The following is a 327,764-nucleotide window of genomic DNA, read 5'->3' on the forward strand; positions in this document are numbered from 1 at the left end:
CGGGGTTATGGGGTCAATCCGTCGCCTGATCGGATGAGGAAGGGGACGCGGCCTCGCTCTGCGGCTGGCTGGTGCTGCCATGGGTCTCGCCACTGCCCGAAACCTGCCCGCTCGCGTCGATCGAGGCGGCGCTGCCGACGGCATTGGTCGCGTTGCCCGCGACATTGCCCGCCGCCGATCGTGCGCCGCTGGCCGTCGAACCGGCCCGATCGCGGGCAGAGGAAGCCGTGCTGCCTGCCCGGTCACGGGCCGATGCCACGGTGCTGCTCGCCCGATCACGCGCCGTCGCGACGCCGCTTTCCGCCCGATCCCGTGCGGCGCCGACCGTGTCGCTCGCCCGGCTGCGCGCCGTATCGGCCGCGCCGGTCACATCGCTGGTGCCCAGCGTATCGACCGCCAGATTGCCGCTGGCCGATCCCGATCCGCTGGCCGAGCGGCTCTTGCCATGACGGGTTGCCGATCCTTCGGCGCGACCATTGCCGTTGCCGCTGGCGCCGACCCGGCCGTTGTCGAGGTCGATGCTGCGATCCAGGCTGCCCGATCCGCCGAACGAACCGCCCAGCGCGCCGCCCAGGCCGCCGGTCATGCCGCCCAGTCCGCCGCCACCCAAGGCGCCGCCACCGCCCAGCAACTGGGCCGATGCGGGGGCCGTGGTGAGCGCCGCGAGGCAGGCGGTTGCGATGATAATCTGCGTCTTCATGGACCGTCTCCTTGGTCATCTTGATCCGATGACAGGACAACGGCGGGGCGTTTCGCTTTAATCCCGAACGTCTAAATTTTCTCGCAAGACATGGAAATTCAATCCATATTTCTGCAGGTGTCGCACAATATGCCGGCGCCATAGCCCTTGCCGCGGGCGGGTTTCGCCTCCCGCCGCAATGCCTCGACCGATCCGCCAGCCATCAGCCGCCCGGCCACGAGCGGCGCCGCAAAGGATGTGCCGCGCACCTTGTCCCGGCCGCCCGCCATGTCGGCGGCCATCATGTCCGCACCGGGCGCGGCGAAATCGACATGGGCCGCACGCCCGGCCTCGGGCAGCAACCGGTCCCGCCCGTCCACGCCGGTCACCGCAATCACCTGCGGGTAGGATGCGGGGTAGGCGGGCGGGGCGGCCGGGCCGTCATTGCCGACTGCCGCGATCAGCATCACCCCCTTGTCGCGCACCAGCCGGATCGCCCCGGCCAGCAAGGGATTGTCCGGCCCGACCAGGCTGATCGTCACCACCTTCGCGCCGCGCGCCGCCATCCAGCCCAGCGCGCGGACGATGGCAAAGCTGCTGCCGCCGGCCGGATCGTCGCCATAGACATCGGCGACCAGCAGCGGCGTGCCCGGCGCGGCGCCCTTCACGCTGCCATATCCGCCGATCAAGGATGCGACCGCCGTGCCATGGGCGCTGGCCCTTGGCGCGCCGGCGACGAAGCCGCGCTGCTCGATCGGGCCGGCCAGCGCCGGATGCGCGGCCACGCCGCCATCGATCAGCCCGGCTGCGCCGCGCCCGACCGACCCATGGCTTGCCAGCGCAGCCGATCGTCCCTCCGCAGCCGCGCCGCTCGGGAAATAGAGATTGTCGGCGCTGGCCTGCGCCTGCGGGGCGATCTTGCGCACGCTGCGCAGCGCCCGCGCCAGGCTCTGGCCGTCCGGCACGGTCAGGCGGGTGATCGCCATGTCGATCCCCTCCGCCTCGATCCGTTCCACGCCATAGCCGGCCGCCCGCAGTTTCTCGATCGCGGTCGCGTCCGCCCCGGTCAGCAGGATGATGCCGCGCCGCGCCGGCTCTCGCCGGTCGTCCAGTTCGACCGCGTCGCCATGCTGGCGCAGCAGCGCGTCGATCCGCGCCGCGCGCGCCGCTGCCAGCCGATCGGTCAGACGTGCCGGCGAGAGCTTGTCCAGTCCGCTCTGGTCAACGATGCCGCCCAGCCGGTCGAGCGTATCGGGCAAAACCTGGCCGACCCCGCCCAGCGCACCGCCCCCCAACGCACTGGCGGCTGGCGCCGGTAGCAATTGCGCCTGCGCACCCGGCGCTGCGAGCCACAATCCCGCGATCAGCAACGGGCGCGTCCATCTCATCTCTGTCTCTTCCCGCCGGTCATCGCCGGCCTTTTCAGCGTCAAAATCGTCCATCGTCAAAAAAAATCCGGTTGCTGGACTTTCTGAAGGATGAAACGGCCGGGCAGGGACGTTTCATCCCTGAAAGCAATTTGGAGAAACCATGTCGTTCGAGCGCGACCTGCTGGCGATCCTGCCCCGGCTGCGGCGTTTTGCCGCCAGCCTGTCGCATGATCGCGCCGATGGCGACGATCTGTGCCAGGCGGCACTGGAAAAGGGGCTGCGCGCCCGCGACCAGTGGCAACCGGGCACGCGGCTCGACAGCTGGATGTATCGGATCATGCGCAATCTTTGGATCGATGAGGGCCGCGCGCGCCAGCGGGCCGCCAGAACCTTCGCGCCGGAAGAGGCGGGGGCCGATGTCGGCTATGCCGGCGACAAGGCGGTGGAACAGGCCATGACCCTGTCCGACGTCGATCGGGCGATGCAGGCATTGCCGCCCGAACAGCGCGAGGCGATCGCGCTCGTGCTGGTGGAAGGGCTGTCCTACAAGGAGGCGGCTGCGATATTGAACATACCGATGGGCACGCTGACCTCGCGACTGGTGCGCGGTCGCGGCGCGCTCATCGAACTATTGGGGGAAGCGGCATGACCGACATTGACGAAGCCATGCTGATCGCCTGGGTGGATGGTGAACTGGACGAGGTGACGCGGCGGCGCGTCGACCGCGCCGTGGCGGACGATCCCGCGCTGGCCGCCCGCCTGGAGCAGCATCGGCGGCTGCGCGCACGGCTGGCCGGCCATTTCGCGCCGATCGCGCAGGAGGATGTGCCCGCGTCGATGCAGGCCATGCTGGCGCCGCCGACGGTGGTGCCGATCGCGCGACCCTCGCGGCGCTGGAGTTGGGCGATGGCCGGCGCGATCGCTGCCAGCCTGCTGCTGGGCCTTGGCATCGGCCATATGTCGGGCGGGCCGGCAGGGCCGATTGCGGTAAAGGACGGCGCGATGCTGGCACAGGGATCGCTCGCGACCGCGCTCGACAGCCAACTGGCCTCGGCCGGGGAGGATGGCCCGGTCCGTATCGGCCTTAGTTTCCGGCGCAAGGGCGGCGGCTGGTGCCGCAGCTTCGACGGCGCGGCCATGGCCGGCGTCGCCTGCCGCACCGATGCCGGCTGGCAATTGCTGCAGGCGGTGCCCGGCAAGGGCGAGGCGAGCGAATATCGCCAGGCCGCCTCGGCCGATCCGCGCCTCCTTTCCACCATAGACGGCCTGATCGACGGCGCTCCTGCCGATGCGCAGGGCGAGCGGGCGGCGCAGGCGGCCGGCTGGCGCTAACTGCCGCTTCGCTGTCGCCTGACTGTCGCTTCAGTGTCGCTTCACCGTCGCGTCACTGTCGCTTCGGTGGCGCGTCTGGGACGCGTGGCAGGCGCGCCAGGCCGCAAAAACGGCTGATTTCACGTCGCACGACACTGTGAACTTTCAACTGTCGCGTCAGAATTCCAGGTTCAGCCGGCCATAATAGAAGCCGCCGCTGATCCCATAGGGGGCATAGGCATTATAGAGGCTCCCGGCCGTCCGGTTTACGGGCTTCAATTTGTTGGGATAGGTGTTGAGCAGATTATTGGCGCCGACCGACAGCTTGACGCCCTTCGCCAGCCGGTAGCCGAGTTCGAGGTCGAGGATCGTCTTGGGGCTCAGCTTCTCGTCGACATAGCCCAGGGTGCAGCCGGCACTGCCAGCGGTGCAGGCGGCAAAATCCTCGGTATGATAGACGGCGGCGCTCGCCCGCTGATAGATTTTGCCATAGCGGGTGGCACGCAGGTTCAGGTTGAAATCGCCCTTTTCCCACAGGATGTTGCCGATCAGCTTGTCGCGCGGCGTGCCTTCGGAAAGGTCGCCCTGCTTGGCCCGGCCGATCAGCACCAGCCCGGATGCGGCGATCTCGTCGGGGACCGGGTCGATATGGGTGAAGATGGTCTTGTTGAAATTGGCCGACAGGCTGATCGTCGCGGTGCCAAGGTCGCCCAGCCCCGCCCGATAGGTGCTGACGATGTCGAGGCCGCGGGTGCGCGTGTCGGCCGCGTTGGAGAAGATGAGGCCACCGGCAATGCCCTGGATGCCGGCTGCCGCCAGCGCGTTCATGACCACCGGGCCGCTCAACGTTTCGGACAGCAGGATGCGGTCCCTGACCTTGATCTGATAGGCGTCGACCGTGACGTTGAAATTGGGGGCCGGGGTCAGGACGATGCCGGCGGAGAAGTTGGTCGACTTTTCCGGCTTCAGCGGCTGCGCCCCCAGCGCCCGCGCGGCAACCCCGTCAACCGGCAGCGCCTGTACCGGCAGCAACTGGTTCACGCCGTTGACGGTGACGTTGATCGTGGAGGAGGAGGCATAATGTTGCTGCTGCAGCGTCGGCGCGCGAAAGCCGGTGCTGGCGGTGCCGCGAATGGCAAAGCCGCGAAACGGCTCGATGCGCAGCGACGCCTTGCCGGTATCGGTGGTACCGAAGTCGGAATAATCCTCGTGCCGTCCGGCAAGGCCGAACTCCAGCCCTTCGGCGATCTGGCCTTCCAGATTGATATAGGCGCTCCAGTTGTCGCGGCTCCAGCTACCCGATCCTTCCGGCAGGAAGCCGGTGACGCCCTGCGACCCGACCCCGGTCCGCGTCGCCCCCGCGAGCCAGCTGCCGGCCGGCGAAACATAGCCGCCATCGATATAGGATTCCGGGTCGCCCGGACCGATCAGGAACTTGTTCTTCTTATATTCGGCGCCAACCGCGACCGACAGCGGCCCGGCGAGGCCGATGTCGAGCTCCTTGCTGAAGTCGAGATTGCTGGTCCATTCGTCGAAGCGGATCTTGCCGAGATAGAAATGGGTCGGGCTGGCCGGCCCCATGGAGGGGTTGAGCGAGGTGGTCTGTGCATATTTGACCTCGTCCTGCCCATAGCTGGTCGACAGGTCGACATGGATGCCGCCGCCAATCTCGCCGCGCAGGCCGCCGGCGACCTGAAAATCCTCGTCATAGACGTGGATGCGCGGGATATAGCCCTCGGGGTAGATTCCCAGGATATTGTTGAGCGCCGCCGGATTGCGATAGGTCAGCCAGCCGGCGGCATGCCGCTTGGAATAGGTGCCGAAGCTGTACAGCTCCATGTCGCCGCCAACCGGCATCATCGCGTCATAGCTGGCATTGCCGCCGATCACCTGCGGCTGGCCATATCTGGCGCGGATGCGGGCCGGATCGGCATTGCGCGCGTCGCCGGTGGGGTAGAAGGGATTGCTGGTGATTGGGCTGCTGTTGACCACCGTATTATCCTGCAGCACGCCTTCGCCCGACAGGTGGATATAGCCGCCGTCCGGCCCGATGGCGAAGCCCTTGTCGATCTGCCAGCGGCCCTGCCAGCCGCCATTGTCCGCGGTGTTGCCCATGGTCAGCGCCGCGCCGCCCTGGGTGTCGTTCTTCAGGATGATGTTGACGACACCGGCGATCGCGTCCGACCCATATTGGGCCGATGCGCCGTCGCGCAGCACCTCGATCCGCTGGATCGCATTGCCGGGGATCAGGTCCAGGTCCGGCGGCGACTGGCCATTCTGGACCGATCCGTTGATGAACAGGGTCGCGGTATTGTGCCGCCGCTTGCCGTTGACCAGCACCAGCAACTGGTCGCCGCCCAGGCCGCGCAGCGACAAAGTGCGCACCGCCCAGCTGGCGCCCGCGCCATTGTTCGACACATTGATCGACGGGACCAGCGTACCCAGCAGATCGCGCACCGATTGCTTGCCGCTCGCTTCCAGATCCTTTTCGCCCAGTACGTCGATCGGCGCCAGGCTTTCGGCGACGGTGCGGGTCGTCTGGCGGGTGCCGGTGACGATGATGGGCGCGGATTCCACTGCCGGCTCCGGCGCAGGCGCCATGGCAAGGCCATCCAGCGTCGCCGTGCCGCTGGCCTGCGCGAACTGGATCGCCAGCGGGCGGCGGCGCACCGCGCTGCGGTTGGGCGGGGTGATAAGGGCGATGACGCCGGCGCCGGCCGGTGATCGGCGCAATTCGGTGCCGGCCAGCAACTGGCTGAGCGCATCGTCGGTGCTCAGCCATCCCTCGACCCTCCGGCTGCGGATATTGGCGACTTCGTCATAGGGGAACAGGATGCGAATGCCGGCCTGCGCCGACAGCGCCCGCAGCGCGCCGCTCAGGGGCTGCGACGGGATGGAGAATTTGTGCCGCTGCGACAGGCTGGTGTCCGGCGCAGGGGCGGCAAGCAGTTGGGTCGGCGCAACAAGGCATGTGGCGAGCGAAAGCCTCGCCAGAACATGGCGTTTCTGCATGATATGTCCCCTGCTGATCGGCATTTTTGCCGTTGGTCATGGGAACGAAACATGGCGAGCGATCCGCCATGGACCGGCAACAAAAGCGCCAGGCCATGGCAGTTGCTCAGGAAGGGCTCAGGTCTCGCCGGTTTGAAGGAACCAGCGGTCCGCGCCTTCCAGGCCGATGGCGGTCAGCCGGCCGGAATAATAGGCCCCGGTATCGATGCCGATGCGATTGGCCAGATTTTCGACCTCGGGCGTGATGCTGTGGCCATGGACCACCATCTTGTCATGCCGCCCGCCATGGTTGAGGAAATCGCCGCGTATCCAGCGCAGATCGGACGGTCGCTGCTCGGCGATCGGCACCCTGGGGCGGATGCCGGCATGGACGAACAGATAGTCGCCGACCGTCAGATGATCGACGAAGCTGTCGAGGAAATCGACATCCGCGCGCGGAATATAGTTCATCATCCAGTGGGCGATCGCCCCATCATCCATGTCGGCGCTCAGCGAAAGCGGCAGGCCGTAGCTGGCAAGCGTTTCCATGCCGCCGATGCGCCGGAAGAAGCCGACCGCGCCCTGATCGCCGCGCGCAGCCATGACAAAAATCTCTTCATGATTGCCCTTGAGCAGCCGGATGTCGCTGCCCGATCCATGCAGCGCCCGGACCCGCTCGATCACCTGCGCCGAATGCGGCCCACGATCGATCAGGTCGCCGAGCAGGATGAGGCCCCGGCGCTTTCCAGGCCGCAGCGCATCGTCGGCGACCAGCATGCCGAGCAACTGGTCGAGCAGGTCGAGCCGACCATGAATGTCGCCGATCGCATAGACGCGCCAGTCATCCCCAACGCTGGGAGGCCGCCCGTCCTGGTCATCGGATCGGCGCAGGAATTTCAGCATCGGGAGGGCCATGTGCGCTTCATGGCCCGCGATGCTGCCACAGCGTCACAGCCGCGGCAATGTCACGCCCTGCTGTCCCATATATTTTCCGGCCCGGTCGGCATAGCTGACCTCGCAAGGCTCGTTGCCCTGCAGGAACAGGAACTGGCAGGCGCCTTCATTGGCGTAGATCTTGGCGGGCAGCGGCGTGGTATTGGAAAATTCCAGCGTCACATGGCCTTCCCAGCCCGGTTCCAGCGGCGTGACGTTCACGATGATGCCGCAGCGGGCATAGGTGGATTTGCCAAGGCAGATCACCAGCACGTCGCGCGGCACGCGGAAATATTCGACCGTGCGGGCAAGGGCGAAGCTGTTGGGCGGGATGATGCAGACGTCGGTCTTGCGGTCGACGAAGCTGTTGGCGGCGAAATCCTTGGGATCGACCACGGCGCTGTCGACATTGGTAAAGATCTTGAACTCGTCGGCGACGCGCGCGTCATAGCCATAGGAGGACAGGCCATAGCTGATGCAGCCGTCGCGGCGCTGATTCTCGACGAACGGCTCGATCATGCGGTTCGACTGGGCCTGCTTGCGGATCCAGCGGTCGGAAAGGATGGACATGGGTCTGTCAGCTCTTCTGTGCAGGGGTGATGCCAAGGTCGGCCGGGCCGAAGGCGTGGGGCAGCAGGTCGGCAACGCGATGTTCGACCAGGCCTTCGCCTTCGGGCGCGACGCAATAGATGGCCAGGGTGCGGCCGGCCATCTGTTCGGCTTCGTTGATGACCTGGCGGCATCGGCCACAGGGACTGACGATCGCCACGCCGCCGACGCTGCCGTCCGCCGCCATGCCGCCGCCGACGACCGCGATCTCGGTGACATCGGCCAGCCGGCCCTGCGCGTTGACGGTCGCCAGCGCAACGGTTTCGGCGCACAGCGACAGGCCGTAGCTCGCATTTTCGAAATTGCTGCCGGTGACGATGCTGCCATCGGTCAGGCGCACGGCGGCGCCCACGGCAAAGCGGCTGTAGGGCGCATGGGCATGGGCCAGCGCGCCGCGGGCTGCCGCGACCAGCGCGGCGATATTCTTGTCTTCTGCACTCATGGTGCCACCACATCCCATCTGATCGGTCCGTCGACGCCGTCGATATGCCGCATGTCGCTGGCTGTCCACATCACCCAGGGCCGTTTGGCATAATCGGGCGCGAAGAAATTGCCGTCGACCCACAAGGTCCGGTTGATGCCGCTGGCAATGTCATATTGGGCATCGAAATCGGCGCTGATGTTGAGCAGGGCGGGCTTGCCGGCATGGCTTTCGACCAGATTGACCAGCGTGTTGAGTTCCGACAATACCTGATCGCGGCCCGGCCGCGTGGCGCAGGACGGATCGAACCCCAGCCGGATGACCGGGGGCAGGGCGGCATTGTCGCGCGGCACGGTGGTCATGAACTGGGTCGCCTGATCGACGGCCTTGGCACACAGGCTATAGTCCAGCGCCGCGCCATAGCGCATGCCCGCGCCGCGTGCGCCGCGCCAGTTGGCGGCGAACAGCGGGTCGCGCAGGCTGGCGCCCCTGGCCGCGCGAATATAGGCGAAGTCCGCCCCCTGCGCCGCCAGCGTGCCCCATTCGACCAGGCCGGTGTCGGATGTCACCGATACGCCCTGGGTCGGATATTCGTCACGGTTCGGAGCCCATCCGCGTGCATAGATCCACAGTGCCGAACCCAGCACGATGATGATTGCCAGAACCGCCCCCAAGCGGACCAGCAAGCCCCCCAAAGTCAAACGCCCGATGATATTACCCCTTGATGTGCAGGACGCAGATAAGTGTGAACAGGCGGCGCGCGGTGTCGAAGTCGACCGCGATCTTCCCCTCCAGCCGCTCCTTCAGCATGTCCGCTGCGTCGTTGTGAATGCCCCGCCGGGCCATGTCGACGGTTTCGATCTGCGCTGGCGAGGCATTGCTGATCGCCTGATAATAGCTATCGCAGATCGCGAAATATTCGCGGATCGGCCGGCGGAAACGGCCCAGGCCCAAGATGATCGCCTCCAGCGAGCTGTCGTCCGCGCGATTGATCTCGATGACCAGGCGCCCTTCCTCGACCCGCAGCACCACCTTGTAGGGGCCGGCATAGCCGTCGGCATGGACGCGCTCCGGCGCGAAATGATTATCCTCCAGCAGGTCGAAAATGGCGATGCGCCGTTCCTGCTCGACATCCGCGTTGCGCCACAAGATGGTGCGCTCGTCGAGCTTGATGTCTATGATGCGCGGATCGGCCATGGCGGGTCTGCTGTCAGTGCGGCGGTGGGCCACGAAAAGCAAGCGGGACTTGTGGCGGGGGAGATGCGGTTGTTTCAACCTTCGCCCTTGCGCGACCCGCGTCGTGGCGCGATGAGGGCCCATGGTCGAACTCGTGAAACTCAATGCCGCTCCCGAAGAGGGCGGGCTGGAACTGCCGCGCAACGTCGAAGCGGAGGCTGCGCTGCTCGGCGCGCTGATGATTGACAACCGCATCGCGGAGGATGTGCAGCTCAAGCTGAAGCCCGAACATTTCTTCGAGCCACTGCATGGCCGTATCTATGAGGCGGTGATGCGCCTGATCGAGCGCGACATGATCGCCAATCCGGTGACGCTCAAGCCGATGCTGGAACAGGATCCGGCGCTCAAGGAGCTGGGCGGCGCGGCCTATCTGGCGCAGCTCACCGGCAGCGGTGCCGCGCTGCTGGGTGCGCGCGACTTCGCGACCCAGATCTATGACCTTGCCCTACTTCGTCAACTTGTGAACGTTGGTCGAGAACTGGTTGATAATGCTCTGGATACCAGCGAGGATGTCAATCCGCGCGAGCAGATCGAGCTGGCCGAAGTTGCGCTTTACAAAGTGTCGGAAGGCGAGGGCGAGAGCGGGTCGGTCAAGAGCTTCCTCTCCGCCTCCACCATGGCGGTACAGGTGGCTGAACGTGCGCTCAACAGCGGCGGCCATGTGTCGGGTATCACCACCGGCATCAACAGCCTCAACGAGAAGATCGGCGGTCTGCACAATTCCGACTTGATGATCCTGGCCGGTCGTCCGGGCATGGGCAAGACGTCGCTGGCGACCAATATCGCCTATAATGCGGCGTCGCGCTGGCTGCGTGACCATAATGACGGCATTCCGCCGGAAAAGAATATGGGTGCCAAGACCGCCTTCTTCAGCCTCGAAATGTCCGCCGACCAGCTCGCGACCCGCGTTCTTGCCGAACAGTCGGGGATCAGCGGCGAAGCGCTGCGTATGGGCAAGATCAGCCGGGCGGACTTCCAGAACCTGTCGCGCGCCGCGCGCGACCTGCAGGAACTGCCGCTGTTCATCGACGATACGCCGGGCCTGACGATCGCGGCGCTTCGGACCCGCGCTCGTCGTCTCAAGCGCCGTCATGATGTCGGCTTCATCGTCGTCGACTATCTCCAGCTGCTGCAGGGCAGCGGCAAGGCGGGCGATAGTCGCGTCAACGAAATTTCGGAAATTTCTCGTGGTTTGAAGACGTTGGCGAAGGAACTTCATGTGCCGGTGCTGGCGCTGTCGCAGCTCAGTCGTGCGGTGGAACAGCGCGAGGACAAGCGTCCGCAACTGTCCGACCTTCGCGAATCGGGCTCGATCGAGCAGGACGCGGACATGGTCTGGTTCGTGTTCCGCGAGGATTATTATGTCGCCGCCAAGGAGCCGGGCAACAAGGAAGGCCCCGAGCATCAGGAATGGGTGCAGGAGATGGAGCGCATCTACGGCCTGGCCGAAGTGATCGTCGCCAAGCAGCGTCACGGTTCGACCGGCCGTATCCGCATGAAGTTCGACGCGAAGATCACCCGCTTTTCGGATCTGGCCGAGGGCAGCTCCTACCTCGAAGACCTCGAATAAGAAGGCATGGCGGCGGATATATCCGCCGCCACCCGGTTCAGCCGGCGACGAACGCCTTGAACACGATGCACAGCCCGATCATGCTGGCGAGATAGGCGAGCGAGCGGACCACCGGCACGCCCAGGCCATAGAGCGGCAGGTAGAGCGCGCGCGACACCAGCCACAGCCAGCCACCGATCGCCGTCCATTCGCTGGTGCGGTCGGCCACCACCACGCCGAACAGGACGATGATCGCGATCGGGAAGGTTTCCAGGAAATTGGCCTGGGCGCGAACCAGTCGGCCACCTACCGGATCGAGCGGGGGCAGGTTTTCGTCCCGCGCCCCGGTATTCCATTTCAGGCCATATTGCTTCGTCTTGAGATGCGCCGCCGCGAAGATGTGGACCAGCAGCAGGACGCAGGCCCAGGCCAGGATCTTCAGTTCAACCGCCATCATGCCCTCCCTTGATCGCGGCGGCGCCATGCCATCCGCTTATTTGACGATAGGCAACCATATCGCGCTGGCGCCCGCCGCGCCATATTGGACGCTTTGGGTCGCTGGCTTGTAGTCGCCCGGCTTGGCGTCGAAGATCGAGGGCACATAGGTCTGCGGGTTGCGGTCATAGACCGGGAACAGGCTGGACTGGATCTGCACCATGATGCGGTGGCCCGGCTTGAACACATGGTTCACGTTCGGAAGGCCGAATTTGTAATTTTCCGCCTTGCCCGGCGTCAGCGCCTGCGGCTTGTCGAAGCCATGGGCGTAGCGGCCCCGGAAAATGTCGATGCCGATCGGCAGCTCGTAGCCGGCCATCACCGGATTGGCGGTGTTCTCTTCCGGATAGACGTCGATCAGCTTCACCACCCAGTCGCTGTCGGTGCCACTGGTGGCGGCGAACAGGTCGACCATCGGCTGGCCGGCGATATGGACGTCCTTGTCCAGCACCGGCGTTACATAGGTCAGCACATCGGGGCGGCCATCGACGAAACGCTGGTCCTTCACCAGCCAGGTGCGCCAGGCTTCATTCTGGTCCTGATGGATCGGGCGGGGCAGATAGGGCACCGGCTTGGCCGGATCGGAGACATAGGAGTCGCTGCCCACGGCTGCCGGCTTGGCCCAGGACAGGCTGTAGCTGGCGCCGAGATACAGCGGGGTTGGCGTGCCGCCCGGCCATTTGGCGCGAGTTTCCCATTTGTCGATGCCGGTCGCATAGGTGAGCGAGCCGGGCATGGTGTAGCCGGCGGGCGGATTGTCCTTGAGATAATGGTCGAGGAAGGGCTTCATCGTGCCGACGCGGAACTGGCGGCCGGTATCGCCCTCGAACTGCAGATCGCCGAGGCTCCGGCCCTCATAATTGACGCCGCTATGGCGCCATGGGCCGATCACCAGGCTGACCATGTCATTCTTCTTGTCCTGCGGTTCCAGCGCCTTGTAGACCGCTGGGGCGCCATAGCTGTCCTCCTGGTCCCACTGGCCCACGACCAGCATGGTCGGCACGGTCAGCGTGCGCTTGGCCAGCAGCTTGTCGACCGCCTGTTCCTGCCAATAGGCATCATAGGCCGGATGTTCGAGCAGCTTGCGCACCGAGGGAAATGCGTCGAGGCCATAGGCGCGAGCGAAGTCGCCGGCCGATCCGGCGTTCAGCATCGTCGTATATTCGTCGCCATTGCCCATCGGGATCGCGCCGCCGCCCTTCTTGGCGGTCTGCGACAGGCTGTAGCCGAAGCCGAAATTGCGGAAGGCGCCATTGTGGAACCAGTCGTCGCCCATCCAGCCATCGACCATCGGGCTCTGCGGTACGGCGGCCTTCAGCGCAGGGTGTGGATCGATCAGCGCCATCAGCGAGGTGAAGCCGGGATAGGAGGAGCCGGTGATCGCGACCTTGCCGTTGGTTTCCGGCACATTCTTCACCAGCCAGTCGATCGTGTCATAGGCGTCGGTGCTGTTGTCGACATCGGTCTTGTTGAGGGGGCCGCGCAGCGGCCGGGTCATGACATAGTCGCCCTCCGACCCGTGCAGGCCGCGCACGTCCTGATAGACGCGGATATAGCCGTCATTGACGAAATCTGCGTCCATGACCGGCAGGATCTCCTCGATCCTCTGGCTGCGGTTGCGGCTGGTCGCCTTGCCCGCATCATAGGGGGTGCGGGTCAGCAGGATGGGCCCGCGGCTCGTACCCTTGCGCATGACGATGACGGTGAACAGCTTCACCCCGTCGCGCATCGGGATCATCACTTCCTTGCGCACATAGTCCGCCTGTGGCCGGGCCGGATCATAGACATCGACCTTGTCCGGGGTCATCGGATCGGTCTGGGCGGCGATCGGCGCGGCGAGCGCGGCGATCATCAGGGCGGCAGCGGAAATCTGTGCGGCACGAAGCATGGCGATACCCCTTTGTTCTTTTGTAATCATGCAACGGGTCCGGCCTTGAGGAAAGGCCGGACCCGCTTGTCCTTTGTCAGGCCTGCGCGAGGCCGCGGGCGCGATCCTCGATCCGCTTTTCCAGGATCGACAGCGGCATCGCGCCTTCCTCAAGAACGGCGTGGAACTGCTTGATATCGAACTTGTCGCCCAGCAGCGCCTGCGCCTTTTCGCGGGCCTTGGTCCAGCTGCCATGGCCAACCTTGTAGCTGGTCGCCTGGCCCGGCTGGGTGCAGTAGCGCTCGACCTCGCGCTGGCAGCGGGGGCGGGCGAATCCGGTCTTCTCGACCATGTAATCGGTCGCCTGCTTGACGCTCCACTGCTTGGAATGGATGCCGGTGTCGACCACCAGGCGGGCGGCGCGGAACAGGAAGGACTGGAGGTAACCGGCGCGGTCGATCGGCGTCGCATAGCCGCCCAGTTCGTCGGCCAGTTGCTCGGCATAGAGCGCCCAGCCTTCGCTATAGGCGCTCATGAAGGCGACCTTGCGCAGCATTGGCACATCGCCAGCGGTCTGCGCGGTCGAGATCTGGAGGTGATGGCCGGGCACGCCTTCATGATAGGTGAGGGCGGGCAGGCCATATTTCGGCCAGTCGCCGACATCCTTCAGGTTGATGAAGTAGATGGCCGGGCGCGAACCGTCGAGCGCGGCGCGGTTATAATAGCCGTTGGAGGCGCCATCCTGGATCTCGACCGGCACCGCGCGGATTTCGAGCGGAGTGTTGGGGATGGTCGTGAACGCCTGGGGCAGCTTCGCCTTCATGGCGTCGAGGTCGCGGTTGAGCTGGGCGAGCAGGGCGGCGCGGCCGTCCGGGCTGTCGGCATAGAGCTGGGCCGGGTCGACATTGAGCGCGGCGAGCTTTTCTCCGACGCTGCCCTTGGTAAAGCCGGCGCCGTTCAGGATCACGTCCAGCTTGGCGCTGATGTCGGCGACCTGCTCCAGCCCCATGGCGTGGATCTGATCGGCGCTAAGGTCGGTGGTGGTCGCCTGCTTGAGCGCCGCTGCGTAGATTTCATCGCCGCGCGGGGTGCGCCATACGCCGTCACCGGCGGCGGTCTTGGGCTTCAACGCTTCGATCGCGGCGATCTGTTCGTCGAGCGCGGGATAGATCGACTTTTCGACGATCGCGGCGGCCTGCGCCTGCCAGTCGCCGGTCACGCCCTTGGCCGCGGCGCGCTTCACCAGCGACTGGACCAGGCTGCTGGTCGCGGCGGGCTGGCCGCGCAGCTTCTTCATCTGGCCAAGCGTCAGGTCGAGCGACCAGCCGGGGGCGAGATAGCCGCGGGCGGCCTCGTCCCGCTGCAGCGCGGTGTCGGTGCGCAGGTTGCGGGCGAAGGCATCGAGCCGGGCGACATAGGCCTCGCAATCACCGGCCGTGTTGATGGTGTGCGCGGTGTTGAGGAAATCGGGCGTCTGGAAATAGCTGCCGCCCTGCTGGAAGATGCGATAGGGGCGCTGGACGCTGTTGAGGCCGAATTTCGCCGGGGCGGCCGTCTGCTGGTCGAGCGAATAGAGGATGACCTCCAGGTTCAGGCGCTGCGCATCCGACAGGGCGGCGCCCTCATATCCCTTGAATTCCTTGATCGCCGCCTGGGTCGCGGCCAGCTTCTTCATCGTGCCGGACTTGCTGTTGTCGTCGAGCTGGCTCTTGGCGGCGGAGCGGGCGCCCTTGTCGAGGCCGAGGCTGGTGACCATGGCCGGCGACAGATCAAGCTGGCGCTCGAAGGCGGTGGCGAAGGCGGCCGACAGGCGGGCATCATCGGCGCCGGCCGCCTGGGCCAGGGCGCGTGGCGCGGCGGTGGCGAGCGCGACCGCGCCCGAGGAAAGCAGGAATTGACGACGATCCATGGGGCGACTCCCTTAAGTCCCGTTGGAAAGGGGGGAGTGTATTGCGCTGCTGACACGACAGGTCCAGCGCGCGCCCGCGCTTGTTACGCAATGTTACAATAAGATAGGGGACGGGCGCCCCGCAGGGCGCCCGGTGCAATCAGAAGGCGGGCAGGTTTGCCGGGTCTTCCGGATCGATGACGGGGATCGGCGTCACCGGCGAATGGATGCCGCATTCCACCTTGTCCCAGCCGCGCCAGCGACCGGCGCGCGGGTCTTCACCCGGCAGAACCTTGGACGTGCAGGGTTCGCAGCCGATCGACAGATAGCCCTGCGCCTCCAGCGGGTGACGCGGCAGTTGTTCGGCCTCGAAATAGGCTTCCAGATCGGTCTTGGTCCAGTCGCCCAGCGGATTGATCTTCAGCCGGCCATCCTCGACCTCGAAACGGGGCAGGTTCTGGCGCGTCACCGACTGGAATGCCTTGCGGCCCGAAATCCAGGCGTCCAGGCTCGCCTTGGCGCGCTTCATCGGCTCGACCTTGCGGATTTCGCAGCAGCCGTCGGGGTCATAGGACCAGCGCAGGCCGGTTTCGTCCTTCTTGGCCAGCACGGCAGCGTCGGGCGCGACCACGCTGCTGTTGGTGAAGCCCAGCCGCGCGATGAGTGTGTCGCGATAGTTGAGCGTTTCGGCGAACATCTTCTGCGTGTCGACGAAGATCACCGGGATGGCCTTGTCGGCCTTGGCCACCAGATCGAGCAGCACCGCGCTTTCCGTGCCGAAGGAGGAGACGACGCCGACATTGCCGGCGAGGCCTTCCGCGAACACGGTCTTGAGCATGGTCAGCGTATCGACGCCCTCGAAGCGCGCGTTGAGCGCATCGGCATCCCCCTGGGTAAAGACGGGGCGGGCATCGATCACATCGATCTGGCGGGCAGGTTCAGCCATCAATTTTCTCCGGATGCCGTTTCGCCCAGACGGGCTGACGGCCATCGATCGTCTTCTGATAGACGTCGGCATAGCGGGTGAGCGCGCGCTCCACGGCGGCGTCATCCAGGGCTTTGGCGGGGTGGAAACTGTCGAAGCCGCAGCGGCGCATGGCGTTGATCTGGTCGACCAGCACGTCGCCCACCGCGCGCAATTCGCCCTGATAGCCCGATTCCCGCAGGATGCGCGCGGCCGAATAGCCGCGCCCGTCGCCATAGGCCGGGAAGTTCACCTCAACCAGCGAGAGGCGATCGAGATGCGGCAGCAGTTCGCGCGCATCCTCGCCCGGCTCGATGCGGACGGCGGTGGCGTTGGACTGGCCGGTGAAGGATTCGACCGTGACAGCCGGCTCCTGCGCGGCTTCACCGTCGCGGAAGGAGAGGAACTCAACCATAGATCGCCTCCTTGAAGGGCTTCATGCCGATACGGCGATAGGTGTCGAGGAAGCGCTCCCCGTCGGTGCGTTCGGCGAGGTAGATGTCGGTGACCTTCTCGATCGCGTCGACCACGCCATCCTCGGAGAAACCGGGGCCGGTGATCTGGCCGAGCGAGGCGTCCTCCGCGCCCGAACCGCCGAGCAGCAGCTGGAAATTCTCCACGCCCTTCCGGTCGACGCCCAAAATGCCGATATGGCCGGCATGATGGTGGCCGCAGGCATTGATGCAGCCCGAAATCTTGAGCTTCAGCTCGCCCAGTTCCGCCTGACGCGCATTGTCGGCGAAGCGCTGCGCGATCTTCTGCGCCAGCGGGATCGAACGGGCATTGGCCAGCGCGCAATAGTCGAGGCCAGGGCAGGCGATGATATCGGTGATGAGGTCGAGATTGGCCTCGGCCAGTCCCGCTTCGTCCAGCTTTTGCCAGATGGCGTAGAGATCCGCCTTCTTCACATGCGGCAGGACCAGGTTCTGCGCATGGGTGACGCGCAGTTCGTCGAGGCTATACTGCTCGGCCAGCGACGCGACCAATTCGATCTGCTCGGCCGAAGCATCGCCGGGAATGCCGGTGAGCGGCTTCAGGCTGATATTGACGATCGCATAGCCGGGCTGCTTGTGGGCCGCGACCTGACGGTCGACCCACAGGGCGAAGGCCGGATCGGCACGGTCGATCTCTTCGCTCAGGCCCGTTTCATAGGCCGGGTTGGCGAAGAAGGCGCGGATGCGGTCCAGTTCCTCGGTCGGCGGGTTGAGGCCCAGTTCGCGCATATGGGCGAACTCTTCCTCGACCTGGCGCTTATATTCCTCGACGCCGATCTCATGGACCAGGATCTTGATCCGGGCCTTGTACTTGTTGTCGCGGCGACCGTAGCGATTATAGACGCGCAGGCAGGCCTCCAGATAGGAGACGATCTCCTCTTCGGCCACGAAATCGCGAATCTGCGGCGCGACCATCGGGGTGCGGCCCATGCCGCCACCGGCATAGACTTCGGCGCCGATGATGCCATCCTTCGACACCAGCTTCAGGCCGATATCGTGCAGGCGCATCGCCGCGCGATCGTCGTCGCTGGCAATCACGCAAATCTTGAACTTGCGCGGCAGGTAAGTGAATTCCGGGTGGAAGCTCGACCATTGGCGCAGCAGCTCGGCCCAGGGGCGGGGGTCCGCCACCTCGTCGGCGCTAACGCCGGCATATTGGTCGGAACTGATGTTGCGGATGCAGTTGCCGCTCGTCTGGATGGCGTGCATCTCCACCGTCGCCAGTTCGGCGAGGATGTCGGGCGCATCGGCCAGCTTGATCCAGTTATATTGCAGGTTCTGGCGCGTGGTGAAGTGGCCATAGCCCTTGTCGTACTTCGCCGCGATCTCGCCCAGCTTGCGCATCTGCTTGCCGCTGAGCGTGCCATAGGGGATGGCGACGCGCAGCATATAGGCGTGAAGCTGAAGATAGAGGCCGTTCATCAGCCGCAGCGGCTTGAACTGATCCTCGGTCAGCGCGCCGGTCAGGCGGCGCTGCACCTGGTCGCGAAATTCATCGACGCGGGCGTCGACGATGGACTGGTCGTAGCTGTCGTAGCGATACATGTCAGATCACCCAGTTGCCGGCGTCGGCGTCATTCGGTTTCAGGTTCAGGTCCGGACGGACCGTGGGGCCAAGCGCGCGAATGCGGTCCTTGATATGGGCCGGGCGCACGCCCTCGTCGGTGACGGTCGCGTCGATCACATAGGCGCCGACCACGCGCAGCGCCGCTTCCTCGGTGCGGGCGAGGTCGTCGCCCTGTTCGCTGACATCGGCGCTGTCGCCGACCTGGCGCGACCAGCCATCGCCGGCCCACCAGATGACATCACCGGTCACCAGATCATTGCCCGTCAGGATCTTCACGAACGCATCTCCGAAATACTCTCCCCTTTTGCCGCCCAGTCCGCCAGCACATCGCGTGCCAGGGCATGGGCTGCCACGTCGCCGACCACGATCAGGGCCGGGCTTTTGACTTCTTCACGCGCCACCATGTCGCCCAGATCGGCAAGCAGGGTGCGCAGGCTGCGCATATCGGCGCGCGTGCCATTTTCCAGCACCGCGACCGGGATCGCCGGTGACACGCCGTCGGCTATCAGCTTGTCGGCGATGTCGGCGGCAGTCGCGACGCCCATATAGATGACGAGCGTGCGGCCTTTTCCCGCAAGGCCCGACCAGTCCTGATCGGTAAGCCCCTTGCACTGGCCGGCAACGAAACTGACCGCGCTCGACGCCTCGCGATGGGTCAGTGGCAGTTGCGCCTGGGCGGCGGCGCCGATTGCGGCGCTGATCCCCGGCACAACCTCTACCGGGACGCCGGCGGCGCGGCAGGCATCCACTTCCTCGCCACCGCGGCCGAAGATGAAGGGATCGCCGCCCTTCAGGCGGACGACCGGCTCACCGGCGAGGGCGAAGCGGACCAGCAGGGCGTTGATCGCCTCCTGCGGCATGGAATGGCGGCTGCGCTGCTTGGCGACCGAGACCAGTTCGGTCTGCGGGCCGGCCAGCGCCAATATGTCGTCGGACACCAGCCCGTCATGCACGATCAGGCGCGCGTCGCGGATCAGGCGCACGGCCTTGATGGTCAGCAGTTCCGGGTCGCCCGGTCCCGCGCCCACCAGGTGGACGGTAGCAGGTGCAATGTCAGCCATGCTCGCCACATGGCGAAAGGGCAGCGGAGTTTCAATTCAGAATGGATATGGAGGGGCTTAGGAAAAGTTTTGTCCAGTAGCCGGGTTGTCAATCGCCCATGGCGCTGACGTCGATGTCCTTGAGGCCGATGCCGATGGTGGCGCGGGGCTGTTCGATCTCGGCGGATGCGACCGGATAGGCGCAATAATCGGCGGCATAATAGGCGCTGGGGCGGTGGTTGCCGGACACGCCGACGCCGCCGAACGGGGCGGTGCCGGATGCGCCATTGGTGGGCCGGTTCCAGTTGATCACGCCGGCGCGGACATTGCCCCAGAATTGCGCATATTGTTCGGGACTGCCGCCGACGAGCGAGGCGGACAGACCGTAGCGGCTGCTATTGGCTTCGGCGATGGCGGTTTCGAAATCGGGCACGCGCACGATCTGGAGCAGCGGGCCGAACAGTTCGACATCGGGCCGCTCCTGCATCGCGGTCACGTCGATGATCGCGGGCGTCAGGAAGGGCAGGCCCTTTTGCGGCCGGACCATATGCTTGATCGGCCGGCCGCCATGGCTCATCAGATAGAGGAAGCTTTCGGTTAGGCCATCGGCGGTCGGATTGTCGATAACCGGCCCCATATAGGGCTGCGGATCGGCATGGGGGTGATCGACGATCAGCCGGTCGGCAAGCTTCTTGACCTCCGCGATCAGGGCGTCGGCCATCGCGTCGCGCACGATCAGCCGGCTGGCGGCGGTGCAGCGCTGGCCGCTCGACAGGAAGGCGGACTGGATGACCAGCGCGGCGGCGGCGCCGATTTCCGGCGTGTCCCAGACGACCAGCGGATTGTTGCCACCCATTTCGAGCGCGAGGATCTTGCCCGGCTGGGTCGCGAACTGGCGGTTGATGGCGATGCCGGTCTGGGCCGATCCGGTGAACAATATGCCCGCGACATCGGCATGGGCGGCGAGTGCCTTGCCTTCCTCCGCGCCGCCGAGCAGCAACTGGACGGCATCGGTCGGGACGCCTGCCTCATGATAGAAGCGCACCAGCATCTCGCCGACCGCCGGGGTCTTTTCCGACGGTTTGAAGATGACGGCATTGCCCGCCAGCAGCGCGGGGATGATGTGGCCATTGGGCAGGTGGGCCGGAAAATTATAGGGGCCAAGCACCGCCATCACGCCATGGGGCTTGTGCCGCACCGACTGGCGGGCGCCCAGATTGGCCTCCAGCCGGCGCTGGCCGGTGCGTTCGGAATAGGCGGCGACCGATGTGTCGATCTTGGCCATGACCGCCGTCACCTCGGTCCGGGCGTCCCATAGCGGCTTTCCGGTTTCGCGGGCGATCAGGTCGGCCAGTTCCTCCTCATGGGCGCGCACGACATTGACGAAGCGGCGCAGCGTTTCGATGCGGAAGGCGACCGGCTGTGCGGCCCAACGCGGCCAGCCGGAGCGGGCGCGGGCGACGATATCGTCCACGTCGCCGCTTTCGCCCTGCCATAGCAGGGCGCCGGTCGCGGGTTCATGGGACGTCAGCGCGGCGGACATGGTGCAGGATATGACCGAAAATGGTTAACGAAGGAAGAGCGGGGCATGGAGGGCGCTCTTCTACGTTCGGCCAATAGGAAATGTTCCGCTTAACTTCCCATATTTCCCGCATATTTGGACATTTAAGAACCGAAGTTGGAAATTTTATGATGCTGGGCCGATCCGGCCGGGCTGGGCGCCCGTGCCGGATCGATCCTGTACCATCCTGCCCTCGAATAGGACAGCGCGGCCGCCCGGCAGCAGCGATCAGAAGCCGTAGCGGATCGACATTTCGGCGCTGCGCCGGGCTTCTTCGTTGCGGACCGCGGCAAGATCGGCCGGCGCCGTCCGATCGGTCAGGCGGTGGAGCAGGAACTGGCCGAAATTCCATTCGCCCAGATCCGACGCGGCGTTGATATGGCCGCTTTCGCCCGCGTCGGCGAACTGGCTGCCCCAGAATTGGGCCAGCCGCCGGGCGCTGGCAAAGTCGATATAGGGATCGTTGCGGCTGGCGACGACGATCGAGGGGAAGGGGAGTAGCCCCTTGGGCGTGGGGCCGAAGCCGACGAGGCGGCGGTCGACCGCGCCGCTGTCCACTTCCGGCGGCGCCACCAGCAGGGCGCCGGCCACCTTGTCCCGCAACTGTCCGGTTTCGAACGCTGCCCACCAGGCGACCGCATGGCAGCCAAGGCTGTGCGCGGCCAGGATCACCGGTCCGTCAACCTGGGCGATAGCATGGCCCAGATTGGTGATCCAGGCATTGCGATGGGGCGCGTCCCAGCTACCCAGTTCGACCCGATGGCAGTCGGGAAGCGCCTTTTCCCAAAGGCTTTGCCAATGGCCCGGACCGCTGTTCATCAGGCCGGGGACGGTCAGGATGGTGGGGGTCTGGTCGTCCGACAGGGTGTGAATCGTCATCTGCACCTCCAAATCTATGGGGCGATTTTATCACTACTGATTTGATTGATAATAAAGCTTTGCTGATGCGTGGCGAAGTTGGGATGGATTGTGTTGCGCGAAAAATACCAAATATAAAAATATGTTGCCGACTATTGGCGTAATTTTCGTGCAGAAAATGTGATTTGCGCGAACTGGAGCCCGATTTTCCGGGCTTTCGGCAAATTGGCACGGCCCCTGCAATGCTCCTGGCACGACCCGATCGGGGTCGCGGAACGAGATTTCAGGGAAGGAATTTGCTCATGAAGACCATCACCATCATCGCCGCTGCCGCCGCCATGACCGTTGCTGCCGCGCCGGCCTTCGCCCAGCCGGAAGGCAAGTTTGGCAACGCCAAGGTCAGCTATGAAGAAAAGACCGACCGCTACTGCTTCCGCGAAACGCGCGCCAATTCGCGCATCCCGCTGGTCGATTGCCGCAGCAAGCAGGACTGGGCCGACGCGGGCCTGACCATCAGCCGCAAGCCGGCCGTCCAGTTGGCCCAGCGCTGAGCGCCGGCACCACCGATCCATCAAAATCAGGGAAGGAATTTGCTCATGAAGACCATCGCCATCATCGCCGCCGCTGCTGCCATGACCGTTGCCGCCACGCCAGCCTTCGCCCAGCCCGTAGGCAAGTTTGGCAACGCCAAGGTCAGCTATGAAGAGAAAACCGACCGCTACTGCTTCCGCGAAGTGCAGCCGAGCACGCTGGTGCCGCGCGTCGATTGCCGCAGCAGGCAGGATTGGGCCGACGCTGGCCTGACCATCAGCCGCAAGTCGGCCGTCCAGCTTGCCCGGCGCTGAGGCGCAGTGCCTCCCGGCGAGAGGAAGCCGGGAGGCTGCCCGGATGGGGCGGATTTTGCGGCAGGTCGCGCCAGGCCCGCGATCAACGCCGGAACGGCCTCGCTGCGATGTCGTTGGTTCGACGGACGCGGCCCGCGCATGGTTATCACGGGGCGGCCTGCGACCGATGGAGCGTCCCGTCCCGCCTTCCGGGGCAAAGGCGGGACGCTTTTTCCGTGTTACGCTGCTGCGATCAGCGGTAATCGGCCGGACGGATCCGGCTTCTTTCTGAAAATTGCTGGCGGGTCTCGACCGTAAATCGACGCGACAGTCGAAGTTCACAGTGTCGTGAGGCTGATTCCGGCGAAATGCGCCGGTGATGCTCCTGCGACGCGCCGACGGCGCGCCTGTGAAGCGACACGCGCATCGAAATCGGAGCATCACCACGCCTCGGTGACGCGACAGTGGTGCGACAGTGAAGCGACGCCCATGCGCCAGCAGGCGGTTGCGGAGCGACCGCGAGATGGCGTGAAGATCGTGTGATTGATCCATTTCCAAGGGTAGATCAGAGAAAGGCGGAATAGGACAGGGTGGGAATGGCCATTTTCAGCCAATCCGATGCGGGATGTGCTTTCCGCAAAGTTGCCGTAAGCGGCTCCATTGCCCTGCAAGTATCGACCGGCCTGAGCGGTGGACTGCTCTCCTCTTGCTCATGTCTACCGCGCCTGACACGATGACTGCATGAGGATATGCTGCCTGCCGCTGATCGTGATTGCATTGGAAGCCTGCACACCGGCCGTAAGTGAATCGGCAGGACCATGCACAGAGAACTTCTGCCTCCCCGATGGGGCTAAGATCACCCGCACCCAAGAAGGGCCAGATTTTAACGTCCATGATGTCTCATGGATGGGCCAGAGGTTCGGCATCTATGAGGGCAATCATCCCCAAAAGGGGGATCAGGGCAGCCGCGCAGCCGTCAAGCTCCGCATTGACTCCAGGGCCCGCATTGGCGTCGCGGAGGGGCGTGGCAGCATCATCGTCGCCACCGGGAAAGGCTGGCCCGCCTTTTTGGACGTAATGGGGCCATGCAGGTCGGATAGGGACTGCACGCTCGTGAAGTTTGCCGAGGGACTGAGGGGACGGTGAAGTCTGAATGGGCCAGAAAGACTGGACGGTCGCGCATCGACCAGTTTTCGACGTTCGCATGGTTCCCCACTGATCTCAATTGCAGACGTTCTGGCAAAGCTGCAAACAGGCTCGATGGAACAGCCCATTCATGAGCCTAGATGCAACACATGCGGTCGCATTCTTGGCATAGATGCCGATCCCCTTTCCACGAACTGTGGCGGTGATTGTTGGGGATGCGTTGGCGAACTAGAGGCGGATGGATGGCCAGCGTCTGCGGAAAAGGTATCTGCTGAGGTAGCTTCTGGGCTTCGCGACCCTGATGGCTCAGTGAAGCCCTCGCAACGATAGGCCAAGATCGACCAGAAGCGGGCGTTTCCTACTCCCCTCCCTTCCAGGGAGGGGCCGGGGGTGGGTGCGCCGCGTAGCGGCGGTCTACGGTCGACAGGGCAGAAGCTCGCTACGCTCGCAACCCACCCCAACCCCTCCCTGGAAGGGAGGGGCTATGTCTTGCTCCCACCCATTTTCGTCATTCCCGCGAAGGCTGGGATCACTCTTTTCTTCAAGGGGAACATAGAAGAAGTGGGATGCCAGCCTTCGCTGGCATGACGGGTTTGAAGCACAGTCGCTGATCCACCAAATTCGACCACTCGATCAGGGGCGGGCAGCACTCGCTTGGTCGGGCTTTGGCCTTTCTCAGGGCAATGCCGGCGCACTCCCGTGCGCTTCGCCCATGCGGCGGATGGCGGTGACCTTGGCGTGGAGCGGGGACCAGTCGTCGGACTGGTCGATCGCGCTCCAGATCGCTTCCACCTCGTCGATATGCATGGAGCAGGGGGTCTCGTCCGACCAATAGGCGTGGTCGCGGGCGCCAGGGATGGGCGGGTGGTCGGCCAGCGTGTCGCGCAGTTCGGCCCAGATGGGTTCGCTGTAACGCGCCGGATTGCGGGGCGTGCCGCCGCGCCAGTCGTGGAAGAAGATATCGATCGGCGTCGCCGTGGTCATCATCGCGCGCACGGCGGTTTCGGTCATGGCGGCGGTATTCGCGCCTGGCCGGACGCCGAGGCGCCAGCAGAAACGGCGCTGCATCGCCTGCGCATAGAGGGCGGGGAAGCGTTCGAGCTGTTCGATCAGCGGCGGGGCTTCGGTAAGCGGGCGCAGCGAAACGGCGAACTGGGCGACGTCCCAGTGGATCGCCTCGGCCTGGCGGGCAAAGGCGTAGAGGCCGGCATGGTCGAAATAGGCGGCGGTGAAATTAGCGTCCCAGAGCGGCGTGAAGCGCCAAGGGCCATAGTCGAAGCTTTCGCCGGTGACATTGATATTGTCGCTGTTGAGCACGCCATGGACGAAGCCGGCAACCATGTAGCTGGCGGCCAGGTCGGCGGTGCGATCGACCACGCGGCCGAGCAACTGGGCGGGCGGATTGTCGCCGGGCTGTTCCCCATAGAGGTGGGTGAGGGCATAGTCGGTCAGCCGTTCGAGCAACCTATTATCCTCGATATAGGCGGCGCGCTGGAAGCTGCCGATGCGGATGTGCGAATGGCTGAGCCGGACCATCGCCGCGCCGCGCGTGGGGGATGGCTCGTCATTGCGCTCCAGCGCCTCGCCGGTCTCGATGATCGAGAAGGTCTTCGACGTGTTGACGCCCAGCGCCTCCAGCATCTCGGTCGCCAAAATCTCGCGCACGCCGCCCTTGAGCGTCAGGCGCCCGTCGCCAAAGCGGCTATAGGGGGTCTGGCCCGTTCCCTTGGTGCCAAGGTCGAGCAGGCGGCCGTCCGCGTCGCGCATCTGGGCGAAGAGGAAGCCGCGGCCGTCGCCGATATCGGGATTATAATGGCGGAACTGATGGCCATGGTAACGCAGGGCGAGCGGCTGGGGGAGGTTGTCGGGCAGGGGCGCGAAGCGGCCGAAATGGGCTATCCATTCGGCGTCGCTCAGATGATCAAGGCCGACCGATGCGGCGGCGCGGTCATTGCGGAACCGCAACAGGGTCTGCGGAAAGTCCGCAGCATGCACCGGATCGGCGATGTCGGGCATCAGCGCGGTGATTTCCGTGGCGGGGCTGTAATTGGCGGCTTGCGGCTTGTTGTCCATGCGGCGATATGGGGGAGCATGGGCGGAAGGATCAAGCTTGACCGGCTATAGTGACGCATATTGGTGGTCCCCGGATGGACTGCGGCTGCATTATCGCGACTATGCGGGCGGCGAGGACGGGCGGCCGCCCGTGCTGTGCCTGTCAGGGCTGACCCGTAATGCGCGCGATTTCGAGCCGCTGGCACAGCGGCTGGCGGGCGAGTGGCGGGTGATCTGCCCGGATATGCGGGGGCGCGCCGAAAGCGCCTATGCCAAGGATCCGATGAGCTATGTGCCGCTGACCTATTTGCAGGATATCGGCCGGTTGCTGGCGGACCTGGCAATCACCCGCTTCGTCGCGGTCGGCACGTCGCTGGGCGGGATCATCACCATGCTGATCGCCGCGACCCATCGCGAATGGCTGGCGGGCGCGGTGCTGAACGATGTCGGCCCGACGCTGGACGAGGCGGGGCTGGACCGGATTCGCGGCTATGTGGGTGTGGGTCAGTCGCACCCGAGCTGGGTCCATGCGGCCCGCGCGCTGGAGGAAGCGAACGGCGATGTCTATCCGGCCTATGGGCTGGAGCAGTGGCTGGCGATGGCCAAGCGCCTCTATCGGCTGAACAGCGGCGGGCGGATCGTGCTCGACTATGACATGCGCATCGCCGAACCGCTGCGCGCGCCGGGCGGCGAGGCGGGCGTCGACATGTGGCCGGTGATGACGGCGTTTCAGGGCATTCCGACCCTGTTGCTGCGTGGCGCCCGATCGGACCTGTTGAGCGCGTCGACGGCGGAGCGGATGGCGCGCGAGGTGGGGGCAAGCGCGGAACTGGTGACGGTGCCCGATGTCGGCCATGCGCCGGCACTGGACGAGCCGGAGGCGGCGGCCGGGATCGACCGTTTGCTGGAACGCGTGCTGCGTGGTTGATGGCGGCGGCGTGAGGCGGGGCGACCCGCCGCGCATCCTGCATATCCATGGCAGCTTCACCCTGGGCGGCAAGGAAGCCCGCGCGATCCGGCTGATGAACATCTGGGGCGACAAGGCGCGGCACAGCATCGTCAGCGCCGCGCCCGAGGCGCTTGCCGCCCGCAGCGCGATCGAGCCGCAGGTGCCGGTCGATTTTCCCCAAGCGCCGCCCTTTGCCGGGCGGCCGGGGCTGGCCCGGTTCCGCGCGATTGCGCAGTTCCTGTCCGGCTATGACCTGGTGCTGGGCTATAATTGGGGCGCGATGGACGGGGTGATGGCGCACCGGCTGTTCGCCCGGTCGATGCGCCTGCCGCCGCTGATCCATCATGAGGATGGCTTCAACGCCGATGAGGCGGCCGGGCTTAAACCGCAGCGCAATCTCTATCGGCGCATGGCGCTGGGGCGGGCGCAGGCGCTGGTCGTGCCCTCGGCCCGGCTGGAGCGGATCGCGCATCAGGCGTGGAAGCAGCCGGCCGGCAAGGTGCATCTGATCCGCAACGGCATCGATGTGGCGCGCTATGCGCAGGCGCCGGCACCGGATGCAATACCGGGGCTGGTGCGCACGCCGGGCAAGCTGCTGGTCGGTACGCTGGCGGGGCTGCGCGCGGTCAAGAATATCCCCCGGCTGGTGCGGGCGGTGGCGGTCCATCGCGAACGGCTGCAACTGGTGGTGGTGGGCGAGGGGCCGGAGCGCGATGCGATCCTGGCCGAGGCGGCGGCGCACGGGCTGGACGATATCAGCCTGGCCGGGTTCATGACCGACCCCTGGCGCTTCGTCGGCCTGTTCGACATTTTTGCCCTGTCGTCGGACAGCGAACAGTTCCCGATCTCGCTGGTGGAGGCGATGGCGGCCGGACTGCCGGTGGCGTCTACCGATGTCGGCGACGTCGCCAATATGGTGGCGCCGGCCAACCGGCCCTTTGTTGTGGCGGACGAACAGGGGCTGGCCGACGCGCTGGGGACGCTGGCCGCCGACCCGGAATTGCGCGCCGCATTGGGGGCGGCAAACCGGGCGCGGGCGCAGCGCGATTATGACGAAAAGACCATGGTCGACGCCTATGCCGCATTATATGGCGAGGCTCTGGCCAGCCCCCACATTTTGCGCTAGGGCGCCCTACAGTTCGTCATCCCTGACAAAAACTGTTATAGGACGACATTTCAACCGGTCTGGGGAGGCCGGTTCATTTCGCGGGAGAAGTCGTTGTTCAAGGGTTTGAAACCCATCGTCTATGGTGGCCGTGAAGTCTGGCCGCTGGTCGAAGGTGGCAAGGGTGTTGCTGTTTCCAACCATGCCAGTTCGGGCGCCTGGGCGGCTGCCGGGGGCATCGGCACGGTATCGGCGGTCAATGCCGACAGCTATGACTCCATGGGCAATATCATCCCGCAAATCTATCATGGCCGCACCCGCCGCGACCGCCATGAGGAACTGATCGCCTATGCCATCGACGGTGCCGTCGAGCAGGTGAAGCGCGCCTATGAGATTGCCGGCGGCAAGGGCGCGATCAACATCAACGTGCTGTGGGAAATGGGCGGTGCGCAGCGCGTGCTGCACGGCGTGCTGGAAAAGACCAAGGGCATGGTCGCCGGCGTCACCTGTGGCGCGGGCATGCCCTACAAGCTCAGCGAAATCGCTGCCTCCTACAATGTCAGCTATCTGCCGATCGTGTCGTCGGGCCGTGCCTTCCGCGCATTGTGGAAGCGCGCTTATTCCAAGGCATCGGAATGGCTGGGCGCGGTGGTCTATGAAGATCCCTGGCTGGCCGGTGGCCACAACGGCCTGTCCAACGCGGAAGATCCGCGCGCGCCGCAGGACCCCTATCCGCGCGTTCGCGACCTGCGCGCCACGATGCGCGAAGGCGGCATTTCCGACGATGTGCCGATCGTCATGGCCGGCGGCGTCTGGGCGCTCAAGGACTGGAACGACTGGATCGACAATCCCGAGCTGGGCGCGATCATGTTCCAGTTCGGCACCCGTCCGCTGCTGACCCAGGAAAGCCCGATCCCGCAGGATTGGAAGGACCGGCTGATGCAGTTGGAACCGGGCGACGTGCTGCTGCACAAATTCTCGCCCACCGGCTTCTACAGCTCGGCGATCCGCAATCCTTTCCTGCGTTCGCTCGAAGCGCGGTCGGACCGCCAGATCCCGTTCAGCACCGAACAGGCGGGCGATCACACCCATCAGCTCGACGCGGGCGTGAAGGGCAAGAATTTCTGGGTGACGGTCGGCGACCTGCTGCGCGCGCGCGAATGGGTAGGCCAGGGCTTCACCTCCGCGCTCAAGACGCCGGACAACACGCTCGTCTTCGTGACCGAGGAAGAGAAGGCGGAAATCCGCAAGGACCAGACCGACTGCATGGGCTGCCTGTCGCAGTGCAGCTTCTCCAGCTGGATGGACAGCGAAACCAACTCCACCGGTCGCCTGGCTGATCCGCGCAGCTTCTGCATCCAGAAGTCGCTGCAGGAATCGGTCCATGGCGGCGACCTGGACAAGAATCTGCTGTTCGCCGGCCATGCCGCCTATCGCTTCAAGCAGGACCCCTTCTATTCGAACGGGTTCGTGCCGACCGTGAAGCAGCTGGTCGACCGCATCCTGACCGGCGACTGATGGCGGCGGATATTCAGGGGCTGGCGGTGCTGCATTATGACACGCCGCATTTCGACGTGGTACGGCCGGGGCAGTTCGTGCTCTGCGCCGTATCGGGCGCGCGAATCGACCTCGACGATCTCAAATATTGGAGCGCCGAGTTTCAGGAAGCCTATCGCGGGCCGGAGGAGGCGACGGCTTCCTCCCTGCGCCACCGCGGTGCAGCATTTCGCTGAACCGCGGTAAGTGCCTGCTACCATTCGGCTTTTTGGCATCGTTCGATTAGTTGAATGATTGCTGTGCGCTGCAGCGAAAATTTCAAGATGTTGCGATTTCCATTCATCGCCCTGGCGGCACGTCTTGTCGTGAGATTGCTGTTCCCACGTCCATTTATCTGATGTATTCTTCCTCAACAGGCGGCGCAGATCGTCTTTTGGGTGAAGGATGTGTCAGATGTCTCGAATTGATGTCTTCGGCGATCGTATCTGTCTGGTGAGCAGCCTGCTGATCCTGGGCTGGTTCATTTACAACGTGTCCTTCTAAACAGGACGCGACCGGGAAAGGCAGGGCGATCCATTTGGCGATGCAAGTCGCTGGATGCGCTTTGTTTTTTTCGGATCCTGCTGGATTTTCCTCTCCTTTTGACAGCGGTATCGGCTGGCAATTGCTGCCGGAACCGATATGAACGCCGGGAATGCTTTTAACAGGGCGTCCTCGGGGCGTCCGTTCACGCCAGTCATGGGAGTTGCCCGCCGTGAAAACCCGCGCCGCCGTCGCTTTCGAAGCGAAGAAACCCCTCGAAATCGTCGAGGTCGATCTGGAAGGCCCCAAGGCGGGCGAAGTCCTGGTCGAGATCATGGCGACCGGCATCTGTCATACCGATGCCTATACGCTGGACGGGTTCGACAGCGAGGGCATCTTCCCCTCGATCCTGGGCCATGAGGGCGCGGGCATCGTCCGAGAAGTGGGTGCTGGCGTCACCAGTCTGGTGCCGGGCGCCCATGTCATCCCGCTCTACACCCCCGAATGCCGCCAGTGTAAGTCGTGCCTGAGCGGCAAGACGAACCTCTGCACCGCGATCCGCGCGACCCAGGGCAAGGGGCTGATGCCTGACGGCACGACCCGCTTTTCCTACAAGGGCCAGCCGATCTTTCATTATATGGGTTGTTCGACCTTCTCCAACTTCACCGTCCTGCCCGAGATCGCGCTGGCCAAGATCCGCGAGGACGCGCCGTTCCAGAGCAGCTGCTATATCGGCTGCGGCGTCACCACGGGCGTGGGCGCGGTGATCAACACCGCCAAGGTGCAGGTCGGCGACAATGTCGTGATCTTCGGCCTGGGCGGCATCGGTCTCAACGTCATCCAGGGCGCGCGCCTGGCCGGCGCGAACAAGATCATCGGCGTCGACATCAATCCCGATCGCGAGGAATGGGGCCGCAGGTTCGGCATGACCGAGTTCCTCAACTCCAAGGGGATGAGCCGCGAGGATGTGGTCGCCGCGATCGTCGCGATGACCGATGGCGGCGCGGACTACACGTTCGACGCCACCGGCAATACCGAAGTGATGCGCGTGGCGCTGGAAGCCTGTCATCGCGGCTGGGGCACCAGCATCATCATCGGCGTGGCCGAGGCCGGCAAGGAAATCAGCACCCGTCCGTTCCAGCTGGTCACGGGTCGCAACTGGCGTGGCACGGCCTTTGGCGGCGCCAAGGGCCGCACCGACGTGCCCAAGATCGTCGACATGTACATGACCGGAAAGATCGAGATCGACCCGATGATCACCCATGTCATGGGGCTGGAGGACATCAACAAGGGGTTCGACCTGATGCATGCGGGCGAGAGCATCCGCAGCGTCGTCGTCTTCTGAACCGATAACCCAACAGGAGAGTGACCATGTTCAGCCATGTGATGGTGGGATCGAATGATCTCGACGTTTCCCGCGCCTTTTATGATGCGCTGTTCGGTGTGGTCGGCGGCAAGCCGGCGATGCAGGACGACAAGGGACGGCTGATCTACATGCATGACGGCGCGCTGTTCATGGTCACAAAACCGATCGACGGGGAACCGGCCTGCCACGCCAATGGCGGCACGATCGGTTTCCGCATGACATCGACCGAGCAGGCCGATGCCTGGCATGCGGCCGGGGTCGCGGCGGGCGGCACGGCGTGCGAAGATCCGCCGGGCGTGCGCGAGGGCGGATTCGGCAAGCTCTATCTCGCCTATCTGCGCGATCCCGCCGGCAACAAGCTGTGCGGCCTGCATCGGATCGGCTGAGGAAGGAAGAGCCAAGTGGAGACGGTTTCGACTAACAGGGCCTTTGGCGGCATCCAGGGCGTCTATCGCCATGCTTCGCGCGAGACGGGGACGGAGATGACCTTCTCCGTCTTCGTGCCGCCGCATGCGCCGGGCGCGAAGCTGCCGGTGGTCTGGTATCTGTCCGGCCTTACCTGCACCCATGCCAATGTGACGGAAAAGGGCGAGTTTCGCCGGGCCTGCGCGGAACTGGGGCTGATCTTCGTCGCGCCCGATACCTCGCCGCGGGGCGAGGGCGTGGCCGACGATCCGGACGGCGCCTGGGACTTTGGCCTGGGCGCGGGCTTCTATGTCGATGCGACGCAGGCGCCCTATGCGGCCCATTATCGCATGTGGTCCTATGTGACGCAGGAATTGCCGGCGTTGATCGCGGACCAGTTTCCCGCCGACATGGATCGCCAGTCGATCATGGGACACAGCATGGGCGGCCATGGCGCGCTGACCGTCGGGCTGACCTATCCCGAGCGCTATCGTGCGGTCTCCGCCTTCGCGCCGATCGTGGCGCCGGGGCAGGTGCCCTGGGGCGAGAAGGCGCTGGGCGGCTATCTGGGCGAGGACCGCGCGGCGTGGCGCAAGCATGACGCTGTCGCGCTGATCGAGGATGGTGCGCGGATCGATGCGCTGCTGGTCGATCAGGGCGCGGGCGACAGCTTCCTGGAGGGGCAGTTACGCCCCGAATTGCTGCGCACGGCCTGCGACGCGGCGGGCATCGACCTGACGCTCCATCTGCGCGACGGCTATGACCATAGCTATTATTTCATCTCCAGCTTCATGGACGATCATCTGCGCTGGCACGCCGCGCGGCTGGGTTGATCGTGGGCCGTCTGGGCAAAGCCCGAATGGTCGCGGCACAAGATAAGCTATTTTGCCTTTCTCTATTTGATAGGTAGATAGGGTGCCGAGCGTTTCGCTCCGCGGCTTTTGAAGGATGTCAGCTTGCTCCGCGTCACCAACGGCTAAAGCGCACGGTACCCAAGCGACAACGCCCGGTTTCGTGTTCCTCCCGCACAAGGAGAAGACGATGACCCATAAGCAAGCCCGTGTCCGCCAGCAGCGACAGGACCAGACCCCGCAAATCCATATTCCCCATAGCAGCTGGTCGCGCGTCGAGCGCAACCGCAGCGCTGAGGCTGTGCTGGCGCCGGGCGATTTCTGGGCGCGGCTGGGGCTTTAACGGCCGTTGGCTTCGCGCTTGTCGAGAAGGCGCGTAATAGGGTTCTCGACAGGCTCGAACCGAACGGATGTTGGGCCGCTCGGCCTTTCTAGCGGAACACCACCGTCTTGCCGCCATTGCGCAGCACGCGCCGGTCGGCGAGCCAGCCAACGGCGCGGGCGAGAACCTGGGCCTCGATATCGCGGCCGATGCGGATCATGTCGTCGGCGGTGGCGCGATGGTCGACGCGCTCGACCGCCTGTTCGATGATCGGACCTTCGTCGAGGTCGGCGGTGACGAAATGGGCGGTCGCGCCGATCAGCTTGACGCCGCGCTCATGGGCGCGGTGATAGGGGCGGGCGCCCTTGAAGCCGGGCAGGAAGCTGTGATGGATGTTGACGCAGCGGCCTGCGAGCCGATCGACCAGATCTTCCGACAGCACCTGCATATAGCGGGCGAGGATCAGATATTCCGACCGGCTGCGGTCGAACAGGTCGAGCAGGGCGCTTTCCTGCGCGGCCTTGTCGCCATTGGGCGGCAACTCATGATAGGGGATGCCGTGCCATTCGGTGATGCGGCGCATGTCGGGATGGTTGGACACCACGCCCATGATGTCGACCGCCAGCGTGCCGGTCTGCCAGCGATGCAGCAGGTCGGCGAGGCAGTGCGACCCCTTCGACACGGCGATCAGCATGCGCGGGCGTTCGGCCGCTTCGGTGAGGCGCCAGTCCATGGCGAAGCGGGTGCCGATATCGGCAAATTCGTCGCGCAGGCCGGCGGTGTCGAAGCGCATGCCGGTGTCGGTCGCCTCGAACGCGACGCGCATGAAGAAGAGGCCGGCCTCGCGATCGGCATATTGCTGGCTGTCGGTGATGAAGCCGCCCCGTTCGGCGAGGAACTGGCTGACCGCCGCGACGATGCCGACACGATCGGCGCAGACCAGGGTCAGTATCCAGGACGGGATGGTCTTGTCGTTCACTCTGCGGCTCCCAGCAATTCTGCCGAGGCGTTGCCCCAAGCTGGGGCTGCGATCAAGCCTTGGCGCTGGTCATGGCGAAGATGCCGGTGGCGTTGCCGGTGTCGAAGGCGAGGTCCAGCCGGCCGGTATCCGGGTCGATATCGCGGCTGATGAATTCGTAGAAGGAGCCGGGCACGCTGCGCAGATCGCGGTCGGCGAAGAGGCGCTCGACGCTGTCGGCGCGGAAAGCGGTCTGGCGCACGCGGCCGGTGGCGGAGTTTTCAAGCTTGGGCTTCATCGGCCGGTCTTCCGCCTTGAGGCGATCGGCCAGCGCCGCGACATCGGGCACGCGATCGGTCGCATGGTTGAAGGCATTGCCCTCGGTCGCGATCCAGGCGGCTTCGTTGGAGCGGGAGAGGAGCAGCTCATAATCGGCAAAGGCCGGCGGTTCATGCTGGCGGTCGAAGGCCGAGACGATGACGGGCAGGGCGGTGGCGGCGTCATCGAAGCCGACCGGTTCGCCGGCGGCATAGCGGTCGAGCAGGGCGATGGTCGGGGCATCGAGCGGATCGCGCGAGGTGCCGAAGATGCGGGTCGCCGCTTCGCCAAATTCTGGATCGAACCGGTCGACATGCAGTTCGGACAGGAAGAATTGCGGGATCGCCTCGGGCGCGTCGACATGGACATAGGCGCGGCCGGTCATCCTGAGGCGATCGAGCGGATAGAGGGCGGCCATGCGATAGCCCAAGGGCAGGAAGATGCGGGTGAAGGCATCCTCGCCAGCGGGCAGGGCGCCGGTCGGCCCATCGGCAAAACGGATGGTGCGCAGCGCGCCATGGTCGAACATCACCCGGCCGCCGCGCGCCAGCGTGTCGGCGACATAGGCCGCGCCACTCGGCACCCGTTCGAGCAGGTCGTGGAACAAGATGACGTTCATCGCCATGGCAAAGGCGGCGCGGCTGACGGTCGGGCCGCTTTGCGCCAGCAGCGCGGGATCGATCGCCAATGCGTCCAGTGCGGCCTTGCCGGCGTCTTCGCCCAGCACCGACTGAACCAGGGCGACGATGCTTCCTTCATTCTGCGACGACATAAGAACGCTCCACGATGACAGCGCCCTTATCGCAGGATAGGGTGGGTCGCGCAAATAGGGAGCTGTCATCACTTGATGCGGAACGGGAATGGATAGGGCGCGCAAATGGCTGCCGCCGATGAGCGCGCTCAACAGTTTCGACGCGGCCGCGACCCATGGCAGCTTCTCGCGCGCCGGGGTGGAGGTGGGGCTGACCCAGAGCGCAGTCAGTCGCCAGATCGCGCTGCTGGAGGATTGGTTGCAGACGCCTCTGTTCGACCGGGTCGGGCGGCGGGTGCAACTGAACGAGGCGGGGCAGGCCTATGCCGAGGAGATCCGCCCGGCGCTCGATCGGATCCGGCGGGCGACCCGGCGGGTGGCGGCGCGGCGGGCGCAGGGGGCGCTGCGGATCGCGACCCTGCCCAGTTTCGGCATGCGCTGGCTGGCGCCGCGCCTGCCGGGCCTCAGCGCGCTGCATCCCGATCTGGTGGTGGATTTCGCATCGCGATCCGACCCGTTCGATTTCGCGCAGGAGGAGTTCGACGCGGCGATCCATTATGGCCTGCCGGAAGAATGGCCCGGCGTGGCGCAGGATTATCTGTTTCGCGAACAGATGGTGCCGGTCTGCGCGCCGGACTGGCTGGCGGCCAATGGGCTGCGGTCGCCGGCCGATCTGCTGGGCAAGCCGCTGCTGAGCCAGAGTTCGCGGCGCGACGCCTGGGCGCGCTGGTTCGTGGCAGCGGGCGTCGAGGCGGGGCCGTTGCCGCCGGGGCCGGCGTTCGAGCATTTCCTGATGCTGGCGCAGGCGGTGGTGGCGGGGGCGGGCGTGGCGCTGATCCCCAGCTTCCTGATCCAACCGGAGCTGGAGGCGGGCAGCCTGGTCATTCCGTTCGACCGACCGCTGTCCAGCGAGCAGGCCTATTATCTGGTCTATCCCACGGGGCTTGGCGGCCATCCGGGACTGGCACGGTTTCGCGCCTGGATGCTGACGAGCGCGGGCGCGGATTAGGCGCCCGCGCGGGCTTAGTTCTTCTTCGGCATGCAGTCCGCGCCGGCGGCCTTGATGCTGCTGCACAGGCGCGAGGCGTCGGCGCTGCTGGCGATCGGTCCGGCCTGAAGGCGGGTGATGCTGCCGGCCTTGACTAGATAGGGCTGATAGCCGGAGAGGCCGCTGACCTTGCGGGTCAACTGGCTCCACAACGCACGGGCGCGGCCTTCGTCGCCGAACGCGCCAAGCTGGACGCGCCAGTCGCCGCCGGCAGCCGGTGCCGGCATCCTAGACGGCGCGGGCTTGGGTGGCGCGGGCTTGGAGGGGGCTGGTTTGGCTGCCTCCGGTGCCGGCTTGGGCGCTGTCGGCTGCGGCTTGGCGACCGCGACCTGGGTCACGGGTGCGGGAACTGGCTTTGCTGGTGCCGGGGCGGGAGACGCCGGGCGGGGCTGGCTCGCTGTCGCCGGCAGGGTCAGGCTGGCGCTGGCCAGGCTCTTTTCCTGCGCCTCCATCGACGAGGCCAGGGCAAGGCCCTGCTTGCGCTGGTCGGCGGGGATATATTTGTCCATCTGCTGCAGGCTGGTGGTTGCCTGTGGCAGCCCGGAGGCGGAGGCGCGCGTCATCATCGCATAGGCGCGGACCCAGTCCTTGCCGACCATGTCGCCGTTGAACAGGGCGGTGCCGACAATATATTGCGCGCGGGTTTCGCCGCGGGCTGCGGCATGCTGGAGATAGGGCATGGCCCCGGCGCGATCGCCCTGCTGGAACATCAGCAGGCCCAGATTATCTTCGGCGCGGGCATGGCCCTGCGCCGTCGCCTTGCGATACCAGTCGACCGCACTGCTGAGATCGGCCGGAACGCCGCGGCCGAGCTTGTAGGCCTGACCCAGATTGAACTGCGCATCGGGATCGCCGGCATTGGCGAGCGGGCGCCATTCGGTGATCGCCTTGGCATAATCGCCCTGCTGCCAGGCATCGACGCCGGCCTTCACATCGGCAAGCGCCGGCAAGGCGGCCGTCAATAGCGTGCCGAACGCAACGGCTCCCCAGATAGGCTTCATATCCATGCTCCAGACCGGAAATATCGTCCGGCACTATCGTCAAACAAGGTTAACGTCTTCTTAGCATTGCCGGATCCATGATGTGAAATCGGGGATAGGTGATCCTCAACAAGGTTGCCAGACCAGTTAACCGAATTTTAGGCGGCGCCATGCCAAATCGTTTCGGAACTGGATTTACCTGGGGGAAGGCGCGTGCGCATATTGGCATTGGCATCGCAAAAAGGCGGATCGGGCAAGACGACCCTGTCCGGTCATCTGGCCGTACAGGCCCAGTTGGCCGGGGCCGGTCCGGTCGTCCTGATCGACATCGATCCCCAGGGTTCGCTGGCTGACTGGTGGAACGAGCGCGAGGCCGAGTATCCCGCCTTTGCCCAGACCACGGTTGCGCGGCTGGCCGCCGACCTCGAAATCCTGCGCCAGCAGGGGTTCAAGCTGGCCGTGATCGATACGCCGCCGGCGATCACCATGGCGATCCAGAGCGTGATTTCGGTCGCCGAACTGATCGTCGTGCCGACCCGCCCGAGCCCGCATGACCTGCGCGCCGTCGGTGCCACGGTCGACCTGTGCGAGCGCGCCGGCAAGCCGCTGATCTTCGTCGTCAATGCCGCGACGCCCAAGGCGCGCATCACCTCCGAAGCCGCTGTCGCTTTGTCGCAGCATGGCACGGTGGCGCCGGTGACGCTGCACCATCGCACCGATTTCGCCGCCTCGATGATCGACGGGCGCACGGTGATGGAGGTCGATCCCAAGGGCAAGTCGGCCGCCGAAGTAACGGGCCTGTGGAGCTATATCTCCGATCGCCTGGAAAAGAATTTCCGCCGCACGGTCTTTTCCGTGCCCCAGAACAGCGTCGGCACCGCCGCCGCTTCGCGTCCCGCCGGTGGTGGCTTCGGCCGCCGCGTCGTGCAGTAAGAAAAGGGGGCTATCATGGCTGAAGCCAAACCGATCGCTTCCCTGACGTCCGGCCTGCTGGCGCGCAAGGGTGCCGCCACGCCGGCGATGCGCCGCCCGATGCTGGGCTTTGGCCGTCCGAGCAATGGCGGCATGGTGTCCGACGATCTGGGCTGGAACGACATGGGTTTCGACGTGCCGATGCACGATGACGAGCCTGCCGCGCCGACCGCGCCCGTTGCCACCGGCCTGACGCCGATGACCACGGTGCTTGCGCCGGTTCCGGTGCCGGCGGTCGTGACCGAACGCGAGGAACTGGCCGAGCGCGTGGCGCAGGTCGTTCTGCCGGAGACGGTGGAAGCCGAGCCGGAACCGGCCGAGCTGGTGATGGCTGCCAAGCCGATGCGGGCAAAGCCGGCGCCGGTGCGCGCCGTGCCTCCCAAGGCGATGGCGGTCGACAACGCACGCAAGGCAGCCTTCACGCTGCGGCTGGATGCGGGCCGTCATCTCAAGCTGCGCCTGGCGGCGGCCGTGACCGGCCGGTCGGCGCAACAGGTTGTTACCGAAGCACTGGATGCTTTCCTCGAAGGGCTGCCCGAGATTGATCGGCTTGCCCAGCAATTGCCGCACTGACGCGGCGATCTTTGATTATAGGTGGGTAAGGTCATGAAACGAACGGCATTTGGCAAGGCGGCCGTTTCCTCCTTGATGGTGGCGACGACGATGGTCGGCTGCACCGGCGCGGCATTCCATCCGCGATCGGCGGCGGTCAAGCACGCCAATCCCGGCAAGCCGGCCGAGGCGGCGGAAAAGGCGCTGGCCGATCGCGACGGCGCAAAGGCCGTGCAGGCAGCGGAAGCGGCCGTGCAGGCGGCGCCCGACAATGCGCAATATCGCCAGTTGCTGGGCCGTGCCTATGTGCTGGATGGCCGCTTCGTTTCGGCCGAGACGGCGTTCACCGACGCGATGACGCTGGGTAACCGCGATTCGCGCACCATCGTCAGCCTGGCGCTGGTCGAGGTGGCACTGGGCAAGAATTATGCTGCGCGTGATCTGCTGGCGGCCAATACCGACAATGTGCCGGCGGGCGATTATGGCCTGGCGCTGGCGATGGCCGGTGATCCGACCGAAGGCGTCCGCATCCTGTCCGCCGCGATCCAGGATCCGTCGGCCAATGCGCGCACCCGCCAGAACCTGGCCTATGCTTATGCGCTGGCCGGTCGCTGGAAGGATGCGCGGCTGGTCGCCGGGCTGGATCTGGCGCCGCTTGCCGCCAATCAGCGTATCGCCCAATGGGCCGGCATGGCCGACCCGGCACTGGCGCCGCAGCGCGTCGCCGCGCTGATGGGCGTTACCGTCAACGGCGCCGATCAGGGCCAGCCGGCGGTGCTGGCGCTGGCGCCCGCTGCGCCGGATGCCGCACCGGTGGCGTTGGCCGCCGCGTCGACCGAGCCGGCACCGGTGCTGGACCTGCCGAGCGGTTCGCCGATCGAGATGGCGGCGGCCGAGCCGGCGCCTGCCGCGCCCGCGCTCAACACCCGGATCATCGAAACCGCCGTGCCGGCGTCCACGCCCGCACCCGCGGTCAAGGCTGCGCCCAAGCCGGCGCCGGTGCGCGTCGCCGCCAAGCGTGACTTCGTCGTCGAAGGCCCGGCGGCCAAGGCCAAGCCGGCCAAGGCTGCCCCGCTCGCCAGCCCGGCAGCGCGGATGCAGCGGGTCGCCTATATCAAGCCGGTGACGACGGGGGCGAGTGCCTGGGTCGTTCAGCTTGGCGCCTTCAATTCGCCGGCCGTCGCCAAGGAAAAATGGACCAGCATGGCGCGCGTCAATGGGCGCATCGCTGCCTTCCCGGTGCTGACCAGCCAGGCGACCGTCAATGGTCGGACCTTCCACCGGATCGCGATCAGCGGCTTTGGCAGCCGTGCGGATGCGCAGACTTTGTGCCAGTCGATCAAGGCACAGCGCGGCCAGTGCTTCGTGCGGGAAGGCGCACCGAACGCGACGCCGCAGCGCTGGGCTGTGGCATCGACGCGCGGTCGCCAATTCGCATCGCGCTGATCGCACGGCGCCTTCAGGCGTGACCATGACTTCATGCGGGCCGGGCCGAGAGGTTCCGGCCCGCAATGCATTTGTGCGCTGTGCGTGCCGCAATCGTGCGATGCGCTGAGTGTCGGATTGTCTGGAGCCAGCCCGGCCTTGCCAAGGGCTGAAATAGTGGCTCCCCGAGTAGGATTCGAACCTACGGCCATTCGATTAACAGTCGAATGCTCTACCGCTGAGCTATCGGGGAGCAGCCCCGCTTGCGCCGGGCAGGCCGCGCATATGCAGCGGCTTGTCTTAAATGGCAAGCGCTGCTTTTGCCATTCCTGAAAAAAATCTGTGCATATGCATGCGCTTGCTGAACGGGCGCATTTTCGTCCTTTCCCGCCGATTTTTCAGGCTTCGCCGATGTGGATGGCAAGCCAGATGGTCGGTGCGTCCGTATGGGTGACGCGGTGCGGGATGCCCGCGCGAATCAGCCGATGATCCCCCGGTTCCAGGCGATAGGTGCCGATCCCTTCCAGCAGCAGTTCGGCGGTCCCGGCTAGCACCAGCACCCATTCATCCCAATGCTGGACATAGGGGCGCTCCGGCGGTGTGCTGTGACCGTGGGATATGATCCGTTCGATCCGCACGCCCGGCATCGACACTATATCCTCGAACAGTTCCTCAGCCTCATGTCCGGACGGGATATCGAGCAGGTTGGTCGGCGCATCGACCGGCAATGCAGGAGGTGGGCATGTCATCGGCGCATGATGCCGATTGGCGGAAAATTGAGAATGGGGGTTTTTACCGGGGCGGCAGCCTGTGGGACGGGCGTGCGATCTCCGTTGTCGCCGCGCTTGTTGCTTGAAATCCTGCGCCTATCGTGCTGACCATGCGGCCTGGCCGTTCGGCCCAATGTCAGAACAGGGGTTTGATACCGTGACAATGATATCCCGTTTGCTGCTGTCGGCGGCAATGGTGGCGGGCGCGTGCGCCGCGCCGGCAATCGCGCAGCCCAAGCAGGTGCTGACCCACGAAACGCTGTGGATGATGAAGCGCGTCGGCGCGCCGGTGGCGAGCCCGGACGGCAAATGGGTGGTCTATGCGCTCAGCGAACCTTCCTATGAGAAGGATGGTGCGATCAGCGACCTGTGGATCGTGCCGGCCGACGGATCGGCCGCGCCGCGCCGCCTGACCGCGACCAAGGCGGGCGAGGGCGATCCGGCCTGGGCCCCCGACAGCCGCCGCATCGCCTTTTCCGCCAAGCGCGAGGGCGACGATGTCGCGCAAATCTATGTGCTGGACCTGGCCGGTGGTGAAGCTCGCCGCGTGACCAGCATCCCGACCGGTGCGGGCAAGCCGATCTGGCGGCCCGATGGCCAGGCGATCCTGTTCGAAAGCGCGGTCTATCCCGGCGCGATGGACGCCGCCGCCAACAAGAAGGCGGCCGAGGAACGCAAGGCGCGCAAATATAATATGCGCGTCTATGAGCATTTCCCGATCCGCTACTGGAACGACTGGCTGGATGACAAGCGACCGAGCCTGTGGGTCCAGCCGCTGGCCGAGGGCGCGCCGGCGCGCGACATATTGTCCGCCACCAAGCTGGCGCAGGCCGATGGCTTTGGCGGCAATGCCCAGAGCGACGGCGGCATGACGCTGGCGCCGGTCTGGAGCCCGGACGGCAAGGAAATCATCTTCACTGCCACTACCGAACGCTGGAATGCGGCCCATGCCCGCGTCAATTTCGGCCTCTATCGCATGCCGGCCGACGGCGGCGAGCCGGTGCTGGTGACGCCGACGCCGGGCGAATATGGCGATATGAAGTTCACGCCGGACGGCAAGAGCCTGATCTTCCAGTTCAACACGCAGGGGCAGGAGGTCTATGATCTGGCCAAGCTGCACCGGGTCGCCTGGCCGGCGGGCGGAGCCGCGACGCTGCTGACCGGCGGCTTCGATCGCGCGGTGGACAGCTATGCCGTGATGCCTGACAGCCGCAGCCTCTATCTGACCGTGCCGGACGCGGGGATGGAAAATCTCTATCGTGTGCCCGTGAGCGGCGGCACGCCCGAACTGGTGATCGCGCCCAAGGTTGGCGGCTATGCCGGGATCGACATTCCGTCGGATGCCAAGTCGACGCAGATCATCGCCAGCTATGGCAGTTCGGTGAACCCGGCGGAAATCGTGCGGATCGACCCGGCGGCCAAGCGGCACAAGAATCTGACCAACGTCAACACCGCGCTCGCCGCGACGATCGACTGGGCCAGCCCGGAACATTTCTGGTTCACCACCGACAAGGGCCGGCGCATCCACAACATGATCGTCACGCCCCCGGCATTCGACCCGGCGAAGAAATACCCGCTGATGGTGCTGATGCATGGCGGCCCGGCATCGTCCAACATGGACCAGATCGGCCTGCGCTGGAATTATCACCTGCTGGCCAGCGCCGGCTATGTCGTGCTGATGACCGACTATACCGGCTCGACCGGCTATGGTGAGGCCTTCTCGCGCGCGATCAAGCTCGATCCGCTGCGTGGCCCGGCGAACGAGATCAACCAGGCGGTGGATGAGGCCGGCAAGCGCTATGCCTTTATCGACACGGCCAATGCCTGCATCGGCGGCGCCAGCTATGGCGGCCATCTCGCCAACTGGATGGAGGCGACCACCACCCGCTACAAGTGCATCGTCAGCCATGCCGGTGAAGTCGACCTGTTGACCCAGTGGGGCACCAGCGACTTCAACTATGGCCGCGAAGTGGCGAGCGGCGGTCCGCCCTGGGGCGACAGCCCGGTGTGGCGTGACCAGAGCCCGATCACCTATGGCAAGGACTGGAAGACGCCGATGCTGCTGACCGCGGGTGAGCGCGATTTCCGCGTGCCGCTGGCGAACACGCTGGAAACCTGGTCGACCTTGCAGCGGATGCAGGTGCCCAGCCGCCTGCTGATCTTCCCCGATGCCTGGCACTGGATCACCAAGCCGGAGGATAGCCGCCAGTTCTACCGCGAGGTGCAGGGCTGGCTGGCCCATTATCTGAAGGGGGCGCCGGAAGTGAAGGGCGGCCCGATCGCCGCCCCCGAAGCGGCAAAGACGCAATAAGCAAAAAAAGGCCCGGTCGATGAACGACCGGGCCTTTTTCGATCAGTCCTTTTCGACCTGGCTGACGTCGCGCACCGCGCCGCGCGCGGCGTTGGTGGTCAGCGCCGCATAGGCGCGCAGCGCCGGCGAGACATTGCGCTTGCGGCCGAACGGCTTCCACGCCTTCTTGCCGCGGGCGACCATCTCCTCATGGCGCTTGGCCAGTTCGGCATCGTCGACCAGCAGCTGGATGCCGCGATTGGGAATGTCGATCAGGATCGGGTCGCCGGTCGCCACCAGCGCGATCAGGCCACCCTCGGCCGCCTCGGGTGAGACATGGCCGATCGACAGGCCAGACGTGCCGCCCGAAAAGCGCCCGTCGGTGATCAAGGCGCAGGCCTTGCCCAGCCCCTTCGACTTCAGATAGCTGGTCGGATAGAGCATTTCCTGCATGCCGGGGCCACCCTTGGGCCCTTCATAGCGGATGACGACCACGTCGTTCGCCTTGACTTCATTGCCCAGGATGCCGGCGACCGCCGCGTCCTGGCTTTCATAGACGCGCGCGGTGCCATGGAAGGTCAGGATGCTGTCGTCGACGCCGGCAGTCTTCACGATGCAGCCTTCGGGCGCCAGATTGCCGAACAGCACGGCCAGGCCGCCATCCTTTGAGAAGGGGTGTTCGGCGCTGCGGATCACGCCGGTCTGGCGATCCATGTCCAGTTCCTTCCAGCGGTTGTTCTGGCTGAAGGCCTGGGTGGTGCGCACGCCGCCCGGCGCGGCCTTGAAGAACTCCTGCACCGCCTCGCTGTTGGTGCGGCTGATGTCCCAGCGGTTGATCGCCTCGCCCATGGTGGTGGCGTGGACGGTCGGCAGGCTGGTGTCGAGCAGGCCGGCGCGTTCGAGCTGGCCCAGGATCGCCATGATGCCGCCGGCGCGGTGGACGTCCTCCATATGCACGTCCTGCTTGGCCGGGGCGACCTTGCACAGGCACGGCACGCGGCGCGACAGCCGGTCGATATCGGCCATCGAGAAATCGACGCCGCCCTCATGCGCGGCGGCGAGCAGATGCAGCACCGTGTTGGTCGATCCGCCCATCGCGATGTCGAGGCTCATCGCATTTTCGAACGCCGCATGGCAGGCGATGTTGCGGGGCAGGGCGGATGCGTCGTCCTGCTCATACCAGCGGCGGGCGAGGTCGACGATGGTATGGCCGGCCTCGCGGAACAGCTTCTCGCGATCGGCATGGGTGGCGAGGATCGAGCCATTGCCCGGCAGCGACAGGCCCAGCGCTTCGGTCAGGCAGTTCATCGAATTGGCGGTGAACATGCCCGAGCAGCTGCCACAGGTGGGGCAGGCGGCCTTCTCGATCGCGGCGACTTCCTCGTCGGTGTAATTTTCATCGGCGGCGACGACCATCGCATCGACCAGGTCGAGCGCCACGGTCTTGCCGCGAATGTCGGCCTTGCCGGCCTCCATCGGTCCACCGGAGACGAAGATCACCGGGATGTTGAGGCGCATCGCGGCCATCAGCATGCCCGGCGTGATCTTGTCGCAGTTGGAAATGCACAGCAGTGCGTCGGCGCAATGGGCATTGACCATATATTCGACGCTGTCGGCGATCAGATCGCGGCTGGGCAGCGAATAGAGCATGCCGTCATGGCCCATGGCGATGCCGTCATCGACCGCGATGGTGTTGAATTCCTTGGCGACGCCGCCGGCCGCCTCGATCTCGCGCGCGACCAGCTGGCCCAGATCCTTCAAATGGACATGGCCGGGCACGAACTGGGTGAATGAATTGGCAATGGCGATGATCGGCTTGCCGAAATCCTCGTCCTTCATGCCGGTGGCGCGCCAGAGGCCGCGCGCGCCCGCCATGTTACGGCCGTGGGTGCTGGTGCGTGAACGATAATGAGGCATTTTGCGCCGTTCCTGTAATCTTGTTTCCCTGCAATGGCTGCCCCCTACGCCTTTGCGCAAAGGTTGTGAAATATATTATTGAAGCGATATAAGGTCGCAAGGAGACTTTATTGCCATGGACCTTCGCCCGCTGCGTCATTTTCTGGCTGTTGCCGATACACTGCATTTCGGCCAGGCGGCGCAGCGCCTGGGCATGACCCAGCCGCCGCTCAGCCAGTCGATCTTGGCGCTGGAGCGGGAGCTGGGCGCGCCGCTCTTCACCCGGTCGAAGCGCAATGTCGCGCTGACCGCTTTTGGCCGGCAATGGCTGGAGCATGTCCGTCCGGCGGTGGAGGCGGTGAGCGCGCTGCCGGACATCGCCCGCCGCCTGCGCGACGGCAGCGCGGGCCAGATCGGCCTCAGCTTCGTGAGCACCGCCGACTATAGCCTGTTGCCGGCGCTCGTGCGCGATTATGCCGCCCGTTTCCCGGAGGTGGAGATCGCACTGACCGAGGCGACCAGCGACGTGCAGATTGCCGACCTGATCGACGGGGTGAATGATGCCGGCATATTGATCGCGCCCGATGGCGCGCTACCCGACGCGCTCGCCTATATGCCCTTGCTGCGCGAGCCGCTGGTGGTGGCGGTGCCCGACGGCTGGGTGGCGGACGATCAGGCGCAGGGCGATCCCTGGCTCGACCGGCCGCTGATCCTGTTTCCGCGCCGGGTGGCGCCGGCCTTCCACGATCTGGTGAGCGGCTATCTGGCCGGACGGGGGCAGCCGCTGCTGATCCGGCAGGAGGCGATCCAGATGCAGACGATCATCAGCCTGGTGTCGGCGGGCATGGGCATCGCGTTGGTGCCGGCGTCGCTGCGCAACCTCGCGCGGACCGGCGTGCGCTATCTCGACCTGCAGGATGCGCCGATCCTGGAAACCGGCCTTGCCTGGCGGCGGGACGATGACGGCGCAACGCTGGCGGGGCTGCTGGGCGTCGCCCGCGCCATGGCCTGAACAGAAAGAGACCCCGTCGCACAAGGGATGCGACGGGGCCGAGGTTCAGGGAGGTGTCACTCCAAGGGGGGAAAGAAGTGACAGCCACATCTTTAGGTCCGGTCCATGAACCTTATGTGAAGCAAGCAGAATTTTTCTGGGGGGGCGCTTTAGTGCTGAAATTCGCCACGCCGGGCTACCAGCGTTCGCCCTGGGTCGAGGCGACGACGGGGCGCTGGTAGGAGGCGTCTTCCCTGCTCCAGTGGGGCTTGAGGAAGCCCTTGACATTGGCGGAATAGACCCAGCTCGCATCGGTGTCGGCGGTCATCTCGATCGTGCAGCGACGGGTGAGCAGCCGCCATTCGCCGCCGCGCCGCTCCAACTGGTCGATATAGCGGCCAAAGGCGATCGTCGTGGTCTTGCCATCCTGCCAGAACAGGCCGCCGACCGTGTAGCTTTCGCAATAGGCGGTGTCGCCGTCGATCTCGCACAGATGGTTGGTGATATTATGGCTGGTCGACAGGAAGAATTTGCCATGGCCCATATTGGCCCGCGCTGCATAGTCGGGCGCGCGGGTGATGATGGGGCCATGTTCGTCCACGCCATCCTCCCACCAGCAACTGTTGATGATGTCGACATCCTGCCGGTCGCGTCCGCGGCATTCGCGCAGGATGCAATCGCGGATCGCCTGCCGGTCCTGCAGGTCGCGCACGGTGGCGCGCAGCGCGGCGACTTCCTGTTCGAGGTCCATCTACAGCTTTTCCCTTTCAGTCCTGCGGCACCAGTTGCACCTGCATCATCTCGCCATTCGGCCCCATCGGGCTGTCATGTTCCTCGACCAGGCAGACGGGGTTGCTGTTGCTGGCGAAGAGTTGCAGTTCGTCGGCCTTGCGGATGTCGAGCATCGCAGGGTCTGACAGGCCCTTCATCGCCGCCTGATAATCGGCCAGGCTGTTCCACCAGATTTCCATGATGCAGTCATAGCCGGGATCAATGACCTCACCGGTCAGCGGGTTGGGCTGAGGCGTGACATAGCGGCGGACATAGCGCTGGGCATTGGGCAGGGCGGGCTTGGCGCCCATCTTCTGCGACAGGCGCGAATGCTGGTTCTCATAATAGTCCATGAACTGGTCCATGGAGAGATCGTCACGCTTCCTGAGGAAGACGATCTGCTTGATCATGGCTCTCCTCCCGCGCTCAATATTGCCGTTCGCCGGTAGCGTCCGACGCCTTGAAGCCGTCGATCGGCTCGATCGCCTTCATCATCACCAGCGGGATCAGGCGGTCGGTCGACTGCTGATAGCCGGGATAGGCCGGGAAGACCTGACACATGAAGGCCCAGACCCGGTCGCGTTCCTCGCCCTCCGGCTCGCGCCAGGTTGCGCGGAAGGCCTGGGTCGCGACCTGGAAGTCGACCGTCTCGCTGTCGCGGATGTTGAGATACCAGGCGGGATGATGGTCGGCGCCGCCCTTGGACGCGACGATCACCACTTCGCCGCCGATATCGCCATAGATGAGGGTGGTGATGAAGGTCTTGCCGCTCTTGCGGCCGGTATAGCGGATCATGCAGTGGGTGGTGAAGCCATGGCCGCCGACGGCGGTGATGTCCATGATATGGCCCTGCGCCCCGCCCGATCGCAGATACATGTCGCGATGCTCGCTGATCCAGTCCTTGCGCGTGTCGCGGATGGCGGCGGAACTGTCGTCGCTCATGACGGCCTCCTCTCTGTCAACTTCAGTGTAAACCAGCCGGGCGCCCGAAGGACCTGAAAAGGGCGTCGCCATGGCGATGCTTGGCCGATCGGGTCAGCGGATAATCCGGTCATATTGCGGCAGCGGCGCGACGCCATAGCTTTGCCGATAGGAGGGGGGCTGGCGATCGCCCACGTCGCGCAGCCCATAATGTTCGGCGAGTTCCGCGCCGATCAGCGTCTGGCCGGCATGGTCCGCCAATGCCGGATCCTGCGACAGCGCCCAGATGACATGGCCGGTGAACTCGGGCGTTTCGACCATCTTTTCCAGATAGGCATATTTGGCCGGGTCCGACGCGATCAAGTGCAGCAGGCGTCCGGTGCGCAGCGCGCCCATCCAGATCGACAGGGCGGTGACGCCGGTATCGCGCAGGTCGACGGCCATGTCGGCCGCCATCTTGTCCTGGCTGACCTTGTGCGCGCCATAGCCGGGGCCATAGACATAATGGGAGGCGCCCGACCCCGATGTGAAGACGATCAGCCCCTGGCCGCGATCGACCATCATCGGTGCGGCATGATAGCTGGCGACATAGGAACTGCGGATGCCGACTGTGATGATGTCGGCCAGCTTCAGCGGCTTTTCCCAGAAGCGGCCCGGCAAAGTGAGTTCGTCATGGATGGCGGCGACATTATTGACCAATATGTCGATATGCCCCTGTTCGGCGCGCACCCGGTCGAACAGCGCGCGGGTCTGGTCGTCATCGCCATGGTCGACGCGCACGGCGATGCCCTGTCCGCCGGCGGCCGTCACGGCGGCGGCGGTTTCGTAGATGGTGCCGGGCAGCGGTGCGTCGCCGGCCTTTTCCGACCGGCCGGTGACATAGACGATGCAGCCATGCTGGCCGAGTGCGGTCGCTATGCCCTGGCCCGCGCCGCGACTGGCGCCGGTGACGACCGCGACCTTGGGTGTCTGGCTCATCCATTCTCTCCTTGGGGCGCTGGGCTAACCCAAGCAGTCTGTGTCTGGCCATGCAGATGTGGGAGATATCGCTTCGGCGTTAGGCTGGGCTGGGCGGATTGCCGACCAGCTCCAGTTCATGGCCGTCGGGGTCGTGGATCATCAATATGGCCGGCCCCTTGCCCGATGCGCGGATCGCACCGACCGGATAGCCCGCCGCCTGCATGCGCGATGCGACACCCGACAGGTCGGGCACGCGCAGCACGATCTTGGCGATGCCGCTGTCGGCCGGCGGCACCTTCTGCGCCTTGTCGTGCAGCAGGATCAGGGTCAGCCGGCCGGCCTTGCCATCGGCGCAGAGCATGACTTCGGTCACGGGCCCATGTTGCAGTGTGGTCGCGGGGACGAGGCCGAGCGCGACCTGATAGAAACGCAGCGCCTTGTCGAGATCGGCCACGGGCAGGCCGGGCGCCATCAGGGTCGCGCCGACCGGCGGCGGCGTCTGGGCATGAAGCGGGGCCGCGCCAACGGGCAGCAGCGCGAGCAGAAGGGCGATGTCGCGCATGGATCAGGCACTTTCGCTGGCGGTGGTGGCCGGGGCGTCGGTCGTCTTCCGGCGCTGCTTGATCTTGTCGAAATCCGCCTCGAACTTCGGGCGCATGGTCCCGCACAGCCGGTCCCAGATGGTCGTGTAGCCACCGAAATTACCGGTGAAATAGCGATGATGCTGATCGTGGAAGGTAGCGGAGATGAACCATTTGGTCGCCCAGCTACGGTTCCACCAGCGCGGCAGCATCTCATAGCCGGAATGGACATAGAGGCCCATGATGATGTTGGTCGGCACGATCAGCGCGACGGTCGCGTCATGGACGGTGAAGACGGTCAGGAACAGCGGCACGAAGCCGCCATTGATCAGCGATTCCAACGGGCTGACCGACAGGGTGGTGAGCAGGTTGGGGGATGTCGACTTGTGATGCAGCTTGTGGACCCAGCTATAGACCGGTTCCTTGTGCATCCAGCGGTGCAGCCAGTAGAAATAGGTGTCGAACAGGAAGAAGTAGAGCGCATATTCGAGCGCGATCATCCACCAGGCGGCGGGCGCCGGGTTGAAGCTGATCGCGCCTACTTCGACCAGCTTGGTCTTGATCGTGCCGAGCAGCAGGCCGGTGATGGCGAGGTTGATGACGGCAAAGCCGGCCTCGTTCCTGAAAATCTTCCACTTGAAGCCGCGCGGCTGGATCTTGCGCGCCTTGAAATAGCCGCTGATGATGCCGGCGCCGATCCCGGTCGCGACAAACAGGCCAAGCCATAGCGAGAGAAGATGCTCGCCCTTTCCCAGATATTCCAGCACGCCGGTCCTTCCCGTAGCAGACAGAAGGGCCTGCTATCACGGGATGGGCTGGGGAATTTGTCGGCGTTGACACATAGGCTGGAAATGCGGGCGGGTGCTCAGCCGCGATTGGCGTTGATCCCGTCCAGCACGAAATCGGCGATCGCAGCGTCGATGCTGGCATCGTCCGCCAGGCCCGCCGGATAGAGCCAGTCGCGAAACAGCCGATTGGCGAGCACCGCGGCAAAGGCGGCGCGGACCATCAGGCGTGGATCGACGCGCGGCGTACCCTCGATCCGGGCCGACTGGACGGCGGCGCCCTGCTCGAAATAGGCGGCCAGGCTCTCGATCGGATTGCCGCTGTCCCCCGCCGGGCCTCCGGCCAGCATCATCGCCCGCAGCAGCGCTTCGTGCTCGGTGACGAAGCGTTGCAGTTCGGCGATGTAGAGGCGCGCGGTGTCAGCCCGGCTGGCATCGTCCTGCGGCACCGGATGATCCGCATTGAAGCGTTCGAGATGCTGGCTGAGCGGGCGGAACACCGCTTCCTGGAACAGGGCGGCCTTGGACGCGAAGCTGCGAAACAGTTGCGCCTCGGTCGTGTCGGCAGCGCGGGCAATGGCGGCGGTGGTCGCGCCGGCATAGCCATGGCGGCGAAATTCCTCCTGTGCCGCCTGGATCAGCCGGCTGGCGACCTCCGCCGAGGATCGGCGCGGCCGCCGGGCCAGCTTGCTGATGGCCTGGTCTGGGCCGCCGTCGTTCATGTGCGCAGGCGCGCTTCGGACAGGTCAAGCTCACGGGTGAGCTTGCGCCCGACCTCGCTGCCGATCTTGCGGCTGCGCAGCAGGGTGAGGAGAGCGGCGCGTTCCGCCGCGACGCCGACCATGCGGAAATCGCGGAACAGGGCGCCCTGCGCGCGCAGGCTGTCGGCTTCGGCTGCGCCCAGGGCCTCTATCCGCTCGCGATACAGATCCATCACGCGGGCGCCAGCCTCGGCATAGCGTTCGGCATGGCCATGGGTTTCGGCCAGTTCATGCTGATGCCGCTCGATCGCCTGGATCGCTGCCTCGGCGGTGACGATGCGGGCGGCGTCCTCTTCCGCGGCCTTGCTGGCTTCGGCCGGCATGTCGAGATTTTTGAGCAGCAGCGGCAGTGCGACACTGGCCAGGATCAGCGACAGGATGATCACCCCGGCGGCGAGGAAGATGGCAAGGTCGCGCGCCGGAAAGGGCGTGCCGTCGTTGAGCGCAAGCGGCAGGGTGAGCACACCGGCAAGGGTGATGGCACCACGCACACCGGCGAACGATGTCGCCGCCACCAGCCGCCAGTTGGGCCGGCGCGGACCATCGACGCCGCGATACTGGTTGCGCAGGATGGTGAAGCGCAGCGACAGCCACACCCACAGGAAGCGCAGCGCAGCAAGGCCGACGACGATCGCGACCGTGTAGAGCGCCAGCCAGCCGGGTTCGCTATGGCCGGTCAGCGCCACCGTGCGCTTCGCTTCGGCGAGGATGCCGGGCAATTGTTCGCCCAGCAGCACGAAGATGATGCCGTTGAGCGTGAACTGGATCGTGTCCCACACCGAATTGCGGCGCATCCGGGTTTCGGCCATCGCCTCGCGCGAGATTTCGGCGAAGGTCATCGTGACGCCGGCGGCGACGGCGGCGAGAATGCCGGAGGCATGGACATGTTCGGCCAGGATATAGGAGCCGAAGGGGATCAGCAGGCTGACCAGGATCTGCGACCCGGTTTCCTCGCCCCAGCGGCGCGTGACCCAGGCCTTGGCGCGCGACACGACGAGCGTGACGCCGACGCCGATCGCGATGCCGGCAAAGGCCAGCCAGAGGAAATTGAGCGCGGCATCGCCGGCGGAGAAGCTGCCGGTCAGCGCTGCGGCAATGGCAAAGCGCAGGCAGACCAGGCCGGATGCGTCGTTGAGCAGCGATTCCCCTTCTAGGATGTGCATCATGCGCTTGGGAATGGGCACGCGCGCGGCGATGGCGGACACGGCGATCGGATCGGTCGGCGAGACCACGGCGGCGAGGGCGAAGGCGACGGCGAGCGGCATCGCCGGGATCATCCAGTTGATGAAGAAGCCCATGCCGATGACGGTGGTCAGCACCAGCCCCAGCGCCAGTTCGACCACGGTCGAGGCGTCCTTGAGCAGTTCATCCTTGGGAATGCGCCAGCCGTCGAGGAACAGCAGAGGCGGCAGGAACAAGAGAAGGAATATTTCGGGATCGAGCGCGACCCTGTGCGATGTCGACAGGCCGATGATCGCGCCAAGGGCGATCTGGACCAGAGGTGTCGGGATGGAAATCGGCATCATGCGCGACAAGGCGCCACTGACGACGACAGCCAGCAACAGGAATAATACGACCGAAATGACGTCCAAATCTTCGCTCCAACTTATATGTGGGGCGACCCTAGGCGGACGGATTGCCGATGGGCAAGCGCCAGGCGCGAATTTTCCTTCGATTTCAGCACCGCAACGCGGCTGTCATGCAGCGGACCTAGAGGGTTAACATTATTTGCCGTTCGGGGACGATTCGATGAATGCAAGCGTGGCAATTGGCGGGGCACGCCGGCCCGAGATGGACAAGGGGCTGGGCATGGCCGGCTCGATCGGCTTTGGCGCTGCCATCATCGCCGCGCTGATCTATGTCGTCTATAGCGTCTATAGCGATGCGACGGCGGTGGGCGTGGCACCGACCGCCTATCTGCCCTTCCTGCTGCTGTTCCTGGCGCTGCTGATCGCGCTCGGCTTCGAATTCGTGAACGGCTTCCATGACACCGCCAATGCGGTCGCGACGGTGATCTACACCAATGCGATGCCGGCCAATATCGCGGTGGTCTGGTCCGGTTTCTTCAATTTCCTTGGCGTGCTGCTATCGACCGGCGCAGTTGCGTTCGGCATCGTGTCCCTGCTGCCGGTCGAACTGATCCTGCAGGTCGGGTCCAGCGCGGGTTTCGCCATGGTGTTCGCGTTGCTGATCGCGGCGATCATGTGGAACCTCGCCACCTGGTGGCTGGGCATCCCGTCGTCCAGTTCGCATACGCTGATCGGATCGATCATCGGCGTTGGCGTTGCCAATGCGCTGTTGCACGGCAAGAGCGGCACGTCGGGCGTCGACTGGAGCAAGGCGACCGAGATCGGCCAGGCGCTGCTCTTTTCGCCGCTGATCGGCTTTGGCCTGGCGGCGCTGCTGTTCGTGGCGATGAAAGTCCTTGTCCGCAACAAGGCGCTCTATCGCGAGCCGCAAAATGGCATGCCGCCGCCATTGTGGATCCGTGCGTTGCTGATCTTCACCTGCACCGGCGTCAGCTTCGCCCATGGTTCCAATGACGGACAGAAGGGCATGGGCCTCATCATGCTGATCCTGATCGGCACGGTGCCGACCGCCTATGCGCTCAACCGCGCGGTGCCGGCGCGCTACACCACCGAATTCCACGCTAATTCGATTGCCGCCACGGCGGCGCTAGGCCAGCGCGCGCCCGCCATGATGCAGCCGGCCGAGGCGCGGGCGCAGGTCACGCGCTATATCGCCGACAAGCGCTTTGCCGACACGACCATGCCGGCGCTGTCGGTGCTGATCGCCGATGTCGATCGGCAGGTGATGAATTATGGATCGCTGGCGCAGGTGCCGGCCGCTGCCGTGTCCAACATCCGCAACGACATGTATCTGGCCTCCGAAGCGATCAAGCGGCTGGGCAAGGAGAAGGCGGCGGGGCTTTCCGAAGCGAAGATGACGGCGCTGACGACCTACAAGGGTTCGCTTGATGCGGGCACCCGCTTCATCCCGACCTGGGTGAAGATCGCCGTCGCCTTTGCGCTGGGGCTGGGCACTATGGTCGGCTGGCGGCGGATCGTGGTCACGGTGGGTGAGAAGATCGGCAAGACGCACCTCACCTATGCACAGGGGGCATCGGCCGAACTGGTGGCGATGGCGACGATCTTCGGCGCGGACCATATGGGCCTGCCGGTTTCGACCACCCATGTCCTGTCGTCGGGCGTGGCCGGCACGATGGCGGCCAATGGATCGGGTCTGCAGATGGCGACGGTACGCAACCTGCTGATGGCCTGGGTGCTGACATTGCCCTGTTCGATCCTGCTCGCAGGGCTGCTATATATGGTCTTCGCGCAGATCTTCTGATCGACAGGAGCGGCATATCGGCGACCGGAACGCCCCGCTGATCCCCATCATATTACCGGTTCCGGGCATGGGGCCGGGGCTGATCTGGGGGCTGGACTTCGCGCCTGACGCGATCAGGCCGGTCGATCATTGCGATGGCGGGACGACGGGCGGTTTTCGCTGGCTGCACCTGAACCTGGCCGACCATGGCACGCGGCAATGGATCGAGGGGGCGGCGATGCTGCCCGAGGCGGTGCGCGAACTGATCCTGTCGCCCGATACGCATCAGCGGGCGCTGGTCGATGGCGACACGGTCGGCTGCGTCCTGCATGATTTCGAGCGGGATTTCGATGTGGCCGATACTGCGCGGGTTGGGGCACTGCGCATGGCGTTGACGCCGACATTGATGCTGACCACCCGGCTGCATCCGCTGCGCTGCGCCGACATCGCGCGCCATCGGCTGGAGCGGACGAAGGGTGTGATCGGCGGGGCGCAGGCGCTGGACCTGCTGGTCGGCGCCATTGCCGAAAATATTGCCGATATCAGCCGCAGCCTGTCGGCGGACATCCAGCGCGCCGAGGATGCCTTTCTGGAGGGGCATCATCCGCCCCAGCCGCGCGACCTGGTCGGTATTCGCCGCCGGCTCGCACAACTGCATCGCCTGCTTGCCGGCGCGCGGGGCGTGTTCCAGCGGCTGGAACGGGACGAGGAACTGCCGGACGCTCTGCTGCCCACGGTCGAGAAACTGACCCAGCGGTTGCAGGCGCTGGACGCCGACATATTGGAAGGGCAGGCGCAATTGCGGTTGCTGCGCGATGAACTGGATATCCAGGCGGCGCAACGGACCAACCAGAATCTCTATATCCTGTCGATCATCACTGCGTTGATGCTGCCGGCGACGCTGGTCACGGGGCTGTTCGGCATGAACACCGGGGGCATGCCCTTTGCTAATGCGGCCCATGGCACATTGACCGCGACATTGGTGGCGGCCGGGGCGGCTGGTGTGAGCTATTGCCTGCTGCGCTGGATGGGGTTCATGCGGCGCTGAACCGCGATCCATCGCGCCGGCGATCTCGGGCCGGGGCCTCTCCTAAAATCAAATGATAGTGAATACTATCTATATGCTGCCCGCCAGTGGCAGAGGAGAGGCATGCCATCATGATCATCGAACCCGACATCCTGGCCTATCTGACTGATCTGGAGAGTGCGGTCGCCAATCTTGGCGACACCTGGCGCCCCGACGATCCGGCCTATCGCGCCGACGTCTATCGCCAGACGATGACCAGCCTGTCCTATGCCTATTTCGCCTATTTCCATGCCACGCCGGAGCATCCCGATTGGGCCCCCTTGTGGAACCCGGTCTATACGCTCCAGCCCAATCCGGACGATATCTACCTCCAGTCGCCGATCCGCGGGGATCTGACCTACCGCATCGCCGGCAATCGGGGCAGTTGCAAGATATTGAGCTTCACCACCCAAAGGGCCTTGTCCGGGACGGTCGATGAAATGCCCCGACCCAATGGCCATCATGAGGTGGACGACAGCGATCTGGGGCTGGAGCCGGGGGAGCATTTCGAACTGATCCTGAGCGCCCAGCGCCCAGCAGGCTATGCTGGCAAATGGGCGCCGATCGATCCCCAGGCGGGCGGGCTGATGGTGCGCTATCGCAGCTATGACTGGCTGAACGAGGTCGATCCGCAACTGACGATCGAATGTCTGGATCCGGTGCCGCCCAAGCCGCGCCTTTCGCCGGAGGAGATTGTCGCGCGCATCCGGGAAATGGCAAAATTCCCTGGTCGCAAGACGCGGCTTTATTATCCGATGCAGAATGGCGTGAAGGAGCGGGTTGGTTTCAACCGGTTCGAGCCGGTGCGGATGCCCGGCGCGCTTGCCAAGCAGGTCTATTGGCCGGCCTGCTTCCAGTTCGACGCCGATGAGGCGCTGATCATCGAGACCGATATTCCCGCCCGTGCGCCCTACTGGAATATCCAGCTTAACGACCCCTATTTCAACGCGCTGGAATATGTCTATCGCCTGTCCAGCAGCAACGGCCATTATGCGAAGCTGAGCCGTGACGGCAAATATCGGGCCGTCATCGCGCTGGAAGACCCCGGCGTGCCCAACTGGCTCGATCCTGCCGGCTATCGCGAAGGTGGCATCTATGGCCGCTGGTATGATTGCGACAGCGCGCCGGTGCCGACCATCACGCGGGTGAAGCTGAACGCGTTGCGCACCCATTTGCCCGCCGACACGCCGATCGTTACGCCGCAGCAGCGCGCCGAGGAGTTGCGGCTGCGGGTGCGGGCCTGCCAGCGTCGGCGGCGCTGGTGAAAGGGAGGGGATTGCCAATGATATCGAACGGTTATGAACCGCCGCTACGCTTCGCCGCCGCGCTCGATCAGCTGCACGATCTGGTGATGGCCGAAACCAGCCATGATGATTTTGGCCCTGACGATTATCTGCCGGGGCTTCGCGTGCTGCTCCGGTCGATGGATTATGATCCGCGCTTTACCGCGGCGGGGCGGCGCACCGCCTGGGGCCATGTGGTGGGTGTTCTGCGCGGCCGGGCAAGTGCGATCGCGGCGATGAAGGCGCATCCGGGCTTCGATGCCCGGCCGATCCTGAGCCCTGTCGTCATCACCGGCGTGCCACGCACCGGGACCACGGCGCTGCATCGGTTGATGGCGGTCGATCCGCGCTTCCAGGGGTTGCAAAGCTGGCTGCTCGATACGCCGCGTCCGCGTCCACCGGTCGAAAGCTGGCAGGACGATGCCGATTTCTGCCGTTCGGTCGCCTTGCTGGAGCGGCGCTATGTCGATGCACCAGCCAAGCGGGCCGCGCATCATGTCGCGGCCGAGGAAGTGCATGAATGCTGCATGCTGCTGCGCCAGTCCTTTGTCTCCAACCTGTGGAGCTGCGGCTGGTCGGCGGCGAGCTATGATGCCTGGTGGTGCGCGCAGAGCGAGGCGGCGGGCTATGACCATTATCGCCGCTGTGTGCAGTTGATCGGTGCCAACGACCCGGACAAGCGCTGGCTGCTCAAAAATCCCGGCCATATCGAAAATCTTGACCTGCTCTTTGCCGTCTTTCCCGATGCAAAGGTGATCCAGACCCATCGCGATCCGGCCAAGGCCTTGCCTTCGCTCGTGTCGCTGCTGATGGCGGGGCATGGGGCGATGGAGGAAGGGCGGGCGGCCGAGCGCGGCGCGCTGATGCTGGCACGCGAAACGGCCAAATGGTCCCATGCCGTGCGCAAGGCGGAAAAGGTGGCGGAACGCCATCCGGGCCAATTGCTCGATATCGTCCATGGCGATTTCCATGCGCAGCCCATGGCCGTGCTGGAGCGAATCTATGCCTTTATCGGCATGGAGATGCCCGATGCGACGCGCATGGCCATGGCACAGCGGATCGCGGACAAGCCCGAGATGCAGCATGGCGTTCATCGCTATTCGATCGCTGACTATGGCATGAGTGCGCAAGAGGTGCGGTCGGCGTTCGGCGATTATGTGGCGCGCTTCGACCTGGCGGAGGCAGGGCGATGAAGGCGGCCATCTATCCGGGCGATGGCCAGCCGATCGTCATCGCCCACCTGCCCGATCCGCGACCGGCCATGAGGGAATTGCTGATCCGCGTCCACCGCTGCGGCATCTGTGGCACCGACCTGTCGATGACCAGGGGCGGCATATGGGATTATGGCCGCGGCGTGCAGATCGGCCATGAATATGCCGGCGAAGTGGTGGACGTCGGCGCGGGTGTCGATCGCTTTCGGGCTGGCGACCGGGTCGCGGTCATGCCCTCGATCGGCTGCGGCCAGTGCAGTCCCTGCCAGGAACATGGCAATCCGGTATTGTGCGGCGCAAAGCCGGGCGGCGCGATGCGGGGCTTTGCCGAATTTGCGGTGGTGCCGGCCGATGCGGCGGTGCGCCTGCCCGAAACCCTGTCCCTGGCCGATGGCGCGCTGATCGAGCCGCTGGCCGTCAGCCTGTATGGCGCGCGCTTTGCCGATATCCGCCCCAGCGACCCGGTGCTGGTGCTTGGCGGCGGCACGGTTGCGCTCTATGCCATCTACTGGGCGCGGCGATTGGGGGCGGGGCGGATCGTGGTCCTGTCGCGATCCGCCCGGCGGCGCGATCTGGCGATCGCCATGGGTGCCGATGCCTTCTTTTCTTTCGGCGACGAGGAAAAGGGGCAGGTGATCGAAGCGCTGGGCGGCGCGCCCCGGATCGTGTTCGAGGCTGTCGGGGTGGACGGGATGCTGGGGCGGGCGGTGAACCATGTCGCGCCATTCGGGCGGATCGTGTCGCTGGGCTTCTGCACGGCGCCGGATGCGGTCATTCCGGCGCTGGCATCCTATAAATGCGCCAACCTGCAATTTGCCGTCGGCTACCGCATGGCGGAATTCCTGCACATCGCCGACCAGATGGACAAGGGGCATGTCGACCCCAAGGCGATCATCAGCAACGCGATCGCGCTGGATCAGCTGCCGGCAATGATGGCGACGCTGCGCGGGACCAATGAAGAGACCAAGGTGCATGTCCGTTGTGGCTAGACCTGGACGGCGACTGCCTTTCGCCCGTCGCCGCCGAAGACGCGCAGATAGCGATCGATCTCGGTCGGATCACCGGTCGCCTTGGCGGGATTGTCCGACAGCTTGACCGCCGGGCGGCCATTGGCGTCCACCACCTTGCACACCAGTGAGATCGGGTCGAGCCCGTCGGTTTCGAACGGGGCGCAGCCGCGAAAATCATTGGTGAGATTGGTGCCCCAGCCAAAGCTCATCCGCACGCGGCCATGGAAATGGCGATAGGTCGCCTCGATACTGTCGACGTCCATGCCATCGGAAAAGATCAGCAGCTTGCTGCGCGGATCGCGCCCCTTTTCCTGCCACCAGCGGATGATCTGCTCACCCGCCTCGATCGGTGGCGCGCTGTCGGGGCGGAAACCGGTCCAGTCGGCCACCCAGTCCGGCGCGTCCTTCAGGAAGGCGGCGGTGCCGAACGCGTCGGGCAGGGCGATGCGCAGATTGCCGCCATAATGGGCCTGCCATTGTTCCAGAACCGCATAGGGCGCGCGGGCCAGTGCTGCATCGTCCGGCGCCAGTGCCGCCAGCACCATAGGCAGTTCATGCGCATTGGTGCCGATCGCCTCCAGGTCGGCATCCATCGCCAGCAGCACGTTGGATGAGCCAATGAAGCGGTCGCCGAGCCCTTCCTTGAGGGCCTCGACGCACCAGCGCTGCCACAGGAAGCCGTGGCGACGGCGCGTGCCGAAGTCGGAGATGACGAGATCGGGCAGCGCGCTCAGGCGCTCGACCTTCTCCCACAATTTCGCCTTGGCACGGGCGTAAAGCACGTCGAGCGCGAAGCGGCCACGCCCCTTCATCGCCGCGCGCGATCGCAATTCGTTGATGATGGCGAGCGCCGGAATCTCCCACATCATCGTCTCGATCCAGAGCCCGTGGAAGCGCAGCTCATATTGGCCATCGACCTGGCGCAGCTCATATTCCGGCAGTCGGAAGTCGGCGAGCCAGGCGATGAAATCCGGGCTGAACATCTGGGTCCGGCCATAGAAGCTGTTGCCCGCCAGCCAGATCAGTTCCTTCTTGCCGAACCGTAGGGAGCGGGCGTGGTCGAGCTGGGCGCGCAGTTCGCCTTCATCGATGATGTCGGCCAGGCGTACCCGATCGGTGCGGTTGATCAGCTTGAAGGTGGTCTGGACGTCGGGATGCTGCTGCCGGATCATCTGCAGCATCAGCAGCTTGTAGAAATCGGTGTCGAGCAGGCTGCGGACGATCGGGTCAAGCCGCCAATTATGGTTGTAGGTGCGGGTGGCGATATCGGTGAAGACCATGAAGAACCTGATGGACAGCAAAATTGACAGGGGCGTGCTGCACCGTTCCCCATGGAGATCATGATGGCAAGGCTGATGAAGGGATTATCGGCCGATGAAGTTCGGGGCGCGCTTGTCTCGCGTTGCGGCCAGTCCCTCGCGATGATCGGCGGTAGTGGCGAGCAAGGGCTGGACCATGAACTCGCGGTCGAGGAACTGGTCGAAGGATAGCGTGGTCGCCTCGAACAATTGTTTGCTCATCGCCTGTGCGACTGGCGGTCCCTTCGCAAGGCGGGTGGCCAGGTCGATCGCCGCGTCTCGAACCGGTCGTTCCGCCTCGATCGAGAGGATGAAGCCGAGGTGCAAGGCTTCATCGGCGGTCAGCGTCCGGCCGCTATAGACGATTTCCTTCGCGCGCATCGGGCCGACCAGCCGGGTCAATTGCCAGATGGCGCCGGCGTCGGGCGCATAGCCGATCCGGCCGAACAACTGTGCGAAGCTGGCGTTCGGGCTGGCGAGGATCAGATCGCAGGCGAGTGCTAGGCTCCAGCCGGCGCCGACGCAGACGCCGTCGACCGCTGCGATGACCGGCTTGGGCATGGCCATGATGGCGCGGATCATGCGGTGGAGCGCGCGCATCCGTTTGAGGAAAGCGGCACTGTCGGCGGCGCCCATTTCGCCGGTATCGGCGCCCGAGCAGAAATGACGCCCTGCGCCGGTCAGGACGACCGCCCGAACCCCGTCATCCTGCGCCAGATTGTCGAACAGCGTGGCGATCTCGCCGCGCATCGCCATGGTGAAGGCATTGCGCCGGTCGGGGCGATCGAGCGTCACGATCGCCACTGCGCCGTCATGCTCCAGCCGCAGGCTCATGGCGCTGGCTTCCAGCCGAAGGACTGGCTGCTTTCCCGCTGCCATTTGTCGAACCAGGGGGCGAGCTGGCGGGCGCGGAAGTCCGGGGCGGCGGCGATATGCTGGCCGATGACCAGCGGGTTGGTGCGACCGTCCTGGGTGGCGGGCCATGGCGGCAGGCCGGGGCCGTCGGGATCGCCGCTCCGCACATAGTTGAGCATCCAGCCCGACATGGTCCTGGCGAGCGCCCGGCTTTCCGTATCGGCCGAGGGAGACTGGCCGAGCCAGAACAGACGGTCGGCGCAATGGTCCGCGCCGGGCTTCGAACTGGGCTGGTCGGGCGGCACGAAATCGAACTGATAGGCGCGTGTCGGCAGGCCGGCGCGGGCCGCCAACTGGGTCATGCCGAGCGCCGCCGAGGTGAACAGGAAGTCGGTCTGCACCTGGCGCAGCAATTCCGCCTCGTCGGACAGGCCATAGCTGGCGGATACGGCCGACAGATCGATGCCGAAGCGGCGTGCCATCTCCGCCCGGCCAAAGCCCATCAGGCCAAAGACGCTGGCTTCGTTGCTGGTCGATCCGCTGATCAGCGGGACATGCGCGATCTGGCCCTTTGCGAACAGGGTGGAAAGGGGAGCGGGTAGCCAGCTGCCATCGACGGTTGCGCCAAAGTCCGGCGCGCCGCTGTCACCGGCCAGCACCTGCGCGACACTGAGCCTGCGCAGGGCAGCGAGCGATGGCGCGCCATCGCCGGTCACGCCGGTGCGCTGGGCAAAGGCCAGTCCCTGTTCCTGCGCCTGGGGCAGAGGGCGGTTGGCGTTGAACAGGCCGCCGGCCGAATGGGCGCTGGCGCGCGCGAACAGGCCCCTGGCCATCGGCGTCGCCATCAGCGCATTGATGCTGGAGCCGCCCGCCGAACAGCCGATGATGGTCACATTGTCGGGATCGCCGCCGAAGCGGGCGATGTTCTGCCTGACCCAGCGCAGCGCCGCGACCTGATCCATCAGCCAGAAATTGGCGGTCGCCTTGGGCGCTTCGGCGGTCAGGGCGGGATGGGCGAAGAAGCCGAGCCGCCCGATGCGGTAATTGGGGGCGACAAGGACGACACCCTGCTTGACCAGCGGCGGCATACCGTTGCGGAACGGCTCCCGACCCGAGCCGACGAAATAGGCGCCGCCATGGACGACGAACAGCACCGGCAATTTGCGGGCGCCAAGGTCAGGGGAGGCGACGTTGAGGGTCAGGCAATTTTCATCCTGGGGGAAGGCTGCGTCATCTTTGCGCTGTGGCTGGGGGCAATCAGCCGCAAAGCCCGTGGCGTCACGCTCGGTCTTCCAGGCGCGGACCGGTTGCGGTGCGCGCCAGCGATTGGCGCCGACCGGGGGCGCGGCATAGGGGATGCCGCCAAAGAAGCGGACATCGTCGCGCACCACGCCGCGGATCGGACCGGACGCGGTGGACAATCGGGGCGGTGCCGAAGAAGGGGCGGCATTTCCAAGGCTTGCCCATAAAGCGACGGCCGTAGCCGCGCAGGCGACAGGACGCTGCACCATCTCCATCATCCCCTCATCAATTTTGCTCTATGGTGCATAATAATGTTGGAGAGGATTATCGCTGTCAAGCGCGCAGGCGCGTTGACAGGGTCATGAATCTGCACCAAGGTGCAATATAAAGAGGCGCGAACAGGGGCGCACGGAGAAGGATGAGAACATGAAGGGAAGAGTGTCGACGGCCGTGGCGATCCTGGCCCTGGCAAGCGGGCTGGTCGCCTGCGGCGCGGACAGCGCAGCGCCGGGCGGTCCGACCGCCAACTGGTCCAGCTTTGGCGGCGACGACAAGGAGCAGCATTATAGCGCGCTCGACCAGATCAGCGCCGACAATGTCGGCAAGCTCGGCCTCGCCTGGTCCTACGACATCGATACCTATGACAGCTATACCCAGCCGCTGGCGATAGATGGCGTCCTCTATTTTGCGGTCGGCCTGTCGGTCGTCCATGCGCTCGACGCAAAGACCGGCAAGCTGTTGTGGCAATATGATCCCGACGTCGCGAGCCAGCCGGAGGCGAAATGGCGGATGCGCGCCGGCTGGGGCACGCGCGGCATCGCCTACAAGGACGGGCTGATCTATACCGCCACGCGCGAAGGCCGGCTGATCGCGGTCGACGCCAAGACCGGCAAGCCGCGCTGGTCGGTCCAGACGCTCGACGAGGCGGAAAACGGCTATATCACCGGCCCGCCATGGGTGGCCGGCGACAAGATCGTGGTCGGCTTTGGCGGCGCGGATTACAGCCCGACCCGCGGCTATGTGACCGCCTATGATGCCAAGACCGGCAAGAAGGCGTGGCGCTGGTTCGTGGTGCCGGGCGATCCGGCCAAGGGCTTCGAGAACAAGGCGATGGAGGCGGCGGCCAAGACCTGGACCGGCGAATGGTGGAAGTTCGGCGGGGGCGGCACGGTGTGGCACGCCATGGCCTATGACGCCAAATATGACCGCATCTACCTTGGTACCGGCAATGGCTGGCCGTGGAACCAGAAGATCCGTTCGCCCGGCGGCGGCGACAATCTTTATCTCGCCTCGATCGTGGCGATCGACGTGAAGACCGGCGAATATGCCTGGCACTATCAGGTGAACCCGGAAAACAGCCACGATTTCAACGATGCGATGGATATCGAGCTGGCCGATATCGAGATTGGCGGCAAGATGAGGTCGGTGCTGATGCATGCGCCCAAGAACGGCTTCTTCTATGCGCTGGACCGCGAGACCGGGAAGTTCATTTCGGCCGGCGAGTTCGCCAAGCAGAATTGGGCCAAGCGGATCGATCTGGTCACCGGCCGGCCCGAGATCAATCCCGAGGCGCAATATCCGAACGGCAAGCCGTTCATGATGTATCCCTTCCCCAATGGCGCGCATGGCGTCCAGGCGATGGCGTTCAGTCCCAAGACGAACCTTAGCTATATTCCGGTGATGGAGGGCGGCCGCGTGTTCGTCGATCCGGCCAATGTGAAGGACTGGACCTACAAGCCGGGGATGATGGTCAATACCGGGCTGGGCGCGCCGCCCGCCAATCTGGTGCCGCCCGCTGCGGTGAGCAAGCTGGTCGCCTTCGACGTCGCCAACAACAAGGTCGCCTGGTCGGTGCCGCAGCCCGGCGTGTTCAACGGTGGCATCATGGCGACCGGTGGCGGCCTGCTGTTCCAGGGCACCAATGACGGCAATTTCAACGCCTATTCCGCGACCGACGGGCGCAAGCTCTGGTCCTTCCCGGCGCAGAACGGCATATTGTCCGCGCCGATCAGCTACACGGTCGGCGGCAAGCAATATGTGTCGGTGATCACCGGGTTCCGCAGCAGCTTCCCCAACGTGCCCAACTGGGATTATCGCCAGCAGCAGCGTCGGGTGCTGACCTTTGCGATCGGCGGCACCAAGGCGCTGCCCAAGTTCGAGCCGGTGGACGAGCCGATCCAGGATGATCCGGCCTTCACCGTCGACGCTGCCAAGGCCAAGGTCGGCGGCGGCATCTACAATAGCAGCTGCGTCATCTGTCATGGCGCGGGCATGATGGCGGGCGGCGCCGCGCCGGACCTGCGCAAGTCGGCGGTGCCGCTGGACGCGGAGACGTTCAAGTCGGTGGTGCATGACGGGGCGCTGATGGCGCGCGGCATGGGCGCCTTCGAGCAGTTGAGCGACGCCGATCTGGAAGGGCTGCGCCACTATATCCGCCAGCGCGCGCGGGAAACCGCGCCCAAGGCAAACTGACCTCCCATGGCATCCGTCCCCTTGTGGCGGATGCTGCTTCGCCCCGCTTCCTTTCATCGGGAGGCGGGGCTCCTTGTCTGCGCCGAGCGGGGGCTTGCACAAAGTCCAACCGTGCGGCATCAAATTTGCACGTTCATGCAATTGCGTTATGATCGTCGGTTACGTGCCCCCGCCGGGCGCGCCTCGGGGAGGATGAGCGAATTTGACGACGGACAAGGACATGGCTGACCTCAAGGAAAATGGCGATCGGCCGCAGACCTATTCCAGTCCGGCGATCATCGAACGCCGTCGCCGGATATTGGAGGAAACGCGCAAGGTGATCGCCGAACAGGGGATCGCGGCGCTGAGCATGAACGAGATCGGCCAGCGCGCGGGTGTCGCCAAGCGGACGCTCTACAACGCCTTCCAGACCCGCGAGCGCATGATCGCCACCGCGATCCAGGAATATTTCGACGAATATGTCAGCCGCATCGTCTATTCGAGCCCGCCCGGCACGATGCAGCATAATCTGGAGCGGATGATCTCGGTCGTCCAGCGCAACCGGAAGATCCGCAACTATATCAAGGCGATCATGGCGCTCTATTTCAGTTCGGATGTCGACCGCGACATCTGGACCGCGATGCACTCGCCGGCCATCCATCATAACAAGCAGTGGATCGAGGCGCTCGACGCCACGAAGCAGCTGCAGCCCTGGGTGCAGGTCGACAAGTTGGTCGATGATCTGGTGCGCTTCGAATATGCGACCATCAACGATTGGGCGCAGGGTCGCATACCCGATGACGAGGTGATCGTCCGGCTGGTCAGCAGCTATCTGTCCTGCCTGCTCGGCTCGCTGAAGGGCGCGGCGCGCAAGGAAGTCGAAGCGCTGATCAAGGACATTGCCGAGCGCGGCATGGACGCGCTGCCGATGTCGCCCAAGACCAAGACGAAAGTGGCTTGAATCTGCACCATGATGCAAATTTTCTTGCATCATGGTGCGCGCCTCGTCTAGGCATGCCCCAGGCCCGACATGGGCATCAGCATGGGAGAGTGAGATGAGCGCGCCGAGCGAAGACCCCGAACTGTTGTTCGAGCTGCGCGCGGATGGCGTGGCCGTCATCACCCTCAACCGGCCGCGCGCGAAGAACACCGTCTCCTTCACCATGTGGGAGCAGTTTTCCGCTGCACTCGACCGGCTGGAAAATGCGACGCCGGCGCGGATGCTGCTGCTGTGCGGCGCGGAAGGCTATTTCAGCAATGGCGGCGACGTGAAGCTGCCGCCGGCGCGGGGCGAGGGTGCGCTGCGGCTAGCAGCGCGGCTGGAGATGGGGCAGCGGATCATCCGCCGGCTGCGCGCGCTGCCGATCCCGACCGTAGCGGCGGTGGAGGGCGGCGCCTATGGCGTGTCCTGGAGCCTGGCGATGGCCTGCGACATGATTTTCGCTGCTGACAATGCGCGGTTCGGTGCGCCATTCCTGGATTTCGGGCTGGTACCCGATGGCGGCGCGGCCTGGTTCCTGACCCGGCAACTGGGGCGGGCACGCGCGGCCGAGATCATCTTTTCGGGGCGGACATTGGAGGCGGCCGAGGCATTGAGCCTGGGGTTGGTCAGCCGGCTGGTCCCGCCGGGCGAGGCGGTCGCGCAGGCGCTGGCGCTGGGCGCGACGATTGGCGGCGGCAACGCCCATGCGGTCGAACTGACCAAGCGGCTGCTGGATCAGGCGGAAAGCGGCGACCTGTCGGCCAATCATGCGCTGGAACTGGTCTATTGCCATACCTGCCAGGCGGGGGAGGAGGTGCCCCGCGCCCGCGAGGCGTTCAAGGCACGCGCAGCGGCGAAGGCTGCCGCGAAGGGCGCAACTGGGGCGAAGGAATAAGTCATGCAGTTCGACATGCGCAGCCTGCCGATGGCGACCCGCTACAAGATCGTCAATTCGACCATCACCCCGCGTCCGATCGCGTGGATCACCACCCGGTCCGAAGCGGGCGTGGTCAATGCCGCGCCCTACAGCTTCTTCAACTGCGTCGGCACCGAGCCGCCGCTGGTGGCGCTCGGCCTGCTCAAGGAGCCGGTATCGCGCGGCCTGAAGAACACGGCGACCAATATCATCGCCACCGGCGAGTTCGTCGTGAACCTGGTGTGCGAGGATGATGCCGAGAAGATGAACCATTGCAGCGTCGATGCGCCGGCCGATGTCAGCGAGATCGACTATGCCGGGATCGAGACCGCGCCGTCGGTGCTGGTGGCACCGCCGCTGATTGCCAGTAGCCCGGTCAGCTTCGAATGCCGCAAGGTCGCGGCGATGGACATCGGCACGATGCAGACGGTGATCATCGGCGAGATATTGATGGCGCATATCCGCGACGAGTTCATCACCGATCGCGAGCGGGTCTATTTCGACACGCCGGCGATGAAATTGATCGGCCGCACCCATGGCAGCGGCTGGTATGTGCGCAACGGCGACAGTTTTCAGATGGACCGGCCACGCTATGATCCGGCACGGCTGACGAGCAAGGAATGAATTTGAACCTATAGTGCAATATTACTTGCGCTGCCGGGAAAAAGCGTGTCTGTTTCAAGGGAAAGGTCGGAGGCGCGATTCCGCGCACTACCGCCCAGATCCGAACAAGAGGCGGCGCAGACCGCCAAACAGGAGTGCGTGATGCCCGGCCCTCTGGACCATCTTGTCGTTATCGAGCTGTCGACCGAAATGCCGGTCGCGATTGCGGGCATGCTGCTAGCCGACCATGGCGCCGACGTGCTGAAGGTCGAGCCCAGGGGCGGCGCCTATTTCGCCCATGAACTGACCCGCAAGAGCTGGGACCGCTCCAAGCGCAGCGTCGAATTGGACGTGGCTGATGCGGACGACCGGGCGGCGCTGCGCGGGCTGCTGAGCGGTGCGGACATCTTCATTCATGCGCTGGAGGAAGGGGAGGCGAAGGCGCTTGGCCTGGACGGCGAGAGCCTGGCGCGCGATTATCCGGAGCTGATCGTGTCGGCGCTGACCGCCTATGGCGCGGACACACCCTTTGCCGACCGGCCGCGCGGCGAGGGGCTGGCGGCGGCGCTGCTGGGCACGATGATCGACAAGTCCAGCCCGTTCCGCGAAGGGCCTGTCTATCTGGGGCATCCCGCGCTTCATTATGGTCAGGCGTTTCTGGGCGTGATCGGTGCATTGACGGCGATCCGGGCGCGGCGAACGAGTGGCAAGGGGCAGAGGGTGGAATCCTCGCTGCTCGACGCGATGCTGGCCCAGTCGCCGATGAACAACTGGTGGCAGGAAGAGGGGATTTCCTACATCAAGGCGGGGGATTCCGGCGCGGTCGACCGGTTTGGCCGGACCCGGCTGGTGACCGGCATGTTCGAATGCGGGGACGGCCTGTTCCTGCAGATCCATACCGGCGGCCAGGGCGGCTTCAAGGCGGCGATGGACCAGCTGGGCTTTGGCGACCGGGTGTCGGTGGTCAAGGGCGCGGCGGAAATGTCGGTGCCATTGAGCGATGATGAATATCATATCGCCCGCGTCGAGATTTTCGATGCGTTCAAGGCGCGCCCGCGCGCCGAATGGATCGCGCTGTTCCAGGCGGCCGATGTGGCGGCGCTGCCGGTGCTGGAACCGGCCGAAGTACTGCTGGACGAGCAGGTGGAATTTGTCGGCCAGCGGATTGCGCTGCCGGACGCGGAATTCGGCACCATCTATCAGGCCGCACCCGCCGTGCGGTTCGATCGCACGCCCTGCGCCGCGCCGCGCCCAGCGCCTGCGATCGGCGCCGACAATGATGCACTGACCGATCTGATCGCGCGCAAGCGGGGCGAACTGGCGGCGGCGGGCAAGCCGATCGACCGGCCGCTTGAAGGCATCAAGGTGGTGGACTTCTCGTCCTTCTTCGCGGTCGGCTTTGGCGGGCGGCTGCTGTCGGACCTGGGCGCCGACGTCATCAAGGTCGAGACGCCCGATGGCGACCAGATGCGGCCGCTGCCCGACTGTTTCGACGCGGCGCAGCGCGGCAAGCGCGATATCGTGCTGAACCTGAAGCAGCCCGAGGCGCTGGAGGCGGCGCTGAAGCTGGTGGCTGAGGCCGATGTCGTCACCCATAATCTGCGCCCCGGCAAGGCCGACAAGCTGGGCATCGGCTATGAGGCGCTGTCGAAGATCAATCCGCGCCTGCTCTATGTCTATCTGCCCGGCTATGGCTCCAGGGGCCCCAAGTCGCTGCTGAAAAGCTTTGCGCCGTTGGTGTCGGGCTGGACCGGCCTGCTCTACGAAGGCGGCGGCGCGGGCAATCCGCCGACCCGGTCGGTATTCGGCAATGAGGATTATAATAACGGCTTCCTGGGTGCGGCGGGCATATTGATGGGGCTGGAGCGGCGCGCGATCAGCGGCGTCGGTGACTATATGGAGATACCCCAGCTCCATTCGAGCCTGTGGACCACGTCCGAGCATTTCCTGGATGCCGACAAGCAGGTCGTCTATGGCTTCCGTCTCGACAAGGATCAGGCGGGCTATAATGCGCTCGACCGGCTCTATCGCACCAGCGACGGCTGGCTCTGCATTGCCTGCCGGCAGGACGATCGCTTCGCGGCGCTGGCGCGGGCGGTGGGGCAGGCTGGGCTGATCGACGATCCGCGCTTTGCCTCGCCAAAGGAACGGTCGCTGCATGACGCGGCGCTGCTCGCGGCGCTGGCGCCCTGGTTTGCCGACAAGACAAGCGCGGAGGCCTTCGCCCTGCTCGATGCGGCGGGTGTACCGTGCGAGATACCGGCGGCCAAGAGCTGGGTGCGCGAGGCGCTGTGGCAGGACTGGGCGGTGACCAGCAACCGGGTGATCGAGAATTTCGATTCCATGTATGGCCATGTCCGCCAGTTCGGCAGCTTCATCCATCTGAGCGACACGCCGGGCCATGCGCGCAAGTCCGCGCCGCGACTGGGCGAGCATACGCGGCAGATATTGGCCGAGATCGGCTATGCGCCGGACGCGATCGACGCGCTGATCAACAGCGGCAAGGCGATGCAGGCGGCGGACGTGACCGGCCGCATCCAGTCGCGCGTCTCGGCCGCCTGAACCAACAGCCAATAATCGGGAAGAGGAACCCAAAGGGTGCAGTTGAACCTTCGTTACGACATGAACCGGCCGGATTTCGGCGCGCCGCATCCCGTGCTTTACCGCACTGCGATCGAGCAGGCGCAATGGGCCGACAAGCTGGGATTCACGCAGGTGTTCCTGGCCGAGCATCATGGCGCGGAGGGCGGCTATTGCCCGTCCTCCATGGTGCAGGCGGCGTCGATTCTGGGCGCGACGGACACTATCGTCGCGCATCTGTCGGCACTGGTCGTCACCATGCACGATCCGCTGCGGCTGGCCGAGGATCTGGCGGTGCTGGACAATATCGCGCCCGGCCGGGTGTGGCTGACCGCCGGCATGGGCTATCGCCCGCATGAGTTCGAGATGTTCGGCAAGGACATCAGCAAGCGGCTGGCGATCATGAACGAGGCGATGGCCACGCTGAAGCAGGCCTGGACCGGCGAGCCGTTCGAGTTTCGCGAGCGCACCGTGCGGGTGACGCCGGCCCCGGCAACGCCGGGCGGGCCGAAAATCTACATGGGCGGGTCGACCGACAAGTCGGCGATCCGCGCAGCCAAGGGCGGCTATCAATATTTCCCCGGCCATCCCGACCTGTTCACCCTCTACAAGGAAGAGCGGGAAAAGGCCGGCTTCCCGCCGCCCGAGGAACTGCGCAAGCCGGCGGCGAGCTTCCTCTATGTCTCCGACGATCCGGACCGCGACTGGCCGCTGGTGGCGCCGCATGTCGCCTATGCGACCAACGCCTATGCCGAATGGGCCAAGGAGCGCGGCACCGGCCAGACCCGCTACCAGCCCGCCGAGACGATCGAGGGGCTGAAGGCGATGCCGAACATCAAGGTGCTGACGCCCGACGCATGTTTCGAATATCTCAAAGGCCTGGGCCGGGGCACCGCCGTCACCTTCCACGCGCTACTGGGCGGGCTAGACCCCGAAGTGTCGTGGCGCAGCCTGCGCCTGTTCGAGACGGACGTGCTGCCGCGCCTGCGCGCCGAGCCGGGCCTGCTGGAAAATCCGGGAGAATGAGCATGGAAGAACGCAATCGTCGCGGCACGCTGGCCGCCATGCTGGCGCTGCCGATCGGCATGGCCGCCGCCGCCGAAGCATCGGCCGCCGCGCCCAGGGGAAAGGGGAGCGGCATGGACATGGCCCAGCGGCTGGACATCATCGAGTCCAAGCAGGCGATCACCGAACTCCTCTATGCCTATGCGCGGGCCAATGACCGGGCGGACGAGGCGCTGCTGCGATCGCTGTTCTGGCCGGAATCGACGCACAAGCATGGCAAGTTCGAGGGCAAGTCGTCCGATTTCGTCGGCTTCGCGTTCAAGATCGTGTCGACGCTGAAATATGCCTGCCACCACATCACCAATGTCTCGGTCGAGGTGAAGGGGGACAAGGCATTTTCCGAATGCTATTATTTCGCGCAGCATCGGCGAGACCGCAAGGACGGCGGGGGCGAGGAGGATGTCTTCTTCCAGGGTCGCTATCTCGACGATCTGGAGCGGCGGAACGGAGTGTGGAAGATCATCCGTCGCCGGGGCCTGTCCGACTATACCTCGCCGCCCGAACCGGCGCAGACGCCCTATGCCGACTGGCCGGCGGGACAGCATAGCGAGAAATATCCGAGCGACGATTATTACAAGATGCGCCAGCAGTTTCTGGGTAGCTGATCCGTGCGGGCGCTGATGTGCGAGGCGCATGGCGCGCCCGAGCAACTGGCGTTCCGCGATGTGCCCGTGCCCCAGCCCGGGCCGGGCGAGATCAGGCTGGCGGTGCGGGCGGCGAGCGTCAATTTCCCCGACGCGCTGATGATCCAGAATCTCTACCAGACCAAGCCGCCCTTGCCCTTCATCCCCGGCGGCGAAGCGGCTGGGGTGGTGGAAGCGATCGGCGAGGGCGTCAGCGGTTTTCGGGTCGGCGACCGGGTGGCGGCGATCCCGTTCCAGGGCGCCTTTGCCGAGCAGGCGGTGGCGCCGGCTTTCCGCACCAGCATCATTCCCGATGCGATGGGCTTCGACGTCGCGGCCGGTTTCACCATGGTCTATGCGACGGCGCTGCACGGGCTGCGCCAACGCGGGCGGTTGCAGGCCGGCGAGACGCTGCTGGTGCTGGGCGCCGCGGGCGGCGTCGGGCTGGCGGCGGTGGAGATCGGCAAGCGCATGGGTGCGCGGGTGATCGCGGCGGCGTCCAGCGCGGAGAAGCTGGATCTGGCGCGGGCGCATGGCGCCGACGAGACGGTGAATTATGCTGAGGTCGACATCAAGCAGGCGGTGAAGGCGCTGGCCGGAGAGCGCGGCATTGATGTGATCTTCGACCCGGTCGGTGGCGATCTGGCCGAGCCGGCCTTTCGCACCATGGGCTGGGACGGGCGCTATCTGGTGGTCGGCTTTGCCGCCGGGACCATTCCCGCGATCCCATTGAACCTGCCGCTGGTGAAGACGGCGTCGATCGTCGGCGTGACATGGGGGATGCACAGCCGGCGCGAGCCGGACATCCATGCGGCCAATATGGCGCAGCTTTATGATTGGTATGAACAGGGCGGGCTGCGGCCGGCGATCGGCGCGCGCTTCGGCTTTGACGAGAGCCGGGAAGCGATCCGCTGGATCATGGATCGCAAGGCGCAGGGCAAGGTGGTGATCGAGATGGCCTGATCGCGAGAGCGGAAGGACATGAGATCACCCCATGCCGTCATTGCGAGCGCAGCGAAGCAATCCACCGGCGCGAGATGGATTGCTTCGCTGCGCTCGCAATGACGAATCTCTTTTATCCCGTCGGCCAGTTGGCGAGCGGGGCGCCGGCGATGGCGGTGCGGGCCTGGACGATCATGCCCTTGCCGCGCGAGACAACATAGAGGGTGCGGCGGTCCGGCCCGCCCCAGCAGAGATTGGTCGGCATCGCGATCTTTTCGCCGGCGGGATCGTGGAGAATGTCGACTTGGCGGCCCTGCGGCGTCAGCGCGACCAGCCGGTTGGAAAAGGGCAGGGTGATCCAGAGATTGTCGGCCATGTCGAAGGCGATGCCGTCGCAATAGCCCAGCGCCGCTTTTTCCTGCGGCGGCAGTGCCAGGATCGCCTTGACCGTCTGGTCGGGGACGACGGTGCCGAGTTGCGGGCCGAAATCCTGCGGGTCGGCAAGGGTGCCGTCGGCGTTGCGGCGCCAGCGGCGGATGCGCCCTTCGGCGGTCAGCGAGGCATAGAGATGGCGTTCGTCCCGGTCGAGGCAGAGGCCGTTGACCCCGCGCAGGTCGCGCGCAACGATCGCGGCGCTGCCGTTCGGCCGGATCATGTAGATGAAGCCGGCCGGCGTGGTAGTGCCGATATTGGCGACCGGCCCCCAACTGCTGTGGGTGCAATAGATACTGCCATCGCGCGCGGTGGCGGGGCCGTTGGAGGCGACGAGTTGGCGTCCCTCCAGTTCCGAGACAAGCGTTTCGACCGTGCCGGTTTCGAGGGTGATGCGCTGGAGCGGGCCGGGCTGCTGCTTGAGCAGGCCCATATTCGCGACGATCACGCGGCCCTGCGTATCGACGGCGACGCCATTGGCAGCGAGCGGGGCGCCGACCTGCCGCAGCGGCTGGCCCGGCGCCAGAATACCGATCGCGCCGCCGCTGTTGGACAGGAACAGGCGGCCGTCGGGGGCGCTGGCGACGCCCTCGGCATGGTCGAGGCCGTCGATGACCAGGCTGAAATTCGCCGGGGTCAGGGGTGCCGGGACCGTGGAGGCACGCGGCGTGCTGGCGCGGGTGCAGCCGGCGAGCGCGAGTGCCGCGCCGCCGAACAGGGCCGTGCGCCGGTTGACCTCCATCTCAGCGCACCGGCGCGAAGCCGGCGATGCGGTGATCGCCCGCTTCGACCGGGCGGAAGCGCAGGCGCATGTCGCAGGCCGGTTCCACGCCTTCATCATCGACCAATATGCCCGCGATCCGCACGCCCGGCGCATCGTCGGGCTCGAACAGGATGACGGTGTAGGGGACTTCAGCCTTGTGGTCGCCGGGCAGCAGGCTGCGGATCACGGTGGTGAAGCTATAGGCCTTGCCCTCGGCCGAGACCGGGCGCCATTCCAGCACGGAATCGGGCTTTCCGGGGATGACTTCTGGTGGATACCAGACCCATTCGCCAGTTTCGGCGTCGGCGGTGATGCGCAGTTCGCCGGCATCGAGGCCGTCATAGAAGCCCTGGAACAGCGGGTCTTCCAGATGGACGGGATAGATGGGAACGCCCATGGTCAGTTCCTCGCAAGGATGGTGGTGGAATGATTATTGCCGCCCAGGCCCGCGACCGCGCAGAGGCGGGCATCGGGCACCTGGCGGTCGCCCTCCTGCCCGCGCAGCTGGCGCACGGCTTCGATCAGCAGGTTGATGCCGGGGACATAGCCACCCGACATATGTCCGCCGCTGGTATTGACCGGCATCCGGCCACCCGGTTTCGCATGGCCGGCGGCGTAGAAGCGTGCGCCCTCGCCGCGATCGCACAGGCCCAGCATCTCGGTCTGGACGATCGCCGAGATGGAGAAGCCGTCATAGACCTGGGCTAGGTCCAGATCCTTGGGGTCAACGCCGGCCATGGCATAGGCCTGCGCGGCCGAGTCCCAGCCGGGATAATCGAAGGTGCAGGGCTTCTGCGTGAACAGCACGCCATGGGGGTAATTATTGTAGCCGATGCCGACGCCCTGCACCGCTATCACCGGATGGGGCAGGTCGCGGGCAGCCTCCACCGCGCTCACCACATAGGCGCCGCCGCCATCGGTGGTGAGGCAGCAGTCGGCGACCCGCAGCGGGGTCGAGATCATCGGCGTCTGGCGATAGGCGTCGAGGTCCATCGGATCGCGCTTCTGCGCGCTGGAGGTCAGCGCCGCCCAGGCACGGTAGGTCATCGATACCGAGGCCAGTTCCTCCTCGCTCATGCTGAATTCATGGGCATAGCGATTGGCCATGGTCGCGAAATAGGTGGGCTGGCCGAAGAAGCCGGCGGGCATTTCCAGCCCGGCCTTCTGCGGCTCGCGCGCGTGGAAGCCATAGACGCCGCCCGGCTTGGTCGAGCGAATGGCATAGGGGACGAGGACATGGCGGGCGAGCCCGGCCTCGATCGCCAGCTGCGCCAGCCGCAGCGCGTCACCGGTGGTGGCGGTGCCGCCCGCCGTGTCGGCAACGGCAGTGAAGCGCCGGGTGGCGGCGCCGATCGCATGGGCGACCTCCTCCGACGGGTGGCCGACATATTTGTTGCTGACATGGCCGTCGATATCGGCGGGGGTAAGGCCCGCATCGGCGATCGCGGCCAGGCTGGCGCGGGTCATCATCTGCATCACCGTTTCCTCGCCCTTGCGCAGGAACGCGGTTTCGCCAATGCCGGTGATGGCGATTTTATTGCCCTTCATCATGCGTCCTTGAACCCCTTGCCCTGTGCCACAAGTCGCTCGATCAGCGGCGACGGGGTGAAGGCGGCGCCATGCGCGGCCTCCAGCGCCTTCAATCGGTCGAGGACGGTGGGAAGCCCCTGGAGATCGGCCCAGAACATCGGGCCGCCGCGATATTTGGGCCAGCCATAGCCGGTGATCCAGACGATATCGACGTCGGACGCGCGCGAGGCGATGCCTTCGTCTAGGATGCGGGCGCCTTCATTCACCATGGCGAAGAGGATGCGGTCCTGGATTTCCGCGTCGCTGACATCGCGGCGGACGATGCCCTGCTTCGCGGCGAAATCCTCGATCACCTGCATCGCGACCGGCGAGGGGGTCTGTTTGCGGTTCTCGTCATAATCGTAGAAGCCGCCCTTCGTCTTCTGCCCATGGCGGCCCATTTCGTTGAGGATTTCGCGGACATTGGCGGAGCTGGTCGTCTTGGGGTTCCAGCCGACATCGAGCCCGACCAGGTCGCGCATCTGGAAATGGCCCATGGCAAAGCCGAAGTCATAGAGCACCTTGTCGACCGCCCAGGGCGTGGCCCCTTCAAGGATAAGCTGGTCCGCTTGCGTATTGCGGGCGGCGAGGATGCGGTTGCCGACGAAACCATAGCCATTGCCGACCAGCACGCCGATCTTGCCGATCGTCTTGGCGAGCTTCATGGCGGTGGCGATGATTTCCGGCTTCGTGTCTTTGGTGCGGACCACCTCCAGCAGCTTCATGACATTGGCGGGCGAGAAGAAATGGAGGCCGACGACGCTGTCGGGCCGGCTGGTGGCGGCGGCGATGTCGTCAATGTCGAGATAGGAGGTGTTGGTGGCGAGGATGGCGCCCGGTTTGGCGATCTTGTCCAGTTTGCCGAAAACCTCGCGCTTGACGTCGATCTGCTCGAACACCGCTTCGATGATGAGGTCACAATCGGCCAGATCCTCCATCGCGATCGATCCGGTGAGCAGGCCCATGCGGGTGTCGACATCCTCGGGCTTCATCTTGCCCTTCTTGGCCGTCGTCTCATAATTGCCGCGGATGATGCGCAGGCCGCGGAACAGCGCGTCCTCATTGGTTTCGACCAGGGTGACGGGGATGCCGGCATTGGCGAAGTTCATCGCGATGCCGCCGCCCATGGTGCCGGCGCCGATGACGCCGACCTTGGCGATCGGCAGGATGACGGTGTCGGCGGGCAGGCTGTCGACCTTGGCGGCCTGACGCTCGGCGAAGAAGACATGGCGCTGGGCGGCGGACTGGCTGTCGGCCTGCAGTTCGTTGAACAATTGGCGCTCGAAGATCATGCCCTCGTCAAAGGGCAGGTCCAGGGAGGCCTCGACGCAGCGGATGATCGCTTCGGGAGCGTTGAAGCCGCGGAATTTGCGGGCATTGGCCTTGCGGAAATCGGCGAAGATTTCGGGCTTGCCGCGCGCTTCGTCCAGCTTCTCGGTGCGGTCGCGGACCTTGAGCAGCGGGCGGCCTTCATCGAGCATGCGCTGGGCAAGGGCGATGGCGTCGGCGCGCAACTGGCCTTCGGCGGCGAGTTCGTCGATCAGGCCCATCTCTTTGGCCGCCTTAGCCGAGACCGGGCTGCCGGCGGTCATGAGGTCCAGCGCCTTTTCGACGCCGACGATGCGGGGCAGGCGCTGGGTGCCGCCGGCGCCGGGCAGCAGGCCCAGATTGACTTCAGGCAGGCCGCATTTGGCCGAGGGGACGGCGATGCGATAATGGGCGACGAGCGCGAGTTCGAGGCCCCCGCCCAGCGCCGTGCCATGGATGGCGGCGATCACCGGCTTGGTGGCATTCTCCACCACCAGTTGCAGGTTGCGCAGCGTGGGTTCGACCGGCGGCTTGCCAAATTCGGTGATGTCTGCGCCGGCAAAGAAGGTGCGGCCTTCGCAGATCAGCACCATGGCGCCGACCGCCGGATCGCCGATGGCGGTTTCGACCGCGCTGGCGACGCCCTGGCGCACGGCGTTGGAGAGGGCGTTCACCGGCGGCGAGTTGACCATGATGACCGCGATGGAGCCTTCCACCGCATAGGTGACGACGTCATTGACCTTCATTCAAGCCTCTGTGCGTTTGGGCGCCCGGCTGGCCGGCGGATTGCGCGGCCAGCACCTGACGGGCGCGTTGGCGGAAATAATGCTGGAGCCCGGCGATCTCGTCGTCGGTCAGTTCCTGGAAGCGCGGCATGCCCCGTTCGCGCAGGATGCCGTTGTGCAGCACATCCTTCATGCTGGCGGTGTCGAGCGGGACGCCCGACTGGAGCAGGTCCGGCGCAGCGCCGCCCGACACGGCGTTGGCGCCATGGCAAATGGAGCAGCGCTGGCCAAAGACGGTGGCGCCGATAGCGGCCCTGGCCGGATCGACGGCGAAGGCGGGATCATCGATCACCGGCATGTCGACGGGATCGACTTTCGGCAGCGCCGCCTTGCCATCGAGGGCGAAGGTCAGGACGCGCCATTGCTGGGTGCGGTAATTCCATTCGCGCGGCAGGCCGATCGCGCTGGGGAAGCGGGAGCCGGCGATGACCGTCACATATTGCCGGCCGCGGGCGCGATAGCTGATCGGCTGGGCCATCACCGCGGTCTGGGCATCGAACGACCAGAGCGGCTTGCCGCTGGTGGCAGCATAGGCGACGAACTTGCCGCTGGCATTGCCCTGGAACAGCAGGTTGCCGGCCGTGGTCGCGGTGCCGCCGCCGCCGCGCAGGCCGGGCATGGGAATGCGCCAGGCCTCGCTCTGCGTCACCGGGTTCCAGGCGAGCAGGAAGCTGGTGGCGGGGCGATCGGGCGTGACGCCGGGCGGCGGCGCGCCGGTGCCGACGCTGATGCGCTGGCCATCGAGATGCTTCCAGCCCGCGAGCGGCTCGGCCGGGTCGATATAGACCCGGCCCTGATCCATCGTCGGGATATAGACGAGGCCGCTGCCCGGATTGAAGGACATCGCCTCGATATTATGGGCGCCGAAGGGCGAGGGATAGACGATCGCCGCCTTGCCGCCGGGATAGCGGGCAGCGGGGTTCTCGATCGGCCGGCCGCTCTTAACGTCGATGCCGCTGGCCCAGTTGACCGGGACGATGTTGCGGGCGGAGATCAGCTTTCCGGTGGCGCGGTCGATGACGTAGAAGAAGCCGTTCTTGGGCGCGTGCATGAGCACGTCGCGTTCCTGTCCGTCGATCTTCAGCTGGGCGAGTTCCATGTCCATCGCCGAGTTGAAGTCCCAGGTCTCGCCCGGATTGGTCTGATAGTGCCAGACATATTCGCCGGTGTCGGCATCGAGCGCAACGATCGAGCAGAGGAAGAGATTGTCGCCGCCGCCCGGACTGCGGATCTTCTGGTTCCAGGGCGAGCCATTGCCGACGCCGATATAGATGCGGTTATATTTTGGGTCATAGGCCATGGCGTTCCAGGCGGTGCCGCCGCCGCCATATTTCCACCATTCGCCGGTCCAGGTCTTGGCGGCCATCGCCATCGCTTTGTTCTCGAAGCCGAGCTTCGGGTCACCGGGCACGGTATGGAAGCGCCAGAGCTGCTTGCCGGTCTTCTGGTCATAGGCGGTGACATAGCCGCGGATCGGGGCGAAATCGGCGCCGCCATGGCCGATCAAGACCTTGCCGTTGAACACCCAGGGCGCGCCGCTGATATAGCGTTCGTCATCCTTGCCGATGGTCTGGGTCGACCAGAGCCTGTGGCCGGTGCGGGCATTGATGGCGATCAGCCGGCCGTCGATCGTGCCGACATAGACGGCGCCATTGTCATAGGCGATGCCGCGACTGCCCCAGGCGCCGCGCATCTTCTGGTCGGCGACCTTCCAGCTTTGCGGATCATAGGTCCAGAGTTCATGGCCGGTGGCAGCGTCGACCGCGTGGACGACGCTGTAGCCCGAGGCATAGTATAGGATGCCGTCGACCGCGATCGGCGCGGTCAGGCTGGAGCCGCCGCCGTCGATATCCTGATACCAGGCGAGGCCGAGCTGGCCGACATTATGGTCGTTGATGTCCTTCAGCGGGCTATAATGATTTTCATCGATGCCGCCATAGCCGGGCCAGTCGGTGCCATCGCGCCGGGCCTGGCCCGAGGGCGCGCAGGCGGCGAGCAAGGCCAGAAACGGCAGAGTGAGGGACGCAAGACGCATGAAGATCAGCCCCCGATCGTCCGGTCGGACGGCCAGAAACGCTGGCGCAGCGCCTTCTTGTTGACCTTGCCCATGATGGTGCGGCCGATGTCATCGACCATCTCGTAGCCGCGCGGGCATTTATAGCCGGCAAGGCTGGCGCGGCAGAAGGCGTTGAGCTCGTCGGCGCTCGGCGGATCGGCCGGATCGCGCGGGATCACCAGCGCGCGGGCTTCCTCGCCCATTTCCGCATTGGGGGCGGCGACCACGGCGATGTCGGCCACCTTGGGATGGCGCAGCAGCACATGTTCGGATTCCGCCGGATAGATGTTGACCCCGCCCGACACGATCATGTCGGACACGCGATCGGTGATGAAGAGATAGCCCGCATCATCAACATAGCCCATTTCGCCCAGGGTGAAGATGCCGGGCGCGATATGGGCGGCGGCGGTCTTTTCCGGGTCGCCGCGATAGACGATGCCATGGCCGCTGGTGTCGCGGAAATAGACCTGGCCAACTTCGTTGGCGCCCAGCACCGCGCCGTCGTCGCCATAGATGACGGTTTCGAACGGGGCCAAGGCGCGGCCGACCGATCCGGGGCGTTCCAGCCATTCGGGCGAAGTGATGAAGGTGGTGGAGCCGGCCTCGGTGCCGCCATAAGCCTCCACCAGCACCGGGCCGAACCAGTCGATCATCGCCTGCTTGACGGCGCGCGGGCAGGCCGCGCCGGTATGGGCGAGGCGCTGGATGCTGGAAATGTCGTATTTCGCGCGTATCTCTTCCGGCAGGGCGAGCATGCGCTGGAAATGGGTGGGGACCATGACCGATCCGGCGACCCGATATTTCTCGATCAGCGCCAGCGCCCTTTCCGCGTCGAAATGCTCGACCGTGATGAGGCTCATGCCGCCGAACACGTTGCGCGCCATGCCGAGCGGGCCGGTATGGTAGAGCGGGCCGACGGCGATGCCGGGCGAGGGGGTGATGCGGGCGCGCACCGTTTCCGCCAGTGCCTGCACCGTGGCGACGCGCGGGAAATATTGCGGCGGGGTCTCGGTCGCCTTGGGCCGGCCGGTGGTGCCGGATGTATAATGGAGATGGGGCAGCGGCGCGACATCGGGATCAGGCTCGGCGGTCGAGGCGGCGGCGAGCCACGCTTCCCAATGGATCATGCCCTCACGATCGGGGCAGCGCCAGCCGATGACGGTGGCGACGCCCGCCTCGGCCGCGGCGGCGAGGCCGGCCTCCATCGTTTCCGGACCGACCAGCAGCGCGACGGCGCCGCTGTCCTTCAAGATATAGGCGGCCTCCGACGGGGTGAGATGGAAGCTGACCGGGACGCTGGAAATGCCGGCCTCCAGACAGGCGACATAGGCGATCACGGTTTCGGCGCTGTTGGGCGCGAAGACGGCGACCCGGCGTTCGTGCAGGTCGAGGCCGTTCAAGGCGTTGGCAGCGCGGTTCAGCAGGTCATCCAGTTGCAGCCAGTCGAGCGAGACGCGCTCGTCGGTCAGCGCCATGTCGGTGCGACGGTCGGGCGCGACAGCCTGGAGGGTGAGAGACATGCAGCGTCCTTTCAGGCGGCCGGCGCGTGGACGGCACGCGCGGCGATGGTGGGGGCGAGATAGCGCAGGGCCATGCGGAAGGAGAGGAGGGCGACGACCGAGCAGACGGTGACGACCACCGCCAGCGACTGGCCCAGCGCGGCTTCCGACCGGAAGACATATTGAGTGAGCGCGGCGACGATCGCCGGGCCGGCGCCCAGGCCCAATATGGTGAAGACGAACAGGAAGAAGGCCAGCATCCGCGCGCGGATCGTCGCCGGCGCGATCAGCCCCATGATCGAGGAGACATAGACCATGAAGGGCACGGTGATGAACTGCGCCACGCAGTAGCAGACCAGGAAGACATAGACGTTGGTGGCGAAGAACATATAGGCGATCACCGGCAGGAAGCCGAGGATCAGCCAGCTGTAGAAACGCAGATGGGCGTCCTTCATGCCGCGCGTGAAGAGCCGGTCGACGATCCAGCCGTTGATCACCAGCGACACGGCCGACACGATGTTCATCAGGCTCAACGCCACGCCATATTGCACCGGCTTCCAGCCGAAATGCCGTTCGATATAGGCGGGCACCCAGTTGGTCATCGAATAGCCGCACATGGCAAGGCAGGATGTGCCGACCAGCATCAGCGCCAGCAGCCGCCAGTTCTGGCGCACGAATCCGGCGATCGCGCCCTTTTCCGCGACCGGGCGCGCGGCCCTGGTCGCGCCGCGGCGGCCCGGTTCGGGGAAGGTGAAGACCAGCAGGGCGATGAGCAGGCCGGGCACGCCGACCATCATCATCACCAGCTGCCAGGGCTGGGCCGGGCCATGGAAGGGAATATGGATGCCGCTATGCGCGGCGGCGAAGGCGATGGCGACGCCGCCCAGGGCAAATGCTGTTGCTGAGCCGACCTTGCCCGCCATCTGGAAGGTGGAGGTGGCGCGGGTCAGCAGGCGCGGCGGGAAGGCGTCGGCGATCAGCGAATAGGCGGCGGGCAGCAGCGCCGCCTCCCCCACGCCGACGAAGATGCGGCCGACCAGCAGCGCCTCATAGCTTTGCGCGAAGCCGCAGGCGGTGGTGGCGACGGCCCAGAGCGCGACGCCGCCGAAGATGATCCAGCGGCGCGAATAACGGTCCGCCGCCCAACCGAGCGGCAGGCCGAAAATGGCATAGAAGATGGCGAAGGAGGTCGAGGTGATCATGCTGACCTGGACATCGCTGAGCAGCAGATGCGCCTTGATCGGCGTGACCAGCATCGACACGATCAGCCGGTCGACCCAGGACAGGACATAGAGGCCGAACAGCACCGCCACCATCCACCAGGCGGTGCCCAGTTGCTGGGTATCGCCGCCGTCCGGGGCTTTCTCCTGGCTGGTCATTAGCATGATCCTTCCCTCCGCCCTCTTTTGTGGCTCAGCGTTGCGGCAATGCGTTGAGTTCGGCGATCTTGAGCTTGCCGAGCTGGGCCATGTGGACTTCGTCCGGCCCGTCGGCGAGGCGCAGGTAGCGCGCGTTCATGAAGGCGGCGGCAGGCGGGAAGTCGCTGGCCATGCCGATGCCGCCGAACACCTGCATCGCCCGGTCGGCGACCGTCTGGGTCATGCGCGGGGCGACGATCTTGATCGCGGCGATCAGATCCTTGGCGACCTTGTTGCCATGACGGTCCATCGCGTCGGCGGCCTTGAGCGTCAGTAGCCGGGCCTGCTCGATTTCGCAGAAGGACAAAGCGATATCCTGGCGGATGCTGCCCTGGTCGGCGAGCTTGCGGCCGAAGGCGACCCGGCTGTCGACGCGGCGGGCCATATATTCGAGCGCGCGCTGGGCCTGGCCGATGAGGCGCATGCAATGGTGGATGCGGCCCGGCCCCAGGCGGCCCTGCGCGATTTCGAACCCGCGTCCTTCGCCCAGGATCAGATTTTCCCTGGGCACGCGCACATCCTTGAAGACCATTTCGGCATGGCCGCCGGGCGAATGGACGGCGTTCATCACGTCGAGCGGGCGGACGATCTCTATCCCCGGCGTGTCGGCCGGGATCAGGATCTGCGAATGCTGCTGGTGGCGCGGCCGGTCCGCATTGGGGGTGCGACCGAGCAGGATATAGACTTTGGTCAGCGGATCGAGCGCGCCCGAAATCCACCATTTGCGGCCGTTGATGACATAATCGTCGCCATCGGCGACGATCGTCGTTTCGACATTGGTGGCGTCGGACGAGGCAACGCCCGGCTCGGTCATGACATAGCAGGAGCGGATATCGCCGGCGAGCAGGGGCTTGAGCCACTTCTCCTGCTGCTCGGGCGTGCCGTAGCGGGCGAGCACTTCCATATTGCCGGTGTCGGGCGCGGAGCAGTTATAATATTCGGACGATCCGATCACCCGGCCCATCAGTTCGGCCAGCGGCGCATATTCGAGGTTGGTGAGGCCGGGGCTCCATGCCCCATATTCATGCGGCAGGAACAGGTTCCACAGGCCCGCTTCCTTCGCCTTGGCCTTGATCGTCTCGGTGCCCGGCCAGCGCTGCCACAGATGGGCGGGATCATGGTGGAAATGATCCCGTTCCTTCTCGATCGGATAGACATGGGCGTCCATGAAATCGGTGAGCTGCGCCCGCAGCGCCTGCACCTTGTCGGAATATTCGAAATCCATGCGATCGGTCCTTTTGGGAAATGGGGCGAAGGCGGGCAGGGGATCAGGTCAGCGTCAGGCCGCCGTCCACGATCAGCGTCTGCCCGCAGATGTAAGTGGAGAGGGGGGAGGCGAGGAACAGGGCGACGCCGGCCATTTCCTCCACCGAGCCGAAGCGGCCGAGCGGGATGCGCGACAGCGCGCGGTCGCGCCGTTCGTCATTGTCCATCGTCACCTTGGTCATCTTGGTATCGACCAGGCTGGGGGCGATGCCGTTGACGCGGATGCCCTCGCCCGCCCAGGCGATGGCGAGCGCCCGGACCAGATTGACCGCGCCGGCCTTGGACGCGGCATAGGCGGGGTTGCCGAAGGTCGCCTTGAACCCGCCGATCGAGCTGACGACGATGACGGCGCCCTTCGTGGCGGCCAGCGCATCCTTGAAGCGGTTGGAGATGTGGAGGATGGAGTCGAGATTGACCGCCATCACCTTGTTCCAGCCGTCGACCTCGAACTCCTGGCGGCGATAGAGGACGGCGCCCTGCGAATGGATGAGGACGTCCAGCGCATCGAACGGCGCGGGCGCGGCGGCGATCGCGGCGGGATCGCTGACATCGACCTGGGTATAGCCGATGCCGTCGAGGTTCGAGCCTTCCTCGCCGGCATAGTCGACGGCGCTGGCGCGCGTGCCCCAGACATGGACGCGGGCGCCGCGCTTCAGGAAGGCCTGGGCCATGCCATTGCCGATGCCGCTCGATCCGCCGACCACCAGCACCGTCTTTGCGGTGAAGTCCAGTTCATTGCCCAAGGGGGAACATCCTTCCTGCATGTCAGCGGATCAGCGCCTGGGCGCGGTCGAAAAGGTGGATGGCGCGGCTGTGCAGCCGATCGCCGGTGTCGCGTGGGGCCTTGCCGGCGCAGGCGCGGGCATGGGTGCCTTCCAGCAAGATGCCGAGCTTGTAGCAGGCGAGGACATGATACCAGTCGACCGCCGACAGATCGCGCGCGGAGCCGGCGCCATAGCGCGCGACCAGCTCGGCGGCCGTCGGGAAACCCTCCCACGGCGTGATCGACACGGTGCTGGCGCCGCTGCCGTCGGGCCAGGTGGCGAGCACCCAGCCCAGGTCCAGCAGCGGATCGCCGATCGTCGCCAGTTCCCAGTCGATGATCGCGGCAAGATCGCCGCTGTCGGGGCGGTACATGACATTGGCGAGATGATAGTCGCCATGCATGATGCCGGGCGTGAAATCGGCCGGGCGGTGCCGTTCCAGCCAGGCGGCGATGGCGTCGACCGAGGGCAGCGCCTGCGGCCCGGTCCAGTCGGAAAATTCGCCATAGCCGGCAAGCTGGCTGCGCCAGCGATCGACCTGGCGGCCGAGGAAATTGTCGGGCCGGCCGAAATCGGCGAGGCCGAGCGCCTGATGATCGAGCGCGCCCAATGCGGCGATGCCGTCGACCAGGGCCAGGCCCATGGCGTGGCGCATCGTGGGCGAACCGGCATGGGGCATGGGCAGCTTGCCGACCGGATTGAAGCCATCGACCGGCTCCATCAGGTAGAAGGCGACGCCCAGCACGCTTTCGTCGCCGCAATCGGCGATCAGCGCGGGATGGGGGACATTGGTGCCGGCGATGGCGCGCAGCAGTCGCGCCTCGCGCCGCATGGTTTCATTGCTGTTGGGGCGGGGGTGTGCCGGCGGGCGACGGAAGATATAATCGCGGCCGTCGCGGGTCAGGCGCAGCAGGATATTCTGCGTCCCCCCGGCAAGCGGCGTCACGTTGTCGATCGGACCGGAGCCAAGCCCCTGATCCGTCATCCACGCCGCCAGCGACTCGATGTCGACCGCTGATTCCACTTAGGCATCCCTCGCTTTTTTCGACTGTTAGCCGTCGATTAGGTCAATTGGATAATGCACTTGACGAACCATCATTGCAATGAGAAATTGCACTCATGGTCAGACTTCAACTCGCCAAGGCCGAAGATGCCACCCGCGGATCCGCTGCCGAGCAGATCAAGCAGGTGGCGTTGCGCCTGTTCGCCGAAAAGGGCGTCGATGGCGTGACCGTGCGCGAGATTGCGGCGGCGGCGGGGCAGAAGAATCACGGTGCCGTCAGTTACTATTTCGGGTCGAAGGAGGCGCTGGTCCGGGCGCTGGTGATGGATGGGGCGATGGCGCTGGAGCGGGAGCGCAATGCGGCGCTCGACGGGCTGGAGGCGCAGGGCGGGCCGCGCACGATCCGCGAAGTGGTGGAGATATTGGTGCGGCCGGTGCTGGCGCTGCCCGATAGCCATTATGTCCAGTTCATCGTCATCTTTGCCATGACCCATCGCGACATGATGCTGGATGCGATCGATCCGGCCTGGAACAATGCCTATGGCCGGTGCCTCGATCATCTGCGGGGCATGATGGCGGATTTGCCGGTGGCGCTGCAGAACCAGCGCTTCGTGTTCATGGGGGCGTATCTGAGCGCCGTGCTGTCGGCCCGGCAGCGCGCGCTGGCCGACGAGAGCCGGGCGCATCCGATGTGGGGCAGCGAGGCGAGCGTCGAGCATTTCCTGCAGACGCTGGTGGCGTTGCTGGAAGCGCCAGCGGACCTGCCGGCGGCGATGCTCAGGCAATTGGGACAACGCGGCGGCGCTATTCCGGATCGACCCGGCCCTGTCGGTTGAACCGGGGCGCAATCACAATCAGAACATAGAAGACGAAACAAGCGGAGCGGGATGATGGCAGTTACGGAAAGGATCGGCGAAGCAGAGCACGCGCGCACGGCAGAGCTGCTGGCGATGCCGCTGGCCGAACTGATGGCGCAGGCGGCGGCGCTGCGCGACGAAGGCCATGGCCGGGTGCAGAGCTGGTCGCGCAAGATCTTCATCCCGCTGACCCAGCTATGCCGCAATCTCTGTCATTATTGCACCTTCTCCCAGCCGCCCCGGCCGGGCGAGAATGCCTATATGACGCGCGAGGAAGTGCTGGCGGTGGCACGCGCCGGCAAGGCGGCGGGCTGCACCGAAGCGCTGTTCACGTTGGGCGACAAGCCGGAATTGCGCTTCGCCGCCGCGCGCGAGGAACTCGCGCGGCGGGGCCATGACAGCACCCTGTCCTATCTGGCGGAAATGGCGGCGCTGGTGCGCGACGAGACCGGGCTGCTGCCGCACATCAATGCCGGGGTCATGACCCGCGAGGAAATGGCCGGTCTGCGCCGGGTGTCGGTGTCACAGGGGCTGATGCTGGAGTCGGTGTCCGACCGGCTGTGCCGCAAGGGCGGCGCCCATTATCGATCGCCCGACAAGGAACCGGCGGCGCGGCTGGAGACGATCCGGCTGGCGGGGGAACTCGCCATCCCCTTCACCACCGGCATCCTGATCGGCATCGGCGAGACGCGCGAGGAACGGATTGAGGCACTGGAAGCGATCCGCGACCTGCAGGATGGCTATGGCCATATCCAGGAAGTGATCGTCCAGAATTTCCGGGCCAAGGAACGCACGGTGATGGCCAATGCGCCCGAGCCGGACATGGATGATCTGCTGTGGACGATCGCGGTGGCGCGGCTGATCCTGGGGCCGGAGATGAATATCCAGGCGCCGCCCAACCTGTCGGCGGCGGACTTCTCCCGTCTGATGGCGGCGGGGATCAATGACTGGGGCGGGGTGTCGCCGGTGACGCCCGACCATGTGAACCCGGAAGCGCCTTGGCCGGCGGTCGAACGGCTGCGCGCGGCGACGGAAGGCGAGGGACGGATGCTGGTGGCGCGGCTGCCCGTCTATCCCGCCTATGCGCAGGATAATGACCGCTGGCAGGACCAGGCGATGGTTCGCCATGTGCTGGCCCATGCCGATGCGATGGGCTTTGCGCGCGAGGATGACTGGTCGCCGGGCATCGCGCTGGAGCCGCGGGTGACGCGCCCGTCGGCGCTGCCGGTCGATCCCGCGATCGGGGCGATCGTCGACCGGGCGATGGCCGGCGCTCTGCTGGCAGAAGCCGAGATCGAGACGCTGTTCACCGCGCGCGAGAGCGACCTGGAGCATGTCTGCGCCAGTGCGGACGCGCTGCGGATGCAGGAGATGGGCGACACAATCAGCTATGTCGTCAACCGCAACATCAACTATACCAATATCTGCGCCTATAAGTGCAGCTTCTGCGCCTTTTCCAAGGGCGACAAGGCGGAGGCGCTGCGCGGCAAGCCCTATGATCTGGATCTGGAGGAAGTGGTCCGCCGCACCCGCGAGGCGTGGGAGCGGGGCGGCACCGAAGTCTGCCTGCAGGGTGGCATCCACCCCCATTATACCGGCGACACCTATCTGAACCTGGCCCGCGCGGTGAAGGCGGCGGTGCCCGAGATGCACATCCACGCCTTTTCCCCGCTGGAAGTGTGGCAGGGGGCGGCGACGCTGGGCCTGCCGGTCGAGGATTTCCTGCGCCGGCTGAAGGCGGTGGGCCTCGACACGCTGCCCGGCACGGCGGCCGAGATACTGGATGACGAGGTGCGGGCGATCATCTGCCCGGACAAGCTGGACACGGCGCAATGGCTGGAGGTGATCGAGACCGCGCATCGCGTCGGCTTCACCACCACCGCGACGATCATGTTCGGCCATGTCGATACGCCGCGCCACTGGGCAAGGCACCTGATCCGCATCCGTGACCTGCAGCGGCGGACCGGCGGCTTCACCGAATTCGTGCCCTTGCCCTTCGTCCATATGGAGGCGCCGATGGGCGTGCGCGGCCAGTCGCGCCATGGCCCGACCTTCCGCGAGGTACGGCTGATGCATGCGGTCGTGCGGCTGGCGCTGCACCCGCACATCCGGTCGATCCAGACCAGCTGGGTCAAGCTGGGGCCGGAAGGGGTGAAGGCCTGCCTGGAGGGCGGCGCCAATGACCTGGGCGGCACGCTGATGAACGAGAGCATCTCGCGCGCGGCCGGCACCCAGCATGGCCAGGAAATGCCGCCCGCCGCGATGGAGGCGCTGATCCGGTCGATCGACCGCACCCCCCGGCAGCGCAGCACCGCCTATGGCGGCGTGAGCGAAGACATACATGCACGCGGAATGACCGCGGCGGAACTGACACCCATGGTCCTGACGCCCCCGCGCAAGCGGCGGCGCGAGGCCGATACGAACCAGGAGAGGTTTGAATATGCAGAATGACGCTTTGGCGACGGTCGCCGTGCTTGGCGGGACCGGCAAGGAAGGTGGCGGCCTGGCGCTGCGCTGGGCGCACAAGGGGCACAAGGTCATCATCGGCAGCCGCACCGCCGAGCGGGCGCAGGAAGCGGCCGATGCGATGAACGCGACGCTGGGCGGCGGTTCGGTCGTCGGCGTCGCCAATCCCGATGCAGCGGCGCAGGCCGACATCATCGTGCTGGCAGTGCCCTATGCCGCGCAGCAATCGACGGTGAAGGATGTCGCCGATGCGCTGGCGGGCAAGATATTGATCGACGTGACCGTGCCGCTGGTGCCGCCCAAGGTCAGCCGGGTGCAGTTGCCCGACGGCGGATCGGCGGTCGAAGCGGTGCAGAAGATGCTGGGCGAGGGCGTTCGCGTCGTGTCCGCCTTCCAGAATATCAGCGCGCATCACCTGACCAAGCTGGACGAGGAGATTGAGTGCGACGTGCTGGTCTGCGCCGACGACAGCGAGGCGGCGGACCAGGTGGTCGCACTGGCGCAGGAAATCGGCCTGCGCGCCTGGAATGCCGGGCCGCTGTGCAATTCGGTTGTTGCAGAAGGACTTACGTCGGTCTTGATTGCGCTCAATCGGCGGTACAAGGTACCCGGATCGGGTATTCGCATCACCGGAGTGTAAGCTGCATCCATGATAGTCGCACCGGTCGCCGTCACATTATCGGCCCTGAACGGGGTTCCCATGGTTGCGCCGGGCGACGATCTGTCGGCCATGCTGCTGTCGGCCTGTCATGCCAATGGTCTGTCGCTGCAGGATGGCGACATCGTCGTGCTGGCGCAGAAGATCATATCCAAGGCGGAGGGACGCGCGGTGCCGCTGGCCGGTGTATCGCCCTCGGCCGAGGCGATCGATCTGGCAGCGCAATGCCACAAGGATCCCCGGCTGGTCGAACTGATCCTGTCGGAGAGCGCGAAATTGATGCGGGTCCGGCCGGGCGTGCTGATCGTGCGCCATCGGCTGGGTCTGGTGCTGGCCAATGCCGGGATCGACCAGTCCAATATCGCGCAGGATGGGGATGGCGTCGCGCTGCTGCTGCCGCTCGATCCCGATGGCAGCGCTGCGGCGCTGCGGCGAGCGGTGCATGATGCGCTGGGCATCGATATCGCAGTGGTCATCATCGACAGTCTGGGCCGGGCCTGGCGGAAGGGCACCTGTGGCGTGGCGATCGGCGTCGCGGGCATGAGCGGCCTGCTCGACCTGCGCGGCGAGCCGGACCTGCATGGCCGGCCGTTGCAGACCAGCGAACTGGGCCTGGCCGACGAGGTGGCGGCCGCCGCCTCGCTGATCATGGGGCAGGCCGGCGAAGGCCGGCCGATCGTCGTGGCGCGGGGCATTGCGCGAGGCCGCAATGAGGGCAGCGCGGCCGAACTGATCCGCGAACCGGCAATGGACCTGTTCCCATGAGCGTGCTGGCCCTGGCCGGGGGCGTTGGCGGCGCCAAGCTGGCCAATGGCCTGGCCGGCGTCGTGCCGCCCGGCGCACTGACCATTGCCGTCAACACCGGCGACGATTTCGTCCATATGGGGCTGCATATCTCGCCCGACATCGACAGCGTCACCTATGCGCTCGCCGGCATGAACGATAGTGTGCGTGGCTGGGGCGTGGCCGATGAAAGCTGGGCCTTCATGGACGCGACAAGGCGGCTGGGCGGCGAAAGCTGGTTCAACCTGGGCGATCGGGATCTGGCGACCCATGTGCTGCGTACCGCCTTGCTGCGCGAGGGCACGCTGTCTTCGGTCACGGCCGACATCGCCGCGCGACTGGGCATCGGGCCGGCGATCGTGCCGATGAGCGACGATCCGGTCCGGTCGATGATCGACACCGACCAGGGCGAAATGGCCTTCCAGGATTATTTCGTGCGCCATCAATGCGGGCCGCGCTTCAAATCGATCCGGTTCGACGGGGCGGCGGCCGCGCGGCCGAGCGCCGGTCTGGTGGCGGCGCTGGATGATCCCGCGCTGGAGGCGATCATCCTCTGCCCGTCCAACCCGATACTGTCGATCGACCCGATTTTGGCGGTGCCGGGTGTGCGGGACAGATTGATGGCGCGGCGCGTGCCGTGCGTCGCGCTCTCGCCCTTCATCGCGGGGCAGGCGGTCAAGGGGCCGGCGGCCAAGATCATGACCGAACTGGGCCTGCCGACGACGCCGGCGACGATCGCCCGCCATTATGACGGGCTGATCGACGGGCTGATGGTGGACGGTGCCGATGCACAGGGCTGGTCCGACGATGGGCTGGCGGTGCGCAGTACCGACATATTGATGCGCAATGTCGATCAGCAGGGGGCATTGGCCGCTCAGATGATCGATTTTGCGGCGACGTTGCGGCGCGCGGCGCCATGACCCTGTCCATCCTGATCCCGGCCAAGAGCTTCGCGCAGGGCAAGAGCCGGCTGGCGGAGGTTCTGGGGCCACGGGATCGGGCGGCGCTGTGCCGGCAATTATTGGGGCATGTGCTGGCAGTGGCGCGCGATGCTGGGCTGGATGCAACCACCTATGTCGTCAGCGCCTGCCCGGAGGTGCGCGGTTTCGCGACCGAGCGGGGCGCGAGGGTTCTGGCCGAGCGGGAGCCGGGGCATGTGCCGGCGCTGATGGTGGCGATGCAGGCGTTGCCGGTCGATCGCCCGGTGCTGATCCTGAGCGCGGACCTGCCGATGCTGGCGGCCGCGGACCTGCGCGCGATGGTGCAGGAACCCGCCGATGTGGTGATCGCTACCGACCGAGAGGGGCAGGGAACGAATGCGCTGTTGCTGAAGCGGCCTGGCCTCATCCCGCTGCGCTTCGGGCCGGGCAGTTGTGCCGCCCATGTCGGGGAGGCGGGACGAGCCGGACATCGCGTATCGATCCTCCGGCGGCCCGGTCTCGCCGACGATGTCGACCTGCCCGAGCACCTCCAAATATTTTCCGTTGGTGCATAATTGCCTTGGTCCTGCCGAACGGGCGGGGTAAGGCAATAAAATTGCATCTAGGTATATAATTGGAGGAGTCGGATGGCGGAGGCATATATTGCGGCCGTGGCGCGCAGCGCCGGTGGCAAGCGGGGCGGCAGGCTGGCGGGGGTGCATCCTGCGGATCTGGCCGGGCGCGTGCTGGCGGGACTGGTGGGCCGCAGCGAGATCGATCCGGCCGCGATCGAGGATGTCATCATGGGCTGCGCCTGTCCCGGCGGCGAGCAGGGCGCGAACATCGCCCGTAACGCCGTGCTGGCCAGCGGCCTGCCCGAATCCGTGCCCGGCACCCATGTCGACCGCCAGTGCGGATCGTCGCAACAAGCGCTGCATTTCGCCGCCGCGACGGTGATGGCCGGGGTGCAGGACGTGGTGATCGCCGCCGGTGTCGAGAGCATGACGCGCGTGCCGATGGGCCTGCCCTGGACGCTGGCGGCCAAACATGGCTTTGGCACCTATCGCAGTCCGGGGATCGAGACGCGCTATCCCGACACGCCGTTCAGCCAGTTTGGCGGGGCCGAGATGATGGCCCGCAAATATGGTTTCGATCGTGCCGCGCTCGACGCCTATGCGCTGGAGAGCCATCATCGCGCGGCGGCGGCGACGCAGGCCGGCAAGTTCGACGCGGAGATCGTGCCGCTGGAGGTCGAGACCGCCGAGGGTGAAAAGCTGGTCCACAAGGTGGATGAGGGCATTCGCTTCGACGCCAGCCTGGAGAAGATTGCCAGCGTCAAGCTGTTGACCGAGGGCGGGGTGATATCCGCCGCCAATGCCAGCCAGATCTGCGATGGCGCCGCGGCGCTGCTGATCGTCAATGAGCGGGGCCTCAAGACCCATGGCCTGACGCCGCTGGCGCGGGTGCATGAGATGACCGTGCTTGGGCATGATCCGGTCATCATGCTGGAGGCGCCGATCCCGGCGACCGAGCGGGCGCTGGCACGGGCGGGCATGACGCTGGGCGAGATCGATCTCTATGAAGTGAATGAGGCGTTCGCGCCGGTGCCGCTGGCCTGGGCCAAGGCGCTGGGCGCCGATCCGGCGCGGCTCAATGTGCATGGCGGGGCGATTTCGCTGGGCCATCCGCTGGGCGGATCGGGCGCCAAGCTGATGGCGACGCTGGTCAGTGCGCTGCATGATCGTGGCGCGCGCTATGGCCTCCAGACCATGTGCGAGGCCGGCGGCATGGCCAATGTGACGATCGTGGAACGGCTCTGAGGGGAATGGATCGGCCCTTCCCCGGTGGCGGGGAAGGGCCGATCCCTCAATTGGCTTCGTCGAGCAGGCGGCGGGCGATGACCTGGGCCTGGATTTCGCCGGCGCCCTCGAAAATGTTGAGGATGCGCGCGTCGGCCAGCAGGCGGCTGACCTGATATTCGGTGGCGAAGCCGTTGCCGCCATGGATCTGCAGCGCATTGTCGGCGGCCGCCCAGGCGACCCGCGCGCCGATCAGCTTGGCCATGCCGGCTTCCAGATCGCACCGCTTGTCTTCATCCTTGCGCCGGGCGGCGAAATAGGTGAGCTGGCGCGCGCCCATGATCTCCGCCGCCATCATCGCCAGCTTGTTGGCGACGCGCGGGAAGTCGAAGATCGGCCGGCCGAACTGCTTGCGGTCAAGTGCGTAGGAAAGGCCGATGTCGAGCGCCGCCTGAGCGACACCGATGGCGCGGGCGGCGGTCTGGATACGGGCGCTTTCGAAGGTCGCCATCAACTGCTTGAAGCCCTGGCCCTCGATCCCGCCGAGCAGATTGGCGGCAGGTACACGGAAATCGTCGAAGCCGATCTCATATTCCTTCATGCCGCGATAGCCGATCACCTCGATCTCGCCGCCGCTCATGCCGGGCGTGGGGAAGGGGGCGTCGACGGTGCCGCGCTGCTTGGGCGCGATCAGCATCGACAGGCCGCTATAGTTGCGGGTGTCGGGATCGGTGCGGACCAGCAGGGTCATCACGTCGGCGCGGGCCGCATGGGTGATCCAGGTCTTGTTCCCGCTAACTCGATATTCGCCATCGGCAAGCGTCGCGCGGGTGCGCAGTGCGCCAAGGTCGGACCCGGTATCAGGCTCGGTGAAGACGGCGGTCGGCAGGATCGCGGCATTGGCGATCTGCGGCAGCCAATGGGCCTTCTGCTCGGCGGTGCCGCCGGTCAGGATCAGTTCGGCGGCAATTTCCGACCGGGTGGCGAGGCTGCCGACGCCGATCCAGCCGCGCGACAATTCTTCCGACACGACGCACATCGCGGTCTTGCCCATGCCAAGGCCGCCAAATTCCTCCGGAATGGTCATGCCGAACACGCCCATCTCGCCCAGTTCCTGGACCAGCGGCAGCGGGATCAGCTCGTCCTTGAGATGCCATTCATGGGCGAAGGGCGCGACCTTCTCGTTCGACAAAGCGAAAAACTGATCGCGCACCATGTCGAACATCTCGTCGAGGCCGCAATTTTCCAGGGTCGCCCGGCCGCGTGCATCGACCAGATGGCCGGCAATGGCGCTCTTCACCGCCTGGCCACCGCCGCTGCGGATGAGGGTGCGCAGGGCCGGTGCGTCGAGCGCGGAAAGATCGTCGGTCAGGTCGGTAGGGCGGATTACCTCGCCCTGGTTCATCGGGATGCCGCCCAGCATCTGCGCGCCATATTCGGCGAAGAGCAACTGGGCGAGCAGTGCCTCGATCTCGCCGAAGCTGCCCTGGGCGTCGAGACTGGCGGCCCAGCTGGCGACTTCGCGCAGCATTTCGGCATAGGCGGCGAACCAGCCAAAGCCGTGGACGACATGCTGCTCGACATCGGCGAGGACGCGATCGACCTTGCCGTCCGCGTTACTGATCCGCGCCTTCACATGCGGACGGGCCGCCGCGACGAAGGCGTGGGCGGCATCGGCCGCACCCGATAGCAGTGCCGGCAGATCGGGCAGGACCAGGATATTCTTGTCCATCTCCATGGTCGCGCTCATCCTTCCCCCGCCTGCTTCTTGTTGGCCGATGCCATTGCCTTGGCATCCAGTCCGCCGACCAGATTGCCGGTCATCAGCTGATTATGGGCATGGGCGAGATGGTGCATGTGGAACACGCTATCCATCACCTGCCGCTTGCCGCGCGCATCCTCGACGAAGTTGAACGCCTGCTTGGTCAGCGCCAGACCGAACCGTTCATGCTGGGCGATCTCGGCGGCGATCTTGGCCACTTCCTCGCGCAGCGTTTCGCGCGGGAAAATCTCGTTCACCATGCCGAAATTATAGGCGCGCTGGGCCGGCATGCGGCGGCCGAGCAGCAGCAGTTCGCGTGCGACGCGGGTCGGCAGTTCGAAGGCATGGGCGAAATATTCGACCCCCGGCTGGGCCATGCGCTGCACCGGATCCTGGAAGAAGGCGTCTTCCGACGCGATGATGAGGTCGCAGACCCAGGCCAGCATCAGCCCGCCGGCGATGCAGGCGCCCTGCACCATGGCGATCATCGGCTTGGGGATGTCGGCCCAGCGCCGGCACAGGCCCAGATAGCCGTCCTGTTCCAGCACATATTGGCGCTCTGCGCCGCCCTTGTTCAGATGGTCCCACCACATGCTGGTGCGCGTGCGCGGCATGTGGCTGTCCTTGTCCGGGGTGCCGATGTCATGGCCGGCGGAGAAATGCTTGCCCTCACCACCGAGCACGATCACCTTGACCTTGTCATCCTCGACCGCGCGCTTGAAGGCATCGTCGAGCTGGCCGAGCAGCCGGTAATTCTGGGCATTGCCATATTGGGGGCGGTTCAGCATCACCCAGGCGACGCCGTCCACCACATTGTAGGTCACGAATTCGGGCTGCGCTTCTTCGGACATCGTCCTTCTCCCTCAGCGCGGCGGCATGCGCAGGCCACCGTCGAGCCGCACATATTCGCCGTTCCAATAGTCATTCTCGATCATCGCCAGCGCCATCGCGGCAAACTCCTCGGGCTTGCCGAAACGCTTGGGGAAGGGAACGGTGGCCGACAGCGCATCGCGCACCTTGTCGCTGGCCCGCGCCATCAGCGGCGTGTCGAAAATGCCGGGCAGGATCGCGTTGACGCGGATGCCTTCGCCCATCAGGTCGCGCGCCATCGGCAGGGTCAGGCTGACGATGCCGCCCTTCGACGCCGAATAGGCCGCCTGGCCGATCTGGCCGTCGACCGCTGCCGCGCTGGAGGTGTTGATGATGACGCCGCGTGCCTTGTCCTCCAGTGGATCGAGGCTCAGCATGCCGGCGGCCGACTTGGCGCAGCAGCGGAAGGTGCCGATCAGGTTGATCTGGATGATCCGTTCGAACTGGTCGGTCGGGAAGGCCTTGATCTCGCCGGTCTCGCGGTCGCGGCTGGCGGTCTTGATGACATTGCCGGTGCCAGCGCAATTGACCAGGATACGCTCCTGGCCATGCGCGGCGCGTGCCTTGGCAAAGCCGGCATCGACCGAGGCCTCGTCGGTGACATCGACCTTGCAGAAGGTGCCACCGATGTCCGCTGCGACCTTTGTCCCGGTTTCCTCGTTGAAGTCGAACAGCGCCACCTTGGCGCCCTGCGCCGCGATGGCGCGGGCCGTCGCCTCGCCCAGACCCGATGCCCCGCCGGTGACGATGGCGGCTACCCCCTGGTCGATCTTCATGCCTGTGTCCTCTCCTTCACGGGGCGTTGGGCGATCGCGCCGTCGCTCGTCAGCGCGTCGAGCGCGCCGTCGTCGAGGCCGAGCCATTCCCCCAATATTTCGCGGCTATGTTCGCCCACGCGCGGCGGGCAGTGACGATAATCGGCCGGCGTCGCCGACAGTTTGCCGGGATAGGCGACGGTCGGTATCTCGACCCCATCCTCTTCCCGGCGATAGCGATGGACGGTCTGGCGGGCGTCGATGAAGGAATCCTCGAACACATCCTGGATGCTGTTGACCGGGCCGGCGGGGACGCCGGCGGCGACGAAGCGCGCCATCAGGTCGTCGCGGGCGAAGGGGCGGACGATCTCCTGCACCTTCGCCTCGATCGCGTCGCGGTTGATGAGGCGCTGGGCGCTGGTAGCGTAGAGCGGATCGGTGCCCAGTTCCGCATGGCCCATTTCCGTGCAGAAGGCGCGGAACTGGCGATCATTGCCGATCGCGATGATCATCATGCCGTCGGCGACCTCGAATGTCTTGTAGGGGACGACGGTGGGATGGCGATTGCCCAGGCGTCCGGGCACGATGCCGCCGACCAGCCAGTTCATCCCCTGATTGGCGAGCATCGCGATCTGGGTATCGAGCAGCGACACGTCGATCTGCTGCCCTTCGCCCGTGCGTTCGGCATGGCGCAGGGCGGCGAGGATCGAGACGGTCGCGAACATGCCGGTCGACAGGTCAGCCATGGCGACGCCGGCGCGCAGCGGGCCGCCATCCTCTTCGCCGGTGATGCTCATGAAGCCGCCCATGCCCTGGGCAACGAAATCATAGCCGCCCCGGTCGGCATAGGGGCCGGTCTGGCCGAAGCCGGTGATCGAGCAATAGACGAGGCGCGGGTTGATCGCTTTCAGGCTGGCATAGTCGAGGCTGTATTTACGCAGGCCCCCGACCTTGAAATTCTCGACCAATATGTCGGCTTCCGCCGCCAGCCGGCGGATCAGATCGGCGCCCTGCGGCGTCGCCAGATTGATCGCGGCGGAGCGCTTGTTGCGATTGCAGGAGAGATAATAGGCGCTGGTGCCGATTTCCGGCTGGCCATCGGCGCCGGTCAGGAAGGGCGGGCCCCAGGCGCGGGTATCGTCGCCATGGCCGGGCAGTTCGATCTTGATGACGTCGGCACCGAAGTCGGCGAGTATCTGGGTCGACCATGGCCCCGCGAGCACGCGCGACAGGTCGAGAACCTTGATCCCTTCAAGGGCGCGGCCGCTCATCGGCTGCCCGCCTTGTCCGTCATGACCGCTGTCATCGCCATCCGCTCCTGTCCCTGTCTATCTGCTGCATCGGTTGATGATTCTGATAGCGGGTGCAGGAATGGAGGGCAAGAATTATTGCACTATGGGATACTTTTGGTGCTATTTCTTGGTGGCGCCGGCGAGATAGGCGAGCAGGTTGGCGCGATCGGCCGGGTTGGGCAGGCCGGCAAAGACCATGCGGCTGCCGGGGACGGCGGCGCTGGGCTTGGCAAGGAAGCCGTCCAGCGACTTGGCATCCCACCGGATCTTGGCCTTCTGCATCGCCGGAGAATAAGTGAAGCCGGGGACGGTACCCGACGTGCGCCCGAACACGCCCGAGAGTGAAGGGCCGAGCTTCTTCACGCCCGGATCGACCGAATGGCAGACGGCACAGCGGGCGAAGACCGCTTTGCCCTTGGTCGCGTCTCCCGCCTGGGCCAGCGCCGGGCCGGTGGCTGCGACCGCCATAGCGAACATCATCACGCGCGAAACATGCTTCATCGACATCCTGATTCCTCTTCCCTTCTTCTCTGGCTAAAATCTATACCAGTGTGCATAAATAAACCAATAGCCGTCTGAGTCTGAACGGCGGTTGAAGCGGGAAGGATGCGGAAATGGCCGATGGCGGACCCATGGCGAACCATCGGTTCGGGTCGGGCGGCATGGCGCTGGCGTTGCTGGTGAACATCATGTTCGCACTCAACGTGATCGCGATGAAGGTGGTGGTGGACGCGACCGCGCCGCTATTGTCGGTGGCGCTGCGGATGGGAACGGTCTTCCTGATCTGTGCGCCGGCGCTGCGTCCGCTGCCGGGGCGGACGGGCTGGCTGATGCTCTACGGCTTCCTCAATGGCGGGCTGTTCCTGCTGCTGCTGAACCTGGCTTTGTTCATGGCGACCAATGTCGGGGCGCTGGCGATCGCCGGGCAATTGAGCGTGCCCTTCTCGCTGCTGCTGGGCGCGCTGCTGCTGGGCGAGCGGCTCAACCGGCGCAAGATCGTCGGCGTGCTGCTGGCCTTTGCCGGGGTCGTGGCGCTGGTGTTCGATCCGCATATCTTGGCGGAGGTGCCTGCGGTGCTGGTGATGGCCAGCGCGGCGATGGTGTGGGGCGGCGCGACCTTGGTGCAGCGCAAGCTGACCGGGGTGAGCGTGATGAACGGCCAGGCGTGGAACGGCCTGATGGGCGCGGCGGTGCTGGCACCCTTTGCCCTGATTTTCGAGCGGCCGGCGATCGCGGGGCTGGCCGATGTCGGCTGGGTGCCGACCGGCTGGTTCGCCTTTTCCTGTCTGGGCGCGACGGTGCTGGGGCAGGGGACGCTCGCCTGGCTGCTGCAGCGCTATCCGATCTCGACCATCATGCCGTTGATGCTGGCGTCGCCGGTGATGTCGACGGTCTTCGCCTCGCTCTATTTCGGTACGCCGATCACCGTCGGCATGATTGCGGGTGGGAGCGTGGCGCTGCTGGGCGTGACGATCATCGCCTTCTCTCCCGATCGCCGGCCGGTCGACTGACCAACAAAAAAATGGGCCGGCGTCGCATGCCTCGACGCCGGCCCAGGGGGCTTCCGAAAGGCGGTGGTCAGACCGCCCGTTCGAAGATGGCGGCCAGGCCCTGACCGCCGCCAATGCACATGGTTTCCAGGCCATAGCGGCCGTCGCGCCGCTGCAGTTCGCGCAGCAGATTGGCGAGGATGCGTCCGCCGGTCGCGCCGATCGGATGGCCGAGCGAAATGCCCGATCCATTGACGTTGAGCTTGTCGCGATCGTCCCAGTTCCAGCCCTTGAGGCAGGCCAGCACCTGCGGCGCAAAGGCTTCGTTGAGTTCCACCAGATCGATGTCGTTCCAGCCAAGGCCATTGCGGGCGAACAACTTTTCGACCGCCGGCACCGGACCGATGCCCATGCGCGAGGGATCGCAGCCTGCCGCCGCCCAGCTGTGCAGCCAGGCCATAGGTTCAAGGCCCAGTTCATCGAGCTTGTCCTCCGCGACCACCAGGCAGGCGGCGGCGGCATCATTCTGCTGACTGGCATTGCCGGCGGTGACCACGCCGTCCTTCTCGATCGGCTTCAACAGGGCGAGCGATTCCGGCGTGGCGTCGGCTCGAATGCCCTCATCCATGGCGAAGATCAGCGGATCGCCCTTGCGCTGCGGCACGGCGACCGGGACCAGTTCGTCGTCGAACTTGCCGGCGGCCCAGGCCGCGGCGGCGCGCTGATGGCTCATCGCGGCATATTCGTCGCAGGCTTCGCGGCTGATGTCATAATCCTTGGCGAGATTGTTCGCCGTTTCGATCATGCCGCTGATGATGCCATAGCGGGCGATCGGCTGCGACATGACGCGGCCGCGGGTCAGGCGGTCATGGAACTGGGTCGATCCGGAACGGGCACCCCAGCGATGGTCCATCGAATAATATTCGACATTGGACATGCTCTCGACCCCGCCGGCGACGACGATGTCGGCGGCGCCGGTCTGGATCCGCATGGCCGCGTCGATCACCGCCTGAAGCCCCGAACCGCAGCGCCGGTCGAGCTGCACGCCGGGGATGCTCTCGGGCAGGCCGGCGGCCAGCGCCGACCAGCGACCGATGCAGGGCGCCTCACCATTGCCATAGCCCTGGGAGAAGACGACATCGTCGATCCGTTCGGGATCGATCCTGGTCCGCTCCATCAAGGCCTTGATGATGACCGCGCCCAGATCGCCGGCGCTGAAGGATTTCAGAGAACCGCCATATTTGCCGACGGCGGTACGGATCGGGGCGACGATGGCGGCTCTGCGCATGCGATGTCCTTTGCGGGAATAAGAAGGGATCAGGCGGCCGCTTCGGCCTGGCGGATCATCTGCTTGGCGATGATGGTCTGCTGAATCTGGCTGGTGCCCTCATAGATGCGCAGCAGCCGGACATCGCGATAGAAGCGCTCGACCTTATATTCGGCCATATAGCCGGCACCGCCATAGATCTGGACGGCGCGGTCGGCGATGCGGCCGACGGCTTCGGAGGCGTAATATTTGAGCGCGGCGCATTCCAGACTGACCGGCTCGCCGGCGTCGAACTTGGCGGCGACCGACTGCATCAGTGCCTCAGTGGTCAGCATGTCGACCTTCATGTCGGCAAGCATTGCCTGGACCAGCTGGAAATCGGCGATGCGCTGGCCGAACTGCTTGCGTTCCATCGCATATTGCAGGGCCATGTCGATCAGCCGCTGGCACATGCCGAGCGCGACGGCGGCGATATGGATGCGGCCGCGATCCAGCACCTTCATCGCGGTCTTGAAGCCGCGACCGGGTACGCCGCCGATGATGTTGGCGGCCGGCACGACGACATCGTCCAGAATGACATCGGTGGTGATAGACCCCTTCTGCCCCATTTTCTTGTCCGGCTTGCCGAAGCTGATGCCGGGGGTGCCGGCGGGCAGGATGAAGGCGGAGATGCCGGCCGCGCCCTTCACGTCCGGTTCGGTCCGGGCCATCAGGGTGAAGACGCTGGCGCGGGGCGCGTTGGTGATGAAGCGCTTGGTGCCGGTGATGCGATAAGTGTCGCCGTCGCGGATGGCGACGGTGCGCAGCGAACCGGCGTCGGACCCGGCCTCCGGCTCGGTCAGGCCGAAACTGGCGATCGCCTCACCGGTGGCGAATTTGGGTAGCCATTCGCGTTTCTGTTCTTCGGTCCCGTCCATGACGATGCCCTGGCTGCCGATGCCGACGGTGGTGCCGATGACCGAGCGGAAGACGACCGACGCGCGGGTGATCTCGCGGATGATCGCCGCTTCCTCCGCCATGGTGCAGCCGATGCCGCCAAACTCCTCCGGCACCGACAGGCCGAACAGGCCCATGTCGCGCATCTGCTGGATGATGCTCTCGGGAACCGCATCCGCTTCCTCGACGGCGTCCTCGGCCGGGATCAGCTTTTCGCTGACGAAGCGACGGACGGTGGTGCGGAACAGGTCGAACGTCTCGGCGTCCATGAAAAATCTCCTCTCAATATCCGATGTCGGCGACCATCGCGTCGCTGCCGTCGCAGCGGATCGCGCGGCAGCGGCCGGCTTCATCCTCGCGCAGCAATACGGGCTGGCCGGCGAAGACCGGCGCGACCGCGCGGAAGGTGAAGCGGGTCGGGCTGCGGCCACCGCGCCGGGCATGGCCGAACAATCTGGCGGCGGTGAAGGGGCCGTGGATCACCAGGCCTGGATAGCCCTCCTCGCCGGTCGCATAGGGCAGGTCATAATGGATGCGATGGCTGTTGAAGGTGACGGCCGAGAAGCGGAACAGGTCGACGCTTTTCGGCGCCCAGTTCACATCATCGGGGACGTCGTCAAAGGCGGCGGGGACGATCGCGGGCGTCGGTGTCCCGGTGTCGCGATAGACGATGGTCTGCACCTCGCTCACCCGTTCGCGATCGGCCTGGACGATGCTGTGGCCGACCTTCACGAGGACAAGCTCGCCACTGCGGCCACTCTTGTGGGCGATGTCCAGCACGGTCGAGGTGCGGGTCGCTTCCCAGTCGAGCATCAGGGGCGCATGGAACTGCATCTCGGCGGCCGCGAACATACGGCGCGGCAGGCTGATGGGCGGCAGGAAGCCGCCGCGTTTGGGATGGCCGTCCGGGCCGATCTGGTCGGCGGCGGCCACCGGCAGGAAAAAGGCCCAATGGGCCAGCGAGGGCTGAACCGCCTCGACATCGAGGGGTTCGCCGATGGCGGCGGCGAAGCGGCGCAGCGCTTCCCGGTCGAGCATTTCGGTCCGGCTCTCTGTCCTGCCGACCCATGTCTGCCAATGGGCGATATCGGATGGGGAAAGGGTCATGCGACCAGTCCTTCGTCATGGAGGCGGCCGATCGCGCCGCTGTCGAGTCCCAGCAGCTCGCTCAATATCTGGTCGCTATGTTCGCCAAGGCGTGGGGCCGTACCGACGGCACCGCGCGCCTCGCCGGCCAGCGTGCCCGCCGGGCCGGATGTGGGGTAGGTGAGGCCGCTGGGATGGGCGATCGTCTCGAACAGGGGATTGGCGGTGAACAGCCGTTCGTCCTGTGTCACCGCCTGATGCAGCGACTGATATTCGCCCCAGGTGACGCCGCCCGCGTCGAAGGCGGGCTTTAGCGTGTCGCTGCTGCGCGCGGCGAAGGCGGCTTCGAACAGCGGGAAAAGCCGGGCGCGGTGGGTGAAGCGGGCGCCTTCATCCCTGGCGAAGTTGGCACCCGTTTCGCCCTCGATCGCGGCGATCGCTTCGCCAAGGTCCAGCGTCTTGAGAAGGCCGGTCCATTGGCGCGGGGTGATGGCGACGACGATCAGCCGCTTGCCGTCGGCGGTCAGGAAATCCCGGCCGAAGGCGCCGAACAGGTCATTGCCCATGCGCGGCCGGTCGCCGGCCGACAGCACTTCGGCCACGGAGCCGAGATGCGACAGGGTGGAGGCGGCGAGGTCCGACAGGGGCACGCGGATTTCCGCGCCCTGGCCGGTCGCGCGCCGGCGCAACAGGGCGGACGTCATGGCGAAGGCGGCATAGGCGCCGCCGAGCAGATCCCAGGCCGGCAGGACATGGTTGACCGGGCGGTCATCGTCGGCCGGGCCGGTCATCATCGGCACGCCGGCGGCGGCGTTGATCGTGTAATCGACCGCCGGCGATCCATCGGCCCAGCCCATGACGCGGACGCTGATGATGTCGGCGCGGCGCGCGGCCAGCGCCTCATGGCTGAGGAAGCCCTTGACCGGATAATTGGTGAGGAACAGGCCGGCATTGTCGCCCGGTGCGGTGGCGATGGCGACCGCCAGTTCGCGCCCTTCGGGCCGGCCAAGGTCGATCGCGATCGATTTCTTGCCCTTGTTGAGGCCCTCCCAATAGAGGCTGGCGCCGGACGGTGCGACCGGCCAGCGGCGATAGTCCGGGCCGCCGCCGATGGCGTCGAAGCGGATCACCTCCGCCCCCATCTGCGCCAGGTGCAGGCCGCAGGACGGGCCGGCGATGAAGGCGGCACCTTCGACCACGCGCAGGCCCTTGAGCATGTCGTACATGGAATTCCCCTAGCCCAGCCTGACCATGGTGCGGCCGATATTGGCGCCCGAGAACAAGCCCCAGAAGGCGTCGAGCGCCTTGTCGATGCCGTCATAGACGGTTTCGGCGGAGGCCATCTGACCGGCCTGGTTCCAGGCGGTCATGCGCTCCAGCATCTCCGCCTCCAGATCCATATGGTCGAGCGCGATATAGCCCTGCATGCGGATGCGCTTGGTCATCAGCATGGTGAGGTTGCGCGGCACGGTCGGTGCGTCGGTGACATTATATTGCGAGATCATGCCGCAGATGGCGAAGCGCGCGAAATCATTGGCGAGCGACAGGGCGGCCTGCAGATGATCGCCGCCGACATTGTCGAAATAGACGTCGATGCCGCTGGCGCCGATCGCCTTGACTTCGCGGGCGAGGGCCTTGGTCAGGTTCGGCTCCGCCTTGTAGTCGATCGCGGCGTCGACCTTGAGCACATCGCGCAGGAAGGCGGTCTTGTCCGGGCCGCCGGCCGATCCGATCACCTTGCACCCCATGTTGCGGGCGATCTGGCAGGCGATCGACCCGACCGCGCCGGACGCGGCCGACACGAACACGGTATCGCCCGGCTGCAACTCCGCAATGCGGATGAGGCCGGCATAGGCGGTGAGGCCGGTCATGCCGGCGAAGCAGAGATAGGCCTGGGGCGGCAGTGCCTGGCGATCGCGATGCTGGAGCGCGGCGCCGGGTGCGTTGAACGCCTCGCGCCAGCCAAGCCGGGAAAAGACCAGGTCGCCGGGCGCGAAGGCCGGATCGTTGGAGGCGATCACTTCGCCGATCGCCGGTCCCTCCATCGCCGCATCGAGGGCGAAGGGCGGGACATAGCTTTTGGCGTCGCTCATCCGTCCGCGCATCGCCGGGTCGACCGCCATCCAGAGATTGCGGACCTGAACCTCGCCGGGGCCGGGTGGCGGCAGAGCCTGTTCGACGGTGGCGAAATCCTCCGCCACGGGGGCGCCGACCGGGCGGCGCTTCAACTGTATTTCGCGCGATCGCATGGTCATCGGCCCCTCAATAGCCATTGAGCCGCGCCCAGCGCTCGCGGTGCCAGGCGGTGCTGCCATGGCATTGCTCGGCGACGCGGGCGCGCTTGAGATAAAGGCCGGCATCATGTTCATGGGTCATGCCGATGCCGCCATGCAGCTGGACCATCTGCGAGGAGATGCGGTGCAGCGTCTCGCCGGCGGTCGCCTTGGCAAGCGAGGCGAGGGCGGGGAGCGCCGGATCATCGGCATCGATCGCCGCCAGCGCGGTTTCGACCGCCGATCGCGTCAGTTGCAGTTCGCCGAACAGTTCGGCCGCGCGATGCTGCAGCGCCTGGAAGGAGCCGATGATCGCGCCGAACTGGACGCGGGTCTTGAGATAATCGAGCGTGATGTCGAACGCTTGGGTCGCGCTACCCAGCATTTCGGCGGCGATGCCGATCGCGGCCCGGTCGCGGATCGCGTCGATCAGGTCGGCGGCCTTGCCGACTTCGCCGAGCACATCGTTGTCGGCGACATTGACAGCCTCAAGCCGATAGAAGGCCGGGCGACGGGCGTCGACCTGATCGAGCGCCTGCCGCTCCAGCCCGGCGCTGTCGGTCGGTACCAGGAACAGGGTCAGGCCATCGCGATCGCCCGGCGCGCCGCTGGTGCGCGCGGCGACGATGGCGAGGTCGGCGATCATGCCGTCCTGCACCGGGCGCTTGGTGCCTGACAGCTTCCAGCCATCGCCTGAGGCTGTGGCCGCCAACGCGGTGTGATCGGGTGCATGATGCGGCCCTTCGTCGAGCGCCAGCGTGCCGATCAGCGATCCGTCGGCGATGCCAGGTAGCCAGCGTGCCTGCTGATTCTGCGTTCCCGCGAGGCGCAGCGCGGATGCAGCGACCAGCGCGGAGCTGATGAGCGGTGAGGCGGCCAGCGTGCGGCCCAGTTCCTCGATCACCAGGCCAAGGCTCAGATAACCGAAATCGGCGCCGCCATGGGCTTCCGGCACGATAATGCCGCACCAGCCCATCTGCGCCATTTCGGCCCAGGCGTCGGCATCATAGCCGTCCGATCCGCTGCGGCCGCCGCCGCCATGATCGTACAGGCCGCGCAGCGCGGTCACGGGCAGGCGGTCGCGCACCCATTCCGACGCCATGTCCTTCAGCATCGTCTGTTCTTCGTTCAGCACCGCCACGGCGCGTCCTCCCGCATCCTGTCTTTTCTCTCGTCCTCGCCCATGCTCAGCCCGGCAGGCCCAGCGTGCGCTTGGCGGTGATATTGTTCTGCACCTCGTAGCTGCCGCCGTAGATGGAGAAGGCCTTGCTGTGCAGCCAGGCGCGCGTCGCCTCCTTCTCGGCTGCGCTATAGGGATCGCCGGCCCAGCCTAGGCCATCGGCGCCCATGATCTCGACCAGCAGCTCGGCCCGTTCCTGGATGATGCCGGACCACAAATTCTTGAGCGCGGACACGCCATGGCTGGGGCCGCCATTCTTGGCTTCGGCTGCGAGCCGGCGGACCGTCGCCATATAGGCTTCGTGCCGCATCGCATTGCGCACCAGCCGGGCGCGCAGGTCCGGGCTGTCGATCCGCCCAAGCGCGTCCGTGCCCAGATAGTCATGGGCCAGCGGGGCGAGGGGCGTGATGTCGGCCTTCACCTCCGACAGGCTGTTGCGTTCGAACTGCAGCAGCCGCTTGGCGATGGTCCAGCCTTGGTTGACCTCGCCCACCAGATTGCCCTTGGGCACCTTCACATCGTTGAAGAAGACCTCGCAGAAATGGGTCGATCCGCTGATGAGGACGATCGGCCGGGCCTCGATCCCTTCGGATTGCATGTCGACCAGCAGGAAGCTGATGCCGCCCTGTTTGCGCTCCGTGTCGGTGCGGACGAGGACGAAGCACCAGTCGGCCTGGTCGGCGCCCGATGTCCAGATCTTCTGCCCGCTGACCAGCCAGTGGTCGCCCAAGTCGATGCATTTGGTCTGGAGCGCGGCCAGGTCCGATCCCGCGCCGGGTTCGGAAAAGCCCTGGCACCAGCGCCGTTCATGGCTGGCGATGAAGGGCAGATGCTCCAGCTTCTGCGCTTCGTCGCCATATTCCAGCAGCGTGGGGCCAAGCATCATCGTGCCATAGCTGCGGATCGGGTTGAAACCGCCGATCGCGGCCAGTTCCTCGCCGATGATCTTGCCATGGGCTTCGGTGAGGCCGGCGCCGCCATAGCGCGGCGCCCATGTGGGCACGCCCCATCCCTTGTCGGTCATGCGCTGGCGCCAGAGCTGATAATCGTCATTGGCCGCGGCGGCATGGGCGTCGCCCTGGAAGAGCAGGCCGGGCACATTGGTCAGCGAGGGCGGAAAATTCGCCTTCAGCCAGGCGCGTGCCTCCTGCCGGAATTCTTCTCTATCGATGGGCTCCATTTCCGCCATCCACTCACATCCCTGTTCTGCTCGAAAGGCGAACGCGCCGTCCGGGTGTCACCCGTCGGGCTGCTCGCGGCTTTCGGATGGCCGCTTGCGATCCATGTCCGATTCCTTAGGTCAATATTGCACAGGTGGCTAGTTATATTTTGCACTCAAGGATAATTTTCATCCGCAACGGAAATCGCGAATTTTGCGTAATGTGGCGGAAAAGCGTGGAAATGCGGTGGGGCCCGTGCGCCGCGCGCGGGAAAATATCGTAACGACGATTGCCCGATTGACAGCCGGTTGCCTGTTCATAAACTATACCATAATGCAAAATTGATAAGGCCGGTCCGTCTTGGCGCGAGAACTGGCTACCGCTGCAGGAGAGCGTAGTATGGAAACCATGGCCGCCCGTCCGATCCCGGCGCATGTGCCGCCCGACATGATCGGCAATTTCAGCCTGTTCAACTCGCCGGGGCTGGAGCCGACCCCCAATGGCGATCCGCAGGCGGCGAGCGCGGTGGTGCATGATGGCCCGCGTATCTTCTATTCGCCGGTCAATACCCGCGACGGCAAGGGCACATGGGTCATCACGCGCGCGCAGGACCAGCGACGGGTGTTGCAGGATCCCGAAACCTTCTCCAGCCACCGCAGCATCTTTGCCTCGGCACTGGGCGAAAGCTGGCCGATGATCCCGCTGGAGCTGGACCCGCCAGACCATGGCAAGTTCCGCTCGCTGCTCAACCCGCTGCTGTCGCCCAAGCGGGTGATGGCGCTGGAAACGGCGGTGCGCGAAAGGGCGAGCGTGCTGATCGACCGGATCGCGTCGTCGGGCACCAGTTGCGACGTGATGACCGATTTCGCCTTCCCCTTCGCGGTCAATATCTTCCTGCGCTTCCTGGGTCTGTCGGACGATCGGCTGGACGAATTTGTCGGCTGGGCCAATGACCTGTTGCATGGCGACAATGTGAAGCGGCCGGCGGCGGCGCGCACCATCGTCGCCTTCATCGACGAACTTTCGGCCGATCGGCGTCGGCAGCCGGTCGATGATTTCTTGTCCTTCCTGGTGCAGTCGCGGATCGACGACCGGCCGCTGACCGACATGGAGATCAGGGGCACGGGCGTGCTGCTGTTCATCGCCGGGCTGGACACGGTGGCGGCCGCGATCGGCTTTGACCTCAATTATCTGGCGCGGCATCAGGCGGACCAGCAATGGCTGCGCGACGATCCCAAGCGGATCGTGCTGGCGGCGGAGGAATTGCTGCGCGCCTATCCGACGGTGCAGATGATCCGGGTCGCGACGAAGGACGTGGATTTCGAGGGCGCGCCGATCCGCAAGGGCGATTATGTGTCCTGCGCGACGATGATCGCCAATCGCGATCCGCTGGAATTTGCCGATCCCGCGCGCATCGACCTGGCGCGCGAGGATAATCGCCACACCGCCTTTGCCTATGGGCCGCATCGTTGCCTGGGGTCGCATCTGGCGCGGCGCGAGATCGTCGTGGGGCTGGAGGAATGGCTGAAGCGCATCCCGACCTTCCGCATCAAATCCGGCACCGCGCCGGTCACCTATGGCGGCCATGTGTTCGGGATCGAAAATCTCATCCTCGACTGGTCGCAGGAGGATGCGGCATGAAGATCATCGTGCATCGCGAGAAATGCCAGGGCCATGCCCGCTGCTGGGCGATGGCGCCCGACATCTTCGAACTGGATGACGAGGGCTATATCATGCCCGGCGACATCGATGTGCCGGAAGAGCAGGAAAGGCTGGCCTGGATGGGCGCCAAATCCTGCCCCGAACGCGCGCTCGACATCCAGAAATGAGAGGCTCCCTGCTGGCCCTTGGCGGCCTTGTCGCGCTGGCATCCGGCCCGGCGATGGCGGCGGAGTTGCGCCCCGACCAGATCGCCTTTCGCGATATCTATCGCGAACTGGTGGAGACCGATACCAGCGCCCCGACCGGCAGTTGCACCGTCGCGGCAGGCCGGATGCTCGATCGGCTGCGCAAGGCCGGGTTCGGGCCGGATCGCGCCGAGGTCTTCGTGCCGGAGGGGCATGAGAAGGATGGCGGCCTGATCGCCCGGATCGAGGGGAGTGATCCGCGCGCGGCGCCGATGCTGCTGGTCGATCATATCGATGTGGTCGCCGCCCGGCGCGAGGATTGGCCGCGCGATCCGTTCCGCCTGACCGAGGAGAAGGGCTATTTCATCGGGCGCGGGGTGATCGACGACAAGGCGCTGTCGGCGATCTGGATCGACAGCCTGATCCGGATGCAGGCGGCGGGCTTTCGTCCCCGGCGCACGATCAAGGTGGCGCTGACCTGTGGCGAGGAAAGCAGCGATGCGGTGAACGGCGTCGACTGGCTGCTGCGCAACCGACGCGATGCGGTGCAGGCGGGCTTTGCCCTGAACGAGGGCGGCTATGGCATCAGTGACAAGGATGGCCGGCCGATCGCCCTCTATCTGGCGGTGGGCGAGAAATATGCGCAGAGCTTCACGATCGAGGCGCGCAACAGCGGTGGCCATAGCAGCCGGCCGCGTCCCGACAATGCGATCTATGAGCTGGCCGATGCGCTGGCGGCGGTGCGGCGGCTGTCATTCCCGATCCAGCTCAACCCGACCAATCGCGGCTATTTCACCCGCATGGGGCCGATCGTCGGCGGCGCGATGGGGCAGGCGATGGAGCGGCTGGGGCAGGGGCAGGACGACGCCGCAACGGTCGCGACGGTGACGGGCGACGTCACCTATAATGCGATGCTGCGCACCACCTGCGTCGCGACGCAGGTGGAGGCGGGCCATGCCGAAAACGCGCTGCCGCAGCGGGCACAGGCGACGATCCAGTGCCGTCTGTTTCCGGGCGACAGGGTGGAGGATGTCGAGGCGCGGCTGCGCGCGGCGCTGCCGTCCGGCATTGCCCTGACGCGCAAGGGCGACAAGGGGGCGCCGGCCGTGCCGCCGCCGCTCGATCCCCGGATCATGGGACCGGCCGAAAAACTGGCGCAGCGGCATTTCCCCTGCATTCCGGTGGTGCCCAACCTGCTGACCGCCGGCACCGATGGCCGCTATCTGAGTGCGGCGGGCATCCCGACCTATGGCGTGCCGGGCATCTTCCTCGATCCCGACGGCAATGGCGCGCATGGGGTGGACGAACGCATCCGGGTGAAGAGCGTCTATGATGGGCGCGACTATCTCTATGCGCTGATCCGCGCCTATGCCGAGGGGCGCTGACAAGCCCCTCGGTTGGCACCGCTCAGGTGCGGATCCACACGCCCTTGGTCTGAAGATAGGCGTCGATATGTTCGGCGCCGCCCTCCCGGCCGTAGCCGCTCATCTTGTAGCCGCCGAACGGGACCGAAGGGTCCATGGCGAAATAATGGTTCACCCAGATGGAGCCGGCGCGGATGCGCTTCACTGCCGTCATGGCCTTGCCGATGTCGCGGGTCCACACCCCGCCGGCGAGGCCGAAGCGGGTAGCGTTGGCGCGGCCGATCACCTCGTCCAGGCTGTCGAAGGGCAGGATGCAGGAGACAGGCCCGAAAATTTCCTCGCGGGCGATCCGCATGTCATCCTTCACATCGGCGAAGATGGTCGGCGCGACCCAATGGCCCTTGTCGAGCGCGCCGCCGGTGACGCGATGGCCGCCGGTGACGAGCCGGGCTCCCTCCTGCAGGCCAAGATCGAGATAGGAGGAGACGCGGGCGAACTGCTTGGCCGACACCAGCGGGCCGATCACGGTTTCGGGATCGAGGCTGGGACCGATCTTGAGATTGGCGGCGAAGGCAGCGATGCGCTGCACCATTTCCTCATAGACTGGCCGTTCGACGAACAGGCGGGTGCCGGCGGCGCAGACCTGACCCGAATTGTTGAACACGCCCATGGCCGCGGCCGGGGTGGCGGCGTCGAGATCGGCATCGGCAAAGATGATGTTGGGCGACTTGCCGCCCAGTTCCATCGTCACCTTCTTCACCGATCCGGCCGAAGCGGCGATGATCCGCTGGCCGGTCTCGCACGAGCCGGTGAAGGCGATCTTGTCGACGTCGGGATGGGCGGAGAGGGCCGCGCCGGTCTCGCCCGCGCCGGTGACGACATTGACGACGCCGGGGGGCACGCCGGCCTCCAGGCAGAGTTCGGCAAAGCGCAGCGGGCTGAGCGAGGCATCCTCCGCGGGCTTCAGCACGATGGTGCAGCCGGTGGCGAGCACCGGGCCGATCTTCCAGGCGGCGCTGAACAGCGGGCCGTTCCAGGGAATGATCGCGCCGACGACGCCGACCGGCTCCTTCAATGTGTAGGAGAGAAGGTCGACCGGGAAGCTGTTGGACAGGGTCTCGCCATGGATGGCGGTGGCGGCGCCGGCGAAATGGCGCAACGATCGCTGCAACATGCCGCGCAGCCCCATGGCGGCGGTGATCGGCCGGCCCATCTCGATCACGTCGAGCAGGGCGAGATCCTGGAACTCGGCATCGACCAGATCGGCGAGACGCAGCAGCACCGCCTGGCGCTCGGCCGGCTTGAAGCGGCTCCATGGCCCTTCGAAGGCGGCGCGCGCGGCGCGCACGGCGCGGTCGACATCCTCGGCGCCGGCCAGCGCCAGATCGGCGACCAGTTCCCCGGTGGATGCGCTGAAGCTCTGGAATGTCTTGCCCGACAGCGCGTCGACATGCTGGCCGTCGATCAGCAACTGCTTGGGCTTGCCGTCGATGAAGGCGGGGCGGCGGGTTTCGATCATCTTTATGTCCTTTCGGAAACAGCCGGTCAGACCGGATCGCCTTCATGGGCGCAGCGCATCGAGGCGCGGCCGAGGGCGAAGAGAAGGGCGGCGGGCAGCAGCACGCAGAAGACGCTGGTGATGAGCGAGAGGCCCACCTTCATCTCGTCGCCCCACAGCTTGTCGGTGACCAGACCGATGAAGGCCGGGCCGCCGGCCATGGCGATGAGGCCGGATGCCAGCACATAGAGCGCCGAGACGCGGCCGCGCAGATAGGCCGGGGTGACGACCTGGATGGTGGCCGGCCCCATGCTGGCGGTGGAGAGGATCAGCGCCATGAAGCACCAGTAGCAGGCGACCGTGACCCAGGGGCTGGCGACCAGGAAGGCGGCGATGCCGAAGGGAGCGGCGGCCAGCACGGTCATCAGGCACCAGAAGAGATGCGCGTCCTTGCGCCCCCGGCGATAGAGGCGATCGACGGTCCAGCCATGGAGCGGGATCAGCGCCGCGGCGGCGATCTGGGCGATGCCGATCACCGGGCCGATCTGCGCCGGCTGCCAGCCATGGACGCGAGCGAGATAGACTGGCGTCCAGAGCTGGAAGCCGATGGTGGCGGCATAGGCGAGGCCGAAGCCGACGAAGGCGGCGGTGTAGAGCGGCTTGTGCCGGCGGATATAGGCCCATGCCTCGCCATAGCCCGCGCCCGCGCTCACGGCCTTGCGGCGGGGCGGTTCGCGGAACAGGAAGACGAGGAAGGCGAGCAGGATGCCGGGCGCGCCGGTCATGATGAACACCTGCTGCCAGGGCTGGAGCGTGCCGAAGAGTGGCCATGTGGCGGGGCCGGCTTTCATCGCCGCGCCGACGATCGGGCCGCCCAGCAGGAAGACGATGCCCGCGCCCATGACGCCGCCCATGATGAAGACCGACATGGCGAGCGAGACGCGGTGCGGGGGGAAGCTGTCGCCGACGACCGAATAGCTGCCGGTGCCAAAGCCCGACTCGCCCGCGCCCACCCCGGCGCGCGCCATGGCAAGGCCGATGAAGCTGCCGGCAAGGCCGCAGGAGGCGGCGGCGATGCTCCAGACCGTGACCGACAGATAGAGGACGATGCGGCGGCTGAAGCGGTCGAGCGCCATGCCGAGCGGAATGGCGCACAGGCAGAAGAGGACGGCGAAGGCCGGCCCCTGGAGCAGGCTGATCTGGAGGTCGGAGAGACCCAGATCCTGTTTGATCGGGCCGACCATCAGCGCCATGATGTTCCGGTCGGTCAGCGACAGGATATAGAGCAGGAACAGGATCGCGACCGTCAGCCAGCCCATGAAGGGGCTGGGATAGTCGGCGGTGGCCGGGGCAGGGGGCGGCGGCGCGAGGCTGTCGATCGGCGCTGAGGGTGACGGCGAAGCTGACAGGGACAAGGCAGGTTCGCTCATCGACGGAACGCCTTGATTATCTCCGATTCTCTGTTGCGCAGGCTCGACACCGACCTTCTCCATCCTGATCGCCGTGCCTGGTCCGCGGAGCGGCACGATCTGTTGCCGGCATAACGCACATTTTTGCACCGTAGGTCAATATATGATGCGCCGCTTTTCGCGGCTTTATCCCCTGTCCCTAATAAGAAGGCCGGATTTCCGTTGCGGCAAGGGGGCAAATTCTTTTCGATCAAACATTTACCACTGGTGCAAAATTAGTTGACATCCACCGCTGGAGCGATAGAAATAAAAATGCACACCGGGATAATAATGACAGGTGTGGGCCAACGAGCCGACACATTGCGTCCAGGGAGAGGAAAGACCAATGTCCAAGCACAAGATTTTTGCGTCGTCGCTGGCGATCGGCGCCAGCATCGTCGCGATGGCGGGCAGCGCGCTGGCACAGGATGCCGCGGCGCCCGCACCGGCACCGGAGCAAGCTGCCGAGCAGGGCAGTACCGCACCGGTCAGCACATCCGACATCGTCGTTACCGGGTCGCGCATCGTGCGCGACGGCTATACCGCGCCGACGCCGGTGACGGTCGCGACGACCGAGGAATTGTCGCGCACGACACCGTCGAGCATTCCGGATGCGCTCAACAAGCTGCCGCAATTCTCCAATTCGCTCAGCCCTTCCAAGTCGGCGTCGAACTTCTCGAATGCGCCAATCCACGGCAATGTGCTCAACCTGCGCGGCCTGGGTACGCCCAGCGCCAATCCCAAGGGACCGCTGCGCACGCTGATCCTGTTCGACGGCATGCGTGTGTCGCCGACCGAATATATCGGCACGATCGACACCAATGTGCTGCCGCAGCTGCTGATGCAGCGGGTCGACGTGGTGACCGGCGGCGCCTCGGCCCAATGGGGGTCTGACGCGGTCGCGGGTGTCGTCAACTTCGTGCTCGACAAGAAATTCACCGGCATCAAGGGCGTCGCCCAGGCGGGCATTTCCGACGAGGGCGACAATGCCAATCAGCGCCTCGGCCTGGCGGTAGGCCAGGATTTTGCCGGCGGACGCGGCCATATCCTGCTGAGCGGCGAATATTCCAACAATGAAGGCATGCTGCGCAGCGATCGCGACTATGCGACCAAGGGCTATAGCTATGTCGGCAGCGTCGTGGGCTGCACCAAGCTGGCGAGCGAGCCGGCGTCGGTCTGTGCGCCGGGCGGCGCGCGCAACCCCTATACGATCGGGTCGAACATCCTGATTTCGGCGCTAGCCCCCAATGGCCGCATCACCGCCTCCAGCGTGGCGGGCAACCCCTATGTCGGGCAGGTCATCAACAATGACGGCACGACGCGCCCGTTCAACACCGGCACGGCGGTCGGCACGACCGGCTTCCAGTCGGGGGGCGACGGTTACCAGATCCCGACCACCGGCGCGGCGGTCATCCCGCTGACCACCTATCAGGCCTTCGGGCGGCTGAGCTATGATCTGACCGACGATATCAACGCCTTCGTCCAGGGTAGCTGGTCACGCTCGGACCTGGAATATTCGACCCAGGTGAATGCGCTGGTTCCCGCGTCGCAGGGCGTCACCATCTACAAGGGCAATCCCTATCTGTCGTCCGCGCTGAATTCGGCGCTGACGTCCGCGACGGACAGCTACACGGTCGGCCAATATGATGCCGGCCAGCCGACAGCCATCGCCAAGGAACGCACCGACTACTGGATGGTCAATGCGGGCTTCACTGGCAAGCTGGGCGGGCTCGACTGGAGCGCCACCTACTCGCATGGCGACTCCAAGCACATCCTGGCCAATTCCGGCCTCTATGACAGCAAGAAGCTCTATGCGGCGGCCGATGCGGTGGTCGATCCGAGCACCGGCCAGATCACCTGCCACGTGCTGCTCGATCCGACCTATGCCAGCCAATATGCGGGCTGCAAGCCGATCGACGTGCTGCATGGCGATCCGTCCAAGTCGACGCCCGAAGGCTATGCCTATGCCACCGGCACATCGCGCTACCGCGCGAGCATCCGGCAGGACAGCTTTGCGGTGAACCTGAGTGGCAGCCTGTTCGACCTGCCGGCCGGGCCGGTCGACTTCGCGGTCGGCGCGGAATATCGCAAGCAGACGCTGAACCTCACCAGCAATGCCGATCCCTCGCTGCTCGACACGGCGGCCGAGCGCAGCGCCTATTTCGCCGGCCTGCGCGGGGTGCCGGCCACCACCAACTTCTACTGGCTGACCAATGTCGGCACGGCGCATGGCAGCCTGAACGTCAAGGAAGCCTATGCCGAACTGGCGGTGCCGATCCTGAAGGACAAGCCCTTCTTCCGGGAACTGAGCATCAACGGCGCGGGCCGCATCACCGACTATTCGACGTCGGGTACGGTCGAAACCTGGAAGGTCGGCGCAACTTGGAAGCCGGTCGACGACCTGCTGCTGCGTGCCACCCTGTCGCGCGACATCCGTGCGCCCAACCTGTTCGAACTCTATTCAGGGGCGCAGAGCGGCATCGGCATCGTCAACGATCTGCAGACGGCCGATGGCAGCTATGGCAGCGGCCTCAACCAGAATGTGAACACGGTCACCAGCGGCAACGCCAATCTGAAGCCGGAAAAGGCCAAGACGCTGACGATCGGCGGCGTGCTGACGCCGTCCTTCTTCCCCGGCTTCTCGCTGTCGGTCGACTATTACAAGATCAAGGTCACGGGCCTGATCGACACGCTCTCGTCACAGCAGATCATCACCAACTGCTATAATGCGGGCGGGTCGGGCGTGGCCGAATGCGGCCTGATCGATCGGGCGACGCCGACCAGCCTGCCCTCGCTGGTGCATATCGTGCCGGCCAACATCGCCTTCCTGAAGACCGCCGGCATCGATTTCGACGCCAGCTATCGCACGGCTGTGGGCGACGGGGCGCTCAGCCTGCGCCTCTACATGAACTATCTCGACAAGTTCGATGCCCAGCAATATGCGGGCGCGCCGATCGCCCATTATGCGGGCGTCAGCGTGGTCGGCAGCAACCCGGCCGGCTTCCCGCGCTGGCGCGGCAATTTCTCGATCGACTACAGCAACGGGCCGTTCGGCATCACCCTGTCCGAACAATATATTCACAAGATGCGGCTGGATATTCCCGGCGGGCCGGTGCCGATCCAGTTCGTCGACGATAAGGTGAAGGCGGTCTGGTATACCGACCTGGCCATGCGCTTCACCGTACCCCAGGGGAATGGCAATTTCGAGCTGTTCGCCAACGTCAACAACCTGTTCGACAAGCAGCCGCCGATCATTCCGGGCACCGTGCCGGGCGTGAACCTGCCCACCAATATCGCGGTCTACGACTTTATCGGCCGGGCCTTCACGGCGGGCGTCCGCTTCAAATTCTGATAAAAGCCGAAGAGCCATTCGGGGCAAGCCGCTGGAGGCCGGATCATCCGGTTTTCAGCGGCTTTTTTCGTATCGATGGGGTGAGCTAGCCGGCCTGGAGATACTGGCGCCAAATAGCCGCAAAAAGCGCCCGATGGCGGATTTCCGGTCGTCCCCTTTCACTGTCCTGTTCGGTGCCTTTGATGCTTGGGTTGAGCGGGACATGCTGCCTAGTATTGAGGGCGGGACGCTGGACCGGGGGGATATGGTGGCGGTCGTCACTGCCCTGCATCGCTGGGAAGCGGACGGCACATGGGGGCAGGCACATGCTCGCTGACGGTCGCTGTCAGTAGCAGCATAGGGTTGCACGGGACTTACGCCGTCTTAGCCTGCGCCGAGGGTCAGCGGACGGTCCCTCGATAATCGAACATCTGCAGCAGCGGGGGATGGACACTCCTTTTCGTCCTGACGCTGCTATGAGCTACATTTCGTTACGCCAGAGCGCTCGTGCGATAAAGAAGGTTTGAAGGACAGCGACCACGCCGAAGCCCCCAAAGAATATCAGTGTTGGCGCTGTATGAGTAAAAATCGTTCCCATAAAAATGGTCGCAGCGAAGGCGATCCAACACGGAATGCCAATAAACATTGTGAGCCGCTTCACCCAGCGCGGCTGCACCTTCCACTGAAAGCTATACCAACCCATGTCGCCAATATGCACGGACACCTGCGCCGCGCAATGCTTTCCCGCACTCTTACAATGCCCTTACACAATGCTTACGAGCGGCGTATAAGAACTAACCTTGCAGGGCGTAAGCTGCTGTGTTTGCTAGGAAGGGGGTGGTGGACGCACTTGGGCTCGAACCAAGGACCCGCTGATTAAGAGTCAGCTGCTCTACCAACTGAGCTATGCGTCCACACTGGCCTATAAGCGATCCGCTGGGGGATCGAACCTGCATCAGGCCGATGCAGGATTTGGTGGACGCACTTGGGCTCGAACCAAGGACCCGCTGATTAAGAGTCAGCTGCTCTACCAACTGAGCTATGCGTCCATTCCGTTGCCGGTCAGTCTTGGTGGCTGATCGCTTCGGTGTGGGCGGGCTGTTAGCAGGCACATTTGATTCTGCAAACAGTAAATTGCGTTATCGCACAATTTTTTCTCGATCGACCGCTCAGGCCCAGTTGCCGATGCGCGTGGTGCGCTTGGTCGAGCGGTCGATCGACATGATGATGCCCACGCACAGCATGACGGTCAGCATCGACGAACCGCCATAGGACATGAAGGGCAGGGGGATGCCGACCACGGGCGCAAGGCCCATGACCATCATCAGGTTGATCGCCATGTAGAAGAAGATGGTGGTGGTGAGGCCTGCCGCGACTAGGCGCGCGAACTTGTCGGGCGTGCGCAGCGACACGCGGATGCCCCAGCGGAACAGCAGCATGAAGGCGCCGATCAGGAACACGCCACCGGCCATGCCCCATTCCTCCGCCATGGTGGCGAAGACGAAGTCGGTATGGCCTTCGGGCAGATATTGGAGATGGCTCTGCGTGCCCTGCAGGAAGCCCTTGCCCCAGATGCCGCCCGATCCGATCGCGATCTTCGACTGGCTGATATGGTAGCCTGCGCCCAGCGGATCGCTTTCCGGGTCCATGAAGATCAGGACGCGCTTTTTCTGATAGTCATGCAGGAAGCTGAAGGCGATCGGGATGATCGCGGCGACGGTGAGGCCGGAACCGATGAACAGGCGCAGCGGCAGGCCGGCGAGGAACATGACGGTGATACCGCCGGCCAGGATCATCGTGGCAGTGCCCAAATCCGGCTGTACCAGCACCAGTGCCCAGGGAACGCCGATCAGCACCAGAGCGGGCCAGATGGCGTTCCAGCGGCGGATTTCCCCCACTGGCAGCATCGCATAGAAGCGGGCGACCGCGAGCACGATGATCGGCTTCATGAATTCCGACGGTTGCAGCTGCATGAAGCCCAGGTTGATCCAGCGCTGGCTGCCGCCGGCGACGCCGCCGATCAGTTCCACCAGCACCAGCGACACCAGCACCGCGCCATAGGCGGGGAAGGCAAAGCGGGCGAACAGCTCCAGCGGGATGCGGCTGAGCACCAGCGCCATGACGGCGAAGATGACGAAGCGCACCCCCTGATTGATGGCCCAGGGGGTGATGCTGCCGCCCGCGGCGCTGTAGAGCACGAGCGTCCCGAACAGGGCGATGGCGGCAAGCAGGCCCAGCACGCGCCAGGGAAATTCGGTGACGGACTGGGGTATGATGCTCATTACGGGTTTCCAGGGCCGGGGGGCGCGGGCAGGTCGTCGCCATCATCGGGCTCAGCCGATGACGGGGCCGGTGATGGCGGGCTGGCGGCGGGCGTGCTGGCGGTCGGCGCGGTCGCATTTGCCGCCTCGCTGCCATTGGCGGAGGCGCCCGGTGGCGGCGCCTGTCCCTTCTCGATCGCCTTGGCCAGGCGGAAGGCGGCCATCTGCCGGGCCTGGCGTTCGGCCGGGGTGCCGCCCCAGCCCTTTTCCAGCGTGACCAGCTTCTCCATCGCCTTCTGCGGATCGAACAGATAGGACATGGTATCGCTGGCGATCATCGGCGCATCTTCGTTGCGGATGGTGTGGCCGCCATGTTCGATGATGCAGGCGATGGCGTAACGGGGATTGTCGAACGGTGCGAAGCCCTGGAACAGGGCGTGGTCGCGCAGCTTGAAGGGCAGGCCGGCATTGCCGCGCACGCCGCCAGCGCGCTCCGCCATGGTGATGCGACGCACCTGCGCGGTGCCGGTCTTGCCGGCGATCAGCACATTGGGAATGCTCATCCGCGCCGCGCCGCCGGTGCCGCCGCCATTGACCACCGCGCTCATCGCGTCGCGGATCGTCACCAGATGCTCCTCGGGCACGCCGACCAGTGCCGGCTCGGGCCGGGCCGCGCCATGCAGGAAATTGGGCATCAATTGCCGTCCGGTCGCCAGCCGCGCCGCCATCACCGCCATCTGCAGCGGGTTGATGAGCATATAGCCCTGGCCGATGGTCGCGTTGACGGTGTCGTACACCTGCCATTTCTGGTTATATTTCTTGAGCTTCCACGCCGGGTCTGGGACCGTGCCATAGCTTTGGCTGGGGAAGGGCAGGTCGAAACGCTGGCCCATGCCGACGCGCCGGGCCATGCTGGCGATCCGGTCCATGCCGATCCGCTGGGCCATCTGGTAGAAATAGATGTCGCAGCTCTGGGCGATCGCGCCGCGCATGTTGAGCGGGCCATGGCCGCGCTTCTTGTGGCAGTGGAACAATGTGTTGCCGACGCGGATCGCGCCGCCGCAACTGACCGTCTCGGCCGGCGATACGCCCGCCTCCAGCAATGCCAGTGCCACCATCGGCTTGACCGTCGATCCGGGCGGGTAGAGGCCCTGCAGCACCTTGTTGCGCAGCGGGACATGGTCGTCCTTCGACAGCATTTCCCATTCCAGATGGCTGATGCCGTCGGAAAAGCTGTTGGGGTCGAAGCTGGGCATCGACGCGCAGGCGAGCACGTCGCCATTGTGGCAGTCGATCACCACCACCGCGCCGCTCTGGGTGGCGAGGCGCCGGCCGGCATATTCCTGCAGGCCAGCGTCGATCGTCAGCTTGATCGGATTGCCGGGCGTGTCCGGGCGGGTGGTGAGTTCGCGCACGATCTTGCCGCGCGCGGTGACTTCCACCCGCTTGGCGCCGGGCTTGCCGGTCAGATGCTCGTCATAGGCGCGCTCCAGCCCGTCCTTGCCGACCTTGAAGCCCGGCGTGATGAGCAGCGGATCCTTGCGCTTCTTATAGTCTTCCGCGGTCGCCGCGCCGACATAGCCGAGCAGATGGCCGACCGTGGCGCCGGCCGGATAATGGCGCGAAAAGCCCTGGCTCGGCGCGACGCCGGGCAGGTCGGTCAGGCGGACGGAGACGGCAGCGAACTGGTCATAGGTCAGCTTGTCGGCGACCTGGACCGGGCGGAAGCCGGCCGACTTGTCCAGTTCCTCCTTGATCCGCTCGACATCGTCGGGCTGGAGCGAGAGGAGTTGCGCCAGATGGCCCACCGTCGCTTCGGCATCGACGATCCGCTGCGGGATCAGGTCGACGCGGAAATCGGTGCGGTTATTGGCCAGCGGCCGACCGTTGCGATCGACGATCCAGCCGCGCCGGGGCGGGATCAGCGTCAGGTTGACGCGATTGCTTTCCGACAGGAGCTGATATTTCTCGTTCTCGGCAATGCTGATCCAGCCCATGCGGCCGACCAGCAGCGCGCCGATTGCGCCCTGCAGCCCGCCGACCACCATGGCCCGGCGGCTGAAGGTGAAACTCTGGGTGGCTTCGGTGACGATCTTGCGCTTGGGCGTCGGGAATTTCATGCCATCACGCGCCAGCGGTCGATCCGGGCGCATTGCCGGACGACGAAGGGAAAGAGCAATATCGTCCAGAGCATTTGGGGCGCGACCAGCAACAGTTTCACAGGACCTCCGCCGGTAATTCGCGCAAAGAAGACGCCGCCGGCCAGGCAGAAGATAATCGCCATGGTCGCGATTAACCAGTCCTGACGATAGCTGCGCCAGACGAGCCGATGCTCGATCGCGTCGATGCCGATCAGCATCACGGTCCACAGGAACATGGCCGAGCCGATCGGCTGGCCGCTCATCATGTCGTCGAACAGGCCGAGCGGCAGGCCGACCCAGGCGCGCCACAATTCCGGGCGCAGCAGCCGCCAGGCCAGCAGGACCAGCAGGCCGAAGGGCGGCATCGCCGGCGACTGGGCAATGACGGGCAGGATCGTCAGCATCGACCCCAGCATCACGGTCACCACCGGCGTTCCCGCCAGGCGCCAGCGCGACGGATGGCGGCCCAGGCGGGGAACCGGCGGCAGATTGCGATCGATCATGGCGTCGCGGCGTTCCCGGCGGCCAGGCCATTGGGGTCGCTGGTCGCGGCCACGCCCGGATCGGGGCGAGTCACGATCTGCTCGAAGGCGCGCTCCACCACCACGGCATCGACCTTGGTCGGGTTGGCGAGCGGCACGCCATAGGCGATCTCGCCCTGGACGCGGACGACCACGGCGACCGGGATATTGGGCTGGAAGATGCCGCCAATGCCCGACGTCACCAGCAGGTCACCCGGCTTGAACGGATTGCGACCGGCCGCCAGTGCGCGGATCTCCAGCGATCCGTCGCCGCCGCCGGTGGAAATGGCGGGGACATTGTCGTTGGCGCGGCGCACCGGCACGATATTGCTCGTGTCGGTCAGCAGCAGCACTTCGGCGGTGTTGGGCGTGGTGGTATGGACGCGGCCGATCAGCCCCTCGGCCGCGCGCACCGGCATGCCCGGACGCACACCCTGCCAGCTGCCGGCATTGAGCCGGGCGAAGCGACGCGCGCTGCTGGCGGACGAACTGATGAGGCGCGCCGACAGCAGCGCGCTGCTGTCGACATCGACCAGCTTCAACAGCTTCTTGAGCCGCGCATTTTCCTGCGCGATGCCCTTCGCCTCGATGATCCGGTTGCGATCGGCCTCGACCTGACGGCGCAGGCCGACATTCTGGGAACCGGCGCGCCAATAGGCGGCCAGAACCTCGTCGATCGAGCTGACGCCGCTCACCGTCCGCTTCATGCCGGTGGACAGGGGGCGGGTGATTTCCGCCGTCCCTGTCCGGATCGCGGCAAAGCCGGTCGGATCGAAGATGGCGACAACGATCAGCAGCAGCGCGATCGCTGCCCCGGCCATTGCCACCACATAGCTGGCGAAGAGGCTATATTGCGCCTTCCGGTTATGACCGGGGCGTCGGCTGGGTGGCCGCGCCATCGTCTATGTCCCCCGGATCAGGCAGTCTGCAACACGCCCCGGAAGATCGGATCCTCCATCGCGCGGCCGGTGCCGATCGCGACGCAGGTCAGCGGATCTTCCGCGATGGTGACCGGCAGGCCGGTCTCGTCGCGCAGTTCATCGTCCAGCCCCTTGAGCAGCGCGCCGCCGCCGGTCAGGACGATGCCCTGATCGACAATGTCGGCCGCCAGTTCGGGCGCGGTGTTTTCCAGGGCGATGCGCACGCCTTCGACGATCGTGCTGATCGGCTCGGCCAGTGCGTCGGCGATCTGGCCCTGGTTGATGCTGATTTCCTTGGGCACGCCGTTGACGAGGTCGCGACCCTTGATGTGGATCGTCTCGCCGACGCCGTCTTCGGGCGGCTGGGCGACGCCGAACTGCTTCTTGATGCGTTCGGCAGTGGCTTCGCCGATCAGCAGATTATGGTGGCGACGCACGAAGCTGACGATCGCTTCGTCCATCTTGTCGCCGCCGACGCGGACCGAGGTGGTGTAGGCCAGGCCGCGCAGCGACAGCACCGCGACTTCGGTGGTGCCGCCGCCAATGTCGACAACCATCGAGCCGATCGGTTCGGTCACCGGCATGTCGGCGCCGATCGCGGCGGCCATCGGTTCCTCGATCAGGAACACCTGGCTGGCGCCGGCATTGCTGGCGGCGTCGCGGATGGCGCGGCGCTCGACGCTGGTCGAACCCGACGGCACGCAGATCACGATCTCGGGCGCGCGCCAGGGGCTGTGCTTGCCGCCATGCACCTTGTTGATGAAATGCTTGATCATCTGCTCGGCCACGTCGATGTCGGCGATGACGCCGTCGCGCAGCGGGCGGATCGCCTCGATCGAATCCGGGGTCTTGCCCATCATCAGCTTGGCATCGTCGCCGACCGCCTTGACGCGCTTGACGCCGTTCAGCGTCTCGACCGCGACCACGGAAGGTTCATTGAGGACGATGCCGCGGCCACGGACATAGACCACGGTGTTGGCGGTACCCAGGTCGATGGCCATGTCCTGGGAGGAAAATTTGAAGAGGCGCGAGAAGATCGACATGCTTCATCCTGTTTCGCCCGGTTGCGCCGGGACGGCAGTGTTCGTGTCCGCGCTCCGTCCCGCCCAAATCTATGCTGGAATATTTTTGGGGTCGCGGCTCGCGGAAAGCGCTCGCTTGGGCTAGTCACTAATCAATGTCAATACGCCGTCTGCCCGAACATCTGGTCAATCGCATTGCCGCAGGCGAAGTGGTCGAAAGACCCGCCAGCGCGCTCAAGGAAATCGTCGAAAACGCGCTGGATGCCGGCGCGACGCGCATCGCCGTGCGCCTGTCGAGCGGTGGGCTCGACCGGATCGAGGTCAGCGATGACGGCTGTGGCATGGATTCGCAGGACATGGCCCTGGCGCTGGAGCGCCATGCCACCTCCAAGATGCCCGACGATGCGATCGAGAATGTCGCGACGCTGGGGTTCCGGGGCGAGGCGCTGCCCTCGATCGCCTCGGTCGCGCGCCTGTCGATCGACAGCCGGCCGCGTGGCGCCGACGGCTGGAACCGCACCGTCGACAATGGCGTGCTGGTGGCCGAAGGGCCGGCCGCGCTGCCGCCGGGCACCCGCGTCACCGTCGACCAGCTCTTTGCCAGGGTGCCCGCGCGGCGCAAATTCCTGCGCTCGGCCAAGTCGGAATATGCTGCCTGCCTCGACGTCATGCGTCGCCTCGCCATGGCCCATCCGTCGGTCGCCTTCTCGGTCGAGCATGATGGCCGCCGGGTGCTGGGCGTGCAGGCGGGCGAGGCGCGCGAGGAGCGGGTCGCCGCGCTCACCGACCGGCAGCTGGCCGACAATCATGTGATCGTCAGCCTGGAGCGGGACGGGGTGCAGCTTTCCGGCGTCGCCTCGCTGCCGACCTACAATCGGGGCGTGGGCGATCATCAATATCTGTTCGTCAATGGCCGCCCGGTCCGCGACCGGCTGCTGATCGGCGCGCTGCGCGGCGCCTATGCCGACATGCTGGCGCGCGATCGCCATCCGGTCGTCGCCCTGTTCCTCGACGTCCCGCCGCTGGAGGTGGACGTCAATGTCCACCCCGCCAAGACCGAGGTGCGTTTCCGCGACCCGGCGCTGATTCGCGGCATGATCGTCTCGGGCCTGCGCCGTGCCCTTGACGCAGAGGGTTTCCGCGCCGTCCAGCATGCCGATCCGGCCGCGCTCAACGCCTGGAGGCCCGAACCGCTGTCGCCCACACCGATCGGCGCCATGCCGATCTTCGAGGCGGCGGCCACGCCCTATGCGCCGCCCAGCTACAGCCAGTTCGCGCCATCCTCGCCCGCCGGCTATCAGGGGGTAGGGGATCGACGGCCGAATTTCCTGACCCCGCCGCCCCAGGCGCGGGCCGAACCCGCCGCCGCGCCCGCCCCCGAAGGGCACAGCTTCCCGCTGGGCGTCGCCCGCGGTCAGGTCGCGCGCACCTATATCGTCGCCGAGGCCGAGGATGGGCTGGTCATCGTCGACCAACATGCCGCGCATGAGCGGCTGACCCTGGAACGGATGCGCCGGGCGATGGAGGGGCAGGGCGTGGCGTCGCAGGCGCTGCTGCTGCCCGAGGTGGTCGAACTGGACGAGCCGGCCTGCGACCGGCTGGAGGCGCGGGTCGCCGAACTCAAGGAATTCGGCCTGGAACTGGAGCGCTTCGGTCCCTCGGCCATGCTGGTGCGCGCCACCCCGGCGATGCTGGGGCAGGGCGATGTGCAGGGGCTGGTCTCCGACCTGGCCGACGATCTTGCCGCCTATGACAGCGCCTTGTCGCTCAAGGAACGGCTCGATCTGGTCGCCGCGACCATGGCCTGCCACGGCTCGGTCCGCGCCGGTCGTATCCTGAGCGTCGCGGAAATGAACGCCCTGCTGCGCGAAATGGAGGTGACCCCGCGATCTGGCCAATGCAACCATGGCCGGCCCACCTGGGTGAAGCTCGGCCATGGCGATATCGAGAAATTGTTCGGGCGGAAGTGACGGCCTGGCGTCAGTGCCAGGCTGTCCCCAGTAATGCCAGCCATCCGCGCGCATCCGCCTGGTTTGCGGGCCTGGGCGCGCCATAGCCGCGGCATTCCAGGCAGTCGGCGCGCACGCCCGCGCCGCTCACCAGCCCGCGCACATCGGCGACGGCCTGCAGCGCCCAGCGCTGTTGCAGCTTTGCTTCGCGGCCGATCAGGTCGCGCGGGGCGCCGGCATCATCCTTCTCGCGGTCGGCGATCGACTGGATGAACTCGGCGAACTTGTCCGGCTGCTTCTCGATCCAGTAGGGCTTGGCCTTGGCCGGATCGATCTTGGCGCGGCGGGCCGCCTCGGCGATCGCGTCGTTGAGGTCGCCGAACCGGTCAATGAGGCCGATCTGGCGGGCGGTGCCGCCATCCCAGACGCGGCCCTGGGCGATGGTGTCGATCTGCGCCGGCGTCTTGTGCCGGGCCTGCGCAACCAGGCCGACGAAGCGACGATAGATATCCTCGACCCCCATCTGCATGATCTGGTCGAATTGCGGCGTGGTGCCGCCGGCAATGTCGGGCTGGCCCGACAAGGGCGTGGTGCGCACGCCGTCGGTGGTGATGCCCATCTTGGCCAGCGTGCCCTCGAAGCTCGGGATGATGCCGAACACGCCGATCGATCCGGTGATGGTGTCGGGTTCGGCAAAGACGATGTCGGCCGGGGTCGAGACCCAATAGCCGCCGCTCGCCGCGACATTGCCCATCGACACGACGATCGGCAGGCCGCCGGACTTGGCCTCCATGATGGCGCGGCGGATCTTCTCCGACGCCTGCACCGATCCGCCCGGCGAATCGACGCGCACGACCAAGGCCTTCAAGTCCTTCTCGTCCAGGGCCTTCAACAGCAGGTCGGAAATCGTGTCGCCCGCCGCAGTGCCGGGGCCGGCCTCGCCATCGACAATATCGCCGGCCACGGTCAGCACGCCGATCTGCCCGTCATTGGCGGGCTTCCTGGCCTTTACATAGGCGGCATAGTCGATCGCGGCATAATCGGTCTCGTCCTTGTCGGACGGATCGCCGGCAACCTTGGCGACGCGCTCTTCAAAGGCTTCCTGATCGCCCAGATGATCGACCAGCCCGGCGGTCAGCGCAGCCTTGGCCATGTCACCGCCGGCGGCGCTGGCGGCGGCGGCGGGATCGGCGGCATAGGCCGCGACCTTGGCCTTCGGGCGCGCCTTGGTCACGTCATCCTGCCAGTTCTGCCACAGCGCGCCAGCCAGTTCCTGATTGGCCTGCTTGGCCGCGGGCGACTGGTCGGCGCGGATATAGGGTTCGACGAAGCTCTTGTAGGTGCCGACGCGATAGACATGGGTGTTGACGCCCAGTTTGTCGATCAGCCCCTTGTAATAGAGGCCGGAGCCGCCGCGCCCGGCGATGGCGACGCCACCCATCGGATCGACCCAGGCTTCGCTGGCATGGGCCGCGAGCTGATAGCTGTCGTCGCTATAGAGGGTGGCAAAGGCGAAGACCGGCTTCTTGGCGGCGCGCACCGCGTCCAGCGCCTTGCCGACGCGGGCGATCGCGACCTGGCCGCCGCCGGTGAAATCGTCGAGGTCGAGCACAACCGCCTTCACCTTGTCGTCGGTGCGGGCGGCGTCGAGCGCGGTCAATATGTCGGACAGGCGATATTCCTTCGCCTGGTCGCCCGAGCCCGACAGGATGGCGGTGGCGCTGACCTCGGCCGGCTGTTCGACGATGCTGCCGTCAAGGTCGAGCAGCAGCGCGCCGCTGCCGATCGGCTTGGCCGGCTTGGGCGAGAAGGACAGGGCGGCATAGAGCAGCCCGAAGAAGAGCAGGAGGAACAGGAGCACCAGTCCGTCCTTGATCGCGACCAGGATGCGCCACGCGCCCTTCACAAATGCCAAATCGCCGTTCCTTTTCCGTTGGTCGTCCCGAGCTATCGCATCGCCGGTTTGACTGCAATGTGGGCTTGTCCTGACCCGCGACAAGCTTGCGCCCATAATTTTGCCCGCTATGGCAGGCGCATCTTTCGCCCCTATCGTGCAGGAGACACGCCCGATGCCCACGCTCGTCCTCATCCGCCATGGTCAGTCGACCTGGAACCTGGAAAACCGCTTCACCGGCTGGTGGGATGTGGACGTGACCGAAAAGGGCGTGGAAGAGGCACGCGCCGCCGGTCGCCTGCTCAAGGAAAAGGGGCTGGATTTCGACCAATGCTATACCTCGGTCCAGAGCCGCGCGATCAAGACGTTGAACCTGGTGCTGGAGGAAATGGGGCGGCTGTGGCTGCCGGTCGAGAAGGACTGGCGCCTGAATGAACGCCATTATGGCGGCCTGACCGGCCTCAACAAGGCCGAGACCGCGGCCAAGCATGGCGATGCGCAGGTGAAGATTTGGCGCCGCAGCTTCGACGTTCCGCCGCCGGTACTGGAAGCCGGCAGCGAGTTCGACCTGTCGAAGGACCGCCGCTATGACGGCATCGCCATCCCGTCGACCGAAAGCCTGAAGGACACGATCGCCCGCGTGCTGCCCTATTGGGAATCGGTCATCGCGCCCGACCTGAAGGCTGGCAAGCGCGTCGTCATCTCCGCCCATGGCAATTCGCTGCGCGCGCTGGTCAAGCATCTGTCGAACATCCCCGACGACGAGATCACCGAACTGGAAATCCCGACCGGCCAGCCGATCGTCTATGAACTGGCCGACGATCTGACCGCGACCGATCGCTATTATCTGTCGGAACGCTGATCCTCCCCGGCACGGGGAGGGGGACCGCGCCGCGAAGCGGCGTGGTGGAGGGGCACGCGCCCTCTTGCGCTTCTCTTCTTCCCCTGTGTCAGGCGGCACCTGCCCCTCCGTCAGGCCTTTGGCCTGCCACCTCCCCTGAAGGGGAGGAATAGCATTGCCCCTTGGCGGCCCGGCCGCTAAGGGGCTTTGCTTTCCGGGCAGGCCGGTGGGCCGCTCCATCAGGGGAAGCGATTTATGAGCGGGGCAGTGGAAGTCGGCATCATCATGGGCTCGCGCTCCGACTGGGAGACGATGCGTCATGCCGCCGAGACGCTGGAAGCGCTGGGCGTCGCCCATGAGTGCAAGGTCGTGTCCGCCCATCGCACCCCGCAGCGCCTCTATGATTATGCCACCAGCGCCGCTGGCCGCGGCCTCAAGGTCATCATCGCCGGTGCCGGTGGTGCCGCCCATCTGCCCGGCATGGCCGCATCGATGACCCGCCTACCGGTGCTGGGCGTGCCGGTGGAGTCCAAGGCATTGAAGGGCATGGATTCGCTGCTCTCCATCGTCCAGATGCCCGGTGGCATCCCGGTCGGCACGCTGGCCATCGGCAAGCCCGGCGCGATCAATGCCGGCCTGCTTGCCGCGTCGATCCTGGCGACGCATGACGATGCACTGGCCGAGCGGCTGGATGCCTGGCGCGCGCGCCAGACCGACGCCGTCGCCGAAACCGTCGAGGACTGATCCCGATCATGACGACCATTGCCCCCGGCGCCACCATCGGCATCCTTGGCGGCGGCCAGCTTGGCCGGATGATCGCCATGGCCGCGGCCCAGCTTGGCTATCGCACCCATATCTACGCGCCCGAGGAAAGCGGCCCCGCCGCCGATGTCTCGCCGAGCTGGACCCAGGGCGCCTATGAGGATGCCGCCGCGCTCGCCGCCTTTGCCGAGGGCGTCGATGTCGTCACCTATGAGTTCGAGAATATCGATCCGTCGGCGGTCGAGGTGCTGGCGAGCCATGGGCTGGTCCGTCCCGGCGCCGGTGCGCTGCGCGTCGCGCAGGATCGTCTGGCCGAAAAGCGCTTCGTCGCCGATCTGGGCGGCCTGACCGCGCCGTTCGCGCCGGTCGACAGCCTGGACGATCTGGAAACCGCGATCGAGACGATCGGCAGTCGCGCGATCCTCAAGACCAACCGCATGGGCTATGACGGCAAGGGCCAGGCCCGGATCAACGAGCCGGGCGACGCGGTCGGCGCCTGGAACGCGATCGGTCGCCAGCCCGCGATCCTCGAAGGCTTCGTGACCTTCGATCGGGAATATTCGGTGATCCTGGTGCGCGGCGCCGATGGCGCGGTGCGCTTCTGGGATTCGGCCGCCAACGTCCATGTCGACGGCATCCTCGCCACTTCGACCGTGCCGGCCGGATCGCTGATCGAGGGGCAGTTGCCCGCCGCCCGCGCGCTCGCCAAGCAGGTTGCCGATGCGCTCGACTATGTCGGCGTGCTGACGCTGGAATTCTTCGCCAGCGCCGACGGCCCGGTGTTCAACGAAATGGCGCCGCGCGTCCATAATAGCGGCCACTGGACGACTGAGGGCGCGCTCACCAGTCAGTTCGAAAACCATGTCCGCGCGATCTGTGGCCTGCCGCTCGGCGACACGGGGCTGGCCGCCCGGCAGGTCGAGATGCGCAACCTGATCGGCGACGATGCGACGGAATGGCTGGCGATCCTGTCCGACCCGGAAAATCACCTTCACCTCTATGGCAAGCATGAGGCGCGTCCGGGCCGCAAGATGGGGCATGTGACGCGGTTGTCGCTTTAATCTATTCACGTCGTCATCCCCGCGAAGGCGGGGATCCATCTCACGCGTTCGCCCCATCGGCTTGGTTCGGTGATGGATTCCCGCCTGCGCGGGAATGACGAAATTTTTTGGCGGAGGAAGCGCGATCATGAGCGAGCAGCCGGACATCGTCCTGATCCTGGCCCGCGCCGACAATGGTGTGATCGGCCGGGATGGCGACCTACCCTGGCGGCTGCCGGCCGACCTCAAGCATTTCAAGGCGCTGACCGCCGGCCATCCGATGCTGATGGGGCGCAAGACGTTCGACAGCCTGCCCGGCCTGCTGCCCGGCCGTCGCCATATCGTGCTGACCCGCGATCCGGAATGGACGGGCGAGGGGGCGGAGGTCGCCCATGATGTCGACGCGGCGATCGCGCTGGCCGCTGCGCCGGTGCTGATGGTGATCGGCGGCGCGGAAATCTATCGGCTGTTCCTCGATCGGGCCGACCGGATCGAACTGACCGAGGTGCATGTTGACGCCGAAGGCGAGACCCATATCGCCTATCCCGATCCGGCGGACTGGCGCGAAACGGCGCGTGCGGATCATCCCGCGCTGGACGGGCGGCCGGCCTACAGCTTCGTGACCTTCGCACGGGTCTGAAAGCGGGGCGTGATCCATTGCCACGCCCTGTGTGTCACCCTATAGCCCCGGCCATGGAGCGGCTTACCAGCAATGCCCCGATCCCTGCGCATCTGCGCGGCGGCGTCATGGCGCTTGGCAATTTCGACGGCTTTCATGCCGGCCATCAGGCGGTGGTCGGCCGCGCGATCGCGCGTGCGCGGGCGGAGGGGCGGCCGGCGATCGTCGCCACCTTCGATCCGCATCCCATGCGCCTGTTCCAGCCCGATACGCCGCCCTTTCGCCTGACCACGCTGGACCAGCGCCAGGCGCTGTTCGCGGCTGCCGGCGCCGACGCGATGCTGGTGTTCGACTTCACCCGTGAACTCGCCGCGCTCGACCCGGCCGGCTATGTCCGGTTGCTGGTGGAGCAACTGGGCGTCGCCGCCGTCGTCACGGGCGAGGATTTCACCTTCGGCAAGGGCCGCAGCGGCACGATCGCCAGCTTCGCCGAACTGGGTCTGCCGGCCGAAGCGGTCGCACCGGTCATGGACGCGGAGGGAGTTATCAGCTCCAGCCGCATCCGCGCCGCATTGCAGGCCGGCGATTGCGCCACCGCCACCCGCCTGTTGACGCGCCCCTTCACGATCCAGGGCATGGTCCAGCATGGCGACAAGCTCGGCCGCACCATCGGCTTCCCGACCGCCAATATCGACCTTGGCCCTTATCTGCGCCCGGCCTTCGGCATCTATGCCGTGCGCGGGCTGCTGGCCGATGGCCGGGTGCTGGATGGCGCCGCCAATCTCGGCATCCGCCCGACCTTCGATCCGCCCAAGCTGCTGCTGGAGCCGCATTTCTTCGATTTCGCCGAAAGCCTCTACGACCAGAGCATCGAGGTGCAGTTGATCCACTATCTTCGGCCGGAGGCGAAATATGACGGCCTCGACCCGCTGATCGCGCAGATCGCACGCGACTGCGACGACGCACGGCAAATCCTTGCGGGAACGCCTTACCTCGCGTAGGGCGACGCTTCCACTTTTCCCGTTCGTGTCGAGCGAAGTCGAGACACGCGGCCGAGCGGAGCCGAGGCCCGGTTAGAGCCCTCGCTTCCCTCGGGCCGGCCCTTCGACTTCGCTCAGGGCGAACGGATTCATAAACTTGCACGGACATTCGATGACCGACCAGCCCGATTACAAATCCACCGTCTTCCTTCCCGTCACCGACTTCCCGATGAAGGCCGGCCTCGCGCAGAAGGAACCGGCGATTGCCGCGCGCTGGGCGGCGATGGACCTTTACGGCAAGCTGCGCGAGAAGCGCGCCGGCCGCGAGCGCTTCATCCTGCATGATGGCCCGCCCTACGCCAATGGCGACATCCATATGGGCCATGCGATGAACAAGGTGCTCAAGGACATCATCGTCCGCAGCCAATCGCTGCTGGGCAAGGATGCGCCCTATGTGCCCGGCTGGGACTGTCACGGCCTTCCGATCGAATGGAAGATCGAGGAGGAATATCGCAAGAAGAAGATGAACAAGGACGAGGTGCCCGCGTCCGAGTTCCGCGCCCAGTGCCGCGCCTATGCCGACAAATGGGTGGATGTGCAGAAGGAGCAGTTCAAGCGCCTGGGCGTGATGGGCGACTGGGCCGATCCCTATCTGACCATGAAGTTCGACGCCGAGGCGACGATCGTCGGTGAACTGCTGAAATTCGCGGAAAGCGGCCAGCTTTATCGCGGCGCCAAGCCCGTCATGTGGTCCCCGGTCGAAAAGACCGCGCTGGCCGAGGCGGAAGTGGAATATGAGGACATCACGTCCACCCAGATCGACGTGGCGTTCGAGATCGTGGAAGCGCCGAACGCGCCGGAACTGGTCGGCGCGCATGCGGTGATCTGGACGACGACGCCCTGGACGATCCCGGTCAACCAGGCTTTGGCCTATGGGCCTGAGATTAAATATCTCGGGGTTAAACTAAGCCACGAGGATCAGCGCATTTTCTTGGTCGCTGAAAATTTGGTTTCGGATTTCAAGAAACGACTGAATCCCGTCGACTTCGCAGAAACCGGCGGGACTGCAGGAATTTTTTGGGAAGGCACTGGCAAAGACCTCGCTGGCGCCGTCGCGCGTCACCCGATGCACGCGCTTGGCGGCTTTTTCGCTAAGCCTCGCCCGTTGCTCTCGGGCGATTTCGTCACGACCGACGCGGGTACCGGCCTCGTCCATATGGCGCCCGATCATGGCGAGGACGACTTCGCCCTGTGCAAGGCGAACGGCCTGAACCCCGTCTTCGCGGTCGAGGGGGACGGGAAGTATCGCGCCGACTGGCTGTGGCTGGGCGGGCAAGGGTCGGTCATCAACCCCAAATTCGTCGGCAAGGATGGCCCGATCTGCACCGATCTGCGCGAAGCGGGCGCGCTGCTCGCCGCGTCGGACGATTTCAAGCACAGCTATCCGCATAGCTGGCGCTCCAAGGCGAAGATCATCTTCCGCTGCACCCCGCAATGGTTCATCCCGATGGACAAGCCGCAGGAAGGCGTGGTGGCCGATGTCGATGGCGGCGTGATGCCGACGCCGATCGTCACCGGCAACGGCCCGACCCTGCGCGAGATCGCGCTCGACGCGATCGAGCATACGCGCTGGGTGCCCGAGCGTTCGACCAACCGCATCCGTTCGATGGTGGAAGGTCGCCCCGACTGGGTGATCAGCCGCCAGCGCGCCTGGGGTGTGCCGATCGCGCTCTATGTTCATCGCAAGACTGGCGACTATCTTGTTGATCCGGCAGTCAATGCCCGCATCATTGAGGCGTTCAAAGGCGCCGGTGCGGATGCCTGGTTCGGCGCCGATCATCAGGCGCTGCTCGGCCCCGATTATGACCTTAACGACTATGAAGTCGTGAACGACATTCTCGACGTCTGGTTCGATAGCGGCTCGACCCACAGTTTCGTGGTCGAGGGCCGCTATGGCGAGGGCACCCGCGCTGACCTCTATATCGAAGGGTCGGACCAGCATCGTGGCTGGTTCCAGTCGTCGCTGCTGGAAAGCTGCGGCACCCGTGGCCAGGCCCCCTACAAGGCGGTGCTGACCCATGGCTTCGCGCTCGACGGATCGGGCAAGAAGATGTCCAAAAGCCTTGGCAATGTCGTCGATCCGCTCAAGATCATGGCCGAAAGCGGCGCCGATATCCTGCGCGTCTGGGTCGCAAGCACCGACTATTTCGATGACGTCCGCATCGGCAAGGAAGTGCTGGCCGGTTCGTCCGACGCCTATCGCAAGCTGCGCAACACCTTCCGCTACATGCTCGGCGCCCTGTCCGACTATGATGAGAGCGAGGCGGTGTCCTATGCCGAGATGCCGGAGCTGGAGCGCTATATGCTCCATCGCCTGGCACAGCTCGACGCGGAACTGCGCGCGGTGGTCGACAAGGCGGCGAAGAGCGAGAATTGGCTGGAATTCAGCCGCTACACCCGCGCGATCTTCGATTTCGCGAACAGTGACCTCAGCGCCTTCTTCTTCGATATCCGCAAGGACTGCCTCTATTGCGATGCGAAGTCGGACCCCAAGCGTCGCGCCTATCGCACCTTGCTGGATACGTTGTTCCACGCGCTGGTCCGCTATGTCGCGCCGATCATCCCCTTCACCGCTGAGGAAGTATGGCAGAGCCGCTTCCCAAGTGACGAGGATAGCGTCCATTTCCTGGAATGGCCGGAGGTCGACCATCGCTGGATCAACCAGCATCTGAACGACAAGTGGGCGGAGCTGCGCGACCAGCGCGAGCAGGTCAACGAGGCGATCGAACCCTTCCGCCGCGAGAAGGTGATCCGCTCCAGCCTGGAGGCCGATGTCACCATGGGCGAATTGCTGCCCAGCGACGGTGTGAACTTCGCCGAAATCGCCATCGTCGCCCGGATCGAGATGGGCGTGGGCGACGGCATCATCGTCAAGCCCAGCGAGTGGCACAAATGCGGCCGTTGCTGGCGCCTGCTGCCCGAGGTCGAGGAAGATGGCACGCTGTGCAACCGCTGTGACGAGGTATTGAAGGCATGAGTGCCATCAATCACCGCCCGCTGGGGCTGACGGTCGCGATCGTCACCCTCGCGCTCGACCAACTGGTCAAATATACCGTCACCTATCCGCTCGCGCTGAAGAGCCGGGCGGATGCGGGGATCGAGATATTGCCCTTCTTCCGCCTGCGCTGGCTGGAAAATCCCGGCGTCTCGATGGGTTTCTTCCATGCCGACAATAACACGACGCGCTGGATGCTGGTCGGCATGACCATGTTGATCGCCGGCTTCGTGGGCGTGTGGATGTGGCGCGAAAAGGCGCGGTCGGACGTCGCGGCGCTCGGCCTGGTGCTGGGCGGCGCAATCGGCAATATCGTTGACCGGATGCGGCTGGGCTATGTCGTCGACTATGCCGACCTGCATTTCGGCGAATGGCGCCCCTTCCTGATTTTCAACCTGGCCGACGCGGCCATCACGTTCGGCGTGCTGATCCTGCTTGCGCGGGCGCTGCTGCTGCGCGAGAAGGGCGCAAAGACGGAGACCCTGAAGTAATGCGTAAACTGATCCTCGCCGCCGGCCTTGTTGCAACCCTGTCGGCGTGCGGCGGCGGCGGTAACGGCCTGCTCAATCGTGGCCGTCCCGACGAGTTCGCTGTGACGCGCCAGGCGCCGCTGGTCGTGCCGCCCGATTTCGCGCTGGTCCCGCCCGCGCCGGGCACTCCGGCCGCTGCCACGGTCGATTCGAGCCGCGCCGCACAGGAAGCGCTGTTCGGCGGTCCGGCCCCGCGCAGCGCATCGGAAAGCGCGGCGCTGAACTCGGCCGGTCGTGGCACCGCCGCCGCTGGCATCCGCTCGCAGGCGGGTGATCCGGGCACCGAAGTGGTCGACAAGGGCGCCACCACCCGCGACATCATCGCTGCGCCGGAAGGCGACGGCCAGGACGCCCGCGCCGCCACCGGCACGCAGACGACCCCGCCGCAGCAATAATCTAGGAGGAAGGGGGCGCCTGATCGTCCCCTTCCGCAAAGGCCTTGAGCCGGGCGAGCGTGCCATCCCATTGCGCGCCGACCCGGCCGAGCCAGTCCTGCGCCGCCGCAACCGCCTCCCGGCGCAGCGCGAAATGCACTTCCCGCCCTTGCTTGCGTCTGCGCACCAGTCCGGCGCCGTGCAGCACATCCAGATGCTTGGCCACCGCCTGACGGCTGATCGGCAGGCCTTCGCCCAGTTGCACAATCGAGCGCCCATTGCCGTCGCCCAACCGCGCGATGAGCCCCAGGCGCGTGGTATCGCCCAGTGCGGCGAAAATCTCAGCCGGTGACATGGTCGCGGATATTCTTCACCTGTTCCGCCCAGCCGCCGTCATTGTCGCGCATGACATTGGTCCGGCGCGGTTCGGGCACCGCATCGAACCCGCTTTCGGTGACGGTCAGGCGGGTGCCGCCGTTGATCGGCTCCAGCACGAACTCCACCAGCGTCCATTCAGGCACCGGCACGCCGCTCTCCATCAGCGCCTTGTCGCCGCCGGTCGCGGGCCACTCATAGGCAAAACGGGTCATCGGCTCGATCGCCACGACCCGCGCCTGCCAGCGATACGCCTCATAGCCCGGATAGGTCATGTGTCCGGTCGAGGGCTGGCCGATGGCGAAGGGCTGGTCGAGCGCGACGCGGAACCAGGTGCCGAATTGCGCATGGTCGGTCAGGGCGTCCCATACCCGCTCCACTGGTGCGGCGATGTCGATCGTCTTGATGATGCTGTCGGTCATGATAGGCAACCTCCTGATTGCCTATATGCGCCTCAAGACGGGGATATGCAACTATATGGTTGCTCTATGGCGGTCCGCCAGCGTAGCGGATCGAGGCTCGTCCGGTCGCCCGCACGGGCAGATACAGGCCCTGGCCATGGGCGCTGATCTGGCCGATTTCCGTGCTGTCCAAATTGGTGCGGATACGGAAATGCGGCGTTTTGCGTTCGCCGATGGCCCGCCGGATCTTGCCCTTCAACTCCTCCAGATCATGGGTGAAATTCTGGCTGAGCGCGCCAGCGATGGCGGCGGAAAAGGCGGGGCTTCCCGCCAGCGCGATCAGGATGTCGCCGCCAATCCCGTCGCTGGTGCCGGTCACCTGCAGATCCTCGAAATGGACCAGTGCCGAATTGGGCTGGTTGACCGGGCGGGCGGTCAGCCAGACGGTGCCATGGGTGTCTCCTACCTTGCCGCTTGCCGGACGCGCCGCGAGCGTGACGCCTACCGCAATGCAGTTGCCCGTTGTGCCATAGGCGGTCAGCTTGTCGAAGCGCGCGATGATAGGGCCTAGCTTTGGCAAATCGAACGGGCGCGCGGCGCGCTTGTGCAGGGCGCGCAGGATGACCGGCTCCAGCTGCGCATAATCGGCCCGCACCGGCAGGAAGAAATGCAGCGCGTCATTGATCGGCGCACGCGCGGGCGGTGGCAGTCCGGTTGGCTGCGGATCGACCGGCCGGTCGCCGACCACGGTTTCGGTCAGCGCCTCTATTCCCAGTCGGAAGCGCAGTTGCGCGCCGCTGTTGCCATAGCCGTCGAACAGGAAGCGTTGCGGCGTGATGCGCATCCACACCGGCGGATCATGGTCGTTGAGCGAAAGGCTGGTGAAGGCCGCGCGCCATAGGCGCTCGATCTTGCTGCGCAGGTCGAGCTTGGCCAGTTCGCGCGGCAATTGTCGTTCGAGGTCGCGCAGGACCGGCGCGATCTTGCGGTCGACCTTGTCGGCGAAGGTGATGCGCTGGCCGAGGAAATCGATGCCGGGCGTCTGCGTCCAGTCATAGCTGAGCTTCAGCGTGCCGTGAGGGCGCCACTGGTCATCGATGCCGAGCTGAAGCCGGGCATGGGCCATGGCGTCGCCGGTGGCGGTCTCGCCCTTCAGCAATCCGGCAATGTCACGCGCGCTGAACTGCGCATGGATCGGGATGTCGGCGATCAGGTCGCGCCCATTGCCGCGCAGGCGGATTGCGCCGCGCGTAACTTCACCGATGATATGGCAGTCGATCGGCGGCGTCACCCTGATCTGCTTGCCGAGCAATTTGACCCGCTTGGGCTGGACGCAGCGCGTGCCTGGCCGGTCGATGCGCCAGAGTTGGCGCGGCATGGCCCGCTCGATCGCCTGGGCAATCAGGGCGCGGTCGATTTCCACCGGGACACTGATGATCGAAGATGCGCTGGTCGCCGGCACCGGATCATTGGCGCGCGGCGGCGGCTCCACCGCCTGTTTCTGCGAACAGGCGGCGAGCAGCGGCAGGAGCAGCAGCCAGCGATGATGTCGACCCGGCAATGCTCTGCCCAACCGCCTTCTCCCGGACATGGTCCAGCGGAAGGCAGGCTAGGGCAGTTGGGTGAGGAGGTCCAGCGCGGACCTTCAGGCCCGCGCTTCCTCCACGCCGGCGCTGTTGTGGCGCAGCGCCGTCAGCACCGTGTCGACGATCGCATCGGCATCCAGCCGCGCGTCGGCATATTGCTGTTCGGGCTTGTCCTGATCCTGGAAGATGTCGGGCAGGCGCATGGTGCGGATCTTGAGGCCGTTGTCGGTCAGGCCAAGGTCGCTCGCCAGGGTGAGGACATGGGCGCCCAGACCGCCGATCGATCCTTCCTCGATCGTCACCGCCACCTCATGGGTGGTCAGCATCCGGCGGATCAGCGCCTCGTCCAGCGGCTTGGCGAAGCGGAGATCGACGACGGATGCCGACAGGCCCTTGGCCTCCAGCGTGTCGGCGGCCTTCATCGCTTCTTCTAGTCGGGTGCCGAGCGACAGGATCGCGACCTGGCGCCCTTCGCGCACGACGCGGCCCTTGCCGATCTCAAGCGCTTCGGGAACTTTCGGCATGGCGACGCCGGTGCCGTTGCCGCGCGGGTAGCGCACGGCGATCGGCCCACTGTCATGCACGGCGCAGGTATGGACCATGTGCGTCAGTTCCGCCTCGTCGGCCGCGGCCATCACGACGAAATTGGGCAGGCTGGCGAGATAGGTGACGTCGAAGCTGCCGGCATGGGTGGAGCCGTCGGCACCGACCAGACCGGCGCGGTCGATGGCGAAGCGCACGGGCAGGTTCTGGATGGCGACATCATGCACCACCTGGTCATAGGCGCGCTGCAGGAAGGTGGAGTAAATGGCGCAGAAGGGGCGCATGCCCTCTGCCGCGAGGCCGGCGGCGAAGGTGACGGCATGCTGTTCGGCGATGCCGACGTCGAAGATGCGGTCGGGGAAGGCCAGTTCGAACTTGTCGAGCCCCGTGCCCGACGGCATGGCGGCGGTGATCGCGCAGACGCGCGGATCGCGCTGCGCTTCGGCGATCAGCGCCTGGGCGAAGACATTGGTGTAGCTGGGCGGACCCGGAGGCGCCTTGGCCTGGGTGCCGGTGATGACGTCGAACTTCTGCACGCCATGATATTTGTCGGCGGCCGCTTCGGCCGGGCCATAGCCCTTGCCCTTCTGGGTCACGACATGGATCAGGCACGGCCCTTCGGCCGCATCGCGGACATTTTCCAGCACCGGGATCAGATGTTCGAGATTATGGCCGTCGATCGGGCCGACATAATAGAAGCCCAGTTCCTCGAACAGGGTGCCGCCAGTCGCCATGCCGCGCGCGAACTCGTCAGTCTTCTTGGCCGCCTTGTGCAGCGGGCGGGGCAGCTTGCGCGCCAGCTTCTTGGCCATGTCGCGCAGGCCCAGAAACTCGCGGCTCGACACCAGCCGGGCGAGATAGGCGGACAGGCCACCGACCGGGGGCGCGATCGACATGTCATTGTCGTTGAGGATGACGACCAGCCGGTTGCCCGCCTCGCGCGCGTTGTTCATCGCCTCATAGGCCATGCCGGCCGACATGGCGCCGTCGCCGATCACGGCGATGCCCTTGCCCGGCTTGTCCTGCATCTTGTTGGCGACGGCAAAGCCGAGCGCCGCGCTGATCGAGGTCGAGCTGTGCGCCGCGCCGAACGGGTCATATTCGGATTCGGCGCGCTTGGTGAAACCGCTGAGGCCGCCGCCCTGCCGCAGGGTGCGGATGCGATCGCGCCGGCCGGTCAGTATCTTGTGCGGATAGCATTGATGGCCCACGTCCCAGACCAGCTTGTCGTTGGGCGTGTCGAACACATAATGGATGGCGGTGGTCAGTTCCACGACACCCAGGCCCGACCCCAGATGGCCGCCGGTCACGCCGACGGCGGCGATGGTTTCGGCGCGCAGTTCATCGGCCAGCTGGCGGAGCTGGTCGGGCTGCAGCTTGCGCAGGTCGGCGGGGATCTTGACGGTGTCGAGCAACGGCGTGAACGGATTGGACATGGGGAACTGCCTACTCGCTTTCCTGCGCCAAGTCGAACCCTGACGTCATGCAGGGGGGCGCCAAATCTTCAATCAGGGAAACGGCGCGGGTGAAACGACTGTCCCAATCCCCGCCGACCGAAGCCCAGGTAACGCCGCTGTCGATCAGCACGTTCCGGCTGATATCGGCAAATCGCGCCCGCACCGGATCGTCGCCATAGAGGCGCGTGCCATCGTCGATCCAGGCGACATCGGGTTCCAGCAGCAGATAGAGGTCGGCCTTCGGGTAAGCGAGCAGCGCGTCGGGCACATAGCCGATCATCATCTCGGCCCAGGCCGCCGTCATCAGCGCGTCGGTGTCAGCGAACAGGCGACGGTTCGCCAGTCGCTGGCCGGCGGTGATCGTCGCGGACTGGGCGGCGCCGATCAGCAGCAGGTCAGCCTCGTCCATATCGACACTGTGAACTTCGGCCTGGGCGCGGCCATATTCGGGCACCCAGATCGTGTCGAAATGCCGGGCGAGCCGTTCGGCCAGTATCGACTTGCCGGTGCTTTCGACGCCATGCAGTACGATCGTCCGGGTGAAATGCGCGCGGATCGGCGGCGCGATCCAGCGCCAATGGCTCCAGGGATCGGCACGCACGGCGCTGGCGGACAGGCCACCCAGTCCGTTCTGGTCCGCACCCAATATGCGGGCACCTAGCGGCACGAAGCGGCCGCCGACTTCCTGCGCCAGCCGCAGCCCATAGGCTTCGCCCGCGAATAGCAGGTCGATCGGCTCGGGATGGGCCTGGGCCACGATGGCCCGCCAGATCGGCCAGAAGTCGGCGGAGTCTTCAGGCGCCTGCGGCACGACCGCATCATGGCCGATGACCCGGCATCCCGGCGCCAGTTCGCGCATCCATTGCAGCCGCAGCGGTCCTGGGATCGGATCGTCCGGCAGCCAGCAGACCAGGATGGTGAGTTCGTCCACCATCGCCCGCGCACTGTCGATCAGCATCTGGTGCCCGGCATGGGGCGGCATGAACTTGCCGAGCAGGAAGCCGCGGGTCATGCCGGCGCCCGGTCCATCGTGCGGCGCCAGGCGATTAGGCCCCATAGCGCGATGAAGAAGAAGATGGCGTAGAGGATCGACGTCGCGATCAGGCCGCGGCTCCAGAACAGGCCGGTGGCAAGGGCATCGACCGCCACCCACAGCACCCAGCTTTCCACCTTGCGCTGCGACTGCAATATCTGCGCGGCGACGCTCATGCCGGCGATCATGGCGTCGGCGAAGGGCGCGGCGGCATCGGTGAAGCGGGCCATGCCCATGCCCCAGGCCAGGCTGGCGAGCGCCGTGCCCGCGATCCAGGCGAGGCGGGCCGGAACGCTAAGGCGCGCCACCGCTATGCCGCCGTCGGCCACCTTCTCGCTATGCACCCAGTTCCACCAGCCATAGGCGTTGATCACCAGGAAGAAGATTTGCAGCAGTGCGTCGCTGTAGAGCTTCGCCTCGAAGAAGACGAAGAAATAGAGCGCGACCATGGCAATGCCGAACGGATAGTTCCACAGCGAACGGCGCGCCACCAGCACGACATTGATCAGGCCGAGCGCCGCTGCGACCCATTCGATGATGGTCATGAACCGCCCGTCAGTGGCAGGCGCTGCAGGTGCCGCGCACTTCGATCACCGGACGCACCGGCGCAAAGCCGGCCTTTTCCGCCACCGACCGCAGCGATCCGGTGATGGGATCATTGTCGATATGCGTCACCTGGCCGCAACTGTCGCAGACCAGGAAGATGCAGTCATGATGGCAACCGGGATGCGCGTTGGCGATATAGGCGTTCGCGCTTTCCACCCGCATCGCGATATTGTTCGCCACGAACAGGTCGAGGATGCGGTAGACGCTGTTGGGCGCGACCCGCTTGCCGCGCGCCTTGGACACAGTGTCGGCGATATCATAGGCCGATGCCGGCTTTTCTTCGGCCGCCAGTGCGTCGAAGATGGCGGCGCGCATCGGCGTCCACTGCTCATCCTTCGCCTCCAGCGTAGCCTGCGCCGCGTCGGCCAGCTTCTTGCCGGTGGGTTCCTGATGATGATGGTGCGAATGATCTGCCATGGCGATTATCTAGGCGTGTCCAACTGCGGCGGCAAGTGGCTGGCTCAGCCGCGCTGCCAATAGGCAAGGGCCGCCCAGAGCCAGCCGCCGATCATCATCGCGCCGCCGATCGGTGTCACCGCGCCCAGCCAGCGCGGGCAGCCCAGCGCCATGGCATAGAGGCTGACGGCAAAGATCGCCGCGCCGATCAGCAGCAACAGGGCGCCGCCGCGCGTAATGCCCATGATCGTCAGGACGGCGACGGCATGGATCAGCTGATAGAGGCCGCCGGTGCGCAGCCACTCCGCTGCCTGCGGGCTGGCGGCGCCATGGGCACCAAAGGCACCGGCAGCAATGGCAAGCGCTGCCGACAGGGCGGCCAGAATGGCGATCATGCTTCTTCTCCATCTCCGCGCGCGCGCAGGCGCATGCCCCGGCCGGGGCGGTACATCAGATCCTTGGCCGCCAGCAGATTGCCATGCTCGATCTGCAGGGCGAGGCGCTGGCCGTCATTCTCGCGATATTGACGCTCGACTTCCTCGACCTCTTCCGGCGGCACGCCCAGCGTCTGCATCGCCTGCACGCCCATGCAGATGGCCGATTCGAACACTTCCCGCACCACGCCGGCCAGTTCGATATCCTGCATCGCCAGGATCTGGCGACGATCGAACACGCGCGCCATCAGCGCGGCCTGGGGGAAGGCCTCGGCAATGGGCTGCAAGACGCGCCCGTCCAGCGAGGGATCGTCAATGCAGAAGGCGATCAGCCGGGCTTCGTCGGCACCGGCGCGGCGGAGCAGGTCGATCCGCGTGCCGTCGCCATAATAGACCTTCATGTCGAAGCGGCTCGACACCTCGATCTGGGCAGGCTTCTTGTCGATCAGCACCACGCCGAAGCCATGGCCCATCAGCATCTGGGCCACGGTCTGGCCGAACCGGCCATAGCCCACGATGATGGCGCTGCCGCGCGGCGCATCCTCCGGCCCCGGCAGGTCGTCGCGATCCTTGGGCTGGGCGAATTCGAAGCGGCGGGCAAACAGCATCAGGAAGGGCGTGGTCGCCATCGAGAAGGTGACGATCGCGCTGAACAGGCTCGCCGCCTGCGGTGCGATCAGATAGGCATTCTGCGCCTGGGCGAAGAGGACGAAGCCGAATTCACCGCCTTGGGAGAGCAGCATGCCGGCGCTCAGCGCCTGTTGCCAGGCCATGCCGAACAGCCGGGCGAGCAGGGCTATGATCGCGGTCTTGGCGGCCACCAGCATCGCCGCCATGCCGATGACGAACAGGGGATTGGCGGCGACGGCGCGCAGGTCCAGCACCATGCCGACGGCCAGGAAGAAGAGGCCGAGCAGGATCGAGCGGAACGGCTCCACGTCGGATTCGATCTCATGGCGATAGGGGGAGTCGGCCAGCATCACGCCGGCGACGAAGGCGCCAAGCGCGGTCGAGAGGTGCAGGCTGTGCATCACCGATGCGGCGGCCAGCACGGTGAACAGGCCGACTGCAACGAACAGTTCGCGCTCGCCCTGCCGGCCGACCAGGTTGAGCAACGGCCGCAGGATGAAGCGGCCGGCCAGCACCAGCCCGGCGATCGCGGCGACAGTATAGCCGGCCAACACCCATCCGGGCGGGCCGCCGGCATCGGCCGGATTGCGGGAGAGGGCGGCGACGATGGTGATCAGCGGAACGATCGAGAGATCCTGGAACAGCAGGATCGAGAAGACCTTCTCGCCAAAGGGCGAATTGATGCGGCCGCTGCTCTTGAGGCTGGGCAGCACCTGTGCGGTCGAGGAGAGGGCGAGCGGCAGGCCAAGCGCGATCGCCGCCCCCCAGGTGAAGCCGGTCGAGTAGAAGATGATGGCGATGAGGGCGAGGCCGCACAGCACGACCTGCGCCAGGCCAAGCGCGAAGATGTCGCGCTTCAGTCGCCACAGGCGCGCGGGATGAAGTTCGAGGCCGACGAGGAACAGCAGCAGAACGATGCCGATTTCGGCAATCGCCAGCTTCGATTCTGCGCCGCCGACGAGACCCAGCCCTTGCGGGCCGACGAGCGCGCCGGCGACCAGATATCCCAGCACCGCACCCAGGCCGAAGCGGCGGAACAGCAGGACGAAGGCCACGGCGACGCCGAGCAGGATCACGCCCTCGGACAGGAGGACGTCGGTGGCCGACATGGCGGTTTCGGCGACCGGCATCAGGCGTCCGCCATCCGCGCGGCTTCGGCAATCGCTTCGAAACCAAGCCGGATCGAGGGGTGGCGCGCGGGATAGCCGCGGGCCGGCGCCAGCACTGCAAGGCCGGGCCAGAAATCCAGATCCTCGCTCTCGCCCGCCAGATAGGCAGCCAGCTTGTCGCGCGCCTCTGCCAGTTCGTCAGCAGTGAGGCCGATCGCCTGGGCCGCCATCAGCGCGGCGGAGGCCTGGCCCAGCGCGCAGGCCTTCACGTCCAGGCCCATTTCGGCGAGCCTGCCGTCGGCCATGCGGACATCGGCGGTGATGCGCGAGCCGCAGGTCGGCGATCGCTTTTCCACGCTGGCCTGCGGATCGGCCAGCCGCTGGTGGTGCGGGATGCTCGCGGCGAGGCGAAGAATGTCGTTATTGTAGAGGGATGCGCTCATTATCCCTCCATGTAGGACAGTTATCGCCGCGGGAGAAGGCGGCAAAATGGCCTAGGGACCGCGATAGCGCAGCGCGTCCACCAATATGCTGAACGCAGCGGCGGGCTGGCGGCGACTGGGATAATAGAGATGATAGCCGGCAAAGGGCGGGCACCAGTCCTCCAGCACTGGGATCAGCCGGCCTTCATCGATATCCGCGCGCACCTGGTCCTCCATCACGAAGGCAAGGCCGAAGCCGGCGAGGGCGGCGCGGCGGATCATCTCGATGCTGTTGAAGGCCAGTTGCCCCTCCACCCGCACCCGGATTTCATGGCCGTCCTTTTCCAGTTCCCAGGCATAAAGGCCGCCGGCGCTGCGCAGGCGCAGATTGATGCAGTCATGAGCGGCCAGATCCTGCGGCGTGCGCGGCACCGGGCGGCTGGCGAAATAGGCGGGCGCGCCGACCACGATCATGCGCAGGTCCGGGCCGATGCGCACGGCGACCATATCCTTGGCGATCGCCTCGCCCAGCCGCACGCCAGCATCGAAGCGTTCCTTGACGATGTCGACGAAACCGGAATCGATGCTCAATTCGACATGGATGTCGGGATAGCGCGGCAGCAGCCGTTGCAATGCTGGCCAGACGACCGTGTTGCTGGCATGTTCGGCGGCGGTGATGCGGATGGTGCCGGCCGGTCGTTCGCGCAGGTCACCGAGCGAAGCCAGTTCGGTCGCGATGCTGTCGAGTGCCGGGCGTAGCGTGGCGGACAGGCGATCGCCGGCCTCGGTCAGGGAGACGCTGCGGGTGGTGCGGGTGAGCAGGCGGACGCCCAGGCGCGTTTCCAGCCGCCTGATGGTATGGCTGAGCGCGGACTGCGACGTGCCGAGCAGCGCGGCCGCTCGGGTGAAATTGCCGGTGTCGGCGACCATCAGGAAGGCGTTGAGGTCGACCAGCTCTTCGCGCCGCATTCATGAACTCCGGATATAAAGTCTTGCCGCTTTTATGATCTAATCCGCCGCTTGGCGACAGCCTATCTTCCGTTCGGACATCAAATCGGAGTGACCGCTATGGAAAAGCGACTTTTGGGCAAGAGCGGGCTGGAGGTTTCGGCCATTGGCCTGGGCTGCATGGGCCTCAACTTCGGCTATGGCACCGCCGTCAGCCAGGATGAAGGGATCAGATTGATCCGTGCGGCTGTCGACTTCGGTGTCACCTTCTTCGACACGGCGGAGGTCTATGGTCCCTATACCAATGAAGAAATGGTCGGCGCCGCGCTGGCGCCGGTGCGCGACCAGGTGGTGATCGCCACCAAGTTCGGCTTCGACATCGGCGCAGGCCTTGGCGCGCTCAATAGCCGGCCGGACAATATCCGTGCGGTGGCGGACGCCTCGCTCAAGCGGCTGGGCGTCGAGGTGATCGATCTTTTCTACCAGCATCGCGTCGATCCGGCCGTGCCGATCGAGGATGTCGCCGGCACGGTCAGGGATCTGATCGCCGAGGGCAAGGTCAGGCATTTCGGCCTGTCCGAGCCGTCGGCTGCGACGGTCCGCCGCGCCCATGCGGTGCAGCCGGTCGCCGCGCTCCAGAATGAATATTCGCTCTGGACCCGTGGCCCGGAAACCAACGGCATCCTTGAAACTTGCGAGGAACTGGGCATCGGCTTCGTGCCCTACAGCCCGCTCGGCAAGGGCTTCCTGACCGGCGCGATCGGCAAGGATACGGCGCTGGCCGAGGGCGATTTCCGCAACAGCCTGCCGCGCTTTGCCGCTGAGGCGCGGGCGAAGAATCTGGCGCTGGTCGATCTGCTCAAGGGCATCGCGGCCGAGAAGGATGCGACCCCGGCACAGATCGCGATCGCCTGGCTGCTGGCGCAAAAGCCCTGGATCGTGCCCATCCCCGGCACCACCAAGCTCCATCGGCTGGAGGAGAATCTGGGCGCGGCCAAGGTCGAACTGAGTGATGCCGACCTGACCCGGATCCGCGCGGCGGCCGACGCCATCCCGGTCGAGGGCGAGCGCTACCCGCCGCATCTGCTCGAAATCGTCGGGCGCTAACTACGGATGGGCTGGGGTGTTTCCCCGGCCCATTGCACGTTTGTCCCTGTCCGCCTATCGCCGCCGCGAACGGCCGGAACGAAAGGACAGCGCGGCGATGCACATTTTGGTCGATGCCGACGCCTGCCCGGTGAAGGAGGAAATCTACAAGGTCGCCTTCCGCCATGGTGTGCCGGTCACCATCGTCAGCAACAGCCCGATCCGCATTCCGGCGCATGAACTGATCGACCGTGTGGTGGTGGGCGACGGGTTCGACGCCGCCGACGACTGGATCGCCGAACGCGCTGGTGCCGATACGCTCTGCATCACCGCCGATATCCTGCTCGCCGACCGTTGCCTCAAGGCCGGGGCGGGGGTGATCGCGCCCAATGGCAAGCCCTTCACCAGCGCTTCGATCGGCAGCGCGATCGCGGTGCGGGCGATCATGGCGGACCTGCGCGCCGGCGCCGTGGGCGATCCAGTCGGCGGCCCGCCGCCTTTCTCCAAGACGGATCGATCCCGCTTCCTGTCCGCGCTGGACGAGGCGATCGTGCGGATGAAGCGAGGGCGGTGATGGGCGATTATGACGCGATAATCCTGGGCGCCGGCGCCGCGGGTATGATGTGCGCGGCGACCGCCGGCCAGCGTGGACGCCGGGTGCTGCTGGCCGACCATGCCGATGCACCGGGCAAGAAGATCCTGATCTCCGGCGGCGGACGCTGCAATTTCACCAATATCCATACCGCTGCCGATCGCTATTTGTCGGCCAATCCCCATTTCGCCAAATCGGCACTGGGCCGCTATACGCCGCAGGATTTCCTTACCCTGATCGGCCGTTATGGCATCGCCTGGCATGAGAAGACGCTAGGCCAGCTCTTCTGCGACGGATCGGCGAAACAGATTGTCGCCATGTTGGAAGAGGAATGCACGGCTGGCGGCGTGACCATGGCGTTGGGCCAGCCGGTGACGGATATCACCCATGGCGATGGCCTGTTCCGCATCAAACTGGGGGATCGCATCGTGTCTGCGCCGTCGCTGGTACTGGCGACTGGCGGCCCCTCCATCCCGAAATTGGGCGCTACCGGCTTCGCCTATGAGATCGCGCGCCAGTTCGATCTCAAGGTGGTGCAGCCCCGGCCGGCGCTGGTGCCCTTCACCCTGGGGCCGGACGACGCGCTGTTCCAGTCGCTCTCCGGCGTCTCTGCCGAGGTGGAGGTGCGCTGGAACAAGACCCGGTTCCGCGAGGCGGCGCTCTTCACCCATCGGGGCCTCTCCGGCCCGGCGATGCTGCAGATTTCCTCCTATTGGGAACATCGCACGCCGATCCACGTCAATTTCCTGCCCGATCTCGGCGTGGACTGGTTGCTGGCCGAGAAGCGCAACCGTCCGCGCACCGGCTTGCGGCGTGTGCTGGTCGAGCGCTTCCCCGAGCGCATGGCCGATGCCCTGCTCGAACGGATCGGCACGCAGGGTGACCTTGGCAATCTGCCCGACAAGACCCTGCGCCAGATTGGCGAGCGGCTGGCGGGCTGGTCCTTCATACCGTCCGGCACCGAAGGCTATGCCAAGGCGGAGGTCACGGTCGGCGGCATCGCCACCGCCGGCCTGTCGTCGCGGACGATGGAAGCCGCCAAGGTGCCGGGGCTCTACGCCATTGGCGAGGCGGTCGACGTTGCCGGCTGGCTTGGCGGCTATAATTTCCAATGGGCCTGGGCCAGCGGCTGGGCGGCCGGGCAGGCGCTCTAGGCACGCCCCACGGTCTGCGCCTGCGCGACCGCAATGCTGGCCTGAAGATGCTGGCGGCGGAAGGGCTTGGAAAGGCGCGGAATATCCGGGGCGATCAGGTCTACGCCTTCATAGCCCGATATGATGAGCAGCGCGATCTCGGGATGGTCGACGCGCAACCGCAGCGCCAGTTCGGCGCCGGTCATGCCGGGCATGATATGGTCGGTGACGACGATGTCGGGCCGGAAATCGGCGGCGATCATGCTGAGTCCCAGTTCGGCATTGTCGATGTCGACCACGTCATAGCCTAGGTCGGTCAGCATTTCCCGCGTGCCATGGCGGACCAGGGCATTGTCGTCGATCAGCAGCACCTTGCCTTGCGTCGCTGCGATCTCGCCGCCATCGCCATCCGCCACGACGGCCACCGGCTTCTGCTTCTCGATCGGCAGCCAGAGCTGGACTTCCGTGCCCTGGCCCACCTCACTGACGATTTCCAGCGCGCCGCCCAACTGGCCGGCCAGGCCATGCGCCATCGACAGGCCAAGGCCGGTGCCATGACCGACCGGCTTGGTCGTGAAGAAGGGCTCGGTCGCGGACGCCTTGACCGCCGGGGTCATGCCGATGCCGGTGTCGGTGATGCGCAGGCAGACAAATTGGCCGGGGATCAGTGGCACGGGGAGGCGGCTCTTGCACCGTTCGGCGGAAATGATGACCTGGCCGCCGTTCGGCATGGCGTCGCGCGCGTTGACCACCAGGTTGAGGATGGCCAGTTCCAGCTGATGTCGATCGGCGCGCACCGGCGGCACATCCGGCGCGGCATCGACATGGAGAATGATCTGCGGGCCGACCGTGCTGACCAGCAAGGTCTGCATATTCTCCAGCGTCTCGGAAAGATTGACCGATGTCGGTTGCAACGGTTGGCGACGGCCGAAGGCCAGCAGCCGCTTGACCAGCGTCTGCGCGGTTTCCGCCGCCTGCATCGCGATATTGGCGGTACGGGCGACCGCTTCGGGGGATCGACCGCCGGCGATGATCTGGTCCAGCCCGCCGATGATCGGCGTCAGCAGATTGTTGAAGTCGTGCGCGACATGCCCGGTCAACTGGCCCAGCACGTCCATCTTCTGGATTTGCCGCAGCTTGTCCTGCGCGCTTTCCAGTTCGCTCGTGCGTTCGCGCACGCGCTGGTCCAGATGATCGTTCAGGGATTCGAGTGCGCTGAAGAGCCGGCCATTTTCGAGTGCGGTGGATGCGGCCCGTGCCAGCGCTTCGAGCAGCGAAATCTCATTGTCGGTCGGCATCGCCGGCTCGGACCAATAGGCGCCCACGGCGGCGATCGGGTCGACCCGGCCGATCGGCACCATGATCATGCTGCGGACGAAGGTCTGGCTATAGGCATCGACCGGCACCCGGACATCGTCGAATATGTCGGCGATGACCGCGGTTTCCTGGTTCAGCATCGCCCAGCCGGACACACAGGTTTCCGCCGGAAATCGTTGCCCGGCCCATAAAGGCGCCTTGGCGTCCTCGGCGATATAATGGCATTTATCGCCGTCGCGCAGCACGACCGCGATCCCGTCTGCGCCCACTGCGCGGCGGGCGAAGGCGCGCAGGACGGCGACCACCGCATCCAGGGACCGCGCGCCGGCCAGGGCTTCCATGGCCTCGGCAGCTATGGTCCAGCGGGCCGCGAGCGCCTTCTGCGTCGAATGGTCTTCCCGGCCATATGCTCCATTCATCGTGTGACCTCTGAAGTGGAAGGGAATCGCACTATATCATCGATCAGACGGGCAGGGGAAATGGAGATTTGTCAGTAGGTTAAGACTAGGTATGATTACATAATATACGCAATTTTACGGCCTGTTCGTGCGGGCGCGAAGCCATGAAATGCGGGGTATCGAAATCGCCGTCATGGCTGCGGCGGTTCATTTTCCTGGGGCTGGGTCGGCGCGATCCGCGGTGGGGGCACGCCCTGCGGCGGCAGCGGCAAAGGCTGGTCGGACGGAATGCGAAGCTGGTTGCCATCGATCGTGACGGTCATTCCGCCCTGATCCATGCCGACGCCGACATTGCCGATGCCGGTTTCGACGCTGACATTGGCGATGGCGTTGACCAGGTCGGGATCCTGCTCTTCCTCGGGTACCTTCTCGACCGGCTCGTTGATGGCGCCGGCCATGAAATTGCGCCAAATACGTGCTGGCACACCGCCGCCGGCCGCGCCGCCGGGCAGCGGGGCATTGTCGTCATTGCCGATCCACACCGCCGTCACCAGGCCGCCGGCATAGCCGACGAAAATCGCGTCGCGACTATCCTGGGTCGTGCCGGTCTTGCCGAAGGTGCTGGTGCGCAGCGCCGCGGCGCTGCCGGTGCCGCGATTGGCGGCGGACGACAGGAGGTCGCGGATCATTTCGAGCTGATCGTCGCTGAAATGACGCTGGCGCTTCATCAGTCGGTCGAACCAGCCCTGTTCCTCGGGCGGCAGGCCATGGGCGAGCACCGGATAGGCGCCGGCCGCCACCGACGCATAGGCCTCGGCCAGCTCCACCAGCGGGATTTCCGACGTTCCGAGCGCGAGGCTGAGATCCTCGGTCAGCGGCGCGGTAACGCCCAGATCGCGGGCAACCTTGATGACATTGTCGACGCCGACCTTCTGGGTCAGGCGCACCGCTGCCACATTGCTCGAAGCGGCAAAAGCCTGGCGCAACGTGATGCGGCCGCGATATTTGCCGCCATGATTGGCCGGGCGATAGGTGCCGGTGGTGATCGGCGTATCCTCGATCATGTCATCGGGCGTCATGCCGGCGCGGAACGCGGCGAGATAGACGAACAGCTTGAAGGTGGAGCCGGGCTGGCGCTTCGCCTGCACGGCCCGGTTGAAGCTGCTCTTCTCGTAATTCTTGCCGCCGATCATGGCGACGACGCTGCCGTCCGGCTTCATCGCCACCAGCGCCACCTGTGCCCCGCCCAGCGGCGCGCGCCGGATCGCGGCTTCGGCGAGGCGCTGGATGCGCCAGTCGAGCGTCGTCTTCACCTCCTGCGCGCCATAGACGGCACCGGCCCGGTCGCGCGCTTCGGGCAGCACCCAGTCGGCAAAATAGGTGCCGCTGGTGGCATCCGGGGATTCGCGCACATCCAGGCGAGCCGGGGCGAGCTGATCGCGCTGGGCCTTGCTGATATAGCCGGCCTCGACCATCGCCTGCGTCACCAGCGCGGCGCGGGCGCGCGCGCCCTTCAGATTGCTGGTCGGCGCGAGACGCGATGGCGCCTTCAGCAGGCCGGCCAGCATCGCGGCCTGGGATATGGTCAGCCGTTCGGGCTGGCGATCGAAATAATGCAGCGAGGCGGCGCGCAGGCCATAGACATTGTCGCCGAAATAGACGTTCGAGAGATAGCGTTCGAGGATCTGGTCCTTGGTCAGCCAGGCCTCCAGCCAGAAGGCGATCAGCGCTTCGCGCGCCTTGCGGCCCATGGTCCGGTCGCTCGACAGGAATACGCCCTTGGCCAGCTGCTGGGTGATGGTGCTGCCGCCCTGTGACGATCCGTCGGACCAGATATTGTGCCACATGGCGCGGGCGATGCCGCGCGGATCGACGCCCCAATGGTCATAGAAGCGGCGATCCTCGATCGCCATGAAGGCCTGGGGCACATGGGCGGGCAGCTTGGCCACCTCCACCGGCTTGTCGATGATGGCGCCGCGCCGCGCAACCAGATGCCCGTCGGCCGACATCAGGCTGATGCTGGGCGGGGCAATGGGCTGCAGCGAGCGCGACATCGGCGCCGTTACCGCCAGCCAGGCGATGATCAGCATCAACAGGGCCAGCCCTGCCGCCACGATCCAGCCGAAAATCTGCAGCCGCCGCTTCCACGGGGTGGGCGGGGCAAAGGCGCTAGGCGGCCCGGCGCCGAACGGGCGCGCTTCGTCAGCGGCCGGGGCAGGCGTGCCGGTAGGGGTGGGGTTGGGCAATTCGGTCATCGGCACGGCCATGCTGTATTATGTTGTTGATACGGTCAAGTCTGTCCCGCGACGGGACATCCCGGATTTTACGAAATTTGCCATGGAACTAATGGTAAATATCGCGTTAACCAATCCTTATGAGAAACCGAGTCCTCGTCCTCACCAACGAAGCCGCCCGGCACCCCTTTCGGCAGCGGCTGCCCCGTCACATCTTCCAGCTGACGGACGATGCGTCGTCGCAGGCGCGTCGCCGCCGCGATGTGGCCGTCTCCGACGATAATGACTGGAAGCTGTTCGTGCTGAGCTTCTCGGCCTTCTTCACGGCTTTCTACAGCTTCATCTTCTAAAGCTCGCTGCTGCAGGCCGGGCCGTCACAGGCCTTGTGCAGCCGCCAGGCCAGCCAGGCGCAGGGCAGGCACATCGCCGCCACCAGCAGCAGCTGATAGACCACCTCCAGGCCGGCCAGGGTCAGGCCGATCGCGATCAGTGATCCGACCACCATGGCGCCGGAATTGACGATATTGTTGGCCGCAACGGTGCGCGCCGCTTCGCACTTCTCGACCGTGGTCGTGAGGAAGGCGTAGAGCGGCACCACGAACATGCCGCCAAAGGTCGCCACGCCGAGCAGGCAGAGAGACAGCGGGATCGCCATGGGATGGGCGAGGAAGCCGGCGAGCGGCAGCATCTGGCCGCCGGGCGCGGGCGTCCACAGGTCACACACCACATGGAAGGCGATGATGCAGCAGCCCATGCCGATCACCGACGCAGGCGCATATTTGGCCGAGACATGGCCGGCGAGTAGCCGGTTGATCGCGATCGATCCGATCGCGATGCCAATCGAGAAGATGGCCAGGAACAGGCTGGCGACCGATTTGTCGGCGGTCAGGACATTCTTCACCAGCGGCGGGAACTGGATGAACAGCACCGACCCCACGGCCCAGAAGAAGCTGATCGACATGATCGCAAGATAGAGGCGCGGAATGTGCATCGTGCCGCGCACCAGCGCGACCGAGGATCGGATGACATGGAAGTCGATCGGCTGCTTGGCGAGCAGTGACGGGGCGGGCGGCACGGCCCGGCTGGCAAAATAGCCGATGAAGGCGGTCACCACCACGCCGATGGCCGCAGCCTCGATCGGGATGATGCCGGCCAGGATGGTGCCGGCCAGGATCGCGATATAGGTGCCGGCCTCCACCAGTCCGGTGCCGCCCAGAACCTCGTCATCATGCAGATGCTGGGGCAGGATCGCATATTTGATCGGGCCGAAGAAGGTGGAGTGGATGCCCATCGCGAACAGCGCGGCGAGCAGCAGTGGGATCGCCAGGATATGGACGGCGATGCCGCTCCAGATCAGCGCCAGGCCGGTCGCGCCGACCGTCATGATGACGATTTCGGCTGCCTTCACCCAGCGGATGATGACGGCCTTGTCGCGCTGATCGGCCAATTGGCCCGACAGGGCGGACAGCAGGAAGAAGGGGATGATGAAGATGCCGGTGGCCAGCGCACTGAACCAGGTTTCGGACCGCTCGTCATTATAGACCTGATACACCACGAACAGCACCATGGCGTTCTTGAACAGGTTATCGTTGAAGGCGCCGAGAAGCTGGGTGATGAAAAGCGGCAGAAAACGGCGCTTTTTGAGGAGCCTGAGTGAGGCTTGCATGAGTGCGTTTGGCTTTTCGCTGTGGACGACCGGGGGGCGGTCTAGCCGCTGCAGGCGGGCCTGTCCAATTTCCTGTTCACTTCTTGCTGCCTTCGCTTGTGCCCGATGCGGGACTGTGGCAGGTCGCCCTGATGCTGACGCTGCCCAATTTGCTGACGCTTTCGCGCATCATCACCGTGCCCTTGCTGGTGGCCCTGTTGTGGCCCGGCGAGATGGGCGCGCGCTGGACCACGGGCTATGGCCTTGCCTTCGGTCTCTACTGCCTGATGGGCATCACCGACTATTTCGACGGCTACCTCGCCCGTGCGCAGGGCGCGGTGTCGAAGCTCGGCGTGTTCCTTGATCCGATCGCGGACAAGATCATGGTCGGCGCGGTCATCCTGATGCTCGCCGCAACGCGCGACATCGCCGGCATCCATATCGCGGCCGCGATGATCATCCTGCTGCGCGAGATCGCCGTGTCGGGGCTGCGGGAATTTCTGGCCGGCCTTCAGGTGTCGGTCCCGGTATCGCGCCTGGCCAAGTGGAAAACCACGTTCCAGTTGATTGCGCTGGGCGCCCTGATCCTGGCCGGCGCCGTGCCGCAATTTCCCTTCGTGCAGAGCGTCGGCATCCTGACGCTGTGGGCCGCCGCGATCCTGACGCTGATTACCGGCTGGGATTATCTGCGCGTCGGCATCAAGCATATGGACTGACCGGCATGGCCGCTGTGACCCTCGTCTATTTTGCCTGGGTGCGCGAAGCCATTGGCCGCGATGAGGAGCGGGTCGAACTGGCTTCGCCGGATGAGACCATAGCGGAACTGGTGATGCGATTGGCGGCACAGGGCGGTGGCTATGCCGAGGCGCTGGCCAATCCCGATCGGTTGCGCGCGGCGCTGGACCAGCAATTTGTCGGTTTCGATCAGGCAATCGGCACGGCGCGGGAACTGGCGCTGTTCCCGCCGGTCACGGGTGGATGAAACGGGTCGCCATCCAGGCGGATGATTTCGATATTTCGGCCGAGCTTGCCGCGCTCGAAGCGCTGGGCGGCGGCGGGGTGGCCAGTTTCACCGGTATCGTCCGCGGCGAAGAGGGGCTGGTGGCGCTGGAACTGGAACATTATCCGGCGATGACGCAGCGCCAGGCCGAACGGATCGCGGATGAGGCGATGGCGCGCTGGCCGCTGCTGGGGCTGTCGATCATCCATCGCCATGGTCGGTTGCTGCCGGGCGAGCGGATCGTGTTCGTCGGCACGGCATCACGGCATCGCGCGGCGGCGCTGGAAAGCTGCGCCTTCCTGATCGACTGGCTGAAATCGTGCGCGCCCTTCTGGAAGAAGGCGCATTATGCCGATGGCGCAGGTGCCTGGGTCGCGCCCCGCGCCGAGGATGAGGCCAAGGCGCAGGGCTGGGATCGCTGATCGATCAGGCGGCGTTGGCGCGGATCGCGGGATGGTCCGCCGCGTCGCGCAATATCTCGGCGAGCAGATGGAATTCCTTTTCGCGCGGACTGTTCTTGCGCCAGACCAGGGCAATGTCGCGCCAGGCATGATCGGATTGCAGCGGGCGCGCGGTGATATTGGTATGTTCCAATATGCCGCCGGCCAGCGCCATTTCCGGCAGCATGGTGACGCCCAGGCCATTGTCGACCATCTGGATCAGCGTGTGGAGCGAGGTGCCCATCATCGTCGCGCTGGCGCGCAGGTCGGGGCGATTGCAGGCGGCGAGCGCATGGTCCTTCAGGCAATGCCCGTCCTCCAGCAGCAGCAGCTTGTTCTCGTCGATCATGTCCGGCTTGATCCAGTCCGGCGGATTGGTCGGATCGTCGCGCGGGAAGGCGACATAGAGCGGATCCTGGAACAATATCTCGCTGTCCAGTTCGCCGGTCGGATAGGGCAGCGCCATCAGCACGCAGTCGACATTGCCATGGCGCAGCGAATCGATCGCCGCCTGGGTCGTTTCCTCGCGCAGATAGAGTTTCAGTTCCGGCCGGTCGGCGCGCAGGCGGGGAAGCAGACGGGGTAGCAGGAAGGGCGCGATCGTCGGGATGACGCTCATCCGCAATTCGCCGGTCAGCGGCTTGCCTGACGCCTCGGCGATCGCGGCAAGCTCCTCCGCCTCGCGCAGGACGCGGTGCGCCTTTTCGACGATGCGATCGCCCAGCGCCGTGAAGCGCACGACGCGGCGCGTTCGCTCGACCAGCGTGACGCCGATCAGGGATTCCAGTTCGCGGATGCCGGCCGACAGGGTGGACTGGGTCACATAGCAGCTGTCGGCCGCCTTGCCGAAATGGCCATGTTCCTTCAGCGCAACCAGATATTGCAGCTGTTTGAGCGTGGGCATGTAGTTCGACATTTATCGGATTCCTGAATTAGAAATCCGAATATAAGCGAATTATCCGATATAACCAAGATATTTGGCGATGCCGAAGGCGGAGGTCAGGGTCAGGATGATGCCGACGGCCACGAACAGCAGCTTGGGGGCGACATGGCGGGCCAGCATGGCGCCGAAGGGGGCTGCCACCACGCCGCCGATCAACAGGCCGATCGTGTAGGTGGTGAAGCTTTCCCAGCCCAGATGGAACAGGAAGGTCAGGCTGATCGACAGGGTCAGGATGAATTCGACGCTGTTGACCGTGCCGATGGTGTGGCGCGGGCTCGATCCCTGGATCAGCAGGTTGGAGGTCACGACCGGACCCCAGCCGCCGCCGCCCGACGCATCCATGAATCCGCCGACCAGGCCCAGCGGCGCGACCCATTTCGGGCTCTTGCTGTGCGGGGGGAAATGGAAGCCGCGCCAGATCAGGTAGATGCCGATCGCAGCCAGGTAGAATTGGACGAAGGGCTTGATGATCGCGCCGTCGATATTGGAGAGCAGGTAGGCGCCGGCGACGCCGCCGATCACGCCGGGAATGACGAGCCGGGCGAACAGGCCCCAGTCGACATTGCGGTGCAGGATATGGCTGATCGCGGACACGCCGGTGGTGAAGGTTTCGGCGGCATGGACGCTGGCGGACGCGCGGCTGGGTGGCACGCCCATGGCCAGCAGCAGGGTGCTGGAAATCACGCCATAGGCCATGCCAAGGGCGCCATCGATAATCTGCGCGCCGAAGCCGATCAGGATGAAGGGCAGTATTTCGCCAAAATGGGCGATAAATGTGTCGATCATCCAAACACCTTCGTTCTAATTGTCTACCTCAATGATTGGTATATCTTGAGGCGCCAAGCAAGTTTCTGTTTTGGGCCGGGAAGGCGAATTAGGGCGCGCTCTGGAAAAATTGCCGCTTAATCTCTATGTTGCTGGCAACAGGGTAAAAGGGGCGCGCCAGCAGGGCGGGTCCGTTCAGGGACGTTTCGATGCTGCGTAATCTCATCGCCTATCTGGATTCGGTCAAGTCGCGCGACCCTGCACCGCGATCGCGGGCGGAAATCCTGCTCTATCCCGGTATCTGGTCGCTGGCCTTCCATCGCGTGGCGCATCGTCTCTATCGGGCGCGGCTCTATTTCCTGGCGCGGGCGGTCAATCATCTGTCGCGTTTCCTGACCGGCAATGACATTCATCCGGGCGCGAAGATCGGCAAGCGCTTCTTCATCGACCATGGCTTCACCGTGATCGGCGAGACGGCGGAGATTGGCGATGACGTCACCCTTTATCAGAATGTGACGCTGGGCGGGACCGATCCCGCCAACGGGATCGCCGGCAAGCGCCATCCGACGCTGGAAAATGGCGTGATTGTGGGATCGGGCGCGCAGGTTCTGGGGCCGGTCCGTGTCGGCGCCCGTGCCCGTGTCGGCGCCAATGCGGTGGTGACCAAGGATGTGGCGGAGGCCGCGACCATGGTCGGCATCCCCGCGCGCGCGATGCTGGTCGATGTCACCGCCTATCAGCGCGACTTCCTGCCCTATGGCACGCCCTGCTCCGATTGCTTTGATCCGGAAAAGCAGAAGCTGGAATTGCTGCAGTGCGAAGTGGAGCAGTTGCAGAAGCGGCTGGCCGAGTTGCTGGCGCAGAAGCAGGCGCCTGAACTGCCTGCCGATGACGTCGCCCTGTTCAAGGAGCGTGGCCGGGCCTGATGTCCAATGTGACGCCGTTCCCAGCACCCAACGGCCAGCAACAGGGGCAGGTCGGGTTCGATCGCCTGGAGTTGCAGCGGATCATGGATCTCTATGGCCGCATGGTCGCCGCCGGACACTGGCGCGACTATGCCATGGACCTGGGGCGCGAGGCGGCAATTTTCTCCGCTTTCCGGCGTTCTGCCGAGCGTCCTGAATATCGGATCGAGAAGCGGCCGGCGTTGCGCAACCGCCAGGGCATGTGGGCGCTGGTGGGTGAAGCGGGTCATGTGCTCAAGCGCGGGCAGGAGTTGCAGGGGATATTGGCGCCTGTCGAACGCAAATTGATGCGGATCGTCGAGGACTGATCCGCCGATCCGGTTAATTGCGCCAGCGCGCTGCGGCAGTTCGGCGCATTTTCCATTCGCCCCACGTCCACATGTGCCCGCCTAGCGCCAAGTCGCGTTGCAACAGCGTCATGACCCGACTTATGCTGCATCGCGTCAACAGGTGGCTGGTTCCACTGACGCGGCAACTGTCCGAACAGGCCGGGGGCTTCGATCTTTGTCAGGGCGAGAGGTGCGCGCATCCGGATTTTCCGGAGCGCTCTGTCGCGTCCTGTCCGGGTCGGGGCGATCGGTTGCGGGCATATTGTCGATTAGCTTGCACATTGGACAAGGAGAATTGTCATGCGGATCGTGATGACCGGATCTGGTTATGTTGGTCTGGTATCGGGCGCCTGCCTCGCGGATTTCGGCCACGAAATCATCTGCGTCGACAAGGATGAGCGCAAGATCGCCAAGTTGCGCGAAGGCGGCGTGCCGATCTATGAGCCGGGCCTGGCCGATCTCATCGCGCGCAACGTCAAAGCGGGCCGGTTGAGCTTCACGACCGATCTGGCAACGTCCGTGGCAGACGCCGATGTCGTCTTCATTGCGGTCGGTACGCCGGCGCGTCGGGGCGATGGCCATGCCGACCTCAGCTATGTCTATGATGCCGCGCGCGAGATCGCCGGGGCGCTCAAGGGCTTTACCGTTGTGGTTACCAAGTCGACCGTGCCGGTCGGCACCGGCGACGAGGTCGAACGGATCATCCGCGAAACCAATCCTGACGCCCAGTTTGCGGTCGCCTCCAATCCCGAATTTCTGCGCGAGGGCGCCGCGATCGAGGATTTCAAGCGCCCGGATCGCATCGTCGTTGGCATCGAGGACGAGCGCGCACGCCCGGTGATGGAAGAGGTCTATCGCCCGCTCTACCTCAACCAGGCGCCGCTGCTGTTCACCGGTCGCCGTACCAGCGAACTGATCAAATATGCCGCCAACGCCTTCCTGGCGATGAAGATCACCTATATCAACGAGATGGCCGAACTGTGCGAGCGGGTCGGCGCGGATGTGCAGCAGGTGGCGCGCGGCATTGGGCTTGATAACCGGATCGGTTCGAAATTCCTGCATGCCGGCCCCGGCTATGGTGGCTCCTGCTTCCCCAAGGACACGCTGGCGCTGGTCAAGACGGCGGAAGATTCCGGCGCGCCCATTCGCCTGATCGAAACCACGGTCGCGATCAACGAAAGCCGCAAGCGCGCCATGGCGCGCAAGGTGATCGGCGTGTGCAACGGATCGGTGCGGGGCAAGACGATCGCGGTGCTGGGCCTGACCTTCAAGCCCAATACCGACGATATGCGTGATGCGCCGTCGCTGTCGATCATCCAGGCACTGCAGGACGGTGGCGCGCAGATCCGCGCCTTCGACCCCGAAGGGATCGAGGCTGCCCAGCCGCTGCTGCAGAATGTCGATTTCTTCCACGATCCCTATGCCGCGGCCCAGGGAGCCTCGGCCGTCGTGCTGGTCACCGAATGGGATGCGCTGCGCGCGCTCGACCTGTCGCGCCTGCGCGGCGTGATGGCCGGCAATGGCCTGGTCGACTTGCGCAACATCTATCGGCCCGAAGTCGCTGAAGCGGCTGGATTTATCTATGACAGCGTTGGCCGTGGCATGGCGCCGGAGCCTGAAATGCTGGTTGAAGCTGCCGAGTAAAAGTTCCTCGCCTCGTCGCAAAAATGGCTGATTTGCGACGAGGCGAGCTTGTCTGGAAGCAATTGTTAACCCTCGTGGCGGACCCTTTAGGGACACCAAAACGGGGGTTGCATTATGCGCAGCAAATCGGCCGGCTCCATGATCGGAGCCGGAGCAATCATTACGTCTGTCTTCGCGGCAGGCGCCGCCACGATCCTGTCGGGCGGAACAAGTACGACCAGCAGCTCATCGACCAGCACGGCCGATAGCGGCACGGTCACCATCTCCAGCAGCAGTGCGAGCAGTGCGACGACCAGCACGGCGACGACCAGCAGCACCAGCAACAGCTTTGCCGACTTCGACTTCGCCAATGGCACGGTATTGCCGGGCAAGGCAACGCTCTGGATCGGCAACGCCACCTACAAGCCGGGCAGCAGCACCGCCTATGTCCCGGTCTATCTCGATCGGGCGACGCCCAACACGGTGATCGCGCGGATCACCACGGTGAACGGCACCGGCACGCTGAAGGCCACGTCCGGCACCAACTACAAGACGGTCGATACCGTCGTCATCTTCCGGCCGGGCGATCCGCTGGAACAGACGGTGGAAGTGCCGGTCATCAGCGCGACCGAAGGCCAGCAGTTCAGCGTGAAGCTGCGAGAGGCGCCCTGGGGCGCATTGCAGGGGCAGTCGACCGCAACCGTCACGGCCAAGGCCTATGTCGCGGCCACCGAGAAGGCGACCGGCACCTTCCGCGAAGCGCGGACCTTCGCGGCCTCGGGCACGCTGCAGTTCGAACTGCTCAAGGACACGCACAAGCGGTCTGTCGATGGCGGCTGGGACCGTTGGGCCACGACCCTGTCGCATGGCCGGGCGCAGACCGGCAATGGCGAGACTGGCCTCTATGTCGACACCACCACCTATCCGGGGATCGAAGGGCCGGTCTACTGGAGCAACAAGGGCCTGGTGCTGCACAGCCAGGTGCTCAAGACGCCGATCAGCTATCAGGGCGTGACCTATAATTATGGCGCGTCGATCCTGGATGGCCGCAATTTCCTCGCCTCCCAGATCGGCTATGGCCAATATGAGTGGGAAGCGAAGATGCCCAACCGGCGTGGTTCCTGGCCCGCTTTCTGGCTGATCTCGACCAGTGGCTGGCCGCCGGAAATCGATGTCTATGAAGGCTTTGGCTATCAGAGCTATTGGGATTTCGATCGCCATGTCGGCCAGACGATCCATGTCGGTGCCAACAGCACCCGCTATGACCAGCGCGGCATCGTCATCCAGACCGAACAAGCCTATGGCCTGTCGGGCTATTCGCAGGACTTCCACAAGTTCGCGGTCGATATCCAGCGTGACTACATCACCTGGTTCGTCGACGGCAAGGAAACCTACCAGTCGGTCAATCCGTTCAAGGGCTTCCGCTTCTATCCGCTGATGAATGTCGCGGTGAAGACGACGGGCGCCTATGACGATGGCAGTGGCGACATGACCATCCGCAGCTTCAAGGTCTATTCGGCGCCATAATAGGCCCGGCTGCCACGGCCCGTCAGGGCATAGAGGCGGCCCCAGCATTTGATCCACTGCCCGGCGATGTCGACCCGTCGCGCGCCGGGCAGCAACAGGGCGAGGAGGCCGGCGGTGCGCATCGCGAACACCGCCAGCGTCCGACCGAACAGGGTGAGGGTGCCGACGATGCCGGGTCGATGCTTCCGGCGGGTCAGCGTCTCGGTAAAGCCGATCCGCCACATGCGGGACAGTATCCAGCCGAGCCGGACCCGTTCGGGCGGCACCCATTCGCTGACGCGCGCATCTGCGGCCCAGCCGAAACCGATGCCGGCATCGCGCAGGCGCGTCAGATAATCCAGATCCTCGCCGCCGCTGCGGTTGAAACGCGGATCGAACCAGGGGGCGGGCAGCCGCTCCAGCGCCGCGCGGCTGAGCAGCAGATTGTTGCTAGCCCATAGCATATCGGTGGCGCCCGAAGGCCGATTCTCGGCCCGGAAAACCAGCGCTTCGCGGGCCCAGTGCGGCGGGGGGCGCAGGAAATGGGCGTCGACCGGACCACCGATCACATCGGCGCCGCACATCTCTCGAACTGCGAGGAGTGCGTCGAGCCAACCGGGCTGCGGCCATTCATCATCATCGATCATCGCCAGATACTGCATAGCCGAAGCCGCGAGCGCGGTGGCGACGATCGCGTTGCGGACCGAGCAGAGGCCAGGCTCGGGCACATGCAGGATGCGGATGGGCAGCGGATAATCGGGGTCATCCTGCATCTCGTGCGCGACCAGCGCGCCTTCCTGCCCGACGGGGTCGTTGTCGGCGACCAGCAACTGGACATCGTCATGCGGCACGACGGCGGCCAGGCTTTCGAGCAGGTGGCGCAACTGCCCCGGCCGGCGAAAGGTCGGGATCGCGATCCAGATGGTCGGGGCGGGGGGCATCAGGCGGCAACCTTGACCGGGGCCGGGCGGGCGCGTCCGCCGCGCTGCAGCCATTTGATGATCTTGTGGCCCGGCAGCTCGATCAGGCGATAGCTGGCCCAGCAGAGCAGCCAGGTAGCGACCAGCATGGCGGCGATGAAGATCCAGTCATGGCCGATAAAGCCATGGCGATGGGCGATGCCCATGACGCGGGCCATGATGTCGCGCACCAACGGATGCCACAGATAGATGGAATAACTGATCAGGCCCAGATGATAGCTGACCGGGTTGGCCATCACCGCGCGGGCGGCGGCGCCATCATAATAGCAGGTGAGGACCAGCGCCGGCATCAGGCACACGACCAGCACGTCGGCGGCTCGGGGCAGCATCAAGGCGACAGCGATGATGACACATATGGCGGCAAATCGGCCGGGGCCGGCAAGCAGGCTGCGGGTCAGCGCCATGTCGCGGATGCGATAGGTCAGGACGCCCAGAGCAAAGCCGGCAAGGCAGCGCAGCAGCGTCAGCACCGTGTCATAATCGTTGACATCCAGGGGGCCGCTGGCGCCCCGGCCGGAACTGGCGACCAGCACCAAAATGCCGACGCACAGCGCCAGCTGCGCCCAGGCCCAGCGGGAAAAGGCCATGATCGCGATCAGCGGGTAAAGGAGATAGGCAGCGACCTCCGTGCTGACCGACCAGCTGTTGCCGGCGATCGGCTGGGTGCCCCATCCCCAGCTCTGGATCATCAGCAGGTTGGTGAGGATATTGGGCAGGTCGAGCGGGATAGCCTGCGTTCCCGATACATTGACCAGGATGCGGGCCATGAACACCAGGGTGACGATCAGGTGCAACGGCCAGACGCGGGCGGTGCGGTTGATCAGGAAGTCCATGTAACTGGACCGTCCCAGATTGTGCATCAGCCGGTCATAATAGCCGTAGGAAATGACGAAGCCGCTGAGAATGAAGAAAAGATCGACCGCCAGATAGGCGCGCGAGAAAAGCGGGATCGCGAAGGCCTGAAAGGCCGGCGCATGGGGAATATGATAGAGCAGGACCGAAACGGCGGCGATGCCGCGCAGGCCCGTGAGCGAGGAAATTCTCATGCGGCATGTCTCCCGGCCGGCGGCGCGTCGTCGAAGGCGGCGGCGATGGCGTCCCACAGCGGCTTGCGGCGCAGGGAACCGTCCAGCGGCAATCCGCGCGACAGTTGGCCGTCGGGCCATTTATAATCCTTGTAGTTGGACAACCAGGAATAGCGGTCCGACAGGCCCCAGCAGAGCACCGCCTGCATCGCCGGATTGTCCAGCGCGACATCGATGAAGGCGCGGCCGACACTGGCAACTTCGCTGTCACGTTTGGCGGGGTTGGGCGGGCCGCCAATGTCGGCAATGTCGAACTCGGTAATCTCCAGCTTCAGTCCATAGCCGCGCAACTGGTCGAGGAAATCGGCGAAGCGGCGCTCGTTGAACCCCTCCTTATAGGGTTTGAGATGACCCTGGATGCCGATCGCGTCGATCGGGACATCGCGCGCCTTCAGCCGGTCGAGCAGCTTCAGCATCGCGGTCCGGCGGCGCTCGCAGCGGGGCGAGTCATGTTCGATGCCATAATCGGTCAGGAACAGGGTCGCCCTGGGATCGGTCTCGCGCGCGGTGTGAAAGGCGATGTCGATATAATGTTCGCCCAGCGCCTGCATCCACATGCTGTCGGCGCGCATCCCGTCGGCGCGGCCGTCATTGGGCTCCAGCGCCTCGTTCACCACATCCCATTCCTGGATGCGGCCGGCATAGCGGGGCATGGCGGTGGTGATATAGCTGGTCATCAGCTTCTGGCGGCCGCGATCGCTGGCGGCCTGCAGTGCGGGCTCCAGCCATTTGGGCTGGGCGGCATACCAGACCAAGGCATGACCGCGCGCGCGCATGTCATGCTTCTGGGCGAAATCGATGATCTGGTCGGCACCGCTGAAATCATATTGGCCCGGCTTGGGCTCGGTCGTGCCGCGCTTCAGCTCATATTCCTGCACCAGGATATTGCATTCCTGCGCCACCGCCTGGGTGAAGCCGGCATCCTCGCGCAACTGGCGCGACTTGACCGCTGCGCCGAAATAGCGGCCCTTGGCGCGGGCATGAGTGGCGAGGCCGGGCGGCATGGCGGCTGCCGCCACGCCAGCGGGCAGCGTTGCCGCCAGCGCCATGCCGCCGGCCAGAAATTCGCGACGCTTCACAGGCGCGGCCTCCCGCCCACCATTTGGGCCATGTCGATCCATCGGTCGGAAATTCGGCGATAGACCGGGTCGGGCAGGATGATCTGCATCAGCACGGTCGCGGCCAGCCGCGGGCCGAAGGCGCCGCGCAGCACGGCGCCGACATAATAGCGCATCGCCTGAAACCGGCTGGTCGGCCAGATGCTCTTGGCCGCATGCCAGCCCATATAGGCGGAAAAGGCACGGGCCGAGATATGCGGGCGCAGGTCGCGCAGCCAGATCAGGCTGCCGACGCTGCCGCGCACCGCCGACAGTCGATGTTCGGCATCGCGGTCGGCCCAGATCGTGCCGGGCCGCGCGGTCATCTGGAACTGGCCGCCGGCCAGCGCAAGGCGAACGGCAAAGTCGGTATCGTCCCCGAACTTCACATCCTCGCGATAGCGGACCTTGTTGGCGAGGCCGCGACTGAGCGCCAGGCTGCTGGTCTGGATGAAACCCCGATCGCACATGAGATAGCGGTCGATCGTCTCGCCGGTCGCGATTGCGCGCGGGGGCTTCAGGAAATTGCGGCCCTGGCCCCGATCGACCAGCACCTGGCCATAGGCGACCACATTTTCGTCCTGTTGCAGCAGGGGCAGCAGGTCGGCCAGATGATGGGGCAGGAAACGGTCGTCGCAGTCGAGGAAGGCGATGTAGCGTCCGCGGGCCTGCGCGATCCCGGTGTTGCGTGCCGCCGATGCGCCGCGATTGGGCTGGACGATGACGCGCAGGCGCGGGTCTGCGATCCCGGCCAGCACCTGTTCGGTGTCGTCGGTCGATCCGTCGATCACCACGATCACCTCGATCAGCGCGATCGTCTGGTCGAGCGCGGACAGCACCGCGTCGACCACCTTGTCGCGGCGCTGGTAGGTCGGGATGACCACGGAAAAGAGCGGCGAGGCCGCCTGTTCCTGCAGCGCGGACGGAGGTTGCCAGGCCGCCATCACGAACGGGCGCCGCTACTGAGGGCATCGGCCTTGCCGAAACGCAGGACGAAGCCGTTGACGAGCGAGCGATAGAGCGACTTGGGCATGTAGGAACGCAGCAGCTGGCGCGCGATCACCCGTGGCGGCACGCCGCCCGCGGTCAGGCCGATGGCGAGGTCGCGGATCGCCGCGACCGGGCGGATCGGCGCCATATGATAGGCGAGCACGGTGGCGCGATAGCCACGCCGCGCCCGATTGGTCAGCATATGGCCGCAGCGATCGAGCCAGTCGAGCGAGGTTTCATAGCCGCGCACATAGGAGGTGCGGCCGACCTCTGTGGCGTCCAGCCAGATGGTGAGCGGACGGTCGATCATGCGGAAGCGCGCGCCGGCGCCCTGAAGCCGGACGCAGAAGTCGAGATCCTGCCCCTTCTTGAGGGCGGGGTCGAATAGCACCTGCTGGGCCATCCGGGTCGGTACGACCATCGTTGAGGTCTGCATGAACTGGTTGGCGCAGAAGAGATATTCGCCGACATCCTCATCTTCCCGAATGCCGCGGTCTGGGCGGATCCAGTAACGGTCGACGCCTCGATCGACCTTCATGCGAGAATAGAGCACGGCATGGCCGTCGTCGCCCGCCAGCGCTTCCGCCATGGTCGACAGCTTGCCGGGCAGGAACAGGTCGTCGGAATCGAGTAAGGCGATGTAGCGCCCCTCGGCGGCGAGGATGCCCCGATTGCGCGCCGCGCCACCGCCGGCATTGTCCTGCCGGATGTAACGCAGGCGCGGGTCGCCGATCGCCTCGATCACCGGGCCGGGATTGTCGTGCGATCCATCATCGACGACGACGATCTCGAAATCGGTCCAGTCCTGCGCCAGTACCGACCGGATCGTGTCGGTGACCACGTCGGCGCGGTTGTAGAGCGGGATGACGACGGAGAAGAAGGGGATGTTGGTCATGCGCCATGGACCTTTCGATATTCTTCATAATGGATGCCGGTTAGGCCGGCGATCTTGCCCGCGGCGCGATAGAGCTTGCCGAGGCGCTCCACCCGCTTGCCGCGGTCCAATGTGGTGAGGGGGCCGACCGCGCCGACCAGGAAACCGACCGCGATACGGGGGCTTTCGCTGAGCGCTGCACGAAGGGCGCCGCCATGGGTGCGGGCGACGATCATGTCGGTCATGCCGACGCGATAGCCGCGCATCAGCAGCCATTTGGCGGTGACGCGGCTGGCCGGGATGAGTTCGGTGACCAGCGCTTCCTCCGACCAGGCGAAGCGGAAACCGGCGCGCTGCATACGGGTGAAGAGCTGCTTGTCCGACCCGCCGGTGAGCGCCATGCGCTCGTCGAATGGGCGGGCGCCGATGCGGCGCAATGCGTTGGCGGACATCAGCACATTGGCGGTGCTGTCGACCAGCGATACCGGGCCGGACTTGTCGCGCCGCTTGGGCTGGAGCAGCGGATGGCGCGAGGCCCAGGCGGGCAGCGGGCTGTCCATCTCGCGCAGCACCGCGCCGCCGACGACATCGGCGTCCCAGCGATCGGCCGCCGTCACCAGCGCGTCGATCCAGCCGGGGCAGGCCGCCTCGTCATCGTCCATCATCGCCACATGGGTGACGCCGGGCCGGGCGAGAGCTGCCTCGACCAGCGCATTGCGGACCAGGGGGATGCCGCGTTCGCGCACCAGCAGTGCCTCGATCGGCCAGCGATAGCCCGATGTCGCCAGCGCCTCCACCACGGCCAGCCCCTGCTGCTCCCTGGCATCATTGTCGGCGACCAGCACATCGATCCGGTGGCGGGTTTCGAGCGTGGTGAGCGAGGCAAGCGTGCGCCGCAGCCCCTGGGGGCGATTGCAGGTCGCGATGCAGATGACGACATTAGCCATGGGAAGCCTCCGGGCGGGCGAGAAAGCGGCGGCGCCACTGCGGAAGCGGGCGCGCCTTGTAGGTGGCGTGGGCGGCGGCGATGGCCGCCAGGAAGATCACCCAGACCTGCCGATCCTTGTCGAAGAACGAGGTTTCCAGCAGATTCTGGTAAAGGACGAAGACCCAGATCGCGAAGCAGGGCACCATGATCGGCCGGTTCTGCGGCGTCGCCCCGGTCAGGAACCAGATGGCAGGCAGCGCCAGGAAGGTGAGCAGCAGCATGATGAGGCCCAGCGGTCCGGTCGTCACCAGGATTTCCAGATAGCCATTGTGCGAATGGGCGGTCAGCGTCTGAAACGCCTGGTTGAGATAATCGAGCGAGGGGCTGCGATCGCCGACCTGCCAGAAGCCGCCGAAACCCGCACCCAGGAAAGGGTGATCCTTGAGATAGGCGAGGTCGACTTCCCAGATGGACACGCGGCCAGTGAAGGAGGTGGGGTCGGCGAAGATCCGCTCCACCACGGGCTGGAAAGCGACATAGAGCCACAGCACCCCGACCATGCCGAGCGCGACCATGATCAGCAGCACTGCCCGTTTCTGGGTGGAATCGCTCAGTGCCCGATAGACGGCGCAGACGCCCAGGATGGCGAAGGACAAGGCGAGCGAGGTCTTGCTCTTGGTCCCGATCACGAAGACGAAGGCCATCACCGAGAAGAGGGCATAATACCATTTCTTGGTATCGACCCAGGCATTGGCCGCGACCATGAAGGTGAGCGCCATGACCGCGCCGGCAATATTCTTGTGGAAGAAGAAGCCGCGCCAGGCGCCGATCAGTGCCTTGTCGCTCTCGGTCGGCGGATGGACCGCCGCCGAGGTCAAGGGCAGCGAGACCCAGCAGATGATGAGGGACAGGATGAGCGCGTAGCGCAGCGCCTGGAGCAGCCTTTCGGGGCCGATCAGGCTGAGCGCGCTGAAAGTGATGTAGATCACGATCAGCTGCTGCATCGCCCGCTTGAACGATACGAACGGATCGACGCCCCAGCTGCAGGTGATGAAGAACCAGGCGAGCATGATGGCCAGCGGCCAGAGCGTGAAGCGATAGCGTGGCGGATAGCGGCGGATCAGCTGCACACCTGTCAGTAGCATCGCAAAGCCGATGAACAGCGCCTGCTTGAACAGGTCCGACCCGTTATTTTCCTGCGCCATGGCGACCAGTTCATCCTGGGTGCGCGAGGCGAAGGGCTGCTGGCCGATGAAGACCAGCATCAGGAAGGTGAAATAGAAGATTTGGGCGACAAGGATTAGCCGGGCGCTTTCGGTCTTCTTGATGGCGGCGACGCCCGGCCGGGCCAGGACCGGCGCGGGAATGTCACGATGCCAGGGGGTGCTTGCCATCGCTCAACCCTCCGCCTGGTCGCGGCGCCAGCTGCGGTCGAGCTGCCAGATGCCGAGCATCATGACGAGCTGCGACAGCACGACGCCGGCGATCGAGAAGACGGGCGCGACCAGCAGGGTCAGCAGGGTGACGGCGGCAATGCCGACGCCGCAGCTGCGCAGGCTCTGGGCGGCGAGCGGACGGAACGCCTTGCGTGCCTGGGTCATGACGCTCATCGGCGTCTGCACGCACTGGACCAGCGAGAGCAGGGCGCAGAGCGCCACGGCAGTGATCACCAGCTGATGGTCGAGCGTGGGCTTCAAGATCAGGCTGGGGAAGAAATAGAGCGCGCCGGCCGCGACGACGCAGGTGCCGAGCCACAGGATGACAAGGGCGCCCATGAAGATGCGTTCCGACTGGATCGCCGCCTGATGATCGCCGCGTGCCACGGCTCGGGTCATGCGCGGGCGTTCCAGCTGAGTGAGGGCGGTGATGCAGACATTGACCGGGCGGAAGAACAGCATGCCGACGGCGATCGGCGCGAAGGCGGTCGGCCCCGCCAGCAGGGTCACGGCATAGCTATGGGCGTTCGATGTCGCCTCGGTCGACAGCACGCCGACCAGCGTCCAGGCCGACTGTTCCTTCCACACCGGGCGATAGGCGCGCAGGGCGGCCAGCGGCGACATGGCAACATGGCGACGCAGATAGGGACTGCCGAAGGGCAGCAGGCCGGCGAGGCTGGCGGCGACGAGCATGGTGCCGATGCCGGTCAGGTCCGCGCCGGTGCGCATCGCGACCAGCAGGCCAATCAGGATGGTCGCGGCATAGGCGATGTCGGACCGGGCGGCCTGCATCGGCGCATGATGGGCATAGGCGTTGGAACGGCCGAACCAGCGGATCAGCGACAATGTGCCGGCCAGACCGAAGACCAGCGCGGCCTGTGGCGAGGCGGTGGTCCAGGCGATGGCGGCGCAGATTATCCCCTGGCTGAGTGACAGCAGCAGGTTGACCGGGAAGAAGAAGCCATGCGCCGCGCGATCGACATCCTCGCCCTGATTGACGGCGATCGTATAGGGCGTCGACACCAGCGCGTTGGACAGGCTGTAGCCGAACTGGATGATGACCAGCAGGAAGGCGAGCACGCCGATTCCGGTGGTGGCGAGATGGTGGATCGAGAAGAGCTGGACCAGCAGATGGCTGACCGAGACGATCGCCGAGGAGAAGCTGGCGAGGCCGAAGCGGCCGAAGATGGTGCCCAGGCGCTGGGTACGGCCGGAAGCCGCCTGCACCTCAGCCATGGCGGTGCTTCCAGATCAGCCACAGGGCATGGGGATTGGTGGTGATATAGCGCCAGGCCAGTTCCTTGGGCCGGGTGCCCATGCGGTGCAGCCATTCCAGGCCATTGCGCTGCATCCACATCGGCGCGCGCGGATAGTCGCCGGTGATATAGTTGAACAGGCCGCCGCAGGTGACGATCCAGCCGGCCTTGATCCGGTCGCGATTGCGTACGCAAAAGGCCTGCTCGCGCGGCTTGCCGGTGCCGACCCAGAGGACGTCGGGCGCGGCCGCGTTGATCGCGTCGATCACCGCATCTTCTTCCTCCGGCTTCCAGAAGCCGTTGCGGCGCCCCGCGACGGTGAGGCCTGGCGCCATCTCCACGATCCGATCGGCGCAGGCGGCGTTCACCTTCTCCTCGCCGCCGAGCAGATAGTAGCTGACACCGGCCTTGGCTGCGGGCACGAGGCTGTCGATGAACATGTCGGTGGTGCTCGACCGATCGGCGATCGGCGGCTGGCCGACCCAGCGCGAGGCGGCGACGACGATCTGGCCATCGGCATGGATCAGGTCCGCCTGCGCCAGATTGTCGCGAAAGCCCTTGTCGGTGGCGTTCATCGACAGGCCCTGACCATTGCAGTCGAAGATCAGCAGCGGGCGCTGGTCGAGCGCACGGCGCAGCGGCGCCTCGCCCAGCATCCGGTCGATCAGCGCGTCGAGCGACAGGGTAGACACCGGAATGCCGCCGACCAGGGCGACCTCCTCCGGCGTCGACACAGGCTGTTGCAGCGGCTGACGGGGAATGGCCTGCTCCAGGCTCATGCGATCACGCTCCCTGCGATGCTGATATTATGACGGTCGAGATCGTCGATCACGCGGCGCATGTCGGCGATCGCGGTCTCGCCGCGCCGAGCGACGATGGTGACGGCATCGAAGCCCGCCAGAATGGAGCCGAACGGCGTCTGCTCGCCGCGCCGCTGGGCGAGGTAGAAGAGCATCGACGTGTCGTGCAGGCCCCAGCCGGCGGCGGTGTCCGCCAGCGGCCCCTTGGTCACCAGGCTGGATGCGCTGCCCGATGCCCGGCCGGCGGTCATCAGCCACAGGCCATCGACCGCCGTGCGCGCGGCGGGTAGCAGCGCGGCACTGCCCAGCAATTGTTCGGCCAGGCCCGCCTTGTTGGCGACGCGGAACAGCCGATCGAGCGAGGGGCGGTCGATATCGACATCGACCAGCATCGTCTGCCCGTCCATCTGCGCCATCACGACGGCGAGATTGGCGGCAAGGATCGCGGCCTCGTCGCCCGCGTCGATCGACAGGATGGCAAGGCGCAGGGCTGCGCCGTCGCTGTCCTTTGCTGCCGCGCGCATCTTGGCGCGGATGGTGCGGACCTTGGCGGCATAGGCATCCGCCGGGTCGAAGGCGCTGACCACCAGCGGATCGACCCGCTGGTCGCCGGCCGCCAGCAGCGGGAAGCCGCCCTGCATGGCGAGGATGATGCCCGCCGTCTCGGGATCGAGCAGGCCAAGGTCGATCGCCGCCTGCTGGAAGGGCTGGCCGGCGGCATGGCCATGGGCTTCGATCCGGCCGATGTCGGTTTCGGCGAGGAAGCCATGTTCGACCGCAAGTTGCGCGAAATCCTTGGTATCGCGGGCGCGGGGCTTGAGGCCGGTCGTGGCGCCGGCGGTCAGATGGGGATGGGCACTAGCCGTGGAACGCAGTCTCATGCGGCCTCCTGTCGCTTGGGGAGCCAGCCGCCCCGTGCGGGGGCAGGCAGCAATTCGGTGATGACTTCGACCTCGGTCGCGCGGGCCACGCCGGCGGCGGAGCGGACGCGGGGCTGAGCGATTTCGATCAGGACGACCGCCGCAATGCCGCCGACCAGGCCAAGGGCGATGCCACCCACCAGCCAGAGCAGCAGGTTGGGCTTGGCGGGCAGCAGCGGCACGGCGGCCTCGTCGAGCAGGCTGGCATTGGGTTGCGAGATCTGGCTCTTGAGTGCCGCTTCGTTGAAGCGCTGGCGCACCGTGTCATAGGTCTGGCGGGCAGCATCGACGTCGCGTTGCATGACCATCAACTGGTCCTGCACGTCGGACATGCGGATCATGCGGTCTTCCTGCGACGCCATGTTCGACTTGAGGTCGCCCTCACGGCGGCTGGCGGCGACGCTGTTGGCGCTGACCGCACCGGCCTGGCTGGCGCGGGCGGCGCCCAGCTTGGTCTGGAGTTCGGACAATTGCGCCGAAGCGGCCGCCATGGTCGGATGGTTCGGACCAAGCGTCTTGCCCAGTTCCTGCACCTTGGCCGACTGGGCAGCAACCTGTTCCTGCAAATTCTGGACGATCAGCGACCCTTCGATGTCGGACACCGAACCGGCGCCGGCCTTGCCGCGCGCGGCGGCGGCTTCGGCCTGGGCTTGGGTCAGCTGATAGGACATGTTCTTCAGCTTTTCGGCCTCAAGATCCATGCGGTTGATGCCGATGATGTCATGGGCACGCTGGAAGTCGGACAGGCGCTTCTGCGCATCCTCATAGCGGCGGCGCACGTCGGCGGTCTGTTCGTTGAACCATTTGGCCGAGGTGCGCGCCGGCGAGGCGCGCAGTTCCACCTGCTCGCGCATGTAGATCTGCGCGGCGAGGTTGGCGACGCGGGCGGCGACCTGCGGATCGGGATCGAGATACTGGATCTGCAGCACATTGCTCTGGCGGCCGGTGGTGACCAGCAGCCCGGCGCGCACGCGTGCGGCGGCCTGTTGCAGGCGGGCATCGGCCGGCATATCCGCAGGCAGCGCGTCGATGAAGCCCGCTTCCTTGGCGACCGCGTTGATCACCTTGGCGCTGCGGATGATGTCGGTCTGGGTGCCCAGGATCGAGTCCACCTCGACCCGGGCCTGATTTTGGGTCGTGTCGGTCGGATCGGTCTGCGACAGGTCCAGCATCAGCGAGGTCGTCGCCATATATTGGCGCGACTGCATGAAGGCCGCGACGGCGATCAGCAGGAACAGGGCGCCGCCGATCATCGCGGCGACCCGCCAGCGCGCCTTGACGGCGGCGGCAAGGTCCAGGGGGTTCATCGTCATAGTCCGTCCACTCCTCGGAGCATGGCGCGCATTTCCTCGGCCGGCGTCGGCGCGACGGTGCGCGGCGCGGGCTGCTTGGCCATCAGCAGCAGAAATTGCGGCGCCAGCGTATCTTCAAACATCCACAATTCGCCGCCCGGCGTGGGCGTAAGGGCAGGCTCCAACCGAGCCAGCGCATCGCTGGCATCGGCTTCCATGCCCGGATATTCGCCCAATATGTCGCTGCCGACGCGCAGCAGCCGCTCCAGCGAAATCGCCGACATCTGCGACGCGACGATGCCGGCCAGCGCGATCATCCGGCGCCCGGATGCGCTGTCGCGCAGGGCGCGGGTGAACAGGCCATGGCTGGCGCTGCTCATTTCCGCCCAGTCGTCCAGCGCGCTGGCTAGCCCCTGTTCGACATCGCTCGCAGTCACCTGCTCGCGGCCGCCGGCCTCGGTAACAAGCGCCGCCTGCATGCCGAACAGCCGGGCATGATAGGGCGACCCCATTGCCGCGCCGGCCAGCGCCTCCACGGCTTCGGGCGTGATCGACAGCCCGGCCTTCTCGCCGCAGCTTGCCAGCAGCAGTTCCAGTTCGGGGCGGGCGATCGGGCTGACCCGCTGGGGCGCGATATGACGGCGCAGCGAGGGATGGGCGGCGATCAGGCCATCGACATCCCCGGCTATGCCGACCAGCACGACCTGCACCGGCGAATGGATATCCGTCAGCAGCTTGAGCAGCGTCGCCACATCCTGCTTGGCGGTGTCGGAGCGGACCCGGTCATATTCGTCGAGGATCAGGATGGAGCGCTGGCGCACCTCCTCGACCAGCAGGGTCGCAAGGCCATTCACGTCCAGCGGACCGGTGGCGAGCTTGCGGGCCCGTTCCTGACCCGCGCCGCTCATCGGCAGTTCGGTCAGGAAGGGGCGGAACAGAGAGTCGAAATCGGCCTCGCCGCTTGCGGACCCGTAAAGGGCGACGCAGCCCGCCTCGTCCGCCAGATCGCCGAAGACCCGCGCAAGCGAGGTCTTGCCCGATCCGCGCGTGCCGAAGATGATCGCATGCTTGCGCTGGACCACGATCGCCTCGACCAGCTTTTCCAGCTCATTGTTGCGGCCGGCCAGGCCATGGCGGTCGGTCACCGGCATGGCGGTGTTGAAGGCGCTGTAGATCGAATCCCGGCGCAGGCTGATGGGCTTGAGCGGCGTTGCCATCGCGCCCATCGCCAGCGGTCGCGGGGTGTCGTCGGGCGCCGGTTCGGGCTCGGCCGTCCGGTGGAAGCTCGGTGCGACCGGTTCCTCCAGCAGCAACGGAGCCTGATCGGGGATGACGCGGGCGGAGGGGCTGGACCCGCCGGCCAGTCGGCGCGGTAGGGACCAGAGCCAGTCGAGCGTGCCCGCCGAGCGGGCGCCGAAATCATGTTCCATCGCGGTCAAAACAGCTTCTCCCGGATGATGAGGACGTCTTCGGGCTTGACCGGATCATCCAGCTTGGCCTGGACCTCTTGGCCGCCGCGCTTTACCTTGATGCTGCGGGTCGAACCGGCGAGGGTCGGACCACCGGCCAGGGCAAGCGCCTGGCGGAAGGTCTGGCCTGCGACATAGGAGAAGGCGCCGGGCTGCTGGACCTGGCCATAGACATAGACCTTCTCGGCCGGCGGCACGAACAGGATGTCGCCGGCCTGGAGCGGTCGGCCGGCGCCGGCGCTCATGTCGGTGAGCGAGATGCGCACGGCGCCGCTGCCATCGGCCGGGGTCAGGATGACGGCATTGGCGCCGGCCGTGGTCGCGCCGCCGGCCTTGGCCAGCATCGACGCCACGGTATAGTTGCGGTCGAGCGGATAATTGCCGGCCTGGGGCACATTGCCCAGCACGGTGACCGAGCGGCTGACATAGTCGCTCACCTCGACGCTGACCGAGGGTTTGGTCAGATAGCCGCCACCGGCATAGCTGGCGGCGATGTCGGACGCGAGCTGGGACGTGGTCTTGCCCTTCGCGTCCACGGGACCAACCAGCGCGAGCAGCACCGTGCCGTCAGCCTTGATCCGGGTTTCGGTCGACAGGTCGGGCTGGCCGAAGATCGAGATCTTCAGCTGATCGTCCGGGCCGAGCAGGTAGCCGGCTGGCGCGGGCGTCGCCGGCCGCGCTGGCGTGGCGGCAACCGCTGCCGCTGCCGCGGCACCGGCAGGCGCCTGTGCTGTCTGGGTTTGGGCCGACAATGCGGTCGGCCCTGCCAGCAGGGGGAGGGCGGCAAGGATATGGAAGCGTGTCGCTATTCTCATGGGTCAGGCTCCCTTCGGGTCAAAAGCGCAGCAGGGCTGAGAGCGTCACCTGCGTGCCGCTATAGTTGGAAACATCGGTGTCGGTCCGACGGCGGTAATGCTGGGCGTCGAGGCTGAGATCGAAGCGATCGGTCAGCTTGCGCTTGAGCGTCGCGCCGAACTGGCGATTGCGGTCCGCCTCGATCGAGAAGGGGCGCAGCGCCGCATCCTGCCGGAACTTGCGCCTCTGCCAGTCGGCATAAAGGCCGGCCGAGGTCAGTTCGCTGATCGCGAACTCCCCTTCGATCCGATAGCTGGACCGGATCGCGAAGCCGCTGGCGATCAGGCTGTCATTCATGATGTCGCGGGCGGTGGAGGCGGTCAGCTTGACGCGCGGGATGATGCTGGTCGACAGCCGCACATCCCAGCCCATGCCATTATAATTGCCGACCGCAGCGGAATCGCTGCTGACATCCAGCCATTGCAGGTCGGCGTCGATCTGGGTGATCGGCGTGACCGAGCGCTGGAAGCGCAAGCCATAGGCGTTGATGCGGTTCTTGATGCCCAGCGTGCGCCGGTCGCTGACCTTGCGCTCATAATAAGTGGTGAGCGTGCCGAAGCTGGGCTTGTTATAGCCAAGGCCAACCTTGAAGCTGTCGCTGTCCTGGTCGGCATAGTCGAAATCATCGGCGTTGCGCGTTGTGTCGTGCTGGTAGCCGGCGACCGGGAAGAAGCCTGGCCGCTCGCACGACAGGTCGGCCCCCAGCGTGGAGAAGCGCTGGAGATTTTCGGTCGCGGCGTTGATGTCGCCATAATCGGCCCGCTGCTGGCGATAGCTGGCGCGCGGCGTGATGCCGCAGGTGGCTCCGAATCGAATCGTCGCGCGGGCTTCTGCATCGAGTCGCAGCTTGCTGCGCTGGGTCTCCGACACGAACTGGTCATAGCCAGCCTTAGCCCGGATCTGGATGTCGTGCCGCCCGATCGGATGGGCATAGGTCGCCTCGATCGAGGGCGTGACGATCAGATCGCCGGTGGGGTCTTCGACCCGGTCGTCGACGCGATAGACATTGTCGTCATAGAGAAGATCGAGCCCGGCCGTCAGGTGCAGACCGAGCGTATCTATGCGCTTGTCATCATCCTGGGCCTGCGCCGTGGAGGGCAGGCCGGCGAACAGCATTGCGCCGCCAAGAGCGGCCATGGCGGCCGCATGCGGCCATGCAAAATCATTTGCTGCGGGCGCACAGGGGCGCGCCCGCAAACACGGGTTATGGGCATTATCCAAACGCATGAATCCTTATTGCATTGCAGCAACAAGGGGCATGCTAATCGTATTTTTACGTAATGCACACGGGTCCGGACGCGACTTGTCGCGCCAAAACAACGGCTCGTTTCATCGACGAAAGGAGCCGTTAACAGCCGATCCCGGCTGTTAATCTGAGGGCAAGGAAACTGGCCCCGATCAGAAGATCAGATAAGCGATCGCGCCGATTGCCGCGCAGAAGGCAAGGATGCCTGCCCAGCGCGAAACAAACTGAATCGGACCTTCCGCGCGGTCGGCGATCGACAGCGCATGGCCGTTTTCGGGGAGATCGCGGACGGCGATGCCCGCATCGGAAAAGGAGGTTTTCGTTGCGGCAACTGCCGCCAATTCATCAGCCACGACCGTCATCCTGGGAACTTTATGAACGGTCGTTAATATAGGATTTTAGGGTTCACAAATAGTTTACATCGGCATGAAAGCCGGCTCAGCTCATCGCAAAAGCCGGCTTCTGATGCGGAAAATCCTCAATCCTGGTCAAAGCCCCTGTAAACATTGGGGCTTCGCCAGCAGGTGGGATCAATAGGCGTTGCGGTGAACCAGCACGCGGGCCGTGCCGACCAGGATGCCGATGTCGCGCATCAGGCTCCAGCCATGCAGATATTCCAGATCCGCCTCGACCCGGTTCAGAATGTCGCGCCGGGTTTCGGTCGCGCCGCGGAAGCCGCGGATCTGGGCCAGGCCGGTGATGCCGGGCTTGAGCGCATGGCGATGCCAATATTGGCGGTCGACCTGCCAGAACAGCTGGTCCTCGGCGGTCGAACCCAGCGCATGGGGGCGCGGGCCAACCAGGCTCATCTCGCCGAGCAGTACGTTGAGCAGCTGGGGCAACTCGTCAATGCTGGTGCTGCGGATGAAGCGGCCGACGCGGGTGATGCGGTTATCGTCGCGCTGGGTCGAGGTGGCGCCGGCCGTGTCGCACTGTTCCACCCGCATGCTGCGGAACTTGAGGATATGGAACAAGCGGTTGCCGCGGCCGATCCGTTCCTGGCGGAAGAAGACCGGGCCCGGCGAGTCCAGCCGGATGGCGACGGCAACGGCGATCATCAGCGGCGCCAGCGCGATCAGCACCGGCACGGTCAGGATGATGTCGAGCAGCCGCTTCTTGGCGCGGTTGGCAAGGTTGAGCGGACCGCGGGCGACCACCAGCGTCGACACGCCGCGATGGCTCTGCACCGCGAGCGGCGCCATCGGGTCGAGTTCCGGCACGATGATCTCGCCCAGGATATTGCCGCCCTTGAGCATCTGCGCCCAGTCGGCCTTGCGCTCCAGCGGGCAGGAAATGACCACGCGATCGAAATCGCGCAGCAGCATGCCAAGGCGATGCAGCATATAGGGATCGTCCAGATCGGCGCGCAGGCCGAGCGTCGGTGCGTCCACAATCGTCATGCCGTTGACATCGTCGGGGATCAGGCCGTCGTCGATGATCAGCAACTGGGCGAACAGCCCTTCGGCGAAATGGCGACGAACGGCGCGGACGACCAGCACCCGCTGCATCACGATCAGCGCGCCGCTGAAGAACAGGCCGGTGCTGATCCCCAGGCGCGAGAAATTGTCGGTAACCTTCAGCGAGAAGACGACCAGCAGGAAAATCAACAGGGTTCCGGCGAAGGCCATTACTGCACTGCGGCATGAAGCCGTCATGCTGGTCAGGCAACGTGGGTTATAGGCCTGGTTGTGAAAGGCGATGGTACCATAGACCAATATCCCGCCGGCGAGCGGCTGCCAGACCTCCATCGACAGGATCGGAATACCCGCCACGCGCAGGCCGATGACGAACCCTGCGGCCAGGGCCATCATGTCTGCAAGCAGCAGAACCAGGCTCAGCCACAGGCGCGCGTTCCGCTGGAAAGCGGCGGTGGCGGGCTGGCGACTGGGGGTTCCTGCAATCGCCAGATCTATTTTGGACATCGGCAACCCTTTAAATGCGTCGTGACGTCATGGTCCGCCCGCCCGTCGTCAGACGGTGGCGATCTTTCCCCAGGACATCCGCTGCCTTTGATTTATGTTGCGTAGCAGCAGGACATAGTTGCTCGGTTGTTACAATTGGGGGAGGGATATTCGGACGCACATTTCCGACGATCCGTTGAGCGCGCAATTTTCATCCTGCCGCCCCTTCGTTCTGTCGCAGGGAAAATCAATCAGGCGCGGTGAGAGGCCTTGCCGGCCTGATGGAAACGACGTCGAATCAAATCGCTCAGCTAAACAGCCACCAGCCGATCAGAAGCAGCGCGCCGACGAGGGCCACGGGGCCGGCCCAGCGTGACAGGAACTGCACGCCGGCTTCGGCCAGATGATGGGGGAAAGGCCAGATTTTGGGGCCATCCGCATCCTCGCCATGCTGCGGGACGGGATCATGCCGTGGCGCCGACCGGGCGCTGTCGTGTCCGGCATTGCGATCCTGTGGTGGCGGAAACAGATCGACCATCATCATTCCCGATGCGATGCGAGAATAGCGACCGCGGATCACGATAACCTGCGGCCGGGCAAAGATAAACCATTATCCCTGCCCGGCCGCGTTCGCTTCAATAGCGGAAACGGGCCGACGCATAGACGGTGCGTCCGGGTTCGGGAAAACCATCCGTCAGCGTGTAATAGTCATCGAACAGATTACGCCCGCCAATGCTGAGGTCGATCTGGTCGGTCAGCGCCAGATCGACGCGCAGGCTGGCATTCACATAGGCACCGGTGCGGTAATAGCGGGCGGGCTGTGAAGCCGGGGTTGCGGTGAACAGGGTCCAGCGGTTCGACGCCAGGTCGACGCTCGGGACGATGTGCAACCGTTCGACCGGTGCCCAGTCGAGATAGGCAAAGCCCTTGTGCGTGGGAACGCCGGTGGGGCGGAAGCGCGCGTTGGACGGATCGGTCAGATCGCGCTTGATGCCGGTATAGTTGATGCCCGCGTCCAGCCCCGGCAGCAGCGTCGCCGACGCCGACAGTTCGATGCCATAATATTCGCCCTTGCCGACATTGCGGCTCTGGCTGAGGTTGGTGAGAGCGCAGCCCGTGGTCGGCACTGCGGGCGGCGTGGTCGACGCGGTGCAGGGATAGGCCGGCGTCGGCACGCTGAAGATCGCGTCCCGCACCCAGCTGTAGAAGAGCGCGCCTTCCAGCCGGATCGATCCCTGGCTCCAGTTTCCGCCGATCTCCGCATTGGTCGCCCGTTCCGCCTTCAGGTCGGGGTTGGGGATGGCGGTGTTGAAGCGCTGGCTGAACCGTTCAAAGATGGTCGGGAAGCGGGCACGCGATGACAGGCTTGCGTGGAGCGACAGCGCATCGCTCGCCTGCCAGTCGAACCGGCCTTGCGCATTCCAGGTGTCGGCGTCCCTGCGCGGGTAATTGTAGATGACCGATGGCGTGCCCGACGTGCCGAGCGGGGCGCCATATTCCTCGGCCCGTTCCAGGTTGCGCCAGTCATAGCTGCCACCCAGGGTGAAACGGAGCGTGGGGCTCAGCGCCAGCTCATTTTCCAGCGCGACGGAATAGGTGGCCTCGCTCTGGGTCTGTTTCGGCTCCGTGGTGGCGACGCCGGCCGTCGAAAAGCTGGTCTGGAACTCGACATGCTCATCATGGCGATAATGGAAGGCGAGGCGCAGCGTGTCCGCATCGGTCGCGGTGAAATCCAGTTGGGCCGATCCGCCCCAGGCCTTGTCCTCATAGGGGCTGTCAAAGGCGTAGGGGCGGCTCTGCGTGGTCTGCGTCCGGTCGTTGAAGGAGCGGAGCATCGAATCGAACTGGTTATAATAGGCGCGGGTCTTGAGCGTCGCGCGGTCGCCCAGCGCCGTGGTCGACAGGAAATAGACGCTGGTGATGTCCCAGGACGGCCAGTCCCAGAAACGGGCCGTGGTGACCGTGTCGCTGATATGCAGCGGCGCGCTCTTCGATCCTTCCTGATGGGTATAGCTCAGCGCATATTCGTCGGTGGCGTTGGGGGTGAAGCCGAGCTTGGCATTGACCCGCCAGTCCTCCGCCCGTGAAAAGTCGCGCGCGCCGCCATCTTCGAGCGTGGACACGCGCGGCGTGAAGCCATTGGGCAGATCCCAATGATCGGTAAAGCTGCGGGCATAGCTGGCCTGCGCATACCAGAGATCGTGCCGGGTGCCGACCTTGGCCGACGTGGTATAGCCGGCATAGTCCATGTCATTGTCGAAGTTGACCTGTCCGCGAAGATCGATGTCGAGCGCCTTGGTCGGCTTGCTGGTCACCAGATTGATGGCGCCGCCCATGGCGCCGGGTCCGTCCAGCACGGAGGCATAGCCCTTGGCCACCTGGACCTCGGCAATGTCGGTGGTAAGGAAACGGCCATAATCGAGCCGGTTGTCGGCGGGCAGATAGACACGGATGCCATCGATCGAGAGCGGCACCTGGAACCGGTCGAAGCCACGCACGAAGACCAATCGCTCGTTGCGGGTGCCGCCGCTGTTGCCGGCGGACACGCCGGGCATGAGGTTGACGGCATCGTCGAGCGAGGTGCGGTTGAAACTGTAGATGGCATCGGAGGACAGGGTGCTGCCGTCAATCTCGATCCCGCTGGTGCGCGGGGCGGTGACGATGATCTGGCCGAGCGAGAAGCGATCGCTGTCGCCGGTCGCGTCGGGCGCACCCTGCGCCTGTGCCGTCGCGGTCCAGCAGCAGGCGCTGGCCAGCAAAATGCGCATCATGGTCTGTCGCATGAAAATCCCCCTATTCTTGGTCGTTCGACTCGCTATATCCCGCCGTATATAGTTTTGCCTTCGGGAGGGAAGCCCGTGCGTCAGCCATTGTTCCTGCTGTTTCCGGCCCTGTGCGCGGCTGTGGTGCCGGCATCGGCCTTCGCGCAAATGTCGGGCACGCCGGCCTGCGCTGCCCCGGCCGATCCGCCGGCGGAGATGGCATCGTGGCGTGCGCCGCAGCCGATGAAGGCGGCGGCGGATGCCAAGGGAGCCGGCAAGGTCAAGCTAAAAGCCGGGCAGGCCGCGGCGCTGACCCTGCTGCCGACGCCCAGGATCAGCTATCCGCTTCGCCCGGCCAAGCCGGGCGGCAGTGTCAGCTTCGGTGGCATCGTCCATTTCACCGTCGATCAGCCCGGCACCTGGCGAGTGGCGCTGAGCAGTGGCGCCTGGGTCGATGTGGTGAAGGACGGCACCGCAGCGACCTCGACCGCGCATGGCCATGGCCCTGATTGCACCGGCATCCGCAAGATGATCGATTACAGCCTGGAACCAGGCGACTATATCCTGCAACTCGCGGCCAATGGCGATCCGCAGATGACGGTGCTGGTGACCCGCCTGCCGTGAAGCCGGCGCGCTGGTTGCTATTGCTCGCGACGCTGCTGCTGATCGGTGCGGGGCGGCCGTGGTATTGGGACTTGCCCCTGGGCGAAGCACCGCCCCCGGTCCCGGTCGGCAACGCAATGAGCACGGCGAAGGTCGAGCTTGGCCGCCGCCTTTTCTATGACGCCGACCTGTCGGCCAATGGCACGTTGAGCTGTGCCGGATGCCATGAGCAGCATCGCGGCTTTGCCGACGGCAATCGCACGCGGCCCGGCGTCCATGGCGATCCGGGGCTGCGCAATGTGCCGGGCCTGGCCAATGTCGCCTGGTTGCCGCGCCTCACCATGGCCGATCCGGCAATCACCAGCCTGGAGGCGCAGGTCGCCGTGCCGCTGCTGGGCGAGCATCCCGTCGAAATGGGGATGAGGGGGCTGGAGGCGGAACTCCCGCGTCGGCTGGGCGCCGATGCCTGCTATCGCCGGATGTTCGCGCGCGCTTTCCCGGACCGTCGCGGCCGGATCGACATCGTGACGGTGTCGGCGGCGCTTGCAGCGTTCGAACGCACGCTGATTTCGCGCGACAGCCCTTATGATCGCGATCGACGGGGGCAGGCCGATGCCCTGTCGATGCCGGCCCGGCAGGGCGCACATCTGTTCGCGGACAAGGGCTGCGCGTCATGCCATGCGGGGCAGGATTTCAGCGACGGCGCCTATCATCGGCTGGAACCGGCGACGGCCGCCGATCCGGGGCTGGCGGAAAAGACGGGGCTGACCAGTGATGCCGGGCGTTTTCGCACGCCCCCGCTCCGCAATGTCGCGGTGACCGGCCCCTGGTGGCATGATGGGTCCGCGCAAACGCTGGATGCGGCGATCCTGCGCCATGGCCGGAAATTGACCGACGCCGAACGGATAGCCATCAGGGCTTTTCTCGACAGCCTGACCGATCCGACTTTCCTCGCCGATCCACGCTTCGCCATGCCGGACGAAGCCTGCGGCAAGAAATTATGAAAGAGGGGCGGGCAGGGGGATCGGCCGCAGCAGGGCGTCAAGCTTGCCCTGCGCTTGCCCTCCGGTCGCGGTGAGCGCGGCCTGTTCCAGCGCGCGATAGGCGGCCAGCACGGCCTGCCCTGCCTCCGTCACCCGCGCGCCACGATCACGGCCGCCGCCAGCGACCGTCTCGACCAGCCGGCCGTTCCAGCAGCGGTTCATCGTGTCGACCAGCAGCCAGCTGCGCCGATAGCTCATGCCCAGCGCCCGCCCGGCCGCCGATATCGAGCCGTGCAGCGCGATCGCATCGAGCAGATCGGCCTTGCCCGGTCCCATGGCGATCTCATCCCCGCAAAGGATCTGGATCTTGAGCTTGAGCGTTCCGGTCTGCATGGCCCTGCCTGATTGCGTGCGATTTGTTCCTCTTAGCCCGTTGTCGCAGGTTCAGCGAGGGGGTGGCATGGCCCGCATTTGCTGCCGCCTTGGAATTGCCGAATTCCTGTGGGACAGCCGCAATGGTCGCCGAAAAACATAGATAGCCGGATAGAGAGACATGCCCCAGCCTTCCGCCCCGATCCAGATCGCGTGCCTGCGCCAGCCGATCGGCCTGTTGATCGGGACGGCATTGGGGGCGGCATTGCTGACGCCGGGCCTTGCGGTCGAGCCTGCGCCGTTCGAGCTGACCGGGCCGGACCTCAAGGTCAGCGTGACCCGCGGCACGGCCAGCTTGCCGATCAGCCAGGTGCCGAGCCTGCGGGCGGGCGACAAGCTGCTGATCGAGCCGAACCTGCCCAAGGAACAGGGCGCCAATTTCGTGCTGATGTCGGCCTTCCTGCGGGGCGCGACCAACCCGCCGCCCAAGGACTGGATCGACAGCGCGGAGACATGGAAAAAGAAGGACAAGGATCGCCGCCTCACGCTGACCGTGCCGGACGGCGCACGACAGATGGTGCTGTTCCTGGTGCCCGAGACCGGCGGTGGCGAGGGTACGGTCAGTGACGCGGTGCGCGGCAAGCCGGGTGAGTTCGTCCGGGCAACGCAGGAACTCAATCAGGCGTCGCTTGATCGCTCGCGGCTGGATGCCTTCATGACGGCGATCCGGACACAGGAAAACAGCCATCCCGAATTCCTGCGCAGCGTCGCCCCGGCGCTGGCCCGCAGCCTGTCGATGAAGCTCAACGAGGATTGCCTGTCCAAGGTGATCGAGCTTCAGGCGGCCTGCCTGCTGGAGAATAAGGACCAGCTGGTCCTTGCCGATGTTCACAGCAGTTCGATTGCCGAGACGCTGAGTGGCACGCCGACCGACCTTGCCCTGCAACTCGCCTCCACGCGTGAGGCGGGCTATGGCTATTACAGCCCCTATATCGGCGTAGTGCGCGATCTGGCCCGGATGTTCGGGGCCTTCAGCAGCCCCAGCTTCGAATATCTGCCGACCGTCAGCCTGCGCCGCGACGACAATATCGGGCTGATGCTGAACAAGGCGCCGTCCTTCGCCAAGCCCAAGTCGGTGATGGTGGTCGGCATGCCCTCGATCGAGGCGGACAGCCCGCCGCGCCTACGCAGCGGGGCACAGGCGCCGATCTGCGCGGCATTGCCCGGCACGGTGCTGCCGGTCGAGGGAGCGCCGCTCATCTATTCGACCAGCTATGCGCGCGGCATGACGGTGCAGTTGAAGGCGGCGTCGGGCCAGACGATCGAATATCCGCTGGAAGCGCGGGCCGACCGCGGCGGCTATGTGATCCGCGCCGATGGTCCCTGGTCGGCTGACTTCAGGGGATCGATCGAGGCTCATGTCTATGGTCAATGGGGGTTCGACCGGTTCGAAGGCCCCGATTACATCCTGCAGCGGCCCGATGATGCGGCCTGGCAGGTGAAGGGGGAGGCGCCGACGCTGGTCGTGGGCCGCGACAACGGCCTGACGCTGACGGGCGGCGCACCTTCTTGCGTCGAAAGTGTCACCCTGCGCCAGGGCAATGCAGCGCCCCAGGCGATCGGCTGGAAGGTGCAGGGCCGCGGTGCGCTGGACCTGACCCTGCCGCTTGCCGATCGGCGCGCCGGACCTGTCACCGTCGATGTCAAATATCAGGGCGTCGCCAAGCCTTTCTCCGTGGCGCTGCGCGCCTACGCTCAGGCGAGCAAGCTGGACGGCCTGACCGTGCATCAGGGTGACAATTGGGGAGAAATGACGGGGCAACGCCTCGATCAGGTGGCGAGCGTCGACCTGGGCGGGCGTAGCTGGAAACCCGATGGCCTGACGCGCGACGGTTCGGTCGATCGGCTGCGTCTGACGGCCGCGGGCGATGGGACTGTGCCGGCCGAAGGCGCCAGCGCCCGCGTGCAACTGGAGGATGGGCGGACCGTATCCGTTCCGGTCACGATTGCCCCCGCGCGTCCCCGTGTGACCCTGCTCAACAAGAGCGTCACGCCGGCCGCGGCAACGGGTCTGCCGGTGACGCTGGGCGGATCGGATGTGCTGCCCAATAACGGCCGCCTGGTCTTTTCCGTGCAGGCGCAGGACGGCACCAAATTGGCCATGGCCGATGCGATCGAGGTAGCGACGCAGGATGGCGGCGCCAGCGTCCGGCTGACGGCCGGTTCCGGCCTGCAACTGCAAAGTCCGCAGGTGATGGTGGCGACCCTGGATCCCGCGGCGCTCGGCCCCGCCTTTGGTCCGCTGCAATTCCGCATCGTGCGGGGCCGCGAACAGGGGGATTGGCAGCCGCTGATGCCGCTCGCCCGCCTGCCGCGGATCGAGGCGGTGGATTGCGCGGGCAAGGAGAAGGATCAGGGCTGCACCATCAAGGGACGCGACCTGTTCCTGGTCGATGCCGTCGCCGGCGATCCCGCCTTCGATCAGCCGGCGCCGGTGGCGCAGGGCTTCACTGGATCGACCCTGACGGTCCCGGCGCCGACGGATGGCAAGCTTTATGTCCGCCTGCGCGACGCGCAGGGTGCGATGCTGGTGGTGCAGGCGCCATCACCCGCCGCCTGATCGCCTTCCCGATCAAGGCTGGCCGCGCTAGGCTGGCCGAATAGAATGATTTCGAGGCCCGAATGACCGTCATTGCCGCCTATCTCTATCGCAACGGCCAGCGCGTGCGCGAAGTGTCGATCACCGAACGGATCGACTGCGCCGAAGACAAGTCGGAGTTCGTCTGGATCGGCGTTGCCAGCCCGACCGCCGAGGAGATGCGGACGCTGCAGCAAAATTACAATCTCCATCCGCTGGCGGTGGAGGACGCGATCAAGGCGGATCAACTGCCCAAGGTCGACATTTATGGCGAGCAACTGTTCGTGGTGGCGCGGACTGCCCATGTCGAGGAGCGGGCGATCGCCTATGGCGAGACGGCCATCTTCGTCGGCCACAGCCATATCATCAGTGTCCGCCACGGTTCGGCACGCGGGCATATCGAGCTGCGCCATGCGCTGGAGGCGGTGCCGGATCGGCTGGCCCATGGCGTCGATTATGTGCTGCACGCCATCCTCGACTTCATTGTCGATGGCTATCTGCCGATCGTCGAGGGGATCGAGGAGGAAGTGCTGACGATGGAGCAGCATACGGTCGACAATTTCCTCGGCCGTGACGAGATCACCCGTATCTTCAACCTGCGGCGCCAGTTGATCCGTTTCCAGCGCATATTGGGGCCGATGCAGGAGGTCGCGACCAAGTTCGTCAAGATCGACCTGCCCTGCATCGATCCGGAAACCCGGCCCTATTTCAGCGATGTGCGCGACCATGTGCGGCGGGTACAGACGATGGTCGACGATCTGCGCGAGGTGCTGAATTCCGTCTTCGAGTTCAGCAATCTGCTGGAGCAGCAGCGCACCGGCACGATCACCCGTCAGCTTGCCGCCTGGGCCGCGATCCTGGCGGTGCCGACTGCAATCGCCGGCATTTACGGCATGAATTTCGAGCATATGCCGGAGCTCAAGACCCGCTACGGCTATTTCGTCGTGCTGGCCGTGATCCTGCTGATCTGTTCGATCCTCTATCGGCGTTTCCGCAAGCTCAACTGGCTCTGAGCGCATCGCCCCGCCGAAATGGGGCGGCGGTCGCTTGACCTATTCGGACAGGCGGTGCCAGCCTGTCCGAATGGGAGGTCCGGCGATGGATAAGCAGCGCGACGCGTTCGAGGCGATCAATGCGCATATGCTGCGGTTCCTGCCGGAACTGGTGGCGGAACTGGGCGGCGATGCGCCGGACAGCAGCGATGCGTCGCCCAGCTATCGCCAGACCATAGCGCTGATCGAGGAGGCTGCGCATCGGCTCGCCTGCCCGGATTTCGGCATGCGCCTTGCCCTGCGGCAGCGCGGCGTCGACCTGTTCGGGCCGCTCGGCGACGCGATGCGCAACGCGCCGACCTTTGGCGCGGCGATCGATTATGTGTGCAGCCATAATTATGCGCACAGCCTGGCGGCGTCGGTCTGGCTCCGCCGCTTTCCCTCAGTCCGCCATGTTTTCGTCGGGCATGACATATTGCTCGACGGCGTGCCCAACCGGGCGCAGGCGATGGAGCATATTCTGCTGGTCGGCCATCTTTTCGCGATGGAACTGACCGGTGGGCGGGCACGGGCGCGGCGGGTGCATTTCCGCCACCAGCCGATCTCGCCGGCGCGCATCTATCGACGCTATTTCGGATGCCCGGTGCATTTCGGCCAGAATGAGGACGGGATCAGCTTTTCCGAGCGCGACATGGCAAGCCCGGTGATCGACCGGGACGCCACGGTCTTTGCCGCCGTCACCGCCTATATCGAACGGGAATTTCCCCATCGCCATCCGCCGCTGCATGCGCAGGTGCGCGGCATCGTCATGCAATGGCTGTGGACCGCCCATTGCTCGAATGACCGGGTCGCGGCCGAACTGGGGCTGCACCCACGCACGCTGCATCGGCGTCTGGCGACGGAGGGCACGAGCTTCCAGAAGATCAAGGATGAGGTGCGGCGCGACATATTGCGCTACTATCTGGAGCAGACCGATATCGACTTCGCCCATGTGTCGGAGAAGCTGGGTTTTTCCGAACAGTCAGTGATGACGCGCAGTTGCAACCACTGGTTCGGCGCGTCGCCGACGCGGTTGCGGGCGCGGTTGCACGCGCCCGCCTGACCCTTCAGCCCGCAATCGAGGTGCGGTGCATCATTCGCCCGGAATCGCGGGCATAGGGCACCACCCGGTGCAGCGCGCCGGTGTTGCTCCAGATCACGAAGTCGCCCGCCTGCCACTGATGCTGATAGACGAAATCGGGCTGGGTCGCCCATTCGTTGAGCCGAGCGATATAGGCGCGGCCATAGGCCAGCTCCATGCCGACGATCCGGTCGGCGGTCGACCCAACGATCAGGCTCTTGCGGCCATTCTTGTGGGTCTGGACCAGCGGTCGTTCCTTCTCGACGCCGATCGCCAGCTTGCCCTTTTCCGCCTCGGGAATGGCGTCGGCGATCGAGCGCAGACTGGCGGCGACACTATGGATGATGCGCAGATCCTCGATCTCGGCACGCTGCGCTTCGGGCATCTGCTCATAGGCGGCGAAGGTGTTGGCGAATTCTGTCTGGCCGCCCTTGGGCGCCAGGCGCCGGGCCGACAGCAGCGTCGCGAGCGGCGGCGGCATTTCCATCGGCATGCCGTCCATGTGCCAGAAGAAGGTGCCCAGCACATATTCCGGCGCGCGGTTGATCTTGCGATCGAGCGTCACCTGATAGACGTCCTCATCCTTGTTGGTCGTCGCCTCGCTGGTGAGGTTGAGCCGCCCGCCGAGCAGGTCGGTGAAGGCCAGTTGTTCCTCATTGGTGAAATGGACCTGCGGCATGACCAGCACGGTCCGCTCCTCCAGCATGTCGCGGCACTGGGCGACCACCTCGGGATCGAACAGGGCCTCCCGATCAGCTTCGACCAGCGCGCCGATCAGCGGCTTGACCGGGCGGAAGGTGACGCGGCTCTTGTGAATGACGTTCATGATCCTGCTCCTTCGATCTCAACCCTGTTCGGCGGCCATGCCGGAAAAACCGATGCAATAGCCGCCATCGACCGGCAGCAAGGTGCCGGTGATGTAGGACGCCTCGTCACTGGCGAGGAATAGCGCGGCATTGGCGATTTCGCTGGCCAGACCCCACCGATCCATCGGGATGCCGGGCACGCGGAAGATGCCGGGCGGCGGTTCGGGATGATCCTTGGCCATCGGCACCAGCCCGGTCCAGATCGATCCGGGCAGTACGGCGTTCACGCGGATATTGTGCGCGGCATAATCGAGCGCAGCGCATTTGGTCATCTGGCTGACCCCGCCCTTGGCGGCGGCATAGATGCCATGCCCCTTCCATCCGACCATGCCGGTGGCCGATCCGATATTGACGATCACGCCGCCGCCGCTTTCCAGCATGGCGATCACGCCATATTTCATGCCCAGGAACACGCCCTTCAGATTGACGGCATGGACCCGGTCCCAATTGTCGCTGCTCTGTTCGTGCAACGGCATGATGCCGCCGCCGAACCCGGCATTGTTGACGAGGATGTCGACGCGGCCAAAGGCGTCGCAGGCGGTGGCGATCATCGCCTGCACATCCGCTTCCTCGGCCACGTCGACATGCAGGCCGATCGCGCCACTGCCGATGGCGGCGGCGACGTCATCCTGCGCGCCGCTGATGTCGGCGCACAGAACCAGCGCGCCTTCCTGCGCGAAGCGTTCGGCCATCGCCTTGCCCATGCCCGATCCCGCGCCGGTAATGACCGCGCTCTTGCCCGCCAGCCTCATGGCATCGGCTCCGTGTCGATGGTCGGCTGGATCAGGATGCGGCTGACATTGGCTCGGCGCGGGAGGCTGACGGCCAGCAATATGCCCGCGACGATATCGTCCGGCGCCATCGCCCCGTCCTTGTGGGTGTGCTGCTGGATCATGTCGCGCCATTGCGGGTCGGAAATGGAGCTGGCGATCTCGGTCGCGGTGGCGCCCGGTTCGATGATCGACACGCGGATGCCGGCCTGGCCACCTTCCTGCCGCAGGCTTTCGGTAAAGCCGGTGAGGCCGAACTTGCTCGTCGAATAGGCGGCGAAGCGCCAGCCCGAGCGGCGCCCGGCGGTCGAGGAGATATTGACGATGTCGCCGCTCCCCTGAGCTTTCATCACAGGGAAGGCGGCGCGGCAGGCATGGATGGTGCCCATCAGGTTGATGTCGATCACGCGTTGCCACTGGGCGCTGGTCAGGCTTTCGATCCCGCCCGCTTCGTTGACGCCGGCAGAGTTGACGAGGATGTCGAGCCGGCCGAACCGCGCCACCGTGTCGGCGACGGCGGCCGCTGCATCCGCCTCGACCGAGACGTCGCCGGGCAGGGCGAGCGCGGTGCCGCCTGCCGCTTCGATCCGGGCGACCAGCGCATCGAGCCGATCGCGGCGCCGTCCGTTGACAGCGATGTTGACACCCTCAAGCGCCAGCGCGAGCGCTGCCGCCTCGCCAATGCCGGAGGATGCGCCGGTGATCAGCGCGACCTTGTTTTCCAGTGCTGCCATGACCTCTCCTTGCCCCGCTGGCCTGTGCTGGACCGCGATGCTGAACAGTTCATTAGCAGGGGTGGATGGGGTGGTGCGATGGCAGGATCGGTAATAGCGCCGGGGCGATCATTTGGCTTCGAGCTGGTCCAGCATCGCTTCGATCATCGTCAAGGCCTGGTCATGGCCCTCGGTCAGGCCAAGCGCGGTCTCGCTGACCAGCATGCGGGCAAGCGAGGCGGCGATCATCACCAGGCCGCCGGCCTGATCCGCCTGATCGGCCGATAGCAATGCTGCAACTGCCTCTGCCTGATGCGCGCGGAACGCCTGGGCGGCGGTGACGATCTCCGCCCGCACCGCCTCGCGATGATGGGCGATGGCGCTGAGTTCTGCGGCGAGGGCGGCGGTCGAGGGATCGCGCATCATCTCCCACATGGCGCGCAGCGGGGTGGGCGCGGCGAGCGCCTCGGCGAAGCGGGCCATGCGGCGCTCGTTGATCCGCTGCACCACGGCGCGGAGCAGATCGTCCATGGTGCGGAAATAATAATAGAGAAGCTGGGTCTTCAGGCCCGCCTGCTGCGCCACCTGCCGCGCGGAAATGCCATGTTCGCCGACCTCTGTCAGGATCGCTTCGGCCGCGTCGATGAAGCGGGCGCGGTTCTGCGATCCTTCGGCGCCTAGTCTGCGAGCGGTAGCCATATCGTCCTTTCCGTCCTTCTCCGTTTCCGCTTCTGGGGAATTTTGCGGGGCGCGGCAATGGCCGGGCGCCTGTCCATTTTGGTCAAGTCGCTGCGCCGGGGCGTCGTTAGCCTTGGCGTCAAACAAGGCATTTGCGGAGAGACGATCCATGACCAGCCCGACGCTCGATTGTTCGGATATCGACAATTATCTGGGCAAGCCGATCCAGCCCGCGCGGATGGTCGAGCCGATCAACAATGGCGATATCCGCCGCTGGGTGCAGGCGATGCATTATCCCAACCGGCTCCATTATGATGCGGGTTATGCCGCGCAGAGCCGCTGGGGCGGCATGGTCGCGCCGCAGAGCTTTGCCGTGACGATGGACTGCGCCCATGGCTCCGCGCCGTCCTGTATCGGCCGGGTGCCCAATTCGCACATGCTGTTCGGCGGCGACGAATGGTGGTTCTACGGGCCGCGCATGGTGGCGGGCGACCGCATCCTCAATGAACGCATCCCGTTCGACTATACGGTCAAGGATACCAAGTTCGCTGGCCCGACCTGTTTCCAGCGGGGCGACAATTTCTATTATAACCAGCAGGGCGACCTGATCGCCAAGCAGCGCTCCACCTCGATCCGCTACAGCCAGGAAGCGGGCAAGGATAATGTTCCCACCGAAGGCTTTGACGATCCGGTCTGGACCGATGAGCAACTGGAGGAACTGGAAGCGCGCAAGATGCAGTGGATCCAGATGCTGCACGACCTTGGTCATGACCGGCGCTGGTGGGATGATGCGACGGTCGGCGCGGCGCTGCCCGAGCGGGTGGTTGGCCCGCATTCGATCGTCTCCTTCGCCACCGAATGGCGGTCCTACATCTTCACCCAATGGGGCGGCACCCACCGGCGCACCGACCTCGACATGGAGGCGCTGGGCTTCGTCAAGGAAATGGCGGGCCATGAGAATGACCCGGTAATGGAGGCGATCAATCCCGAATTCACCGACGGCGCCTATGTCGGCCCGTCGCGCGGCCATCTCTTCCCGCGCTGGGCCCGCTTCATTGGCATGCCGCGCGGCTATGGCTATGGCGCATCGATGGGGGCGTGGATCACCGATTATTTCGCGGGTTGGGCGGGCGAATGGGGGATGATCCGCCATTCGGCCTGCAATTATCGCAGCCCGGCGCTGACCGGTGACATCACCATCACCACCGGCACCATCCTCGACAAGTTCGTGGACGAGGACGGTCGGCACATGGTGCAGGTCGATTGCCGCATGGCCAACCAGGCCGGCGCCGTGCTGGCCACGGCCAAGGCGGAGATCGAACTGCCCAAACGGCCGGCCTGATCCGTCTGGTCAAGCGCGCCGCGCTGTGGGATAGCGCGGCGATGGATTTAGACGATCAGTTTCGCCATTATTTCGGCACCGACGACCTTGCCAGCCTGACGCCTGCGGGCATGGCGGCGGGGATCGAGCGGATGCAGGTCGCCTTCGGGCTGGAGACCGACCGCCCCCGGCGCTTCGCCCTGTGGACGTTGCTCTACATGCTGGGCGCGGCGCCTGATCTGGATGTCGCCTTCGAGGATGAAGCCGATCGCAATGCCGCGCGCGACGTGATGGACATGCTGGACGAATAGGCCGCAGGGGCGATGGAAAAAGGCATAACCCGCGCCGGCAGGAAGGAACGCGCGTCGGCGCGGGGCGCGATATTGGCCGCGACCGAGAGGCTGATGGTCGAGGAGGGCTATGCCGCTGTCACGACCCGGCGCGTGGCCAAGATCGTCGGCGTGACGCCGGCGCTCGTCCATTATCATTTTGCGACGACCGACGACCTGCTGCTGGAACTGTTCCGCAGCCTGTCGGCCCGGTTCAAGGAAGAATTGGCCAGCCGGCTGGATACGCCCGATCCGCTGCGCGCGCTGTGGCAGCTCAATTCCGATCCGGATGGCAGCGCGATCGTGCTGGAGTTCATGGCGCTGTCCAACCATCGCAAGGCGATCCGGCAGGAAATCGCCGCCTTTGTCGAGGAATTGCGCGATATCCAGACGCGGGCGATCGGCGCGGCCGATGGCGCGGGGCTGTCGCCTGTGGGGCTTTCCGTGCTGGCGGCGGGCATGGCCCGGTCGATCGTGATGGAGCAGAGCCTGGGCGTGACGCTGGGCCATGACGAGGCGCTGGCCATGGTGGAGGCGTTGATGCGCCACGCCACCGGCAAGGATGCCGATGAACGAGGCGCCTGACAGGTTAGCCGGCGCGACTATGCGCGCCGGGCAAGTCCTTATTTCTTCACCGGGATCTTGTTGAGATCGGCTTGCACCTTGGCCAGCGCGGCGTCGGTCAGCGTGTCGGCGGCATATTGCTGCACGCCCTTCAGCGTCATCGATCGCGCCATGTCGATCTGCGGATTGGCGGTGAAGCCCGGCAGATTCTTGTCGAGGACGGCCTTGGTCGCAGGATTGTCGAGCAATGTGCCGATGTCGGTGGTCTCGACGCTATAGGCCGGGGCGGGCGCGGCGGCAGGGGCCTGCGCCATGGCGACGTGCGGCGCGACGGCAGTGAGCAACAGGCTGGCGGCGATCAGGACAGTTTTCATCGGCATCCTCTCAAGGCAACAGGTCTTGTCCCGAAGCCCGGCGGCCGTGAGACGGTCTGTATCATAAGCGGGGCCGATCAGGCAGGGAACCGGGGCGCGATCCAACCGCCCCGGCGATGTTTGGCTCAGTAGCTGCCGCCAATCCAGCTGCGCACGACCGCGCCCTGGGCATTCAATTGCAGCAGGTCGGCGCGCAGGCCCGGCGCGATGCGGCCGGTTTCGGCGGCAAGGCCTAGGAAGGTGGCCGGGGCCGCCGATGCCATGGCGATGGCGCGCTCGATCGGGACGTCCAGCATGGCGACGCTGTTGTGGACGGCGGCGATCATGTCGAGATTGGAGCCGGCCAACGTGCCGGCATCATCGGTGCAGGCGCCGTTGCGGACCAGGATATGGCGGCCCTGAAGCATGAACTCATCCGCATCCGACCCGACCGAAGGCATGGCGTCGGTGACGAGCATCAGCGTGCCTTCCGGCTTGCAGCGCAGCGCGATCTTGAGCGCGGTGGCGCTGACATGATGGCCATCGACGATGATGCCGCAGGTCACGCTGTCCTGTTCCAGCGCGGCGCCGACGATGCCGGGCTTGCGCGATCCCAGCGGCGACATGGCATTGTAGAGATGGGTGACGCCGGACAGGCCGGCTTCGACCGCACCGATCATGTCCTCATAGCCGCCATTGCTGTGTCCCGCCGCGACGATCACGCCGCACTCCACCAGCTGGCGCACCATGTCGGGTGACGTCCGCTCGGGCGCCAGCGTGACCAGGGTGCGGCCGCGTTTGAGCGAAGACAGCACTTCCAGCCCCTCGGCATCGAGCGGGCGGATCTTGTCGCCGTCATGAATGCCCTTGCGCTCGATATTGAGATAAGGCCCTTCGATATGGATGCCGAGCACGCCCGGCACGCCGGCCTCGATCGCGGCGTCGACGGCGGCGACCGCCTGGCGGATGACAGCCAGATCATCGCTGATCAGGGTCGGCAGGAAGCCGGTGGTGCCGAAACGACGATGGGCGGCGCCGATCGCGGCGATGCCTTCGACCGTCGGGGCATCATTGAACAGCACGCCGCCGCCGCCATTGACTTGGGTATCGATGAAGCCAGGCACCAGCCGGTCGCCGCCCAGGTCGCGTCGCGCGACATCGGCCGGGATATCGGCGTCGGGCAGGATCGCGGCAATGCGATCGCCCTCGATCAGCAGCGCCTTGCCGGCATGGAAGTGGCCGTCGATCAGGATCGACCCGTTGACCAGAGCGTGACGCATCAGAGGGTCTCCGTCACCTTGGCAAGGTGCGGGGGCTGGTCCGGGTTGAAGCCGCGCCGGACCGACAGCGCATTGACCGCGCGGTAGAAGGCCTGGACCTGCAGCATCGGCTCGATCGTGGGATGGGCGGCGGGCACCGGCAGGTGGATGGCGCCATCCACCGGCTCGCCGGCGATCAGCACCTGGCCGCCGCGTGCGACGACCTCGCGTACCAGTTCATCGACGCTCTCGGCTGTCTCGTCCGCCTGGCGGAAGACCAGCAGCGGGAAATCGGGGCCGACCAGCGCCATCGGGCCATGCTTGACCTCGGCCGCGCTGAACGCTTCGGCGTGGAGACCACTGGTTTCCTTGAATTTGAGCGCAGCTTCCTGCGCGATGCCGAAGCCGATGCCGCGTCCGATGACGTAGAGGCCGCGCGCGGTGGCGAGTTGTTCGACCAGTGGTGTCCAGTCGCAGGCCCAGGCCTGGGCGAGCAGGGCAGGGCCGGCGTCCAGCGCTGCCAGCAATTCCGCATCCTCGCTCCAATGGGCGGCAAGGTTCAGCAGGCTGGCGATCGAGGCGATATAGGATTTGGTGGCGGCGACGCTGCGTTCCGGGCCGGCGTGGAGCGGCAGCAGCGTATCGACCTGGCCGGCAAGCGGTGAGTCGGCGACATTGACCATCGCGACGGTCCTGGCGCCCGCGCTTTTGGCGGCATCGACCGTGGCCAGGATGTCGGGGCTCTTGCCCGACTGCGAGATGGCGATGGCCAGCATGTCGGCGAGCGCCGGGGCCGTGCCATAGACCGAGGCGATCGAGGGTGCGGCCGAGGTGGTCAGCAGGCCCAGGCGGGTTTCGAACAGATATTTGGCGAAGGTCGCCGCATGATCGGAACTGCCGCGGGCGCAGGTGACGATGCCGCGCGGCGGATTTGCGCGCAGGCTGGCGGCCAGCGCCTTGACCGTTTCGGCGTTGGCGGCGAGCTGGCGGGCAATGACGGCGCCGGCTTCTGCAGCCTCGGCGAACATCAGGGTATCTTGCGGATTGAGCATCGTGTCAGGCATCTTTTCGGTCAGGCGCGCATGTCAAGTTCGGCAACAAAGTCATAGGCATCGCCCCTGTACCAGCTTTGCGTCGCTTCGATGACGCGGCCATCGTCCAGGAAACCGCGCCGTTCGATATAGAGGCCGGGCGCCCCGGCCTCGATCCCCAGCAGCTTGGCCTGTTCGGCGTTGAACAGGACGGCGCGCAGGCGCTGGAGGGCGCGGACCGGCCGGTTGCCGGCGGCTTCCAGGGCGGCATAGAGCGAGGCGCCGACGACATCGACACCATCGAGGCCGAAGCCGGGAATGGTCGAATATTCGAGCGCCATCGCGACATCGTCGGCATAGCGAATGCGGTTGAAACGGTAGACGGCCGCGCCGGGGCTGAGGCCCAGCGTCAGCGCGTCGTCGGGCGTGACGGCGCCGATGCTGCGGCCCAGCCACTCGCTGCGCACCGTGCGGCCGCGTGCCGCCATATCCTCGGAAAAGGAGGAGAGCTTGGCGAACTGCTTCTCGACCCGGTTGGCGACGAAGGTGCCGGCGCCCTGCTTGCGCACCAGCAGTCCTTCCTCGACCAGGGAATCCAGCGCCTTGCGCAGGGTGATGCGGGACACCGAGAGTTCCGATGCCAGGTCGCGTTCGGGCGGCAGCGCCTCATTGGGTTTCAGTCGCTGGGTGCGCAGCGCTTCGCGCAGCGCGTCTTCGAGCCGGCGATAGAGCGGGCCACCGCCCAGCGCGTCGAGCGGTCCAATCTGTTCGGCAAGCAGCGGCATCTCGTCTCCACCAGCATCTGTGTTGTCTACACACTAAGACCAATTAAATACCATATGCCAGTGAAAAATTTCAAAGGCCGTCACAATTTTGAAAATATCCCTCTTGACGGCGGTATGACTTCGGCGGATGGTCTGCTTATTGGTATGCAGTTGGTCCGCCCAATTGGTGCCATGCATCAAATATAAATAAGGGGTGAGATATGGGGATTCGGACTTTTCTGGTCGGTACCGCCAGCGCCATTGCGCTGTTTTCGGGTGCCGCGCATGCGCAGGGAAGCGACGCTTCCGCGCCGGACGCCGATGCAAATGCCAGCGATATCGTCGTCACCGGCTATCGTGCCTCGCTCGCCAAGGCGATCGACGTCAAGCGTAACGCCGACGCGATCGTCGACAGCATTTCCGCCGAAGATGTCGGCAAATTCCCCAATACCAATGTCGCTGAAGCGCTGACGCTGGTGCCCGGCGTCACCGTCGACCGCCAGTTTGGCCAGGGCGAAAAAGTGTCGATCCTGGGCACCGATCCGGCGCTCAACCGCACCCTGCTGGACGGCCAGACCGTGGCGTCGGCCGACTGGTTCATCCTCGACTCGCCCGGCCGCACCTTCAACTATGCGCTGCTCGCACCGCAACTGGTCGGCCGGGTCGACGTTTACAAGTCGCCCGAACCGCGCATCGACGAAGGTTCGATCGGCGGCACGGTCAATGTCGTGACCCGCAAGCCGCTGGAGCTGAAGCCCTTCACCATGGCGGGCCAGCTTGGCTATCTCTACAATGATCGCTCGAAGAAGGGCGATATCCAGGGGTCGGCGCTGGTAAGCTGGCATAATGAGGAAGGCACGTTCGGCATCCTCGCCTCGTTCCAGCGCGCCAAGGACCGGCTGCGCCGCGACGGCGTCGAAACCTATGGCACGATGAAGGCCGACCAGTGGGCCGGCGGCAATGCCGACAATCCGGTGGACTCGCGCGACAATGGCTGCGTCGGCGAATGCGCCACCACGCTGAGCAACAATCTCGACGCGATCAGCCCCAACGCCTTTGGCACATCCTATTTCGAACAGGGGCGCGAGCGCCTGACCTATTCGGCCACCGCCCAGTGGAAGCCGGTCGACGAGCTGACCCTGGAAGCGAGCTGGCTCAAGATCGACGCCACCTACAACAACCTCAACCAGTCCATGTATGCCTTCCAGGGCAATACCTGGAACAGCCTGGGCGCGCTGACCGGGATCGAGGTCAATAACGGCATCGTGACCAGCGCGAGCTTCAAGAATGCGCTGTCGGTGCTGGACGTCCAGTATCGCGAGGCGGAGATGAAGTCCGACACCTATCGCGGCAAGGCGAGTTGGGACGGCGGCACCTGGGATCTGACGGTCGAAGGCGGCCTGTCGGACGCGGACGGCGGCACCAAGCGCCAGGTCTTCCTCGAATTCCTGAACTGGGCGGATTACACGGTGAACATTGGCGGCGCCCCCAAGTCGCCCGGCTCGCTGAGCTATGCCACCGACGTTCAGGGCAACCCCAATGCCTTCGTGACCGATCCGGGCTGGAGCGGCAACACTGTCACCAAGCCGACCAGCGACAAGGAGCGTTACGGCCAGGCTGACCTTGGCTTCGATTTCGACGGTGCTTTGAAGCGCATCCAGATCGGCTATAAATATCGCCATCACGAGACCGGCCAGCAATATGCGGGCATCGCGCTCAATGGCCTGGGCGTCGCCGCGGCGCAGTTCGATCCCAAGACGGTCGCGGGCAATTATCTGCGCGGCTTCAGCGGCGTGAACGATCAGATGACCGACCGCTTCATCATCAGCGGCCCGTCGATGGTCGACTATCTGGAAGGCCAGACGCTGCCGACGCCGTCGATCTTCGCGGCGGCCGAATTTACCGCCGGCAACTGGAACATCCAGGAAGATATCAACGCGGTCTATGCTCAGGCCAATTTCGACACCGGCACGCTGCGCGGCAATTTCGGCGTGCGCTATGTGAATACCAAGACCGACAGTGCCGGCTATGTCTGCAACGCTGGCGCGCCCTGCAACAGCGCAGCCGACTGGACCTGGCAGACGACCAAGCGCAGCTATGACAACTGGCTGCCCAGCGCAAATATCGCCTGGACCGCGCAGCAGGATCTGATCCTGCGCTTCTCCGCCGCCAAGGTGATGTCGCGTCCCAACTATGCCGACATGACCAATTATTTCTGGCTGTCGGACACGGTGCTGACCGGCGGTGGCGGCAACCCGAACCTGAAACCCTATACGTCGGGCAATCTCAACGCCTCGGTCGAATGGTATTTCAAGCAGGGCTCGATCCTGTCGGCGGAAGTCTTCTACAAGGATATCAGCAACTATATCCTGCAGAAGACGGCACCCGAGAGCTATTTCAACCAGTCGCAGGGCCGGGTGACGACCTATCAGATCAGCCGTCCCTACAATGCCGGTTCGGCCGAGGTGAAGGGTTTTGCCGTCGCCTATCAGCAGAACCTGCCCTATGGCTTTGGCATATTGGCTAACTACACCTATTCCGACGGTTCGGGTGAAGGCGGCCAGGCGCTGCCCTATAATTCCAAGCATCAGGCCAGCGTCAGCCCCTTCTTCGAAAGCGGTCCGGTCGCGCTGCGCGCCACCTACACCTGGCGGTCGAAATATTTCACCGGCATCGACCGCGGCGACAATATGTTCGTGCGGGACTCCGACAATCTGGACGTGTCGGCGACCTATAATGTCACGCCGCAGATCGGCATCACCCTGTCGGGCATGAACCTGACTGACGCGGAATATTATGCCTATGCCAACACCACGGCGCTGCCGCGCGGCGTCTATCGCTCGGGCCGCAAGTTCCTGGCGACGGTGAACTTCAACTATTGATTGCCTCGCCTGTCAGAAGGCGCATGACTTGAAGACGGCGGGACGGAACGCAACAGCGTCCGCCCGCCGCACGTCCCTTGTCGCGTCCGCGCGGCGCGGCAGGGGCACGCTATTTTCGGGAGCCTGTTTCGTGATCCGTGCCCGCCGCCTGACGCTGCTTGCGTCGCTGATGCTGTCCGGCATCGCCACCGCCCCGGCCATGGCCGAACTGCCCCGCCTGCTGCCGGTGCCGGCGCAGATGCGCGAGGGGCAGGGCGCTTTTCTTATCAGTTCGACCACGCCGATCCGGGTGCCTGTCGGCGATGCCGCTGCCCATAACGGGGCCGAGCGGTTCGCCGATTTGGTCGCCCGCAGCCGGGGCTTTCGTCCCCGGATCGAGACGGGGGGTGATAGCGGCAATGCGATAGTGTTCCGCCGCGCCAAGACCGGCGTAGCGGAATCCTACACCCTCGACGTGACCGGCAAGGGCGTCACGATCGCCGCTGGCGACGAAGCCGGCCTGCTCTATGGCGCGGTGACGCTGTGGCAGGCGATGACGCAGGATCAGGCTGCTGGCCCGGTATCGGTCGCGGCGATGCAGATTGCCGACGCGCCGCGCTTCCAGTGGCGCGGGCTGATGCTCGACAGCGCCCGCCATTTCCAGTCGCCCGCCTATGTTCGCCAGTTGATCGACTGGATGGCGGTCAACAAGCTCAATCGGCTGCATTGGCATCTGGTCGATGATCAGGGCTGGCGCATCGAGATCCCCAAATATCCGCGGCTGACCGAGGTTTCCGCCTGGCGCGTGCCCGCCGGTGCCCCTGGCGCGCCGCCGCTGCCCAAGGTCGGCGGCTTCTACACCCAGGCCGAAATCCGCGAGATCGTCGCCTATGCCGCCGCGCGCGGGGTCATGATCGTGCCGGAGATCGAGATGCCGGGCCATGCGCTGGCGGCGATCCGCGCCTATCCCAAGCTCGGCATGGGCGTGCCGATCCCGCCGGGTACGGAGTCCGACTGGGGCGTCTTCCCCTGGCTATATAATGCCGATGACGCGACCTTTGGCTTTCTGGAGGACGTGCTGACCGATGTGATGGCGCTGTTCCCGTCGCCCTATATCCATATCGGCGGCGACGAAGCGGTGAAGGACCAGTGGAAATCCTCGCCCGCGATGCAGGCGAAGATGAAGGCGCTGGGCATCAGCAGCGAGGATGCGATGCAGGGCTGGTTCATGCACCGCATCGACGATTTCCTGACCAAACATGGCCGCAAGCCGATCGGCTGGGACGAGATATTGGAAGGCGGCGCCTCGCCCCATGCCACCATCACCTCCTGGCGCGGGATCGAGGGCGCGGTGACCGCCGCCAAGTCGGGCCATGACGCGATATTGAGCCCGGCGCCGATCCTCTATTTCGATAATCGCCAGGGCTTTGGGCCGCTGGAGCCGCCGGGGCGTGGCCATCTGTCGGACCTTCACAGCGTCTATGACTTCAATCCGGAGCCCGAGGGGCTGAGCGCTGCCGAGCAGCAGCATATTTTGGGGCTGCAGGGCAATCTCTTCACCGAGCATGTCCGCACCGAGAAACGCGCCCAGTGGCAGCAATTCCCGCGCGGTAGCGCCGTGGCCGAAATCGGATGGTCGCCGGTCGCGAGCCATGATTTTGCCAGCTTCATGGACCGGCTGGTGCCGCAGATGGCACGCATGGGGACGCTGGGCCTCAAGCCCGCGATCAGCGCGCTGACGGTGACGGCAAAGGCCGACTATGCGCCGGGTGACAAGAACACGCGGGTGACGCTGGAAAGCCAGTCGGGCTTCCCGATCCATTATACGCTGGACGGCAGCGTGGTGACGCCGCGCGCACCGGTTTACAAGGACGGTCTCAGCCTGCCGGTCGGCACCCGGCTGCGCGCCGGCACCGCCTGGCGCGGCGGGATGATGCCGGGGGCGATCGACATCGGCCTCGACGCGTCCTTCCTGCGCCGCCGCACCGATGAGCAACTGGCAAGCTGCGCCAACAAGGTGGTGCTCTCGCTGGAGGATGATGCCCCGGCGCAGGGCGAGCGGGCGCATTTCCTGACCGATATCCTTGAGCCCTGCTGGCTCTATGCCGACGCCCCGGTCGGCGGCGCGACCAGGATCGCGATCGATGTCGGCCAGCTGCCGTTCAATTTCCAGATCGGCAAGGATCGCGACGCCATCCATTTCCGCGCCCCGGCGACCCCGGCCGGCGAAGTGGAGGTTCGGGCCGGCGGTTGCGAGGGCGAGCGCATCGCCGTGCTGCCGCTGGCACCGGCCGTCGGCAATCCGGAAGTCACCCGGCTGGTCGCGCCGATCGCGCCGCGCAGCGGCAAGGAAACATTGTGCATCACCTATACGGCGAAGGATGTTGAGCCCCTATGGGCGATCAAGCAGGTGGAACTGATCCCATGAGCGGGATGATGGCCAGCGTGACGTTGCGCGCGCCCCTGACGGGCTGGCTGGCGCCGATCGAAAGCGTGCCCGATCCGGTCTTTGCCGAGCGGATGATGGGTGAGGGCTTTGCCATCGACCCGATCGAAGGCGAAGTCCGCGCGCCGGCCGACGCGACCGTGCTGACGGTGGCGCCAACCGGCCATTCGGTTTCGCTGCGCCTCGCCAATGGCGCGGAGCTGCTGATCCATGTCGGTCTGGAGACGGTAGCGCTGGGCGGAAGGGGCTTCACGCCCCAAGTGAAGCCGGGCGATGCCGTCGCGGCCGGCGACCTGCTGATCGGCTTCGATCTCGATGCGGTAGCCGAGGGAGCCAAGGCGCTGATCACGCCGGTGGTGCTGGCCGGCGAGGGCTACGCCCTGTCGCTGGAGCCGCTCGACCGGCTGGTTGGCTGGAATGATGGCGTCGCGCGGATCACGGCGCTGGCGCCGGTGGCGGATAAGGGGGACAGCGAAGGCGACAGCCATGAGCGCGCGGTGCGGGTCGATGCGCCCCATGGCATCCATGCCCGCCCGGCCGCTCGGATCGCGGCGCTGCTGCGCACCTTCGTCGCGCCGGTGGCGATCCTGCGGGACGGCAAGAGCGTCAATGCGCGCAGCACCGTCGCACTGCTTGGCCTGGGCGTGCGCTGCGGCGATGAGATCATCGTCCGGGGCGAGGGCAGCGATGCCCGCTCAGCGGTCGAGGCGCTGGTGGCGCTGATCGAGGCCGGGCTGGGCGAGGAGGCGAAGGCCGATCATTCCGTGCCGGCACCGGTCGTACCGCAGCATGGGCCGGTAACAGCCGCACCGGGCTTGGCGATCGGGCAGGTGGTGCAGCTGCGCGTCGCCGATGTCGATGTGCCGCGCGACGGACAGGGCGGGGCGGCCGAACATGCCGCGCTCGCCCGCGCGATGGCGGCGGTCGATGCCGAATTGTCGGCGGGCCACGGCTTGGCGGCCGAGATCGCGGCGGCGCATCGCGCGCTGCTCGCCGACCCGGAACTGGCCGAGGCGGCCGGGCACCAGATCGATGCCGGGCGCAGCGCAGCCTTTGCCTGGCGCCACGCGACCGCCCAGGCGGCCGAGGCGATCCGTGCGACCGGCGATCCGCTGCTGATGGAACGTGTCGCCGACCTGATCGATATCGAGCGACAACTGATCGCCGCCCTGCTCGGCACTGACGCGAGCGCGGTGCCGACGCTGCCCCCTCAAAGCATATTGATCGCCGAGGATCTGCTCCCCTCGCAGTTTCTGGCGCTCGATAGGGACCGTCTGGCCGGAATCTGCACGGCGGCCGGCGGTCCCACTTCCCATGTCGCGATCCTCGCCGCGTCGGCCGGCATCCCGATGCTGGTCGCTGCCGGGCGGGATGTGCTGGGCATTGTCGACGGACGTACGGTCATCCTGGACGCGGACGGCGCACGGATCGATGCCGATCCGGGCGTGAACACATTATCGGAGGTCAGCGAACGGATCGCCGCCGCGCGCGAGCAGCGCAGCCGCGACCGGGCGCAGGCCCATGCCGATTGCCGCATGGCCGACGGCACCCGGATCGAGATTTTCGCCAATCTGGGATCGCAGGCCGATGCCGCCGCCGCCGTGGCGGCCGGGGCAGAGGGCTGCGGCCTGCTGCGCACCGAATTCCTGTTCCTGGAGCGGGAGGAGGCGCCGGACGAGGCCGAACAAAGGGAAATCTATTCCGGTATCGCAACGACATTGGGCGATAGGCCGCTGATCGTGCGCACGCTCGACATTGGCGGCGACAAGCCGGTGCCCTATCTGCCGATGGCGGCCGAGGAAAATCCGGCGCTGGGCCTGCGCGGGGTGCGCTTGAGCCTCGCCCGGCCGGACCTGATGCAGGTGCAGTTGCGCGCGATCCTGCGTGCCGTGCCGGCGGACCAGTGCCGCATCATGCTGCCGATGATCGCCGACCTGTCCGACTATCGGGCGGTCAGGGCGATGCTGAACGCGGAGAAAGCGGCGCTGGGCATCGATGCACCGGTGCCGCTCGGCGTGATGATAGAGACGCCGGCGGCGGCGATGCTGGCCGACATGCTGGCGGCCGAGGCCGATTTCCTGTCGGTCGGCACCAATGACCTGACCCAATATACGCTGGCCGTCGATCGCGGCAATGCGGCGGTGTCGCACCGGATCGATGCGCTGCATCCCGCGGTGCTGCGCCTGATCCGCGAAGTCGGGCGCGGGGCGCAGCGCCATGGCCGCTGGGCCGGCGTCTGTGGCGGCCTTGCCTCCGACCCGCTGGCCGCGCCGATCCTGATCGGCCTTGGCATCACTGAATTGTCGGCCACCCCGGCCGTCATCGCCCGGTTGAAGGCAGTGGTGCGCACGCTCGACATGGGCCGCTGCATCGACCTGGCAGAGCGCGCCTGCGCCGCCGAAAGCGCCGCCGTCGTGCGTGAAATGGCCCAAGGAGTCCTGGCATGAGCTTCCGTCCCGCCACCCTGCTGGCCCGGCTGCAACCGCTTGGCCGGGCGCTGATGCTGCCGATCGCGGTGCTGCCGATCGCCGCGCTGCTGCTGCGCCTTGGCCAGCCCGACATGCTCGCCATTCCCTTCATCGCGGCGGCGGGCGACGCGATCTTTTCCAATCTTGGCCTGCTCTTCGCCGCCGGTGTCGCCGTGGGCCTGGCCCGCGAAAATCATGGCGCGGCGAGCCTCGCCGGGGTGATCGCCTATCTGGTGACGACCGAGGGGGCAAAGGTGCTGCTCGTCCTGCCGCCCGACGTGGCGGAGGCGGCACAGGCTGCCTGGCGCGCCAAGGAAATCGCCAAGGTCTCCGTGCCGGCCGGTATCCTGTCGGGCATCGTCGCGGGCCTGCTCTACAACCGCTTTTCCGACATCAAGCTGCCCGATTATCTGGCCTTCTTCGCGGGACGGCGCTTCGTGCCGATCGTCGCGGGGCTGGCCGGCCTGTTCGGCGCATTGATGTTCGGCGTCGGCTTCCCCTGGATCGAGGCAGGGATCGATCGCCTCAGCCAATGGGTGGTGGCGGCCGGGCCGCTCGGCCTGTTCGTCTATGGCCTGCTCAACCGGCTGCTGCTGATTACCGGGCTGCACCATATCATCAACAATGTCGCCTGGTTCCTGCTCGGCGACTTCCATGGCGCGACCGGCGATATCAAGCGCTTCTTCGCGGGCGATCCGACCGCTGGCGGCTTCATGTCAGGCTTCTTCCCGGTGATGATGTTCGGCCTGCCGGCCGCCTGCCTTGCCATGTATCGCACCGCCTTGCCCGATCGGCGCAAGCGGGTGGGCGGCCTGCTGCTCAGCCTGGCGCTCACTTCCTTCCTTACCGGCGTGACTGAGCCGATCGAGTTCAGCTTCATCTTCCTGGCGCCGATCCTCTATGTCGTCCATGCGGTGCTGACCGGCCTGTCGATGGTGGTCATGGACGCGCTGGGCGTGAAGCTGGGCTTCGGCTTTTCCGCTGGCCTGTTCGACTATCTGATGAATTATGGTCTGGCGACCAAGCCGCTGATGCTGATCCCGGTCGGGCTTGTCTATTTCGCTGTCTATTATGCCACCTTCAGCTGGTGCATCCGCCGCTTCAACCTGAAGACGCCGGGGCGCGAGGATGAACCCGCCGCTGCGGCCGGGGACGTGCCGAGCATGGCCGGTGCGCGTGGGCCGGCGATGGTCGCGGCGCTGGGTGGCAAGGCCAATGTTCGATCGGTCGATGCCTGCACCACCCGGCTGCGGCTGGTGCTGGGCGACAGCGCGACCGTTGACGAGGCGCGGCTGCGGGCGTTGGGCGCGCGGGGCATCGTCCGCCTGCGCGATGGCGGCTTCCAGGTGGTGCTGGGGCCGATAGCCGATCAGGTCGCGGCGGAGATCCGTAGCGCGCTGGCCGGGCATGATCCGGCGCCAATCGCTGGCACGTCCGATCTGGTCGCGCTGCTCAAGCGCGCCGGTGTCCGCGCCGTCGAGCCGCGCGGCATGCGTTTGCTGGTGCGCGTCGATCGCCTCGCTGCCGTGGATGCGGCCGCGTTGCAGGGCGCCGGGGTCAAGGCCTGGGTGCTGCCGGCATCGGCCGATGGCTGGCTGCACCTGATCCTGGGCGACCAGGCGGAGCCGCTGGCGGATGCGTTGCGGGCCGCCTAGCCGAGTGCGATTCGGCGCGTGATGCCGATCGCGTCGAGGAAGCGCTCGTCATGGCTGACGACCAGCAGGGCGCCGTCATAGCCGCGCAGTCCCGCTTCCACAGCCTCGATCGCTTCGAGGTCGAGATGGTTGGTCGGCTCGTCGAGGATCAGCAGCGGCGGCGGCGCGCTGCCCAGCACGCAGGCCAGGCCCGCGCGCAGCATTTGGCCGCCGCTGAGGCTATCGACCCGTTGCAGCGCGGCGTCGCCGCGAAAGCGGAAATGGGCGAGCAGGGCGCGACGGCCATTCTCGTCCAGTTCCGGGTGCAGCCGGGCGAGATTGTCCGCGATCGACAGCGCGGGATCGAGCAGGGCGGCGGTCTGGTCCAGCACGGCGTGGCGCACTGGCCGGTCGATCCGCCCGGCGAGCGGCGGCAATGTGCCGGCCATGGTCGCAAGCAGGCTGGTCTTGCCCGATCCATTGGGGCCGGTGATGGCGATCCGTTCCGGCCCTTCGACCAGCAGGTCGACATGCGCCAGCAAGGGCATGGCGGGATCATGGCCGACGCTGACATCGGTGAGGCGCAGGACGATCCGATCCGGCGCAAGGCCGGTCGAGGGCAGGGTGATGCGGATAGGCTCCAATATCTCGACCCGGCTGCGTGCGGCCTGCGCCTGATCCTCCGCCTCGGCGCGCAGCCGCTCCGCAACATGGCGACCGGCAGCGGAGGACACCTCCGCCTGGTTCTTGCGCGCGCCGATCAGGATGCGGGGCATGTCGCCTCGGGCGCCCTTGCGGGCACCGGCGGCGTCGCGGCGCTGCTGGCGCTCGGTCGCGACCTGGGCCTTGCGCGCGGCCTGCTTCACCTGTCGTTCCGCGATGTCGAGATCATGGGCGGCGGCGGTGAGTTCGATCGCCTTGCGCTCGCGATAATGGGACCAGTTGCCGCCATAGCGCTGCGCGCCGAGGCCGGTAAGTTCGACGATCGCGTCGACCCGCTCCAGCAGCTCGCGATCATGGCTGACGAGGATCAGGCCGGCGCGCCAGCCATCGACCAGCTCGGCGACGGCCGCGCGCCCGGCCCGGTCAAGATTGTTGGTCGGTTCGTCCAGCAGCAGGAAGTCGGGTGCGTCGAGGATCGCGCCGGCAAGCGCGGCGCGGGTGCGCTGGCCGCCCGACAGGGTGCAGAGCCGGGTATCCGGCCCGGCATCGAGCCCGACCCGCTCCAGCGCGGCGTCGATCCGGCTTTCGAGCGTCCAGTCGGCATCGGCCAGCTGTTCGGCGGATGCGTCGCCGCTTTCGGCCAGGCGCAGCAGGGCGATGGCATCGGCCACGCCCCACAGATCGGCGATCCGTTCATCCGCGCCGAACTGCACGGCCTGGCGCAGGCGGGCCAGCCGGCCCTGCACGGTGATGCTGCCGCTGCTGGGGGTAAGATCGCCGGCGATCAGGCGCAACAGGGTCGTCTTGCCGACGCCGTTGCGGCCGACAAGGGCGGTGCGCTCGCTCTGGAAACGAAGGTCTAGACCGGAAAGGACGGACTGGCCGTCAGGCGTGGTCCAGCCGAGATTGGAACAGGATATGGCGGGCATGAGCATGAATTTCCCTGGCAGCGTTGCGGATCGGCATTGCGGTCAGGTTGAAATCCACGGCACGGTCTCTTTTCTTGTGAATTGAGACATCAATCTAGCTGCGATCGCCGCCCTGTTCAAGCGCCGCGCGGCATGGGACAAACATCGGCATCGCGATAAACGGCGAAAAACCGCGCTTTTCTGCGGCTTGGCGGGATGTTCCCGCTCGTCGGTGCGCATGCTGTCGCCGGCCATGGACTTGTGCCGTCGGGCGCTGCTCCGCCATGGCAGGGCGGAACAAAGATTTCCTCGGAGGGGAACCATGAGCATAGCCGTCTTCGACTGTTCGGACATCGACCAATATCTCGGCAAGCCGATGCAGCCTGCGCGGATGCGCGAGCCGATCCACAATAATGACATTCGCCGCTGGGCGCAGGCGATGCATTATCCCAACCTGCTCCATTATGATGCCGATTATGCCGCCGAGGGGCGCTGGGGGCGGTTGGTCGCGCCGCAGAGCTTTGCCGTGACGATGGATGACGGCCATGGCGCCGGGCCGGCCTGCGTCGGCGCTATCCCCAATTCGCATCTGCTGTTCGGCGGCGACGAATGGTGGTTCTATGGCCCGCGTATCCAGGGCGGCGACCTGGTCCATAATGAGCGCATCCCGTTCGACTATACGGTCAAGGATACCAAGTTCGCCGGGCCGACCTGTTTCCAGCGTGGCGACAATAATTATTACAATCAGAATGGCGAGCTGATCGCCAAGCAGCGCTCCACCTCGATCCGCTATCTGGCCGAGGCGGGGCGCGAGAAGACGACCGATGTGGTCGAGGGCACCGAAGATCCGGTGTGGAGCGACGAGGAACTGGCGCAGATCCAGGATCGCAAGTTCGACTGGGTGCAGATGCTGCACGAACTGGGCCATGGTAAGCGCTATTGGGACGATATCCAGATCGGCGCCGCGCTGCCCGAGCGCGTCATCGGCCCGCACAGCATTGCCAGCTTCACCACCGAATGGCGCGCCTATCTGTTCACCATCTGGGGCGGCACGCACCGGCGCACCGACCTCGACATGGAGGCGCTGGGATTCGTCAAGGAAATGGCGGGGCATGAAAATGACCCGGTGATGGAGCGGATCAATCCGGAACTGACCGACGGCGCCTATTTCGGGCCGTCGCGCGGCCATCTCTTCCCGCGCTGGGCCCGCTTCATCGGCATGCCGCGGGCCTATGGCTATGGCGCGTCGATGGGCGCCTGGATCGTCGACTATCTGGCGGGCTGGGCCGGCGAATGGGGCATGGTGACCCATTCGGTCGCTTCCTATCGCGGGCCGGCCTTCACCGGCGACATCACGATCATGACCGGCACGGTGGTCGACAAGTTCGTCGACGATGACGGTCGCGACGTGGTGCAGATCGACTGCCGCATGGTCAATCAACTGGGCACGACCCTGGCGACCGCCAAGGCGGAAGTTGCATTGCCGCGCAAATAAGTGCGGCAATGGCCGCGGCGCGTTTTTGCGGCTCGCGGTGCCAAGATGTTGAAGCAAAAAGGGGATTTTCCTGCGTGCGACGAACGGTGCGTCGCACGCAGCGCCCGCAATGCCGCAACTTCTTCGAATTTCTAAAGATTTTGTTAACCATTTTACTCTAGGTTTTCCTTGGATATCAGGGAGAACAGGGCCATGCGCTCCGACGCAGAAAGCCTTCTGGCCCGGCTGGGGCGCCGGGATTTTCGCTATCGCGAGTTCGCGGACAGTTTCGCGGACATGGAATTATGGCCGATCTTCGAGGCCCTGCTGACCGACCCGCGCGTGGTCGGACGCCCCCTGTCCAAACTGGAAGCGCGCGAGGCGGAAGCCGTGCTGGCGGTCCGCCGCGCCGAGCCGGAGCAACATGCGCCCGCACCCCGCGCCAATGTGACCAGCATGTTCGACGCCTATCAGGACGCGCCGCCATCCGCTGCGCCGCGCGGCAATCTGCGCGATTTCCTGGGCCATCTGTCGAACGATCCCGACAAGCGAGAATATTGATGCCGCTGATCCTCTGTCATTCGCCCAAGGGCGGCGTCGGCACCAGCTTCATCGCGGCGCAACTGGCGATCCATCTGGCGCAGCGCGGGCATGATGTCAGCGCGCTCGACTTCACCTATCAGGATTCTCTCAAGCTTTATTTCGGCCTGACCCCGGCCCAGGGCCTGCCGGAACTGAACGACGGCAGCGCGGACCAAATCGCGGTGTCGGGCGTCGCGCTCTTTTCCGCTTATGGCCTGCGCCGTGACGCGACCTTCCAGGATCTGCTGGGCAAGCCGGATCATTCGCCGTTCGCCGGCAAGAAGATCTTCATTGCCGATGTGGCGGCGGGTGACCGCGAGACCAAGGACATGTTGCTGCCGCATGCCGCCCTGCATGTCTGCCCCCTGCATCCGCGTCCCGGATCGCTCGCAGCCCTGCCCAAGGTCGAGCCGGGCACGGCGACGATCGATCTCGCCAAGACCGGGTTCGTGCTCAACCATCTGGACGACACCCATCGCCTGTCGCGCCACACCCATATCTTCCTGCGCGAACTGTTCGGCAGCAAGCTGCTTGGTACGATCCGCCGCGACGAGGCGGTGAACGAGGCAAGCGCGATGTTCGAGCCGCTGGCCCGCTTCGCGCCGGCCAGCGTGGCGCTCAACGATCTGCGCAGGCTGGTGACGACCGTGGAACAGGCGGCTGGCCTGGTTGAGGCAGTCGAGGAGGCGGCTTCGTGAAGGCCCGGCAGGCGATCCTGAGCAACGGACTGCTGGTGCTGGCCGGGCTGTTCGCCCTGCTGGCGATCACCGTGCCGCTCGATCTGGAAGCGCAGTGGATCTTTGCCGGCATCACCATCGTGGGCGCGACCATATTGGGCCGGTTGCGCAGCCGTCGTGCCCTGCTGGTGCTGGCGATCCTGTCGATGATCGTATCGACCCGCTACATGTTCTGGCGCACCACCGAGACGCTCGAATTCGGCACATTGGCAGAATTTCTGCTGGGGTCGGGCCTGTATCTGGCGGAAGTCTATGCCTGGCTGATCCTGGTGCTGGGCTTCCTGCAGACCGGCTGGCCGCTCGACCGTGAAGTGGTCGAGATCGAGGGCGAACCCGATCAATGGCCCAGCGTCGACGTCTATGTCCCGACCTATAATGAAAGCCTGGAGATCGTCCGCAACACCGTGTTCGCGGCGATGGACATGGACTATCCGGCCGATCGCTTCCGCGTCTTCATCCTGGATGACGGGCGCCGGCCGGAATTTCAGGCGTTTGCGCGCCAGGCCGGCTGCGGTTATCTGACCCGCGGCGACAATCTTCATGCCAAGGCCGGCAACCTCAATGCCGCGATGAAGAAGACCAATGGCGAACTGATCGCCATCTTCGACTGTGACCATGTGCCGACCCGCGCCTTCCTGCAGATGACCGTCGGCTGGTTCCAGCAGGATCCCAAGCTGGCGCTGATGCAGACGCCGCACCATTTCTATTCGCCCGATCCCGCCCAGCGCAATCTGGGCACGGTGCGCGACCTGCCGGGCGAGGGCGACCTGTTCTACGGTGCCGTCCAGTCCGGCAACGATCTTTGGAACGCGACCTTCTTCTGCGGTTCCTGCGCCGTCATCCGCCGTGATGCGTTGGCCCAGACCAACGGCTTTGCCGGTGAGACGGTGACCGAGGACGCGCATACCGCGTTGAAATTGCAGCGCATGGGCTGGAATACCGCCTATATCGGCGCGCGCCTGTCCGCCGGTCTCGCGACCGAGCGGCTGGTGCTGCATATCGGCCAGCGCATCCGCTGGGCGCGCGGCATGACCCAGATCCTGCGGATCGACAATCCGCTGTTCGGGCGCGGCCTCAATTGGCAGCAGCGGCTTTGCTACCTGAATGCGATGCTGCATTTCCAGTTTCCGCTGCCGCGCATCGTCTTCCTGACCAGCCCGCTTGCCTATCTGATCTTTGGCCAGAACATCATCCATGCCTCGGCCTCGCTGATCTTCGCCTATGCGCTGCCGCATCTGGTCTGCTCGATGACCTCGTCGGCCAATACGCAGGGCGGGGATCGCCGACCGTTCTGGGGCGAAATCTACGAGACGATCCTGGCCTTCCACCTCGCGCGCCCGACGGTCATGACCTTCTTCCAGCCGCGCAAGGGCAAGTTCAACGTGACGGACAAGGGCAGCCTGCTAGACCGGACCTATTTCGACCTGTCGACGGTGCGCCCGCACCTGATCTGCATCGGCCTCATCATCTTCGGCATCGGGCTGGCGATCGTGAAGCGGGTCTTCTTCCCGCATCTGTTCAACATCCAGACCGATACGCTGGTGCTGAACGTCGTCTGGGCCGTGTTCAGCCTGATCATCCTGATCGCCGCCGTTTCGGTCGCGCGCGAGACGCGGCAGGCGCGCGAATATATCCGCATCGTCACCGAATTGCCGGTCACCCTCTACATGGCCGATGGCTATGTGATCGACGCGACGACGATCGACATTTCGATGGGAGGCGCGGCGATCGCCGTGCCGCCCGACTTCCCGCTACGCGACCGGCGTGTTGCCTATATGTCGCTGCCGATGGGGGACGAGAAGCTGACGATCCCGGTCGAAATGGTCCGGTTCGATCGGGGCGAGGTCAATCTGCGCTTCCAGGAACTGGACATGATCTCTTCGCGTCACCTGGTCCGCGCGGTGATGGGCCGTGCCGATGCCTGGCAGCCCGCTGCCCCCCGCAAGCCGGTTTCGGCCCTGCACTCTCTCTGGGATATCATCGTGGTCGACTATATGACCCTCAAGCGCCTGTTCCGCCTCAACCGCACGGAGCGCCGCAAGCAGAAGAAGGCCGTTCGCCTGGCCGCCGCGGCGAAAGCCGCCAAGCAGGCTGCGACCGCATTGCTGGGCTTGGCCGCGATCGGGACGCTGGTGATGGCAGGCAGCGGTCACGCCTTCGCGCAGGCGACACAGGCACCTGCCGCGACGCTGGCACCCGCCACCGCGGCGGGCGTGCAGAAGCAGCGGCTCAGCTTCCGCGACCTGCAGGTCAAGATGCCGATCCGCCTGGCCGGCACGCGCGGCGAAATCGGCATTCCCTTCGGCATGCGCCGCAACGAGGTGGTGACCGACAGCAGCCTGACGCTGAACTTCGCCTGGTCGCCGGCCATGCTCGGCGATCTCAGCCAGCTGGTCGTGTTGCTGAACGGCGAGGTGGTCCGCACCATTCGCCTGACCCCGGCGGAATCCGGTGGTCAGAACATCACCATTCCGGTCAATCCGGCGCTGTTCCTGCCCGGCGACAACCAGCTCAACCTGCGCCTGGTCGGCCATTACGCCCGCGATTGCGAGGATCCGTTCCACAGTTCGCTCTGGGCGAATATCAGCAATGTCCGGTCCTGGTTCGACCTCAGCGTCCAGACGCTGCCGATGGCGCCGGATCTGGGCCGTCTGCCCGGTCCCTTCTTCGACCGGCACGACAATCTGCCGTTGCGCCTGCCCTTCGTTTTCGCCGGCACGCCGCGCGCGGGCGAGCTGGAGGCGGCCGCCAGCCTGGCCTCCTGGCTGGGTGCGCAAGCCAGCTATCGCGGCTTTTCGTTCAAGCCGGTCTACAACCAGATCCCGACCGGAAACGCGATCCTGTTCGCGACGCCGGACCGGCCGATCGCCGGCCTGAACCTGTCGATCACCGGGCCGAGCGCCACGGTCATCCGCAATCCGCGCGACACGTTCGGCGAATTGCTGGTGGTGATGGGCCGCAACGCCAGCGAGTTGAAGCTGGCCGCTGCGGCGATCGCCAGCGGTCGCGGCGTGCTGAGCGGCGCGCGGATGAATTTCGATGGGGTTCGCATCCCGACCTATGCGCGCTATGCCGCGCCGCGCTGGCTGCGCACCGACCGCCCGGTCCAGCTGGGCGAGATCATGGATGCCAATGCGCTGCAGGGCATGGGCCTGCCGCCTGGCCCGTTGTCGGCGCGCTTCCGGGTCGCGCCCGATCTCTTCTTCTGGCCGCGCCAGGGCGGTCGCCTGGACCTGCGCTATCGCTATCCGGCGGCCAAATGGCTCGATCGTCGTGCCTCGCGCCTCGATGTCTCGATCAACAACCAGTATCTGCGCACGCTGCCGCTCGCAGGGGCTGGCTGGTGGGACAGCCTGTTCGGGGCGCAGGGCGCATCGTCCAACGATTCCAGCGCCTCGATCGTGCTGCCGCGCTACAATCTGTTCGGCCAGAACGAGCTGATCTTCGACTATAATCTGATCATTGCCGACAAAAAGAAGTGCGAAGGGACGCTGCCCGAGAATGTCCGGGTCAGCGTGCGTCCGAGCAGCAGCATCGACCTCAGCCGCGCCTATCACGCGCTGCACATGCCCGATCTCGCCACCTTTGCCGGCGCCGGCTATCCCTTCACCATTCGTCCCGACCTGTCGGAAACCACGGTGCTCATGGGCGGCCAGCCTTCGGCCGGCGCGGTCGAGGCCTTCCTGGTGCTGATGGGCCGCATGGGCGATTCCACCGGCGCGCCAGTGACGGGGGTCGTCGTCGCCAACGCGGTCGATGGCGAGCGGCTGCAGGGCAGGGACATCATCGTCATTGGTGGCAGCAGCGTCGCGGGTTCCGACCAACTCTTCGCCGGCGCGCCGGTCCGCTATGAAAATGGCCGGTTGCAGGTGACGGAGATGAGCCCGATTCAGCGCATCTTCGCCTTCTTCTCGCCGTTCGATCGATCGGGGGATGGCGAAGCGGACGCGTTCGTCACCTCGTCCAGCGGCTTTGCCGGCATTGTCGGCTTCGAATCCCCGTTCGAGGGTGGTCGCAGCGTCGTGGCCCTGCTGGCGGACGATCCGCGCGCATTGCCCGATCTGGTCGGCGGCATGGCCGATGCCAAGATCAACGCCCAGATCCAGGGCGACCTGGCCGTTACCAGCGGCGACGGGATGAGCAGCTTTGCCGTCGGGCCTGGCTATTGGGTCGGTTACCTGCCCTTCTGGATGAAGGCCGCCTTCTGGCTGAGCCAGCGTCCTTTGCTGATGGCCGCCTGTGGCCTGCTCGCGGCGCTCATCCTTGCCGGGCCGCTCTATCTCTACCTCAGCCGGCAGCAGCGCCGCCGCCTGAGCAAGGAGGACGAGGCATGAGCCGCACCCTCCGTCTGCGTATCACCTGCGCCGCCGTGGCGCTGGCCTGCATGGCGCCGATGCCCACGCTGGCCGATGTGCCGGGCGTCGCGCCGCTGATCCAGCAGGGCCGCTATTGGCAGTCCAAGGGGCGACAGGATCTGGCAAACCAGGCCTATCGCCGGGCGCTGGCGCTCGATCCCAATAATGCCGAAGCGCGCAAGGGACTGGCCGGCCCGCCGCCCAAGGCACAGCCGGCACCGAAACCCACGCCCGCGCCCGCGCCGGCACGGCGCGCCGAAACGACGCCACGCCCGACGCCCACGCCGGCTGCGGCCCCCTCGGCGGCAAATCGGACGCAGGCAGCGCGCCCGAGCGGCAATGCGGGCGGTGGCGCGTCGCGCGCGAGCGGTTTCAAGGCGCTTGACGCCAATGATCTGGATGGCGCCGAGCGCGCATTCGAGCGCGCCGTGGCGGCCAATCGCAATGATGCCGACGCGCTGGGCGGCCTTGGCCTGGTGCGCCTGCGCCAGGGGCGCTTTGGCGAAGCGCGTGACCTGCTCGACCAGGCGTCGCAGCGAGGTTCGGCCGGGCAATGGGCGCAGGCGCTCGCTTCTGCGCGCTTCTTTGGCGGGCTGGCCGATGCGCGCGCGGCGTTGGCGCAGGGCCGGCTTGGCGACGCGCAGGCCGATGCCGAGGCGCTGGTCCGTTCCGGCTATCCGCAGCGCGGCCCGGCGCTCGAATTGCTGGCCGATATCTATGAGCGGCAGGGGCGCTATGCCGATGCGGCAGATCTCTACCGGCAGGCAAATGAAGGGGCCAAGCAGTCCGATGGTCGGCTGGCGAGCCGGGCGGCGCGCGATCGCGCCCGTGCCGCGGCCGCGCGCGGCGATGATGTCACCGCCGAACAGGAATTTCATTCCGGCCTGTTGCTGGACCAGCAGGATCCGTGGATCCGTTATGAGTTTGCCCGTTATCTGATCCAGCGCCAGCGCCTGCCCGAGGCGGAATCGTTGATCAACTCGCTGGGATCGTCGAGCGACCCGGACTGGCTCTATGCGGCGGCGCTGCTCAACGCTGATCGCGGCCGGGCGTCGGCCGCCGATACGCTGATGGCGCGGATTCCCGAAATGCAGCGCACGGAACAGATGCGCAATTTCGCCGTCGGCCTGAAGGTGGACGGTGCGATCGAGCGGGCCAAGGCGATGGCCGCGCAGGGGCGGCAGGCCGATGCGCTGATGGAGCTGCGCCAACTGGCCGCGACCCCCGGCATCGACCCGACCAAGCAGGCTGCGGTGGCCGATGCGATGTTCGAACTGGGTGACCGGGAAGGGGCGGCGCAACTGGCGCAGCAGGCGCTGACTGCCGGCACCATCACCGACCCGGCCGGCTATGAACCGATCGTGCGCGTGCTGGCCAAGACCGGGCGCGATGCCTTTGCCACCAGCGCCGTGCAGCGCGCCGCGCAACTGGCGGGCAATACGCCCGACGGCCAGCGTGTCGTCGCGCGGATGAACGGCATCATGGCGGCGTCGCAGGCCGATCGGCTGCGGCTCGCAGGCCAGAACGCCCAGGCCTTCGACCTGCTGCAGGGCGCGTGGAACGCTGCGCCGGGCAATCAGGAAGTGCTGGCCGCGCTGGCACGGCTTTATCAGTCGGGTGGTATGCCGGCCCAGGCAGCCCAGACCTACCAACTGGTCCTGGCCCAGTCGCCCAATGACAAGGGCGCGCTGATGGGCCTGATCGAGACGGCGGGGGCAGCGGGCGACAAGGATCTGGCACGCGCCACGATCGAGCGCGCCTTGCAGCAATCGCCCAATGATTATCAGATCTACATGGCGGCGGCGCGGATGGAGCAGGCGCGGGGCGACGAGGGCGCCGCGCTGCGCTATCTGAAGCGTGCGAAGGAAGTCTATGCCGCGCAGAGCGGCGCAGGCAATGTCACCGCCAGCAACCCCTTTGCCGCGACGATGCAGGGCAACAACCCGTTCCGCAACCAGTCGGCTGCGGCCGCTCCGGCGGCGGTCAATCCGTTCGCACTGGGATCGGGCGCGCGGCTGGCCGGACAGGCGCCGTCACCAGCAGGCATGGCATTCGCGCCGATGCCGCAGGCTGGCGAAGCCGGCGGCTTCCCACCCGCTGTCGTGGCCCAGTCTGCGCCGATGCCGGGCGGCTATCCGGCGGTTGGCGTGCCGGCGTCTGCGCCGGGCGGATCGATGATGACAAGCGGCGATCCGGTGATGGACCGCATTCAGACCGAGATCCGCACCCTGACCCGCGATAGCGGCCCGCGCGCCGAACTGCGCACCGGCTATCGCGAGCGATCGGGTGAAGCGGGGCTGAGCGAACTCAAGGAACTGACCGGATCGGCCGAAGTCTCCACCAGCCTTGGCAACGGCCGGATCAAGGCCAGGGCGGAAGCCGTGGTGCTGGATGCCGGTCGTCCCAGCCGGTCGGGGCTTGCCCGCTTCGGACGCAATGCGACGCCCGAAGCGCAGGGGATCGTCGATCAGGAAGAGTCCGCGCTGGTGGATGCCGATACCCAGCATGCGTCCGGCGTGGCGCTGTCGGCTGCTTATGAGACGCCGCTGCTGAAGCTGGAGGCTGGCGTCACGCCGCTCGGTTTCGAGGATAGCGACGTGACCTGGCATGCTGCGATCAGCCCGCGCTTCTCGCCCTATGCGACGGCCCGCGCCTGGTTTGAGCGCAAGCCAGTGACCGACAGCGTCCTGTCCTATGCTGGCACACGCGATCCCGTGACCGGGGCGATGTGGGGCCAGGTGATGCGGACCGGTGGTGGCGCGTCCTTCTCTTATGATCAGGATGGGGCGGGGGTCTATGGCGACCTGTCCTATTATAAATATGCTGGGCATGACGTCCGCAAGAACCATGGCTTCCAGGCCAATGTCGGTGGCTATCTGCCCTTCTATCGCGGCGATCGCTCGTCCATCACCGGCGGCGTCAACGTGAACTATCAGGATTTCGACAATAATCAGAACTACTTCACCTATGGCTTCGGCGGCTATTTCAGCCCGCAGAGCTTCTTTAGCATCAGCCTGCCGGTGCGTTATGCCTATGCGTCGGACCTGTTGGAGGTGAAGGCCGGCGTGGCGCCTGGCTATCAGAGCTACAGCCAGGATCAGGTCAACGTCTATCCGACCGATCCGGCGGCACAGGCGGTGCTGGATGGCCTCAAAGCCCAGAACAGCGATGTGCGCTCTTATTATGACAGCCTGAGCAAGACCGGCTTTGCCCTTTCGGCGGACGGCTCGATCTATTATCGTGTCAGCCCCAGCACGCGGGTCGGCGGTGAGATGAGCATCAACACCTTCGGCAGCTATGACGAGTTCAAGTCGCTGATTGGGATCAAACAGTCTCTGGGAGGCAATTGATGATCCGGGAAGCCGTGGAATATCAGCCCGCCGAAACCGATCAGTGGACGATGGACGGGCTGTCGCTGCTGACCGCGATGATTGGCAGCGAGGTGTTCGGCACCGCGACCCGTGGCCAGGCCGACGCCTTTTTTGGCGCAGTCGGTCGGCGCATCGCATCGCTGCTTCAGGTCGCCGACATTTCGGACGGGGATGCGCTGATGGCGCGGATCAACCGGCTGTGGCGGACGTTGGGCTGGGGTGAGGCGCAATTGCGGATGACGGACGATGCAATCATGATCCAGCATGTCGGTTTGCCCGAAACGCTCCAGGGCGATGTCGATGGCCGCTGGGCGGACATGGCGCCGCCGCTGCTGCGTGGCGCCTATGACGCCTGGTTTCGGGCGCTGGGCGGCGGCGCGGACCTGCATACATCCGTGCTGCAATGGCGCGACGGCATCATGGAAATACGCCATGGGCGTTGACCGGCGTGCGTTGCTGGTGGGGATGGGACTGGTTTTCACGGCAGCCTGCGCCAAGGCGCGTCAGCCGCGGGGCAGCAGCGTGACCAATGGCGACTGGGCCCGGTTCAAGGCCGCCTTTCTCGATCCGTCGGGCCGCATCGTCGACAATGGCAATGGCGGTGTCAGCCATAGCGAGGGGCAGGGCTATGGCCTGGGCCTGGCATTGTGGAACGATGACCGCGAAGCGTTCGACGCTATCCTGCGCTGGACCGATAGCAATCTGGTCCGGCCCGACATGGCGCTTTACGCCTGGCGTTATGATCCCCGGCAGCCCAATCCGGTGGCCGACACCAATAATGCGACCGATGGCGACCTGTTCATCGCCTGGGCGCTGGCCGAAGCCGCGAAAAGCTGGGGCGAGGGGCGTTATGCCAGCCGTTCGGCCGAGATCCGCGCTGCCATCCGCCAGCATCTGGTGCTGGAACGCCATGGGCGCAAATTGCTGCTGCCCGGCCTGCAGGGCTTCGTTACGCCGGAGGCGGTGACGCTCAATCCTTCCTATTTCGTCTGGCCCGCGCTCGACGCCTTCCGTCGCCTGGATGGCGAGGCCGCCTGGGGGCGGATCATCAGCGACAGCGAGGCGCTGATGGCGGCGGCGCAATTCGGTCCGCTCAAGTTGCCGACCGATTGGGTGGATGTGATGGGGCATGACATGGTCGTGCCGGCCGTGGGCAAGCCCGCCCGTTTCGGCTTCGACGCGATCCGCGTGCCGCTTTACGCCCAGGCCGGGCGTCGGGCTGCGCTGCTGAAGCCGATCCGGGACTATTGGCAGGGCTATGTGACCCGGCAACAGCCGATCCCGGCCTGGGTCGATGTCCAGTCCGGGGAGGTCGCCCCCTATGCGCTGTCGGCGGGTGGCATGGCGATTGCCGGCAAGATCATGGGCCTGCCGCAACCGGCAGGCCTGTCGACCGACTATTATGCGGCCTCGCTGCAGATGCTGGCCGGCAAGCTCGCCTGATCCGGGCTGAGCCGGCGGCTCAGCCCAATATCCCCGGCAGATCCAGCCCCTTTTCACGGGCACAGTCGCGCGCGATTTCGTACCCCGCATCGGCATGGCGCATCACGCCGGTTGCCGGGTCGTTCCACAGCACCCGTTCCAGCCGCGCGGCCGCTTCCGCTGTGCCATCGGCGACGATCACCATGCCGCTATGCTGGCTATAGCCCATGCCGACGCCGCCGCCATGATGCAGCGACACCCAGGTCGCACCCGATGCGGTGTTGAGCAGTGCATTGAGCAGCGGCCAGTCGCTGACCGCTTCCGATCCATCCATCATCGCTTCGGTCTCGCGATTGGGGGAGGCGACAGAGCCGCTGTCGAGATGGTCGCGGCCGATGACGACGGGGGCCTTCAGTTCGCCCTTCGCCACCATCTCGTTGAAGGCGAGGCCGAGGCGATGGCGATCGCCCAGGCCAACCCAGCAGATGCGCGCGGGCAAGCCCTGGAAGTGGATCTTCTCCCGCGCCATGTCGAGCCAGTTGTGGAGATGGGCGTTGTCGGGCAGCAGTTCCTTCACCTTGGCGTCGGTCTTGTAGATATCCTCCGGATCGCCGGACAGCGCCGCCCAGCGGAACGGGCCGATCCCTCGACAGAAGAGCGGGCGGATATAGGCGGGGACGAAGCCGGGGAAGTCGAAGGCATTGTCCACGCCCTCGTCCTTCGCCATCTGACGGATATTATTGCCATAATCGGTCGTGGGTACGCCCGCCGCCTGGAAATCCAGCATGGCGCGGACATGGACGGCCATGCTGGCCTTGGCCGCCTTGGCCACCGCTTCGGGCTCGCGCTCGCGCCGCTCGAACCACTCGGCAACACTCCAGCCGACGGGCAGATAGCCATTGACCGGGTCATGGGCGCTGGTCTGGTCGGTCAGCAGGTCGGGGCGAATGCCGCGAGCGAACATTTCCGGCAGGATCTCGGCCGCGTTGCCGAGCAGGCCGACCGAGACGGGTTTCTTCTCGGCACAGCTTTTCTCGATGATCGCCATGGCTTCCTCGATCGTCGCGGCCGCGACATCCAGATAGCCGGTGCGCAGGCGCATCTCGATGCGGCTCGGCTGGCATTCGATCGCCAGGCAGGAGGCGCCGGCCATGACGGCGGCGAGCGGCTGGGCGCCGCCCATGCCGCCGAGGCCCGCTGTCAGCAGCCATTTGCCGCTGAGGCTGCCGCCATGATGCTGGCGCCCCATCTCGACGAACGTCTCATAGGTGCCCTGCACGATGCCCTGGGTGCCGATATAGATCCAGGACCCGGCAGTCATCTGGCCGTACATGGCCAGGCCCCGCTTATCGAGTTCGTTGAAATGCTCCCAATTGGCCCAGTGCGGTACCAGATTGGAGTTGGCGATCAGTACGCGCGGCGCATCGCGATGGGTGCGGAACACGCCGACTGGCTTGCCCGACTGGACCAGCAAGGTCTGGTCGTCCTCCAACCGCTTCAGTGTCTCGACGATCCGGTCATAGCTTTCCCAGTCGCGCGCGGCGCGGCCGATGCCGCCATAGACGACCAGTTCCTCGGGCCGCTCCGCGACGTCGGGATGGAGATTGTTCATCAGCATGCGCAGCGGCGCTTCGGTCAGCCAGCTCTTGGCGCTGAGATCGGTGCCGGTGGCGGGCTTGATGATGCGGCTATTGTCGATGCGGGTCATGAACGTTCAGCCTTCCTGGCGGGTGAAGGCGAGGCAGGCCTTCAAGATGGCGGTGAGGGTGGCGGTCAGCGGCGCGGCATGGGCCGGGTCGAGCGGCGGCGGCCAACTGGCTTCGGTGCGCTCGGCCGGTTCTTGGAGATAGCCGCGCATGGCCAGCTCCATCTGGATCGCATGGACGCCCTGTTCGGGCCGGCCATAATGGCGCGTGGTCCAGCCACCACGGAAACGACCGTCGACGATATGGCTCATGCCGCTTGCCGCGCAGAGCCGGGCGACCTCGGCGGTCAGCTCTGGCGAACAGGTCGTTCCGAAATTGGTGCCGATGTTGAACTGCGGCAATGCGCCGTCGAACAGGCGCGGCACGATGCTGCGGATCGAATGGGCGTCATAGACGACGACCCGGTCATGCCGGGCGCGCAGCCGGTCGATCTCCGCCTGCAGCGCAGCATGATAGGGCGTGAACCAGTTGGCCCGCCGTCGGTCGATCTCAGCCGCATCGGGGACGGCGCCGGCATAGAGCGGCGCGCCATCGAAATCGGTGGTCGGGCAGAGTTCGGTCGTCGCCTGTCCCGGATAGAGCGAGGCGCCCGAAGGATCGCGATTGACGTCGATCACGCTGCGCGAAATGGCGGTGCGGATCGTCGTCGCGCCCAGATCGCAAGCGAAGGCGTAAAGCTGGTCCACCCACCAGTCGGCATCCGCGCGCGCGATCCAGGGCGAGCGGAACGCGTTGCCGACATCGGCGAGATCGGTGCCGGTGTGGGGAAAGGCGACGATCAACGCCGCCTCGCCCCGCCGGATGTCGAGCCAGTCGTTCATCCCAGCACCGGCAGGGCGTGACCAGCCGCCGCCGCCAGCGCGCCCGATCGGACGATGCGGTTGGCCGCCTCCATATCGGGATGGAAATGGCGGTCGTCGGTCAGGTGCGGCACCTGATCCCGGACGCAGGCACGCGTCGCTTCCAGTGCCGTGCTGGAAGTGAGCGGGGCGTGAAAGTCCATGCCCTGCACCGCCGCCAGCAATTCGATGCCGATCACCGCGGTCGCATTTTCCGCCATGTCGAGCAGGCGGCGCGCGCCATGGGCGGCCATGGAGACATGATCCTCCTGATTGGCGCTGGTCGGGATCGAATCCACGCTGGCGGGATAGGCGCGCTGCTTGTTCTCCGAGACCAAAGCGGCCGCCGTCACCTGCGGGATCATGAAGCCCGAATTGAGGCCGGGTTTCGGCGTCAGGAAGGCAGGCAGGCCGCTCAGAGCCGGATCGACCAGCATGGCGATGCGCCGCTCGGCGATCGATCCGATCTCGCAGATGGCGAGCGCGATCATGTCGGCGGCAAAGGCGACCGGCTCGGCATGGAAATTGCCGCCTGACAGCGCCTCATCGCTTTCCGGGAAGATCAGCGGATTGTCCGACACGCCATTGGCCTCGATGCCGAGCGTCGTCGCTGCCTGGCGCAGCAGGTCGAGCGCGGCGCCCATCACCTGCGGCTGGCAGCGCAGGCAATAGGGATCCTGCACGCGTTCATCGCCCTTCAGATGGCTCGCGCGGATGGCGCTGCCTGCCATCAGGCCGCGCAGCGCATCGGCGGTCTCGATCTGCCCGGCATGGCGGCGCAGCGCGTGGATGCGTGGATCGAAGGGGGTGTCGGAGCCCTTGGCCGCTTCGGTCGAGAGCGCGCCGGTGACGAGCGCGGACTGGAACAGCGTTTCCGCCTCGAACAGGCCAGCAAGCGCATTGGCGGTCGAGAATTGGGTGCCGTTGAGCAGCGCCAGCCCTTCCTTGGGGCCAAGTTCCAGCGGGGCGAGGCCGGCACGGGCCAGTGCTTCGGCGGCGGGCAGGCGCTCGCCGTCCAGCATGATGTCGCCGACACCAATCATCGCGGCGGCCATGTGCGACAAGGGCGCCAGATCGCCGCTGGCGCCGACGGACCCCTGGGCCGGCACCACCGGGGTCAGCCCCTGGACCAGCATCGCCTCCAGCAGGGCGACCGTCTGCGGCTGAACGCCCGACGCGCCCTGGCCCAGGCTGGCGAGCTTTAGTGCCATCATCAGGCGGATGACCGGCACGGGGGAGGGGGCGCCGGTGCCGGCGGCATGGCTCAGCACGATATTGCGCTGGAGCGTGGCGAGGTCTTCGCCACCGATCCGCACGCTCGCCAGCTTGCCGAAGCCGGTGTTGATGCCATAGACCGGCTCCCCCTTCGCCAGGATGCGCGCCACCGCTGCTGCGCTTTGCGCGATGCGCGGGGCCGACGCGCCATCAAGCCGGGCCGTCGCGCCGCGATAGATGGCGCGCCAGTCGGCCAGCGAAGCTTCGCCGGGGACGAGGATGATAGCGTTCATTGACCACTCCAGATGCGGGCATGGAGCGGGTTATACCCCATGCGATAAACCAGTTCGGCGGGGCGCTCTACGTCCCAGATGGCAAGGTCGCAGCTTTTGCCGACCTCCAGCGTGCCGATGTCGGCGGCAAGGCCGAGCGCGCGGGCCGCGTTGCGGGTCACGCCCGCCAGGCATTCGTCGATGGTCAGGCGAAACAGGGTCGCGCCCATGTTCATCACCAGCAGCAGCGAGGTGAGCGGCGAGGTGCCGGGGTTGCAGTCGGTCGCCAGCGCGATCGGCACGCCGGCACGGCGCAGCCCGTCGATCGGCGGCAGCTTCGTCTCGCGCACGAAATAATAAGCGCCGGGCAGCAAGGTCGCGACCGTGCCGGCACGGGCCATGGCGGCGATGCCGTCTTCGTCCAGATATTCCAGATGATCGGCCGACAGAGCGCCATGGCTGGCGGCGAGCGCGGCGCCATGCAGGTTGGAAAGCTGTTCGGCATGAAGCTTGACCGGCAGACCGAGCGCGCGCGCGGCGGTGAACAGCCGGTCGGTCTGCGCCGGCGAAAAGCCGATCCCCTCGCAAAAGGCGTCGACCGCATCGGCCAGCCCTTCGGCCGCGACCGCGGGCAGCAATTCGTCGCACAGCATCGCGATATAGGCATCGGCATCGCCGGCATATTCGGGCGGCAGGGCGTGGGCGCCCAAGAAGGTGGTGACAATCCGTACCGGCCGTTCGCGGCCAAGCTGGCGCGCGGCGCGCAGCATCCGCAGCTCGGAGGCGGGATCAAGGCCATAGCCGGACTTCACCTCGACCGTGGAGGCGCCTTCCGCGATCAGCGCGTCGAGCCGGGGCAGGGCGCTGGCGACCAGTTCCGCCTCGCTCGCTGCGCGGGTGGCGCGCATGGTCGAGACGATGCCGCCACCGGCACGCGCAATCTCTTCATAAGAGGCGCCGGCCAGGCGCAGCTCGAACTCGGCGGCGCGATCGCCGCCATGGACCAGATGGGTGTGGCAGTCGATCAGGCCCGGCGTGATCCAGCGGCCGGCGCAGTCGATCGTTTCGGTGGGGGCGAAGACAGGGGCATCGGCACGCGGACCGGCATAGATGATGCGGCCATCGCGCGCGGCGATCACGCCGTCCTCGATCGCGCCAATCCCACCGCCCGCCATCGTCGCCAGCCGGGCATTGGTCCATAGCCGATCGCATATCATCGTCATCGCCAGCCTCCCTTCACGGCCTCCCGCCCAGATTGCATGATTCGATATTTAATGTATAGACATTATATCGGTCCGGGAGATTTGCAGTCCATGACGTCCCTGTTTTTCGACCATGTGTTGCTGCCGGAGGGGTGGGCGCGGGAGGTCCGGATGCTGCTGCATGACGGCACGATCGCGTCGATCGAGCAAGGCACCGCCCCGCAGGCCGAGGATATCCGTCACCCTGTCGCGCTGCCGGGCCTGCCCAATCTGCACAGCCATGCCTTCCAGCGGGCGATGGCGGGGTTGACCGAGGTGCGCGGCCCGGCGGGCGACAGTTTCTGGACCTGGCGCGACCTCATGTACCGCTTCGTCGACCGTATGGACCCGGATGATATCGCGGCGATCGCTTCCCAGGTCTATGTCGAGATGCTGGAAAGCGGCTTCACCCGCGTCGGCGAATTTCACTATCTGCATCACGCCGCGGACGGCGCGCCCTATGCCAACCCGGCCGAAACCAGCCTGGCGATCATGGCGGCGGCGGCGGAAAGCGGCATCGGTCTGACGCTGTTACCGGTCTTCTACGCCTGGTCGGGTTTCGGCGCGCAGGCGCCGAGCGCGGGCCAGCGGCGTTTCATCCATGATCTGGACGGCTTCGCCCGATTGCGCGAGGCGGCAATCACGGGAGCACGAAACCTGCCCGATGCCGTGGTCGGCGTCGCACCGCACAGCCTGCGCGCGGTCGCGCCCGACGAACTGGCGCTGCTCGCCCGGATCGCGGGCCATAATCCGGTTCATATCCATATCGCCGAGCAACAGAAGGAAGTGGCCGACTGCATCGCCTGGAGCGGCCAGCGGCCGGTCGAGTGGCTGCTAGATCATGCGCCGGTGAGCAACCGCTGGTGCCTGGTCCATGCGACCCATATGAATGAGGATGAGGCGCGGGCAATGGCGGCCAGCGGCGCGGTAGCCGGCCTCTGTCCGATCACGGAAGCCAATCTGGGCGACGGCCTCTTCCCGGCCGAACCCTTCCTGGATGCCGGCGGCGTCTATGGCGTCGGCAGCGATTCCAATGTCCGCATCGATGCGACCGAGGAATTGCGACTTTTGGAATATGGCCAGCGCCTGGGCCTGCAGCAGCGCAATGTGCTGGCGCGCGAAGCGGGTATGTCGACCGGCGATCGCCTTTATCGTGCGGCAGTGGCCGGCGGCGCGCAGGCGCTGGGCGCCGCGGCCGGATTGCGGGTCGGCGCATCGGCCGATTTCGTCACGCTGGACCTTGATCATTCCTCACTGTCCCATCGCCCGGTCGAGCGTGTGCTGGATGGGTTGATCTTCGGCGCCGGGCGCGAGGCGATCGATACGGTCTGGCGCCGGGGCGTGCAGATGGTAAGCGGCGGGCGGCATCGCGCCCGCGAGACCATCGCCACCCGCTATCGCCGGACGCTGGAGAAACTGACCGCGTGAAACAGCCGCTGCACGAGAAGATCCGCGCCGATTTCGAGGCCCGCATCCTGGCCGGCACGCTGTCGCCGGGCGACCGGCTGCCGACCGAGCAGGAACTGATGCAGGCGCATGGCTGTTCGCGCATGACCGTGAACAAGGCGCTGTCGGCGCTGCAATCGGCTGGCCTGGTCGAGCGGCGCAAGAAGGCGGGCAGCTTCGTCGCCCGGCCGCGCGTCCATTCGATGGTGCTGGATATCCCGGACCTTGCCGTCCAGATCGGCGAACGCGGCCAGCGGCACAGTTATCGCCTGACCCGGCGGCAGGTGCGCGGCCCGATTGCCGGGCGCGACGAGGAAGCGGCGCTGGCCAATGGCGCGCAACTGCTGGAACTGGATGGCATTCATTGCGCCGATGATCGGCCGCTGGCGGCGGAGCATCGCCTGATCGCGACCCGCGCCGTGCCCGCGATCGTCGATGGCGATTTCGACAGCATTTCGCCGGGCACCTGGCTGCTGCAGCATGTGCCCTGGACCGAGGCGGAAAACCGGATTTCGGCCGTGGGGGCGACGCGGGAGGAGGCCGCCCAGCTTGGCATCGCGCCCGGTGCGCCCTGCCTGTGCGTCGAGCGCCATACCTGGCGCGGCGGCGATCCGATCACCTATGTCCGCCAGGTCTTCCTGGCTGACGCCTATGACATGGTGGCCCGCTTCGGCCCGGCGGGCGGTTGACGGGGTAAAGGTAAATCGGCGCTCTTCCCCGCTGCCGACAAGGGCTGTCGGCAACAGGAAAGAGCGCCCGTCGACAGGCTCCGGTCAGGCCTCAAAGGCCGCCTTCTGCCTGTCGTGCGAAGACCTCATGGTAGCGTAGAGGCCTCCGCATTCTCGATCGTCATGATGCCCGGTGGCATGCCGCGCTCGGCCTTCTGCCGGGCGACCATGGCGCGGACTTCAGCGCGCAACGCCTTTGCATCATAGATGATGCCGTCCTTGATCGTGTAATCGACGCCGCCGACCCGATCGACCTTGCCGGTCGCATCATCGAGCCTGATCGATCCGGTGCCGAACAACAGCTTCATGTTGGCCAGCGGGTTGCCCTTGATGACCACGAGGTCCGCCTTGCGGCCGACGCGGATGGTGCCGATCTGGTCCTCATGGCCGAGCAGCCGGGCCCCTTCCTGCGTCGCGGCGTGGATCACCTCCAGCGGGCTGAACCCCGCCTCGCGCAGCAATTCCATCTCCTGGATATAGCCGAAGCCATAGAGATTGTAGATATAGCCGCTATCGCTGCCCACGGTGACGCGGCCGCCACGGTTCTTATAGTCGTTCACGAACCGCATCCAGCGGCGATAATTGTCCTTCCACGCCATTTCATGCTCGGTGGTCCAGTCGAACCAATAGGCGCCATGATTGGTGCGGCTCGGGCGATAATAGTCCCACAGCGCCGGCAGGGTGTAGTCGGCATGCCATTGCGCCCGGCTCATCCGCATGAAGTCCCGGCTGGTGAGATAGGCGGTGAAGGTGGGATCCAGGGTGAAGCCGCGTTCCAGCAGCCTGTCCATCACCTTGTTCCACTGGTCCGACCCCGGTTCGGCCGCCTGCGCCCACAGCCGCCCGGCCTCGCCGAAGCGCATCTGCTCGTCATTGTTGATGAAGTCGGTGGGAAAGGCCTGGATACGCTGGTCGGTAAACATCGCCTCGGGCAGGCCATACCAATGTTCCATGCTTTCGAGGCCCGCGCCCGACGTGCCCAGCACATTGGCATAGGCGACCAGTTGCTGAGCATGGTGCATGGTGCTGTGCAGGCCGAGCTTCTTCGTCTCGTCGAGTGCTGCGTAGAGCACATCCTCCGGCGCGCCGCCGATGAACTTGATGCCGTCGGCGCCGCGCTTCTTCGCCTCCTGGATCACCGCGCGGGCGGTGGCGGCATCGTTCACCGGGCCGCGTATCTGGTGGAACATCGGATAGATGTCGATGCGTGGGGCGACGATCTCGTTGCGGGCGCTGCGCGCCTTGATGTCGGCCAGCCATTCGATCGGATGGCCGCTGCCCAGGTCGCGGACGGAGGTGATGCCATGCGCCATCCAGAGCTTGAGAATATAGTCGGACGGCACTTTCTGCGCGTCGCTCAGCGAATGAAGATGGACATGGGCGTCGACGAAGCCAGGCATGACATAGGCGCCGGCCAGGTCGATCTCATGGTCGCCGGGCGCGGCGCGCAACGCCGGATTGATCGCGCCGGGCGCGCCGATCGACTTGATTTCGGCGATGCGGTCGTTCGACAGGACGATGTCGAACGGCCCCTGCGCCGGGGCGCCGGTGCCGTCGATCATATAGACATGGCGCAGCACCGTGCGCTGGAACGGCCCTACGCCCTGGTTGCGGGCGGGAATGGGATCGGCGGTCTTTGCCGCCGGCGCATTGGATGCTTCGGGCGCCGCGAGCGCGCTGCCGCTCAGGAGCAGCGCCGCCAGGGCGAGAATGGGACGGGACCGGACGGCCATGCGACGCTCTCCTCTATAGCTGTTGTGAGTGGCGGGCCGGAGCGCCACGGCTCCGGCCCGCCCGTCTAACGGGTCAGAACTTCATCCGCGCGCCGACGAAGTAGCGGCGACCCAGCGTGTCATAGAGCGACACGTCGGTATTGGCGTCGCCGACCAGCGTCGTGCCCAGGATCGGCGGCTGGCGATCGAGCAGGTTGTTGACGCCGCCGAAGAAGGAGAAGGTCTCCGTCGCGTCGATCGAGAAGCTGGTGTCGAGATACCAGACCGGGTCCACCGACTTCACCACATTGGTCGCGGTCGGATAGAGCTTCAGGTCGCCGATCATCCGGCCCTGCAGGCGGAAGCTTAAGGGGCCGCTGGCATAGGTGGCGCCCAGGTTCAGCTTGAAGTCCGGGGTGATGAAGCCGCCGGTGCCGACCGAACAGCCCGCGCCATAATAGCCGGCGCAATCCTGCGGGGCGGAGGTGGCGAGCACCTGCGTCGTGCGCTCGAACAGCCAGCTGGCGATCGCCTGCAGCGACAGGCTGGCATCATCGCCCAGCGACAGCGCGCCGGGCAGCGGCACGCGATAATCGACCTGCGCGTCGATACCGTTGACCTTGAGCGAGCCGATATTGTTGCTCGACACGCTGACATAGTCGAGCTGACCATTGCCCAGGCGCGTGATCGCCCGGCAGGTGGCGCTGCCGGCATCCATCATCGTGTAGCAGTCGTTCATCGTCTGCTGCGCGTTGACGGTCATGATCGCGTCGTCGACCTTCACGTTGAAATAATCGACCGTGATGTTGAGGCGCGGGATGAAGGGCGGCGAGATGACGGCGCCGATCGTGTAGGTCTTCGACTTTTCCTCGTGCAGGTTCGGATTGCCGCCGCTGTCCTGGTTGAGGCCCAGCGTCGCCTGGGTGAAGTTGGCGATCTCGCCCGCCGGTACGCCGGTGGCGACGCAGAAATTCTTGAGCGCGTCGCTACGGCTGTCGCCGCCCGAGGTCGGGATGGCGCAGGGATCGGTGCCGCTGGAATAGCCGCGCGTCACCGCCGTATAGAGTTCGGCGATATTGGGCGCGCGGATCGCGCTGTTATAGGCGCCACGGATGCGGATCCAGCTGACCGGGGCATATTCGCCGCCCAGCTTCCAGGTGAAGACCTTGCCGACCGAGCTGTAATCCGAATAGCGGGCCGCACCCTCGATCGCGAGCGTGTCGAAGAAGGGCATGTCGGCCAGGATCGGGATGCGCAGTTCGCCGAACAGTTCCTTGACGTCATAGGCACCGGCCAGCGCCTTTTGCGACACCGCGCCATATTCATTGGCCAGGTCGAGCGGGCTGGGGCTGAACGTATATTTGTCCTTGCGATATTCGGCGCCCAGCGCGACCGAGACAGGGCCGGCCGGCAGTTCGAACAGGGTGCCGGCGATGCTGGCGCCCGCGACCTGGCGGGTGAAGATGTCATGGCTTTCGCGGACCGGGGTCAGGAAGGCGCCGGCTTCCTGGCTGATCGAATTGAGGCCCAGGATCGACACGGGGACGCAGCCTAGCGACTGGTTGCGGCAGACGACATTGCCCGAGGAATCGATGACCGCGTCCAGACCCATCGACAGGCGGGTTTGCGAGATCAGACCCTCGTTGCGGGTGTCGGTGCGGTTGCGCATATATTGGTAGAAGGCGTCCCACTTCCAGTCGCTACCCAGCAGCGACACATCGCCGCGCAGGCCGGTGGTGATCTGGTAGGATTGCCGTTCATAGCGATAGTTGCGCGTGCCCAGTTCGTCGGCGCGGCGGCCGCCGCCGACGATTTCCGCCGTGCCGTCGCCATTGGTGTCGAAGATGGCGGCATTGTTGGTGAAGAACTGGCGCAGGCTTTCGGGCAGCACCGGATTGCTGGCATAGTTGGGGATCAGCAATGTCGATGACGCGGCGCCGGGCGTCAGCGGGGTGAAGCTGTCGGGCGCCAGGATCATGTCATTCTTGGCGTTGACGAAATAAGCCTCGGCATAGGCGGTGATCTTGTCGGCCACCTCATAATGGGCGTTGGCGGCGACGTTGAAGCGATCGAGCGGGCGCTGCAGCAGATTATAGGGCGCGTAGTTGTAGGTATCTTCCGGCTGGCAATAGGGCAGGACGGTGCCATTCTCGCCAAAACGAATGCCGGTGACGGACGTGCAGCTGCCACCGGGGGTCAGGTTGACGCCGGTCAGGGCGGCGCGCTGCGCCGCGCTCAGCGGCACGCGGGTGCCGGGGATGCTGCCCGAACCCGAATAGACCAGCTGGCCATTGACTTCGCCGAGCGGCGTGCGGCTGAAACCACGATCATTCTGGGTGATCGACGACTGGCGCGTCCAGCTGCCCGACAGGGTGATATTGCCCCGGCCATCGGCGGTGCTGGTGCCGAACGTCAGGTCGAGCTTCTTCGATTCGGCGTCGCCGCGGTCGCTGATACCATATTGGGCGCTGGCTTCGACGCCCTCGAACTTGTCGTCGAGGATGAAGTTGACCGCGCCGGCGATCGCATCGGAGCCATAGACGGCCGACGCGCCGCCGGTGATGATCTCGACCCGCTTGATCAGGGCATCGGGAATGGAGGCAAGGTCGACATTGCCGTTGGAATCGGCGGGGATGAAGCGGCGGCCATTGACCAGCACCAGCGTGCGGGTGTTGCCCAGGCCGCGCAGATTGGCGGTCAGCACGCCCGACCCGCCGCCATTATTGACGGTGGAGGTGTTGCCCGACGCCAGCTGCGGCATCTCGTTCAGGGTCTTTTCCAGCGTGACGTTGCCCGACAGCTTCACATCCTCGCTGCCCATGACCGAAATCGGGCTGGGCGCGGTCAGATCGGTGCGGACCAGGCGCGAGCCGGTAACGACGATATCGGTGGAGGGCTGGGCCGCCTCCTGGGCCTGGGCGGTGGAACCCAAGCCGCCGCCGGCCAGGATGGTCGACAGCAACAGCAAGGCATTGCGGCGGCCGTACAGGCCCGCCGGTCGGATCGTCATCATTGGTCTATCCCCTTGTAATCGCTAGGATTCAATTCATTCGACACAGATTATGATTTTGCATGCGCAGCAATGTGGGATGCTGCGCCGATGTCGGCTCCTGCGTACCGGACCGCCTGACGGTCCCCCGGACGGGTTTTCAGCTCCTCTCTCTGTCTTTGCGGCTCTTTGACCGCTTCAATGTATATTGAATATCGTATACTTTAATCATGCTGAGGCTGCAGGAGGCTGTCAAGATTGCAGTTAAATGTCAGTCTGCAGTCGCCGGCGAAAAGCGTCGAACGGGGAGTTAGTGATATGAAAATAAATAGAAAAATTGTTCGTGCCCTGCTGCTGTCTGGGGCGGCTCTGGGGCTGTTCCGGCCCGATATTGTTGCAGCTGAAACAATATGGATACGCGACGTAACCGTCATCGACGGCACCGGGGCCGCAGCAAAGGCGGGGCAGGACGTGCTCGTTGCGGATGGGCGCATCGCAGCGATCAGCGCAAAGCTGAAGGCGCCGGCCTCGGCCCGGCAGGTCGACGGCCGCGGGCGCTATCTGCTGCCCGGCTTCATCGACTCCAATGTTCATGCGACCGTCTATGGCAACCCGGCGCGCCGCGACACCTCATCGCGCTATGCCGACCGGAACGAGGAACTGGCGCTCGAATTTGCCCAGCGCCAGCTACGCGCGGGCGTCACCACCATGCGTGACAGCTATGGCGTGCTGCCGCCGCTGCTGGCGGTGCGCGACCGGATCGCCAGCGGCCAGGCGATCGGCGCGCGCATGCTGGTGGCGGGCAACATATTGGGTTGGGGTGGGCCATTTTCGCTGACCTATTCGCTGACCGGCGATCGCGACCTGACCCTGTTCCAGGAACAGTGGAACGACCTGCTGGCCCAGGGCATGGGCGAGGAATTGATGGACATGACGCCGGAACAATTGCGCGCCGCCGTCAGCGCCTATCTCGATCGGGGCGTCGATTTCCTCAAATATGGCGGCACCAGCCATTTCATGATGCCCTCGCTGATCGGCTTTTTGCCGCGCCAGCAGGCGGTGATCGTGGCGGAGGCGCACAAGCGCGGCAAGATGGCCGAAACCCATGCCACCAGTTCGGAAGGGCTGCGCCTGGCGGTCGAGGCGGGGATCGACCTGATCCAGCATCCCGAGATATTGAGCCGCGACTATCCCGACGATCTGATCGCGCTGATCCTGTCAAAGGGGACGCTGTGCGCGATGCGGTCCAACATGGTCACCGGCGCGGTGCGACAGAAGCAGATTGCCAGGCGCGCCAAGGCGGTGGCGGACATTGCGCAAATGCCGCCGGCGCTGACCAGCACCGAACTGCGTCGCCGGGCAGCGATGCGTGGCGACGATGCGGAGATCGAGCGGCGCAATGCCGAGCGGCTGGTCGCGGCCGGATGTCCCGTCACGATCGCGACTGACAATTATCTGGGCGATGCGCCCGAGTTTCGCCGCAGCCCCAAATCGCCGGAGCAGGAGCCGGGCGAGGGGAGCCTGCTGGCGATCGAGGGGCTGGTGGAACTGGGCATGACGCCGATGCAGGCGATCGTCGCGGCAACCCGCAACGGCGCGCGGGCGGCGGGCCGGCTCCAGGATCTGGGCACGGTGGAGCCGGGCAAGATCGCCGACCTGCTATTGCTCGATGCCGATCCGCTAGCCGACATCCATAATATCCGCCGCCTCGGCCGGCTGTTAGTTGCGGGGCAGGAGGTCGATCTTCAGGCCCTGCCGCAGACGCACCTGTTCGTGGTGGATCAGCCAATGCCCTGAGGGCGTTGCCTGCCGTCTGCAAGCGGGCAAAGCCGGATGTCCATTCCTCCCCTGCAAGGGGAGGGGGACCGGCGAAGCCGGTGGAGGGGTGTTCCGCTATCGAACGGGTGACGCCCCTCGGTCAGGACGGGTGCGGGGGGATAGGAAGACCATCCCCGCGCGCCCGTCCTGCCGCCTATTCCGCCGCGCTGTCGTAGAAGGCCAGCAGGTCGCGGCGCAGGCCCTTCATGGACTCCGGGTGGATGTAGATCATGTGCCCGGATTCATAATAGCGATAGCTGATATTGGCCTGCAGCGCCTTGTCGAGCTGCATATGCTTTAGGTCATATTCGGCGCCGGCAAAGGGCGTCGCCATGTCATAATAGCCGTTGAGCGACAGCACTTTCAGGTGGCTGTTGGTGCGCATCGCGCGGGCCAGGTCCAGCGCGGTGTCCGCCGCCGGCATCGGCCGGCCGCCGCCGCCCGGTGCGCGATGGCGCTGGTCCCAGGCCGGGCTGATCTCCTTGTAGAAATTCGGGCGGTAGCTGAGCGGCGTCTTATAGCCCAGCGTGCCGAACAGATAGGAATTGAGCGCCGCGATATAGGCGCCGCTGATCGAGGTGTCGGCCGCGTCAAATTCGGGGTCGGCGGCGCTGTCGTCGACATCGATGCCGACGAAGCGGGAATCGAGCCGTCCGACGGTGCGGCTGCTGTCGCGCATCAGCTCCTTGCGGAACCGGCCGAGGTCGACGCGCAGCTTGTTCTGCAGGATGAAGCCCTTGGACAGGCCGGTATAGGCGGCCAGCTGGGTCGCGATCGCATCGCGCTCGCCATCGGGCAGGTCGTCGCCCTTGGCCAGCGCGGACAGATAGGGCCCCAGGGCAAAGGCGCGCACCTCGCTCAGGAACGGCTCCAGCGTCGCCGGCCGGTTGGGCAGGCGGTTATGATACCAGGCGGTCGCGGCATAGCTGGGCAGATAGGTGACGTTGATCTGGTCATAGCCCGGATTGCGGATGCCATAGTTCAGGATCGACGACAGCAGCACCACGCCGTTCATCTGCACGCCGCGTTCCTGCAGCGTGTTGACCAGGCCCGCCGCGCGCAGCGTGCCATAGCTTTCGCCGAGCAGGAATTTGGGCGCGTTCCAGCGATTGTTGATCGTCAGATAGCGCTGGATGGCGCTGGCAAAGGCATCGATGTCCGGATCGACGCCCCAGAAATCCTTGCCCTGTGCCTTGCCGAGCGGGCGCGACAGGCCGGTGCCGATCGCGTCGATGAAGACCAGGTCGCTGCGGTCGATCAGGCTGTCGGGATTGGGGCCGATGGCGAAGGGTGCGGGGCGGGCGGTATCGGGCGTGGGCGTATCCACCCGGACGGGGCCAAAGGAGCCGACGTGCAGCCACATGGTCGACGAACCCGGACCGCCGTTGAACAGGAAGGTGACGGGGCGTTCCTTCGCGCCCTTGGCCCGATCGGCGACATAGGCGGTGTAGAACATGCTCGCGATCGGCTCGCCGGCATCGTTGCGGATCGTCAGCGTGCCGGGCGTGGCGGTGTATTGGATCAGCTTGCCGGCGACCGTCACCGACGCGCGGCTGGGCATCGCCTGTTCCTCGACCGGGGCGACGGCGCTATCGTCTTTCTTGGCCTCTTCCTTCTCCGCCGGGGCAGGCTTGTCGGCGGCGATCGACGGCGCAGCCAGTGCCGTCAGCAGCAGGGGAAGGGCGGAATATGCGATGTTTTTCGGGATCATGACTCTGCCTGTTGCCTAAATTTGCGGCGAACCGTACATCGTATACCAAATCTGTCAAATGCGGATATGCATCATCTTCGTAAAGTTCCAAGGGAGGACCAGAACATGAAGAACCGATGGCCCCGGCTCGCCGCCGCAGCCGCACTGTTGCTCGCCACGCCGGCATTGGCGCAGGGCTTCGATACCGCGCAGGTCAAGCAGGGCGACCATGTCATCCGCGATTTCGCCTTTCGTTCAGGCGAGAAGTTACCGGAACTGCGGATGCATTATCGCACCATCGGCACGCCGCATCGCGACGCCAAGGGGCGGATCGACAATGCGGTGATGATCCTGCACGGCACCGGCGGATCCGGCGCGCAATTCCTGCAGCCGCAATTTGCCGACGAACTTTATGGCCCCGGCCAGCCGCTCGACGTGCGCCGCTATTTCATCATCCTGCCCGACAATATCGGCCATGGCGATTCCTCCAAGCCCAGCGACGGTCTGCGCATGGCCTTCCCGCACTATGATTATGACGACATGGTCGAGGCGCAGCGCCGCATGCTGGTTGATGGGCTGAAGGTCGATCATCTGCGGCTGACCTTCGGCACCTCGATGGGCTGCATGCACATCTTCGTCTGGGGCGAAAAGCATCCCGGCTTTGCCAGTGCGCTGATGCCGATGGCGTGCCAGGCGGCGCCGATCGCCGGGCGCAACCGGATGTGGCGCAAGGCGGCGATGGACGGCATCCGCGCCGATCCCGCCTGGCAGGACGGCAATTACAAGGCGCAGCCGCTGCTCGGCCTGCGCACGGCATCCAGCCTGTCGCAGATTGCGGGTGCCGCTGCCTGGTACATGCAGGTGCAATTCCCCACGCGCGACGCGGTCGACACCTATTGGAAGGAGCGGTTCGATCGCGACATCGCCAGCCGCGACGCCAATGATTATCTCTATCAGCTGGATTCGTCGCGCGATTATGATCCGTCCGCCGATCTGGAGAAGATCAGCGCGCCGATGACCTGGATCAATTCCTCCGACGACTTCATCAATCCGCCGGAAATGGGCATGGCCGAAACGGCAGCCAAACGGCTGAAGACCACCCGTTACAAGCTGATCCCCTATTCGCCCGAGACGCGGGGGCATAGCACCCACACTTGGGCGAAATTCTGGAAGGATGAACTGGTCGCGCTGCTGGCGCGGAGTAACTGACCTCTTATCGGCCGCCTTGTTGCATGAGGCGGCCGATACGCGGCGATACGATCAGGATGATGAGGCCGATCAGCATGGCAAGGCCGCCGATCCGGCCATAGGCGGCGAGCACCGTGCCGGCCTGGTCTGCCCCTGCCGATGCGCCGATGGCGGCGGCGATCACGCCCGACATGAAATTGCCGCCCGCCGTCGCCAAGAACCAGGTGCCCATCATCAGCCCCAGCATATGGGGCGGCGACAGGCGCGACATCGCTGCCAGTCCGACCGGCGACAGGCACAGCTCGCCCATGGTGTGGAGCAGGTAGAGCAGCAGGATGAAGAGCATCGGCATCTTCGCCCCCGGCAGCATCATGCCAGCGCCGACCAGCAGCAGGAAACCGGCCCCGACCTGGATGATGGCCAGACCGAACTTGGCGGGGGTGGATGGCTCCAGCCCGCGCCGGCCGAGCTTCAGCCATAGCCAGGCGAAGAAGGGCGCGAGCAGGAAGATGGAGAAGGGGCCGACCGCCTGGAACAGCGAGGCCGGCACCGTGATGCCGAATACCGTGCGGTCGACATGCCGGTCGATGAACAGGTTGAGCGAGGAGCCGATCTGTTCGAACAGACCCCAGAAGACCGGCTGCACCACCAGCAGGAAGATCGCCACCAGCAACCGCCCGCGCGCTGCGGGATCGAGCTTCAGGCAGGCATAGGCGACCAGACCGATGCCCATGGCAAAGCCGCTGGCGCTCAGCAGATAGCCGACCGTCGCGGGGCTGGCGAGCAGGGCGAGCATCGCCGCGGTGAAGGGCAGGGCGCTGGCGTAAAGCCAATATTCGCGCCGGATGCCGAACAGCGGGCTTGCCAGCCAGGCCGGATCGGGCGCTTCGCCCTGGCCCTGCAACAATGGCCTGCCCATGACGAAGACGATGATGCCCAGGATCATGCCCAGCGCCGCCGCGCCAAAGCCCCAGGACCAGCCGATCGTTTCGCCCAGCAGGCCGCAGACGAGCGGGCCGAGTGCGCCGCCGAGGTTAATGCCCATGTAGAAGATGGTGTAGGCCGGATCGCGCCGTATGTCGTCGCGGGGATAGAGCTGGCCGACCAGCACCGAGACATTGGCCTTGAGGAAGCCGGTGCCGACCACGATCACCGCCATGCCGGCGAGGAAGATGCGGGTCGCGCTCCCACGGTCGCCGCCCAGCGCATCGAGGCCGAGCAGGACATGGCCGCAGGCGATGACGATGCCGCCGAACAGCACCGCCTTGCGCGCGCCGAGGTAGCGATCGGCGAGCCAGCCGCCGACCAGCGGGCTGACGAACACCAGCGCGATATAGGCGCCATAGAGCATGCCCGCGCGCTCGTCGGAGAAGAGGAACTGCTTGGTCAGGTAGAAGATCAGCAGCGCCCGCATGCCGTAGAAGGAGAAGCGCTCCCACAATTCGGTGAAGAAGAGGATGAACAGGCCGCGCGGATGGCCGAGGAAGGTCGTCGTGGCGTGATGATCGGCTGGGGGCATGGCGCTCATTGGCAATAGGCAGGGTGGGTCGCGTCCGGTTCGAACGCGGACACATGGTTGAGGGCGATCACCCAGCGGCCCTCGACCTTGCGCATCAGTCGCGTGTTGATGCCGGACTGGCCGGGTTTGGCGGCAAGGTGGAAACGGCTGATCAGCTGGGCCGCATCGGGCGCCAGCATCTCGATCCTGATGTCGCAGAAATGGAGCGTGCCGCGCGTTTCGGGCGAGGCGCCATAGTCGCGGACATAATGGTCGAGCGTCCCCTGCCAGTCGCGCTGGAATTGGCCGCGCGACACGAAGGTGACGCCGGGGTTGAGAAAGCCCGCCATATAGCCGCGAAAATCACCTCGGTTCCAGGCGGCTTCCATGTCGGCGATCACCTGGCGGATCGCCGCCTTCTCGGTCTCCGCCGAAGGGGGGATCGGCGCGGCGCCCATGCAGAGCGCCGCGCCGATCAGGGGGAGGAGAATGCGCTTAACGCGCCGCACCGGAAGCCCCGGCTGCGGCCTTGGCCTTTTCCGCCTGGATGAAGCGGTCAAGCTCCGCCTCCATCACCGGCAGCGGCACCGACCCCATGGTCAGCAGCGTGTCGTGGAACGGGCGCTGGTCGAACTTGTCGCCCAGTTCCGCCTCGGCCTTGGCGCGCATCTTGCGGATCGACAATTCGCCCAGCTTGTAGGCCAGCGCCTGCGCCGGCCAGGCGATATAGCGATCGACCTCGTTGGTGATGTCGAGCTTCGCGAGTGCGGTGTGACTGGCCATATAGTCGATCGCCTGCTGCCGCGTCCAACCCATGGAGTGCATGCCGGTATCGATCACCAGCCGCACCGCGCGCCACATCTCGAATGTCTCGCGGCCGAATTCCTCATAGGGCGTCTCATACATGCCCAGCTTCGTGCCCAGCCATTCGGTATAGAGGCCCCAGCCCTCGCCATAGCCCGAGAAATAGGTCTGGCCGCGGAAGGCCGGGCGGTTGGGGGCTTCCAGCGCATAAGCAGCCTGGAAGCTGTGGCCCGGATTGCATTCGTGCAGCGTCAGCGCGGTCAGATTGTAGAGCGGCCGCGAGGGCAGGTCATAGGTGTTCATCAGGCAGGATTCGAGCCCGCCCCGACCCGAGGTATAGATGGGCGCGATCTCGTCCGGCACCGGCAGGATGGTGAAGCGATAGCGCGGCAGGTTGTTGAACGTGTCCTTCAGCTTGCCGTCCATCTTCTTGGTGACATAGGCGGAATAGGAGAGCAGCTCGCGCGGGGTCTTGGCATAGAATTGCGGGTCGGTGCGCATGAATTCCAGGAACTCGGCGAAGCTCCCCTGGAACTTAGCGTCCGCCATCGTCTTCTTCATGTCCGCGTCGATGCGCGCGACTTCCTTGAGGCCGATCTCGTGGATCTGCTGCGGCTTCAGGTCCAGCGTCGTATATTCGCGAATCTGATCCTGATAGAAGGCCGTGCCGTCGGGCAGCGAATAGGCGTCGATCGTCTTGCGCGCCTTGGGCATATATTCGCCGCGCATGAAGGTCAGCAGCTTCTGGTAGCTGGGGGCGATGGCGTCGCGGATCAGTGCCTGGGCCTGCGCCTGCATCGCCTGGCGCTGGTCGGCCGGGATGGTGTCCGGCATTGCGGCGAACGCCTTGTAGAAGGGATTGTCGGTGCCGGCGGCCAGGAACGGCTCGATCGTCTTGTCACGCCCCTCGATCGACACCCGCGGCACGGTATAGCCGCGCTTCAGGCCCGCCTGCATGTTCGCGATCTGCTCGTCGAAATAGCGCGGGATATCCTTCATCCGGCCGAGATAGCGGCGATAATTGTCGGCGCTGGAAAAGGGTGTGCGCGGGTTGAGGCCGGTCCAGAAGAAGGTGTCGCTGTTGAACGGCGCCTCATAGGTCTTGTACTTGATTTTGGTCGCATTCTCCCAGACCGAGGTCTTGAACACCGCCTTGTTGATATACTCCTCATGCGACAGCTGCGCGTCGGGGATCTGATCGAGCTGTTTAAGGATATCGCTCCAATAGGTATAGCGGCGCTGCTGGGTGGCGGCCGTCACGCTGGGCAGATGATCGTCGGCGCCGCCTTCGGTCCGGCCGCTGCCGGGCAGGCGGGCGAATTCCTTCTGGCGCCAGCTCCATTCGGCGTCATACAGCGCCTTGAGCTTCAGGTCGGCGGCGGTCGGTTGTGCGGCCGGTGCGTTGGCGGCCGGCGCCGTCTGGGCGAGGACAACCGGGGCCGTGCCGGCGAGCCAGGCGATGGCGAGCAAGGATGCGGCATGGGGCATTTTCATGAATGTCTCTCTTCCCTGTTCGGCGAAGCGATCCGGCGCCCCGCTCCTATCAATAATGTATACGATATACCTTGATTAAGGCGGGTCAAGTGCGTGTTTCGCCCGCGGGCGTGAAAATGCGCGCGCCGAACATCGGCCCGGCCCGCGTCATGCCGGGGGCCGGCTGGACGCGGATGACCACCGTGCTCTTGCCGCGCGTCAGTGCTTCGGGAATGGCGTAGGTGACGTCGAAAAATTCGCCCGGCCGGTCGGCATCCAGCTTCTGCGTCGCGATTTTCTGGCCATCGACCAATATGTCGAACAGCCGGTTGCGCTCCTCGCCCCAATAGGTGGCCTGCAGGATCAGCGGACCGGGCTTTACCTTCATGCGGAACTGGAAATGGCCGTCGGTGCGCGCATCGCGCCCATGCCGTCCGCGATAGGTTGTGGTGTAGGAGAGTTTGGCCTCCAGCCCATGATCGCGCTCGGGCTGCATCTCGCCCAGATGCATGACATCGACGGAGCGCCGCTCCAGATCACGGAGGCGGGCCTGCTCGACGGCAAAGGCCTGCTGCTCGACGCCCCATTCCTGCTGGGTGAAGCGCTTGAAATAGACGGCGGTGCGGCGGTCGCGCTGCTGGAAGAAGGGCGCGAAGCTGAGGTCGGCGGGCTTGCCGATGCCGGCGGTGCGATAGGCGGGTACGGCGGCAAGGATGGCGGCAAAGCCCTGTGTCACATCAGCGGCGACCAGCGCCGGGGCGGGACCGTCAAAGGGCTGGTCGGCCGCGCCCAGATCGGCCGCCAGCACGACCGGGCCGTGCAGCAGCGCGATGGTGCGGGGATCATCCGATGTTGCTTCGACCCGCAATGCCATCGGCAGGTCCAGCGTCACCTGATCGCCGGCCTTCCACTTGCGATCGATCAGGGCATAGCCATCGGCGATGCGCGGGGCGGGCAGGGGCGTGCCGTTGACGGCGATACGCGCGCCCTGGCACCATCCGGGGATGCGCAGCGCCAGGGTGAAGCGGCCGGCCCGCGCCAGTTTCGGGATCGACATCGCGATGTGCCCGTCGAACGGATAGCCGGTCTCGATCCGCAGCTTCGCGCCCCGCGCCGCCCAGTCGGCTTCGCTGGGGATATAGAGATTGGCGATCAGCATGTCGGCCGGCCGGTCGGCATCTTCCCACCAGATGGATTCGCCATGCTTGGCATGGCTTTCCATGCCGCTGCCGACGCAGCACCAGAAATCGTCGAACGGTTCGGACCAGACGCGGTGCGCCCCCGACATCAGCGGCACCATATAGGCGAACATGCCGGTCGCCGGGTTCTGGTGCGCCAGGATATGGTTGATATGGGCGCGCTCATAATAGTCGAACAGGCGCGCTTCGGGCTTCCACGCATAGAGATGCCGGGTCAGCTTCAGCATGTTGTAGCTGTTGCAGCTTTCGCAGGTCTGTTCGGTGATATGCTTGGAAATGGTGCCGGGATCAGGGAAATATTCCCGGTCGGCATTGCCGCCGATGACATAGCTATATTGGCCGACCACGGTCTCCCAGAAGAAATTGGCAGCGATCGCGTCTGCGGCATTGCCGGTGATCTCGTGCAGGCGGGCAAGGCCGATCAGCTTGGGGATCTGGGTATTTGCGTGGATCCAGGGCAGGCTGTTCTGTCGCTGGGCCAGCGGGTCGAGCACCTTGCGATGGCGCAACCGCGTGGCCAGCGCCAGCCAGCGCGGATCACCGGTGCGGGCGTGCAGTTCGGCGAAGCTCTCGTTGATGCCGCCATGTTCGCAGTCCAGCACCTGCTGCACCTGCGCATCGTCCAGTTTCGCGAACACGCCGTCGATATAGGCGGCAAGGGCCAGCGCGACGCCGCGCGCTTGGCTGTTGCCCAGATGGGTTTCGGCGTCGAAGAGGCCGGCGAACAGCTTGTGCCAATTATAGAAGGGCACCCAGCAGCCGTTGAGGTCAAAGCCGGCCGATCGGATGTCGCCGCGCATGATCTCCGGAAAGATCAGCCTGCCATCCTCGATCACATCGTCGCGACGGCGGGTGAAGCCCGCGACATAGCCATCGCCGGCCGCCGCCTGGCACTCGGCCAGTTCGGCGATGATATAGGCGGCACGGCGGGCGCATTCGGCGTCGCCGGTCTGGGCGTGCATCAGCGCCAGCGCGGTCAGATAATGGCCCAGCGTATGGCCGGCGATGGTGTCATTTTCCCAGCCGCCATAGATGGCGCCCTTGGGCGTCAGGCCGGCATGTTTGCGGAAATTGTGCAGCAGCCGGTCCGGCTCCAGCCGCAGCAGATAGCGGCGATTGCCCTCGACCGCGTCGGCAAAGGGGGAGGGTAGGAGCCGGGTCGCATTTAGCGGCAAGGCGCGCGCCGATTCGGGCAGCGCACTGCCGGTCGCGGCATGGGCGACGCTGCTCCATCCCTCCCAGGCGGGGGCCGTCGCGGCGGCTGTCGCGGCCAGCAACATGGCCCTGCGGCTGAGGGGCGTGTGACGGTGGGACATGGCGGCTCCGGCTTGTCTGTAATCGTTATACCGTATACGATATCGCGATTATGGTTCGGGATCAAGACGGAGGATGCATGTCTATCTTCAACGCTGCGGCATGGGCAATAAAGGCATGAGCGCGGACGAAAGCGTCACGCTGACGCTGCAGCAGGTCGCGGATCTGGCCCATGCCGTGCTGCGCCGCCATGGTCTGGCGGAGGCGCATGTCGGCCCAGTTGCCGCGACGATCATCGCTGGCGAGCGCGACGAATGTGCGTCGCATGGCGTCTATCGCCTGCTCAACTGCGTCCATACGCTGAACAGCGGCAAGGTTGTGCCGGATGCCGTGCCGGTGGTGCATCATGTCTCGCCCGCGCTGCTGCGCGTGGATGCGGCCGGCGGCTTTGCCCAACTGGCTTTCGCTACGGGATTGCCTTTGCTGGTTGAAAAGGCGCGGACGATGGGCATCGCCGCCATGGGCATCAATCGCTGCGTCCATTTTGCCGCGCTCTGGCCGGAGATCGAGGCGCTGACCGATCAGGGTCTGGTCGCCTTCGCCTGTACCCCCAGCCATGCCTGGGTCGCGCCGGCCGGCGGCACCTCGCCGCTGTTCGGCACCAACCCGATCGCCTTTGGCTGGCCGCGCCTCGGCGGCGATCCCTTTGTCTTCGATTTCGCCACCAGCGCGGTCGCGCGCGGCGAGATTGAACTGCATCGCCGTGCCGGCAAGCCGATCCCGGAAGGCTGGACGATCGATGCCCAGGGCCATCCGACCACCGACGCGGAAGCGGGCCTGGCCGGAGCGCTGCTGACCTTTGGCGGGCACAAGGGATCGGCCCTGTCGGCGATGGTCGAACTGATTGCCGGGCCGCTGATCGGCGATATGACCAGTGCGGAATCGCTGGCGCATGACGATGGCGCCAAGGCATCGCCCTATGGCGGCGAACTCATCATCGCCATCGATCCCGCCGGCTTCCTGGGCGCGGCGGCCGCCGAGCATATGCAGCGGGCCGAGGCGCTGTTCGACGGCATTACCGGCCAAGGCGCACGCCTGCCATCGCAGCGGCGCTTCGCGGCGCGTCGTCGCACCCCCGATCAGGGCTGTCGCATTCCCCGCGCGCTCTATGAGGAACTGGCGGCGCTCAGCTGAGCGCCGCCAGCGATTTCAGGCAAAAGGCTGGTCGATCGCGACCGAGGGCGGGGTGAACCAGGCCGCCCCGGTATCGGTCACATAAAAATGATCCTCCAGCCGCACGCCGAAGCGATCGGGCACGACGATCATCGGCTCGTTGGAGAAGCACATGCCCGGCTCCAGCGGGGTCATGTCGCCGCGCACCAGATAGGGCGCCTCATGGATCGACAGGCCGATGCCATGGCCGGTGCGATGGGGCAGGCCCGGCAGGCGATAGTCGGGGCCAAGGCCCGCCGCCTCCAGCACGCGACGCGCCGCCGCGTCGATCGCGCCGCAGGGGACGTCGGGCTTGACCGCGTCGAACGCGGCCTGCTGCGCCTCCTTTTCCAGCGCCCAGATGCGTCGCTGTTCGGCATCCGCCTCGCCATAGACATAGGAGCGGGTGATGTCGCTATGATAGCCGCCGATGGTGCAGCCGGTATCGATCAGCACCATCTCGCCTTCGGCCAGCACGCTCTCGCCCGGCAGGCCGTGGGGATAGGCGGTCGATCGGCCGAACTGGACGATGCAGAAGCTGCTGCCCGATGCGCCGAGCGCCCGGTGCGCGGCTTCAATGAAGCGACGCACCTCGGTCGCGGTGATGCCGGGGCGCAGGATGCGGGCGGCGCGGCGATGCACCTCTAGCGTCATCGACTTGGCCTGCTGCATCAGCGCCAGTTCGGCGGCCGACTTGCGGCTGCGGCAACCGTCGATCACGGCCGAGGCGGCAACCAGCGTCACATCCGGCGCGGCAGCGCGAATGCGCTCGACGAACAGGAAGGCCATGGCCGGATCGATCCCCAGCCGGGCGACGCCCAGCGTCTTGAGCGCATCGGCGACCAGGGCGGACGGGCTTTCATCCTCCTCCCACAGGCGCAGGTCGCCGGCGTCGATCTTGAGGTCGGCTTCCAGCGATCCGCGCTCGAAGCGGGGGCAGATCAGGATCGGATCGCCGCTGAGCGGCAGCAGCATCGCCACCAGTCGTTCGCTTGCGCCCCAGGGCACGCCAGCGAAATAGGCAAGACTGGTCCCGGCATCGATCAACAGCGCGTCGAGCCCTTCCTGCGCCATCAGGGTACGGGCCCTGGCAATGCGCGCCTGATATTCGGACGCCGTGATGGCCGGCGCGCGATCGGTCCAGGGCTGGAGGCCGGCCAGTTCGGTGGCGGCGTCGGAACCGCCGATCTGCTGTGTCATACTCTATCCTTCAAAGCGGCGGAGCGAAAAGGGCTTGGCATCGACCGGCGGCGGTGCGCCGGTGGCCAGCGCGGCGATGATTTCCCCGGTCAGTGGTCCCAATGTCAGCCCCAGATGCTGGTGGCCGAACGCATAGAGCAGGTTTTCCGCCCGGTCACTCCGGCCGATCGCGGGCAGATAATCGGGCAGGGTCGGGCGGGCGCCGATCCAGGGCCTCGCATCCGCCTCGATCGGCAGGCCCAGCGCCGCGGCATGGGCGCGCAGCCTTTGCCATTTGCGCGGGTCGGGCGGGGAAGAAAGGCTGGAAAATTCGACGAAGCTCGCCGCGCGCAGGCCGCTCTCGAACCGGGTGACGATCATCGATCGATCTTCGAACACCACCGGCGGCATATCCATCGGCCAGCCTTCGGGCGCGGTTGGCGTCTGCAGATGATAGCCGCGTTCGGCGATGATCGGCACCTTGTGGCCCATCGGGCGCAGCAGGACATCCGATGCTGCGCCGGTCGCGACGATGATATGGTCCGCGTCCAGCGTCCGGCCGTCGGCCAGTTGCACCTGCGCCTTTCCATCACGGGTAGGAAGCGCGCTAACCTGCGCCTGCTCGATCCGCCCGCCTGCCGCCAGCAGAGCATCCTTCAGATCCTGCGCCAGCCGGGTCGGGTCGGCGATGCGGCCGCTGCCCTCACAGCGAATCGCGCCGATGATCGGATGGGGGAACAGGGCTTCGAGCAGGGCCATCTCGCGCGCCGTCGCGTCGCGGAAGCGCGCCGTGCCGCAATCGGCGGCCATCCAGGCGCGGCGCCCGGCCAATGCGCTGGTCTCGCTTTCCCAGACGATGAAATGCCCATCCTCGATCAGGCGGCTCGGCCCGGCGCATAGCGCGTCGATCCGCTGCCAGGCCGGCATCGCCTGACCCAGCAGCGCCTTTAACGCCGCGCGTCCTGCCGCAAAGCGCGACGGGCGCGCGGCATTCAACAGGCGCAGTGAAAAGGGCAGCCAGCGACCGATGTCGCGCCAGGGCAGGCCGAGCGCGCCGCCGCGCCAGAACAGTCGCCGGGGGAAGCTCTTCACCGTTGCCATCGATGCGAGCGGATCGATCTGCTCCACCGCGACATGGCCTGCATTGCCCCAGGATGCGCCGCGCAGCGGGCTTTCCCGTTCGATCAGCAGCGTTGAAATTCCCTTTTCCTGCAATCGGATAGCGCAGGATATTCCGACGATGCCGCCGCCGATGATGATTGCGTGTTGGGTCAATTGACTTCTTTTCACTTGGCGATGACGATTAGATACCGTATACGATCCTCAGTTTCAACGGAGGCTTATGTGAATTCCTCAAAATTGACGTGGCGTGGTGTCTACCCTGCCGCCACCACCCAGTTCACCCCCGATCTGGACGTTGATATCCCCGCAACCCAGGCTGTCTTGGATGCGCTGGTGAAGGATGGCGTCGACGGCCTCATCATCGCCGGCACCTGCGGTGAGAACAACTCGCTGGAACCCGAAGAAAAGCGCGCTGTCGTCAAGGCGGCGGTCGAGGTCGTGGATGGCCGCGTGCCGATCCTGGTCGGCGTGTCCGAATTCACCACTCGCCGCGCCGTCGCCTTCGCGCAGGACGCCGAAAAGCTGGGCGTCGACGGACTGATGCTGCTGCCCGCGATGGTCTATGTGCCGACCGTCGGCGAACTTTGCACCCATTTCGAGACGGTGGCCAAGGCGACGTCGCTGCCGATCATGCTCTACAACAATCCGCCCGCCTATCGCGTGAATATCGGCATCGACGCGCTCACCCGCCTCGCCGACACGCCCAACATCGTCGCGGTCAAGGAAAGCGCGCCCGATCCGCGTCGCTTCACCGACCTGATCAACGCCTTTGGCGACCGCTATATCCTGATGGCGGGCCTGGACGATGTCGCGTTCGAGGGCCTGTTGCTCGGCGCCCATGGCTGGATTTCTGGTCTCACCAGCGCCTTCCCGCGCGAATCCGTGGCGCTGGTCGCGGCGATCAACCGGGGCGATCTGGAAGAAGCCCTGCGCATCTATCGCTGGTTCATGCCGTTGCTGCACCTCGATGCCGATCATGATCTGGTCCAGTCGATCAAGCTGGCCGAAAGCATCATGGGACGCGGCACCGAGCATGTTCGCCTGCCGCGCATGCCGCTGGAAGGCCAGCGCCGCGCCGACGTCATCCGCTGGGTCGAGCAGTGCGCCGCTACCCAGCCCAGCCTGACGGCGGCCTGATGTCCGCGGTGCGCCACACCTTCTTCTGTATAGACGGCCATACGGCGGGCAATCCCGTTCGTCTGGTCGCGGGCGGCGCGCCGCTGCTCAAGGGAAAGTCCATGGCGGAACGCCGCCTGGACTTTCTCGACCGCTTCGACTGGATCCGCACCAGTCTCTGCTTCGAACCGCGCGGCCATGACATGATGTCGGGCGGCTTCCTCTACCCGCCGACGCGCGACGATACCGACATCGGTATTCTCTTCATCGAAACCAGCGGCTGTCTGCCGATGTGCGGTCATGGCACGATCGGCATGGTGACGTTCGGACTGGAAAATGGCCTGATTCAGCCGGCGACGCCGGGCAGGCTGCGGGTGGAAGTGCCAGCCGGCGTCATCGACATCGATTACACAACCGACGGCAAGCGCGTGACATCGGTCAAGATCCGCAACGTCCCCGCCTATCTGGCGGCGGAGGGGATCGCAATCGACGTGCCGGGCTTCGGTCCGCTCAACGTCGATGTTTCCTATGGTGGCAATTATTACGCGATCGTCGAACCGCAGGGCGCCTATACCGGCCTCGACGACCTCGGCGCATCGCGCATCGTGGAACTGAGCCGCACCATTCGCGAACTGGTGCGCGCGCAATATCAGCCGGTCCATCCGCTCGAACCCAGCATCAAGGGGGTGAGCCATGTGCTGTGGGCCGACCAGCCCAAGGGCGAGGGTGCGGACGGTCGCAACGCCGTCTTCTATGGCGAGCGGGCGATTGACCGCAGCCCCTGCGGCACCGGCACGTCGGCGCGGCTGGCGCATCTGGCAGCCAAGGGCAAGCTGAAGGTCGGCGACCGGTTCGTGCATGAAAGCTATATCTGCAGCCGCTTCATCGGCCGGGTCGAGGCCGAGACGATGATCGGCGACCAGAAGGCAATCATCCCCTCGATCGAGGGATCGGCGATCGCCACCGGTTTCAACACCATCTGGGTCGACCGCGAAGACCCGTTCTGGGCCGGCTTCACGGTCGTATGAGGCAGGCATTGCAGAGCGGGCGGGCGGGATCGTCCATCATATACGAAGTTGTATTCCGCCGTCCGCTCTGTGCTATGCTCGCCGCATGAGCCTAGTCATCCGAAACCTCTCCGACCAGCTGGTCGATCTTGTCCGTGAGCGCATCCTGTCCGGCCGGGTGCCGCCCGACGGGCCGATCCGCCAGGACGCGCTGGCCGCCGAACTGGGGATCAGCAAGATTCCGCTGCGCGAGGCACTGGCCCGACTGGAGCAGGAAGGGTTGCTCAAGTCGCAGGCCAATCGCGGCTTTTTCGTGCGCAGCCTCAATCGGGTGGAGGCTGACGAAGTCTATGCGCTGCGCCTGAAGCTGGAACCCGATGTGATGGCGTTGGCCGCCGAGCGGGCGGACGAGGCGGAGCATCAGGCCGCGATCAACACGCTGGCCACCCTCTATCAGGTCACCGACGAAGGCGGCGACGGGGTCGGGGCGTTCAACCGCGCCTTCCACATGGCGCTGCTGCGTCCCAGCAGCCAGCCGCTGTCGGTCAATATTCTCGAACGGCTCCATATTCTGTCGGAACGCTATGTCCGCAAGCATCTGGAGCCGCTTGGCCGCGACGAACGCGCCAATGACGAACATCGCGAGATGCTCGACGCCTGGCTCGCCCGCGACGGCCAACTGATCCGCGAACTCACGGTCGCACATATCCGCAAAACCATGGACGATCTCATGGTTCAGCTCGACGCCGACGACTGAACCATAACCGAGCAACCGGAACGTCCATAAGAACAGGGAAGGAAATTTCGGTTGAGCACTGGATTTTGGGGACCGATCAAACCGATCGGCGCCGGTCATCACGCGCAGCATCAACAGTTGCGCAAGACATTGTCCTGGCCGCATCTGATCGCGCTGGGGGTCGGGGCGATCGTCGGCACCGGCATCTATACGCTGACCGGCGTTGGCGCCGACCGGGCGGGGCCGGCGGTGATCCTGGCCTTCGCCATTGCGGGGGCCGTGTGCGCCTGCGCGGCGCTGGCCTATGCCGAACTGGCCACGCTGATCCCGACCGCAGGCAGTGCCTATACCTACACCTATTCGGTGCTGGGCGAGACGCTGGCCTGGGTCGTGGGATGGAGCCTGATCCTGGAATATTCGCTGGCGTGCAGCACGGTGGCGGTCGGCTGGTCGGGCTATCTGGTCGGCTGGATCCAGCAGGCGGGGATCAGTCTGCCGCCGATGCTGCTGGCCGGGCCGCATGGCGGCGGCATCGTCAACCTGCCCGCCGTTCTGGTGGCACTGGCGATCGCGGGCATGCTGATCGCCGGCACGCGGGAAAGCGCGACGCTCAACATCATTCTGGTCGTCATCAAGCTGACCGCGCTCGCCGCCTTCGTCGCGCTGGCGCTGCCCGCCTTCCAGTCCGACCATCTCCAGCCCTTTATGCCTTATGGCTTCGTCAGCCATGTTGAGGGTGGCATGACGCGCGGCGTGATGGCGGCGGCGGCCATCGTCTTCTTCGCCTTCTACGGCTTCGACGCGGTCGCGACCTCGGCCGAGGAAGCGCGCAATCCCGGCCGTGACCTGACCATCGGCATCGTCGGATCGATGGCGGTCTGCACCCTCATCTACATGGCGGTCGCGGTCGCGGCGATCGGCGCGCTCGACTATCGGGCGCTGGCCGGTTCTTCCGAGCCTCTGGCGCTGGTGCTGCGCACGTTGGAGCATCCAGTCGCTGCCTGGCTGGTGGCGGGCGCCGCGCTGGTTGCGCTGCCCTCCGTCATCCTGGTCATGATGTATGGCCAGAGCCGCATCTTCTTCGTCATGGCACGCGACGGCCTGCTGCCGCGTTCGCTCAGCAAAGTGTCGGAAAAGACCGGCTCGCCTGCGCGCATCACCGCGATCACCGGGGTCTTCGTTGCGGCGGTCGCCGGCTTCTTCCGCCTCGACGAGATTGCCGAACTGGCCAATGCCGGCACGCTGATCGCCTTCATCGCGGTTGCCGGCTGCATGATGGCGCTGCGCCGCAAGGCGCCCGAGATGAAGCGCGTGTTCCGCTGTCCGCAGCCCTATCTGGTCGGCACGCTGGCGATTATCGGCTGCATCTATCTGCTGATCAGTCTGCCTGAAAAGACGCTGCTGCGCTTTGGCCTGTGGAACTTGGCTGGCCTGGCCCTCTATTTCGCCTATAGCCGCGGCCGCAGCCTGCTGCGTACCACCGGCCGTGCGGCAAGCGAGGAAGGCCTGCCGGAATAGTGCAGCCGTAACCTGAGCCGGCTAGTTGCGTCACCGCGATTGGCCGGCTTGTTCAATAGCCCACAGCATAACCCATACGGCGGGGGTCGGCGCCGGCCATGCGGGCGCCCGACGCATCGGCCAAAATGCCCTGCACGCTGCCGATCGCATAGGGGCCGACCAGTTCGACCTTGTGCCCCATCGTGGTCAGGCGCTGGATCGTGGCGTCCGGGAAGCGCCGTTCCGCCTGTACGGTGATCGCCGCGCCGGGCCTGTAGAAATTGGGATCGGCGTCGAGCGCGAAGCGCGGTGCTTCGATCGCGGCCTGGATCGGCAGGCCGCGATCGACGACATTGACCAGGAACTGGAACTGGGTCTGGCCGATCGTCTCGCCGCCGGGCGAGCCGAAGACCAGTTTCAGCCGGCCCTTGTCGAGGACGATGGTCGGGCCATTGCCGAGCAGGGCGATCTTGCCCGGTGCGACCTTGTTGGGATGGCCGGCATAGGGGGCGGACGACCCCAGGCGCAGGCCGTTGTTGAACAATATGCCGGTATTGCCCATCACCAGGAAGGTGCCGAAGCCGCCGCCGACGGTGGTCGTGACCGCGATGGCATTGCCGTCGGCATCGACCGCCGACAGGCTGGTGGTGTCGCCGCCGCGGGTGTGGTCGTCGCCCTGATACGCGAAATCCTGCCGTGCCCGTTCCAGCGCGGCGCGGTCGAAGGCGGCGGCATTGCCGCCCTCCGGATAGAGGCCCGCACGGGCCGCATCGATCAGCTTGCGTCGTTCGGCGGCGAAGCGCTTGGACAGCAGTCCCTCGACCGGCGTCTGCGCGAATTTGGGATCGGCGGCATATTTATAGACGTCGGCCTTCGCGACCTTGATCGCCTCGATCAGATAATGGGTGAAGAGCGGATCGTCGGCGGGCAGCGCGGCGAGGTCGAACCCCTCGACCAGATTGAGCTGTTCGCATAATTCGAGTCCCGTGCGCGAGGTGAGCGGGCTGCAATAGACGTCCAGCCCGCGATAATTGGTCGTGACCGGATCGTCCCAGCGCGGCTGATAGGCCTTGAGGTCATCGAGCCGCAGCCAGCCGCCGGTCTGTGTCGAGAAGCGGGCAAATTCCTGCGCGATCGGGCCGGCGTAGAAATAGTCATGCGCCGCCTGCAAGGCGCGATCCCGATCGGCGCCACCCTTGAGCGCCTGGCTCTCCGCATCGGCAAGGGCCTGAAAGCTGCGGGCCAGATCGGGATTGCGGAAGATTGATCGCGGGGCCGGGGGCTGGCCACCGGGCAGGAAGATCGCCGCACTGGTCGGATAGAGCGCCAGCGTCTTTTGCGCCCGCGTGATGAACATCGCGATGGATGCATCGAGCGGGTGGCCGTCGCGGGCATAGCCGATCGCCGGTTCAAGCAGGGTCGAAAGCGGCAATTTGCCGAACCGGCGGGCCAGCGCGATCCAGCCGCCAAAGGCGCCGGGAACGGTCAGTGCCCTGGGGCCATGGTCCAGCGCCTTGGGATCGCCATCGGGATCGAGGAGGCGCGGCGCGCCGCCGGTGAAGGCCAGCGACTGGACCTTGCCCGTCTTGCGATCGAGACAGGTGGCAAATCCGTTGCCGCCCGCGCTGGATGCCCAGGGTTCGACCACGTTCATGACCGCCATCGCCGCGACCACGGCGTCGGCGGCGGTACCGCCCTGCATCAGCATGCGGGTGCCGGCCATGGCGGCCAGCGGATGACCTGCCGTCACGCCGCCATTCGGCATGGGCACTTCGACCCGGTGCGCGGCGACGCTGGCGCTGCCGGTGCGGGGCGCATCGGGCGCGCGTGCGCCCGATTGGGCCCAAGCGCGGCCGGGCAGGGCGGTGAGTGCCATGCCGGCAAGGCCGGCGGCCAGCATTTCGCGGCGATCCAGGAAGGATGGGGGCGTATCGGACATGGCGGAGCGACCTTGCAGGGGAAAGGAAAAGGAGGACATGGGCGCGGCGCCATCGCGCCGCGCCCATGTCTTGCAAGCCTTTAGAAGACCTTCTTCAGGCTGGTGTACCAGTAGCGCGCCTGCGGCTGGTAGAGGTTCGACAGATAGCCGCCCGATGCCAGCGGCGGATCCTTGTCGAAGATGTTGCGCGCGCCGATCTGAACGGTGGTGCCGTTCAATGGGCCGTCATTCTTGAACGTATATTGGCCATAGAGATTGACCGTCGTCTGGCCCTTCACCGTCCAGGGATTGGCGGACGCATCGCGCACGCCATTTTCATAGACGCTGTCGATATACTGCGTGAAGGCGCCGATCTTCCACGGGCCGAGCGACCAGTCGAAGGTTGCCGAAAGCCGCCAGCGCGGCTGGCCATCGCGGCCGATGACGTCGCCGCCGCCCTGGATCGGCACGCCGGCATTGATCTCGCCAGCGGCCTGTCCCGCGATCACCTGCTGCACGCCCGCCGGGGCGTCGACATAATAGCTGATCAGGCGCGAGGCATTCACGTTGAGCGAGAAGGTGCCGACCGACGTCGTGGGCAGGAAATAGTCCAGATTGAAGTCGATGCCCTGAACGGTCACCGGCAGCAGATTCTGGAAATTGGCGACGACGTAGAGCAGTTCGCCGACCGGCGCGAGGCCGGTGCCGGCGACGCGGGCGATATCGTCCGCCGTGGGATCGCGGCGGATGACGTTGGGGTTGCTGCTGCCCTGGGTGCGCAGCAGATAGTCGAGGTTGAGCGCATTCTGATAGTCGAGCAGGCCCACGACATTCTTCTGCTGGATCTTCCAGCGGTCGACGGTGAAGGTGACCTTGCCCAGGCCATCGCCCAGTTTCGGCGACAGCACGGCGCCGAAGCTCCAGCTGGTCGATTCCTCGGGCTTCAGGTTCGAGTTGCCGCCGCTGCGACGCAGCACCGACACGTTGCAGACCGCGCTGGAGAAGTTGGTCGCGCGCCCGGAGCGGACATCGGCATCGCACAGCACATAGTCGAAGCCGCCATTGACGCGGTCGAGCGTGGAGGTGTTGATGACCTCCAGGTTCGGCGCACGGAAGCCCTGCGACCAGGAGCCGCGCAGCATCATGCCCTCCAGCAATTCCCACGATCCCGCAATCTTGGGCTTCGCCACCGAACCGACGTCGCTATAATCCTCGTAACGGCCCGCGACCTGGAAATTCAGGCGACGGAACATCGGGATTTCCATTTCCGGGCTGAAGATCGGGATGGCGAGTTCGGCATAGGCGGACTTCACATTGCGCTTGCCCCGTACGTCCGGGCTGGGGCTGGCACCGCCAAGGTCGGAGCCATAGAAGACGCCGGTCACCGCGTCGGTATAGGTGGTGTCGACCCCGGCAATGCCGCCCTGATAGGTGGAGCGATTGTCATGATAGGTCTCGCGCCGCCATTCGATGCCAGCCGCGACGCCGATGTTGTTGTCGGCCCACAGGCCCAGCAGATTGGCGTTCGACACCTTGAAGTCCCATAGGGCCAGCGAGGTGCGGGTCTTGCGGGTCGCCTCGATCATGAAGCTGTCGATCGTGGACTGGCTGTTGGGCGTGCAGTCGCCGATCGAGGGCGTGTCGACGCAGCCGCCGTTGAACGGGTTGTAGGCGTCGGGCGTGGTCTTGTTGATCGCCTGTTGCAGCAGCGTGTTGGAGAAATTCTCCTGCGTGTCCTTGGCCGTGGCCCAGGTGTAGAGGCCCGCGGATTCCCAGTCGAAATCGCCGATGCTGCCCCGCAGGCCGCCCAGGAAACGATATTGGTAATTGGTCACGTCGACCTTGCGCGATCCCACGTCGACATAGCTGAGCGAGGTGATCTGGACCGGCAGACCCTCGGCCGGGACCACCGAAAGGTCGAGGCCGGGCAGGCGGTTGGGCGATCCGACCGGGCCGAGCGGGTTCCAATAGGCATTGGCCGCCACGGTGATCGGGATGTTGGCGAGCGAGCCGGGCGCGCCGATCGTCGAACTGGTCTTGCCGCGATAGAAGCCGACCTCGCCAAAAAAGGACAGGGCGTCCGACAGTTCATAGTTGATGTAGGAGAAGATGTTTATGCGCTTGACCGAAGGCTGGGCGGTCAGGTCGTCGAAGGTTGCCGGCGAATTGAAGCGCAGGTTGGAATCCGCGCCCGACATTTCCGTCGCGCCATTGCCGTCATCATAGCAGGTGTCAGGTGTGCCCGACGCGATGCGGCAACCGGCATTGGCGCTGGGCTGGATGTGGAACTGGCCCGAGCTGTTGGTGAAGGCAGTGCCGTTGCTGGTGAGCGTCTGGTTGAGGAAATTGGCGCCGCCGCCGGGGCGGACGACGCGGAAGGTGCCCCAGGGCGTGCTGGTGCTGGTGCCGTTCCAGGCCGCGACATTGGCAAAGGATGTGCCGGCGACATAGCCGCGCCGGTCGACGCTGGCGGTATAGTCCTGGTCGCTGAGATAGAGTTTCGATTTCTGGGCATAGCCGCCGAAGATCGAGATATTGCCGCGGCCTTCGTTGAAGTCGAAGCCGACCAGGCCATTGGCGGCAAATTCGCGCAGATTGGTGCCTTCCGCGCCGCCATATTGGACGTCGAACTTGGCGCCTTTGTAATCGGACTGGAGCACATTGTTGACGACGCCGGCGACCGCGTCAGAGCCATAGAGCGCAGCCGCGCCGTCGCGCAGCACTTCGACGCGCTCGATATTGCCGACGGGAATGGTGTTGGCATTGTAGCCGAAGGTCGGGACGCCGGAATCGACGACGCCGGTGATCGCCTGCGATGTCGGGTGCAGCACGGTGCGGCGGCCGTTGATCAGCAGCAACGTATTGCCCTGGCCCAGGCCGCGCAGCGAAACGGTCGATACGTCGCCGCGCGCGGCATTGGCGTTGCCGCCGCCCAGCACCTGTTCGTTGAAGGTGACGCCGCCCAGTTGCGGGATGGAGCGATAGAGGTCGGCGCCCGAAACGGCGGCCACGGCCTCGATCTGCTCTTCGCCGACCAGGCTGACCGGCAGCGCGCCGGCGGTATTGGCGCCCTTGATCTGGGAACCGATGACGACGATTTCCGCAGCTGCCGGTTCACCGGCCTGCGGGGCGGCTTCTGTGCTGGACTGGGCCTGGGCCATGCCGGCCGTCAACGCCCAGAGACTGGCACTGGTTAGGGCGGTGGTTAAGGCGAAAAGCGTCTTTCCTCTTTCTCTCGTCATTATTGTTCCCCTGTGATGAAGCCTGAAGCTTCGCGCCGTTGGGCAAAGGTGCCTTTCCGGTTCAGAGATTGGAGAGGTCGGCAAATGTCGGCGCCGCACGACACGTGCAGCGCCCCATGCTTATTGATGACCGTTCAGATAGTGCATTTGCAGGCCCTCCCGAAAAACTGGAGTTCCGGCATCATCCCTTGCGTGGGAAATCGTTGCTGCTGTCGCCCTCACGACGGCAAGGCTTTTTCCGGGCACAACACCCACCATTGTGCGCGTTCATTGCGCTAGAACTGATGGGCGTGAAATTTCCACCATATGTTTCGAAATATTTTTGAAATAAAATCGGATTTACCGGCATATAGCGGAAAAATCGGGTTAGCTCGTTGTTGCGCGTATCGGCCGGCAAACACCTTCCCTCGGGTGATGCCGGACAGGCCGAAAACAGGGGATTCCATCGATGAGCGATAACGCAAAGCAGGGGGTGACCCGGCGGGAGTTCGCGGCGTCGGCCATGGCCGGTGCGGCCTTGGTCGCGAGTGCCGGGCCGGCCTCCGCCCAGGCGGGCAATGCGCCGGCAAAGCCCGGCAAGGCGGCGATCGAGCCAACCAGATTGGTTAGCGAAGGCGAAACGCTGCGGCCGGAAATCGTCGGCCAGTTCGGCATCGTCGCGGCAGGACGTCATTATGCCGTGGCGGCGGGGACGCGCATCCTGCTGGCCGGCGGCAATGCGACCGATGCGGGCGTGGCGGCGGTCTTTGCCGCGGCCGTGACCGAGATTTCGCATTTCGGCTTTGGCGGGGAAGCGCCGACCATCATCTATGACGGCAAGACGAAGAAAGTGTCACTGATCAGCGGCCAGGGCGTCGCGCCGGGGCTGGCCACGCCGGACAAGTTCGCCGATGCCGGCGTCATTCCGGGCAATGGCCCCAATGGCGGCACCGTGCCGGCGATGGTCGATGCGATGGCGCTCGCGCTGCAGCTCAACGGCACGATGGGGCTGCATGAAGTGATGCAGCCCGCGATCGAGCTGGCCGACGGCTTCGTCATGTATAATTTCCTGGCCGAAGTGTTCGTCAGCCAGCAGAAGGCGACGTCCAAATATAAGGACGCCTACGACGCCTATTATCCCGGTGGCCAATTGCCCAGGACCGGGGAGATTTTCCGCCAGCCCAACCTCGCCCGCACGATGCGGATCATTGCCGATGCCGATGCCGCAGCGTTCAAGAAGAGCGGCGATCGCAAGGCGGCGATCCAGGCCGGGCGCGATGCCTTCTACAAGGGCGACATCGCCCGCCGGATCGGCGCCGCGATGGAGCGGGACGGCGGCCTGATGCGCTATGAGGATCTGGCCAAGTACAAGGGCAAGGTCGAGGCGCCGGCGATGACCAGCGTCTTTGGCTATCAGGTCTGCAAGGCGGGTTTCTGGAGCCAGGGGCCGGCCATGCTGATGGCGCTCAACATTGCCGAGGCGGCCGGGATCGCGACGATGGAGCCGGGCTCCGCGCCCTATCTCCACACCGTTGCCGAGGCGATCAAGCTCGCCTTCGACGATCGCAACATGTATTTTGGCGATCCCGATTTCGCGACGGTGCCGATGAAGGGACTGTTGTCGAAGGACTATGCGGCGCAGCGGGCCCGGCAGATCGGCCTGCGTGCCTCGCTGGAGCATCGCTTCGGCAATCCCTGGGCATTCGAGGGCAGGGCGCGGACCACGCCGCAATTCACACCGCATATGCTGAAAGCACCGCCCAAGCCGACCGCCGACACGACCGCGATCGAAGTGGTGGACAAGGACGGTAATCTCTTTTCCTGCACGCCCAGTTCCGGCTGGATGCTGGGCGGCGCCTATATTGCGGGCGATACCGGCGTGCCGATGAGCAACCGCCTGACCGTGTTCGATCTTGATCCGGAAAGCCCCAATGTCCTGGTGCCGGGCAAGCGGCCGCGCACCACCCTGTCGCCATCGATGGTGCTCAAGGACGGCCAGCCCTATCTGGCGATCGGGACGCCGGGCGGCGACAATCAGGATCAGCAGATCATGAACGTGCTGCTGCGGGTGCTGGCCTTCAACCAGCCGCTCCAGGCCGCGATCGAGGCGCCGCGCATCAACTCCAATCATTTCCACGGCTCCTTCGGCATCAAGAAGGATGAGCCGGGCGTACTGGAAATCGAGGATCGCGTGCCGGAGGCGGTGCGCGACGATCTGACCGCGCGCGGTCACAAGCTGGACGTGCTGGGGCCGTTCGCGGTGTCGACCGGCATCGTCGCGGCCGGCGTGGTGCCAGGCAGCGGCACGCTGCGCGGTGGCGCGGATGTGCGCCGCGAACGCTATATATTTGGTTGGTAAGGGGATCGATCCGATGAAATCTGCCTTCAAGCTTCTGTCGCTGGCCCTGTTGTCGGCCGGCGCCGTTCAGGCCTATGCCCAGCCCGCCAATCTGCCCCCGCCCGGCGGCGAGACCCCGGTCGCGTTCGATGTGCATGAAGGCACGTCGATGGCGGTGTCGGTGTCGCCCGACGGCAAATGGCTGGCCGTGGACCTGCAGGGCAGCCTCTGGATCATCCCGACCAGCGGCGGCAAGGCGAAGCGGATCACCGACTATTTCAACGATGCCCGCCAGCCGGTCTGGTCGCCCGACGGTTCGCGCCTCGCCTATTTTTCCTATCGCGACGGCAATTATGATCTCTGGACGATCAAGCCGGACGGCAGCGAGATGCGCAAGCTGACCGAGGGCGCCTATGATGATCGCGAGCCGGCCTGGTCGCCCGATGGCCGGACGATCGCCTTCTCGTCCGACCGCAGCGGCAATTACGACATCTGGACGCTGGACATCGCCAGCGGCGCGATGAAGCAGGTCAGCAGCAACGGGCGCGAGGATCGCATGCCCAGCTGGTCGCCCGACGGCGCGCGCATCGCCTATTCCGGGACGGACGGCGCCAAGACCGCCCTTTATGTCACGGCCCTTGCCGATGGGCGGGAAAGCCTGTTGAAGCAGGTGCAGGGCAAGATAGATGCGCCGTCCTTCGGCCCCGGCGGCGAGCTTGCCTATGTGGTGCAGGACGCGCAGGGGAGCCGTCTCGAAGTCGATGGCAAGGCCGTCAGCGGCGCCGAGAATGTCTTCCCCTTCCGCGTGTCCTGGGGGAAGGGCAGTTACTATTATGTGTCCGACGGCAAGATCCGCAGCCGCAAGGGCGCGAGCCTGTCGACCGTCAACTTCGCCGCCACGCTGGAGGTGGTGAAGCCCAGCTACACCCGCGCCAAGCGCGACTGGGATTCGACCGCGCCGCGCAAGGCGCTGGGCATCGTCCACCCGACCCTGTCGCCCGACGGCAGCCGCATCGCCTTTGCCGCGCTCGGCGATCTCTATGTCATGTCGTCAAAGGGCGGGGTGCCGGAGAATCTGACCAAGGATGGCGCGCTGGACACCGATCCGGCCTGGTCGCCCGATGGCCAGAGCCTGGTCTATACCTCCGACAAGGGCGGCGGCCTGCCGCAGCTGTGGATCCGCGACATGAAGACCGGCAAGGATCGCCGGCTGACCGATATCGACACCCAGCCGCTGGGTGCCGCCTGGTCGCATGACGGCACACGGATCGCCTATATCGATGTCGACGGGCGCTGGGGCGTTGCCGGCCTGTGCGTGGTCGATGTCGCGACTGGCAAGATTACCCGCCTTCAGGGATCGCTGGGTCAGCCCGGTAGCCCCAGCTGGTCGCCCGACGGAAAATATGTCGCCATCCCGCTATCCTACAAATATTCCAACAGCTTCCGCGAGGGCACCAACCAGGTCTACATGGTGCCGACCGATGGCGTGGGCAAAGCCTTCTGGCAGCTGCCCGAACCCAATATGTCGATGGATACCCGCGCCGGTGGTGGCCCTGCCTGGTCGCCTGACGGAACGAAGATGGCCGCCATCTATGAGGGGCTGCTGAAGATCTGGCCGGTGGCCGCCGACGGCAAGCCGCTGGGGCCGCCGCGTTCCTACACGTCCGACATCTCCTATTTCCCGAGCTGGGCGGGCGACAACAAGACGATCCTGTTCCAGTCGGCCGACAAGCTGAAATCGCTCGACACCGAAACCGGTGCGATCACCGACATCCCGCTGGACCTGACCTATCGCATCGCCAACCCGACCGGGCGCACCGTCATTCATGTCAGCAATCTGGTCGACTCCGTCCATGACGTGACCCAGCATGACAAGGACATCATCGTCGACGGCCATCGCATCGCCGAAATCCGCGACCATGATCCCGCGCTTCACCAGGCGGAGCATTTCGTCGACGGCACCGGCCTCACAGCCATTCCCGGCCTGATCGAACATCACTCCCACGCCCAGAAGGATTTCGGCTCCAATCTGGAACGAGCCTGGCTTGCCTATGGCATCACCACGGTGCGCGATCCGGGTACGCAAATCTATGATGCGGTGGAGGATCGCGAGGCGGCGGAATCGGGCGTGCGCCTGTCGCCGCGCCTCTATGTCGCGGGACCGCTGCTCGAATGGCAGCGCGTCTATTACAAGATGGGCGTGGCGGTCTCCAGCCCGGCCCATCTGGAGCGGGAATTCACCCGGATGCGCGCGCTCCATTATGACATGATCAAGAGCTATGTGCGCATGCCCGACCTGTTCCAGCGGCAGATCGTGCGCGCCGCGCATGAAATGGGCATACCGGTCAGCGGCCATGAAATCTTCCCGGCGGCCTTTTCCGGCGTGGATGGCACCGAGCATATGGGCGCGACTAGCCGGCGCGGCTATTCGCCCAAGCAGGGGCCACAGGGCATGGCCTATGAAGATGTGATCCAGCTTTTCGGCCGCAGCGGCCGGACGCTGACGCCGACCCATTTCGGCGCGATGACGCCTTATCTGGCCAAGCATCCCGGCTACAAGGACGACCCGCGCCTCAATCTCTATCCGGTTTGGGCACGCGAAACGATCACCGAAGCCGATCCGATGGCCAGCATGCTGCGCCCGTTGCTGGAGGGGCAATATAAGAGCCTGAAGAAGATGTATGATGCCGGCACGCTGGTGACGGCGGGCACCGACACGATGATCGCCAACAATCTCCATGCGGAGATTTCCTCCTATGTCGATGCTGGCCTGACGCCGTTCCAGGCACTCCAGACCGCGACGGTCAATTCGGCGAAGGATCTGAACCTGGATGCGGGCACGCTGGAGGCCGGGAAGCTGGCCGACATCGTGCTGGTCGACGGCGATCCGCGCGCCGACATTGCCAACACCTTCAAGGTGAAGAAGGTGATGATGAACGGCGTCATCCATGATGTGGATGACATTGTCGCTGGCGGCATGCGGAAATGATCCGGCGATTGCCGTTCGCTTTCGATTGACCTGAGCCGTCGGACTGCTGCTATGGGCGTATCCAAAGGGGCGCCATGCGAATTGTCATCATCGACGACAGCGGATTGAGAGCGACGGTCCTGGAAGAAGGGCTGCGTGAGGCGGGCTATGACGATATTCATATCGTCCCGCCCCGCGGCGCCTTCGTTGCCCGGCTGGAGCGGATGGCGCCCGATGTGGTGCTGATGGATCTTGGCAGCCCCAGCCGTGATACGCTGGAGGAGATGTTGACGGTGAGCCGCGCGCTTGCCCGGCCGATCGCGATGTTCGTCGATCAGTCCGATGATGCGATGATCGGCGCGGCGATCGATGCGGGCGTATCCGCCTATGTCGTCGATGGTCTGCGCAAGGAGCGGGTGAAGCCGGTGCTGGAACTGGCGGTGCGGCGCTTCAACGCCTTTGCCCGGATGCAGTCGGAACTGGACGAGGCGCGCACCGCGCTCGCCGACCGCAAGGTCATCGACCGGGCGAAATCGATCCTGATGAACCAGCGCAGCCTGTCCGAGCAGGATGCCTATGCGCTGCTGCGGTCGAGCGCGATGAACCAGGGCAAGAAGATCGTGGACGTGGCGCAGGCGTTGATTACCGCCAGCGACCTGCTGGGAGGGGGCATATGAGCGAATTGCTGCGGATAGCCTTTCTGCCGCTGACGGACGTGGCCGTGCTGGCGGTCGCGCGCGAACGGGGCTTTGCCGAGGAAGAGGGGATTGCGCTGGATCTGGTGCGCACCACCAGCTGGGCGACGCTGCGCGACCGGCTGGTCTATGGCCAGGTGCAGGGCGCGCAGATGCTGGCGCCGTTGGCCGTGGCGGTCACGCTGGGCCTCAGCCAGCAGCCCGCCGCGCTGGCCGCGCCCTACAAGCTCAACGTCAACGGCAATATGCTGGTTATGGCACCGGACTTCGCCAAGGCGCTGGAGCCGGACATGGCCCGGCGGCTCGCCGATCCGCTGGGCACCGCCCATGATTTTGCCGCCGCGATCGGGCTATGGCGGCGCAAGCCGGTGATCGGCGTCGTCCACCGCTTTTCCAGCCATGCGATCATGTTGCGCTATTGGCTGGCGAGCGCGGGCATCGATCCCGATCGGGATGTCGTGCTGCGCGTGCTGCCGCCCTCGCTGACGGTGGAAGCGATGCGGGCGGGTGAAATTGACGGCTTCATCGCCGGCGAACCCTGGGGCAGTGCGGCGGTCGAGGCCGGGCTGGCTGAAACCGTCGCGATCGGCGAACGCATCTGGCAGCGCGGGGTGGAGAAGGTTCTGGCCTTCCGCCAGGACTGGCTGGAGGCGAACCCGGAAACCGTCGATCGCCTGCTGCGCGCGCTGGCGCGAGCGGCCGCCTGGTGCGACGATCCGGCGCATCATGAGGCGCTCGCCGATCTCCTGTCCGACCCCCGCTATGTCGATCAGCCGGCCGACCTGATCCTGCGCGCGCTATCGGGGCGGATCGTGGCGCGCCTCAGCGATGCGCCGATCGTCAATCCCGATTTCATGCTGTTCGCGCGCGAAGCCACCGCCTTCCCCTGGCGCAGCCAGGCGCTGTGGATCTATTCGCAGCTGGTCCGCTGGGGCATGGTTGTCCATGATGCCGAAACAGCGGCGCGGGCCGCCGCCGTTTTTCGGCCCGACATCTTCCGCCGGGCGCTGGCCGATAGCGGCCTGCCGATGCCGGGGGCTAGCATGAAACTGGAAGGGGCGCTCACGACCCCGATGCCGGTCGGTGCCCATCGCGGCGACCTGACGCTTGGCCCGGATCGCTTTTTCGACGGGCGAATCTTCGACCCCGAACGGATCGAGGATTTCCTGCGGGATTCTGGGCCGCTCCGTTGAAATGAAGGGCGAATTTGTGCCTTGCAACATGATGCGTTCTACGGGATAAGATAAAGGACCGCGCGACGAGGCGCGTCCAGACGAATGCGCCGTCCCAAGGGTGGGATCGCCATTCCATCCATTTTTCGCAGCAAAGCCGCTGACCGGACCACGCCATGAGTGCGCGCGTCCGGCCTGCGGCTTTTTTCGTTTCCAATTCCATTGGTTGGGGGACGCATCATGGCTACTGCTTATTGGGACCGCGAAGGGGAGGCCGCATCGGCCACCGCCACGACAAGCTTCTGGAAGGCCGGCCACGCGCCGACCCTGATTGCCGCCTTTCTCTATTTCGACCTGGCCTTCATGGTCTGGGTCTTGCTGGGGCCGCTGGCGCCGATGATCGCCAAGACGCTGGCGCTGACGCCCGCGGAAAAGGGGCTGATGGTGGCGACGCCGACGCTCGCCGGCGCGCTGCTTCGCGTCGTCAACGGCCTGCTGGTCGACCGCATCGGCCCGAAGCGGTCGGGCGCGATCAGCCAGATCATCGTCATCGCCGGCCTGTTCCTGGCGTGGCTGATGGGCGTCAACAGCTTCGGCGGCACATTGGCTCTGGGCGTGATCCTGGGCTTTGCCGGCGCCAGCTTCGCGATCGCGCTGCCGCTCGCCAGCCGCTGGTATCCGCCCGAGCATCAGGGCAAGGCGATGGGCCTTGCCGGCATGGGCAATTCGGGTACGGTGCTGGCCTCGCTGTTCGCGCCGATGCTGGCCAAGGCATTTGGCTGGAATGCGGTGCTGGGCCTTGCCTGCATCCCGTTGTCGATCGTCTTCGTCGCTTATATGATCATGGCCAAGGACGCGCCCAACGCGCCGCCGGCCAAGCGGCTGGTCGATTATTTCGAGCCGCTCAAGACGGCGGATGCCTGGTGGCTGATGGCCTTCTATGCCGTGACCTTCGGTGGCTTCGTCGGACTGGCGGCATCGCTGCCCATCTATTTCACGGACCAGTTCGGGTTGACCCCGATCATCGCGGGCTACTGCACCGCTGCCTGCGTCTTCGCCGGGTCGCTGGTACGGCCGATGGGCGGCGCGCTGGCGGATCGGATTGGCGGCGTGAAGGCGCTGATGATTGTCTATGTCGTCGCGGCGCTGGCGCTGGCCGGCGTGTCGCAGGCGACGACATTGGCCAGCGCGCTGGCCCTGTTCGTCCTGGCCATGCTGGCGCTGGGCACCGGCAACGGCTCGGTCTTCCAATTGGTGCCGCAGCGTTTCCAGGCGGAAATCGGTGTGATGACTGGACTTGTCGGCATGGCGGGCGGCATTGGTGGCTTCTACCTCGCCAGTTCGCTCGGCCTTGCCAAGCAACTGACCGGCAGCTTCGCACCCGGCTTCCTGATCTTCGCCGGTCTTGCCGTGCTGGCCCTACTGGGTGTGGCGCTCGTCAAGGCGAAGTGGCGCGCCAACTGGACCAGCGGCGCCCGCATCTGAGTTGGAGGGGAGGGCGGCGGCCTCCTTTGAGGACTGCCGCCCCGAGCCACGCTCTTTCCGTCCGAGGGGGACGATCATCCATGAAATATCTTCTCGCAACGACGGCCGCGCTGGCCGTCGCCGGGCCTGCTTGTGCCCAGCAGATCGACCTGAAACCCGTCGCCGAGGCGCGGCTGCGCTACGAACATGTCGACCAGCATGGCCTGGCGCAGCAGGCCGATGCGCTGACCGTCCGGGTCCGCGCCGGCCTGACGGCCACCAGCGGCGCGCTGTCGGCGACATTGGTGGGGCAGGGGACATTGGCAGTGATCGACCGATATTTCGACGGTTTCGACAATGCAGCGACCAAGCCGCTGGTGGCCGATCCGCAGAATGTCGCCCTCTATATCGCCCAGTTGCAATATCGAACCAGGACGCTGACCCTGACCGGGGGACGGCAGAAGATCGTGCTGGACGACGAGCGCTTCGTTGGCAATGTCGCCTTTCGCGACAATGGCCAGACCTTCGATGCGGTGCGTGCCGAACTGACCCCGGCCAAGGGACTGAAACTGGACGTCTCCTGTGCGTGGAGCGTGCGGACCATCTGGGGCTTTCAGGGCAAGGGCGCGCGCCAGCAGGCGATCAGCGGCGACAATATTCTCGCCAATCTCTCCTATGTCACGCCGCTGGGCACGCTGAGCGGCTTTGCCTATCTGGTCGATCAGGATGAAGCGGCGGTGCAGGCCTATCGCCTGTCGAGCCAGACCTATGGCGTGCGCCTGGCGGGCAGCCAGCCGCTCTCAAGATCGACCAAGTTCGCCTATCAGCTCAGCTATGCCCGTCAGTCGGACTATCACCGCAATCCCAATGACTATGCCGCCGATTACTGGTTGGCCGACGCCACGCTCGACCTACATGGCTGGAAACTCAATGCCGGCTATGAGGTGCTGGGCGCCAGTCACGGCACGGCGCTCACCAGCTTTCAGACGCCGCTCGGCACCAATTTCAAGTTCCAGGGCTGGGCCGACAAGTTCCTGACCACGCCCGCCAACGGCATGCGCGACCTCTATGTCGGCACCGGCTATGGCTGGAAGCAGGTAGGGCCGCTGTCGGGCGTCGCACTGGCCGCCACCTGGCACCGGTTCGAGAGCGACCGGCTCGACCAGCATTATGGCAATGAGTGGGACCTCATCGTATCTGCGAAGCTGCGCAGGACCGCCCTGTCGGTGCGCTACGCCCGTTATGATGCGCGGGCGATGGCGACCGATACCGAGAAATTGTGGCTTCAGGCCGACTGGAGCATCTGATTGAAAAGCCATGAGAGGAATCGCTTGAGCGTTCGGGCGATTCCCCATATGCTGCACTGCAAGGGACAAGGATGTCCCGCTTCACATCGCTGCGACGGTTCAGGGTAGGACCGGCAAGGCACTAGATGATGGCAAAGCCGCCATCCAGACTCTCGGGTTTCAATCCCCGAGGGTCTGGATGGCGGCTTTTTTCTTTTCTGGAGTAACGGGGATGGACTTTCAGGACGGGATCGACCCGGTCACGCAGGATGAGGACAATGTCCTGCCGCCCTTGGGGCAAGCACGCGAGCATCTCGTCGTCATCGGCAACGGCATGGCCGGCTGCCGCGCGGTCGAGGAATTGCTGGCCCGCGATGCGGGGCGCTATCGCGTCACCATCTTCGGCGCCGAACCCTATGTGAACTATAACCGCATCATGCTTTCGCCGGTGCTGGCGGGCGAAAAGACGTTCGAGCAGATCGTCATCAACGACGCCGCCTGGTATGCCGACAATGGCATCGAACTGATCGCCGGCGATCCGGTAAAGGCCATCGACCGGGCCGCAAAGACCGTTTCCAGCCAGTCGGGCCGCACCATCGGCTATGACAAGCTGCTGATCGCGACCGGCTCCGATCCGTTCATCATTCCCGTGCCCGGCAAGGATCTGCCCGGCGTCATCAGCTTCCGCGACATGAAGGATGTCGACACCATGCTCGCCGCCGCTGCCGATGGTGGCAGCGCGGTGGTCATCGGCGGCGGTCTGCTCGGCCTCGAAGCCGCCCATGGCCTGACCCTGCGCGGCATGAAGGTGACCGTCATCCATCTGATGGACACGCTGATGGAGCGGCAGCTGGACGAGGCGGCCGGCTGGCTGCTCAAGACTGCACTCGAAGGACGTGGCCAGACCATCCTGACCGGCGCCAATACCGAAGCCATTTATGGCGATGGCCAGGTTGAGGGCGTACGGCTGAAGGACGGTCGCGAAATCCCGGCCAGTCTGGTGGTGATGGCGGTCGGCATCCGCCCCGCGACCGCGCTGGCGCGCGAGGCCGGCCTGGCCGTCAATCGCGGCATCCAGGTCGACGATCATATGGTCACCAGCGATCCCGATGTGCTGGCCGTGGGTGAATGCGTCGAACATGACGGCAATGTCTATGGCCTGGTCGCGCCACTGTGGGACATGTGCCGCAGCCTCGCCGATGGCCTGACCGATCAGCATTCGGGCTACAAGGGCTCGGTCACCTCGACCAAGCTCAAGGTCGCGGGGCTGGACGTCTTTTCCGCCGGTGACTTTTCCGGCGGTGAGGGGTGCGAGGATATCGTCCTGCGCGACGCCTCGCGCGGGGTCTACAAGCGGGTCATCGTCAAGGATGACAAGCTGATCGGCGCGGTCCTCTATGGCGACACCGTCGATGGCGGCTGGTATTTCGATCTCCTCAAGCGCGAGGAAAATGTCGCCGACATGCGCGACATGCTGATCTTCGGCCAGGCCTTCGCCTCGGGAGGGGGCGCGCTGGACCCTAAGGCGGCCGTTGCGGCGCTCTCGGACGAAGCCGAGATTTGCGGCTGCAACGGCGTCAGCAAGGGCCAGGTCGTCTCCTGCATCGCCAAGGGCGCGCACAGCCTGGATGCGGTCCGCGCCACCTGCAAGGCGTCGGCCAGCTGCGGCAGTTGCACCGGCCTGGTCGAGACCCTGCTCGCGCTGACGCTGGGCGACGATGTCCAGTCGGGGCCGAAGACCATGTGCAAATGCACCAGCTTCACCCATGACGATGTCCGTCGCGAAATCGTGGCGCAGGACATGCGCTCGATCCCCGAAGTCATGCAGAAATTGAACTGGTCGACGCCGGAGGGCTGCTCCTCCTGCCGCCCCGCGCTCAACTATTATCTGCTCTGCGCGCTGCCGGGTGAGTATCAGGACGATCAGCGCAGCCGGTTCGTCAACGAACGCATGCATGCCAATATCCAGAAGGACGGCACCTATTCGGTCGTGCCGCGCATGTGGGGCGGGCTCACCAACCCCAGGGAACTGCGCGCGATCGCCGATGTGGTCGAAAAATATAATGCCCCAATGGTCAAGGTGACCGGCGGCCAGCGGCTCGACATTTTCGGCATCAGGAAGGAAGACCTGCCCGCCGTCTGGGCCGACCTCAATGCCGCCGGCATGGTGTCGGGCCACGCCTATGGCAAGTCGCTGCGCACGGTGAAGACCTGTGTGGGGTCCGAATGGTGCCGTTTCGGCACGCAGGATTCCACCGGCCTTGGCGTCAAGATCGAACATATGACCTGGGGCTCGTGGATGCCCCACAAGTTCAAGATCGCGGCATCGGGCTGCCCCCGCAACTGTGCGGAGGCGACGATCAAGGATTTCGGCGTGGTTTGCGTGGACAGTGGCTATGAGCTGCATGTCGGCGGCAATGGCGGCATCCATGTTCGCGCCACCGACCTGCTGTGCAAGGTTGCGACCGAGCAGGAGGCGCTCGATTATTGCGCTGCCTTCATCCAGCTCTATCGCGAGGAAGCCCGCTATCTGGAGCGCACCGCGCCCTGGATCGAGCGCGTCGGCGTCGATTATGTGAAGAGCCGCATCGTCGCCGATGATGTCGGCCGCGAAGCCCTGCGCGCCCGCTTCCTCTTCTCCCAGCAGTTCATGCAGGACGATCCCTGGGCGCGCCGCGCTGCCGGCGAGGACGCCGAACTGCACCAGCATCTGGCCGAAGTCCGCCCCATGGAGACGCTCGCATGATCCCGAACACCCAAGTCGGCACCTGGCTGGATATCGGCCCCGTCGATCAGATCTCGCCCGGCAATGCCCGCACCCTGCCGGTGCGCGGCGGCGAGGAAATCGCCATCTTCCACACGCAGGACAATCAGTTCTACGCGCTGGTCAACAAATGCCCGCACAAACAGGGGCCGCTGAGCCAGGGCATCGTCCATGGATCGGTCGTCGCCTGCCCGCTGCACAATTGGAACATCTCGCTCAAGACCGGCAAGGCACTGGGCAGCGATGAAGGCTGCGTGCCCACCATCCCGCTCAAGGTCGAGGCTGGCCGCATCTTCCTGCTGCGCGAGGCGGTCATTCCCGTGCCCGCCGCGGCAAAGGCGGCCTGATGGCACAGGCGATCCGCACCACCTGCGCCTATTGCGGCGTCGGCTGCGGCATCGCCGCCACGCCGACCGGGCCGCGCTCGGTGATCATCAAGGGGGACGAGGCGCATCCGGCCAATGGCGGGCGCCTCTGTTCCAAGGGCACCCATCTGGGCGAGACGGTGGCGCTGACCGGCCGCCTGCTCCACCCGATGATCGGCAAGCGCCGCGCCAGTTGGGACAAGGCGCTGGATCTGGTCGCGAAGAAATTTCGCGAGACGATCGAGCGCCACGGTCCGGATAGCGTGGCCTTCTATGTCTCGGGCCAGTTGCTGACCGAGGATTATTATGTCGCCAACAAGCTGATGAAGGGCTTCATCGGGTCGGCGAATATCGACACCAACAGCCGCCTGTGCATGTCGAGCGCGGTTGCCGGCCATAATCGCGCCTTTGGCGAGGATGTGGTGCCGGCCAGCTATGATGATCTGGAACAGGCAGACCTCATCATCCTTGTCGGCTCCAACACCGCCTGGTGCCACCCGATCGTCTATCAGCGTATCCAGGCCGCCCGCGCCGCGCGCGGCACGAAGCTGGTGGTGATTGATCCGCGCCGCACCGAAACCTGCGAGGGCGCGGACCTTCATCTGCCGATCCGGCCGGGCAGCGACGTCGCGCTGATGACCGGGCTGCTTGCCTGGTGCGATGCGCAGGGCGTGACCGATCCGGCCTATCTGGCCGATCATGTGAACGCGCCCGACGGATTCTGGGATCATGTCCGCACCGGCCATGACCTGTGGACGACGGCCCAGGCCTGCGACCTCGACCCGGCGCTGCTGAAGGCCTTTTTCGAGCTGTTCGCGGCGACCCCGTGCACCGTCACCCTATTCAGCCAGGGCATCAACCAGTCGATCCGCGGCACCGATCAGGTCAATGCGATCATCAATGTCCATCTCGCCACCGGTCGCATCGGCAAGCCGGGCGCGGCGCCCTTTTCCATCACCGGCCAGCCAAATGCCATGGGCGGGCGCGAGGTTGGCGGGCTGGCGTCCACGCTCGCCGCGCATATGGACTTTGCGCCGGAAAATGTCGCCCGCGTCGGCCGCTTCTGGGCCGCGCCGCAGATGGCGAGCAAGCCGGGGCTGAAGGCCGTCGACCTGTTCCGCGCCATCGATGAAGGCCGGATCAAGGCCCTCTGGATCATGGCGACCAATCCCGCCGTCTCGCTGCCCGATGCCGGCCGGGTGCGTGACGCGCTGGAGGCAATCCCTTTCCTCGTCGTGTCGGACATCATCGCCGACACTGACAGCTCTACCCATGCCCATGTCCGCCTGCCGGCCGCCGGCTGGGGCGAAAAGGACGGCACGGTCACCAATTCGGATCGCACCATCAGTCGCCAGCGCCCGTTCATGGCATTGCCCGGCCAGGCCCGGCCCGACTGGTGGATCATCACCCAGGTTGCCCGCCGCATGGGCTGGAAAAACGCCTTTGCCTATGATCGGCCGGCTGACATCTGGCGCGAACATGCGCGCCTGACCGCCTATCAGAATGAGGGGCAGCGGTTGCTCAACCTGCGGGCGCAGGCGGCAATCGGCAACGACGCCTATGACGCGATGGACAGTTTCCGTTGGGGCGGGAGGCCCTTTGCCGATGGGCATTTCCCCACTCCGGACGGTAAAGCGCGGTTGGTGCTGACGAGGCAAATGGATTTGCAGGGGCCGCTGCGCGACTGGCCGCTGACGCTCAACACCGGTCGCTATCGCGATCAATGGCATACGATGACCCGCACGGGTCTGGCGCCCAAGCTGGCCCGCCATCGCGAGGAACCGCTGGTCGAAATCCACCCGCAGGATGCCGATGCGCTGGGCCTGGCCGATCGCGATCTGGCGCGGGTGTCGACCGCACAGGGCAACAGCCTCTTCCGCGTCAGCATCAGCGACGGCCAGCGGCCGGGCGAAATCTTCACCCCGATCCACTGGACCGATCAGATATCGAGCGGCGGGCGTACCGGCCTGCTACCGCGTCCGCTGGTCGATCCGCATTCGGGCCAGCCCGGCTTCAAGTCGACCCCGGCCGCGGTCGAGAAGGTCTCGACCCAATGGCGGGGCTTCCTGATCCTGCGTGGGCAGGAGCCCGTAAAGCTGCCCTGCCTCTGGGCGACGCGGGTCGCGGTGCCGGGCGGCGCACTCTATGAACTGGCCGGCAATGGCGATGCTGCCCGGCTGGAAGCCTGCCTGCCCAGGGGCGAGCGGGTCGAGGCGATCGATCATGTGCGCGGCAGTCGCCGGGTCGCGAGCATCCAGGACGGCCGGCTGGCCGGCGTCCTGTTCGTCACCCGCACCGGCCTGTTGCCCTCGCGCGACTGGCTGATCGGCCAGTTGGCGGCCGACGATGTCGGCGCAACCGTGCTGGCCGCCCGCGGGCCGGGTAGCCAGCCGGACAAGGGCGCCACCATCTGCGTCTGTTTCGATATCGGCCTCAACCAGATCGTCGCGGCGATCCGCGATCAGAAGCTGGTCGACGTGCCTGCCATCGGCAAGGCGCTGGGCGCGGGCACCAATTGCGGTTCCTGCCGCCCCGCCATCGCCAATATCCTGGCCCAGACCTCTCAGGAGACATTGCATGCAGCCGAATGACCTCATCTCGCCGGGCGACGTCTGGCTGGTCGGTGCCGGGCCGGGCGATCCCGACCTGCTGACGCGCAAGGCCGAAAGGCTGATCTGCGCGGCGGACATCATCTTCCACGACGCGCTGGTCGGGCCGGGCATATTGGACCTCATTCCCGATCATGCGGAACGGGTCAGCGTCGGCAAGCGGTCGGGCCGCCATTCGAAGGACCAGCAGACGATCGACGAAATGCTGGTGGAGGCGGCGCTGGCGGGCAAGCGCGTGGTTCGGTTGAAGGGCGGCGACCCGGCGATGTTCGCCCGTTCGACCGAGGAAATGACGGCGCTGCGCGCGGTCGGCGTTCGCGTTCGGATCTGCCCCGGCATCACGGCGGCCAGCGCCGTCGCGGCGTCGGCGGGCATTTCCCTGTCGCTGCGCGGGATTGCGCGCCGGGTCCAGTTCGTGACGGCGCACAGTCGCCGGGGGCAGGCGCTGGATCTGGATTGGGATGCCCTGGCCGATCCGGCCTGCACCCTGGCCGTCTATATGGGACGCGAGGCCGCTCCGGAACTCAGCCGCGCGCTGATCGCTGCCGGCCTGCTGGGCGCGACCCCGGCGCTCATCACCTGCGATGCGTCGCTGCCGCAGGAACAGCAGTTGCGCACGCGCCTCGATCTCCTGCCGCTGGTGACGCAGGCTTTTGCCGATGATCGCCCGACCCTGATCCTGATCGGCGAGGCGGTGGCTCAGGCCGACATGGCCATGGCTGGCGGGACAGAGGATGTCCAACGATCGATGGCGTCGCGCTGAAGCCGTAACAGCGACGCCGTATATCCAACTGATAATATTTGGAAATGGTCGGGGAGACAGGATTCGAACCTGCGACATCCTGCTCCCAAAGCAGGCGCGCTACCAGACTGCGCTACTCCCCGATGCACGCGCGCCTTAGCGTTCGAGCGCCGCCGGCGTCAATGCCCGAAAATCATGTCGAGCCACATATATTGCGCGGACAAACAAAAAGGGCGGACCATATAGGCCCGCCCTTCGAAATCTCGCCGTGGCAGAGATTAGTGCGCGTTCGCAACGTTCTCAGCAACGTTAGCGGCGTTAGCAGCTTCGTTGGCGGCGTTGGCGGCGTTGTCAGCAGCGTTGGCGGCGTTTTCGACAACGTTCTCGACGACGGCGTTCGAAGCGTTCGCGGTTTCGTTGGCCGGCTTCTCACCGCAAGCGGCGAGGGCCATCAGGCTGGCCGAAGCGAAAACAACAGCGATCTTCTTCATTGTGTACGGCTCCCATAGCATTATGCCGCGTCTGGCACGTTACAAATGTGACCCTACGCGAGCGACCCGCATTAACGTGTGCGCTGCACAAATCAATGCTTTTCTGACGTCGGTGAAACGGCAGAATCACGCGACGGGGCGTTCTCTACTATAAAAGTTCAGTTAATGCCCAATGTTTCTGGCGCATTCGCAGCAATGTTCAGCGTGACCGCCCAGGCGGCGACATTCTGGCGCAGCTGCGCCGGATCGATCTTGTCCAGCGTGTCGTCAGGCGTGTGGTGAATATCGAAATAGCGGGTCCCGTCCTGCTGCAGGTCGATCACCGGAATGCCGGCCTCGACCAGCGGTTCGATGTCCGATCCGCCATGCGCCTTGTCACGGCTCGGCACGATACCCAGCGGTGCCAGTCCCTGTGCAATCCGGGCCGAAAGCGCTTCATGGCTGGCGGGCAGGGTGAAGTCGACCTTCCACACCTTGTCGGCGCCAAAGTCCGATTCCAGCACCAGGGCATGTGGCTCCTTGCCATGGGCGGCATAATAAGCGCGGCCGCCATTACCGCCCACTTCCTCGGCACCGGCGAAGAGTATGCGGATCGTGCGACGCGGCGCGCCGGCTTTGGCGACCTGCAACGCGGCAGCGGCGACGATGCCGCAGCCCGACGCATCGTCGATCGCTCCGGTGCCCTGGTCCCAGCTGTCGAGGTGACAGGCGGCGACAATGACGCCGGCCTTGGGATCGCTGCCGGGGATTTCGGCGATGACATTGCCTGACGGCTGGTCCTTCGCCGTCTTCGACACGGCGGTCAGGTGGACGCGGACCGGCTGGCCGCGCGACACGACGCGCGCCATCTGCTCGGCATCGGGTACGCTGACGGCCACGGCCGGGATCGGCGTCACGCCATCGGCCCACATCTGTACGCCGGTATGGGCGATGCGATGATGATCGGTGCCGATCGACTTCACCAGGATAGCGATCGCGCCCTTCTTGGCGGCGATGCTGGGGCCCTGGCGACGGGCGGCGCCATAATAGCCATAGCCCGACCCGTCCTGGGCGGCGACCATGTCATGGCTGACGAACACGATCTTGCCCTTCACCGCGCTGTCCGGCGCAGCCTGCAGGTCGGCGATGGTCGGGAAATAGGCGATTTCGCCCTCGACCCCCTGGGCCGGGGTCGATCCGCTGTTGCCCAGCGCCGCGACGACCAGCTTCTGCGGGAAGGGAGCGATGATCGCTGCTTCGTCATGGACGCGTTCCCACAGCGGCATCTTATAAGGCTCGATGCGGACGTTGGCGAAGCCCAATGCCTTGAGCTTGGCGGCGGCCCATTCGCGCCCGCGCGCTTCCTGCGGCGTGGCGGCCGGGCGCGGACCGACTTCGGTCGTCAGCCCTTCGGTAATGTCCCAGGCGACATCATCCTTCAGGGCGGCTTCGCGAATCGCGGCGTCGCTGGCCGGGGCGGCCTGGACCAGAGCGGGGGTGAAGATGCTGCCAAGGAGCAGGGCGGCGAGCGGGCCCGATCGGATTTTCTGCATGGCTGAAGGCTTACTCAGACATACCCCATTTGCCAATGGCTTCCGCCTTCGCTAATTCGGCGAAAATTTTCCTGTCCATACCCTTTGGAGCTGCGCGAACCCATGTCCGCCTCATCGCAATATGCCTATGTCATGAAGAACATGACAAAGACCTTCCCCGGCGCGCCCAAGCCGGTGTTGAACAACATCAATCTGCAATTTTATCGCGGGTCCAAGATCGGCATCGTCGGCCCAAACGGCGCGGGCAAATCGACCCTGATCAAGATCATGGCCGGCATCGACACCGACATCAGCGGTGAGGCGTGGCCGGGTGAGAATGTCACCGTCGGCTATCTGCCGCAGGAGCCCCAGCTCGACCCGACCAAGAATGTGCTGGAAAATGTCAAGGACGGCGCTCGCGAGATGGCGGACAAGCTGGACCGCTTCAACGAGATCAGCATGATCATGGCCGATCCGCCGGAAGATGTCGATTTCGACGCGCTGATGGAGGAAATGGGCACGCTGCAGGAACAGATCGACGCCGCCGATGGCTGGACGCTCGACAACCAGCTCGAAATCGCGATGGAAGCGCTGCGCTGCCCGCCGTCGGACTGGTCGGTGGAAAGCCTGTCGGGCGGTGAAAAGCGCCGCATCGCACTCACCCGCCTGCTGATCCAGAAGCCGGACATCCTGCTGCTTGACGAACCGACCAACCATCTGGACGCCGAAAGCGTCACCTGGCTGGAAAATCACCTCAAGGAATATGCCGGGTCGGTGCTGATGATCACCCACGACCGCTATTTCCTCGACAATGTCGTCGGCTGGATCCTGGAACTCGATCGCGGAAAATATTTCCCGTACGAAGGCAACTACTCCACCTATCTGGAGAAGAAGGCCAAGCGTCTGGAGCAGGAAGACCGCGAGGCGACCGGCCGCCAGAAGGCGATCAATGACGAGCTGGAGTGGATCCGTCAGGGGCCCAAGGGCCGTCAGACCAAGTCCAAAGCGCGTATCGCCAAGTTCGAGCAGCTGGTCGCGTCCCAGGAAAATCGTGCGCCCGGCAAGGCGCAGATCGTCATCCAGGTGCCCGAGCGTCTGGGCGGCAAGGTGATCGAGGCCAAGGGCATTTCCAAGGCCTATGGCGACAAGCTGCTGTTCGAGGATCTGTCCTTCATGCTGCCGCCGGGCGGCATCGTCGGCGTGATCGGCCCGAACGGCGCGGGCAAGTCGACCCTGTTCCGGATCATCACCGGTCAGGAAACCCCCGATTCGGGCGAGATCGACATCGGTTCGACCGTGCGCCTGGGCTATGTCGACCAGAGCCGCGACCATCTCGATCCGTCGAAGAATGTCTGGGAAGAAGTCTCGGACGGTCTCGATTACGTCAAGGTCAACGGCCATGACATGTCGACCCGTGCCTATGTCGGCGCCTTCAACTTCAAGGGCCAGGATCAGCAGAAGAATGTCGGCAAGCTGTCGGGTGGTGAGCGCAACCGCGTCCACATCGCCAAGATGCTGAAGCGCGGCGGCAACGTGCTGCTGCTCGACGAACCGACCAACGATCTTGACGTCGAAACGCTGGCGGCCCTGGAAGAGGCGATCGAGAATTTCGCCGGTTGCGCCGTGGTCATCAGCCATGACCGCTTCTTCCTCGATCGTCTCGCCACCCACATACTCGCCTTCGAAGGCGACAGCCATGTCGAATGGTTCGAAGGCAATTTCGAAGCCTATGAGGAGGACAAGCGCCGTCGCCTGGGCGATGCCGCCGATCGTCCGACGCGCCTCGCCTATAAGAAGCTGACGCGCTGATCTGATCGGGAGGCTGGAAACGGCCTCTCGCTAAATGGCGTCAGAACAATGATTTGAAACGCCCGGTGCCCCTCGGGACACCGGGCGTTTTGTCGTCCCATCGCCCTGGCGGTAATGAAGTTGCAATATCTGCAACGCCGGTGCCGCCCTTCGCAATTGCGAAAGAACGCGCTGCGCTGCACATAGGAGAGGCCTTTCAGGCATCCTCTCCTAAAACTTATCAAGGCCGGCCTTTCGGGGCCGGCCCTTTTTTTGTCCGTGGAACGCGTGTTTTCAGGCGGGCACAGCTCACGCGGGGATGGGGCAGGACGCGGCAGGCCGGCCCAGTGCGGCATTCTTCAGGAAATCATGGTCCGTCAGCGCGTCGAGAAAGGCGAGCAGGACAGGCATGTCGACATCGACCAGCATCGGCGCGGCGTGGCGGCGGATCGCCGATTCGATCGTCGGCGACTGGCCATCGTGCAGCCAGGGGCCAGTGACGGCGACATTGCGCAACGACGGCGTGCGGAACTGCTCGGGCGGCGGCTCGAAGCCCGGCGGCAGGGGCTTGCCGCCATAGGCAGCCGCATCGACCTCCTGCGGCGCAGCGGTGCCGACATAATGGGTCTTGCTGTCGGTGAAGTCCGGCCCGGAATGGCAGCTGCCACAGCCCGCTGCGGCGAATTGCCTGGCCCCACGCTGAGCCAGTGGCGACAATGTGCCGCGATCATGGGCGCTGCCGAAGGAAATCATCGTGCGCTGGAACGCCGCAAGAGCCGCGGTCACCCTTGCAAAGCCCAGGTCATTGGGTGCGTCGGGGAAGGCGGCCGCGAACATCCGGCGATAGCAGGGATTGGCGCCGATCCGCCGAGCCAGCCCGACATCATCCTGGGCCAGCCCCATCTCGACCGGCTTGGTCCCGGTCATCGGCACCATCGCCTGCTGCTCCAGCGTCGACAGGCCGGCCTCGGTCCAGGTCAGGCCGCTGCGCCAGGCGACATTGGCAAGGCCGGGCACATTGCGCACGCCCATTTCACCCATCACGCCCCGATGGGTGGCAAGGCCATCGGCAAAGCCCTTCTCCTGCTGGTGGCAATCGGCGCAGGCCATGCTGCCATCGGCCGACAGGGCGCGATCATAAAAGAGCCGGCGGCCAAGCGCGACCTTGGCCGCGCTCATGCCGTTGTCGGACGGGATGACGGGCGCTGCAACGCCAGCGGGCAGGGCAGGCCAGCGCCAGGCGGGACGCGCAGCCCCCAGTCCCGTCGCCAGCAACGTCGCCGCCCCGATGATCGCCGCTCCACCCACTCGCATCCGCCGTCCCCTTCGCCGCGCATGACGAACCAAGGCTGACCGATCCGCAGGCTGGGGTAAAGGGGGAGGGAGCGGTCATGCTCGATGGAAGTGAATAATAGTGCTCGTCGCCAAATGCCCTTGCTTCGGGCGACGTCGGATGCTCCCTGTCGACCAGAAGGTTGTTGAGGTCCGGTTAGGGGAATGGCAACTTCGGGTGGTTAGCTGCCGTTCGCGCGATCGCGGTTTAGCCGGCTGTTCAGCCAGAGGCACGCTGCCGTTATGACAAATGGGGCGAGCAACATTGCGAATGCCCCTCCCATGTCTACGCCAGAGCCGTCCGGGTTACGCTGATAAGCGATGCCCTTTTGAAGCCACCACCAAGTCAACCAAGCCGAAACCCCGAGGCCCGCCAGCCAAGGGACGACATGCTGCCGCCCCTGAAAAGCTAGAGCAATCAACGGCATCGCAGTGAATAGAGCGTTCAATACAAATATGCTTGGTTCGTCGATGGCGACGGGTCTGCCAAGCGCACTGCTGAACAACACCCTATCCGCGCCTTGGATAACGAAGCCCAGTGTCACCGCGAGCGCAATCAGGATTGGATGGCGACGCAAGCGCTGCATGAAGGTCATGCTATGCAGACTGCCCAAATCCATGAATGTCTGCAAATGGTCGTTAGATACCATCGCAAATCCGCCAGCCATGCGAGGCGGGTCTGTCCTATTTTGCCCAATCCTGATCTACTCGGGCCATGAAAAAAATCGCCCCGATCTCGGCCGTTCAACCAACTCTGTCGCTTCGTTGTCGCCTGGCCGTCGCGTCAGCGGCGCGCGGGGGTGACCCTGGCAATGACCCCGCTGGCGCGTCGTAGGCGCGTGGGTGTCGCGTCATGGGCGCGTGGCAGGGGCAAAAGGCCCGAAATGGCCCGACGACACTGTGAACTTCGGACGAAAATATGCCGTCGCGTCGATTGCTGTGCTGACCGCCGGATGTTTCCACTGTCCTACAGGCCGTCACCCAGCCTAAATTCTATCGGCTCTTTGATCTGTCGAGACCCTATCGCGCCTCATGGCCGCGTCAGGCTGTCGGCTTTTTCTCGAAGCCGTTCAGCGCTTCGACCGGCACATCGGTCGCATCGATCCGCGCGACATTTGCTGCGGGCGGGCCATCCTGTGCCAGCGTGACGAAGCGATCGATCATGTCCGCATCGCCCTGTACCAGTGCCTCGACACTGCCATCCATCCGGTTGCGGACCCAGCCGGTCAGGCCCAGGCCGCGCGCGGCGTCGACCGTCCAGTTGCGGTAGAAGACGCCCTGCACCCGGCCGAGGATCATCAGGTGGCGGGCAACGGGCGGCATCAGCGGATCCGCTTGATCCAGGTCTGACCGCCCTCGCGCACTTCGGTGGTGAAATTGGGGATGGCGGCGACCAGGTCAGATAGGCGCTTGAAGCCATAATTGCGCACATCGAAGCTGGAGCGGTTGCCGACCCGCTGGCCGACCGGCCCCAGCGCGACGAAACCGCGCTCGTCCCGCTTCGCCTCGTCATAGGCGTCGATCAGCAGGCGCACGACTTCCGGGTCCACCGCCGCGCCTGTGCCTGCCGGTGCAGGCGTCGCCGCCGTCGGGGGCGAGGCCTGCGTTGCGGCGGGCTTTGCAGCCGCGCTGCTCTTGGCCGGCGTCTTCTTCTTGGGTGCTGCCGCCGGTTTGGCCACCGGCACCTCGACCGGGCGCAGCGCCGCGACGTCGATGAAGCGGGTGCAGGCGCGGCGGAAGCCTTCGGGCGCATTGGCGTTGCCGAAGCCATAGACCGGAATGCCGTCCTGGCGCAGGCGCGTCACCAGCGGGGTGAAGTCGCTGTCACTCGACATCAGGCCGAAGCCGTCGACGCGCCCGCTGGACAGCAGGTCCATCGCGTCGATCGTCATCTTCATGTCGGTGGCGTTCTTGCCCTTGGTCAGGTCGAACTGCTGCTGCGGCTCGATCGCCTGCGCGACCGACAGCGCCGCCCAGGTCTTGAGCGTCGCCTTGTTCCAATTGCCATAGGCGCGGCGGATATTGACCGTGCCGAGTTCCGCCAGCACGGTCATCACCGCATCGAAATGGGCCGCCGAAGCATTGTCCGCGTCGATCAGCAGGGCGATATTGCCGCGCCCTTCCTGCCGCATGGGCATGATGCGCCTCCCGTCAGGCTGCGGCGAAGACGCCGGTCTGTTCGTCCAATATGTGGAGCTGGCCATCGGAAATGGCGAAGAAGCTGCCGACCAGCTTCAAGTCGCCGCTCTTTTCCTTGGCGCGCACGCAGGGGAAGCTGCGCAGGTTGGTAAGGCTGACCTTCACGCCTTCCTGCTCCATGGCGCGCTCGACCTCCCGGTCGCGCTGGTCGCCATAGCGGTCCACCACCACGTCGCGAGCATCATCGAGCAGTTGGATCCAGTTATGGATGAAGCCGCCTTCACCCGGAGGCGCGTCCTTGAGGTCATGGCTGAGCGCTGCCTTGCAGCCGCCGCATTTGCCATGCCCCATGACGACGATCTCGCCGACCTTGAGCACCTGAACGGCGAATTCCAGTGCCGCTGACACGCCGTGCCAGCCCGGATTGGTCTCGAACGGCGGCACCAGCGCGGCGACATTGCGCACGACAAAGATTTCGCCGGGGCTGGTGTCGAAGATCTGGGCCGGGTCGACTCGGCTGTCGGAACAGGCGATCACCATCACCCGGGGGCTCTGCCCTTCGTTGAGTTCGTCCCATCGCTCGCGCTGCTGGGACCAGCCGGTGTCACGGAAGCGGCGATAGCCTTCGAGCATGTCTGCAAAGTCGGTCATGATGATTGATGTGCCGCACAAAGAGAGGGCTGGCAAGTATGGTCCTGCATCGCTATCTGGGGCCGATGAACGACATTGCCCCGATCCCCGTCCCCGGTCAGCCCGCCGCGACCGAGCGTGCCCGCAAGCCCGACTGGATCCGCGTCAAGGCGCCGACCAGCCCCGCTTATCACGAGACGCGCAAGCTGATGCGGGAAAAGGGTTTGAACACGGTCTGCGAGGAAGCGGCCTGCCCGAATATCGGCGAATGCTGGACCAAGAAGCACGCCACGGTGATGATTTTGGGCGATGTCTGCACCCGCGCCTGCGCCTTCTGCAACGTCAAGACCGGCATGCCGCGCAAGGTCGACGTCAACGAGCCGCAGAACCTGGCCGATGCCGCTGCCGAGATGGGGCTGGAACATATCGTCATCACCTCGGTCGACCGCGACGACCTGCCCGATGGCGGCGCCAGCCAGTTCGTCAAGGTGATCGAGGCGCTGCGCCGCACGACGCCGGGCACCACGATCGAGATCCTGACCCCGGACTTCCGCAACAAGCATGAGCGCGCGGTCGCGATGATCGTCGAGGCGCGCCCGGACGTCTACAACCATAATCTGGAGACGGTGCCCCGGCTCTACCCGACCATCCGCCCTGGCGCGCGTTACTATGCGTCGCTGCGTCTGCTGGAGAGCGTCAAGAAGCTCGACCCGTCGATCTTCACCAAGTCGGGCATCATGCTGGGCCTGGGCGAAGAGCGCCTGGAGGTCCACCAGGTTATGGACGACATGCGCTCGGCCGATATCGACTTCCTGACCATGGGCCAATATCTGCAGCCCACGCCCAAGCATGCCAAGGTGATGGAATTCGTCACCCCGGCGGCGTTCAACGCCTATGCGGCGATCGCACGCGCCAAGGGCTTCCTGCAGGTCGCATCGAGCCCGCTGACCCGGTCGAGCTATCATGCTGGCAAGGATTTCGCCGAGATGCGCGCCGCGCGCGAGGCGAAGCTGGCCAAGGCGGCCGTCGCGAAGGCCTGACCGGCGAATGCCCAAGCATGAAGAGACCCGCCAGCTGCCCTATAGTCCGGAACAGATGTTCGACCTGGTGTCGAACGTCTCGGCCTATCCGCAATTCCTGCCCTGGGTCAGCGCGATCCGTATCCGGTCGGATAGCGAGAGCGAGATGGTCGCGGACATGATCGTCGGCTTCAAGGGGATCAGCGAGAGCTTTACCTCGCGCGTCCACAAGCATCGCCCGGACCATGTCCGGGTCGACTATCTCAACGGCCCGCTCAAGCATCTCCATAATGAATGGCGTTTCCGCGACGACGGGCAGGGCGGCGTGCTGGTGGATTTCGAGGTCGAGTTCGAATTCAAGAACCGGATATTCGAGATGCTCGCCGGCCAGTTTTTCGACAAGGCGCTGCGCAAGATGATCGGCGCGTTCGAGACGCGCGCGGCGGCGCTTTATGGCGCCGGCGAATCGGGCAGCAGCAGTTCGAGCGCACACAACGCCGCCTGAAGGCGGACGCCACCGCGGCCATTATCCGCGAAATGATGCATGTCGGCCACGACCTTGTCGGGGCTGCCGCCGCGTTCGGCGCGGGCGAAGACAACGGTGCCGACCGGCTTTTGCTCGCTGCCGCCGCCCGGCCCGGCGATGCCGGTGATGGCAACCGCCACATGCGCATGGCTCTTCTTGAGCGCACCCTGCGCCATCGCCCAGGCGGTGGCGATGGAGACTGCGCCGAACGTGTCCAGCACATCGTGCGAAACCTTCAAAAGTTCGGCCTTCATATCATTGGAATAGGTGATGAAACCGGCCTCGAACACGTCCGACGATCCGGCGATTTCGGTTAGCGCTGCGGAGACCAGGCCGCCGGTGCAGCTTTCCGCGACCGCCACGGTGCGACCGGCGCGGCGGTTGGCGATGATGACCTTTTCGGCAAGGTCGACGAGTTGGGCGGGCAGAATGGTGTTGGGCATGGTCGGCTCAGAATAGCGTGGGGAGGGAGAGGGTGGCAACCGCCTGCGCGGCGATGCCCTCGCGCCGGCCGGCAAAGCCCAGTCGCTCGGTCGTGGTCGCCTTGACGCTGATGCGATCCAGCGGAACGTCCAATATCTCGGCAATCCGCGCACGCATGGCGTCCCGATGCGGCCCGATCTTGGGCGCTTCGCAGATGATGGTGAGGTCGACATGGTCGATCCGGCCGTCCCGTTTCAGGACCAGATCGCGGGCATGGGCGAGAAAGCGATCCGATGAGGCGCCGCGCCATTGCGGATCGGACGGCGGGAAATGGCTGCCGATATCACCATCGGCGAGCGCGCCGAGGATCGCATCGACGATGGCATGGAGCGCGACATCGGCATCGCTGTGGCCGGCGAGGCCCCGATCGTGCGGGACCAGCACGCCGCCCAGCCACAATTCTTCGTTGGGCGCGAGGCGATGGACGTCATAGCCCATGCCGACGCGGGTGGTGCGGGCGCTGCCCAGGCGTGCCTCGGCACGGGCGAAATCCTGCGGGTAGGTCAATTTCTCAAGCCTTTCATCGCCTTGCACCAAAATGACGTCATGGCCCCAAGCGCGCAATATCTGGGCATCGTCGGTGACTTCCTGTTCCTCGTCCCAGCCGCGATGGGCAGCCAGGATGGCCTCGAAGCGGAAGGCCTGCGGCGTCTGCACTCGATGAAGGTCGGCGCGATCTACGCCATCTGCCATGATCTCGTCATTGGCGCGAACCAGCGTATCGGCGACGGGCAGGGCGGGGATCGCGCCTTCGGCATCTTCCAGTGCGGCCAGCAGCCGGTCGATCACCCATGCGGGCAGGAAGGGGCGTGCGGCGTCGTGGATCAGCACGATATCCGCGCCACCGGCCGCCGCGATCGCCTCCAGCCCGGCCCGGACCGAACCGCGCCGGCTGTCCGCGCCGGTGACGAAATGGGCGACCCGGTCGCCGAGCGCAGCCTGCGCGCGGCCCTCCTCGCCTTCGCCCAGAACGATGTGGATGGCCGACACGCCGCCATGCGCCGTCAGGGCGTCATGGGCATGGGCCAGCACGGACTTGCCGCCGATCTGCCGATATTGTTTGGGAATGTCGCCACCGGCCCGGCTTCCCTGCCCGGCGGCGACGATCAGCGCGACGATCCTGCTGTTCGATGTCATGCTGCGGCGCATAGACGCTCTGCCCCATGCTCGCCAACTACTAAAGCGCTACACATGGTCCGGGGCCCGCCTTGTCGTCGCGGCCATTTTCGGCTAAGGGCTGCCTGTTTTTTAGGCAGTGATAGAAGATGACGCGCAGGCTTTCCCCCATTTCCGTTGGACCGGTGACGGTCGACATGCCGGTCATATTGGCGCCGATGACGGGCGTAACCGACATGCCCTTCCGCACGCTGGTCCGCCGTTTTGGTTCGGGTTTGAACGTTACCGAGATGATCGCCAGCGCGGCGATGATCCGCGAGACGCGCCAGTCGCTGCAGAAGGCCGCCTGGCATCCGCTGGAAGAACCGGTGTCGATGCAGCTCGCGGGCTGTTCGCCCACCGAGATGGCCGAGGCGGCTAAGCTCAACGCCGATCGGGGCGCGGCCATCATCGACATCAACATGGGCTGTCCGGTGAAGAAGGTGGTCAATGGCGATGCCGGTAGCGCGCTGATGCGCGACCTGCCGCTTGCGGCCGCCCTTATCAAGGCAACGGTCGAGGCGGTCGATGTGCCCGTCACGGTCAAGATGCGGATGGGCTGGGATCATAGCAGCCTCAATGCCCCGGAGCTGGCGCATATTGCCGAGGATCTGGGCGCCAAGCTGATCACTGTTCACGGCCGCACCCGCTGCCAGATGTACAAGGGCAGCGCCGACTGGGGCTTCGTCCGCTCGGTCAAGGATGCGGTCAAGCTGCCGGTGATCGTCAATGGCGACATCTGCTCGATCGAGGACGCGGAAGCCGCGCTCGACCAGAGCGGCGCCGATGGGGTGATGATCGGCCGTGGCGCCTATGGCAAGCCCTGGCTGCTGGGCCAGGTGATGCACTGGTTCGCCACCGGCGAGCGTCGTGCCGACCCGAGCCTTGCCGAACAATATGATCTGATTACAGAACATTATCGCATGATGCTCGATCATTATGACAATATGACTGGCGTCAACATGGCGCGCAAGCATATCGGCTGGTACACCAAGGGCCTGACCGGATCGGCGGAGTTCCGCAACACGGTCAATCAGGAGGCGGACGCGCAGCGGGTGCTGGATATGCTGGCTGCCTTTTATGAGCCGCTGATCGCGGCGGATGAACCGGCGGTGGCACTTCAGGCTGCATGACCATGCCATTGCCGTCCCTCCCGCCGCTTCAGATGCAGCAGGATGGACCATCCCTGTCGGAACTGATGACGGCACTGCCGGTCGCGACCTTGGTTGTGCGGCCGGACAACGGCATTGCCGACGCCAATGTGCGGGCGGAAACCCTGCTCAACATGGCGCGGTCGGCAATCATCGGCAGCGATGTGGCGCGCACGGTGCGGATCGCCGAGGCTGGTGCCCGGTTCGATATCTGGCACAGCAACAAGCCGATTGCCGCCTATGACATCAAGGTCCATGCCGGGCGCACCGCCGAGATGGAGGTCGATCTGATGATTTCCCCCATCGTCGATCATGAGGGCTGGCGGGTCGTGTCGATCCACGCGCAGGGCCAGGCTCGCAAGATCGGCCATCGCGGCACGGCGGGCGGCGCGCGATCCGCGGTCGGTGCCGCGGCGATCCTGGCGCATGAGATCAAGAACCCGCTGTCCGGCATTCGCGGCGCGGCTCAGTTGCTGGAGACGAGCAACGGCGGCAGCGATGCCGCGCTGACCCAGCTCATCTGCAACGAGGTTGATCGGATCGCCGCCCTGATCGACCGGATGCAGGATTTCACGACCGACCGCACGCTGGAATGCGGCCCCGGCAATATCTATCCGCTGATCGATCGCGCATCCCATATTGCGGCGGCCGGATTTGCCAAGAATGTAAAAATCATAAAGCGTTATGATCCATCTTTGCCATTCGCGATCATCAATGACGATGCACTGGTGCAGGTGATGATCAACCTGCTGAAGAATGCGGCGGAAGCGCTGGAGCATGTCGAGCAACCCTGCATTCGCGTCGAGACGGCGTTCCGGCATGGCATGTCGGTGCTGGTCGGCGATCGCAAGGGCAGCGCCGTTCTGCCGATCGAGATCGTGGTGATCGACAATGGGCCGGGCGTGCCCGAACATATTCTGGACCACCTCTTCAACCCGTTCATCACGGGCAAGCGGGACGGGCAGGGGCTTGGCCTGGCACTGGTAGATAAGTTGGTGAGGGACATGAGCGGTTTCGTGCAATATTCCCGCGATCAGGAAGCCGGGGAGTCCACCTTCCGCATCCTGCTGCCGATGGGAATGGGCTGATGGCCGCGACAGGCACGGTCCTGGTCGTCGATGATGATCCCGCCATCTGCGTGGTCGTGGGGGAGGCTCTGCGGCGCCAGGGGCACAAGGTGAAGATCGCCGGATCGATCCGCGAGCGCACGGCGTTGATGGAGAGTTTTTCGCCCGACATTCTGATCACCGACGTCATGCTGCCGGACGGCGATGGGCTGGATGGCGTGGCGGAGATTATCGAGCGCAAGCCCGACCTGAATGTTATCATTCTTTCTGCACAGAATACCCTGAACACCGCCATCCGGGCGACCGAGAAGGGAGCGTTCGAATATCTACCAAAGCCGTTTGATCTCAATGAGTTGACGCGCGCTGTTGCGGACGCCTTGGGGCATCGATCGGGCGGGACGGACACGAGCGAGCAAGGATTGCCGCATGACGGCCTGCCGCTGGTGGGGCGATCGCCTGCGATGCAGGAAGTCTATCGCACCATTGCCCGCGTTCTTTCCAATGATCTAAGCATCCTGGTGCTGGGCGAGTCGGGAACGGGCAAGGAGCTGGTGGCCGAAGCCATCCATAGCCTGGGCCAGCGACGCACCCGTCCCTTCGTCGCGATCAACATGGCGGCCATTCCGCGCGAACTGATCGAAGCGGAACTGTTCGGCTATGAAAAGGGCGCCTTTACCGGCGCGCAGGCGCGGACCGCCGGCAAGTTCGAACAGGCGCAGGGCGGCACTTTGTTCCTGGATGAAATCGGCGACATGCCGATGGAGGCGCAGACAAGGCTGCTGCGCGTGCTCCAGTCGGGCGAAGTGACCACGGTCGGCGGGTCGAAGCCGGTCCGCGTCGATGTCCGCATCATCGCCGCCACCAACAAGGATCTGCCGCGACTGATCGAGGAAAACCGGTTCCGTCAGGACCTCTATTATCGGCTCAATGTCGTGCCGGTGTCGCTGCCGCCTTTGCGTGAACGGCGCGAGGACGTGATCTTGCTGGCCCGCCATTTCCTGGATCGGGCGGCGCAGGACGGCTTGCCGCGCAAGGCTCTGGCCGAGGACGCCGCGCAGCTGCTGATGGCCTATCATTGGCCCGGCAATGTCCGCGAGTTGCAGAATATCATGCAGCGACTTGCCGTGCTGAGCCGCGAGAATGTGATCGCGGCGGACATGCTGCGGCATGCGCTGCCGCTGGATGCCGTGCCAGCCGATCATGCCGCGCCCGCAGGGCAGCTTGCGCAGGCCGTGCGGGAATGGACCAAGCGGCAACTGGGCGTCGGGCTTGGACAGGCCAATCCCCAGTTGCACGATAATCTGCTGACGGTGATCGAGCCGATCCTGTTGCAGGAAACGCTGGCCAGCGTCGACGGCAACCAGATCCGCGCCGCCGGCCTGCTAGGGATAAATCGCAACACGCTGCGCAAGAAGCTGACCGATTATGGCCTCGACCCACTACAATTGCGCCTGAGCGATTAGCGAGGGCGAGACGAAGCGCCCAATCGCATCGACCAGCGACATGGTTTTATGTAAAAACTGTGTTTGATCGGGCACGGCATTGTTGTAACGAAGCCACTATGACTGGTGCGGTGACAATCCCCCGACGGGGGCAGGCTTGGGCAAGGCTGATCCGGCCTTACCTGCGCAACGGTCGCCTGGCCGCCGCGATCGAAGCGGTCACGCTCATCCTGTTTCTCGGCACCGCTGGCCTGACCTATCGCCTGCTGTCCGGGCAGGACCAGTCCTACACCCTGCTGACCCCGCCGATCGTGGCGCTGTTGCTGGTCGCCAATCTGGTGCCGGCGATCGCGCTGCTGATGCTGCTGGGGCGCCGCGTAGCCAAGCGTCGGGCCGCGAAATCCGCCATCGGTAGCGATGGTCAGCTCCACGTCCGCCTGGTGGCGATCTTCTCCGTCGTGGCCAGCGTGCCGATGCTGCTGGTGGTGATCTTTGCGTCGCTGCTGTTCCAATATGGCGTGCAATTCTGGTTTTCGGACAGCGCGCGCGGCATGCTGCAGAACGCCAGCGATCTGGCGCGCGGCTATTATGAGCAGAATTTGCGCGAGGTCCGCGACGAGACGCTGACCATGGCGAGCGATCTGCGCGACTATCTGGGCCAGTCGAGCGTTTCGAGCCCGCGCTTTGCCGAGGGCTATATCTATCAGGTGGTGACGCGAAAGCTGAACCGGTCGGCGATCATCGAGATCGGCAAGGACGGCGTGGCGCGGACCGCTGCGACGGTCGATCCCGAGAGCCGGCCAGCGTCCGAAATGCTGTCGGCCGATGTGGTCAAGCGCCTGGCGTCCGGCGAGGATGTGGTGGTGGCGGCCAAGCCGAACCAGATCGAAGCGGTGACGCTGCTATACCCCAATTCCAAAATCTACCTCTATGCCACGCGCAATGCCGGCAGTTCGTCCTTCTCCAATGTGGAGCGGGCGCAGAAGGTGCTGGGCGATTATGATCTGTTCGCGGCGCAATCCCGCGCGTTGCAGTTACGGTTCAACCTGTTGCTGTTCGTCGGATCGCTGTTGCTGGTCGGCATCGCCGTCTACATCGCGCTGGCGGTCGCCGACTGGATGGTGCGGCCGGTCAATGAGCTGGTGACAGCGGCCCGCAAGATCACGGCGGGCGACCTGTCCGCGCGCGTGACCAGCCCGGCCAGCCGGGATGAAATCGGCACGCTTGCCTCCGCCTTCAACCGCATGACCCAGCGGTTGGAAGCGCAGACCGGCGCGCTGGTCGCGGCCAACAGTCAGCTTGATGAGCGGCGTGCCTTTATCGAGGCGATCCTGTCGGGCGTGAGTGCCGGCGTGCTGTCGGTGGACCGCGGCGGCGTGATCCAGTTGCTGAACAGCTCGGCCGCTGCGATCCTGGTGCGTGAAGGCGATGATCCGGTCGGACGGCCGCTGGCCGAGATTTCGGCTGAGCTGGCCGAACTGGTTGCGTCGCAGGAGGATGCCGGGATTGTCCAGGTGCGCGCCCAAGGCGACCTCCGCACGCTGGCGGTCAAGGTGTCGGAAGATGTGTCCGGCCATATCCTGACCTTCGACGACATCACCCAGCAATTGTCGGATCAGCGGCGTGCAGCCTGGTCGGATGTGGCGCGGCGCATCGCGCATGAGATCAAGAACCCGCTGACCCCGATCCAGCTGGCAGCCGAACGCCTGCAGCGCCGCTATGGCGAGGAGGTGACGAGCGACAAGTCGACCTTTGCACGCCTGACCGGCACGATTGTGCGGCAGGTGGGTGATTTGCGCCGCATCGTCGACGAATTTTCCTCCTTTGCGCGCATGCCCAAGCCGGTGTTCCGGCGCGAGGCGCTGGGCGACATCGCCCGGCACGCGCTGTTCCTGCACGAAGTGGCCCATCCCGATATTCGCTTCGCCTTCGACGCGGATGCCGGGGACATGGAGATGGTGTGCGATCGCCGGCAGCTTGGCCAGGCGCTGACCAATATCGTCAAGAATGCGGTCGAGGCAATCGAGCCGAAGCCGGCGCCCGAGGATGGCGGGGTGCGTGGCCATGTGCGCATGCGCCTGCATGAGGCTGACGGTGCGCTGGTGATCGAAGTGCGTGACGACGGCATCGGCCTGCCGCCCGAGCGTGAACGCATCCTGGAGCCTTATATGACCACCCGGTCGAAGGGGACGGGTTTGGGCTTGGCCATCGTCAAGAAGATTGTCGAAGAACATATGGGCGAAATCCGCTTCGATGACGCGGAAGGCGGGGGCGCGCGGGTGACGCTGCGCTTCCCTGTCGCGGCCCTGGAGAAACTGGAAGAGGGGCAGGTGGTTGCCTTGCCCAAAGGAAAAGTGACGGCCAATGGCGCTTGATATTCTGATAGTCGACGACGAAGAGGACATTCGCGATCTGGTTGCGGGTGTGCTGGAAGATGAGGGTTTTACCACCCGCACCGCCGCCAATAGCGACAGCGCGATCGAAGCGCTGGACAGCCGGCGCCCCTCGCTGGTGCTGCTCGATGTCTGGCTGCAGGGCTCGAAGCTCGACGGGCTGGAACTGCTAGACGAGATCAAGCGGCGTGACGCGACCGTCCCGGTGCTGATGATTTCCGGCCATGGCAATATCGACACGGCGGTAGCGGCGATCCGCAAGGGCGCGGCCGATTTCATCGAGAAGCCGTTCGAGGCGGACCGGCTGCTGCATCTGGTGGCGCGCGCCACCGAGACCGAGCGGCTGCGGCGCGAGAACCAGACGTTGCGCGCGCGCTTTGGCCAGGATGATGAGCTGACCGGCACGTCGGCATCGATCAACGGCGTGCGGGCGACGATCAAGAAGGTTGCAGGCACTGGGAGCCGGGTGCTGATTTCCGGGCCGGCCGGCGTCGGCAAGGAAGTCGCCGCGCGCATGCTGCACAGTTGGAGCGGTCGCGCCGATGCGCCCTTCATCATCGTCGCCGCGGCGCGGATGGACCCGGACCGGGTCGAGGAGGAACTGTTCGGCGTCGAGGATCCCAGCGGGCTGGTGCGTCCGGGCTATCTGGAACAGGCGCATGGCGGCACGCTCTATCTGGACGAGATCGCCGACATGCCCGTCACCACCCAGGGCAAGATATTGCGGGTGCTGACCGACCAGAGCTTCACCCGCGTCGGCGGGCAGCGGCAGGTGAAGGTCGACGTTCGGGTGATTTCCTCGACCGCGCGCAACCTGACGGCGGAAATCGAGGAGCGGCGCTTCCGCGAGGATCTCTTCTATCGGCTCAATGTGGTGCCGTTGCAGATTCCGTCGCTGTCCGAGCGGCGCGACGATATTCCGCCGCTGGTCGAACATTATCTGGCGCGCTTTGCCGCCGATCGCCGGGTCAATCCACCCGAGATCGCGAGCGATGCCATGGCGGCGCTGCAGGCCAATGAATGGCCGGGCAATGTCCGTCAGCTGCGCAACGTGATCGAGCGGACGATGATCCTGGCGCCGGGGGACCGGATCGGCCGGATTGAACTGGACATGTTGCCGGCCGAACTGACGAGCGGCGGCGGCGGGGATGGCATTGGCCAGTCGGCGATCATGGGCGCCCCGCTGCGTGAGGCACGCGAAAGTTTCGAGCGGGAATATCTGCGCATCCAGATCCGCCGCTTTTCCGGCAATATCTCGCGCACCGCGACCTTCATCGGCATGGAGCGGTCTGCGCTGCACCGCAAACTGAAATTGCTGGGTATTACCGACGGAAAGGACGGCTGACGCTAGGGAAAATCCGGATGGCGATGTCAGGCATGGACGCCCCTTCGCAATTGCGGTAGGATTGCCCCGCCCTCGACAAGCGGGGGCAGGCAAGACACCTCCGCCCAGAGGTGCGAGAGCGGGTAACGTCCCGCCAATAAAGGACTGGCAAAAACCATGGCCGACAAAGTGAACAACCTTCAGGATATTTTCCTCAACAGCCTGCGCAAGTCGAAGACCCCGGTGACCATGTTCCTGGTCAAGGGCGTGAAGCTGCAGGGCATCATCACCTGGTTCGACAATTTTTCCGTGCTGCTGCGCCGGGATGGTCAGTCGCAGCTGGTCTATAAGCATGCCATTTCGACGGTCATGCCGGCCCAGACGATGGACCTGACCGATCTGCGCAAGGCCAGCGACGGCAATGGCAAGCCGCGCCTGCTGCAGGAAATCTTCCTGAGCGCCGTGCGCAAGTCGGGCAGCCCGGTGACCATGTTCCTGGTCAACGGCGTGATGCTCCAGGGCGAGATCGCCGCCTTCGACCTGTTCTGCATGCTGCTCGAACGCGACGGCATGGTGCAGCTGGTTTACAAGCACGCCATTTCGACCGTGCAACCGCTCCATTCGCTCGACCTATCGGGCGAGAACGAGCAGGACGACTGATCGTCCATGCCGCATCCGGTCTTCCCGCCGATCCGCGCGGGTAGACCGGAGCGCGGCCAGATGCTCTAAGCTGACATGGCCATATTCAATCGCGACTCCGAGGACGAAGTGGCGCGCGGTGCGCGTGCCGTCGTCGTGCATGCCGAAACCCATGGCGGCGACCGCCGCGACAGCGACGCCCGGCTGGAGGAAGCCCGAGGCCTCGCCCTGGCGATCGGCATCGATGTGCGCGCCGCCCAGAGCTTCCGCGTCCGTGACCGCAAGCCCGCCACCCTGTTCGGCAGCGGTCAGGTCGATCAGATCGCTACGCTGGTGAACCAGGAAGAGGCTGAACTGGTCATCGTCGACAATGCGCTGAGCCCGGTGCAGCAGAGCAATCTGGAAAAGGGAACCGGCGCCAAGGTCATCGACCGCACCGGGCTGATCCTGGAAATTTTCGGCGAGCGCGCCGCCACCAACGAGGGGCGGCTGCAGGTCGAACTCGCCCATCTCGACTATCAGGCAGGCCGCCTGGTGCGCAGCTGGACCCATCTTGAGCGCCAGCGCGGTGGCTTCGGCTTCCTCGGCGGTCCGGGCGAAACCCAGATCGAGGCGGACAGGCGCATGATCCGCGACCGCATGGCCAAGATCCGGCGCGAACTGGATCAGGTGACCAAGACGCGCGGCCTGCATCGCGCCCGGCGCCAGCGTGCGCCCTGGCCGGTGATCGCGCTGGTGGGCTATACCAATGCCGGCAAGTCGACGCTGTTCAACCGCCTGACCGGCGCCGAGGTGATGGCCGAGGATCTGCTGTTCGCCACGCTCGACCCGACGATGCGGCAGATCGTGCTGCCGGGTCTCGACAAGGCGATCCTGTCCGACACGGTCGGCTTCGTCTCCGACCTTCCGACCCAATTGATTGCGGCTTTCCGTGCGACGCTGGAGGAAGTGCTGTCGGCCGATATCATCGTCCATGTCCGCGACATCGCCCATCCCGATACCGAGGCGCAGCGCGACGACGTGCTGGACGTGCTGAGCGAATTGGGGGTGGCGGGCGAAGGCGCGCTGGAGCGTGGCGATGGCGAGGCTGATCCGCCGCCGATCATCGAGGCGTGGAACAAGCTGGACCTGCTCGACACAGAGAGTGCCGCGCAGGCGCGCGAGATTGCGGCGCGGCATGATGATGTCGTTATCATCTCTGCCTTGACCGGCGAAGGTGTCGAGGGGCTGCAGCGGGCGATCAGCAGCCGGCTGACCCGTGGCGCACGGGTTCACAGCCTGCGTCTGCCGATCGCCGATGGGGCTGCCCTCGCCTGGCTGCACGAGCATGGCGAGGTGCTGGCAACGCGGCCGAGCGAAGCGGAGATGCAGGTGGATGTCCGCCTGTCCGACTCCGGCCTCGCCCGCTTCCTCAAGCGCGACCGTTAGAGCAAATTCCGATCCGACTGCGTCAGATCGGTTACTCTAAGTTTTTGGTTTAACGCGTTTTCCGAGTCATCAGGTGATTCCACCTGATTACAAAACTCTTTAATCGGGCAGTCGCGCCACGAAATCCTGCACGACGCGGGCCGAATTGGCCGAGGCGAGCGCCATGAAGACGCTCATCTGGTTCTGCTCGGCGTCGCCGCCCGCGAGATCCGAGAGGCTGCGGAAGGCGAGGAACGGAACGCGGTTGGCATAAGCCACCTGCGCGACGGCAGCGCTTTCCATGTCCAGCACCTGCGCCTGGAAGGTCGCGAACAGATATTGGCGATAGGCGGCATTGTCCATGAAGGCGGGGCCGCTGATGCCGCGCCCGCCGACATGCAGGCTGGGCTGATGCGGCAGGCATTTCGCAGCGGCCGCATCGGCGCAGCGGGCCAGGCTTTCCGAGGATGACAGGGCGCGGGCGATGGCGAGCAAAGCGGGATCGGCCGGGAAGGCGCGGTGCCAGCTCTTGGCTTCGGTCTCATTGCCGACCTCGACATCGCGCGGGAAGATCATGCCATAATTGGGCAGATTATTACCTGGCGTGCGGAAGATCGGCGCATAGCCGCCCGGCGCCTCGCGCGCGATCGTGCTTTCCATGAACTGGCCCCAGTCGGCCGCGACCACGACATCGCCGATATGCAGCGACGGATCGATGCCGCCGGCAATGCCGGAAAAGAGAATGCGCTTCACCGCGAAGCGATCGACCAGCCATTGGGTGGTCATGGCGGCATTGACCATGCTGACGCCGCTTTCGACCAGCAGGACCGGCTTGCCGGCCATCTGGCCGAGTGTCACCGGTACGCCGTTCACGCGGACGGTCCGCGGCTGCTCGATCCGGCCGACGAGCGCGGCATGTTCGGGCGGGAAGGCGGTCATGATCGCGGTGCGGGGCCGCTCATCGAGCTTCTGGGCGAGGGCGGGGGTAGCGGTCAGCAGGCCGACCAGGGCGAGGAGGAACTTCATGCGGCGGCAACCCAGGCAAAGCGGATGACGATCAATATGGCGAGCAGGAAGAGCAGCCAGTCGGCGCGGCTCATCTTGCCGCGCAGCAGCTTCAGGATCGCATGGGCGACAATGCCGAAGGCGATGCCGTTGGCAATCGAGAAGGTGAGGGGGATGAGCGCGAGGGTGAGGAAGGCGGGAACAGCCTCGAACGGTTCTTCCCAACTGACCTCGACCAGCGGCGCCATCATCAGGCTGCCGACCAGGATCAGCGCTGGCGCCGTCGCATAGAGCGGCACCAGGCCGGCATAGGGCGCGGCGAAGATGGTGATGAGGAAGAGGAGCCCGGTGACGATGGCGGTGAGGCCGGTACGGCCGCCCGCGGCGACGCCCGCTGCACTTTCGACATAGGAGGTGACTGTGCTGGTGCCCGCCGTCGCGCCGACCATGGTGGCGGCCGCGTCGGCGATCAGGATGCGGTTGAGATTGGGCACGCTGCCGTCCGGGCGGGCGAGGCCGGCACGCTTGGTCACCGCCATCAGCGTGCCGAGATTGTCGAAGAGGTCGACGAACAGGAAGACGAAGATGATTTCCAGCACGCCGATGCCGTGGCTGCCGGCGAAGACCGCGCCAAGATCGAGGTGGAAGGCGGTGCTGCCGAGCGCCGAGGCATCATAGGGCGTCGGCGTGAAATGGAGGGCACCGACCAGCCAGCCGAGCAGGGTGGTGGCAACGATGCCGATCAGGATCGCGCCGCGCACCTGGCGGATCGACAGGCCCGCGATCAGCGTCAGGCCGAACAGGGTGAGCAGCACCGGGGCCGAGCGGAGGTCGCCGAGCGCGACCGAGGTGGCGCTATTGGACACGACGATGCCGGCATTGCGCAGGCCGATGAAGGCGATGAAGAGGCCGATGCCGCCGGCGACCGCCGCCAGCAGGTGCGGCGGAATGGCGGCCAGGATCATCTGGCGGATGCCCGCCAGGGTCAGCGCCAGGAAGGCGATGCCCGAGAGAAAGACGCAGCCGAGCGCGACCGGCCAGGGGATGCCGAGGCCCAGCACGACCGAATAGGTGAAATAGGCATTGAGCCCCATGCCCGGCGCCAGTGCCAGGGGCACGTTCGCGACCATCCCCATCAGGATGCTGGCGAAGGCGGCGGCGAAACAGGTTGCGGCCGCCACGCCGACCAGCGGCATGCCGGCCTCACCCAGGATCGCCGGGTTGACCAGCACGATATAGGCCATGGTGAGGAAGGTGGTGATGCCGGCGATGATTTCCGTGCGCACATTGCTGCCGCGCGCGGCCATCTGGAAACGGTTTTCCAGCCAGGATGAGAGGGAAGCGGTCATCGCGCGCAACCGGGCAGGAAAAGGGAAGGGGCCATGGCCGGCCCGGACAGCGAAGTTGACACCAGATACCCCCTATGCGCGATGGTCGCGATTGCGCGCCCTATGCCGCTGCGCACGCGCCGCGTCAAAGGTAACGATGCATCACAAATGTGTCGACCAGCCCGTGTGTCGGATGGGCAAAGGCGCCGGGCACGCGGCCGACAATGGCAAAGCCCATCGCCTGCCACAGCGCGACCGCGCGGCTGTTGGAGGAAACCACGAAATTATACTGCATGGCGCTGAAACCGAGATCGCGGGCCAGATCGAAGGAGGCCGCGCACATGCGCCGGGCAACGCCACGTCCGGTGGCGTGGGCAGCGGTGACATAGCCGGCATTGGCGACATGGTTGCCACCGCCCGGCTGATTGGCGCGGACGTAGAAGATGCCGAGCAGGGCGCCATCCTCCTCGACGACGCGGACGGTGCGGTCTGGGGACAGCCACAGGGCAAGGGCATCTTCGCGGCCGATCGCGCGATCAACCGCCAGCGTTTCGCCGGCGCGCAGCACGGGTTCCAGGATTGCCCAGATACCGTCATGATCCGCCGGCGTGACCGGCCTGATTATTCCGCCTGCTTCGCCTGTTGCCATAGCGCTTCCTTCTCGTCGAGCGACAGGCCGACAAACGCGTCGCCGGCGATTGCCTCCATCTGACGGAAACGACGATCGAACTTGGCATTTCCACCACGCAGGGCGACTTCGGGGTCAATCTTGAGATGGCGTGCGAGGTTCACGACGGCAAACAGCAGGTCGCCGACCTCTTCTTCCCGATGGGCATGGCTGGTCGCGCTGGCGACCTCGTCCAGTTCCTCATGGATCTTCGCGATCGCGCCCTGGGCGTCGGGCCAGTCGAAGCCGGTGCGGGCGGCCCGCTTCTGCAGCTTTTCGGCGCGCAGCAGCGCCGGAAGCGCCTGTGCCACGCCGGCCATGGCGCTCGGGTCGGGGATCTTGTCGGCGCGCTCGGCCGCCTTGATGCTTTCCCATTGGGCATGGCCATCCTCACGCCGGGCGCCTTCGCCAAAGACATGGGGATGACGCCGGATCATCTTCGCCGCGATGCTGTCGATCACGTCCTGCAGGCGGAAATGGCCGGCCTGTTCGGCGATGCGGCTGTGGAACACGACCTGCAGCAGCAGATCGCCCAGTTCATCGCGCAGGTCGGCCATGTCATTGCGCTCGATCGCATCGGCCACTTCATAGGCTTCCTCGATCGTATAGGGGGCGATGCTCGCGAAATCCTGCTCGACGTCCCAGGGGCAACCGGTGTCCGGATCGCGCAGCCGCGCCATGACATCGGCGATCGGCATGATATCGGCGGGACTGGCTTTGGACATGGGAACCTTCGCATTGGCTGCTGATGGGCCTGCGGATAGGCGTTTGCCGGATACAAGGCCACCCCCGATGTCGAACGGGGCGCCGATAGGCGGATATGGTGCCGATGAGGATGCGCCTCGGAGCCTGTGGGAGGATTATTCCGCTGCGGCGACGACGTCCTCGTCCTTGACCGCATTGTTCGTCCGGACCTGCACGACCCGACCCCGGTCAAGATGAACGATGATGTCGGCAAGTGCGACGAGCGATGCCGTATGGGCTATGGCCAATATGGTGATATGGCCCCGCAAACCGGCAATCGCGGTTTCGATCTTGGTCTGTGCGTCCATATCGAGAGCACTTGTCGCCTCGTCCAGGATCAGCAGTCTGGGATGGCGCAGCAGCGCGCGAGCGAGGGCGATGCGCTGCCTTTCCCCGCCGGACAGACGGCTGCCACGATCGCCGACCACGGTATCGAGCCCCTGGGGCAAGGCGCCGACGAACTGCCGGGCGTTGGCGGCATCGAGGGCGTTCCACAACTCCTCATCGCTCGCATCCGCCTTGCCGATGCGCAAATTGGTTGCGATGCTGTCATGCAACAGGAAGACATCCTGGGGCATATAGGCGATCTGGGACCGCCATTGCCGATCATCCTGGGCAAGGTTGACACCGTCGACCAGAATCTGGCCTTCGCTGGGATCGAGCAGCCCCATCAGCATGTCCGCGATGGTGCTCTTGCCTGCACCCGAAGGCCCGACCAGGGCAATGATCTTGCCGGCGGGCAATTCCAGATCGAGGTTCGCGATCGTCGGCGTGTCCGCGCCGTGATGGGTGATGGATACGCGATCGAAGCGGACATGCCGGGTCAGGAGCGGCATTTCAACGCGCTCCGGCCCGGCGGTGCGGTTCTGCTCCGCCGTGAAGATGCGCAGGAGCCTGGCGACATTCTCATAGCCGGGCAGGCAGAGGAGCAGTTGCTGGAGCGTGCTTTGCAGGGCGTTGAAGCGCGGCGCGAGGCGCATGAACAACAGCAGCATCGTCATCAGCTGCGGCAGGGGCAGCGCGATCACGGCATAGGCCACATAGACGAACAGGGCTGCGGCCGCACCGCTTGCCAACTGGAACAGAGCGGTGCTGTTGGATGTCAGCCGGGCGAACTCGACAGTGCCGACGCGCAGCGTTTCCAGCAACCGATCCAAGCGTTGGAGATAATAGGGTTCGCTGTTGAAAGCCTTGGCGATCTTCATGCCGGTGATGAATTCGAACGCGACATATTGCCGTTCCTGCAGGGAATTCGACATGGATTGCGCATGGCGGGCGATCTTCCGGCGCACCGGATACAGGCCGAACAGGGTTGCTGCGCCAACGGACATGGCGAACAACGTCATCTGCCAGGATATCAGCGTGGACAGCAGGCCGTAGAGCGTCAGCCAGATGATATTCTGACCAAATGACATGAGGCTGAAGACTGCGACCTGGATGCGATCGACATCGTTGCTGAGCGCATGGTTGAGATCGGACCCGCGCATGTTCGCGACCAGCGACCAGCGACCATAGCCGATGGCCGTGAACAGGCGCATGCGGATGTCGTCTACCGCCTGCTGCATCGTCCGGGTCATGAGGAGGAGGCGGCGGCGCGACACCAAGGCCTGAAACACCATGAGGCACAGCATTGCCGTCAGCAACCAGCCGAGCGATATGCTGCCAATCCAGGGTAGTTGAATGCTGCTCTGGGCCGCACCATGATTGGTGCCGATCAGTTTCAGCAACGGGATCATCGCCAGCAGCGAGCAGCTTTCCAGAATGCTGCCGATCAGGATCAGCAACAGGATGACGGACGCCTGTCGGCCATATCCCCCAAGGGAAAAGCGTGCGAAGTCGCTGATCTGACGGAACTGGTTCACCGATGGTCCTCGCAGTCGGTGCGGACGAGTTCGACTGTCTCTTCCAGTCGATTGAGGGCATGCGGGACGTGCAGTGTTGCCACCTGGACGCAACGGGCCAGGGCAGCGCAGCCCTGCATGTGACGGGCCTCGTCGGCGGGCGAGAGCGCTGCCTTCCCGAAACGGGTTATGTAGGAGTAGCGCAGGATCGCCGACAGGGCCTGGGTTCCGGCAAGTCGGGTGAGGCCGGGCTGATCCCCCACGCGGTCGAGAACATAGAGGCGTTCGGGTTGAAGCTGATCATGGCGGAAATCGCCCATCAAGCGATGCTGGCGTTTGGAAAAGCCGGGATAGACCAATGGCAATGGCTGTGCTTCAGTCAGTTGCATGGCGTCTGCGGCCTCTTCCGCGAGCTTGAGCTGGCCATAGGCCGGCAGGATTTCGAGCGTGCCGTCCGGGTTCTCGCGGATCGCCAGGAGGTCGTCCGTCAGCAGACGATGGCCCGCCCGGAGGAAGGCTGCGGCGGTGGTGGATTTGCCCGCCAGTTTGTCGCCAACGAAGATGACGCCATGCCCGTCGAGGTCGATCGCGCTGGCGTGGAGCGTGATGTAGCCGCGCATGTGCAACGCCAGCGCCATGATCGGCCCCAGCAGAGGAAAGGGGAGGTAGGTCACGGGCGTATCGGGATAGGGCTGAATCTCGATGAGGTCGGGGCCATGGAACTGGAAGGCCGCAACGTCGGGCCATGCCAGGAAATGCGTTCCGTCCGTGCGGAACTGCGTGATCACGCCCTCCTCGCGCGACGGCAAGGGCAGATCGCGGCTGTAGATGATGCGGATGTCGGGCACGGATCCCGCCGGGGCGGTCGTCAGTTCCGGCAGCGGAACATCCGATTCGATCGTCAGCCCAAAGGCACGATAAAAGGACGAGGCCTTGCCGGCGGGGGCAAGGGCGGGCTGAGGCGTTGGGCCCATCTTCATGTCATCCTCCTGCATGTACGATGTGAAATTTAGCCCTCGGAGCGGCGGGCCGGGATCGTCTTGCAAGCCAGCGGCCCAGGCTTGCGACCCGGTAGGCAGCGAATAAGGGGGCGGCATCATTGGCCATGGACTGATCGAACTGCGTGATGGCCGCGCGGGCGACATCAATGTCGACAAATGGCGCCAACATGTCAGCCTGCGCATCCAGCATCGTCAGCAAGGATGCCCGGTGACGCGCCATGCCTGTTCCCAACTGGCCGGCAAAATTGAACTTGTCGCGCCGCAGTCGGACCTGCTCTGGCAACAGGCCTGCCATGGCGTTCCGCAGGGATGCGCGCGGATAGCCATTGTCGAGCTTGGCGTGGGCCGGGAGCGATACGCAGAATTCGACGAGACGGCGATCATAGAATGGGAAGCACAGGCGCACCCCGGCTGCAGCGGCCGAACGATCGAGCACTTCAAACGCATAGGGTTGTTGTGGCGATGTTAGGGTCGACAGGTGGCGCTGCTGCTCGGTCTGATAGGCCGAGCGGCTGGGCATTGTCGCTGTGCGGCGCAAACCTATATCCGTGCGACGGGCGAGGTCCGGTGCGACGAGCGCGGTCGTGAAATTCGGTGAGGTGCGGGGCGGATGCGCATGGTGGACGATGCGCCGCCAATTCTGCCGGAATCGCCGTATCGTCGCGATATGATCGAAATGGGGGGACGCTGCCTGCCAGGTCGAACAGCGGAGAATATGGGCCAAGCCATGTGCTTCGCGCAACAAGGTGGCCCAGCGTCGTTCCATCGCCAGTTCGTTCAGCCGCCCAAACCCGTGGGAAACGACTTCATCGCCGCCATGTCCGTCCAGAAGGCGGGGAAGCCCCAGTTGCCGGGCCCTATGATAGAGGCGTCGTGAACTGCCCAGATTGTAGGCGAGGCAGGGGCCGTCCTGTTCAGTCAGGATCATGTCCAGTTCCTGCAGCGGATCCTGATGCTCGGTGGGCAGGAAATGAGGGGTAAAACGCCCTGCTTGCAGAATGGCTTCTATGTGCGGGCCATCCGTCCAGTTGGGACTTGTGTCGAACGTCATGGACAGGCTTGGCACGGGCGGTCCCGCCGCCTCCGCCCGCAAGCGCGATGCCATCATGGCGATGGACGAGGAGTCCAGCCCTCCGCTGAGCAGCACGCCGGCTTGTTCGCTGATCCGACACGAGACCGCCTGTTCGAACAAATGCCGAAACTGCTCGGCGGTTTCCTCATCCTTGGGCGGCTGCGATGCCGCCAGATGCCAGTAACGGCTGATGGTGAGTTCGTCGCGCGTGACCTGAATGACGTGCCCTGGCGGCAGACGCCGGATTTCGCGATAGAGCGTCGTCTGGGCATCGCCGACTATGCCGGCCACAAAATCTGCTGCACCAACTTCGTCGATGGCGGATGAAATCTCCGAACTGAGCAGCGCGCCAATCGTTGTCGCCGCCATGAACAGTCTGGGCGAAGCATGATAGTAGAACGGGCGGACGCCGAAATGATCACGGGCGCCAAATAATGTCTGCGTCGCCTCGTCCCAGAGCACAAAGGCGAAGTCGCCCAGCAACATGGAGGCGCAGTCTGCGCCATAGCGCTCGTACAGCGCGGCGATCAGGCTGGCTTCAGGGAGAGCGGGGCGGGGGGGGAGGCCGAGCCGTGCCTCGATTTCCGCGCGATTGTCGAGCCGGACATCGGCGGCGACAATGAGGCCCGGACGCCGCTTCTCATGGTCCAACGCCTCCATGCCAGCCCCGGCAAGAATCGTCGGGCCGCTATCGATCGCGCAACGAACCCCGCGTGATACCAGGGAGGCGATGCCTTCGCCGGGCCAATGCCGTGCCGGCCGGCCATCGCGGTGGAACAGGCCGGCAAAAGCATTCATTGCCGGACCAGTCCGTCCAGGTCCGCCAGGACGTTGAAGCCGGCCAAGTCCTGTCGTCTGCCGCCAATAATGGGCCTTGCACGATGGTCGAGCAGCCAGGCATGGGCCTGGAAGCTGCCATCTTCGGAGCGGCGTACACCGATCCGGATCCAGCTTTCATGTCCCATCCAGGCGAGCAACGTCCGTGTGGCCACGGCCTGGGTCAGGCACGTGGCGCCGGGAACAAGTCGTGAGACGATGCTGACAGCGCGGGCGACCTGGCGCACCCAGAGCGGATTGCGCTGGCCAGTGGATTGCGGCAACCATTCGCACAGGCGCGCATAGCCGGTGAGGCTGAGGGCAAGGCGGACAGCCAATACCAGAGCCAGTGCGACCGGCAGGAGCAGTGCCAGAAGCAGCCCTGCCAGAGCGCGATCAGGACGCCGGCGCATGCTGAACGCTGATCAATGTGAACTGCGACAGGTTGCTTAACAGGCTCTCCAGATCCTTGCGACACTGCTCCGGTCGGACGTCGAAGCGTTGCTCGATATTGTCCTGCAAGGCGCCGACACTGGTGGGGGTCGCGATCGTTTCCCAGACATGGACGCCGACGCGATTGAGCGCGAAATAGCGGCTTGAGGTCAGGTCCAGTAGAACTCTCTCATTGTCCAGGTCGCAAAACACGATGTTGGGATCTGCTGCCACGATTGTCGCGGATGGCCAGGCGATCGTCATCTTTCTTCCCCGCTTCCAAGGGCCTTGCAAGAGAATGGACGCCCCCTCTGTCCGAGAAGGGCGTCCACCCTGTCAGGAGAACGTGAGCTCGCCGCGCGGCGTACCGTCCGGGAAGGTCGCGTCCAGGCTTTCACCGTAGGACGTGCCCTGCGTCAGCGATTCGAACGAGCCGAGTTCGACGAGCTCGGGCGATTCATAAGACTCCTTTTCCATACTCAACTCCTCATCATCTGCTGAACCATTCAGCGGATATAAATTGATCGTAAGTAAATGTTTAAGTCAAATTCCAATCCATCCGCGGTAACACCTATAGGTATAAACACATATCGCCATGATTTAACTTTGTAGGGCAATGTTTTGCATAAGCTAACATTCAAGGCGTGACTGATGTGTTGTTAGATCCCTCCCGCAAGGCACGGAAAATCGTGGATATCGTGAGGTGCCATGTGGCCCTGTCCGTTCCGCAGATGATCGTTAGCCCCCCTTCTCCGGCGATCGACGCGGACGATTGGGCGGACATCATAATGGTTGGGAAATCCTGTAAACTTCTGCTGCACCTTGGTGCCGGGCTCCGCGCCGCTGGGCAGGATATTCCGGACGCCTTCTCGCGCGAGGAAGATAGGTTCAGGAAGTTGACGCTCGCGATGAACGGCGTGAACATCGCTACAATAACCAATATATCTAAAGCTCTAATCCATGATGATCTGCGATTTATAGTTTTCAAAGGCCCGCTTGCTCAGAGAAGAATTTATGGCGGATACTTTCATCGTCCATCATCGGATGTCGATATCCTGATCGATCGCGGTGATCTGCGTCGCTGCACTGCGCTTCTCCAGGAGGCAGGTTATTTCCTGCCCGCGGAATGTGATCGTATCTGGTGGCGTGCCTTTCTGGGAGAGCAGCATTTCTTCTCGCGTTCGCCGAACCAGGCAACGGTCGACGTTCATCACCGGCTCCAGCAGCCGGGTTGTCCGCACCCCATGGACGTGGGCGCGTTTCTGCGTGAGCCGGCGGATCAGGAACTGGGGCAGGTGAAGGTTCCCTGCATATCGCCAATCCACGAAATCCTGTTAGCAAGCCTGAGCTTCGTGAAGTCTCTGACCCAGCATTGCCACGCAGCGGCCTATCTTCTGGATTTCTGCGCCGCAATTGCCGGGCTCGATCATGCGGCCTTGGCGATTTTGCATCAACGGGCAACGGAGCAGAATATCGAGCATAGCCTGCGCATCACCTTGGCCTGTGCCGAAAGCATGTTCGGCTTGGAAGTGCCGGAATTTGCGGAGCCACTGCCGATCTCGGACCTATTTGGCGCGGATTTGTCCCTGGCCGTCTTCACGCCCGATGATCCGTCCATTGCCTGGCCGCGCTTGCGGCATTTGCTGTGGCGGCTATGCGATGACCGGCGAGCCGGCCAGAAACTGGGAACATATATGTGGGTCGGTGGCAGCTTCCTGGCGTCCAAGGCAGCGCGCAAGATACCGGGATGGCCGAAGGAAGATCCCACCATTATCCATGTTGCGCCTGTTGCCGCATCGGGCTGATCGCTCCGCAAAAAAGCATTACACCGTTGCGAACAGATAGTCGGTGTCACTGGCCGCGCGGATCAGGGGAGTGGGTTGGGTCAGCAACCAGCACTCCCCCGCCCGCCAGGTCAGGCCATCGATGTCCCCGCGCCCCCGCAACGGAATGAACCAGGCGAGGCCGCTGTTGGTCACGTGCAGCGCGTCTCCGCCCTGCATATGTGCCAGTCGCAAACCGAAAGGCCCATCATCTAGCAGGACGCCGCTGCAGCCAAGTGGACGATGCAGGGCAACAGCAGGGCGCTGCTCGGTTTGCAGATCTCCGGTGGTCGCCTTCGTCTCAAGGTCGCGAGTGCGGTCATGTCCATCGCGATTGCAGGTCAGGTCGATATTCTGCTGCACTTCGACAAGAGATATGCCGGCGCCAATGGCATATATGGTGCCAGCCGGCACGAAATAGAAATCGCCGGCGCGAGCCGGCCGCCAATCGATGAACTGCGCCCATGCTTCAATTTCCGCCGCATGGTGCTGCAGCGGCTGTTTCAGCGGAACGATCGTGCCGATGCCGATCATCGATGCAGGCTCCGCCTCGAGGATGTACCAGCATTCTTCCTGGCCGGTGGATTCGCGGTGGGCGTGAATATGGGTCGACAATCTAACGCTGGTATAGATGTACCTAACCTGTAGCGGGGGCCTGGTTCCAGACGGAGATCCAAACCACAATTCGCCGATGCGCTTGCCCAATTTGTCGACAGGGTGGTTAGGGACGACGTCCTTTCCCCAGATCTTTTCCACGAAATTTGGCTGAAGCTTAATACTTGGCATCGGGCATGCCTTGCGTTGTACCTTTTCGCAGGGCGATCGATTGCCTCCGAGGTCTCATGCTCGTCTCCCGCAAGGAATGAGTTCATGAGAGTGATTGATTGGCAGCGGATTGAAATCCGTTCGAACACCTAATCGACTGGCAGGATTGCGCAAGACAAGCTTGTCCATTCTTCCAGTTGGCCGCGCCTGTTTGACTGGTCAGGAAGAAGGGCTTTCTGCCGCTAACGGCAACGGTCGTGTCGCGGCATGGCCGTTCAGGGCATCGGTCAGCTTGCGACGGACCCAATTGCCTACGGGGCGTTCAAACATCTCGTTAGACAGGCCGGCGACGGCCAAGGACAAGATTGTCGCGATCAGGATCTGCATGGGCATGCTGATGCCCCATGCAGGCCCGGCGAGGCGAACCAATTGAAGGATGGGCATGTGGAGCAGATAGAGCGAGAAGCTATATGCACCCAGTCGGCGCATCAACGGATTGCCCCATAGCATGTCGTTGAACGGATGACGGATTGCTGTGCCCAGAATGACCAAGGCGCAGGCAACGATCTTCAAAGGGTCTGCATAGTAGATGATGTGTTTCGGATCGTTGGTCACGGGCGGGAATACCCATGCGCTGACTGAAGCAGGGGGTGCGATGAGGACCCAGATAAAGGCCGCGGTGAACAGCAGCAGCGGCGGGAATAATCGCGTCATGCGGTCTTCCGGGATCTGTCGGACCAGTACTGCGCAGAGAATTCCGGTCATGAAGATGTGCATCTTAGCCAGAGCAAAGATGCCCGGCAGCCAAGGGCTCGCTGCATAGCAGCCTGCCACGATCAGCCCGATCAGCACATATAGCCAGCCGCGTAGCGGTTGCTTCGCATAGGTTGCCGCCCAGATCGCCGGGAAGAGAAAGTAGAATTGGAACTCCGGCCCGATCGACCAGAAGACCGATACGGTACTGGTGAATGTTCCCTGCCGGACCAGTTCGATCAGTCCGATCGGATAGATGAAATCGGCGTAGACGAAGCGATAGATCAGGAAGGATAGCAGCGAGACACAGGCGTAGAGCGGCACGATGCGGGCTATGCGCGCCGCAGCGTAGGATGCCAACGCATCTCGGTCGGGCGTTCTAGGGAGGTAGAGATGGCCCATGAGAAAGCCGCTGAGCGTGAAGAACAGCAGGACGCCATAATCGCCGGCGCGCGGATGCAGAAGTTCCGGATAGCCGAACGTGCGGAAGTGGCAGAATACGACGAGCAGGGCAGCAAAGCCTCTGATGCCGTCGAGCGCGGGTATATGACGGCCAGGGCTCATGCGGCGTTTCCTTCCATGCGCGTCAGGCGTCCGCGGGCATAACAGAAGCCGTAGACGACCCACATCAGAGCGGCTGTCTTGATTGACAGCAGTGAATTGCTGATGGGCAGGCAGAGTGCGAGGAAGAGCATAATGCCATGTTTTGCCATCCGGTTGCCGGGATCGCGGCCGAAGCTGCTGCAGGCGAGTGCTAACCAGAGGCCGATCGCGATCACCACGGATTGAGCCTGGACGAAATCGGCCCAGCCGGCGTCATCGAACCGGACCCGATCCGCACGAATGCCCAACAACTGGTCGAGGTCCATCGATCGCAGTGCATCGAGCCCGACGCTGAGTCGTCCGGGAAGATTGTCTTGGTGCTCCGCCAGAATTCCCAGCGCTTCGCCCCCGACCAATGCGACAAGCAGCAACGGCAGATAGGCGACGCTCCATTGATCCGGAACATAGGCGCTGATCGGCAGATAGAGGCAGAAGAGCAGGATCACGCTGAGCGCAAGCCTGCCATCGCAAGTGACCAGCAGCACCGCCGTCGAAACCAGCATGAACAGTCGCGCGCCGTTCGACAGAGAACGCCACATCGCCGCCGTGAAGATGGTACCGACGATCGCCCAGTTGCCGAGCGATACCGGCTCCAGAAACAGCGATGATCCGCGATGCAGGCCAAGGCCATCGAGCAGCATGCGGCCGCCGGGACGTTCCGAACTGAGAAACAGGTCGCCGCCGGCCCAGAAGGCATCCGCGTCATAGCCACGGGTCTGCACATAATAGTCGATCACGCGAAAGGTCGAACCAAAGCCGCCAGGGCTCGCCAGCTCCCACAGGCCGACCAACATGATCAGCAATTGCAACGACAACATTGTCTGACGCAGCAACGCGCCTTCAATGCGGGTTCCAAGCAGGATGAAGGCCGGGATCAACAATATGTCGCCCAGGATCTTGGGTTCGAAATATCCTTTGATCGCGCTCGTCAGCAGCGCCGACAGGACCATGGTCCAGGTCAGTGCCAGCCACCGAAAACTATGTTGAACCGGTTGCATGGTCCCGACCAGCAGCGCGGTCAGAACGATGCTGCCCTGCGCGGCAGACACGATGCCGGCGGTCATTGGGAATAGATGCGCATTGACCCAGGCCAGGGCCGGATTGAAGAGGACCGTGGCGACTAGCAGTCCAGCGGCGACATAGTTGACGAGCCTGTCATGGATCAGGCTGCGTCGACGCACCGCGTCGCGCCGCGCGCGAGCCGGTAGAGAAAGGGCAATCTCAGCCAAGAGAAGCCTCGACGAGCCTGGCGGCAACATCGCTCCAATCCTTGCTCGCCACCGGGCTGCGGCCAGCGTTCAGTGCCCGATCAAAAGCCTCGACCATTTCCTGCGGGTGATCAGGCCGGTAACCAAAGCGCAGGGCATGGTCGCCAACGGCGAAATCGGGGCAAACGGCGGGCAGACCGATTGCCTTATATTGCAGGAGTTTGAGGCTGGAATCGGCGAGATAGGCGGCGGCAGCCGCGCGCTGATAGGCCGCGATCCCGACATCGGCATGCTGGAGATAGGGCAGCGTTTGCGCAAAAGGCATCTCGTCATGCTGGATCACATTGGTCGGGAAGACGCTCTTGGGCGATCCGATGGTGTGGAAGGTGAATTCCGGGCGTGCCAGCGCGAGGGTGCGGATCGCCCCGGCGTCGAACAGCATCGATCCGACCGTGACCGCATTGCGCTTGGTCGCGTAGGGACTGTCTGTCGCCTGATTGAGCAAAGCGGTATCGACGCCATGCGGAATGAATAATTTGGGGCAACTGAAGGCCTCGAAATGCGGGAGCATGGAGCGGGCGACGACCACGATCAGGTCGATATCGGCCTCCGATTGCCAAAGCATGTCTTCAATGCATTCAGGCACGCCGGCGGTGGATAGAAGATCCGTGGCCCGATAGACGATCCGCGCCGAGGGGGCGACGGCGCGGATGCGCTTCAGCAATGCCGGCGCAATACCGGATTCGACGATGATGATGTCCGCCGCGCCTGCCGCTTCGTCCAGCGCGGTGCAGCGGTTTCTGGCCCATTTGCTGTAAAGCCAGGATTCCACCTTGCCCGAGACCGGCAACTTTACAGGGTGCCATGCACTGCGCCACAGATAGGCCTGAAGCCCATCCACCTGTTCCCAGGCATTGGCGCGATCAAACAGATCGGCCCGGCTGTCGCCACGCAGGCGCGACAGCCAACTGTAGCCGATCGACATGAAGGTCACCTGATGGCCCTGTTGCGCCATATGGCGCGCCACGAAATGCACGCTCGCGCGGCGCCGGGTCCGATAGTCATGGCGCGAGATGATGAGGACGCGGCGCCCTTCGGCGTGAACCGGGTTTGGCTTTGCGGCGGATTGTCCGATCATGAACGGGCCTCCGTGCTGGCAAGGATCTCGTCATAATAGTCTTCCAGGGCGGCTACGCGGTTGCGGAGGTCGAACTTGGCGGCCACATGGGACCGGCCGGCTCGGCCAAAATCGCCGCAAAGGTCCGGCGCACCCAGAAGCGTTTGCAGATGGTCGGCAAAGTCGTGGCTGTTGCGTGATCGTGCGAGCAAGCCGGTCATGCCGGGTTTGATCGCTTCGCGCATCGGGCCATCGTCAAATGCGATCACCGCCATGCCCATCGCTTGCGCTTCCATCAGCACGATGGGAAGCCCTTCGGAATCACCGTTTGCCGCGCGCACACTCGGCATCGCGAAGATGCGGTGACGGGCCATGGCCGCGAAGACTTCCGCGCGAGATCGTGCGCCCAGGAAATGCGGCTGGATACCAAGCCGATGGGCCTGGGCGACCAGGGTGGACATCAGGGGGCCGTCGCCGATGATGGTGAGCGGTTCGCTTCGAATGCGTTCGGGCAACTTCGCCCAGGCGTCCAGCAGGAAATTGACCCCCTTCTTCTCGACCAGACGGCCGACGAAGAGGGCGCCCCGGCGGCCATGGGCGGCGGGTGGCGGCGGCAGGCTGGACGTGTCGATACCCAGCGGAATGACGCGCAGCTTGTGGTCGGGATAACCTGCGTCGAGCAGGCACTGCTTGATCCACTGGGATACGCAGATGATGCCATGGGCGTAACGTAGAAGGAAGGGCTTGAGCATCAGATACCAAAGTCCCTCGGTGCGGCGCGCATGTTCGCGCGCCGTCACCGTTGCATCATAGCCATGGGCGGTGACGACCAGCGGTATGTTCCGTCGCGCGGCAAGGGACAGGATGTTCGCCCCATCCTGCAGGAAATGCGCGTGGATCAATCGCGTCGAGGGGGCCGACAGGACATCGCCGACATGGCGATATCGGCCGGTCAGTCGATTATAGACTTTTTCATATTTGCCCGCCTGGGCGCGATGCAACAGATGGGGAGTGTGACCGTTAATAGAGTATCCGTTCAATATGTTCTCAGTTATTATGATCGGATTATATCTATTAAGACCCTGTATGTGATCTGATATGAAGGTTTCAGAAAGAGGAAGGAAGCCTCTTCTGTATATTGCAACGTTGGGTGTGTCAGATAATTCCACTAGGTGAAATTCCTCAATTCGTTGCGGTTTCATCGATTGGTATATCGAAGCTTATTATCGCTTTCGAGTAAGGCATAACACCTATGCAAAGTCCCGTGACTGCTCCTGCGTCTCCCCTTGTCAGTGTCGTGATTGCGGCGTTCAACGCCGAGGACAGCCTGGATCGCGCGGTGCAATCTGCGCTTGCGCAGAAACTCCCGGTGGAGGTGATCATCGTCGATGACGCGTCCGGCGACCAAACCGTGGCAATCGCCGAACGGTTGATGGAGCAGGACCCACGGGTGCGACTGGTGCTAAGCGAGGCCAATGGTGGCCCTTCGGTCGCGCGAAATCAGGGGATTGGGGTCGCGCGCGGCGAATGGATCGCAATACTTGATGCCGATGATGCCTTCGCACCGGGCAGGCTGGTTCATCTGACAGCGCTCGGCGATCGGCATGACGCCGATCTGGTCGCGGACAATCTGTTTTTCTATGATTGGCACGCCGGAACAGTGGTCGGCACGGCATTGTCGCGGACAGCGCAGCCGATCCGGCATGTCCGACCGGCCGAATTCGTCCGCAACGCGATCACCGGACGCTCACCGTTCGATTTCGGCCAGCTCAAGCCGATCTTTCGTCGCCGCTTCCTGACGACCCGTTGCCTGCGCTATCCGCCCCAGTTGCGGCACGGCGAAGATTTCGCCTTCATCATCGATTGCCTGCTGGCGGACGGTCGCTTCATTCTGAGCGCAGAACCGCATTATCTCTTTACCCAGCGGCAGGGCTCCATTTCGGATCAGGGATCGGGGCAATCCCGGACATTGCTGAACCTGGATGCAATGCGCGCCCATAGTCTTGCCATGCTGGATCTGCCCCGCGTTCGCGATGATCGTGTTCTGTCACGGTTATTGGCCCGTCGCGCCACCGCCATAAGGCAGCAGCATAGCTGGAACCGCGTCTATCCGCATCTTCGCGCACGCAAGCCGATGGCATTGCTGGAGGCGATGATGACGGACTGGAGCAACTGGCCCATGCTGGGACGCCATCTGATCCGTCGCTGGCATCATCGCGCGCAGATGGCGCGGATCGCTCAGCCCGATCGCACCAGCTTGTCGAACTCGACGCTGAGCTGATCGACACGGTTGGCAAAGATCCGATCGTCGCTCAGAAATCCCGCCTCATTCTTCAATTGTTCAAGTGCAAAGGCGATGCGGCTGTGTTGTCGCCGGTTCCATGTGGTGATACGCCGCGCGACCGCGGGTGGTTGTGGCAGACGCCGCGGCAGGGCGAGCAGATGATGTTTCAGTTTGGGCCGCATGGACATCCACCAGCCGCGCTGTTCACGACGGGTCATCTGCCTTTGGTGCGCGAGCGCGCCTTCTGCATCAGGATGCGCAAGTCGATAATGTTCACCGACCAGGCGCCGGACTCCGTCACGATAGGCAGTGTCCAACGTCGCGGTAGGCAATATTCGCGGCTCATACGGCAAGTTGAGGGAAAGTGACCAGTCGAGCCATTTGAAGCTGTTGATCCTTCCCGAACTGGAGACCGGAATCCAGGGAACGCGCAGCGTATCGGCGATGATCGCTGCGTGCATCGAATCGGCGATCACCAGACGTGACCGGCGGATTTCGTCGATGACCTGATGCGCGCATTGCCGTGGGTCCACCAGCTTTACGTCGGCGGTAGCGCAGGCCGCAGCCCAGTCGCCTTCATCCATCGCCTCATAGTGGGGAATGAAGATGGGCCGGTCGCGCTCCGCTTCGGGTAGAGGCTTGAGCCGGTCCAGCGTGGAAAGCAGCAGCGCGCCATCGGCAATCGCCCGATCTGGGCGGTTGACGACGCGCGCCGTGAGCGGGCCGCGTAATGCCACCACATCCCAGCGATCGGTCGAGAAATCCTCGGGCACCGGCCTATAGCCCAGGCCGCTCGAGAAAATTCTGATCCGGGATGCGGGCGGCATATGATTGCCGATGATCGTGCCGATGCCGCAGAACAGCGTATCGGCTTCGTCGGACCAACGGCCGGGAGCAAGCTCCTCCCACAGCCAGCCGTTGAGGTCGTCGCCAAAATTCCCTTCCTTGGCGCGATAATAGAAGAGTTTCATGTCATGGCCTCGTCCAGGCGGGGGCTGTGCCAGCGCATCTTTCGAATGATGATGTCGCGCCATAATGGCAGCAGCGAGACGTTTATGAGCCGATAGGCATCCAGGATGATGCGACGCTGCTCACCATTTTTCAGGCCCTGATAGACACGGGGGTGAAGCAGGATCGCCGCCATCTCTCGGCGCAAGATCATGATGCGCTGGTCGGTCAGGCGCGCGGCAGCGGCGCTGATGCCCGGCGTGATCTTCATCAATCGATTGGCGAGTACCATCGACATGAGGCGGCGCAGATTTTTGGCACCAAGGCGCTCATGCGCATCGCGATAGAGATTGATACCTTCTCCCCGCTGGGCCTTGGCCAGCTTGGAGAAGCAGATCCCCTCAACGCTGTGCGCCAGCCGTACCCACATCAGCCAGTCTTCGCCGGCATAGCGAAGCCGTTCCTCGAACCGGAGATCACGCATCGCCCTGTGGCGCAGGATTACGGCGGATGTCTGGCAGAGATATTCTTGCACCATGAATTGCCCCGCGCGGTCGGGCTGCAGGCGATAGATTTGCCCGCCCAGAGGCAGGGGTTCGAACGCATCCTCATTGGCGCCCTGCGCAAAGAGTGTCAGCGAGGCGAACAGGCTGGACGGCGGCATAGCGCTGTCGCAGAAATAGAAATCATGCCCCAGTTCGAGCGCGTCCACGCCTTGTTGCAGATGATCTGGCGCCCAACTGTCATCGGAGTCCAGGAAGGCGACATAGTCGATGTCGGGTCCGATCTGATCAAGGCCGTGATTGCGCGCAGCAGCGGGCCCGGCGTTCGATTGCTGCATGGTTCGGAGGTTCAGCCAGGGTGGCAATTCCATGTCTGCCAGTTCGTCCTGCGCCGGAATGGGCGAACTATCGTCGATTATGAGGAGTTCCACCTCGGTGGGCGCGGTGAATGTTTGCGCAACGATCGAGCGGAGGGCCTGTTGCAGGATACCCCGTTCACGCTGGAAATAGGGGATGATGACCGCGATCCGGCGTACGGCCCGCAGTTCACTTGGGTAGGGCTGCACAGGATCAGGCGGCATCGGCGTTGCGGACAGCGTGGGAGTGGGGTGATGACGGCGGGATCGGGCCGTCCGAGTAGCCACCCCTGGCGTCACGGATGGCACTCATGAGGAAGGTGACGTTGCCGCGCAAATAGCGGCCTGCCAGTCGGGTCGGTTCGTTCATGAGCCGGAATATCCATTCCATGCGCATGCGGCGCAGCCAGACAGGCGCGCGCGGGACATGGCCGGCGGTGAAATCGAGCAAGGCGCCCGCGCACAATATGGGGCGGCCGATATGGGATGCCCATTTGGCCGCCCACAATTCCTGGCGGGGGTTCCCCATCGCCGCGATCACCAGATCAGCGCCGCTCTCCCGAATGTGGCGGCTCAGATGCTCCTCTTCTTGCGGGTCGAAGAAGCCATGGCGGGTGCCGACTATTCGAATATGGGGATGGCGCTCTTCCAGGATCGCAGCTGCGCGCTCCGCAATACCGGGGGCTGCGCCTACCAGGAATAGCCGGAGGCGGTCCGGATAGTTCTTCAGGAGTTGGGGAATGAAGTCGGTGCCGTTCAGATTGTGAGGGAAAGAGTTCCCGTAGCGGAGGCGACTTGCGATATCGACGCCGACGCCGTCATTAAGGACCAGCGCGTCGTTCAGCGCGGCTGCGACGCCCTCGACCCGCCGTGCCTGGTTGATCAGATGGGCATTGCCGAATGCTACCACGCGCGGCGCCTGGTCCCTGATGAGGTCCGAAACTGCTTTCAGCGCGTCGCTCTCCGAAAGAACGGCAAGGCGAAGCGGCCCAATCTGGCGGGTCTGACGTCCCAGAATATGTTCGTAGATGGCCGAGATCCTGGCGCTCACGCCCGGCCAGCCATAAGCCAGCAGACCTGCGGCAGTGGTCGGGGAGGGCGAGCGTTGCTGCGCCTTGCGAATGTCCTGCAGGGTGCGGGCAGCGGACAACGGATCGGTGAAATCGATCAGGCTGCCGGTATCGAGCTTGACGCAGGAGCGACGATGCGCCGGAATGTCGCTGACGACCGGATATAGTCCGGCGGACACCCCCTCGATCAGGGAAATACCGAAACCTTCATAGGCGCTGGGCGATGCGAAGATGGTACTCCGGGCAATCAGTGCCTGCAGGGCCTCGTCGCTGGGGCTATCATGAAATTCCACCAGATCGCCCAAGCCGAGTTGTTCGACGATCTGTTGCAGATCGGCGAAGGTGACACCCATCGGCTTTCCCGCGATGATCAGCCGGGCCTTGCGGTCCAGCCGGTGCAGATGCGCAAACCAGCGGATCAACAGGTCGATCCGCTTGTTCGGCGCGATCCGGCCGAAATAGATGAAGCGATGCTCGGCGGAAGGCGATTGCGCAAGACCGGCGAACTTGACCGTGTCCACGCCGTTTTCGACCAAGGTAAGTGCGCGACGATTGACCTTGGCGAACGTCTCATAGTCCGCTTCGCTGCAGGCAATGATCGCCCGATATCCAGCCAGTGAAAGGCGGGTCATGCTGTGAAAGTAGAATTGCTTCAATCGACGGGCATAGCCGGTATGAAAGAAGCCGCCATGCGTGGACAGGACCAGCGGTTTGCGGTGCAGCAGCCGGGTCAGTGCCAGATAGTCGGCGAAGAAATCGACGGCGTGGACATGGACGATGTCGCAATCGTCCAGATGGTGCAGCACGGATGGTGCGAGCGGATAGCGACGTCCACCCCGATAGGGTATCCGGACCACCTCTACATCGTCGATGATTTCGCATCGCGGCAAGGGTGCGTCGTCGCCGTCGAAGATGCGGTCCAGGGTGATCATCCTGACCTGGTGCCCGGCGCGAGCCTGTTCGCGGCACAGATTTCTGGTGAAGCTTTCCAGCCCGCCGAGTCCGGGATGATATTGTCGGGAAATATGGGCGATTTTCATATCATACCCCCTTGGTGCCGACCGATCGCTGACCGCTAGATCAGCATGATGGTGCCGATCAGCACCGTGTTCAGCATGGTCATCTTGTTGATCACGGCCTTGAGCTCGCTGGTCGATGTCTGATCGCGCTGGACCGCAACTATCGCGCAATCGGCGCTGCCTGCCGCATGAGCGAGATCGTCGATATGGCTGGCGTCGACCAGGCACAGATCGAAGTGAGCCGTCAGCGACGACAGGCGTTGCGACAGTGGCGCAAGCGGACTGCCGTCGATGGCGCAGCCATCCTGCTGGGGCGCGGCCATGACGAACAACGACCGGATACTGCTCGGCTGGACCAACTGAAATGGCTCATCCATGTCGTCCGGCGAGCCTGTTCGTGCATTCATGCCAAGCAGGCGATGTTGAACGAAGCCGGAATGCTCCATGTCTACGATCAAGGTGCGCAGACCGCTCAGGGCTGCCGATACGGCGATATTCGCCGTCAATATGGCCGCCTGCTCGCTCGCCTCGATTGCGATGACCGCGATAGAGCCGGGCGCGCGACCGTCGGGATGGCGCATTGCAGACAGGGTCGACTGGATGTCCCGCGCTTGTTCGGCCAGCATCGCGCTGGGAGCGTGGATCACCGCGATCGCCGGATCGACATTGGCGTGGACAGTCGCCGTCTCCTCGCGCGTATCGCCATCGTAAGTCGGCGGCAGGCCGGGATAGACATCCTCTACCGGTTCAGTCGAGCGAAGCCTCATGACCAATTGCCTCCTTCGATACGGAGTTGCTTGCCGTTGACGCGCAGGTCTGCCTGACCAAGCAACGGCACGCCGGTAAGATAGGTGACGGTGTTACGACTGCGGACGCGCGGGCTGAGCCATTCGGCTAGGATGACCGAGCCGATTGCGAGCATGAGGGCCACCATCGTCATCATCAGGAACCGCACGCCGATATTGGGCGCGTTGGGGATCATCGGCGGTTCTGCAATGTCGAGCCGCACGATGTTGAGCGACGGAGCCGTGCTGGTGGCATGCAACTGCGAGAATTGTTCGGTCTGCGCCTCATATTCCTTGCGCGCCGATTCCACATTGCTTTCCAGCACGGCGAGCTTGCCGCGATCGGCCGCGAGCGACAGCATGCGCCCGCGATGCTGGTCGAGCAGGGCCTGCATCGTGCCCTGATTGGCCGATGCCGCCGAACTGGCCGCCGCCAGCGTGCCCGACATCTTGCCGGTTTCCTGGGCCAGACTGTCCTGCATCTGGCGCAACTGCTGCTGGGCGGCGCGCATCGTCGCATGATTGGGGCCGAGTTCGGCAGCCATCTGGCTGATTTCCGCTGATTTGGCTGCGATCTGCGCCCTTAGCCCCTGGATCACCCCGCTCGATTGAATGTCGGGCATATTGGCGCCGCCCGCCGCGCGCGACCGGGCCTCCGCAGCAACAGCTTCGGCCGACGACAGTTTCGACGACAATTCGCTCAGGCGCGTGCTTTCCGCATCGATGGCGCCAGTAGCGACAATGCCATGGGCGCGCTGGAAATCGGCGAGCCGTGCCTGCGCCTCTTCCATTCGCTGTTCGGACGCGGCGATCTGTTTCTTGTACCAGGCAGCAAAGCGCTGGGCGAATTCGTTGCTGATACCCAGGCGCGCATCATTGAAGGCCTGGGCGAAACTGTTGGCCATCAACGCCGAACGCTGTGGATCGAGGCTGCGGTAGGAGACGTCGATCGTATTGCCGGTCGCGCTGGGCGAAACCTGCAAACCCGACTGGACGCTGCGGCTGATCCAGCCTTCGAAACTCTGATTGCCGTTTGTCTGCTCCTGCCAACGTGCGCGCATGGCCGGATTTTTGAAAAGGCCAAGCCGCTCGGCCACCTTGCGGGCGATCACCTCGCTCTGCAGGATTCTGGACTCCGTCGCGAGCATGGATTCCCCGGTCGCCTCGTTAGATTTGCCGCCGGTTGGATCCGGTGCGCGGTTGTCGAACAACAAAGTGGCGGTCGCGCGATATTCGCGTGGCGTGATCGCAATCCACAGGACCGTCAGCGCCATGACGCAGCAGAAGATGGCGGCTGCCATCCTCCAACGCTGCAGGATGGCTCGCGTTATGTCGAACATGTACATCCTATCGGTCCCTTACGATGCAGCGCTTTGGCGCTGCCCTTCTACAAGGCTGACGACACGCCGGGTCAGGTGGTCGCCGTGGCGGCTGGCAGACAACATGCCGAGCAGGAATTGGGGGGCGAGGCTGTCCCGGAACATGAGGGCGTTGCTGCCCGGCCGGGCGTGCATGGCGCGGCGCAAAATTTCCAGGACCGGGCCGTCGCGGTCGATATGCGGCGCCTGCTGTTCCGGTGCGAGTCCGGGAGGAATGATCGCGGCGCGGACGAGTTGCTCGATCACCGGCCAATGGCCAGCACCCAAATCGATGGCCTCATGGAACAGTGCAGCATCTGTCGGATTGGTGATCGTCCAGTCGTCGACCGCCCGCATCATCCCCGCGAGCGTTGCCGGCATTTCGACCACTGTCTTGCGCTGCCTGAGGGTTTCCAGGCAGGCCAGCGCGCAGAACAGGCGGACATGATAGGGGGAGCCGCATGCGACATGGGCAATTGTCTCGCGCGCGGCATCGCTGAAGTTGAGGCCGGCCTGGGCGGCGCCGCGATCGATCAGGTCGAACACGGCGGCCGTATCGATCCGCACGATGGGAACGGCGGTCATGTGCCGTCGCAGCGATTCATGGCCTTCGATGAGCTGGCTCAATCCGGACGCGATACCGACCGCCAGAATATGAACCGGGAGGGCCGCGTCGGAGAGCAGCTTCATGGTGCGCGACAATTCGCCAAGAACAGCCGGATCGGTGATGCGGTCGAACTCGTCGAGGATGAAGATGAATTTTCGCTGCCCATGTTCGGCGAGTGTTTCCACGACATCGCGCGGTCCAACGACGATCGGCGCATCTGTCGCGGGTGAGCGCGGCACGTTTCCGCGGGCGGCATCGAGGAACGGCGAGATCAGGCTGGTAAAATCCTGCCCAGGCTCGCATGCCATGTAGAAGACCAGATAGCCGCGATTATCGGCAACATTGGCGAAGACGCGCGCCAGCGAGGTCTTGCCTGTCCCACGGCCGCCAAAGATCATCGCATGATTGCCGCGGTCCAGCACCCCCTCCACCAGCAGATCCATCTCCTGCTGCCGGCCATGAAGATGGCGGGCGGCCGTGACGGGCTGGGTGGCATTGAACCCCTTGCGTATCGCTGATCGGACAGCGTCAGCGGACATGGCTGCATTTGTGGATGGTGTGATGGATGCAGCGCCGGCCGGCTGCGCATTTTGAGGCACGCCGCCCGTAGCTCGGGAACGCCGGCCAGGCGCTTCTCGGCGACGCTCGGGCTCGGGCGTTCGTCGGAGCCAGCGGGCAATTCTGGTGAAGATATTCACGCAATGCCTCCTGTCAGGATACCGGATCGCATCTCAGAAGGTCCGCTCGTTGACGGTGTAGACGTCACCAGGCTTGACCAGCATATCGAGGCTGGCCTTCTTGATGATCTCCGTGCCACGGTGCAGCGTGATCTTCTTTTCCGATCCGCCCAATGTCGGCCCGCCGGCCTGGGCCAGCATCTGGCGAAGGGTCATGCCGGTTTCGAAGGCGACGCGGCCGGGCTTGTTCACCTGACCGTAGATGAAGACCTCCTCTGCCTTCGGCACGAAGATGGAATCGCCTGCGCGCAGGAACTGACCGGTCCCGTTTTGCGGGTCGAGATCGCTGAGGGCAATCCGGCGATCCGCTTCTCCCGTTCGTTGCAGGATCGCATAGTCCGCCGCGTCCGCGCGGGCGCCGCCGGTGCGAGCCAGCATCATCGCGATCGTCTGAGGCCGATCCAGGGGGTAGAGCCCAGGGTTCTGGAGGTTGCCGAACATCGTGACCGATCGACTGACGAAGCTCACGACTTCGACATTGACGATCGGATCGACGAAATATCCGCCGGTCTGCAATTGCCGGCGGATATTGTTTGCAAGGGCGTTGGTCGTGGATCCCTCCGCAACCACGTCGCCGATGCTCGGCAGGGTAATGCGCCCATCTTCCTTGATCCGCGTTTTGACCTCGATCGGATAGGCGCCGAATATCGAGACGCGTATCTCGTCATTGGCGCCCAGGACATAGGCAGCGACCGCTTCCTTGTTGTCGACGCCGGCCAATACGGGATTGGCGAGCGCGGCCAGAAGAAGGGAACTGCACAAGTTTCGCATCGCACGGGGTAAGAACATGGCCATGCTCCTCACAATGTAAGGCCAAGGGACAGCATCATTGATGTCGATTTATATCGGTAGCGCTCGACTGCGCTTTCACGCCATTCGTGGCGAACGTCCACGCCGGCCGTCAGGCGGCTGCGCAGTGCAAATCGATATCCGGCGTTGAGCGCGATCGTTTCGTCGGTACCGCGCATCATGTCGGTGTCGATCAACAGCTCGCCCTTGAACTGGCGCCTGGCATAGCTCGCGCCAGCCTGGATCGAAGATCGCGAACTGAGGGTCGCATTGCCGCGCAGCGAAAAATTGGTCAGGACGATATAGGTCGCACCGGTGTTGCTCTGGTTGCTGGTGCTGCGGCTGCCGTCGAATGTCAGGGAGGTGCGCGGCGATGGCCGATAGACGGCACCGGCATGATAGCCCAGGCCCGAATAGTCATCGACCCGTTCATCACGCGCCTTGGTATGAATATAGCCAATTCCGGCACTCCAACTGAGACGCGGAGCGACGGCGCGTTTGAACTCGATCCCAACCCGATAATTGTCGGCACCGCGGCTCATGCGCAGTTCGGAAGTCTCGCCTGACCAGTGGGGGCGGCGGAAAGCTTCGACGTTGAACATCAGCCGGATGTCGCCAAGGCTGGCCTTGCTATAGGCGATACCGATACCGGCGCTGCGGGTGCGGATGTCGAACGGCCGGCGTGAATCGACGCTATTGTTCGTTTGGAGATAGCCGAGCTTGATGACGGGATAGTAACCATAGGGCTTGTCGCATTCGGCCGTGACCGCATAGTCCTGGGTGCGTTCACTGTTGCCGACGATCATGCCTTGATCGGCCAGATCGGCCTGTGCGAAATTCAGTCGGGCGCTTGGACGCAGGTAGCAGAGTGCGCTGACCTTTACGTCGCCCTTGGCGGTGAGCGTAACGCGCTCCCGGTCGAGATTGCTGTAGCGCTGATGGAAGTCATAGCCCAACGATCCCACGACCGTGACCTGGTGGACACCGAGATTTTTCCTGAAGGTGACATCGAGCGCCGGGGTGACACGTACATCGTCCTTGTCACCGGAGACGAGATCATCGCTTTGGCGCAGGACATTGTCGTCGTAGAGCATCCGCACCGTGGGTGCCACGGTCAGGCCGTCAGGCGGCACTTCGACCTGCGCAAAGGCTGGGCAGCCCAAGATGATCGAGCAGGCAAGGGGAAGGCGCGCATAATGCAGGCGGGTCATCTTGCGGCTCCCGTCTGGCTGTATTTTGCAACAATGGCTGCCTGTGGCCGGGCTTTGCCTCGCACGGGTTGCAGGCTCATGGGATAGTTTGCGCCCCACCATGGGCCGCCGGCCCAATAGGCCCAACCCATCCAGACATCGGCATTGGCATCGAGATGCTTGAGCAGGGCGTCCAGGCTGTCGAGGCAGGCGGCATTTGCAGGGGCGCCGAACTCGCCAAGGAAGCCCTTGTGGCGGTTGTCCCGAAGCCATTTTGTCGCCGCTTCCATGCGGCGTTGGATGACCGGCGGTGCTTCGCATTGCGCCTTCATCCCGGAACTGTCCGAGTCCAGATATTGGTGCATCTCGATCGCATAATTGCCGGCTGGATCGCGGAAGTTCTGGAAGGCGGCAGCGTTGGAGGCGCGGCCGCCAGTGATCCAGCTATGCGCGCCGGTCCAGTTGGAGCCCGGCACGAACAGCATGTTGCGCGCGCCTGTCTTTCGAATGGCGACGACGCTTTCGTCCACCATAGATCGCCAGCGTGCTGGGGCCATGCCGTTCGGTTCATTCATCAGGCCGAAGGCCACCTGCTTGTTTCCGCGATAATGCTCGGCCAATCGGCGCCAGAGATCGGCGAGTTTCGCGCTGCCATCTGGCGATTGATCCAGTCGCTGCCCCCCGTTTGCGCCATAATTGTGGATGTCGAGGATGATGATCCGGAACGGGGCGAGGATCGCCACGACCTTGTCGAGGCGGGCCTGTTCGGCAGTCGAAAGGGGCTGGAGCGGGACGGGTTGGATCCTCTCCCACAATATCGGAACCCGGACGATCTTCATGCCCATCGCGACGAAGGGCGCCGCGGTGCGGGTATCGGGGTAGATATAATCCTTCCCGAAAATACCCGGCTTCCTGCCCGAGTTGAACTCTCCGCCCGCGAGGTTGATTCCCGACAACGGTGGCTCCGCGCAGGCCATCCAAGGGCATGCCGTCAAGAGCAGGGCAGCACATCGGATCGCAAGGACCGTCCGTCTCGGGCGCTGAGGGGCGCTCATGGTCAGCGCTGCCCGCCTGTGCTAGCAGAGCGCCGCAAAGGGATAGATTGTAGGGCATGGCACCGATCGGGAACAGGCAGGCGAGCGTGGATGTCGCTATCGCGCCCGCGTCGCGACATGCAGCGCGGGCTGTCGCCGGACGTGAACGACATGCCGCGTTGCTGACTCATTTCGGCAGCGTCGGATTGTTGTTGACGCGGGGCGTTGTGACCGACGTTGGGCAGTCGGGCGATGCGGAAACGCGCGTGATCCATTATCGCCGGCAGGTTGATGGAAAATATTGCGTCGAACTGCCCGCGCGCATCGATGTCGATATCGGAGATATGATCATGATCCGTGCGCTGACGCTGCCCGACGGGGCGGTGCGGCCGATCATGGCGCGGGCGAAGAGCCAACGGGAATGGATAATGCTCGATGATGTCAACGTGATCGTCGACGATTATACTCGTGCCACACGCCGGTTCGTTCGTTGGGGCACAGGGGCCGGATCGGCTCTGGCAATGCTGGCGGTTTGCGGCATCGCGGCTCCTCTCGCGCTGACCACAGCGGTATTTTCCTTTGCCGGTGCCTGGAGCTTGCATCGCCGCGATCGCCGAGATCGGACTAGGATCGGCCGCTGGCTTGCCCGTTAGGTCGGCAAGAGTTCCAATGGACATGGTCATGCGAGCATCCCCTGCTGCCGATACCAGGTGATGGTGCGACGAAAGCCTTCCTCCAGATTGATCAGCGGCTGATAGCCGAGGACCGTCTGCGCCCGCCTGATGCTGAACGCGCGGTTATGCTTGAAGATGGTCAGCCGGCGACGAGGTAGAGGGGGTTGCAATCCCAGCGGCGCATAAAGTGCTTCACACAGGCGTGCGGCCATCAGCGCGAGGCTGTAGGGGATGGTCGTCTTGGGCGGTGGTACGTCCAAGGCGGTAGCGACGGCCCTTACATAGTCGCGCAGCGGCAGGAAGGCGCGATCGCCCAGGATGAAGGTACCTGATGGCGCATCGGGATGAACCATCGTCAATATGTAGCCGGCGACCAGGTCATCAATGTAGACAGGATGGAAATTGGGTGTTTGCCGACCCGCAAACAGAAAACGGCGGCGCTGGACCAGGCGGAACAGCTTTAGCATCCGGGTGTCGCCTGGCCCATAGGTGGAGCAGGGGCGAACGATGACGACGCTCATGCCCGGCCGGCCCATTTCGTCACGGCAGAGATCTTCGGCTCGCAACTTGCTTTCCTGATAGGGATCGCGGGGGTCGAATGGCGCATTTTCGTCTGCGGGGGCGTCGGCCACATTCCCGTGGACACCAATCGACGAGCAATAGATGAAGCGCTCGACGCCGGCCCGTCGGCTCGCTTCAAGCAGGGTCCGAGTAGCATCCCGATTGACCTGCATGAACGCCTTGCGCGGTCCTTCGGTGCGGAACATCGCGGCGATGTGAAAACAATAGCGTGCGTCCCGAAGCAGCGCGTCGAAACGATCAGTGTCGGTCAGCGAGCCTTCGATCCACTCTATGCCGCTCTCGCGCTCCGCTTCGGTAAGGGGCCTGCGGCACATCGAGCGGACGCGGTAGCCCATTTGCAGGAGTTGACGTGCGAGCGCCCCGCCAACGAAGCCAGTCGCGCCGGTCACTGCTATGATGGGCTGATAACCGATTTCGTTCATGTAAATAGCTTCCGGTCGACGGCGAAAGGCGATGCATTCATCATCGCTATTTTGCGTCCAGGCGCGTTGATCGGCGAAAGCAATTGCGTCTCCATTGAAGAAACGATCATTTGATATCCCGATCTCAATAATATTGCGTGGATCCTGATTGCGGAAATTCTTACGCAACTGCGGTATTAGTCAACATCAGGGGTAACACCTATCAATTAGGTGCAAATACATAATGGAACATGATTTTGTTATGTGTGAACTTGGTGTTTGTTCGGGTGAGTGACGCGAGCACTCGATGCACGTGCCATCTTGTCCGAGGCGGACGCGTTTTCATGAGCGGATCTGCATGGTGCGTTTGGTTCTTGGCGCCCATTCGATCGTGGAGGCGCGCCGCTATTCAGGCTTTCGGCTCATGCTTGTCGCGTGAGCGCCAGTCGGAGAACGGGTTTGGCATTGCAATTTCTGTCTGCACAGCTGGATCATCTTTACGCGCGGCTGACAGTGATGCGACCCCGCGCGCAAGGCTGCCAACCGGGGCGGGGCCTGCGCGTGCGGGGTGGCGTGCCTTATCTCCGGAACCCCGGATCCTTGGTCATTGGCAACAATGTCCGCCTGCGGAATGAACCGACCCGGATTCGCCTGGCTACGGTTCCGCAGGGGGCCATCATTCTTGGCGACGAGGTTTCGTTGAACACGGGAGTTCATATCTTCAGCGCTGCGCGGATCGATGTCGGCGGCGGGTCGCGTATCGGTGACAATGTTGCGATGTTCGACACGAGCTTCCATCCCGTTCATGAAGGGCGCTCCGTAAGGCCCCGGCCGATCACCATCGGTCGCAACGTCTGGATTGGCCGCAACGCCATCATCTTGCCCGGCGTGTCGATCGGCGATCATTCCGTGGTGGCAGCCGGATCAGTGGTCTTTGATGATATTCCCGCCCGACAGGTGTGGCGGGGCAACCCCGCGGCATTCGTGAAGCATGTCCGGGCGACCGACGATTTTCGACGTAGCTAGGGGGAGGGCGATATGTCAGGTCCGGGGTTGGCGCGCGCAGTCCGTTCAGGCATGGCCTGGTCCATCCTGGAAAGTTGGGGTGTGCAACTGTTGCAGTTCCTGACCTTCCTCGTGATTGCGCGCTATGTCGATGCGACGATGCTGGGTATTGTCGCCATGGCCCTGCTCGTGGGGCAATGGTTCCAGATGATCATATTGTCGGGGATCAGTGCATCGCTTGTCAGCAAGGGCACTGCCGATGCCGACTTGGATGACACGGCCTTCTGGATTTCTGCTGCGGCCGGCGCTCTGCTGCTGATTGCAACCTTCTTGCTAGCCGACTGGGTCGAGCGGACCGCCGCCCATCAGGGCTTGGGCATGGTTTTGCGATGGCTCAGTGTCGGGAATTTCCTTGGTGCGCTGAACGTCGTGCCACAGGCTTGGCTGACGCGGGCCTTGCTGATGCGGCCATTGGCCACGCGCTCGACAATCTCGACCCTGGTCGGCGGCATCGTCGGAATAGCACTGGCGGTGGCCGGTTATGGCGTGATGGCGTTGGTGGCACAGAATCTGGCCGTAGCCGTCATCGGAACGATAATCCTGTGGGCCGCCTGCCCGATGCGACCCCGACTGCGTTTTTCACGGGAAAAGGCAAGGGACGTGCTTTTCTATGGCCGTCATGTCGGCGTGACGGGCGCTGCGAATTTCTTCAACGCCAATGCTGACATCATGGTCATCGGCCTGGCGCTCGGCGGCGCAGCGACAGGCATTTATACCGTCGGCAAGCGGGCTTTGCTGGCCGCCAATCTGATGCTGGCGCGTGCGCTGTCCCGTGTGGCGCTTCCGGTCTTCTCGCAACTCAAGGGGGATCCGCCCCGCCTTGCAAAGGCTTTCCTCAAAATAGTGTCGGCGACATCGTCTATAACGACCCCGGCCTTTGTCGGCCTGGCGATCGTATCGGACGAGTTTATTTTCCTGTTGTTCGGTCCGCGTTGGGCGGCGGCAGCCGATGTGATGCGCTATCTCAGCCTGTTCGGCGCGCTCCAGGCGATCGGCATTTACAATCAGTCGCTGATGCTCGCCATGGGAAAGCCGCAATGGCAGACTTGGCTGGCGGGCATTTATGCGCTGGTCAATATTGTCACCTTCTTCTTTGCCGTTGAATATGGGATGGCTGCGGTCGCTGCCGCGTTCACGGCGCGCGCCTATATCCTCTATCCCCTGTCCGTCTGGCCAGTTGTGGTTCTGCTGCCGCTGGGATGGCGGGATTATTGGAAAGCGCTGCGGCCCAGTGTGGTCGCATCGGTGGTCATGGCTGTTTTTCTATGGGGGGTCCGGTTCGCATTGGCCGGTCAAGCGCCGATTCCAATGCTGTTGTCGACGGTCATCGCTGGGGCAGCGGTCTATATGATCGTCCTCGGACTGGTCGGACGGACCATTGTCGTCGACATGTTCCATTTCGCACGGGCAGGGGGCAAACGTGTGTCCTCCACCAGTTAAATTTCCGAAGTGGACATTTTGGGAAATCCGGCAATGACATTTTGCAGCTGCGGAACGAAATTTCTCAAAATGTGTAAAACTACCTACTATACTTCCCCTAATGCCGATGTTAAAAATTGCGCATTGCAGCAGAGAATTATGTAAACCTCCAACTGGATCAATAATCGGTCAGGGGTAAGCATGAGGCGGACGTCCGATTGAAGACGTGAGCCGGTTTCTGCCATCCCTTTCAGGGTGACGGTCGCAGCATATGAAATAATTCTGGGCGTTAAGCGCGGGGTTTGAGTTATGTTCGCAGCCGTCAGACGATTTAACATCATGCCGATCTCCAAAGCGGGCCAAGTCCGCGCCAGCTTTTCGCTGGTCAGGTTGCGTTGCCTCAGGCGCCACGTCTCGTGGAGCGGGGTCAGTCGCTATCTGATCGGGTTGGCCATGGTCGCGATCGCGCTTGCCGCTTTTCAGGCCGATGAATATCCGTCCTTCTCCAGCGAATTTTATGTGATATTCACATTCGTTGCATTGTTTACGACGATGCTGTTCGGCGCCGGACCGGGCTTTCTGGCTGGTATCGCCGCCTTGGCGGTCACTTATCTGCTTGAAGGCTTTCATGGCGGGCTGCTTGCGGTGGGCGCCTTCCTCATGGCCCTGGTTGCCGCCAACGTCGTGGCGCTTCGCGCGACATTCTGGCGCGCCAGAGCGGAATATCAGGCTGCCCATGTCGGCCGGCTGATGACGCAGATGAAGCTGCTGACCGACGGCGCGGCGCATTATGCCCTCTACATGACCGATGTTTCAGGGTTCATCCTGCATTGGAATCGCGGTGCCGAGCGCTTTACCGGCTGGTTGACCGGCGAAGTGATGCATCGCCATGTCGCGCTGCTCTACCCAGGGCGCGCGGAGATCAAGGCGCGCATGGCGCAGGCCTTCGCCTTCGCCCGCCAGCATGGCAGCTGGGAATTCGATCATGAATGCTGCCGCAGCGATGGCACGATCTATCTGCAAAATTGCGTTGTCACGGCATTGTACGACAATGACGGAGCGTTGCAGGGCTTTGCCAACCTGATCCGCGACGTCACGCTGGAGCGCGCGCATGAGCTTGCGCTGCAGGAGCGGGAGCATGAGTTGCGGTTGATATTGGAGACCGCGCCGGACGCCGTCTTCGTATTCGATGCCGACGGCTGCATCGAATATATCAACGAAGCGGCCTCCCGCATGTTCGGCTATGATCTGGTGGATCTCAAAGGCCAGAATTTCGAGAGCCTGCTGCTGGTCTGTCCTTCTGAAGACGAAGTGCCTGACGAATATCCATTCCGGATCGTCGATGTTTCGGAAAAGATCGAGCGGCAGTTGATCGGCCGGCATCATAATGGCTCGAATTTTCCAACCGAGATGACCTTCGTGCGGATGGAGGCGAACGGCGGCACAAGGTTTACGGCCTTTGTGCGCGACCTTTCCGAACAGGAGGCGACGAAGGCTCGGCTGGAAACCCTGCAGGCGGAAATGCTGGATGGCACCCGCTATAGCGCAATGGGCGCGATGGCGTCGATGCTGTCGCATGAGTTGACCCAGCCATTGACAGCGCTTGCAGCCTATATGGAGGGAGGCAGCATTCTGCTCAACAATCTCAACGGCGGGAGCCGGGCGAAGCTGGACGAGATTTTCCATCTCGCGTCGAGCGAAGCGGTGCGGGCGGGAGCGATCATGCGCCATTTGCGCGACTTCACCAGCAGTGGTGAAGCGCAACTGGAGGTGCAGGATATCGGCGAAATGGTGCGCAGCAGCATTGCGCTCGTCCGTCCTGCGGCTGCCCGTGCGCAAGTCCGCGTTGTGCTGCGAGTTGCGCCAGACGCAGGGCCGGTATTCGCCGATCCGGTCCAGATCCAGCAGGTGATCGGCAATCTTTGTCGCAATGCCATTGATGCGATGCGCAACATGGATGAGCGGATCCTGACGATCCACGCGTCCCGCGTCGATGAACTTACCACCCAAGTCATGATTACCGACACTGGCTCGGGCATCGCTGCGGAAATCCGAGAGCGGCTGTTCGACGCCTTTGTCACTACCAAGGAAGAGGGAACTGGGGTCGGATTGTCCATTTGTCGAACAATTGTGGAGGCCCATGGCGGGCGGATCTGGGTTGAGCCCGCGCCTCCCGGCAGCTGCTTTTGTTTCACATTGAAGCGTAAGAAGGGGATTCTTTGTGGAGGAAATGAAGACGATTCACGTCGTGGACGACGAATATTCCGTCAGAGCGGCAACGGCATTCTTGTTGGAGCTTGAAGGATATTCGGTCCGCACTTGGCAGAGGGGCGCTCATTTCCTCGCCGCCGCGCCGACCGAGCCGCCGGGTTGCGTCATCCTGGACCTGCGCATGCCCGACATGGATGGACTGGAGGTACAGCGCCGGCTCAATGAAGCGGACCTTAATTTTCCGGTCATCATGCTGACGGGGCATGGCGACATTGCCGTGACGGTCGCGGCAATGAAGATGGGCGCCGTGGATTTCCTGGTGAAGCCGTTCGAGCGGCAGAGCCTGCTGCAGGCGGTCGAGAACGCCTGGTCGGTGCTATATGATAATGGTGCGCGCCGGCAAAGGGTCGCGCAGGCGCAATCGCTGGTGGAAAAGTTGACGCCGCGCGAGCGCGATGTGCTGGCAGGCCTGACAATGGGGCTACCGAACAAGCACATCGCCCTGCAATTGGGCATCAGCCCGCGCACGATCGAAATTCATCGCGCAAACCTGATGGCAAAGCTCAAGACGCGCAATCTTTCGGATGCTCTGAGAGTTGCATTTGCGGCGGGAATAGGCCGGAGGCTGGACGGATGAGCGTCAATATTTCTGCCGCCGTGGTGCTTTTTTTTGCCATAAAGAGGGGATTGTCGCGATGAGCGCCAATAGTGCGATCGGGAGCCAGAAAATTGCAAAAAGGCGATCCGGCCATGCTGGCTTGATTTCGACGAGCGACGCATTTTGACGTTGCCAGAGATGATAAAGACCGATCGCCCAGATGAGCAATATGATCGCCGCACCGGCGCAGAGCGCAATGCTCATATTTCCCGTGGCCTCCCATTTTTTGATGAAGGGACGATGATCTGGTTTATCGTATTTAGCAAAATCAGTATGTGAAAAATATAGGTGAAATTACTCTGTTAATAAAATTTCCAATTAATCTGTATTGATTTTGATATTTGATTAGTTAATATTCATTAGGTGTTGTCACGGATTGATGTTTTTTCGATGTCTGTGCTCTTGTTGGTTGAATTGATTTCGCGCCTCTGTGTGCTGTGCAACTGGGAGCGCCCGGCCATTGCTGTGCCAGTGGTCGACAATCGACGAGAAAAGGACAGGCCATGGCAAATCCGGATTTGGCGGCGCGTTTCCACAGTGCGAGTGGAACGGGAGCGTTAATCGCCAGGCGCAATGCGCGCCTGTGGCTGTGCCTGCTCTTGCTATCAACTGATTGCTTGGCGCTGCTGATTGGCTTTGGTGTAGGCGCGCGCCTCTCGCCGGCGTCCTCGTCGGACATGATCGGATCATTATCCGCAGGCATTCTCGTCTTTGCGATCATCGCCTTTCACGGCCAGGCTTACAGCATGTCCTGTCTGACCAGCGCCACGATCAGCTGTCGTGCTGCGACGCTGGCATTTGGTGCCGCCATGTTGTTGTTCTTTCTGGTAATTTTTGCATCGAAGGCGGTGGGAACCTTCCCGCGCTCAGGCATATTGTTCGGCGTCTTTAGCAGCCTTGGGCTGCTGGTCGTGCAGCGCTCGCTGATGGCCTATGCGGTTCGGCGTTGCTTCGGAAATCAG

Annotated in this window: 280 protein-coding genes and 4 tRNA genes (1 of these 284 running past the window's edge); 120 read left to right on the plus strand and 164 right to left on the minus strand. The window is 65.0% G+C overall.

Going from position 1 to position 327,764, the window contains the following annotated elements:
* Positions 1 to 13: 13 nt before the first annotated feature.
* On the minus strand, positions 14 to 700 hold the full coding sequence (locus E5554_RS13200) for a hypothetical protein (RefSeq protein WP_136187048.1): 687 nt from the start codon (positions 698 to 700) through the stop codon (positions 14 to 16).
* Positions 701 to 798: 98 nt separating this feature from the next.
* A complete protein-coding gene (locus tag E5554_RS13205; protein ID WP_136187049.1) occupies positions 799 to 2,121 on the minus strand; it encodes a S8 family serine peptidase in 1,323 nt (440 codons plus the stop codon).
* An 88-nt stretch (positions 2,122 to 2,209) separates the two neighbouring features.
* On the opposite strand from E5554_RS13205, the gene E5554_RS13210 reads away from it, so the two are divergent.
* Together E5554_RS13210 and E5554_RS13215 are read left to right on the plus strand one after the other, a co-directional pair.
* Positions 2,210 to 2,698: an RNA polymerase sigma factor gene (locus E5554_RS13210; RefSeq protein ID WP_004212209.1), complete on the plus strand. Its 489-nt coding sequence runs from the start codon at positions 2,210 to 2,212 to the stop codon at positions 2,696 to 2,698.
* Positions 2,695 to 3,381 carry an anti-sigma factor gene (locus E5554_RS13215; protein ID WP_136187050.1) on the plus strand — a complete coding sequence of 229 codons (687 nt, stop codon included), beginning with the start codon at positions 2,695 to 2,697 and terminating at the stop codon, positions 3,379 to 3,381. Before E5554_RS13210 ends, E5554_RS13215 begins: the two co-directional genes overlap by 4 nt.
* Before the next feature lie 156 nt (positions 3,382 to 3,537).
* Here E5554_RS13215 and E5554_RS13220 read toward each other — a convergent pair whose 3' ends face one another.
* The 6 genes from E5554_RS13220 to E5554_RS13245 all read right to left on the minus strand — a co-directional run bounded on the left by E5554_RS13220 (position 3,538) and on the right by E5554_RS13245 (position 9,511).
* Positions 3,538 to 6,372: a TonB-dependent receptor gene (locus tag E5554_RS13220; RefSeq protein ID WP_136187051.1), complete on the minus strand. Its 2,835-nt coding sequence runs from the start codon at positions 6,370 to 6,372 to the stop codon at positions 3,538 to 3,540.
* A 117-nt stretch (positions 6,373 to 6,489) separates the two neighbouring features.
* Entirely contained in the window at positions 6,490 to 7,266 is a 777-nt protein-coding gene (locus E5554_RS13225) for a metallophosphoesterase family protein (protein WP_136187052.1), read from the minus strand.
* A gap of 33 nt (positions 7,267 to 7,299) precedes the next feature.
* Positions 7,300 to 7,854 carry a dCTP deaminase gene (dcd, locus tag E5554_RS13230; protein ID WP_004212213.1) on the minus strand — a complete coding sequence of 185 codons (555 nt, stop codon included), beginning with the start codon at positions 7,852 to 7,854 and terminating at the stop codon, positions 7,300 to 7,302.
* Positions 7,855 to 7,861: 7 nt separating this feature from the next.
* On the minus strand, positions 7,862 to 8,335 hold the full coding sequence (locus E5554_RS13235) for a cytidine deaminase (protein WP_136187053.1): 474 nt from the start codon (positions 8,333 to 8,335) through the stop codon (positions 7,862 to 7,864).
* A complete protein-coding gene (locus E5554_RS13240; protein ID WP_210729744.1) occupies positions 8,332 to 9,000 on the minus strand; it encodes a GH25 family lysozyme in 669 nt (222 codons plus the stop codon). The genes E5554_RS13235 and E5554_RS13240 overlap by 4 nt, the downstream gene beginning before the upstream one ends.
* A gap of 28 nt (positions 9,001 to 9,028) precedes the next feature.
* Positions 9,029 to 9,511: a UPF0262 family protein gene (locus tag E5554_RS13245; RefSeq protein ID WP_136187054.1), complete on the minus strand. Its 483-nt coding sequence runs from the start codon at positions 9,509 to 9,511 to the stop codon at positions 9,029 to 9,031.
* Positions 9,512 to 9,632: 121 nt separating this feature from the next.
* Between E5554_RS13245 and E5554_RS13250 the strand changes: the two genes are divergently transcribed.
* Positions 9,633 to 11,120 carry a replicative DNA helicase gene (locus E5554_RS13250; RefSeq protein WP_010339984.1) on the plus strand — a complete coding sequence of 496 codons (1,488 nt, stop codon included), beginning with the start codon at positions 9,633 to 9,635 and terminating at the stop codon, positions 11,118 to 11,120.
* A 37-nt stretch (positions 11,121 to 11,157) separates the two neighbouring features.
* Here the strand turns inward: E5554_RS13250 and E5554_RS13255 are convergent, their stop codons facing one another.
* The 10 genes from E5554_RS13255 to E5554_RS13300 form a co-directional block, all read right to left on the minus strand.
* A complete protein-coding gene (locus tag E5554_RS13255) occupies positions 11,158 to 11,553 on the minus strand; it encodes an MAPEG family protein (protein ID WP_210729835.1) in 396 nt (131 codons plus the stop codon).
* Between the two features lie 39 nt (positions 11,554 to 11,592).
* On the minus strand, positions 11,593 to 13,482 hold the full coding sequence (locus E5554_RS13260; protein ID WP_136187056.1) for a CocE/NonD family hydrolase: 1,890 nt from the start codon (positions 13,480 to 13,482) through the stop codon (positions 11,593 to 11,595).
* 76 nt (positions 13,483 to 13,558) lie between these two features.
* Positions 13,559 to 15,370, minus strand: a complete 1,812-nt coding sequence (locus tag E5554_RS13265) for a DUF885 domain-containing protein (RefSeq protein ID WP_136187057.1) — start codon at positions 15,368 to 15,370, stop codon at positions 13,559 to 13,561.
* A 139-nt stretch (positions 15,371 to 15,509) separates the two neighbouring features.
* Complete coding sequence (locus tag E5554_RS13270) at positions 15,510 to 16,295, minus strand: phosphoadenylyl-sulfate reductase (RefSeq protein ID WP_136187058.1); 786 nt, start codon at positions 16,293 to 16,295, stop codon at positions 15,510 to 15,512.
* A complete protein-coding gene (locus E5554_RS13275; protein WP_004212223.1) occupies positions 16,288 to 16,728 on the minus strand; it encodes a DUF934 domain-containing protein in 441 nt (146 codons plus the stop codon). Before E5554_RS13275 ends, E5554_RS13270 begins: the two co-directional genes overlap by 8 nt.
* Positions 16,721 to 18,352 (minus strand): nitrite/sulfite reductase, encoded by a 1,632-nt coding sequence (locus E5554_RS13280; protein ID WP_136187059.1) that lies wholly within the window; start codon positions 18,350 to 18,352, stop codon positions 16,721 to 16,723. The genes E5554_RS13275 and E5554_RS13280 overlap by 8 nt, the downstream gene beginning before the upstream one ends.
* A gap of 1 nt (position 18,353) precedes the next feature.
* Positions 18,354 to 18,650 (minus strand): DUF2849 domain-containing protein, encoded by a 297-nt coding sequence (locus tag E5554_RS13285; RefSeq protein WP_136187060.1) that lies wholly within the window; start codon positions 18,648 to 18,650, stop codon positions 18,354 to 18,356.
* A complete protein-coding gene (cobA, locus tag E5554_RS13290; RefSeq protein ID WP_136187061.1) occupies positions 18,647 to 19,435 on the minus strand; it encodes a uroporphyrinogen-III C-methyltransferase in 789 nt (262 codons plus the stop codon). Before cobA (E5554_RS13290) ends, E5554_RS13285 begins: the two co-directional genes overlap by 4 nt.
* A gap of 88 nt (positions 19,436 to 19,523) precedes the next feature.
* The gene (gene astD, locus E5554_RS13295) at positions 19,524 to 20,957 is read right to left on the minus strand and encodes a succinylglutamate-semialdehyde dehydrogenase (RefSeq protein WP_125996973.1); all 1,434 of its coding nucleotides are present in this window, start codon (positions 20,955 to 20,957) and stop codon (positions 19,524 to 19,526) included.
* Between the two features lie 246 nt (positions 20,958 to 21,203).
* Entirely contained in the window at positions 21,204 to 21,854 is a 651-nt protein-coding gene (locus tag E5554_RS13300; RefSeq protein ID WP_206434217.1) for an alpha/beta hydrolase, read from the minus strand.
* Between the two features lie 281 nt (positions 21,855 to 22,135).
* On the opposite strand from E5554_RS13300, the gene E5554_RS13305 reads away from it, so the two are divergent.
* The gene (locus E5554_RS13305; RefSeq protein WP_136187062.1) at positions 22,136 to 22,384 is read left to right on the plus strand and encodes a hypothetical protein; all 249 of its coding nucleotides are present in this window, start codon (positions 22,136 to 22,138) and stop codon (positions 22,382 to 22,384) included.
* A gap of 45 nt (positions 22,385 to 22,429) precedes the next feature.
* Positions 22,430 to 22,678, plus strand: coding sequence for a hypothetical protein (locus E5554_RS13310; RefSeq protein WP_125996970.1), 249 nt, complete (start codon positions 22,430 to 22,432; stop codon positions 22,676 to 22,678).
* Between the two features lie 1,800 nt (positions 22,679 to 24,478).
* Here the strand turns inward: E5554_RS13310 and E5554_RS13325 are convergent.
* Positions 24,479 to 25,876: a protein adenylyltransferase SelO family protein gene (locus tag E5554_RS13325; RefSeq protein WP_136187064.1), complete on the minus strand. Its 1,398-nt coding sequence runs from the start codon at positions 25,874 to 25,876 to the stop codon at positions 24,479 to 24,481.
* Positions 25,877 to 25,913: 37 nt separating this feature from the next.
* Here E5554_RS13325 and E5554_RS13330 point away from each other — a divergent pair, with 37 nt between their 5' ends.
* From E5554_RS13330 to E5554_RS23065, 8 genes are all read left to right on the plus strand, one after another.
* Positions 25,914 to 26,783 carry an alpha/beta hydrolase gene (locus tag E5554_RS13330; RefSeq protein ID WP_136187065.1) on the plus strand — a complete coding sequence of 290 codons (870 nt, stop codon included), beginning with the start codon at positions 25,914 to 25,916 and terminating at the stop codon, positions 26,781 to 26,783.
* Positions 26,776 to 27,930, plus strand: a complete 1,155-nt coding sequence (locus E5554_RS13335) for a glycosyltransferase (protein WP_136187066.1) — start codon at positions 26,776 to 26,778, stop codon at positions 27,928 to 27,930. Before E5554_RS13330 ends, E5554_RS13335 begins: the two co-directional genes overlap by 8 nt.
* A 93-nt stretch (positions 27,931 to 28,023) precedes the next feature.
* Positions 28,024 to 29,427: a nitronate monooxygenase gene (locus E5554_RS13340; protein ID WP_004212237.1), complete on the plus strand. Its 1,404-nt coding sequence runs from the start codon at positions 28,024 to 28,026 to the stop codon at positions 29,425 to 29,427.
* Complete coding sequence (locus E5554_RS13345; RefSeq protein WP_136187067.1) at positions 29,427 to 29,642, plus strand: DUF2093 domain-containing protein; 216 nt, start codon at positions 29,427 to 29,429, stop codon at positions 29,640 to 29,642. The genes E5554_RS13340 and E5554_RS13345 overlap by 1 nt, the downstream gene beginning before the upstream one ends.
* Before the next feature lie 518 nt (positions 29,643 to 30,160).
* Entirely contained in the window at positions 30,161 to 31,273 is a 1,113-nt protein-coding gene (locus E5554_RS13350) for an S-(hydroxymethyl)glutathione dehydrogenase/class III alcohol dehydrogenase (RefSeq protein WP_136187068.1), read from the plus strand.
* A 26-nt stretch (positions 31,274 to 31,299) separates the two neighbouring features.
* Positions 31,300 to 31,680, plus strand: coding sequence for a VOC family protein (locus E5554_RS13355; RefSeq protein ID WP_136187069.1), 381 nt, complete (start codon positions 31,300 to 31,302; stop codon positions 31,678 to 31,680).
* A 15-nt stretch (positions 31,681 to 31,695) separates the two neighbouring features.
* Positions 31,696 to 32,532, plus strand: coding sequence for an S-formylglutathione hydrolase (gene fghA, locus E5554_RS13360; RefSeq protein WP_136187070.1), 837 nt, complete (start codon positions 31,696 to 31,698; stop codon positions 32,530 to 32,532).
* Positions 32,533 to 32,740: 208 nt separating this feature from the next.
* The gene (locus E5554_RS23065; protein ID WP_010338958.1) at positions 32,741 to 32,893 is read left to right on the plus strand and encodes a hypothetical protein; all 153 of its coding nucleotides are present in this window, start codon (positions 32,741 to 32,743) and stop codon (positions 32,891 to 32,893) included.
* Positions 32,894 to 32,981: 88 nt separating this feature from the next.
* Here the strand turns inward: E5554_RS23065 and purU are convergent, their stop codons facing one another.
* Complete coding sequence (purU, locus tag E5554_RS13365; RefSeq protein ID WP_136187071.1) at positions 32,982 to 33,851, minus strand: formyltetrahydrofolate deformylase; 870 nt, start codon at positions 33,849 to 33,851, stop codon at positions 32,982 to 32,984.
* A gap of 52 nt (positions 33,852 to 33,903) precedes the next feature.
* A complete protein-coding gene (locus E5554_RS13370; RefSeq protein WP_136187072.1) occupies positions 33,904 to 34,920 on the minus strand; it encodes a DUF1338 domain-containing protein in 1,017 nt (338 codons plus the stop codon).
* Between the two features lie 88 nt (positions 34,921 to 35,008).
* Between E5554_RS13370 and gcvA the strand changes: the two genes are divergently transcribed.
* Positions 35,009 to 35,908, plus strand: a complete 900-nt coding sequence (gene gcvA, locus E5554_RS13375; protein ID WP_136187073.1) for a transcriptional regulator GcvA — start codon at positions 35,009 to 35,011, stop codon at positions 35,906 to 35,908.
* A gap of 14 nt (positions 35,909 to 35,922) precedes the next feature.
* On the opposite strand, the gene E5554_RS13380 is transcribed toward gcvA, so the two are convergent.
* Positions 35,923 to 36,954, minus strand: coding sequence for an SPOR domain-containing protein (locus E5554_RS13380; protein WP_136187074.1), 1,032 nt, complete (start codon positions 36,952 to 36,954; stop codon positions 35,923 to 35,925).
* Positions 36,955 to 37,140: 186 nt separating this feature from the next.
* Between E5554_RS13380 and E5554_RS13385 the strand changes: the two genes are divergently transcribed.
* Genes E5554_RS13385 through E5554_RS13395 form a run of 3 tightly spaced genes read left to right on the plus strand, consistent with a single transcriptional unit; the run spans position 37,141 to position 39,897 of the window.
* Positions 37,141 to 37,860: a ParA family protein gene (locus E5554_RS13385; RefSeq protein WP_004212248.1), complete on the plus strand. Its 720-nt coding sequence runs from the start codon at positions 37,141 to 37,143 to the stop codon at positions 37,858 to 37,860.
* Positions 37,861 to 37,875: 15 nt separating this feature from the next.
* Positions 37,876 to 38,472 (plus strand): hypothetical protein, encoded by a 597-nt coding sequence (locus tag E5554_RS13390; protein WP_136187075.1) that lies wholly within the window; start codon positions 37,876 to 37,878, stop codon positions 38,470 to 38,472.
* A 33-nt stretch (positions 38,473 to 38,505) separates the two neighbouring features.
* Positions 38,506 to 39,897: an SPOR domain-containing protein gene (locus tag E5554_RS13395; RefSeq protein WP_210729745.1), complete on the plus strand. Its 1,392-nt coding sequence runs from the start codon at positions 38,506 to 38,508 to the stop codon at positions 39,895 to 39,897.
* Between the two features lie 157 nt (positions 39,898 to 40,054).
* On the opposite strand, the gene E5554_RS13400 is transcribed toward E5554_RS13395, so the two are convergent.
* Both E5554_RS13400 and E5554_RS13405 read right to left on the minus strand, forming a co-directional pair.
* A tRNA-Asn gene (locus tag E5554_RS13400) sits at positions 40,055 to 40,129 on the minus strand.
* A 145-nt stretch (positions 40,130 to 40,274) separates the two neighbouring features.
* Positions 40,275 to 40,625, minus strand: a complete 351-nt coding sequence (locus tag E5554_RS13405; RefSeq protein ID WP_247594256.1) for a cupin domain-containing protein — start codon at positions 40,623 to 40,625, stop codon at positions 40,275 to 40,277.
* A gap of 184 nt (positions 40,626 to 40,809) precedes the next feature.
* Between E5554_RS13405 and E5554_RS13410 the strand changes: the two genes are divergently transcribed.
* On the plus strand, positions 40,810 to 42,957 hold the full coding sequence (locus E5554_RS13410; RefSeq protein ID WP_247594446.1) for a S9 family peptidase: 2,148 nt from the start codon (positions 40,810 to 40,812) through the stop codon (positions 42,955 to 42,957).
* A 42-nt stretch (positions 42,958 to 42,999) separates the two neighbouring features.
* Here E5554_RS13410 and ilvD read toward each other — a convergent pair whose 3' ends face one another.
* Positions 43,000 to 44,853 (minus strand): dihydroxy-acid dehydratase, encoded by a 1,854-nt coding sequence (gene ilvD, locus E5554_RS13415; RefSeq protein ID WP_010338969.1) that lies wholly within the window; start codon positions 44,851 to 44,853, stop codon positions 43,000 to 43,002.
* 115 nt (positions 44,854 to 44,968) lie between these two features.
* Between ilvD and E5554_RS13420 the strand changes: the two genes are divergently transcribed.
* Positions 44,969 to 45,844: a LysR family transcriptional regulator gene (locus E5554_RS13420; protein WP_136187077.1), complete on the plus strand. Its 876-nt coding sequence runs from the start codon at positions 44,969 to 44,971 to the stop codon at positions 45,842 to 45,844.
* 175 nt (positions 45,845 to 46,019) lie between these two features.
* On the opposite strand, the gene E5554_RS13425 is transcribed toward E5554_RS13420, so the two are convergent.
* The 8 genes from E5554_RS13425 to E5554_RS13460 all read right to left on the minus strand — a co-directional run bounded on the left by E5554_RS13425 (position 46,020) and on the right by E5554_RS13460 (position 52,194).
* On the minus strand, positions 46,020 to 46,574 hold the full coding sequence (locus tag E5554_RS13425; RefSeq protein ID WP_125989695.1) for a nuclear transport factor 2 family protein: 555 nt from the start codon (positions 46,572 to 46,574) through the stop codon (positions 46,020 to 46,022).
* A 16-nt stretch (positions 46,575 to 46,590) separates the two neighbouring features.
* Positions 46,591 to 47,004: an EthD domain-containing protein gene (locus E5554_RS13430; protein WP_010338972.1), complete on the minus strand. Its 414-nt coding sequence runs from the start codon at positions 47,002 to 47,004 to the stop codon at positions 46,591 to 46,593.
* Between the two features lie 16 nt (positions 47,005 to 47,020).
* Positions 47,021 to 47,536 carry a nitroreductase/quinone reductase family protein gene (locus E5554_RS13435; RefSeq protein WP_136187078.1) on the minus strand — a complete coding sequence of 172 codons (516 nt, stop codon included), beginning with the start codon at positions 47,534 to 47,536 and terminating at the stop codon, positions 47,021 to 47,023.
* A 93-nt stretch (positions 47,537 to 47,629) separates the two neighbouring features.
* The gene (locus tag E5554_RS13440; protein WP_136187079.1) at positions 47,630 to 48,493 is read right to left on the minus strand and encodes an SDR family NAD(P)-dependent oxidoreductase; all 864 of its coding nucleotides are present in this window, start codon (positions 48,491 to 48,493) and stop codon (positions 47,630 to 47,632) included.
* A 79-nt stretch (positions 48,494 to 48,572) separates the two neighbouring features.
* Positions 48,573 to 49,037 carry a VOC family protein gene (locus E5554_RS13445; protein ID WP_136187080.1) on the minus strand — a complete coding sequence of 155 codons (465 nt, stop codon included), beginning with the start codon at positions 49,035 to 49,037 and terminating at the stop codon, positions 48,573 to 48,575.
* Positions 49,038 to 49,040: 3 nt separating this feature from the next.
* Positions 49,041 to 49,823 (minus strand): sterol desaturase family protein, encoded by a 783-nt coding sequence (locus tag E5554_RS13450; protein ID WP_136187081.1) that lies wholly within the window; start codon positions 49,821 to 49,823, stop codon positions 49,041 to 49,043.
* Positions 49,824 to 49,921: 98 nt separating this feature from the next.
* Positions 49,922 to 50,563: a TetR family transcriptional regulator gene (locus E5554_RS13455; protein WP_136187082.1), complete on the minus strand. Its 642-nt coding sequence runs from the start codon at positions 50,561 to 50,563 to the stop codon at positions 49,922 to 49,924.
* A complete protein-coding gene (locus E5554_RS13460; RefSeq protein ID WP_136187083.1) occupies positions 50,560 to 52,194 on the minus strand; it encodes a Na+/H+ antiporter in 1,635 nt (544 codons plus the stop codon). Before E5554_RS13460 ends, E5554_RS13455 begins: the two co-directional genes overlap by 4 nt.
* 157 nt (positions 52,195 to 52,351) lie before the next feature.
* Here E5554_RS13460 and E5554_RS13465 point away from each other — a divergent pair, with 157 nt between their 5' ends.
* From E5554_RS13465 to E5554_RS13485, 5 genes are all read left to right on the plus strand, one after another.
* Positions 52,352 to 53,953, plus strand: coding sequence for an inorganic phosphate transporter (locus tag E5554_RS13465; protein WP_235682034.1), 1,602 nt, complete (start codon positions 52,352 to 52,354; stop codon positions 53,951 to 53,953).
* A 67-nt stretch (positions 53,954 to 54,020) separates the two neighbouring features.
* Positions 54,021 to 54,980, plus strand: coding sequence for a transporter (locus E5554_RS13470; protein ID WP_136187084.1), 960 nt, complete (start codon positions 54,021 to 54,023; stop codon positions 54,978 to 54,980).
* Positions 54,981 to 55,090: 110 nt separating this feature from the next.
* Complete coding sequence (locus tag E5554_RS13475) at positions 55,091 to 56,263, plus strand: hypothetical protein (protein WP_136187085.1); 1,173 nt, start codon at positions 55,091 to 55,093, stop codon at positions 56,261 to 56,263.
* A gap of 17 nt (positions 56,264 to 56,280) precedes the next feature.
* The gene (locus tag E5554_RS13480) at positions 56,281 to 57,474 is read left to right on the plus strand and encodes a sulfotransferase (RefSeq protein ID WP_136187086.1); all 1,194 of its coding nucleotides are present in this window, start codon (positions 56,281 to 56,283) and stop codon (positions 57,472 to 57,474) included.
* The gene (locus tag E5554_RS13485) at positions 57,471 to 58,481 is read left to right on the plus strand and encodes an alcohol dehydrogenase catalytic domain-containing protein (protein WP_136187087.1); all 1,011 of its coding nucleotides are present in this window, start codon (positions 57,471 to 57,473) and stop codon (positions 58,479 to 58,481) included. Before E5554_RS13480 ends, E5554_RS13485 begins: the two co-directional genes overlap by 4 nt.
* Here the strand turns inward: E5554_RS13485 and pncB are convergent.
* The 3 genes from pncB to E5554_RS13500 form a co-directional block, all read right to left on the minus strand.
* Complete coding sequence (gene pncB / locus E5554_RS13490; protein ID WP_136187088.1) at positions 58,478 to 59,782, minus strand: nicotinate phosphoribosyltransferase; 1,305 nt, start codon at positions 59,780 to 59,782, stop codon at positions 58,478 to 58,480. The genes E5554_RS13485 and pncB overlap by 4 nt on opposite strands.
* Positions 59,783 to 59,866: 84 nt before the next feature.
* On the minus strand, positions 59,867 to 60,634 hold the full coding sequence (locus E5554_RS13495) for an enoyl-CoA hydratase-related protein (protein WP_136187089.1): 768 nt from the start codon (positions 60,632 to 60,634) through the stop codon (positions 59,867 to 59,869).
* The gene (locus E5554_RS13500) at positions 60,631 to 62,166 is read right to left on the minus strand and encodes a carboxylesterase family protein (RefSeq protein ID WP_247594257.1); all 1,536 of its coding nucleotides are present in this window, start codon (positions 62,164 to 62,166) and stop codon (positions 60,631 to 60,633) included. Before E5554_RS13500 ends, E5554_RS13495 begins: the two co-directional genes overlap by 4 nt.
* 157 nt (positions 62,167 to 62,323) lie before the next feature.
* Between E5554_RS13500 and E5554_RS13505 the strand changes: the two genes are divergently transcribed.
* The 8 genes from E5554_RS13505 (at position 62,324) to E5554_RS13540 (ending at position 72,080) form a co-directional block, all read left to right on the plus strand.
* The gene (locus E5554_RS13505) at positions 62,324 to 64,369 is read left to right on the plus strand and encodes a PQQ-dependent dehydrogenase, methanol/ethanol family (RefSeq protein WP_210729747.1); all 2,046 of its coding nucleotides are present in this window, start codon (positions 62,324 to 62,326) and stop codon (positions 64,367 to 64,369) included.
* Between the two features lie 202 nt (positions 64,370 to 64,571).
* Positions 64,572 to 65,309: a TetR/AcrR family transcriptional regulator gene (locus tag E5554_RS13510; protein WP_136187090.1), complete on the plus strand. Its 738-nt coding sequence runs from the start codon at positions 64,572 to 64,574 to the stop codon at positions 65,307 to 65,309.
* Between the two features lie 94 nt (positions 65,310 to 65,403).
* Positions 65,404 to 66,225: an enoyl-CoA hydratase/isomerase family protein gene (locus tag E5554_RS13515; protein WP_125996949.1), complete on the plus strand. Its 822-nt coding sequence runs from the start codon at positions 65,404 to 65,406 to the stop codon at positions 66,223 to 66,225.
* A gap of 3 nt (positions 66,226 to 66,228) precedes the next feature.
* Entirely contained in the window at positions 66,229 to 66,870 is a 642-nt protein-coding gene (locus E5554_RS13520; RefSeq protein ID WP_136187091.1) for a flavin reductase family protein, read from the plus strand.
* Between the two features lie 141 nt (positions 66,871 to 67,011).
* Positions 67,012 to 69,411, plus strand: coding sequence for a CoA transferase (locus tag E5554_RS13525; protein ID WP_136187092.1), 2,400 nt, complete (start codon positions 67,012 to 67,014; stop codon positions 69,409 to 69,411).
* Between the two features lie 36 nt (positions 69,412 to 69,447).
* Positions 69,448 to 70,455: an LLM class flavin-dependent oxidoreductase gene (locus tag E5554_RS13530; protein ID WP_136187093.1), complete on the plus strand. Its 1,008-nt coding sequence runs from the start codon at positions 69,448 to 69,450 to the stop codon at positions 70,453 to 70,455.
* Positions 70,456 to 70,457: 2 nt separating this feature from the next.
* Complete coding sequence (locus E5554_RS13535; RefSeq protein WP_136187094.1) at positions 70,458 to 71,099, plus strand: nuclear transport factor 2 family protein; 642 nt, start codon at positions 70,458 to 70,460, stop codon at positions 71,097 to 71,099.
* Between the two features lie 3 nt (positions 71,100 to 71,102).
* A complete protein-coding gene (locus tag E5554_RS13540; protein WP_247594258.1) occupies positions 71,103 to 72,080 on the plus strand; it encodes an NADPH:quinone oxidoreductase family protein in 978 nt (325 codons plus the stop codon).
* 112 nt (positions 72,081 to 72,192) lie between these two features.
* Here the strand turns inward: E5554_RS13540 and E5554_RS13545 are convergent, their stop codons facing one another.
* From E5554_RS13545 to E5554_RS13590, 10 genes are read right to left on the minus strand one after another with little or no spacing between them, the layout of a single operon-like run.
* On the minus strand, positions 72,193 to 73,233 hold the full coding sequence (locus E5554_RS13545) for an SMP-30/gluconolactonase/LRE family protein (RefSeq protein ID WP_136187095.1): 1,041 nt from the start codon (positions 73,231 to 73,233) through the stop codon (positions 72,193 to 72,195).
* A gap of 1 nt (position 73,234) precedes the next feature.
* The gene (locus E5554_RS13550) at positions 73,235 to 73,651 is read right to left on the minus strand and encodes an OB-fold domain-containing protein (protein ID WP_136187096.1); all 417 of its coding nucleotides are present in this window, start codon (positions 73,649 to 73,651) and stop codon (positions 73,235 to 73,237) included.
* Positions 73,652 to 73,653: 2 nt separating this feature from the next.
* A complete protein-coding gene (locus E5554_RS13555) occupies positions 73,654 to 74,805 on the minus strand; it encodes a thiolase family protein (protein WP_247594259.1) in 1,152 nt (383 codons plus the stop codon).
* On the minus strand, positions 74,802 to 76,877 hold the full coding sequence (locus E5554_RS13560; RefSeq protein ID WP_136187097.1) for a 3-hydroxyacyl-CoA dehydrogenase NAD-binding domain-containing protein: 2,076 nt from the start codon (positions 76,875 to 76,877) through the stop codon (positions 74,802 to 74,804). Before E5554_RS13560 ends, E5554_RS13555 begins: the two co-directional genes overlap by 4 nt.
* Positions 76,864 to 78,951, minus strand: a complete 2,088-nt coding sequence (locus E5554_RS13565) for a PQQ-dependent dehydrogenase, methanol/ethanol family (RefSeq protein WP_136187098.1) — start codon at positions 78,949 to 78,951, stop codon at positions 76,864 to 76,866. The genes E5554_RS13560 and E5554_RS13565 overlap by 14 nt, the downstream gene beginning before the upstream one ends.
* Before the next feature lie 5 nt (positions 78,952 to 78,956).
* Positions 78,957 to 80,492 carry an AMP-binding protein gene (locus tag E5554_RS13570; RefSeq protein ID WP_136187099.1) on the minus strand — a complete coding sequence of 512 codons (1,536 nt, stop codon included), beginning with the start codon at positions 80,490 to 80,492 and terminating at the stop codon, positions 78,957 to 78,959.
* Positions 80,493 to 80,503: 11 nt separating this feature from the next.
* Complete coding sequence (locus E5554_RS13575; RefSeq protein ID WP_136187100.1) at positions 80,504 to 81,850, minus strand: MFS transporter; 1,347 nt, start codon at positions 81,848 to 81,850, stop codon at positions 80,504 to 80,506.
* 34 nt (positions 81,851 to 81,884) lie between these two features.
* Entirely contained in the window at positions 81,885 to 83,114 is a 1,230-nt protein-coding gene (locus E5554_RS13580) for an acyl-CoA dehydrogenase family protein (protein ID WP_004212312.1), read from the minus strand.
* 43 nt (positions 83,115 to 83,157) lie between these two features.
* Positions 83,158 to 83,898, minus strand: coding sequence for an SDR family NAD(P)-dependent oxidoreductase (locus tag E5554_RS13585; RefSeq protein WP_136187101.1), 741 nt, complete (start codon positions 83,896 to 83,898; stop codon positions 83,158 to 83,160).
* A 22-nt stretch (positions 83,899 to 83,920) separates the two neighbouring features.
* Complete coding sequence (locus E5554_RS13590) at positions 83,921 to 84,943, minus strand: phosphotransferase family protein (protein ID WP_136187102.1); 1,023 nt, start codon at positions 84,941 to 84,943, stop codon at positions 83,921 to 83,923.
* Between the two features lie 95 nt (positions 84,944 to 85,038).
* On the opposite strand from E5554_RS13590, the gene E5554_RS13595 reads away from it, so the two are divergent.
* From E5554_RS13595 to E5554_RS13625, 7 genes are all read left to right on the plus strand, one after another.
* Positions 85,039 to 85,758 (plus strand): TetR/AcrR family transcriptional regulator, encoded by a 720-nt coding sequence (locus E5554_RS13595; protein ID WP_010339005.1) that lies wholly within the window; start codon positions 85,039 to 85,041, stop codon positions 85,756 to 85,758.
* 51 nt (positions 85,759 to 85,809) lie between these two features.
* Complete coding sequence (cofH, locus tag E5554_RS13600) at positions 85,810 to 88,230, plus strand: 5-amino-6-(D-ribitylamino)uracil--L-tyrosine 4-hydroxyphenyl transferase CofH (RefSeq protein WP_136187103.1); 2,421 nt, start codon at positions 85,810 to 85,812, stop codon at positions 88,228 to 88,230.
* On the plus strand, positions 88,220 to 88,885 hold the full coding sequence (npdG, locus tag E5554_RS13605) for an NADPH-dependent F420 reductase (protein ID WP_136187104.1): 666 nt from the start codon (positions 88,220 to 88,222) through the stop codon (positions 88,883 to 88,885). The genes cofH and npdG overlap by 11 nt, the downstream gene beginning before the upstream one ends.
* A 60-nt stretch (positions 88,886 to 88,945) precedes the next feature.
* Positions 88,946 to 89,668 (plus strand): coenzyme F420-0:L-glutamate ligase, encoded by a 723-nt coding sequence (cofE, locus tag E5554_RS13610; RefSeq protein ID WP_247594260.1) that lies wholly within the window; start codon positions 88,946 to 88,948, stop codon positions 89,666 to 89,668.
* Positions 89,665 to 90,606 (plus strand): 2-phospho-L-lactate transferase, encoded by a 942-nt coding sequence (gene cofD / locus E5554_RS13615; RefSeq protein WP_136187105.1) that lies wholly within the window; start codon positions 89,665 to 89,667, stop codon positions 90,604 to 90,606. Before cofE ends, cofD begins: the two co-directional genes overlap by 4 nt.
* Complete coding sequence (gene cofC / locus E5554_RS13620; protein ID WP_136187106.1) at positions 90,603 to 91,181, plus strand: 2-phospho-L-lactate guanylyltransferase; 579 nt, start codon at positions 90,603 to 90,605, stop codon at positions 91,179 to 91,181. Before cofD ends, cofC begins: the two co-directional genes overlap by 4 nt.
* Positions 91,182 to 91,253: 72 nt before the next feature.
* The gene (locus tag E5554_RS13625; RefSeq protein ID WP_136187107.1) at positions 91,254 to 92,426 is read left to right on the plus strand and encodes an acetyl-CoA C-acetyltransferase; all 1,173 of its coding nucleotides are present in this window, start codon (positions 91,254 to 91,256) and stop codon (positions 92,424 to 92,426) included.
* A 46-nt stretch (positions 92,427 to 92,472) separates the two neighbouring features.
* Here the strand turns inward: E5554_RS13625 and E5554_RS13630 are convergent, their stop codons facing one another.
* The 5 genes from E5554_RS13630 to E5554_RS13650 form a co-directional block, all read right to left on the minus strand.
* Positions 92,473 to 94,155, minus strand: coding sequence for an acyl-CoA dehydrogenase family protein (locus tag E5554_RS13630; protein ID WP_136187108.1), 1,683 nt, complete (start codon positions 94,153 to 94,155; stop codon positions 92,473 to 92,475).
* Complete coding sequence (locus tag E5554_RS13635; RefSeq protein ID WP_136187109.1) at positions 94,152 to 95,018, minus strand: enoyl-CoA hydratase; 867 nt, start codon at positions 95,016 to 95,018, stop codon at positions 94,152 to 94,154. The genes E5554_RS13630 and E5554_RS13635 overlap by 4 nt, the downstream gene beginning before the upstream one ends.
* 12 nt (positions 95,019 to 95,030) lie before the next feature.
* Complete coding sequence (locus tag E5554_RS13640; RefSeq protein WP_004212325.1) at positions 95,031 to 95,813, minus strand: SDR family NAD(P)-dependent oxidoreductase; 783 nt, start codon at positions 95,811 to 95,813, stop codon at positions 95,031 to 95,033.
* On the minus strand, positions 95,810 to 97,063 hold the full coding sequence (locus E5554_RS13645) for a CaiB/BaiF CoA-transferase family protein (RefSeq protein WP_136187110.1): 1,254 nt from the start codon (positions 97,061 to 97,063) through the stop codon (positions 95,810 to 95,812). Before E5554_RS13645 ends, E5554_RS13640 begins: the two co-directional genes overlap by 4 nt.
* Positions 97,064 to 97,204: 141 nt before the next feature.
* Positions 97,205 to 97,591: a cytochrome c family protein gene (locus E5554_RS13650; RefSeq protein WP_004212329.1), complete on the minus strand. Its 387-nt coding sequence runs from the start codon at positions 97,589 to 97,591 to the stop codon at positions 97,205 to 97,207.
* A gap of 125 nt (positions 97,592 to 97,716) precedes the next feature.
* Between E5554_RS13650 and E5554_RS13655 the strand changes: the two genes are divergently transcribed.
* The gene (locus tag E5554_RS13655) at positions 97,717 to 98,595 is read left to right on the plus strand and encodes a DMT family transporter (protein ID WP_247594261.1); all 879 of its coding nucleotides are present in this window, start codon (positions 97,717 to 97,719) and stop codon (positions 98,593 to 98,595) included.
* Between the two features lie 67 nt (positions 98,596 to 98,662).
* Here E5554_RS13655 and E5554_RS13660 read toward each other — a convergent pair whose 3' ends face one another.
* From E5554_RS13660 to E5554_RS13690, 7 genes are read right to left on the minus strand one after another with little or no spacing between them, the layout of a single operon-like run.
* On the minus strand, positions 98,663 to 99,862 hold the full coding sequence (locus E5554_RS13660) for an acetyl-CoA C-acetyltransferase (protein WP_136187112.1): 1,200 nt from the start codon (positions 99,860 to 99,862) through the stop codon (positions 98,663 to 98,665).
* A 29-nt stretch (positions 99,863 to 99,891) separates the two neighbouring features.
* The gene (locus E5554_RS13665) at positions 99,892 to 101,046 is read right to left on the minus strand and encodes an acyl-CoA dehydrogenase family protein (RefSeq protein ID WP_136187113.1); all 1,155 of its coding nucleotides are present in this window, start codon (positions 101,044 to 101,046) and stop codon (positions 99,892 to 99,894) included.
* Between the two features lie 13 nt (positions 101,047 to 101,059).
* Positions 101,060 to 101,884 (minus strand): MaoC family dehydratase N-terminal domain-containing protein, encoded by an 825-nt coding sequence (locus E5554_RS13670; RefSeq protein WP_136187114.1) that lies wholly within the window; start codon positions 101,882 to 101,884, stop codon positions 101,060 to 101,062.
* A complete protein-coding gene (locus E5554_RS13675) occupies positions 101,881 to 103,089 on the minus strand; it encodes a CoA transferase (RefSeq protein WP_136187115.1) in 1,209 nt (402 codons plus the stop codon). Before E5554_RS13675 ends, E5554_RS13670 begins: the two co-directional genes overlap by 4 nt.
* A 9-nt stretch (positions 103,090 to 103,098) precedes the next feature.
* On the minus strand, positions 103,099 to 104,118 hold the full coding sequence (locus E5554_RS13680; RefSeq protein WP_136187116.1) for an NADP-dependent oxidoreductase: 1,020 nt from the start codon (positions 104,116 to 104,118) through the stop codon (positions 103,099 to 103,101).
* Positions 104,119 to 104,125: 7 nt separating this feature from the next.
* Positions 104,126 to 105,277 (minus strand): acyl-CoA dehydrogenase family protein, encoded by a 1,152-nt coding sequence (locus E5554_RS13685; protein ID WP_136187117.1) that lies wholly within the window; start codon positions 105,275 to 105,277, stop codon positions 104,126 to 104,128.
* Between the two features lie 46 nt (positions 105,278 to 105,323).
* Entirely contained in the window at positions 105,324 to 106,505 is a 1,182-nt protein-coding gene (locus E5554_RS13690) for an acyl-CoA dehydrogenase family protein (RefSeq protein ID WP_136187118.1), read from the minus strand.
* A 370-nt stretch (positions 106,506 to 106,875) separates the two neighbouring features.
* Here E5554_RS13690 and E5554_RS13695 point away from each other — a divergent pair, with 370 nt between their 5' ends.
* From E5554_RS13695 to E5554_RS13705, 3 genes are read left to right on the plus strand one after another with little or no spacing between them, the layout of a single operon-like run.
* Positions 106,876 to 108,117: a cytochrome P450 gene (locus E5554_RS13695; protein ID WP_136187119.1), complete on the plus strand. Its 1,242-nt coding sequence runs from the start codon at positions 106,876 to 106,878 to the stop codon at positions 108,115 to 108,117.
* The gene (locus E5554_RS13700; protein ID WP_004212347.1) at positions 108,114 to 108,305 is read left to right on the plus strand and encodes a ferredoxin; all 192 of its coding nucleotides are present in this window, start codon (positions 108,114 to 108,116) and stop codon (positions 108,303 to 108,305) included. The genes E5554_RS13695 and E5554_RS13700 overlap by 4 nt, the downstream gene beginning before the upstream one ends.
* On the plus strand, positions 108,302 to 109,708 hold the full coding sequence (locus E5554_RS13705; protein ID WP_136187120.1) for a M20/M25/M40 family metallo-hydrolase: 1,407 nt from the start codon (positions 108,302 to 108,304) through the stop codon (positions 109,706 to 109,708). The genes E5554_RS13700 and E5554_RS13705 overlap by 4 nt, the downstream gene beginning before the upstream one ends.
* Before the next feature lie 22 nt (positions 109,709 to 109,730).
* Here the strand turns inward: E5554_RS13705 and E5554_RS13710 are convergent, their stop codons facing one another.
* Both E5554_RS13710 and E5554_RS13715 read right to left on the minus strand, forming a co-directional pair.
* Positions 109,731 to 111,206 carry an aldehyde dehydrogenase family protein gene (locus E5554_RS13710; RefSeq protein WP_136187121.1) on the minus strand — a complete coding sequence of 492 codons (1,476 nt, stop codon included), beginning with the start codon at positions 111,204 to 111,206 and terminating at the stop codon, positions 109,731 to 109,733.
* 26 nt (positions 111,207 to 111,232) lie between these two features.
* The gene (locus tag E5554_RS13715; RefSeq protein ID WP_136187122.1) at positions 111,233 to 112,615 is read right to left on the minus strand and encodes an MFS transporter; all 1,383 of its coding nucleotides are present in this window, start codon (positions 112,613 to 112,615) and stop codon (positions 111,233 to 111,235) included.
* 364 nt (positions 112,616 to 112,979) lie between these two features.
* Here E5554_RS13715 and E5554_RS13720 point away from each other — a divergent pair, with 364 nt between their 5' ends.
* Entirely contained in the window at positions 112,980 to 115,985 is a 3,006-nt protein-coding gene (locus E5554_RS13720) for a TonB-dependent receptor (protein ID WP_136187123.1), read from the plus strand.
* A gap of 460 nt (positions 115,986 to 116,445) precedes the next feature.
* Here E5554_RS13720 and E5554_RS13725 read toward each other — a convergent pair whose 3' ends face one another.
* From E5554_RS13725 to E5554_RS13760, 8 genes are all read right to left on the minus strand, one after another.
* Complete coding sequence (locus E5554_RS13725) at positions 116,446 to 116,688, minus strand: hypothetical protein (protein WP_136187124.1); 243 nt, start codon at positions 116,686 to 116,688, stop codon at positions 116,446 to 116,448.
* A 114-nt stretch (positions 116,689 to 116,802) separates the two neighbouring features.
* Positions 116,803 to 116,878, minus strand: a tRNA-Lys gene (locus E5554_RS13730).
* Positions 116,879 to 116,937: 59 nt separating this feature from the next.
* Positions 116,938 to 117,013 (minus strand) — tRNA-Lys (locus E5554_RS13735).
* A 120-nt stretch (positions 117,014 to 117,133) separates the two neighbouring features.
* On the minus strand, positions 117,134 to 118,246 hold the full coding sequence (gene rodA, locus E5554_RS13740; RefSeq protein ID WP_017499258.1) for a rod shape-determining protein RodA: 1,113 nt from the start codon (positions 118,244 to 118,246) through the stop codon (positions 117,134 to 117,136).
* Complete coding sequence (mrdA, locus tag E5554_RS13745) at positions 118,246 to 120,345, minus strand: penicillin-binding protein 2 (protein WP_136187125.1); 2,100 nt, start codon at positions 120,343 to 120,345, stop codon at positions 118,246 to 118,248. The genes rodA and mrdA overlap by 1 nt, the downstream gene beginning before the upstream one ends.
* Positions 120,342 to 120,869, minus strand: coding sequence for a rod shape-determining protein MreD (mreD, locus tag E5554_RS13750; protein ID WP_017499256.1), 528 nt, complete (start codon positions 120,867 to 120,869; stop codon positions 120,342 to 120,344). Before mreD ends, mrdA begins: the two co-directional genes overlap by 4 nt.
* On the minus strand, positions 120,866 to 121,786 hold the full coding sequence (gene mreC, locus E5554_RS13755) for a rod shape-determining protein MreC (RefSeq protein ID WP_004212358.1): 921 nt from the start codon (positions 121,784 to 121,786) through the stop codon (positions 120,866 to 120,868). Before mreC ends, mreD begins: the two co-directional genes overlap by 4 nt.
* Positions 121,787 to 121,803: 17 nt before the next feature.
* A complete protein-coding gene (locus E5554_RS13760) occupies positions 121,804 to 122,850 on the minus strand; it encodes a rod shape-determining protein (RefSeq protein WP_004212359.1) in 1,047 nt (348 codons plus the stop codon).
* Positions 122,851 to 122,984: 134 nt separating this feature from the next.
* Here E5554_RS13760 and mutL point away from each other — a divergent pair, with 134 nt between their 5' ends.
* Entirely contained in the window at positions 122,985 to 124,799 is a 1,815-nt protein-coding gene (gene mutL / locus E5554_RS13765; protein ID WP_004212360.1) for a DNA mismatch repair endonuclease MutL, read from the plus strand.
* Between the two features lie 10 nt (positions 124,800 to 124,809).
* On the opposite strand, the gene sppA is transcribed toward mutL, so the two are convergent.
* Positions 124,810 to 126,693 (minus strand): signal peptide peptidase SppA, encoded by a 1,884-nt coding sequence (gene sppA, locus E5554_RS13770; protein ID WP_136187126.1) that lies wholly within the window; start codon positions 126,691 to 126,693, stop codon positions 124,810 to 124,812.
* A gap of 154 nt (positions 126,694 to 126,847) precedes the next feature.
* Here sppA and gpmA point away from each other — a divergent pair, with 154 nt between their 5' ends.
* The 8 genes from gpmA to E5554_RS13810 all read left to right on the plus strand — a co-directional run bounded on the left by gpmA (position 126,848) and on the right by E5554_RS13810 (position 134,894).
* Positions 126,848 to 127,534, plus strand: coding sequence for a 2,3-diphosphoglycerate-dependent phosphoglycerate mutase (gene gpmA, locus E5554_RS13775; protein ID WP_017499252.1), 687 nt, complete (start codon positions 126,848 to 126,850; stop codon positions 127,532 to 127,534).
* Between the two features lie 234 nt (positions 127,535 to 127,768).
* The gene (purE, locus tag E5554_RS13780) at positions 127,769 to 128,257 is read left to right on the plus strand and encodes a 5-(carboxyamino)imidazole ribonucleotide mutase (RefSeq protein ID WP_026108770.1); all 489 of its coding nucleotides are present in this window, start codon (positions 127,769 to 127,771) and stop codon (positions 128,255 to 128,257) included.
* A gap of 8 nt (positions 128,258 to 128,265) precedes the next feature.
* Positions 128,266 to 129,336: a 5-(carboxyamino)imidazole ribonucleotide synthase gene (locus E5554_RS13785; RefSeq protein ID WP_136187127.1), complete on the plus strand. Its 1,071-nt coding sequence runs from the start codon at positions 128,266 to 128,268 to the stop codon at positions 129,334 to 129,336.
* A gap of 127 nt (positions 129,337 to 129,463) precedes the next feature.
* Positions 129,464 to 129,955, plus strand: a complete 492-nt coding sequence (locus E5554_RS13790) for a dihydrofolate reductase (protein ID WP_136187128.1) — start codon at positions 129,464 to 129,466, stop codon at positions 129,953 to 129,955.
* Between the two features lie 53 nt (positions 129,956 to 130,008).
* Positions 130,009 to 130,935 (plus strand): bifunctional riboflavin kinase/FAD synthetase, encoded by a 927-nt coding sequence (locus E5554_RS13795; RefSeq protein WP_136187129.1) that lies wholly within the window; start codon positions 130,009 to 130,011, stop codon positions 130,933 to 130,935.
* Between the two features lie 151 nt (positions 130,936 to 131,086).
* Entirely contained in the window at positions 131,087 to 133,951 is a 2,865-nt protein-coding gene (gene ileS, locus E5554_RS13800) for an isoleucine--tRNA ligase (RefSeq protein ID WP_136187130.1), read from the plus strand.
* Positions 133,948 to 134,460: a signal peptidase II gene (gene lspA / locus E5554_RS13805; protein WP_136187131.1), complete on the plus strand. Its 513-nt coding sequence runs from the start codon at positions 133,948 to 133,950 to the stop codon at positions 134,458 to 134,460. Before ileS ends, lspA begins: the two co-directional genes overlap by 4 nt.
* The gene (locus tag E5554_RS13810) at positions 134,460 to 134,894 is read left to right on the plus strand and encodes a DUF3035 domain-containing protein (protein WP_004212371.1); all 435 of its coding nucleotides are present in this window, start codon (positions 134,460 to 134,462) and stop codon (positions 134,892 to 134,894) included. Before lspA ends, E5554_RS13810 begins: the two co-directional genes overlap by 1 nt.
* Position 134,895: 1 nt before the next feature.
* Here the strand turns inward: E5554_RS13810 and E5554_RS13815 are convergent, their stop codons facing one another.
* From E5554_RS13815 to E5554_RS13865, 11 genes are all read right to left on the minus strand, one after another.
* Entirely contained in the window at positions 134,896 to 135,228 is a 333-nt protein-coding gene (locus tag E5554_RS13815) for a metalloregulator ArsR/SmtB family transcription factor (protein WP_136187132.1), read from the minus strand.
* Positions 135,215 to 135,670, minus strand: a complete 456-nt coding sequence (locus E5554_RS13820; protein WP_136187133.1) for an SRPBCC family protein — start codon at positions 135,668 to 135,670, stop codon at positions 135,215 to 135,217. The genes E5554_RS13815 and E5554_RS13820 overlap by 14 nt, the downstream gene beginning before the upstream one ends.
* Positions 135,671 to 135,734: 64 nt before the next feature.
* Positions 135,735 to 137,222: a DUF4403 family protein gene (locus E5554_RS13825; protein ID WP_210729750.1), complete on the minus strand. Its 1,488-nt coding sequence runs from the start codon at positions 137,220 to 137,222 to the stop codon at positions 135,735 to 135,737.
* Positions 137,223 to 137,294: 72 nt separating this feature from the next.
* Positions 137,295 to 139,214: a 1-deoxy-D-xylulose-5-phosphate synthase gene (gene dxs / locus E5554_RS13830; RefSeq protein ID WP_136187134.1), complete on the minus strand. Its 1,920-nt coding sequence runs from the start codon at positions 139,212 to 139,214 to the stop codon at positions 137,295 to 137,297.
* A gap of 10 nt (positions 139,215 to 139,224) precedes the next feature.
* On the minus strand, positions 139,225 to 140,247 hold the full coding sequence (locus E5554_RS13835) for an AAA family ATPase (RefSeq protein ID WP_136187135.1): 1,023 nt from the start codon (positions 140,245 to 140,247) through the stop codon (positions 139,225 to 139,227).
* Complete coding sequence (gene pnuC, locus E5554_RS13840; protein WP_136187136.1) at positions 140,244 to 140,813, minus strand: nicotinamide riboside transporter PnuC; 570 nt, start codon at positions 140,811 to 140,813, stop codon at positions 140,244 to 140,246. Before pnuC ends, E5554_RS13835 begins: the two co-directional genes overlap by 4 nt.
* 10 nt (positions 140,814 to 140,823) lie before the next feature.
* A complete protein-coding gene (locus E5554_RS13845; protein WP_017499240.1) occupies positions 140,824 to 141,291 on the minus strand; it encodes a transcriptional repressor in 468 nt (155 codons plus the stop codon).
* A gap of 44 nt (positions 141,292 to 141,335) precedes the next feature.
* On the minus strand, positions 141,336 to 141,665 hold the full coding sequence (locus E5554_RS13850) for a DUF423 domain-containing protein (protein ID WP_004212379.1): 330 nt from the start codon (positions 141,663 to 141,665) through the stop codon (positions 141,336 to 141,338).
* Entirely contained in the window at positions 141,662 to 143,464 is a 1,803-nt protein-coding gene (locus tag E5554_RS13855; protein ID WP_136187137.1) for a cation:proton antiporter, read from the minus strand. The genes E5554_RS13850 and E5554_RS13855 overlap by 4 nt, the downstream gene beginning before the upstream one ends.
* Positions 143,464 to 143,886 carry an iron-sulfur cluster assembly scaffold protein gene (locus tag E5554_RS13860; RefSeq protein ID WP_099231896.1) on the minus strand — a complete coding sequence of 141 codons (423 nt, stop codon included), beginning with the start codon at positions 143,884 to 143,886 and terminating at the stop codon, positions 143,464 to 143,466. Before E5554_RS13860 ends, E5554_RS13855 begins: the two co-directional genes overlap by 1 nt.
* Positions 143,887 to 143,937: 51 nt before the next feature.
* Complete coding sequence (locus tag E5554_RS13865) at positions 143,938 to 144,834, minus strand: LysR family transcriptional regulator (RefSeq protein ID WP_004212385.1); 897 nt, start codon at positions 144,832 to 144,834, stop codon at positions 143,938 to 143,940.
* Between the two features lie 99 nt (positions 144,835 to 144,933).
* Here E5554_RS13865 and E5554_RS13870 point away from each other — a divergent pair, with 99 nt between their 5' ends.
* From E5554_RS13870 to E5554_RS13880, 3 genes are all read left to right on the plus strand, one after another.
* On the plus strand, positions 144,934 to 145,920 hold the full coding sequence (locus E5554_RS13870; protein ID WP_136187138.1) for an aldo/keto reductase: 987 nt from the start codon (positions 144,934 to 144,936) through the stop codon (positions 145,918 to 145,920).
* A 97-nt stretch (positions 145,921 to 146,017) separates the two neighbouring features.
* Positions 146,018 to 146,473 (plus strand): YaiI/YqxD family protein, encoded by a 456-nt coding sequence (locus tag E5554_RS13875; RefSeq protein WP_136188364.1) that lies wholly within the window; start codon positions 146,018 to 146,020, stop codon positions 146,471 to 146,473.
* Positions 146,473 to 147,645 carry an NAD(P)/FAD-dependent oxidoreductase gene (locus tag E5554_RS13880; RefSeq protein WP_136187139.1) on the plus strand — a complete coding sequence of 391 codons (1,173 nt, stop codon included), beginning with the start codon at positions 146,473 to 146,475 and terminating at the stop codon, positions 147,643 to 147,645. Before E5554_RS13875 ends, E5554_RS13880 begins: the two co-directional genes overlap by 1 nt.
* Here E5554_RS13880 and E5554_RS13885 read toward each other — a convergent pair.
* Both E5554_RS13885 and E5554_RS13890 read right to left on the minus strand, forming a co-directional pair.
* Complete coding sequence (locus tag E5554_RS13885; protein ID WP_136187140.1) at positions 147,642 to 149,360, minus strand: ATP-binding protein; 1,719 nt, start codon at positions 149,358 to 149,360, stop codon at positions 147,642 to 147,644. The two genes, E5554_RS13880 and E5554_RS13885, sit on opposite strands and share 4 nt — an antisense overlap.
* A gap of 170 nt (positions 149,361 to 149,530) precedes the next feature.
* Positions 149,531 to 151,606, minus strand: a complete 2,076-nt coding sequence (locus E5554_RS13890; protein ID WP_136187141.1) for a PBP1A family penicillin-binding protein — start codon at positions 151,604 to 151,606, stop codon at positions 149,531 to 149,533.
* Positions 151,607 to 151,713: 107 nt separating this feature from the next.
* Here E5554_RS13890 and E5554_RS13895 point away from each other — a divergent pair, with 107 nt between their 5' ends.
* Entirely contained in the window at positions 151,714 to 151,923 is a 210-nt protein-coding gene (locus E5554_RS13895; protein ID WP_004212393.1) for a hypothetical protein, read from the plus strand.
* Here E5554_RS13895 and E5554_RS13900 read toward each other — a convergent pair.
* Positions 151,920 to 153,239 (minus strand): MFS transporter, encoded by a 1,320-nt coding sequence (locus E5554_RS13900; protein ID WP_136187142.1) that lies wholly within the window; start codon positions 153,237 to 153,239, stop codon positions 151,920 to 151,922. The genes E5554_RS13895 and E5554_RS13900 overlap by 4 nt on opposite strands.
* Before the next feature lie 131 nt (positions 153,240 to 153,370).
* Between E5554_RS13900 and pgsA the strand changes: the two genes are divergently transcribed.
* From pgsA to E5554_RS13915, 3 genes are read left to right on the plus strand one after another with little or no spacing between them, the layout of a single operon-like run.
* Positions 153,371 to 153,934 (plus strand): CDP-diacylglycerol--glycerol-3-phosphate 3-phosphatidyltransferase, encoded by a 564-nt coding sequence (gene pgsA / locus E5554_RS13905; protein ID WP_004212395.1) that lies wholly within the window; start codon positions 153,371 to 153,373, stop codon positions 153,932 to 153,934.
* 5 nt (positions 153,935 to 153,939) lie between these two features.
* Positions 153,940 to 154,200 (plus strand): molybdopterin converting factor subunit 1, encoded by a 261-nt coding sequence (gene moaD / locus E5554_RS13910; protein WP_136187143.1) that lies wholly within the window; start codon positions 153,940 to 153,942, stop codon positions 154,198 to 154,200.
* Positions 154,197 to 154,640, plus strand: a complete 444-nt coding sequence (locus E5554_RS13915; protein ID WP_136187144.1) for a molybdenum cofactor biosynthesis protein MoaE — start codon at positions 154,197 to 154,199, stop codon at positions 154,638 to 154,640. The genes moaD and E5554_RS13915 overlap by 4 nt, the downstream gene beginning before the upstream one ends.
* Before the next feature lie 4 nt (positions 154,641 to 154,644).
* Here E5554_RS13915 and E5554_RS13920 read toward each other — a convergent pair whose 3' ends face one another.
* Positions 154,645 to 155,574 carry a hydrogen peroxide-inducible genes activator gene (locus E5554_RS13920; protein WP_004212401.1) on the minus strand — a complete coding sequence of 310 codons (930 nt, stop codon included), beginning with the start codon at positions 155,572 to 155,574 and terminating at the stop codon, positions 154,645 to 154,647.
* A 39-nt stretch (positions 155,575 to 155,613) separates the two neighbouring features.
* Positions 155,614 to 156,387: a sulfite exporter TauE/SafE family protein gene (locus E5554_RS13925; protein WP_136187145.1), complete on the minus strand. Its 774-nt coding sequence runs from the start codon at positions 156,385 to 156,387 to the stop codon at positions 155,614 to 155,616.
* A gap of 188 nt (positions 156,388 to 156,575) precedes the next feature.
* Here E5554_RS13925 and epsC point away from each other — a divergent pair, with 188 nt between their 5' ends.
* The 4 genes from epsC to E5554_RS13950 all read left to right on the plus strand — a co-directional run bounded on the left by epsC (position 156,576) and on the right by E5554_RS13950 (position 160,810).
* A complete protein-coding gene (gene epsC / locus E5554_RS13930; RefSeq protein WP_004212405.1) occupies positions 156,576 to 157,292 on the plus strand; it encodes a serine O-acetyltransferase EpsC in 717 nt (238 codons plus the stop codon).
* Positions 157,292 to 157,639 (plus strand): DUF2794 domain-containing protein, encoded by a 348-nt coding sequence (locus tag E5554_RS13935; protein ID WP_004212406.1) that lies wholly within the window; start codon positions 157,292 to 157,294, stop codon positions 157,637 to 157,639. Before epsC ends, E5554_RS13935 begins: the two co-directional genes overlap by 1 nt.
* A 321-nt stretch (positions 157,640 to 157,960) precedes the next feature.
* Positions 157,961 to 159,304 (plus strand): UDP-glucose/GDP-mannose dehydrogenase family protein, encoded by a 1,344-nt coding sequence (locus E5554_RS13940; protein WP_004212408.1) that lies wholly within the window; start codon positions 157,961 to 157,963, stop codon positions 159,302 to 159,304.
* A 360-nt stretch (positions 159,305 to 159,664) separates the two neighbouring features.
* Complete coding sequence (locus tag E5554_RS13950; RefSeq protein ID WP_097382943.1) at positions 159,665 to 160,810, plus strand: family 16 glycosylhydrolase; 1,146 nt, start codon at positions 159,665 to 159,667, stop codon at positions 160,808 to 160,810.
* On the opposite strand, the gene E5554_RS13955 is transcribed toward E5554_RS13950, so the two are convergent.
* The 18 genes from E5554_RS13955 to E5554_RS14040 form a co-directional block, all read right to left on the minus strand.
* Positions 160,795 to 161,730: a glycosyltransferase gene (locus tag E5554_RS13955; protein WP_136187146.1), complete on the minus strand. Its 936-nt coding sequence runs from the start codon at positions 161,728 to 161,730 to the stop codon at positions 160,795 to 160,797. The two genes, E5554_RS13950 and E5554_RS13955, sit on opposite strands and share 16 nt — an antisense overlap.
* The gene (locus E5554_RS13960; protein ID WP_136187147.1) at positions 161,730 to 162,815 is read right to left on the minus strand and encodes an acyltransferase; all 1,086 of its coding nucleotides are present in this window, start codon (positions 162,813 to 162,815) and stop codon (positions 161,730 to 161,732) included. Before E5554_RS13960 ends, E5554_RS13955 begins: the two co-directional genes overlap by 1 nt.
* Positions 162,812 to 163,933, minus strand: a complete 1,122-nt coding sequence (locus tag E5554_RS13965) for an endo-1,4-beta-xylanase (protein ID WP_136187148.1) — start codon at positions 163,931 to 163,933, stop codon at positions 162,812 to 162,814. The genes E5554_RS13960 and E5554_RS13965 overlap by 4 nt, the downstream gene beginning before the upstream one ends.
* Entirely contained in the window at positions 163,930 to 164,895 is a 966-nt protein-coding gene (locus E5554_RS13970) for a glycosyltransferase family 2 protein (RefSeq protein WP_004212417.1), read from the minus strand. The genes E5554_RS13965 and E5554_RS13970 overlap by 4 nt, the downstream gene beginning before the upstream one ends.
* Positions 164,895 to 165,836: a glycosyltransferase family 2 protein gene (locus E5554_RS13975; RefSeq protein WP_136187149.1), complete on the minus strand. Its 942-nt coding sequence runs from the start codon at positions 165,834 to 165,836 to the stop codon at positions 164,895 to 164,897. The genes E5554_RS13970 and E5554_RS13975 overlap by 1 nt, the downstream gene beginning before the upstream one ends.
* Positions 165,833 to 166,762 (minus strand): glycosyltransferase, encoded by a 930-nt coding sequence (locus tag E5554_RS13980; protein ID WP_017499216.1) that lies wholly within the window; start codon positions 166,760 to 166,762, stop codon positions 165,833 to 165,835. Before E5554_RS13980 ends, E5554_RS13975 begins: the two co-directional genes overlap by 4 nt.
* A complete protein-coding gene (locus tag E5554_RS13985; RefSeq protein WP_136187150.1) occupies positions 166,755 to 168,137 on the minus strand; it encodes an O-antigen ligase family protein in 1,383 nt (460 codons plus the stop codon). The genes E5554_RS13980 and E5554_RS13985 overlap by 8 nt, the downstream gene beginning before the upstream one ends.
* A gap of 3 nt (positions 168,138 to 168,140) precedes the next feature.
* Positions 168,141 to 169,415: a polysaccharide biosynthesis protein gene (locus tag E5554_RS13990; protein ID WP_136187151.1), complete on the minus strand. Its 1,275-nt coding sequence runs from the start codon at positions 169,413 to 169,415 to the stop codon at positions 168,141 to 168,143.
* Positions 169,408 to 170,214, minus strand: coding sequence for a WecB/TagA/CpsF family glycosyltransferase (locus E5554_RS13995; RefSeq protein ID WP_136187152.1), 807 nt, complete (start codon positions 170,212 to 170,214; stop codon positions 169,408 to 169,410). Before E5554_RS13995 ends, E5554_RS13990 begins: the two co-directional genes overlap by 8 nt.
* Complete coding sequence (locus tag E5554_RS14000) at positions 170,211 to 171,116, minus strand: hypothetical protein (RefSeq protein ID WP_004212423.1); 906 nt, start codon at positions 171,114 to 171,116, stop codon at positions 170,211 to 170,213. The genes E5554_RS13995 and E5554_RS14000 overlap by 4 nt, the downstream gene beginning before the upstream one ends.
* The gene (locus tag E5554_RS14005) at positions 171,113 to 172,468 is read right to left on the minus strand and encodes a GNVR domain-containing protein (RefSeq protein ID WP_136187153.1); all 1,356 of its coding nucleotides are present in this window, start codon (positions 172,466 to 172,468) and stop codon (positions 171,113 to 171,115) included. Before E5554_RS14005 ends, E5554_RS14000 begins: the two co-directional genes overlap by 4 nt.
* The gene (locus tag E5554_RS14010; protein ID WP_136188365.1) at positions 172,465 to 173,877 is read right to left on the minus strand and encodes an ATP-binding protein; all 1,413 of its coding nucleotides are present in this window, start codon (positions 173,875 to 173,877) and stop codon (positions 172,465 to 172,467) included. The genes E5554_RS14005 and E5554_RS14010 overlap by 4 nt, the downstream gene beginning before the upstream one ends.
* A gap of 5 nt (positions 173,878 to 173,882) precedes the next feature.
* A complete protein-coding gene (locus E5554_RS14015) occupies positions 173,883 to 174,731 on the minus strand; it encodes a polysaccharide biosynthesis/export family protein (protein WP_136187154.1) in 849 nt (282 codons plus the stop codon).
* A 19-nt stretch (positions 174,732 to 174,750) separates the two neighbouring features.
* Entirely contained in the window at positions 174,751 to 175,908 is a 1,158-nt protein-coding gene (locus E5554_RS14020) for a hypothetical protein (RefSeq protein WP_136187155.1), read from the minus strand.
* A 261-nt stretch (positions 175,909 to 176,169) separates the two neighbouring features.
* Positions 176,170 to 176,379: a hypothetical protein gene (locus E5554_RS14025; protein WP_010339081.1), complete on the minus strand. Its 210-nt coding sequence runs from the start codon at positions 176,377 to 176,379 to the stop codon at positions 176,170 to 176,172.
* A 168-nt stretch (positions 176,380 to 176,547) separates the two neighbouring features.
* A complete protein-coding gene (locus E5554_RS14030) occupies positions 176,548 to 177,939 on the minus strand; it encodes a sugar transferase (protein ID WP_004212431.1) in 1,392 nt (463 codons plus the stop codon).
* 286 nt (positions 177,940 to 178,225) lie between these two features.
* Positions 178,226 to 178,462, minus strand: coding sequence for a hypothetical protein (locus tag E5554_RS14035; protein ID WP_247594262.1), 237 nt, complete (start codon positions 178,460 to 178,462; stop codon positions 178,226 to 178,228).
* Positions 178,463 to 178,553: 91 nt separating this feature from the next.
* A complete protein-coding gene (locus E5554_RS14040) occupies positions 178,554 to 180,701 on the minus strand; it encodes a TonB-dependent receptor (protein WP_136187156.1) in 2,148 nt (715 codons plus the stop codon).
* Positions 180,702 to 180,776: 75 nt separating this feature from the next.
* Here E5554_RS14040 and E5554_RS14045 point away from each other — a divergent pair, with 75 nt between their 5' ends.
* Both E5554_RS14045 and E5554_RS14050 read left to right on the plus strand, forming a co-directional pair.
* Positions 180,777 to 181,304 carry a hypothetical protein gene (locus E5554_RS14045; RefSeq protein ID WP_136187157.1) on the plus strand — a complete coding sequence of 176 codons (528 nt, stop codon included), beginning with the start codon at positions 180,777 to 180,779 and terminating at the stop codon, positions 181,302 to 181,304.
* Positions 181,301 to 182,287, plus strand: a complete 987-nt coding sequence (locus E5554_RS14050) for a cytochrome c peroxidase (protein WP_136187158.1) — start codon at positions 181,301 to 181,303, stop codon at positions 182,285 to 182,287. Before E5554_RS14045 ends, E5554_RS14050 begins: the two co-directional genes overlap by 4 nt.
* On the opposite strand, the gene E5554_RS14055 is transcribed toward E5554_RS14050, so the two are convergent.
* Positions 182,282 to 182,659, minus strand: coding sequence for a LysR family transcriptional regulator (locus tag E5554_RS14055; RefSeq protein WP_037506983.1), 378 nt, complete (start codon positions 182,657 to 182,659; stop codon positions 182,282 to 182,284). The genes E5554_RS14050 and E5554_RS14055 overlap by 6 nt on opposite strands.
* A gap of 160 nt (positions 182,660 to 182,819) precedes the next feature.
* Between E5554_RS14055 and E5554_RS14060 the strand changes: the two genes are divergently transcribed.
* The 3 genes from E5554_RS14060 (at position 182,820) to E5554_RS14070 (ending at position 187,370) form a co-directional block, all read left to right on the plus strand.
* Positions 182,820 to 185,258, plus strand: coding sequence for a hypothetical protein (locus E5554_RS14060; RefSeq protein WP_136187159.1), 2,439 nt, complete (start codon positions 182,820 to 182,822; stop codon positions 185,256 to 185,258).
* A gap of 62 nt (positions 185,259 to 185,320) precedes the next feature.
* Positions 185,321 to 186,289 carry a magnesium and cobalt transport protein CorA gene (locus tag E5554_RS14065; RefSeq protein ID WP_099232697.1) on the plus strand — a complete coding sequence of 323 codons (969 nt, stop codon included), beginning with the start codon at positions 185,321 to 185,323 and terminating at the stop codon, positions 186,287 to 186,289.
* A gap of 85 nt (positions 186,290 to 186,374) precedes the next feature.
* On the plus strand, positions 186,375 to 187,370 hold the full coding sequence (locus E5554_RS14070; RefSeq protein WP_136187160.1) for an AraC family transcriptional regulator: 996 nt from the start codon (positions 186,375 to 186,377) through the stop codon (positions 187,368 to 187,370).
* Between the two features lie 4 nt (positions 187,371 to 187,374).
* Here the strand turns inward: E5554_RS14070 and E5554_RS14075 are convergent, their stop codons facing one another.
* From E5554_RS14075 to E5554_RS14090, 4 genes are all read right to left on the minus strand, one after another.
* On the minus strand, positions 187,375 to 188,214 hold the full coding sequence (locus tag E5554_RS14075; RefSeq protein ID WP_136187161.1) for a TauD/TfdA family dioxygenase: 840 nt from the start codon (positions 188,212 to 188,214) through the stop codon (positions 187,375 to 187,377).
* An 18-nt stretch (positions 188,215 to 188,232) separates the two neighbouring features.
* Positions 188,233 to 189,006, minus strand: coding sequence for an SDR family oxidoreductase (locus E5554_RS14080; protein WP_136187162.1), 774 nt, complete (start codon positions 189,004 to 189,006; stop codon positions 188,233 to 188,235).
* Positions 189,003 to 189,758 (minus strand): SDR family NAD(P)-dependent oxidoreductase, encoded by a 756-nt coding sequence (locus tag E5554_RS14085; protein WP_136187163.1) that lies wholly within the window; start codon positions 189,756 to 189,758, stop codon positions 189,003 to 189,005. The genes E5554_RS14080 and E5554_RS14085 overlap by 4 nt, the downstream gene beginning before the upstream one ends.
* Positions 189,759 to 189,866: 108 nt before the next feature.
* Positions 189,867 to 190,436: a TetR/AcrR family transcriptional regulator gene (locus tag E5554_RS14090; protein ID WP_136187164.1), complete on the minus strand. Its 570-nt coding sequence runs from the start codon at positions 190,434 to 190,436 to the stop codon at positions 189,867 to 189,869.
* A 148-nt stretch (positions 190,437 to 190,584) separates the two neighbouring features.
* Between E5554_RS14090 and E5554_RS14095 the strand changes: the two genes are divergently transcribed.
* From E5554_RS14095 to E5554_RS14105, 3 genes are read left to right on the plus strand one after another with little or no spacing between them, the layout of a single operon-like run.
* Positions 190,585 to 191,757 carry a MaoC family dehydratase N-terminal domain-containing protein gene (locus tag E5554_RS14095; protein ID WP_136187165.1) on the plus strand — a complete coding sequence of 391 codons (1,173 nt, stop codon included), beginning with the start codon at positions 190,585 to 190,587 and terminating at the stop codon, positions 191,755 to 191,757.
* 41 nt (positions 191,758 to 191,798) lie between these two features.
* Positions 191,799 to 192,047: a hypothetical protein gene (locus tag E5554_RS14100; protein ID WP_136187166.1), complete on the plus strand. Its 249-nt coding sequence runs from the start codon at positions 191,799 to 191,801 to the stop codon at positions 192,045 to 192,047.
* Positions 192,048 to 192,059: 12 nt separating this feature from the next.
* On the plus strand, positions 192,060 to 192,650 hold the full coding sequence (locus E5554_RS14105; protein WP_136187167.1) for a TetR/AcrR family transcriptional regulator: 591 nt from the start codon (positions 192,060 to 192,062) through the stop codon (positions 192,648 to 192,650).
* Between the two features lie 38 nt (positions 192,651 to 192,688).
* Here E5554_RS14105 and E5554_RS14110 read toward each other — a convergent pair whose 3' ends face one another.
* The 4 genes from E5554_RS14110 to E5554_RS14125 form a co-directional block, all read right to left on the minus strand.
* A complete protein-coding gene (locus tag E5554_RS14110; RefSeq protein ID WP_136187168.1) occupies positions 192,689 to 193,003 on the minus strand; it encodes a hypothetical protein in 315 nt (104 codons plus the stop codon).
* 125 nt (positions 193,004 to 193,128) lie between these two features.
* Positions 193,129 to 194,262, minus strand: coding sequence for an N-acetylglucosamine-6-phosphate deacetylase (nagA, locus tag E5554_RS14115; protein ID WP_136187169.1), 1,134 nt, complete (start codon positions 194,260 to 194,262; stop codon positions 193,129 to 193,131).
* A complete protein-coding gene (locus tag E5554_RS14120) occupies positions 194,262 to 195,305 on the minus strand; it encodes an SIS domain-containing protein (protein ID WP_210729752.1) in 1,044 nt (347 codons plus the stop codon). Before E5554_RS14120 ends, nagA begins: the two co-directional genes overlap by 1 nt.
* Positions 195,306 to 195,313: 8 nt before the next feature.
* Positions 195,314 to 196,057, minus strand: a complete 744-nt coding sequence (locus E5554_RS14125) for a GntR family transcriptional regulator (protein WP_048936547.1) — start codon at positions 196,055 to 196,057, stop codon at positions 195,314 to 195,316.
* A gap of 200 nt (positions 196,058 to 196,257) precedes the next feature.
* Here E5554_RS14125 and E5554_RS14130 point away from each other — a divergent pair, with 200 nt between their 5' ends.
* The 4 genes from E5554_RS14130 (at position 196,258) to nagE (ending at position 205,466) form a co-directional block, all read left to right on the plus strand.
* Entirely contained in the window at positions 196,258 to 198,918 is a 2,661-nt protein-coding gene (locus E5554_RS14130) for a TonB-dependent receptor (protein WP_136187170.1), read from the plus strand.
* Between the two features lie 130 nt (positions 198,919 to 199,048).
* Positions 199,049 to 201,325 (plus strand): family 20 glycosylhydrolase, encoded by a 2,277-nt coding sequence (locus tag E5554_RS14135; RefSeq protein WP_136187171.1) that lies wholly within the window; start codon positions 199,049 to 199,051, stop codon positions 201,323 to 201,325.
* On the plus strand, positions 201,322 to 203,790 hold the full coding sequence (gene ptsP / locus E5554_RS14140) for a phosphoenolpyruvate--protein phosphotransferase (RefSeq protein WP_136187172.1): 2,469 nt from the start codon (positions 201,322 to 201,324) through the stop codon (positions 203,788 to 203,790). The genes E5554_RS14135 and ptsP overlap by 4 nt, the downstream gene beginning before the upstream one ends.
* Entirely contained in the window at positions 203,787 to 205,466 is a 1,680-nt protein-coding gene (gene nagE / locus E5554_RS14145) for an N-acetylglucosamine-specific PTS transporter subunit IIBC (RefSeq protein ID WP_136187173.1), read from the plus strand. Before ptsP ends, nagE begins: the two co-directional genes overlap by 4 nt.
* On the opposite strand, the gene E5554_RS14150 is transcribed toward nagE, so the two are convergent.
* Complete coding sequence (locus E5554_RS14150) at positions 205,463 to 207,043, minus strand: ABC-F family ATP-binding cassette domain-containing protein (RefSeq protein ID WP_136187174.1); 1,581 nt, start codon at positions 207,041 to 207,043, stop codon at positions 205,463 to 205,465. The two genes, nagE and E5554_RS14150, sit on opposite strands and share 4 nt — an antisense overlap.
* A gap of 295 nt (positions 207,044 to 207,338) precedes the next feature.
* Here E5554_RS14150 and E5554_RS14155 point away from each other — a divergent pair, with 295 nt between their 5' ends.
* From E5554_RS14155 to E5554_RS14185, 7 genes are all read left to right on the plus strand, one after another.
* Positions 207,339 to 208,511, plus strand: a complete 1,173-nt coding sequence (locus E5554_RS14155) for a MaoC family dehydratase N-terminal domain-containing protein (protein WP_037521545.1) — start codon at positions 207,339 to 207,341, stop codon at positions 208,509 to 208,511.
* Positions 208,512 to 208,703: 192 nt separating this feature from the next.
* Positions 208,704 to 209,051, plus strand: a complete 348-nt coding sequence (locus tag E5554_RS14160; protein WP_136187175.1) for a hypothetical protein — start codon at positions 208,704 to 208,706, stop codon at positions 209,049 to 209,051.
* On the plus strand, positions 209,051 to 209,770 hold the full coding sequence (locus tag E5554_RS14165) for a cellulose synthase operon protein YhjQ/BcsQ (RefSeq protein ID WP_136188368.1): 720 nt from the start codon (positions 209,051 to 209,053) through the stop codon (positions 209,768 to 209,770). Before E5554_RS14160 ends, E5554_RS14165 begins: the two co-directional genes overlap by 1 nt.
* A complete protein-coding gene (bcsA, locus tag E5554_RS14170) occupies positions 209,767 to 214,143 on the plus strand; it encodes a UDP-forming cellulose synthase catalytic subunit (protein ID WP_136187176.1) in 4,377 nt (1,458 codons plus the stop codon). The genes E5554_RS14165 and bcsA overlap by 4 nt, the downstream gene beginning before the upstream one ends.
* A complete protein-coding gene (locus tag E5554_RS14175; RefSeq protein WP_136187177.1) occupies positions 214,140 to 217,514 on the plus strand; it encodes a cellulose biosynthesis protein BcsC in 3,375 nt (1,124 codons plus the stop codon). The genes bcsA and E5554_RS14175 overlap by 4 nt, the downstream gene beginning before the upstream one ends.
* Positions 217,514 to 217,978: a hypothetical protein gene (locus E5554_RS14180; protein ID WP_010339109.1), complete on the plus strand. Its 465-nt coding sequence runs from the start codon at positions 217,514 to 217,516 to the stop codon at positions 217,976 to 217,978. The genes E5554_RS14175 and E5554_RS14180 overlap by 1 nt, the downstream gene beginning before the upstream one ends.
* Positions 217,968 to 218,978 (plus strand): glycosyl hydrolase family 8, encoded by a 1,011-nt coding sequence (locus tag E5554_RS14185; protein WP_136187178.1) that lies wholly within the window; start codon positions 217,968 to 217,970, stop codon positions 218,976 to 218,978. The genes E5554_RS14180 and E5554_RS14185 overlap by 11 nt, the downstream gene beginning before the upstream one ends.
* 19 nt (positions 218,979 to 218,997) lie before the next feature.
* Here E5554_RS14185 and hutU read toward each other — a convergent pair whose 3' ends face one another.
* Genes hutU through hutI form a run of 4 tightly spaced genes read right to left on the minus strand, consistent with a single transcriptional unit; the run spans position 218,998 to position 224,206 of the window.
* The gene (gene hutU, locus E5554_RS14190; protein ID WP_136187179.1) at positions 218,998 to 220,665 is read right to left on the minus strand and encodes a urocanate hydratase; all 1,668 of its coding nucleotides are present in this window, start codon (positions 220,663 to 220,665) and stop codon (positions 218,998 to 219,000) included.
* 6 nt (positions 220,666 to 220,671) lie between these two features.
* Complete coding sequence (gene hutG / locus E5554_RS14195; RefSeq protein ID WP_136187180.1) at positions 220,672 to 221,484, minus strand: N-formylglutamate deformylase; 813 nt, start codon at positions 221,482 to 221,484, stop codon at positions 220,672 to 220,674.
* Positions 221,481 to 223,010 (minus strand): histidine ammonia-lyase, encoded by a 1,530-nt coding sequence (gene hutH, locus E5554_RS14200; RefSeq protein WP_136187181.1) that lies wholly within the window; start codon positions 223,008 to 223,010, stop codon positions 221,481 to 221,483. The genes hutG and hutH overlap by 4 nt, the downstream gene beginning before the upstream one ends.
* Complete coding sequence (gene hutI / locus E5554_RS14205) at positions 223,007 to 224,206, minus strand: imidazolonepropionase (RefSeq protein ID WP_210729839.1); 1,200 nt, start codon at positions 224,204 to 224,206, stop codon at positions 223,007 to 223,009. The genes hutH and hutI overlap by 4 nt, the downstream gene beginning before the upstream one ends.
* A 96-nt stretch (positions 224,207 to 224,302) precedes the next feature.
* On the opposite strand from hutI, the gene E5554_RS14210 reads away from it, so the two are divergent.
* Complete coding sequence (locus tag E5554_RS14210) at positions 224,303 to 225,658, plus strand: formimidoylglutamate deiminase (RefSeq protein ID WP_136187183.1); 1,356 nt, start codon at positions 224,303 to 224,305, stop codon at positions 225,656 to 225,658.
* A complete protein-coding gene (gene hutC, locus E5554_RS14215; protein WP_136187184.1) occupies positions 225,655 to 226,365 on the plus strand; it encodes a histidine utilization repressor in 711 nt (236 codons plus the stop codon). Before E5554_RS14210 ends, hutC begins: the two co-directional genes overlap by 4 nt.
* A gap of 125 nt (positions 226,366 to 226,490) precedes the next feature.
* Here hutC and E5554_RS14220 read toward each other — a convergent pair whose 3' ends face one another.
* Together E5554_RS14220 and E5554_RS14225 are read right to left on the minus strand one after the other, a co-directional pair.
* Positions 226,491 to 228,137: an amidohydrolase family protein gene (locus E5554_RS14220; RefSeq protein WP_136187185.1), complete on the minus strand. Its 1,647-nt coding sequence runs from the start codon at positions 228,135 to 228,137 to the stop codon at positions 226,491 to 226,493.
* 73 nt (positions 228,138 to 228,210) lie between these two features.
* Complete coding sequence (locus E5554_RS14225; RefSeq protein ID WP_136187186.1) at positions 228,211 to 231,129, minus strand: TonB-dependent receptor; 2,919 nt, start codon at positions 231,127 to 231,129, stop codon at positions 228,211 to 228,213.
* Positions 231,130 to 231,576: 447 nt separating this feature from the next.
* On the opposite strand from E5554_RS14225, the gene E5554_RS14230 reads away from it, so the two are divergent.
* Complete coding sequence (locus tag E5554_RS14230) at positions 231,577 to 232,902, plus strand: amidohydrolase family protein (protein ID WP_136188369.1); 1,326 nt, start codon at positions 231,577 to 231,579, stop codon at positions 232,900 to 232,902.
* A 175-nt stretch (positions 232,903 to 233,077) separates the two neighbouring features.
* Here the strand turns inward: E5554_RS14230 and E5554_RS14235 are convergent, their stop codons facing one another.
* Positions 233,078 to 234,634 (minus strand): peptidase S10, encoded by a 1,557-nt coding sequence (locus E5554_RS14235; RefSeq protein WP_136187187.1) that lies wholly within the window; start codon positions 234,632 to 234,634, stop codon positions 233,078 to 233,080.
* Between the two features lie 105 nt (positions 234,635 to 234,739).
* On the opposite strand from E5554_RS14235, the gene E5554_RS14240 reads away from it, so the two are divergent.
* Positions 234,740 to 235,822 carry an alpha/beta fold hydrolase gene (locus E5554_RS14240; protein ID WP_136187188.1) on the plus strand — a complete coding sequence of 361 codons (1,083 nt, stop codon included), beginning with the start codon at positions 234,740 to 234,742 and terminating at the stop codon, positions 235,820 to 235,822.
* A 4-nt stretch (positions 235,823 to 235,826) separates the two neighbouring features.
* On the opposite strand, the gene E5554_RS14245 is transcribed toward E5554_RS14240, so the two are convergent.
* The 4 genes from E5554_RS14245 to E5554_RS14260 form a co-directional block, all read right to left on the minus strand.
* A complete protein-coding gene (locus tag E5554_RS14245) occupies positions 235,827 to 237,329 on the minus strand; it encodes an oligopeptide:H+ symporter (RefSeq protein WP_136187189.1) in 1,503 nt (500 codons plus the stop codon).
* A complete protein-coding gene (locus E5554_RS14250) occupies positions 237,326 to 237,757 on the minus strand; it encodes a nuclear transport factor 2 family protein (RefSeq protein WP_136188370.1) in 432 nt (143 codons plus the stop codon). The genes E5554_RS14245 and E5554_RS14250 overlap by 4 nt, the downstream gene beginning before the upstream one ends.
* A 37-nt stretch (positions 237,758 to 237,794) precedes the next feature.
* Positions 237,795 to 239,597: a DUF885 family protein gene (locus tag E5554_RS14255; protein WP_136187190.1), complete on the minus strand. Its 1,803-nt coding sequence runs from the start codon at positions 239,595 to 239,597 to the stop codon at positions 237,795 to 237,797.
* Positions 239,598 to 239,682: 85 nt separating this feature from the next.
* Positions 239,683 to 242,091, minus strand: a complete 2,409-nt coding sequence (locus E5554_RS14260; protein WP_247594263.1) for a glycoside hydrolase family 127 protein — start codon at positions 242,089 to 242,091, stop codon at positions 239,683 to 239,685.
* A 115-nt stretch (positions 242,092 to 242,206) separates the two neighbouring features.
* Here E5554_RS14260 and E5554_RS14265 point away from each other — a divergent pair, with 115 nt between their 5' ends.
* Positions 242,207 to 243,223: an Ldh family oxidoreductase gene (locus E5554_RS14265; protein WP_247594264.1), complete on the plus strand. Its 1,017-nt coding sequence runs from the start codon at positions 242,207 to 242,209 to the stop codon at positions 243,221 to 243,223.
* A gap of 15 nt (positions 243,224 to 243,238) precedes the next feature.
* Here the strand turns inward: E5554_RS14265 and E5554_RS14270 are convergent, their stop codons facing one another.
* Positions 243,239 to 244,441, minus strand: coding sequence for a Xaa-Pro peptidase family protein (locus E5554_RS14270; protein WP_136187192.1), 1,203 nt, complete (start codon positions 244,439 to 244,441; stop codon positions 243,239 to 243,241).
* A 3-nt stretch (positions 244,442 to 244,444) separates the two neighbouring features.
* Positions 244,445 to 245,695, minus strand: coding sequence for an FAD-binding oxidoreductase (locus E5554_RS14275; protein WP_210729753.1), 1,251 nt, complete (start codon positions 245,693 to 245,695; stop codon positions 244,445 to 244,447).
* Positions 245,696 to 245,764: 69 nt separating this feature from the next.
* Between E5554_RS14275 and E5554_RS14280 the strand changes: the two genes are divergently transcribed.
* The 4 genes from E5554_RS14280 (at position 245,765) to E5554_RS14295 (ending at position 249,919) form a co-directional block, all read left to right on the plus strand.
* On the plus strand, positions 245,765 to 246,679 hold the full coding sequence (locus E5554_RS14280; RefSeq protein WP_136187194.1) for a dihydrodipicolinate synthase family protein: 915 nt from the start codon (positions 245,765 to 245,767) through the stop codon (positions 246,677 to 246,679).
* Positions 246,679 to 247,686, plus strand: coding sequence for a 4-hydroxyproline epimerase (locus tag E5554_RS14285; RefSeq protein ID WP_136187195.1), 1,008 nt, complete (start codon positions 246,679 to 246,681; stop codon positions 247,684 to 247,686). The genes E5554_RS14280 and E5554_RS14285 overlap by 1 nt, the downstream gene beginning before the upstream one ends.
* A gap of 85 nt (positions 247,687 to 247,771) precedes the next feature.
* The gene (locus E5554_RS14290; protein WP_048936520.1) at positions 247,772 to 248,422 is read left to right on the plus strand and encodes a GntR family transcriptional regulator; all 651 of its coding nucleotides are present in this window, start codon (positions 247,772 to 247,774) and stop codon (positions 248,420 to 248,422) included.
* 51 nt (positions 248,423 to 248,473) lie between these two features.
* Positions 248,474 to 249,919, plus strand: a complete 1,446-nt coding sequence (locus E5554_RS14295) for an amino acid permease (RefSeq protein ID WP_136187196.1) — start codon at positions 248,474 to 248,476, stop codon at positions 249,917 to 249,919.
* Positions 249,920 to 249,971: 52 nt separating this feature from the next.
* On the opposite strand, the gene E5554_RS14300 is transcribed toward E5554_RS14295, so the two are convergent.
* Both E5554_RS14300 and E5554_RS14305 read right to left on the minus strand, forming a co-directional pair.
* Positions 249,972 to 251,837 carry a gamma-glutamyltransferase gene (locus tag E5554_RS14300; protein WP_136187197.1) on the minus strand — a complete coding sequence of 622 codons (1,866 nt, stop codon included), beginning with the start codon at positions 251,835 to 251,837 and terminating at the stop codon, positions 249,972 to 249,974.
* An 80-nt stretch (positions 251,838 to 251,917) separates the two neighbouring features.
* A complete protein-coding gene (locus E5554_RS14305; protein WP_247594265.1) occupies positions 251,918 to 254,977 on the minus strand; it encodes a TonB-dependent receptor in 3,060 nt (1,019 codons plus the stop codon).
* Positions 254,978 to 255,506: 529 nt separating this feature from the next.
* On the opposite strand from E5554_RS14305, the gene E5554_RS14310 reads away from it, so the two are divergent.
* The 10 genes from E5554_RS14310 (at position 255,507) to cobA (E5554_RS14355) (ending at position 271,461) form a co-directional block, all read left to right on the plus strand.
* Complete coding sequence (locus E5554_RS14310; RefSeq protein WP_136187199.1) at positions 255,507 to 257,396, plus strand: gamma-glutamyltransferase; 1,890 nt, start codon at positions 255,507 to 255,509, stop codon at positions 257,394 to 257,396.
* Between the two features lie 13 nt (positions 257,397 to 257,409).
* Positions 257,410 to 260,364, plus strand: a complete 2,955-nt coding sequence (locus E5554_RS14315; protein ID WP_136187200.1) for an amidohydrolase family protein — start codon at positions 257,410 to 257,412, stop codon at positions 260,362 to 260,364.
* A gap of 74 nt (positions 260,365 to 260,438) precedes the next feature.
* On the plus strand, positions 260,439 to 261,020 hold the full coding sequence (locus E5554_RS14320) for an ANTAR domain-containing protein (RefSeq protein ID WP_010339138.1): 582 nt from the start codon (positions 260,439 to 260,441) through the stop codon (positions 261,018 to 261,020).
* The gene (locus E5554_RS14325) at positions 261,017 to 262,231 is read left to right on the plus strand and encodes an ABC transporter substrate-binding protein (RefSeq protein ID WP_136187201.1); all 1,215 of its coding nucleotides are present in this window, start codon (positions 261,017 to 261,019) and stop codon (positions 262,229 to 262,231) included. Before E5554_RS14320 ends, E5554_RS14325 begins: the two co-directional genes overlap by 4 nt.
* Positions 262,232 to 262,450: 219 nt before the next feature.
* A complete protein-coding gene (locus tag E5554_RS14330; protein WP_037518134.1) occupies positions 262,451 to 263,695 on the plus strand; it encodes a nitrate/nitrite transporter in 1,245 nt (414 codons plus the stop codon).
* Positions 263,696 to 263,775: 80 nt separating this feature from the next.
* On the plus strand, positions 263,776 to 264,981 hold the full coding sequence (locus E5554_RS14335; RefSeq protein WP_136187202.1) for a hypothetical protein: 1,206 nt from the start codon (positions 263,776 to 263,778) through the stop codon (positions 264,979 to 264,981).
* 211 nt (positions 264,982 to 265,192) lie between these two features.
* Positions 265,193 to 267,706, plus strand: a complete 2,514-nt coding sequence (gene nirB, locus E5554_RS14340; protein ID WP_136187203.1) for a nitrite reductase large subunit NirB — start codon at positions 265,193 to 265,195, stop codon at positions 267,704 to 267,706.
* Positions 267,703 to 268,071, plus strand: a complete 369-nt coding sequence (nirD, locus tag E5554_RS14345) for a nitrite reductase small subunit NirD (RefSeq protein ID WP_136187204.1) — start codon at positions 267,703 to 267,705, stop codon at positions 268,069 to 268,071. The genes nirB and nirD overlap by 4 nt, the downstream gene beginning before the upstream one ends.
* Entirely contained in the window at positions 268,071 to 270,680 is a 2,610-nt protein-coding gene (locus tag E5554_RS14350) for a nitrate reductase (protein ID WP_136187205.1), read from the plus strand. Before nirD ends, E5554_RS14350 begins: the two co-directional genes overlap by 1 nt.
* Complete coding sequence (gene cobA, locus E5554_RS14355) at positions 270,667 to 271,461, plus strand: uroporphyrinogen-III C-methyltransferase (protein WP_136187206.1); 795 nt, start codon at positions 270,667 to 270,669, stop codon at positions 271,459 to 271,461. The genes E5554_RS14350 and cobA (E5554_RS14355) overlap by 14 nt, the downstream gene beginning before the upstream one ends.
* Before the next feature lie 45 nt (positions 271,462 to 271,506).
* Here cobA (E5554_RS14355) and E5554_RS14360 read toward each other — a convergent pair.
* The 3 genes from E5554_RS14360 to E5554_RS14370 form a co-directional block, all read right to left on the minus strand.
* Positions 271,507 to 271,583 (minus strand) — tRNA-Pro (locus tag E5554_RS14360).
* A 135-nt stretch (positions 271,584 to 271,718) separates the two neighbouring features.
* On the minus strand, positions 271,719 to 271,931 hold the full coding sequence (locus E5554_RS14365; RefSeq protein WP_004212530.1) for a hypothetical protein: 213 nt from the start codon (positions 271,929 to 271,931) through the stop codon (positions 271,719 to 271,721).
* 158 nt (positions 271,932 to 272,089) lie between these two features.
* A complete protein-coding gene (locus E5554_RS14370) occupies positions 272,090 to 273,463 on the minus strand; it encodes a M20/M25/M40 family metallo-hydrolase (protein ID WP_136187207.1) in 1,374 nt (457 codons plus the stop codon).
* Positions 273,464 to 273,565: 102 nt separating this feature from the next.
* Between E5554_RS14370 and ettA the strand changes: the two genes are divergently transcribed.
* Positions 273,566 to 275,251, plus strand: coding sequence for an energy-dependent translational throttle protein EttA (ettA, locus tag E5554_RS14375; RefSeq protein WP_029547819.1), 1,686 nt, complete (start codon positions 273,566 to 273,568; stop codon positions 275,249 to 275,251).
* Positions 275,252 to 275,539: 288 nt separating this feature from the next.
* Here the strand turns inward: ettA and E5554_RS14380 are convergent, their stop codons facing one another.
* The 5 genes from E5554_RS14380 to E5554_RS14400 form a co-directional block, all read right to left on the minus strand.
* On the minus strand, positions 275,540 to 276,544 hold the full coding sequence (locus tag E5554_RS14380; RefSeq protein ID WP_136187208.1) for a cytochrome c peroxidase: 1,005 nt from the start codon (positions 276,542 to 276,544) through the stop codon (positions 275,540 to 275,542).
* A gap of 200 nt (positions 276,545 to 276,744) precedes the next feature.
* On the minus strand, positions 276,745 to 277,212 hold the full coding sequence (locus tag E5554_RS14385) for a hypothetical protein (RefSeq protein ID WP_136187209.1): 468 nt from the start codon (positions 277,210 to 277,212) through the stop codon (positions 276,745 to 276,747).
* A gap of 391 nt (positions 277,213 to 277,603) precedes the next feature.
* Positions 277,604 to 277,885 carry an acylphosphatase gene (locus tag E5554_RS14390; RefSeq protein ID WP_136187210.1) on the minus strand — a complete coding sequence of 94 codons (282 nt, stop codon included), beginning with the start codon at positions 277,883 to 277,885 and terminating at the stop codon, positions 277,604 to 277,606.
* On the minus strand, positions 277,885 to 278,700 hold the full coding sequence (locus E5554_RS14395; RefSeq protein ID WP_136187211.1) for an NYN domain-containing protein: 816 nt from the start codon (positions 278,698 to 278,700) through the stop codon (positions 277,885 to 277,887). The genes E5554_RS14390 and E5554_RS14395 overlap by 1 nt, the downstream gene beginning before the upstream one ends.
* 13 nt (positions 278,701 to 278,713) lie before the next feature.
* Positions 278,714 to 279,352 (minus strand): carbonic anhydrase, encoded by a 639-nt coding sequence (locus E5554_RS14400; RefSeq protein WP_136187212.1) that lies wholly within the window; start codon positions 279,350 to 279,352, stop codon positions 278,714 to 278,716.
* A 38-nt stretch (positions 279,353 to 279,390) separates the two neighbouring features.
* Between E5554_RS14400 and lipA the strand changes: the two genes are divergently transcribed.
* Positions 279,391 to 280,371 (plus strand): lipoyl synthase, encoded by a 981-nt coding sequence (lipA, locus tag E5554_RS14405; RefSeq protein ID WP_037506899.1) that lies wholly within the window; start codon positions 279,391 to 279,393, stop codon positions 280,369 to 280,371.
* A gap of 7 nt (positions 280,372 to 280,378) precedes the next feature.
* Complete coding sequence (locus E5554_RS14410; protein ID WP_010339373.1) at positions 280,379 to 280,855, plus strand: type II toxin-antitoxin system RatA family toxin; 477 nt, start codon at positions 280,379 to 280,381, stop codon at positions 280,853 to 280,855.
* Here the strand turns inward: E5554_RS14410 and E5554_RS14415 are convergent.
* Together E5554_RS14415 and E5554_RS14420 are read right to left on the minus strand one after the other, a co-directional pair.
* Complete coding sequence (locus tag E5554_RS14415) at positions 280,801 to 281,319, minus strand: CinA family protein (RefSeq protein ID WP_136187213.1); 519 nt, start codon at positions 281,317 to 281,319, stop codon at positions 280,801 to 280,803. The two genes, E5554_RS14410 and E5554_RS14415, sit on opposite strands and share 55 nt — an antisense overlap.
* Positions 281,320 to 281,326: 7 nt before the next feature.
* On the minus strand, positions 281,327 to 282,508 hold the full coding sequence (locus E5554_RS14420) for a bifunctional 2-C-methyl-D-erythritol 4-phosphate cytidylyltransferase/2-C-methyl-D-erythritol 2,4-cyclodiphosphate synthase (protein WP_136187214.1): 1,182 nt from the start codon (positions 282,506 to 282,508) through the stop codon (positions 281,327 to 281,329).
* Positions 282,509 to 282,624: 116 nt separating this feature from the next.
* Here E5554_RS14420 and dusB point away from each other — a divergent pair, with 116 nt between their 5' ends.
* From dusB to hflX, 7 genes are all read left to right on the plus strand, one after another.
* Positions 282,625 to 283,647 carry a tRNA dihydrouridine synthase DusB gene (gene dusB, locus E5554_RS14425; RefSeq protein ID WP_136187215.1) on the plus strand — a complete coding sequence of 341 codons (1,023 nt, stop codon included), beginning with the start codon at positions 282,625 to 282,627 and terminating at the stop codon, positions 283,645 to 283,647.
* Positions 283,644 to 284,753, plus strand: coding sequence for an ATP-binding protein (locus E5554_RS14430; protein WP_037491486.1), 1,110 nt, complete (start codon positions 283,644 to 283,646; stop codon positions 284,751 to 284,753). Before dusB ends, E5554_RS14430 begins: the two co-directional genes overlap by 4 nt.
* The gene (gene ntrC / locus E5554_RS14435; RefSeq protein WP_136187216.1) at positions 284,753 to 286,195 is read left to right on the plus strand and encodes a nitrogen regulation protein NR(I); all 1,443 of its coding nucleotides are present in this window, start codon (positions 284,753 to 284,755) and stop codon (positions 286,193 to 286,195) included. The genes E5554_RS14430 and ntrC overlap by 1 nt, the downstream gene beginning before the upstream one ends.
* Positions 286,196 to 286,293: 98 nt before the next feature.
* Positions 286,294 to 288,549 carry an ATP-binding protein gene (locus tag E5554_RS14440; protein WP_136187217.1) on the plus strand — a complete coding sequence of 752 codons (2,256 nt, stop codon included), beginning with the start codon at positions 286,294 to 286,296 and terminating at the stop codon, positions 288,547 to 288,549.
* Positions 288,539 to 289,912 (plus strand): sigma-54 dependent transcriptional regulator, encoded by a 1,374-nt coding sequence (locus E5554_RS14445; protein WP_004212586.1) that lies wholly within the window; start codon positions 288,539 to 288,541, stop codon positions 289,910 to 289,912. Before E5554_RS14440 ends, E5554_RS14445 begins: the two co-directional genes overlap by 11 nt.
* Before the next feature lie 156 nt (positions 289,913 to 290,068).
* Positions 290,069 to 290,551 carry an RNA chaperone Hfq gene (gene hfq / locus E5554_RS14450; protein WP_004212587.1) on the plus strand — a complete coding sequence of 161 codons (483 nt, stop codon included), beginning with the start codon at positions 290,069 to 290,071 and terminating at the stop codon, positions 290,549 to 290,551.
* 75 nt (positions 290,552 to 290,626) lie between these two features.
* Positions 290,627 to 291,958 (plus strand): GTPase HflX, encoded by a 1,332-nt coding sequence (gene hflX, locus E5554_RS14455; protein WP_136187218.1) that lies wholly within the window; start codon positions 290,627 to 290,629, stop codon positions 291,956 to 291,958.
* Positions 291,959 to 292,057: 99 nt separating this feature from the next.
* Here hflX and E5554_RS14460 read toward each other — a convergent pair whose 3' ends face one another.
* The 10 genes from E5554_RS14460 to E5554_RS14505 all read right to left on the minus strand — a co-directional run bounded on the left by E5554_RS14460 (position 292,058) and on the right by E5554_RS14505 (position 301,320).
* A complete protein-coding gene (locus tag E5554_RS14460) occupies positions 292,058 to 292,963 on the minus strand; it encodes a 5'-methylthioadenosine/S-adenosylhomocysteine nucleosidase (RefSeq protein ID WP_136187219.1) in 906 nt (301 codons plus the stop codon).
* Positions 292,960 to 294,291: an NCS2 family permease gene (locus tag E5554_RS14465; RefSeq protein WP_136187220.1), complete on the minus strand. Its 1,332-nt coding sequence runs from the start codon at positions 294,289 to 294,291 to the stop codon at positions 292,960 to 292,962. Before E5554_RS14465 ends, E5554_RS14460 begins: the two co-directional genes overlap by 4 nt.
* A gap of 124 nt (positions 294,292 to 294,415) precedes the next feature.
* Entirely contained in the window at positions 294,416 to 294,919 is a 504-nt protein-coding gene (locus tag E5554_RS14470; RefSeq protein ID WP_136187221.1) for a GNAT family N-acetyltransferase, read from the minus strand.
* Complete coding sequence (gene mazG / locus E5554_RS14475; protein WP_136187222.1) at positions 294,892 to 295,662, minus strand: nucleoside triphosphate pyrophosphohydrolase; 771 nt, start codon at positions 295,660 to 295,662, stop codon at positions 294,892 to 294,894. Before mazG ends, E5554_RS14470 begins: the two co-directional genes overlap by 28 nt.
* A 135-nt stretch (positions 295,663 to 295,797) precedes the next feature.
* Complete coding sequence (locus E5554_RS14480; protein ID WP_136187223.1) at positions 295,798 to 297,543, minus strand: ABC transporter ATP-binding protein; 1,746 nt, start codon at positions 297,541 to 297,543, stop codon at positions 295,798 to 295,800.
* Complete coding sequence (locus E5554_RS14485) at positions 297,540 to 298,502, minus strand: hypothetical protein (RefSeq protein ID WP_136187224.1); 963 nt, start codon at positions 298,500 to 298,502, stop codon at positions 297,540 to 297,542. Before E5554_RS14485 ends, E5554_RS14480 begins: the two co-directional genes overlap by 4 nt.
* A 1-nt stretch (position 298,503) precedes the next feature.
* Positions 298,504 to 300,393 (minus strand): asparagine synthase-related protein, encoded by a 1,890-nt coding sequence (locus E5554_RS14490; protein ID WP_136187225.1) that lies wholly within the window; start codon positions 300,391 to 300,393, stop codon positions 298,504 to 298,506.
* Positions 300,390 to 300,824: a lasso peptide biosynthesis B2 protein gene (locus tag E5554_RS14495; protein WP_136187226.1), complete on the minus strand. Its 435-nt coding sequence runs from the start codon at positions 300,822 to 300,824 to the stop codon at positions 300,390 to 300,392. The genes E5554_RS14490 and E5554_RS14495 overlap by 4 nt, the downstream gene beginning before the upstream one ends.
* Entirely contained in the window at positions 300,808 to 301,107 is a 300-nt protein-coding gene (locus tag E5554_RS14500) for a PqqD family protein (protein WP_004212598.1), read from the minus strand. The genes E5554_RS14495 and E5554_RS14500 overlap by 17 nt, the downstream gene beginning before the upstream one ends.
* 72 nt (positions 301,108 to 301,179) lie before the next feature.
* Positions 301,180 to 301,320 carry a lasso RiPP family leader peptide-containing protein gene (locus tag E5554_RS14505; protein ID WP_004212599.1) on the minus strand — a complete coding sequence of 47 codons (141 nt, stop codon included), beginning with the start codon at positions 301,318 to 301,320 and terminating at the stop codon, positions 301,180 to 301,182.
* Between the two features lie 167 nt (positions 301,321 to 301,487).
* Between E5554_RS14505 and E5554_RS14510 the strand changes: the two genes are divergently transcribed.
* Positions 301,488 to 302,648 (plus strand): nucleotidyltransferase family protein, encoded by a 1,161-nt coding sequence (locus E5554_RS14510; RefSeq protein WP_234781549.1) that lies wholly within the window; start codon positions 301,488 to 301,490, stop codon positions 302,646 to 302,648.
* A gap of 18 nt (positions 302,649 to 302,666) precedes the next feature.
* Here E5554_RS14510 and E5554_RS14515 read toward each other — a convergent pair whose 3' ends face one another.
* The 5 genes from E5554_RS14515 to E5554_RS14535 all read right to left on the minus strand — a co-directional run bounded on the left by E5554_RS14515 (position 302,667) and on the right by E5554_RS14535 (position 308,152).
* Positions 302,667 to 303,452 (minus strand): class I mannose-6-phosphate isomerase, encoded by a 786-nt coding sequence (locus E5554_RS14515; protein ID WP_247594266.1) that lies wholly within the window; start codon positions 303,450 to 303,452, stop codon positions 302,667 to 302,669.
* A 198-nt stretch (positions 303,453 to 303,650) separates the two neighbouring features.
* Positions 303,651 to 304,748: an acyltransferase gene (locus E5554_RS14520; protein ID WP_136187227.1), complete on the minus strand. Its 1,098-nt coding sequence runs from the start codon at positions 304,746 to 304,748 to the stop codon at positions 303,651 to 303,653.
* Positions 304,745 to 306,046 carry a polysaccharide biosynthesis protein GumE gene (locus E5554_RS14525; RefSeq protein WP_247594267.1) on the minus strand — a complete coding sequence of 434 codons (1,302 nt, stop codon included), beginning with the start codon at positions 306,044 to 306,046 and terminating at the stop codon, positions 304,745 to 304,747. The genes E5554_RS14520 and E5554_RS14525 overlap by 4 nt, the downstream gene beginning before the upstream one ends.
* Positions 306,009 to 307,133, minus strand: coding sequence for a xanthan biosynthesis glucuronosyltransferase GumK (locus E5554_RS14530; protein ID WP_010335939.1), 1,125 nt, complete (start codon positions 307,131 to 307,133; stop codon positions 306,009 to 306,011). Before E5554_RS14530 ends, E5554_RS14525 begins: the two co-directional genes overlap by 38 nt.
* Entirely contained in the window at positions 307,130 to 308,152 is a 1,023-nt protein-coding gene (locus E5554_RS14535) for a glycosyltransferase (protein ID WP_247594268.1), read from the minus strand. The genes E5554_RS14530 and E5554_RS14535 overlap by 4 nt, the downstream gene beginning before the upstream one ends.
* 224 nt (positions 308,153 to 308,376) lie before the next feature.
* Here E5554_RS14535 and E5554_RS14540 point away from each other — a divergent pair, with 224 nt between their 5' ends.
* Positions 308,377 to 309,393, plus strand: coding sequence for a glycosyltransferase family 2 protein (locus E5554_RS14540; protein WP_247594269.1), 1,017 nt, complete (start codon positions 308,377 to 308,379; stop codon positions 309,391 to 309,393).
* Here the strand turns inward: E5554_RS14540 and E5554_RS14545 are convergent.
* From E5554_RS14545 to E5554_RS14585, 9 genes are read right to left on the minus strand one after another with little or no spacing between them, the layout of a single operon-like run.
* Positions 309,351 to 310,367, minus strand: coding sequence for a polysaccharide pyruvyl transferase family protein (locus E5554_RS14545; RefSeq protein WP_136187230.1), 1,017 nt, complete (start codon positions 310,365 to 310,367; stop codon positions 309,351 to 309,353). The genes E5554_RS14540 and E5554_RS14545 overlap by 43 nt on opposite strands.
* Complete coding sequence (locus E5554_RS14550) at positions 310,364 to 311,503, minus strand: glycosyltransferase family 2 protein (RefSeq protein WP_247594270.1); 1,140 nt, start codon at positions 311,501 to 311,503, stop codon at positions 310,364 to 310,366. The genes E5554_RS14545 and E5554_RS14550 overlap by 4 nt, the downstream gene beginning before the upstream one ends.
* A complete protein-coding gene (locus E5554_RS14555) occupies positions 311,418 to 313,313 on the minus strand; it encodes a WecB/TagA/CpsF family glycosyltransferase (protein WP_136187231.1) in 1,896 nt (631 codons plus the stop codon). Before E5554_RS14555 ends, E5554_RS14550 begins: the two co-directional genes overlap by 86 nt.
* 35 nt (positions 313,314 to 313,348) lie before the next feature.
* Positions 313,349 to 314,059: a tyrosine-protein kinase family protein gene (locus tag E5554_RS14560; protein WP_017502682.1), complete on the minus strand. Its 711-nt coding sequence runs from the start codon at positions 314,057 to 314,059 to the stop codon at positions 313,349 to 313,351.
* A complete protein-coding gene (locus tag E5554_RS14565) occupies positions 314,056 to 315,378 on the minus strand; it encodes an exopolysaccharide biosynthesis protein (protein ID WP_234832033.1) in 1,323 nt (440 codons plus the stop codon). Before E5554_RS14565 ends, E5554_RS14560 begins: the two co-directional genes overlap by 4 nt.
* 57 nt (positions 315,379 to 315,435) lie before the next feature.
* A complete protein-coding gene (locus tag E5554_RS14570) occupies positions 315,436 to 316,740 on the minus strand; it encodes an AAA family ATPase (RefSeq protein WP_247594271.1) in 1,305 nt (434 codons plus the stop codon).
* Positions 316,741 to 316,773: 33 nt separating this feature from the next.
* Positions 316,774 to 317,568 carry a polysaccharide biosynthesis/export family protein gene (locus tag E5554_RS14575; protein WP_247594272.1) on the minus strand — a complete coding sequence of 265 codons (795 nt, stop codon included), beginning with the start codon at positions 317,566 to 317,568 and terminating at the stop codon, positions 316,774 to 316,776.
* Positions 317,569 to 317,579: 11 nt separating this feature from the next.
* Positions 317,580 to 318,779, minus strand: coding sequence for an outer membrane beta-barrel protein (locus E5554_RS14580; RefSeq protein WP_136187232.1), 1,200 nt, complete (start codon positions 318,777 to 318,779; stop codon positions 317,580 to 317,582).
* Positions 318,776 to 319,813, minus strand: a complete 1,038-nt coding sequence (locus E5554_RS14585; protein ID WP_247594273.1) for a glycoside hydrolase family 5 protein — start codon at positions 319,811 to 319,813, stop codon at positions 318,776 to 318,778. Before E5554_RS14585 ends, E5554_RS14580 begins: the two co-directional genes overlap by 4 nt.
* Before the next feature lie 56 nt (positions 319,814 to 319,869).
* Between E5554_RS14585 and E5554_RS14590 the strand changes: the two genes are divergently transcribed.
* On the plus strand, positions 319,870 to 320,445 hold the full coding sequence (locus E5554_RS14590; protein WP_136187233.1) for a hypothetical protein: 576 nt from the start codon (positions 319,870 to 319,872) through the stop codon (positions 320,443 to 320,445).
* A gap of 26 nt (positions 320,446 to 320,471) precedes the next feature.
* Here E5554_RS14590 and E5554_RS14595 read toward each other — a convergent pair whose 3' ends face one another.
* Positions 320,472 to 321,638, minus strand: coding sequence for an NAD-dependent epimerase/dehydratase family protein (locus E5554_RS14595; RefSeq protein ID WP_136187234.1), 1,167 nt, complete (start codon positions 321,636 to 321,638; stop codon positions 320,472 to 320,474).
* 270 nt (positions 321,639 to 321,908) lie between these two features.
* Here E5554_RS14595 and E5554_RS14600 point away from each other — a divergent pair, with 270 nt between their 5' ends.
* From E5554_RS14600 to E5554_RS14615, 4 genes are all read left to right on the plus strand, one after another.
* Positions 321,909 to 322,475 carry an acyltransferase gene (locus E5554_RS14600; RefSeq protein WP_247594274.1) on the plus strand — a complete coding sequence of 189 codons (567 nt, stop codon included), beginning with the start codon at positions 321,909 to 321,911 and terminating at the stop codon, positions 322,473 to 322,475.
* 51 nt (positions 322,476 to 322,526) lie between these two features.
* Positions 322,527 to 323,954 carry a lipopolysaccharide biosynthesis protein gene (locus E5554_RS14605; RefSeq protein WP_136187235.1) on the plus strand — a complete coding sequence of 476 codons (1,428 nt, stop codon included), beginning with the start codon at positions 322,527 to 322,529 and terminating at the stop codon, positions 323,952 to 323,954.
* 288 nt (positions 323,955 to 324,242) lie between these two features.
* Entirely contained in the window at positions 324,243 to 326,234 is a 1,992-nt protein-coding gene (locus E5554_RS14610; protein WP_247594275.1) for a PAS domain-containing sensor histidine kinase, read from the plus strand.
* Positions 326,155 to 326,781, plus strand: coding sequence for a response regulator (locus tag E5554_RS14615; protein ID WP_210729755.1), 627 nt, complete (start codon positions 326,155 to 326,157; stop codon positions 326,779 to 326,781). Before E5554_RS14610 ends, E5554_RS14615 begins: the two co-directional genes overlap by 80 nt.
* Positions 326,782 to 326,784: 3 nt before the next feature.
* On the opposite strand, the gene E5554_RS14620 is transcribed toward E5554_RS14615, so the two are convergent.
* Entirely contained in the window at positions 326,785 to 327,006 is a 222-nt protein-coding gene (locus tag E5554_RS14620) for a hypothetical protein (RefSeq protein ID WP_136187237.1), read from the minus strand.
* Between the two features lie 299 nt (positions 327,007 to 327,305).
* Between E5554_RS14620 and E5554_RS23370 the strand changes: the two genes are divergently transcribed.
* Positions 327,306 to 327,764 carry the start of a sugar transferase gene (locus E5554_RS23370; protein ID WP_136187238.1) on the plus strand. The gene runs 927 nt beyond the window's last position, so 459 of the gene's 1,386 nt are visible here — the first part of the coding sequence; its start codon is at positions 327,306 to 327,308; its stop codon lies beyond the right edge, outside the window.

The sequence above is a fragment of the Sphingobium sp. PAMC28499 genome (assembly GCF_004795815.1).
Lineage (GTDB): Bacteria > Pseudomonadota > Alphaproteobacteria > Sphingomonadales > Sphingomonadaceae > Sphingobium > Sphingobium yanoikuyae.

Bases quoted from the DNA above. Each gene is read 5' to 3' on its own strand.
- E5554_RS13200 (WP_136187048.1), bottom strand. From the start codon at position 700: ATGAAGACGCAGATTATCATCGCAACCGCCTGCCTCGCGGCGCTCACC.
- E5554_RS13205 (WP_136187049.1), bottom strand. From the start codon at position 2,121: ATGGACGATTTTGACGCTGAAAAGGCCGGCGATGACCGGCGGGAAGAG.
- E5554_RS13210 (WP_004212209.1), top strand. From the start codon at position 2,210: ATGTCGTTCGAGCGCGACCTGCTGGCGATCCTGCCCCGGCTGCGGCGT.
- E5554_RS13215 (WP_136187050.1), top strand. From the start codon at position 2,695: ATGACCGACATTGACGAAGCCATGCTGATCGCCTGGGTGGATGGTGAA.
- E5554_RS13220 (WP_136187051.1), bottom strand. From the start codon at position 6,372: ATGCAGAAACGCCATGTTCTGGCGAGGCTTTCGCTCGCCACATGCCTT.
- E5554_RS13225 (WP_136187052.1), bottom strand. From the start codon at position 7,266: ATGGCCCTCCCGATGCTGAAATTCCTGCGCCGATCCGATGACCAGGAC.
- dcd (WP_004212213.1), bottom strand. From the start codon at position 7,854: ATGTCCATCCTTTCCGACCGCTGGATCCGCAAGCAGGCCCAGTCGAAC.
- E5554_RS13235 (WP_136187053.1), bottom strand. From the start codon at position 8,335: ATGAGTGCAGAAGACAAGAATATCGCCGCGCTGGTCGCGGCAGCCCGC.
- E5554_RS13245 (WP_136187054.1), bottom strand. From the start codon at position 9,511: ATGGCCGATCCGCGCATCATAGACATCAAGCTCGACGAGCGCACCATC.
- E5554_RS13250 (WP_010339984.1), top strand. From the start codon at position 9,633: ATGGTCGAACTCGTGAAACTCAATGCCGCTCCCGAAGAGGGCGGGCTG.
- E5554_RS13255 (WP_210729835.1), bottom strand. From the start codon at position 11,553: ATGGCGGTTGAACTGAAGATCCTGGCCTGGGCCTGCGTCCTGCTGCTG.
- E5554_RS13260 (WP_136187056.1), bottom strand. From the start codon at position 13,482: ATGCTTCGTGCCGCACAGATTTCCGCTGCCGCCCTGATGATCGCCGCG.
- E5554_RS13265 (WP_136187057.1), bottom strand. From the start codon at position 15,370: ATGGATCGTCGTCAATTCCTGCTTTCCTCGGGCGCGGTCGCGCTCGCC.
- E5554_RS13270 (WP_136187058.1), bottom strand. From the start codon at position 16,295: ATGGCTGAACCTGCCCGCCAGATCGATGTGATCGATGCCCGCCCCGTC.
- E5554_RS13275 (WP_004212223.1), bottom strand. From the start codon at position 16,728: ATGGTTGAGTTCCTCTCCTTCCGCGACGGTGAAGCCGCGCAGGAGCCG.
- E5554_RS13280 (WP_136187059.1), bottom strand. From the start codon at position 18,352: ATGTATCGCTACGACAGCTACGACCAGTCCATCGTCGACGCCCGCGTC.
- cobA (WP_136187061.1), bottom strand. From the start codon at position 19,435: ATGGCTGACATTGCACCTGCTACCGTCCACCTGGTGGGCGCGGGACCG.
- astD (WP_125996973.1), bottom strand. From the start codon at position 20,957: ATGTCCGCCGCGCTGACGTCCCATGAACCCGCGACCGGCGCCCTGCTA.
- E5554_RS13300 (WP_206434217.1), bottom strand. From the start codon at position 21,854: ATGACGATTCACACCCTGTCGGACGACCAGACCCCCACCATCCTGACC.
- E5554_RS13305 (WP_136187062.1), top strand. From the start codon at position 22,136: ATGAAGACCATCACCATCATCGCCGCTGCCGCCGCCATGACCGTTGCT.
- E5554_RS13310 (WP_125996970.1), top strand. From the start codon at position 22,430: ATGAAGACCATCGCCATCATCGCCGCCGCTGCTGCCATGACCGTTGCC.
- E5554_RS13325 (WP_136187064.1), bottom strand. From the start codon at position 25,876: ATGGACAACAAGCCGCAAGCCGCCAATTACAGCCCCGCCACGGAAATC.
- E5554_RS13345 (WP_136187067.1), top strand. From the start codon at position 29,427: ATGGCGGCGGATATTCAGGGGCTGGCGGTGCTGCATTATGACACGCCG.
- E5554_RS13355 (WP_136187069.1), top strand. From the start codon at position 31,300: ATGTTCAGCCATGTGATGGTGGGATCGAATGATCTCGACGTTTCCCGC.
- E5554_RS23065 (WP_010338958.1), top strand. From the start codon at position 32,741: ATGACCCATAAGCAAGCCCGTGTCCGCCAGCAGCGACAGGACCAGACC.
- E5554_RS13370 (WP_136187072.1), bottom strand. From the start codon at position 34,920: ATGTCGTCGCAGAATGAAGGAAGCATCGTCGCCCTGGTTCAGTCGGTG.
- gcvA (WP_136187073.1), top strand. From the start codon at position 35,009: ATGGATAGGGCGCGCAAATGGCTGCCGCCGATGAGCGCGCTCAACAGT.
- E5554_RS13380 (WP_136187074.1), bottom strand. From the start codon at position 36,954: ATGGATATGAAGCCTATCTGGGGAGCCGTTGCGTTCGGCACGCTATTG.
- E5554_RS13390 (WP_136187075.1), top strand. From the start codon at position 37,876: ATGGCTGAAGCCAAACCGATCGCTTCCCTGACGTCCGGCCTGCTGGCG.
- E5554_RS13395 (WP_210729745.1), top strand. From the start codon at position 38,506: ATGAAACGAACGGCATTTGGCAAGGCGGCCGTTTCCTCCTTGATGGTG.
- E5554_RS13405 (WP_247594256.1), bottom strand. From the start codon at position 40,625: ATGACATGCCCACCTCCTGCATTGCCGGTCGATGCGCCGACCAACCTG.
- E5554_RS13410 (WP_247594446.1), top strand. From the start codon at position 40,810: ATGATATCCCGTTTGCTGCTGTCGGCGGCAATGGTGGCGGGCGCGTGC.
- ilvD (WP_010338969.1), bottom strand. From the start codon at position 44,853: ATGCCTCATTATCGTTCACGCACCAGCACCCACGGCCGTAACATGGCG.
- E5554_RS13420 (WP_136187077.1), top strand. From the start codon at position 44,969: ATGGACCTTCGCCCGCTGCGTCATTTTCTGGCTGTTGCCGATACACTG.
- E5554_RS13425 (WP_125989695.1), bottom strand. From the start codon at position 46,574: ATGGACCTCGAACAGGAAGTCGCCGCGCTGCGCGCCACCGTGCGCGAC.
- E5554_RS13430 (WP_010338972.1), bottom strand. From the start codon at position 47,004: ATGATCAAGCAGATCGTCTTCCTCAGGAAGCGTGACGATCTCTCCATG.
- E5554_RS13435 (WP_136187078.1), bottom strand. From the start codon at position 47,536: ATGAGCGACGACAGTTCCGCCGCCATCCGCGACACGCGCAAGGACTGG.
- E5554_RS13440 (WP_136187079.1), bottom strand. From the start codon at position 48,493: ATGAGCCAGACACCCAAGGTCGCGGTCGTCACCGGCGCCAGTCGCGGC.
- E5554_RS13445 (WP_136187080.1), bottom strand. From the start codon at position 49,037: ATGCGCGACATCGCCCTTCTGCTCGCGCTGCTGCCCGTTGGCGCGGCC.
- E5554_RS13455 (WP_136187082.1), bottom strand. From the start codon at position 50,563: ATGAACGACGGCGGCCCAGACCAGGCCATCAGCAAGCTGGCCCGGCGG.
- E5554_RS13465 (WP_235682034.1), top strand. From the start codon at position 52,352: ATGAATGCAAGCGTGGCAATTGGCGGGGCACGCCGGCCCGAGATGGAC.
- E5554_RS13470 (WP_136187084.1), top strand. From the start codon at position 54,021: ATGGGGCCGGGGCTGATCTGGGGGCTGGACTTCGCGCCTGACGCGATC.
- E5554_RS13475 (WP_136187085.1), top strand. From the start codon at position 55,091: ATGATCATCGAACCCGACATCCTGGCCTATCTGACTGATCTGGAGAGT.
- E5554_RS13480 (WP_136187086.1), top strand. From the start codon at position 56,281: ATGATATCGAACGGTTATGAACCGCCGCTACGCTTCGCCGCCGCGCTC.
- E5554_RS13485 (WP_136187087.1), top strand. From the start codon at position 57,471: ATGAAGGCGGCCATCTATCCGGGCGATGGCCAGCCGATCGTCATCGCC.
- pncB (WP_136187088.1), bottom strand. From the start codon at position 59,782: ATGGTCTTCACCGATATCGCCACCCGCACCTACAACCATAATTGGCGG.
- E5554_RS13495 (WP_136187089.1), bottom strand. From the start codon at position 60,634: ATGAGCCTGCGGCTGGAGCATGACGGCGCAGTGGCGATCGTGACGCTC.
- E5554_RS13500 (WP_247594257.1), bottom strand. From the start codon at position 62,166: ATGGTGCAGCGTCCTGTCGCCTGCGCGGCTACGGCCGTCGCTTTATGG.
- E5554_RS13505 (WP_210729747.1), top strand. From the start codon at position 62,324: ATGAAGGGAAGAGTGTCGACGGCCGTGGCGATCCTGGCCCTGGCAAGC.
- E5554_RS13515 (WP_125996949.1), top strand. From the start codon at position 65,404: ATGAGCGCGCCGAGCGAAGACCCCGAACTGTTGTTCGAGCTGCGCGCG.
- E5554_RS13520 (WP_136187091.1), top strand. From the start codon at position 66,229: ATGCAGTTCGACATGCGCAGCCTGCCGATGGCGACCCGCTACAAGATC.
- E5554_RS13525 (WP_136187092.1), top strand. From the start codon at position 67,012: ATGCCCGGCCCTCTGGACCATCTTGTCGTTATCGAGCTGTCGACCGAA.
- E5554_RS13535 (WP_136187094.1), top strand. From the start codon at position 70,458: ATGGAAGAACGCAATCGTCGCGGCACGCTGGCCGCCATGCTGGCGCTG.
- E5554_RS13545 (WP_136187095.1), bottom strand. From the start codon at position 73,233: ATGGAGGTCAACCGGCGCACGGCCCTGTTCGGCGGCGCGGCACTCGCG.
- E5554_RS13550 (WP_136187096.1), bottom strand. From the start codon at position 73,651: ATGGGCGTTCCCATCTATCCCGTCCATCTGGAAGACCCGCTGTTCCAG.
- E5554_RS13555 (WP_247594259.1), bottom strand. From the start codon at position 74,805: ATGATGAAGGGCAATAAAATCGCCATCACCGGCATTGGCGAAACCGCG.
- E5554_RS13560 (WP_136187097.1), bottom strand. From the start codon at position 76,877: ATGAAGGTCAATGACGTCGTCACCTATGCGGTGGAAGGCTCCATCGCG.
- E5554_RS13565 (WP_136187098.1), bottom strand. From the start codon at position 78,951: ATGCGTCTTGCGTCCCTCACTCTGCCGTTTCTGGCCTTGCTCGCCGCC.
- E5554_RS13570 (WP_136187099.1), bottom strand. From the start codon at position 80,492: ATGTCTCTCACCCTCCAGGCTGTCGCGCCCGACCGTCGCACCGACATG.
- E5554_RS13575 (WP_136187100.1), bottom strand. From the start codon at position 81,850: ATGACCAGCCAGGAGAAAGCCCCGGACGGCGGCGATACCCAGCAACTG.
- E5554_RS13580 (WP_004212312.1), bottom strand. From the start codon at position 83,114: ATGGATTTCGAATATTCCGACAAGGTGCAGGCGCTGCGGGCGCAGCTC.
- E5554_RS13595 (WP_010339005.1), top strand. From the start codon at position 85,039: ATGGTCAGACTTCAACTCGCCAAGGCCGAAGATGCCACCCGCGGATCC.
- cofH (WP_136187103.1), top strand. From the start codon at position 85,810: ATGATGGCAGTTACGGAAAGGATCGGCGAAGCAGAGCACGCGCGCACG.
- npdG (WP_136187104.1), top strand. From the start codon at position 88,220: ATGCAGAATGACGCTTTGGCGACGGTCGCCGTGCTTGGCGGGACCGGC.
- cofE (WP_247594260.1), top strand. From the start codon at position 88,946: ATGGTTGCGCCGGGCGACGATCTGTCGGCCATGCTGCTGTCGGCCTGT.
- cofD (WP_136187105.1), top strand. From the start codon at position 89,665: ATGAGCGTGCTGGCCCTGGCCGGGGGCGTTGGCGGCGCCAAGCTGGCC.
- cofC (WP_136187106.1), top strand. From the start codon at position 90,603: ATGACCCTGTCCATCCTGATCCCGGCCAAGAGCTTCGCGCAGGGCAAG.
- E5554_RS13625 (WP_136187107.1), top strand. From the start codon at position 91,254: ATGGCGGAGGCATATATTGCGGCCGTGGCGCGCAGCGCCGGTGGCAAG.
- E5554_RS13630 (WP_136187108.1), bottom strand. From the start codon at position 94,155: ATGAGCGCGACCATGGAGATGGACAAGAATATCCTGGTCCTGCCCGAT.
- E5554_RS13635 (WP_136187109.1), bottom strand. From the start codon at position 95,018: ATGTCCGAAGAAGCGCAGCCCGAATTCGTGACCTACAATGTGGTGGAC.
- E5554_RS13640 (WP_004212325.1), bottom strand. From the start codon at position 95,813: ATGAAGATCGACCAGGGGGTAGCCGCCATCGTCACCGGCGGGGCATCG.
- E5554_RS13645 (WP_136187110.1), bottom strand. From the start codon at position 97,063: ATGAGCGGCCGCGCCCTTGAAGGGATCAAGGTTCTCGACCTGTCGCGC.
- E5554_RS13650 (WP_004212329.1), bottom strand. From the start codon at position 97,591: ATGTCGATGAAGCATGTTTCGCGCGTGATGATGTTCGCTATGGCGGTC.
- E5554_RS13655 (WP_247594261.1), top strand. From the start codon at position 97,717: ATGGCGAACCATCGGTTCGGGTCGGGCGGCATGGCGCTGGCGTTGCTG.
- E5554_RS13660 (WP_136187112.1), bottom strand. From the start codon at position 99,862: ATGCGCAGAGCCGCCATCGTCGCCCCGATCCGTACCGCCGTCGGCAAA.
- E5554_RS13665 (WP_136187113.1), bottom strand. From the start codon at position 101,046: ATGGACGCCGAGACGTTCGACCTGTTCCGCACCACCGTCCGTCGCTTC.
- E5554_RS13670 (WP_136187114.1), bottom strand. From the start codon at position 101,884: ATGACCCTTTCCCCATCCGATATCGCCCATTGGCAGACATGGGTCGGC.
- E5554_RS13675 (WP_136187115.1), bottom strand. From the start codon at position 103,089: ATGTACGACATGCTCAAGGGCCTGCGCGTGGTCGAAGGTGCCGCCTTC.
- E5554_RS13680 (WP_136187116.1), bottom strand. From the start codon at position 104,118: ATGACCATGCGATCGCGCGAAATACAGTTGAAGCGCCGCCCGGTCGGC.
- E5554_RS13690 (WP_136187118.1), bottom strand. From the start codon at position 106,505: ATGGCGGAAATGGAGCCCATCGATAGAGAAGAATTCCGGCAGGAGGCA.
- E5554_RS13695 (WP_136187119.1), top strand. From the start codon at position 106,876: ATGGAAACCATGGCCGCCCGTCCGATCCCGGCGCATGTGCCGCCCGAC.
- E5554_RS13700 (WP_004212347.1), top strand. From the start codon at position 108,114: ATGAAGATCATCGTGCATCGCGAGAAATGCCAGGGCCATGCCCGCTGC.
- E5554_RS13705 (WP_136187120.1), top strand. From the start codon at position 108,302: ATGAGAGGCTCCCTGCTGGCCCTTGGCGGCCTTGTCGCGCTGGCATCC.
- E5554_RS13710 (WP_136187121.1), bottom strand. From the start codon at position 111,206: ATGATCGAAACCCGCCGCCCCGCCTTCATCGACGGCAAGCCCAAGCAG.
- E5554_RS13715 (WP_136187122.1), bottom strand. From the start codon at position 112,615: ATGAGCGAACCTGCCTTGTCCCTGTCAGCTTCGCCGTCACCCTCAGCG.
- E5554_RS13720 (WP_136187123.1), top strand. From the start codon at position 112,980: ATGTCCAAGCACAAGATTTTTGCGTCGTCGCTGGCGATCGGCGCCAGC.
- rodA (WP_017499258.1), bottom strand. From the start codon at position 118,246: ATGAGCATCATACCCCAGTCCGTCACCGAATTTCCCTGGCGCGTGCTG.
- mrdA (WP_136187125.1), bottom strand. From the start codon at position 120,345: ATGAAATTCCCGACGCCCAAGCGCAAGATCGTCACCGAAGCCACCCAG.
- mreD (WP_017499256.1), bottom strand. From the start codon at position 120,869: ATGATCGATCGCAATCTGCCGCCGGTTCCCCGCCTGGGCCGCCATCCG.
- mreC (WP_004212358.1), bottom strand. From the start codon at position 121,786: ATGGCGCGGCCACCCAGCCGACGCCCCGGTCATAACCGGAAGGCGCAA.
- E5554_RS13760 (WP_004212359.1), bottom strand. From the start codon at position 122,850: ATGTCGATCTTCTCGCGCCTCTTCAAATTTTCCTCCCAGGACATGGCC.
- mutL (WP_004212360.1), top strand. From the start codon at position 122,985: ATGTCAATACGCCGTCTGCCCGAACATCTGGTCAATCGCATTGCCGCA.
- gpmA (WP_017499252.1), top strand. From the start codon at position 126,848: ATGCCCACGCTCGTCCTCATCCGCCATGGTCAGTCGACCTGGAACCTG.
- purE (WP_026108770.1), top strand. From the start codon at position 127,769: ATGAGCGGGGCAGTGGAAGTCGGCATCATCATGGGCTCGCGCTCCGAC.
- E5554_RS13785 (WP_136187127.1), top strand. From the start codon at position 128,266: ATGACGACCATTGCCCCCGGCGCCACCATCGGCATCCTTGGCGGCGGC.
- E5554_RS13790 (WP_136187128.1), top strand. From the start codon at position 129,464: ATGAGCGAGCAGCCGGACATCGTCCTGATCCTGGCCCGCGCCGACAAT.
- E5554_RS13795 (WP_136187129.1), top strand. From the start codon at position 130,009: ATGGAGCGGCTTACCAGCAATGCCCCGATCCCTGCGCATCTGCGCGGC.
- ileS (WP_136187130.1), top strand. From the start codon at position 131,087: ATGACCGACCAGCCCGATTACAAATCCACCGTCTTCCTTCCCGTCACC.
- lspA (WP_136187131.1), top strand. From the start codon at position 133,948: ATGAGTGCCATCAATCACCGCCCGCTGGGGCTGACGGTCGCGATCGTC.
- E5554_RS13810 (WP_004212371.1), top strand. From the start codon at position 134,460: ATGCGTAAACTGATCCTCGCCGCCGGCCTTGTTGCAACCCTGTCGGCG.
- E5554_RS13815 (WP_136187132.1), bottom strand. From the start codon at position 135,228: ATGTCACCGGCTGAGATTTTCGCCGCACTGGGCGATACCACGCGCCTG.
- E5554_RS13820 (WP_136187133.1), bottom strand. From the start codon at position 135,670: ATGACCGACAGCATCATCAAGACGATCGACATCGCCGCACCAGTGGAG.
- dxs (WP_136187134.1), bottom strand. From the start codon at position 139,214: ATGTCCAATCCGTTCACGCCGTTGCTCGACACCGTCAAGATCCCCGCC.
- E5554_RS13835 (WP_136187135.1), bottom strand. From the start codon at position 140,247: ATGACCCGCGGCTTCCTGCTCGGCAAGTTCATGCCGCCCCATGCCGGG.
- pnuC (WP_136187136.1), bottom strand. From the start codon at position 140,813: ATGACCATCATCGAATGGGTCGCAGCGGCGCTCGGCCTGATCAATGTC.
- E5554_RS13845 (WP_017499240.1), bottom strand. From the start codon at position 141,291: ATGGCAGATCATTCGCACCATCATCATCAGGAACCCACCGGCAAGAAG.
- E5554_RS13850 (WP_004212379.1), bottom strand. From the start codon at position 141,665: ATGATCGCCATTCTGGCCGCCCTGTCGGCAGCGCTTGCCATTGCTGCC.
- E5554_RS13855 (WP_136187137.1), bottom strand. From the start codon at position 143,464: ATGCCGGTCGCCGAAACCGCCATGTCGGCCACCGACGTCCTCCTGTCC.
- E5554_RS13860 (WP_099231896.1), bottom strand. From the start codon at position 143,886: ATGAGCGCATCCCTCTACAATAACGACATTCTTCGCCTCGCCGCGAGC.
- E5554_RS13865 (WP_004212385.1), bottom strand. From the start codon at position 144,834: ATGCGGCGCGAAGAGCTGGTCGACCTCAACGCCTTCCTGATGGTCGCC.
- E5554_RS13870 (WP_136187138.1), top strand. From the start codon at position 144,934: ATGGAAAAGCGACTTTTGGGCAAGAGCGGGCTGGAGGTTTCGGCCATT.
- E5554_RS13875 (WP_136188364.1), top strand. From the start codon at position 146,018: ATGCACATTTTGGTCGATGCCGACGCCTGCCCGGTGAAGGAGGAAATC.
- E5554_RS13880 (WP_136187139.1), top strand. From the start codon at position 146,473: ATGGGCGATTATGACGCGATAATCCTGGGCGCCGGCGCCGCGGGTATG.
- E5554_RS13885 (WP_136187140.1), bottom strand. From the start codon at position 149,360: ATGAATGGAGCATATGGCCGGGAAGACCATTCGACGCAGAAGGCGCTC.
- E5554_RS13890 (WP_136187141.1), bottom strand. From the start codon at position 151,606: ATGGCCGTGCCGATGACCGAATTGCCCAACCCCACCCCTACCGGCACG.
- E5554_RS13895 (WP_004212393.1), top strand. From the start codon at position 151,714: ATGAGAAACCGAGTCCTCGTCCTCACCAACGAAGCCGCCCGGCACCCC.
- E5554_RS13900 (WP_136187142.1), bottom strand. From the start codon at position 153,239: ATGCAAGCCTCACTCAGGCTCCTCAAAAAGCGCCGTTTTCTGCCGCTT.
- pgsA (WP_004212395.1), top strand. From the start codon at position 153,371: ATGCTGACGCTGCCCAATTTGCTGACGCTTTCGCGCATCATCACCGTG.
- moaD (WP_136187143.1), top strand. From the start codon at position 153,940: ATGGCCGCTGTGACCCTCGTCTATTTTGCCTGGGTGCGCGAAGCCATT.
- E5554_RS13915 (WP_136187144.1), top strand. From the start codon at position 154,197: ATGAAACGGGTCGCCATCCAGGCGGATGATTTCGATATTTCGGCCGAG.
- E5554_RS13920 (WP_004212401.1), bottom strand. From the start codon at position 155,574: ATGTCGAACTACATGCCCACGCTCAAACAGCTGCAATATCTGGTTGCG.
- E5554_RS13925 (WP_136187145.1), bottom strand. From the start codon at position 156,387: ATGATCGACACATTTATCGCCCATTTTGGCGAAATACTGCCCTTCATC.
- epsC (WP_004212405.1), top strand. From the start codon at position 156,576: ATGCTGCGTAATCTCATCGCCTATCTGGATTCGGTCAAGTCGCGCGAC.
- E5554_RS13935 (WP_004212406.1), top strand. From the start codon at position 157,292: ATGTCCAATGTGACGCCGTTCCCAGCACCCAACGGCCAGCAACAGGGG.
- E5554_RS13940 (WP_004212408.1), top strand. From the start codon at position 157,961: ATGCGGATCGTGATGACCGGATCTGGTTATGTTGGTCTGGTATCGGGC.
- E5554_RS13955 (WP_136187146.1), bottom strand. From the start codon at position 161,730: ATGCCCCCCGCCCCGACCATCTGGATCGCGATCCCGACCTTTCGCCGG.
- E5554_RS13960 (WP_136187147.1), bottom strand. From the start codon at position 162,815: ATGAGAATTTCCTCGCTCACGGGCCTGCGCGGCATCGCCGCCGTTTCG.
- E5554_RS13970 (WP_004212417.1), bottom strand. From the start codon at position 164,895: ATGGCGGCCTGGCAACCTCCGTCCGCGCTGCAGGAACAGGCGGCCTCG.
- E5554_RS13975 (WP_136187149.1), bottom strand. From the start codon at position 165,836: ATGACCAACATCCCCTTCTTCTCCGTCGTCATCCCGCTCTACAACCGC.
- E5554_RS13980 (WP_017499216.1), bottom strand. From the start codon at position 166,762: ATGGCTAATGTCGTCATCTGCATCGCGACCTGCAATCGCCCCCAGGGG.
- E5554_RS13985 (WP_136187150.1), bottom strand. From the start codon at position 168,137: ATGGCAAGCACCCCCTGGCATCGTGACATTCCCGCGCCGGTCCTGGCC.
- E5554_RS13990 (WP_136187151.1), bottom strand. From the start codon at position 169,415: ATGGCTGAGGTGCAGGCGGCTTCCGGCCGTACCCAGCGCCTGGGCACC.
- E5554_RS13995 (WP_136187152.1), bottom strand. From the start codon at position 170,214: ATGAGCCTGGAGCAGGCCATTCCCCGTCAGCCGCTGCAACAGCCTGTG.
- E5554_RS14000 (WP_004212423.1), bottom strand. From the start codon at position 171,116: ATGAGACTGCGTTCCACGGCTAGTGCCCATCCCCATCTGACCGCCGGC.
- E5554_RS14005 (WP_136187153.1), bottom strand. From the start codon at position 172,468: ATGACGATGAACCCCCTGGACCTTGCCGCCGCCGTCAAGGCGCGCTGG.
- E5554_RS14010 (WP_136188365.1), bottom strand. From the start codon at position 173,877: ATGGAACATGATTTCGGCGCCCGCTCGGCGGGCACGCTCGACTGGCTC.
- E5554_RS14015 (WP_136187154.1), bottom strand. From the start codon at position 174,731: ATGAGAATAGCGACACGCTTCCATATCCTTGCCGCCCTCCCCCTGCTG.
- E5554_RS14020 (WP_136187155.1), bottom strand. From the start codon at position 175,908: ATGGCCGCTCTTGGCGGCGCAATGCTGTTCGCCGGCCTGCCCTCCACG.
- E5554_RS14025 (WP_010339081.1), bottom strand. From the start codon at position 176,379: ATGACGGTCGTGGCTGATGAATTGGCGGCAGTTGCCGCAACGAAAACC.
- E5554_RS14030 (WP_004212431.1), bottom strand. From the start codon at position 177,939: ATGTCCAAAATAGATCTGGCGATTGCAGGAACCCCCAGTCGCCAGCCC.
- E5554_RS14035 (WP_247594262.1), bottom strand. From the start codon at position 178,462: ATGATGATGGTCGATCTGTTTCCGCCACCACAGGATCGCAATGCCGGA.
- E5554_RS14040 (WP_136187156.1), bottom strand. From the start codon at position 180,701: ATGCGACAGACCATGATGCGCATTTTGCTGGCCAGCGCCTGCTGCTGG.
- E5554_RS14055 (WP_037506983.1), bottom strand. From the start codon at position 182,659: ATGCAGACCGGAACGCTCAAGCTCAAGATCCAGATCCTTTGCGGGGAT.
- E5554_RS14060 (WP_136187159.1), top strand. From the start codon at position 182,820: ATGCCCCAGCCTTCCGCCCCGATCCAGATCGCGTGCCTGCGCCAGCCG.
- E5554_RS14065 (WP_099232697.1), top strand. From the start codon at position 185,321: ATGACCGTCATTGCCGCCTATCTCTATCGCAACGGCCAGCGCGTGCGC.
- E5554_RS14070 (WP_136187160.1), top strand. From the start codon at position 186,375: ATGGATAAGCAGCGCGACGCGTTCGAGGCGATCAATGCGCATATGCTG.
- E5554_RS14075 (WP_136187161.1), bottom strand. From the start codon at position 188,214: ATGAACGTCATTCACAAGAGCCGCGTCACCTTCCGCCCGGTCAAGCCG.
- E5554_RS14080 (WP_136187162.1), bottom strand. From the start codon at position 189,006: ATGAGGCTGGCGGGCAAGAGCGCGGTCATTACCGGCGCGGGATCGGGC.
- E5554_RS14085 (WP_136187163.1), bottom strand. From the start codon at position 189,758: ATGGCAGCACTGGAAAACAAGGTCGCGCTGATCACCGGCGCATCCTCC.
- E5554_RS14090 (WP_136187164.1), bottom strand. From the start codon at position 190,436: ATGGCTACCGCTCGCAGACTAGGCGCCGAAGGATCGCAGAACCGCGCC.
- E5554_RS14095 (WP_136187165.1), top strand. From the start codon at position 190,585: ATGACCAGCCCGACGCTCGATTGTTCGGATATCGACAATTATCTGGGC.
- E5554_RS14100 (WP_136187166.1), top strand. From the start codon at position 191,799: ATGGATTTAGACGATCAGTTTCGCCATTATTTCGGCACCGACGACCTT.
- E5554_RS14105 (WP_136187167.1), top strand. From the start codon at position 192,060: ATGGAAAAAGGCATAACCCGCGCCGGCAGGAAGGAACGCGCGTCGGCG.
- E5554_RS14110 (WP_136187168.1), bottom strand. From the start codon at position 193,003: ATGAAAACTGTCCTGATCGCCGCCAGCCTGTTGCTCACTGCCGTCGCG.
- nagA (WP_136187169.1), bottom strand. From the start codon at position 194,262: ATGCGTCACGCTCTGGTCAACGGGTCGATCCTGATCGACGGCCACTTC.
- E5554_RS14120 (WP_210729752.1), bottom strand. From the start codon at position 195,305: ATGCCTGACACGATGCTCAATCCGCAAGATACCCTGATGTTCGCCGAG.
- E5554_RS14125 (WP_048936547.1), bottom strand. From the start codon at position 196,057: ATGCCGCTGCTTGCCGAACAGATTGGACCGCTCGACGCGCTGGGCGGT.
- E5554_RS14130 (WP_136187170.1), top strand. From the start codon at position 196,258: ATGGGGATTCGGACTTTTCTGGTCGGTACCGCCAGCGCCATTGCGCTG.
- ptsP (WP_136187172.1), top strand. From the start codon at position 201,322: ATGAGCGGGATGATGGCCAGCGTGACGTTGCGCGCGCCCCTGACGGGC.
- nagE (WP_136187173.1), top strand. From the start codon at position 203,787: ATGAGCTTCCGTCCCGCCACCCTGCTGGCCCGGCTGCAACCGCTTGGC.
- E5554_RS14150 (WP_136187174.1), bottom strand. From the start codon at position 207,043: ATGCTCATGCCCGCCATATCCTGTTCCAATCTCGGCTGGACCACGCCT.
- E5554_RS14155 (WP_037521545.1), top strand. From the start codon at position 207,339: ATGAGCATAGCCGTCTTCGACTGTTCGGACATCGACCAATATCTCGGC.
- E5554_RS14160 (WP_136187175.1), top strand. From the start codon at position 208,704: ATGCGCTCCGACGCAGAAAGCCTTCTGGCCCGGCTGGGGCGCCGGGAT.
- E5554_RS14165 (WP_136188368.1), top strand. From the start codon at position 209,051: ATGCCGCTGATCCTCTGTCATTCGCCCAAGGGCGGCGTCGGCACCAGC.
- E5554_RS14175 (WP_136187177.1), top strand. From the start codon at position 214,140: ATGAGCCGCACCCTCCGTCTGCGTATCACCTGCGCCGCCGTGGCGCTG.
- E5554_RS14180 (WP_010339109.1), top strand. From the start codon at position 217,514: ATGATCCGGGAAGCCGTGGAATATCAGCCCGCCGAAACCGATCAGTGG.
- E5554_RS14185 (WP_136187178.1), top strand. From the start codon at position 217,968: ATGGGCGTTGACCGGCGTGCGTTGCTGGTGGGGATGGGACTGGTTTTC.
- hutU (WP_136187179.1), bottom strand. From the start codon at position 220,665: ATGACCCGCATCGACAATAGCCGCATCATCAAGCCCGCCACCGGCACC.
- hutG (WP_136187180.1), bottom strand. From the start codon at position 221,484: ATGAACGACTGGCTCGACATCCGGCGGGGCGAGGCGGCGTTGATCGTC.
- hutH (WP_136187181.1), bottom strand. From the start codon at position 223,010: ATGAACGCTATCATCCTCGTCCCCGGCGAAGCTTCGCTGGCCGACTGG.
- hutI (WP_210729839.1), bottom strand. From the start codon at position 224,206: ATGATATGCGATCGGCTATGGACCAATGCCCGGCTGGCGACGATGGCG.
- E5554_RS14210 (WP_136187183.1), top strand. From the start codon at position 224,303: ATGACGTCCCTGTTTTTCGACCATGTGTTGCTGCCGGAGGGGTGGGCG.
- E5554_RS14220 (WP_136187185.1), bottom strand. From the start codon at position 228,137: ATGGCCGTCCGGTCCCGTCCCATTCTCGCCCTGGCGGCGCTGCTCCTG.
- E5554_RS14225 (WP_136187186.1), bottom strand. From the start codon at position 231,129: ATGATGACGATCCGACCGGCGGGCCTGTACGGCCGCCGCAATGCCTTG.
- E5554_RS14235 (WP_136187187.1), bottom strand. From the start codon at position 234,634: ATGATCCCGAAAAACATCGCATATTCCGCCCTTCCCCTGCTGCTGACG.
- E5554_RS14240 (WP_136187188.1), top strand. From the start codon at position 234,740: ATGAAGAACCGATGGCCCCGGCTCGCCGCCGCAGCCGCACTGTTGCTC.
- E5554_RS14245 (WP_136187189.1), bottom strand. From the start codon at position 237,329: ATGAGCGCCATGCCCCCAGCCGATCATCACGCCACGACGACCTTCCTC.
- E5554_RS14250 (WP_136188370.1), bottom strand. From the start codon at position 237,757: ATGGGCGCCGCGCCGATCCCCCCTTCGGCGGAGACCGAGAAGGCGGCG.
- E5554_RS14255 (WP_136187190.1), bottom strand. From the start codon at position 239,597: ATGAAAATGCCCCATGCCGCATCCTTGCTCGCCATCGCCTGGCTCGCC.
- E5554_RS14260 (WP_247594263.1), bottom strand. From the start codon at position 242,091: ATGTCCCACCGTCACACGCCCCTCAGCCGCAGGGCCATGTTGCTGGCC.
- E5554_RS14265 (WP_247594264.1), top strand. From the start codon at position 242,207: ATGAGCGCGGACGAAAGCGTCACGCTGACGCTGCAGCAGGTCGCGGAT.
- E5554_RS14270 (WP_136187192.1), bottom strand. From the start codon at position 244,441: ATGACACAGCAGATCGGCGGTTCCGACGCCGCCACCGAACTGGCCGGC.
- E5554_RS14285 (WP_136187195.1), top strand. From the start codon at position 246,679: ATGTCCGCGGTGCGCCACACCTTCTTCTGTATAGACGGCCATACGGCG.
- E5554_RS14290 (WP_048936520.1), top strand. From the start codon at position 247,772: ATGAGCCTAGTCATCCGAAACCTCTCCGACCAGCTGGTCGATCTTGTC.
- E5554_RS14300 (WP_136187197.1), bottom strand. From the start codon at position 251,837: ATGTCCGATACGCCCCCATCCTTCCTGGATCGCCGCGAAATGCTGGCC.
- E5554_RS14305 (WP_247594265.1), bottom strand. From the start codon at position 254,977: ATGGCCCAGGCCCAGTCCAGCACAGAAGCCGCCCCGCAGGCCGGTGAA.
- E5554_RS14310 (WP_136187199.1), top strand. From the start codon at position 255,507: ATGAGCGATAACGCAAAGCAGGGGGTGACCCGGCGGGAGTTCGCGGCG.
- E5554_RS14315 (WP_136187200.1), top strand. From the start codon at position 257,410: ATGAAATCTGCCTTCAAGCTTCTGTCGCTGGCCCTGTTGTCGGCCGGC.
- E5554_RS14320 (WP_010339138.1), top strand. From the start codon at position 260,439: ATGCGAATTGTCATCATCGACGACAGCGGATTGAGAGCGACGGTCCTG.
- E5554_RS14325 (WP_136187201.1), top strand. From the start codon at position 261,017: ATGAGCGAATTGCTGCGGATAGCCTTTCTGCCGCTGACGGACGTGGCC.
- E5554_RS14330 (WP_037518134.1), top strand. From the start codon at position 262,451: ATGGCTACTGCTTATTGGGACCGCGAAGGGGAGGCCGCATCGGCCACC.
- E5554_RS14335 (WP_136187202.1), top strand. From the start codon at position 263,776: ATGAAATATCTTCTCGCAACGACGGCCGCGCTGGCCGTCGCCGGGCCT.
- nirB (WP_136187203.1), top strand. From the start codon at position 265,193: ATGGACTTTCAGGACGGGATCGACCCGGTCACGCAGGATGAGGACAAT.
- nirD (WP_136187204.1), top strand. From the start codon at position 267,703: ATGATCCCGAACACCCAAGTCGGCACCTGGCTGGATATCGGCCCCGTC.
- E5554_RS14350 (WP_136187205.1), top strand. From the start codon at position 268,071: ATGGCACAGGCGATCCGCACCACCTGCGCCTATTGCGGCGTCGGCTGC.
- cobA (WP_136187206.1), top strand. From the start codon at position 270,667: ATGCAGCCGAATGACCTCATCTCGCCGGGCGACGTCTGGCTGGTCGGT.
- E5554_RS14365 (WP_004212530.1), bottom strand. From the start codon at position 271,931: ATGAAGAAGATCGCTGTTGTTTTCGCTTCGGCCAGCCTGATGGCCCTC.
- E5554_RS14370 (WP_136187207.1), bottom strand. From the start codon at position 273,463: ATGCAGAAAATCCGATCGGGCCCGCTCGCCGCCCTGCTCCTTGGCAGC.
- ettA (WP_029547819.1), top strand. From the start codon at position 273,566: ATGTCCGCCTCATCGCAATATGCCTATGTCATGAAGAACATGACAAAG.
- E5554_RS14380 (WP_136187208.1), bottom strand. From the start codon at position 276,544: ATGCGAGTGGGTGGAGCGGCGATCATCGGGGCGGCGACGTTGCTGGCG.
- E5554_RS14385 (WP_136187209.1), bottom strand. From the start codon at position 277,212: ATGGTATCTAACGACCATTTGCAGACATTCATGGATTTGGGCAGTCTG.
- E5554_RS14390 (WP_136187210.1), bottom strand. From the start codon at position 277,885: ATGCCGCCCGTTGCCCGCCACCTGATGATCCTCGGCCGGGTGCAGGGC.
- E5554_RS14395 (WP_136187211.1), bottom strand. From the start codon at position 278,700: ATGCCCATGCGGCAGGAAGGGCGCGGCAATATCGCCCTGCTGATCGAC.
- E5554_RS14400 (WP_136187212.1), bottom strand. From the start codon at position 279,352: ATGACCGACTTTGCAGACATGCTCGAAGGCTATCGCCGCTTCCGTGAC.
- lipA (WP_037506899.1), top strand. From the start codon at position 279,391: ATGGTCCTGCATCGCTATCTGGGGCCGATGAACGACATTGCCCCGATC.
- E5554_RS14410 (WP_010339373.1), top strand. From the start codon at position 280,379: ATGCCCAAGCATGAAGAGACCCGCCAGCTGCCCTATAGTCCGGAACAG.
- E5554_RS14415 (WP_136187213.1), bottom strand. From the start codon at position 281,319: ATGCCCAACACCATTCTGCCCGCCCAACTCGTCGACCTTGCCGAAAAG.
- E5554_RS14420 (WP_136187214.1), bottom strand. From the start codon at position 282,508: ATGCGCCGCAGCATGACATCGAACAGCAGGATCGTCGCGCTGATCGTC.
- dusB (WP_136187215.1), top strand. From the start codon at position 282,625: ATGACGCGCAGGCTTTCCCCCATTTCCGTTGGACCGGTGACGGTCGAC.
- E5554_RS14430 (WP_037491486.1), top strand. From the start codon at position 283,644: ATGACCATGCCATTGCCGTCCCTCCCGCCGCTTCAGATGCAGCAGGAT.
- ntrC (WP_136187216.1), top strand. From the start codon at position 284,753: ATGGCCGCGACAGGCACGGTCCTGGTCGTCGATGATGATCCCGCCATC.
- E5554_RS14440 (WP_136187217.1), top strand. From the start codon at position 286,294: ATGACTGGTGCGGTGACAATCCCCCGACGGGGGCAGGCTTGGGCAAGG.
- E5554_RS14445 (WP_004212586.1), top strand. From the start codon at position 288,539: ATGGCGCTTGATATTCTGATAGTCGACGACGAAGAGGACATTCGCGAT.
- hfq (WP_004212587.1), top strand. From the start codon at position 290,069: ATGGCCGACAAAGTGAACAACCTTCAGGATATTTTCCTCAACAGCCTG.
- hflX (WP_136187218.1), top strand. From the start codon at position 290,627: ATGGCCATATTCAATCGCGACTCCGAGGACGAAGTGGCGCGCGGTGCG.
- E5554_RS14460 (WP_136187219.1), bottom strand. From the start codon at position 292,963: ATGAAGTTCCTCCTCGCCCTGGTCGGCCTGCTGACCGCTACCCCCGCC.
- E5554_RS14465 (WP_136187220.1), bottom strand. From the start codon at position 294,291: ATGACCGCTTCCCTCTCATCCTGGCTGGAAAACCGTTTCCAGATGGCC.
- E5554_RS14470 (WP_136187221.1), bottom strand. From the start codon at position 294,919: ATGGCAACAGGCGAAGCAGGCGGAATAATCAGGCCGGTCACGCCGGCG.
- mazG (WP_136187222.1), bottom strand. From the start codon at position 295,662: ATGTCCAAAGCCAGTCCCGCCGATATCATGCCGATCGCCGATGTCATG.
- E5554_RS14485 (WP_136187224.1), bottom strand. From the start codon at position 298,502: ATGAAGATGGGCCCAACGCCTCAGCCCGCCCTTGCCCCCGCCGGCAAG.
- E5554_RS14490 (WP_136187225.1), bottom strand. From the start codon at position 300,393: ATGAATGCTTTTGCCGGCCTGTTCCACCGCGATGGCCGGCCGGCACGG.
- E5554_RS14495 (WP_136187226.1), bottom strand. From the start codon at position 300,824: ATGCGCCGGCGTCCTGATCGCGCTCTGGCAGGGCTGCTTCTGGCACTG.
- E5554_RS14500 (WP_004212598.1), bottom strand. From the start codon at position 301,107: ATGACGATCGCCTGGCCATCCGCGACAATCGTGGCAGCAGATCCCAAC.
- E5554_RS14505 (WP_004212599.1), bottom strand. From the start codon at position 301,320: ATGGAAAAGGAGTCTTATGAATCGCCCGAGCTCGTCGAACTCGGCTCG.
- E5554_RS14515 (WP_247594266.1), bottom strand. From the start codon at position 303,452: ATGCCAAGTATTAAGCTTCAGCCAAATTTCGTGGAAAAGATCTGGGGA.
- E5554_RS14520 (WP_136187227.1), bottom strand. From the start codon at position 304,748: ATGAGCCCTGGCCGTCATATACCCGCGCTCGACGGCATCAGAGGCTTT.
- E5554_RS14525 (WP_247594267.1), bottom strand. From the start codon at position 306,046: ATGTTGCCGCCAGGCTCGTCGAGGCTTCTCTTGGCTGAGATTGCCCTT.
- E5554_RS14530 (WP_010335939.1), bottom strand. From the start codon at position 307,133: ATGATCGGACAATCCGCCGCAAAGCCAAACCCGGTTCACGCCGAAGGG.
- E5554_RS14545 (WP_136187230.1), bottom strand. From the start codon at position 310,367: ATGAAACTCTTCTATTATCGCGCCAAGGAAGGGAATTTTGGCGACGAC.
- E5554_RS14555 (WP_136187231.1), bottom strand. From the start codon at position 313,313: ATGAAAATCGCCCATATTTCCCGACAATATCATCCCGGACTCGGCGGG.
- E5554_RS14560 (WP_017502682.1), bottom strand. From the start codon at position 314,059: ATGAGGCTTCGCTCGACTGAACCGGTAGAGGATGTCTATCCCGGCCTG.
- E5554_RS14565 (WP_234832033.1), bottom strand. From the start codon at position 315,378: ATGGCAGCCGCCATCTTCTGCTGCGTCATGGCGCTGACGGTCCTGTGG.
- E5554_RS14575 (WP_247594272.1), bottom strand. From the start codon at position 317,568: ATGTTCTTACCCCGTGCGATGCGAAACTTGTGCAGTTCCCTTCTTCTG.
- E5554_RS14580 (WP_136187232.1), bottom strand. From the start codon at position 318,779: ATGACCCGCCTGCATTATGCGCGCCTTCCCCTTGCCTGCTCGATCATC.
- E5554_RS14585 (WP_247594273.1), bottom strand. From the start codon at position 319,813: ATGAGCGCCCCTCAGCGCCCGAGACGGACGGTCCTTGCGATCCGATGT.
- E5554_RS14590 (WP_136187233.1), top strand. From the start codon at position 319,870: ATGGCACCGATCGGGAACAGGCAGGCGAGCGTGGATGTCGCTATCGCG.
- E5554_RS14605 (WP_136187235.1), top strand. From the start codon at position 322,527: ATGGCCTGGTCCATCCTGGAAAGTTGGGGTGTGCAACTGTTGCAGTTC.
- E5554_RS14610 (WP_247594275.1), top strand. From the start codon at position 324,243: ATGTTCGCAGCCGTCAGACGATTTAACATCATGCCGATCTCCAAAGCG.
- E5554_RS14620 (WP_136187237.1), bottom strand. From the start codon at position 327,006: ATGAGCATTGCGCTCTGCGCCGGTGCGGCGATCATATTGCTCATCTGG.